Raw genomic sequence first — 461,373 nt, 5'->3', positions numbered from 1 at the left:
AAATTATCGGTAGTTCGTTGAAAGGTAATGATGAGTACCTGCGTTATATTTGGATCAAAGGTTTGCAAGATGGGAAAGGAGAGCGAATCTATATCCCTACAGAGGGCGGGTTACCGATTTTAGAAGCAGGTAAGGCAAAGTAACAAAGAATTCGAGGACACACACCAATCTTTTGGTGTGTGTCCTGAATTTAATTCTGTATGTAAAGAAGAGCCCGCGTTTGAAGTGTTTAAAAGGGCTCTAGAGCTAGTTTTCGAGGGTGGGGACGGGAATACCGAGTTTCTTGAGCGTTTAAGTACTGAAGCTCGTCTTGTATATTTGGTATGGAACCTAGATGGTGAAATTCACAACGGTGGTTTTGACCAGTTATTTGTTAACTCGTTAGGTGACCATTGTAGTGAAATACTCTTATATCTTAGGGGTTTAAATGCAAAGAGCAGTGAAAGCTTGCTTAGGGCCGCGATGTCCCATTTTCCTGACTCAGAAGTTCCGAAAGACCGCCAAACTCGCGTAAGTTTGTGGCTTTCCATTTCAGAAAGTGAAGAAGTAGGAGAAGCTTTGGAAGCCTTAGACCTAGAGTTCTATGAATATAAAGATAATTTGTCAGGTTTGCTCGATGATTTTGTTTGTGCAAATAAGAGTGCCACTATCGCCGTATTACAAGGCGTTTAGGGCAGATTGCCAACGCGTGGCGCTCTGAATTTAAAGTTGAGTTTGGTGTTTACGGTGTAAAGGTTTAGCGTTGCTCACTATTTTGCGCGCGTTAGCTGTTTGAGAAGAAAAATGAGAACAATCGATAAACCACTATTGTGGTTATATGTTAAGACACGTGATTCTGTACTTTCAACTATGAAAGGCTTTAGCTCACTACTTTTAGTTCTGGTTATTTGGACTATTGCTTTAGGTCCTGAACCTTCTCAAAGCGAACTAATTAACTTATTTTCGATCCTATTGGTTCTTGGTTTACCACTTTCGATAGGGCTGATGATTTTAAGATATAAGTTTCGTAATGTTGGGGCATCGATACCAAGAGCGGAACTAGCATGCTTACTACAATACAAACAAGGTATCACGCTAGAAACTGCGGTAAAAGGACTCTTCTCACTCTACTTGTCGTTAATAATTTATTTTTTGTTCACGATGATTCTAGCAGCTGCTTTGATATTTAGTGTTTTGGTGTTCGTGGCTTAGTAAAGAATTCGAGGACACACACCAATCTTTTGGTGTGTGTCCTGAATTGATGTGAACTGGATTAATATGAGCAAAAGACGAGCTAGAAACAAGAAAAAACAGACGGAAGGGTATAGAAAGCTTTCAGATTACCCTCAGTTAAGCTATGACGCTCGGCATCGCCTGTTTTATACCAAGCGTACTGTAAATAATTCTAAAGAAGCGCGTATATTGAAATGGGCGCAAAAAACAGCAAGCTATAGGTTTCAGTTCTTCTATTACATCAGTGGTGTAGTGTCTTTTATGATTTGGGTGGCTACGGGTATAGGCTTTGTTACTTTGCTTGGCTACGTTGGTTTAGGTTATGTGTTCTATCGCTATATACGCATGACATGGTCTTATGAAGAGCGTGTTACTTATGAAAGAGAATATCCAGTAAAGACAATAACAGAAGTTCATAAAGAGCTGGTTCACGATGGCTTAGTTACGAGTTTCTGTTCTATTGTAATCACAATAGCAATGTTCATTTTGGTTTATATGTCGAAATCTTTAACATAACAAGAAATACTACGAGGCGTTTTTTGAATTCGAGGACACACACCAATCTTTTGGTGTGTGTCCTGAATTGTGAGTTATATCACTGGGCAATGGTGGAATATCAGCGCCTAACGCATACCTGTGGACTGGGAGAATTGTGAGGGGATCCGCCAGCGCCCTAGTAATCTAGCCCAATTAATAAATGTTCAAAGTTAGTCAGAGCGGGAAAGATATCGACGCCGTCATAAGTTATATAAACGACTTCTGGCTCATCCTTCACGTTAAAGTCTAGACACAAAAGATCGCCGTTATCATTTGCGAAAGGTATCAACTTGCTCCAATCTCGTCCGCAAAGCTCTTGATCATATTCACCAGAGCTAAAGCATTCATCTAAGATTTTTTTCTCACTGTTATAGGCAGCACTACCCGGTAGGAAAAAACCGTCAAATAATACAAATGTGATATTTCTAGAACGCTTGTTGTCAACGATGTCAAAACTGATCGACAGAGATTTATTCATGTCATCCGGTGCGCAGGGGTAAGAGTAATTACAGCTATGATCAAAATAAAACCCGCCACACTCTTTTAAAAAATTAAGAAATAGTTCAGGGAACTGAATATTGAGTTCTTTTTCGATGGATATATGGTCAAAAGGTTGATCATTTTTAGCAAACCACATTGACGAGATCTTAGAGTTTTGTTCCGGGATGTTTTGGGCATTCCCATAAAAGAAAGCTTTGTAAGACTTGTTTTCAACCAACACTATTTATTCCCTTACACGAATATTTTTTATTCTATAATAAAAAATAATTTACACCAGTATGGACATTTTTCGAAAATAGAAATTCAGGACACACACCAAAAGGACTAAATAAGTATGATTTCCTCCTTTTCGAGGGACTGATTACAAACTCTTGTTTGAATGATTGCTACCTTGTTATTGTTCGACAAGGAGACACATTGATGACAACAGCGCGCAAGCAACTTATCTCGATTGAAGCCACATCCTATTATCACTGCGTTTCTCGTTGTGTGAGGCGCAGCTTTTTATGTGGTGAAGACCCACAAACCCTAGTGAGTTATGAGCACCGCCGGGAGTGGATTGTCAACAAAATGCACTCGCTTGCTGAGCTCTACTGCATCGATATTTGTGCTTACGCCATCATGAGTAATCACTACCACTTAGTCGTCAATATCAACCGAGAGAGAGCCTTGGGCTTGTCACATCATCAGGTTGTTGAACGCTGGGGGATGGCGCATAAGTTACCCCCTATTGTTCAGCGCTGGCTTGATGGCCAGCTTACTCACCCGATGGAACAGGAAAAATGTATCGAGATCATTGAGCGTTGGCGAGAACGTCTGTGGGATTTAAGCTGGTATATGAAGGAGCTTAACTACGATATTGCTTGCAAAGCGAACAAAGAAGATAGCTGCACTGGGCATTTCTGGGAAAGTCGATTTAAAAGCCAAGCTTTGCTGGATGAAAAAGCCCTAGCCGCTGCGATGGCGTACGTAGACCTCAATCCTATTCGAGCAAGCATTGCCACTAAACCCGAAGACTCAGAATTCACTTCCATCAAAGCTCGAATCGACGCCTTAAACCAACAGCAATCTACAGCCCCTTGCCTTCATCCATTTATCGGTCACGAGAGCCACTTAAAAAGAGATGGCATTCCTTTTCGATTGATGGATTATCTTGAATTAGTCGACTGGACCGCGCGTCAAATTCGGCCCAATAAAGCATCGATGAATACCAGCCTGCCACCCATATTAGATAGGCTTGGGGGAAACAGAAACAACTGGCTCAAGGTGTGTACGCAATTGGAGAAATTTCACGTCACGGCGGTAGGCAGTCAAGCCAAGGCTATCATCGCCAAAACCGCTCTGAATAAGAAAAAGCTTCATTTACTCACCTTTGAGTAAGCGTCACTCGAAAGCTTTTAGACATTCCCCCACAGCTTGATAGCTGACATGGTGTTGAAATAAACGTACCGATATTCAATAAAATACCTTCCTCAAGTCCAAGTCGGCGACAATATTCATCAAAGTTGGCCGTTTATCAAAATAACCCTGAGATGATTTTGATTTGGTGAGTTTTGCTGGCGATTTACTGGCGATTTACCGGTGTGTGTCCTGAATTTGAGATGCAAGTCCAAGTCGGCGGAAATCTTTTGGTGTGTGTCCTCAATTTGAATTGAATTTGAATTGCGCATTTCTTCACTTACAAAAAAGCCGCGTAATGCGGCTTTTTGCTCCCGATAACGATACGTTTAGGCTATATGCGTCATCCGGTTGATGGTGAATGTCTCTACCGCGCCGTCAACGGCGGCGATGTAGTCGGCGATATGAGCGCTGGCGAGATGCTTGTTCAACGCGGCTTCAGAAGACCAGTTTTCATGGAAAACGAAATGCGCTGGATTGTCGTTGTCTTGATGCAGATCGTAGTTGATGCAGCCATCTTCAGCGCGGGTTTTGTCAATCAACTTGATTAGCTCAGCTTTAACTAATTCAATTTGGCCTTCTTTGGCAATGATATTGGCGATAATGGTTAACTTGCTCATGTGCTTACCTCTTGGTTGTTTTTTGTGCTTTACAGTGTGGTGATGACGTCTTCTAGAGGTAGACGCGCTTTTGGTAAGCCGTGGTTATAATCCTCACCGTCTTTGTGATAACCCAGTGCTAGCGCAAAGTCACATACAAAGCCGTCTAGCTCTTGTTTGAACTCTTCACCGATCAGCTTTGGATCGACCCCTTCCATTGGGGTTGAAGCAATGCCCATGCGCGCTAATGTGTGTAGCGTGTTTCCCAGTGCGATATAGGTTTGAGCTTTTGTCCAATTGCCGTTGAACCCGGTTTCATCGGTGTTGAGTTCTGCAAAGCCGAACGCGCCATTTAGCATGTCGTTGTATCGCTCTGCAGGCAGGTGGCCTGAGGTCACTTCTGCATCGACCACTTTTTTGTAGTTGTCTTTGGTAAAGCGAGGGTTGTGAGCAAACAAAATCGTATGAGACGCTTCTTTGGCATGCGGTTGGTTGAACTGGTGCATGTTGGCAAACGTGTTGTGGAAACGTTGTTTTGCTTCGTCACTCTCAAGAACGATAAACTTCCAAGGCTGTGAGTTGATAGAAGAAGCAGATAAACGAATCGCTTGTTTTATGACTTCCATATCTTCAGCAGAGATGCGCTTACTTGCGTCGTATTTTTTTGCTGTGTAACGAGTGTTGAGATCTTTGATGATTGGGTGAGTCATGTTGGCTCCTAGTTGAATTTAGATAATTGCATTAGGTCTCACGAACCGCTCGGACGATGTTGAACCCTTATTTCAAGTAAACGAACAAGCTCAAAAACTCGAAGACTTCGATATGAACAATGTCGATGGGCGTAGATTAACGACATTAAAGAAGGGGAAAAATAGCGAAAACTTCCAATCATTATGGAAATAATTGTCCATAATTAAACGGAGTGCTTGAACGAGGTGGAGCAAGATGTGCGGACGCTTGAATGTAACGGATGATCCACTGGCAAGAGTGGTTTCCCAACTGGTGGGGATCGACTTCTTTCCTCAGATAAACCTTGATTTGAAACCGACTGAAAATGTCTCTGTGGTGGCGTTTGAGGCACAGGCGTATTGTCAGAAAGATATCAAGTGGGGAACTCGGCCTGAATGGGCTAAGCGATTGATTATTAACGCTCAGGCAGAAACAGTGGCCAGTAAGCCTACATTTCGTAACGGATTTATCCGCAGGCGTGTCATTGTGCCTTGTAACGGTTGGTATGAGTGGTGTGAAAGTGGAGGTAAAAAGAACAAGTTCTTGTTTACTAACCCAGATAGCATGCCTCTGTATATGGCCGGAATTCTTGCGGATGATGGCAATTTGGTCATCCTGACTACAAGCCCGAACACACAATGCTCACCATACCATCATCGTATGCCATTTCTTGTCCCTGATATTGGTGTTGAGCAGTGGATAACGGCAACGCCGCAACAGGCACAAAGTTACCTTGAGTTAGGTTGGAGCGATGAACTTTTAATTACTGCCGCTTAGTGCGTCAGTAGCTCGCGGCCAATGGCATCGACCAATTTACGCCTTTGCGTTTTGCATTGTGGGCCATATCCACCACAGACTGCGTTTCTCCCGACTTACTTAGCAGGGAGAGCGATCTTTGATTTAACAGTTGGTGTTTTCAACCCGTACGGTACAGACACAGCCTTCAGCTGGGCAGGTGCCTGATGACCGTCCTCCGAAGGAATCATAGATCACGTAGCATCCCTGCGGCAGAGTGGTTATGTTGCTACTGTTGAGCTCCGTGGCCGAAAAAGAGTGTTCAAAGCCAATCACTGTGTGTCGATTGCCGATCGCCGTTGTGAGATCATCGGTTGTACTGAGTGTCATAAAATCGAGCATGGTCAATGCATCTCCCGATTCCCCCTCACTTTCTGGGCATAGCGCCCCCAATCGACTTCAACAGTTCCGATACCGAAATCCAAGATATAGTCCTGCTGATTCCCCGGGTTAGAGGTGCTTGGCGTTAGCCCTTTAACATAAGCTTTGGCACTGACCTGATTAACAACGCCTTCCATTGCGTTGGCAATACCTTCTATGGTGGCGGCACGAGCCGATGTTTGAATATTGAGAAATTTCGGTGCCGCCACGACGGCCACAATACCAAGGATGACTACAACACTAATCAACTCGATTAGCGTAAAACCTGCTTTTTTCTTCAAACTTCAATACGCCTATTATCTATGCACGTGTTGGCTTTAATGGAGTGATAGAACGATTCAATAGGGGCAATTATGCATATAAAACAGATAACTACAACTAGGTTGATACTTCTAATACATAGATATTGGTAATGTGTTTAGGTAACAAACAACTTGAATTTTGGTCGGTTGCTTGGCTGTTTTTGGTCGTGAGTCGATAAAATGAATCGGTGGTTAATCGTCAATGTGGTTATTCTATATTTAGTTAATAATAATCAATTGCATTAACCTGATGTTATCATTATCCTAACAAGCTGATTTTGTTTCTATAAATATCACTGCTATGAGTTCAGACGCCTTCTTCGATCACCTCTTTGAATACTCTCAACAGGTAACGCCTTATCTTGCTGGTGTGATTTCACCGATACCTGAAGATGCGTCCCAGCAGGATATTATCCATGTCGATCATCCTTGCAGTGACAATATCCAAGCACTGTATGAGCGCCTTAAAGCCGCTCATCCGGAAGCCGGTTCTGCCTATTGGCTGACTCGAACTTGGGATCTGCTTTGCTGGCAACCCGTCTATGTCTCTTTCATTTCGATTTATGCCTTGCACGGTTTGCCTGATCTCACTCGTATTGGTCAGAAAGTGCAGTCGGAATTTGTGACAGGTTTTCAATTCGAGTCGACAGAGCATGTGCATGGAACCGAGGCGGATTTGGTGGCAAAAGCAGGGGTTCAACTGCAGGCTTTATTTGCTTACTTTCGCGAAGAAATGAGCCAGTGGACGCGGATTCGTCCGGGTTTTACTAACCATCTATTCGCTGATGGTGTGCTTGGCTGTCTTGTGAAGCTGAGTCAATTTGCCCCTCACATTCCGAATGATTATCTACTTGAACAGGCTTCGCTTTGGTTGGATGCGTGCGGCTTGCCAGCTAAATTGGCGAAAACTCTGGCGGTGGATGAGCAAAGTGGGGCGCTGAAACTGGTGCGTACTAGCTGCTGCTTAGTGTATAAATGCCATGGACGCAATCTCTGCGAGGATTGTCCGCGGCATCCGGATAATAAAGCCTAGTGGCGCGTGTCTATGCGAGGTTGAAATGTATTAAGGCCGCTCATTGAGCGGCCTTTTTATGATTTAGTGATGATGTTTATGATTCATCCCACTCATCACTTTCTTGATAGGCGCTGAGACGGTTTGCTCCTCCCCATTGGCGAAGGTCAGTTTTACATCAATGTTTTCACCTTCGACTAGCGGCTTTTTCAGATCAAACAGCATAATGTGTAGGCTGCCTGGCTTTAGCTCTACCATGCTATTCGCTGGCACGGTAATTTGTTCTATCTGGCGCATTTTCATCACATCGCCATCTTTGATAACGTCATGCAACTCAACTTTACCTGCCGCCTCTGTACTCGCAGAGACGATAACACGGTCTGTTGCGCTGTGGTTCATGATTTCAGTGAACACGGCGCTGGTGGCGGCGCTCGGTGGTGTCGCACGCGCGTAGGTGTGAGATAGCATGATGTCGGAAGCCGCGTGAGCAAGTGGGCTCAGCGCAATAGAGGCTAACATGAGGGCTTTTAACTTCATTAAGATTTTCCTTGTGACGTAAGTGTTTTCATCGCTTCGACCAGAGGAGCAGGTGTCAGCGTATGCGGCACTTTAGTAATTAATGTGCCATCTGGTTTTAGGAAATAAAAGTAGGAGCTGTGGTCAAGGGTATACTTTAGCTCCGAGTTTTCTAATTTGGTTTTACGAAAAATAACGCCGTATTTATGTGCCAGAGGCGTGGTGATATCGAGTGGCGCCGACAAACCTTCAATCATTGAATGGAAGTATTGAGCATATTTGTACGAATCTGCTGCGGCATCACGCTCTGGATCAAGTGAAACAAATATAGGCCTGAAGTGGGATTTCACCTGGTCATCCACCTGATTAAGTGCGCCGGCTAGCATAGCCAATGAGGTTGGACAGACATCAGGGCATCGTGTAAACCCGAAGTATACGATACGCACACGAGGGTCTTGCTGATCGAAGATTTTGACGGCCTTGTCATCTTTGCCAAAAAGGACGACTTCTTTGCTGGCTGTCACGGGGGTGTCGGCCGTTGGCTTTGAATCCAAATACGCTTTAACACCAAAACCGAGCGCAAAGGCAGCGACTAATATTAAAGACCAATTTTTACTCATTGTTCCATCCTAATCGAGGTACTCACACTGTGTTGGCCATCAGTGATTTCACCAATCCAGGTCATAGCGTCCGTTGTACATACTGGCAGAATGACTTGGCCGGTAAACTGACCAGTTGAGTTCTTATTGAGTTTAAATACAGCGGTACCCATTTCCATCTCGTAGCCTTGCAAAGTCAGTAACAGGCTGTCTTGTTGAGCGGTGGGCCAATCAACGACGATTTCAGTGGGTACCAAAGGGTGACTGATGTCGCGGTCTACTTTTATACGAACATCGTTGTTTTCACAAGCTTGAGTAGTGAGTAAGCAATATTCTGACAAAGGTTTGACTTGGGAACGGTTTTTAAACCACTGATAAATGTCACCGGCAAAGAAGCCTGCACTGAGTGTTACGACAACTAAGAACAGCTTTAACAGTGAAGACACGGTGTTCTCTCTTTCCTTATAAAGCTGCAATCCTAGCATCAAGCAACGCGAAATACCTTAGCCAACCAATAAATCTGTGGTTGGAATCAATTTACTCATCAATGGGTGTTTTGGCGGTGAATACCGTAGATGGCGTGATCCAGAATTCGATCTCCAATTTTTTCCTCATTGGTGATAATCCCTTCCAGTGTCATGCCTACTCGTTCAGCCACTCGCCGGCTAGGGAGGTTATCTTTGGCGGCGGATAACTGGACCTTCTCCATTTGGTATTCATTGAACGCGATATCAATCAGTTTGTTCACAACCCGTGTCACTATGCCTTTGCCTTGCTGATGTTGCGATAGCCAGTAGCCAACCTCGACGGTTTTTGTATCGTAATCTATGGTGTTAAAGCTGCAGTTTCCGACGATATTACCTTTGTAGATGATTGCGCAGGTCATGGACTTTCCGTCTGCATATTCATGTAAAACACGTTGCACGAATAGACGAAAGTCTTGTTCGGATTGACAGAAGGGGGCCAAGCCAACCATTGCGATAAGTACTCAGTTTGACTGGACACCAATTCGCTGTATTGAGCAGCGAATGACTCTTGAACAAGAGCGAGTTCGAGTTCAGAGTCGATAGAGATTGTGAACATAAGGGACCTAAACAAGTTGAATATGAACAGATAACGTAACAGAGTAAGGCTTAGATCACCATAACCTCTTGTTGCAAAAAATATTTTCTATGTAGCACGAAATTCACCCAAGACGTTATACCAATCACAATTATATAAATAGTCCCAAATAACTTGTGGTCTTTATGAAATGAAATCGTTTAGCCTTATAGACCTAAAATAAGAAAAATGAGTCAGTTAGGTTAATACGAATGGATGAGCTGCTTGATAACGTAAGCGTAGACTTACGTCAGGTGCTTTTTGAAATCGCTTCAGCCCTCGATGCTGTCGGGATCGATGATTTAAATCACGGTCACCGGGTGGCATACATTGCGTATCAATGTGCTAAACGGATGGGGTGGGAGGAAGAGCAGGCTCAAATCGCTTTTTCTCTGGGATTGATCCATGATTGCGGTGTGTCGCAGTCTCATGAGCGTTCCTATCTATTCAAGTCGATGGCACCGGAAAACGCCAAAAAGCATTGTGTTAGAGGATATGAGCTGTTAAAGGCTTGCCCCCTTTGGCCGGACTAGCGCCGCCAGTTTTGTATCATCATACTTGGTGGGAGCAGCTGAATGGGGAAACCAAAGCGTCAGAAAACGATAAACTACTCGCCAGTCTGATATTTATCTCTGATCGAGTGGATCACCTTTATTCCCGCTTTTTCCCAGACCAATACGGTAATATCACCGAGGCCAACAAAACGTTGATCATCGGGGAGTTGACCGCCAATGCTGGGATCTTGTTTGAGCCGAATATGGTTCAGCATATGTGCGAGTTGATAGACAATGATGATTTCTGGTTTTCGATGGAATCTCGCTATATCGAGACAATGGCCAGCCGCTTTCCGCCAGTGCCTTTCTTTTCATCTCGATTGGGGTTGGAAGATACGATTGCGGTGGCGGAGTTTTTCGCGCAGATCGTGGATGCAAAAAGTACTTTTACGTTCCAACATTCTCGTCATGTTGCAGAGTTAACCTCGTTTCTGGGCAAACAACTGGGGTATTCGACCAAAGCCCAACGTATGTTGTATTTGGCTGGGTTAGTGCACGATATTGGAAAGCTGAAAACGCCAGTTGCTGTGCTCCATAAACCAGCGGAGTTAACAGAGGAAGAATACGCCTGTATAAAGCGTCATGCGACGGATACCCGACATGCGCTGACCAATATGTTTCGATCGAGCCAAGTCATTGATTGGGCGTCTAATCACCATGAAAGACTGGATGGGTCCGGTTACCCTTTGGGGAAAACAGCCAAAGACCTTGATCAACCGAGTCGAATTGTGGCCATCGCTGATGTGTTTCAGGCGTTGACCCAATCACGTCCTTATCGGCCGGGTGTTTCACTTGCAGAAACGATGCAAATATTGCAGCAATTAGTGGATGAAGCCAAGCTGGATTCTGTCGTGTTCGAGTGTTTAATAGAGAACGACATGCAATGCTATCAGATTTCCACGGGTCACCCCGCTATAGAAAAAGCCAGCGCTTAATTGCGCTGGCTCACTGCCGTCGACTATTTTTCTAGCAAGAATTGTTTAAAGCGCGCCTGTGTTGCTGCGTCGGCTTTGTTATACCAGAAGTGCAGCATCTCCTCGGCAGTCGAATCGCTTTTGATGCCTTCTTGGGTGACTTGAGCAGGTAAAGTGACGGGTTGCACTGCGGCGCCAATTGTGGCGGCGGAAACAGCAGCCACCCCTCCTCGGCGGTTGTAATCTGCCAATTCAATTTTGAAGTTACGGCCAATCTGCATACCGTCTTTGACTAGTTTATCCTGCTTTACCGCCAAAGCGCTGCCACTTGCTGTAATGAGCTGCCAGTCTACTTGCTTGATCTCTTTCTCCGCTTCACGTTGATCGCGGTATTTGGGCATGTCGAACGTCAGTTCCGTATTCTTGGTGTCAAAAGTAGCAATAATCGGATCGCTTTCAAGAATAATACGGTCTTTACCTTGTGTGAAGTAAGGTTGGTAGCGGAATAAAATTTGGTTTTCGCCGTCAGGCAAGGTCAGCGTTTGCTTTGACGAAAAGAAGCCACCAGACAGCTCTGGTTTTGCGTCGTTTGCAACCAATACATCTACGGTGTCAGGGACGGTAATCGTAACCTCAGCCGCCGCCATTCCGCTGATGCTTAGTGCCGCAGCGGCCAATAATGTTGTTTTGATCTTCATGACTTGATCCATTTTATTTGCCCAGCCAACACTTTGCCTAGCAAGTCCAAATATTTCAATTCGATGAATGTCAAAGTGATAAGATTTCACGGAAACTTAACTTTCAGTAGTGATGTATCCGTCATTAACAGAGCTAAGAGCGATCCTTGTTGATGGCGAGCAAAAAACGGCTGAGCAGAGGTGGGATCATTGCAAGCAACAGAGTGAGCAATTTATAAATTTTGAGTGACGTCTCATGGTAAATTTGGGTAGTCATGGCTATATTGATTGTTATGTCTATAACCTACGAGAGGGAACACGCTATGAATTGCATTTGGATGCAAGACAGCCGTTTTGTGTTGTCGTCATGGTACAATCTAGACTTCTGCCTATCACTGTTAAGCAAAGTATCAACCTCGTAATAATTTCCTAAGGTGCACTCGCGCCATCTATTTGTAATTTAACACTTTAAACCCGATGCAGCTTATCTGCAGGGACAAATCTATCTATAGGAAATTAACAATGAAACGTATTCCAGAACCCTTTCGCATTAAGATGGTTGAACCGATCAAAATGACCACTTATCAAGACCGAGTCGCTGCTCTTGATGAGGCTGGCCTTAACCCCTTCTTGTTAAAAAGTGATGATGTGTACATCGACCTTCTGACCGATTCTGGCACAGGTGCGATGAGTGACAATCAGTGGGCGGGATTGATGATGGGAGACGAGTCTTATGCGGGGAGTCGTAACTATTACAACCTTTGCCAGGCCGTTGAACATTTTTTTGGTTATAAGCTAACGGTACCAGCCCATCAAGGTCGCGGTGCGGAGCAAATTCTATTTCCAGCTTTGATTGAGCGTATGCGTAGTGTTCGTGGCGGAACAGAGCCGGTTTTCATCTCCAATTATCACTTTGATACCACGGCGGGGCATATTGAGTTGAATGGAGGCAAAGCGATTAACGTCGTTGACAGGCATGCTTTTGATACAACGACACCGTATGACTGGAAAGGCGACTTCGACCTCGACAAACTGAAAGCAACCATCGAGCAGTACGGTGCACATAACATCTGTGCCATTATCACTACCGTTACTTGTAACAGCTCTGGGGGGCAGCCAGTCTCTATGGCTAACATGCGCGCCGTTTATGAGTTGGCAAGCAAGAATGATATCCCGGTTGTCATTGATTCAGCGCGTTATTGTGAGAATGCCTATTTTATTAAACAGCGCGAAGAAGGGTACCACGATAAGTCGATCCTCGAGATCATACGAGAGATGTATCAATACGGTGATATGTTGACGATGTCCGCTAAGAAAGATCCTATGGTCAATATTGGAGGTTTGTGTTGTATTCGTGATCACCAAGAGCTGTTCCAAGCTGTGCAAACGCGTTGTGTTCCAATGGAAGGGTTTGTGACTTACGGCGGCATGGCTGGGCGAGACATGGAAGCTTTGGCTCGTGGCCTTTATGAAGGCGCAGATGAAGATTACCTTCACTACCGGATCAGTCAGGTGCAATATCTTGGAGAGCGTCTGCGAGAAGGCGGTATTCCCATTCAGTACCCTACAGGCGGACACGCAGTGTTTGTTGATGCGGCTAAGATTCTCCCCCACATTCCTCCAGAGGAATTTCCGGCCCATGTCTTGTGTAATGCGCTATACCTAGAATCCGGTGTCCGGGCGGTAGAAATTGGTTCGCTGCTATTGGGGCGTGATCCGGAAACAGGCCAGCAAAAAGCCTCGGAATTGGAACTGATGCGCTTGACCATTCCTCGTCGTGTGTATACCAATGATCATATGGACTACATTGCCGATGCGATTATTGCTCTTAAAGAGCGTGCTCATGAACTTAAGGGCTTAGAGTTTGAGTATGAGCCACCTGTTCTACGTCATTTCACGGCGCGATTTAAGTCCAAATAATCTTCGAAAAGAACTTGCCCCCTATCTACTTTAGGGGGCGTCATGTTCTAAAGTGATCCTCAATGTTTTGGTTAATTATTGTTTAAATTACTGACAAATAAGAATGTTTTAGCAAATGGTTAGATTTTATAAATTTGGGGTGAAATCCTATTTGTAATGCAACAGGCTTCCTATATACAGCTATTTTTTGATCTTGCCTCGAAAACAACCTTTATTTTTTTCATCAAAAAAAAAGTCTCTCGAATACTGAAAGTGATGTTCTTGCGACGTATCTGCAGAACAGCGAATACCGACCTTCGATAAGTCTTTCGCCTCAATATTTGGCCATCAGGCAGTTAAACGCGGCTTACGATGATAGGTATCACTTCCCCACTTTTCGGGTAAATGTACAAGGAATGAGAGAATTAGTTATGAATCGTATAACTTTGTGCGCCGCTAGTATCGCTGTGGCGTTATCCGGCACCGCGATGGCTGCACCAACAGCCCCAAGTATTGATGTTTATGGCTCAAACAATCTTCAGTTCTCGAAGATTGAACTCGCGATGGAAACCACTTCTGGTTACAACGACATGGTCAAATATTTCGATGAAGCGGATATTGCCATTAAGTTTAATCAATGGAGTGGCACAACAGGGGACACCTACAAGGTTTACTTTGATGGAGTTCAGGTGGCAACCGGAGCCATTACGGGCAGTCAGACGACAGCAAGCTTTAAGTATGCCACTGGAGGTCGTTATCAGATGACAATTGAAGCCTGTGATGCAACAGGTTGTAGCGCCAGCGCCCCTGCAGAAATCGTGGTTGCTGACACCGACGGTGCTCACCTTGCTCCTTTGAAGATGAATGTTGATCCAAACAACAAGAGTTACAATACGGACCCTAACACCGTTGTGGGCACTTACTTTGTTGAGTGGGGAATCTATGGTCGTGAATTTACGGTAGACAATATCCCTGTCGATAACCTGACCCATATTTTATATGGATTTATTCCAATTTGTGGCCCGAATGAATCACTGAAATCAGTCGGTGGTAACAGCTACAATGCACTGATGACCGCATGTAACGGGGTGCCGGATTATGAAGTGGTGATTCATGACCCATGGGCGGCGTATCAAAAGAGCTTCCCTCAAGCGGGTCATGAACACAGCTCTCCTATCAAAGGTAATTACGCCATGCTCATGGCGCTAAAGCAACGCAATCCCGATCTAAAAATTGTCCCTTCTATTGGTGGCTGGACGTTATCAGACCCATTCTTTGACTTCACTATCAGAGCAAACCGAGACACGTTTGTCGCGTCTGTTAAGCGCTTCCTGACGACGTGGAAGTTCTATGATGGTGTGGACATAGACTGGGAATTCCCCGGCGGTGGCGGTGCGGCTCCTGACTTAGGTGATCCGGTGAACGATGGTCCTGCGTACATTGCGTTGATGCAAGAGCTTCGCGCTATGCTTGATCAGCTAGAAACGGATACAGGCAGAACGTATGAACTGACGTCTGCAATTGGTGTGGGTTACGACAAAATTGAAGATGTGAATTATGCGGAAGCGGTTCAGTACATGGATTACATCTTTGCCATGACGTATGACTTCTACGGTGGTTGGAACAATGTTCCTGGCCATCAAACGGCACTGTATTGCGGCACCTTTATGCGCCCTGGTCAGTGTGATGGTTCTGGCGTCGACGACAATGGCCAACCGTATAAGGGCCCTGCCTACACCACGGATAACGGTATTCAGCTTCTACTAGCGCAAGGTGTGCCAGCGAATAAACTGGTTGTGGGTACTGCCATGTATGGTCGTGGTTGGGAAGGCGTGACACCAGATACGCTCACAGATCCTAACGACCCCATGACAGGAACAGGTACGGGTAAGCTGAAAGGTAGCCCGGCACAAGGTGTCTGGGAAGATGGTGTGATTGATTATAAAGGCGTGAAATCCTTTATGCTTGGTCCAGATAATACGGGTATCAATGGCTTCGAGTACGGTTATGATGCACAAGCTGAAGCGCCTTGGGTTTGGAATCGCTCAACGGGACAGTTGATCACATTTGATGATGATCGCTCAGTGAAAGCAAAAGGTGCTTATGTGCGTGGTTTGGGTCTGGCAGGTTTGTTCTCTTGGGAAATTGATGCCGACAATGGTGACATTCTCAACGCCATGCATGAAGGGCTGGCTGGTGGCACACCAGCGAATCGAGCTCCAGTTGCGGTGGCGGGAGCGGATGTTTCGGTAACTGGACCTGCATCGGTTGTACTCGATGGCAGCGGCTCAAGCGATTCTGATGGCAGTGTTGCAAGCTATGCTTGGGAACAAGTCTCAGGAACTAGCGTTCCACTCACGGGTGCAAACACCGCACAGGTCAGCTTTGATGTGCCAGAAGTTGCGCAAACAGAAACGCTTACTTTCAAACTGACGGTAACCGATAATGAAGGTGCAACGGGTACTGACACTGTGGCGGTGACCGTACAAGCGAAAGACACTGGCCCTGTCAACACTCCGCCAGTGGCTGCCGTATCAGCACCAGCGACAGCGAATGCTGGAGATAGGGTGGTGGTGGACGCCTCAGGTTCTAGCGATGCTGACAATGATACCTTGACCTACAGCTGGGATGTGCCTGCAGGACTGGATGCGACGATTAATGGCGCCACAGTGACGTTCACGGCGGCTGAGTATAAGCAAGACACGCCATTGCTATTTACTGTTACTGTCAGCGATACTAAAGCGACATCATCGGCTTCGGCAACGGTCGTTGTTGCCAAAAAAGATACCGGTGGCGGTACTTGTACCAACGCTTGGGATGCTGGCGCTGTATACAATGGTGGTGACCGAGTGACTCATGGTGGCAGAGTCTGGGAAGCGAAGTGGTGGACACAAGGTGATGATCCCTCTCAATCTGGTGACTGGGGTGTTTGGAAAGAGGTAGGGCCAGCAAACTGTTAGTCTAGGTTATTCTTCTTATCGTAGATAAAGAAAAGCCGCTCAATATACACTGAGCGGCTTTATCGTTTCTGTCAGATTAGTTAGCGGCTCTGACTTTACCTTGTTTGAGGTTGTTTAGCACTTCTGCTTTGGGGCCATCAGCGATGACACAGCCTTTTTCCATGACAATGACACGATCGACTACATCTAACATGGATGTTTTGTGTGTAATTAGGATCAGCGTTTCCGATGGTTTAAGTTGCGCTAACTGTTGCTTAATGTGCATCTCAGAGCGGTTATCCATGGCGCTAGTTGGTTCATCCATCAATAACACTGGTGGGCGACCAAGGAAGGCGCGTGCAATGGTAATGGCTTGACGTTGACCACCTGAGAGCAGGAGACCACCTTCACCGACCTGACGCTCTAGACCTGCTGGATCTTGCTGAGTAAATACCGTCACGCCAGCGCGGTTTGCTGCATCCATCACATCGCGATCGTCGGTCAATGGGCGACCTAAAGTAATATTGTCACGAATGGAACCATAAAATAGCTGGCTGTCTTGCGGCACGCAGCCGATATTACGCCGGATGTCGATATGATGGAGTTGCTCGATGTCAGTATCATCAATACGTACATGGCCTTCGGTCGGTTTAAACAATCCAAGAATAAGACGCTCAAGCGTCGTTTTACCTGAACCAATGCGTCCAATGATAGCGACTTTTTCACCTGGATTAATCGTAATGCTCAGATCTCGAATAGAGGCGATTGGCGAATCAGGATAGTGGAAGGTGACTTTATCCAATTCAATCTTACCGTGAACAATCGGACGGTGAATATAGCGCTTGCCTTCTTCCTGTTCATCCGGCATTTCCATCACTTGTTCAATAATGGTCATTGAAGACTTGGCTTGATTGTAGCGAGTAGACAGCAAAGAAAGCTGAACCATTGGGCCGATCGCCCGTCCGCTGAGCATGGTTGCCGCAATCAAACCACCCATGGTGAGATCACCTTCCGCGATCAGATAGACACCAAGGATAATCATGCCTATATTGGAAGCCTGCTGGACAAAACCTGCGGTGTTTTGGATACCATCAGTGATCCGTCGGCTCTTGATGTTCCAATTTGCCATGTGTGCAACCGCCTCTTCCCAACGAAATTGGAATTGGCTTTGTGCACCAAAAAGTTTAACGGTTTCTAGGCCGGATAAACTCTCAATTAAGTTCGCATATTTCTGCGAGGCAAGGCGAGAGCCCTCCTCAATGGTTCGACGTAGTGGCCCCTGAATCAGTGCTGAGTAGATAATAAGAATTAGCACCCCCGCTATGGGGACTAAGACCAGACTGCCCGCCATTAGCCAAATCAAAACAAGGAACAGTAAGGCAAAGGGCAGGTCAATCAAAGAGCCAATAGTGGCAGAGGTGAAAAACTCCCGAATGGACTCGAACTCTTGCAAGTGACGAGCGAAAGCGCCTACGGAAGGTGGTTTTGCCTCCATGCGAATACCAAGTACTTTGCTAAACAGTTTCGATGAAATCAAAATGTCCGATTTTTTACCCGCAACATCAATAAAGTAGCTGCGCATTATTTTAAGCGTGAGATCAAACAGGAAGATAACAAAAATACCACTGGCCAACACCCACAAGGTCTCAAAGGCAAGGTTTGGAACCACCTTATCGTAAACCAAGCGAGTGAACATAGGGGCGGCTATGGCAAAAAGGTTAATCAGAATCGAAGCGATCAACACATCACGATAGATGTTTTTTGACTGCCAGATTGTACTCCAGAACCAATGTCCTTCACGCGTCTTAAGTACTTCAGGAGAGCGTTCATCGTAACGGAATTGTTTCTTAACCAGAAAGTAGCGACCAATATAGAGCTCTTCCAGTTCCTCGAGTGGGATGGCAATGGGTACTAGACCAGATTCGCCCGTAACGATTTCAGCTTCTCTTTTTTCGCTGTTGACAGTATTGAGAACACAAGCGTCACCACTTTTCAGTAGCAGCACCACAGGCAAAACGAGATCTGAAATATCTTCGAGTTTGGAACGATTTTCTTTAGCGACCAGACCTGCGCGCTCAGCCGAACGAGGGAACAAAAATGGTGTTAGCTTGCCTTCGGTTAAAGGCAAACCATTGATCAAGGCTTCTGGCGAGTTAGCCAGACCGTAATAGCGGCTGACGTAAATCAGCGAATTTAACAAAGGATCCTGCATCGATAACCTTTTACTTATCTACAATGAAGCCTTGGAAGACATCAATAAAGTGTTCAGACAAGAAATCCAATTGGGTTTGTGTCTCAACTCGGGACGCAATCGTTTTAATACCTAGGTTATGCGCCGTACGTGAGATGGATGTTAGAGTAAACTTCTGTTTTTCATCATCCAGATGGTGTGTGTACAGATAATCCAGCTTCACGTACGCTGGACGGAACTCGTTGATGTAGTCGAGTGACTGGAAGTTACGTCCATAGTTATCTACCCCAAAGTCTGCCCCTGCCCCACGGACTGCATTACAGAATAAAGCGGTATGGTGTGGTGTGTTGACGAAGCAGCTTTCTGGTATTTCGAAATGCAGCAGACTGGCCACGGATTTGTGGCGGTTGAGCATTTGCGTGATCCAGCGAATAAAGCTGGGTTGAGCAATACTGCTTTGCGAGATGTTGATGGCTACAGGCTCGGAAAATTCGTCTTTCTCAAGGCGATTGATAATGGATTCGGTCACGTACTCATCAAACAGGTGGCTAGCATTGAGCTGTTCTAAGGCAAACAGGTACTGGTTAGCACTGAAGCGTTCACCATTCTTTTCAATTGCGGAAAAGACTTCGCGATGATAAGTCTTACCTCCTTCGTCATTGGCAGCCTGGAATCGGAACTGGAACCAATCGTTACTGATCGCTTCTTCAACCAAGGTTTTCCATTGCTGTTTGCCCATCAAGTTTTCAGAGTTGTCACCTGTGACATAGCCATAAGTTATTTCTGGGTCCGATTTGGAGATTGCCAGTGCGTTGTCCAACATGGTCAAAATTTCAGATGGGTTTTTAGTCGTTTCACTGTAGACAACACCGAGTGATAGGTTGGAGGTGGCCATGCCTGTTGGATCGGCGTTGATATCCTGAACATAGGTGACAATGCTTTCGGACATGAGTTTAAGGTCGGTTTCGTCCACATTGGGCAAAATAATGCCAAATTCCGCAGAAGAGATTCGAGCTAGAGTCACATCTGGTGACGTCAAAGAAACTTTTAGATGGTCTGCGAGTTCGCGAACCATGCCATCACCAGCCTCATAGCCTTTTTCTTCGTATAGCTCATGAATAAAGCTGGCTTCTAAAATAGCGACGCCACCGAAGCCGCCTTCGCCAAGCCATGAGTTAAGTTGGCTCATGTAGTATGCACGGTTGCCCAGAGCAGAGACGGGATCAATGTAGGCACGTTCACGCAGTTGTTGAGCCTCTTTTGCTTGAGCTTTAAACGACAGCTCGACTTGAGCTGACATACTATTAATACCGTCGACGACGTAGATTAAATCTTTTGTTGTTGGCCTTGGAAGCGGTTCACCAAAATGATTTTGTGCGACTTGCTCCATTTTCTCCACGATGAGCTGAAGTGGGTGCAGTGCACGTTTGAGAATGAAGGCGATGGCGAGAAGGCCGATAGTGAAGATTAGGCTGAAAGCGATGACTAGGCGCTCGAATGCGTTCCATAACTGGGTGTAGGCATCCCCAGTATGACTAACGATTTCCACTTCAGCCAGTTGCATCCATCCGCTCGTCACCACGCGACGTTCATGAATCTTCTCAAACAAATGTAGTCTGGTAAACCACTCAGGAACATCGAGAGGTTTGACAGGGTAAGAGCGCAGGACTTCTTCGCCGTTGTCGAGGAATATCAGTCGAACGATTGAGTAGCTGCTGCCATCAAAAAGAGCATTAATAACAGATTCTACTGCCACTTGATCTTTGTTCTCTAAATAAGGAGCCAGCGCCAAGCCAACGGTATTGATGGTGTTATTTACTTCTGAGCGCTGCTGTTGCACTAAGTTATTGCGCGTGGTGTTAAATTCAATGATGAAGACTGAGGCCATCAGCATCAAAAATACAGCAATCATTCCCGCGACAAGCTGTTTATATAAAGTCATATTGCCTACTCATCGTAATTGACTATTGGTTTATTCAGTTTGAGTGATTTTTCTCGGGCACGAAGGTCATTCCATAAGCTTAGTCGGGATGACTTTCCTGCCAGTTGTCCTTGTTTTGATTTCATCAGCCACAGGTTTTTACCATTGAAGCTGTATATCGGTAATAAATCTCTACGTTTAGACGCTTTTTTGATCTCCGGGTCGATGTTGTCCAGCAGAATTGGCTCCGCACTAGGTTTGGAATAGTAGGCAAGCACCATGTGAAACTGGTTAAGTGTGATTGCTTTAACGTATACCAAGCGGAGTTTTTGATCTGAGACACCTAATTCGAGAAGAGAAAAATACTTGGCGATAGTAAAATCCTCACAATCACCCGCATTGCTACCAAGGAACTCTAGTGGCGTTGCCCAGTAGTCTTTCTTGCCCCATAAACGGTCATCATTAACGAAATTCAGTTGGTTAAAAAAATGGTTCACTTCCGTCAGTTTTTGTCTTTCTGAAAGGCCTTTAAATTGTTCCATTTCTCGGCGCCAGGTTTCGACTCGTTTCCCTGCTCTATCTCCGTAAGTATTGCGTACAGCCTCAATCCAGCGCTGCTCTTGAGTATTAAGCGCCTGTGAGGCTGTAGAAGCCAAAATGAAAAACAGAGCCGCTAGCCAGTATTTCATCTTAGCTAACTCTGACCTTACGTGCAGTTACCACTGTTTGCATTGTTATTCCTTCAGTGCGTTGTCTTTTGCGCCCAGAATCGGCTTGAGTAAGTATTCCATCACGGTTCTTTTGCCTGTGATGATGTCTACTGAAGCTGTCATACCTGGAATGATAGGCAAAGACGTATCGTTATTCAGGCTCGTTTCTTTGGTTCGAACCCTTACCAAATAGAAGCTGTTTCCTTCTTCGTCGGTGGTAGTATCTGCGCTGATATGTTCAAGAGTGCCTTCCAAGCCGCCATATTTGGTAAAGTCGTAGGCACTAAACTTGACGATGGCATGTAGTTCTGGACGAAGAAAGGCGATGTCTTGAGGGGCTATCTTAGCTTCAACCAGAAGTGTATCTTCGCTTGGTACGATTTCGACAATGTCCATGCCTGGCTGTATCACTCCGCCAACTGTATTGACATTGAGCGTTTTGACGGTGCCTGTCACGGGTGACATGACAATGGTTCGATTGACTCTGTCTTCTAGGCCTACGGTCGATTCGGTCAACGATGACAGCTTATCTTGAGCCTCATTGAGTTTCTCTTGTTGCTCTGAACGGAACTTTTGCGCAGCGTCAATGCGGCTTAGCATGGATTCTTTAATCGCAGATTGGAGGACAGGGACTTTGAGTTCACTGGAGGTCATTTCGCGGCGGGTATCGTTCACTTGGCGCTGGAGCTTGAGTAGCTCTATCCGAGGCACCACCCCTTCATCCGCCAGTGGTTGAGTGATCTCCAGCTCTTTGCGAGCAAAGTTGTAGCTTTCACGTAAATTTTTTACGCGAGCTTGAATCTCAACCAAATCTTGCTGTTTTTGTTTGACCTGTTGATCGATCAATGAAATCTGATTTCGGAGATTGTTTAAATCCTGACTGTACTCGGCACGTTGACGCTGAACCAATGTTGGTTGTGTTTCTTCTAGTTGTGGAGGAAAAGCGAGCTTACTGAAATCCAGTTGGACACTTTGCTGCCAAGACTTCTCGCTGAAATCTTCATTGATCGCGACACTCGTAATCGACGCTGACAGTTGCAGTACACTTGCAGTTAGGTTGGCTACTTGTTGCTCTCGCTCACGAAAGTCTGAACGGAAGCGAGTGTCATCGATTAACAGTAACTGCTGGCCTTTTTGAACGACTTGACCTTCACGGACAAGAATCTCTTTGACCAGACCACCTTCCAGGTTTTGGACAACCTGTATTTGAGAAGAGGGCACAACCTTTCCTTGCCCAACGGTGACTTTATCGATTTGAGCCCAAGAAGCCCATATGCCAGCAAGGACAAAGAATAAAACCATCACCCAGAGCATGACGCGAGCGCTATTCGGCGTATTGAGTAAAAGCGCTGCCGTTTTGTCATCTACATAATCAAGTTCGTTATCCGAGAGCTTGTTGTAATGGCTCTGACTCATTGAGATTCCTTGTTATTACTGGGTATATATTGGATTCTATTATCCAATCTATTAAATGTTAAGGTGCAGTTTTAGAACGATACTCTGTATCAAGTACTTAAATAATAGAAAACAATCAATCAGTTGTGCTAAGTATACATGATGATTTTTCTCAATAACGGGTCATTTACCAATAGATGGTATTCCAAATGCCCAAAATGCCTATAACAAGATGGCACGTAGGCTTGTGTTCATGTATATATGAGCGCACAATCAGCAAAAAAATTTCGCAGGAGAGAAGATGGAACTCGAAGACATCCGCCGTGAGTACAGCAAGGGTGGGTTACGCAGAAAAGACCTTAAAGCCAACCCAGTAGAGCAGTTTGACTTGTGGTTACAACAAGCGATTGACGCTAAGCTCACTGATCCGACGGCAATGACAGTGGCGACGGTCGACGAGCATGGTCAGCCTTTCCAGCGAATTGTGTTGCTCAAACATGTCGATGCACAGGGGTTTGTATTCTATACCAACCTAGGTAGCCGCAAAGCGCAGCAAATTGAAGGTAATTCGCGAGTCAGCTTACATTTTCCATGGCATCCACTCGAGCGTCAGGTTCACATTACGGGCGTCGCTGAAAAACTGAGTATTACAGAGAATATTAAGTACTTCTCTTCACGACCAAAAGAGAGTCAACTCGCTGCTATTGCGAGTAAACAAAGTAGTCGAATTTCGACTCGAGGAGTACTCGAAGGTAAGTTTTTGGAGCTAAAACAGAAGTTTGCACAAGGTGAGATCCCTGTTCCTTCTTTTTGGGGAGGGTTTCGCATTAAGCCTGAAAGTATTGAATTTTGGCAAGGTGGTGATCACCGTCTCCACGACAGATTCCTGTTTTCAAAAGCCGAGAATGAATGGCATATCGACCGACTCGCTCCTTAAGATTCCTTTCCCAATATCAACAATACGCCGCTTTACGCGGCGTATTCATTATTCAGTACCACTGAAAGTTGAGTGCGTAGTAGGGTTTGTGGTATGTGGGAACCAAAACCCCCGATCCAACGCTATATCAATCAACTGAGCTCAGTGTCAGATGAGCTTGGAGTAAATTCTATCTAAATTTAACACATGAAAAAGGGGGGAAATCCCCCTTGAAGCAACCAGTATGTCATCTTAGTTGATATCACGTACCACACGGAAACCAACATAGTTGGCCGCTGACGAGCTTGATAAGGAAAGCTGTTGATGCGCTGCTGCCATGTCTGGAGAGAAGTTCCACGCACCACCTTTGAGTAGCCCACGGCTATCACTTGTCCATTGCCATATATTGCCTACAGTATCATAAATACCTAAGCGATTAGGCTTGAAAGCGTTGACTGGTGAAGTGCTTTTGTTTGACCAAGGCGTGCCTCCCCAGCCCGTGTTGGCTTGGTTTGGAATAAACTGGTCTCCCCACCAATAGTGAGTTTCAGCACCCGCTCGGGCGGCAATTTCCCACTCATCTTCACTGGGTAGTCTGTAACTGTGCTTCGTTTTGCTGCTCAACCAGTTAGCATAGGCTTGCGCATCATTTCGACTGACACAAACAACGGGTGAGTTTGACGCCTGTTTAAATCCAGGATTTCGCCAGTAACCTTTGGCAATTGGTGTCACTTCGCCTTTAACAATGGCGGTACAGGTGTTCTTTAATTCAGCATCCGTTTGGTAGTTAGTTGCATCAATAAAAGTCTTGAATTGCCCAACCGTCACGGGCGTTGTACCGAAGCCAAAAGGGTGTTTAAGCTGTAGCTGTTTGGAACCGTGTTCACCAAGAATGTACTGACCTGAAAGAATGGTAGAGAGCTCAGGGCCTTGAAGGCCTGAGCCTAGAGAGTCTGCAAACTTATCCCCTTCGCGTAGAGGGTTGGCTTTTTCAACCAATACGGCACGAAGGTTTTGATCACGTCGTACGGTCAACTCACGGTTGAAGGAGCGATAACCCTCTTTTTCGACCGTGATCATATGTGGGCCGACAGGAAGCATCACTTCTACAGGCGTGCTGCCGTAGTTCACGCCATTGATCGCGACTTTATCATCAAAAAGGTTTGAACGAATCGTTAAGGTGACCCAAGCGACTTCTTTATTGCTTACCAATGTGTCTTTGTCATTTAACGTCTCTGGCTCAAAGCAATATTGCTTGTCGATGCCGAGCAACGTACAGGCAGCGCTTTGTGTCGGACGAGCTTGCATTTCAACATCCATCAGGCTTCGATAGCGAACACCATCATAAAAGCCAGATTCTTTGGCTCTAGACCGGAGTACATGGATATTGAAAGGAACCTTGTTGGCATTTAACTTAACCACTTGTGGTTCACTGGTCGTGGCAACCAGCTCTGACTGAAATTGTTTAACGGCTTTTTGCAGGGCAAGGTCACGTGTCTGACGGTCACACTGAGCGATAGTCATGTCTGCTTGGCAGCGGTTAGTAAAGCTGACGGACAATGAATGCGCTTGTTGGAGTTCTTCCTGAAGGCGTTCAGCGCGGGCACGAAGTTTGTTCTGGTCCAGAACGTCAATGCTTTGTTCAATGGCTTCAACTGCGCTATTGGCGAGATCCAATTGATGCTGTCGTTCTTGAAGTTCTTGTTCTCCAGATAGACGTTGACTTTGATTCTGTTTCACTTTTGACCAAGCGTCTTGGTACTTTTTCTGTGTTGCAGCCAGATCAATATTAGGATCTTCAATCATTCTGGAGTAATCGTTTTCGAGGCTCGTCTTGGCTTCGTTTAGCGTTTCGTCCAGAGATTTGGCGAGCTTGGTTAACTGAGCGACAACCTGCTGTTGCTCTTCAAATTTCGCATTTTGCTCATCCCGAGCTCGTGTTGCCGCTTTCAGCTCTTCATGTTTGTCAAACAACTGTTGATCGAGAACAACAATAGGATCGCGAGCCTCCTGAGCCAAAACAATAGCTGAGATGAAGCAAGGTGACAAAGCAAGAAGGAGCGTTGGTAAACCAGTTCGCATTATCTATTTCTACAATTCTTTTCTATCTAATGGGCTTATTCTAAACGAAAACGCCATTTTTTCTTAAGTTATAAAGCGATAACTTACGACAAAATGGCGTTTTTGGTCAATTTTGTGCAATCCCCCTCTTTCTGAAAAGAGAAGTGTGTTAAATATCTGAGTCAGGACGTAACTTGACCCATACTGTGTCATTGCCATTAACGGCTATAGTTCGGTTGTATGTTTGATAACCATCTTTAGAGACTGTGAACTGATGTTTGCCTCTAGGAAGGACAACTTCGACAGGTGTGCTTCCATAGTTTACGCCATTAATGGTGACGCGATCTTCATACTGGTCGGAGCGAACGGTAATGTTTGCCCAGCTTTTCTCTTTGTTACTGCTGCTTTGGTCTTTTTTGGTCACTTGTGCACCATTTAGACAGTAACGCGACGAGACATTCAGTAATTTACAAGCGGCTGAAGCTTCTGGACGAGCCTGCAATTGTGCTTGCATTTCAGTAAAGTAACTGTTGTTGCCTTCGAAGCCCGAACGAATAATTTGGCTTTCCTGAACAAACACATTGAGCTGAACGCCCTTTAGATTTTGTTTAGCAAGGGTTGCTTCCGTCAGACCATCAAGCAGCTTAGCTTTGAAGGTATTCACCGCACGTTGCTTGGTTAGGTATTTACCCTGATTGGTACATTCACCTAGCGTCATGGTTGCAGAACACGTAGTTTTAAACGCAGTGTTGAGAACGTCACTTTCGCGCAGTTCCGCATCGAGTCGTTTAACGCGCGCTTCTACTTTCTGTTCTTTGAGATAAGACAACTCGGAGTTAATGCGAGAGCGTTTCTGTTTGATCTGAGACAAACGCATTTCCTGTTCTGTAATGGTTTGCTCTTGCTCAAGAATCTGTGTTTGGTTTTCTTTCACCGAAGACCACGCTTGTTGGTACTCTTGCTGGAAAGAAAGTAGATCAACTTCCGGGTCGTCTAACAGGCGATTATATTGTTTGTCCAGTGCAGACTTAGCGCGGTTGCGTTTCGCGTTGAGCTCTTGCTCTTCACGCTGGTATTTAGTCAGTTCAGTCCTAAGCTGTTGTAAACGATCGGATTCACCTTCGAACTCAGTGCTTAACGCTTGTAGTTCACTTTGTTTGTTTTCTAACTTAGCATCGATAGCTGCGACAGGATCGGCAGAGTCAGCCGTTTCCGCAAAAACCGAAGTCGATACCCATATAGGGCTTAGCGCAATTAAAAGCGCTGGGATGCGACGTGTTATCATATTTCCCTGCAACAATTAACGTTTCATATTACCAACGTAAAACCAAAAAAAGACAAACTTTTGACAGTCCATGTATCCCTGCCTTTCCCAAGTTTTCTTTTATCCCTGCATCTTTCTTTTTAACAGATTAGTCAACTTTTGGGCAGACGAATCTAATTTGAATGTATATAAAACTTGGATGCTACCTATCATTTTGAGTTGATTGGGGAAATATGCAAGTGAAGATTGAACATCTGCAAAAAGAAATGTTGCTAGAAGTGACATAAACCGTAATTTATGTGCACTTGATCATTCTTCCGAAACGAAATGGAGCTCACTTTTTAACCTTTATGATGCAGTTTATCGAAACTTAAATAATGTGATGATGTGCCCAATTGCATACGCCAGGATAAATTTCGGATTGGGAAGTTTTTGGTATAACATGCGAAGCCAGTACCACTTGAGATCACAAAACTGTGCTATGAGTTCCTTTAAGCTCCCCCTATTTTGGGCGATGATGCCAAACTTTTGTCACCCAAGCCTGCTGAGCTGGTGACATTACCATCTTATATGGACTGTCATGACCATAGTTATACTCAGATCGTCATTGGCCTGAAAGGGCAAGCAGAATTTGAGGTTAGCGGTTTTGGTAACTTGGTCGGGCCTGGTCAGGGTTGCGTTGTGACGTCTGGCTCAGGTCATGCTTTTGGTGGCGTGGTGGGCCAGTCTGACATTCTGGTATTGAATATGCCGGTTCCATCAGAGGGGGATCCTTTGATGCTACAAAAGCTGAATGAAATCAATCAGCGCGATACCTACTTTCAGCTTGATGTTCAAATCCAGAAACTGATACAGATGCTAGTCGCGGAAATGTACTCTAGCCCAGAAGACTTGCTTCTTAGTCGCGCGTGCAATGACACGGTGATTGCTCTTCTGCAGCGCCATATGTCGACATTTGTCACCCCTCACAAAGCGTCTCGTTTCGATCTGGAGGCGATTGACCGCTACATAGAACAGCATTTGAGTCAGAAGATATCTGTTGCTCAATTGGCTGGTAGTGTGTTTCTTGGAGAGAGTCAGTTTCATCATCTATTTAAAGAACAAATGGGTATCACACCTCACCAATATGTCTTGGGTAAGCGCATTGACATGGCGAAATCCTTGATTGAAAAAGGCCACCTCTCATTGGGCCAGGTCGCTGAACTAACAGGCTTTTCTGGGCAAAGCACTTTCACCCATACATTTTCTCGTCTGCAAGGTATGTCTCCCTCCAGTTACAAGAAACAATTTGGTTAAATAAGAAAAGAATAACCATATATTATTTTGCTCATATGCATGTGACTCTGTTTTTGTTTTGTTAATAATCAGAGTTTTTAGCAAAAAACTCGGAGTTTTTGACAAGTAATCCGGTCGCGCTCAAAATACACTGCAAGCCATTGTAAGAACCCTGATGAGTTTATCAGGTTTGAGATTGAGGAAAACGCATGTTTACAGCAACTGATGTGTTGAATGCCGAGTTTGTCGAGCAGCCGCTTGATAAGTTATGGTCATTGATCTCGCCACTTTACATGGTGGACGAATCCCAATGGCTTGAACAACTGTTGCCTCTGGCAATCCCTACTGATGCTGAAAAAGCACAAATTAGCGACAAGACCACCCAGCTTATCGAATCGATTCGTGCTGATAAGAAATCAATCCAGATGATTGACGCCTTGCTACTTGAATACAGCCTAGATACTCAAGAAGGCATTTTGTTGATGTGTCTTGCCGAAGCTTTGATGCGTATCCCTGACTCTGCAACGGCTGATGCGCTGATCCGAGATAAGCTGAGTGTTGCCGATTGGAAATCTCACCTAAAGAATTCAGATTCTGTATTTGTTAATGCGTCGACATGGGGTTTGATGCTGACGGGTAAAGTGGTGGGTTTGTCAGAAGCTGAGTCACAAAGCCCTGTTTCTGCGGTTAACCGCTTAGTCAGTAAGATGTCGGAGCCAGTTATCCGTAAAGCGATGCATCAGGCGATGAAAGTGATGGGGCACCAGTTCGTTCTAGGACGAAGTATTGCCGAAGCGCAGAAAAACGGTCGCACCATGCGTGATAAAGGCTTTACCTATTCCTACGATATGTTAGGTGAAGCTGCACTGACGACAGCAGATGCGAATAAATACTTCAAAGATTACCTGATGGCGATTGAAGCGGTTGGCCGCGACAAATATGGCTTAGACACTAGCCCTGCGCCTTCAGTGTCTATCAAGTTGTCAGCCTTGCACCCACGCTACGAAGTGGCCAACGAAGAACGTGTTCTGACGGAATTAGCGGATACTTTGATGCAACTTCTTCGCCGAGCGGTTGAGCTTGATGTTGCTATCACCATCGATGCGGAAGAAGCCGACCGTCTTGAACTATCGCTGAAGTTATTCGAGAAAGTATATCGCAGCGACCTAGTGAAAGGTTGGGGCAAGTTTGGTTTGGTGATTCAGGCCTATTCAAAACGTGCACTGCCTGTATTGGTTTGGATTAACGGCTTGGCAAAAGAGCAGGGAGATTTGATCCCTCTGCGTCTAGTGAAAGGCGCGTACTGGGATAGTGAGATCAAATGGTCTCAGCAAGCTGGTTACGATAACTATCCCGTTTACACTCGCAAAGAGGCGACGGATGTTGCTTACTTAGCGTGTGCGCGATTCCTACTTTCTGAGAATGTGCGTGGTAACATCTTCCCTCAATTTGCGAGCCACAACGCTCAGACGGTGACGTCTATTGCAGTCATGGCTCAGCACAAAGATTACGAATTCCAGCGCTTGCACGGTATGGGTGATTCCCTGTACAACCACGCGATGGAAGCGTATCAGCAATCTGTGCGTATCTACGCGCCAGTCGGCAGCCACAAAGATCTGTTGCCGTATTTGGTTCGTCGCCTTCTTGAAAACGGTGCAAACAGTTCGTTTGTACACCGCTTAGTCGACGCCCGTTGCCCGGTAGAAACGCTGACTCAGCACCCCGTCGATATGCTAAAAGCGTTCGATACCTTGAACAACGCTAAGATACCACTGCCTCCGCAGGTCTTCCCTGAGCGCCAAAACTCTTATGGTGTGAACCTGGATATTGAATCAGAAGTCAAACCATTTGAGCAGTCTGTCGAAAGCTTCTTGAAGAATCAGTGGCGGGCAGGTCCGATCATCAATGGTCAGGGTCATGCCGAAAGCATGATCAAGGAAAACATCAATGTTGAAGCGGTAACTGCGCCTTATGATCGCCGCATTGAGGTGGGTCAGGTTGCCTTCGCAACTCTTGATCATGTTTCCGCTGCTATTGATGGTGCGCAGCAGGCGTTTGCTGAATGGCAGACCAGTGATAAAGCGCAGAGGGCGGCTATGCTGGACAAACTGGCAGAGCTGCTGGAAGCCAACCTTGCTGAACTTGTGGCTCTGTGCCACCAGGAAGCGGGTAAAACAATTCATGATAGCATTGATGAAGTTCGTGAAGCTGTCGACTTTTGTCGCTACTACGCTAAGCAGGTCGACGCTTTGGGTGAAATCCGCCTAGACGGTTTTGATGGACAGGCACGTACAATATATCGTCAAGGGCGCGGCGTGTTTGTGTGTATCAGCCCTTGGAACTTCCCACTGGCGATTTTCCTCGGTCAAATTACAGCCGCTCTCGTCGCAGGCAACACTGTGGTCGCGAAGCCGGCAGAGCAAACCAGTTTGATTGCTGCCCGTGCCGTTGAGTTAATGAATGAAGCGGGCTTCCCAGCAGGCACGATTCAATTGTTGCCAGGTCGTGGTGCTGAAATTGGCTCAGCCTTAACCTCTCATCCTGCTATTGCTGGTGTCGCCTTTACCGGGTCAACGGCAACAGCGCAACGAATCAATCAAACCTTAGCGTCTCGTGATGCGGCGCCTGTCCCTTTCATCGCTGAAACGGGCGGCCAAAATGCAATGATTGTTGATAGTACTGCACTTCCTGAGCAGGTTGTACGTGATGTTATTCGTTCAGCGTTTGCCTCCGCAGGTCAGCGTTGTAGTGCTCTACGCGTCCTGTATGTGCAAGAAGACATTGCCGACCGCATCGTTGCACTGATTCAGGGTGCCATGCAAGAACTGAGCGTAGGCCTTCCTTATCTGCATTCCACGGATGTGGGACCAGTTATTGATACGACAGCAAAAACCAAATTAGTTAAGCATATTGAGCGTATGACGGCGACGGAAAAGAAAGTGGCTGAGTTGACTTTGGGTGAAGAACATCAACATGGTGATTTCGTGGCACCAAGTGCTTTTGAAATTCGCGATATTGCCTGTCTTGAAGAAGAGCAGTTTGGTCCAATTTTGCATATTGTCCGCTTTAAAGCGAACGAGCTTCATCAGATTGTTGAGCGTATTAACAGCACTGGTTTTGGTTTGACTATGGGTATTCATAGCCGCAATGAAACCACTTACCGCTGGATTGAAAAACATGCACGTGTGGGTAACTGCTACATCAATCGTGACCAGGTGGGGGCTGTTGTTGGTGTGCAACCATTCGGTGGTCAGGGCCTTTCAGGTACGGGGCCTAAAGCTGGCGGCCCGCACTACCTATTCCGCTTTACGCAAACTTCGTTTTCTTAATCTGTAGGCAAGGAGAAAGATTATGGTTCATCAAGTCACTCGTTTTTCTGATGCTTTTTCAGCGTGGGAAAACTGGAATCTAACTAACTTTGATTCGAAAAGTGAGTGTTTACTTGCTTTCAAGCAGGCTTTGCATTCTAGACAGCCGAACTTAGCGTCTGTAATGGGATACCATATTGAACACGCCTCAGCAATGTTGGCTGAAACGCATCAACTGGTAGGCCCTACTGGGGAAACAAACGAACTGTATACTGCAGGTCGAGGTGTAGCACTCATCATTCAAGATGAGTCGTCACAGTCAGTACAACAAGCAACGATTGCACAGGTGACTGCTGCATTGATTGCGGGTAACAGTGTCATCTTATGTAGTGATGACACGCAACTTACTCAAAATTTGGAAGCTGCCTATACGCAGTCTTCTTTACCTATGAACCTATTACAATTTGCTTCTCTTGATGCTTATCATCAATTGTTGGAGTCAGATGTACGTAGTGTCGGATATATAGGGAATCAAGAGGTTGAGCAAACAATCAACCGTCAATTAGCGAAACGTTCAGGTGCAATTGTTGGCCTAGTTTCTGAAACGGATGTGACAGCGATTCCGGTCGCACACGATCCATACCTATCGCTTCGCTTTATCACAGAGCGGACGAGAACAATAAATATAACAGCAGTGGGTGGTAACGCGACCTTGCTCGAGCTTGGGAGTGAAGCCCACTAATCCTTTCTCAGAGAGCCCTCACTCAGTGTAAGTGAGGGCGTTCATGGAAGGCGATCTTTTATAAGAGGACAAACACATGGAAAATAGCTTTGCTATTACGACCACGTTTATTGCGTATCTAATTCTGATGCTGGCAATAGGCGTTATTGCATACCAACGAACGAAAAACTCCACCGATTACTTCTTGGGTGGACGTTCATTGGGCCCTTGGCCTGCGGCGCTATCAGCGGGTGCATCTGATATGAGTGGTTGGTTGCTACTTGGCTTGCCTGGCTATGCGTATGCATCGGGTATTGAGGCTTTCTGGTTAGCTGGTGGTTTGCTAGTGGGTACTTGGCTAAACTGGCTAATCAGTGCCAAACGTCTACGTACGTATAGTATTACGACAGACGCTTTGACCTTACCCGAATTCTTTTCACGCCGTTTTAACGATAATTCGAAACTGATTCAGGTTATCTCTGCTTTCTTTATCCTTTTATTCTTCCTTTTCTACACCAGCTCCGGTCTGGTAGCGGGCGGAAAACTGTTTGAAACAGTATTCGGACTGGATTACACCACAGCAGTTATTATCGGTACCGTTTGTGTAGTTTCTTACACATTGTTTGGTGGCTTCTTAGCGGTATCATGGACTGACCTTGTCCAAGGCCTTTTGATGTCCGCAGCTCTGATGATTGTGCCTATTGCTGCTATGGAAGGTGGTGTTGGACAACTCAGTGCTGACCTAACCAACATCAACCCTCAGCTTCTGACATTGTGGAATGATACTAAAGGTGAGCCGTTGTCAGCGATTGCGATCATCTCTTTGGTTGCGTGGGGCCTAGGTTACTTTGGTCAGCCACACATTCTGGCGCGTTTCAAAGCAGCGCGTAGTAACAAAGATTTGACCACCGCTCGTCGCATTGCCGTGGTTTGGACTGCATTGTCGATGGTTGGTGCAATGCTGGTTGGTTTGGTTGGTCTGATTTACGTGACCAACTCTGGTGTATCCATTGATGATGGTGAGAAGATCTTCATGCTATTGGTGAACTCGATCTTCCACCCAGTGGTTGCTGGTGTGCTTTTAGCGGCGATCTTAGCTGCAATCATGAGTACAGCGGATTCTCAACTTTTGGTTTCTTCTTCAGCATTGGCAGAAGACTTCTACAAGCAGCTGGTGAAAAAGATGCGACATCTGAAGAGATTGTTATGGTTGGCCGTATTGCAGTCGTGGTGATTTCTATTGTTGCGCTAATCCTTGCCATGACGCCAGACAGTTCCGTACTTGGCCTGGTTTCTTACGCTTGGGCTGGCTTTGGTGCGGCATTCGGTCCGGCACTGATCCTTAGCTTGTATTGGTCTCGTATGAACCGTAACGGCGCGCTTGCGGGTATCGTGATTGGCGGTGTAACTATCGTTGTATGGAAGCAGCTAACCGGCGGTTGGTTCGATGTTTACGAAATCGTTCCGGGAATCATCTTCTCTACTATCGCCATTGTGGTTGTGAGCCTAATGACAGGTGAACCAGAAGAATCTGTGAAAGCACAGCATGCGAAGTTTGAAAAACAGCTTACTGAACTAGAATAAGTGACAAACGCACTCAACATAAAGCCCCGATATTCGGGGCTTTTTTAATGAGATTGATTAATAATTGAACTTGGTTCACAAATTGAAAATGAAAATTTGAGCAATTGGAACTAAGGCCTTACTAATATGTTGACTATCAGTAAAGCCTTCAATCACGGAGAGAAAAAATGCCTCAGGTATATTGCCATTGCTGCGAGAAAGTGACTGCCCACAAAGTGGTTATGAAGCGATGCCAAGCAGAGCATAACTCGGTGAAAAACAGTTTGGCGTGCTTCTTTGCCACCCTCTTTCAGGGCGCACACTACGTAAAAATGGAAAAGCAGGCGTTTTGCCGAGTGTGCAACACTCAGGCAGACTTAGTCGAAGAGGGTGAGCTCTCGAACGTTGAAGCCGCTTAAGTTTCCATTACTGTCGATAAAAATGCGTCTAAGTCGGCTGCTTTGTTAGGTTTCATTGCCTTGTTTCGATTATGATAGGTATAAAGAAACACATCGAATCAGAGCGTTAAATGGACTTAGATAGAATTGACCGTGAAATCCTTCGCACCCTAAATCTTAAAGGGCGCCTTCCTGTTGTCGAACTGGCTAAACAGGTGAACCTGACCACTTCTCCGTGTTCTGACCGCGTTAAACGACTGGAAAAAGAGGGTTATATCAAAGGTTATCACGCTGAACTGAATCCAGAAAAACTTGGCTTAGATGTGCAAGTTTTCATTCATATCCGTCTTGATCAGACCAGCTTTTCGATTTTTGAAAAGTTTGCCAAAGCCGTCGAAGATATGCCTGAGATCGAAGAGTGTTATTCGTTATCTGGTGACTTTGATACCATGATAAAAGTACGAGTCAAAGATATGAAGGCGTACCAGTATTTTATGTCAACCAAACTTGGCACTTTACCCGGGGTTATCCAGACGCGAAGCGAAGTGGTCATCGAAGAGCATAAAACCAGTTTTGGTGTGAATGCGGATTTGATCGCGACACTCTAGATAATAAAACGGGAAGCGCTAGCTTCCCGTTTTGTTATCTTTTATCGGGCTACCTAAGCGATGAATGATGATGCGACCCCAATCAGGCCACCAAAAACACCGCCCCAAACGACCAACCAGCCTAAGTGCTCTTTAATCATTTTCTGAACGATCTCTTTGACCAGTTTTGGTGTTAATTCATTGAGGCGCTGATCGATGATGTTTTCAATGTTCGCTTGAATTTCTTCCATCATAGCCGGTGATTCAAGTTGGCTTTTTAGTGCTTCTTTAACCACGTTACTCTGACTGATTTCAACAACGGCTTTCTGCATCTTCTCAACAAAAGGCTCTTTTAATGGTTGAAGGGCTTCTGCACCACCAAACATGGCCAGCATGCTGCCAAACGAAGAATTAGCAATCACATTCACTAGCGAATCAAACGTTGGATTGAAATCGACTTTTTCTAGTACGGGTTCAAGGTTTAGTGACTTGCCTGACATTTCCTTGTTTAGGAATCGATCGATGTTTTTCTCAGTGAAGAACTGCTCCATCATTAGGGTTTTGATGGCACTCTTAAACTCTTCAAATCGGGCTGGAATGACCCCTGAGCCGTAAAGTCCAGGAACTTTCTCAAACAGCATATGAATTGCCAGCCAATTGGTAATAGCGCCAGAAAAAGCGAACAGGCCAGCGTAAAACGCGATTTGGTTGTCGGTTTGATAACCACCAGCCAGCAATGCCAGTGCCAGTAAATTGGTCAGTAAACTTTTATTCATTGATTGTATGGGAAACTATTGATTGTGAATGGCGCGATTATATCTCAATTGCCACGGCAGAATGAACATAGAAAACAAAAAAGCAGAGACCAGCCTCTGCTTTCATGCTTTACAATAGCCTGAATTATGCGGTTTGCTTTTGTTGGTCTTCGTCGGCTATAAATCCACCCGTTTTATAATCTTTAAATTTTAATGTATATATTTCAGTAGTTTATAAATGTCGTGTTTTCTAAATGGCGACAAAATGGCGACGACTTTTAAGCCTGTCGCCATTTTTTAGGGCTAATGACCACGTTCGATGAAGTCCTTCAGCTCTCTCGCGCCCTGATATTCTAGAACCATTCCTTTGTATAAATGAATATGGTTCACGATATCTAAATCACCGTCTAAGTCGGACTTAAAACTTTTCAGGTTAGCTTCCATTTGGTCGCAGAAAGTGCGCATTGCCGCAACTTGTTCCACCATCACTTGATGCTGCTGTCTGGTGAGCTGATAGCGCGCTTTCAGCTTGTCCATTTGGTTGAAGGTGCATTGGGCGAAACGCGCCTGTTTTTCGCTGAGAGTCACACCTTGTAGTGGGGCAGTGACCATGGCATCAAAAGCGCGAATCACTTGCAGATGGAATTTAGGGCTGATCCACATGGCGTAGGAATAGACCAGTTCTTTGCAGACCCAAGTTCCTCGGTTTGCTCCGCCCCGCTGTGTCACTACTGATCTAGGAATTCCTAGATCACCTTCAATTTCGTAGATGAGTGCTTTTGTTTGTTGGTTCTGCATAAACAGAGCTGGTTGGTGCTTAGGTGCTCTACCACTCGCTTTATGTAAATCATTTAACGAGTACAAGTTATCGAGTAAACGAATATCTTTAGATAGAATGGTTAGATTTGGCATGTTAGCCCCCTTGAGATCTAGTTTTGCTAAATCACCACTCAAAGGGTCCAATCAATGGGTGGTGAACTGAACAGGGTTGGACCTACCGCTCTCAAGGAAACGGCCAGCATAAAGCTGCCCTGCCCAGCCCACCATAATTCAGTTGTATTTTGCCTAATCGTTAAGCAAAACCACCATGTTTAGGTGTGTCGAGGCCGCACATAAAAAAACCAGCTGTAAGCTGGCGTTTATGCGCCTTGAGAAAATAAAACGGGGGTCCAATCCCGACACTGGATTTTGCCAGTGCAGTGGTAGGTTAGCTATGAATGACGGGAGGAGTCAACGAAATTATGGTAAGTGGACTGTGTTTATATGGCTTTATCATAATCCTATGATATTTATGATATGGTTGTCATACGCAATGTGTATAGTATTGATTTGAAGGGGCCATCTTGAACACGAACGCTACGAAATCCTATAGAACCTCCAATTACATTCCAATTTTGGCATTAATAGCAACAGTTGCGATACCTATTCTTATTTATTTCTTGCAGTCTAGCGGTAACGATAAGTCACTGTCAGTAAACTTAGTCTCGTCAGTTGAATTATCTTCTGTACAGCAATTGACAGGCTCCCCTGATCTGGATGTATATATTGATGGGAAAAAAGTTGATACGCCTTATATGTTCGACTATCGAGTGGTGAATTCAGGAAACCAGCCAATAGTCGCCAACGATTTTGAAAAAGCTCTAACATTTAAGTTACGAGGTGGGAATATCGAAAAGGTCTATGTTATTCAAAATATTCCCAAATCTCTTAAGGTTGGTTTTTCATTTGACAGGGAGAGCATTGAAATTGATAAGTTTCTAATGAACCCTGAAGACTCCTACATGATTAGAATCATCACTTCGGGCTTAGTGGAATCTATAGAACCTAGCGCCCGTATCGCAGGAATCAGAGATATAGATAGACGTGACGAGTCTAAACCTAAAATGAATATAGCTCTCTATATGTTTAAATTATTAGTTATTTTCGGGTGTGCCACTGCATATTGCTTGCTTTCGGAATTTCTTACTGAAACTTGGGAATACTCTAGTAAATCGTTAAAAATAATTTTGATAGGTTCTACAGCTACTACCCTTTTTGGGGCTTCAGTGATTACCCTAAGCACCGTGGTAATAGGTGATTATGAATACAGCACATTTATTAACTTGTTTTTCCTAGCATTAGGTGCGTTATTCGGGTTTTTTATTGCTAGGAAAAATAAAATGTTTTTCAGTAAGTTAAGAACAGTTAGCTGAGTCCCATCAATTAGTAGAAGTAACTGATGTGACACACACTTATGATCTTTTAGATAGAATGGTTAGATTTGGCATGATGGCCTCCTGTGGATTCAATTTGAATCACCACACAAAGGTACCAATCTTCGGGTGGTGAACTGAACAAGGTTGGTACTACCGCTCCACAGGTCGCGGCCAGCCGAAGCTGCCCTGCCCAGCCCACCATAATTCAGATGTATTTTGCCTAATCGTTAAGCAAAACCACCATGTTTAGGTGTGCCGAAGCCGCACATAAAAAAACCAGCAAAAAGCTGGCGTCTATGCGCCTGTGGAAATAAAAACGGGGTACCAATCCCGACACTGGATTTTGCCAGTGCAGTGGTAGGTTAGCGTAGGTTGTTGAGAGGTGTCAATTGGTTGTAGTCGGCTTATGTCGGCCGAGGTCAGTGTAAAAAATAACCAGTAACGTTGACAGCGTCGTCAGGATCAAAGAAAATTAAGGCGTCTGTCAGACTCACGGATAGGAAGTGAGATCAGGCAGACACGGAGTGACCATTTTAACCGAAAGGGCATCGATAATGGCAATAAAGAGTAGTACATTTGGGCGACTAGAGCTGTCAGGTGAAGATGCTAAGCAATTTGCAAAGCAGGTTCGCGAAGCAAAAGTTAACCCACATGCCAAGAAAGCGCTAGCACGTGGTCGTGAAGCCTTAGCTAAAATGCGCGCCGCGCAAGCATAGTCGTTCCCTGCCATATGGGAACTGCTCACTATTCGATTCGAAAACTTTCCCCTTCAGATAACTGCAAAAAGTTTCGTTCTGGCGATCACGCCTTCGCTCCTTTAAAGACCTTCCTACAAAAACAAGCTTGTCACTTTCAAGAGTCAATGATTGGCATTAGTTATGTCTGCATTGAGCGCAATGAAAGCGATGAAGAAACAGGTAAAGTATTAGCCTATATGACGCTGACAAGCAGTGAGGTCGATCTTGGCGATGCGTATGTTATAGATGACTGCCCAAAGGCGAACCGATATGCGACGCTACCCGCGTTAAAAATCACGCGTTTGGCGGTCGATGCCAACCAGCGCGGAAGCGGCCTTGGTACAACGGCGTGTATCCGCTCTTTGAGGATACCGATGGAAGTACTATAGAAATGCCGCATGAAGTTTATGCTAACAGCTTTCTCATATCATCTGACAAAGTTGACGAGTTAAATGAGCTTTTGGATAAAGCATGGCAAGCCAAGGCCATACCAACGTTTTATCAGTTGGAAAATGACCTAAAAGTACGTTCTTCTGCTAGTCAATGGAGTCGATTGGATTTGGTGAAAATCTGTAGATATCTCTATCTGAAAGGTGATAGCTGGGATGATACATTTTGGAATACTTTGTTGACTCCTCAGCAGCACCCATCGGAAGCTGGTGCGATAGTTAGAAAATTTGACCGGAGTAAAGACATATACTTCGAGTGAAAATTGGGGCAATTAATCGTGTCTAGTTTAAAAGACAGCTATCGTAATAAAATTGTAAGAACAGATATTATTAAGCCTTGCTATTAGAAGAACTTAGAGCTTTACCAGAGAGGTGACTAGGTATAAAAAACGCCCTTGTAGGGCGTTTTGTATCTTGTTGAAGGTAAATTAGCCACAAGCTTTAATCGGTTCGCTTTTAGCTGCTTCTTCTTCCGCTTCTTTTCTCGTTTCTTCTGCGACTTTCTCACGCAGCATCATTTTAAGCTCTGCATCTACAAATCGTTTGAGAACTTGTTTGATTAGTGGTTGGTAGCCAATACCATGAATTTTAGCGATATTTTTAAGGTCTTCAATCAATCCGTTTTGTAGGCGAATCGAAATTAGCTGTAATTCTAGAGACTTATCAATTATCTCTGACTTGATTTCTACTTTTTCTACAAAGTGTTCGTCACGGCCTAGTTGACCGTCTTCCCATGCTTCAACGGTACTTTCGATCTTCTTAGGTGTGTTCATTGCATACTCTCCTGCGACACGTTGTATCAGTGTCACTCATCGGGTTTATTAATTGATATAATAATTATTAAGCAAATTTGTTAAAGATGCGAATTTCTTCTGGATTTGCTGCATATGCTGTTTTGATTACAAACTTTTCCAGATCGCTATAATAGATAAAGACAACTTTTAGCTTTTTCCCTGTATCAGTCTCTGATACGAACCATAGTGTAGGTGGGTCTGTAAGATGTTCTTCTCTCGTATCTTTTAAGAAGTTTTTAGTGGATTCCCTGTTTGCAAAACACTCTATTACTTCTTGCTCAGTGACATCATGTTTTACGGCCAGTTTTTTTCGAACATCATTAGAAATTTCAAAAGTCATAGATTTTTAGACTTCATATCACGTTAAAGAAAATACTGTATGAACATACAATGCTAATTTTATATTTTGTATTTAGTATATACAGTATATACATCTAGCTTCTTTCAAATCAATAATGATTTATTTCTAAGGTCATCTTTTGGAGTTTAATTTTGTTTGTTCTGTATTTTGTGGTGTTTTAGGTTGTATTTTATTTTTATTGTGGTTTTTTGTTGTATATACAGGGGGTGATAAATGCTGTTCGGGCATACAGTTACTATCCAAGATAGAGTACGGGTTATAGCAGGGCCGATTTAATCCAAGTAAAAATTTGACAGCTTTTTGTCTTTTTCTTGATAACTAATAACTCCACCCCAAACTCCCCACATCCAAATTCAGGTCTGTACCCTTCTCGCTCTTAGCCTTGTCGACCGTAACTGGCTTATCGGATTTGATGCGCAGTTCGACTTCAGATTTACTTTTCATTGTTTGTGGGGCTAACGGTTGGTAGGGGCGATACTGGCTTTGTGTAGCGAAGTTCCCTGTGGTGTAATCACTGTAACGTTGTTTTTCAGTTCGGTTATGGGTTTCATTGGTCGTGATACCTAATTTGACGTTTTTGTCTTTTATCGTGTTGAGTTTCCCGGCTAATTTATCCGCTTGTTCACCTGCCTGTTCGGTTTCGATTTTCCAATCTTCAGGGATGAGCGAGTCGGGCAGTTTGTTGATGAGCTTTTTGAACTCTTCCCACAACCAGCTGATGCCTTCCCCGATGGCTTTCATCACTTTGTCTAGGCCAATGAATTTATCAACTAGGTAGGTAATGGCCACCACCGCCGCCATTACACCTGCTACGATAAGGCCAAGGGGGTTACTTAATATCACGGCGTTGAGGGCAATCAAGGCGGCTTTAAAGAGAACAACGCCAGCGACGATTTCGCGGAAGTATTGAAGTGCAAATAGGATGCCTTTGCCGAGTAAGGTGAGGCCGTTGTAGAGTCCTTTCACTGCTTGGGTGACTTTGGTGATGGTGTCTTCTCGCCATTGCTCATCTTTAAAGTTTTCAGTGAACTCACTAAAGGCTTGGGTGGCTTTTTCCATGATGGGGGCGAGGGCGGCGTACTTGATGGATTTGATGCTTTCTTGAATGCGCTGCAGGGCGTCGTTGTAGGCTTCTGCTTTGGCGGCGTCTTCGGCTTTGGCGCCGCCGCCGAGTTCGGCCAATTCTTTGCGCGATTTGGCGAGGCCATCGGTGCCTTCACGCAGTAGCAGGAGCATTTGACGGCCGTCTTGGCCAAAGGCCGCATCGGCAAAGGCCATTTGCTCTTGAGCGGTTTTCAGCTTTGCAAAGGATGCTAATAGTGCTTCATAAGCTTCTTGGGTATTCGCTGCACCTTTCAAATCTTTGAAGGCGGAGTTACGACTTTTTTTGAGGAAAGAGCCCAGAGCGCCGCTCCCCGTTTGTTGCAGTACGCCGAGGCGTTTGGTGAAGCGAGTCAAGGCCGTTGACATGGTATCTTCGTCAACGCCTGCGTGTGAGGCTTGTTTGCGTAGTGCTTGCAGCTCGCTAATGGATATTTTCAGCGTGGCTGACTTCTTGGCCAGTGCATCCATCTCGCTGGCGGCCTGGTTCACTTCGTTGACTAGGCCAGCCAGGCTCAGTCCACCTAGCAGTGCGGCCCCTTTGCTCGCCACCGCGCCACCAATCTTGGGAAACTTGATTTTGCTATTGAGCTTTTGCATCGGTTTCATGATGCCTTGCAGCTTGGTGTACTTCTTTTGTAGTGAGGTGATCGCTTTGCCATGCTGTTGGTAGCTCTTGTTGAGGCGGTCGTATTCGCTATCGAGCTTGTACACAGAAACGCCGGATTTTTTGAGGCTTTTGCGCAGGTCCATTAAGCCGGTCTGATGTTGCTTTTGCTCGCTGTTGAGTTTGGTTAGCTTTTCTTGTTGCTTGGCGATTTTGGCCGTCAGTGCCGCGCTGGGTGCCAGCAGTTGTTTGGCTTTTTTCTTCAGCTTATCGAGCTGCTCTTGCTCGGCTTTTAGGGCGAGGGTATTTTTCTGTTTGGCTTTCTTGATGTCGTTGAAGCGGTCAATCATGGCCATGGCGCTGGCGTCGTCCGCCTGCGCTTTCTGCACTTTTGCGATTTTCTTGGCGTAGCGGTCGGATTCGCTGCTCATGCCTTTTAGGATGGGTTGGGTTTTATCCTTGATGCCCATAACGATGGATAGGCTCATCTTCATTGGTTGGGTCCTTGTCTAAGGCACAAAGGAGCGATGAGTCGCTCTCTGGCTCTTCCGTTCGTTGGCGGGCTTTGTCGCGGAACAACAATAGGTCTTCGTAGCTGAGCTGGTCTATTTCGCTGGGTGGCCAATGGAACACGGCAGCAAGGTCGGCGTAATAGTCTTCCACATGGTCTATCACTGTTCCACATTGACGAAAAAAAGAGGCGATAGTCGTCAGGATTGGCGCCCAGTTTTCAATGGGCATATTCATCACATCGCGTTCATTGAGGCTAGTGATGCGGGGTAACAGCACTTCACCGGCGGCAAAGCGCATCTCGCACACGTCAATCAGGCTCAGGCCGCGAAGGTGGCCTGAGTTGGGTTTTTGGATATCGAGCGTTGTGATTGGGTTGCCGTCTTTTTCTATCGGCACAGGCAGGTCCACGCTGCGCAGGGTGGTCTGATGGTTAATTGGCGCTGTCATTGCCGAGCTCCTGTTTTAAGTCTTTGAGTTTGGTCTTGCGACCGCCTTTTTTCGGGTCGAGCCTCATCACCTGTTCGAACCAGTCATGGGCGAGGGTTTTCTCGCCGTCTTCGAAGTACCAGTCTCCGACCAGGCGATACATTTTCACTTTGAGTGGTGCGTTGGTGGCAAGGTGACCAGACTGGAGGTCGTTGACGGTTTGGATCAGGTAGTCTTTGGTGAACGGTTGGTTGTTCTGCACCGCCTGGTGTGAGTAGCTGAAGACCAAGTCACAAAAGGCGGTATGGCCGTTGGTGCGCCAGGTGGTGGGCGGCTCTAAACCACGGTCGATGGCCAAGCGGAAATCCGCGTATACGGTTTCAAACTGGCCGAGGTCGACTTGCCATACGTAGAACCACCACATTACTTCGAGGTTGGCGTAATTGCCCTGATGAGTGGCGATGAGCTTTTCTACTAAGGGGCGGTATTTATCGACCAGTTGTTGTTTATAGGGGTTTTTCTCTTTCGAGCCAGCTAGGCTTTTTAAGTAGCTTAGGTCTTGCTTTAAGATCGCTTGCGTCTCTTGCCAGGGTTTATCAGCAAACGCCGTGCGAGTGGTGGTGCTTGCTTTGGCTTGCTTGATCTGGACGGTGTTTAACGGCGGTTGGCGTTTCATCAGTATGGATAACATGGTTTCACTCCTTACTGTGGGATCAGCTCAGTGCCGTTAAGTAAGATTTCAAGCTGGCCGTCTTTGACATTGAGCGACAAAGGATCGGCTGAGAACGCTTCTTTGAGCGTGTAGGTTTTGCCGCTGTTGGTTTCTAAGGTGATGTTTTCATCCACTAAATTAGCGATTGCTTCTTCGTCGGTGTCTTTGGCGTGGATGATGGTCGCCTTGATAAAGGGCGCATCTGAGTGCTCTTCGGTGTAGCCAAGGACGCCATCATCGCCCAACACGGCTTCACGTTTGAGGTTGCCAAAGCCTATTTCAGCCCCTTCTTTGATGGGGAGGCGACCTAATGACCCGGCGTTGAGGACAGCGCGGCTAGTGATTTTCGTTGCCATAAGTTATTTCCTAAATTGAACTTTACCTGCGGTAATGATGAGGCCATTAACGAACTGCGGTGAATCTTGGTAGTTGGCCCGTTGCTTGTTCTTATCATCTAGCTCAACGATGAGTGACTTTTTGTAGCCGTCAAAGTCTTGAACGATGCCGTTGTACTCGAGCTCGCGATAGAGGGCGAGCAGCTCGGTTTTAAGCATGCTGGGGGTGACGATAGCCTGGCCGCGGGCGAACTTAGTGCCATCTTTGGCCAGCTTGTGTCGCGCGTATTTACTCAGGATGCGTGAGTGTTGCTTTTGGCGAAAATACATTGCGGTAGCAGGGGTCATCACATCAAGGTAGCTGTTATCGGCAATGCCTGCGGCGTTTTGGGTGTACGCCGTAATAGGGCGCTCAACCATGACTTCTTTGGCCGAGCTGACGGTAAAGGTGCTGATGCCCTCATAAAGCAGCATGTTGCGCTCGGCAAAGGTCCACTCACTGGCTGCCTTTGAGTAAACGCCATTGAGCTTAAGCGTTTGCAAAGGTCGGCAAGGGTCGATGGCCAGTGAAGGGGCGATTTGCCCTACCCAAGCACCAATGGCCGCGGCATCACTGAGCGCTTTGTTGGTAGAATCACAGAATTGATTGATAGGCATAAAGCTAATCAATGGGCAATTGCTGACAGGGGCGAAGGTGACGAGCTCTGCATGTGTGCCTTTCTTTGGAATGTAAGCCAAACCGGGGATCTGGTTCATGGCGTCATAACGTTCTTCGAGTAACTCACCGAGTTCTCGAATCGTCCTTTCATCCTTGAGTGAGCACAGGATGTGGTGATATTGAACGTCGCCCAACGCCGCCAGCGCACTGGTGATATCGCCAGAATCGACACTGACCGCGTAAATGGGCATCACTTGATCTTGTTTGCGGAAGTATTTCACCATTTCGACAATCTCTGAGGTGGCGCCCTCTTTGCCGAAGTACGCGGCGGCAAGGGTTTCGTCCATGCACAACTTGACGGTATTGGGCCCCACTTTGGCACCTGCAATCGCATGACCAATGGCTAAGATGACTTGTTGGTCTTCTGCACTGTTCGCTAGGCTGTTATCGATCTCGATAAAGCAACCCGGTACGCGAATATTAGTAGGGACTTCGCTGAAGCTAATGCTCATGATTTAGCCTCCTTCTTGATGGTTGTCTGTTTGGTTGAAGGCTCAACAACCGTGCAGTCACCATCATTGACACGACGTAGCCAATAGGTGTTACGTGGTTTGCTTTCCCCCGTCTTTTTCAGTGGCTCAAGGGTTTCTGGGTCTTTGACGGTGACGCCGGCTCTTGGCTTGATGGTGAATGTGGGTAGTGTGGGTTTTTCCATTACGTTGCCTCCTCTCGTGCAAAGTGTTCTGCTGCCATGGCGAGTAGCTCGCGTTCTAGCGCTGGCGTCCAACCAATGAAGGTTCGCTTGGGCATGGTGTAATGTCGTTTGGTCAGTGTGCCGCCTGTCCAGCGCCCCACCTTGCTATCGAAAAAGCCGTTGAGTCTCGGCTGGTAGGAAACCTGAGCGCCTTGGTTGTGCGCGCGTCCGATTTCGCCAGCCACGCCTTTGATCCCAACTTCAAACGTCTCTTCCGTCACTCGGGTTCGCATGGCGCGTGCTAACCCCAACAACATGTTTTTGTTGTTGGCGGTATGTGCGCCTTCAACCCCTTGCCGAACCGTGACTTTCTTTCTTCGTGTTCGGCTTTGGTATGGGGTGTTGTCAATGTCTCGCTGAGCGCGGATCTGGGCTCGGAAAAACTGGCTGGCGTGATTGGCCATGCGTTTGTTGAGGTCTACTTTTTCAGATGCTGTGAGTACTAGGCTCTCAACAACTTGGGTTAACTGGTCCGGTGTTTTTAGTGCGAGTTCTGACATGGCAAATCATTCTCATGGCCAACAAAGTAAATCAGTTCGCCTAACTCTTGTTCATTCGCGGCGGCTTCAAACTGGTTATCACAACGGAAGCGTGCATCGGCTTGTTTCCAGTCGCCTTGCTCATCTTCGACCAGGTTGTATTCTTCGCGAATATCGAGCTTGAGTTTGAGGTCGTAGCGGCCTTTGTCGAGTGGTTCTATGGCGAAGGACGGCATGGCTAAACCTTTCTCGCTGCGGTGTTGGTCATACTGGTTTAACCAACTGACGATGTGCATAAACAGGTTGTCTGGGTTGAGCTGGGCATTGTGGATAAAGAGGATCGCGGTGTATTCGACTTCAAAGCCGTCTATCTCGTCGCCTTGTGTGCAAAAAATCGCGCCGTCTTCGGCCCAGGCATCGAAGCGGTTGGCATCGACGACATGCTGTTTGAATAGGTCGGTTAAGCTTTGTAATGCTTTCATTACACCCTCTCAAAGCGGTAGGTTTCTTGGCCATGAATGAGCATGTCTACCGCTTGTCGGTACTGGACTTCACATTCTTGTTTCTTGTCGGTTAGGGCTTGTTGTCTTTCCGCTGCGTCTTTGCTGGCATCGCCACTCATTTGCGTGCTGATCAGTTGCGCGGCGGTGAGCGCAAACACGGCTTGTTGGTAAAGCGTTGCGCCGGACTCCGTATCATCAAACCGTGCTTGCGACAATGCCGCTAAATCGGCAAAAGGTGCTAGGGTGTCTTTGAGCTCTGTATGCACTTTCAGACGCGATACTTTTGCATGATGCACAATGCCTGCCTCTGTCTCATTGCTTTGGAAATGGAACAGAGACTGAAACTCTGAGATGGCGAGCGCTGGATACTTGCCAAGGGCAGGTAACTCAGAGCGATATATCTCGTTTTTGTTGCCGACATACTCAGCCATGCTGCCACCTTATTCACTGGGTTAGGGGATGCAGGCCGCACTCGCGATTATCATTCAGTGCATCAGCACACATGAAGCAGCGAGAGAGCCTGCATGGGTGGGGTGTTCGTCAGGCGTTATACCCAAGCGTTTCCAATTTTGAGTTTGACGTTCTTGAACTCGATCGCCGCCGCTTTACCGACTTCTTCAATCACGTAAGCCATGTTCATTGATTCGAAGTTTTCAATTTGGTCTTTCTCGTCGTTTTTCTTTCCCATTGAGCGACGAATCGACCCTTCCTGAATGTAGATAGACAGGTTGTCGTAACTGGTGACCAGGATGCCGGTAGACGGGAAGCCTGGCACTTTGACCGCGGGTAAGCCGCCGTAGGTACCAATGACTTGCAGCTCTTGGATCTTGCCTTTTTCGCTTGGTGTGTTGCCGTGCGCTTCGTAGAACTTGGCTTTGTCGTAGGCCAGCAGGTCGGAGCCGATAATCGCTATCAGGTTGGCATCATTCTCACACGCGGGGTGGAGTAGGTTTTTGGTGTCGAGCACGGCAAGGTCGAGGTTGATGTAGTCACCCCCTTGACCAATGCGTACTTCACCAGAGCCTGCTTTTACTTCTGTGATAAGGCGTTCGGCGTTGTGCTCGCGCATGGCCTGAAACCAGCCTTTGTTGACGTCTTCGCCATTGGGGTTGGCTTCGGCATCGGTGTCTTTCTCGACCCGTTCACCGTACCAGCCGATGGTGATTTTGTTGGCGTCTATCTGTTCGCGGTTGCTTTTGCTGATCAGGGTGTTGAAGTGTTTATGGTGCGCCCAGGCATCGAGTTTGGCGTAGCGGATCGCGGTGTCGAAGTTGGTCTGCTCACACATGTACGGCATCGCGCCCATGCTGGAGTAGTCTTTGGGCTTGCGCTTGCCTTCGCCGGTTGTGTCGGTTCGGCTGGCAATCATGCCGGTGACGCCAAGGCCGATCGATTCCCCTTTCTGGTTTTTGACGGCGACGATATTGATTTTGCCGAGGAACCAGTTGCTTTCCCGGATCGCGGCAATGATTTTCTGCGTACCGTTGGGGGTGACGTTGAATTTCTCAGTCGCATCGTCGACGTCGTTTTGGATCGCGACGGTTTGTAGATAGGCGTTGAGCTTACTGTTGGTCTGTTTTTGCATGGGGTTACCTCATTTAAATCGTGTACGAGTGACCTAAGCCTTAGAGGTAAGGGTCTTCTTCGCCGTCTGCGCCCGCCAGTTCGCGCGGTTGTTCGTCGGTCAGTTGGCGGAGTTGTTCGAGCTGACCGGAGAGGGTTTCGACCTGGCTTGAAAGCTCAGTTACCTGGCCTTTTAACTCGGTGAGGTCGTGGCTCTCTTCCACGTCATTGGTGTCTTCTTGCTCAGCCTGATCTTGAGCGGAGAGGTGAGTCACCAGCTGGCTAAGTTGGCTGGTTAGCGCTTGGTTCTGCTCAAGGCTTTGTTTAAGCAGCTCTTCGGTTTCTTTGCTCATTAGGTCGTCTTCCTGTTGTTGTGAGAGCTGCTCAGAGTCGGCGTTGCCCTTGAGCCAGCGTGAAAATGTGTGAAAAAGGCTTTGTTCTGATGGCGTTGGCGCTGGCCTTGATATGGCGGCTAAGCTGACCGTCTGCCCAGTCGATACGTAGTGCTTGTCGTGTGACTGGTTCGACAGCTGAATTTGCGTGGTGCCTAGCGAGGCCGGGTTGTCTGTGAGCGCCAAGCCGGTCAGATAGGCTTTGCCTGTGTCGCCGAAATCTTCTTTGTATTCCACCGAGGTATGGAGCAGCTGACCGTTTTCTACTGTGCGCAGCAGCATGGAGTTGGGTTTGATGACAGCCCAGAGTTCATCGTCGCGCTTCTCGGTAGAAAGCACTGAGCCGTACTTCCAGCTCCATTGGTAATGCTCTTCGTTGATAAGGGCGCTGTATTTTTTCGGGTCGTATGTCTCGGCGAGATCATCGATGACCTTTTGCGGCACGGTTCGCCCATCGACAGTGGGACCGGCTTTCAAAATACAAATGGGCTCAGACTTGAACATCGTGGTCTCCTAAATTGATGCTCTCAATCTAACCAATGGCGAGGTCTTTTTGTATTTGTGCTGGTTCTAGATGGTGAATATAGAAAGCGCACGAGCTGAGTAATGGCGGGGGCTGTAGCACTATGCTGGCATGGAGACGAATGCAATGAGCGACGTATTATACACCGCCGAGCAGACGAAAGCGTTGGGATTATTCCTGCGTCAACGAAAGCCGCCGGACATTGCCGAGCAAGTCGGTGTGGCGACGCGCACCATTCAGAAGTGGATCACTCAGTTTGATTGGAAAAAGCTTAGGGATGATGCACCGGTTGAACTGATGCTCAGACAGCGTATTGCCTACTTGATGTGGGTTGACCACAAGCTGGAGTGTCAGGAACGTGAGCTGGCGATGCTGCTTGAACAGCACTACAAACATCACCGACCAGCCCGCGGCGGTGGCGGAGATAGTCGTCGGGGTCGTAAGCCGAACAAGGTTAAGAATGATATTGCCAGCATCACGAAAGAGCGGCTGGATGAATACCGAGAACAGACCTTGTTCCAATATCAGCAAGAGATACATGCTCATAAGCTTGACGAGGAGATCAACGAAACCCGTTTCTATCTTAAGTCACGCCAGATTGGTCTGACTTTCTACTTTGCTTTTGAGGCGTTTGAAGATGCGGTGCTGAGTGGCGATAACCAGGTGTTTATTTCGGCGTCGAAGAAGCAGGCCTATATCTTCAAGAACTATATTCGTCAGTTTGCTCTCGAGCTGGCTGGGGTCGACTTGAAGGGCAAGGATGATATCGAGCTGAGCAATGGCGCCAATCTGGTGTTTGCTTCCACCAATGTCGCGACTTCGCAGGGGTTTAACGGCCATATGTATTGGGATGAGGTGTTCTGGATCCCGCGTTTTGGCGAGCTGGATGATTACGCAGGCGGCATGTCGATTCAGGCCAAGTATCGCACCACCTACATTTCGACCCCTTCGACCATGGCCCATGAAGCGTATCCGAAGTGGTCTGGCAAAAAAGAGCAGAACATTGATATTAGCCATAAGGCGCTCAAAGAGGGCGCGCTTGGGCCTGACTCTATCTTCCGTCAGATGATCACGGTGGATGATGCCATCGCCAAAGGTGGCGACAAGCTGTTTAACATGGCCAAGCTGAAGCGTAAGTACCCGATCAAAGAGGTGTTCGACAACCTGCTGCGCTGCAAATTCTTGGACGATAGCGCCTCGTTCTTTTCACTTAAGGCGTTGTTGGCGTGTAAGACCGATACCGAGCACTGGCGTGATGTCGACCACAGCAAAGCGAAGCCGGTTGGCCATGCGGAGGTGTTGGTTGGTTATGACCCACGAGGTGGCGGCACGGGTGAAGGCTCGGACGATGCAGGTTTAGTGGTGGCCTTGAAACCCAAAACCAAAGGCGGCGTATTTCGGGCGATTGAAAAACGGCGCTTGAAGGGGTCGAGTTATGAGCAGCAAGCGGAAACCATTCGCAGCATTACCGAAAAGTACAATGTGGTTCATCTTGCCATTGATACCAGTGGCGTTGGCTCTGCGGTGGCGGAGCTGGTGCGTAAGTTTTATCCATCGCTGCTTGAGCTGAACTACTCGCCGGAGGTGAAGCGGATGATGGCGTATAAGGCGCGCGAGATTATCAACAATGGGCGCTTTTTGTTTGATGACGATTGGGATGATCTGGTGCATTCGTTTTTGATGATTCGCCAGCAAACGACCGATAAAAGCGGACAAGTTACCTTTGTTTCCAATCGGAGCAAGATAGGGTCGCACGCTGATTTAGCATGGGCCTCAATGCACGTTTTGGCATGGGAACCCATAGATGTGAATGCCGACAGCGATACCAGCGTCGCCTTCTTTTAATCAAATAGCCGGAGAGAGCAAGTGATTGAGATTGAATTTTCTAAACCTGTCAGTGTGATGAATAGCGATATTCTGAGCTATTTGGAAGTGGCGTTGATTGATGGCATCTATGAGCCGCCCATACCGCTTGATACCTTGGCTAAGGCGCTGCGGGTTAATCCGATGCATGCCAGTGCGATTGAGTTTAAGCGTAATACGTTGGTGTTGGCGATTTCGTTAAGCGAGCTTTTACCGCGCCAGGACGCCAAGCGTTTTATCCAGGACTATTTAACGTTTGGCAATGGCTACCTGCAGGTGGTGCGTAACTTCCGCGGGCTAGGTGAGCCTGTTAAGTTGAAGCACTTGCCCGCGCTTTATATGCGTCGACGGGAAGACCTAGGCTGGACCTACAAACCACGCGCTTATGATGACGAAGGGCGCATTGATTATAAACAGGGGCAGGTATTTCACTTGGGTGATTATGATATTGCTCAAGAGCTGTATGGCTTGCCAAGTCATGTGAGCGGCCTGACGTCTATTTGGCTCAATGAGGATGCGACTCTGTTCCGCCGTCAGTATTTTCGCAATGGGAATCATGCGGGCTATTTGCTGTATATGAATGAGCCGACCATGACCACCAAGCAGGAAGAGGAGATCAAGAAGCAGCTTCAGGCGCAAGAGGGCATGGCGTTTAAGAACCTGTTTGTGAATGCGAAAGGTAAAGATACCAAAGCGCCTGAATTAAAAGCGATAGGGCAGGTGGAGGCGAAAGATGCATTTAAAGATGTGAAGAATCAGACCATGACGGATGTGTTGGCCCTGCATCGAGTACCCATCGAGCTAATGAGCATCCGCCGAGAGAGCATTACGTCACTCGATTTGAGTAAGGTTGATTGGCTGTTTCACAAGAACGAGCTTTTACCGCTGATTGATATGATGCAGGAGCTGAATGATGTTGTGGGGCAGGAGGTTATTTTGCCTAGGGAATATAAGAGCCTAGAGTATGCAAAAATAGAGTCAGATCACGAATGATATTATATGAATATGTATTCTTATTCTTTGACATAAAGAAGAAGGATTTCTGTATGGTTGAACTACGAAAAGTCATGCCGCTAGCTCTTGTATCACTATTGTCGGGTTGTAGTGTATTCACTTCGCCCTACGAGCAGCCAGTGATCGAGGATACGCTGGGTCCCTCAGTGTGGTCATCTGAATCGGTTGTTGGCACCTTAGCTTTGACTCCAGAAAGAAGAGTGGTACTCGCTAACTATAAAACGAATCGTTTTTGTGCAGAAGCCCCGACAGAAGTTGGAGTCGATTTATCTAATTTATTCAAAGCAAGCGCAGGCGTTAAAGATTCTAAAGGGCAGAGCCTCGGCTTTGAAGCAATCAAAGCCGCTGCATTAAGTAATATTGTTTTGAACAAGAGAACTCAAGGAACGCAATTGTTTCTTGCTAACTCATACTTTATTTGTCAAATGTATATGAATGAAGCGATTACTAAAGAGCAACTTTTGTATTTACAGCTGCAGACTTTACATGCTGTTGCCCCTTTGATTCAAAAAGAAATTGACTTGATGTACAAGTCAAGCTCTTCTGATCCGGTTGCTCAAAAAGAGAGTAAAAAGGAAAAACCCAAGGCATTGACGGATGCTGAAAAAAAACACTCAGAAGTGCTTGGTGCTGACTTATCTATATTTACAACGCCTTCACGCTTTTTAAAGAATTTTGAGGAATTTAAGGCACTAGGTGAAGAGCTAACACCACAGCAAGAGCCAGCTGAGGATAAATAATATATCAAGTTGATTAGGTGTAGTGAAAATAAGGGCGGAACCCCGCCCTTGCGTGTAGTTAATAGAGCCCTTGCAAGTGCAAGGGCTTGTTTACTTCTGACCCTTTATCCACTCTTGAAGCGCCTTTAACTGCCGTGCATTCTCCGCACAGGTTTCTATATTCGCGACATCTTCCGCTAGGACTTCGGCGTCTCGCTGGTAACCTGGAGCGGTTGTGGCGGGACCATCAGTGAGGGGGTGGATGGCTGAATACCGATTGCTCGATTATGCGCTCGCACGGATTGGGCGCGGATGCGCAGCCAGTCAGGATCAGTAACCACGCACTGCTTATCGCGGTTTGTTTGAGCATATTTGATCACCTCTTTCTCAATCTCTCTAAACTTGATGCGAATATCGGGCTTTTGGTTGGCGAGCTTGACCGCCAACTTAAACGCCTCGTCTTGTTTTTGTTCGACTTTGTCCCATAAGGCGTTTTGCGTTTTTAGGGCTTTCGCTTCGGTAGTTTTCACGCCGTAGTCATAAGAAAGGTAAGCAATACCAGCAAGGACAACAGCAAAGCCAATGGCTTTAAACACAGTAAGGTATTGATTTAGCATGCTTACTTTCCTACCAGCCGTTAAGGCAGACGTCTCGCTCGATGCTTCGGCGTTTAGCAATACCGGCACAATTGCTTTTCTTGAGTCGGCAATCTTTACCATTCACAAACACCCATCGCGTGTACTCATTGCAAGCACCAGTGCGATCGCCCAGGTTGAATTTTTTCAGTAGGGTTGAGCGAGTGAAATTGCCTGCGCCAAGGTTAAACACAAAACTGACCATCATGTCGTATTCGCCTTGGCTTGGTGTTTGGATGAGGTGGGTGTTGACCACTTGCTCTGCCGCGGCGATGTCTTTGACGAAGTACTCGGCGGCTTGCGGCTCAGTGAGTAGCGTGTCTTGCGTAACGCCTTGGGTATGGCCGAGCCCAGCAGTCCACACATCGGCGCTGCATTGGTAAGGCGTTAGTCTGCATCCTTCTTGGTTGGCGATATGGCGCAGGCCGTTTTCACTGGTTGTGAGCTCTGCGTCGAGGGTAAAGACAATGGCAAGAACGGCGGCCACCGAGCAGACGACGGCCTGGATGGCTTTGGTTTTTAGGCTCATGTTTCGCTATCCCGATTCGCGTTGAGTTGATCGAGCTTGGCCTGATTTAGCCGGGTCGCGACGAGGTAGTGACGGATGGCCATGATCCCCGACACGATACCGACACCAATCGCAATAAACTGGGCGATGTCGTTGACGCCAAAGCTGATAGCGGTGGCACTGATGGAGGTGAGGGTTTTCTTCAGGCCCGTCACGTCGAGCACGGAAGCGAGTAATGTTTTTAGCTCGGTCAGGTTCATCGATGTTCTCTTGTCGGGGGGCCTTATAAAACCAGTCTATCGGGCCGAGTGCTAAAGGGTACTGATGGCCTTTCTAAGCAAGGGATATAGAAGTTTGGCAGGGCAGAAAAACAAACCCAGCGGCTAGCTGGGTTGACACGAGGAGAGAGATTGACGAGTCAGTCGATGTCTAGTGGATAGCGCTGTTTTATCTGTTGGACTTTGTCACGCCAAATGGCCTCTTTTTCGTCGGTTCGGTCATATTGCCATTCGATAAACAGGGGGTCACTTTCTTCCCGGTATGCCAGTGCTCTCAGTTCTTGCTGCTCGTCGAGTTTTTGCTGCGCGGTTAAAGGTGGGTTAAGGAGAGCGTCAACCTCATGGTGCGATATCGCCACCGCTCCTTCAGCAAGGGCGTTGTTGTACAAATCAGACTGATGAGCGTCGTAGCCGAAGACTTGATTATCTTTCATTACATATTTCATCGTTGTTCCTTAATAAAGTTCTGCCCACGCGCTCAGCCTCCACTTTGTGTTTGGCACCTGCACTTTGTATGTTGAGCCTGGAGGAATGATGGCGGTGAATATTTCATTCGCGGGTTCCGAGTTTGAAATCGATGAGGTGTGCCACGATATTTTTACACCATCAACGAACAGAAACCCGGTTCCGCCTAGCCGTTCTGCATTGTGGAAAACGGAGGCGATGATCTGAATCGGATAGTGATAGGAGTTGGTGTACGTCACGTTTAAATCTCGACTTACAAGCCTCCAGGTTTGACCCTCGCTAAAGCCCGTGATGAGGTTCGTTATCCTTGTGTTGATTTCGTCAGTCGCGGCGGTGAACTCTCTTTCAGAGATGTACTCAAGGTGTTTAAAAATGACTTGCCCAGCTTCACCTGAAATGGCGACTTTGATTGTCACCATGCCGCCGATGCCTTTCGGTAGAGCGACTTTGGGTGTCGAGCACTCGATCACGGCTTGATGGTTGCTATCGAGGACATGGATTTGGTGTAGGTACTCGTCAAAGTGCTGCTCAACGGGCAGGTTTAGGACAAAGGTTAATACGCCATTCTCATCGTAGTAGCTGGTCTCAATGGTGCTTTGATAAAATGTCTCCAGTGATGGTTTGGGGGCGTTATGGGTGAGCGCGCCAATAAGCCGATACTTGGTGACGGTATTTTTCAGCTCACTGTTTAAGATTTCTATCCCATGTTCGGTGGGGATCGCTTGCAGTGCACTCATTCGGTGTCTCCTATTTCTAGCTGCCATGTGAGGGCCGTGCGGCACAAAATTTGGGTTTCAGCCTCTATCTCTAACTGAGTACTCAGTAGAGGTTTCATGGCTGAAACGGCGACCGGTTCAAATTGGGCCTCAGCTTCGAGTTGGTAAAGCCAGTGGAACTCGGTATGGGGTAAGCGGACGTTTTCAAACGCGTTGATCGCTGCGCGATTATCCAGATTGGGCAGGTCTATCAAAATGAGGTTGGGTCTGTTCACGTCGTCATAAACCAAACCCTCTGAGCCCATTGTTCCAAGCAGGCTTTGGTAGTCTCGGATCTTCCAGCCAAACCCTTGCTCTTCAAACCGCGTTAATAGCGACAGTTCAATATCGTCATGGGTCTGCTTAAAGTCTTTAGCAATACCGTTAATGGTATTGGCCAGCTCTGCGTTTTCGGTGTCTTGCCAGTATTCGCCTTTAGGCAATAAGCCTCGGTAGGCGTCGGCAAAATCCCCTTCGCTGTACTCTAGAATTAGGTCGGAAGTGTCCATTTAACATTTCCCAGTACATGAATTTGGTTGTTGGCAATCGCCACTTCCCCCACGGGCGATCTGACGATGAAGTTGTTGGTCACGGTTGATATCACTAGCACGATTTCGGTATTGGTGATGGATTCAGGCCTTTTGGTCTCCGGGTTTATCTTGCCCATTTTGCCTTTGACAAAGTTCTCTAGGGCGGTGACCACAGCTTCACGGATTGCGGGGGCTTCAATGCCTTGAATCTCTATATCGAGTGGCGCTTGTTCTGGGACATAAGCAAACGGATGACAACCCGCGAGTCGGTTTGCTTCGAAGGTCTCTTGAACCAGTTTGACCACTTCACCGCTTAGGCTTGGGTCGTTCTCCCTCGCGCCGACATAGACCTCAACCATACCGCGTTCGGGGGTGTTATCGAGTGCCCAGGCAAAATCGACATCGGCGTGTGCCGAGATTGCCCAGATTTGGTAATCTTCCGCTTTGCCGATCAGCTCGTTTCTCTCGAATGCCACAATCACTCGCGCTCGCCAGTGCTCTAGCTCTTCGATATCAGCACCACCTTCAATACCAAGCGATAAGATATTATTAGGGTCGATACCGCTCACCCCTTCGGTTAGGGTGAGGTTGGCGCCGTTTGGTAAATTGTTTGCTGTCCCAGATTCAAGGGCGATCACTTCTATGGGCACGTTGCTGTATTGCTCTTTGATGGTTTCGTATTCGTTATCGCCGTGCGTTAAACGTGTGCCTTTCTTAATAACGACGGTTCCGCCAAGCTCAGTGAATGACACTCGGCCTGTTGCGAATGTGGGTAGCAGGCGCGGCGTGTTATGGCGGTTAGCGTGTAGATATAACCATGCTTCAGAACAGGTCTCAGGGTGTAGCTGCCTGAAAAGCAAATCTTGATAGCCGTATTGCCCATAGCTGACACCCGCAATGGCCGAGGCTATCGCTTTGATGGCCGGGTTGTTCTGGCCTGTTGCTTTGACTAGGTTGGCTTCTGCCCGAGCGATTAAGCTTTCCAGGCTGATTTGGGTACTCATTGGCTGACCTGCGATAGGGGTACATCAAATGTTGAGCCGTCTGTCAGGGTTATCATGACGTGGCGGCCGATTCGGTTCGGTGGCTCTCTCCAGACCGTGACTTCAATGGCTTTGGCGTGGCCTTGTTGAATTAACCAATCGAGCGCATCTTCATAAAAGCGTTTGGCAAGCCGTAAGGTTTCATCGGTCAATTTGGCGCGTTTGAGTGTCCAGTCTCGAGAGCCGACCACCTCAATCATTTCATGACTCCAAGTGCCGCCGCGCTCATTGCTGCCCATTCGGGCGCGGTCATTTTGGGTTGACTCAGCGTCGTTGTAGACGCTTTGCAGTACGGCGTGAGTTAGGCCTTGTTTGGAATCTACGGACTCGGTCACCGCATTCAATTTAAAATGGCTCATGCTTTGTTAGGCTCCCTTGTCGTTTTGATGGCGCTGTTGTCTTCATAATCGTGGTCGTGGGTCTCGACGTTCACGCCGCCGAAGGTACCAGACTGCCCGATAACGGAACCCTTCACTTCGGTATTCTTCGCCACACTCAGGTTGCCGCCGATTTCTACATCTTTGGAAAACGTGGTTTTTTCAGCGATAACGTTCACCTGTGGCGCTTTGATAGAGACTTCATTCGCGGCGACCACATCGACCTTGCCTTGGGTGGCGTAGACCTTGATTCCTTCTTCGGTTTGATGGATGAGGTTTCCTTTGTCATCGAGCATGGCGACTTCACCGGGCTTTAAGTCGATTTGATGGCGTTCATCTTCTACATTGACGGTAACCCCACGGGCCATCACTCCGCCGATAAACAGGTTGTATGCTTTGGCTTCGGGCAATGGTCGGCTCATAAAGCCGTAGTTGTGGACGCGTTTAATGCGGTCATTGGTGCGGCCTGTTGCGGTTCTGATTTGCAGCATGCCCGTGGTTGCCCCTGTGACCGTGCCGGTTCCGATCACGTTCTTGATGCGGGCCATTAAGCGCTGTTGTTGCTGACGCTGAGCACTAGACACGGCATTGCTCCTTGAACGGTCTGATTAACTCCACGGAGGTACTCGCGGTGCTTTCGGATACCGATAAGCCAAGTGACTTAATCACCAGCATTTCACTGAAACTTTGCTGCTTGTCGATCACTCGAATCACCCGATTTAATCCATCAATCGCAAGCTGAGGAAAGAGTTCGGCGACAGACGTTGAAGCGGTCAGGCTTTCGGCTATGGCTAGGTTGCGCTCATATTTGGCGCGAGATAAACACGCGGCACGGCTTTGCAGTTGGTCAGAGGTGATCACCATAGTGCGCGAGCGTTCAATGTTTGGGTTGGTGAGTTGGGCGCTGGCGTCATCCCACTGGCCCTGTACTTCAATGGTATGAAACTGTTTATTGAAGGTGCGCTTTATGCTCAGGCTGTTGATGTTGTTGCCTGCCTCAAGGCCAACATTATCAATCGTGGCATGTGCGGTGTTCTCAATGGTCAGCACTCCATTTCGTTCAATCAGCATGTAGCCTTGTTCACGGATCAGCTGAGCCACATTTTCAACTGGAGACTCAGCGTTGATCTGAAACTCTTCAATCTTCGGCATGCCTTGAACTAGGCTCTTTACCCCTAAACCAAATGGCTTGGCCAGCTTTCTGAGCAGTGCTTCAACATCGAGGTTATACAGCGCATCCATGGTGATGCGTGAGTCAATCATATTGGCGCTTTTGGAACGGCCTGCTATTGGCATAGTGAATTCGCTCGCGCCCGTTTCGCTTTCCGCTTCATCTATCTGACCGATGAAAATGGATTGGTCGTTGAGGAAGAACTCCACCGACAACGGGCGATCAATGTTCATGGGTTCAATTGAGCCATTGAAGGTGTGGGCCAATTGCTCTGTTGAGTAGTTCAAGTTCGCTTGGTAAAAGGTATGCGGCTGGCCATCAATTTGCATGGTGAGTTGGTTCATTGGCCACCCCTTACCGCGATATCGCCACGGATAAACAAAGGGTGCTGTAGGGCGTTCATTTTGGTGATCACCTTCTCATTGGTGTATTCGTCATGGGCAATGGTCAGCGCTGATTTAAAGTGAGGTGACTGCACGGTTCGGTGTGCCTTGGTTCCCTCAGCGATTTTGTCTTGTTGCGTTTGCACATTGCTTTTTAACGATGTGAGGGCGTCGTAGAGTTGGATGCTTTTCTGGGTCGAGACTTGCGTGGTTTCCTTGATGCGCTCCTCAATACTGGCCACTAAGGCAGAGAGGTCGCTTTCCATTATTTCTGGCTGCTTTTGGGTTAGGGCGATTTCAAAGCTGTCATTCGCTTCGAGGTTAGTCACGTCTTTACTCATCTTCACCGCGCCCGTGACCAACTGCACGTTGTGGTGCTGGGTTGGACTCTCGGGTTTGACTTGACCAAGTATCAAGGCTTGAGCAATGCGAGAGTTATCAACGGCTTCACTCTCGGAATCTGGCTCTGCTTGAACACCTTCAGACACCGTATCAACTGCGCGAGAAAACCGTTCAGCGAACTTGGCAGGGTGAGTGCTCAAGCTGCTCACCGCAGAGAAGGCTTCATTGATCGCGAGGTTAATGTCTTTCAGAGCATCATCAGCGAGGTTCAGACGGTTAGTAATATCAACCAACACAGTGAGCGCGTTGGTAGCGCTGCTTTGAACTTCATTGATTTGAGAAACATCCAGCCCTTTAACCTCTTCTACAAATGACTGCTGAGAAAGGCTCTCTACGATGTCGGCTTGTGCCTTGGCACGGACTGTTTTTGCTGCGGTGATGGAAGGTGAGTTACCGGCACGAACAAACTTCAGGCTTAGCGTCACTAAACCTTTCTTGGTGTTAATACTGAGGGAATGTTCCTCGAATACTAGCACCAACTCACCTAACCAGGGATGCTCCAGTTCCCCTTGCGGATTGGCTTCAAGGTTATCAATGAGTGCATTCGCATCAGCCAGCGAACTCGCCCCCACGAACACAACTTCAAAGGTGAAAGCTCGGGCTTTGGTACCCATGACTTTGATGTGCGGTAGGTCAGCGTAGGGGATTTCACTCACTTGCAAGCGCTTACCCCCATCAAAGGAGGTAGACAGGATATTGAGCTTGTGCCCATTCCATCTAGCGTGCTCGTGTTGTCGTGACCACATGAGAAACCCCACCAATCGAAGAATAAAAAGGAAATAGGCAGCGAGTGGAAATTTGGGGATGGGATAGGGCGCTCAGCGCTCGTTCGGACTCACCCCTCCCTCCGCGCTAAAATTCCACACTGCAATTTTGCGATCCTATAAATGATCGTGTTTCGGTAGGGTTAGTAAAGCACAGCCCCCGACATATCTATATCGAGGGCTGTTTTAGATGGGCGATTTAGAGATCGTCGAAGATCGTTTTTGTGCGTTTTATTCTAATAGGTTAACTGTACTCGCTCTTAAGCAAACATAACTATAAAGGCCATCACGACTGGAGCACATATTGCTGTAAAAATGCCACACAATGCGAGTGCTAAAGAGCTATACGCAGCATCTTCTGGGTTTTTATCTAGAACTTGAGCCGTCCCCAATGCATGGGCTGCAGCACCAATTGTAAGACCTCTCGCAATTTTCCCTTTAATCCTCAACAAATTAAAAATTGGGTAAGCGGTCATTGCTCCTATGAGGCCAGCAAATAAAACAAGGACAGCACTGACAGCAGCATCGCCATCTAGTTGATAGGTTGTTGCCATCGCGATAGGGACTGTAACCGACTTAGTCAAGACACTAACCACTAATGGAATATCGGCACCGAGCGATAATGCTATGAGCCCTCCTGACAACATCGAGAATATTGCCCCAAGGAAGCATGCCCCAAGTATTAACCGAGCCTTTTTCTTTATTGTGCTTAGCTGAGAAAAGATTGGGTAAGCCATCACTACTATTGCCGGTTGCAACAAATAACCCAGTAGTCGATTATCTTCATAATACTCGGAATACGGCACATCCAATAAAAGTAAAACAGCAATAATGAATGAGACACCTAACAAAAGAGGATTAAGAAGTGGGTGCCCCAATTTCCTACATATCTGCTTAGCAGTTACATATGTAATCAACGTCAAAATTAACCACATTAATCTTTATCTCGCTCAAAAGTATTGATTGAAATCGCCATAACCACGAGAGTCAGCATTGTTCCACCAAACACGCTGGCTAGCAGTATGCTCAAGTTAGACTCAATTAAGTCCCATTTGATCATTAATCCGACAGATACAGGTGTAATCAGTAATGGAATGTTTTTTACTAGCAAGTTGCTAGTGAAGGATAGCTTAGTAGAGTCACATAGCCCTGTAGCCAAGAAAGCTAGTAGTATCATCATTCCTATAACACCTTCAGGTATTGGCATACCACTAATGGAGATCACCACATGACCGAGAAACAACGATATCACCACCCAAACAACTGAATAAATGACATTCTTCAAAACTACATTCCTAAGTTTGAACATTCGAAAGCGCGACTTTAACATCAACCTAACTCAAATTCATACGCGACATGAATGCTTTTTTAGCAAGCAACACAGTCAAACTTCAAAAATACCCATCTGATTCACATCACCCTTACACAACTCAGGCTGCATGTCTGGGTCGGGCGGTAGGCCAACGGTATCAATAATTCCTTCAACAGACGTTAGTGTGTGAAAGCGAACGCCGCAGTTAAAGTTCATACATTGCCAGTAGGCTTTTCTTGTTTCGTTGGTCATCTCCTGAGAAGTGACAATGCGGGTTTTGCACCCGCATTTGGGGCATGGCATTAGCATTCGTTCTCTCCTTCTGACTGACAGATTTGTTCAATACCCTAAGTCGCGAACTTGCCTCACGCTAGGTCGTCACCAACCGGCCATTTCTCAGTTGAACGGACATATATTTGTCTATCGGGACCTTTGCTCCGAGCGACAAGGGCCGGAGCAAGCATTGAACCCCTTTAACGCTCCATCCGGTCACGTCCATCAAGGCTTGTTCAAGTGGTGAAATGGGTATTTTTTCTGTCTGGTTACACTTATTTTCAGTGCTCCAAGGAAGCGCTCCGCGCTTTGCTTGCCTCGTGGCCAAGTCCTTTTTCTTCACCAGACTATAGTGCTCGCTGCAGGTTGCGATTACTTTCCCTAACCAATCAATACCAATGACTCGCTTTACCTTGTCGCCGTATTGATTGAACTTTTCTTCATACGCAAACTTGGCCTTAAAACCAAGTTCGCAAAAACCTTTCCAGCGAGAGTGGTTTGCATGGTCTCTTAGGGCTTCCAGCTCTTCATCAAACGCGGTATCTAAAGGCGTCGCTCGGCGCAATTGGCGCCAGAGCCCAACAGGTGGCGCACCAGATTGTGAGAACTGCTTAATTCGATGTATACGGGCCCAAGCGGTGGCAGACATTGCAGACCGCTTTGCATCACCTTCAGGCAGGTGAGCCCCATTGATGTTCTTAGATATGTACTTAATGATGTAACCGGTGGCGGTACCCTGAGCTGGGTCGCAATCTTTAATATCAATACGCGGCTTTTTGTTGAATATGCCATCGATGTAGAGCTCGTCTTTGTCTTCATCGGTCGCGACCCCCTCGATAATATCGATCAAGTCTTGTTTATGATCAGGGTGAACATACAAGAACATATGGGCATGTGGCGTACCATCTTTATGAGGTTCAGCAACGCGTAAGCCAAACCAGTCGATGGCCATGTTCGGCTTCTTAAACCAAGCTCGGGCCAAACGCCATTTCGCCATCAACACTTCGTGTGCTTCTTTAGGTGTGCAGCCGTTCCATTTGCTTGACTTACGATGGTATTTGCTCGGCAGCGTCCAGTTAACAAAGACCCCCTCGTAACCCATTTCAATGGCGCGTTCTTCATCGCCCCGGGAGCGAACCACGAGTTCTATTCTGCGGTTTTCTGGGTTGGCGATGGTGCGTTTAACGACTTCAGCCAAGTCAAACGAATGCCCCGTTTCATCGTTCAGAACCGCCATCGACTCAACGAACGCTTGAGCCTCTTTTTGCTTCTTTTCCCAGCGAGCGTAAGAACGGCGAGACACGTATTTACGTTGCCCTTTGCCAGCGCCCACTCGGTTCAAAGCGATCTGCGAATACTCGATGTACTGAGTGCGTAGAAACTTAAACTTTCTGACCAAGTAGTTCACATCTAAACAACGGCGAATCGCACGTTCAAGCTCTCGCTCGGCCTCTTCTAAATTCGGGTGTTTCTTTTTGATTTGAGGTGGAGAGAGGTAAACCTGCTTCATTTGCTTGCTGATACCCTTGAAAGATTTTTTGAGTGCATCCAGATAGCCCTCCTCTTCCTCCAGTATCTCTATCTGCTGCATCAAACGCGTAAATTGCTCGATTAGATTTAACGCCAAGTGTTCAATGGCATCATCACTCATCAGAACACTGTGCTTGAGTTCGACAGAGCTGCGCGCCCCGCTGTGCACTCTCAATCGATCGGTGGCACCATTACGCTCATCGACAAATGAATACTTATCTTCAATAAATGGCGAGCACTTCAACCCATGTTTGACCGCATCATTGGTAAAACGATCCATGTTTTCACGAGTGGCATTGGTGCGTTTTTTTCTCCGATAAATAGCAAACCTCACATCGTCTTGCACAATGCGAGGTAGCCTAGGCATGAATTTGCGGGCGAACAGCGTATTCATTCAATAGTCCTTATAACGTCGAATCGGCTTGGTCACTTGCGGCGGATGATTCCAAAGCGATATCGCTTGCTGTGAAGTCATTCCCTCCGGGCCTGTCTTCCCGCAGTCAGAGCAGATCACAAAGTAACGCTCTGACTGTTCTAGCGCCTTTTCGCAAAACACATCGTTACTTCGACATGCCTTACAAGGATGGAGGCGCAAGGTCGGGATGAAGAGACTCATTGCGCGTTGTTTACCGTTCCATCGGCATCGATACAGCCGCTACCTGTACAAACAAACGTCATGGGCTTGTTCTTGTTGGAAGCGCGCTTTCCAATGCCATGTTTTTCTCGGAGCTTGGCCAGCAGAAAACGCGCCCGCCCAGTCTTTTTCGGGTCATAATCACTGAGCCCCGCCATATCTTTACACGGCTTATGGCAGGGCGAAGTCGCGGGCAGCGCGTATTTACCGCTTTCGGTATAAATGGATTCGCCTTGGCAGTAGTGGATATCTTCCGTCATGATTTCATCCTCACTTTTTCTTTGACTTGAAAAGGGAAAAAACAGTGCTTTATCGCGGCGTGTTGCCCCCTGCCTGAAAGCCAACCGTCATGACAGAACGCGCCTTGCCACGCACCGCCCGCTTGACCTGCTTCTTACTCAGGGTTGCTTGCCAAAGATTGATCCCCAACACACGCTCAATATTGGACAGCTCACCACTCGTCAGACAGGCAAGCCCCTTGCCTTCAGGATGAGTGATGGCGTCTAAGACAGATCGCATATCCTCAATCGCTTTCTGCTCTTGTTTGTTCAGATTCATACCGCGGCGAGCTCCTGTGCATCGAGGATGAGGTAACCGCCAGCGCCTTCCCCCTGACTCAGCACACCACGCAATAGGTGATTGCAGTCGAGTTGGGCACAAGCTTGTTCAACTGCCGACTCTAAACAGTCGAACTCACCAAGCTCAGTCACTTCTGGTTCAAAGGTTTGCTCGTGGCGCTTTATCGCGCCATCACCAAACACACGCAGGGCAAAATACTCCATCACGCCACCTCCGCGGCTTGTTGCATCGAAAGAATCGCAAGGCCAGCTTGGGCGTGAACATCACACCACATACGGATAAGATCGCTTTGAAAATCCTCCTGCCCGTCAACAGGATTAGCGCGGAATTTATGGATGTTAAGCGCGGCGACGTTCTGCCAATGCAGCGCCTCATCAACAGTGGTAAGTTGGATATTGATGGATTGAGTGTTCATACCTTGCCTCCTATAACGGCCAAACAGTACTGTTCAAACTGATGTAGGGCTTCATCATCCCAACGGCCTAAATCTCGAAGCCCCAGCATTTCCAAATACAAGCGGCGATTGCTCAAATCCAGTTGCGACCAATGGTGCAACTGAGGCTTGGCCTGTTTATTGGCCGAAGAGCGATACCAGCTCACAAACGAATGCGAGAAAAACACCCGCGCCCGATCGCCCTGCATGGCGTTTTGGATATCGGCCAGCACGACCTCTTGCGGTCGAAACACCTCAATGGGTGGTAACTTTTTAGCAATGGCATCTAACTGCACCAGAATGTCGAACTGTTGATCCTCACTACTTGCCTCAAAACGAGTAACGATTTGCTCAAATGAACCTTTGATCAGTTGTTGTTGGAAGTTATCCATATCTACACCCCTGTAGAAGTTAAGAAAGGCCCGACAGTGGTGCGCCATTGGCAATAAGGTCTACCCCCATTGCAAAAAATGGCTGAGCACTGCCGGTGCGGCTTTCCAGATCGTTGATAAGTAGCATCAGGTTGCTAATCCCAGCCTGCGCCGTTTTGATGATTGAGTTTCTTGTCGTGCGAGGAAGCGTTCGGTTGCCGGCATTGTCGATCGCCAGTTGCGACATCTCCCCTGCGAGAATGGAATTGTTGAGAGCCCGTTTGATGAAGCTTTCCGCCTCGCTACCTTGGGCAATATGCGCGGTAACCAGATCAAGCTTGCGCAGCACAACTTCCAAAATCACGTAATCGTTGCTGGCTTTAGAAATTGCCATCATCTCTGGTAAGGAAAGCACGTGCGGCTGCTCGGTATTGAGCTTATTGCGCAGCATGTTAGAGCGAAGGCCGCAGGCGTTGGCTATATCCGTCAGGTCATTGCGATGACGATGACGAAACAAGCTGCATGCCTCGTTGTATTCATGTTGTACATCCGCCAGAAACGCGCACATTGTTTGGGTTGCTTCCATATCAGATACTCTCTACAACGGGTTAACCGAGCTGTTCCATTGCTTCACGGGCGGCGATTTCCGTCATTGCCACCATATTGATCAGCGTCTTTTCTCTGGGCTTGGACTTGGGCTTGATGATGATGCGCCCCTCATCAATAAACTGCTTGACGGTGCCTTCGGCCAGGCCAGTTAAATTGCAGTAGTGCGCTACCGTCACGTACGGGCAAGCGATGGTGGTCATGAGTGGTTGGTTCATCGCTGCTCCCCTTTAAAGTTGTTGATATCTATAAATTGGTTTTTGAATGGTTCTGCTTTTGGATTGCGAAGGGCGGCTAAAATCGCCTTCTCTTGCCGTTCGGTTAAGACTTGTTTGCGGCATGCATCAATATGAGTGGCTAGGTCATCAAGGTGGACCATAAACGGGCTGCGTTTGTGATCTTCCATTCGGAAAGTGGGAATAGGTAAAGACTGGCTGTTTGCTTTACCGTTTGCGGTTTCGGCGTTGATATGGAAGAACTCTTCGCAAATATCGCCCAACGCCACAATCGGTGTGCCAAAACGAGCATGGAGTGCATATTTCGTATTCATAATCAGTGCCCTACATCACTACACGGCAGAGCGCGCATGTGATACATTGGTGAGTCGGTGTTAATTGGCATTAATCGGGAATGTTGCTTTCATTTTAGGATTTATGCTGATTTTTTGGAATCTTAGATCGGATTTTTAGGTTCGGTCAATATTAATTTGTGGGTGTTTGGTGAAATTTTGGTTTAAGACTACTGAGTTACAAGGGATTGCAGGTTTACCCACGACTCCTCAAGGTTTCAGTCAAAAGGCAAAGAAAGCAGGCTGGAAGTCCCGTAGGGCAAAAGGTCAGAGGAATGGGCTTGAATATCACATCTCAAATTTTGATGAAGAAGTGATTGCTGAATTACGCGTAAAGTATGGTAATGACGTTATTCCTGATAATGTGACGGAAATCTCAAACGTAAAAACCGTGAATACCGTCTCTCAAATTGAAAAGATGTGTGCTGTTCCCGTCTATAACGTCTATGCATCCTGCGGTTTTGGCACATTGAACGATGCTGAGTTTCAACTTCGTACCGAGTTCCTCCCATGTGAATGGTTAAAGCGGTTTGGTTTAACCGAAGAAACCGCCAGAATCATTATCTGCCATGGCGACTCAATGGAAGGGACCTTAAGTGATGGCGATGAGGTTCTTGTCGATATTCGAGAGCTAGAACACCCAGTTAAGCATGGCGTGTATGTTGTTCGAATTGGTAAGCATGTCTACATCAAACGTCTGAAGTACGACATCATGGCAGAAGGCTATGAAGTCATCTCAGACAACAAAGAAGAATATGATTCATTCATTGTGAACGAGGAGAAACTCAACGAGTTCGCGGTGATAGGAAAAGTTGTTACCACCGTCATGAAGGCGGTGGTGTAGAAACGCAAAGGCGACCTTCGGGTCGCCTTTTTTATTGGATAAGAAAATGACAAATGAATCAATAGAAAAGGACGCCATTGATTTTGGTCCCTTTCAGTTTTTCACTTTGGTCCTATCAATATACGTTCTAGGAGCATTGTTTGCTGAAAGCGTGTTCAAGTTACCTTCTGATGTGACTGAAATTCTGGCAATTACAGACAACATTATATGTGTGGTGTTTCTTACGGATTTTTTCATTCGGTTTAAACGGGCCGACAGTAAGAAGCAATTTATGAAGTGGGGATGGATAGACCTCTTATCTAGTATCCCAATGCTAGATATGTTTCGTTACGGAAGAATCGTAAGAGTGGTTAGAGTCCTTCGAATGTTAAGGGCTGTTAGGTCAACCAAAATGCTTCTTTACTACCTGTTTAGCAACAAGACTCAGGGCACGTTTTCCCTGGTCTCAGCAGTATCAGTGATACTCGTTATCTTTGGTGCTATCGCTATGCTCCAACTTGAGAAAGGCATCGAAGGTTCAAACATCCATAATGCAGGTGATGCCCTTTGGTGGGCATTTGTGACGATCACGACAGTAGGTTATGGAGATTTCTATCCAGTGACATATGAAGGAAGAATTGTTGCGGCTGTGCTGATGACGGCGGGTGTAGGCCTATTTGGTACCTTTACTGGCTTTGTCGCATCTTGGTTCTTAGAAGAAGATTCGGACAAGCAAGATGCACATGTGGTAACTAACTTACGTACAGAGATCTCAGAGCTGAAAGCCTCAGTAGAGCTATTGAAGGAATCAATAGAAAAAAAGGATGTGTAAATGACTACAAAATTGGATTTATATGGCTATGCATGCAAAGAAAGTAGACCACAAGACTGGCCGCAACTTTAAGGTGATCGGCAAGGCGTTAGCGCCGTTGTTTAAGAAGATTTTTTAGTTTCAAGCTGCCCATGAGAGTGGGTGGCTTTTGCGTATTTGCTCCGAGTTAGTGTGGTTTAAGTTGTTACGGTTGTCACGAATAAGTGGAAAAGTGCAGCAAGCAGTTTTGGAAGGCCTTCGACAACATGAGGTGCTATGTGCCAGAAGAAAATTAGCTCGAACAAGGTCAGCTTTACTTCTTTAAGTGCCCTAAGTAACTCATCTACTTTCATTGCGATATTCCAGCTTTTTCTATGTGAAAAAAGTGTACTAAATGACTGAACCTACGCCTATTTTAGATTTAGTAAAGAGAACAGAATGACTAAGAAAGATTATTACCGTTCGTTGGAAAAAGTTAAGCAAGTGCTGACTATGGAGTCTGATCCATTTGTAAAGCATGTACGCACATTTGCTGCTATTCACGAGGTGGTTTCTGGTATCGGCTATACAGCTTTTATGGCTACTGACCGCACACATGCTTCAAATAACAACGATGCTGATAGTGAAAGACGGAAGGTGGAGCAAGCAATATCGAACGCAAAACAAAGAGATAGTAGGGAGACTCATATATTCGAGCTGATAACAAGTCATCAATCCCTCAAATCCCAACTGACAGGATTTCAGCAACTTGTTGGTGAAAGTTCCAGGCTCTTTGAGCTATCTGCTTTGTATCTAGAGCTTTTAGAGCGTTATAGTGAAACGTATAACAGCTATGTTAAAGGTTATTCACCTCACACTGCATATTCGTTAGCGTTCATCGCCAATGATCTGATGCGCGCCACAGACAATATGGTGTTGATCATTGATGTAGTTTTAGAATCTTATAAACACAATTCTATCCAAACTCCTGATGGATGTGAGTCACTAGAGATCTATTTATCTAATGTACCCTCTGTTGTTGCCTTTACTAAAAAGTTAGCTGCTTTGAATGTTGTGTACAGTGAGGTTAGTCAGTTATTGGGTTACTCAAATGTAGATTTCCCTTTAACTATCGACTATATCGAAAATGGCAGCTTATTAACCCGGATCGTTGGAAGTGGGGCAGGTATAGCCCTGGTTGGCTGGATCTTCAATGTTGCGGCGCCAATATATATTGAAAAGTATGTGAATGAGAGAGAGCCGGCGGAGCTTTGTTCAATTGAAAATACTGGAAACTTAGATGCGATGTTCAACTTGAGTGTAAAGCTGAAGGAGAACGGTGTAGAGACAGATGATATACAAGAGAACATAGCTAAGTGTTTGAGGAAAATAACCAAGTCTACAGATGAGTTATTTGGTGACCAGCCTATAATCGAGGTCAATGATAAAGTTTATCGATTGGACGAGGGGTTACAGGATAAACTACTAGAGCATAGTCGTCAGAAGTTAATTGGTCAGTTTACACTCGATCAAAATGCATAATTAGAGGTACTCAATGTCTCAACTATGGTTACCAGCACCAGTAGGTGTGGCGGTAAAAGGAAAATCTTACTTAAACAAACGTATCTTAGCTGTAGGTAAGAAAGAGTTTTATATTCACAAGGATCAACGTTGTAGACAAATGCCAACATTAATATTAACTAGAGGTAGTTACAAAATGGTGCTGATCAATAGTTGATAACCTAAATTGTAGAGTTTTGCTTAATGTTTAATATTGGACAAATTTACCATCGTAAATCTGAGATTAATGCTTTGTACAAAGGTTAAGGGCAAGGAGGAATCTCAACCCCTTCATCTGTAAAGGACATATTTATATTTACTGGTGATGCTGGTGAAAAACACGGTTATGAAGATCACTTCACTGAAGAGGGGATTTTCCATTATACCGGTGAAGGTCAGGTTGGTGACATGGAGATGGTACGAGGAAACAAAGCCATCTATGAAAGTTCTAAAACTGGACGAGCAATTCATGTTTTTGAATACGTAAAAAAGGCGTATGTTCGCTATAACCAGGGTGAGAGCATACTAACTTAATCGTTCAATCCGCAAACATATTGGTCACTTTTCAAACTGAGGAGTTTGTGTTTTCTCGGCAGTTTTCGGGAAATTCGACTTAGATTTTAAGCTCGAATACGGCTTGATTGAGAAGTGAGCGAAGTGTGCTCCCGCCCTGTCGCTATAACGGACTAGCAGAGTGCATTGGTATGTTTAATGTATCTGTCCTTTTAACTAGAATATATAAGAGCTTGTAGCTTTTTGAGAGCCATAGCATGACGTCATATCATAACGATCAACCAATTATTGATTTGGGACAAGATCAACTTAACCGCGCATCTTTTAGTCGCTCGCTAGCAAAAATTGCAGCTTTAGATGCCAATTCTCCTTGTTTAACTGTTTCCATAGAAGGTGTTTGGGGGGCGGGTAAAACTTCCATCATCAACCTTGTAAAACAAAATTTGGAAGAACTACCTATGCCACCTATTGTGGTTCAGTACAATCCCTGGGTTAATGGCAAGCCCAAATCGTTGGTTGAAGACTTTTTGGTGCAATTCACTTCGCAGTTAGGGTTGGCTAATCATCCTGAAAATGGGTTACAAGTAGCTAAAGAATTACTTTCTTACTCTAAACTCTTTAGCGTGGTAAAACTAATACCAGGTGTTGAGCCTTTCGGTTCACTTGTTGAAAATATATTTAAAGGTGTCGGAGAAGCTACTCAATCGCTTTCAGAATTGAAGAAACTGGATATTCAAGCACAGAAGAAAAAAAGTAGCTGAAAGCTTAGGTAAAATCGACAGGCCAATTGTTGTTATAGTGGATGATATTGATCGGCTTACACCAAGTGAATGCTTTCAAGTTTTACGATTAGTTAAAGCTATCGCTGATTTTCCAAGAACTACATTCTTACTTGCTTTTGATCCAGACTATCTTCAGTCGGTTCTCGCTGCGCATAATGTCAGCAATGCAACTCAGTATATTGACAAGATTGTTCAATTAAGATTGCCAGTCCCACTGATCACTAAAGATGATTTGAATGCCTTGGTTGACTTAGCCTTTGAGCAATTAGGGTCTGACTTCACGTTTGAACATTATGAAGATGATGGTGAAAGGTTTACTTATATTTATCACAAATACATAATGTAGTGGTCAACAAATTCCGGACACTAACTTAAGCCGATTTTCGGCAGTAACTGGGGACAGCCCATCATTTGCTTGATGAGGCCGGTGCCTATTGTAGTAATTCATTAAGTAATAGCTGATATCCCTCTTTGCCTGAGTTTGGGTTAAATATCCTGTCGCTGGTATCCATTCGGTTTTTAGGCTTCTAAATAGCCTTTCCATAGGAGCATTATCCCAGCAATTACCTCGACGACTCATGCTCTGAGTTATGCGATATCGCCAAAGCCTTTGACGGTATTTTAGGCTACTGTATTGGCTTCCTTGGTCTGAGTGGAACATCACGTTGTTAGGTCGTCCTCGTTGTTCCCAAGCCATGTCCAAGGCTTTGCAAGTCAACTCTGCATTAGGTTTGTCTGATAGTGCCCAACCCACTACACGACGGCTAAATAGGTCGAGTACAACAGCCAGATAACTCCACTTTGAACCGCACCAGATGTAAGTAATATCGCCACACCAAACTTCATTTGGAGTGGTAACAGAGAACTCACGCTTCAACCTATTGGGGATATCTGGTCGCTCTAGCTTAGCCTGCTTATAGCGATGCGAGCCCGGTTGTTTGCTTATCAGCTCTGCTTCTTGCATAAGCTTACGTACTTTGAAACGTCCGACATCAAAGCCTTCAGACTTCAGCATAGAAGCAAGAGTTCTGCTACCAGCAGCGCCGCGACTCATGTTAAAGAGCTGCTTCATTCTGCTGGCTAACCGAATGCGATTAACATCCGGCTTTCGTTGTTTAAACTCGTAGTAGCAGGAAGACGCAACATCGAACAGCTCACAAAGAACTTTGACCGTTTCGTGCTCCCTCAACTGGTCAATTAGCGAGAACGTTCTAGTTCGTCCGACATTAAGAGAGCTGTAGCTTTTTTTAGTATGGATTTTTCTCTTTCTAAGCGATTAATCCTAGCTTCTAACTCTTGGATCTTCTGCTGTTCTGGCGTCAAAGCTTTAACCGTTGGCGTTTCTCCGCCACGCTCAATCTTTAGTTGCTCGACCCAGCGTCGTAAGGCTGTATCACCGATGTCTAGAGAGCGTGCCGCCTCAGATATTGAGTAACCTTGATCAAGAACCAAGCTTGCAGCTTCTACTTTGAATTCAGAAGAAAATGTACGTCGTTGTCGTTTTGTCATTGAACACCTCATGTATGGTGGAGACTTTACCACCTAATTTGGTGTCCGGGATCATTAAACCACTACATAAAGCAAATACTAGAGACTCCTCGTGATGTGAAACGTACGATGAATCATTTTAAGTTCGTCTATCAAATTGTGAAACATGAGGTTAGTACAACCGATTTGTTCATACTTTCGGTTCTTGCTACTAAGTGCAACAAAGTTTACGAACATATTAAAAATGAACCATATACGTACACGAATCACCACAACGGCAAAAATATTCGGTTTAACAGTGATGAAAAAAAACATGCACTGAAAGAAGCTAAGGTTTGGCGTACTAATATTTACAAAGAAATGAATATGCCAGATAACAATCCAATAGAGGGACTTTTAGGGGAAGTTTTCCCATCTATAGAACGGCATTTTCAATATAAATTTTATGGGGTGAGTGATGCAGACGCGGCAGGGCGTATTGATAGTATTGATCGGTTATCAACAGCGCTGCATATTTCTACACCTAGAGGTTTGTTCTCCGATGAGGGTGTTCGTAAATTTATTGATGATGCTGAATCAAATCTGGATGTCTTGGAAAGTGCGATAGATGATAATGCGATTTCTCGATTTTTAGAACTATATACTTTTCAGCTTGAAAGTCGAAAATACAACTCTTGGCATTATTTGGAGAATCTGAATGTCTTGGCAGATGTTCTGATGAAAGAAAATTTATTCGATCAGCATAGCGATCTTTTTAGCGATATGTTTGTAAGTATTAGCAACCATAAAGCCATGTGTAGGCTTGTCAATAAAGTGATCCGAATGGGTGAGGATGATAAAGTAAAGCTATTAGAGAGCGCTATCAATAATCTAGCCCTACTGCCATTTGTATCTGAAATAGTAGTATCGGTGTTAAGGCAGTATAAATCTAATGATGAATCCCCATTACTTACAGAAAGTGAGTTGGAGAGAGTTTTTGAAACTTACGTGGTTACTGCAGAGAAAGTTCTGAGAGAGCATCAACTTAATTCAAAGATTCTTGAGTATCATGTCATACAGCCTCTTTGGACTGGAAAAAAAAGATGCAGGAGAACATACAGTGAGTTCTTTAGATCAAAGTGATGTCTTGCGGCTAGGTTATCTTTTAATTGGTGAAATAGGTGCTTCCTCGTCTAATGGGATTTACCTTGCTGTCAATCTTGAGAAAGCAGGTTCATGTATCGATGTTTTTTCACTGAAACAACAGGCCAAAACGCAATTAGAGTTAACTGAAAACGCACTAGATAGAGCGATTTTACTTAGCATATCGAATGGACAAAAACACTATGTCAGCGATGGTACAGTGGCTACGTAATGTGTGGTTAGCTAGCAATACTCTGTAGCTGCAATTGTGCACTTATATCTAACTAGAAGATTGAAAAACTTCACCCAAACAAATACCGCATATACATGCGGTGTTTGTTGGTGTTGATATGTCTATTCGAAACTTAGAAGACGGGTCAAAAAAGCCGTGGCTATGTGAATGTTACCATCAAGGGCTAAGCATACAAAGAACAGGCACTACAACTTTCGCTGATTCGGTAAGAAGGAGCCACTAGGCTCCTTCTTTAGAAATTATGGTGTGCAATGTCATGCCTGCACTTTATTGTCTTTTAAATAGCCTTCTCTGGCAGCTTTGGCTTGTTCTTGCGCAGTTTTGCTTTTACGGAATGCTTTCATATCCATTACCACACGATCTGGGTTAACCATTTTCAGCATTGGGTAATCGCGCTTCGTGGTATTCTGTTTACCAAAGAAGTTTCGGAAAATGTCCATAATCCAACTCATCAATACCTCCTAGATAGACTCACGTTATCAAGTCGGTGTGCTTATCTTAATGTTAGTGTAGGGGAGTAAAAGGCAGAGCAACAAAGATCTGCTTCATTCTAATGTATCACTTATTACCGAGCCAATCTTCTGGGGCAGACTTAGACCTTTCATCAAAAGTGTATAGGCGCCATCCTACCGCACATTGAAAAACTAACGACAATGCCGTACTGTTTTTATATACAGTATTTTCTTGGTATTGATATGTCTATTCGTAACCTAAAAGACGGCTCAAAAAAACCGTGGCTATGTGAATGTTACCCTCAAGGGCGAGGCGGCAAGCGTGTTCGTAAGAAGTTTGCCACCAAAGGGGAGGCCAAGTCTTTTGAGCTATTTACGATGAAGGAAATAGACGACAAGCCCTGGTTAGGTAAGAAAACCGATCACCGCCGTTTGCAAGACTTACTCGATACCTGGTGGCAAGTTCATGGGCATACTGTGAAAACGGGTAAAGTCTCCTATGATGTGATGGAAAAAACCATACGGATGCTTGGTAATCCACTTGCCCGTTTATTTACGGCTAACGATTATCTTCACTATCGAGCTAACCGCGTTAGTCACCACCCAACAAGGCCAGATATCGTCATATCTGCCACCACTCATAATATCGAGCTCAAAACCTTACGGGCGATGTTCAATAAGCTCATTAAGTACGAACGTTGGGACATGCCCAACCCATTGGCCGATATTGAACTGGTCGCGAGTAGTCAGCGAGAGTTAGCGTATTTAACCAAAGAACAAATAACCCCGTTTCTCGAGCGTGTGCGCTGCGATAACAGCCCTTCAGCTGGGCAAATCTGTGTGGCTTGCAAAGTATGTCTAGCGACAGGGGCGAGAATAGGTGAGGCTCTAAAGTTGAAGTGTTCTCAGGTCAGCCAGTACAAATTGCTGTTTACAGAAACCAAAGGCAAAAAGAACCGCTCTGTTCCAATATCTCGCGCTTTATATCGTGAACTACTCGATGTTGCGGTGAGTGAGTCAGCCGTATTTGACGTGACTTACTATGCGGCTTGGGAGTGTGTGAAACGTGCCTTGCCAGAGCATGTTCCAAGTGGGCAAGCGACGCATATATTGCGACACACGTTCGCCAGTCACTTTATGATGAATGGAGGGGACATTTTGGTACTGCAGCGTATTCTAGGTCATAGTAAGATTGAACAAACCATGGCTTATGCGCACTTCTCACCAGACCATCTTATGCAGGCTGTTGAGCTTAATCCCCTCGAAAACGAGTCGTTAAAAAGTGGCGACAAAATGGCGACAACTGTCAATTAACCTCGGTTTTAGTCGGTTATTGTCAGTATATCGCCACTATTCAACTTACTTAACTTTTATATAAATCAGTCACTTAGGCCACTTCAGTATCATCTGCGATGAATCCACCCGTTTGGTGGGCCCACAGCTGGGCATAAATCCCTTTGTTTTGAATCAGTTCCTGATGAGTACCTTGTTCAACAATTTGGCCTTTATCCAAGACAATTAGACGATCCATTGCAGCGATGGTGGATAAGCGGTGTGCAATGGCGATAACGGTTTTTCCTTTCATTAGCTCATTGAGACTTTCTTGAATGGCGGCTTCTACTTCTGAATCCAGTGCAGAAGTTGCTTCATCCAGAATCAATAATGGCGCATCTTTGAGTAATACTCGCGAGATTGCAATTCGCTGTCTTTGACCGCCAGACAACTTCACGCCTCGCTCACCTACTTGAGCATCGTAGCCTTTGTTGCCAAATGGGTCATTGAGCGTCTCGATGAACTCGTGTGCATGGGCTTGTTTAGTCGCACGTAACAGATCCTCTTCGCTGGCATCAGGGTTACCATAAAGGATGTTGTCGCGAATCGAACGATGCAACAGGGATGTATCTTGCGTCACCATACCGATATTGCTGCGCAGAGAATCTTGAGTGACATCAGAAATCACCTGACCATCGATCTTGATGTTGCCGCTCTCAACATCATGGAAACGCAAAAGCAGATTGACCAAGGTGGATTTACCTGCACCGGAGCGACCCACCAAACCGACTTTTTCCCCTGGCTTAATATTCAGGTTGAGGTGGCTGATCACTCCTTTGTTTTCGTCGCCATAATGGAAGCTAACATTGTCAAACTCGATCCCACCGTGCTCAACTTTAAGAGGCTTAGCATTATCTTTGTCTTGAATATCAATGGGTTTTGAGAGTGTTTTCATACCATCGACTACGGTTCCCATGTTTTCAAACAGAGCCCCTACTTCCCACATGATCCACATCGACATGCCGTTAATACGTAGAGCCAGAGCAATCGCAATAGCGATGGCACCAATGCTGATCGAGTTGTCCATCCATAGATAAATAGACAATGCACCTATGGTGAAGACCAGGAGGTAGTTGGTTATCTCAACAGCGACGTCAAAACCAGTCACTAAACGCATCTGGCGATAAACGGTATCAAGAAAGCCGCGCATGCCGTTTTCTGCGTACACCGTTTCCCGTTTGCTGTGGGAGAATAATTTAACGGTCGCAATGTTGGTGTAGCTATCGACGATACGGCCTGTCATGGTCGAACGTGCATCGGCTTGCTCTGACGCGACCTGCTTCAACTTAGGAACGAAGTATATTTGAATGCAGACATAACACAGTAGCCAGATCACCATTGGGATCATTAAACGCCAGTCAGCCTGCGCTAAAAGCACGACAATCGCGGTAAAATACACCGAGACATAAACGAAAACGTCCATCGTTTTCATCACCGTTTCACGCACGGCCAGAGAAGTTTGCATCACTTTGGTTGCAACACGGCCTGCAAAATCGTCCTGATAGAAGTTCAGGCTTTGTTTGAGCAGATAGCGATGCGCGAGCCAGCGAATCGACATTGGGTAGTTGCCGAGCAATGTTTGGTGGACCAAAAGAGAATACGCGACGACCAAGATGGGCATCACTATAAGTAGTAAGCCACCATACAGCATTAGCTGTGACTGGTTTTCTTGCCAGAAGGTGTTCGGGTTGCTGGTCGATAGCCAGTCAACTAGGTTGCCCATTGCACCAAATAGTGACACTTCGACTATCGCAACCACAGTGGCCATTAATGACATCAGGATCAGAGGGATCTCAAATCCACGAGTGTAATAGCGACAGAAAGCAAAGATCCCACTCGGTGGTTGAGAGGGTTCTTCATCGGGAAAAGGTTTTGTGAATCCTTCAAATTTCTTAAACATATCTCGCCTTAAAATATCACAACGCAGGAGAGAGCCAGAGATGGCTATTGCGTTTGTGTCATATGGTAGCTCGTTAATGTTTGAAATGTAACCATATATCAATCAATTGTTATACGAGCTGCTGCATATTATTCATACAATCGGTTTAAAAAGTCTTGCTGGCAATAAAATTTACTGAGAAAAATGAAATTCACAGTAAAAATACATGGTGACTATCGGTTGGGATGGGTGAATTCAGTTATTTTTGTTTTAACAATATGTCTACAATTCAACGTAAGTGAGTGAGATATAACGAGTCTATCGCAATGTTCAAACAGCAAACACAACTAGAAAAGTCAGTTTCTACAGTGCAAAACGCTAACTGTGTGGTGATGGTGCCACCAAAAGAGTTTGCGTTTAATGCTGAAACCGCTCGAGACAATGAGTTTCAACATCAAGTCAGCGAAACAACGGAACAGGTTCGCAATCAAGCAATGCAAGAGTACAACACTATGGTTGAACAATTGCGCCATGCTGGTGTTCAGGTCGTTGAATTTGACTACCCACTTGGTGCGGTAGAAACACCAGACGCCGTATTCCCAAACAATTGGTTCAGCACCACTGCTGACGGTGCTCTCTACACCTTTCCTATGGCATGTGAAAATCGTCAACAGGAAGTTCGCCCTGATGCCCTGCGTCAAGCACTAGAAGCGGCAGGTCGAGCTGTGTCTAGTGAAGATTCGTTGACGGATTACTTAACACAGAATGCACACCTAGAAAGTACAGGTGTGATGGTGATTGATCATGTTAATCGCACCATTTATGCTGCGCTTTCACAACGTTGTGACCGCGAAGTGTTGGAAGATTATGCTGAGCGAATCGGTTACGAGCGTGTGGTGTCTTTTCAGACGGCACTACCCTCCGGAAAACCTATTTATCACACCAATGTAATGATGGCGATCGGTGAACATTTTTGTGTGATTTGCGATGAAGTGATTCCAGAATTTGAGCGCCGGTTTGTACTCAAATCTCTTGCGAAAGATAAGCAGGTTATCTCTATCAGCCTTGAGCAGATGAACCAGTTCTGTGGCAATATCTTGGAACTTGAGACTGTCAATGGTGATAAAGTGATCGCAATGTCACAATCGGCGTTCGACGCGTTTTCACCAGCACAACGTGCTCAGTTGTCGAGCCATGGTAAGCTTCTTCCATTCAACGTGCAGACCATAGAATCAATCGGTGGTGGTAGTGTTCGTTGCATGTTGGGTGAGGTTTTTCTGCCAAGTCGCAAGAACAGCTTATAATCATAAAACAGCCTGTCATCAGACAGGCTGTTTTAGTTTGGCTCCATACTTCTCTTTACAACTGCCCATTACGCCTCTTATTCTGCGTGTATGAATTAAAAGAATAGGTTCATACCTATGCTGAAAGGAAGCGAACTCCCTTCGATTAAAGCCCTGCGATCGTTTATCGCGGTTGCTCATCATCAGAGTTTTTCAAAAGCAGCAGAAGAGCTGTATGTCACTCAGGGTGCAGTGAGTAAGCAGATAGCGATACTGGAGCAGATGGTTGGTAGGCCATTGTTAGAGCGTCAGTTGAATGGCATTGAATTGACGACAGCTGGAAAGCAATACTTACCCAAAGTTATTGAAGCGCTAGAGATCATCCAACACGCTACCGCTAGCCTGATTCAAAGTGATACACAGCAAGAGTTACTGACCATTGATGTGACGCCTTCGTTTGCCAGCTTATGGTTGCTGCCTAAGATCGAAGAGTTTCGGCGTTTGTATCCACAGTTGCAGGTTAAAATACGTACTCGTGAGAATGCCCAGCTTAAACTTGCAGGTGAGTCGGATATCGCCTTGCGTTGTTTGCCGCTGTCTAAGCATTACGAGCACAGTCAACTCTTGTGTCATGAAAAGCTACTTTTGATCGGTGAACAATCCGCGTCCTGTCGCGATTTTACTTCTGTGTTAACACAGCATACTTTGATCCCTCAAACCACTAGACCACAGTTGTGGGAGCTGTTTAAGTTAGAGCATCAGTGCTCGGAGCCACTCAACTATTATGGTGTCGGTTACGAACATTTTTACTTGTCATTAGAGGCGGTGAAGCGGGGGAAAGGGTTGGCTTTGGTGCCTGATTTTATGGCGCGTGAAATGTTGGACAATGCTCAGGTGAACAATCTGCTTGGTCTATCGATGCTCAGTGGCTATGGTTACTATTTGAGTGTGCCGAATTACCGTTTGGCTTCAAGGAAAGTTCAGCTTTTTCATCAGTGGCTCAGAGACGAACTTGAAGAGAATAAATAATAAACCCGGCGTTTGCCGGGTTTGTTATTTATTACGTGGTTACTTAATCAATCCCACTTCTTTATAGTATTTAAGCGCGCCTGGGTGAAGAGGTGCAGACAGACCGTCTTTGACCATCTCTTCTTTTTTCAGGTTGGCGAACGCAGGGTGGAGTTTGCGGAAGTCGTCGAAGTTTTCAAATACCGCTTTTACCGTGTTGTATACCACATCTTCCGGTACTGCAGTGGAAGAGACAAATGTAGCACCAACACCAAATGTTTGAACATCGTCAGGGTTGCCCTTGTACATGCCTCCAGGAACTGTTGCAGTGCGGTAGTAGCTTGCGTCAGATAAGAGTTTGTTGACCTGAGGGCTTGCGACTTGAACAATGTGACTGTCACAGGAAGTGGTCGCCTCCTGAATCGCGCCACTTGGGTGGCCTACGACGTAAACCATCGCATCAATTTTGTTATCACACAATGCTTTAGACTGTTCAGCTGCTTTTAGCTCAGAAGCTAACTTGAAGTCTTTAGTCGTCCAACCATATTGGTCCATTAGAACTTCCATTGTACCGCGTTGGCCTGAGCCTGGGTTGCCGATGTTGACACGTTTACCTTTAAGATCTTCAAAGCTCTTGATGCCTGAATCGGCGCGAGCTACAACGGTGAACGGCTCAGGGTGAACAGAGAACACAGCACGTAGTTCTTTGAATGGACCTGCATCGGAGAACTTACTTGTCCCATTGTAGCCATGGTACTGCCAGTCAGACTGTGCGATACCTAAGTCCAGCTCACCGGCGCGAATGGTGTTGATGTTATAGATGGAACCACCTGTAGATTCAACAGAACAACGAATCCCATGTTCTTTTTTGGTTTTGTTTACCAGACGGCAAATAGCACCACCAGTTGGGTAGTAGACGCCTGTTACCCCACCAGTGCCAATGGTAATAAATCTATCAGCAGCCGAAGCGTAAAAAGTGGCGCCTAAAAGTGCAGCTACCGAGGTGGCAGTCATTACGTTTTTTAGCAATGTCATAGTCATTCCTTTTTATTGCGTGTAACGATCCTATCTTACTTTGCACAGGCACCAATCAACGCTTTGTTAGTACCCTCCGGAAACTATATGCATCATGAATCGGAATGTTTAATAATTTATTAATTTTTTTGAGGTTTCTCACTTGTTCCGCATTATTAATTGCTGGGATTCCTCGTGGGTCAAGGTGATTGTTCTCAAAACCGACACGGATATCGAGCCCAAGTAGCATTGCACTGATGAGGCAGTCCTGCTCACGATTGCCAAAGGCACAGACGGCGAGGTGAACGTTTTGTTGAACGAACTGATTCAAGTCGAGTTGCATTAAATCCCACGGACTGGATTGCTGTTCGTTGTGGTATCGGCCAAGAACGACGAGTGCGTGTTGAGCCACGGTCGGCAAAATTCCCTGAGCACGCAGCTGGAAGTAGCGGTGAATATCATCTTGATCGTAGAGGATGATTTGACTGATGATTCCGTGTTCCGCAACCCAATGGAAAAAGGCTTTTCCAGACTCAATATGGTTGTCATCGGGAATCAGCTCACGGAGTGCAAATGAGGCGGCTTCGGGCTTGATCGCTTTAGTCAGTGCTATTTGTTGCTCTATGCTGTAAATCCCTATGGCTTCGGTTGTCAACTGGACAATAATGCTGTCATCGACGGCCTGTTTTACTCTGTCGTACAACTGTCGATTGGATTCGATTTCCAAACTGTGTTGGCCATTCTCGTCTCGGCAGTGAAGGTGAACCATGGCAGCGCCGGCATCACGACAGGCGATGACCTCAGAGATAATCTCTTCCTCGTTCATTGGAAGGTTTGGATGATCTTGCTTGGTTTTTCGCGCTCCATTTGGCGCCACGATAATTGCACAGGTTTGCTGATAGCCAGCATCTCTTGGTGTTAAATCCATGTCCCGGACACCTCAGTTAATGTGGTTTTCAGTTTAGTCACAATCTCGTCAATGTGGTGAGGTTCGATGATGAAAGGCGGCGCTAACAGGATGTGATGACCTTGTTTACCGTCAATGGTTCCAGACATTGGATAGCACATTAGGCCGTTTTCCATCGCTTGATACTTTACCGCAGCATGTGCTTTTGTGGCGATATCGAGCGGAGCCTTACTGTCTTGATCTTTGACGAGCTCAATGCCAAGGAAAAGACCTTTACCGCGGATATCGCCTACGTAAGGCAAATCGCCCAGTTCATTCAGCAGTGTTTGTTTTAGTTCTGCGCCGTGAGATTGCACTGATGATAACAATCTTTCCTGTTGAATAGCTTCGACCGTGGCCAGTGCAGAGGCACATGCCATCGGGTGCGCCATAAAGGTGTGGCCATGCTGGAAGAAACCGCTACCATTGGCAATAGCTTGGTAAATCCGGTCATTGGCGATGGTAGCGCCAATAGGTTGATAACCTGCTCCCAGCCCTTTTGCAATACAGACCAGATCAGGCTCTATCTGTTCTTGTTCAAATGCAAAAAAACTGCCGCTGCGACCGACACCACACATCACTTCATCTAATATAAGCAAAACCTCATACTGATCGCAGATCTCCCTAATTCGTTTGAAGTAGCCCCTTGTAGCCGGTACTGCGCCAGCAGTAGCACCGACAATAGGTTCTGCCACAAACGCCATGACATTTTCTGCACCTAGTTCGAGGATTTTTTCCTCAAGCTGATTGGCGCTGCGAAGTGAATAGTCCAACTCTGATTCACTCCCATGTTTCAGACGATATGAGTAACAGGGGTCGATATGATGACTGGTTGTCAGCATTGGTCGGAATGGAGCTCGTCGCCATTCGTTTCCACCGACGGCGAGTGCGCCTAAAGTATTGCCATGATAGCTTTGTTTTCGGGCTATGAACTGAGTCTTAGTCGTTTTTCCAATCTCGACATAATACTGACGTGCCATTTTTAACGCCGACTCTACTGCTTCGGATCCGCCACTCACAAAATACACATGTTTAAATTGAGCAGGCATTAGATTGCAAAGTGCTTCAGCCAATTGTTCGCTAGGTTCGTTAGTAAAAAAACCTGTGTGAGCGAAAGGGATACGCTCAAGCTGTTCTATGATTGCTCGTTTAATCGATGGGTGGTTATGGCCAAGATTAGAAACTGCAGCCCCTCCGCACGCATCTAGATAGGCTTTACCTTGTGTATCAAAAAGATAGACACCATCGCCGTGACTGACGGTGGGTAAACGAGTATGGCAGTGTCGATGGAAAACATGAGACATAATGAGGTACTCGATGATTGTAGTGACCCTATCGTGTCTAACTTGCTTGAATGGCGCAATCGATTAAAAGTTGACCGCTATGAGCGTTTGGAATGAGTAGAAGCGCACAGGAGGTAAAAGAAAAGCAGCCAGTTGGCTGCTTGACACTTAACTAGATATCACGCTTATCGGCGAATTTTTCCAAGCTGAGAACCAGTGCAATAGCACACAGCATTAGAATGATGGCCATGCCTATCTGGGCAGGTTGTGAAGTGATGGCTTCAAAGTCCAGCGGTGAGAGATTGCGTTCGAGCAACGGGACCTGTTCGCCACTTGAGTTAGTGCGCCACGTCAACGTTTCTTTCCAAGGCCAGATCTTTGGTAGTGTGCCAATCATTAGGCCGGTTAGAAAAATCAGAGTTAAGTCTCTGAAACGACTCAGTAGCCATGACAGTACGTGAGAAAAACTCAGTAAACCTATAACGCAGCCAGTCAAGAAAAGCAGCAAGACAGTTACATCCAATGATTTGACTGCACCAAGAACTGGGCTGTACATACCAATGAGTAGCAATATAAAGCTGCCAGAGATGCCAGGCAAGATCATCGCGCATATAGCGATCGCTCCGGCAAACATGATATTGATGCTGGTTGGATCCATTTGAAGGGGGTTGAGGATGGTAATGCTATAAGCAAAACCGACCCCGAGTAATAGGAAGATAAGGCGACTGATGCTTCTTTTCTCAATTTGTTTCAGCATATGGAAAACAGAAACCAGAATCAGACCAAAGAAAAAGGACCATAAAGGGATAGGGTGCGTGACTAGTAACCACGAAATCAGCTTGGCAAGTGTCGCAATACTGGTTAGCACACCACCGAACAGCGCGACAAGGAATAAGCCGTTGATATGGTTGAACGCTGCTTTGATTCCATCATGCTTCAAAATGCCGAGTAAGCTAGGATTAATGCGTCGGATACTTTCCAATAAGGTGTCATAGATGCCTGTAATAAAGGCAATGGTGCCTCCAGAGACACCGGGTACTACGTCGGCCGCACCCATGGCTAGGCCTTTGAAAAAAAGTAGATAAGTAGTTCATTCGTTACAACGGGTCAGTTCAGGTGATGAGAGTATATCGTCAATAACGTAAAAAAGTATGAAAACAGTGAATTGATAAATTAATCGATAAGAGACTTGTTTAATATCGAATTGCACTTATTTGCAAAATGCAATTTTCATTTTGCATATTGATTATAATAAATTGGCTAAAAATTGGACCAATATTGGTATTTTATGGCCTTTTTAAGTTGGCACGCTATCTGCATTACTTGAAGTGACCCTTATTAAGCCGAGGGTCACCTAGCCAACTGACGTTGTTAGTGAATGATTTTTGTTCACACAATATATGTGCCAATCGCCCTTATTGCGATTGGCTTTTTTTTTTTGTCTTTTGGTCAATTCCTCGTCAATTTACATCGTTTCATGACGCGAATTTTCTCTCCATGCTCGACAAATGCCTGTGAGTTTATTAATAATGTCCGCTTTCTTTTTCGGTCCCTAACGTACACCGTAGGGTTTCGATGTTGAAATTGAGCGGGTTTACCCGCTGTGGATAGGACGTTTTTTTAACAGAGAACATCTCAATCAGTGCCTGCAATTGTTACCGAGGCCTTGGTAACGAAATGGCCCAGAGCAATATGCTCTTAGCTCGTTAGGGAAGATGAGTGACAGACAATGAAGAGGTTATATGAATCAGATAATTTCGGTTGGACCACTAGAATCTTTCTTAATCGCAATCAGCGTTTTGTTTCTAGGCCACTTTGTAAATTCTAAGCTCCCTATTCTGAAGAAGTTCAATATTCCAGAGCCCATTGTGGGTGGTTTGATTGTGGCGATGATCATTACAGGCATGCATTTTAACGAATTGGATCTGGAATTCTCACTGCCGTTACAAAATACTTTTATGCTGATGTTTTTCAGTACTGTTGGCTTGGCAGCAAACTATACGCAGTTGATGAAAGGTGGCGTTAAAGTCTTTATCTTTCTTGCGGTTGCATCTTTTTACATCATGATTCAAAACGGTGTTGGAGTGTCATTGGCTTCTGCGCTAGGCTTAGACCCTTTAATGGGCTTGATTGCTGGTTCTATCACTCTATCCGGTGGACACGGAACCGGCGCAGCTTGGTCTCAAACCTTTTCAGAAACTTATGGCCTGAAGAACACGCTAGAAATCGCGATGGCTTCTGCCACGTTTGGTCTGATTATCGGTGGTATCATCGGTAGCCCTGTTGCTCAAAAAGCTGATCAATAAAAACAACCTTGAATCAGAATACGGACGCGGGACAGATACCCATGAAAAGTTTCCTGAAGTCATCACTTACAATGAGTATGAAGAGGACAAGGTTACAGCGAAAAAAGTGATTGAAATCCTGTTTGTTTTGCTTATCTGTGTGACAGGAGCCAAATACTTGGAACAATGGGTCAGCAGTCTGGAGATTAGCTGGCTGATGATCCCTGATTTCGTTTATGCGCTATTTATTGGCGTGTTTATCACTAATATCATGGAAGTGACCAAAACTCATAAGGTAGATGCAGAAACAGTCGATATTCTGGGCACGGTTTCATTGTCACTGTTCTTAGCCATGGCTCTAATGAGCTTGAAGCTGTGGAACATTTTTGATCTCGCGATTCCGTTTCTGATCATCCTTTCGGTTCAATCGGTGATCTTAGGTATTTTTACTTACTTTGTGACTTTTAAGGTTATGGGCTCAAACTACGATGCGGCTGTTATCGCGGGTGGTCATTGTGGATTTGGTTTAGGTGCAACGCCCACGGCTGTGATGAACATGGGGTCAGTAGTCAACCAATATGGCCCATCACCTCAGGCATTTATGGTGGTGCCGATTGTGGGTGCTTTCTTTATCGACATTGTGAACTTAATTATCCTTCAAGGGTACATCTCCTTTATCGGTTAATGTGCTCATCTACAAATGAAAAGGCCTCTTGTAAGAGGCCTTTTTGCTTTCTGACGGATTTTAATGGTCTAGGTAGAGATAGTTCTGCCAGCTTTTCATTCGAATGAGTACTTTACGCATAATGGAAACATGAGTGAATTGATCGGAATAAACCGCCACTTCGACTGCTGTCCCCATGGGCAAGTGGTAGTCGGACAAGTCATCCGTGATCTTTAAAGTGACAAAGACTCGTCCACTGGTGCGCAATGCTTCCGTGCCAAGCAGGGCACCTCGCGCCTGAAACTGGCTTTCGCCAATGGCGGGCAGTACGTCTACAACCTCTCCCTTAAAGACCTTTCCTGGAAGGGCTCTGAAGAGAAATTCTGCTTCATAGCCTGGTTGTAAGCGTTGTAGAGAGTTTTGCCTGAACGCAGCGGCATACAGCGTTTCTTCGGTATGAACGAATGTCATTACTGGAGCCAGTGGCAGTGGAACTGCCATCACGCCAGGGCGCAAGGCCAATTGAGTCGCAAAGCCATTAGTGGGGGCTTTGACAATAGTCTGCTCCAAGTCAAATTCTGCTTGACGCAGCTCAGCTAGCAAACGTGCGACCGTGGTGTTCTCACCGCCTATTTCTGAGTTGAGGGCAATCTTGGCTTGGTCTACTCTGGCCTCAGCAACTTTGACCGCGGCTTCAGCAGCCTTGTAGGCTTGACGTCGAGTGTCCAGTTCCTGCTCGGTGAACGCGCCTTTTTCGTAACCGCGCTGATACCGCGAATATTCGCGCTGGGCTTTGTCTCTATCGGCGATGGCTTGAGCTTGCGCAGCTTGCGCTTCTTGTACGTCAGACTCCAGCCCAAGAGCGCCTTGGCTGGCCTCTTTAATTTGTGCTTCAAGCTTCTCAACTTCTGCTTGGTATGGGATAGGGTCAATCATAAAGAGAATGTCCCCTTGTTTGAGCGGTTTATTGGGCTCAACAGGCACTTCGATAACCCGACCTCTTACTCCTGAAACGATAGGTGTACTGGAAAAAACTTGATTGCCAAGCTGAGTGAACGGATGGTTGTAGTTCATTAAAAGAATCAATGTACCGACCAATACCACACCACCTAATACGGCAGTTGGCACTGTCCATTTATTGAGCGGGATGTTGAAGATCTTAAAAATCGCAATGCACAACGCGGCGTACGTGAGAATAAGGAGCAAATCCATTACTGTTCCTCCTCATGATCATCCATTCGGATCGCAGGGGAAGGAGTAGTCTGGTGTCTCTCTTTGAGGTGACGTACCTCTTTTTGTAGCTGACTAACCTGATCGATGAGTGAATCGACACGGTGATGAATATCGTGCTGTTCTTCTTCCAGTTTTTGGAATCCCCAACCTCTTTCCTGACGCCAGAGCGTGGCCCATATCCAGAGAAATGGCCAAATAGCATGTAGTGTGAATAAGCTGACCCAACCTGCATAGTGAATCGCATCCTGATGTGGGTGTGCTCTCTGCTTGGCTATTTCATACGGAATATCGTGAATTACAATGATGCCATAGAAAATCACCAGTGCGACAAAGATAAGTAAACCTAGCGCAAAGTAGTCCAAAAACATAAAAGCTTTCCTGTTATTGTGTTTTTATTCAATAAAACATACGGTGATACCAGTTTAAGTATAGAAATAAAAACAAGAATTTAGAGAGAGATTACCTATTTCTGTTTGTTTCTCTTAAATCAATATCGAGGTGAGTAGATGGAATTTCAGGGAGAGATTGCCGCATTGTCGGCTGCAGTGGTCTGGGCGATGGCGACTTGGATTTATAGCCAATTCAGTCACCACTTTTCAGCCATGCAGCTTAATATCGTCAAAGGCGTTGCCGCCTCGGGCATGATGCTGGTGGCGTTACCATGGATTGAGATACCCACGATGGTGATATCGTCTACTCATCTGGCGATATTGGCTGTCTCCGGAATTATAGGCATTGCTGCCGGAGATAGCGCTTATTTTGCTTCACTCAAGCGAATTGGCGCCAATAAAACCTTGTTACTGGAATCCTTAGCACCGCCGCTGTCAGGTGTGTTGGCGTTGGTCGCCTTAGGTTCGGTTTTACCTCTGCAAAGTTGGTTCGGTGTGTTATTGACGACGTTAGCCGTCACTTTCGTGATTTTTCAGCCAGATGCCCGTGGAGAACAAACGAATTGGTCTGGTGTGGGGTTTGGCTTGCTTGCGAGTGTGTGTCAGGCGTCGGGAGTGGTTATCTCACATTACGCTCTAGTGGCCGGAGACTTATCGCCTCTGTTGGGAGCGTTAATTCGACTGTCTATCGGTGTGCTGGCGGTGGCTATGGTGATAGTGTTTTTGAAAAAAAACCTTTCTCGTCCATCAAAAAACATTTAGGACAACTGACAAAGTCGGCCTTTCTTTGGCTACTCGGTGCGATCTTTGTGGGAACATTTTTGGCATTGTGGCTGCAACAAATCGCCTTGAAGCACGCTAATCCTGCTATTGCTCAAACGCTGATTGCAACCAGCCCAGTGTTTATGTTGGGTATTTATGTGGTGAAAGGGGAGAAAGTGACAGCCAAAAGCATTATTGGTACCTTGGCTGCAATAGTAGGAGTATCTTTGTTCTTTTTACCCTAGAAATTACTCAGTACAGACTTGGTTGCGTCCATTGGCTTTCGCACGGTAGAGCGCTTTGTCTGCTCGATAAAAAGTACGCTGAGTATTTTCCCCTTCTCTATGAAGCGTAATCCCAACACTTACTGTCAGACCGCGTTCTCCAAGAATGTCTTGCCAGCCAAACTTGAAAATACGCTCGCGGTAGTTTTCCGCGTGCATAGTCGCTTGCTCCAATGTCGTTCTCTCTAGGATGACCAAGAATTCTTCTCCGCCAAAACGAACACTCGATGCCCCTCTGAATTTAAAGTAAGCGGATAATTCGTGAGAGACATTTACGATGGCTTTGTCACCGACTAGGTGACTGAGTTCATCATTAATGGACTTAAAGTGGTCTATATCAATCACCATTAACGCGAAGGGTACATCATGAAGGAGCAGATCTTTGAGTTTTACATCGAGCCAACGCCTGTTGTGCAAGTTGGTCAGAGGATCAGTAAATACATCTTGTTGAAGCTGAGCCACGGTATGTTTCTGACTTTCCGTTGTCTCTTTAAGCTCGCGGTTTTCCAGCTCTGACAGAATCAGCTTGAGTTGCAGTTCAAATCGTGACAAGCGGCGCAACTGGGCAGCGCCCAGCTCACCAATAGGGATTTGCTTCATCAAGTCGCTTTCTATGCGAAACGCCTTTTTCTGGCAGTATAAAGCTTGCTTGAAATTGCCTTGTTGCTCATAAATATCACCGAGAGCGGTATTCAGTTTTAGATTCAGCACTGGTGAAGCGTAGTGTTTGACCTTTTTCTGAGCGTTTTCTAGTACCCAGTTAGCAAGGTGTGGTTTGTTGGATTCGTTTAGGCTGTGTGCCAATTCAAGGCGAATCATGTTGGATAACCAAGTGGAGTGGATGTTTCCTGCGGTGTACTGAACATTGCCAAGACATTCAATCGCTTTGTCTTGTTTACCTTGATGGCGATATAACTTCGCTTGATAAAGTAATATCTGTCCAGCAAGCACCTTATCACTCACCAGTATTGCGAGTTCTGAACACTCTTTGAGTAAATCTTTGGCGGCGGTTGTCCGATTGAGTTCAATGTAACATGCCAACATATAAAGTTTGTAGCGAAGACGCAGCGAACGGCTAGAAATCGCATGATCGATGCCGTCAATCTTTTGATAATAACGCAGTGCACGATTGTGGTCGCCATAAGCGTCGCATAGGTTACCCATCCCTAGAACGGCTAAAACGTAAGCATCAATATGGCTGGTATCTACTGCTATGGTCGAAGAAGTGATGTATTCCTGTAGTGCTCCCGAATAGTCACCACCTTCGACCAGCTTGTCGGCAAGGCTACTTTTGACTTCGAGGATTAACTCAGCATCGTTAGGTAGAGAAAGATGCTCAAGCGCGCTTCTTAGTTCTTCAATGCTGGTTGCAGGTTGCTTAAGTTCATTGCGGTATTCGGCGCTGATAATGAGACTTTGTGCCTTCTCCTGTGGCGTAGTGGCGATATGTTGACGAATGTGGTTCCAGAAAATGATAGCTTCTTCACCAGATACTGAAGAAGCATCTAAACCAGATTCGGAGATTTTATTGAGCAATGTTTCCATTCTGTACTTCCAGTGGTTGGCTTTCTTCTAATTGTTCTAAGGTGAAGGGGAACGTTAGGATGTCTTGAAAAACCACTTTGGGTAGTGATTTATTGAGCCCTTTTCGGTGCCAAGGATAGATTTCAATCATTTGCGCCAGCACATGGAATACCTGAAGTGCGGCATCGTCTCTTTCGGCAAGTAGAATACCTAAGCGATCGCCACTAAGACGTGATAGTAAATCCTGATGGCTGCATAGTGAGTGGGCAAGTTCGGTACATACTTCAATATATTCTGAGTCGCTGTGCTGTATCGTTATTACTGCGTGGTTAGAACGCTTTAACTCTGTTTTGAATAAAACCAGTTGTTCCCACCAATAAATCTCAGACACCATTTGGTGGAGGTGTTTCTCTGGATCATATTCATGTTGTCCGCGAATGCGATTAATCAGTTTACGTGCTCGTTGCTCAAGCTGGCGTTTTGATGTACGCGCTCTGTCGTTACTGACGCGAGCGGTTTGCTCCCTGAGCATGTCCGTTGAGTGTTTGCGATATTTCTGAAATGCGTGCAAGGCGGCTTTAAAATCCCCTTGTTCTTCAGCAACACGTGATTGTTGGAAGCAGATTTGAGACAACAGTTCACCATTATCAAAAGAGGCGGCAGAGCGTTCTGCTTGGACGAGCAATTGTGTCGCTTTTTCGGGGCGTTTACGTAATAGCTCCAATCTTGCTTGGCTGATGTAAGAATGGGCTTTCATCCAGACTAAATCGTGTTTCTCTGCCAGAGCTTGTGCCTTACCCGTCGCCACTTCGGCATCTTCAATTCTCTCAAGCCCTAGCAGTGCTAAGCCTCTGAAATCCCATACTTCAGCTTGCCAGGTTTTGTCATCATGGCCATTGAGCGCTTCTAACGCTCCATCCAATACTGTGAGCATTTCTACATAATTGTTGAGTAAGTAGAGATCCCATGCAAGGAGAATCCTTGCTTTTCCTTCCAGCCATCCGATACGAGTATTGTTGGCAACAGTGACGGCCAATTCATGAGTGGTCCTAGCAAGTTGATACTCATGAGTGATACGCCAGATATTCCCTAGACCGATTAAGGACTCAATCTGAATTTCGATTTCATCAACCAACGCAGATTGTTCTAGTGCGTTAATCCAATATTGCTGGGCAGAATAGTATTTGGCTTGCCCCCAAAAATGAAGAGCATGAAGGTGGAGGATTTCCGGGAGAAAGTCGTCGGTATCCAATGTGTTAAGTTTGCCATGGGCATCTTTGATGTACTTCAGACCACGTCGATAATCCATCAAACTCCAAGCACAGCGAGACATGATAATCAGACACTGTACAGCCCCTTCTGGGTACAAAATCTGATTAGCGCGCGTCGCGCACTGTTCAGCGATAGCTAAAACCTTCTCAGGCTCACTTTCAATTCGTGCTTTGAGCTGTTCAATCTCTGTGTCTAGCAGATGCTGGCTTTTATCCAATGAATTAATCCCTTAACAGCCATGTATAATATTGTTCGGTATTATTATAAAAATAGTGACTGATGTAACTCTAGTAAAAGCATTATTACGCCTGAGCTTTAATGGCGTACCTCACAATAATTTTAATTATGAAAGCAGTTCCCGCAGAGTCAAAGGTGATTGCGTTAAACCAAGACTTTGTGCGGCTGTCATACCATCCTTATCTTGATAGCATAAATTGTGCCATGCTCGGAATATATCCAACATCGGAAGTAATCCACCAGGACGAAGCTTGCGACGAGGTTCGTTAACAAAGCTTTCAAACAGAGTTTGAAATCGTTGTTGATAGAACTCAGTTTGGCGAATACTTGCTTTGCTAAGCCATTCTGTAGGCTCGTTATTCTCGCCAGCAAGATAACAAATGCCTTTGGATGAGTTAGCAAAAGTAGCAATTGCCCAGCGATCTCGCCACCAACCCATATGAACAATGTCGATTTTTCCGACTAGACTGTGTTCGTTCCAGTTTTGATCTTCTTCAACATACATAAGGTCGACATTTTGACGCTGTATACGTGGTAGACAGACACTGAGAGCTGCAGAGCGTAGAACAGGATCTTGAGGCAAATAAATGGAGACTTGACGATCACTATTACACAGATCCAACACATGTAGAAAATGGGCATAGGAGGTATAAGGCGGCCTGATTAGTGCGCCTTTAGAAGGGTAATTGAATGTCGTCAGGTTGCCCATTGGATCTTCAACATTGCCTCGTGCCAAAATCGTTTGGTATTGCTGATCGATACGTTCTCTTAAAACAGGAGATGGATCTGGAACAGGAATGCTAGCCTCAGAGGAATGATCACGAGATACGAATCGAGCAATGTCTTGGTAAGGGTCATGGTCAATATCTCCTTGAGGGTCTTCATTTCCAGAGTAATTGACATGTTGACAAAGAATATAGCCTGAATTGGCTTCTCCTGTAGCGATCCACAAAACGCCGTTATTACTTTTAGGTTGCAAACGGACGTAGTAAGAGGCGAGTTCATACTTCTTTGCATGATTCACCCAACGCGCATCGAACATAGCGAGTTTGCGGCGACACCGGCTAGCGATGTGATCGAGGTGATCGTAAAACGTCTTCGGATTGATCTCTAACTTACGACAGATCTCACGTACTGAATAGCCCATAAAGAGCAGACCGAGGAGGTTTTCCTGAAAAGCGAGTTTTTTATTGGCACCTGACCACTTATCGACGAACGTGGATTGACACAGTTTGCAGCGATAACGCTGACGATCACCGCTGTAACCAAAGGCATGGTACAGATGTTTGTGAGTGTGAACTGACAAACCAAAATTTTCGCATTGGGTATTGCGACAAGTTGGCAAACCATCACTATGGAGCTGTCTTAAACGATGAAGCTCGTTTAACACTTCCTGATTGTTAAGTAAGGGGGAAAGCACCGCACTCCCGACAAACCATCGCAGGTCGCTTAGGGTTAGCATGTTGCACGACGTATCTATGTGCATCACTCAATCCAAAGTTGCCACACGCCAATGTTTTACAAAAGTTGAGTTGTAACCCGTTTGCTTCCTTAGGCAGTTTGCCAGTAGTCACTATCTCCCCCTCGGGATTATCAGGGCTGCCAGACTATAGTGGCTGGCAGCGAAGGATTGGTTATTAGATGTTGATGGCTGTCTCAAGCGCAACTTTCATCATGTCGTTGAACGATTTTTGGCGCTCTTCTGAGCTGAGTTTCTCGCCACGTATGATGTGGTCAGATACGGTTAGGATGGTCAGTGCTTTCGCACCCAAATCCGCAGCCACTCCGTAGATCCCCGCTGCTTCCATATCAACACCTAGTATGCCTAGCTTTTCCATTTTCTCGAAAATATCTGCTTCTGGGGTGTAGAAAAGGTCAGCAGAGAATACGTTACCCACTTTTACCGGTACTTCTTGAGTGCGGGCTTGTTTTACCGCTTCCTCCAGCAGTCCGTAATCTGCAATTGCAGCGAAGTCATGATCACTAAAACGGATACGGTTCACTTTGGAGTCTGTCGATGCACCCATACCAATAACAACGTCCATCAGATTTACGTCATCACGAACCGCACCACAGCTACCCACACGAATAACGTTTTTTACGCCATATTCGGCGATTAACTCATGAACATAGATACAAGCAGAAGGTATCCCCATACCGTGCCCCATGACAGAAACACGTTGACCTTTGTAAGTACCTGTAAAACCGAACATGCTACGAACATCACAAACTTGTTGTACATCTTCCAAGAATGTTTCTGCGATGTATTTAGCGCGAAGAGGGTCGCCAGGCATTAAAACCGTTTCAGCGAAATCACCTGGTTGAGCATTAATGTGTGGGGTTGCCATAGTCGTTACTCCGAGTTCATTAGTAATTGTGTATTCTGATTACTAATTATGTTGATTCTCAAAAATTTGTTGAAGTCATACTAGCTATATATCACAAGGCTTCGTGAGAGGCTCGTCACAAAAGTAATCCATTTCACTATCGACATAAGTGTTTATAACGTTTTTTGTTGAAAGGGTTAAAGCAATCGATTTGGAAAAACGATTACGTCAAATGTGAACCAAAATTGGATCAATTACGTAACATTGCTCTAAATTGTACATTTTTATTTCTTGTATAACTTTAGAATTGTGTGCTAAAAGTTATACAAAAGATATTTTTGTACACCCTAACAAGAATACTGGAGCATAATATGAGCAACGTAATTAAAGTCGGCATCAGTTCCTGCGTTTTGGGCGAAAACGTTCGTTTTGACTCAGGACATAAGATCAGCAAGTTTGTGACCAAAGAACTCGCCCCCTTTTTCGAGTTTGTTCCTGTCTGTCCTGAAGTTGGAATGGGTATGCCTGTACCAAGACCAACGATTAGGTTGATGTCTGATCAAGAGCGTATTGCTTTAGTCGAGACAAAAGATGCGTCTATTGATCACACAGACAAAATGATGGATTACTCCAAAAGCAAGGTGTCTGAGCTGAGTAGTACAGAATTATGCGGTTATATTGTGTGTGCCAAGTCACCTACGTGTGGTATGGAACGGGTGAAAGTGTATAAGAAAGGCGGAGCAGAAAACATAGGCGTGGGGTTATACACCCAAGAGCTGATGAAGCAGATGCCGTGGCTACCAGTTGAGGAAGATGGTCGTTTGAATGACCCAGTGTTGAAAGAGAACTTTATTACGCGTATTTACACGCTGAGAGATTTTTACGACTCGATGGATGGTGAGCCAACGGCCGGTAAAATTGTTGCGTTCCACTCTCGCTATAAACTGACCTTGATGGCCCATCACCCGCAGTCCTACAAAGAATTAGGCCGATTGGTTGCAACTATTAAAGAGTATGACATTGATACTTTTTATCAAAAGTACCGCGTAGGTTTGATGAATGCGGTGTCACACAGAGCAAGCCGCAAGAACAACACCAATGTACTGATGCACCTCCAAGGGTATTTTAAGCGAGACCTAGCCAAGGAGCAAAAAGCTGAGTTGTGCGGTGTGATCGAAGAGTACCGACAAGGTACGTTGCCACTCCTCGCACCTATAACCTTGATTAAACATTATTTGGCGGCTTACCCGGATGCTTATCTATCCGAGCAGAAATTTCTGCAGCCCCACCCTCAAGAAATGCGCTTGAGATATGGATTATAGAATGAAGAAATACGCAATCAGAGAAATATCAGAGATGACGGGGGTAAAACCCGTCACACTCCGTGCTTGGCAACGACGCTATAGCTTGATTGAACCAGAAAGGACAGACAAAGGCCATCGGTTGTACACACAAAAGCACATCGACTTAATCAACGATATTCAAGGTTGGTTAGGTAAAGGAGTGTCGATTGGTAAGGTGAAAGCGCTGTTAGAATCTGGAGAGCAAGCTGACTCCGAAGTCCCTAGTCACATGGCTCAATTGGATGATGTTGAACCTGTTTTAGACGCATTGGCAAGCCTAAATAAAGGGAAAGCTGAAACTCTAATTCATTCAGTACTAAAAGAATACCCGCTGCATGTGGTCGAAACTCAGTTTATTCAACCGGTAGAGAAAGCCTTAGGGCTTGTCAGACAGAATCTACGCTCACTCCAGCTGGGTTTGTTCCAAACGCTGATGCTAACCAAGCTAAACGCCATTATAGAAGCAGAAAATAAAGCCGCTCGCTCTGGTAAAGCTCTCTTCATTTGCGTTCAAGGTAATACGGATATCGCCTCTCGCCTGATGGCCCTCTCATTAGTGGAAAAGGGGTGCAAAGTGACTTTGATCGATGAGGTTGATGACTTGTCTGGCCTGCTCGGTCATCCATGTCTTAAAGAGTTTTCGACGTTAGCGATTTACAGCGCCCGTGCGATTAATGAATCGCAATTGGCGGCTATTCAAAAACTGGAAACCTGTATCTCTGGACAACTGGTATTGCCGGATCTTTTGCAACGTCTCAAGGGGTAACATCATGAATCTTGTATGGCTGAGACGCGATTTAAGAGTTGAAGACAATTCTGCGCTCATTAATGCGATAGAAGTTGGTGAGCCGGTTGTCTGTATTTACGTTGCAACCCCTATGACTTGGCAAGATCACGGTCTAGCGCCTATTCAAGCGGATTTGATTTACCGTCGGTTGCAGGCATTGAAGCGCGACCTAGAGTCTTTGTGCATACCACTACTTTACGCTCAAGTGGACACATTTGCTGAGAGCGCAGAGCGTGTCGCGGAGGTTGCCAGTTTGGTCAATGCGAATCGGGTGTTTGTCAACGCGGAATATGAAGTGAATGAGCAGCGTCGTGATGCTGTTCTTAAATCGTGCCTCCACAATACTGCCATTCACTTTGAGTCTAGTGATGACAAATGTCTTTTTGCACCTGGCAGTGTAGTGAACAAGCAAGGCAGCTATTTCAAGGTGTTTACGCCGTTCAAGAAGGCCTACCTGGCTAAACTCGGTGAGTGCTCGTTTCAAGTTCGGAAGCCACAAGCGGTGTCTTCAGGGGTATTGCCTGAGAACTTGAAGCCTCTAGTATTGACTGATGATGTCAACTTTAGTTACCCGCGAGACTCAAGTGCTCAATTTGCCGCAGATACCCAATCGATAATCCAAAAGCTGAGAGACTTTGATAGCCAAGATGTAGAAACTTATGCCAAAAACCGAGACTTTCCCGCCATTGCTGGAACCAGCCAGCTGTCCCCTTACTTAGCTATCGGTGCACTATCTGTACGTCAATGTATGGCTCGGTTGATGTTTGGTCAGCCTCTGCCGCTCAGCGAAGGGAGAGAAGTATGGCAAAGTGAGTTGATATGGCGTGAATTCTATCAACACCTCATTCATTTCGAAGCTAAGCTGAGTAAAGGAAAGTCTTTTTCTGACTGGGGGGAACGCTTGCTGTGGCATAACGAACAGCTACATATCGAGGCGTGGAAGAAAGGCCAAACCGGCTTTCCTATCGTAGATGCAGCCATGAGGCAACTCAACCAAACGGGGTGGATGCACAATCGGCTAAGAATGATCGTGGCGAGCTTTTTGACCAAAGATCTCCATGTTGATTGGAGAATCGGTGAACGCTATTTTATGAACAAGTTGGTAGATGGGGATTATGCAGCGAACAATGGCGGCTGGCAGTGGTGTGCCTCAACCGGATGTGACGGTCAGCCATACTTCCGCATTTTTAACCCCATTACCCAAGGTGAAAGGTTTGATCCCAATGGAGATTTTGTGCGTCAGTGGATCCCTGAATTGTCTCAAGTGCCGGATAAATTCGTTCACCAACCCTGGAAATGGAGTGGTGTAAGAAGCTTGTCATATCCGCCGCCAATAGTTGATCATAAGGCAGAAAGAGAAGTAACCTTACGGCTCTATAAGGAAGCGAAGGACGCTTAGAATGCTGCGAAAAATATTTTCCCTCTGTTGCTGCTTTAGTACATCCCTATATGCTGCAACTTACCCACTACCTCCAGAGGGAAGCAGCATGGTCGGGCGTACGCAATACCATCAAGTGGAAAGCGGTGAAAGCCTCGCCGATATCGCAAAGCAATACGATGTCGGCTTTCTTACCTTGATGGCGGCAAACAAAGGCGTAGATCCTTTTCTACCTGCAGAAGATTTTGTCCTGACGATTCCGACGCAAATCATTCTTCCTCAAGTGCCACGAGAAGGGATAGTCATCAACCTCGCTGAGCTGCGTCTGTATTATTTCCAGCCAGACAAGAACCTAGTGCATATTTTTCCGGTTGGTATTGGTAGAGTCGGGCGCGATACCCCTGAGATGGTGACTAGCATAAGTCAAAAACGGCCCAATCCGACTTGGACACCTCCCGCGTCGATTCGCAAAGAATACCTTGAAAAAGGCATTGAACTTCCATCGGTGGTTCCAGCGGGGCCGGAAAACCCGCTTGGGGAATATGCGCTGAGACTGGCTTATGGTATTGGTGATTACCTTATCCATGGTACTAACAAAGACTTTGGCATTGGATTGCGCGTCAGCTCCGGTTGTATACGTATGGATCCCAAGGATATTGATTGGTTGTTTCACAAGGTGAAATTGGGTGAAAAAGTCCGAGTGATCAATGAACCCGTTAAAATTGCACTCGAACCCGATCGCAGTGTATTTCTGGAAGCTCATGAACCGTTAACACGAAGCGATGGTAGTAAGAAGGATTTGAATATCCCTAAGGAGCTGCAATGGTGGCTGGAAGAGTTTCACTTGTCCGATGCTAAAGCGAGAGCGGCTATTCTTGCACAGAATGGAGTGCCAGTGGAAGTGGTCTCTCCGAGTTATTCATACGTTGATTGAGCCGCGCTAAACAAAAGAGAAAGGGCCTGAAATTGTAGGCCCTTTCTTATCGAAAATTGACAGAGTTATAGGGTTCACAGCCGTGAACACGCATTGCCCCTCTAGAGTCGGGTGAACAACTGTAACAGCAACGCTAAGAGGTTTGCCACCGAATTGACAAACCCACCGCCAAAAAGCCTTCGAAAAGTGCGATCAGCTAGACTGCTATCGTGGAGAGTTTGGTTATCTTCACTTCACAGTTAATTTAGCAGCATAACTATTCTGACAATCCATACTTAGCAAATATAGCTTTCCATTCAGAAGTCCCTCTTAAGGACTCTAAAGCAGCTAGGAACTTGTCTGCTTGTTCTTTGTTCGATTTGTTAAAGGCTGCGTATCTTTTAACGTCACCAAAAATATCTGGGCCAGAAATAACATTGATATCATCAAGCATCCCACTTTTCTTAGCCTCAGAAGATATAACAGTAATGTCACCAATCAAAATGTTAAACCTTTTATTCACTAACTTTTTAGTCACTGAGAGCCTGTGACCGATTGCTTTTTCTTCGTCAAATATGTTGCTTCCTCAAATTCTTTTGGATAAGCAAACCCATCAATAAACCCTATCGAATATTTTTTAAAATCACTAAGAGTTTGGTACTGAATGTTCTCCCCTTTAAGTTCAAAAAAGACCGTTTTGAACTCGATAGAGGACCTGCCATAAAGTACTTCTGAAACCTTTCTTCTTTTCCTCTCCATGGTATAGAAAACACCACTTCATTCTGATCGGTAAGATATACAACTCGCTTCCAAGGAAAACCAGACAATTCATATTTGATACCTGCGCTATCCATCACAGCTTTGACTATATCAACATGCAGCCCTGTTAGGTTTCCTTGTTCGTCAGTATATGAAAAGGGAGAAAAATCACTATCCACCGCCACTTTCCAAGCGCCTGAACTGGTGACATTAGAAGCTTTCGCCAAAGAGCAAGAAAGTAACATAATGCTCAGTAGTGTTTTCAGAATAATATTCATAACCCCTCCTTGAAATAAATGAAAGTGAGGTGCGCTATTGGCACAATGTTACCGCTGATTAGTTGGATGGGCGGTTTCAATCCATGTTGAGTTAGGAGTGCGTATGCCTAAATCAAATGGAGAGTAAGATAAAGCAACAGCCAATAAATTAGCTGGCGACGACTGGCCGTTGGTTTAGGTTACTACGCCTTAAACATTAGAGGCAAAGTGGTTACTGGCGTATTGAGGATTTATAGGTGACGTGAGAGGCGTAGGTATCAGGGTATGGCATGCTATTAGCCTTACGTTTCTTATCGAGTTCTTTCTTCTTAAACTTAACGTATGTACTTAAATCGAAGAACGAAAATGTTTCGATATGATCGGTTGGAATGATGACTCGAAAATGTTCTTTTGTCAGTGCTTCATGAACCCCTTCTTCGATACCTTCTTCAATATAGTGAGCTTGGTAGTTATTGGTAAGGTCGATAGATAAATCATTTTTATCTCGATGACCACTGAGTAGTGGGATGATGGCAATATGTTCAATCTTGCTATTAATCAGCTCGTCACCTAGGCAAATCCCTATATAGGTTTTGCGTGACTTCAAACTAATCGCGATCGGAAACTGAGTGTACGACGCTTCAACGATAAACTTTTCAAGATGGTTCTCACTGACAATATCTTTGATTTTTTGTGCTTTTCTTTTTGGGAACACTTTGTAAGTAGCGAGAGTAAAAAGTCCTGCAATAAAAGCGAGTATGACAGTCAAAATGGCCCAAGCGCCCTGTTTTAACATGTCCGCATTTATGGCTAGTTGACTAAAATCCTGCCGCTTCCAACCATAAGTTTGCATGAGCTTAGCTATGCAATCGTAGTAATCGATTAAGAAGCATAAAACCATGCTGGAAACGGCAAAGAAGATTCCACGTGCAGCGACAAAGAAGTAGGAATGCCAACCTTCTGTTCTCGTCAGTTTGTAGTGAGAAGAGAGGTGCAGATAAGAAAAAAAGGTAGCCCGAAATTAGGACGACCACGACTAGAGTTATTCCCATGTTATACGGCGTATTTTTCTAGTTCATCAAGCTCTTTGAGTTTATCAATGTGCTTTTGAATCTCTCTTTTTACGTCCTCATTGTCGAGGTTCACTCGTACAACGCCGTTGTGACTGATAGTCACCCGCTCATGGTTTTGTAACATTAGTGTCAGCAAGCGATCGGGTTTCTCATCCTTTTTAGATCTAAAAAATCCAAGCATACGCGTGTCCTTTGCTGTGAGTGTCATTAAGTCGTTTACAAACATGCTACTAAAGACAGGCAAAATGAGCAATGAGCATTGTGTTAACTTTAACCAATATGTCTCAATACCTATCCACTATCCTCATTGACTATTATAGAGCACATCAAAGTCGATGCGAGGCGTGATCAACCTAAGGCTCAGTAATCACGGGCCACGTGGGAAGTTTGAATGAGATGAATGTAATGGTGGTGTATTCCGTTCAAACGGAAGCCCCGAAAGATAACCAATGGCAACATAAGTGCTCGAACTGAGGGAAAGAAGACTATTTTGTCTGCTCGTTTCCTTACCTTTTGTACAAGAGGGAACATTTAATTTTACCTAAATATGTGCCGGTTCAGTCGCCTGACCCCGATTTTTAATCGCCATAAAACAAAAGTGGCGACATCAAATTATGTCGCCACTTCATCGCCAATATCGCCTAGCCACTTTTAAAATCATTGATTTACAAGGGCTAAATTTATTGCTTTATCTTACTTAGTATAAGACTGAGCAATGTTGTCGATACGCTCATTGGCGCGCGCTGCTTCTTCTTGAGCAGACATTGCTGCATCACCTGATTTACGTACGTCAGATTGAAGAGCTTGTACATCTTGGCTTAGCTGGCTAACTTGATTGCTCAGCTCGTCAAGTTTTGCTGAAGATGCTTCGTTTGGACCAGAAGCACAACCAGCGAGAAGAAGTACAGAAGACGCCGCAGCTGCGATCAACATTTTGTTCATAGATGAACTCCTTGCATTGTAAGTATCAAAAAGACGTCCTATACATTTCTGCTCATATAGTGACGGTGAGTAAAGTGTAGACTCAATTTCACCCTTCAAAAAGCAGAAAAAAGTCAAAAAAACCCAAGGATTTAAGCAATGATCAAATTAGTTGATATATGTCTCACTGGTGAGGGATATAAATGTTAGTGTTCTAACTACAATGGATGATGTAAACGAGGTGAAAAAAGATAATTTTCTGTGATCTCTATCCAGTGCTAACCTTTCACGGTATCATGGCGCGTTTTTGAAAATTTTCGCGTTTAAGCCGCCACCGAGATCGAGGCTGAGACGTATATTTGAACTTGGAGAATACTTTGCATTTTAAAGATTTAGGCCTAGATAATCGCTTACTGAAAAACTTGAAGCATTTCGATTTCAAGAAGGCGACAGACATACAGCAACAAGCCATTCCTGTGTCGATTGCTGGTAAAGATCTGTTGGCTTCTTCAAAAACGGGTTCGGGTAAAACACTGGCGTTTGTCTTACCTATGCTGCATAAGTCTTTAAAAAACAAAGCATTTTCAGCAAAAGATCCTCGTGGTGTAATTTTGGCTCCGACCCGTGAACTGGCGAAGCAAGTATACGGTGAGCTGCGTTCTATGCTGGGTGGCTTGTCTTATGACGCGACTTTGATTGTAGGTGGCGAAAACTTTAATGATCAGGTGAAAGCGCTACGTCGCTACCCGAAATTTATTGTCGCTACACCGGGTCGCTTGGCGGATCACCTTGATCACCGCTCGCTTTACCTAGACGGACTAGAGACGCTTATTCTTGATGAAGCGGACCGTATGCTGGATCTGGGTTTTGCACCTGAGCTACGTCGTATTCATAACGCTGCTAAGCACCGCCGTCGTCAAACTCTGATGTTCTCGGCAACCCTTGATCACGCTGAAGTGAATGAGATTGCTTTTGAAATGTTAGATGCTCCAAAACGTATTGCGATTGGGGTTTCTAATGAAGAGCATAAAGACATCACGCAGAAGTTCTATTTGTGTGACCATCTTGATCACAAAGAAGCGATTCTGGATCGCATTCTGGAAGAAGCTGAATACAAGCAGTTGATCATCTTTACTGCGACTCGCGTAGACACGGAGCGCTTAACGGACAAGCTCAACGAGAAGAAGCTGAAAGCCATTGCCCTGAGTGGCAACCTGAACCAGACTCAGCGTAACACCATCATGAGTCAATTTGAGCGTGCAGTGTTCAAAATTCTGGTCACAACAGATGTCGCTTCTCGTGGCTTGGATATTGCCAACGTCACACACGTGGTGAACTTTGATATGCCTAAGCACACAGAAGAGTACGTTCACCGTGTTGGTCGAACTGGCCGTGCTGGTAATAAAGGCGACGCAGTGTCTTTGGTTGGCCCGAAAGACTGGGATAGCTTTAAGCGTGTTGAAGCTTATCTCCAGCAAGACCTTACGTTCTCTGAACTGGAAGGTTTAAAAGGTAAATTCAAAGGAATCAAACCACGTAAGCCGGATTACCGTGGTAAGAAGAAAGTCGTCAAGAACACTAAACCACAAGTGAAGAAAACAGCGAAGAAGCCTACCCAGCGTGATAAAGGTTTTTATCAGAATGTCGCAGTAGGTGATTCTGTCTTTATTCCGAAAAAGAAAGTCGCCCCGAAAGCAGACGACGAGTAATAAGAAAGCCACCCGTAATCGGTGGCTTTTTTGTATAGATTTGCAGAGGCTTCTGCTACTTACAAACGTTATCACCCGCGTAGCATAAAATTGAACCTCTACCAGAAAATATCATTGAGAACGGATTTCTGAAACGAGTAAGATCAGAAACTGAGACCCAATAATCCGTTGTTTATATTTTTCTTACTACAGGCGTTTTTCTCTGTTTAGAGTGAGTAGTGATCGGGTGACCGATTGCATATGGCACTTCGCCGTGAAGTGCTCCTACTTAACGACAGACAGAAGAAAAAAGATGGAACTTAAAAAAATAACAGTGGCAGTGGCTAGTGTATTACTTAGTGCGAATGCCTACGCCATCAGTGCCCCCGTACCACAAGTTGTCGAACTCGATGCAGAACACAATCACGAACATCACCATGGTGTAGAAGATCAACACCTTGAATACTCCCCAACGAAACTCACTCCGAAAAAGCCTCAACCAACAATCAAAGCGTTTAACATGATTGCGGCGGATGAAGCGGCCGTACCATGTGACGTCGAAGCGTTCGCGACATCAAATAGCACTAGCCTGATTAACACCATCACGACTCAAGGTGCTAGCTGTGTTAATGAGCTGTTCTCTGCTGAAAGCCGTATTCAGGAGATAACGTTTGAATCTGGCAACATGTTCAACGTGGCCAAACATACCACTACTTTAGCTAAGAATTATCAGGGTGGAGGAAACGATGAACTTGAAGCATTGTTCCTTTATCTACGTGCAGGGTATTACGCGGAATTTTACAACGACAAGATCAGCTTCGACTCATTGGTACGTCCAGCAGTGAAAGCGGCGGTAGATGCGTTTGTTGCCAACAGTCATTTTTACGACAACAGTGACGCTCACGGTAAAGTGTTAGCGGAAGTGATCATTACGATGGACAGCGCCAGCCTAGAACATCATTACATCGATGTTGTCACGCAATGGCTCAATCGTTGGAACGCCGACTACGCGCAGAGCTGGTACATGCGTAATGCAGTAAACAGTGTCTTCACCGTGTTGTTTGGTGGCAGCTGGAATGATGAGTACAAGGCGAAAATCGGCGAGCAGACTGACCTAGTGAATGCGTTATCGAGTTTTGCGCTAAACCGAAACTCAATTGGACGTGATGATGAGTTTATGACCGCAAATGCCGGCCGTGAACTCGGTCGATTAACGCGTTATCAAAACACGACTATTGAGGCCAATGTCAAAGCTAAGGTGAAGCAGATTTTTAGTCAGTATGAAATGTATGGCTTTGGTGATTCGGTGTGGCTGGGAACGGCGGATACTGCTTCATACTACTCAGATTGCACAGAGCTGGACATATGTAACTTCAAAACAGAATTGAAGTCATTGGTGCTATCACAAAGCTACACCTGTGGCCCGTCGGTTCATATATTGTCCCAGAATATGACTCAGGTTCAACACCAAGCAGCCTGTGAAAAAATGGGTTATGAGGAAGGTTACTTCCATCAGCGTTTAGAAACGGGTAACCAGCCAGTGGCTGATGACTACAATACTCAGTTGCAAGTGAACATCTTCGACAACAGCAATGACTACGGTAAATACGCCGGACCGATCTTTGGTATTGATACCAACAACGGCGGTATGTACCTCGAAGGTGATCCTTCCAAGCAAGGCAACGTGCCTAACTTCATTGCTTATGAAGCCTCCTACGCTAATCCTGATCATTTTGTTTGGAACCTAGAACACGAGTACGTCCACTATTTGGACGGTCGATTTGATATGTATGGTGATTTTGGTCATCCAACTGAAAAGGTTGTGTGGTGGAGTGAGGGTATAGCGGAGTATATCGCCAACGAAGACAACAATCAGAAAGCCATTGATACGATCAAAGACGGCTCAACTTACACGTTGAATGAGATTTTTGAGACAACGTATGACGGTTTTGATGTCGACAGAATCTATCGCTGGGGGTATCTGGCAGTCCGCTTCATGTTTGAGCGCCATATGGATGATGTAAATCAGATGCTGGTGGAAACGCGTAAAGGTAACTGGTCGCAATATAAAACCGTTATCAACGGCTGGTCTACAGCTTACCAAAGTGAGTTTGAACAATGGCAGCAAGAGTTGGTGAATGGTGGTTCGGAACCACAGCCACCAACAGCGATAATATCGGTCAACAGTGAGGGACAAGTAGGTGAATCCATTTCATTCAGTAGTAAAGATAGCTCAGACTCCGACGGTCAAATCTCGAGCTACCTCTGGGAGTTCGGTGACGGCGCGATCAGTTCAGAGGCCAATCCGACGCACCAATACAGTAGTGAGGGGAGTTATTCGGTCCGCTTAACGGTCACAGATAATGATGGTCTAACGGCCAATACCAGCGCATCGATCAATATTCGCAGCCAAGGTGACAACGATTCTTTGCCTAACGATTGTGCAGTTCGCCCGAAAGTCAGTGGTGGGCGATTGACTGCCGGAGAGCCCGTATGTTTGGCGTCTCAGTCACCAATTTGGCTGAGTATCGAAGGGGTTAATGAATATCAGTCGATGTCGATTACATCGGCGCATGGTACGGGTGATCTCAAACTGGAGTACAGTAACTTTGGCTGGCCAAATTATGAAGGTTCCAACCTTCATGGATGGTCTGATAATTCAGGAAACTCGGAATGTATCACTCTTAATGGTCAGGCGAATTACTGGGGGTACTTGAAAGTTTCTGGAGAGTTCAGCAATGCAGCACTGGTGGTTGATTTCAATACATCAGGTTGCCGTCAGTAGGTCGTGACTTCGCACAAAGCTCAGCATTCGCTGAGCTTTTTCGTTGTTAGCTTCACTGAGGTATTAACGTCGCTGATAAGTGGTGCCCCTCGACATGCGGAGCGGGAATAAGGATCCAGACGGCTACGCTGAATCTTGCAGTAGGCACTTTTCAGGCAGCGCCGCGCTGCAAACCAATCTTCAGGTTTTACCATCAGTAAGTAGCCGTTAAACCGCTGCACTAGAGGCGTTCGATACTCGCTTATAAAAGCTGGCTCGTCACCGCTCTCGAAATAATCTAACGCCTCCTCTATAAAGGAAAATTGGGCAATTTTTCGTTGGATTTCAGCGTCACTCATCGTAGAAAACATCTGGAGAATGTGCCGAGATTATCTCATCTCTACTGATAAATTTATTGATCTAAATCGAGTCTAGTAAGGTGTGGGTAAATGTTAAATTTTAAACAACAACCGATCAAAAATTAGACGCCTCGTCACATATTTTTATCAACTTAAGTGATTTTTATCTTGTCACATATCTATAACAAATATGCAACTTGTTTGCTTTAAGTTCTAGCCTTCAAACAAAAACTAAGGAACAAAACATGAATCTTAAGCAGTGGAATCTCTTGTTAGCGTCTCTGATTGCGCTTCCCGTTTTAGCGGACACAGATGTATATTTAACCAATAATTCAGACCAGTCTCTGACTATTCAGGTGAGCCATGATGGCACCGATTTGCTTGAATACGGCGAAGAATGGAAGCAACACACAGAAACGCTTGGGCCCTGGGAGACTAAGCAAGTACTCAGTTTTAATCGTTGGGAAGGGGTCAAATCGGGCAAGACATACCAATTCAATACGGTAGTTTCCAACCCCGTCGGCGAAAGTGTTGTGCTAAACCAAGTGATGGAAGGGCATTGGTACAACTCAACCATTGAATATGGAGTCTCTTCATCTGATGTTGAACTTGCTCTAAAAGATGACCGTAATGTACACCGCTTTAATACGGCCGCATTTGGTGATCGGCAAGCGGAGTTGGCGTTCAAGTCCGCGAATACCGCTCGTTATGATGACCTTTACTACACCATCACACCTGCCAAAGTCGATGAAGCGGTTGAGCCAGATGAAAACACGCTGAAGTTAATGACTTACAACATTTGGGCGTTGCCTGTTATTGCTTCACATATTGGTGACCGCTACGCACTGATCCCTGAATACGTAAAAGGTTACGATGTGTTGGCTTTGCAAGAAGTGTTTGCTAGTGGTCGAGAGGAGTTTCTACGCGAATTGGCAAAAGAGTATCCTTACCAGACCAAGATGTTAGATAAAGATGGCATCAACATTTACGATGGTGGTGTGACTATCGTCAGCCGTTACCCAATCGTCAATCAAGCCCAGTATGTATTCCCTGACTGTACTGGCACAGATTGCTTCGCAGACAAAGGTGTCAACTACGCAGAAGTGATTAAAGGTGGTAAGGCTTATCACGTGTTTGCAACGCATACAGCGTCGTTCGATACAGACACCGCGCGTGATTATCGTCAGCGTCAGTTCAAACAGATCCGTGAACTTGCCACTTCGCTCAATATTCCGACAAGTGAAACAGTGGTTTACAGCGGTGATTTCAATGTGAACAAGCGTAAATTTCCGGGTGATTATCAACAGATGATTGCAAATCTCAGTGCCATTGAACCGCAATACTCAGGGTATACAGAGTCGACTTTCGACCCACGTATTAATGGTTTTGCCGGCAAAGCGATGTCAGGTGGTGAGAATGTTGAATATCTTGATTACGTGATGGTGAGTGATGAGTATGCGGTGAAATCATTCAACGATAACCGTGTTGATGTACCGCGTAGTACCGATGAGCGTCTGTGGAAGCACTACAACTTATCGGATCATTTCCCAGTTTCTGCGGTGATTAAGTAGTGGTCTATCGTTATCTACTGATGATGCTTGCCATTGTTGCAGGCATCTTTCTCTGGCCAGAGGATGACATTGCCAGTGCTGGGGCGGTGATTGAAAGAGAAGATTCTGCTCAATCTATCGCTTCCAACGAGGATCGCTATCGAACGGTGGTAGAAGATAGAGGACACACCGAAAGTCCGATTCAACCCAGTCGAGAGATACTGTCAAGCTCTGTTGCGAAAAGCGCAGGGAAATCGTTGGTTGAGGCGTTGGACTCTTTTTGGCAACAGTGCCAACGGCGTAATGATTGTGAACAGGTACTGAATGAGCTCAAAGCTGAGCTATCGGATGCTAGGTATCATCTCCTTGCTCGTTATCCTCAATTGAAAGCACAGTGGCAAAAGGTAATGGGAGAGTTGGAGCTCAATCAATACCACTCGTTATCTGATCGAATTGCAGAAATAAAGCGGCAGGCATTGTTGATCTGGGGCGAGCTGGCAAACGTTATGTTTGCTGAAGAATATGCGCTCTATGACTTTAGTTTGGCGTCCCAGAGTTTAGCGACTGATAGCGCTGTGAGTTACGTTGAAAGCTACGAAGCATTACTAAATCAATGGCAACACAATGAAGAGTCGCTGTCTTTAGATAGCGGTGCAGCACGTTATGAAAAAGGCATGAGTCTAATACCAAGCACGTTTACGCAGCAGCAAAAGGATCAAGCACAAGCACAACTGTCTGCCAAGTACCTTAATGCGGAACAGTCAGCATCCATTACTCAACGAGAGCAACAAGTTGCCAGTCAGAAGGTACAAGTTGAAAGCTATCAAAGCCAGTTGTCTGATCTCAAACAATCACTTGACCAACAACGTTCAACATCGGGGTCGACAATGTCTGATCTTGAGTGGCAGCAGTACGTTGACCAGCAGATTAGCGAGTTTCGTACACACTTTTTACATATAAATAGTTGTTAAATAAGTGTTTTATTTAATCGTTTGCGAAAATTTAATCGAAGGCATTATCGGAACCAGTCTCTAAATTGTTCATAAATTGGTCTTATACGATTGATAAATAGTTGATATAACGCAGCCCCAAATAATTACCATAAGTAAGGTGTTGCGTATGAAGCACAATCAACGTTTGTTTATCCCCCAGAAAATTGCTAGCGCTCTGCTATTGGCAGGACTCAGTTTCAATGCCCTTGCCGCCCCAGAGTGTGAGTACGAGTTACTTTCGCGCTCCTCTGATTGGGTGGAACAAGTCAAAGTCGCCGATTCGTCTTGTTATTCTTCCTGGTTCAATGCACCTGAAGACGCAGCAATGGGTATTTACAGCGAGACTTCAATAAAGCAAGTACAGCGCGCCTTGCTAGACGAAGTCACACAGTATGATGGGGATGAGCAGCAGGCAAAGCGAATTGCCAACCTTAGTGAGTTGATCAAAGCGGCGTATTTTGCGCGTTACTCAACTCAATCAAACTATGGGTACTATTCTGAACAGTTGAGTCGTGAGCTTGCCCAAATCTCAGCCCGATTCTTAAGCAGCCAATATGCTCAATCGACTGGACGCGAACAGGTACGTGCAATGTCTGCAATGAGCATCATGGTCGACAGCGTGAAACAATTACCTAGCGCAATGCCAGCCATGCTTGACTTGCTTGAAAGCTTCAATCGCCAAAATAGCCAACAACTGCAGTATGTGGATGGATTGAACAACCTGTTCAGAGCGATGAATGGTCACGTAGCGCGAGACTATTTCTATGCGGATGTTGCTGCTCACCAAGAGTATCTTGTGAGGCTAGAAACGTTTGTTGATCAGAATCGCTGGGCACTGGGTACCGACGCAGAATTTCTTATCTACAACGCTGTACGTGAATCTGGTCGGCTATTGGCGAGTAGAGATGAGAAGCTACGTAGCCAGGTGATGGCGTTTATGAAACGGACTTTAGCACGTAATGCAATTGGCACTGAAGGTGAACGATTATGGATCGCTGCTGCAGAGATGATCATGTTTTATGCGCCAGAAGAAGGCAAAAAGTTAAAGCTTGAACAAAGTAAGTCGAAGCTTGAGCTTAGCGTTCTTCCGTACCGCTATCAATGTCAGGGGGCCGCGATTATTCGTTCGCAAAACTTATCCGAGCAACAGTCTGAAAAGGCGTGTGAAGTTCTGTCAGCGGTTGAAGCAGATTTTCATCAGGTCGTGAACTCTGGTTGGGCTCCAGTCAATGACGATCACAATGATAATGTCGAAGTGGTGGTCTGGAAGGACAACGATGCTTATGTCGCTTACTCTCATTTCCTGTTCGGCAATAGCACGGACAATGGAGGTCAGTATCTAGAGGGCGATCCGTCCAAACCGGAAAATGTGGCGCGCTTTTTAGCCTATCGCTACGATGCCGGTGATGAACTGGCCATCTTAAATCTTGAGCACGAGTACATTCACTATTTAGATGGTCGTTTCAATCTCTATGGTGATTTTAGTGATACCTTAAGCAGCGGTCATATGGTCTGGTGGCTGGAAGGATTCGCAGAGTATATGCATTACCGTCAAGATTACCAAGCGGCGGTGGATTTGATTGAACATCAGCCGATGTCTTTGAGTGAAGTGATTGAAACTACCTACGAAGACGACACTAACCGCATCTACCGCTGGGGTTATCTAGGGGTTAGATTTATGTTGGAAGAACACCCTCAGCACATGGCTCGCTTACTAGAATTTGCAAGAAAAGGAGATTATGCGACTTGGAGTGAACAAGCGAAGCGCTTGGGTGTTGAGTTCAATAGCGAGTTTGCATTGTGGTTAGAAACAGTCTCATCTACTGATTCTGGTTCGCACAACGGTGACGGAGAGTCGGACCCATCGCCACAAGACTCAGCAAAAATAGTGAGTTTTGCCGCCAACCACGCCCAAGACTATAGCGCTAACGCCTACGAGGAGCATCTGTTTTACATCGATATCCCCTCTGAAGTGACAGAATTCTCTGTTTCGATTGAAGGTGATGGTGATGCTGACTTGTATGCCAGCTACCAAAGTGTTGCACACTACTATGAGTATCAGATTTCCGACTTTCAACGCGGAAGTAACGAGGCAATCAAGATTCAACCCCAAGAAAATGGCTACATTGCACCGGGGCGCTACTATTTCAGCTTAACAGCCCGCGAATCATTTGAATCCGTAAGGGTAACAAGTAAAACGGTCACTCGCTCCCCGAACATTGAGCAAGATGACTTGACGCCAAAACTGATGTCAGCGAACGAACCTATGCAGTTAAAGGTAAAGCAAACACGTTATGTGGGCATGTATGTTGAGAGACCTGCAACAGTTCGGCTTTGGATAACTGCAGCAGACGAAATTCCAAGTAACGTAGATGTGTTTGTCGGTCAACATTCTTGGGCAACAAGAGAGAGCTTTGATGTGTCTGGGCAGAAGAGTGATAGCAATGAGTTTGTCCAGTTTGAGGTAGAGGAGGCTGGTTACGTCCACTTTACGTTGAGTGCTGAACAGCAAGGTGGAGAAGTCGAACTTTACGCCACCTATTAGAACCTAAAAGAGCACCTAAGGTGCTCTTTTAGCTAATAATATTATAAATTAACTAATGACTGGATTATTAATTTGGATATTCCAATGCATATAAGATTAAATATCATACAATTTGGTCAAAAAGTGATCTTGAGCTGAAAAATCAAACAAAAAGCAATCGTTTTACTTCCACTTATTGATATTGATGATAGGTTTTTACGTGTAGGGCTAAAGCTCTACATCAGGATAAAAATTAAAATAAGGATCATTTTTATGAGACCAAACCTATCTATTAGCATTATGCTTGCAACGGCAGTGGTTGGCTTCCAGTCGAATGCGCAGAATGTTGTAGACACAACAGATGCTCAATCCAAGGCTGAGGCGATTGCACAACAGAAACAATCTATCGCTTTACAGATCAGTGCTCGCTATGCTGATCTTGAATCCTCTATCAAGTCACAGATTAGCGAAGAACACCTATCCGCACCTCTGGACACACTTCAGTCTGCTCAGCCATATTCAGCGTTTAGTCAGAAAATGCAAAAAGCCGACCGTAGTTACCGAGCAATGAAAGGGATCAGTGAGTACAGCGATTCCATCATGGAGCTACGTATCGCAGACGCTTCAATGGTTAAAAACTGGAAAGAGGGTGAAAGCCCGCTGTTTGCTTTTGAACCCTCAGGTGACGACTCTAACTGGCAGTACATTGAAGCGTATGATGTTTATGGTCAGGTACATCAACTGGACGTTTATGACATGCCAGACGTACCGGTCTTAGTCGTTGACAGCAATGGTGCAGAAGAACTGCGTGCTGGTTTGATGGCCATGCAGGCAGAAATGAAACGCTTAGGTCAGGATACTGAGCTAACAACCAATGAATCTGCACCAAAACCCGTAGCCAAGATGAGTAAAATGAGCCGTTCGGTCACGGCTGCTGACGTTGAGCCTCTAAATACCACTCAGCTAACCAAAATTCGCTTGAATGATGATCAAGAACCCTGGATATCAGGAAAAGCTGAGGTTTACGCCATTATTACAGGTGTTGATCCAAGCCGAGTTGAACCGGAGATTGATTTAGTCGAAATGCCTTACCTTGACTACGATGGTCGAGATTACTACCCAGGGCAAACTATGATACTTTGGCCACGTTACCGTTGGGGCGCTGTCGACATGATTCTGATGGAGCAAGACGATGGTACTGACTATAAAGAGCTTGCCAAGCTATTGGTTAAAGCGGCTGAAGATATTCTGAAAATGATTCCCGATCCGGAAGTACAAGGCTATGCTATCATTGCCCAAATTACTGGTAAAATCATTGATGTGATTCCAGATGGCTTACTGACCAACGACGATGACTACGTTGATACGTATTACACCTTGATGCAAAACACTACCTATGTTGACCGTCCAGGGGCAGGCGGCAATGCAGTTGCAACCTTTAAGCCAGTCACCATTGCACCGACTGAGTAATTACTGACAACCTACCTCTATTCAAGGGCGCATATTCTAAACGATATGCGCTCTTTCTATTAATGACTTGCAGAGCGGTCATGAACGTAAACTTCGCCGCTATAAGAACTCTATATTTGTGAGCAAAAGTGTGGAGCTGGAAAAGACTAGAAATAGTGGTGAAATTAAGTTTTAGCAGAGTGCCTTTATCAAAATAGACTGTGCTTTCATGTGTTTTAGGGATAGCATACAAATTAATTTTTATTTCTTGTTTTATATTATCCTATAGAATAGTATTCTTTATTTGAATGTAATAACCAATATTTATTAATTTGTTCTGTGATTGTTTTTTGTTTGTGTTATATTATTCTTGTATACTTTGTTGTTATCTCTATCTATTTTTTGAAAAAAATCATAGTTATCTTTTTTTATAAATCTTTAATAACCATCATTTCTACTATACTAATAGTTAAATTTACTGACATATAAATCTTTTTGTTGCTATTTTAATATATTTCGTCGCTCTTAACCCTATTATATCTAGTCATTTTGCCACGTTGTTATTATTCAAGCTGAAAATATACTTTAGCTACTTTTGGGTAACATCACATCGGCATCATGTTGAGATATAAATATATCATTAAGCTTTTTCTGACGATCTTCACTATTTTATTGCTTAGCTCTTGCGGTGGTGGGGGCGGTGGTGATTCATCACCAAGATCTCGAGTGCATGCAACGATTTCTGGAATTGTTTTTGATGCTCCTGTTTCTCAAGCTTTGGTGACCGTATATGAATATCAAAGTGGAAAAGTAGGACGCAAGCTTGGTACATCGACAACCAACTCAACCGGAGCCTATTCAATTGAAGTTGATGCTTCGTCCATGCCTCTTTACATTGTCGCGGAAGGCGGAGGCTACTTAGATCCATTAACAAATAAAGTCATTCGCGTCAGTGAAAATAAGTCGATAAAGATGACTAGCGTTATTAACTATGCTGAGGGCAGTGATCAAGCCGTTATGATAACACCTTTAACATATTTAGTTTCTGGTCTTGCTGAATTCAATATAAGTAGAGGTAAAAAGGCCGCTACCGCGATCGATGAGGCACTCGAGACAATTAATAACATGTATGGGTTTAACGTTAACTCGGTCAAACCAATAGATATTGCAACAGGTGGCCATAATACCACGGCGACAGATGGCCACAAATATGGGGCGTTGTTAACGGCCTACTCGTCATACTCATTCGATTATATTAATGAAGATGGCACCGGATCCAGTGTATATACATCGATGAATTTAGCAGATTTAGGATATAGAGACATTGCTGCTGATGGGATGCTCAATGGTTATGAACTTGACGATCAAGGAGCCTTTCCTCAGAAATTAAACTTTGGTGCACATGAACTAAGTTCGGATTTTTATACTAACAGTATGGCTGAACATGTGTTGATTGTTGTTAGTGACCCAGCTCTGAATATCTCCAAGACACCTGTTTCCGATTATATGAATATGGCTGAACATCTTAACTCATTGGGCACTCATGATAGTGATGAGGGCGCTATTCCATCACGAGAATCCATTGACATTGACAAAGATGCTCCGACAGCAGAAAGAGCGGGAGATAGTGTTCTTACGGGCACAGAGTCGATTGAAGTTGTACTTAAAGATAAGGTCGGAGTCCAGTCTGCAACATCCCAATTAAAGTATCACTTAGAGAGTGGCGAGTGGCTGGAGGCGTCTTGTGATGCTTCATACTCAAGGGAGGCTGAGCTGTGTTGGACCGATAAGAGTGACTTTGTAGAGGGGCCAAGGGAAACTCGACTCAAAGTTTACGTCAATACGGAAGTATTAGATTCTCTGGGTGTTGAAAGTCGTGTTACAGAAGCCCACCTCCTAGTAAAGACGGTTGATGTGCTTGAAAACCAAAACGATGCCGGCGTTGAAGTCCCATTCGAGTGGGATAATGTTGAGCCAGTGATTGAGGTGACTTCTTCAGAAACAATTAATGCTTCAGCGACAACATATATTCTAACGGGGATAGTTAAAGAGCACCCTGATTCCCTTAAACAAAAATCGGCCTTTGTCTCTCTCTCTGGCGGTGAGGCGATTCCAAATACGTGTGAGCCGATAAATAGTGGGGATAATGTCTGGTGTAAATTCACGACAAATGCTTACGATACTCGGTCGTTTGGTGACAGTGCAAATTTCACAATTACAGCAGAAGATATCCATGGTAATCAAGGTAAGTCAGTATTCACTCTATACAAAGATAGCGTCCCTCCAATACTTACATTGAGTTTTCCGAATGAGGAGTTCAACTACGAAAACCAAAATGGAGACAACCTTGTTGACAAGTATACAGATACGACATTCACGGAGTCATCAGTAGATACCGCGACTAAGTATCTCAAAATAGACTACAAATTTGCAGCGGATGGTTTAGACGCCACTGTTCCTGGGCTTGATTTTACTCAATTCAGCGAACAAACGTTACTCGATCATTCTGTGCCCTATGTGACTGCAACGATAATGGATTCATCCGAAGGTGGTTCCTATAGCTCTTCAGCAGACGATTTAACGTTCAAAGTGACGTATTACCGTAAGAAAAGTGATAGCGGCCCTTACTTGCAATATGGCCAGACGACGCAAATTGCAAGTGATGCAGTCAGTGAAGAAAACAAAGGTATACCCTTCGAAGAGTTGAATTTTGGAACCGATGAAAAAGTGATTGAAATGAAATACTACATTCCTTTCGTGAAGGAAGTGCTAGATACTTCATTTGTTAATGCCACTTCTTCTGATTCACAAAAATTGGTTCTCTCAGCGATCGATCCTTCCGGTAATGAAAGTATTTCTCACGAAGTATATTTCAAAACCACGTTTGATAAACCAGAAGTAACCATTGTTTCGCCCTTCATTGATGCACCTGTGAGACTTCTAGGCCTAAATGAAAGCAAGGGTGACTTTAATACCTTGGGCACCTGCCGCACTCAGGCTGTCAATGGGGCGAATGATGAAGCCAGTTGCACCATAGCTTACGAATCAAAAAATTATCATTTCTTTAAGGTTTCACTTGGAAGTGATGACCCTACACACTACTTCCAGTGGAGTTTAAATACACAAACTGAACTTAATATTCTACCTACGGCAAATATAGGCGCCTACTTTTCTGGTGCAGATAAGACAACGCTCTACATTACAGAATTCTCTAGCTATCACACAGGTTTGTTTGATAGTCAGTGGGACAACCTAACGTCTGGTGAGAAAACGGTAGAAAATGCGGAGAGAATCTTAGCTGAAGTGAAGGACGCACTCGCAACACAAGACCGCTCAATGCTTGGCTTCGATCCTATTTCAACTAAGTACGCGACTAACAAGATGCTGGAAAGCTCTGTCCCTGATCCTTTAACCGACCCATTTATCTACCGTTTCTTACTCGAAAGCTTAACTCAAATGGCAGAAGACAACTCGGCAGCGAATTCGAGTACCGTGGAGTACGCGTCAGCCTTCTATCAAGACTTAGCACATGATGGTTTGGCAAATGGTATCGGCGAAAGCGGTCAAATTACTATTGGTCATTACTCTCTCTCTTCCGCTTCATACCGTGAAGAACTCGCTCAAGGCTACTATGATGTGGCACATGACCTACATGGTGTGGAATCTAAAGAGGCCCTTGATCAAGCGGACCATTTCGCAACCGCAAACCCTACCTTTGGTGGTGGGAATATCTTTAGTGATCAAGGTGGCAGCATTGACCAGCAGGCTCCCACGGTTAGTGTCGTCCCTAATCATGAACAGGCCCATGGATCATTCACTCAAGTCGGCAATGATACTGATTACAATATTGCTGGCAATGTCCAATCAGAAGTCACTATTGAAGATATCGCAACGGTTAATGAGGAGAAAACGGTACTGTCTGCCTATTGGGTGGATGGCTCAAAAAAAAAGACGTTGGCGGAGATAGAGTTTGTTCTTAATCGCGATAAATCAACAGAGTATAAAAAAGTCTATGCCTTCACGATTGACTCTCTAGATCCAGAGTTCGTAGACGCCGAACACTTTGAAATCATCGCTAAGGTGGAAGATGGTATAGGAAATAGTCAAGGCCCTTATGTTGCGTCGACTTATTATGTGGATAACGAACCACCTATTGGCAGCCTTACTACCTTAACGCCTGAGCACCCGACTGAGGCAGACAGTGTCACGGTGACCTTGCAATTCGACAAACCAGTCACATCGGTCGCCGCAACATTTAGTGGTATAGATATTGATTTTGGAGAGTCTCAAGAATACAAGCAATCTTGGACGGGGACGACGTCGGATGTGGTTTCACTCAATCCTGATGAGAATTCGAAACCTTTAGTGGTGAGTCGTTACCATGATGAGCTCAATAATGCTGGTGAGGCATTTTCTGAAGATATCATTATTACACCGACGATCACTATCGATAACGTGACGGATGATAATGTCGTTGACAGCACAGTAGATGACGTTAAAAACATTAGTTTTAGTGGTTCAACGAAAGGCTTTTTAAGGGACAGTCAGTTGTCTGTAAACGTGGTTTCAGAAAAGCGTCCCAACATTGATAAGTTTGAATTAACAGGGATCACAGTAAATCAAGATGGTACTTGGGCTACTTCAAATCAAGATATGTCAACTTGGGAAGAGTCGAGTTTTACTATTGAGGTCGTTGGTAGAAATAGCGAAGAATCTCAGTACGTGGCTCAAGAAAAGGATTCAAGCTACGTGGATAGTATTGCTCCTCAAGTCCTCCAATCTCAAATATCAATGTCTGGCTCTGCGACAAGGTTACTGACCACTGCTTCAGAAGAAATGCTGGTTGATGGCGAAATCGCGACCGTGACACTGGCTTTTAGCGAGCGGGTGAGACAACCAGAGGTTGTCCTAAATGGACAAGCCATTACCTTTAACCAGCCTGATGAAGGTGTGTCTAAAATCTGGGTCGGGACGAGTCCAGCACTTATCCTTCCAAGTAGTGCCTCTACATCAAAGCTAGTCGTTTCAAATTACCAAGATACGGCGAGTACACCGAATTTAGGTGCTCGCTATGAGAAGACGCATGACGTAAAGCCCATTATTCTAATGCCGGAAATTCTGGATTTATCGACGAGCGAGGCGAGGGCCTTTGTGGTATCAGGAACGGCACGAGGATTTGAAAATGGTGCTCAATTGAGCGTGTCGGTTTCCAATAATAGCCCTCTCGGTGAAACATTCAGTGGGACTGTGACAGTGAGCGGGGGAGCATGGAAAACTGCGCCCGAGGATATCTCATCATGGGAAAGCGGAACCTTAACGATCACGGTCAATGGTTCAAATAGCGGTGGGCATGCGGCGACTTTAGTGTCTCAGGACGTGGCTCTAGAGGATGATATCGCGCCAGACGTGAGCCGTATTGCTGTTAACTCAGGTGTGCCTATCGAAGACAAACGTGTCGTGTCCGTTAACCTGACATTTAGCGAGCGCGTGAAGAATGTCGTCGCGAATGTGGACGGTGTCGATGTGAATTTTACCTCTCAAGGAAATGAGAGCACTATTTGGGAAGGTGTCACGTCAGATGTGGTGATTGTGAACGCCAATGAGATGTTCAAAACCGTGACTGTAACGCAGTATCAGGATGTGCAAGGCAATCACGGTACATCGAGTTCCAGTGAAGTACCTGTGAAACCAGTGATTGAGATGACACCGCGAGGTGGGCCGATTGACGAAGGGGAATCAAGTCAGGTAGTGATTTCCGGATCTGCACGAGGGTTTAAAGCTGGCGATCAAGTATCGGTTGTGGCAAGTCTCGATTCAGACCCAAGCACATATCATTTTAGTGAAACCGTTGACGTTGCAGAAAATGGTGGATGGAGTACTTCGGAGCAAAATATCCGCAACTGGCCAAGTGGTGATATTAACCTGACGGTAACAGGACATAACCAGAATGGTGAGGTAGCGGAGACTGCGCCCTATACCATTAACTATGCGGATGTGACGCCACCAGGGATAGTGGGGAAATTGCCTTTGACCCTGAGGCCCCTGTGGACGGCCAGAGTGTGACAATTACAGTGAATTTTACTGAGCTCGTGACAGGTGTGACAGCGAATGTAGGTGGCGTGGCTGTGGCTTTTTCTGGTCACACCCCCGCCAAGCAATGGGTGGGCAGTACAGAGGCACCTATCACCCTGTCGTCAAATGAAGATACGATTGTAGCGAGAGTGAACGCAGGCTACGAGGACTTGTCAGGGAATACTGCTGTCGACTTCAAAGAGACTGCAACCGGAGTGAAACCAGTACTGTATCTTGAGCCAGTAGAAGGTAACAATGAAATTAATTCTCAAGAAGCGGAGCATGTTGTGATTCATGGCACTGGAGTTGGCTTCTCAGGGGATACGGAAATGATCACTGTTACAGTAACCTCACAAGAAAATACGGCTTTTCATTGGCAGCAGACAGTGCCCATTTCTGAGGCAGGAAGTTGGACAACAGAACCACACGGTCAGAATATGTCTGATTGGCCATTAGGCTTAGTAAGTGTTGAAGTGACGGGTACGAACCAACAAGGTGGTGCTGCGGATCCTGTTAGAGAAGATAGCGTGTATATTGTTGCTAGCGTAACGGGAGTGGAATCTCTCTCGCCATCTGAGCCTGAGCATAGCAATGCAGTGAGTGTCACCGTTAACTTCGATAATCCTGTAAAAGGGCTGTCGGGAAGCTTTGCTGGTGTACCTATGACGTTTACTAAAGTGACCTTGGACAGTGAACTGTCGGAACAATGGACAGGACAAACAAATCGCGAGATTGCTTTGACTGCGGGTAGAGCGACCGAAGCTTTGGTCTTAAACAACTTTGAGAATGCTTCAGGCAATAGCGCAGGGCAAGTGTATGAAGAAGCGTTTTTTGTTAAGCCATTGATCGAAATCGACTCAGTAAACGGCGAGAATGTTATCGATTCCGGTGAAGTGAACGAATTTTACATTACTGGGCAGTCTAAAGGGATGGAAAACAATGGCACGCTAAGAGTGAAAGTGAAACGGAGTTTTTTTAGTAGTACAAAGCATGATGAAGTGGTGACAGTAGAATCGGATGGAACTTGGTCTACTGGAAAGATTAATGCGACAAGTTGGTGGGCTGGAGACTATGTGGTTCAGGTAACAGGAGTGAATAGTGGAAATGTGAGTGCGGACGAAGCGACTCAAACCTTTACTGTTCAGTAATGAGTCTCCTCGCCTCAGGTGAAAAGAGTAAATACTCAGTTTATTTACTCTTTTCCGTCAACTTTTCTGACAAAAAGTTGGTCTCCCGATTCTGTTGTCATTGAAATGTTATTTTCATTCACTGCGTTCAGTTTCCACTTTTCGGTCACTGTCGGGGAAAGTGTATTAGTGAAAATTTCCTGAAACTCTTCGGGTGTATTGTCTGAAAAAGTGGTCTCTAGATTATTAACCACCTCGAGCAATGAAGCGTTACGCTTTATCCACTAGAAAGTGGGTGATAGTGATTGTTCATGTTTTCTGATCCTAGCGGCTACGGAATTTTTAGACACTTGTTTAAGCAGCTCTCCATTTATTTCTGGCAATCCGTCAGAGAAATAGATCTGTTGACCAGGTGTCATTCGAAATAGGACATTGGTGAACTCGCCTTCTTCGTTGGCGCAATTTGCCGCGTGCATCTCACTGACTTTGCGGTCCAGCTCCTGTTCCAGTTTGAGACTTTGTTCTTGCGTCAAACGCACTCGTGCCTGACAAACCTGAGAAATTGTGGAGTCTTCCATTGAGATCGTTTCGAAGCGTCGCTTAAATAAGGTATCGAGCGCAGTGCCTTCTTCCATGATAAAACGGCGACCAGAGCGATACACGATCTTGTCGCCATTTGCCTCCATATATCCAAGGATTTCAGCAATGCTTAGATAGAATCTCAGGCTGGTATCTGAGAGTTGATACTGCTCGGCAATTTGCTGCGGTGTTTGATTGCGTGAGGTGATGAGGTAGATAAAGTCGAGAAGGTAAGGGTGTTCAACAAAGAGGGCATTTTGTTCATCAGAGAGAAACTGCTCGTTGTCTCGTTGGAGTTGAACCGCCAATTGCGTCAGTTCCATCAGATCACTATTAAGGTGGTTGGTGTACATCAGGATCTTGTCCAAACCCAGAGCAGGATTGTGCAAATGCCGCTTTATGGTTGAGAGGGGCACGCCGGTTTTGTCAGACAATTCGCCATAACACAGCCCCTCATTTTTGATTTTCTGGCGGATGGCAGCCAGCAGAAATTCTGGTCCTATATGCATGGGTTGCGGCCCTGGTTATTTTGGCGCTCTGTAGGCAAATTACGAATATCAGCATTAGGTACGAATCGGTGTTTGTTCTGCATGCAGGTTACCCTTTCAGTATCACACTTTTGTTTTATATTCAGCTGAGCGACACGTTGTTTGTCGACCAGATGTAAATAGAAGTTGCATACGAATATGGTGGTCAAAATTTGTATTCAAATTGTAGTCCATATCCATGACTTCCTGCATTTCAACGTGCGACATGCTCATTGCATCCCGTCGGGCAAGAATCGTGTAACGGCCGTCTTTCCTTGGGGTAATCAGAGAGAGGATTGAATTACTGCATCAACACTCTTTGAGTAGTTTAGGTAGGTTATTTGATGGCTTGAAATTATTAGTATTTAGAATGGTTTTTTTATGTTGATTTGTGATTTTAATTCGCTTTTTAAAAGCTCTATCAATGTTATGCGCATGAAATGAGTCTTGGTTCACGGTTTTTCCAGAGAGTAAATTTACACTGCGAAAAAATCAATCGACACAGGTCGAATACAACAGCATCAGGACCTCTACATGAAAAAGTACATCATTGCCCTTGCTCTTGGTGGCGTGCTAACGGCAGCCCCTTATTCTCTTGCCGCTAACGATACGACTGTTCAAGCTGCCACTAACTACGCTCAGTTCATAACGAAACGCCAGGTGGTGGATCAATTGTTGGCTGATGCGGTCACTGCATTTAAATCGCCGTCACGTATCTCTCATGCTGGCTTTACTGCAAAAATGCCAAGCAATATGGAAATAGTGACTAACCGTCTTCTGGAAGCTTATGAACTTGAGCCTTATCGTACAGATTTGCTTATTTCAGCGGCAAATGCGCAAATCTACAACAAGAATGTTGATAGAGCGATAGCGCTTTTCGAGCAAGCACTGTCGGTCGCACCAGACGATGTTGATTTGCACGCGTACCTTGCGGTTTGGCAACGCTTTAAAGGTAATGATGTCGAGTCAAACAAGCATATGGATAAGTTGAAATCTTTGAATGCAGGTAAAGCAGCCGATTTGGCTCGTATTTTTGAAACCGTTGATCGCGTGTTGGCCACACCACTGAAAGAGATGGCGGACAAAGGGCTGTTGGATGATAAAGGTGCGATTGTCACTTTGGGGTATGCGCTCAATCCAGATGGCTCCATGCATAATATATTAGTTGAGCGCTTAGAAACGACGTTAGCCATGGCTAAAGCTAACCCTGATGCTGTGATCGTGCTGACGGGAGGTGTGCCAAAAAAATCATAAAACGGAAGGTAAACTCATGGCTGACTGGTTGATTGCAAAAGGTGTGCGTAGCGATCGTATCATTGAAGAAAACTACGCAACCAGCACGGTTGGCAATGCGTTGTACAGCAGTTACGCACTGGCTCGCCACGGTATTAAACACGCCACTATTATCAGCTCTGCGAGCCATGTTCGACGTGGGCAAACGCTGTTTGAAGTCGCAAGCTGGCAAACAGGCCCACAAGGCATCACGTTTGATACTGTTGGTTATCCAGATAAGCCGATAAAGGAATTGGCAAAGGTGAGCGACAGTGAGCTACTTGGTATCTACCGAGACGCTTTGAGAACTTACGGGATGTGGAGCTACCGCTCTTATCCACTAGAGTCAAGATAAATACACACAGAAAAGGCCACGGTACGGGCCTTTTCTGTGTCAGCAACATCCCCGTAGATTGGATAGTGTCCGCTTACGGGAATTTATGAAAAATCATATATTTATCAACAAAGGTCAGGCTGACTAGATGGCGACAAATGGCTACCACTTTCAAGTCCCAGATCTTTGACCTCCAAAAAACGAAAATTTAATGTTATGTTATAACGTAATGTTTTTTTTGTTTGAGAACCTATTTGTGCAGAAAGTGAATCAAGTGCTCGTTGTTGCCGGCACTCATGGAAACGAGTTGACGGGGCTATACCTTCAGAAATTGATCAAAGCTGGTAGTTACTCTGTTGAGCGCTCTTCCTTTGAAGTAAAAAGCGTGGTCGGTAATCCAGAAGCAGTGAAGAGAAATGTTCGTTTCATAGACGTTGATCCCAATTGTCAGTTTGTTAGCGCTGCTTTAGTCGAGGAGTCACGAGAAACGAAACTAGCGGTTTCCTTCCGAAGAAAATATGCTCGGGTTGAAAACCAGTTGATCGTTGACTTGCATAATCAATGAAAGTGCGTATTGTGCCAGCAATATCGCCATGGCACTGGCCGAAAAAGTACGTGTGAAAATGTAAAGTGGCTGTGCAGAGAGCAGGTGTATTGCCTACCCTCTAAGACTTCGTTGTTTAGGCTATCACGCAAGTATGGCAGCTGTTTTTCTGACAAGGTATGCGGTGCATGGTCGGTCGCGATGATATCAATTTGATTGGTATGCAATCCTTGGATCAAGGCATCTCGGTCGCTGGCGTACTTGATCGCTGGATTGCATTTAATCAGGTTGCCTCGCTCAGCGTAGTCCTGATTGCTGAACCACAAATGATGTACACACGCCTCGGCTGTGATGTGTTTTTGTTGAATGGGCCCCGGTTCAAATAGTGAAAGCTCTTTTTCCGTGGTGATGTGAAGAACGTGCAGCTGCGTGCGGTACTTTTTAGCTAATGAAACGGCGTATGATGAAGACGCAAAGCATGCGGCATCATCACGGAGTACTGGATGGTCTTCAATCGAGAATACCGAGCGAGATTGCCGTAATTTTTCGCTGTTTTGGGCGATGATAGGGCTACTCTCACAGTGTGTTACCACCAAGGTGGGCGATTCCTCGAAGATTCGCTCTAATGCTTGCGGGTGCTCGACCAACAAGTCACCCGTTGAAGCGCCCATAAACACTTTTACGCCACAGTGCTTTGTTGGATCCAGCTGTTGTATTTGAGTTAGGTTATCCTCGGTAGCGCCAAGGTACAACGCGTAGTTGGCGCAGGAGTGCTGGGCTGCAATCGCGTATTTCTGTTCGAGCGTTTCTCTGCCTGTTCAATCATTGTCTCGATTGTGTCCATAACATTCACCCAAACCGTGTATTTTCTGGAGCGCTAATAGTCTATTTGTTATGTTATAACATGGCATTTAAGGTCGCAATAAAGTCTTTAACCATACTTGGTGAGCCAGACAAGGAGAGCCTTTGTTTGTTCATCGGGATCCCCATCTTATCGGTATCGAACGGACATTGCTTGCGACTAAAAAAATGCTCTTGACCTCAATCTTGGTTGAGGTTTTACAGTGATTGAGATTTGAACCAACTAAGTTGAGAAGATAACAATGTTAAATAAATCAATCACGTTTCAAAACCCTTCCGATTTATTCAATCCGACGCCATATGGCTTTTGTCACACAGTAACGGCTCCCTCTGATGGGCAACTCGTTTATATCTCAGGCCAAAGTGGTGGAGAAGGCGTCGAGCACCGCTTGAGTGAAGATTTTCGCCAACAAGTGCGGAGTGTGTTAACTAACTTAGAGATTGCCTTGACGGCTCATACACTCAGCTTCGGTGATGTTTTAAAAATTACCGTGTTAATCGTTGACCACGATGAAAGCAAACTGAAAGTCTGGAGCGACGAGATGCTTATGCGCTGGCCTTCGGATCGCTTACCTGCTAGCACACTGATCCCAGTGCCTAGGCTTGCGCTTGATGGGATGAAAATCGAGGTAGATGCGATTGCTTTTAAAGCGATGTAAGCGATATTGCCGATGAACTTAACTCAACAACGACAAGATACACACCGAGTGAAAAAGACGTATTTTAGGTAATCCATCGTTATGTTTAGAAACTATTTAACCCTGCTGACAATTGGTCTTATTTGGGGCTCTCAGTTTGTGTTCCAGAAATATTCTCTAATGGGATTTGACCCAGTATGGATAGGCACATTCCGCGCTATTCTTGGCGCACTAACATTAACTCTGATATGCAAAATGACGGGTATAACCAGTGTGAGCAAGCAATGGGGGCTGTTTGCATTAATTGGCATGCTGGAAGCAGCGATTCCGTTTGTTTTGGTACCTTGGGCACAGCAGGAGTTATCAAGCTCGATTACGGCTATATTGATGGGAACATTGCCTTTCTACGCATTATTGCTTGCGCCTGTATTTATTAAAGGCGCGAGAATCAGTATAGGTAGTGCGATTAGCGTTATCGTAGGATTCGGTGGGCTGCTGGTGTTATTTTATCCTGAGCTTGCCACTGGGGCTGGGCGCATCGATCTTGTTAGCTCTATAGCGATTGTGTTCTCTGCTATCTGCTTTGCTGTTGCCTTGCTGTTACTTAATCGAGTGAAAGGTGAGCACCCACTTATTGTTGCGCGCAATGTTCTGTGTATGGCCAGTGTTCAGCTCACCGTCATAGCCCTGATGACGGCCCCGCTCAATCAGTCTCACCCGAATACGTCATCAGTTATGTCTTTGCTTTACCTAGGTGTGATATGCGCTGGCGTCGTGTACTACCTCTATATGATGAGTATTAAAAATGCGGGCGCAGTTTTCACTTCCATGACCAATTATTTGGTCCCCGCCGTCGGTGTGTTGATTGGTGTTTTTATTACTAATGAGTCTGTCCAAGGCAATACTTGGCTTGCGCTCGCCATTATTTTGTCTGCCTTGTTTATTAATCAGATGTTCGAAGGCAAACACAGTAAGAAAGAGCGATAGTCTTACGCTTTTGCCACGGCTAGCCGAGCCGTGGCATCTAATTTCTGCAAGAAACACTATTGGTTAAGCAGGGAGCTCAATATCTAAGTTTTCGACAGTGTTTTTTGATATGAGAATCAAAAAGCGATGATTATCTCAATATGGGTTTGAGATTAACCCAACAACCCTGTCTATCACCTAATGCATTGTAATTTAAAAGTTTTATAGTTGGCATGTTCTCTGCTGTATTGATTGAATGCGTAAGTCGTTATAGAGGAGAATGCCTATGAAGGCGATGAATAAAACTACGGTGTTGTACTGCGTAGTTGGTTTACTTCCTTTTCTCGTGCCACTTGTTTTTACCATGCAGTTAAGCAGTGTATTCACTTACTACTTCGCGCTGATGAGCGTGCTGCTACTGTTATTGATCATGACGTTTAAAGGCTGGCTGGGTAAGGCGACCAAGCTTCTATTCGTTCTATCGTGCTTGGTCAGCATCGTCTCTTTAGTTCTGACGGGAGGCCTTGTTTCTACGGGGGCATTCCACTCAATACTGCTGACACATAGCGAAGAAGTTATCGGTTATTTTGAACTCGTTAACTGGTACATCATGGTTCCGGTCTTTCTATCCACCGCGATAGGGCTGTATTGTTTCTGGAAAGCCTACTTGCCTATTCAGGGGTGGCGCCGAATGACTTTATTGTTGAGTGTTTTGGCTGTGGCTACCGCCTTACCTGTTTTTAAATGGAACTTTGACCCTGAAGCCAAACAGCAGATAACTGAAGATTACGTCCATACTTTGTACCTTTATCAGGACACGCCCGCATACAATATTTTCAGAGTTGCTGCCTTGGCTTTTTATGAGCGTTATCAGAGCCACTTGAGCTATGGACAAGATTTGCCAGAGCATGTGTTGCCTAATTTTTCTCTCGATATCCCTACTAATATCGTCATTGTTATTGGAGAGTCTTCACGAAGAGCATCCTATTCTCTCTACGGTAGTCAGATTAATTCGAGCCCAAAGCTGAAGGCTCGCCATATCGAAGATAGTAACCTTGTCACCGTGGTCGATGGTGTTTTTGCTCCTGCCCCCAACACTCGAGAATCCGTCCCTCGTTCGTTCTCATTTATTTCGGCGAATCAAATGTTGTACCAAGGGTTGCCTTATGTGAACTTAATTGATGTCGCTCGGATGATGGGATACCAAACTACCTGGGTTACCACCCAAGCACTCTACACTCGCTGGGACTCGTTCACCGCTAAAGTAGCGACTTCCTCAGATAATGTTATCCATACTGGTGAGCCAGGACAGCTTTGGCGAGATATTGATGCAGCCAAAGCGGTGGTAAAGCAGCTAAACAAAAATGATGGGCATCAGTTTGTTGTGCTGCATTTATCTGGCGAGCACGCTGATTACTCAGTGAGAAATGGTGAAGCATTGCCTCAAGCTCACTTTGATGCCATCAAGCAGCAACTCACTATTGCTTCAGACCTGTCACCGATTGAAATCGCTTACTTAAGCTCTGTTCATTTCACAGACTCGATTCTGGATGCACTGATTTCTGGGCTGTTTAAAGATGAACCCAACAGCTTACTGGTTTACTTTTCCGATCATGGTGAAGTTATTGGCAAAGGGCATGGGCTTCAACCTATTCGGATCGAAGACGAGCTTGCCGTCCCTTACCTTGTTTTTGGCTCGCTAGGGAAAAATATGTCTGAGGTGATTAACTGTTACCGGGATAACCAACATCTGCTGTTTAACAGCGCTTACTTTCCTGAAGTCTTGTTATCAACACTCGGTATGAAAATAGAGCCACCAGAGTCAACCCGTGAGTTCACCTATTACTCTGTGCAGGGTGTGACGAAAACCTTACCTAGTGACTTTTCATTTGAGTTTTATTATCCGGGGCAGCAGCAATGCAGATACAACGCTCATTAATTTATGTTTTAATTTTCATATCCGTTCTTATCTTGCTGTCGTTCGATAAGCTGAGGCCGATCAGAGTTTTTGCTGTTTATTCCAGCTGTAAAGTCGTCGAGAAAGTAGGGTTGGTTGCAAGCTGTGATCAATTACCCGTTGTCACTATTTTGGAACAAGGCAAGTTAGATGCTGATTCATACGGCGTTGAAGACCCGCTAGCGTTATCTTTGTTCTTTGAACGCTATCGTATTCCTGAGCATGTTTATGCTCACCGAACAAACAGTCCTGAGAGGGCAAAAACGTACGCTAAGTATTATCAGGCATTCGAGTTTGATGCGGTTTGGAATGTGGACCAAGAGGCGCTGGATATTTACCACTATCCCGAACATGCATCAATGGCGTTCTACTTCCATCAACTTGTTGATATTGTGCCGATAAGCAGTCGTTTATGGTTAGATCTGAAAAATCTAACGCCTGAAATGAGCCCAACTATTGTAGGCTATCTGAACCGCTACTTTAATCAGAAGGAAGACAGACAACGTCTAATTGTAGAATCTAAAAACGCGGCTGCACTCACTGATTTTCATGCATCAGGGTATAAAACATCCTATTATTTGCCGAGCCCAGAGCTCCTTGCAGGGTGTGAGGAACACCGTTCTGTCCAAGAATTGATCGCAAATATTAATCAGTGGAAAACCGATTTTATATCGTTTCCTTACACTCAACAGCAATTTGTAGACTTGTGCGTTTTACCCTATGTAAGAACGGTTCCGCAGCTCTCATGGGGAGGGTTGCCGTTCGCGATTCCTGAAGGTGCATTAGAGCGATATCAAGGTTATATCGTCGATCACTCATTACACCTAGAGAAGCTCGAATGAGTCTTGTGTGAAACTGGTCGTCGGCTAAGATAGTGTACTTCAGCTGTGGTTCAATCTCGTATCTTGATGAAAGAGATCTTCACTTACATTGACGTTTTCTCGCAGACGGATAAACCTTGTTTTGTAGCCTTTACCTTTCTATCTCAAATACCGCTTTCTTAGATTAGGTCGATTGACTATCTCAAGCTGGAGCGCAAAGGATATTTTAGTGACTCACCTTACCGCGCAAGGATTTTGTTTGTGACTTTATTCCTTTGGCTTTTAGGCGTCTTTCTTTCGAAGCTCTTGTGGGTTTGGTTGCGCGGCGTTTTTTCTGTACGACATTAGCAGAGCGAATCAGTTCGGCGAGACGATTAAGTGCGTCTTCTTTGTTCTGCTCCTGAGTGCGGTATTGCTGCGCTTTGATGGTGATAACGCCTTCTTTCGAGATGCGTGAATCATTTAATGCTAGCAAGCGCTCTTTATACACCGCAGGAAGTGTTGAGTGCCTTATATCAAACTGCAGGTGTATCGCAGAAGAGACTTTATTCACATTCTGGCCGCCAGCACCTTGAGCGCGAATTGCCGTAAGTTGAATTTCCCATGCCTGAAGCGTGACTGTGTTTGAAATAGTGAGCATTAATGAAGTGGATTTGCCGGGTAATAAGCGAAGTGTAAAGCGAATAGCGGCTAAATACCACGAGCTTTGATAAAACCAAAGCCCGTGCATCTGCGTTTATGCTGAAGTGGCCAGTCGCTGAGTGGTAATGCGTTGACGAATCGCGTCGTAAACCCAGTTGAAGCCGATGGAGTAAAGGACGAAGAAAATCACCACGCCAATATCCATGACTAACACTGACCAGAATCCGAGTTGCAGTGTCCACATTAGAACTGGGAAAGAGATGATCATCATGCCCAATTCGAATCCGAGCCCGTGCAGAATACGTACTTTGGCGGTTCGCTTACTGCGGTCTGCACCGAATACTTTGTCGTAACCATAGTTGTAAATGTAGTTCCAGCCCATCGCTATCATTGATAGTGCGATTGCAAGCCCCGCCATTTTTCCCGCGCCGTTTCCAGTGGTCAGCGTTGCTAGCGTCGCCATTACAATCAAGGCAACCAGTTCAAATAGCACCATATGTAGAATGCGTTCTTTATGTGACATTGCTTCTCTCTCACTTATGTACTGATTATTTGCTATAAATAATATCGGTATTTATGATTGAATAAAGATAGTAACTATCACTAATGATGATATGTATAACATTGAGCAACTAAGGATGTTTGTTGAAGCCGTTGAGCAGGGCTCCTTTTCCGCTAGTGCGAGAAAGTTGGGCAAAGTGCAGTCAGCGGTGAGTCAGGGGATCAACAATCTAGAGATTGACCTGAATATTCAACTATTTGATCGTTCGACGCGTAAGCCGACGCTGACCCGTGAAGGGCGTCAATTGTTTAAGCAGGTCAAAGCGATTGTCTTGCAGGTGGAAGAGCTGAACGCCTCTGTGGAATCGATTGAAAACGGCGATGAGGAACTAATTCGCCTTGCTGTAGATGATGCGCTCATGGTGCCGAGTTTACCGAAGATACTTCATCAGTTTGCGGAGGCCTTTCCGGCAACAGAGATCGAACTGATTTCGACCGCCAGTATGGATGTCGTCGAGTCTTTGACTTCACGTCTGGCAGACATTGGCATCATGTTTACTGATTTGGATTTTAGTCAGGACATTCACCCGTGCTTTATTGGGCATTTACCGTTTAAAGCGATCTGCCATCCAGCTCACCCTCTGGCTGAGCTGGATACGGTCACGATCACTGATGCCATCAAATACCGTCAGTTGTTACCGCGTGGTAACCAAGGCGCTACCCTACAGCAATTTCCCGTGCTGGCGTCCAAGGTGTGGTGGTCAAACAGCTTTAGCTCGATCAAGCACACTATTCTGCACGGCAACTTAGGTTGGTCCTATCTGCCCGCTCACATGGTAGATCCTGCTATTGAGTCAGGCGCCTTGGTTGAGCTACGTGTTTCGATTGATCACAAAACTTGGAGTCCGCCTGTGGATGTGGCGACTTTGAAAAGTTCAGGTAAAGGGCCAGCACTCCAATGGTTGGAAGAGCACCTCAAGCAACTGCTTGGCTGATTCTTATCACGCTTTGGTTGCCAATAAGGCGCCGAAAGAGACAAGCGCAATGCCACAGGCTTGTTCTAGCCTTTTCTTCAATTTCAGCAAGCGCGTTTGAAGGGTTGGCGAAGTCAGCAGGACGGCCACTAAACCAAACCACAGCCCGTGGAGCAGAATCATATAGCCACCGTATAACAGCGCTAGAGTCATTTCTTCGCCGTTGGGAGAAATGACTTGACTAAAGATACTAACAAAGAACAACATGGTTTTTGGGTTCAATGCGTTACAAAGCCAGCCTTGCAATGCATAACGCCACTGAGCTTGGTGGTTTTCTATGCCGGCTTGTTGCTCTAATTCGTGGCTGCTGGATAAAAATCCTTTTATCCCTAGATAAATCAGATACGCAGCGCCGAGATATTTCAGGCATTGGAAAAGAAAAAGGTTTTGTGAAATTAAGTAACCAATACCTAAAATAGAGTAGGCGATGTGAACCGTAATTGCGGTACTAATGCCAATGGCAGTCCAAACACCTGCCGCTCTCCCTTGTTGAATACTGTTCCTCAACACTAAGACAAAATCTGCCCCGGGGCTAATAACAATAAAGAAACCAAGTACGGCTAAACTAACAAATTCCATTGTGAACCTTTGTATATTGTTTATAAGATGCAGCTATTGTAGGAAGCTTTCCTCCTTTCTATAATCGAAACTATTGCCAAAGAATTGTGAGATAAATTCACATATGCGTCACCTTAAAGCGTTTCACGCATTCCACATCGCAGCATCGTCCCGCAGTTATACGCAGGCAGCAGAGCAGCTCAATCTGACGCATGGGGCCGTAAGTAAGCAAATCAAGACGTTAGAGCAGTATTTGGATAAGCGCCTGTTTTATAAACAAGGTCGAAATGTGGTGCTAACCGAAGAAGGGCAACTGCTCAAGAGCTATACCGAGCAGGCGTTTGGCGCTTTATCGGCAGGTGTTGCCAAGCTCAACAGTCTTGATGCTCACTCTTTGGAAGTGTCCTGTGAACCCACGCTTACCATGCGCTGGCTGATGCCCAAGCTGGACGAATTCTATTCTCAAACAGGGACGGATGTTCGCTTATCTACGGCAGGCGGCCCAATCAATCTGGTCAATGCGGGGCTGGATGTCGCGATTCGTCGTGACGATTTCCCGATCCCGTCGCACTATCAGATAACTTCTTTGGTGGAAGAGTGGGCGGGTCCAGTGTGTAGCAAAGAATACTGGGAGAGCATTCAAGGTGATATACAAAATGCTAAGGTGCTGCATTCTCAAACGCGTTTAACAGCTTGGCAAGAGTGGTTAAATGCTTCGTCTCTCTCAGGAGTCACAACAAAATCCCAGCAAAGCTTTGCTCATTTCTATTTTTGTTTGCAGGCGGCAAGTGATGGGCTTGGGATCGCTATAGGTTCTTACCCATTGGTACACCATGATATTCAGCAGGGTCGGTTAATTGCGCCTATGGGGTTTTCTCTCACTGGGCACAATTATGTTGCCATCCAAGACGCCGATCATCATTCTCCATTGAGTACGCCATTCATCAACTGGATGAAATCGGAAATGAGTGACTGCTTACCTTGTCACTGTGCAGCATAGCCCTTGCGTTATTGACCAGACATTAAAGCGCGGCAATAGAGTGAAAGTGGTCCTGTCATCATGTTTTCATTGAGTTGGTCGGTGTTAGGGTTGCAGTTAAGGGCTAAAGCAAACCCGTGAAGGTAATCCGCCAAAAGATCAATGGCATTACGCTCTTCCGCTTCGCTTAAAGACAATGGCGCGATAATAGATTTGAAACGCTCAATGAAGACCATCGCTGGGCTGACAGATTCCATACTGAGCAATGTGGTCAACAATCCGGGATAGCTCTTCAACAGCTGGACATAACTGGTTGCTAACTGCGTGAGTTCATATTGCCAGTTTTGGTTAGTTCGAGGCAGATAGATGTCTTCAATCAAGGAAACCGTGATGGCTTCCAGCAGCGCATCTTTGTTCTTGAAATAGTAATAGATGGCCATAGCGTCGACATCTAACTCGCTGGCAAGTGCCCGTATACTGGGAATTTTTCCCTGTTCTTTCATCATCGATTTTGCAACCGAAAGAATGCGTTCCTCACCTAATTGAGCTTTTGATCCTTCTGGTCTTCCGCGTTTCTTCTTGACAGTCATTTTGTTATCTCGTTATAGTACTTTCATTAATTCTACATTGTAGAATTAATAATGTCGAGTTCGTTTACCTATCACTATCGGAGCTGTTTTATGTCTAACATCGTGTTTATTGCTACTAGTCTAGACGGGTATATCGCGGATAAAGAAGGTGGCCTTGATTGGCTACATTCGGTCCCGAACCCAGACAATCATGATATGGGGTTCTCTACCATCATGGAGCGCGTCGATGCGCTCGTGATGGGGCGAAACACATTGGATGTGATTTTAGGCTTTGGTGGTGAGTGGCCTTATTCCAAACCTGTTTTTGTATTGAGTGATACAATGAACAAGGTGCCTGAAGGTTATGAAGACAAGGTCTTTTTGGTTAAAGGTGTTCTGGAGAGTGTACTGGAGGAATTGAATGGTCAGGGTTACAAAAATCTCTACATTGATGGTGGAAAAACGGTACAGAGCTTCCTTCAGCAAGACCTGATTGATGAGATGATCATCACTACGATTCCAGTATTACTTGGTGGTGGCGCGCCGCTGTTTGGTGAATTAGTGAATCCATTGAATTTCAAGCTGTATAAGAGTGAAACCTATCTGGCAGCTATTGTTCAAAGTCATTATTTAAGAGATTGAAAAATAGTAGAAACGTCAATGTTTATAATGTCAAATAATTGATATATATAACATTTAAAATGGATGCTCTCTTAGTGTTTCATCAGCTAAATGTAGTAATTTCCTATCGCCAGTCACACATCCGAATTTAGCGTTCGATTTATTGTTGTAATTGTTTGTCGAAAAGGGCATTTAGACGTCGATAAATCGGACGTAAAGGATTGAACATGCCGCTTTCTTATGATGATACTCAAAGACTTAGGGAGTTTTACAAAGTTTGTCTCGATAGCCAACATCAGATGTTGGGATATCCAGTTGCGACAGATTACGACTATCAGGACCTATGGTCTTTCTTCCAGTTTTCTATTAATAATGTGGGTGACTGGGCGGAAACGTCGAACTACCCAATGAATACCTTTCCCTTTGAGCAGGATGTTGTTGAGTACTTTTGTCGGCTATTTCACACCAACACAGAGAACGCTTGGGGGTATGTCACTAACGGTGGCACTGAAGGTAATATGTACGGGTGCTATTTGGCACGCGAACGCTTTCCTGACGGTGTGGTGTATTTTTCCAAGGATACCCACTATTCAGTAATGAAGATTGTCCGCTTTCTCAACGTTGAGCACTGTGTTGTAGAGTCTCAGGCGAATGGTGAGATGGATTATGATGCGCTAGAGTCCGCTCTTAAGGAAAACCCGAATAAACCACCGATAATTTTCGCCAATATTGGCACGACTATGTTCGGAGCGATAGATAATCTAGAGCAGATTCAGGCTCGATTGTATAACGCTGGCTTTGATCGCGATCAGTACTACATCCATGCGGACGCCGCGTTTCACGGCATGATCATTCCTTACGTAGACAACCCACCCCCATTTTCGTTCAAAGACGGTATTGATTCCATATCAGTATCCGGACATAAAATGTTGGGCTCTCCGATTCCATGTGGCATGGTGTTGGCGTTGAAAGAGCACACCGATAAGATCAGCCATCAGATTGAATACATTGCTGCGCCAGATAAAACACTCACAGGCTCGCGTAATGGTTTAACGCCTTTATTTCTATGGAAGTTTATTCGAAGTTCCAGCGAACAAGAAAAAAAGAGAACGAATTCAAAGCTGTCTTGAATTGGCAGAGGACACGGTTCAGGTACTTAAGCAGCATAATATTCCAGCCTGGAGAAATGCCAATTCAACCATCGTGGTATTCCCCAAGCCTTCTGAAGCCATATGGAGAAAGCACCATCTTGCGGTTGCAAATGGTATGGCACACATCATTATCGCAGGTCAGACAGTGAGCAACCGAAGAAAATTGAATCAAGTTCTGGATGATTTGATGAGCGAGCAAGCATATGCGGAGATGGTACTCTCTAAAGGGTAACAATGAAAAGGGCCAGAGCGCCCTTTTCTGATTTGCTGTAAAGGAAGCAAACCACCTTATTCCCAAGAGTAAGTCGTTTTCTTGTTAGGTTTGCGCTTCTTCTCAACCTCTGTTGCACAAAGGTAATCTTCACGAAAATCAGGGTGGTTTTTCATCTCCAATGGGACAAATAGTCGGATCTTCGTTCCTGCGACGACGACGGTTCGATTTCCCATCACGGCGATATCACCACGATGTAACCTGATGCCTTTCAAGGTTTTCACCGATGAACTAGTCGAGGAAAGCACCACTGGATAGCCAAACAAGGTCAGTTCTTGATTGGTCAGAGTCACGGTCTCTTTGAATGTTACCTCAAAGTACTGCTGTTCAGAACGGATAATACTTTCCAGTTCGCGCACCTTATCCTCCACTGACGCGGAAAATACCCACTGGCCGAGTATTGTTTCCCATTTGCCGCCCAGTCGCAGGCATTTCTTGTAAAGAAATTGATTCTTACGGCCGCTGCTGAGCGTACAAATGTCGATACTGCTTTGCTCTTTTAGGGGAAGGGTGAGCTTGAAAATGGCTTCGTTGGAGTAGTATTTGTATTTGTTCGAGACTTCTTCAACATGCAGCTCAACTTCACCGAGCGGCAAGTCACGACTGTAATCGTCAATGATGATTTTACAATGTGAACGCCCAGTGGACGCGAGAAAGAAATCTCGCTCTTTCTTCAGAATATTAAAGGTTCTCATTGTCGCCGTTTGTTTCTCGTAGAATCTGTTCCATCAAAGCTTGTTGCTCAAGATCGAGCGTGTCTTGTTTAACTGGTTTAGTAGGTTCCGTCACTTCTTCCCATGCGGCTTCCGATGCGTTTTCTGCCGACGTGCTTTCACTCGCCCCACGAAGTTTATCAATACGAGAAAGAATGCTTCCGACTTTTCCGCTCGGCCTTATACCTTGCGTCATTCGACGTTCAATTTCACGATCAGTGTCCGTAGGTTCCACTTTGAGCACGTTCTGCTCAACGTCTTTTTCTCTTTGGTCGAGTGTCAGATCGAGGTTGTTTTGCACTTCCTGATAGGCGTTGATGTACAGCACTTTAAATTCTTCGGCGAGATTCTTCTCAGACAGTGATTTCAGGTAGCTGTTCTTACGGTTAAAGATGTACTTTTCAACGCGAGTTTGCGGATCTTTCTTGATAAGGATGCGATGGCGAGCTTCAAGAATTTCGTTGTTGAGCGGTAGGTCTTTCAGCATAGAGAGCAGAGCCAACGCGGGCGGCCACTCTTTACCTGCTACCAATCGCTCACGTAGATGATGAACAATGCGCTCAACATCATCGATGGAAAGCTCAGAGGCAAACGCGGCAAATTCATCATCCGGCTCTGAGCCATACATGTGAGTGAACTGGGTGGAGAAGTTCTCCTGCATTTTGCCAAAGAAACCCATGATGTGCTTGCGTTGCTCTACAGAATAGGGACGAAGCACATCCTTCAAATCCTGATTGAACTCGCCGCTGACTTGCATTTGGTTTGAGCTGGTTGCAGGTGTAGCAGGCGTTTGAGTTTGCTGAACAACGGGGATGCTAGGTTTGGTAACCTGTTGAGTTGTTTGAGCGGGCTTATCCTGACTTTTTGCTTCCAAGAAGAGGCAATTTCATTGATATCTTTCATCTTTTACCTAGTCGTCAAAATCAAAGTTGAAGTTTGCCATCTTTTTCTTGAAGGCTTGGTTGGGTGACATTTTGGTCGCTGCAGGTTTTTTATTACTAAAGCCTTTACCTTGTCCGTAACTCTTTTCCGTGTGCAGGTGTGCGTGAAGGCGACTGTTAAGGTCATCCTGACTCATCAGTGGCTGACCAATGGCCTGAACTTTTTCCACAAAGCTTGCCCAGACGTTGGTCTGATTGGCGAAACCAGTGCGGAACATAATGACTTCTGCCCACGACTCGATCACATTAGGTGACAGTTCAGCAAGGTTGATCATTTTGCTATTGGAAGCCGATGGATTGAGTGGCTTCACCTGCGTTTTATGGAATTGTGGCACTTTGGCAATCGGCTCAGAGGTGGCATACACAGGAATAGAGTGCTGGTTGCCAACGTTAATTTTGCACTTGATGTTGCCCTGCTTGCGGGTATACGTCTTGCTTAGTGAAATAATGGCTTGTTCAACCGCCAGTTTGCCAAGGACATGGTCAATCGTGGATTCAGAACCGTTGGTCATTTCCTGCAACTCCGCCATGGTGGTAATCACTGCACCGCTGCGATCGGACAATTCTGCCAGAGCGAGCAAGATGAGCTTTTCTTCCATAGTGACACAAGTATGAGACCAAACTCGTTCAATAAATTTTGAAGACATGTTCTGAATCCAGAAATAAAAGACTAATAAGGAAATTATACGATTTGACAGGGCGAACACCAACAATTGATCTCAGTGTTCGCCTTGATTTCGTTAAACCAGCGTGAGATTGGCGGCAGTTTGTTCACCCATCTCGAACAGTTTGTCGAAAATACGTTCGCCATCGGCTCTAAGACCGTTGTGCTCGTATTCGTTTGTTATCCACGCTTTAGCATTGGGAATCATTGCCAGAGTTTCGCGGCTGATGTCCATTTCAACAAACATGTCATCGGCGTAAACCGCGCAGCTGACTGGTACTTTGTTGTTTGACAGCTGCTCAGCATCATATAACGGCGACCAGTCCTGCTTTTCTGCCAGTAGGTCAGCGGCTTGTTTTAGCGGTTTTAACGTTACATATTGGTCAAACATCCAAGGGAATACCATTTCCCCAGTAAAGTAAAATGGCTGGCCCGACTGATAATTAAGCGCCTGATGATCTTGACGAACGCGGTGTGCGCTCCACTTTGAAGCAAAACCCTGACAGTAGATAGACTCGTGCAAAATGGCATAAATCGGATTGGTCTGAAAGTTTTGTTCCATCAGCATACTATTGAGGAATTCATAACGAAGCTGAGGCTTACCATTCACGGTAATGAATGCGTTTTCAAGCAAGTAGTAAGTGGGTAGGAAAGTATCACTAACGCCAAAGTTAATTCCAATTTGCTGGAATTGTTCAACGGTAAAACGCTGGCCATTGGGCAGAAACTCTTCATGTTGCAAAAGATGATCAGCAATCTGCTGACATAGCTGCTGAGCTTTCGGGAACTGGCTAAAAAATGCTTGGTTCTTTTCCATCGTGCGCTTAAATGTCGCACGATAGACATCGTCTGGGTGACGGGAAACAGAAGGCACGCCGCCTGTGATGTAGCTACGCGACAAGCTGTCTGGGAACATAGACAGATAAGTCAGAGAGCAGAAACCACCAAAGCTCTGGCCTAGGGTAGCCCATTTATCGACACCGAACTGTTCACGGATGAATTCCGCATCTCGCACTATGTTGTCAGCGCGAAAATGGCTCAGATACTCTGCCTGTTGTTGTGGCTGTATATGGGCCAATGTTTGGTGATTAATAACCGAGCTGTTACCCGTGCCCCGTTGGTCAAGCAACAACACGCGGTAGTTTTGCAGCGCGCGTTTTATCCACCCGTTATTGCCGTTTTGGCGTGGTGATGGAAACCCTGGCCCACCTTGAAAATAAACCAGCCACGGTTTAGACGAGTTCTTGTCTTCAAAGAGAGACACTTCACGCGCAAAGATATCAATCTGTCCTTGTGCTGGGTCTGAGTAATCCAGTGGTACGGAAAATGTGTGTGGGATGTAATGCAGTCCTGCGTCAACAAATGCTTGAGCGTTCATTATTAATTCCTTCTCTTAAGTCGGGCTACTTTACTCTGGTTGAGGCCGGATAACCAATCCTATCCAGTGTACTCTGAGCTAACTATGGTTGACTGTGTTCGACATTGTCGATTGGATGATGCTTTGCCGTCTCTTGTCAGCGTTGTGTGATATTTTACTCAGGTAGAAAAGAGAGCTTTTGGGATATCTAGTGTTGGTGTAAATTGTTGGAAAAACAATCAGGTATCACCACTATGCAAAACTATTTCGATTCTCCGTTTGCGGGCAAACCGATTGCGGAACAAATTACTAACCCCAATATTATTGTTGGTCGGCACAGTTACTATTCTGGCTATTATCATCAACATAGTTTTGATGATTGTGCCCGGTACCTCTCTGCTGAGCGTGATGATGTTGATAAATTGATCATTGGCAATTTTTGCTCTATTGGATCTGGTGCTGTGTTTATGATGGCTGGAAATCAAGGGCATCGTACTGACTGGGCAAGCACTTTTCCTTTCTTTTATCAGGACGATCCAAACTTTGCTCAGGCAAGAGATGGCTTTCGGCCAGCAGGTGATACTGTCATCGGCAATGACGTATGGATAGGCTCTGAGGCCATGATCATGGCTGGAGTTAAAATTGGTGATGGCGCAATCATTGCCAGCCGAGCGGTGGTAACAAAAGATGTGGCACCCTATGAAATTGTTGGTTCTAATCCAGCCAAGCACATCAAGTTTCGTTTTAACCAAGAACAAATCAAACAGTTATTGGAAATGCAGTGGTGGCACTGGCATGATGAAGAGCTAAAGGGGGCGATGGAATGGTTATGTTCTAAAGATATCGCAGCACTTCACCGCTACTGGCAGAGTTATATTTCTGCATCTTGAGAGTCAATATACAGCAACAAATGGCTTTCAGTCGATTAGGCTTTGTAGAGGTAAGCGCTTTAGAGGCATTCAAAAATTTTGAATGAGTAGCTCGAATTCTTGTGCTCAAGATTCAATTTGAGAGCGATAGACTGTGGTCATCGCTCTTGAGGAGAAAGAAAATGGGTCAACGTCGAGAAATCCGTCAAATCATTCCAGCACACGCCACATCCGATGGCGATGGGGTCAAAATTAGTCGCGTGGCGGGTTTTAATAACGCAGGTCTTTCGCCGTTTCTGATGATAGATGAGCTGAAGTCCGATCAGCTTTCTGACTATGTAGGCGGCTTTCCACCACACCCTCATCGTGGCATTGAAACTTTGACCTATATGCTTAAAGGTCACTTCCAACATAAAGATCACATGGGGAACGTGGGAGAATTGCGTTCTGGTGGCGCTCAATGGATGGCGGCAGGACGTGGAGTCATCCACAGCGAGATGCCTATCATGCAAGATGGTGACCTACATGGTTTCCAAATTTGGATAAATCAGCCAGCGCGCGACAAGATGAAACCCGCTCAGTATCATGACTTCCAGCCTGAAACCATCACAGAGTATCAAGATGAGAGCGTTGGAGTATTACGCGTTCTAGCAGGTGAGGTATCCGTTGAAGGCAACGTAAAGAAAGGGCCACTGAACAAAACCGGAGTGCCGTTATCAGTTTCAGACTGGCGTTCTGAAACTGACCAGAAGATCAAGTTACTTACACCGCAAAAATTTAACATGATGCTGTATGTTTATCAGGGTGAAATTAGCTTGAATGGACAGCACGTGCAACATGGTGAGATGGCATTGTTATCAACGGGTGAAGCCGTGAGTTTAGTTGCAACGAAAAGCAGCGGAGTGCTGATTCTCCTCGGTGAACCCATTGATGAGCCGATAGTGCATTATGGCCCGTTTGTAATGAACAGCATGCAAGAAATTGAACAAGCGATCAGCGACTACAACAGCGGCGAGTTTGAAAAATACTGATAGTAAACCATATGAATAGATAGTTGCACTATTTCGTCTAAACTTTACCTATTAGCTCCTGAACTTGGGAGCTATTGAACACAAAAAGCGAATAATCCACTGCCATTCACTTTTTGTTTTGCCACGTATCTAAGATACGTGGCTTTTTCTTTGATATAGCAAAACATGTTTGGCTTACTACGTGGTGAGTTATTACCAGATCACTTTCTGTATCCGGTGAAACATTTTAGTCACGTCAGACGGCCTGCCAGCAACAGCTGGCAGGCTGGGGAGTGTTACAATACCACTGATTTGACCATGCCAGCTTCCGCGTGTCCTGGGATGTTGCAGGCAAACTCAACGTTGTTGTCACCATGGAAATGCCACAGTAACTGCTTGGCTTTGCCCGGAGCAACCGTCACTGTACTGCCAGAATCATGAGCGTGGTTGCCCATTTTCTTCATCATCTCACGGTGCTTGAGTTGCTCTTGTGCTGAGCCAATGGAAAACTCATGGTCGATTTTCCCTTTGTTCATGACCACAAACTGGACTACGTCATTTGGTTCTATATCTACCTCTTTTTTGAATGTAATGCTCATATCATCGTCAAGGATCACGTGTACCACTTTGTCCGGTTTAGCACCTTTGGCAGGCATACCAACATCGGACATCTCGTCCATGTTCATTTGTGATTGGTCCATTCCCTTCATATCGCTCATCACTTTCGAATGGTCCATACCTTCCATATTCATTTTGGAATGATCCATTGATGAGTGATCCATTTGAGCGAGAATTTGAGTGCTAGCCAGAGTCAGTGTAAGTGCCAGAATTGTTTTTTTCATCGTTGTTTCCTTAAGTAGTAGGGTGCCCCGAAGCATTGAGCTACGGGGACATGGTTCTATGGTTATGAGTGACGTGAGATTTCTCTTTGTTTCCACAATTTGAAAATGGCTGGTAGTACCAGAAGCGTGAGTAGCAGCGCCGATGCCATTCCACCAATCATAGGGGCGGCGATTCGTTGCATGACTTCAGAGCCCGTACCTTCGCCGTACATGATCGGTACAAGACCAATGATGACGGTCAGAACAGTCATCATCACAGGTCGAACTCTGAGGCCTGCGCCGTCTTGTATCGCCATCGACAGATCATCGGAAGTAATGGCATAGTTCTGCTCTTGGGCATCCAGCTTTTTGTAGTGCCAGGCTTGGTTGAGATACACCAGCATGATGACGCCAATTTCGACGGCGACACCCGCGAGGGCAATAAAGCCGACCCCAACGGCAATCGAGAAGTTATAGCCGAGGAAGTGCATCAGCCATAAGCCACCCACCATGGCGAGAGGGAGAGTCATCATGATGATCAGCACTTCGCCAATGCGACGGAAGCTGAAGTAAAGTAGCAGCATAATGATCGCCAGCGTTATCGGTACCACGACACTTAAGCGCTCTTTCGCTCGTTCCATATATTCATATTGGCCTGACCAAGCCAGAGAATAGCCAGCGGGCAGATTGAGCTGATCTGCTACGATTTGTTGTGCTTCTGCAACGTACGACCCGAGATCTCGTCCATCGATATCCACGAATACCCAGCCATTAGGGCGAGCGTTTTCTGTTTTGATCATCGGTGGGCCGTCTTCGTAACGAATATCAGCCACATCAGCCAGTGCGATACGAGCGCCATTTGGGGTAACCAGAGGTAGGTTCTGCAATTTCACCACTGAATCACGGTAATCCTGTGGGTATCGAACATTAATCGGGTAGCGTTCCAGCCCTTCTATGGTTTCCCCAACGTTCATGCCTCCCACCGCCGTGGAAATTACGCGTTGCACATCTTTTATATTGAGACCATAGCGAGCAGCGGAGCGACGCTTTATATCGATAGTGACGTAGCGTCCTCCTGCTACACGCTCAGCATAAACAGACGCCGTACCATTGACCTGATTGAGAATAGGCTCCAGTTCTGCCCCTATTTGTTCAATGACGTTAAGGTCGGGGCCTGCAATTTTGATCCCAATAGGCGTTTTAATGCCAGTTGCCAGCATGTCGATGCGGGTTTTGATTGGCATGACCCACGCATTGGTTAGCCCGGGGAACTGTACTAAATCGTCAAACTCTTTGCGCAGCGATTCGGTGGTTACACCTTCACGCCATTGCTGGCGAGGTTTCAGCTGTATGACGGTTTCAATCATGGTCAGCGGTGCTGGGTCGGTTGCGGTTTCGGCGCGTCCAATTTTCCCCCATACTGTTTCAACCTCAGGGACGCTTTTAATCAACTTATTGGTTTGCTGTAACAGCTCGCGTGCTTTACCAATCGAGATGCCCGGATAGGTGGTCGGCATGTACATCAAATCACCCTCATCGAGTGGAGGAATGAATTCGCTGCCAAGCTTATTGGTTGGGTAGTAAGCCGATGCCATAAGTCCCATCGCAATGACGATCATGGTTTTAGGGTAGTGCAGGCTCAGGTTGAGCAATGGTTTGTAAAGCGAGACTAACCCTTTGTTGACTGGGTTTTTGTGTTCCGGGAGCACTTTGCCACGAATGAAATAGCCCATCAGAACAGGCACTAGCGTAATCGCTAAGCCAGCAGAGGCTGCCATGGCGTAAGTTTTGGTAAATGCCAGTGGCGAAAACATTTTGCCTTCCTGACCTTCCAAAGCGAAGACAGGGACAAAGCTCAACGTGATGATCAGCAGAGAAAAGAACAGCGGTGCGCCGACTTCCTCTGCGGCCTTGCCAATGACTTGCCAGCGATTCTTATCGGTGAGTGGAGTTCGTTCAATGTGCTTGTGAACGTTTTCTATCATCACGATTGCGCCGTCGACCATGGCTCCAATGGCGATGGCAATACCACCCAATGACATGATGTTGGCGTTAATTCCTTGCCAATGCATGATCACAAACGCAGTCAGAATACCCACTGGTAGGCTCAAGGCGATAACCAGTGATGAGCGGGTATGGAACAGGAACAAAGCACAGACAATCGCAACCACGATGAACTCTTCAGCCAGTTTCTTCCATAAGTTTTCTACCGCAGAGTCGATCAACGTAGAGCGGTCATACGTTGGTACGATTTCGACGCCGTCAGGCAAGCCGCGTTGCAGCTCGGTCAGTTTTGCTTTGGTTTTGGCGATCACTTCACTGGCATTTTCACCGAAGCGCATTACAATCACGCCACCAACGGCTTCCCCTTCACCGTTGAGTTCAGAAATACCACGGCGCATTTGTGGGCCAAGGTTAATATCCGCGACATCACCCAACAGCAGCGGGGTGCCTTTTTCGGTTACCTTGAGTGGCAGTGAGCGGATATCTTCGATGCTAGTCAAGTAACCTGTGGTGCGCACCATGTGTTCGGCTTCGGCGACCTCAATCACGGAGGCACCTGTCTCCTGATTGCCGTTTTGAATCGCGTTGTTTACCTGTTGTAATGTCAGGTTGTAAGCACGCAGTTTGGCGGGGTCAATCTGGACCTGATATTGCTTGACCATGCCACCCACAGTGGCGACTTCCGATACTCCATCAACGGTTTGGAGTTCGTATTTGAGGAACCAATCCTGCAAGCTGCGTAACTGGGCTAAATCGTGTTGTCCGGTTTTATCCTGAAGAACATAGCTGTAAACCCAGCCAACCCCAGTAGCATCCGGCCCCAATGTTGGTTTGGTATTCGAAGGCAGGTTTGGAGCGACTTGGCTGAGGTACTCCAGCACGCGCGAGCGAGCCCAGTACATATCGGTGTCATCATTAAAGATGATGTAGACATAGGAATCCCCAAAGAAAGAGTATCCCCTGACGGTTTCTGCACCGGGTACAGCCAACATGGCAGTGGTTAATGGGTAAGTGACCTGATCCTCGACCACCTGAGGTGCTTGACCCGGATAGCTGGTTTTGATGATAACCTGAACATCCGATAAATCAGGAATCGCGTCTACAGGTGTATTCTTTACACTGTAAAGACCAGCCAAAACAATAGCTAAAGTGGCAATCAATACTAGAAGTCTATTACTGATTGACCAACGGATAATTGCATTGATCATCGTTAGCCCTCATCCGTTGCCAATTGCTTGAGCAGGTAATCTGCACCTTGTCGTTCAACTAGAAATCGAACGCGCTGGCCTTCCTCAAAACCCGATAGATCCACTTCATCGCCAACGGAGAAGTTCATCTCACCGGCCTGCCAGTTCCACTCCGCGACAGGGAGATGGTTTAAGGTGATCATGCCAAAGTCGGCCATCAGCATAGAAATATCGCCTTGCAACCAAAGCTCGCCAGCAACGACAGAGTCATCCACTTTGTAGTCGACAATTTCGTACTGTCCAGACTCGGTTTTTTGCATTTCAAACTCTATGCTTTGACCTGTTGTGAATGCACTCGCATCGACGTCTTTAGCGAGAGTAAAATTCATGACCATGCCCGGCCAATCCCATTCAGGTACTGGCTGGTGGTTGATCGTCAACATGCCATGATCAGCCATGACGTCGGTGATCTCTCCCTTCGCCCAAACGGTCTCCTCATCTGGTTCAACACCATTAATGCGCGCAAGGTCGGCAGACTGGCTGGATTCAGAGTCGAGCATAAAGTGTGCGGAAGTCACCACTTGATCGTCTTGGGTTAAGCCCTGCAACACTTCAACCCGATCTCCGGCTTCACGGCCTGTTTCGATGCGAGCAGAGCGGTATTTTCCTTGGCCTTCTGCCAGAACGATGCGAGCCATGCCGCCAGAGCGTATTACCGCAGATTTAGGAATAGTCAGTACTGACTCTTCGCTAACAGGTTGAAGAGCAATGTTGGCGAACATATTGGGCTTGAGCTCGCCATCTGGGTTAGGGAATTTAAGTCTGACGCGCAGAGTACGAGTATTAGGATCAAGAATCGGGTAGACGTAGTCGACCTTACCCTGCCATTCGTTGCCCGGAATGGCATCTAATGTCATTGAAGCTTCACTGCCAGCTTTAATCCATTGCGCCTGACGTTCGAACACTTCTGCGTCTACCCAAACATTGTTCAGTGGGCCAGCGCTGATCACTGCTTGCGCGGGTGACAAATAACCCCCTTCGCGAATGCTCAAACTTGCAATCACACCGTTAGCTGGTGCCTTTATTTCAATCGTTTGTGACGCTTTACCGCGTTTTAGCATCGCTTTAATCTGTGCACGGTCTACACCTAGTGTCACGAGTCGTTCAGTGGCACCTTTGACTAAGCCGGTTCGGCCTGTTCGAGAGGCATTGAGTAGCTCTTCCTGCGCTTTCACTAACTCAGGTGAATAGAGCGTAAACAGCACATCGCCTTTGTTGACCTTCTCACCGATCGCATTGATGAACAGTTTTTCAACCCAACCCGCGACGCGTACGTTGGTTTGCCACAGCTGGCTTTCATCAAACGCAATGTAACCAACCGTTTCAATGCGAGGCGAGAGAGGTTCTAGGGTTACGGGTTCGGACTTGACGCCGAGGTTGTTTTCTACCGAAGGATCAATCGTAATGGTTCCGGGTTTATCTTGCCCTCCCGCCATGTCTTCGGCGTAAACTGGAATTAAGTCCATGCCCATTGGTGACTTACCGGGCTTATCTCGCTTGTAGTTCGGGTCCATCGGAGCAACCCAGTAGAGAGGTTCAGCAGAATCAGAAGAACCAGACTCCGCCTTAGCATCCATTCCCATGTTAGATCCGGCTAGGAAATGATTAGCGGAATAGCCCAGCGCGCCTCCTACCAACAGAGCGATAGCAGCGATTTGTAATGTTTTCATGTCAGATACCTTATTCTTGTTCGCCTTGAGCCAAAGTGACTGGCTCAACTTGATAATCAAAACTGTCCAGTAGGGCAGCTAAGTTGCTGTTCACAATGTTTAAATCTGCAATCAGACGTTGCTGTTCGAGTTGCAGAGCAAGTTCATCGGCAGAGGCCGTAATGACATCGTTAAACTGAGACGTGTTGTTCTGATAACCTCGCTCAACCGCACGAATTCGTGCGTTGGCTTGAGGAAGAAGGGTGGACTGATACCGTTCTAGTCGTTGGGCTAAATTGGTTCGGTCGATAAGTAAGGCGTTGACTTTGGCATTCATCTGAGCCAGTAACGTGTCTTTCTGGGACTTGGCCGCGCCGACCTGATATTGGGCCGCAGCGAGATTTCTGTCCTGACGGTTTCCCGTGAACAGAGGAATGTCCATGGTCAGATAGGCACTGACTAGGTCTGATGCAGGTTCTCCCATCATACCGTTGGCCTGACGGTAGGCGTACATGACTTCAACGCCAAACTGAGGTTGGTAAGCCTGCTGTGCAATTTCAACCTGAGTTTCGGAAGTGGATATAGCTTGGCTGGCCATTTGTACCATTGGGTGCAGGCTGAGCTGTTGATAATACTCGGAGCTTGCTAGGTTCTCGTTCAGCTGTTGGTCGAGCTTGGCCCAGTTGAGCTGATTGGATGCTTTGACGTTCTGAATCTGTTCAGACCAATTGGCTCCCAACCATTCTGAAATCTGGGCCATCAAGCGTTGTTGCATCTGCTGATTAGCCTGAAGCTTTTCATCCAGTTTGCTCACTTGAAGCTGAGCATTGAGCAGATCCTGAGCTTCGCTTTTACCAATCGAATAGTTGGTTTGAATGAAGCTTTCCATTTCTTTGAGCAAGCGACGGTTTTCCAGCATGATGGTTTTCGCCTGCTGCTGATAACCCAGTTCAAGCCAGAATTGGGTCATGCTGTTAATGACCTCCAGTTCTCGGTCATCAATTTGTAAACCGACGCCATCCGCTTGTTGATTACTTTTCTTTTGTTGTAACTCCAGTGTTGAGCCACGCTCAAATTGTTGCATCAATCCGACGGAAATGTTTGTCATTGGATCTTCGTCGAATTTGAAGCTGTCGACAGGTAGGCCACCAAAACCAACTTTGATTTTGGGGTCCATTAGCGTGGCACTGGCAACGCCGGTCTCGCGCAAAGCTTGTGACTGAGAAAAATATTGCTTTCGATTGCTGTCGTTGTTGAGTGCTATGCTGATCAATTGTGATAGCACAGCTTGCGGCTGGTGAGTCTGATCTTGCAAGTTGCTTGCTGATACAGGCGCAAACCAGACCGCGGCGCTGACAGAAAGCGCCAGAATACTTGGTTTGATTTTCACTTTATTGTCCGTTTCCGAGTGCCTGATAGGCACGAAAAACCATCTCCCAAAGCGGTAGGCTGGGAGTCGATAACAGAGAACGGATTACACTATCGGAGGGCGATAGAATGAGTTTAAACGGGTAATGGCCTGACCTTGGGCATCTGAATGGATCAGAGCCAGTTGGGTCGAGATTAGTAGAGGTTTATCAATTCGGGGAATGGGGGCGAAAACTGTTGCGCACATCACGCTACAGCAGTTATGAACCATCTCTTCGCTGGTTTCACAATGATCTGATGGAATTGAAGAATCTGTCAGCGCTGGGCTCATATTCATTGCCATGTCACAGTGAGCCTGCTTGCTACCGGAATCGCTCAGCATTTCGAACGTCATTAGGGTTTCGCTAGTAGCAAAACTGGATACCAACATGGCGCTCATGCTGATAAATAGAATCCAGTATTTACGAATCGAAGGGAAGCCCATACGTAACCTAAAATGACGATAACTCGGCTAGCATAAAGCTTCCCCTAGGGGGAAGGTCAAGCGATGTATTAGGATTCTGCCGTCGCTTCTAAATTTAAAATGGACTGTTTGATTTGCTCAGGTAAGTTTGCTTTGCAATTGTTTTTAAAATCAAACATCACACAGGTGGCGCGCCCTACGGTACTGACTTTACCGACTTTCTTGCTCACAACCTGATACTCCATAGTGAATCTGTCTTCCTGAATGTCGACGACTTTGGACCCTATCATCAGAGTATCTGGATAGGTGATGGGCATTTTATAGCGGCAGCTTGTTTCACCCAATACTGGGCCGATATGACTTTGGCTTAGGTTGACGAGAAGATTGATGTGCTCAAAGTAGTCGAGTCTTGCGGTTTCGAAGTAGCGAAAGTATACCACATTATTGACGTGTTGGAGAGCATCCATTTCACCCCAAGCGACCGGAATTTCTGTGATGACCGGAAAGTCTTTCAGTAACGATTCCATGCGTGTTCCTTGCATTGGTTTGTAAAAGAGCTTTTATTCTAATGCTGAATTAATTGGTTTTGTGAAAATGTTATCAAAATGTGATCTTTAATGGCTAAGTAAAGGCCCCTCTTTACTTATAAAGATCAGAGGAGTAGGTTTTAAAGAGGTAACCTGATGGAGGATCTGCAATGACCGCACCCGATGGTTTTAATCTCGCCAAAGTGGAAAAGCGCACTGACTGGACGCCAGAGCTATTCAGTTTACGTCTTACTGGTGCGCCTCTCACCTTTAAAGCGGGCCAATTTACTAAACTGGCCCTGTATGACGACGACGGCCAATTGGTCAGCCGAGCGTATTCAGTCGTCAACGCACCACTTAACAGCAGCGATATGCTGGAATTTCTGATTGTCTCTAACCCTGAAGGCAAACTGACGCCAAAACTGCAGCACTTGAAAGAGGGAGACTCGGTATACGTAGGCGCTGCCGCCTATGGTGATTTGATTTTGAGTTCCATTCCTAAATCGACTCAGGACTTATGGTTGCTTTCAACGGGGACGGGTATTGGTCCTTTCCTATCGCTACTCGATGACATTAATGTTCGCCCCGGATATGAAAAAATTGTTTTAGTACATGGCGTTAGACATGAGAAAGATTTGGTCTACCGTTACTTGATTGAGCAGTTAGTTGATCAATATGAAGGTCGCCTGAGTTATGTGCCTATTGTGTCTAGAGAGCAGCACCCAATTACGCTATATGGCCGCATTCCTCAGCTGTTGGATCAACGTGAAATCCAAGAAAGAGCGCAGGTAGAGCTCACTCAGGAGAATAGTTTTGTCATGCTGTGCGGAAACCCAGAAATGATCAAAGAGACCACCAAGATTCTGCAAGGGTTTGGGTTAGAAAAATTCCGTCGAGCGACAGGAGGTAACATCACCTTTGAGCGCTATTGGTAGGACTCAATTATCATAGGGAACTTGTTTGAGTTTCCACATTTCAACCGTGTGCTTGGTTTTATCACATAGTCCAAGCAGGATTTGATATTTAGGATTGTAAGGTTCGCCGATGTAGGTTGGCAGATAAAACAAAGGCCCTGAAAGGGCCTTTGAAAAAAGATTGATTTGCGATCTGAGATTAGAAAATCAGATGAGCAATACCAGCAATCACAGGCAGTGTGATTAAGGTACGCAGAATGAAGATGGCAAACAGTTCAAAGATGTTCACTGGGATACGGCTGCCAAGTAACAGCGCACCAACTTCAGACATGTAAATCAGCTGAGTGACAGACATAGCAGCGATGACAAAACGTGTCATTTCGTTATCAATCGACGACGCTAGAATCGCTGGGATAAACATATCAGCAAAACCAACCACGATAGTTTCAGAGGCCGCTGCCGCTTCTGGGATGCCTAATAGCTCAAGGAATGGGATGAATGGTTGACCTAAGAAGCTAAACACCGATGTGTACTCAGCAATCACTAGAGCAATCGTACCTAGGCCCATAACTACAGGCAGCACACCAAATACCATGTCTACCGCGTTACGCACGCCTTCACCAAAAACATCCTTAAATGATTTTACTTGGCTTGCTTTCGCTAGTGCCAGCTCCATACCCCAAGATACGCTTGTATGACCTGCAGGAACAGCATCGGCATCTTTTGCGGGCTGAGTACCATCGATGAAAGTATCTTTTTTCATGCTTAGAGGAGGCAAGCGAGGAATGATGATCGCTGCCACAATACCCGCCAGACAGATTGCACCATAGAAAGGTAAGAACAAGTGCTCCAGTTCAACTTGAGCAAGAACAACCAAACTGAAAGTAATGGATACTGCTGAGAAGGTTGTACCTACGACAGCCGCTTCGCGCTGTGTGTAGAATTTGTTTTCGTATTGCTTGCTGGTTAGCAGGATACCGACTGAGCCATCGCCAAGCCAAGAAGCCATACAGTCGATAGCGCTACGACCAGGTAAGTTAAATACTGGGCGCATCACTTTACTTAGCAGCGTGCCAAACAGCTCTAGCAAACCAAAGTTAAGTAGCAGTGGGAGCAGTAAACCTGCAAAGATAAATACTGAAAATAGCGTTGGTAGCAAACCCTCTAGTACTAGGCCACCAGTATTTTCTTCCCATACGGCTTCAGGGCCGACTTGGAAGAAGGTCATTGCAACAGCAAGGCCACCAATAACACGCACTGCCAACCAAAGAGGGCTTGGGTTAAACAGGCTGTTCAAGAATGGGCTGTTAGCAATAAATGTAGGATTCTTGATACGACATAACAATGATGTTGCTGCCATAAATAAGATGATAGAAGTGACCATGCCTACAAGGTGATCACCAAATACAGCTTGTATGGATTTTGCCAGTACTGCGACTGGAATGGTGATATCACCGTCGTAGCTGATCGGGGCCATGAAAAGAAACAGACCCAGCAAAGAAGGAATAAAGAACATCCAAAAGTTGCCTTTACCTTTCGTCTGTTCGATAGATTGAGCGTTATTCTGCATTACAATTCTCGTGTTACTACTAGTCAATATGATAGGCCTATCCACTTGGCATATATATTCACTATACATCTGCATTTAATCATCCGGCGCAAGCCTACTGTCTTTCGAATATCTTTGCAATACTATTCAATATAATTCGCTAAATATTCATGATTAAATGTGTTATTTTCAATCAATGGTGGATTTTTGTTTTGCTGATGTTAATTTGATTGAAATTATGTTGCAACCGTGAATTAAGTGTATTGTTTATTTTTATTTTGAATAATAGAGTTAGGACCCATAAATTTGGTCCTAAAGGCACTAGGTTGGATAGGGTGTTAAGTGATTTTAGAGTGGATAGAACTTAAAAATATCGAAATCAAGCAATTCGGCGTATCAAGAAAATATACCCAGTGATTTAATTGTGAAAATAAAAACCGCCCAATCAAAATAGGCGGTTTTTGGTCGATTATTGCTCTGTACTATTTACCACTTACCTGGCCAAGTTTGAGCCAAGTATCAATTACAGTATCCGGATTGAGAGAGACGGAACTGATACCTTGCGCCATTAACCATTCAGCCAGATCATCATGGTCAGATGGGCCCTGACCGCAAATGCCGACGTATTTACCAGCTTTAGTCGCAGCATCGATAGCCATTTGTAGCATGGCTTTTACAGCAGGGTTACGCTCGTCGAACAAGTGAGCGACGTCACCTGAATCTCGGTCTAGACCGAGTGTTAGCTGAGTCATATCGTTTGAGCCGATTGAGAAACCGTCGAAGTACTTGAGGAATTCGTCTGCTAGCACAGCATTAGATGGTAGTTCACACATCATGATGACTTTCAGGCCCTGATCGCCGCGGCGTAAGTCGAACTTCGCAAGAAGATCGATGACCGAGGCCGCCTCGCTCGGAGTGCGCACAAATGGAATCATGATTTCAACGTTCTTCAGACCCATCTGATTGCGAACACGCTTAATCGCTTGAGTTTCTAGCTCAAAGCAGTCTTCAAATACAGGTGAGATATAACGTGACGCACCACGGAAGCCCAGCATAGGGTTTTCTTCATGTGGTTCGTAACCTTTGCCACCAACTAGGTTGCTGTACTCGTTGGATTTAAAGTCAGACATACGGACGATGACGCGTTTTGGCCAGAATGCCGCAGCGATAGTCGCGATACCTTCAGTCAGCTTGCTGACGTAGAAATCGATAGGATCTTTATAGCCACGAATGCGCTGAGTGATTTCTGCTTTTAGCTCGTCACTTTGTGCGTCAAAGTTCAGTAGTGCTTTCGGGTGAATACCAATCATCTTGTTGATGATGAATTCCAGACGCGCCAAGCCAACACCTTCATTTGGAATCTGCGCGAAGTCGAAGGCTCGATCTGGGTTACCGACGTTCATCATCACTTTGGTTGGTAGCAGTGGCAGTTCGTCAACTGCAGAGCGCTTGACTTCAAAATCAAGTTCACCCTGATAAACATAGCCTGTCTCACCTTCAGAACAAGAAACCGTCACGGTCGCGCCGTCTGTCAGCTTTGATGTGGCATCGCCACAACCAACGATTGCTGGAATACCCAGCTCACGTGCGATGATAGCTGCGTGGCAAGTACGACCACCACGGTTGGTAACGATTGCTGAGGCCTTCTTCATCACTGGTTCCCAATCTGGGTCAGTCATATCAGTAACTAGTACGTCGCCATCTTGAACCAAAGACATTTGGTCTAGCGAGTCAACCAGACGTACTGGACCAGAACCGATACGCTGACCGATAGCACGGCCTTCAACCAAAACTTCTGCTTTGTTGTTTAGCTCGTAACGCTCGATCACGTTCTGTTCGCTTTGAGAACATACGGTTTCTGGGCGAGCTTGAACAATGTAAAGCTTGCCATCAATACCATCTTTCGCCCACTCGATATCCATCGGACGCTGGTAGTGCTTTTCGATGATCATCGCTTGTTTTGCCAGTTCTTTGATCTCTTCGTCATTCAGAGAGAACTGCTCACGCTCTTTTGTAGAGGTATCAATGATGTCGACTTGCTTGCCAATTTCTTGGTTGGTCGAGTAGATCATCTTGATAAGTTTAGAGCCGAACGTCTTCTTAACAATCGGATGCTGACCCGCTTCAAGCATTGGCTTGTGAACGTAGAACTCGTCTGGGTTTACGGCGCCCTGAACGACCATTTCCCCTAGACCCCAAGAGGAAGTGATGAACACAACCTGATCAAAGCCAGATTCAGTGTCTAAGGTGAACATAACACCAGAAGAGGCTTTATCTGAGCGCACCATGCGCTGGATACCCGCAGACAGTGAGATACCACGGTGGTCAAAACCTTGGTGCACACGATAGGAGATAGCGCGGTCGTTAAACAGAGAAGCGTAAACGTGTTTCGTTGCTTCAAGTACAGCATCGATACCTTTTACATTAAGAAATGTTTCTTGCTGGCCCGCGAATGAGGCATCCGGCAAATCTTCAGCAGTTGCTGAAGATCGAACGGCGACGGAAAGTTCTGTATTACCTTCAATCAGTTGTTGATAATCGCTACGAATATCCTGCTCTAGGTCAGCAGGGAAGGGAGCTTCTAAAACCCATTGACGGATGGTGGCACCTGTCTTGCGCAGAGCTTCTACATCCTCAACGTCTAGTTCATCGAGCAGTTGGTGGATTCGTTCATCCAGACCTTCATAATCAAGGAATTGGTTAAACGCGTAAGAGGTAGTAGCAAAACCATTCGGTACTGAAACGCCAGCATTCGATAGATTTGAAACCATTTCTCCAAGTGAAGCGTTTTTACCGCCGACCTTGTCGACATCTTCCATGGATAGGCTATTGAACCAGAGGGTGTTCTTTTGCATGTCTTTCTCCAGAAACATTGCAGCTTTGTAGGGATAAAGCAAACGATTACGCAAAGGCTCAAAAAAATTCTCAACAAATTTTCAAAGCTGTGGGGGCGTAATTGTCAGCCGGGTTTTATTATCGATATTATGTTGACCATCCTACTCAAAAGAATTTTAAAGTTTAAATAAAACATGCAAATTGATATTCAAAGTCGTGATGTATTCTATGTTTCTGACGGAACAGCCATAACGTGTGAGACATTAGGCCATGTTGTTTTGGGCCAATTCCCGTTGAACACCAACGAGAAAACGTTTCCGTTTGTTGAAAGTGAAGACAAGTTAGCGGATCTGCTGAAGGAGATTGAACTATCGTATCAAGACACTGGTGTGAAGCCTTTAGTGTTTTTTTCCATCGTTATTCCAGAGATCAAGCAGAAACTATTGACAGCGCCTGCGTTTAGTTACGATGTGCTGGCGAGTATTGTCCAACAAGTCAAAGATGACATTCAGCTTGAGCCCAAACCCAAACTACAGCGTTCGCGTAGTGTGAGCAAAGATTCAGATACTTATTTTGATCGTATCGCGGCGATTGAATACACCTTGGCGCATGATGATGGCATTACGCTCAAGGGCATGGACGAGGCCGATATTATATTGCTGGGTGTTTCTCGAAGCGGCAAAACACCAACCAGTCTTTATATGGCGATGCAATTTGGCCTAAGAGTCGTGAATTACCCATTCATTGAAGAAGACATTCGTCGCCTAAGACTATTACCAGAATTCGAAATCCATCGTCATAAACTGTTTGGCCTGACGATTGATCCTGAAAGGTTGACCGAAATTCGAGAGAACCGCTTGGCGGGCAGTGAATATGCCAGCACCGAGCAGTGTATCAATGAATTGGAGAGTGTTGAGGCATTATTCCGACGTGAAGCCATTCCTTACATCAATACCTCATCACTGTCGGTGGAAGAGATTTCAACCCGTATCCTTGAAAAAGCGGGGTTGAGAAGGCGTTTACTGTAGATCAAATAAGTCGGGGCAGCAAATACAGGCTGCCCGAGAGCCTTGTTTACGTAAGACATACCAGATATCGCTGCGATACCACAATAGAGACCATGGTTGACGAAAACTCGCGTATATCTTCCGCTTCTGCGTCCAGTTCACTTGGTTTGGAATTCTTTTAAGCCTTTATCGAGGAGCTTCTTAAGCGACAAAGCATGTTCATACTGTTTCGAAATCAGCATGTGAAATTTATGCTTAGCCATATTTGGAATGGGCTTAGACTCAATGTCTTCGCTGACGTAATTAATGCCCCAAACGCTTTGAATTCCATCGAGTATCTCATTCCATGAAAGGATCACATCGCATCGCTGCTGTTTCAGTTCTGTGATGAGCTCGTGCATGCTGTGTGTGTACTGTTCAACTTCTTTAAGTTGGAAGTCGCCGTAGTTATAGCCATGAATGCCGCACACCTTGTATTGGTCTAGCTCTGCAACATCATCGATGGATAGACCTTTTGGAAATCGAGATTTTTGTATAAGTAGTATGGCGTGATATTGTAGTACCAATCAGTGTATAGGTAATGCTTGGCACGCTCCTCTGAGTGGGATGCGCTGACTGCTATTTGAAACTCGCCACTCTTCGCCCCTTTGAGGCAGCGGCTCCATGATGTCATGGTAAAATTAAATGTGATGCTTTGCGGTAGCAAAACGTGGTTCAGAACGTCTAGATCGAAACCTTTCACATCCTCTCCATCTAGGTAAGTATAGGGAGGCCAGTCAATAGAATCTCCGCAAATACTTAAATGTTCATTCCTTAACTCCGAAGTAGTCGCTAATGCTTTGTTAAGGCCTGTTAGCAGAATCAGCAGGCAAAAACATATTGGTAGATTCATCATGGGGCGCTTTGGTTGTCTTGACTCATATAAGTATAGACCCCGTGTATTGATTTGAAGCTATTTTACTCGAAGCAATGATGGCTTGAGTTGATGGCCGAAAACGTTAATTAATGCACCGATAACAATCAGTGAGCCGCCTAAGTAGGTCCAGTTAGAAGGTGCTTCATTGAATATCCAGGCACCAAGTAGTGCAGAAAAAACAATTTGTACGTAGGAATAGGCCGAAGCTTTACCCGCAGCCTGAGTTTGCATCGCTTTGGTTAAACCATGCTGACCTATCTGAGTGAAAACACCGACTAGAATTAGCATCGTGGTTAAAAAGAGACTGGGCCAGACGAAATCATCGCCGAGCAAAACGATAGAAGTAGGTAGGGCCATCAGTGGGAAGTAGAAAATAATTACTGAACTGTCCTCTGTTTGGCTTAATCGACGGACAATAACATAAGCAATAGAGCTGCCAAACGCACCGAGTAGTGCCATCATCACGCTAAATAGCGGGAGGTTTGAGCTATCGGCTGTTTGCATGCTCGGTTGAACCATGACACCTAAACCCACTAAACAAAGCGCGATGCATATCATGGTTGAAAACTGAATGCGTTCCTTGAGGAACAGCACGCCAAGCAAGGCAGTAAACACCGGGTGCACATATTGAAGGATGGTGGCTTCTGCTAGAGGAAGGGTTGTGACTGAATAGTAAACACACATTAGGGCGATTGTGCCGACTGCACCGCGAAGCATAAGAAGTGGCTTATTGTGTCCCCACACTGAAATACGTTTGCGTTTAACATCCAGATAACTGATCACCAACGAAACGCATGCCCTAGCTGCAACAATTTCAAACAAGGGAATACCATAGTTGCTCACGTATTTGACGCAGGCTGACATCAAGGCAAAACCGAGCGCCGAAAGCAACATATAACGCACCCCAACAGGGGTGACAGATAAAATGGTCTTCATGATGATTCAATCACTAGAGGAAAGTGGAAGCTGCACTTTACCATATTCGTCAGTTTGCGGGTGCTTGGAGTTGAAATAAGAATTAAGATATTGAAAAAGCGGCTATTCGAGCCGCTTTGTAAACCAGTGTTTTCGATGGTTTCTCTTTAGTGATCCAAACTTGTTTGGTGTTCACTGATGAGCATATCCAGCGCAAGCTCCGCTTTTTCTTCCGCTACGGAGAAGCTATCTGCTGCAGCAAATGCTTCGACGACTTCGTAGTAGCACTTCAGCTTAGGTTCTGTACCTGATGGACGTACGATGACACGTGCCCCGCCAGAAAGGTGATAGATCAGAACGTCACTAGCTGGTAAGTCAATAGATTCAGCGTTGCCATCAGCAAAGGTTCGTGTTGAAAGTTTCAAATCTTCAATCACTTCGACTTTACGGCCTGCGATTTGACTTGGCTGCGCGGCTCGTAGTTTGTCTCCAACAGGTGGGGCTTTTGGATCGAGCGCAGTGCTATGTTGAGCATTGATGTACATACCGTGCTCGCGATAAATGTTTTCCAATTGATCCCACACCGTTTTACCCTGACGCTTAAGTTCGGCGGTTAGCTGAGAGAAAGCGACCAGAGCAGACAAGCCATCCTTATCCCACACTTTATTGCCCACTGTGTAGCCCAGTGCTTCTTCATAAGCGAACAGGAACTGTTTCTCTGCGGTTTGTTTTTGCATAGCGATATTAGTCAGCCATTTGAAACCCGTCAGAGTTTGGTAGTACTCAGCGCCATGAGAAAGTGCAATTTTCTCAAGCAATGTTGAAGACACGATAGTATTACCAATCAACTGTTTAGTTGCATCAGTATGGCTAAGTAGGTAGTGGCCAAATAGACAACCCACCTGATCTCCCGTTAGCATCTGGTATTCGCCATCGGGTCGACGAGCAGCGACCGCAAAACGGTCTGCGTCTGGGTCATTGGCACAAGCGATGTCGGCGTTATTCGCTTTTGCCAACGCGACCACCATATCCATGGCGCCAGCTTCCTCAGGGTTAGGGAAGTTCACCGTCGGAAAAGAACCATCGGGCTCACGTTGCGCGGCAACGCTGTAGATTTTGGTGAAGCCTGCATCTTTCAGCAGTGTTTCTGCCATGTCAGCACCCACACCATGCATTGCGGTATAGGCTACGCCAACCGCTTCTGGTTGTTGATGATTAGCCAGCAGTGGGTTGCCATTCATCGTTTGGCGATAAGTCTCGTAGTAGTCTTCTTTAAGCCACACGAGAAGATCATGCTTTTCTGCATCATCAAGGTTCATCAGAGGGATGGGTTTTGTAGCGGCTTCGTCGATTTCTCCCGCAATACCAGAGTCATGAGGAGGGATGATTTGAGCGCCATTTTCCCAATACACTTTAAAGCCGTTGTACTCTGGTGGGTTGTGGCTGGCCGTGACGACAACAGCAGCGGCGGCATTAAAATGACGAACACCAAATGCAGCAATAGGTGTCGCTGCGACATCGTGTGTCAGGTACACCTTGATACCTAAAGCGGTCAATACAGAGGTGGTATCATGAGCGAACTGCTTGGAATCTGGGCGGCCATCATAACCAATCACCACACCACGATGTTTTGCGTTTTGTACCTGCTCAATCAGATATTGACCTAGGCCTGTAGCAGTTTCTTGTATAACAAGTCGATTCATTCGGTTTGGACCACAGCCGACCTTGCCGCGCAAACCCGCTGTTCCAAACTCTAGCCTTTGACTAAATCGATCTGTTAGTTCTTGATATTGTTCTTCATCAATTAAGTGTTGAAGCTCTTCACGAGTACGTGGGTCCGGATCTTTTTCCAACCAACGAGTAACTTGTTCCATCATAACTTATTTCTACCTTTGACTAACGTTATCCCAAGTGTATGACATCTGGGGATTAATGGATGGATATTAAGTGATATTGATTATCATTTGAGAGAGCGCAATCGCTAAACCAAATATTGTGATCAATCTTCAATTTATATTGGTTAAATTACCGACATTTCCATTAGCACTTTCTTGCACTATTAGTAAACGCCAACTAGTTTTTATTAACATAACTATAACAAATCACATCGAATTTGCTGTTTACAAGGAATTTTCCGCACCCTTTGGGCCATTAGGACTTTTTTGCGTCGTTGTTGCTAAAGGGCGCCTTGGTTAAATCATCAGAGATGATGCCTCAGGCAGAGGAGAGGTCTTTTGAAAAGAATAAAGGTTTCACTATGGCAACTGTTCAATTTGTTGTGTGTTGGCTTTGCTGCTTCAGTTAATGCTGAAGAAAACGCCTTGAACATGACCAAAGGTGTGACAGGTATCAGTAATGAAGTTTATGACTTACACATGCTCATATTCTATATCTGTTGCGCGATTGCTGTTGTGGTGTTCGGAGCAATGTTCTATTCCATGTACTACCACAGAAAGTCAAAAGGAGCAGTGGCCGCCAACTTTCATGAGAGCACCAAAGTGGAAGTGATCTGGACCGTCATCCCCATCATCATTCTTATTCTCATGGCCATCCCGGCAACCCGTACGCTGGTTGCAATGGAGGATACTTCTCAATCTGACCTGACGATAAAGATCACCGGTTCCCAGTGGAAGTGGCACTACAGTTATTTCGGAGAAGATGTCGAGTATTTCAGCTTGTTAGCAACCAGCCAAAAAGCGATTGACGGTATAGAAGACAAAGGCGCACATTATCTTCTTGAAGTTGATAACCCTTTGGTGTTGCCAATCAACCGAAAAGTACGATTCCTCCTGACTTCCGATGATGTAATTCACTCTTGGTGGGTACCTGACTTTGCAGTTAAGAAAGACACTATCCCAGGGTTTATCAACGAAGCGTGGACCCGCATCGATGAACCGGGTGTATATCGCGGTCAGTGTGCAGAGCTATGTGGTCGAGCTCATGGCTTCATGCCAGTCGTCGTTCATGCCATGGAAGAAGAGAAATACGACGCTTGGTTACTAGCGAAAAAAGCTGAAATTGAGCAAGCAAAGCAAGAGGCAGCGGCTTCCCTCACTGCATCCTTATCACAAGAAGAATTGATGGCGATAGGTGAAAAAGTGTATGTCGACCGATGTGCCGTCTGCCATCAGGTTAGTGGCGCGGGTATTCCGGGGGCATTCCCAGCGATTACAGGCAGTAAGATTGCGACGGGCGATGTTGACAAGCATATCGATATCGTGGTTAACGGTCGATCCGGCACCGCTATGCAGGCTTTTGCCAACCAGCTCTCGGACAAAGAGATTGCGGCTGTGGTGACTTATCAACGTAATGGTTTAGGAAACAGTACGGGTGAGTTGGTGCAGGCATCCGATGTGAATGCATTTAAGGCATCCAAGGAGGGACAATGAAAACGTCCAAACCTGAGTCAATGAATTCTGAATCAATCAAATCAGCACCAGCGGCTGACGCCGAGTTAGGAAGAGCAAACAGTGCGATTGCTATTGATGATCATGATCATCACGAAGCGCCTTCTGGCATAGCCCGCTGGATTTATTCCACCAACCACAAAGATATCGGGACGCTTTACCTTTGGTTCAGTTTCATTATGTTTCTGACCGGTGGAGCGATGGCGATGATTATTCGTGCCGAGTTGTTCCAACCCGGTTTACAACTGATCGAGCCCCAATTCTTTAACCAGATGACGACCGTACATGGCTTGATTATGGTGTTTGGCGCGGTTATGCCAGCCTTTACTGGTTTAGCCAACTGGATGATTCCGATGATGATTGGCGCGCCAGATATGGCGTTACCAAGGATGAATAACCTCAGTTTTTGGATTTTGCCTTTTGCATTCCTAATCCTGATTGCTTCGTTGTTTACGGAAGGTGGGGGCCCTGATTTTGGCTGGACTTTCTACGCGCCTCTTTCTACAACTTATGGACCTGACAGTACCGCGCTATTTGTGTTCTCTGTTCATATCATGGGGATCAGCTCGATCATGGGGGCAATCAACGTGATCGTCACCATCGTCAACATGAGAGCGCCAGGGATGACTTGGTTCAAAATGCCGATGTTTGTCTGGACTTGGTTGATTACTGCTTTCTTGTTGATAGCCGTCATGCCGGTGCTAGCAGGGGCGGTGACTATGGTCCTCACCGATAAGTACTTCGGCACATCATTCTTTGATGCCGCGGGTGGTGGCGATCCTGTGATGTTCCAGCATATCTTCTGGTTCTTCGGTCATCCCGAAGTGTACATCATGATCTTGCCATCTTTCGGTATCGTGTCGGCCATCATTCCTGCGTTCAGTGGTAAAAAATTGTTTGGTTACCACTCGATGGTGTACGCCACTTGTAGTATCGCGCTTTTGTCATTCTTGGTTTGGGCACACCATATGTTTACGACAGGGATGCCCGTTTTCGCCGAACTCTTCTTTATGTATTGCACCATGCTGATTGCGGTGCCCACTGGGGTCAAAGTGTTCAACTGGGTGGCTACAATGTGGCGGGGCGCGATGACATTCGAGACACCAATGTTGTTTGCCATTGCTTTCATTATTCTGTTTACCATCGGTGGGTTCTCCGGGCTTATGCTGGCGATTGTTCCTGCAGACTTCCAGTATCACGATACGTATTTTGTGGTCGCGCACTTCCATTATGTGTTGGTCTCAGGGGCGGTATTCTCGATTATGGCAGCTGCTTATTATTGGTTACCGAAATGGACGGGGAATATGTATGACCACAAGTTGAGCTTGTGGCATTTCTGGTGCTCAGTAATTTCGGTCAACGTCTTATTCTTCCCGATGCATTTCCTTGGCTTAGCTGGGATGCCACGACGCATTCCTGACTATGCAATTCAGTTTGCCGACATCAATCAGATAGTGTCGATTGGTGGTTTTGCCTTTGGTTTGTCTCAGCTAATTTTCCTTTGGTTAGTGATTAAGTGTATCCGTGGAGGAGAAAAAGCTGAGGCGAAACCGTGGGATCGTGCTGAAGGGTTGGAGTGGACAGTACCAAGCCCAGCACCGCACCATACATTCTCTACCCCACCGAAAGTGGATTGAGGGAAGCGCTATGGATGGACAACAGCAATCCAATAACCAATTAACCTTAAAGCTGCTGGCAGCAGTGGTGGCGATGTTTGGCTTTGGTTTTGCGCTTGTCCCGTTATATGACGTGATGTGCGAAGCTTTAGGAATCAACGGAAAAACCAATACTGAGTCTGCGCTACAGCCACAGGGTATGGTTCCTGACACATCACGTCTTATTCGAGTTGAGTTTATGGCCCACAGAAATCAGGGTATGCCTTGGTTGTTCGAACCTAAGCAACAGTCAATGGATGTGCACCCTGGAGAAGTGATTCAGACGGCCTACATAGCGACAAACCAGTCACCCAAGGCAACGATCGGTCAAGCCGTCCCTTCGGTATCACCAGGTATGGGGGCATCCTATTTCAATAAAATTGAATGTTTCTGCTTTAATCACCAACCACTGGAAAGTCTGGCGAAAGCCGAGATGCCTTTGATCTTCTACATTGAGCCAGACATTCCGGAGTCGATTCATACGTTAACGCTGTCGTATACCCTCTACGACATTACGGATAAGGTTCCTCAACCCGTTGAAGTAGCACGAATGGAGCCGAGTGGCGACCTCACACAGCAAGGAGCTAAGCCATGAGTTCAAAACATCAATCATATTATGTTCCGGCTCAAAGTAGCTGGCCAATTGTCGGAGCGGTTGCGCTGTTTCTTATCGCGGTTGGCGCAGGGGTCACTGTGCAAAACATGGCCGAAGGCGGCGAAGGCAGTGTCTTCGGTAAGCTGATTCTTCTAGCTGGATTCCTGTTCCTACTCTACATGTTTGCAGGTTGGTTTAGCAACGTGATCACCGAGTCGATGACAGGTAAGTATTCTGAGCAAATTTCTCGCTCCTTCAGGCAAGGAATGAGTTGGTTCATCTTCTCTGAAGTGATGTTCTTTGGCGCCTTTTTTGGGGCACTGTTTTATGCGCGCATGATCTCAGTACCTTGGTTGGGCGGAGCGAGCAATAATGCGATGACTCATGAGGTTCTGTGGCCTGCGTTCGAAGCACTTTGGCCACTGACGACCACACCCGATGGTGTCACAACGACAGCGATGGGATGGCAGGGAATTCCGCTGATAAACACCCTGATTCTTCTGACTTCCTCTATCACTTTGCATATGGCCCATACGAGTCTTGAGCAGAACAAACGCATGGCGCTGATTGTATGGCTAGAAATTACGATTGTTCTGGCGGGCTTTTTCCTTTATTACCAAGGTGTTGAGTATGCTCATGCTTATCAGGACCTGAATCTTACTCTGCAATCAGGAATATATGGCAACACGTTCTTCTTGTTGACGGGTTTCCATGGCATGCACGTTTTCTTAGGGACAACGTTCCTAATCATACTGCTCGCCCGTGTGGCAAAAAGATCATTTTACACCTAAGGATCACTTCGCGTTTCAGGCAGGCAGCTGGTACTGGCATTTTGTCGATGTGGTTTGGCTATGTCTGTTTGTCTTTGTTTATGTACTGTAGGTGTGTTCGCCCTTAGTAAGGGCGCGCATTAGGTTCAATAAGACCTGTAAGAAGGGCGGCGATCAATAACACAACGGCGAGTGCAGAGAGGAACACACGTCGGCCAAGGTAATAACTCATGGGCTTATCTTGGCGAGGTTCCTCATCACTTTCGGGCTGAGGTCCTTTCACCATTTCGAGCATCGCTCTTGCGAGGTTTACGATGATAAACACTAGTAACACTACCAATAGCGACTTGAAGATGAATACCATAAAGTCTTCCTTATTAGTTCAGATTAAGTCGTACTCGTTTTGGGTTGGTCTGTTATTAACTGTGGTTGCCTTTTCTATTTTGGTCAACTTAGGCTTGTGGCAACTATCGAGAGCAGAAGAAAAGCAGCAAATGGAGCGGTTTCTCGATGCAAGAGAGCAGGCCCCTACCATCGATATTACTCAGCTAAACGTTACCGATACTCGCTATCTTACGGGTATGCGGGTTACCGTTGAACTAAGACCCATCGAAGGAAAATACCTATTGCTCGATAATCAGACCTATCAAGGTGAAGTTGGTTACTTGGCCTATCAGCTTATGGAGTTTGGGGTTGATAGCGCGGTTTTGGTGGAGCGTGGTTTTATTGCTTCAAAGGGCCAACGAGATAGCCTGCCCAACGTTGACTGGCTGAACAGCCCACTAATATCAGAAGCGAGAGTTTACCAGCGCTCTTCAAATCCGCTGAGTGATGAGCTGTATATTGAGCCGGGTGTTCCGCATCGAATTCAAAATCTCAACATTGCTGACCTTGAACAATATTGGCAGCACCCAATAGAGCCTTACATTTTACAGCCCCGCACGTCAGATTGGCCCTATGAGCAGCCTTGGAAACCTGTCCCGCTGGGTTCTGCTAAACACACAGGATATGCCTTTCAGTGGTTTAGTATGGCTGTGGCCCTAGTGCTGCTGAGTGGTTGGGTTTTTATCAGAGCGTTAAAACAAGGAGGTCAGGATGGCTGATCCAGTTACAAGAGGCAGAATCATTCTGATTGCCTTGGTACTAATGTTTGCTTTGCCCGCAGTCATTGCCAAGACATTTCTCGCCAATCATTGGTATGAGTCTGGCGTAACAAACAAAGGTCAATTGATTGAACCAAAGCAAAGTTATGATGGGCTTGGAATCCGCAACCCTTATGCAAGCGAGCAATGGCAATTGGGGTACTTGATTCCGCAGCAATGTGATGAATTCTGCCAAAAGCAGGTGTACTTGCTGGGTCAAAGCCATTTGGCGTTGGGTAAATATCAGAGCCGTGTCGCGCCTGTGCTGCTTGTCTCTGAGCTCAGCGATATATCGGTACTGGAAAAGGGTGGGTTTGAAGCTATCAAAGTGAATCAAGCCTTCCATCAGGTTGTGTCTGACTTTGAGTACGTTATTGTCGACCCATTGGGCCAATTAGTGATGCGGTATCCCAAAGTGGAATCACAAGACGATCTGGTCCGCCAAAGCAAAGATGTACTGGCGGACTTAAGGAAGCTACTTAAGTTATCAAGAGTAGGCTAACAGCAGGGAAGGAGTGTGGTTATGGGATTGACCAATTTAGTTCGCCTAAGTCTCGTATTGACGTTTATCGTCATCATGCTTGGTGCCTATACTCGACTGGCTGACGCTGGACTAGGATGTCCCGACTGGCCAGGATGTTATGGCCAACTGACTGTACCTAACGATCAACAAGAAATCGCACTGGCAAAGTCCTTGTATCCAGAGCTCACTGTTGAAGCGAATAAAGCTTGGCTGGAAATGATCCACCGTTATTTTGCGGGCACGCTGGGTTTATTGGTGTTTGCTATTTCATTTCGAGTGATTAAAGAGAAGTCGTTGCCTTATGGCTTACCGATTGTCATCTCTTTAGTGGTGGTCTTTCAGGCGCTCTTGGGCATGTGGACGGTAACCATGAAGTTGATGCCACTGGTGGTAATGGGGCACCTTCTTGGTGGATTTACGCTGTTTTGTTTACTTGCGCTTCTGTATTGGCGTCTACTTGACCACAAGTCTCCCCTTGAAGCAGTGCCTCATGTATCGGGTTGGTTAAAGTTTCTTGCCCCTGTCACTTTGTGTTTTGTTGTGATTCAAATAGCCTTGGGCGGCTGGACGTCGTCCAACTACGCCGCCCTAATGTGTACAAGTTTACCGGTTTGTGAAGGGAACTGGATGGGGCATCTGGATTTTGACCGCGCTTTTCAATTGATACAACCCAAACAAGAAACCTACGAGTTTGGCACGTTAGATTATGGCGCTAGGATGACCATTCATGTGACGCACAGATTTGGTGCTGTGCTGGTGGCTCTATTGTCGATCAGTTTACTTTGTGCGTTGCTATGTGCCAGACATCCTAAGCTAACAAGTGCTGCTTTCAAAGTGGGTGTGTTGCTGACTGTACAAATCAGTTTAGGTATTGCTAATGTCTTACTTAGCTTACCTCTTGTGGTGGCGGTTGCGCATAATCTAGTCGCTGCTTTGTTGCTGCTTTCAGTCCTCCATGTCAATTATCTGCTGCGACAGAAAGTCACTGTTAATGCCCATTCCACTCGATTTTTTCGTAAGGAGAGTTCGCGATGAGTAATTCTATCAGTCACATCTCTGAACAAGACCGATCATTATGGCGAACCTACCTCACTCTGACTAAGCCGAAGGTCGTTGCTTTAATGCTGCTTACGGCTTTGGTCGGTATGTGCTTGGCGGTGCCAGGATCACTGCCTGTGCAACAGTCGATTCTTGGTATGCTGGGGATCGCCTTGATGGCAGGCTCTGCCGCAGCGTTTAACCACCTGATTGACCGACGAATTGATGCAGTTATGGCTCGAACGTACAAGCGACCTCTACCGTCGGGTGAACTCAATGTGCGCAACGTGTTTGCGTTTGCCACTGGAATCGGGCTCGCCGGATTTGTGGTCTTGTATGGTTGGGTGAATGCGTTGACGGCTTGGCTGACTTTTGCCAGTTTGCTGGGCTATGCTGTGGTCTACACCATGTACTTAAAGCGCGCTACCCCACAAAACATCGTCATTGCGGGGATTGCTGGTGCGATGCCGCCGTTACTAGGTTGGACTGCTGTCACGGGTGAAATGCATGCCAATGCCTGGTTGCTTGTGATGATTATCTTTATTTGGACGCCTCCACATTTTTGGGCGTTAGCGATTCATCGCAAAGAGGATTATGCCAAAGCCGATATACCCATGCTGCCTGTTACACACGGTGAGGAATACACAAAAACATCCATACTGCTTTACACCGTATTGTTACTTATTGTGTGCCTTTTCCCTGTATTGGTCGGGATGGCGGGAGTTTTCTATCTAGTGTGTGTGACGATACTGTCTGCATTGTTTGTCTATCATGCTTGGCAGCTGAAATTTGGTACTGACGAGAAACAAGCCATCAAAACATTTAAGTTCTCTATCTGGCACTTGATGTTACTGTTTTCAGCGTTATTGGCTGAACACTATTTGATTTGAGAGAAGTACCTGTCTAGCCATTTGCTTGATGTTTTAATGAATGACGCTCAAGCTTTTTAAACAAGGCGGAGAGCGTCAGACAAAATATCAGGTAAGTAGCGCCTACTATCAGCCAAATCTCAAAAATAAGGCCGGAGGAGTTTGCCATCTCTGTGCCAACGAAAGTCATTTCCTGAATAGAAATCAGAGAAACAATCGAGGTATCTTTGACCAATGAAATGGCTTGCCCAGCAAGTGCAGGAGTAATTGCGGCTAGTACTTGAGGGGCGATCACCAAGCGATACTTAGCCCAAGTGGAAAGCCCTAACGCGTCCGCGGCTTCCCATTGTCCTTTTGCTATGCCAGCCAAACCTGAACGCACTATTTCAGCAACATAGGCAGAGGAAAGGATCCCGACACAAAGCACGCCAGACAGTAGGTTCTCCCATAGGGGCTTAGGTCCGAACAACATCGATTGCAACGCGTTCGACTCTCCGGAGTACTCTCTTAGAATCCCTTCCAACCCAATAGCTGGAATAAGTTGATTTGAGATAAAAAAGTAGAATATAAACACAAAGACCAGCGGGGGAATATTTCGGATTAACTGGATATACACATTGGCCAGTGAGCGAAATACGGAAATGGAACAATGCCTCGCCACACCAATGAGTGTCCCCAAGGTTAGTGCCAATAGCATTCCCCAAAGACTGAGCCGTAATGTCGAGATCACACCCTGAATGAAGTAGGGCAACGACCCATCAGAGCGTGAAGTAAAGATTAACGTGAATGCTTCGCTCCACCGCCAAGTGTAATTCACTCCGATAGAAGCGCGTTGGTAAAGCCACAAACCAAACACAGCCAAAACAAGCAATAAAAGGATATCAAGTTTATTAAAGTTCCAGCGGTGTAAATTGTGCTCACTGGCTGTCATCAAATTCGATTTATTCACCTAACGTCCTGCTAATCTTTATGTCTCGCCAATTATTCGGGATCTCACAATGTAGTTATTGACCCGTTGCCACTTGTTGTTGCCAGTCGAGTGTCGCAAACCAGTATTCATAACGCTGCTCAAGCCAGCCATCGTCGGTACGAGCTTGTATCCACTGGTCGAAGAAGGCCTGTTTGTCGCTTTCACCAAGACGAACGGCGAACGCCTCGTTGCCTTTAGACAGGCGCTCATTAAACGGGATAAACAGTTTGTCGGCATTCTTCACGGCTTCATGCTCAGGTTTAGGGCTAGAAGCAATTACAGCGTGAGCGTTACCATTGAGGACTTCCTGAAATGCTTGCGCATCATCATCGAACTGAAGAATCTTAGCTTTTGGAAAAGCTTCTCGAGCGACTTGCACGGTGAACGCCCCGCGGCGTGCAGCGATTTTAACGCGTCGAGAGTTGAAATCGCTCATTTCAGAAAAGCCTGAAGCCAGTTCTTTATTGGCTGCTACCTGAACGCCGGAGTGTGAATAAGGGGCGGTAAATAAAACGCTCTTGGAGCGTTCGGGAGTCACGCTCATTCCGCCGATAATGACGTCAAATTTTTTCGCCAGCAGCGCTGGAATGATGCCATCCCAAGCAGTAGGTATAAATTCTACTTTCCAGCCAGAATCTGCGGCAAGTCGCTCAGCTACATCGATCTCGAAGCCGATTAAATCCCCTTGCTTGTCGCGCATTGCCCATGGAACAAAGGTCGACATTCCGACGCGTAACGTACCGCGTTCGTTAATCTTATCTAAATTTGGCGTGTTACTGGCGAGTGTAGGGAGTGTAATAGCTAACCCAACTAGTGCTGTGATGGTTTGTTTGAATGCCCTTAACGAGCGAACCTTTTGTCCTAAGTGTTTCATTTGATTTCCTTATTGGTGGGTACGCCATTGGGCGCCAAGTTTGTGTTCTAGCCAAGCGGAGATTGCCGATAGAGAGAGTGTGAGCAAAAGATATATCGCTGCGACGCTAAACCAAATCTCAAATGGCATCGCGGTCTCCGAAACAATATTCCTTCCTTCTGTTGTTAGGTCGAATATGGCCATTACACTGACAATTGACGAGTTCTTAACCAGAGAAACCACCTCATTGGTCAAAGGCGGTAACGTTCTTTGCAGTAATTGCGGGAAGATAACGTCGTAATAGGTAGAGAAAGGACTGAGCCCTAGGGATTTAGCCGCCTCAAACTGACCTTTAGAGATGCTGTTCAGGCCTCCACGCAAAATCTCAGCGGTGTAGGCACCTTGGAAAAGCGATAGCGCCAAAATCGCAGTCGCAAATCTATCTAGGCCTATCACTGGCCCAAAGATGAAGTACAACAGATAAATTTGAACCAAAAGCGGCGTATTGCGAATCAGTTCAATATAAGTATTTGCAATGGCTCGACCTACAATCGATTGTGAAAGCTTGAGGAAGGCCGTCAACATACCAATCAGCAGAGTAAAAAAAAGGCTCCACGTTGATATTTGGATGGTGATCCACAAGCCTTCGAGCAGTTCAGCAGGCCACCACTGGCCATCTTCATAGAAGGCGAGATAGTCAGGTACTCGATGCCATTGCCATTGGTAGTCTATCGCTTTCGCCCCAGAATCCAGTAGCCACCATAGCCCCAAGCCTAGTAGTATGATTTGAGCGAAGGCTGATAACACAGGCTTAAAAATTCGGCTGATCATTGGTGACTCAGAATTTGCTCAAGAAATTGTTGTGTTCTCGGATGTTGAGGCGCACTGAACAACTGTTTTGGGGTGGCCATTTCTAATATTTCTCCTTGATCCATAAATATCACTCTATCGGCAACTTCACGGGCAAAGCCCATTTCATGCGTCACACACACCATGGTTATGCCATCGGAGGCCAAGTCAATCATGACCTGCAAAACCTCTTTAATGGTCTCTGGATCCAGAGCAGAGGTTGGTTCATCAAACAACAAAATCTCGGGTTTCATGCACAAAGAGCGTGCAATGGCGACACGTTGTTGCTGTCCGCCAGACAGTTGAACGGGATACTTGTGTGCTTGTTCCGAGATATTGACGCGCTTAAGGAACTGCATGGCAGTATCGATGGCTTGCTGTTTCGAATGTTTCAATGTGCGCACTGGTGCCAACGTCAGGTTATCTAATACGGTTAAATGAGGAAAAAGATTAAAATGCTGAAAAACCATGCCGACTTTCCCCGGCGGTGCAGCGGATATAGGTTGGCCGAATATCTGAACATTGCCTGTTGAGATGGTTTCCAACCCATTGATGGCTCTAATTAAGGTTGACTTGCCTGATCCTGAAGGACCACAAACGACCAGCTTTTCTCCTTTTTTCACTGAAAGATTAATATCCTTTAGTGCTTGAAAATGGCCGTACCACTTGTTGACGTGTGTAAAATCGATGGCGTTCATGCCGATTCTTTATTTGCGTTTATTTATATTAACACCTTAACAATATCAAAGGGATATTGCATCTCACGTGCTTCAAATAGAGCTTGAAAGCCTGATATTGCTCACTTTAAATCGCATGTAATTTAAAGTTTACATTGAGTGTAAAATGTAAAAATAGAAGAAATATTGCCTTTTGTTGAAAAAAGTGGTTGCAAGCATCGTTTTTGATAGATAAGTTACAGGGAAGACGAAAAACAAAACAGAGCATTTATGCACCACTGATTTTTGGTGCGGTGTTCAAGCCAAGATAAATAGGAAGACGTAGCAATGTTCCAGACTGATGATGTACGAATTAGCAAAGTAAAAGAATTATTACCGCCAGTAGCTGTTTTAGAGAAGTTTCCGGCGACTGAAACTGCGTCTTCAACGACTTTTCGCTCTCGTGAAGCAATCTCTAAAATTTTAAATGGCGATGATGACCGACTTCTGGTTATCGTTGGTCCTTGTTCTATTCACGATCCGGAAGCGGCAATTGAATACGGTAAACGATTGAAAGTACTGCGTGATGAGCTGGGCGACCGTCTAGAAGTCGTGATGCGAGTTTACTTTGAGAAGCCACGTACAACAGTGGGCTGGAAAGGTTTGATAAATGACCCGTACTTGAACGACACGTTTAAGATTAATGATGGCCTGCGCATGGGTCGTAAGTTGCTGCTGGATCTCACTGATCTTGGCCTACCAACGGCGAGTGAATTCCTCGATATGATCACTCCGCAGTATGTTGCAGACTTAATCAGCTGGGGTGCTATCGGCGCACGTACGACTGAATCTCAGGTACACCGTGAACTGGCTTCAGGTATCTCTTGCCCAGTCGGCTTCAAAAACGGCACGGATGGCAACATCAAAATTGCATCGGATGCAATCCGCAGTGCGAGTGCTTCTCACCACTTCTTGTCAGTCACTAAGTACGGTCACTCTGCAATCGTTGAAACTGCTGGTAACCCAGACTGTCACATCATCCTACGTGGTGGAAAAGAGCCTAACTACAGCGCTGAACATGTGGGTGCGATTAAATCTGAACTTGAAGCATCAGGTCTGCCTCAGAAGGTGATGATCGACTTTAGCCATGCGAACAGCTCGAAGCAGTACCAGCGCCAGATGTTGGTTTCGGAAGATGTAGCGGGTCAAATTTCTGCAGGTGAAGAGGCTATTTTTGGTGTAATGATTGAGTCGCATCTTGTTGAAGGTCGTCAAGATCTTGTTGATGGTCAAGCGCCAACTTATGGTCAGTCTATCACTGATGCGTGTATTGGTTGGGAAGACACTGAAAAGGTTCTTCGCCAGTTAGCCGATGCGGTAGAAGCTCGTCGTAACAAATAACCTATCCTTATTGGTAAGAAAAGCTCCCAAGTCGGGAGCTTTTTTCGTTTTAGGGGTTTAATTGAACACTGTTTAATATATTATGGCAATCAAACTTATCGACCCCAATGATTCATGAAGCGAACGTCAAAGAGTATCTGGACTGTCATATTATGCTTGGCTTTATCCCCATGGACTCACGCAGCCCAAAGCGAGAGTGATTTGTTTATTTACACTCTGCCCAAGTACGATGACTCGCGCAATGAGATGAACCAAGACCCGATTGATGTAAAGGTCGATAGTACATCACCTCCACCTGCTTTGAAGCTAGATTATGAGGTCCCTTGCGATCTCAAATGTGGCATCGGTCATACAGGACTGTTCTTACTTTATATTGCAGCGGAAGGACAGAAAGATCAGCAATATCGATATTCATTAATCAATCCAAACTACGAACCTTAATCTGGCTAATTTGAACAAGGGCTCTCGGTAGATAGCCCTTGTATATTTATTTACCAACGAAACCTACAACCACCGTGTCGCCTTCCAAACTCCGAGAGAAAACATAGGCTGAATTGTTGCCAATTTCTTTGTGTACACCAGCTCCTATTGCAGGATGGGATTGACGGAACTGGCCTAACGTTTGCCAGTGCTTGAGAAGCTGTTGGCGTTCTTTACTTAGCTTCCACAGCATGTCAGAGCGAGTGCCTTGATGGAAGTCATCAGCATAGGGGCCTAACTCTCTTCCCACTTCATCACCGTAGTAAACCTGAACAGCGCCGGGGCTAAGTAATAAAGCGTTGGCGGCGTTACGCTGCATCTCAAATGAGTTGAAGCGACTGAAAAACAGTTCTGTGTCGTGTGAAGACATGTAGCTGACAGGGGTAAAGTCTGGCGTTTCTTGCATTGAATCAGCGTAGTTTTGATAGGTCTCCTGCATTTGGCTCAGGCAAGCGGCACCTTTGTCGAGTTTCTTCTGCATATCAAAGTTGATTAGCGCATCGAAACCTTGGTCAGCATAAGGAGAGCGGTAAGCAGAATGTCCCCATACTTCTCCCAGCATCCAGAAAGGCTGTCCGGTCTGGTTATTGTTGGTACGCCATTGCTCAAGACTGTTTGTTGCCTCGCTTTTCAACCGTTTCCACACATCTCCTTCAACGTGTTTAACGGTATCAACTCGAAACCCATCAATACCAAATCGCTTTACCCAGTCGGTTTGCCACTCGATGAGGTAGTCAGATACAGTGTAGCTTTCGCGTGCTTGAACGCGGGTTCCTGGATTGTTGAGTAACCATTCTGGTGGCGTTACGTGCTGCTTAGACTCGGTTAAAAAATCAGGTAAGCCAGCCAGTGTCATTGTGATGTCGCTTGAGCCGGGTTTGCTGTAGCCTGGCAACCCTGCACGAACCCAGTCTTTACCCCACCACTGATGCCAGTTTGAACTTATGTATTCAACCGAATCATTAAAACTATGCCAGTTCTGCCCTGATTTGGGCACCCAGTCTTGCCATTTATCGGGCATATTTTCGGTGTTAACAACGTTTATATTGTCGAACTGTAAGTCTGCCAGTGTCGAGTAACCTGAATGATTGACCACGGCGTCTAGGAAGATACGCATACCGCGCTTATGAGCCTGTGTGACCAACTGTTTTAGATCTTCTTCATTACCAAAGTTTTGGTCAATTTTAGTGAAATCACGAGTCCAGTAGCCATGGTAGCTGTAGAATGGAAAACTGCCTTTCTCTCCACCACCGACAAAGCCATGGACTTGCTCTACGATAGGAGAAAGCCAGATCACGTCAGTGCCAAGGCTCTGAATATAATCGAGCTTTTCAGTTAGTCCTTTGAGATCCCCTCCATGAAAAGTGCCTACCTCTTGTTTGCCATCTTTCTTTCGACCATAGCTGTGGTCATTGGATGTATCTCCGTTGTTGAATCGATCTACCATCGCGAAATAGATATTGGCGTTTCGATAGTTGAATTGCGCAGAGGAAGCGCTGGTGTCGGCCTGTTCAAGTAGAACAAGTCCACCACTGTTCGGGGAGGGCGTTAATCTGACTTGGTTGTTTTGTACGGTAAGGAGTTGATTTGAAAATGCTTCTCTTAATTGAGTACCGTCACTGAAGGTGCCACCTAAAGAGAGTATCACCTCTCCCCCTTTGTATTGCTCGCAAACAACATCGGGGATAGGGCGGGTAAACGTCTTGGCTGCCACTTTCTTAGTTTCTCGAGCGATTGTTATTGTGTGTTGAGTATCATCGTAGGCAAAGGAGTAATCACCACTGAAGCGGATGTTAACCGATAATTCAGTGTCGCTGCTGCAATTCAGGTTGAGTGGCTTACGAAACTTAACTTTCTGTTCTGCTACTGATGGGCACGTACCACCAATCCCAGATATATTAACTTGATAAGTTTCTTTTTTGAGAGGCAGGACCAATGGATCCGATGCGCTTAAAGGGAAGTCCCGACTTGTGGTGGTGGTTGAAATGGTAAGAGTCGGCGTGGCTAAGCTTGATAAGCTGATTAAGGCAGTCAGCACAGCAAGAGAGAGATGTGTTGGCTTCACGTTCATTCCTTGATTGTTGTTTCAACAAGGTTAAGCCGATTTCTTCAAGCTGACATCATTCCCTTAGTCTACGCCCTAAAGTTTGCTCAATATCACAGTAGTCATCCTTTGTATTATGCAAATGACAGTTTCAGCGTTGTGCCTTTATCTGCAGATTTAAAAATTGCACCATGGCAGATTCATCCAGGTAGCCATCGGCTTTTTTGTGGCCTCGCAGATATTGATAGCCTGCAATGACATGGCGGTGTTGTTCATGGTCTTTGGGCTCAAAACCATGAACGTATCGATAGGCTACTACATAGGCATCCATGTCGACCACTTCCGCTTGTCTATATAGGTACCCGCAGCCAGTGGCCAGCCATTCAAGTGAACAGTTGGCTTTCATGGCTATTTGGTTTGCTTTCGACAAACTAGGTTCACTGCCGTTGAGATATTTGCGAATAAGGGCCTCTGAAAGTTCGACTCGGCGGGCAAAGCCAGAAACTGACTCTTCACCAATCAATTGTTTTAGCCGTTTGGAGAAACTCAATTTTTCGTACTCTGGTTCGAATTTGTTGTCAGTATACGTTGAGCATTGAATTAAACAAGAATACTGTAAAGGCAGTTTTTATTAGGAGGTAAGTGATGGTGTCTAAAGTCACAATTGCGCCGCAAGGCCCAGAGTTTTCTCAACTGGTTCAGGGTTACTGGCGTCTTGCAGAATGGGGTATGACGCCTCAGCAACGATTGTCTTTTCTCAAGCAACACATTGAGTTAGGTATTACCACGGTCGACCACGCCGATATCTACGGCAATTACGAATGTGAATCGCTATTCGGTGAAGCGTTGAAGCTAGATCCTTCCGTTCGCGATGAGCTCCAGATTGTCACTAAGTGTGATATTAAGCTCTGTACCGACAAATTTCCTCTACGCAAGGTCAACCATTATGACACCAGTGCGGGGCATATTTATGAATCTGTAAACAATTCGCTTGAACGCCTGAACATAGATCAGATCGATGTGCTGCTTATCCACAGACCAGATGTACTGATGGATGCGGATGAAGTGGCTGATGCGTTTAGTGAATTGCATAAAGTTGGCAAAGTGAAGCACTTTGGCGTGTCTAACTTCACTCCAAGTCAGTTTGATCTTCTACAGTCACGCGTGGCGAAACCGCTCGTTACTAACCAGATTGAAATCAATCCACTGAATTTTGAGGTTGCCCATGATGGTACATTAGATCAGCTTCAAATGAAGCGCGTGCGACCAATGGCATGGTCTTGTCTCGGTGGAGGGAACATCTTTACTGGTGCAACCGAGCAGGCGCAACGTGTTCGTGATGTGCTAGAAGCAATCCGATGTGAAGTCGGTGCGCAGAGTATCGATCAAATCATCTACGCATGGGTAAGTCGACTACCAGCGCGACCTCTGCCAATTATTGGTTCAGGAAAAATTGAACGCGTGAAAAGCGCTTTTGAAGCGATGGATATTGAGCTTACGCGTGAACAGTGGTATCGGGTTTGGGTCGCCTCCAAAGGTCATGGTGTGGCATAACCATTCTCAATGGAAAGACAAAAGGAGCGAGTGCTGCTGGCTCCTTTTTAGTAACAGACATAACGATGGGCAAAGCGTACGCTAAACGGAGTGACAGTGTATTCAACAAGTGCCTCAGGCTTTATTGGTCTTGAATAGTAAAAGCCTTGGATGTAACGGACACCAAGTTCGTTTAATTGGCTGATTTGAAGTTCGTTTTCTACTCCCTCAGCAATAATTTTAATGTTGAGCTCTTTTGCTAAGTTCACCATCGATTGGATTACAGGTTTGATTTGGGTGTCTTCGCCTAAGCTATTAATGAAAACTCTATCTATTTTCATCACATTAAACTTGTGCTGTCTTATCAAATTCAACCCAGAGTATCCGGTACCAAAATCATCGACTGCGACTTCGAATCCGAGCTGGCTTATTTGTTGTAGAGAACTGAGTGCGTCCTTTAGTTGCTCTGCAGGGAAATCGAGGTTTTCCGTGACTTCTAGCAGAATGTGCGACACAAAAGCCGGTTTTTCTTGCGCATAAGACTTGAGAAAGGCCATAAAGTCGGGTTTGAGTAACGATGTGCGGCTTAGGTTAATACTAATATAATGATTGCCTAGGCTAGGACCATTTTGTGATAAAAACTCTGTTACTGATTGAAAGGTGTGACGAGTTAAGTCATCAATAAGATCCAATTTCTCTGCCAAGGGAATAAAAATTTCCGGAGAAATACTGCCCTTCAATGGATGTTCCCAACGCAGTAAGGCTTCACTACCGACGACGTTACGTGTTTCGATATCCACAATAGGTTGTAAGTACAGTTCGATTTGACGTTCGCTAATGGCCTTACTCAGGCAGAACTCAATCGAATGTCTAACAAGAGTGTGATGCCGAAGCAGGATATAAATCAGTGACAGGCCGAAAGCGAATAACACGATCAGCCAAATATTTTGTTGGTAGTGATAAAGATAGGCGGCGCTATCAAGTTGGATTTTGACAGACAACGGATAGAGTTGTGATGAAAAGTTAAACGGAGTCGTCATATATCCAGAAATCTGATGTTGCCCTTGAATACTTCGATTGAGGACTTGAATCTGATACCCGTAATGTTGCTTATCTAACAGTGAGGACGTTTGCTGAAGAAACTGGACAGGTGGCAATAGGGCGTTTATGCCTGTTCCGTCATTGGAAGAGACATAAATGAAAAATGAATTGAGTTTGCTCTTAGATTTGGTCAGAGAAATGGTGATGTTATTTGATGAGTCTGAAATTCGTTGCAACACCGAAGAAAATAAACGAATACGAGTTCGTCCTTCGTTACTGGTGCAGTAGACATTGGACCCGTTATACAAACCAATTTCTTTAATCATATCAGAATGAAACATATGAGCGCGAAGGGCGAGCTTATCTGCTTCGCTACATAAAGTGGTTACATTTTGCTTTAGGACAATTAAATCGCTAGCGACTCGGTCGATATAGTTCTCCAGCGTGGTCACGGAGTGTTTTCCGTCGAGGATTGCTTGTTCTCGCGTTTGGTGATAGTTCCAAATCAAGGATACGATAAAGACCGCACCGAATAGGCCTGCGATGGGAAACAAATTGGGTAAGTGTGCGAAAACTTCTCTTCCATTAGCCAAGTATCGCTGAATTTTGTCATTCATAGAGACATCAATGTCCGTATAGTATTTTATTTACTTGAAGAGTTATCTATCAAAGGCTGTGTTTTTCAAAGCCCTATTTTGAGGTTTAAGGTAATTTTTACTCAAATTTCTCACTTGTGAGAAATTTGAGTGTGGTTTTGAGTTAATTGTTGAATATCATGCAGTTAGCTAAGGCTAAGTGGTGTGTGATTCGGACTATACTTACTCTAATAACGATCAATGGCCCTAATGCGGTAATAAGCACTGGAATCACGTACAAATTTTGATATTTTTGTCGCCAATACGCTCGTTAAATATTATTAAATTTCTTAATTGCTGTTGACTGGCTTAGTCAGATTGAGGGGATAAGTATGGAAGTCGAAATTGTACGCCAGGCTCGTATCGTAGAAGAAGTAAATGGTGACGTCATTGCCGTTAAGCCAGATGGTACTGCGAGAAAAGTCGTTCAAGGCGAGACTATCCAGTCGAATGAAATAATGATCACCGCTCGTCATGCTTCTGTGGTACTGAATGCTGGCGGTGTCGCTTCATTTGTAGATGAAAATACTATCTCTTTAGAGTTGGATAATGTTGCTGGTAACGCTTGGCATACTGAACAAGTGAACGGCGACATTGGATTTGACTTTACTCAAATCGGCGACGATGCGTTGAGTGAGGGTGATATTGCAGCGATTCAAGACGCAATTTTGGAAGGGGCTGACCCGACTCAAATTCTAGAAGCGACAGCAGCAGGAGCTGGTGGCGCTAGTTCGGCTAATGGAGGCTTTGTTACTATTGACTATAATGGTACCGAGGTGTTGGCAAGCACTTTCTTCGAAACATCTGCGCAAGCACAAGACGATGCAGAAGAGACAGAGGATGAGCTAAGAACGTTAGTATTTGCTGCCGGCGGTCAAAGCATTTCAGAAACCTTGACAGAAGGTTCTCTATCAGGTGGCACATACCCACAAACAGCAACAACAACAGTCACTATTTTCGCGGGCGATCTTCCCCTCGATGCTGCTAGTTTTACCCCTGAATCGGCATCCCTCGCCAGTCTGCTGGCTGAACTCAACTCTGATATTAGCTCGTCAGGCGAAGCCGTTACGTTTACTTATGACGCCGCTGAAAATGCGATTATTGGTGTCAACGACCAAGGCGAAGTACTGCGCATTGATATTGATACCACCTCGGTTGGCAAAGATGTCAGCCTAGAACTGACCACAACAGTAAGCCAACCTATTGATCATCTAGATTCTGTTGGTGGTGGACAAGTCGCGATCAGCGATGATCAGATCGTAGTCAGCTTTGGAATTACTGGTGCTGATTCTGGTGGCAATGCCATCCAAGCACCGATTGATGCACAGGTTTCAATCGGCGATGGCGTTAATCCAACACCTCAAACGACCAATGTTCAGAACGTCGAGTCTGACTCAACCTTGATTCAAGGTGAATTCGTTGAAATTGGCAGTGATGCACTGGCCTCAGTAAGGTTTGACAGTTCTGCACTTCAGCAATTTGATGGCTTACTCAGTGATAATCAAACCACGACGGCAACGCTGTCAGATGACGGGACAACAATTACGTTAACGGCTGATGGTTCAGGGAGACCGTACTGACGGTTAGCGTTGATACGCAGGGGCAGTATGAGTACCAGCAGTTTAAACCTCTGGAACACAATGGCTCTGATACGATTTCTCTTTCGCTGCCTACCACTATCGTAGATTACGATCAGGATACGGTAACTAATGACATTAATATTGAGATTACTGACGGCGACAACCCTGTTATTACCAATGTTGATGGGTTGAGCCTTGATGAATCAGGTGTCGCTGGTGGTTCGCAAGTCGGCACAGTAGCAGTCTCGGGTAGTGGTTCTATTACAGCCACCGCAGGCAGCGATATTATCGATCACTTTGAACTGGAGCCAAGCGAGTTCAATATCGATGGCTCACTGACTTCACAGGGACAGCAGGTCACCCTTGAGATAAAGGCTAATGAGAACGGTGTTCGAACGTATGAAGGTGTGATTGAGCTCAACGGAAGCCGTGTCACAGTGTTCGAAATTAAGGTGGATTCACCTGCGCAGGGTGATTACGAATTTACCTTGTTTGAACAGCTTGATCATTTAGGTGTGAGCGATGAGTCATTGACGATTGAACTCCCAGTTTACGCGGTTGATGCGGATGGTGACCGTTCTGAATTAGCTGGTGGTACGGGTTCTGAACAAGCAGGCAAGATTCTCATCCAAGTGAAAGATGATGCACCGACGATTAGCGGTGCTGACGCTTTGTCTCTTGACGAAGATGACCTCGCTTCAGGTTCCTCACCAGACGCGGCTTCTTTGACGGCAAACGGTCAGTTTACTGTAACTGAAGGTGCAGATACGGTGGTTGAATACCGACTCGATACGAACTCTAATCCAGTAGCGGGTTTGAAGTCCGATGGCTTGGCGGTATCACTGAGCGAAACCTATGACAGCGCAACAAATACTTATACCTATACCGCTTCAACCTCTGCTCAGGATGTATTTGTCCTGACAATAAATGGAGATGGTACCTACTCATTTGAGTTAAAAGGACCAATTGATCATGCGGTGAATGCTGATGATCAAACATTGAATTTCGCGGTTATTGCCAAAGATAATGATGGTGATACTGCTGCCCAAAATATTTCTGTAAATATTGTCGATGATGCGCCTTCGATAACCCATGCTGAGGCGTTAATCCTCAATGAGAATGACTTAGCCAGTGGCACTAGCCCGGACGCGACGGGCGTGAGCCAAGACGGAGACTTCACCACGCTTGAAGGTGCGGATAAGGTCGTGAGCTACCAGCTTGACCTGACCACCAACCCGATCGATGGCCTGACTTCTCAGGGTAAAGCGGTCACGCTCTCTGAATCCATTGATGCCAATGGTGTGGCGACCTACACGGCTTCAAGCACTGATGGTGACGTGTTTGTCCTGACGTTGCGCCCTGATGGCAGCTACACCTTTGAGCTGAAAGGTCCGATTGACCATGATGCCAACAGCGACAGTGAGCTGATTAACTTTACTGTGGTGGCGACCGATACCGATGGTGACACCGATAGCATCACGCTGCCAGTCACGATTGGCGATGATAGCCCGAACATCGCCTCGGCGGAGGCGTTGATCCTCAATGAGAATGACTTAGCCAGTGGCACTAGCCCGGACGCGACGGGCGTGAGCCAAGACGGAGACTTCACCACGCTTGAAGGTGCGGATAAGGTCGTGAGCTACGAGCTTGACCTGACCACCAACCCGATTGATGGCCTGACTTCTCAGGGCAAAGCGGTCACGCTCTCTGAATCCATTGATGCCAATGGTGTGGCGACCTACACGGCTTCAAGCACTGATGGTGACGTGTTTGTCCTGACGTTGCGCCCTGATGGCAGCTACACCTTTGAACTGAAAGGTCCGATTGACCATGATGCCAACAGCGACAGTGAACGCTTTGATTTCACCGTGGTGGCGACCGACACCGATGGTGATACTGACCGTATTACCTTGCCTGTGACGATTGGCGACGATAGCCCGAACATCGCCTCGGCGGAGGCGTTAATCCTCAATGAGAATGACTTAGCCAGTGGCACTAGCCCAGACGCGACACGCGTGAGTCAAGACGGAGACTTCACCACGCTTGAAGGTGCGGATAAGGTCGTGAGCTACCAGCTTGACCTGACCACTAACCCGATTGATGGCCTGACTTCTCAGGGCAAAGCGGTCACGCTCTCTGAGTCCATCGATGCGAGTGGTGTGGCGACCTACACGGCTTCCAGTGTGGACGGTGATGTGTTTGTACTGACATTGCGCCCTGATGGCAGCTACACCTTTGAGCTGAAAGGTCCGATTGACCATGATGCCAACAGCGACAGTGAACGCTTTGATTTCACCGTGGTGGCGACCGACACCGATGGTGATACTGACCGTATTACCCTGCCTGTGACGATTGGCGACGATAGCCCGAACATCGCCTCGGCGGAGGCGTTGATCCTCAATGAGAATGACTTAGCCAGTGGCACTAGCCCAGACGCGACGGGAGTGAGCCAAGACGGAGACTTCACCACGCTTGAAGGTGCGGATAAGGTCGTGAGCTACCAGCTTGACCTGACCACCAACCCGATTGATGGCCTGACTTCTCAGGGCAAAGCGGTCACGCTCTCTGAATCCATCGGTGCCAATGGTGTGGCGACGTACACGGCTTCAAGCACTGATGGCGACGTGTTTGTGCTGACGTTGCGCCCTGATGGCAGCTACACCTTTGAGCTGAAAGGTCCGATTGACCATGATGCCAACAGCGACAGTGAGCTGATTAACTTTACTGTGGTGGCGACCGACACCGATGGTGACACTGACCGTATTACCCTGCCTGTGACGATTGGCGACGATAGTCCGAACATCGCCTCGGCGGAGGCGTTAATCCTCAATGAGAATGACTTAGCCAGTGGCACTAGCCCAGACGCGACGGGAGTGAGCCAAGACGGAGACTTCACCACGCTTGAAGGTGCGGATAAGGTCGTGAGCTACCAGCTTGACCTGACCACCAACCCGATTGATGGCCTGACTTCTCAGGGCAAAGCGGTCACGCTCTCTGAATCCATTGATGCGAATGGCGTCGCGACGTACACGGCTTCAAGCACTGATGGCGACGTGTTTGTGCTGACGTTGCGCCCTGATGGCAGCTACACCTTTGAACTGAAAGGTCCGATTGACCATGACGCCAACAGCGACAGTGAGCTGATTAACTTTACTGTGGTGGCGACCGATACCGATGGTGACACCGATAGCATCACGCTGCCAGTCACGATTGGCGATGATAGCCCGAACATCGCCTCGGCGGAGGCGTTGATCCTCAATGAGAATGACTTAGCCAGTGGCACTAGCCCGGACGCGACGGGCGTGAGCCAAGACGGAGACTTCACCACGCTTGAAGGTGCGGATAAGGTCGTGAGCTACCAGCTTGACCTGACCACCAACCCGATCGATGGCCTGACTTCTCAGGGTAAAGCGGTCACGCTCTCTGAATCCATTGATGCCAATGGTGTGGCGACCTACACGGCTTCAAGCACTGATGGTGACGTGTTTGTCCTGACGTTGCGTCCTGATGGCAGCTACACCTTTGAGTTGAAAGGTCCGATTGACCATGACGCTAACAGCGACAGTGAACGCCTTGATTTCACCGTGGTGGCGACCGACACCGATGGCGACACCGACCGTATTACCTTGCCTGTGACGATTGGCGATGATAGCCCGAACATCGCCTCGGCGGAGGCGTTAATCCTCAATGAGAATGACTTAGCCAGTGGCACTAGCCCAGACGCGACACGCGTGAGTCAAGACGGAGACTTCACCACACTTGAAGGTGCGGATAAGGTCGTGAGCTACCAGCTTGACCTGACCACTAACCCGATTGATGGCCTGACCTCTCAGGGCAAAGCGGTCACGCTCTCTGAATCCATTGATGCCAATGGTGTGGCGACGTACACGGCTTCCAGCGCGGAGGGTGACGTGTTTGTCCTGACGCTACGCCCAGACGGCAGCTACACCTTTGAGTTGAAAGGTCCGATTGACCATGATGCCAACAGCGACAGTGAACACCTTGATTTCACCGTGGTGGCGACCGACACCGATGGCGACACCGACCGCATTACCTTGCCTGTGACGATTGGCGATGATAGCCCAACTATTCGATCTATTGACCCATCAAGCACGTTTGTCGTTGACGAAGATGACACGGCAGCAGGTTCTGATTCGTCAGGTGCAGTCGCTGTTGCGACAGGCAGTTTTGTCACCTCACAAGGGGCTGATGGTGTTGTTGCCTATGAGTTGGTGAATATAACTGATACACAAAATGCTCTAACGTCTAACGGTCAAGCAGTGACGATTTCTGAGGTGAACGGCGTTGCTGGCGCGACCACTTATCAAGGTGTGGCTGGGGGTCAAGTGATCTTTACTTTAGTGCTGTCTGACAACGGTGATTACACTTACACCCAATTTAAAGCTTTGGACCATGCACAAAACAGCGATACGTTGACCATTCCGTTTGATGTGGTTGCGATCGATAAAGACAACGACACCTCACCTGCTGTTCGCCTGCCAATTGAAGTCATTGATGATCAACCTGTACTAACGGGGACGACAGGGGAAACATCTGTCGACGAAGATAACCTAGTGGGTATCGGTTCGGATCGCTCTGAAGACACCACGATCAACGGTAACTTCGTTATCACTGAAGGCGCTGACAGCGTTGTGGAATATGAGTTAACGAATGCAAATGATACGTTAGATGGCTTATCTGCTGACGGCGAAGCGCTTGAGTGGGCTGCTGTACAAACCAGTGGCACGACGTTCACTTATACAGCAATGACTGAAAATGGTCATGAGCCAGTATTTAGAATTGTTTTTGATATATCAGACAACAGCTATCAATTTGAATTACTTAAACCTCTTGATCATCCAGACGGTGCGGGTGAAAACAGCGTCCAAATCGACTTTACAATCAAAGCGACAGATTTTGATGGAGATGAGTCCGCTGAGATTACCTTGCCAATTACTGTTGTCGATGATGTTCCATTGTTGACTGATCATTCGATTTCTAGAGTTGAAGGCAGTGGCTTCAAGACAGTGAATATGTTTGAAGCCTCGACCGATAAAGGGGCTGATGACGCTGCTATTACTTTGATTGAAGGGACTACAGACGGTACTTCAGTGATTAAATTTGGCGGTGAAAATGGTACCTATGTCGATAGTGTTGATATTCAGTCTGGTAATCAAACGATCAAAGTGTACGAAGAATACGATACTGGTAACGGAACAAGAGATATCCGCGAACTGGGTGAGCTGAGAGTCAATTCTAATGGTGACATCCGTTTCAAAGCGTACGATAACCTAGAACATGATGGTGATACGTTTGATTTTAGTATTGACGTGACGGCGACGGATGGAGACAAAGATACCTCAACGGCGCAATTAGATCTGACCATCGTCGATAGGAAAGCGTCAGCAATCGCTCTCAAAGTTACGACTTTCGAAGAATCTGGTCGCGATCCGTCGATTGACTACGATCCAAATAATCCGAATACCGTTGATACCGCTAACGTTCAGGATAACCAGAGCGGTATTACGGGTCTTGACTCCCCAACACAGATTTTGCTTCAAGCGAATTTGTATGATGCGGATAACAACGAATCTATTGGTGGCATGACGATCAAGGCGGGAGATCACCACGGTACCTTCTACTACTTTGACGGCAGCCAATACGTCGAACTTGAACCAAACAACAGAGGCAAAATCTACATTGATGGCTCTTTGATTGATCAGACATCGAGTGTGAATGGTGATGGCGATCAAATCACCACGATCACCAACCTGTATTTTGTACCGGACCGAAACTACTCGACCGATGAATCAGGTATCCAGATCAAGTACCAGCTTGAAATTGACAACGATGGTACGTTGGATCATAAGCTGAATTCGAGCTTCAGAATTGAAGTAGAAAGTGTTGCGGATATTGCCACCTGGGATGATGCCAATAGCACCTACGAATACACGCTAATAGAGGATGGTGCTCATCAGACGCTCAACTTGAGTGCGGTGACACAAGATACCAGTAATCCAGAGACGATTACTTACCGTCTTGAAGTGACTCAAGGTCAAGGCGAGTTTGAGTTACTGGATGCATCAGGCAACGTTATTGCAGAGTCATCGCCGGGTGTTTATTTGATCAGCTCTGACGATATCAACAATGTTCAGCTAAATCCGAGGGATAACTTTTCTGGAGCGATTAAGTTTGACGCCAAAGCGTTGACTGAAGAAGACTCCAATGCAGTTTCAGGTAAAGACTCAGCAGAATCCGTGGTGCAAGAGCTGGTGTTTAATGTTACGCCAGTAGCAGATGACAGCAGTTTCTCCGTCAATCGGATAGCCATTTTTGAGGATAATGCAGCGAGCCAGAACACAATCGATCCAGAAGCAGATCATGAACCGTTTACACTCGACAAAGTCATCACGCTTAACTCAACGGTTGATATCGATACTCCGGGAGATACCTCTGAAGTACTGTATGTTCGTTTGTCTGATTTCACTGACGAAAATGGTCAGCCGCTAGCTGGATTTGAAGTTCGTTGGGTGAGTTCAGGTGATCCGCTACCACTGATCACCGATGGCAGTGGGAGCTACTATGAGATTGCACAATCTGACTTAGACAAGGTAGAGATTCAGCCACCATTACATTCCAACGAGAACTTTACCTTTGAAGCGACAGGTGTGGTGAAAGATACCGCAACGCTTGGCGACGGATCCCAGGTGACCAATGTGGTCGACATGGGGGCAGGTAAAACCGTTCACGTGTCTGTCAAAGGTGTTGCTGATATCCCTTACATCCCAGATATACCTGATGTGCCTGATACTGGTGCTGTGCTTGATACTTGGTACAGCTACACAGACGGCAATGGTAATGCAGGTGCACAGGTTGTCATCAATGAAAACTCCAGTATTGAGTTGAGCTTTGCTGTCTTATCTGGCGAAGAAAAAGATGGTGTCAGTGATAACTCTGAATCGATAACGGTGCTTCTCTCAGATATTCCGGATGGTGTTCAATTGTACGACAGTAATGGTGGTGCAATTGACTTGGTATATGTAGGTAGTGATGCTAATGGCCCAATTTATCAGGCCAATATTACGCAGGAGCAATACCGTTCAGGTATTACGGTTGAACCGCCAAAACATTCGACGGAAGACATCAATATCACGACCAAAGTCATCGTGACGGAGAACGATGGGCATATTAGAGAAGTGGATGGTAGCATCCTAGTTAAAGTGGTTCCTGTCATTGACGCTGGTGGTAGTGATGACGCTTACACCAGGACTTCTACAGGTAACGAAGACAGCTTTATTGTCGTCCCTTGGAATCTGCCAAATGCAGAGAACCCTGACAGAGCACCAGATACCAATGATCGTGATTATGAGTTCGTCTCATCCATTACTATTTCTGGTTTCCCTGACGGTGTTGAAATTACGATTGATGGCGTTCCAGTGGCTAACTACACAGGCGGCACCGCGATTTATGATGATGTTACCAATACTTTAACCATCACTGGTTTGGATGAAAACGCCAACCAACCTGTGGTGCGTGTTAAGCCACCAGAAGACTCTAGCGTCGACATGAATTTACAGACCAAATTGGTCATCGAAGAGCATGACGCCGATAATAATGGGGACAGTGTAGCCCCTAAAGAAGTGACGGGTTCACTCACCGTTGTAGTTAGGCCAATTATCGAGAGTGATGGTGATCTTCAAGTCAAATCTAATAATGCCGTTGTTACCACGATTGACGATACGGATGATGATGGTCGTATAGACTTCACTATCAACGATCAAAATGGTGATGCGAATGTTATTGTCTTTGAAGATCTTGATCCGAGTTCGGATGAACTAGTCAAAGAAGTGGTGGTTCGTTTTGTTGGGATTTCAGGCGACGATTTGGATCAACTGTTCGTCACAGGTGCTGTGAATAATGGTGATGGCTCTTGGACAGTGACCAACGAAGAAAACTTCAGTATCGTTGCACCTAACGGTTTAAATTATACCGATAGCAACGGTCTACCAAGCAGCACCTTGAAGGTTGAATTTGTCGCTGAAGTCTACGACAAGGGGGATGAAAACGAAAATGGACCTGTCAGTGAAAAATCGACCACGATAGATCTGACATTCCCTAGCAGTGTCGCTGGTCAAAACAGCGAAGCAGCAGTGATTGAGCAAGTGACTACTCCAGACGCCATTATCACGGGAGTCGAAGACAACTACGTTGACCTTAGTAGTCAAATAGGCAATGTTGTTCAAATTGGTGTCGATGGTAGCAATGTGAGTACTGCGGATAATGTCGCGGACCAGTTCACCATTGTGATCGACCCGAGCGATATTCCGGCAGAAGTCAGTGGTCTGAAGGTCATTGGGGCTGAGTACGATTTTGCCAATAATCTTTATCTGTTTGAGGCAACCGTCAACCCTGATGGCAGTATTTCTATTCCTGATGGCCTCAAACTAGAACTGCCTGAAGATTATGCAGGTGACTTCAACTTGCCGATTACCTTCGTCACCACGGATAAAGCGTCAGGTGATGAGAATCGTGTTGAGCTTAATATCCCTGTCGCTGTGACACCGGTCGTTGATATCGCGTCGGGAGCGGGCGAGCAGGGGCAGCCTCTTGACAGCGATGTCACTCCTGAAATAAGCCTGAGTGCGACTTCAGTTGAAAAAGGCACGGGTACTCAGCTGGACGCTAATGCACTGGAAGATAATCTTATTAAGTTAGCTCTTGATATTGATTTGGCAGATGTTCGCAACGATAGTCACCAAGGCCAAGAAACACTGACGAGAGTTGAAATCACGTTACCTGATTCCAGCTTGGGTTATTTCGCTGATGTGAATGGCGACCCGATTCAGCCAGACAGCAGTGTGTTTGTCGTTGATTCTAGCGATCCTGCGGTCATTCAGGCGGCATTGGATGGCTTGTACTTTGTTCCTAAAGAAAACTATCCGACGGATAGCAGTGGTAATTCAATCTCCTTTACTGTGAAAGGCACTGTGGTCGACCAAACCACTTTCGACACCACAGGTACGACGCAAGTTTCTAATACGGGTAGTGCGCGCACCTTCACGCAGAACGTGGACATTGATATCACGCCGGTCCTAGACCCTGTCACTATGCCAACCGTAGCGGACAATATCGTTGTGGTTGGTGATGAAGATACCGACATTTCTCTCACTTCAGGTGGCTCTGGATTGTCGCTCGCATTGAATGACACGGATGGCTCAGAGCAATTCCTTTCAGCCAAACTAACGGGTGTGCCTGATGACTTTACGGTAACCAGTACTTCATCTGACTTTGTCGTTAAGAACAGTGGTGGTGGTGAATGGGTCATTCAATTGACAGACCCGAGCGCTACAGAAATCGATCTGTCAGCGATTTCGATTCGCCCAGCAGAGCATTTCAGTGGCACTGCCGATATTGGCATTACCGTGTTCACTCAAGAGCATCTGTTACAAGCGCCGACTGCACATCAAGGGCAATTCACCATTGATGTTATCCCTGTTGGCGATGTGGTAGACATTGACCCAACAAGCAGCGTGACTGGTAATGAAGGTGAGAACATCGACATTGCTATCAACGCGAGTATCGTTGATAAAACCGATCTGTTACCGGGTGATTCTGCTCAGGATCAGCCCGAAACATTGTTAATCACTGTTGAGCAAGTACCGGATGGTGCGACGATTTACTATCCAGATGGTGTGACACCTGCAACCAATCTAGGCAATGGTAAATGGGAGCTACGTGTCGATGCTCAGGAAGTCGATAAGATTGTGTTTAATTCTGGGGACCATAACAAAGGAACTTGGAATGAAGACCGCCTGAAAATTACCGTCCAGTCAGTGGACAAAGACGCAGATGGCAATGAATATCTCGGCCCGACAACGAATCAGGTCTTTAATGTCGATGTTGATGTTGAAGCGGTGAATGACCGCCCAGAGTTCAACAATATTGCTGATATCCAGACCGCAGAAGATACTGTCGTGACGATTAAAGGCTTCACTGTGTCCGATGTTGACTCTAGCCTTGATGATCCTGATGCGCAATACACGTTGACTTTAAATGTAGACAGCGGTGAGTTATTCCAAAATACCACGATAGCTTCGAACAATGGACTCACTGTCTCGGTGGATGTATCCGGTCAGACTGTGACAATTACGGGTAAAGTCGCTGATATCAATTCGGCTCTTGCTCAAGACCTCGTCACGTTCAAGCCAGATGAAAACAGCAATGATTTGATCGACACTGATGGCGTTAATGTGACGGCCCACATCGACGATCACGGCAATGTGGGTTCGGTGGATGCTGCAAACCCAGATACCTCAAATACCAACGAAACGTCATTGGTGATTCATGTCTCTGAAGTCAATGATGAGCCTCAAGCGGGTGATCTTGATCTAGGGGATATTCTTGAAGAAGGCAGTATTCAGATTACCGCTGCGCAACTGATTGCTGCTAGCAATGACATTGATGGTGATGATTTGGTGGTGAAGTCCATCTCGGTTCCCGCAGAGCAAGGTACGCTGACTCTTAACCCTGACGGTGTTTCTTGGACGTTTACGGCAGCAGATGACTTTAATGGTGATGTGTCCATCAGCTATACCATTGAGGACAATGGTACAACGAACGGGGTCAATGACTTCCTTCAAGATACAGGCACGGTTTCACTGTCTGTGATTGGAGTAAATGATAAGCCTGAGATTGATGTGGACGACATTACGACCCTCGTCAATGAGTCTTCGGGCCAGTTGCTCAGTGGAATCTCCGTTAGTGATGCAGACTATGTCGACGCATTTGCTAATGATGCTATGACAGTCACGCTCAGTGTCGATTTTGGACAACTGAATGTCACCCTACCTGCAGGTTCTTCAATCACAGCAACTCCGCCGTCAGGCAGTTCAATTACATTGACGGGCACCATTGGAGAACTGAATGCACTGTTGGACTCTCCATCTGCAGGCACTGGCGTAACCTTTGATGCGACGCACGCGTCATCTGACAGTGTGATGCTTACCATTACCGCGACGGATTCAGGTAACCCTTCAGGTATGGTGATGTCTGAGACAACGCAAAAACCGATCACGATTACGCCTGTTGCCAACGCGCCAACCCTATCGATTGCGGCGGATAACAATTATGTGAAGAACATTAATGCCAGCCTAACAGCAAGCAATAATGGTATCGCTCTATTGGGGATCGTTGCGGCACTCACGGATGTCCATGAAGTTCTCTCTCTTGAGTTATCGGGCCTCCCTGCAGGAGCGACGGTGGAAACATCGTCAGGAACACTCGTTCCAGTAGGTGGCAAAGTCGTGGTGCCAGCAGACGATATTGATAGCGTCTCTATCGTTGGTGTTCAGGAAGGCTCGCATACCATTCAATTGACCGCGGTGTCGACTGAAACGGATAGTTCTATGGCTGAATCAGCACCTATTGATATCAACCTTAACGTGACCAATGATACCTCCGATATTGATGTTTCTTCCTCTAGCGAAGATAACCAGCTATTGGGAAGTGACGAAGGTATCGAGTTGCAGGCCGGTTCCGGTGACGATCGAATCGAAGGAGGCACTGGCAATGATACTCTCATCGGTGGTGCTGGCGATGACACCTTACTGGGCGGCGCTGGTGACGATATTCTTGATGGTGGTTTAGGTTCAGATATTCTGACAGGTGGAACTGGTGAAGATACCTTTATTTGGCATGAAATTGATGATGGTGCGACGGACACTATTACCGATTTCAGTATTGCTGAAGGAGATCAGATTGACCTGCGTGAAGTGTTACCTGAACTGAAGCAAGCGAATGTGGATATGGATACTTTACTGTCCCATTTGGATGCAAAGTTAGTTGATGGAGATGATATTGAACTTAAAGTGCACCCTGATGGCAATGGAAATGGAGAGCAAACCATTCTGGTGGAGGATTTAGGTCAACAAATTGACTTCAACAGCATGGATTCCTCGCAAATTATATCGACCTTGCTTGATCAGCACATTATCATCCACGATCAGTAATTCTGGATAGAAAAGCGCCCTCAACCTTGTTCAGGCTAGGTTGAGGGCGCTTTGTTTTATCTCATGCTTTTAACCGATAACAACCTGACCTAGCACATATCCCAGGCAGCATGCCCCAATCACACCTATCAAGCCGACAGACATAAATGAATGGTTGAAATACCACTTACCGATTTTGGTTGTCCCGGAAGTATCAAAGTTCACCGTGGCGATATCCGAAGGGTAATTCGGGATGAAGAAATAGCCATAAACGGCAGGCATCAAACCAATCAATAGGGCAGGATCTGAGGCCGAGCCCGAGACCGACAGGGAGCATCATACGAGCAGTTGCTGCTTGTGAGTTGACCACAACAGAAACGATGAACAGCGCCAGAGCGAATGTCCAAGGGTAGCTGGTCACCATTTCAACGATACCTGATCGAAATTGAGGCATGGCATATTTAAAGTAAGTGTCGGACATCCATGCAATACCAAAGATGGCAATAGCGGCGACCATACCAGACTTAAAAACCACGCCGTTGGGGACATCTCGGGGGTCGGTTTTGGTTGCCAGCAAGATTACACCACCAAAACACAGCATCATCATCTGGATGATGACTGACATTTTTATTGGCTTATCGCCTTCAACGATAGTACGAATTTCCGGCACCATCGCAATAATGACAATGGTGACGATCGAGGCGAGAAAAATGAGGACTGCGTTACGTGCTGAAGTTGGCAATACTTCGTCGAGAGATGTAGCGGTTGTGCTGTCGATGCGCTTGCGCCATTCGGGATCTTTGAGCCTCGCTTGATACTCTGGGTCATCGTTCAGCTCTTTTCCTCGCTTCAGGCTGTAGAGAGACATCAGCAGAGTACCAAACAGTGTTGCAGGAACTGTCACCATCAGGATGGATAGCAAAGTGATGTCATGCTGAATATCGGCAAGCTGAGCGAGGTAGTAGACCACAGCTGCAGATATAGGTGATGCGGTAATCGCTATCTGAGAAGCCACTGAAGAAGCAGCCATCGGTCGCTCAGGACGAATGCCATTCTTTAGGGCCACATCGCCAATGATAGGCATGATGGAATAGACAGCATGGCCAGTACCCAAGAGAAAAGTCATTGAGTAAGTGACAAAAGGGGCGATGAGTGTGACGCGTTTAGGATTCTTGCGCAGGAGCCTTTCGGCCACCTGCAACATATACTTCAGACCACCAGCAGCTTCTAAGATAGATGCACAAGTCACGACTGCAAGAATGATCAACATGACGGTTACAGGTGGTGATGTGGGGGGCATCTTAAAGATGAAGACTTCAATGACCAACCCAATTCCTGACACAACGCCTAAACCGATTCCCCCGTAGCGTGAACCGATATAGAGCATCAACAACAGGAAGAGAAACTCAACATACAACATAGAGGATTTCCTTAGAACTATTATGGATAAGGTTATTGTCAGAAGCTGAAGGATAAATTTCTTAGTTAACTGTCACACAATATGGATCAGCTAGAATGGAAAGGACGTTCTAAGATGTTGCTCACAGAGATATCAATTTAAATTACTGGTTTTCAACATTTTTATCACATAAATAAAACGATATAGATAGCCCATGGCTAAGTAACAATAAGTTGTTGGAAGATTGAGCGTCTCTTTGGCGCAAGGGATTAGGATCAAATTACAACGGAGTATGATTAGAGTTAATGCTTAAATTTATCTTTGCTAAATGCTTTGCATACTCAAAATTGAGACAACTTCGATAACACCGATAAGATAACCTATAGCCGATTTATAGTTTGCAACAATAATATATAAAATTGGTTAGTCATTATGGGAAGTTTGCCTTCTATCCTTGTTGTCTGTATGGGCAATATATGCCGCTCACCACTCGCTGAAGTTGTTCTGAAAACAAAAGCACAGCAGCGTGGCATCGTTGTTAATATTGCCAGTGCAGGAACAATTCGTGATCAGGTTGGTAACTCACCAGACAAACAAGTGCAAGCTTTGGCGGATAAGTATGGCTACAGCCTAAATGGCTTGACGGCTACTCAGGTAAAGAAAGAAGATTTTTCTCACTATGACATGGTGTTAGCAGCAGATAGAGCCAATCTTGCCGCATTGTATGACCTCTGTCCTAGGGAGTACAGAAACAAGCTTGCTCTGTTCCTTTCGTATTCAGATATTGATGAAAATGAAATCCCTGATCCTTACAAGGGGAGTCGAATTCGTCACCAGAAAGTGTTTGAACTGATTGAACAAGGCAGCGACGACGTACTCAATTATATAACGTCAACAGCGGCATAAAATTAGTTGCCCAGTTATTAAAAATGAGACGCGCCAGAACGATGGTTTATTCATTGATATCCTGTTTTTCATCGTTATAAGGCTCATTTTTATTTCTCGTATTTTTCTTTTTGTCTGGCTGAGCGCAGGTTCAGTTGGGCAAATTTTATTTTAAGTTTTATCGGCAGCGATAAATGATTCTTGGCTAAATTCAGGGAACAAGTGTTGTGAAAAAGGTTTTGATTACGTTTGGGACGCGACCAGAAGCAATAAAAATGGCGCCTTTGGTTCACCAAATGAAAAGTGATGCTCGATTTGAAACCAAAGTATGTGTCACTGGACAGCACAGAGAGATGCTGCATCAAGTATTAGAGCTCTTCCACGTAGAGCCCGATTATGACCTTGATATCATGGAACCGGGTCAAACACTGACAACGGTAACGACCAAGATTTTGACAGGTATGGAAGGTGTGCTCAGCGAGTTTAAACCTGATGTGGTTTTGGTTCACGGGGACACAGCAACAACTTTGGGCGCAACGCTCGCCTCATATTACCAGCAAATTCAGGTTGGCCATGTTGAGGCTGGTCTTCGAACTGGAAACATCTACTCACCATGGCCTGAAGAAGGAAACCGGAAACTCACTGGTTGCCTAGCGAATTTCCATTTCGCACCAACCAACACATCACAAAATAATCTCGTTAATGAGAACGTACCAGCGGCTGATGTTCACGTCACGGGTAACACGGTTATCGATGCGCTGTTCATGATCCGCGACAAGATTGAAAACGATGCAGATCTTAGAGCAACACTAGACAGTGTGTTCCCAATGCTTGAGTCCGACAAGAAACTGATTTTGGTGACTGGCCATAGAAGAGAAAGCTTTGGTGGCGGTTTTGAACGCATCTGTCAGGCACTGTCTGATACCGCATTGCGTCATCCAGATTGCCAGATTTTGTATCCGGTTCATCTAAACCCGAACGTACAAGAACCAGTCAATCGCTTGCTCAAAAATATTCCAAACATTCATTTAGTCGAGCCTCAACAGTATCTGCCATTTGTTTATCTGATGAATAAGGCTCACATCATATTGACGGACTCTGGCGGTATACAGGAAGAGGCTCCATCTCTCGGTAAACCCGTTTTGGTTATGCGAGATACCACTGAAAGACCTGAAGCTGTGGAAGCCGGAACGGTCAAACTGGTAGGTACGGACAGCGATTTGATTTGTCGCGAGCTAACTCAGCTTTTGACTGATCAAACAGCTTATGAATCCATGAGTCAGGCCCACAATCCGTATGGTGACGGTCTGGCTTGCCAAAGAATTGCAGATATTTTAGCGCTTTAAAGATTAAGGAACACACAATGTTTAACAAGGTTTCAGTTGTCGGCTTGGGTTACATCGGCTTGCCAACCGCTGCGGTGATCGCTTCTCGAGGAATTGAAGTTATCGGTATTGATGTCAACCAGCATGCAGTGGATACCATTAATCAGGGTGAGATCCATATTGTTGAACCGGATTTGGATATCGTTGTTCGCAGTGCGGTAATGACAGGTAAACTAAAGGCAACAACCGTTCCTGAAGCCGCCGATGCCTTTATGGTTGCGGTTCCGACACCATTTAAAGGCGAGAACCACGAGCCAGATCTGAGTTATATAGAGAGTGCGGCTAAGGCGATTGCGCCAGTACTTGAAAAAGGTAACTTAGTGGTACTGGAAAGTACCTCACCAGTGGGGGCTACTGAAAAAATGGCTGGCTGGTTAGCAGAAGCTCGCCCTGACCTGACGTTCCCACAGCAAAGTGGAGATGCTGCTGATATTAAAGTTGCCCATTGCCCTGAGCGTGTTTTACCGGGTTATGTCCTACAGGAGCTGGTGAGCAACGATCGCGTGATTGGCGGCATGAGCGATGCCTGTAATAAGCGTGCTGTTGAACTTTATCAAACCTTTGTGCGCGGAGAATGTATTCTCACGAATTCTCGTACGGCGGAAATGGCTAAGCTGACTGAAAACTCATTCCGTGATGTGAATATTGCTTTCGCCAATGAACTGTCCCTTATTTGTGAAAAATTGAAGATCAATGTTTGGGAACTGATCAAGCTTTCTAATCGCCACCCACGTGTGAATATTCTTAACCCAGGCCCTGGTGTCGGTGGACATTGTATCGCTGTTGACCCATGGTTCATCGTCAACAGCTGCCCAGATGAAGCAAAAGTGATTGCAATGGCTCGTGAAGTTAATGATGGCAAGCCTCTTTGGGTGATTGATCAGGTTAAACAAGCCGCGGATGAATTTAAAAAGCCAGTGATCGCTTGTTTAGGCTTGGCGTTTAAAGCGGACATTGATGACTTGCGTGAGAGCCCTGCGCTGGACATTACCACTCAGCTTGCCAATGAAAATGTTGGTCAGGTGATCGCTGTCGAGCCTAACATTGCTTCGCTGCCTGAAAACCTCGTTAAAGCGGGAGTTGAATTTATGGATCTGGAGCGTGCTCTTGAAGTAGCGAATGTGGTTGTGGTCCTTGTCGATCATAAGCAGTTCAAAGCCGCAGACAAACTCGCTTTCAGCAAGAAAGTGGTCATTGATACAAGAGGTGTTCTGGCGTGATATGAGTCAGAGAGTGAAGTGGCTCAGTCATTCACTCTCTGAGCCTTCTCGCTAAAGGTTCGATGATGAAAAAAGTCCTCCTAGTGATGCCATTGAGTACCCTTAAATGGGGAAGTGATAATGCCGGAGGCGTTGACTCCGTCTGTCAGCAAATAGTTCAGTCACTTGAGTTCAGCGCGCCTAAGGGTTTTGAGTATGAAATTCTGGCAATTAAGGTAGGTTCTTCTCAACAAGAGTTGAACCAAAGGATTCAGCTCAATGAGCGAACTCATATCACTTTCATTGCTAGCAAAGGGAAAATTCTAGGGGTACCTGTACCAGGCTTTGTTTTTCAGAACGTTAAGCTACGTGAGCTTGCTCGTCGCTTTCAGCCTGACGTGATCCACAGCCACCTGCCGAGTCTACCTTTGTTACCAACTGGTAATGCTCACTCTGTGATTACCTTGCACTCATTGGGCAAAGTCGCTAGAAAACGTCGTAGTTGGCTCAACAACTTAATTTTTGAAACCGTGCTTCCAGCATTCAGTTTACGATCTGCGGATCGGTTAACTTATGTTGGTGATATCTTGTTTGATTCTTTACCAAACGCTTTGCGTGCAAAAGCGCACAAGGTGGGCAATCCGGTGAATGACGTTTACTTTAAGCAAACAAAAAGATCAACGTCAGAGACATTACGTTTGGTGACTTGCTCTTTAATCTCACCACGCAAGCAAGTCGACCGGATCATCAGGTTGTTGTCTCAGTTAGCGAATACAGTTGATGTTGAGCTACAGATTATTGGTCCTGTCGACGAGAATTATGCCAGAGAGCTTAACATGCTGGCAGAAGAATTAGGTGCTTCGGAAAAAGTGGCTTGGCTTGGCCCGATGAATGTTGAACAGATTAAGCAGGTTTATGCAGACTCTGATGTTGGAGTCTTTCTTTCCCGAGAGGAAACATTTGGTCTTGCACCGCTGGAAAAGCTGGCTTCTGGTCTACCTGTTATCGCGACTAAAGTGGGTATCTTACAGGAAGAAGAAACCTACTTCCGTGCTGCTGGTGTGCACTACACACTGGCCGATGGTTCTGAAAAAGAAACTGAAAACGTTTTGCAGTTTTTGCGCGATTTACCTGCGGTGGATACTGAATCTTTGAAAGCGAAGTTTTCACCACGTGCTGTGGTCGATGAGTATCAAAAGCTCTACGGAGAGTTGTTGTGATCAAAAAGTTGTTCACCTATGCTCCTGTTCAGATCTTTTCTGCTTTAAGTCTGTTTGCACTTATTGCAGTACAGACTCGTTTTCTATTACCTGAAGAATATGGCTTGCTTGCTGTCTTAATGGTCATAGTCGAAGCATCGCGCTCCGTGTTAGTACAGTGGATCAATAATTGTCTGATTCGATTCTACCCGAGTGCTGAACCGGCTCGGCAGAAGCAGATCGGCGCGACGCTTATTCGTTGGTTGATTGGTAATCTTCTCTTCTCTTTCTTTGTTGTTGGCGCTTTGATTGCCTTGCTGGCAGAGTTTGAATGGCGCGTCTTTTTTTGCGGTGTACGCTTTTTTCGTTACTAAAGCCCTCTATTTGTTCGTGATTGAATATGCGCGTGTAAACCAAAAAGCGGGTCATTACCGCCGATCTGTCATGATGCAGGCTATCCTGTCGATCTTCGTCACTGTACTACTACTCTCACTAACGCCTACCTTAGAAATGGCGATGGTCTCTTTAGTAGTGAGTTATTTGGTAGGGTTTGCAATATGTGCTAGTGCCTTAGAGTGGAATAGAAAACATATTCCAGAAACCACGTTGAAAAAAGCGCTATTCTCATACGGCGCACCACTTATGTTGTCTGGCCTACTGGGCATACTGGCAGCAAGGAGCGACCGTCTATTTATTGCTAATCTCACTGGGCTTGAACAAGCAGGGCAGTATGCCGCGATTGCGAATCTTTTATTCGGCATTATGGCATTGGTTTTTATGGCCATTGCTCTACCGCTTTACCCAGAACTCACCAAGCTTACCGAAGACAGGACGCGCCTAATTGCTAAGCATAAGATGTATAGCGGCTTGCTGTTTGCACTCAGCTTGCCCGCGACTATAGGCCTGTGTTTACTCGCTCCCGCACTAGTGGGTATTTTCCTTGGTGACGCGTACGCAGACATCGACATAACCACGTTTTACTTGGTCGCCGCTGCCGCTTTACTGTTTAATTTACGTGCGCATTTCTTTGATCATGGTTTGCAGTTCACACTACAAACCAAGTACGTACCTTTGATTATGGCGGTGGTATTACTTGTACAAGTGTTGGCAGCTTTTGCTCTTATTCCTCAATTGGGTGCGCTGGGAGCAGCAATCGGCATTCTATTGGCCATGTTTGTTGGTCTGTTGATAACCGCCTTTGTTGGTTGTAAGGCTGGATATCGATACCCTGTTCCCGAATCAGCGCTAAAAACAGTTATCGCATCAGGTGTGATGGCGCTAGCGATTCTTGTTGTTCAGCCACTCCTTGGTTCTATCAACGATGTCTTGGTTCTCATTATTTCGATTGGTATAGCTTTGGTCACTTATGTTCTGGTGCATTTTCTGTTGAACAGTTTTGAGATTCGTTCATCTCTACTCAAGCTGAGGGGTAGACGACGTGTTGTCTAAGATCTATCTGCTACCTTTTGTCGCTATTACATCATCGATTCTCCTTGGCGGTTACATGTTAGAAGACCTTGGGGTACCGTACGTATCTCAAGGGGATCACCGCTATTTAAAATCCATTTGTACTCTTATCTGGTTTTGCTGGGGTTTGGATTGGTTTTTCTGTGTGATGGGATGAAAGGAATCTCTCACCGTTTAGGCAGCTATTACCGTTTTTTGGCTGATTGCGTTGGCATGCAACGTGTTCGTGATCCTATATGGCTTTGCTATTCATGGTTCTTCAGGGATGGCCTATTTAGTCAATACGTTTTTAGCGCCAGTGTTGATCGTGCCGTTACTGGCTTACCTTAAAGATAATCAAAAGTCTTTTCTACTCAATCTGATTGCTTACCTAATATTGCTTAACTCGCTTGTGGCGGTGATGGAATATATGCTCCATTTTCGTCTGGTCAATGTTGAGTTTCAGGAATTTTCTTTCTTTCGTTCAACGGCATTTCTGACTCACCCGCTTAACAACGCACTGATAACGGTCAGCATTGCGCTGCTCGTTGCTAACAAAACCAAGCTACCCAGCTTTGTGTATATATTGATTGTTGCGCTTGCGTTGTTCGCATTCGGCGGTAGAGCCGCGTTAGCGATCTTTATTTTTGCGGTATCGGTGTCCTTTGCTCCCATGCTGTGGAAAGCCATCACTCAGGGCATTCCTGACAATAAACAAAAAATCGCTCTTTTTATGCTGATCGGATATGTCGCATTCTGGGTTGGTGCGTACCTGCTGGTTGAGTCTGGCATTACGGAACGAATTGCATCAAAGCTCTATATTGATGGCAGTGCGTCGGCTAGATTAGACGTATTCTACTTAATCGATCAATTAAGTGTTCGAGAGTGGATATTTGGTGCTAGCCATCGTCTACTTGAGTCGATTGAGCTCTACTTAGACATTGATGTCATAGAAAACTATTTGGTCGGTTGGGTTTTCACTTTTGGGCTTGTAGGCGCTGTGCCTCTGTTTGTGACGGTTTTTATGCCTTTGGGCTACTTTGCTGTAACAGGCAACTACATTGAACGCGTAACTATCTTGTCTTTTGCTCTGGTCAGTATTACCAATAACTCTCTTACAACAAAAACCCCAGCATTGCTTCTACTTTTCACTTGTCTGTACTTAGCTAAGTCACTTAGGGAAAGGTTGCTAGCTCCTCAGAATTCTCATTTAAACTCAGGTTGTTCACATGCCTAATGCTATCGTTCTATATCGCATCGCACGTTGGTTCTATCTAAAAAAAGTACCGATAATTCCCGAAATATTTCAGCTATTTATATTCGTTATATATGGAAGTCGAGTCTCTGCCAAGTGTCAGATTGGTAAAGGGAGCATGTTTGCTTACAAAGGGATGGGCGTATTACTTCATGACCGAACGGTGATTGGAGAAATGTGCAGCATAGGTGTCGGTTGCAAAACAGCGGGTAAAGGCCCTTATCGAGAGGTACCTCGAATAGGTCATCGTGTTTATCTTGGCCCCAATAGCATACTCATTGGCCCAATTATTGTTGGTGACAATGCGATCATCGGCGCAAATAGTGTGGTGACAAAAAGCGTCCCAGAAGGTGCCATTGTTGGTGGGGTTCCAGCCAAAATTATTGGCTGGGTAAAAGACAACGATTATGACATTCATGACAATCGTTCTGACGTTGAAGGGACAGCACCATTCCTTCAGGACCTCCGTGGCTAGGGGATAGTAACGTGTATACCTCGTCGATATATAAGAAATCGCCAATATTTATTCAGAACGTAATGGTGTCTTTACGAGACCTAGTGCGTGCGGCCATTCGTAGTGAAAAACGTGTCGCAGGTTTGAAGCGTCAGCTTAGAGAAAATGAATACTCTCATGATGCACTCAAGGCCTTTTGTGATAAGCAACTTGAAGCGGCATTGCTACGCGCGAAAGGTACTGCTGCTTATGGAGAACATCAACATCTAGAGCAGTTTGCGTTTATTGATAAACAAGATGTCAAAGCCTCGCCGGATGCTTTTCTCAACACACAGATCAAACCTAAAGTGACAGTGAAGGGCAGTACCAGTGGCACAACAGGTACGCCTCTCTCGATCCCACAAGATCTCAATTCGGTGCTTAGGGAGCAGGCGTTTGTCTCTCGTCATTTAGAGTGGGCGGGCTACCAAAAAGGCGACAAGCGAGCGTGGATTCGTGGTGATGTAGTCGTGCCACTATCTCAGAAATTTGGCCCTTATTGGCGCTATTCTATCTTTGAAAACATGATTCTAATGTCGTCGTTTCATCTGACAGCGGATGCGATTCCAGATTATCTGACAGCAATGGAAGAGTATGGCGTTGATATCATCCAAGCGTATCCATCCTCAATCGCTACGCTCGCCAAGTTCCTAGAAAGTAAGGACTGGTATTACCGAGGCAAATTAAAATCTATCGTGACCTCTTCGGAATCCCTCTCACAAGAAGATAGGGAGGTCATTGAGAAACGTTTTCAGTGCAAGGTGTTTGATTGGTATGGGTTGTTTGAGCGTGTCGCGGCAATAGGTAGTTGTGAGCATGGCAATTATCACCTGATTTCCGATTATTCGCATGTTGAATTTCTAGACTGTGGTGATGGTAAACATGAGATTGTTGGTTCGAACTACAACAATGCACTTTATCCCCTAATACGCTATCGCACGGGGATCACGTTGTGCTTTCATCAGAGCAATGTTGTCCATGTGGACGAACTTATCCTGTGATCGAGAAAATCGAAGGGCGTGTGGGCGACTTCCTGCTGGGTGAAGATGGGCAGAAAATCCACATCCTCAACCATATACCAAAAGGTATAGAGGGGCTAATAAGCTGTCAGTTTGTGCAAGAAAAAGCAGAATCAATCAAAGTATTAGCTGTCGTTGATGAAGCCAAGTTTACGACGCAGCAGGAACAGCAACTCATCACCAACACTAATGAGCGCGTTGGACAGAGCATGCAAGTTGATGTGATACGAGTGGATGCATTACCGAGAACGAAAAATGGCAAAGTGCGTCAGGCAGTATGCAGTGTGGAGAATAAATTTTGAAAAAAACCATCAATCTGACCATTGCGACTGACATTAAAGGACAGGGTGGAATTGCAACGGTCTTGAGTGTTTATCATCAATCCGGTTTTTTTGCTGACAATGCGGTAAGACTGATCGCTACTCATTCTACCAATAATCGACTGGGTGGCGTTGGAGCATTGCTGCTTTATATCAACGCATTGATTAAAGTTTTGTTCTACTTTGTGTTTTATCGCGTTGGATTAACCCACATTCATGTTGCCTCAAGAGGAAGCTACTTACGCAAATCAGTACTTGTGCGATTGATTAAAGTGCTGGGTGGTAAAGTGATCTTGCACTTACACGGCGCTGAGTTTCGTGATTTCTATGCGAATGAGTGCGATGAAAATAGAAAGAAACACATTCGTGACACTTTTGAAATGTCAGATGTGGTGATTGTTCTATCTTCTCAGTGGATTGACTGGGCGAGAGAGACTTTTCGTCGTTCGGAGCATTTCCAGTTGGTGTATAACGCCGTGCCATCACTTGAGCTTAATGCTTCCGCTACTTCTTCATCAACCATCAGCTTTCTAGGAAGAGTGGGTGAGCGCAAGGGCGTTCATGACCTCCTCACAGCCATGGTTAGAGTCAAACAGCAATGCCCTGACGCTAAGCTTGTGATCGGAGGAGATGGCGAAGTTGAAAAGTACCGTGCGATGGCACGGGATTTAGGGCTTGAATCCCATGTAGAGTTTTTGGGATGGGTTTCTGGTCACCACAAGCTCGACTTACTGAGACAGACTCAAATTTATTGCCTGCCTAGCTACAACGAAGGATTTCCAATGGGCGTGTTGGAGGCGATGTCGGCTGGTATTGCCGTAGTGTCCACTTACGCTGGTGGTATTCCTGATGCGATATCTCATGGCAAGGAGGGCACTCTCGTAGAAGCTGGGGACTCAGAGGCCTTGGCTGATGCGCTTATTGAACTACTGACTAATCAAGAAATGAATCAACATTATACCCAAAATGCGAAACAGAAATTCGATCAGCACTTTTCTGTACAAGCAATCATTCCTCAGGTGCAGCGTATTTATGATGCCGTGCTTCGCCAAAGGAGCCGCGCATGATCAATGACATTCGTTGTTCACTTTTAGACGACGCGATTAACAATGACTTTGCAGGTTTTGATCCATTTGACGGATTAAATGCTCGTCTTTTCGATACTTTCCCGCGTTTACGCAATTCACTATTCGGCCTTGCATGGATTCAGATGTTCAAACGCTCGAATGTTAATATGCGCCACTTTCTGGGAGTTCTGAAAAAGCGCAACCCGAAAGGGGTTGCTTTATTTATCTCAGGGATGCTAGAGCAATATCAGGCTAATCAGGAGACTCGCTTACTTGAAGAAGCTCAGAAACTAGCCGACTGGTTGATGGAGAATCAGTGCAGTGCAGAAACATGGGGCGCTTCCTGCTGGGGATACCACTTTGACTGGAAAGCACGGGCCTTTTTTGTACCCAAGGGTAAACCCAACGTCATATCAACCATCTACGTAAGCAGAGCGTTGTTCGACCTTGGAAAACTGATCAACAACCAACGCTATGTTGATGCGGCATGTTCCAGTGCGGATTTTATTGTTGAGCACTTATACACAGAAGATCAGCAACGCCAATTTTTTGCCTATATTCCGGGAGAAAAAGCGTTTGTTCATAACGCGAGTCTGTGGGCCGCAGCATGGGTTGGGTTTGTTGGTTCTGAAACCGCCAATGCTAAATATCAAGAGCTTGCGCGAACGGTTGCTTGGCAAAGTGTTAACGAGCAGTCTGCTGATGGTAGTTGGGTGTACGGTGCTCGCAGTCACCATCAGTTTATTGATGGTTTTCATACTGGTTATAACCTCGAAGCGTTGTACGAACTGAAACATTCACTGCAAACCGACGAGTTTGACGAGTCGATTGACCATGGACTGGCTTATTACAAAACGCACCTTTTTGAAGCAGATGGGACTGCAAAATACTACCATAATAACCGGTATCCACTTGACCCCCACTCAGTCGCTCAAGCAGCGATCACCTTGATTAAGGTAGGGGGAACGCAAAAAGATTTGGACATGGCAGGTCAAGTACTCAACTGGTCTGTCCAAGAGCTTTACCTCTCAGACAAAAAACAATTTGTTTATCAAAAGACCGCCCGTACAACCAACACGATTAACTATGTACGGTGGACTCAAGCTTGGATGTACTTGTCGATGAGTATTTATTTAAAGAACCACAAAGGAGAAAAGTCATGAGTCGAGTGACATTCTTGGGCAGTCCAATGGACACAATGACCATGGCACAAACCGTTGAATCGATTAAACATCGTATTGAAACCGGAACGTTTACTCAACATGTGGTTGTCAATGTTGCCAAGTTAGTCAACATGAAAAAAGATCAGGAGCTGGCACAATCTGTGACCGAGTGTGACATCATCAATATTGATGGTATGGGGGTTGTATGGGGTGCACGATTTGTTGGTCATAAGATTCCTGAGCGCGTTGCGGGTGTGGATCTGTTTCATAACCTCAATGCCATGGCGGAAACGGAAGCGTTCCCTGTGTTTTTCCTGGGAGCAAAACAAGACGTGGTAGAGAAGACGGCTCAAGTTATGCAGGCCAAGCACCCAGAGCTTAATATCGCGGGATACCACCACGGCTATTTTTGGGATAACGAAGAAGCTTTAGTCAAAAAGATCAAACAGTCCGGGGCAAAATTGCTGTTTGTGGCCATCACATCGCCAAAGAAAGAAAACTTCATTAATAAATGGCGCGATGAACTAGGTGTTGACTTCGTGATGGGCGTAGGTGGGACATTTGATGTGGTTGCTGGCAAAGTCAATCGAGCCCCAGTCTGGATGCAAAACGCTGGTTTGGAGTGGTTTTACCGAGTGATTCAAGAGCCAAGAAGAATGTGGAAGCGTTATTTGGTGACAAATTCAAAGTTTGCTTTTTTGTTACTGAAAGAGCGTTTTGGTAAATAACCTAATCTGCCTACAAATTCCTTAATGTGACTTTTATCACCAAGCAAATGTAACAACTGAAAATATTTTCTTTGATTAATAACTGTAATTATTACCCAAGGTGTTATTTGAATATAAAATATTCAGTTGTTACTCTTCGTTCTGCCCTATTAATCAACTCTATTTATTAACAATTTGGTGTGGAAATGAAAAAACTATGTATTGCTCTACTTTCGGGTAGTTTAGCGTTCAGCACTCCTTTATCTGTCTTTGCTGTAGAGAGTAAAGTGGCGAACGAAGAATTTCTCCTTGATGCACAAATTCAGCTTTCAAAAAATGAGATACCGACAGAAGGTGGTTATTTATCTGCAAATATTAACTTAACAAATATTGGCGATGAAGAGGCTGACCTTAAGTATTGGGTATCTGTCACAGGGCCTAAAGGTATAGTGTTTCCTGCCAAAGCTGTTGTCGGCGTTAATAGTTCTGAATTTGACAGTGAAAATATTGAAGAAGGTTCGGCGTTGCATATTGAGCGTGGTATTTGGGTGCGTGAATATATGGATGACGGCCTATATAAAGTGGCAGTAGAAGGCGTTAACGTAAAGACTGGCAAAACGTTTTCAAAATCAGAGAGCTTTGCTAAAGGTGTGAGTATTGAACAACCAGCTACAATCGACGGCTTGATACTTGAGTCCTATGTTGTCAACGATACCACTTACCCAAGTGAAGGTGGCTATTTGATTCTTGATCTCCAAGCTCATAATACCAGAACGGAAGCGGCTAACATTGAGTTCTGGGTTACCGCAATTGGCCCTGATGGTTTAGCGATTCCTGTTCATGCTCGAGTGTTGGAAACGGTCCCCGCTTTGGAAGAGCTCAGTATTATTCGCGGATTTACTTTAGACGCGAGCTATCCAGACGGCGAGTACACTATAGTACCGCAACTGTATGATGTAGATAGCGGTCAGCGTGTTGAAGGCGCTCTTAAAGTATATAAAGGTAACGCTGTTGTAAAATAGCTATATATTAAAAGCCCTGATTTATCAGGGCTTTAATTTCCATCGACTTTTATTGTTTTCTTATTTTCTTCTACTTTAATATTTCCAGATACAGTATCAATCGATAAAAAATCACACTCCGAACCTTCATCATATTGGTTACCGATAATATTAACGTTTTTAAAAGAATAGCCGCTATTCTGACTATAAGTTCGAATTATTTTTTTATATTTATTTTCACTAGTTCCTTCGCAAGTGATATTAGAAAAACGATTGTGTGATATAGAAATATTCTCAACGGATCTAGTTGGTGATTCTTTAGCTGAAAAACTTTGTAACCGGATGCCCATGGTACTATCAAAAATGTCGTTGTGCTGGAAATCAATATTTCCCCAATCCACAGGTTGCTCTGCTCGTGTGTTTGGGAACACATTCATAATAAAGCCGGAGATATTGTCGAATTTGTTGTCTTTCACTGTGACATTAGTGTAATAGCTGATTTCTAATGCAGTACTGCTTATGTTTCTGAAAGTATTATGGAAAACCGTTGCGTCTTCAACTTGCTTTCGGCTCGATAATTTAAGAGTACATCCCTGAAATAGATTATATTCGAACGTGATGTTTTGTGTGCCGGGGACATTGGAGCCTTGCGTTGCTTGGGTCGTTGTGACCTGACCACAGTTGCGAAACGTGTTGGCGAACAAGATCGCATTTTGTGAGGGTGAGTCTGTAGGATTGGGTCCTGTCGTTACTCGCAAGGCAGCATCGCCGAAGTTCTCAAAGGTATTATTCGATAAGTGAGATTCAGATGTACTGGCAAGGTAAACTCCTTGTTCTCCCCAGACCTGATTCACATCGCCATTATTGAGGCCGAGAAAATGAATGCCACTAATGAACATACCTTGAGCTTCTTTGATATACAGCAGATATTCGCCAACGAAATCAGAGCACTTACGTAATACTGAACCCTGACTACCAATTAAGGAAATTTGCTCGGTGTTGGTTAAGTATAGTGTTTGACATACGTCGTATACCCCTGGAGGGAAAACCAGAATGTCGCCTGGATTGAGAGAAGAGAGCGCCGTCTGAATCGCTTGGCTATCATCCTTAGAATCGTTGCCGACGGCACCAAATTGATCTAAACGAAACACCCTGTCCTGACAAATCGAGGGTAGAGAGAATAGAGCAAGAGTGAATAGCAACAGTATTTTCATATTAAACTGACCTAGCTTGGGCACCGGTGCGTGTTGTCGAATTATGGATGCCATTCTATACGCCGTCGTCTATTGAGATAAAAGTTTTTATCTTTTGTCTGTAAAATGAAGCAATATCCCAGTTTAAATGTCTCGTTTCTAAGATGTCTCATTATTGAAGCGGGAAATTCTCGTTTAATTGTTGAACAGAACAAATTCCATACAGATAATCGGCGCGAAACAATCCTAACCGCTTATGTCTGGATTAAACAACGTAACGGAAGAATTACGCCAGTCTTGAGCAATACATTTATTTGGCAACAAATCAGCGAAGGGTGTTCTTAATGGAACGTAAATTATTAGCAGTGGTATTTGGCTCAATTGCATTAGCCAACATAAGCTTGCCTGCCCATGCATCCGAACCTATGGGATGCATTATCAGTCAGCAGTCAGGGGAAAAGTATTGCCTTAAAGCGGGAGAACGCTCAGGCTACTCACTTCCAAATTGGATCTATGCGCATCCGGTCGACGTTCTCGCACCGAGTGGTGTTTCTGTGATGTTGAGTGACTGGGATAACCTGTCATACAACAGACTGGCCGTTTTTGATTCCTACACGTCAAACGAACAACTTAAAAACGTCAAGGCATATAACGGTCGTTACTTAGACTTTTCTAAACCTCGCTCTATGCGTGTGCTTGCGTCAGAGCAATACCCAGAAGCGTGTATCGTTAGTTTGGAGAGTGGCGAACGATACTGTTTGAAGGAAGGTCAACGTTCTGGTTATTCGTTACCCGACTACATTAAAGGTCATGAAGTAGAAGTACGAGCTCCACAAGGGCTTGGAGTCATGCTCAGTGACTGGGATAACCTTTCATACAATCGCTTAGCGGTGTTTGGAGGTTATAAAACTAATAGTCAGCTTGAATCTGTGAAGGCATACAACGGCGAGACCCTCGATTTTTCTAACCCACGCTCTATGCGAGTTTTGGCTTACACTGAGCCAGATAAAAAAATCGAGACTGAGCTGAAATGGTCTTGGCAGGGTAGCAGCTTTAAACCTGAGTCTGATCAGGTGATGGTTACGCCAGTTACCGCTCAGCTTAACGACGACAACGGTGATGGTCGAATCGACAATCAAGACGTCGCAGATGTGATTGTTGTAACGTTTGAAGGCAGCAATTATTCAAGTGGTGGTCTTGTTCGTGCTTTGAGTGGCGTCGATGGTTCAGAGCTATGGAGCTATGACAATGGTGGTGTTACTGCGGATGCTCGCTACAGCCCAGCTGTTGCTGATTTAGACCACGACGGTGTTGTTGAGATTGTCACGACCAGTACAGGCAGCGATGTTATCAAAGTACTCGACAATAACGGTAACGTGAAAAAGCAGATCGCTACGGCTGAATCTGGATGGCGGACGGTAGGAGACATTGCCTTGGCCGATTTGGATGGCGATGGTGATATTGAAATTCTGTCTGCGGATGGCGTCTACGATTATCAATCTGGACAGCTTGTGTTCAGCCATTCTTGGTCCCCAGCATCAATCAGTGGTGACTTTGACGGCGATAATCGTCAGGAAGTTTTTGCTGATGGTACTTTGTTCCAAAGCTCAGGGGCTGTTGACTGGCAGTATAACGCAGCGGATAAAGTCTGGTTCTCTTCTTTAGTTAACCTTGACTCAGATAAGAACCCTGAATTGGTTGTTTCCGTTCCTGCGAGTTACTCATCTGCACAAAACAGTTCGCTGGCGGTATTGGAGCACGATGGAACAACTAAGTGGGAAATCACCAACGAAAATAACCCAGGTGGTGGAGTTCAAGCGGTTTCCAGTTTCCTAGCCGCTTACAGTGAGTCAGTTTCTCAGCAGACAGAAGTGTTTGGTTACGAAAAAGGCAACGCAGAATCGGCGCAGGTTGGTGATGACAATCTGTTGTACGTGCGCTCCGGTGCTGCAATCGATGCCATTGGTACATCTGCTCATAACACGATTGGTGGCAATGGTGGGGCGCTTCGTGATCCTATCGAGCTTTCTCAAGTGACGGCAATTGACGTTACTTATGGGAAATACTTCTGGGGGGGCGTCATCTCCTAGCCATGGAGTTTTCTCTGAAGAATGGTTCATCTGTAATGGTGGGCTCGAAAAACTATGGCTACCATCTGCAAACTAAGCGCTTTGTTCTCCCTGAAGGGGAGAGAGTGACTGGCGTTAACGTTTGGTCGCAAGGCTGGTTGGTCGAAGGGGTTCAGTTTGAGACGGCAACAACAGCAGGCACCGACAACATTGGTATTGTTTACGCTGGTTACAAAGCGGTCGACATGTACAATGCTAAAGGTGAGTTGGTCTGGTCGGTTGAAAACGACGACATTGGCAGTGGCAAGATTGGTGTTTCTGCATACGACTTTGATGCTGATGGCATTGATGAAGTGCTTGTTCAGGATCATTTCAAAGTACGTATCCTTGATGGACAGACGGGTAAAGAGCTGGCTGTTATTGAAAACTCGACCGGAACATTGTGGGAGTATCCAATCGTTGTTGACCTCGAGGGCGATAACAATGCTGAAATGATTGTGGTCGCAAACAACTACGACAGCAAGTATCGTATTAACAAGGGCGTGTATGTGTACCAGTCTGCTCAGGCTGACAAACCATGGACCAACGCGACGCGTATCTGGAACCAGCACTCGTTCAACCTGACGAATATTACTCAGGCTGGACAAATTCCAGAAACGTATCAGCCAAGCTGGCTAAGCCACAACACTTACCGATCGAGCACGCTACGCGCGGGAAAAACGGAATTTTCTCCTATCTTTGGCTACCCAAGTGGTGATGTTCAAAAAACGCAAGTGAAAGCGAGCAATTTGCTGCACGTGCGTTCTGGTCTAGCAATTGATGCGGTTGGCACAGATCTTAATGCACTGATTGGTGGTAACGGAGGCGCGTTACGTAACCCAGTTGATTTGAGCCAAGTAGAGAGTATTGAAGTTAGCTCGGGTCACTACCATTGGGGTGGTAACCATATTGTAGCGTTGAAATTTAAGTTCAAGAATGGCTCCTCTATCATGATGGGCTCTAAAGGCTATGCTTCGCCAATCAAAGTCGAAACTTTCGATATCCCTAAGGGTAAGCAAATCAAAGCGATCAATGCTTGGACTGCGGGTTGGTTAGTTGACGCGATTCAGTTCGAATTGAACTGATAGCTTGATTAAAACGCCTCACTCATTTGTGAGGCGTTTTTTAATAGGCAGAAATACCAAACTCTCTTAGTTTCACTGGTAGCACATCATCAAGATTATCGATGTCTTCAGACGTTACTTCAATTAAGTCAAATTGGTGGTCTTCATATATTTTTTTGATGCTGGCTTTTTCTTTCTCTGGAAAAGCACCATTGTCGCGCCCCCAAAATTGTAGATAGACTTTGCCAGTAGGTAAGTAAAAATCACTCAGCACATCTTCATCAATCGGTAACTGACGATCATAAGCATGAACAATACCATTCATATAAAGCCAGTTGTCGATCTTTAACTCGCCTTTGGTGCGTACATAGTGTCCATCGAGAGTTCGGTGTTTAGCTTCGAATTTTTGTCGGAAGCTAGATATCGATTTATCTGTTGAGTGCGCTTCGGCATCCTGACCTGAAAATTCTATGACGGATTGCTTAAGGCGCTTATTGCGCACAATTGAGTCATGCCAAACAACAAAATGATTGCCTGTGTCTTTATCTTGTCGCTGATAGCCACCGACTTTCAGGCCATTGAGCGTGACTTCCCAACCAGCGTCGACCTTTTGCAACCAGCCCAGCTCCTGAAGGAGTTGGTTGATTTTTTTCGCATTGAGGAAGAAACGCTCTCCGATTTGAGTCGCACTTAAAGGCTTACCGCTTGTGGCGGCAGTGTCTATCAGAAGGTTTTCTGGCCAGACGATAAAATGGCCAAACTTCTGATGCTGGACATACTCTCCGCCAAATTTTTCTCCGAGCTCAGTTAAAACCCACGAATCCTCTGAACGATTGATATAACCTGCCAGCTTAAGCTCCTGAAACAACTGCCTAGCGTCAGTTTGACGTAACTTTGCTATCGCAGTCGTGGAGATTTTTTCAGCCATATGTCCTCTTTATCAATACCACCAGTTTAGAGATATTGTTTGAGATAAAACTTATCTAATCAAGCAGATAGTTGCTGTTATGATAGCGACTTATCACAACAGCATAGGATTAGGCCCGCGAATGGAAGATAGCCATTGAACATGGTGCGATGAGGACTTGCTTTTGATCAATAGTTTGATGCAACTTGTGGTTGTCAGTATTGCATACCATGATCCACTGCTGATCATTCTCATACGGCAAACTGAAGCGCGCTGGTGCACTGGTTTGGTTGATGCAATAGAACAATTCATCCCCTTTTTGGCCAATGCCTAACTGAAGGGCAACTGAGCAAAGCTGATTCCAATCATCGTGATCCATGAAGGTACCGTCAATACGTCGCCAATGGATGCGATTGTCGTTTCTATTTTCACCACTGAAAGCTCGAATAAATGGAACCATGTAGGTTTGTCGTGCCTGAACCATGTTTGCCAACCAAGATTTGAACTCCTCTTTTTTTAGAGAAGGCTGCCAATTTAGCCAACTTAACTCATTGTCTTGACAATAGGCATTGTTGTTGCCTTTTTGGCTATGAGAGAGCACGTCAGCGGTCAGTATATGCGGAATACCAAAAGCGAATAGCAGGCTAGCCATAAAGTTACGCTTTTGTTTTTCGCGTTTGTCTATGATGGTTGGGTTTTCAGTATCACCTTCCACACCATAGTTATCGGAGCGATTGTCCCCGTGACCATCTCGGTTTTGTTCGCCGTTTGCTTCATTGTGTTTCTGACGGTAGGAGACCAGATCCTGCATTGAGAAACCATCATGATAGGTAATGTAGTTAACGGTCAGTTTATAAGGCCAGTTAGCTGCACTGTATAAGTCACGAGACCCCATCAGACGGGTAGCGAACTCTTTTAGATAGCCTTGGTCGCCGCGCCAGAAACTGCGGGTGATATCTCGTAATCTGTCGTTGCACTCGTTCCAACCAAAAGGAAAGTTCCCGACCTGATAGCCGTTGGGTCCTATATCCCATGGTTCGGCAATAAGCTTGACCTCTTTGAGAACGGGATCTTGTGCAACCGCTTTGAAGAACCCTGAGTGTGTATTGAAGTTTTCACCCTCACGACCCAAGGTAGCAGCAAGATCAAAACGGAACCCATCAATCTGGTATTCTTCGACCCAATACCTCAAAGTATCCATTACTAGATTGAGCGTCGGTTGGTATGATAAGTCAAGGGTGTTCCCGCAACCCGTAAAATTCGCAAAATGTTCGCCGTGCTTAAAGTAGTAACGATCATCCAAGGCTTTTAAGTTAAACACTGGGCCTCTTTCATCGCCTTCTGCCGTATGGTTGTAAACCACATCAAGAATGACTTCGATTCCGTGACGGTGTAGTTCTCTAATTGCTGTTTTTAACTCGAACACCGCATCCTTGTCTGCATAGCGAGGATCAGGCGCCATAAAAACATAAGGGTTGTAGCCCCAATAGTTTACTTTATCCATCTCAAGGAGGTGCGGTTCATGCATACAGGCTGCTATTGGTAGCAACTGTAAAGTATTGATGTTCTGCTGTTTATAGAACTTGAGCATGGCTTCACTGACTAACCCTAGGTATCGCCCTTGATGCTCTGGATGTACGTCTGGATTGAGCTTGGTGACACCTTTGACATGGGTTTCAAACAGTACCATCTCTTCGCGAGGGCGGTGTGGTTTGGCCACGTCTTGCCAATCGAACTTGTCATCGGTGACGATGCTTTTAGCTAACTCAAAACTTTTTGCCGAATTAAAGGGAATAGAATAAAAAAGGGGCTTATCTAACGACTTGGCATATGGATCGGAAATCAATCGTCGATTTTCTTTGTCATCAACAATAAATCCATATTTCTGACCTGCTTTGATACCAGAAACAAAAGTGTGTTTTATACCCGCATATTCGTGTGTTAACGGATAGGTTTGGTAATTATTGCTTTCATCAAAAAGCGCAAGTAACAGTGTTTTATTCTTAGGCGCGTGAATCGCGAAGTTACAGCCTTCGTGATTCAACGTGGCACCCAGTGGATAGGGGCGAGAACAAGGCATCGTCAATATTTGGTATTAGTTTGTAATTGAGTAACTACAAGTAAGTAAATAGCTTTGTTGAAGAGACGTCAAGCACCTTATGTATAAATTAAAAATGTAATTTTTTTTCAGTTCGGTGGCGTTTTTTTGTTTAAAAGGTGAACTGTGTGGTGTTTTGCGAGGTGATGATAAAAGAATCTAATACCTCCTCCCCCTTATATTTGTGACGTAAGCCTAATGTACGTTGTTCGGTTATTTTTCTACTCCCTTCTCATCCCCCCAAAATAAGTGTTAGGCGGAGGAAGTCACCCTTGAGTCTTATCGGTAATCTTGTCAGCAGTTGAAACAAAAGAGGGTTAGGTAATAGAGCTTAGCCCATCTTACCTCTCTTTTTTGATGGGTTCTGTTGCTGCCTTTTCAGAGCGAATCAACGAGCGAGTTAAAAGAATAATAATCCCTAAATGGAGTTAAAAATGAAAAAAGTAAGTTTAATTGCTGCCGCAGTGGCGACAACATTAGCAGCTGGTTCTGCTTTTGCGGTCGATTTCAATGGTTATTTCCGTGCTGGTACTGGCATCAGTGACAATACGGGCGGTGATGTCTCTGTAAGCAAACATGGTATCGGTCGCCTCGGTAACGAAAACGACAACTACTACGAGTTTGGTTTTGCAGAAGAGCTGAAAACAGGTGAACAAACTTGGCGCGTTGAGTCAATGTTAGCGAAAGGTGATGATGATGGTAAATCAGGCTGGGAAGCTGGAGATATAAACGTCGCACAGTTCGCTGTGAAAGCAAAAGGCCTGATTGCATCAGATAAAGAAGCAACCATGTGGGCGGGTAAAACGTATTACCAACGTAAAGATATCCACATCACTGACTTCTACTTCCTAAACACGTCTGGTACTGGTGGTGGTATTGAAAACCTTTCAGTAGGTAACCAAAAGCTTTCTGTTGCGATTATTCAAGATGGTGAAGTGACAACAAACGATGTAAAACAGTCTGCTGGTTATATTCTAGATACACGTCTTGCAAATATTGGCCTTTGGGAAGATGCATCTCTTGAACTAGCACTAGCTTACAACTTTTCTACAGAAACAGCTGACGGCACTGAAGCGGCAGATGACGGTCTACTAGCGTCTGCGATCATCCATCAAGGTATGTCTAACGGCTTTAACCAAACAGTACTTCAATACGGCACCAATGGTTATGGTCTTCAAGCAGCTAACTTCTGGGGATCTGGTGCATATTACAAGCGTGGTAATGATTCACAGAATGACGCATCTGGTTACCGTTTGATCAACTGGGGTGTCATGAACCTCGGTGAAAACTGGGAAATGGGCCACCAGCTAGCTTACCTAGCAGGTAGTGACATCGGTAACGATACCACCTCTTCTAAGTTTGACATTGACCAGTACTCGGTCGTTGTTCGCCCTATGTATAAGTGGAACGACACAATGCGTACTATCTTTGAAGCGGGTGTAAACTCAGGTGAGAAGATCAACTCTGCAGGTACTGCGACTGAAGATTTCGGCAATACTAAACTGACTGTGGCTCAAGGTTGGGCGATGGGTGACAGCTTCTGGGCACGTCCAGAACTGCGTGTCTACGGTTCTTACATCACTGATACAGAAAACGACAACGCATTTGGTACTGGCGAAGACTCTGAATACGTTGTTGGTGTTCAGGTAGAAGCTTGGTGGTAACAGACAAATCACTGTCCTAATTGTCTAAGTCCGATTATGATAGCCGACCATTGTCGGCTATTTTTTTAAGCACTTTTCTCCTAAGTATTTAAAAAAATAAAATAAGGAAAACCCTATGTATTTTCGTGCCCTCGTTCTTAGTGGCTGCGTTGCGCTAGCAGGCTGCCAATCCCCGGAAATCATCCAGCAAGTGCAAACGGCTCAAGCTGAGCAAGTAGAGTCTATCTCTGCGTTGCAAGCAGTGACAATGAAGCTACCTAGTAGCACTATTGTTGAAATCACCCCGCAGTCTCAAGCGCTGAAATATCAGAACATCAATAGTCATGTTGCTATGTTTGAGCTACCCGCAGATCGCGGTGAGTACTCAATTACCATCACCAGTATGATTGAAGATACGGCATTTGTGCCTAGAGCGATAATTGTTGATAAGAATGGTCGTGAGCTAGAGAAATATGGAAGCGACAAATTTGAGTATACCAAGCCGCGCTTAAATCTTGGTAACCGTTTAGTTGCAGAGGTTGATTTCTTCCCCCAACTCATACTGAGTCTGTTTATCTGATTGTTTACACCGATAAAAGTGACTTGGGCGAAGCCACCATGGTTGCACATCCTGCAAGATTAGATGCGGAGGGGCGTGGAAACTATCTACCGGAAGTTAAAGACATTGCGATTCCAAATTCAGAGTATGGAAAAGTTGAAGTTTCAATTGATCGATTAGGCTTCTTCAAGCAATTGGGCTCTTCAAGCTCAGCAGAAACTAACACCAAACCAGTGATGGCCAAGAGTGTTGAAGTGGTACAGCCTGAAACTCAAAAATACTACCATCGGGCTATTACCGCTGCAGTTGAGTCGAATGATTTAAACAAGGCCATCAGTCTATTGGAAGAAGCGAAGGCACTGAATGTTGCAGGTGCACAGGAAATCTTCGTAAAAGCAGTGAACGCTAAAAAGTAAGAAATAGCTAACAATAAAAAGCCGCTGCTACATTCAATTAGCAGCGGCTTTTTTGTTGATAGGGTTAAACCTTAAAATATCTCAGTTGCCCCGTTAATTGCTCGGCGGTATTGGCCATCAACTGGCTGTCTTCGGCGAGTGATTGGGAGGCTTGCAAAACCTCATTGGCTGCCATGTGGATACCTGAAACATTTTCGTTCATTTCTGTTGCCACTGTACTTTGTTGTTCTGAAGCGGCTGCGATTTGAGCGACCATATCATTCGCGTTTTGCATTTCATTGACGATCGCATCCAACTGCTCGCGGGTTTTCTTAGATGCAGAGACACTTTCGTCGACTCTTTCATTGCTGCTTTGCATGGCGGAGAAGGTTTTGTCTGCTTGTTCAATCAGTTTTTCAATCGTCAGCTGAACTTCATTGGTGGAGTTCTGTGTGCGACTTGCTAGATTTCGTACTTCATCGGCGACCACCGCAAAACCGCGCCCTTGTTCGCCTGCCCGGGCGGCTTCAATAGCAGCATTTAAGGCGAGTAAATTGGTTTGCTCAGAAACATCTCGAATCACACTCACCACGTTACTGATGTCATTAACGCCAGTTTGGAGTTCTGTTACCAAATCGTGAGCCGTCGAAATATTACGGGATACCTCTGCAATCGTGTTTGACGTCGTTTTCATTGTCTGATCATTGCGATGAGCATGATCGACGACTTTATTCGTACTCACAGAAGTATTTTCAGCGTTGGTTGCAACATCGTTGATGGTGGCACTCATTTCTGTCATGGCGGTAGAAAGAAGCTCCAACTGGGCATGCTGTGAGTTGACGCTGGTCGCGGCCTCTTCGCTGGCTTGGGCGATATTGCATGCCATTGCACTGGATTGTTCCGCAGACTGATGCGCAGTGCGCAGAGTGTTCTGAAGTTTACTCAGCATCTTATCGATCTGTTGGCTCATTTCTCCTAACTCATCTTTTCTCGACATATTCATGCGTACTCTAAGATCCCCATCAGCAATCTTATGAGTGTTATCGATCAATCGGTGTAAGGGTGTGATGATGTTGTTTGAAATTGTGTAACCCATGGCGAGTAGGATGGCTGACAAGATAGAAGCAACAAACGCCTCTTGTAAGGCAAGAGCATAAAATGCCTCTTGAATGTCAGCGACGAGAAGACCGGAGCCAATAATCCAACCCCATTCGGGGAAGAGTTGAACGTAGGAAATCTTATCTTTCAGTTCCCCTTGTGGGCTCTTCCACTGATAGTCAAGGAAGCCTTTTTGTGCGCTGGTCTGAGAAATAGCGACCATTTCGCGCCAGTGAAATTTACCCGCACCATCTTGAAAATTTTCGGCATTTTGTCCATTGAGCGCGGGTTTAACCGGATGCATGACAACCTGCATCTCCTGATTGAGAATCCAAAAGTAATTGGCCTCATCATAGCGAAGCGCTTGGATGGCGCTTAACGCTTGCTGCTTCGCTAATTCTTCCCCTAAAGTCTGCCTCTGATCGTAGTAGTGCCGGACCAGAGTCACGGTAGCTTCCACTTGTGCACTGAGCTTGTCCTCTCGTTCACTCATGGAGCTATTCCGTTGTTGGATCAAATTGTAGATACACGCCATAGCAATAAAAATTATTGCCAAGGTCACTATGGTCGCCAGTTTATATTTGACGTTGAGATCGCTGAGTTTCATCGTTAAGCCATTCTTATAGTTTGTGTTTTGATTTTGAAGGTGAGTAGAAAGGCTATTCAATGTTCAAATGTTGAAAATTGATTTCTGTCATAAATACTTTGTATTCATATTGTTACATATTTATAGGGTGCGCCGGTTCAAAATGAGAGGCTTGATATTTGTTTTGTTTGATGGACTGGTTCACATATTTGGATGTATTGCTATCGTGAATGCCTTCAAGCTGTTTCAATTAGGTGTCAAATTTGGTGTTTGGTCATATTCCTACCACAATCTATTAATAAACTTATTTATTAGATCGTGCATATGTCCTGATGGATTGGTGTATGGAAAGTTTATGGATAATGAAAATAGGGACGAGAAGAGATGAGAGATCTGGGTTTTAAAAAGTTATTGCTCATGTCCATTATTGCACTGGTGGTTTTATCGGTGTCTGTTTCAAGTTATGTCGCTTATGTGAAGCAGGAAGAGACACTGGTCGACTTAATTACCGCTTCTAACCAGAGCTATGTGAAGGGACAAGCACAAAAGATTGAAGGCCAACTTGGAGAAAAAGTGGGTGGTTTAGAGAAGTTAGGGAAGCACTTTGATAATAAGGAAATCACAGGGACACCTGATGATTTTATTGAGCTCACTCATGTTATCGCCAATGCAACTAACTTAGGTAGTTCCGTGGTGGCGTTTACTAACGGCGATGCATATTGGAACCAAGAAGCAAGCACTTGGCCCAACCACAAGTTTAACGGAGATGTGACTACCCGAGGCTGGTATCAGGCAGGGCGACAAAGCTCAACGACATCAATGACGGAACCTTATCAAGGAAGCGAAGGTGGTGAATACTGGGTATCAATTGTACGTAAGACCTTGAGTGGTATGATTTCCGTTGACATGCAACTCGGCTTTTTGAACGAAATTGCTAAAAGTGCGAATAACATTCCCGGTGCCGTAGCGGTAATATTGAATAGTGATACCACGATTTTGGCTTCTTCGATGGACAATGTTGAGGCGGGCAACAAAACCGACAAGTATTCATGGCTAAATACCGTAGCCCAAAAAACCATCGGTCAACAGGCTGTCGTTTATGACGGCTACCAAGGTGATGATGAAAAACTGTTCTTTTCCCATGAAATCAATATTGCGGGTAAGAAATGGTACTTTGTCGTAGGTTTGGACAAAGATATTGCTTTTGCCGACCTAGCTTCTGCTAAGCAAGCTGCCATCCTGACCGCGGTGATAGCAACCCTCATCAGTATTATTGTTGCTTTGTTTGTCATGCAGGTACTGTATCGTCCAATCTTAGTGCTCAAAGAGACCATTGCAGGTTTGAGTGAAGGGAATGGAGATCTGACGCAACGCATTACGGTTACTACTAACGATGATTTAGGTCAGATTTCTGAGGGTGTGAATAAGTTCATTGCCAGCTTACAATCCATGATGTTGGAGATCAGTGAAGCCACCAATCAGCTGAACGGGAACGTTGATCGTCTGCGAGATCAGAGTCAACGTAATTCGTCTATTCTTCAGAGCCATGTTCAGGAAACGGAACAGGTGGTGACAGCGATAGAAGAAATGAACTCTACGGCTGAAGCGATGGCAACCGATGCGGCGAATACCGCACAGTTGACGCACAAAGCCAACGAAGCGGGTTCTGCTTCAAAAGTGACAGTCACTCAGGCGCAAAGTAATGTTCAGGAATTAGTGGATGATGTGAGCGTTGCCTCTGAAAATGTCAATAAGATGGCTGCAGAGACGGAGGGTATTAACACTATTTTGGGTGTCATTGGTGATATCGCTGAGCAAACTAACTTACTGGCTCTCAATGCTGCTATTGAGGCGGCTCGCGCAGGCGAACAGGGCCGAGGTTTTGCCGTGGTTGCCGATGAGGTTCGTAAACTGGCCAGTCGCACTAAAGACAGTACGGAAGAGATTGAATCGGCGTTGGCAAGCTTGCAGCGAGGCAGTCAGTCAGTGGTAGATTCAATGGACTCGACCAAAGACAAATGTGGACAGACGGCAGAAGGAGCGGGTGAAGTAGCTCAAAGTCTCGATGTAATGACGGATTTTGTAACTGAAATCAATGATTTGAGTACACAAATCGCTACAGCTGCGGAAGAGCAGAGCAGTGTGACCCAAGAGTTGAGCCGCAATATGAGTGCGATTAACGATATTGTCGGTGAACTAGACAGTAACGGCCAGCAGGCGCTCGAAGACGCGCGCAGTATTGCTGATATTAACGGCCATTTGTCGAGCATCGTGAATCGATTCAAGCTTTCGTGATTTGAGCGCATCCAACGAAGAGCCTTGCTTGCAGCAAGGCTTTTTTTGTCTCTATCCTAGAGCCAACAGAGACACTGCCAATTTTGGGGCGCTATGTTTGTTTCTCGTGAGACTGCAAGTCCCTCTATTGGCTTGAGATCGAGGAAGACGATGCGTCTCTGGCTCGCTTGGCGATGGCGAAAACGACTCAGTTTAAACCGTTCTGTTTGAAAGCATCGGTGTAAGCTTTATCTTCTCGCATAATGTGCTGGCTTAACCAGTTTTTGAGAAATCCCATTAGCTCTTCACCTATGTCTTCACCACGTTCAACCCGTTTTTGAAACGCCAATACCTCGTCTACCAACTGAGCATGTTTCTCAATATGCTCCTGTGTCTGCCCATAGCCAATCTGAGCAAACAGAGTTTCTTCATATTTAAAGTGGTTAGCCGTGTAATCGATCAAACCTTGTACGACGCGTTTGATCGAAGAAAGACCATAGTTGTGTTTGAGTAAGTAATACAATTCATTAATCAAATGCAGCAAAGTTTGATGTTGGCGGTTAATTTCATCCAGTCCGATATCCAGCTGTTCATTCCACTCCATCAGCTTGTCACGTTTTGATTCTTCTTGCTGAATCTGAGTTGGGTTGATTGCGAATCGGTGCAGCAACGAATCAATTTCTCCCGACAAGTTTCGTACTGTGATACTGGCGCGTAGTGTTTCACGTGTCGACTGGACGTTGTTGTCAGATTCCTGTGTGATTTGCTGTAAGCAATTGTCGAGATCGTGAGTTTGACTCAATTGTGCTTCTGAGGAACGAGCGATCTGCTGGCCATAAGAGCGGACTTCTTCAATTTGTAGATTTAGTGCCTTAAATGACTGTTCAGCGGTTGACGCTAAGGCCAACGATTTATCCATACTGATTTTGTTTTCTTTCATCGTTTCCAATACGTCATCGGTTTTGGTTTGCAGGTTGTTGATCTTATCTCGGATCTCTTCCGTCGCTTCCTGAGTTCGCATTGCCAGAGTACGAACTTCATCAGCAACGACCGCGAAGCCTCGTCCTTGTTCACCAGCACGGGCACTTTCAATGGCTGCATTTAATGCCAGTAAATTGGTTTGGTCGGCGATGCTGCTGATGGTTTCCATTACTTGGCTGATTTGAGAGGTTTCTGCCATCAGAGATTGGAAATGTTCATTGGAGTTATCGATATGTTGGTTAGCACTATTGAGAGCTTCTTCTAGTGCTACCATATCGCGCGAGCCCTGATCCGCTTTGTGTTTGGCTTCGTTTGCTAATCTAGAGGTGGACTCGCAATGTTCAGAGACTTGCTGAGTGATATCTGATAACTGATTAATGATAGCCTTAGCGCTGTCGACATCTTGTTTTTGGCCAATGGCACCCGCTTGCGATACTTCGGAATCTTTTTGCACGGTATCTGCGACGTCCAGTAGCCTCGCCGTGGACTTACCGAGGGTATGAACGGTGCGCGAGATATCTTCACCGATGCGATTGACTGTGCGGGACAATGATCGCGCTTGTGGATCTTGGAGTGGGATACGAACGGTCAGATCCCCTTCTGAGAGCTGTTTGGCCGCCTTTCGGACTTGGTTTAGCGTCTGACTTAAAGCATAAAACATAGTTAACATTAGGCAATGGTACAGTACCAGAACGAATATTCCGAACCACGCTTGTGCGAGCATCAAATAGAGGGCTGCTGGCAAAACCAGAATGGAGAACACGACGACCCATTGGATGGGATTGAACTGACTGAATTTTTCGGCAAGAGTGTCAAACATGCACCAACTCCTTGGTGGTATATTTAATGTACTACCTAATAAATTTAGGTCAAAGATTCAGATATCCCTACCCAGTCGGTACGTATTTTCTGGTTTTCTGTCGATCCAGCCCGAATTTATCGAACTACATGATGGTGTTTTAGTTCTGAACAACGACCTCTGGCTCAATATCATTGTGTTTGTTGAGCTTATGCATCGTTAACGCTGCGCCTATCATAATGACTGCCGCCAGTATGAAGCCATATTGAGTAAGCTCATAATGGCTCAATAAAGCGATTATTGTATAGCTGACGCTCTGCGCCATGGTGGCAAACATCTGCAATCCACCATCGGCTCGACCTCTCTGGTCAACCCTAATGGTAAGGTGCATCCAATTGGTTCGAGCAATGCGATTGAGAGCGTTAAATGAACCGAAAAACAGCGTGAATATCAATAAGTATGCTGGGTGAGTAGAGAAGCTCATGCCAATCAGCATTATGGACGCTATGGTCATTGAGTACAGCATGGTGGACTGATGAGATGCCAGATTGAGCAATTTTGCGACAAACAAACCTGTCATTAAAGACCCCAAGCCAAAGGCGATGTTGTAGCCAGCATACCAGTCTCCCGAGAGCCCGATTTCAGAAAACCAGATCGGCACCAGCTTGCTTAAGAAGGTCAGGATCGGATAACTCAATGCTGAGAGTAATAAGAATGCGTAAAAGCGAGGCTGAGCGGTAAAGATATCCTTACTCTCTCTCATTTGGCCAATAAAGGAGGTGGTTTTGCTCTGACGTAACTTGTGACGATATGGCGTCACTAAATAGCTTAACGTTGATAAGCCAGATGCTGCCGTGGCAAACGCCGCAAATTCGAGCATGCCCCAGATTTGCAGTAAGACAACGCCCAACGCGCCAGCACCCAAAGTCGTCCCCTGTAGAATGATTTCCTGTTTGCCTGAAATCGCCGCGTACTCATGTGGGTCATAGTTTTCCTGTGTAAAAGCGTTGTTTGCAGTCCAAGCAAGGTTGCTTGAAACCCAGAAGACTAATTGTGCCATAGCCAGCAACCAGTTTGATTCAATGCCTAGTCCGTAGGCCAACATGACGATAGCAGCGGTAAAGGATTGCAATATTTGCACTATTACCAGAATCGACTTTCTTGAATACCTGTCGATAAGAGTGGAAAACAAAGGGGTCAGGAAAAAAGAAATTGCTGTACACGCTAAGGCGACCATAGCCACAAAAGGGCCCATGCCTGGCGTTTCCAGCATGACCCAAGGTAAAGCCATCATAAATAAACCGGAAGAAATTCCATCAAAGAAACGGCCACTCAAGTAGGGCATGGTTCTATTTTTCATAATTAATTGCATTGTTATTCTCCACTGCAAGCCAACTTGGTGTTACTCTAAAACCTCAAGTTAACTTAAGGTAAAGCGCTTTTTTGTGTTTATTTAACTGAGATAGCCAGAAAGGAAGGAGAGGTATATGGAAATGACCGTCGGAGAGGTCGCAAAGCGTGCTGGGGTAAAAGTCTCTGCGTTGCACTTTTACGAGCAGAAGGGGCTTATCTTCAGTTGGCGGAATCAAGGCAATCAACGTCGCTATCACCGCAGTGTGTTACGCCGAATCGCTGTAATCAAAGCCGCGCAGGAAGTTGGACTGACATTGGAAGAGATTGCCCGGTCTCTGTCTCATTTACCTAAACATCAAGCACCCAATCGTCAGCAATGGGAGCGGATGGCCTCAGGGTGGCATGACTTGCTGGACCATCGAATTCAACAGCTCAAAGCATTGCAGGATGACCTAGGAGGCTGCATCGGTTGTGGCTGTTTATCGATGGAATCTTGTGCCATTTACAACCCACAGGACGTCCGTGCTGAAACATTCAAAGGGAAAACAATGCTCACTAATCCCGAAGAATGGTCAATTGAGGGACAGAGCGAAAGTTAATAATAGTGGTAAGGTTAGAATACTGAAGAAGTTGCCAAACAGTACCATGGATGCCACACGATTTGGCTCGATGTTAAATCGTTCTGCAAACATATAATTCATGACGGCGGGTGGGAGCATAGTAAATAGCACCATCATTTGTAACTGCATGGCTGGCAGAGGGATAAAGGTATAAATTAATCCAGAAAGCGGCTGCACCCGTTGCCAGAGACTGAATAGTGCAGAAAATCCCCACTCTAAGCCCGCTCAATCGCATATTACACATCTGTGCACCCAGTGAGAGTAGCATTACTGGTACTGCCGCCTGGCCAAGCAACGCCGTCGCTTCATAAAATGGTTCCCACACACCGAGCCCGCTCAGGTTAAGCACCATGGCGGCAAATGCAGCGAGAAAGACCGGCATACGAATGACTTGCTTAAAAGGGTTTCCTTCACTTAGCAGCGCGAGTCCAAGACTCACGTGGATACAGGCTGAAACAACGAACAATAGCACTGCGGATGCCAAGGCTGTATCACCAAAGGTATAGGTAAAGAGTGGAATCGCCAGATTACCACTGTTACGAAACATGTGAGGGGGAGCCCATGCTTTATAACGCAGGCCTGCAAGTTTACAGATGGGGACCATTAAAACCCCTGGCAAGAGCACCGCGATTAATGAGGCGCTCAGCAACGGGACTTGTTCGGTGTCCAGCGGCATAGAGACTAAGGATGAAAACACTAATGCTGGCGTAAATGCATCCATATTGATGCGATTGATTGGGCGAAAGTCAGGTTTGAGCCAGCGTCCAACAGAAAAACCGACTAAAACCAAGGCGAAGACCGGGAATAGAATCCCGATAACCTGCTCCAACATATTCGTCCTTGAATCCGATTGAGTACTTTAAGCAAAGTACCGGATAAACAGACAATTTAATACGATGAGGTGAAAAAAATGTGTTGGTAGGCTGGGTGCCCATGATTCATCAATGGTTTTTTCATCGTCAGTGTTAGCCATAGAGTTCCTTATGGATACAGCGACAAAGCCAATGGTTACTGGTTTGCAATGTGCAAGCTTAGTGTTAGGTTTTTCTGTTTACGTAACAATGAAGTCGCTGTTGATGGCAAGTATGCTCGACCTGCGGTAGAAATACGCGACAACAGCGGTGATGCTAACACTGAAGTGATATTGTTACACCGAACTCACGGGATGGTTGACCCCAGTAATTCTTGACCCTAATCAGTAATATTGATTGTCAACTAATGGCACTTCCAGGGTATTACTGGATTCTTTTGTCGGGCAACCTACCATTTCGTCATAGGCACTGGTGTGTCGCAAGTATTGATGCTTGACATTTAGCTTTGCACATTTCTTCTGCATTTCAACTACTGACAAGGCTCTTAGCATTTGCCCTTGTTCATCCAACACATGAAACTCTTGGCCTTCTATCACGACAGATGCTTGGTACAGTGACAAGTCGAGTGAATGAATGACCAACTTATCGATAAAGAAGAATTTTTCTAGCTTACTCAGACTCATTTTCATAGTACTTACCCGTCACTACTAAATGTCATTGATATTGTTTTACAGATTGTTCGTATCAAAGAATGATACGAGGGATACTATGAAAAAGATTAACCTAGTCTGGCTCAAACGCGATCTTAGGCTTACCGATCATGCACCGCTTAATGCGGCGCTTCGCTCTGGCACTCCGACGCTTATTTTTTATGTGTTTGAACCTTGGAAGATGAGCGCAATGGAAGCACTGATGTATAGTATCGAACCAGACAGCACCCCATTATTAACCTCGATACAGCCAGTAGAGAAGCGAGAGACAGGCTTTGGTCCTGGAAAAAGAGAAAAGACGTGGCTTTGGAAGCCAAAAGAATCCTCTCCATTCATGTGAGAAGCGATTGATCGAATAATATAAATAAGACGTAAAATAGTTTTAATTTTGTGTAGTTTGGGGAGCACGTCATGTTCAGGCCAACCTTAATAGTAACTGCAATACTGTTTTTACTCTTTTCCTACTTGGCGGCTTAACTATGCGCCTGTTAATACTGATGCCCAAAATGGTGTGAATAACGTCCAATGAAAGATAAGAATTTTACCAAAACTCAACTCGAGGCCATGGACGAGCGCAAGAGAGCTAGGTTAATAAACAGTTTGTCGGGATTTAAAAGCGCCAACTTGATTGGCACGCAAGACGGAACTGGTAACAACAACCTCGCCATTGTCAGCTCGGTTGTCCATATTGGTTCCTCTCCCCCTCTATTGAGCTTCGTAAGTAGACCCAATAGTGTCGACAGGCACACACTTGAAAATGTCAAACAGTCTGGTTTTTTCTCTATCAACTCCGTCGAATCAGACATCGCAAGAGCAGCACATCAAACATCTGCACGCTACTCGAGAGTGCAGTCAGAGTTTGATGAGACGGGTTTGACACCGTACTTTTCTGAGCGGTTTCCTGCACCTTATGTGTTAGAAAGTAACTTAAAAATTGGCTTAAAGCTCCGTGAATGTATTGATATCACTGCTAACAACACCTGTTTGGTTATTGGAGAAGTCGAAGAGATCTTGATATCAGATCAATTTATTCAACCTGACGGATATGTGGATATTGAATCCATGGAAGCGGTGACAATCTCAGGGTTGGATAGCTATCATGTAACCCAAAGGTTGTATCGGTTGAGCTATGCAAAGCCTAATGTACCATTGCATCCGCTGACGCTAGAAGGCGATCCCTCTTCTTGGGCAGCCTTGAAATCGGAAACAGAATAAACGAGTGTCATGGGTATTATTAATACATCACTCAAAATAAACCCGAATTTATATTCATCTTGTCAAATAATTGATCGGCAATTACAACCTGGCTCCCATAAATGACTTTTATATAAGTTACTAATATGTATAATCACCCCGTTTTATAACTAAATTGTCAGTTGTTGGAGTAACAATGTTTAGAAGCTCTATAGTTAGCGCTTTAGTACTAGTCGCACTAACGGGTTGTCAGAGCACAAACACATCTACACAAAAAGATGTGAATAACCTAAATAAACAGTTTGAGATCGATGTCAATAATACCACGTACAACGTGGACTTCGATCAGTCTCAATCTATGGTGACATCTGTTGAGTATATTTCTCGTGAGCAATCAAAAGGGATATACGCTAAAAAGGCGAAAAGTGGTCTGTGGTCGCAAGAGAAAGTTGAGCACCAAACTCAGCTATTAAATTCTCTCTATTCGAATGGTGCATTTATTGTGCGAGTGTACGGAGAAACAATTAACTCGGTCAGTCGTGATTTGTACAAAGTCAACTTGGTCCAAGATGGAAAAATCTTGCAGCGTGGCGTATTCGATGCGGTAGGAGATGTTCCAAATATGGATTACCCATCACGGTTGTGGCGTAATGATTCCAAACTTGCGACTAATGGCTTAGATACCAGTGAACCGTTTGAAATCCAAGTCATTACTGGTGAAAATATCGAAAAATACCATTATCAGCCGCACGTCAAAGGTTGATACTGAGATTGGATTCTTGAGCACGCCTGAATGTGCTCAAGAATGCTTCATTTCTTTTTACATTCCATACTGAAATGACTTTCCTGCCTTCACCATATCCCGATGGACGGGTTTTAATGCATGTGCATAAGCGGATAACAGCTTCATCGTATACTCACTACGGCGATGAAAGTTCACATCATTTACGCTCCCGTCTGAATTGAACAGAGTTTCTGCGTTGCGAAAGATTAAGTGATCCGGAATCAAGCACGCGTGGTTATTCTTACTGCCGGTTAAACGAATTTCACTAATAGGATAAACACCATTAACACTTGCCGAAACACTGACAGCTAAAGCAGGTTTGTGCGCCATTTCTTTCGCAGTCGATAGCATTAAAAAGTTCTTTAGAGCTGGCGTTGCCATACCGTGCCACTCCGGGGTGATGAAAACAAATGCATCACTGATTTGTAGCTGAGTAGCAATCTTTCGCCAAGGGGCCCATTCATCACTACCCGACCACATGCCTTCATTCCATAGTGGTAAATTCAGCTGATGGAGATCGAGAATATCGATATCCGTAAAATCAACCTCTGCCAGTGTCGATAAATAGTGGGCCGCTTTTAGGCTTTGTGAGTCAGCACGTTGGCTGCCTGAGATAATGGTAAGTTTCATGCAAGTTCCTTTTTACTATTAATAAATGATGTGTTTGTTTTAATTGTTGAATAGGTTGGGGCTGATGCCGCCAGCAAAATTGAAATCAATACGCTTAGCGCACCGATAAGCTGAACCCAGGTCAGAGTCTGATCAAGGACTAGGTAACCGAGGATCACAGCAGATACACTGCTGAGAAAGCCAAGGAATGAGACAGACACTGTGCTGAGCTGTTCAATTCCTCGGAACCAGAGTGAGTAGGCGAGCATGGCGCCAACAATTGCCAGATAGCTGTAACCAACAACATTCTTTAACGTGATTTGTTGAGGTAACCCCTCTGCACTGATGGCGACAGGGAGTAGCATCAGCCCACCAAACAACAATTGCCAGCCAGTGAAGCTCAGCAAGGACATATTTTCAGGGCGCCCCCACTTTTTCGTTAACACCACGCCTAGTGCCATGCTAACGGTACCGAATAGCCCCATGACTACTCCCGAGGTATTGAGTTGACCTGGGTTATTGACCACAAGCATAGCGATGCCACCTATTCCCAAACCACTAGCAGCTATTTGCGTGAACGTTAATGTGCTTCTCAACAAAACCACGCTCAGCCCCATAACGAGAATGGGCTGAATGGACATAATCAGAGCCGCCATACCACCGGGTAAGTAAGTGGCAGCATAAAATAGGCAGTAGAAAAAAAATCCGATGTTGAGTAGGCCAAGTACGGCCAGTTTCGCCCACCAACTTCCATTTGGAATCGTGCGAGAAAACAACACCAATACTATCCCAGCAGGCAAAGCGCGCAGCATCGATGCGAACAAAGGGCTGTTGGCAGGCAGAAGTTCAGTGGTGACGATGTAAGTACTTCCCCAGACCATTGGCGCTAATGCCGTAATGGCTAACGTTGCGATTCGTTGTGTGCGTGTCATTGATGCCTCCTTTCGTTACAGTTTGTCTTTATAAAAAATATCTTTTATGAAAGATACTTTTTATAAAGTAATGGTGTTTTGTCTTTTAATCAAGTATCTTTTTAAAAAGATAAATCAGTAGAGGGATGAGATATGCAAGATCCTGTCGACCACATCTTGAAGCAGTGGGGCGATGTGAAGCCTGAGTTGGATTGTTCTGACATGGGAATTGTCGGTAGACTGATGCGTGTTCAGGGACTGTGGCACAGTCAATTGGAACATGTGTTTAAGCAGCATCAACTGAGTATGTTGGAGTTCGATATTCTGGCGACATTAATGCGAAATAAGCAACCACTGACCCCGACTGAAATGTACAAAACCTTGATGATCTCCTCAGGCGCGATGAGCACTCGGATTGAAAAGTTGGTTCAGCGAGGTCTTGTTGAACGATTAGCAAGTGGCGATGATAGACGCAGTTGTAAAGTAACGCTTACCCAGCAGGGCGCTCAATTAGTCGATGAGGCTTTAGCGTCACACTTATCAAATATGAACGGAATGCTGAGCATATTTAATGAACAAGAAAAAGCCCAACTTGCAGATATGATGAGAAAAATCTTACTCGCCAATCAATGATTGATAAGACTGTGGTGGCAGGGTAGCTGTTACTTAGCCACCAGTTTTCGTTTTTTGTTTCAATCAAAACTACTTTCTTTTAAAGCAGCAGCAGATTGAGTCAAAGATCCAATTTCTTAACATTGAAACGACTTGTTGTAATCCTACAGCCGTTGATCCATTCGTTACTACAAAGTGTCAGATTTCTCACTGATTGCACATCATCAGAGTAATTTTTCGATCGTTTTAAAGGCTGTAATTGTGAGCCTGATGCTAAAATTTTTCTCCTCCCCCCGATCTACGCCTACTCAATCAGTTTTATAGGATGAGGTAATTAACTGTTTTAAAAATATAACGTTAGCTTGAGGCGATGTAATTAAACCAAAAAGTTTATCGCTCGTGGAACGTGAATATAAATGGATAAAAAAATGAACATCAAGCTAACAAAACTGAGCCTAGCTATGGCGTCGCTTGGGTTGCTGGCAGGTTGTAATGACCCGCTAGAAGTCAACGTGATGGATGGCTACATAGAAAAAGCATCTGTCTGGCTGGACGTCAACGGAAATGGTCGACAAGATCGTTATGAGCCGTCAGCCGTCACTGATAAAGACGGATATGCTGCCATTGACCTTGAAGGTCTGAATATCGAAGACCAAGACGTTTATCTTGTTGCTAAAACCCAGCGAGGCGTATCGATTGACGCTGATATTCCGGGTGTTACTGTGACAAGAGACTATACCTTGATGGCACCGAGTCATTACACTCTGGTGACGCCATTCTCGACTTACATTGCTGCGCAAATGCAGCAAGGTGTCAGCGAACGCAAAGCACTGCGTAAACTGCGTCGACAACTCAAACAGCCACACCTAGATATTGAAAGCGATTATATTGCTCAGCAAGAGGTGGTCGTCGCAAGAAGCGCGAAGGCGTTAACGCAATTACTGCCAGAAACCATTGAACATCAGGATATGGAAGCGCTGGCGGATACGTTGGAGCTGGGCAGCAAAGCATTAGGAAAAGAACTTAAACGTGGTCGTAATGAACTGCTTAACAAGACGTTAATGCTGGATGGGCGAGGTGTGCCGGTTATCGCGCAAGACAGCGATGGTGACGGCGTAGCCGATGCGATTGATCTGTTCCCAACCGATATTAAAGAGTCGGCAGATGCCGATAATGACGGAATTGGCGATCATGCGGATACGGACGATGATAATGATGGTTTCAGCGATGTTGTCGAGTTAGAACTCGCTAGCGACCCTTACTCATCGGCGAGCTTCCCCGCCGATCTGGATGGCGACAAAATCCCAGATGCGCATGATTCAGACATCGACGGTGACGGTTGGAGTAATGAAGAAGAAACTCGGTTAGGAACCGACCCTTACTCGGCATCCAGTCAACCTGCTGATCGTGATGGTGATGGCATCACTGACAGCGAAGACAGTGATATCGACGGTGATGGTGCCGATAATGGCGTGGACGCGTTCCCGGAAGATCGCTTTGAAAGTAAAGACACCAATGGCGATGGGCTAGGAGACTTTGCCTCAAGCGACGATGATGGAGATGGGATTCCAGACAGTATCGATCCAAACCCTACCAGCCCAGATAACACGTCATCCGAGCCTGCCCCTGTTTATTCTGAATCGGTCATTTACTACAAACGAGATGATGGTAACTACACGAACTGGGGACTTCACCTGTGGAATAACGCATCTTGTGACGCAGTGTCGGCTGACGCCTTAAACGGCGTGGACTGGGGCAACCCCTACGCTTGGGGAGAAATCGACCCACAATATGGTGCTAAGTATGTTGTACCACTGAAATCCAATCACGGTGCATGTATGAATTTCATCTTGCACAAAGGTGACGAAAAAGCGCTGGGCGGTGATGATCTGAAGGCTGAATTTGCTAAAGGTAATACACTGTATACGACACACGGTAGCTCAATTGTTAAATACTCACCAGATGAGCAAGTTGTGGTGAAACTTGACGGTGCAGCAGCTCACTGGCTCGATGTTAATTCCATTGCTTGGTTTGATCATAGTGAAGCAGCCAGTTACCAAATCTGGAGTCGTGCTGCGGGTAACGGTGATATCAACCAGCCAGAACAGTTTATCAAGTACGACATTTCATTTGCTGGCAATGTTAATAATCCTGACTTCCCACACCTGAAAGATCGTGTCGGTTTCTATCTGGATGTTGATACTGAGACGGCTAAAGCGCTGTTGAAAACACAGCTAATTGCAGTGGCACTCGATGATGTAGGCAAACCGTTGGTCGCAACTCGTGTCCAGATTCCGGGCGCTGTAGACACGCTTTACACCGCAGGACCAAATGATGCGGATGAAGCTAAATTGGGTAGCTGGATGGAAGGCGATAGTGCGAACTTTGCGCTTTGGGCGCCAACCGCTCAAGATGTTGAACTGTATTTGTACGATCAGGATAAAGCACTAATCGCACAGTCGCCATTCAGTTTGACTCTGGATGCTGCAACTGGCATCTGGCGTTACCAAGGCGATGCTTCACTGAAGAATGTGTTCTATCGTTACCGTGTGAAGGCCTATCATCCGAAAACCGACCACGTTGAGTGGATGATGACCACTGACCCTTACTCTCTCTCTTTGAGCACGTCCAGTCTGCACTCTCAACTGGTAGACCTCACAGATGATGAAACCAAGCCGGCAGGTTGGGACAGTCAATCGATTCCAGAGCTGGAAAATCCCGAAGATCACATCATCTATGAGCTGCATGTGCGTGACTTTAGTATCAGCGACACACAAGGTACGCCAGCAAACAACGGTAAGTACCTGGCCTTCTTAGAAGAGGAACGCGACAGTGTTAAGCAGTTGAAATCGTTAAAAGAAGCTGGCCTGACAACGATCCATCTTCTACCAACTTACGATTTGGCTTCCATCCCTGAAGATCCGGCGAAGACGGTGAATCTGACCGATACCGTCGAAAAACTTTGTGGTATCAATTCTGATGCCAAGCTGTGTAGCGATGGTACTTCACGCGCTGCAACCATTCTGTCTTTGCTAGAACAAACGGATCCTAACAGCGGCGAAGCGCAGGCATTGCTCGCAGATGTTCGCCCACTGGATGGATTCAATTGGGGTTATGACCCATTCCACTACAACGCACCAGAAGGCAGCTACGCTGTTGCAACCGATGGCATTGCGCGTATTCGTGAGTACCGTCAGATGGTGCAGAAGCTTCATGATATGGGCTTCAGAGTGGTGCAGGATGTTGTCTACAACCACACCTACTCCTCAGGTTTGTATGACAAATCTGTGCTCGATAAAGCTGTACCGGGCTACTACCATCGCCTGAACCCGATCACAGGTGCTGTCGAGAACTCAACCTGTTGTGATAACACTGCGTCTGAGAACCGCATGTTTGAGAAACTGGTGGCGGACAGTGTAGTGATGTGGGCTCAGGACTATAAGATCGATGGCTTCCGCTTCGATTTGATGGGACACCTGATGAAGTCGAGCATGCTGCATGTGTATGAGAAAACCAAGTTAGTAGATGAAGATACTTGGTTCTATGGTGAAGGTTGGAACTTTGGTGAAGTTGCTGATGGTCAACGTGGTGAAAACGCAACCCAATGGCCGATGGCGGGTACAGGCATAGGGACTTACAACGATCGTCTACGTGATGGCGTACGCGGTGGTGGTCCATTCGATAGTGGTGATGCCCTGCTTGAAAATCCGGGTTTTGCTAATGCGGGTAGCCGATTCAATGATGATCTGAAATCGAAGATGGATCTTATCCGTTACGGTATGACAGGTAATCTGCAAAACTACCCGTTAGAAACGTACAGCGGTGCCACTGTGTACGGTCGTGACTTCCAGTACGGAGGGCAGGGTGCGGCTTATACGCTCGATCCTCAGGAATCCATTAACTACGTTTCAAAGCATGACAACCAAACGTTGTGGGATTTCAACCAGTACAAAGCTGATGCCAGCGCTACGCCAGCAGACCGTGCGCGTATGCAGATCGTAGGTCTATCAACCGTAATGCTCGGACAAGGTGTGCCATTCTTGCACATGGGGTCTGAATTGCTACGCTCTAAATCCATGGAACGCGATAGCTACGACAGTGGTGATTGGTACAACAAAGTCGATTTTAGTAAGCAGACGAATAACTGGAACATTGGTCTGCCACGTGCTGATAAAGATCAGGCTAACTGGAGTGCTATCCAATCAATCATTAGCAACCCGAATACCGTGGCAACTCCGGAGCATATTGCTTGGACAGACAAGGTCTTCAAGGAACTGCTGAAGATTCGTTCCGGCACACCCTTGCTTCGTTTAGTGAGTGAAGAGCAAGTCTTGAAGCGCGTACGTTTCCATAATACTGGGCCGTCGACATTACCGGGCATGATTGTGATGTCAGTGAATGATGGGGTGAGTGCAGGCGCAGACCTTGATAGCAATTTCGACTCAATTGTTGTTGCGATTAATGCCAATACTTCAGCACAAACCATTCAGATTGCTGGAGCACAAAGCTTTGAGTTGCATCCGGTGTTGAAAGCCTCGTCTGATTCAGTCGTTAAGCAGGCGAAGTTTGAAGACGGCGCTTTCACTATTCCACCATTAACTGCGACTGTCTTTGTCCAGACACAAAATGGTGCGCAAGGAGAAGGGCTGAATATTGATAGTAAGCCAGTTGATGTCGCGCCTTACGGTTCTACCAAATTATACGTTCGTGGCTCAATGAATGGCTGGAGTACCAGTGATGAAATGGCCTATCAGGGTGACGGTGTGTACGCCTTTGAAGGCTATCTCACTCCGGGAGAGTATGAGTTCAAACTGGCATCTTCTGACTGGAGTACGATCAATCTTGGTTTTGGTGGCTTTTCAACTGGCAACGGTTCTGTAACGCTTGAAAATGCAGGAAATGGCAATATCAAGCTGACAGTGACCGAGCAAGGCGTATACAAGTTTTCGTTAGACGCTTCAGAGCAATCTGCGTTGGTAGTGTCTGTCATAGATACAAACCTTGACTATGCCTGCTATCAGGATGACAGCAAAGCTTGTGATCTGAGGATCTATCAGGTGATGGTGGAGTCATTTGTGGATGGAGACTCAGACCATAACTACGGTGTGGGTTACGGCAATTCTCACCACAATGGAGACCTTCAGGGTGTTATTGATAGTCTTGACTACATTGCGAGCTTAAACGTGAACGCATTGTGGCTCACACCTGTGTTTGATTCTTGCGCGGGTCAGGCTGGTGATGATCGCCTTGACGCCACCGGCTATTTTGCTTGTGACTACTTCAATGTCGATCCTAAATTTGGCACGAACGAAAAGTTGAAAGCACTGGTTGATGCTGCTCATGCTAAAGGTCTATACGTGCTTTTAGATGGGGTGTTCGGTCATACTAACCTTACTGGTGTGAAACCTTCCCCAACGGGTAAGCTACCAAGTCTGAGAGGGGAAGAGGGTTACCCGGGTATGTATGTGAATTACCCAGATGCAGCGAGTGAAGCCTTCTTCACAGAGGTGGCAACTTATTGGGTGAAAGAGTTTGGTATTGACGGCTGGCGTCTCGACCAATCTTATCAGCTTCCACTTGAGGCATGGCGCAACATTCGAGCTGCAGTAGAGCAAGCCTCATTGGATAATAAGAATGCGGGTAAGCAATGGGGAACATTGGGCTACATGGTCGGTGAAGTCTGGAAAGGTGCCGATGAGATTACAGCAACAACCTATGGCAGTGACTCACAACCGGGCCTTTCGTCGGCGTTCAACTTCCCGTTACGTTACGGTTTAGTTCAAGCTCTGGCGGTTGAAGAATCGGGGGCGAGCAACAATGCCCGTGTTTTGGATGCAGAGTGGAACAGCCGTGCCAAATCGCCTTACCATGCGATGCCAAACTTAATGCTTGGTAACCATGACTTGGTGCGCTTCGGTGACCTGATTCAGCGTGGCAATCTTGGTGAAGCCGTCAAGCGACACAAAGCCGCGTTTAGCTTTCTAGCGGCTTACTCTGGACCAATCACCCTTTACTATGGCGAAGAGATTGGCGACGAAGTCGCTCACTTCTCGGATAAGGTCACATCAGATTGTGCTTCTCAGGGGCTGTGCGATGATCACGTCGCCCGCTCAAGCGCGAAAGTGCAGGGTGTGACTGGGGTGACGCTGACTGCTGAGCAGCAAGATGTGAAAAACTATCTGACTCAAATTATGCAGGTTCGTAGTGAACATCCGGCGCTTTATGCGGGTGAACGACGCAACTTATGGTTGGATGACAACTTGTATGCTGACCTGAAAGTGAATGGTGACGAGCAGATCATTTACGTACTCAACACATCAACAACGGAACAAACACTCAATGTTGACTTAGTAAGAGTCAAATCGACAGGCGAATTTGAAGACTTGATGAGTGGTGAGCTGATTAATGTTCAGGCAACATCTGGTGCCGTTTCTGTTCCAGCTCTGACAGGGCGACTTCTTTTTAATCAAATAGTCGTTTGTTACAACAGGTCGACTGAAACGAAAAAGGCTCTCCTATGTGGAGAGCCTTTTGTTTTTGGAACCCATCACCTGTTGTAACTGCAGGTAAGCACATCACCAGTTGGTGTTTGAGGCATGAGCGAGTCAAACGCTTTTTCATTGGCAACACGCTGCGTGAACTAACTGTTGCCAATAGGTGGTTTCTTGAAGTCAAGACGCGATGCCTTCGTTACTGATAATCACAGTTCAAACATAAAAACAGATGCATCAGATAGGGTGCGTGTGTATATTTGAGTGCATTGATATTCTACAGGTGGCATTGTATTTTTGGTGTTGGTTTGGTTTTCTGGCCCGCACAAAGGTGAAAAGCAATAATGAGTAACTGGACACACTTTAGAGGCAACATAGTGTTTTTCCCGATAGAAGACGAAATCAGGTTGGAAAATCAGTATGATGCGTTCCATTGTTGCATTCTTTTATACACCACCAAGTAACCGGCTTTCCGCTGTTTTTCTCAGTTAGACTGTCTCAAGATCTGCTAGGCAATATGTAGTGTCAGCCCCATTTATTTCGCAAGGAAACTGTTTTCCCGCTTCATCAACGTCAAGGAATTAAATAATAATGACCACCTATGATAAGAACCTAGGTAAAAAAAAGCGAGTATATCTCTCAGTATCAACCAGAATTACTCGATCCTATCCCAAGACAAAGAGGCAGAAATGAGATTAAAGATCTTAAGGTCGCCACTCATGCTGGGTTTGACTTATGGACGGCCTTTGAAGTGTCATGGTTAAACAACAAAGGAAAGCCCATTGTCGCAATTGCAGAGTTTATTATTCCTCATACGTCCAACAACTTGATTGAATCGAAGTCATTCAAATTGTATTTAAATAGCTTCAATCAAACCTGTTTTGAATCGCAAGATATCGTTATTGAGACAATGCAGTCCGACTTAACTAATGCTGCCGGAGCTGAAGTGACGGTCTCGTTTATGGAGGTAGATGAACCACAACAAACGTCTATAAATAAGCAATTTGATTGTATTGATGGTTTGGATATCACCGTAGACTCGTTTGAGTATGATGCGGATGCGCTATGCGGAAGCACAGTGGATGAATATGTCTCTGAATCTTTATGTTCTCATCTCTTGAAATCGAACTGTTTGGTGACGAATCAGCCAGACTGGGGAAGCGTATACATTCGTTATACTGGAGCCAAAATTAATCACGAAAGTCTTCTTAAGTATCTCATCTCATTTCGCGAACATAATGAGTTTCATGAGCAATGTGTCGAACGCATCTATTCTGATATTAAACGATGCTGTGCTCCTGAAAAGCTGACAGTTTTTGCTCGATATACGCGACGTGGCGGCCTTGATATCAACCCTTATCGTAGTGACTTTGAAAATGAAATTTGCTCTGGTCGAAACCCGAGACAGTAACCAAAGACGCCACACAAAAAGTTAGGCTGAAAGGGGGAGCCCAATTCAGCCTAACTCTTAGGTCCGCTTTCCAGAGCAGGTGTCTTGTTTATATCTGCTCTGCCGACTCTGTTACATATCCTTGTTGAGTGGTATGAAATCGTCAAAGTTTGCGTCCAGCTCAATGCCAAACATTTGTTTTAAAACCATCAGATAACTCTCATCTTCAGCGATCTCTTTTTCCTCAATATGTCCGTTCGACTTAATCTTTAGCGTGCTATTAAGCAGCGTGATAATGCCGTCGTCTGTGGTGATTGTTGCTAGCCGTTTTTGCAAAAAGCTTGAGTCAGGGCAAGTTGACATATAGAAATTACCATAAGCAATATCGCTAGCGCAGACATGAGTAAAATCAAGGCTATAAAGATCAATCCATTCATCGTCTATTTTTGCCTGAAGCATAGCGCCGTATAGGGAGTGTTGTTCGAACCGCAAGGTTTGTAAGTCTGTGGGGATTTCCCTATCAAAAACAACAGGTATCGGTGTTCGTGGAGTATGCGACCCAAATCCAACGTCCACAATCCACTCCTGTCCGTCAAGCACGACCAGTGATACCAGATGGCTCCGGCCTGAAGGCTCTGGTCCAAGGTGGACTCGACCAAGCAAGGGTGTTGCGTCAAAGCCTAAACTTTTCAGAGCATTGAGTAGCAAGGCATTGACTTCAAAACAATAGCCACCACGTTCACGTAGAACCAGTTTCTCGAACAAAGCGTCGTCAGACAAATTGATAGTACGACGAAGCGCTACATCAAAGTTTTCAAAAGGAATTCTGCGATGTTGCGCTCGGTGGAGGACAGTAAGGTCTTCGATGGTGGTTTGGGGTATGTATGAGAGCCCGATCTTAGCCAGATATTGGTTTAGCCTACTTGAGTCCATTAAACAGCTCCGTTGTTAATGAGAAATGACACGGTAACAGAAGTGGTTTAAACAATTCAATCTGAGCCTTGATGATTAGGATTGCCTAATAAAAACTGATAGGCAGGTAAAAATCGAGTTCAAAGTGTTCATCTTCATGCAGGAAGTGGTTCCTGTGATAGTGAACATAGGCTGGCGTTGGTCCCAGCTTAAAGCCGGATTCAGGCAACCATTGTTCATGAACCTTGCTGATTTGAGGAAGCAGCTCTCCATACACTCCGGTGAGGCGAAATACCGCATGTAGTCCACCCGGTATCACTAACTGATTAACAATACCGCGAACCTTGATCTGTGTATCTATCTCGATACAGGCTACGTAGCGACAGTTATCTAGCTCAACCAACGCGGGGTTTGAGTGATGCAAACCGTATTGACGTGATGTATCACGCCCCTCGCTGCCTGCCCACGAAGTTAAGACTCGCCAAGCATTTTTTACCGTTCGGCTATAACCTACGTGGCGAATATAGGCGGCTAGACGATCGGGGGTTTCGATGATTTTAGGTTCGGGAAGGGATTTTTTGGCGACGCGGTGATAGCCTGCGGCGATTTCAGGATCTTTGAGATAGGGTTTGTCGATGTTTTGTTGCTCGTGCTTTCGCCACTCTCCGGGAGAGACGCTGAAAGTGGATTTAAATGCTCGGCTGAAAGAAGAAACAGAGTGAAAGCCGCATTTGTTGGCGATGTCCAATACCGAAGAATTCGGTTCAAACATCAATTGGTTGGCGGCATACTCCATTCGTGTTCGGCGGATATATTGGTGGATAGATTCTCCGACCACCTGTTTAAAAACGCGATGAAAGTGTTGCTCAGAGTAGGCGGCAATATCCGCTAATTCCTTGGCTGGTAGGGGTTTGCTGATGTCTTTATGAATGTGATAAAGCACGTCATTGATTCGGAATATGTGTTGTCGACTCATAAAGAAAAATAGCATAAATGGACATGTTGAACAGCATAAACGGACATCCTATTTTCATCAATGGGTTATACACTTCATTAACGTCTTTTCGACGATAAAAATTCTAAAATTACACTCAGGAACTGTTATGGAAATCGCTCGCTCCCTGCAACAAATCTCGTCGTCTTATATTCGTGAAATTCTCGCTGCCGCATCGGATAAAAATGTTATCTCGCTCGCGGGTGGCTTACCAGACGAAAGCACATTTCCAATTGAATTAATGAAGCCGACACTAGAAAGCCTTTCATCGATGCCGGAAGTTTTCCAGTACGGAGCAACCGCGGGCTACGCGCCACTTCTAGAGTTCTTGGCAGAATACTTTGACCTGCCAGAGACACACACCGCAATGGCGTGTACAGGATCTCAGCAAGGGCTAGATCTGATTGCTCGTGCCTATGTCAACCCGGGTGATAAAGTGGTTATGGAAGCGCCAAGCTATCTTGGCGCGATGCAGGTATTTGGTTTGGTGCAGGCGGATATTGTCACCGTCCCTCAGACTGAAACGGGTCCCGATTTGCATGCGCTTGAGAAGAGTTTCGCTGAACAGTCACCTAAGATGTTCTATGCTGTGCCAGACTTCCACAACCCAACCGGTGTTTGTTGGACGTTGGAAACGCGTCAGAAGGTTGGTGCATTGTGTGAGCAATACAATGTTGTGCTGATTGAAGATGCCCCTTACCGTGAGTTGAGATTCTCAGGTCAGGCGATTCCACTGGTCTCAGATTTCTGCCCACAACATTCTATTGTGTTGCGTTCATTCTCAAAGATCGCCTCTCCAGGTCTTCGTGTTGGCATTGTTAGTGGCAAAAGTGAATATCTTGAACCGCTTATCAAAATCAAGCAAGGAGCGGACTTACATTCAAGTGTCCCTATGCAGGCATTGCTGCTGGGCTTATTACAACATCAAGGCTTTGAAGCGCATATTGGTATGGTCAGAGACCTGTACCAATCCCGCTATGAGAAGTTGTTTGCAGAGCTACAAAAGCAACTACCGGTCGGTTGTGAAGTGAAGCCTGTTGAAGGTGGCATGTTTATCTGGGTGACGTTACCATCATGCGACACGTTTGCACTGGCAAAAGCTTTACTAGCAAATGGCGTGGCAGTTGTGCCCAGCCCTGTATTCTATCCAAATGCAGATGAGGCAAAGCCTGCGCTAAGACTTAACTACACCAATGCCTCGCCAGAGGAGCTGACGGTAGCTGTTGAGCGTTTGGTTAAAGGATTAAGAGCGTCGATCAGCGAACCTGAACTCGAAAACGTGTAATGCAAACAAATAAGTCGCCACTCACTGAGTGAAGATAATATATAAAAGACCTATTCATTAGGTCTTTTATTTTATCCATTCTTTGTAAGAAAACACATGTTTAATGTAAGGAGAAGGTATGAATGTGCAGCTTAAAGTCGGTAATGATGCCTTATTCGCAGAATACTTAACTAAGACAAATATGGCACCTTATTATCAAACTCGTGGGATCATCTGGGATCACCATCAATTTCTCAACAGTTGGCAAGAGTTAGACAATTATGAGGTTCACTTAGATAATACCCGTGTCGGAGTGCTGCGTTTTAGCTATGCTGATGGCGTCACTTTCCTACGAGATCTGCAACTTTTACCTGAGTATCAAGGAAAAGGAATTGGAGCCAAGTGCCTTGACCTAGCGGCTGTACACGCACTCAACGTTCAATCGACTAAGCTCGTTTTACGTGTGTTTAGTGAGAATCCTGCGATCAATTTGTATCAGTCCAAAGGCTTTATTCGATCATCTGAAGCCAATGGGTTGGTTGAAATGACGTTTCCGCTAGGGGTGAATAAACAACATGATTGTGGCTAAAAGAGCGTTAATACTCTTGTTCTGCTTGTTTTTTCTCCAGTTGGTCTTGAGTGGATATCGCCCACTTTTAAGATGAGCGAGGTCTCTCTCATGGCGTGAGAGAATAGCCGCAGTATGGAATACTAGCTGAGTATGAAGCTTTAAAGGTAAGGAAACTATCATGACATCATCGAGTAAGGTTTTAGTGGTGGGATCGACGGGATACTTAGGCCTGTATGTCGTCAAGCAACTGCAAGAACGTGGTCAAGACTTTGTTGCGTTGGCTCGCAATACACAAAAGCTGCTAGAGATCGGCGTTAGTGAATCTCAGATTATTGAGGCAGAAGTGACCGACCAGCATCAGCTTAAAGGTATTTGTGATCGTGTTGACGTTGTGATTTCTTGCTTGGGTATTACTCGTCAAAAAGATGGTTTGAAGTATGAGGATATCGACTATCAAGCCAATCTCAACGTCTTGCTTGAGGCGGAAAACGCAGGTGTCGAGAAATTTATCTATATTTCAGCGTTCAATGCAGCAAAATATTCTAGTGTTCGTCTGCTCAGTGCTAAGGAAAGGTTTGCTTCTCGTTTACTCAGCTCAGAGAGGTTAAAGCCATGCGTTATTCGACCAAATGGCTTCTTCTCAGATTTGGCCGAAATCTACCACATGGCAACTAAAGGTAGTGTGTACCTGTTTGGTTCTTCAGCAAAGAAATTAAACCCAATTCATGGTGAAGATCTCGCGACATTTTGTATTGAAGCCATCCAGTCGAATGTGAAAGAACTGGACGTAGGAGGCCCTGAAGTATTAACCACTATTCAGATCGCACAGTTTGCTTTTTGAAGCACAGAATAAAGATGTGAATATTGTCCGATTGCCTGACTACCTGAGGCGTTTAACCTTACTTGTAATGCAAAACCTACCCGAAAAATGGGGGGAGCGGCTGAATTTTTCTTGACGGTTATGGGCAAGGATTCAATTGCTCCAGTTTATGGACGGCATAAAATTAGGGATTATTATTCAGAATTGTTTACAGCGGCACATAAGCCAAAATGACAAGGCGCTTATATTATCTGGGCAGTTTAATCTCTAGCTGTTTGGCCCAAGTATGCCGTGGAGTCTCACCTTGGGATTGTATTGATTTCACCACAAAGTCGACGAAGAGCTTCACTCGCAACGGCATGTATTCACGTTGATGGTAAAGAATATAAACGCCTTCGTTTGGTGGACGAAAGCTGGGGAAAATAGGGATTAATTGTTCGCTTTTAAGCCAGTCCCGAGCGATGAAGTGAGGGATCTGTGTTAGCCCTAGTCCCTGAGCACAGAGTTCTGCCATTGATTCACCATCATTGACGACAATGTTTTGGGCTGTTTCGATTGAATGAATAGGTTCAGTGGAAGCGAGTTTTAGCCCGAGTAATCTTCCTGTTTGTCTAAAGCGAAAGCGTATCCAGGTATGGTGGTGAAAATCCTGAGGTCCTTTTGGCACCCCGTGTTGTTTGAGGTATTCTTTGCTTGCACAAATCAAGTAATCGATAGGACTCAGTTGGCGAGCGATCAACTGCCGGTCTTGCACAACTCCCGACCTAATTGACACATCGACACCCTGATCAACCATGTTGATATAGGAATCATCGTAGCAGATGTCCAAGTCAATATTTGGATATTGGTAACGAAACTCTTTTAACAACGGCTGAATATAACGGCGGCCATAAGAGACGGGTAAATTGAGTTTCAATGTACCTGATGGTGAGCTGTTAGCCTGTTTTAGATCTTTTTCGCATGTAATGAGTTCATCGAGCACGTGCCTTGCGGTTTGTTCGTACTGCTGTCCCGCGAGGGTTAAGTTGAGTTGGCGTGTAGAGCGAAGAAACAACTGTATTCCAAGATCAGACTCTAACCTGTTCACGGCTTTACTCACGGTCGATGGGTCTGTGCCATATTTTTCGCCGTTGCCGCGAAACTGCCTGTGTCTAAAGTCGTGATGAAAAAGCGCAATGCGCGTAGTTTATCCACTTCAACTCCATCATTTAGTCGTGAATATAATTCACTATAGATAGGTTAACATGTCACTTCAATCATTAAAGATGCTCGCTAAGATAGTGATGACTATTTTGATTCACATAATGGGGATAAATAATGATATTTGATAAATTCAACGTCCGTATGACGATGCTATCTACGCTTCTTTTGCTCTCAATGGTATTTGGGCCAACCGTATCGGCAGCGGATAAGACTATCGGCGTATTAGTCTATGATGGTGTATTGACATCAGATGTCACCGCACCTCTAGAAGTATTTGGCGTTGCGAACCGATTAACATGGTTCAGTGATTATGATGTGGTGACAATTTCAGTTACGGATACAATGACGGTGACGACAGAAGAAGGATTACAGTTGGGAGTGGATACTTGGATTGGTGATTCCCCTAAGCTTGATGCTTTAATACTTACGTCCAGTTACGATATGGATCCATTGGTCAATAACAAAGCTTTGATCCGCTATATTTCCTCAACAGCCAAAACTGCAGAGTGGATGGCAAGCAATTGTTCTGGTGCTTATCTATTAGCTGAAGCAGGTGTGTTAAATGGTAAACAAGCGACGACATGGGCAGGAGGTGAGCGTGATTTTCAACGTGACTACCCGAAAGTTGAGGTACTGACAGACAAAAACTATGTTGTCGATGGTAACGTACTTACATCCAATGGCAGCCTGGTTAGTTATCAGGCTGCGTTAAAGCTTCTACATTTAATGAGTTCCCAATCTAAAGCGCAAGAGGTTGCGGATACCCTACAATACTCACGCTTCTCAAATCAGACTTTTTAGGAGTGCCGTGTGGTTTAACAACCACAATCGACGAAGAACAAGGTAATCACAATGCAGCAAATAGGTAATCAGAGTTTAATGTCTTTTATGGTCTCGGATCAGGACAGAAGTGTTGCGGTTTATAACCCCGCGACACAAGAGCTGCTGGGTTATGCTCCGATTTCCACTCAGGAGGAAATCGAACAGGGAATCGTTCGGGCCAATCATGCTCAGAAAGAGTGGGCCAAACTGACGGGGAAGCAGCGAGCTGTCATCCTCCAAGGTTGGTTTCGACTACTGGTTGAAAACCAAGATGACCTCAGTCGTTTGATGACCCTAGAACAAGGTAAGCCACTAGCGGAAGCGAAAGGTGAGGTGCTCTATGGTGCGAGCTTTGTTGAGTGGTTCGCTGAAGAAGCAAAACGCACTTATGGTGAAACCATTCCGGCTCCAACGCCTGACAAGCGTATGGTGACTATTAAGCAGCCAGTCGGTGTCGCGAGTGCGATTACGCCGTGGAACTTTCCGATAGCGATGATTACTCGCAAAGCCGCTCCCGCGCTTGCTGCAGGTTGTAGCTTTGTGGTGAAACCCGCAGAACTGACGCCGCTATCTGCGTTTGCAGTTGTGGAACTTGCCTATCAGGCGGGTATTCCTCGCGATGTTTTGCAAGTGGTCTTAGGCGAGAGTGCGCCAGAAGTTGGGGCGCTGTTTACCTCTCATCCACTGATTCGCAAGCTGTCTTTTACGGGGTCAACTCGCGTCGGCAGTCTCTTGATGCAGCAGAGTGCCCACGATATTAAACGCACTTCAATGGAGTTGGGCGGTAACGCCCCGTTCATCGTATTTGATGACGCGGACATAGAGGCTGCGGTTGCCGGAGCCGTCGCTTCTAAATTCCGTAATGCAGGCCAGACGTGCGTATGTGCTAATCGTTTTTACGTTCATCGCAATGTATACGACGAATTTGTGGCTAAATTTGATGAAGCGGTAAAACAGCTCAAACTTGGGAACGGCTTGGAAGAAGGCGTCAATATTGGGCCTGTGATTAGCCAAGTCGCCAAAGAGGGCATTGAGTGTTTAATTCAAGGGGCGATTGAACAAGGGGCTCAGCCTGTTTCACCTATAGTGCCTCAATCTGGACAGTTTATTGCTCCGGTTATCCTAAAGAACGTGACTCAAGAAATGGATATTGTCTCCAAAGAGATTTTTGGCCCTGTGGCACCAGTCTTGGCGTTCGAGAGCGATGAAGAGTTGATTGAGATGGCCAACGACACCATCTATGGTCTGGCCGCTTACTTCTACAGTGATAACATTCGTCGTATCTGGAAGGTAGCTGAAGCGCTTGAATACGGAATGGTTGGGATTAATGATGGGATTATCTCATCAGAAGTCGCGCCTTTTGGTGGCGTTAAACAATCTGGTATTGGCCGCGAAGGGGCCAAGCAAGGTATTGATGAGTATATGGATGTGAAATATCTGTGCTTTGGCGGCCTGAGTTAACTGCTTAAGCATCTGAATTAAAATAGCCCGCAATTGCGGGCTATTTTAATGGCTTTTCTTCGGTCCGTTGCGGACTAAATCCTGACCTGTTTTGAAGATTTCGTCGGTCACCCAGCGAGCTAGCAGCAGTTGATGATTATCATCCAGTACTGCCACAAAGTGGCGACCATCAGCATTGTTTGTCGCAAGTGCGATACCCGCAACGCCTTCTAAACCAAAACTGCCGCTTTCTACAGCGAGGAGAAAAGCTTCAAGCTCTTCCAGACTATCAATGATGCGATCATCGCTAAACATAATTTCTTCTCTCTCGTCACATTGAATTTCAATGCGATAACTAATCATGGCGCTACTTTAACGATCATAGCCGTTGATTTCCAGATAAGCCGCAGAAGCTGAACAAAATCTCACCATTCACGCTCTGTTTTTACCATTCACGTCTTCCAAACACCGTTCGTCGCATACCCAAGCAGCCTTGCTCATCGCTGATTAACCTTTGAACATCAGCTAAGAAGAAGGAACGACAAAAATGAAACTGACGCATCAATTAGGTCTGTGTTTACTGGTTAGCGCTCAAGTGGTCGCAGCGCCAAGCGACAAGCTAATAGAGCAATACAATCAAGCCGCTCAAGGCGATGAAGATAAGGTTGAATCCGTTTATCAGCAGCTGCAAGGTCAGATCGAAAGACAAGGCGGTGATGCTCTGACATTGGTCTATTTCGGTAGCACACAAACTTTGAAGGGACGCGATGCTTTTCTTCCTTGGAACAAGATGAAATACGTCGAGCAAGGGCTCGGTACGATTGCTAAAGGGTTGGATATGCTATCGGATGGTACAACCCCCGTTCCGTTGCAAGAGATTCGTCAGGGGCTACCTGAGTCACTCTTGGCAAGAGCGGTCGCGGCGGCGACTTATACGTCACTACCCGACATGTTTAATCATTTCGAACGCGGTTATGAACTGTATTCGGGGCTTCTCTCTGAACAGGCTTTTACGTCTCAATCCTTTGATGCGATTGCCTGGGTTTACATCTACGCCATTCAGGCCGCCATACGTGCAGAAGACAACATACAGGCACAAAAATGGGCACAGGAAATGTCAACGCTCAATGGCCAACATCCGATGACGTTACAAGCGATAGCCATGGTAAATAACGCCTAGGGAGATGGCATGTTGCAGTTTCAAAATCTTGCCAAGCAGTACCAACTCGGTCAGCAGCGAGTGGAGGCGCTCAGCAACGTCACTGGCGAAATCAGCAATGGTGAAATGGTCGCCCTTTGTGGCCCGTCAGGCTCTGGCAAAAGCACGTTGCTGAATATTCTGGGCTTGCTTGATAGTGAGTTTGAAGGTCAGGTTACTTTCGATGGCTCGTTATACCCGAAAGAGCCACAACAATCGGCGCAATTGAGGCGGACCAGCATGGGCTTTGTATTCCAGCGCTTTAACTTGGTTCCTGTGATGAGTGCATGGGAAAACGTGGCTTACCCATTAATGTTGAACGGATACTCGGCCAAACATCAGCAACGGCTCGCCATGGAAATGCTTGTCAAAGTGGGGCTGGAAGAGTTTGCTCACCATCGACCTGATCATCTCTCGGGTGGTCAACAACAGCGCGTCGCCATTGCGCGAGCGCTGGTTCATCAACCCAAGCTGGTTATTGCCGATGAGCCAACCGCCAGTCTGGATAGCCATACCGCTCAGCGGGTGATTGAACTGATGAAAAACCTTGGTCATGAGTTGGGAACGACCTTCATTGTGGCTACACATGATCAGCGAATGGCGAATCAGTGTGACCGAACACTCTCGTTGGTGGATGGCAGAATAAGCGAGGAGGCGATGAAATGGGCCAGTTAGTTCCTCAATCAGTGCGCATAGCGTATCTGAATTTGCTGCGAAATCGTCGTCGCAGTGTGTTGTCCGCTCTTATTATCACGATTGCCGTTTTTGCTTTAACGTCAGCGGGCGGGTTCGGGCTTTACACCTATGAATCACTCCAAGAATCAACGGCGCGGGATACGGGGCATCTGACAATCAGCCTTCCCGGGTTTTTCGAGAAAGATGAAGACATGCCATTGGCGAACGGTCTGGAAGACAGTGCCGCGATCTACAAGCAACTGATATCGAATCCGGATATACGAGGCATTCAGCCTAGGATTGAGTTCACAGGGTTGGTCTCAAATGGCAATAAATCGACCATTTTTGTCGGTACTGGTGTGAATGAACGTGAGTTCGATATGAAGGGGCCGTTTCTCGACGTGCGTCAGGGTAAAACCTTGTCTGATATTCGCTCTTCGCGATATCAACCCTCGGAGCCTGAGGTGATGCTTGGCGTCGATTTGGCACGTAATCTCAACGTATCAATTGGTGACTGGATCACCGTGCTTGCAACGACGAGCGACGGCGCGCTAAATGCACTCGATTTTAAAGTTCATGGTATCTATTCAACGGGTGTGCCGGACTTAGATAAGCGCCAGCTATACCTGCATATTGAATCGGTACAGGAACTATTGGTGAGTGACAAAGTGAGTACTTTGTCGGTTTTCCTTTACGAAACACAAAATACGTTGAAGCTTCAGAGTTGGGTGGAAGAGCAACTCGCTTCTTTGCCACACCGCCAAGCACTGGAAGTCACGCCGTGGCAGCAAAGAGCCTTTTTCTACACCAAAGTGAAAGACTTATACGATCGAATCTTCGGCATTATGGGGGCGGTGATGTCGCTGGTGGTGTTCGTTGCTCTCTTTAACACCATGACAATGTCGGTGACGGAAAGAACGCGTGAAATCGGAACCTTGTCCGCATTAGGCACATATCCTGCGGAAATCGTGGCGGGGTTTGTGCGCGAAGCAGCACTGTTAGCTGGCATCGGCACACTCTTAGGTGGGCTTCTAACAGCCTTCACCAGTATTGCCCTGATGGTGGTGGATGTGCAAATGCCACCACCACCAGGTCGAACCGACGGCTATCCACTCAATATCTATTTTTCACCCGAGCTACTGAGTTACAGCGCATTGGGTGTCATGGCGATTTGCATTCTCGCTGCGTTTCTTTCCGCCCGAAAGGGTGTCAATAAGCCAATAACGGAGGCGTTGACCTATGTTTAAATCACTTTCTATTGCCATCGGATTGAGTCTGTTGAGTGTTGGCGCGCTTGCTAATGACACGGAAACCATGGTCAAAAATGCAGATGCCTACCGCCTTGATACAGCGTCCGCCAAAGTGGTGTCTATGGTTACCTTGTATAAAAACGGAGAGCTGGATAAAACACGCCAATACAATGTTTATACGCGCCCCGAACGCGAGTCTTTAGTTGTGTTTAAGTCACCGGTTGAAGCGGGGCAAAAGATGCTGATGTTGGGAGACAACTATTGGCTAGTGATGCCTAAAAGTCGTCGCCCGATCCGTATAACACCAATGCAAAAACTACTCGGTGAAGCCTCCGTTGGCGATGTATCTACTCTCACTTGGAGTCAGGACTACCGAGCGACGCTGACGGCTCAGGAAACCTTGACCATCAATGAGCGAGCAGTGTTGGCAAACCAGCTTTCTCTGCAGTCTGTAACTCAAGGTGCGAATTACGATCGCATCGAATTATGGTTGGAATCGGAGAGCGATTTCCCGATCAAAGCCGACTTGTACTTAAAATCTGGCAAGCTGGCTAAGCAGGCATTGTTTGAGCAGGGTGAGCGCGATGGCCAGCCAAGAGTCGTGAGCATGACCTTGATTGACAAGATTCAGCCTGCGAAGAAAACGGTGATTGAATATCAGCAAGTGACGGCTCATCAACTTGAAGATAAGTACTATATTCCGGCATTTTTGACGCGTAACGCACTGTCGGAGCTATAACGTGAATTGTCGTTTGATTTTCGCGTTGGCGGCAACGGTTTCAAGCAGCGGCCTTGCTCAACCAAGTTTCAACTGGGACTGGACGGTTAGTGTTAGCCAGAATCAGCACAGAGACTCCGTCTGGTTTGAACCACATACGGCGTCGCACACTGAGCAGCTAGACGCGTTGCTTCGTGTGCAGGCCGAGTGGCAAAATTGGAGCGGCCTGTTAGCAGCAAAGAGTAGTCAACTAGCGTCGAGCGACTCATCCGACTCAACTGATAATGAGTTGATTGTTCAGGAGCTTTTTGGCAAGGCGTCTGGGAGACAGGCGTACTACCGCTTGATATGACGCTGGGGAAAATCCGCCTCGATTGGGGAGTAGGGTATGGATATCGCCCCTTAGACTTGTTCAAACCTTATCGGCGTCACCCAGTGGGAATTCAGGTAGAGGAGGGGGCAGGTGTCGCAATGGCGTCATACTTTGATCTTTCGGGAGAGTGGAGTTTGCTTTACAGCGATTCCAGCTGGACAAAGCAAGAGTCTAGCGAGCTCGAACAAAGAACTGAGCAACAGGGCATTGGTCTGCGTCGCTACTGGCTGACAGATGAGACGGAATGGCAGGGCATTGCTTACTATGACGATGTAAGACAAGGCTTAATTGGCGGCTCCATGGTGTCTGTTTATGATGCCTCATGGGCGTACCACGCTTCTTTTGTGTACCAGAGAGACTACCTAGGGTTTGAGCAGCAAGGCCTCTACTCACCAGTGATTCTGGCTAACAAAAGTAGTGGCTTTCAAGGTTTGGTTGGGCTTAATTGGGCTAGCCAAGCCGGCAATCAAATCATCGTTGAATATTGGTACGACAATCGAGCATGGAGCAAAGAAGATTGGCGGCAGGGACTGGAAAGAGCGACAGCTTTATCAGAAAGCGTCAACACCGCTGGTCTATCGCATTCGTACGCTCAGGGACTCAACCATATCAATCTGGTGCAGCATAACGTCATGTTTCATTGGAGTTTGAATCCTACTAGCTGGAGTCAGTGGCAATGGAGTAAAAATGCCTTATGGCTGGAGAATGTAGAGCCTACTTTTGATCTCTTATTATCGCCACAAGACGGCGGTGTCATTGCAACACAGTGGATTAACTACAGTGCTTATGACTCGGGACAGACTTCGGTCGACGTTGAACTTGCAGCCCGTTTTATGACGGGAAGCTATGACTCCGTATATGCAAATCTATCAGATAAGCGTATGATTTTTATAAATCTAAAAGGGAAATTTTGATGACTGACTTTGCTACTCGTTTAACAGACGTATTGAAGAGTTTGGTGTTCACCTCAGTCTTTTGCCTCATCATCGCATTCGCCACACATGCTATCTGGCCAAGCCCGTTTTGGGAGCATATTCTTATCAGTTTCGGCTACGGATACAGCGCAGTATTGAGTTCTCATTTATTGCAGTGGACGAGTGAGCATTGGACTCGGCGTCAGCTGAGCATGTTGTCTATTGGCGCTTCAATGGTGTTTGGTACGACCAATGCCTACTATTGGTTAAGCAAATACGACAAGTTTGCCGACTTCAGCCAGATGAAGCCGGTCATCATTCTTGGGTTTATTTTCTCAGCGGCTTGTTTTCTGTATTTCTATACGCATGAGCAAAAGCTGCAGACTCAAAAGGAGCTGGAACGGGCTCGCCGTATTCAAACGGAGCAAGAGAAAGCACTGCTACTAAGCCAACTAAAACAGCTGCAAAGCCAGATTGAACCTCACTTCTTGTTTAATACACTGGCTAACATTAGCGTATTGATAGATAGCGATGCGACAAGCGCCAAGCGGATGTTGGAGAAACTGACCGAGCTGTTACGCGGGACGTTACAACGCAGTCGTCAGTACAATACGACCTTAAAAGGCGAATTGGAGCTGGTGGATGCTTACCTTGCCATTCAAAAAATACGGCTCGGAGAACGCTTGAATTATGAAATCTCCGACCATTGTTTGGGTGACCTCAATATACCGCCTCTGTTGGTTCAACCGCTAGTGGAGAACGCAGTACAACATGGCATTGAACCCAGCTCTGTCGGTGGAAAAATAACAGTAGAGGTTGCTGAAAATCAGGATAGTGTGACCATTTCTGTTATCGACAATGGGATTGGTTTTAGCGATACGCCTAGTCATGCTGGGCAAGGTATTGGGCTGGACAATATTCGTCATCGGCTCACCACCTTGTTTGGTCAACATGCGTCACTGAACCTGAAAGAGAATGCATCGGGTGGTGTGATTGCTCAGTTGTCTGTACAACGTCGCTCATTGGAGAAACTTGAGGAAAACATGGATGCAAACTGATCTTCTTACCGCCGTCATTGCTGACGATGAGCCGTTGCTGCGTCGTCATCTTAATCAGGCGCTTGCTGAGTATTGGCCTGAACTCGATATTGTCGGGCAGGCTGCGAATGGTGAGCAAGCCCTTGAAATGATTGAGCAACATCGGCCTCAAGTGGTATTTCTGGATATAAAAATGCCCGGGCTGGATGGTATGTCATTGGCGAAGAAGCTCTCTAAGCGTGATTGCCAACCTCATATTGTGTTTGTGACGGCGTATGACGAATACGCTGTCCAAGCTTTTGAAACTAATGCGGCGGATTATCTGCTTAAGCCTGTCTCTGATGCTCGTCTTACTCAATGCGTTGAAAAACTGAAAGCGAGGTTACATAGCGCTGAACCCGTGACAGAGCTTGGCACTTTGCTGAATCAGATTCAGCAGCTCAACGCGCCTGCTCAGCCGAAATACTTAAGTTGGATTAGAGCAAGCAAGGGCGAAGAGATTCATCTCATTGCTTTGTCAGAGGTGCTTTATTTCAAAGCAGAAGACAAATACGTCTCTCTGTACAAGCGAGAGCAGGGCAACAAAGTCGAGTATGTTCTGCGAACGTCACTTAAGGAACTGCTGGCTCAGCTGGATCCGGAGTTGTTTTGGCAAGTACATCGCTCGAGTGTGGTTAATGTCTCGATGATAGATAAAGTGAAGAAGGACTTTTCCGGCAAAATGGTTGCGGTAATGGGGGACGACAGTATTCCCATCAGCAGAGCGATGCAAAGCAAATTTACCAGTATGTGGTAATGGTATTCAAAGCAGGGTTTGTCGATCGCATGGTTTGGATTTACATGGATCTGAAAGATACGGTTCCCGAGTATGCCAGTTGGCTGAAATTCTAGTGGGTTTGAATACTGCAAGGCGATTGTATTTTTATACAATCATGTTACTTTTCAGTAACCCACTATGTATGAGGCACAGCCATGACCGTTGAAAGTGCGATCACCTTTTTTATCGCTATGTTGATCTTTAGCATCACACCTGGGCCGGGCGTATTTGCCATTGTTGCTCGTGCGATGGTTTCAGGTGCAAAACACTGTATTTCTCTGTCTGCTGGAATGGTTGCGAGCGATGTTATCTATCTCCTTTTAGCCTGCTTGGGTTTGGCTGCAATAGCAGAAAACTGGGCAACACTGTTTGTGTTGATTCGCTACGTCGGTGCGGCTTACCTCATCTATCTCGGCTATAAGATGATCAAAGCACTGCCTGAGGCCAGTGAAGCGATTCAACAAGATCAAACACCAAAAGCTCCGTCTCATATCACCGGATTTGTGCAGGGCTTTCTGATCTCGGCTTCGAACCCTAAAGTGATCTTATTTTATATTTCATTTCTGCCAACGTTTATGGACTTAACCGTTCTTAATAGTCAGGATATTGCACTGGCTGCGGTATTAAGCGTTGTTGCTCTAATGACAGGGTTAATGATGATCGCGATTGGCGCAGGGCGACTGGTTAAAGTGTTGAAAACACCAAGTGCTCAACGCAAGCTGAATCAAGGAGCTGGCGGTGTAATGATTGCTGCTGGTACTTACCTCGCAATCAATAAATAGCAGATAAACAACAAGCGCTTAGCAATGGGGGCTGCTAAGCGCTTGCTGTTTAAACACTCTGAACTAACAGTTCAATAAGTTCGTCTTCTGTTTCAGGTATTTTGTTAAATTCCACACTCACATCCGCACCGCCCTTGAGCATATACGCTTTACTGGTACAGTGATCATGATGAAACCATTTACCACCTACACAAACGTCAGTGTAACATCTTGGGTCTTTTTTCAGTTCCATGGGTATCCCTCTTGTTAATCTCTGTAACATTATGTCAACATAAATGATGTAATCACTTTGTTAAAATGATCTCGATCAAGCAGAGGTAACAATTACCTCTATGGGGTTAAAGGAAATAGACGAATTGGTGATGTAGACCCTGATTCGCTACTCACTATAAGGATGAACTCATGCAAACAGCCAAACTCTACTACGTTTACGACCCTATGTGTTCTTGGTGTTGGGGTTACAAACCCACTTGGGAAAAAATCCAGAGTGCGTTAGCTGATGAGGTGACAGTGCAGTATGTGGTTGGGGGGTTGGCGCCAGACTCTATGGAGCCTATGCCCATCGCCATGCGTGAACAAATTGCCTCGTATTGGAAAAAGATCGAAAACTATCTGGGCACTGAGTTCAACTATGACTTCTGGACGAAAAACACCCCTAAGCGCTCAACTTATCCTTCTTGTCGAGCAGTGTTAGCGGCACGCAAGCAGGGAGCGGAGAAAGAGATGCTACGCGCCATCCAGCATGCTTATTACCTTCAAGCACGAAACCCGAGTGACAGTGAAGTATTGATTGCGATAGCTGCGGAGATTGGTCTTGATGAAGCGCAGTTCTTGCAAGATTTTCAGTCTGAAGCTCTAAACCAACAATTTATGGAGGAACTGGGTTTCGCTCGTTCTATCGGTGGGAATAGTTTCCCATCCTTGTTTGTAGAGACGGCCAATGGTGTGGTCGAGCTGCCCGTTGATTATGAATCTGCCCAAGATACCATTGAGCAGATCCATCGTTTAATGGCTTAGGCTAATTGTGCGGGCTTTTTCTGCTGCATAACGTCTCGGATACTCATGCTCATTAGTATCAAGTTGGTGAAGCCCGCAATTAATTCAATAATCTGAATGATGTAAAACGTGCTGGTAAACTGCTCTGCGCTTGCAAGATAGTGAAGAAAGATGGCTGCCGGCGTCAGAACCAGCAAACCATTCAACGCGATAAAGGGCATGCGCTTTTTCTTTGCTGCAATCGGCCCTCTTGTGACCTTCGGTGCCATTTTCGCCCCCGTAATACCCGCCAATGCCATGGTTGGAATCAAAAACCATATGGCATAGAAGATGTATGTCTTTGCAATTAAAATTAAAAATAGCAAATGTGAAAGGTAATGGATTGATTATTAGAAAGATTAAATTCGAAACGAAATAGTATTGCCCAGAGATATCTGGGCAATCGAGTTCTATAAGACGTGTATTAGCGTTCGCTTTCGATAAGAATTGAAGAGACGCGGGCCCAAGCTGAATCGAGACTTCGCAGTTACTGCTCACCACCTTTTTGTTCCGAATCAGGGGCTTCAAGCTCTAGAAACAGGCTTGCCAGTGGGGAAAGCAACATAGAAATAGAAGCGGAGGTTTGAGTCACATTCAGGGTGTACTCCGAGTCACTGATCCTATCTATCCAACGATATTGTCCGGGAAGCAGCTGCCACTCAATAATGATTGAGTAAGGGATAATCAGTTCGACTTGTTTACCTTGTTGCGCGCTGAAATTGGCAACAACAATCAGCTTTTGTTGTTCACTGGATCTGGCGAAAGCGAACAACTGATCTTGCATTTCGCCGAAACTGTCAAAGTTCGCTGCGTAAAGGTCATGATAGTTTCCCAATAGCGCAGAGCTTTTTAATGTTAGGTTAAGCAGCTTTTGGTAGAAGAGTCTTAGCGCTTTTTCTTCCTCACTCAGTTGGCCTCCGTCAAAAGCACCATGGTTCATCCAACGTTGATGGTGAGGGACGCCCACATAGTCGAATATCGACGTGCGGCTGGGTGTGCCAAATCCGCCAAGCTCCGCCCCAGGTTCACCGACTTCCTGACCAAAATAGATCATGCTAGGGGAACTTGATAGGCAAGTAGACACCAACATGGCGGGTTTGCCTTTTTGAGCACATCCTGCAAATTCAGGCGAGGCAAGTCTCTGTTCATCATGGTTGTCGAGAAAGTGCAGCATATGGTGCTCAATATCGCGTAGCTGATACTCAATGCGGCCAATCTCTCGCGTAGAACCGTGACCTTGTATAATTGATTTCAACTGGTCATAGAGATCAACCTTGTCGTAGAGGTAATCCATTTTTCCGAGCTGGATATAGTCGCGATAAAGTTCCGGCTGATAGACTTCAGCCATCAGAAAGGTATCTTGGTTAGCCATTTTTATCGAAGAGTTGAGATAGCTCCAGAACTCGACAGGCACCATTTCGGCCATATCGTAGCGAAAGCCATCGACGCCTTTTTCAAGCCAGTAAAGTGCAATGTCCCGAAACTTTTTCCATGAATCCGGAACGGATTTATCCTGCCAGAATTGATGGTGATCTGAGTGAGGTTTGAGACGGTATTCTTTCGGTAATATAGGAAAGTCTTTGCTACCGTCAGGGCGAACACCATAATTGACTTTTACAGTCTCGTACCAATCATCAATGGACGGTTGAGCTTTCCTTGAGCCGTTGCCGGTCCATTTCGCCGGAAACTCCTGATAAGGGGTTTTTAAATGAGGATGTCCCTCACCTCCAAGGATATTTTCAGGCGATAATTCGCTTGGCAGTTCAAAAGGAGTATCTGGAATGTAGTAGAAGTTGTTGTCTTTGTGATAGCAGACATTGGTGTCATCGTGAGCCCCAAAATCTTCCACGCCCGAAGGATTGTTTAATCCTTTATAAACACGAGCGACATGATTAGGCACAATGTCGATGATGACTTTGAGGCCAGCATGGTGGGTGCGACTGATTAAATCGTCGAATTCCTGATTTCGTCGACAGGGGGCATCCGCTAAATCTGGGTTGACGGAGTAGTAGTCCTTTACCGCGTAAGGAGAGCCTGCACGGCCTTTGACAACCGAAGGGTGATCATTATCGATTCCTACATGCGTGTAATCATTGACCAGAGCATGATGTGGTACGCCAGTAAACCAGATGTGTGTGATGCCCAAATCACGAATTTCATTTAAAGCCTTTTCAGTAAAGTGACTGAACTTGCCAACCCCATTGGTATCTATGTTGCCCCATGGCTGATTGGTGGTATTCGTGTTGCCAAACAGGCGGGTAAAGACCTGATAAATATTGTACTTCTTCATTCAACAATCTAGCCATTCCTATTGAGGTTGATTTAAGGCTAGTGGAAGTTGATGGGGTTTGACTCCTCCTTTTGGCGAGAGTGTGGGGCGTAGAAAGAGGCTCAGTGACGAAAACGTGAGATAGAACGAAAAACGCCGTGCGAGGCACGGCGTTTGTATTATGAAAGGTGATTATTTCAGGTCTTGATCAAAATCACCGTGGAAGTGATCGTGGTCAGAGACGCTGTCGGCCGCTTTGAGTCTTTCGCCAATGCGTAGTTTCTCTTTTGGCGCTTCAGCAGTAGAGAAGGCACGTTGCGCTTTCACTTCTGGCTCTGCTGGCTGCTCTGGGAACAACTGTTTGCTCATTGCGTAGTAAGTTGTTACGTAAGCAAGTGACTGAGTATTGGTATAAAGCGCGTTCTGGTTAACGTTGTTCACGTCATCACACGCCTGATGGTAACACTTATCATAAGACACATCGATGTCACCGCCGAATTTCTCAACTTCTTCAGCAGTTTTCACTTTCTCAGCACCAGTGAACAGGCCACCAAATGCAACACCCCAATCAGCAAAACCTGCGTAGTCAGAGCGTTTCGATAGAGCTTGAGGAATGGTTGCTTCTTCTTTATCAGTAAAGAACTCTTGGAAGATAGATTCGATGTCAGATGTGCCGTATGGCGGTTTGAAATCGCCAGTGTAAGCATTATCTGGGCTGTCTTTAGTATCGGACAAGTCACCGTCCATCACACCATAGATGTAGTTAGGTGAACCGATCATGTCGAAGTTCAGGTACAACTTCACTTTATTGAGCTCAGTGTAACGGGCTTCGACCAGTTCTACTTGCTCAGGCGTTAGCTCACTTGGATCTTTCAAACCTAGTTCTTCAAGAATTTGAGCTTGTGCATCATTGTAGATTGGTTGGAACAAGTCATTGGTGTAGTACTCAGATCCGACTAGACCTGCTTCTTCAGCCGCCCACCATGCGAAGCGAACTTTGTTCTTCACAGGTACTTCAAGCTCAGATAGGGTCACCGCATATTCAAGTAGGCCAGCTGTACCTGTGCCGTTATCATTGATACCTGGACCTTCTGGAACAGAGTCAAGGTGAGCACCAAGCATGACGACTTGATCGTCGTTCCCGCGAGGGGTTTCAGCAAGAATGTTTTGCGTTACGACATCTTCGTCTTTCACATTGACCGTAAGGTTGGCCAATACCGTTTCAGATTGTGCTTTGTTGTACCACTCTTGACCAAGATCGAAGCGCGCGCCCAAAGCGGCGATGGTCGCTTTCGTGTCACTGCCTAGCGTGCCGCTAACGACAGACTTTCTACCTTCATCGTTGCCTTGGTTGAAGACGATAACCGCTTTCGCACCCGCATTCTGTGCGTTGACAACTTTGGCGTCAAACGCACAACCACCTCGTTGGATAACGGCAATCTTGCCTGTGACGTCTTTGCCTGTGAAGTCGGATGCTTCACAGCCATCAGTACTGTCGTAATCGGGTGCATCAAAGCGGAAGTCTGGTGTAACGAACGCGAGCTCGCCACTAATCTGGCCGTTGGAATTACCTGAGTAAGACATGACAGCAAAGTCTGCTTCAACGCCGTCACTGGCTTCACGTACACTGATAAGATCTTTGCCATCGACGTTGGCTTTCGTACCAGCTAGCTCTTCCCAAGCACGGAAGTCAAACTCTTGTGTAGTAACGATGTAACCATGTTCTTTCATTGTTTCGACAATGAACTCAACTGAGTTGGCGTACCCCTTGGTGCCAGCTGCACGAGTAATGGAATTGCCATCTGTAGTGGCAGAAGCCAAACCTTCTAGCGTTACTAGGTGGCTGACGACTTCATCTCTATCGATGTTTTCACTGACGTATTTTGCCACCTCACGTGGATCGTCCCAGAAACACCCTGATAGCATGGTGGTGCTGATAACAGTCGCGAGAATGGATTTTTTTGTTGTTATGCTTACTTGCATGTGTGACTCCTTGTTAAACCATCCTTTCCATTCTTCATAAAAGATTAAGTTATAAAAATGTTAAAATTAACATTTTTTATAAAAATGAATGCATATCAAATAATAACAATGAGATACATGTAATTCATAGGTAGAGCTAATGTTCTAGATCTCAAAATCAACATTTTCAATTATTTATGCGATTTTTATGGTCTTTTAATTGATAAGTTTGTTATCTGATAATTTGTGATGTATAGCAACATGGTATGCAGTTAAATTCATATTAGTTCAACCGTTAGCTGCACGCTGGTGTAATTGACCGGTGATGGGAGGTGGAGAAATCGATGATTAGAAGCGACTCATTCCTAATCACCGAACAATAGATTGATTGCAATTGCCATCAAAACTAAGCCTGAGATTGGCAGCAAGACACCTAATGGCGAGCGCTCTATGTAAGGCAGGTTCTCTGCAATCAATAAGCCCCACTCAGGTTCTGGCGGCTTAACGCCAAGTCCGATAAAACTCAGAGAAGTCAGGCTGAGCGTAATGTACGGCAAACGTAGAAACGCGTGACGAATCAATGGCGGCAGCACATAAGGTAACAAGTAGTAACGGAGTACTCGCCACTGACTGGTTCCCCAAATGGGCGCAAGATGCGTATAAGGTAGCGCTTTGGCTTCCATCAACAAACTTGCACAGTGCGCTGCTAATGGTGCCCATGACACCATAACAATCGCAATCAAGGCACTGTTTGGGTTCATCCCTGTAAGACCAGCGATCAGCAGACCCGCCACAATGTATGGCACACCTTTGGTGATCTCAATTAAGCCTTGGCTGTAACGAGTCACGAAACCGAGTAGTAAACCAATCACCAAACTTAGGAACGTTGCGATGATGCCCATTTTGATTGTCGACATCATACCGCCGCCAACACGAGCAAGCAGATCTCGACCGACGGCGTCTGCACCAAACGGTGCTGCTAATCTTGGCGATTCAAGGCGGGTAAATTGGATTGTGTAAGGATCGCGCATTAATGCCCATCCCGCACAAGCAATCATCAAGGCAAAGATTGTCGCACTGACGATGCGTTTGGTGGTGCTTTGGGTAAAACGGAACGTGCTGTGACTGCTGATCAGCTTGCCACTTGTGACACTGTGTCCGAGTAACCAGCGTTGCAATAAGATGCTCGCACTGCTGATCAACATCGAGAATATCAGCAACACCAACAAACCACCTTGCAGCATCGGCAGATCTTGTGACTTAGCCGCGCCTAGGATTAGTCGTCCGATACCCGGAATGGAAAACACTTGTTCCACAGCAACCGCGCCGCCGGTTAAACCAATCACCGTCATTGCGATTTGAGGAGTCAAGTTACTAACGGCACGCCACAAGGCAAAGCGTAAGATTTGAAACTTACTGACGTTCGCCGATAGCCAAGTGATCACCCAAGGCTCATCTAGTACACGTTTGAGGCTGTCATTGAGCAAACGCCCGAACAAGCCAGCAGCAGGCAATGCCATTGCCAAACTTGGTAGCCAGAGGTTTTGCACTCCTTGCCAACCATAAGGCGGGAACCAGCCCAACCAAATGGAAAATACCATGATCAGCAATGAAGCAATCACGTACTCGGGCAGTGAGACCAATACCGAACTGAGCGTGTCATGGTGTTTGTCTAAACGATTCTGTTGCCAACGACGCACAGTGTAAAGCACGCTCGCCATGCACATTGCAAATGCCATGACTAACGCTGTAAGCATCAGTAGTAGCGACGTTTTTGCAGTTTGTTGAACGCTCTCCATCACGGGTGAACCGCTCACCCAAGAGACACCTAAGTCACCTTGCATGGCAAGCGTCAACCAATCCCACAGTCGCTCAGCAGCGCTGCGGTCAAGTTGAAGATCTTCTCGAATGGCTTGCAGAGCTTCTGCCGTCAGCAGCTGCTGAGCACCCGCACGAGCACGGAGGATTGATTGGCTTGGGTCGATACCTGCAATATCCGGCATCAAACCCACCAGCACAACCACTACCCCGAGTGACAGGAAGCGCGACAAAAAACGCGTAAACCATTCAGGCATACAAGCGCTCAAACGAGAGCGCATGTTGGCAACAGACGACATCGAGTTAGTTCACCCCAGTAAACTGGTCGATCAGGCGACGCTCACGTGGGTCACGTTGTGTATTCTTCACGCGGTCACTCTCACCTTGGATTACTCGCTCGTGCAACAGTGGAATCACAGCGTATTGCCCAAGAATTTTGCTTTCTGCTTCGATGATCGCTTGTTGGCGCTTCTCACCCAATGGCTGTCGGTCAGCGTGTTTCAATGCTGCGTCCACCTCTTCAGAGCAGAACTGACCTAGGTTGTAAGAACCTTTACAGCTAAAGTCACTTTGCATGTATGCCACTGGGTCACCAGAATCCAGCACCGTTGCACGTGACAACAAGAACGCATCGAACTTACCTGCTAGTGCATCGTTTTCGATTTGTGCGTATTCACGAACGTCTAGGTCCACTACAAAGCCTACCGCTTCAAGTTGTTGCTTTAGCAGCACCGCCACTTCTGGCAACTCTGCACGGTCGGTAAACGTACCAATAGTGATCTTCTCACCGTTCGCGTGGCGCATTTCCATGGTTTCCATACGAGGGTTCGCATCACGAATTGGCCCCGCCCATGCCAATGCAGGACCTAACAAACCTTTCGCTGAGTCGGCGTGGTTCTCGTAAACCGTTTTGATGATTTGTTCACGGTTAACCGCTTGAGCCGCTGCTTTACGTAAACCAAACTGGCTAAATACATCTGATTTGTTGTTCAGGTAAAGCGTGTTGGTACGCGGCATTGCAACTTCGTGCAGCCTTGAAGATTCCATCATCGCGATTTGCGATACAGGAACGGCTTCTACTACATCCGCCTCACCAGTGCGCAGTGCAGCAGCACGAGCAAAACCGTTTGGTACGTATTCAGCAAAGATACTGTCTACTTTTGCTTTTTCACCCCAGTAACCGTCAAAACGCTTCAGTTTCGCGCTGGTTGTCCCGTTGATTTCTGTCAGAACGAATGGACCAGTACCCGCATTGATTGGCACAACACGACCGTTTTCTTGGTATGCAGCACCAGAAAGGATCGCTAGCTGTGGGCTAGATAGACGGCTTGGCAACAATGGATCGTTAAAGGTCGTTTTGATTTCAACAGTGAAGTCGTCCAATGCGCGAACTTGCCATTCAATACCATCCAAAATGCGTGGCTTAGGTGCGGCAGCTAATGCTTTTTGTAGAGAGTTCACTACCGCGTTGGCATCAAGGTCAGAACCATCGTGGAATTTTACGCCCTTGCGTACCGTAAATTGCCACGTCATCGGGTCAACTTGTTCCCACTCTGTTGCCAACATAGGCTCAGCAACGGACTGATCGTTAAGGTTAACCAGCGTTTCTGCCGTGCTCCAACGTGACAGTTTGAACGCGTCATCTGAAAGTGGCGACAAGCCTGTGCGTGGCGGTTGCATCATAGCAACACGAATTTCCGTCGGTTGCGGTGCAGCTGCTTTTTCCACTTCTGGCTTGCTTTCGCCAGAGTCAAAACAACCGGTCAGCAGTGCGCTTAAAGCCAGCGACAAAGCTAACTTGGGAGTACTAAGGTGCATAAGAAACCTCTCCAATGGTTTTTGTGAATTCATTACTTTTGTGTTGAGCGCTCATCAAGGCTCTAGTGATAAGGTGCGATGGGTTATTTGCCACACTTTGTGCTGCGCCGTGCTCGACAACGCGTCCTTTGTCTAACACCAGGATTTCATCGCATAGGGTTTGTGCAGCATCGAGGTCATGTGTCACCAACATCAGGCGCATTTGACGACTCTTTTGAATACCTGCCAACAGGTCGAGAATCTGTTGGCGACTGACGGGGTCTAGGCTGCTGGTTGGCTCATCGGCAACCAACACACAAGGCTCGACAATCAAAGCTCTGGCGATAGCCACACGCTGAGCTTGCCCAACCGATAACTGCTGTGGGTTACGATCTAACAAAGTGAGTTCCAAACCGACATCCGCCAAGACCTTTTCCACCTTCTTATTGAGTTCTTGCGTTAAACCAATATTGCTTAGCGGCTCCAGTAAGATCTGGCGAACGGTGTAATACGGATTCAAGCTCGATTGCGGCTCTTGCGGAATTAGTTGAATGTGCCGACACAACTTTTTGCGCTGCTTAGCTGAGCTACGCGATAACGGATAACCACACACATACACTTCACCAGATGTAGGTTTACGAAGACCAAACATAAGCTCAATCAAGGTCGATTTACCTGCGCCAGAAGGACCAACAATCGCAATATTTTGTGTGTCGATAGCGAGATCTAATTGTTCGAGCGCTTTAAACGGTTTGCCTCCTAACCAACTTGGTTTGGAGTAATGGTGAACACTGGCATGCTCAAAGCGAACTTCCGCCGATATAGGCTGCGTGTGCCCGCTCAAGTTATGCTTAGTCAAAATAGGCTCCAGAGATGAAGTTAAGGCAGCAGTTGCGCAAGTTGTTGGCAGAAAGGATGCGAACTTTGCTGAATGGCTTGCCATGGTGATCCATAAGCCACCAGGGTGTTGTCCGCAATCACCAAGACTTTGTCACACGCCAAAGCCGCAGATAGATCGTGCGTGATCAACAAACCACTAATGTTGCGTTGCTGAACACTACTGCGGAACAACTCAAGGATCTCCGCTTCGGTAATTGGGTCGAGCGCACTGGTGGGCTCATCAGCGATGATCAAGCTGGCACTACCAAGCAACGCAATTGCAATACAAATACGCTGACGCTGACCACCAGATAGCTGGCTTGGATGCTGCGCTAATGCTGCTTTTGGATCCGCAAACCCGAGTTGAGACAACAAGGTCGTCACCGTTTCTAGGTTTGCTGAAGACAAGCGTGTTTTGTTGCCTGTCAACGCTAAACACAGTTGTTGTTCTACAGACGCTAATGGATTCAGCGCTTTGAGTGCATCTTGGAAAATGACTGCTGGACGCAGCGAGTGACTACGTTGCAACATTGCAGTTTGTGCGACTTCACTGCTGTTAAGCTGGATACTTCCATCCACCCAAATGTCAGACGGCAAAAAACCTGCGACGGCTTTCGACAACATGGATTTACCAATGCCGGAAGGTCCCATAATGGCAAGAACTTCACCTTGGAACAGCTCAAAAGAAATGTCTTTGAAGAGTGTGCGTTCTGAGTCTGCAAGGCTGAAATTATTAACGGAGAGTATTGGTTGAGAAATCACGATACCAAAATAAGTGTAACATTATAACATAACAATTTTATCACGTTGTTTTGTGCAATAAAACCGTCTGTAGTAGTTATTTCAGCTTATTTTTCCCTCACATCATCAATGCGAACTATCACGATGGTTTCGATTCACAATGATATGAAATGACGTCCATTTAGTATGGCTAAAGACATTTTTTCTTCACCTGAATGATGCTTGGGTACAAGAAAATAAAGCGTCCAACGTAGAACACAGTCAATGCCAGCCACAAACCGTGATTGCCCCAGTATTGCACCGCAATAAATTGGGTCAATAAGAACACCATCATGGTTAGGAAGGTAGAGTTACGCACTGGTCGCGTCGTCCCTGTGCCGGTAAAGATGCCGTAAAACGTAAGACCAAAACCCGCAACCAATGGGAACACCAATAACCAAGGGCTCATGTCTAGATACAGCTCAACAAGGTTTGGCAAAGTGGTAAACAACGTCACCACTTGGTGTTTGAACAGCACCAACAGCAAGGTCAATACAACGACGAACGCCGCGGTCCATTGCGTGTTTAGCTTAATCACGTTATCAAGCAATCTCGGATTCTTCTGCCCAACCGCTTTACCAGCAAAGACGCTCGACGCATTTGCCACACCATCAAACATGTAGCTGACGATGAAGGTCACTTGCATCAAGATTGCGTTCACCGCGAGCACATCAGAACCAAGCTGAGAGCCTATACGCGCCATCATATTGAAGAACACCAATAGACACACAGTACGAAGCAGCAGATCCATATTGGAAGACGCGATGACTTTGAGATCTTTACGCGTCATTTTCGCGGTTTGAATGTAATCAAACAGCGGGAAACGACAGGTTTTCATCACCAGCACCGCAACAATAACAAACGTCGAGATTTGCGCGATAAGTGTTGCTATCGCAACGCCAGCAATTCCCATGTCGAAGTACAATACGAATACGATATCCAGCACTATATTAAGCACGTTGCCAAACACTTGCGTGAATAAAGTTTCTTTGGCTTTGGTTTGCCCCATCAGCCAACCAATCACGGTGTAATTGAGCAGTACAAATGGCGCACCAAAGATCATGATATCGAAGTAAATCTTAGCGTTTTCTGCCACGACTGCGTCAGGGGAGATAATCAGTTCTGCGCCCATCCAAATCACGGACTGCAACGCAATAAAAATCAAGCCAAGGCAAAGCGAAAGCACGAAAGGACGGAATAAGCTGCTTGCTTGATCTTCTGGGTTGTTTTTACCTAACGCAATCGCACTTTGCCCAGTGGTACTGACACGGAAGAAGCCAAACAGCCAATACAAGGTGTTCATGATGACCGTACCGACCGCTACACCACCAATCATCTCAGCAACACCAAGCCTACCAATCACTGCAGTGTCCACCGCACCCAACAAAGGCTGAGTTACAGTAGAAACGATGAAAGGACATGCAATTTTAAAGTAGTCTTTATGGGTCAGAGCCATCTTATTCTGCCGAGTTTTATATGAACACTGTCAGGGTGGAGGAGGGAGATGATGTCCAAGATCAGGATGAGAGTCAAAGGTTGTATTGATTATCATTACAGTAAATAGCAAAACTCAAAAAAAATAACAAGGCTAAGCATATTAAATGCTTAGCCTTTACTTGTTGATGATTTGGTTTGTGAATCTTTAGTTTTAGTGCGTAACTTTTGGTTAGCCTTTCATCACTTCCATTACAGTGTGTCCCGTGGCGAGTTTTGCGCTGCGGGCGACGCGTAGGTTTGATTTGGCGAGCAACTTCTCCATATCGGTTAAGCTGCGTTGATGGGTACCGTCTTCACAGATAACCGATTGGAACAGCGCGTTGAACAGCAGCCGTGGAGAGCGCTCCCCGTTTTCAATCAGAGGTTCAATCACTAGCAGACGATTGTCTTCTAATGACCGAGCAATTGTGTCGAGTATTTTTTTACAAGACTGTGTATTCCAGTTGTGCAGGACATTTTTCAACAGATAAATATCGTAGCCTGAGGGGATAGAATCAAAGAAATCACCACAGCAAACCTCGACTCTGTCGTGAATATCACTAGGCAGGTACTGCCAACTTTGCTCGCATACCTCTTCTCGGTCAAAGATACACCCAGACAAATGTTCGTAGCGATGGAGTAATTCTGCGGTAATCACGCCGCTTCCACCGCCAATATCAATCAAGCTACCAGCAAAGCTGAACATATCAGGGAAGACTCTGGCGAGCTCTGCACCGACCGGCCTTGAAAAGTCACGCATAGCGAGATCATACACGGAGGAACGAGAAGGAGTCGATTCCAAATACTGATAAAGCGTCTGATCAGAGATGTGTTTGAATCCGGAGTCTCCGGTTTTACAGGTATGGAGTAGCCCCTCATAGCCGCGATAATACTCTTCGCCAAACAGTCGGCAGAAATGTCGCATAGATTGAGGGTGGTCGGAAAGGAGCAACATGGAGTGCGTATTATTGCTGATCATTCGATCACACTCGATGTGAAAGAAACCAAATAGTTCAATGACCTTCAGCATACTTAGCAGGACAGTCTTGTCTGCATTACAAGCTAAAGCGAGTGCGTCGATGTCGAGCGCGCCCTCTTTTAATAAGTCGGCAAGCCCCAGTTCTGCGGCCACATTGAGTGCTTTGGCTGCCAGAGGCAGCATCATGATTTCAGATATCTTTTTAGTGGATTCTACATTACTCATAAAACAACCTCATTAAACTATTGTTCATTGCGTAATTAGCAAGCTAGTCGAGAAAACTTAATATTTAATTAAGATTGCATGAATGCAGTATATTACCGTTGATGTGGTTCACTACAAGTAGAAAATTTCATTATATCCTGATGGTTATTTTTATAATGGATAAAGATAGATAAATTTAACTGCAAAGTGTTCGCTATGTCTGTTTATGGTCAATTTAAAGTCATTTTATAACTGATTAAATTAACTTTAATAGAAGTTTTATTATCTTAAGTTGCTGTTATTTATCATTTATATTCCCCATTATAATGCCCCTGAAACCTTGGTGATTAAAACCAATTTGTTTCCTTAATTAAATCCTAAGTTTTCACGTCTAACTTTTATTTGTAGCAAACGGTCAGCAAGAAAATATTCTCGCTCGACTTCAGGAATACCTTAACCAGCGAGGTAAATATTGTGAAAAATAACAATCCTGTATTTGAAACTATTTCAATGCAATCGTCGATTTCCCCTGAGGCAATAGCGGTTACCTACAAAGATAAATTGCTGACCTATTCTGAGCTTGAGTTGCAATCAAGCCAACTAGCAAGCTACTTAGTCAATCAATATCCTGATGGCGATAAAGGTAAAGTGGCGGTGTACCTCGAACCTAGCCTGATGTTGCCTGTGGTAATTCTGGGGGTAATGAAAGCTGGGTTCAGTTATGTGCCTCTCTCTTCGTTTCAGCCGACAAAACGCATTCAACAAATTTTGGATGATTCCGGTGCATTCCTCATTATCACCGATGGGCTACTGAGCAAAAAACCGAGCATGGCTGAGTGCGAGACAGAAAAACTGAATGTCGCAGCGCTTGATCTAGCGGGCTCTCTACACTGTGAGTCACTGCCGAAGGTAAGCCATTGTGACTTGGCTTATACCCTTTACACATCAGGTTCGACGGGTGTACCAAAAGGGGTGGAAGTTGAACATGGCAGCATGGCGTATTATCTCGATTGGTTTAATCACGATTTATGGCCTGAAACTCAGGCAACTCTTCCGCTCACCTCCTCTCTAAGCTTTGCGGCTGCGGTGACTCAATTGTTTGCTCCTTTGCTACGTGGTGACACCCTTCATATTCTTCCTGAAGGTACTTTGAATAACCCGCAACGACTCTTTGATTGGTACCAGAATCGAACCAACACGGCGATCTACTGTGTTCCTACAATATGGAATGAATTACTGAACTACCGCTGCTCAGTCGATAGTGAGCTGTCACTGCCTGAAACCGTTTTTCTCTCCGGTGAACCTGTCGGTGAAGACATTAAGCAACGTACGTTCGACAGCATCGAGAATGTGCGTTTGTTTAACCTATATGGCCCGACTGAAACCGTAGCAAACTGTGCGTTTACTGAGTTAGAGCCAGACCAGAACGTGACCATAGGCAAAGCATTGGCGGGAAGTGAGTTGTTTCTGCTCGATGAAAAGGGCGCATTAGTGACAGGCGACAGTGTGGGCGAAATCTGTATCTGTGGTCCGGGTGTGGCTCGTGGATACAGCCACCGACCTGGATTGAGCGCAGAGCGTTTCTTTTCTCATCTCGGCCATCGCGCGCATCGCACCGGAGATTTAGGTCAGTTCAACGCAAACGGAGACATGGTGTGCCTTGGCCGCAAAGATCGTCAGGTGAAAATTCACGGAGTGCGAGTTGAGTTGGGCGAGATAGAAGCCAATCTTCGTCAGCATAGTGAAGTAGCCGACGCTGCGGTGAAAATGGTCAATGGTGGGCTGGTGGCTTACTTGCTGACGGACAAAAAACCAAGTGCTTGGGATTTACGTGCCTTCCTTAGCGAGCGCTGCCCAAGCGCAATGATGCCCGCTCAATTTGTTTACCTTGAAAGCTTTCCAAAACTACCGAATGGAAAACTCGATAGCGCTCGTCTACCCGAGCCAGCGCCAGTAAGGCCAGAACTGAATTATGATTGCAGCGTACCCGCTAACGACCTTGAACGGGACCTCGTAGACATCTGGCAAGAAGTGCTCGGTTTTCGTGGCCTCGGGGTTGATGATGACTTCTTTGATTTAGGCGGGAATTCCTTACAGGCGATGCGTGCCAGAACCCTGATTCGACGCCGTCTCTACAGCGAGATAGATTTCAAGCTCTTTTTCAGCAATGCGACGCCGCGTAAATTGGCTGCGGTCGTACCTTATTACTTAGCGGATGACTTGGATGACGCGACATCCACTCCAAATGAGAAGAATCAAGAAACGCAATTCGAACCGCTCACATCGCAACAGGCTTACTTTCTGACGTTAGAACAAACCAGCGCTAACCCGAAAGCCTACCAGCCTGCGTTTTGTATTTACCTTGAAGGAAAGGCAAGTTCGGAGAGCGTGGAATGGTGTCTCAATCGGGTGTTGGCCAGCAACCCAATCCTGACTACTCAATTCGATCTCGATAACTTTACCGCTAAAGAAGGTGGCTATGGTGCAGGAAAAGTAGAGATTCCGCACCGGAAGGTTGAGCATATGTCGGGCAAACTCAGTAAAATGTCGCATTGTGATTTGCTGGATATGGCAGACATGCCGGACATCGACATTGACAGAGAACCACCGATTCGCCTGGCATTATTGAGCAAAAATGACGATGAACATGTGGTCGTTGTACGTGTCCACCACGCTGTGTTTGACCATGATTCCATTGGCATATTCTTTGAGCAATTTGTTCAGGCTTACCGCGCTTATATGGCAGGAGATTATGGTTTTGCGCAGCATCACCGACACCATTTGAACTTGAAACAGCATCGCGGTGCGATGGTGGATCAAGAGGGACAGATGCAATTTTGGTTGTCGACATTGAATCGTTACCTGACAAAAGGTGCGGACAGTTCGTTGTACCCAAAAGCGGATTGCCCGTCACCACAAGGCTACGCTGTGGAACTCTCCCAGCCTTTCAGCCAAGCGATAAAAGACTTTGCCCACGCACACAATACAACGGCTTATGTCGTGTTACTCACACTGTTTAATCTGGTGTTAAACCACGAAACTCGTTATCACAACTTAACGATTGGCTTGCCTGTCTCCAATCGAGCCCTTTGTCAGCACGATGGTCAGCTCGGCTGTTTCGTCAACATGGTCACCTACCATGAGCAGGTTGATCAGGTCGATAGCGTTGTGGGCTTGATTGAAGCCAGCAGCAAAGCGATCTACTCGTTGATAGAAAATCAGTCCGTGTCCTATCTAAAACTTGCTGATGAAATGCGAAGCAAAGGCTGGCTCGAGAAACTGCGTTTCCCTGTCACGTTTAATTATCTGTCTGCAATGCCGGAAGCTACAGAGGTGCAAGGCTGCCGCATGAAAGTTCAACACATCGCTGAGCAATCCGCTCGATGCGATTTGACCTTAACTGTCGACGACGGCGAGCAGTTGACCCTCAATTTTGATTATGAAACTACGGCGTTTACCAAGCAGCAGGTCACCTTACTGGCAGAACAATACTTGGCTCTGATTTCAGACACATTATCTCTGTAATGCGGAGTGTCTCCGGCTCGCAGGGAGTCGGAGATGAATAACGATTAAATATGGGGAGATGAATACAATGTCAAAATTGATCCACCGTCAGTTTGCTCATCAGTGCGCCAAAACACCGGATAATATCGCTCTGCGAAGTGACAGCGAAAACATTACATACCGCCAACTGGAACTGCGCGCCAATAATATTGCTCAGTCATTAATCCGCTCTGGCATTACATCAGGCGATGTTGTGGGCATCTACATGAATCGCTGCAATAACCTTGTTGCGACCATATTGGGAATATTGAAATCAGGGGCTTGTTACTTACCGCTTGATCCCTATTACCCAAGCGACCGCCTCGCTTATATGGCAGAGCACTCGGAAGCCAAACTGGTGATCACTGACAATTTGAATGGCATGGATTGGCTTAGTAATGATCTTCCAACGTTGGATGTGAATAGCATAGATTTTTCCAGCGCGACAACCCCAGACTTACCGCAGGTAGACGAACAGAGCTTGTGTTACATCATGTATACTTCAGGCTCAACCGGTAAGCCTAAGGGCGTGATGATCGCGCATCATACGGTGGTGAATTACCTCAACTGGATGCAAGATGCCTTTAAACTGACGACAAACAGCCGGGTACTGAACCAGACCACATTCAGCTTTGATATTTCAGTCTGGGAAATGTTCTGGCCTCTGATGACTGGGGCAAGCTGCGCACTGATTGCTGAAGATGCTAAGTATGATCCCGTACTACTGGCTGATTTCGTTGAGCAGCATCAGGTCACTGTCGCCCAGTTTGTGCCAACTGCACTGCGTATCATTGTCGATGCGGATGTACTGCAACAATGTACGTCGTTAGAGCATATCTTCTCTGGTGGAGAAGCGCTACCGCAACGCTTGGTGGATGACCTGTCTGCTCAGTATCCGGGTCATATCCACAACCTCTACGGGCCGACAGAGGCTACCATTTTTGCCTGTCACTGGTACTGTCAGCCACAGTGCGTAGAAAAAGTCGTGCCCATTGGCCGCCCGATTCCGCACGCAGAAGTGCTTGTCCTTGATGAAGCCCTACAACCTGTAAAGCAAGGGCTGTGCGGTGAACTGTATTTAGCCGGAGATATTCTGGCGAAAGGTTACCTAAAACGTGCCGACCTTACTCAAGAGCGCTTTGTAGATCATCCCCAGAGTGGAAAAATGTACCGCACAGGCGATTTGGTGAGTACCAGAGAAGACGGTGCGTTACTGTTCCACGGCCGAACCGATTCACAAATCAAACTGCGAGGTCACCGAATTGAGCTGGCTGAAATTGAAGCTCAGCTACAAGCGATGCCCAGCATTTCTCACGCTGCAGTGATTGTGGATAGCAGCGATGACGGTAAGGCGTCATATCTGACAGCCTTCTACGTGCCTTCTCAGCAGTCCAACGTTGATGTGCAAGTGATCAAAGAACAATTGGCAAAAGTATTGCCTTATTACATGCAACCCTCCCGATATTACTCCGTTGATAGCTTACCCACGCTCCCTAATGGGAAAGTCAGCAAGTCAGCGTTAAACGCTCACTAACAAAAAGGTTCTAGCACTATGTCGAATAACAAACCCAATATGACACCTGAAATTGAAAACCGTGTTCTCTCAATCTGGCAATCGGTTTTAGACGTTAAAAAAATTGCCCGAGATGAGAACTTCTTTGATGCAGGAGGCAACTCATTATTAATGAGCAAAGTACACAGGGAAATAAAAAGACAGCTTGGAATTCCGATTAATATTATCGAGTTATTTCAATGTCCTACAGTGGATTCGCTAAGTAAGAATATCTCTAAAAAATACCCTCAGGTGTTATTAGAAAAATCGAATTAAAACTTCGCTAAATAGTTTTACCTAGAAGAAAAATTCATTTTATTCGCTGATTGAAACACGCCTTTCTTTTCAAAGGAGAGGGGCCGTTTTTGCCGAAATAAGTACAAATAAATACGACATACAACCCGTGAGGTAGCATATGAAAGACCAAGCAACACTGCGCGATAAAGATATAGCTATTATTGGCATGTCAGGCCGATTCCCTGGTGCAGAAGACATCACGACGTTCTGGAAGAACCTTGCTGAAGGGCTGGAAACCATCACAACATTTAGCGAACAAGAACTTCGCGAGTCGGGTGTCGATGAAGAATTGATTGCCTCACCCAACTACATTCCTCGACGAGGTATTCTCGGCAACGCGCAACATTTCGATGCGCACTTCTTTGATATTACTCCTCGTGACGCGGAAATCATGGATCCTCAACACCGTGCGTTTCTGGAAAGCAGTTGGCATGCTTTTGAAGATGCGGGGTACGTGCCTTCGAGTTATCCAGGCAAAGTGGGTGTATTTGGTGGCACAGGTACAGCGTGGCATTTGAACAAAGTCCATTCCCATCCGGGTGTCAGCCAGTTTGCCAGCGGCGCGTCTGTTGTGACCAATAACGATAAAGACTATGTCACAACGCGAGTCTCCTACAAGCTGGACTTAAAAGGGCCAAGTGTGAATGTGCAGACGGCCTGTTCAACCGCAATGGTGGCGGTGGTGATGGGAATAAACAGCTTGTTAAGCCGTGAAAGTGACCTCGTCGTTGCTGGTGGTGTATCCATCGATACACCGGAGCGCCGCGGCTACAAATACATGCAAGGCGGTATGGAGTCAGCGGATGGACGCTGTTACGCGTTTGATTCTCGTGCCAATGGTACAGTGTTTAGTCGCGGTGTCGGTGCTGTGCTGCTCAAACGTGTTAAAGACGCAGTCAAAGATGGCGACCACATCTACGCAGTGATCAAAGGTGGGGCAATCAACAATGATGGCAGCCTCAAAGCGGGATTCACGGCGCCGGGCATTGAAGGACAGGTCGAAGTTGCGAAGCAGGCGATTTCCAACGCGGATATTGATGTAGAAAACATCCGCTTTGTTGAAGCGCATGGTACGGCGACGGCGTTGGGCGACCCGATTGAATTTTCGTCTTTGTCGCAAACCTTCCGCCACTTCACGGATAAAGAGCAGTTCTGCCGTTTAGGCTCGGTTAAAACTAACATCGGCCATACTGATGCTGCATCGGGCGTTGCCAGTCTGATTAAAGCCTCAATGGCATTAGAATCCGGACAACTTCCAGCTTCACTGCATTATGCTGAGCCGAATCCAAACATTGAGTTTGAAACCAGCCCGTTTGTGATGAACACTGAACTGACGGCGTTTAAACAACAGGACAAGCCAAACAATGCGTTGGTCAACTCCTTTGGTGTCGGAGGTACCAATGCGTGTGTGATCCTCGAAACGGCGCCAGAGACTCAACCGGGTGATGCGCATAACTCGCCACTCATGATCCCGTTCTCAGCCCGCAGTCGTAACGCATTGAATGAGATGAAACAGCGTCTAGCAAGTTACCTGACAGATAACCCAGATGCAGATGTTGCGGACGTGGCGTATACCATGCAGGTAGGCCGCAAACAGTTCGAATTTTCCACCTCGGTGGTTGGCAATGATCGTCACGCCATCATTGAAGCGCTGGCTAAGCCTTCTCAGATTGTATCTGGAAGCAAATCAAAGCGACCAATGGTGTTTATGTTCCCGGGGCAGGGTAACCAATATCCGAACATGTCTCGTGACCTTTACCAGACGTATCCGGTGTTTAAACAGGCGATGGATCAGTGCTGCGAGTATCTGATGCCAATTCTTGAACAGGATCTGCGTGAGATTATCTTCCCACAAGATGATCAAACCGCGGCTCGTATCAACGAAACTCAATTCACTCAGCCTGCGTTGTTCGTTGTTGAGTACAGCCTTGCTCAGCTTTGGATGTCATGGGGCATTCAGCCCGATGTGATGATTGGTCACAGTGTCGGTGAGTACGTGGCAGCATGTTTGTCAGGCGTGTTCTCGTTGGAAGATGCGCTCAAAGCTGTCGCGATTCGTGGCAAGTTGGTTCAGGCTCTGCCGGCGGGTGCAATGTTAGCCGTTTTGATGGAAGAAGCTGAGCTCACAGAGCGCTTATCAAACAGTGAACTGGATATCGCGGCAGTCAACTACCCAGAGCTCTGTGTGGTGGCGGGTGAGCTTGAAGCGATAAAAGCATTCCAATATGAGCTGGAAGAAGAAGGCATCTTCTGCAAGCACTTGGATACGTCACACGGCTTCCACTCAAGCATGATGGATCCTATGTTGCCAGCGTTCAAAGACGTGATCGATGGCATTGAGCTGAATGCGCCGCAGATTCCGTTCGTCTCGTCGGTAAATGGCGAATGGATCAGTGATGAGTTAGCACAAGATAGCGACTACTGGGTGCGCCATGTCAGAAACCCTGTGTTGTTCTCGCATGCATTCAAAACCTTGATGGCCGATCATCAGGATGGTTTTGTGGCTTTAGAAGTGGGGCCGGGCCGTTCTTTGGAGTCTGCGGCTAAGCAACACTTCCGTGAAGAAGATGGGTCGAATGCTGATATCTTCTCTTCTTTGCCTACGGCGAAAGAAGTCGAGATTTCCGGAGAGTATTTTGTCTCAATGCTTGGTGCTTTATGGGCGAATGGCATCGAGATTGACTGGACAGCTTACTATGGTGATGAGCGCCGACGTCGCCTGCCTCTGCCTGGCTACCCGTTCGAACGAAATGAATTCAAACTGCCTGAGCTGAAAACAGGTAATGCTGAAAGCCTATCAAGTAGCAGTGTGGAAGCTGGTTTGAAACGCAAGAAAACCGATGTCGGTGACTGGTTCTATATGCCTGCGTGGAAGCGAACCATTCCTGCTGACTTCATGCCGAGCAAACAAACTCAAGCTGAAAATGATTGTTGGGTAGTTTTAGCTGACGAGTATGGTATCGCTGATCAGTTGCATTCTCAGCTTCTGGCATCAGGCCAACAAGTGGTGACTGTATTCAAAGGCGTCTGTTATCAAGAAAATGTCGTCACTGGCGACAGCACGAAGAGCTTTGTTATTGACCCAACCTCTCGTGAAGATTACATCCGAGTACTTAAAGCCATCAAAGCTCAAGAGATGAATCCAATCCGCATTGTTGATCTGTGGAACCTCTCTCCTGAGCAAGGTGACGTCGACCTTGAACTATGCCGTGAACACCAGCTGGACTCCTTCTACAGTCCGTTGTATCTGCAACAGGCGCTGGTGAATGAGAACTTGTTGGATAATCTTCATCTGTTGTTGGTGACCAATAATATCTTCAGTGTCTCTGGGGAACGCGTTTACGCGCCTGAGAAAGCACTGTTGGTGGGACCTGCTCGTGTGTTCTACCACGAGTACCCAGATGTTCAGTGCCATTTGGTCGATATCGACTGGCCTACGGACTTAGCGAATGATTCGGGCCATTGGACGGTAGAGCAGGCAGCTCGTTGTCTTATTGCAGAGAGCAATATTAACACCGACGGCCAACTGGTAGCGTATCGAGGTGGATGCCGTTGGGAGGAAGACTATCAGGCGGTTAACTTAAAAGAACAAGAACCAGGCTTACCGGCGCAATTCAAAGATGATGGCGTTTATCTCATCACTGGTGGATTGGGCGGCCTTGGTATGCTGGTGGCTGGTCATATCTCGGAAATGAGTAATGCGACGCTTGTTCTGACCTATCGCAGTCGTCTGCCTGAACGCGATCAATGGCATGACTGGATTCAGAATCACCCAGTCGATGACCCAATGAGTGAAAAACTGGCGGGCATCCTGCGTCTTGAAGAGCAAGGTAACACCATTGATCTAGTCAATGTGGACGTCTGTGATTATGTGGCTATGTCGGAAGTGTTTGAACGCTATGATCGCTTTGATGGCATTTTCCACACGGCTGGTATTGCGGGTGGTGGCATCATTCCGCTCAAGTCAGATGAAGATTGTGCCAGTGTTCTGGAGCCGAAAATCCTCGGTAGCCTGATTCTTGATGACCTGACCAGAGACAGCCAGCCTGATTTCATGGTGCTGTTCTCTTCCATCAGCTCGATTGTCGGTGATGAAGCTCGAATTGACTACTGTTCCGGCAATGCCTTTATGGATGTGTTTGCCAGCTACCGTAATCAGAATCGCAACGGTCGCACCATCGCAATTAACTGGGGCAAATGGGGCGATGTCGGCATGGCCGTTCAATGGGCTCGTGAGTTGGATGAGAAAAACAAAGCCAACGAAGCGCTTCTAGAACCAACAGGGCTGCTTACGCTGCTCGGCCGTAAAGGTATGGAAGAAGAATATCGAGTCAATCTGGATGTGCAGAATGACTGGGTACTCAACGAGCATAGCTTGTCGAATCAACCGACCTTGGTTGGTACCACCATACTGTCGATGCTGCATACCCTGATGAATCACTTCAAACCTCAGGAAGCGCTTCAGGTCAAGAACTTGCTGTTGACCAAACCGGCGATTTATCACAACGCATGGCCACGTGAAATGCGTCTATATGTGCGCAGTGAAGGAGCGGGCTACAGCTTCAGCCTTCGTAGCCGTGGCGTCCGTGACATCGAGTGGGACGAACATGCGTTGGGCAACCTTGGCCGTGGTATCGAGAGTGAAGAGAGCCTTGCTGCTGTAGATTCACTTGAAGCGATTCAGTCTCGCTGCATTAACAAATTGCCTGATGACTTAACCGGCAAGGATTACGTCAATGCCGTAACGGGTGAAACCTTCCTATCGCTCAGTGAGCGTTGGAATGGCCCTAAGTGTGCATGGCAAGGTGAGGGTGAGTGGCTGATTCATAAAGATCTCGATGCTCAGTTCCAGAGTGATTTTGAGCAGTATCCGTATCACCCTGCACTAATTGACTCGGTCTCCATTCGCTGTATCAACCTGATCACGACAGACAACTACCTGCCAATCAGCTACGGCAAGATAAGCTATCTAGCGCCGCTTGACGGAGATTGCTACGCGCACATCAAACTCAAACAGCCGTACCAGGCGGAAGACAGCACCATCATCTTGGATGTGGTCTTCCTATCCGCTGATAGCAAGCCGTTGATGGTTTTGGAGAACTACACGCTAGTACGTATGAAAGCTGAGAATCAGGTTACCGCTTCTGCGCCAGCGTCTGCTGTAACTCAGGTTGCTGTCGATGTCTCTGACAAGGATATTCTGTTCTATGAAGGTCTGGACGCACTGAAACGACAGCTTGCACACCTAGAGTTTGAGCAACTCGTCGTGGTGACCAGTGATCTAGGTCAGCTTATCTACGAAGCGATTCCTGAACAGGAAGATGAGCAGTTGGCAGAGCTGGAAGCGGAAGTCAGCCAAGGACACGCCCGTCCAGAACTCTCAGTCGAGTATGTGGCACCTGAAAATGATATCGAAAAAGAGATCATTGCAGTCTGGCAGTCGATTCTAGGTATTTCAGGTATTGGTGTTGATGACAATTTTGTCGAGCTTGGCGGTAACTCGCTGCTGGCGGTGCAAATTGTGTCAAAAGTATCAGCTAAGTTTGAAGTCGATATTCGAGTGGATCTCTTCTATCAGGATCAAACCGTAAGAGGGCTGTCCGGCCTGATCATCGAAGCGTTTGAATCTGTTCTTCAGAGTGAATAGCGCCCATTTCCCGGGCATTAGCCCGGGAAGTTTATCACTTTCAGGCTGCCGCACGGCAGCCAAATCTTCCAAACAGTAAAGGGCACGGCTATGACAACGAAAACGAATCAGATTTTGAACTCTATGGGACTTGAAGAGCTGAAAAGGCTCGCCAGAGAGAAAAAACAGAAAAAAGCGCAGCTCATGGAAGAGAACCGTTGTTCAACAATGGAACCAAAACGCAAAATATTCCCTCTCACCAATGCGCAAAAGAGCATTTGGACACTGGATCAATTCCTCGAAGACAATAAAGCCTATAACAACCCGTTGGCGATCACCTGTCACATTGATCACGAGTTCGAACCAGACAGAGTCGAACGCGCTCTGACGAAAATGGTCAATAATCACGACATATTCCGCACCACGATCCGAGTGGTCGATGGCGAGCCTTACCAGTGTATCGACAACCAACCCAGTTTCGATTTTGGTTTTGATGACATTACTGCCATGCCTGAAGCGGATAAAAATCAGTGGGTCATGCGAGTCGCTCGTGAAGAAGGCAGAAAGAATTTTGACCTGACTAAAGGACCACTGTTTCGCTGGCGAATGGCAAAAACTCAGCCGGGTGAATACATCATTATGCTGACCTTCCATCATATTATTTCAGATGGTTGGACCGTCAGCTTGTGCTTCAAAGAATTCATGGGCACTTACTTTGGCCAGACGGTAGATCATGCAGCGCAGTTTACTGATTACGCCTTAAAAGAAAGCCGCTGGCTTGAAGAAGGTAAGTACGAACAGGGTCTCAACTACTGGCGCGATAAGCTCAGTGGTGTTCAAGGTGTGATGGAATTGGCAACCGATCACCCTCGCCCGGATACCCTCAGTTTTGAGGGAAGTTATGTCAGCCATCCACTTGATGCTGACTTCTGTCATCAGCTTCAGTCTTGCGCAGCAAAACAGGGGGCGACTACCTTTCATCTGATGCTGGCGGCCTACCAGTTACTCCTGCATAAATACAGTAATCAGAATGACATTGTGATTGGTGTGCCTTTCGCCAATCGCGGTGACGCCCAGACGCAGGAAATGATGGGATTGTTCATGAACACGCTGCCACTGCGTTTCACGCTCAATGATGATTTGCCTCTTTCGACTGTGATAGAAGCAGCGAAAGCCGAAAGTGAAGAGGCGATTGCCTATCAGAGCGTACCGTTTAATCGTATTCTGGATGTGGTCGACTATTCGCGAGATGCACGTGTTAACCCGCTTTATCAGGCGGTGCTGACCTATCAGGTTTATCCGCACTCGCGAACCAATACCTTGTTTAGCTATTCGCCACTCAAAGTAGACTACGGTGTGTCTAAGTTGGATCTCAACCTATGGATTGAGGAAGACGGCGACGGTTTGTTGTGCACATTCAACTACAGTACAGCGCTGTTTGAACGTGCCACCGTGCAGCGAATGCTGCGTGACTTACACACCATATTGATGGCATTGATTGAGCACCCACAGCAGTCGATTCAAGCCTTGTCATTGGTGACGGAAGATGAGCGCCAGTCTCTGCTGAAAACGTGTTTACCGACAGAGGCAAGTCAAGCGTTGCCGGTTCATCAGCAATTTGAGCAACAGGCGCTAGCTTGCCCTGAAGACGTGGCCGTGCGTTGTGAAGGGCGTACACTGAGCTACGCCGTTCTTAATGAGCGCGCCAATCAGTTGGCAGCACAACTGGCCTCGCAAGGTATGAGTCACGGTGAGCCCGTCGCGATACTGATGGAAAAAAAGTGAGCATAGTGTGGTCGCGATATTAGCCACCCTGAAAGCGGGTGGTTGCTACCTTCCTATCGACATCAATCTGCCGGAATCTAAAATCGGCTTCATCTTAAACGATGCTAAAGTTAAGCGTGTTTTACTCGTAGGTGAAGTACCCATTGCTTTAAAAGCAATGGCTACACAATCTTCACTAAATTGGGTCGACATTCTGAACACAGAAACGAGTAACACCTCACCAACACGCACTAATCCGCCAGATGATTTTGGCGATGGACCAGCGTACATCATTTATACCTCTGGCAGTACAGGGGCACCAAAAGGTGTGTGTGTTCACCATTCCCAACTTAGCCACTATTGCCGAGCGATTGCTCCAGTACTCGAACAAACTCACAAAGCACGCTATGGCTTAATGTCGTCCTTCTCCACGGATCTGGCGCATACCATGTTATTCCCAGCTTTGGTCGGGCAAGGCGAGTTGGAGATAGTGACCAATGGCCTACTGGAAAGCCCAGAACAACTCGCCAATTATCTAAAAGATAGACCTCTTGATTGTATGAAGATCACGCCGACACATTTGTCTGCGTTGTTGAACACCCCGAACGCGCAGCATCTGCTTCCGGAGCGCAAATTGGTGCTTGGCGGTGAGCGTTTACCCGTTTCTCTGATTGAGAAAGTCAAAGTGCTCAAACCAAGCTGCCAGATAGTCAATCACTATGGGCCAACCGAGTGCACGGTGGGGGTGACGACACTGACGATTCCCGGCAACATCGCGGATTTGGGTTCTCAGGTTGCGCCTATTGGTCAGGCCCTCGATGGAAGTCATGTACTGGTTCTCGATGCTCACCAACAACTGCTTCCTGCAGGCGTACCCGGTGAAATTTGTATTGGTGGAGCGCAGTTGGCTTCAGGGTACCTTGGCCTCGATGAGCAAACACAGCGTCACTTTGTTCCCCACCCGTACTTACCGGGTGAGCGTCTGTACCGTACTGGTGACAAAGGCCGCCTGTTAGCGGATGGCAACCTTGAATATCTTGGTCGCTTGGATCGTCAGGTCAAAGTACGTGGCTATCGAGTTGAGCTGGCCGAGATTGAACAGGCGCTGGGCCAGATTACTAGTGTTGAACGCGCAGCGGTTGTTCAGCAGCAAACTGCGGACTCTAGCCGTTTGGTCGCTTATGTCGTTGTTGGTGAAACTGGCGATCAGGAAGGGATTAAGACGAAACTGAAACAGCTATTACCCGCTTATATGCAACCAGAAATGTGGATGTGGCTCGACGCTATGCCAATCACCGCAAGCGGAAAAATCAATTATCAGGGGTTGCCTGAGGCTAAGCGGAATACACAGACATCGGCTTCTTCCCATCCGAACAATCAAACGCAAGCTCGTTTGCTGATCCTGTTTCAGCAAGCCTTGAGCACTCAGCAGGTCGGTATTGATGACGAATTCTTCAATCTTGGGGGAAATTCCATCAGTGCATTGAAACTGCTGATTGAAGTGAACAAGGCCTTCTCCACCACCTTGACCCTAGGCCAGATACTGGAAAACAGCAGTGTTGCACGACTTAGCAAACTGATCGAACAGGTATCCGATAGCTTTGAATATGGCTCTTCGATTGTGATGCTCAATCAGGGAAATCCTCAGCAGAAGCCGACGTTACTGCTTATTCACCCTGCTGGCGGCAATGTGCTTTGTTACGACGAGTTAGTGAAGGGGCTGAGCAAAGAACATCCGGTATACGGTGTTCAGGTAGCTGATTTTCAGGGGCTAGCTGAGTACAACCGCCAAGTGTCGACGCTAGCTGAGTACTACGTGAAGCAGCTCGGCGAACTAGCAGAGCGTCGAGAGTTGATCATCGGTGGTTGGTCACTCGGAGGAACCCTTGCTTTTGAGATGGCGTGTCAGGTTCAGGCCTTGACCGGAAACCAGCCGAAGGTTCTGATTTTTGACCAACCAGCCCCTCAAGTAAACGTCGATAACAGCGCCACTATGGCTGAGCATGATCGCCTTGCCTACTTCGCTTACAAGGTAGAGCGGCTAACTGGAACGTCTTTTGGTACCTCGGGCGAGCAATTGGCGAAGATGTCACAAGCGGAAAGAACACAGGTATTCCTGACCGGTTTTCGTAAAGCGAATTTGGTGCCGGATAATATCAGCGCTGAGGATTTCCAGCATTTTCTCGCCATTCTTCAGGCTCATATGAAGGCCACTGATGAATATCAGGGACAGCGATATTCTGGTCCTATTGTCGTGGCGGAAGCCGAAGAGATCTTAACTGGCCGCACGCGACTGAAAGAATCTGGGCTGGGTTGGCAGGCATACAGCGAGCAGCCGCTGACCGTATTGATCACTAAGGGCGATCACATCTCCATGATGAACGCGCCTCACATTGGTGACTTGGCGAGTCGTCTACAGGAGGAATTGCTTTGAGTACGATCGCACTTTCAAAACCGGAAAGCGAAGTCGTCGTTTCAAGGAAGGAGTGGTGGGCCATCATCGGCGGCCTCATCGGTGGCTTTATGGCCATTCTGGACATCCAGATCACTAACTCCTCGATGAAAGTCATTCAGGGGGCGTTGTCTGCGTCCCTGGATGACGCCTCTTGGCTGATGACGTCGTACTTTACGGCTGAGATTGTGGCGATCCCACTTTGTGGCTGGCTATCAAAAGCGTTGGGAACGGGCCGTTACGCTTTATGGTGTATCGGCGGTTTCCTCGGCTCATCCTTGCTTTGTTCGATGGCGTGGAACCTGGACTCGATGATTGTCTTCCGCGCTTTGCAGGGCTTTTGTGGTGGCGCATTGATCCCCTTGTCTTTCCGTTTGATTATTGAAATCCTGCCGCTAGAAAAACGCCCTATGGGGATGTCGTTATTTAGTATTATCGCCACGTTCGCCCCAGCGATAGGACCGGCGATCGGCGGCTGGCTCACTGAACATTTTTCATGGCATGCGATCTTTTACGTCAATGTTTTACCGTCAGTGGTGGCGTGGGCTCTGATTCAACGTTCAATGAAGCATCCCATCATTAACTGGCAAATCATTCGTCAGGGTGACTTTGTTGGCGTTGTGTCGGTGATGATGTTTCTTGGTACGCTGGAAGTCATTTTGGAAAAAGGCGGTGATGAAAACTGGTTCGACTCGCGCATGATTTGCGTACTGGCGGTGCTCTCTGCCATCAGCTTTGTGATTTTTGTCTATGACCAAATCGTACACCGTAACCCTCTGATTAATATTCGCCTGTTTAAGGAATATCAGTACTCCTATTCCTTACTCATCTTTGCTATGTTGGGATCGGCTATCTACGGCACGTTATTCCTAGTGCCGTATTACCTGACGATGATTCACGATTACAATGCGACAGAGATTGGTCATGTGGTTATCTGGATGGGGCTGCCGCAGTTGGTGATTTTACCTATGATCCCATTTCTCATTCGTCGCTATAACCCTAAGTATCTTATCTTCATCGGTTTCGTTGGTTTGGCTATTAGTGCCTTTATGGATTGCCATATGAATGCTGATTTTGCTGGCCCACAGATGATCGCGTCTATGTTAGTTCGTGCGTTAGGCCAGCCGTTTATCATGGTGCCACTCTCCATGCTAGCGACTCAAAATATTAAAGCAGAGGATGCGGCCTCATCGGCCGTTTTAATCAACGTATTTCGCAGTCTGGGTGGATCAATGGGTACCGCGGTGTTGTCGACCTATTTCACTACTCGGATCTATTTCCATCTCGATTCCATCAAATCCACCTTGCTGACAGGTAGTCAGCCATTTTATCACTATCTGGGTGAAGTAAAGAATCTGCTGGTCAATCAGGGGTTGTCGTCTGATAGCACCAATGTTCAACAAACTGCGGTGAGCATTCTCGGCGAAAGGATGGCAATTCAATCGCAAATCATGGCTTTTAATGACTTATTTATGATCATGGGTTTCATGATGCTCGCCACCGCCATCATGGTGTTGTGCTCAAACCGTGATTTCCAACTTCGACTAAAAAAAGAGGAATCAGCATGAGTGACAAAACATCGATGAGTGTCTGGAGCTATCTGCTGTCTTCGGAAGCAAGAATGACCATCATAGTACCTATTCTGATCTACAACCTTGTTTTCTGGGGGGTAGGAGCCGGAGCGGCGTTGATTGTCACAGCGTGTTACTCCGCATTGCTGGAGTTATTCAGCAAACGGAGTGGTTCTCTGTCCATTATCGCTTTGATTTTGGTTTCTGGCAGCATTCACTACCTTTACCTGCATGGTTACACCCTGTTTGGAATTGACCAAGAAAGCGTCTTTCTTTCGGTAGGCGGATCACTGTCCGTCATTGTCGTGTTTGGTTTCTACTCCATGATCGGCCGTCCAGTGGTTCGGACTCAAGCGGAAAATGCGCTCCCTCGTTTGATGCAGTTGCCTGTCTATGGCTCGCCAAAATACGCCCAAGTTTGGCAGGAGATTTCTCTGGTTTGGATTCTCGCTTACGCAGTGAAAGCGCTGCTCGTGATTAAGTTCTCCAGTGATATGCCAGATTACGCTGACTACTTTGTTTTCATTGGCGCTTGGCCACTGACGTTGGCGATGATTGCTTTCAGTTTTTACTGGCCCAGCTTTCGTTGGTCATCGGAAGCAAGCGAATAAATTTCCAGCTACTTGCCGTCAAGTTACTTGGTATCAAATTACAACACGATAAACTCAATGAGGTGTTTTATGAATCAACTAGTTAACCCATCAATTGTGCTTGATAGTCACCCACAAGGTGCCGCGACAACGGGCAATTTCCGTATCGCCAACCTGCCAATAGGCGAGTTAAAGCCAGGTGAGTTTTTAATTGAAAACACTTGGCTTTCGATGGACCCATATACGCGACCTCGCCTCAACGAAAACACGGCGTATGTAGAGCCGATCAAACTGGGTGAAGTGATTCAGGGAGAAACCATTGGCAAGGTCGTCGAGAGTAACAGCCCTAAATATCAGGTCGGCGATAGGGTGTTCACTTTTTCAGGTTGGCAAAAATATTGTGTCGGTAACGATGCGGATTTCATGACTTATCAACTGCCAGATACAGAACTGCCGCCAACGATCTTTCTCAGCGTGGCTGGAACTCCCGGTCGAGCGGCGTACTTTGGATTGAACAAAATTGCCAAACCTAAAGCAGGTGAAACCATGGTGGTGTCAGCCGCGTCAGGCGCTGTGGGTTCGGTTGCTGGTCAACTTGGCAAAATGGCGGGTTGCCGGGTGGTCGGTATCGCGGGCAGTGAGGAAAAGTGTCGTTATGTCGTCGATGAACTGGGTTTCGATGCCTGTGTCAATTACAAGTCTGACAATTTGGGTGAGGAGATTGAAGCCGCCTGTCCGGACGGTGTGGATATCTACTTTGAAAATGTTGGCGGACGTATTTCTTCCTTAGTGGCGCGTCACCTTAATGAAGGTGCCAGAGTACCAATTTGTGGCAGTGCAGCGTTATACAACAAGGGTAAAGACGTGGATGCCTCGACGTTATCGCGCTTTTACTCTTCACTGCCAAGTGCGCCGGAAAATCGATTCTTTCTGGTGACTGAGTGGGTCAACGATTATGCAAGTTCGATCAGTTGGCTGACCGCAGCAGCGGAAAGTGGTCAGCTCAAATTTCGTGAAACGGTGACCGAAGGATTGGAAAATGCACCGCAGGCCTTTGTCGATCTATTGGAAGGGAAGCACTTCGGTAAACAACTGGTTCGAGTTTAATACTGTTCGTCTTTTTTGATTGGTTGGTCGTGCTATGAAAAAAATAATAAAGATTTTGATTCCACTGATGTTGTTGGTCTTGGCTGGCGGTGCCTATTGGTATTACTACGGGCGCTTTTTCCAGACCACCGACAATGCTTACGTTCAAACGGACATTACTAACGTCAGTTCGCGCATCAATGCGGAAGTGGTGAAAATTAATATTAAGGACAATCAGAAGGTCAAAAAAGGCGACTTGCTAGCGCAGTTGGATGATCGTGAGTTCGTGATTAAAGAGCAGCTTGCTGAAGCGACCTTAGCGCAAAGTCAGGCGGAACAGTCGAACGCGGATGCAGCCTATAAAATGCAGAAAAGTGCCATCGAAGAGTACCAGAGTAAAGTGACGTCGGCGAAGGCCAAATATCAATACTCACTTCAGCAATACAAACGCTTGCAGGCCTTAGAGAAACAAAACTATGTGTCTAAAGGTGAACGTGACAATGGCGCATCTGCCTATAAAGTTGATGAAGCGGCGTATCTTGAGGCGAAGGCCAGCCTGAAAACACAACAAGATAAGCTCTCGGTACTGGAAAGTGAGATAGAGCAGGCCGATGCTATGGTCAAGCAAGCCAAAGCCAGTTTGTCACAGGCGAAGCTTGAATTGGGATACACCCGGATTGTGGCTCCAATAAATGGTGTGATCAGCAATCGCAACCTGCAAGTTGGTATGATGGTGCAATCGGGGCAATCTGTTGTGAGCATAGTGTCCGATCGCACACCGTGGATTCTGGCGAACTTTAAAGAAACGCAAAAGTCGCGTATGCACAAAGGGCAGTCTGTTGATGTCACCATTGATGCCTATCCAGGGAAGACATTCTCAGCACGAATCGATAGCGTATCGCCAGCCACAGGCGCTACCTTTGCTTTGCTACCACCAGATAACGCGACGGGCAACTTTACTAAAGTGGTGCAACGTGTGCCGGTTAAGATTGTGTTCAATGACTCTGTTCAGGTCGACAACGGGTTATCTGCGGTTGTTACTGTCGATACAAGGCAGTAATTATGGCGACACTATTTCCTGACATTGACGCTGTGGGAGTGCGTGATTTATCTGAACAAACAAGTGGTCGGTTTATCAACAAGGAGCAGAGGTTTCTCATCAATGGCGCGAGTGTATTTGTGTGTCAGTTTAACCAAAGCCTCTATCATGACAGCTTATTCAAGCAGTTCAGGATTCGATGTCCTGATGGACTCGGCCGCGCGGTAAGCTCAAGACGAGCCGAGTTTCTGGCGGGTCGTTATGCGGCAAGGCAGGCGATATCTGCTTGTGGTGGGGTGGTTGCCAGCGGAGTACAAGTCGGGGTTAGTACAAATCGCTGTCCGACATGGCCCGACGGTATTTTAGGTACCATTACCCACTGCGATGATATCGCAGCATGTGCGGTGCTCCCTGCTATTCAGAGCATCAGACGCTACATCGGAATGGATATCGAGAAAGTGTTAGCGGCCAATGTGGTGTGTGAGGTATCCGGCTCCGTTTGTTCTGTATGGGAGTGGCAGCGTCTGGCGTCACTGCCATTTAGCAATGATATCATCACCACAATCATCTTCTCCGCTAAAGAGAGTTTGTTCAAAGCCCTATACCCCTATATCGGGGAATACTTCGGCTTTGAGTGTGCTCAGGTTAAATGCGTTGACCCGTACAAACAGCGCATATGGCTGAACTTATCGCCTTCGCTGGTGGCTAAAACGGGCTTTCGAGAAGTGGAGTGCCATTACACCTTGCAGTCAGACTATGTCATCACTTTTATCTCCCGATAGATGCTCTCTTGGACGAAACAAAATGGAAGTATGTACATAAACTGATGTACTTTGCATGCTCAACAAGATTAGTATAATCAGAGGCTTTCGAACGCCAAGCTCACACTGGTAAGGCCAAAAAATGAAATGTTTTGCCGTTTATTAAATGTTTTTTAAGTCTGGCTTGTTAGTTTGGATTGAAAGCAGTGAGACTCAGTAAATAAAACCCTTGCTTGTGACCTTCCTTTTATCACTGCTGAACGGGTCACGATACAGAACAGAGATAGATAACATGCGCGTATTATTAGTTGAAGATGACCCTATGCTTGGCAATGCGATTACCGCTTCCCTCGCCAGACATCACTATACCGCAGACTGGGTAACGTCGGGTGAAAGTGCCCTTCATGCACTGCAAACTGACAGCTTCCTACTGGTCATTCTAGATATTTCTTTACCGGGTATCAGCGGTTTGAAAGTACTCAAAGAGCTCAGGAGCAAAGGAGACAAGACGCCCGTTTTGATTCTCAGCGCTCGTGACGAACTCAATGACCGTGTTTATGGGCTCAATCATGGTGCAGACGATTATCTGGTTAAGCCGTTTCAACTGGAAGAACTGTTGGCGCGTATGGGGGCATTGATTCGCCGATCGGCGGGTATGGCAGATGACACTATCGTGGTGGGTGATGTCTCTGTGTCGGTCAATTCGCATAAAGTCACGGTGGCTGGTGAGTGTATTAATCTGACGCCAAATGAATTTAAAATTCTCCTCTATCTGGTGACGAACGCTGGTCGGGTGCTAAGCAAAACACAGATATTGCAAAACATGCACGGTTGGGATGAAAGTGCCGGACTTAATTCGATTGAAGTGCACATCCATAATCTGCGCAAAAAAATGCCCAAAGGCACCATCGAAAACATCAGAGGAGTCGGATACATCATCCAACACTAGTATGAGACTGAATTCTGTTAAACGCCGTGTCGCATTGTCGAGCGTACTGCTATGCCTCGCGGTTATTACCGCTTCCACAATCTGGGTTTACCTTGATACGCGTCAGGCGATTACAGACGTTGATGATGCACGGCTTCAGGACCTTAGTGAGAGTTTCTTAAAGGTGTTGCTACTGACCGACCCCTCTGTGATTGGCGAAGACCGAAACTCAGACCCAGAAACCGTTTTTGCTAACCTCACCAGTAAAACATCCCCCAAAGATAACCTAGAAAAATGGTCGCGAGCCAAGCTGCTTGAGGATAACTTCGCCTATTTACTGCTCGACTCTAAGGGCGCGGTATTGGCGAGCTCTCCGAATGCGCCACCTGTCGACTTAAAAATGATGCGCCATCCGGGTCTGAACGACATTCATGATCAGGATCAGTCCAACATGTGGCGTGGCGTAACCATGCTATTGACGCAACCGAAAACGGGTGAGCCAATGTGGCTCTGGCTCGGCGAAGACAAGCACCTGCGCAGCGAAGTCGAAAACAAAATTGCGATCCCAGCCATTGTCCCCATGCTAGTGGCAACGCCGCTGTTATGTTTGCTATTGGTGCTGTTTACCTATCATTTGTTTGCACCGATCAGTCGTTTGGAAAAGCAAGTGTCAGAGAAGTCGATTGATAACCTCTCACCACTCAGTATTACAGATGTTCCCACTGAGTTGGATAGCTTAGTGAAACGCTTGAACTACCTGTTTGATCAAGTCGATGCAGCTTGGCAAAGAGAAAAACGATTTAATCAAGACGCTGCCCATGAACTGCGAACACCTCTGGCCGTGATCAAGCTCAATGCGCAGAATGCCCTTGAAACGCAAAATGCTGAGGAAAAAGACCATGACCTCAAACAGATTGAAAAGAGTATCACACGTTCTGAGCGAACCATTGAGCAGTTGTTGACATTGGCAAAAGTCGAGAGCGGCTTGATGGTGGATTTAAGCCAAACCGTTGATGTTGCTGAGATACTACGTAGTGTGATTGCTGAGCTGGTCCCCCTTGCATTGAAGCAACAACAAGACATCACATTAGAAGCTGCTGAGGAGGCCTATGCTATTCAAGGCAATGAGATATTCCTTAATTGTCTGTTTCGCAATCTGATGGACAACGCGATTCGCTACTCCGGAGAAGGGACCCGAATTTGGGCTGAAGTGACTGAGCATGAAGAGCATATACAGATCGTAATTGCCGATAGCGGTCGGGGAATGAGTCAGATTGATATTGACCGCATCTTTGAGCGCTTTTTCCGTGGCAAAGAAACCCAGAACAAAGCTCAAGGAGCAGGTTTGGGGATGGCAATTGTAGAGCGTGTTATTGCCCTCCATCAGGGAAAAATTGATGTCAGATCTCAAGAACCAGGTCTGGCATTTGTTATCACCTTGCCAAAGTTCCGTCTAATTTAGCTTCAAATTAGGATCTGGATGTAAGCTCACAAAAACAGAATTTCTATCCAATGATTTAGCCGCAACTAAAAAGGGTGACAAACAAGAAAGTGTCTGGCTTAACGCGCATCTAATTTGCCACTAATGGCCTATGAGTGGCTTTGACAGTCAGCGATCCTTTTCTACGCTTAGAGTCGTGTATACGTAAGATGACAAGGAGAAGAGAAAATGGCGACATTTAAACAGGACATTCCACATCGCGTTACTGTCTACCACGATGACATTGATCAGGAAAACGCGTTGAAAAATGCCATGCTGCCTGAAAAACCACGATATTTTAATGGCTCGCCCACTTATCAGGCTGACAGTATTGAAGAGTTCAAAACTCGAATTGGTCAGGTAGGAATGTCGCTCGAATGAAAATTTGAGTCAGTAGAAACTGTGGTTAAACGTCAGCCCGCATTACAGCGGGCTTTTTGATGACTGTGCACTGACCTGATTACGTCCACTCTCTTTCGCTATGTATAGGTGCTTGTCTGCTCTAGATAGGGCTTTGGCAAAATCATCATCTAGCCATTCCACAACACCAATACTTACTGTTATTTTTGAACCGTCGATTGAGCTGAGACTGGCAACCAGCTGAGCTTCAACTCGGCTGCGAATTTTCTCCGCTAAGCTGACGGCCTCTTCCAATTGAGTCTCTGGCAAGATTAGAGCAAATTCTTCGCCACCGAGACGACCAAAGATATCGGAGTCCCGAATTTCACTAGTAACTAAGGTACAGAAAGTTTTCAGTACCGAATCCCCGATGGCGTGGCCGTAGTTATCGTTAATCTGTTTGAAGTGATCTAGGTCCATCATACATATGCATGAGACGCTGTTGAGGCGTTGAATATCTTGGGCATGATTGACTAATGCACGACGATTGAGAATGCCAGTTAATGGATCTTCGCGAACTAGCTTAACCAACTGAGACTCTTTCGCTTTTATACTGTAAGCCATATCGGAAAACGCACTAAAGAGCTGGCCAATTTCATCATCTCTGACAGAGAAATCAGTTTTGGCTTTGCCCGTTTTGGAGAGGATTGAAATTCGCTGGCGCAGATCGATAATTGGTGAGGCAATATAGTGGGAAAGATAAAGAGTCAACGAGACAAACAAAAATAGAGCAATACACAGATAGAGAAAAACTTCGCGCATCAGCATCAAGTTGTTCGACTCGAGTTCGTCCATCGATACATAGACCACTAGGTTAATGCCTTTTTGATGATCTGGAATAGAAGGGTGGGTATTGTCTAATGAGATAAAATGGCTCTGAATATCCAACTCTATCGGTTGATTGATAAGTATCCCGTTGAGATCTTCCCTCATCTGCGGTTTATTGGTGGTATTGAGCCCTTTACTAGAGAGCGCATCGAGCGACAAATGGTTCGCTGCGGACAATGAACGTAGGCCTTGGTTCCGGATCATCAGCACATCTACGTGTTGAAGGTTACTTTGCATTAACGTACTTTTTATTTGATAAAGGTGGTCTTCAACAATAGTACGGTCGAGGATGGCGGTATAAAATCCGACGATTTTTTTATCGCATCCAATCAGAGGGCGAGAGTATAGGTAACTCTCGGTGTCGAATATCAGGCCGAGTTTTGAGATGGTCTCAGCATTAGCTAGGCTGATCACTTGGCGAGGCAGGCTTCGACCTTCTCGGATGTTAACGAGTAAATTGGTCAGTTCTCGGCTGGCCTGTGAGTTCACTTCGCCCCGTTTATTAAGCTCTAGCAGCTGATTGAGCGTATCTTTTTCCCTTCTAAGGTTTTCTGGGTAAGTCTTTTTCCACTCTTGATAAGAGGTGTGTAGCAGGGCCAGAACATGTTCAGGAAGAAGTATAAGCCCTTGGGTATTCTTACGCAGTACGTAGCGATTGCTGCTATTCGACGACAAGCTAAAGTGAGTGACGCGGCCTGACAAATCAGAAATAGCCAGTGCAGAAAAGCCGCTGGTGAAGCTCAAAGCGTCGGCGGCAGATAGAGATAAAGGTATATTTCCATCCTCGCAGGCGTTGATTTCACTACTGAGACGATCAAACTCGGTGAACTGACCTTGAACATAATGGCTAATTTCATTGGCTCCGAGTGAAACGGAAAGCTGGATAGACTGGTAAATATGGTCAACGGTGAGCTTCTCTCTCGCTTTGTAATAGACGTAGCTAAAGATCAGCAAAGAGATCGCAAGAGGCAGAAGAATGATGAAAATTTTTACGCTAAGTTTGTTCATTACCTAAGGTCTTTGATCCTCTGGTTTAATCGTTCCTAATCGCTCCACCACTTTCAGTTGTCCGTTAGTAAATTGGCCTAGATACATAGGTAATTCAAAGTGGTGGTCGTCTCTGAGTTTAATCGCCAACTCTCTTTCGTACAAAGTTAGCCCCGGGAGTTGGTTGATGACAGCTTCTTTATCCACTGAGCCTGATTTTTCTATCGCAGCTTTGAGCAAATAAATGAGGTCGTAGTGAGCTTTACTCGAATAGGTCACCACAACCTCAGAACCGTGGAAGGTTTTGTAGTCATTCACGAATTTTTGTAAAACAGGCTCATCGTTCTGACTAAAAAAGTGAAGAGCAGTGAGTACACCTTCCAAAGCCTCATTGTCCAGATTGGACAAATAGGTTTCATCGGCGGCAAAAGCGACGATTTGAATAGGTCGGCCAAAGTCAAAAGATGTCATCTGTGACAAGAAAGTAAAGCCATCGACACCCGGCAAGATGAGCATCAATGTTTCAGCACCGGAGTTTTTTATATGCTCGAATACGGAGGTGTAGTCTTTGACGCCAAATGGAGTGAATTCAATATCGGTGACGGTTCCCTGATTGAGCTTAACAGACTCAGCTATGCTGTCAGCCATACGATGAGGCCAGATATAGTCATAGCCGAAGATATAAAAGCTCTTACCCACGTTATCGATTAGGTAGGGGACAATAGGTTCAATGTAATGTTCTGGAATAGCGCTGTAGCATATCAGGTAGCGATTAAAATGGTGGCCTTCGTAATCGATACCGTAAAACAACGGAGTCTGGAATGTTTCCGCGACTTCTGCCATGGCATAGCGAGCGGCACTACTCACTGGACCAAACAGCGCGAATACGTCACTTTGCTGGACTAACTCACGGCTGTACTTTACGGTTTTCGCTGGGTCGGTCTGGTTGTCACGGATGATGAGTTCAATCTGCCTATTCAGCACCCCTCCATCAGTATTAATCTGATCGACAGCAAGCTGAACGCCCTTTAGTGCCTGTTGTCCATAAATGGCAAAAGTCCCTGTTAAAGGTAAAATCACACCGAGTTTTATATTGGGTTGTCGTGGAAGGCAGCTAGCCGTGAGCATCAAAACCGATACGACGAAGACGTGTTTCACGATAGGCCAAATCGATATCACCATAAGCTACCTAGAGAATCCTTTCTCACATTCTATTAATAAAAGTTTAAAAAGCGCATTTAGTAAAGGGCGCTTGCGGCGTACAGGCGACACTGAATGTGTCCAGTCATGGCACAGCCTTAATTAGCCTTTGCTGGTTTACGCCCTCTTGATGTCGATCTGCGTCGCTTCATCAAATACATGTTTTTATCCGCACGGGTAATCGCGGAAAACAGTTCACCTTTGGCACTTCCTGAAACACCATAGCTAAATTCAATTTCTGAGTTTGCAACGTAAGAGAGTAAACGTTCAATAAAATCACTGCTTCGTCCTGGCTGTACATAGGCGATAAATTCATCACCTCCGTATCGAACTAAATATTCGTTTTTGAGAATACAATGTGACAAATATCGCGCAAATAGGACGAGTAATGCGTCGCCATAATCATGGCCAAGTGTATCGTTGATCGATTTAAAATTATCAATATCCAGATAGATAACGTCGTAATCTTTTTCTGGAATCTTGCGCATGAACTTTCGATTATGAAGTTGAGTCAGATGATCTTTTTCTGATTCTTCTTTGAGTTTGAAATATAACGATGATACGCCAGATAGCATCAAAATATGAGCAATTAGCAGCGTTGTCGACGAAATTAGCAAAACTTCATCTTTATGAGCAGAACTAATAGCTGGCCATGATAGCTGACAATAGTTGATAAGTAGCTCAATGATCATCGAAATCATAGCTAATAAACATCCATACAGTATTTTATTGCTCACCTGGTGGCGCAATAACAGATAGGATATGTAGAGAAGAATTATTATTTTTGTCAGTTGTATGGCGAGGTCGAGTTCAGAAATCATTGTCATGTCTATCCAAAACAGCAAAGATGCTAACTTATTGTTTTTGAATTCCTTCTAGTATTTTAAGAATATCAAGCTTTGTTGTTTCACTGTGGCTGGAAGCTTCTATTATGATATTTGCCAATGTGTCGTCATCACAGTAGAAGTAAGCGACGGTTATCTCTAGTGCCGCAGATATGCGTTTTACAGTCGTGTAATCAGGAGCATGTTTACCAGTTTCGTATTGACTAATTCTAGCGCTTGCGCTTCCTGATTCCATCCCTAGTTTTTGCCCCAGCTCTTCCTGAGTGATACCTCTTTTCTTTCTTATGTCTCTTAGCCTTCTAGGTAATGGGCTAGTCATGCAGTGAGTACCTCCACTAACAAAGTAGAGTCATTTTAACCTTATAGTATTAGATATATTACTAAGGAATTTTTAGATTCTAAGTTTTTGGGTATATCTATCTAAAAAAGAAATGACTTTTTCACTGGTATCGACAGCTGTTCCATGAACTTTAGAATAATATTTTGTTAATTCGGGTTGTGGCTTAAGAGAGGGCTTATTATAGATGCTTTTCTTATTATTTATCCTAGCACTTTATTACTATTACCAATCTAGTTAATTGTGACTATTTTGATTGATAGGTAGGCAAAAATGCTCGCTTTAAAGCTGCGTTTATTTAAAGCGAGATTATATATTTGGAAGGAATATATTATTTTTTATGATCGGTTAAGCCTAAAGTACCAGATTGGTAAATTAAGCCATCGGGAATGTCTGAGCCGAGCAGTATTGGTCCGTCCAAGTCAACAATCTCCGCTCTCGTTGCGATGGGTAAGGCAGCCTTCATTGCCAACGAGGTTCCGAGCATACAGCCCACCATAATAGAAAATCCTTTCGCTCTGGCTTCTTGCTCCAACGCCAGTGCTTCTGTTAGGCCGCCCGATTTATCAAGTTTAATATTTATCATCTCATAGCATCCATCTAGGTTGGATAGGTCACTACGAACGTGGCAGCTTTCGTCGGCGCAGATAGGAATCGGATGTGGAACCTTCTTCAGTAGAGCATCGGAACCTTTGGGTACGGGCTGCTCTATCATAGTAATATCAAGCTGGTCTAACGATGAAAAAAAGCTCGTCGAGATCTTCATTGTGCCAGGCTTCATTGGCATCTAGGATAATTTTGCAACCAGGAACGGCAGCTCTGACGCCAGTTACCCTAGATACAATATCTTCGTGATCCAGTTTAACCTTGAGCAGAGTCGCCCCCTGAGCCACATAATCAGAAGCTTGTTGAGCCATCCTTGCAGGTGTGTCTATCGAGACCGTCATTGCAGTCTCTATTTTTGAGCGAATATCAAAGTAGGGGTATGGAAAGAGTAATCCGTCCGTCTTGGCGATCATGTCCCACAAAGCACAATCTAGCGCGTTTCTCGCTGCTCCAGCTGGCATTGCTTGCAGCGTCATTTTTGCTTCAGCGGGAGAAAGCGCCTGCAGTGTAGGAACCATTTGAGCGATTTGTTCCAATACCGATTCTACACTTTCGCCATATCTTGGATAAGGTGTACATTCTCCGATCGCAACATGGGAAAGATGGCGAATTTCGACTCGAACCACGTCACAATGTGTCCTTACTCCTCGCGAAATGGCAAAAGGCCTAGCGAGCGGAATAGACTGGCTGAATGCTATTATGTCCATGTTTGGCCTCACAGAGCTTTAATATGTGTGCAATGGCGTCAATACCGAATCTGACTGGGTCAGTGACCGGAACCTGATATTGCTCTTGCCAATCAGCACAAAGTGTCATGGCATCTTCTTCACTAAGTGCAGCGGTATTTAGGCTAATACCAGCCAGTTGAGTATTGGGATTGGTCAGTTGTGCAGCCGCGAGGTTAGCGTTTATTGTTGCTTCAATGGTCGGTAATTCACAATGGGGTAGATGGCGAATGTGAGGGCGGCCAATTTCGTGGCATAGCACCAAAGCATCTGCCTGCGCGCCGTGCAGTAAGCCGAGACTAACCCCTGCAAAAGAAGGATTGAACAGTGAACCTTGCCCTTCGATGATATCCCATTCGTGATCGGTAAATTCAGGACTGATTTTCTCTACTGCGCCGGAAATGAAATCTGCTACAACTGCATCAATCGAGATACCTTGTCCGTCGATCAAGATACCGGTTTGGCCTGTTGCTTTAAATTGTGCCGAGACATCAATTTTGTGTAGTGCTCTCTCCAACGCCAATGCGGTAAACATTTTACCGACAGAGCAATCCGTACCAACGGTTAAGAGACGTTTGCCTTTGCGTGGGGCACCATTGCCAACTTCTAGGTTTTGGTCAAAGTGGCGAACATCGTGAAGTTTAGTGATACCTTGTTTTTCAAGCTCAGCCAGCTTAGGGATATCTTTCAGTCGTTGATGCATGCCGGATGCTATTTCAAATCCCAGCTCTGCCGCCTGAATCAGACAAGCCCGCCAGTTCTCTGGTATGAGGCCGCCGGCATTGGCTGTGCCAATGACAAGTGTTTTTGCTCCCCTGTTTTTGGCTTCTTCTAGCGTGAGGTTCGTTAAGTTAAGAGTGACGGCGTCACATGATAAGCGCAATTCACCAATACAGTGTTCAGGTCGCCAAAGTGCAATACCTCGGCCCGTTTTGGCTGAAATAGGGTCAGTAACGTCGCCTAGAAAGAGTAAGTAAGGTTGAGCAATCGACATAAGCATCCTTGAATATCAGAGTGAGCAGATAAATACACTCTATTGAACTCAATGCCCGTTGCCGAATACCTATTTGTTGTTGAGGTATAACGTTAAGCTATACCCCTTGTTGAGCTGCCTGTTGAAGACGATCAGCGAACCACTTGGCAGAAACCGAAAGCGGATGATGCTGACAGTAAATCAGGGAGACATTGACCGGGAGCGATGGCATTAATGATGTGCATTGGATTTGCGGATACGATTGGTAATGCATGGCAGTCCAAGGGTCGATAATCGCATTTGCGGCACCATGCACGACCATTTCTGCAGCCACGTTATAGCTTCTAACGCTCACTTTAGGGAGAAAGTCTGGGGCGACGGAGTGAATGGACTGATGCAGTTGAAATCCAAGTGGGTCTCGGGTGTCGAGTCCAACCAGTGGTAGCGGGCTCTCTAGTAATTCCTCAATGGTGACCGAGTGCTGAATCGTCGTCTCTGCAGGGAGCAGTGCTTTCATTTCAGTATTGAGTATAGTTTCTTGGATAATGGACGAAACGCTCTCTTCTCCAAAACAAACCGCCACATCCAGCTCGTTTTTTATTAGACCATCAATCAGCTCATCTCGATTTGCAGTGCATACTTCTAAGGTGTAGTCGGTATTATTGCACACCTGAGCTATGATCGGAGCAAGAAAACCAGAAGCAAGTATCGGCGGCGATCCAATACGAAGGTGGTGCTGACCATGTTTGAGTTTGCTGGTTAGACTGCGAAACTGACCGAGCTGCTGGTATATCTTTTCTGCTTCCGCTATGAGTGACTGCGCTTCCTGAGTTGGAACCAGTCGACCTTTGATTCGATCAAATAGCATGAAACCCAATTGCTGTTCAGTATGAGCCAATACTCGGGTGATATTGGGCTGTGAAACATGAAGCTGCTTGGCTGCCCCCGACACTGTGCCTGCCTGCATGATGGCATAAAACACTTCTATCTGGCGTAGATTCACTTCCTTGCTTACCTGAGTAAATGAACAGATAGCGACTACTTTAAAGCAAATGGCTGAAGTTAAAAAGAATTAACCTAACTGGGTTGACCTGCCTATTTGTCTAGGCTTTACTGTGCGGCCCGATTTTGGCAGACAATAAAGAGGTGATGGATGGCGATTGGATTCGATTATGGAACGGCAAATTGTTCGGTAGCAGAGTTGAACAATGGTGCGATTAGACAAATTCCTCTGGACGGTGAAAGTTACTATGTTGCGTCAACGTTATCTGCCCCGACTGCGGAAGTCGTTTCTGAATATTTATTTCGCTGTCTTGATGTTGCTCCAGGAAGTGATATCAGTGAAAGTGTTTTGCGCCGGGCGATTAAGCTTAACCGAGAGGAAGGGCTAGAAGTTTGTTCTGATGACGTTCGATTTGGGCAGCAAGCTTTAGAGTCATATCTGGAAGACCCGAAGGATGTATATTACGTTAAATCACCAAAATCGTTTCTTGGTGTGACTGGCTTACGTGATATGCAGTTAGCTTTCTTCGAAGATTTGGTCTGTGCCATGATGGCCAATATTAGGGCTCGAGCAGAAATTACACTTAAAAAAGAGGTGTCGCAGACGGTCATTGGTCGCCCGATTAATTTTCTCGGGCGAGGGGGAAATGATTCGAATATACAAGCTGAAGGTATATTGCGCCGTGCTGCTCGCCGAGCTGGCTTCAAAGATATTGAGTTTCAGTTTGAGCCTCTGGCGGCAGGCTTAGACTATGAAGCTAGCCTCAAACAAAACAAAAATGTGCTGGTGGTGGATATTGGTGGTGGTACAACAGATTGCTCGTTTGTTCAGATGGGCCCAAGTTGGCGTGGAAAACAAGATAGAAGTGGCTCTTTGATTGCGCACTCTGGACAACGAATTGGCGGGAATGATCTAGACATTTTCACTGCCTTTAAATGCTTTATGCAGGAGTTTGGTATGGGGTCAACCAACCATTCAGGCTTAGATATACCCACCACTCAATTTTGGAACCCGATTGCAATCAATGATGTTCAGGCGCAGCGCAAGTTCTACGCACATGAAAACCTTAAGCAGCTCCGAACATTGCTGAAGGAAGCTCGTGAGCCAGAAAAACTGTCTCGACTCGTGCAGATGCACCTAGAAACTCTTGGTTACTCTGTGATCCGGGAAGCGGAGAAAACTAAGATAGCATTGGCTGATGCGCAGGTGTATGAAGCAAACTTGGATCTGCTTTCTGAAGTGTTTCCACTATCTGTGACTCGTGAGCAGATGGAAGAGGCCATTTTCAACCCAACTGAGAAAATCAAAGCGCTGGTCATCGAAGCGATTCAGCAAAGCAGCATCAAGCCTGATGTGATCTACATGACAGGGGGATCTGCCCGCTCACCGATCTTGGTGAATGCCGTTAGGTCAGTATTGCCTGAAACCCCTTTAGCCAGTGGAAATCATTTCGGCTCAGTGACCGCTGGTCTCGCTCGTTGGGCGGAAACGATATTCAGGTAAATGGAGTGTGCTGTCCATTGGATTGGTTGCATGTTGCATTTTTACTAGTGTTTATCCTGTCAATTCAACTGGAATTGACCTCAAAAACACTCTATTGATAGAGGTGTTTTTACGTTTTTCAAAATAGTTCCCTTTAAATTTCAAAAATTGTGACATTGATCGTGCCTATAGTGAATGCCTCGATTGCTATTGAAAATAGTAGCACTTTCATAGGGTTAAAATTTGTTCATATTTTTGTTGTTTGAGCAAATCCTAATAAATTGTATCGCTAAGCGTTTGGTTGCACTTCATTTTTAAATATTTCGTACTACGTTTTAATTGTTCGTGAAGCGTTGGCTGCAGTGGCCATGCACGAACAAAAGGTTACAACCCTAAACGGACGTTAAGTTATGAAAATTAAATTATTAGTCGCAGCTATTGCGGCAACAGCATGTGGTACTAACGCTTTCGCTGCAGAAATCTATAGCGGTGAAGGATCAACAATTTCTCTCGGTGGCTACGTAGATGTAGGTATCGGTGAGTATGACTCGGCGGATGAAGTTGAGGTACATGACGTATCACCTCGAATCAATATCGCAGGTACGCAAGATATCGGTCACGGTTTCACTGTTGATGCCAAAGGTGAATGGGCGTTGGACTACCTTGATGGTGGTGACACTTCTTTCACCACCCGTCTGGGCTACATTGGTGCAACACACGAACAATTTGGACGATTTGTTGTTGGTACGCAATGGTCACCATATTATGATATCGCTGGCGTTGCAGATTTACCTATCGCATTTGCCAACGACTTCTTGTATGAGGATCATAACAATCTTGGCACAGCACGTGGCGAAGACATGGTCAGTTACCGAAAAGCGATTGAGCTTGGTGACATGGGCAGTCTAAATCTTGGTTTGGCTTGGCAAGGTGAACACACAGATTCTGCAAATAGCAAGCTGTATGATGCACGCGGTCAGATTGCTCTATCAATGAATGTTTATGGTTTTAATTTAGGCTATTCATACAATGGTGGTGATGTTGCCAATGTAGACAGTCATTCTCACGTATTCGCTTTTAGCTCAGGATCTTATGGTGACGGCCTGTACTCTGCAGTTGTTTATGCGATGAACGAAAATATGAACCCAAGTAGTTCGCCACTTGCGGAAAGCGATCAGTATGAGATTTTACTTGCATACGCTCTTGGGAATGGTTGGAACTTAAGTGCTAACTACGAAGCAGTGGTTGATGATAAAGCAAGTAAAACTCAATACAGTCAGTCTGCTTTACAAGCTGAATACACCTTTACTCCTAAGTTTATGGGTTTCGCAGGTTATCAGTTTGATTTAGGTAATGACATTAATGTGAAAGAGGAAGATAAGTGGACTATCGGTGCGCGATACTTCCTGTAAATCAATAAAATCTACTGCCTCAACACGTACTTGTGTTAGCGCCTATCCAGTATTGAATAGGCGTTTTTCTGTTCTTTAGGCGACGAGCGTATCAAATATGGGGATTAGATCTTAGTTTCGATAAACGATGGGTTAACTCATCAACCTGTTGAATTAATATTGGAATTTTTATCAATGATCAGGGAAAGAGGCATGAATTCGGTTAAAGTTGGTGATAAAAGTATCTATCCAAGCAAAGTGATTTGCGTAGGGCGCAATTATCTTGAACACATCAAAGAGCTCAATAATTCAGTACCGGATGAAATGGTTGTGTTCAACAAACCGTCTTCTTCTATCTCTTCTCAGTTAATATCGCACCACGGTGAAACCTTACATTACGAGGGTGAGATCTGCTTTATCGTTCGTGAAGGTCAATTGAACGCAGTTGGGCTCGGATTGGACCTAACCAAACGCGAGTTGCAATCCAAACTTAAGAATAAAGGGTTGCCATGGGAGCGCGCGAAAGCGTTTGACGGCTCAGCGGTATTTAGCCGCTTTATTTCTTTAGATGGTATTGCCATTGAATCTCTGGAGATTGAACTGTTTATTAACTGTGTTCGTGTTCAAAAGGGTGCTGTCACCCAAATGATGTATCCGCCCTATACCATTCTTGAAGAGCTCAGAACGTATACCACTTTAAATGATGGCGATATCGTGATGACTGGCACCCCGCAAGGTGTTGGTGAAGTGCATACTGGTGATGTGTTCCTTGGGCGATTAAAAGCTGAAGGTAAAACGCTGATCGAAATTGAATGGTTAGCTCAATAACCCTTTACCTTTCCCCAAGGGAAAGGAGTAACCTCTGAATTTTGGTTAACTCAGAGGTCATTATTATGGGATGTTGTAATCAAGCACCAAAAGGCGGCACTACCCAGCTAGGTGTACTGGTCAAATGGGTCATGATACTAGGATGCGGTGTTTTGTTATTGGCTTTGATATTTGGCTAAAACAGCCGTAGGCCAACAAACACCAACATACTGGCTAAGGTCGTCAGTAACACATTGTTAGTTTTCCAAGCCAAGATTGCCGCCAATATTGCAGAAAGTAGGTACGGGTTATCTGGCGTAAGCCAAAGCTGTTTCTCAGGCATAAATACAATAGGAGCCCAGATTGCAGTCAAGACCGCAGGGCTTGAATAGTTGAGCAGTCGATGCGTTTTAGGGCTTAATCGCAACGGTAGTTTAGGCTCAAGAAATACATACCGGCTCAGAAAAACCAGTACTGTCATCGCTAGAATAGAGAGCATAACCATTATTTCGCTCCTCTTATTGTTTCGCAAATATAGCCCGCCACCATTCCGCACAGGCTGGCAATCATTAGCCCCGATTCAATGTTCAAATAGCTGCAGACTACTGAGACGAAAAGCGAGGTTAACACCGCCATTAATGTAGGTAAGTTTTTGATGTTTGGTGTGACAATGGCAATGAATGTCGCGGCGACCGCAAATTCCAATCCGAGCTCATTCATTGCTGGGATTTGACTGCCAGCAATGATACCCGCCAAGGTGGCGAGGTTCCAGCAAAGGTAAAAGCTGAGACCAGCACCGAGTGCGTACCAGCGGTTGAACTGCTGTTCAGATTGTTGCCCACATAACGCGAATAACTCATCCGTGAGCAGAAAACCTAACCCTAATCGCCATTTGAGTGGTAATGGGCTGACTTTACTGCGCATAGAAACGCTATATAAGAAATGGCGTGAAGTAATAAAGAAGGTGGCCAGCAGCATGGTGGTGAGTCCTGCTCCCACTTTTAACATACCAGTAGCCACAAGCTGTGCTGATCCTGCGAAAAGAATCGCTGATAGTGCTTGGCTTTCAGCAATGCTTAGCCCTGCATCAATGGCAAACGATCCTGCAAGTAGGCCCCAAGGAATAACGGCAATGCTCAGAGGCATCATCGCGAATACTCCTTGCATGAATAATCGTTGTTTACTTGGTATGTCAGTCGAATTCAAAGTCGTGCTACTCATAAAAATTTGATTGGTTGTTAAACTTGTCATCATTAATACACATGTCAAATCGTGTGCCTTGTATAAAATTGCGCTGTTAAATGCCTTTGGCATACTGCTTGGGTGTGACTCCTATCGCTCGTTTGAAGTGGCGATGAAAGTGGCTTTGATCGTGAAATCCGGATTCTTGGGCAACATCGGAGATCTTCATTCCCTGACGCAAGAGGCGTTTCGCGAATCGAAGTCGAGATTGGATTTGATAGGAATGTGGTGGCAACCCATATGCTTTCTGAAAGCTTCTCACAAGGTGGAATGGGCTTAATCCAGCAAGCTTGGACAGATCTTCCAATGTCACATTCGCCTGTGGAAAGTCATCGAGAAACTCCTTAACGATACCAATTTGTGTAGAGCCAGACGTTATCAAATCGCTTGATTGTCGGCTTTTGCTATGGCGAGCGATAAGTTTAACCAGCGTGCCGTAAACCAAGGTTTCTCTAAGTAGTTTATTGTCTGATTTTTCTAGTACTTCAAACACCAACCTTAACTGTTGTGCCATTTCAGGGTCGTATACAACAGGCTCTGGGAAGTAAGGGACAGATAACGAAGGGGTTAAGCCTGACGTTATCTGAGAGAATTGTTCTGGAAGAGGGTACATGGCCTTGTATTCCCATCCACCTTCAGTCGCCGTCTGGCCATTATGCACTTCATCCGCATTGACTAAAATAATGCTGTCTTGAGGCGCAATATGATTGCCTCCGGTTCGATAGAACTTTTGAGCGCCTTTTTCTATAACACCAATGGTAAAGCCTTCATGGCTGTGGCGAGAAAAGTTTTGGTGAGTGTATTTGGCGTCGAGTAATTCTAGACCACCAAGCTCAGACGCCAGATGAAAATGTACCGATTCTTTGCTTTTCTTTGTCACTGCTGCGACGTCCTGTTGTAAACACTCTCAGCAGTCTAGCTTATTAGTTTCAATTATTTTTGTACAAAATTGCTTTCTCTTTGAGAGACAGGAATGAATGTCATTTAGTTATATCTTTTGATTTATTCTCCTTCATTTGATTGATGCATCTAGTTATAGATCTCAAATTGCTATAAAATCCCGCACTTTCTCATTTGTTTAATATAATAAATATGATTGATATTTCGGTGCTTCCTGTTTATCTGACAGCGGTGGTGGCACTTTTATTACTGCCTGGGCCAGACATGCTGCTGATTGCCAGTTCGAGCATGAGCTATGGGCGTCGAGTGGGTGTGTTTGCCAGTTTGGGTAACGCGACATCCGGTGTAATTTTAACGCTGCTAGCTGCCGCAGGCGTCTCAGCCTTGGTGGCTATGAGCCCTTTAGCGCTCAAAGCGCTTCATCTTCTTGGCGGCGCGTACTTGTTAAAAATGGGCTGGGATTGTCTACGAGCGAATGACAGTGGGAATTCTGATTTGGAGCTGTCAAATACCGTCGCTGGGACTTTCTATCAGAGAGCACTGGTCAGTAATCTGCTTAACCCTAAAGCTTTGGTCTTTTTTGTTATGTTCTTACCTCAGTTTGTCTCGGTAAACATAGACGCATCATCTGGAGAACAAATGTTGGCATTGGGGTTGCTGCTCAATGTGCTAGGGCTGGCTTTCAACTTCTTGTTGGTGGCATTGGTGGGTACCTTGGGTAAACCACTGCTTGAAAACGCCAAATTCCGGACTTATCAGCATAAGTTTATGGGGCTGGTTTTTGCCATTCTGGCATTGTGGATGCTAAGCTCGTTTATCGCAGAGTTGTAACATGAGGCCAGCCATTGCTGGCCTTATTGGTTAAGAGGAAAGGAAACCGATGCACATAAGTTTTATGTTGAACCCGCCAAAGAACATTAAAGATGTTATCTACAATGGTCTGAAATCATTTAATCTCAAGCATTTCCCTGATGAAGAAATCGTGTCGCTGGCGTGCATTGCTGAGAATCAACAAGGTGATTTTGTCGGCGGATTAACGGGTGAAATTTTTACCAACACACTTTTTGTTGAATTTTTATGGGTAGATGAAGCCAATCGCTCTGCAGGCACGGGTTCTAGCTTAATGGCTAGAGTCGAACAAGAAGCCAAAGCTTATGGTGTAACGGATATTTATTTGGATACCTACTCGTTTCAGGCTGCGGAATTTTATCTCAAGCTTGGTTTTAAAGAAGTTGGACGTTACCAAGGTTTCCCAACGGCAGGCGTTGATAAGATTTTTTTACAAAAGAAAATTGTATCGTGAAGTTCTGACATTACACTAACATTTACTTTTGCCGCATACCCATAATGGAGCGGTTTTAATCCTCGGGTTTTACAGAGTTAATGATCAAGCGTTTAAAATCTGCAGTGATGGCAAGAATTACCCTACTTTTAGTTGGGTGGGTTTTTGCTGTCTGCTTTATGCAGAACACCAGCATCATTAGCATCTGCTCGTTTAAGCAGTCTGCTCTTACCGAGACCATTCAGCTCACCGACGACAGTGGTGGCATTCAAAAACAATGTGACCTGACAGAAAAACTGCTCAGCAGTGCCAAGGTGAATCTTGATAACATGATGGTACCGATGTTTTTGTTCATTGTGGTCATCGTTGCCTGGCTGGTTCGAAGTCGACCAGAAGCCCCATCCTTTACCGAACCTATCGTCCCCAAATCTAGGGTTCACCTCACATTGTGTGTTTTCAGAGAATAAATTCAGTTATGTGTTTCTGACTTCGGTCAGAGGATTTAATACGTCTTTTATATCAACCATTTTAAAATGGTGACTATTTTGGAAATACACATGAGAAGTTTATTAAAAGGCATGGCCATGAGTGCAATCTCTCTATGGTTTGCATTGAGTACCTTGCTATTTACAAGCCAAGCCTTTGCAGAAGTCGATACTGGCTGGATGACCAAACAGGAACATCCGCCGCTCAAAACTCGCTTTGTTCTAACGGGTCAGGCTGATGCAGCGAGTAAAACCGTTGAAGGTTATCTAGAAGTTGAACTGGATGGCGACTGGAAGACCTACTGGCGCAGCCCAGGAGAAGGTGGCATTGCCCCCTCTATTGATTGGGGAGAGTCGACCAATCTTGAAAACGTAGAGTGGCATTGGCCTTACCCGGAACAGTTCAGTTTGCTTGGCATTCATACACTGGGCTACAAAGATAAAACCGTGATTCCTATGACGTTGGCAGTCAAGGATTTTGCTCAACCAGTGGTATTGGATGCCAAGCTAACGATGTCGTCCTGTACCACGATTTGCGTGCTCACGGATTACCCATTTTCACTCGCTTTCACCCCTAGTGAGCTGATGATCAATCAAGACGCACTTTATACGCATGCTCAAGCCATCAGTCAGGTGCCTAAGTCTTCGCCTTTGCTGTCGAATGCAAAAGCAACTTGGGATGCGAATACCAATGTTCTTCAAGTTCAGTTGACCAAAGCGCTTGGTTGGCAGGAACCAGAATTTATTGTCGATGGGCATTCGGATGATGCAAAGGAATACAGCTACAAACTGACTGGCTATAGTGTCGATGGAGATACAGTTACGGCAACGTTTGATGTGTCGAGTTGGTTAGGCGACATCAGCTTCATTGATCAGAGTATTTTCGTCACGGTTCAAGACAACAACTTTCTGGCTGAACACGATGTTACGGTCTCAAATGGGATAGTGACCAAGACCGATATATCTTTATTGCAGATGATTGGCTTTGCTCTGTTTGGCGGTTTGATTCTCAACGTCATGCCGTGTGTTCTACCTGTCTTGGGGATGAAGCTCAGCAGTATTGTGGCAGTTCAAGGTGTTGAACGACGCCAAATTCGCTGGCAATTTCTCGCGTCTTCGGCCGGTATTCTGACTTCATTCTGGTTGCTGGCTGGTTTCCTGCTGATACTTAAGCTGACCGGAAATGCAGTGGGTTGGGGGATTCAGTTCCAAAGCGGTTGGTTTATTGCCATTATGGTGCTGGTCACCAGTCTGTTCGGTGCCAATATGTTGGGACTGTTCGAGATCCGCCTGTCTTCAAAAACCAATACTTGGGCTGCATCAAAAGGCGACAATTCCTATGCCGGACACTTTACCCAAGGTATGTTTGCTACCTTGCTTGCCACTCCGTGTTCTGCCCCGTTCTTAGGAACGGCAGTCGCTTTTGCATTGGCCGCTAGCTCACTGGAGCTATTTACGATCTTTACTGCCTTAGCTGTAGGGATGGCGTTTCCTTGGATTGGTGTGGCACTTTTCCCAAGTATTGCAAAACGGCTGCCGAAACCAGGCGCATGGATGAATAAGCTCAAACTCTTATTTGGCGTCATGATGCTGGCGACTAGTATTTGGCTACTCACATTACTCAATAACCACATTCCTCCCTTCTGGACGCTGCTTATTGCCTTAGTGGCATTTGTTGCCCTACTGATCCGTGTGAAAAAGGTGTATGGCGATAAAGCCATGGCGATTTCAGGTGGTGGAACTGTGCTCTTGATAGCGGGCGGTTTTGCTTTAGCGAGTATGACGACAGATCACTGGGCCACCCCCTTGCCAGATGATTTGGTTTGGGAGCGCTTATCTAATGAGCGCATTGAGCAAGCTGTGAGTCAAGGCCAAACGGTGTTTGTTAACGTGACGGCAGATTGGTGTGTCACTTGTAAAGCGAACAAAATTGGCGTCATTCTTCAGGATCCTGTCTATTCGGCACTGAAGCCCCCATCGGTCACTCTGATTGAAGGGGATTGGACGCATCCAGATGGCTTAGTCACGGATTACCTGCGCGCTAATGGCCGATTTGGTGTGCCGTTTAATATTGTCTATGGGCCAAGTGCTCCTGAAGGCATTCCATTGCCTATTATCTTATCAAGTGAGGCTGTAATGGAAGCTATTGTAACCGCTGGGGGAGGGAACAGTTAGTGAAACGTTCTCTGCGTTACTGGCTTAAAGAGATTTTGATTCTGGTGATATTGGCCATTGCGATTTCTGTGGCGATGGATTGGTTTCGTAGCCAGAGCTTACCGACTGAATCGGCGCCACCTATCACGGGTGTCACTCTTGATGGAGAGTCGGTGGATGTGATTGCCATGAGCTATGAGCAGCCAGTGATGGTCTATTTCTGGGCGACTTGGTGTCCTGCGTGTAAGTTTGTCAGCCCAACGGTTGACTGGTTGAGTCAGTACTATCCGGTCATCGGTGTCGCTGGCTCGTCAGGAACTTCCGCTCGAGTTCGCCAGTTTATGCAGGCTCAAGAGTATCAATTTAGCAATATTAATGATGAAAGAGGGGAGATATTCCATCGTTGGAATATCTCCGTAACCCCAACCATTTTCATAATCAAAGATGGCAAGGTGGAAAGCATTACAACAGGCATCATCACACCACCTGGTATGTTAGCCAGACTTTGGTTAAATCAGTAGGAACGATACAGTGATTAAGAAATTAACAATAGCATTGGCGATGGGCGTTATGGCGTTATCGCCTCTGGCTCAAGCTCAAAATCAGGACGAGAAAATCAACGAAATTGTCGAGATGCTAAAAGCCAATCCAAGTATCGTCGATGGACTTCATGAAAGTTTGGGCATGTACGTTAAGCAACAGCAACAATTTGATCAGTTGCTATCGAGCAGCCAAGCGTATATCAACGACCCTAAGCACACCTCTATTGGGGCAGAAAATGCGGAATTAACCTTGGTTAACGTGACGGATTACAGCTGTCCTTATTGTAAGAAGCTAGATCTTGAATTGCAGAAGTTGGTAAAGGACTACCCGAAAATCAAAGTCGTTAACTTGTATGTTCCGCTGAAAGAAGGTTCTTCGAGTGTTAACTCGGCGGGTTATGCTTTGAATGTGTGGCAAAATGCACGTGACAAGTACCCTCAAGTTCACGAGTTGTTAGTGGCGAAACCAGGGACCCACGATGCGATTTCTCTGGCTAAAATTGCCAAGAAAACAGGTACAGAACAGTACCTGAACAACCCTGAAGACATTGCAAAGCAGTTGGAAAACAATTACGCGTTGTTCAATGGCTTCGGTTTGCGTGGAACGCCTGCTTTGATTGTTGGCGAGAGCGTGATCCCAGGTTATGTGCCTTACGATAAACTGGAAGAAATCGTCGAAAAACAATTGTAATGAAAAAGGAACACTCCCTCATTGCGAGGGAGTGTTCGCTTACTCGCTAGTCATCTGAGCGTTTACGTTTTACGGCAGGGATAGCAAAAGCCCAGTGAGCGATGAGTAGACAAAGTAAGAAATAGATAGTCGTTGCTGGTGCTTGTAGTGGGAAATCAACGCTCATGTGGATCAGCATCCCCAATATAGCCATAAAAGCCCCGAGCCCCGCTCCTTTCATCTGACGGCTGCGTCGATTTCGAAAAGCTTGCATTGACTTAAGCAGAGCGGCGACAACAGCCACTGCCAGTATTGATGTACCAATCAGACCATACTCGAAGACAAACTGGATATAGTCATTGTGGGCGTGATCGTAAAAGAGTTGAATTTTTCCGTTATTGTAGGCCTGAAACGACGAGTAAAAACTGCCACCACCTAAGCCAACCCAGGGCTGTTGTTGGATGGCTTCAAAAGCTGCATATATCACATCATCTCTTGATTCATTACTCAGACTAGTCTCGACTAAACGTTGTTTCACTTTGTCTAAGCCAAACCATGTGCTGACAATCAAAGTATCAATCGCAAACAGGCTGGCAATAAGTACATACATGCTTTTGGGTTTGTTTTTAAAAAGCAGCAGTAGAAGCAAGCAGCCCGTAGTCAGAGCGATAAAAAATGCCACATTTCCCATCCGAGAGCGGGTTAAAACCAGAGCGATAACCATAATGATCAAGCCCAAACGAATGAAAGCTTTGTCAGATAGGAACACGGCAAAAAACCGTTGCGCAGAAAGACGAATACTTTGTTTCTGATTATCTTGCAATTGTGAGATCAGTAGTCCAAAGCCAATGCACAGGTTGATCAGCAGGAAGTTGGCCAAGTGGTTATGGTAAACAAAGCTCCCCGAAGCTCTGTGACCGACGGGTAAATCCAATATAGGAGACAGAGGGAGATCGAGCAGTTGAATAACACCCGCGTAAAAACCCTGACATACACCACTGCTCACCATGACGAGAGTCAGGGCTTTGAGTCGCGACATACTAGTTATGACAACCGATGCAACTAAACACAACTGTAAATAATGTAGCGTTTTAACCGATGAGACGATCGCCAGTCCAGTGTCCTCAAAAGAGCCAAAAGGAAGTAGAGGCTGGATAAAACTCCACAGAGTAAAAAGAGCTAATGGCACTATCACCCATCGGGTTCGTTTTAAATAATGCAGCCAATGATCACTGGAGTAACTAATCACGCAGAGAAGCAACAACGCAGCGATAAGGAATTCATTGATCGACCAGGCCCATGGACGGTTTCCGCCTAAAGGGATAGGGAGCCAAAACACAAACAGAAGGAAAAAAGGGTAAATCAGTCTTTCAAGCAAACTTGTCATAAAAAGCACAAAAAAAAGGGCAGGCTCAAGGCCTGCCTTAGTCAAATATCCACAACTTAATTCGGAGAGGCTGTACCACCGCCACTACCATTGCCAGTTCCCAATGCGGTCGTTGCGCCTGGGTTAACCGCTAAAGGTGGAGCAGTGGCAATACCCGCTGCGGTTGGTTCACTGATCAAGGCCGGGTCAGCGCCACCTGAAATAGCTGCAATCAGAATATCGGTCGGGTCGAGAAGGCCGAGCTTTGCAACTTCATCAACAATATCTTGCGCGTGCTCTGGAGCAGCGAGAACCGCTTGTTGGATAAGCTGATCGTAGGCCTCGGGATTTGCGTGGCTGACGACAATAGCGGTTGCTTTAGCCATTTGCTCCGGTGCCAATACTTGACTGGCAGCGTCGAGTACAGCGAGGCTCTCATTGGAATGTGCTTGTGATGCGATAGAGAGTATATCGGTTGACTGATCAGGACAGCTAGAAAGTAAGCTGACTAGTGTCGACGTGACGTCAGTAGCGTTTTCTATTGATGCTTGAATGGCATCTGCATCTGAACAAGTAACATCAGGTGCTTTCTCAGCCATACTGTGTGCTGAAAACACTATGCTGGTTATCAATACCCATGCTTTGTAATTCATTATGTTAGTTCCCGAATACTCTTAATGAGCCCATAGTACTGCCAGTATATGGACTGGTTTAGATTTATCGATAAATATTATCTTAACATTCTGTTTTTCTTAAAAATGATTCAACGCTGCGCTCATATCTGAAACACTTATACCTTGAGGTAGCGACATGAGCCGATAGAAGCGTAATCGATATCGGGCATTTGCTTCATTATGATACAAGCGAAACGAAATTTACTGCTTTTTGTTAGGTAGTCACGGAATGATTGTCGGACATCTTTATGCTTGATCGCTCTGTAAATGTGGGGCATCGCAAGCTTACGTTCTTGGGGCGTAAACTGTTGCCAATGGGATAAGGCCAAAGTCGCGATTTTCAAGTTGACCTGAGGTACGAAAGGGCCTTTTTGATCAGCTTTGCGTAGGTAGAGTTCACGGCTTTCACCTTGCATTTGAGTTTCTAGCGTTGCCAAGTTGACCCAAGTGTTCGGCCAGTTTGGCCTCAGTTCTGCGCTGTTAAGATAGGCGCTTTTCGCTAACTTCAAGTAAGCCTCTTTATCGAGGCTATCACTAATGTAAGCTTTCCACTCGTACACTTTTCCTTGTAAGTCGAAATAGTGCGGATGCGATGGATGATGTGTGAGGCCTGCGCTGATAAGTTTTTCAGCACTTTCTATGTCGCTGAATGAGGGCTTTTTGTTGGACGCATTCCATTGCTCAATCTGGTTCGATACCGCTTTGGCGTAGAGTGACGCTACGCCAAAGTGATACGATAGGTAAAGAACACAGATGGCGGAAAATGCCAGTCCTAGTTTGAATAATGAAGCTGCTGCTCGCTTTCTCATTACACGTTCTCGACCCCGTAATAAGACTGATATTGTTTGTAGCCGCTGTACGCTGATGCCTTCTTTACGTTAAGTTTGTTGAGAATGACACCGTCGATTCTAGTCCCTTGCTGGGCCAGCTTTCCTACCACATCGCGTACCGTCTTGGTTCGGGTATGAGACGCATTAATCACGATAACCGCAGAATCAACATAGCGAGACAGCATAAATGCGTCGCTAACCGCGAGACAAGGAGGGGTATCGATGATGATACGATCGTATTTCGTTTTTAGCTGCTCAATAAAATCGGTGAACCCTGAAGAGGAAATCAGTTCAAGAGGATTATTGGTGTATGTGCCAGCAGCAAGTACATCCAGCTCTGATTCTTCATCCCGATATATGCAATCCTCTATGACGTGAGTTTTGGTTAGGACATTTGTGACTCCAGGCTGTGCTGACGGTAGACCAAAGCGGCGAGCAACAGCGGGTTTCCTCAAATCGCAGTCGATTAACAACGTCTTTTCCATCTGGGCAAGAGAAAGAGCAAGGTTGAGCGCCGATGTTGTTTTGCCTTCGTCAGGTTGTGATGAAGTCACCATGAGGACAGAGCTCGATTTATTCGAGTTTGCTAGCAAGTACCCAGTACGGACTGTTCGTATGGCTTCTGTTAACTGGCGATTGCGCTCATCGAAATAGGCTTTGCCATCTAACGGTCGCTTAGTTTTTAGTGACGGTACAATACCAAGGATCTCCAGAGAGAGCTGTTTAGAGACTTGCTTAATATCTGTGAACGTATCGTTCACCGCATCAGCGACAAACGCCATCACACAACCAAAACTTAGCGATGCCAAAAAGGCCAGGATTACAATCATCTTGCGATTTGGCTTACTTGGCGCAAGTGGAGGGCTAGCATAGTCAGTAAAGCGCGCAATATTGGCATTAAAATCACTCGATGCACTGGTTTCTTTCTGACGACTTAAGAATAAATCAAACAGCTCTCGGTTGGTTTGTACTTCCCGTTTAAGCTCTGAATACTTGGCGTTTTTAACCGTCAGGTCCTGAAACTCAACTTTGCGGTTTTCGAGCTCGCTGCGGATCGTCTTTTCGGCTTGTTTTGCTGCTTTGAGTTCATTGTTGATGCCGTTTAGAAGCTGGTTTAACTCCGAACTGAGATTTTTCTTCACAGACTCTAACTCAGCCATCGCCGCTTTGAGTTTTGGGTGCTTAGGGCCGTAACGTTTCGAAAGCTCGGAGACTTTCCGCTCTGCTTGAACTTCCGCTACTTTAACATCACGAATCGTCGGGTGATTGGAAATCTCCGGGACGGAAGCGAGGGCAGAGAGTTGACTGGAGTCAGATTTATAGTTTCTGGCTACCTGATACAAGGTTTCCGCGGCGACACGTCTATCACGGGCTTTGTTAAGCTGAGAGGTGAGTTCTGCCAGCTCTTGAGAAGCAAGGCTTTCAACGCCTTGAATATCAACCAATCCTTCGGCTTGTAAGAAAGCTTGCAGTTGTGCTTCGGATTGACGTAATTTTTCGCGTAAATCGCCAATACGCTCATTTAGCCAGCTTGACGCCTGCTGAGTGACCTCAATTTTCGCTTCAATATTGCTGTCCATGAAAACGCGTCCGATTTCATTGGCAATTTGCGCAGATAGCTCAGGGTCTTTGCTGGTATAAGAGATTTGTACTAGCTGAGTTTTTCGAATTGGATTGATGGCCAAACCACGTTTGAATTTGTATAAAACCAGCTTGTTTCGCGCGTATTCAGACTTGCCAATATCTTGTTCTGGAAGGGACTTCCTAAATGCTTGCAACACAGGAAACCACTCAATTAAACGGTCTTTTAAAGAAGCTTCAGTCTTCTCTTTAGAGCGAGGATCAAATTCTGGATGGTTGGCGAGGTCCAAACGACGGATGACTTCTTCAGAGACGCGATCAGATTTGAGAATCTCAATCTGTGTTAAATAATATTCTTGGCTTTTGGTATCCAAGCCGTAAAAGTCTTCTATCGAGATAATATTGGCTTGTTGGGACTCAATCAACAAAGTCGCTCTGGCGGTATATTTTGACGGCAGAGACAAGACAACCAGCACTGTGATGGCCGTTACCAATAAAGCGAAAATAGCAATACGCCACTTATAGTTAAGTAGCACTTTGAAATATTGGCGGATATCAATGAGCTCTTCTTTGCTCACCGGAGGATTCTGGGTATTTTCCATAATATTCAATTAAAAGAAGCTTTCTTCCACAGTGATGATGTCACCTGGTTGGATTCGATGAAGTAGGGAAACACGGGCCGGTTTTGCGTTAGGCTGATCGCTGGACGAAACAAAAATTTTGGTTTTTGAAGCGCGCTCAGTAAAACCTCCAGCTATGGTAATCGCTTGATTGACCGTTAGCCCGGGATGAAATGGATAGCCGCCTGAAGTCATGACTTCACCATTGATAAAGTAAGGACGATACTCAACCACACTGACGTAAACATTTGGATTGACTAAATAGCCATCCAGTAAACCATCATGGATCGATTCCTTTACCTCTCGAAGCGTACGGCCCTTGAGTGCAATACTGCCTAAGAAAGGATAATCCATTGAACCGCTGTCGCTAACGCGAGTTTCGAGTGACAGTTCAGGTTCATCATAAACCTGAACTTTGATCAGATCGCCAACACCAAGATGATACAGATCATCATTAGCGATAACTTGAAATGAAAGGCACAGCAGAAGAATTGAAAATAGACACTTCATGAGCTTACATCACACCTTCGACCGAGAAATAATACACGGATTGGTTATAGCTAAAGTTGGTTAGATTTGAGTCACGTGATTCGTAAGACACACCGCCTTTGAATGTCAGCCAGCGGCGAAAGTCATAATCGAGGTAAACACTGGCTTTCGACGTGTCGTCTTTTCGCACGCTGTCTGTATAGTCCTCAGACAGATAGGAAAGTTCTGCGTGGGTAGAGACAATTTGTGACCAGTTATGTGACCAATTTGCATTGTAAATAGAGTTGTCGATCGCACCGCCCAAGCCATTCGGGTCTGTCGACTTACGACTGGTTTTAAACTCCACAGCTGAATAGCTTCTCAACATATAAGCAACGTCAATATCCCAAGAGAATGAGTTAAAACTCTCTCGTTGTGGTGCGTCAAAATCCTTGTTCTGATAGCCCAGTTTAACGCTCCCACGAAGTTTACCTGTCGCATCCCATGATGTACCTAGATAAATGAAATGGTGCAGGCTATCACGTTCGCTAGAGCCCAATGCGACTTCGTTGTAGCTTCGGTCATTGACGGCGTATTGAGCTAATAAAGCAGTTTTTGGCAACGCCTTGTAGAAGAATGCGGTGCTGAATCGACCTTCATCCCAATCCTGATAGCGAGTGACGTCTCGGTTATTTTTGTACGACAAATCACCCCAGCCCAAATTGGTCTCAATTTGGCCTTTTGCTTCAGTGCTGCCATAGCGATAGCCAATATTGAACGAGTTTGAGACATATTTGTTGTAGTCGAGGTTGGTTGTCGTGTCATTATCACCACGATTTTCGTGCGTTTTGGCTACGCTATAGCGTAGGTCGAGTGCATTTCTCGAATTGACTTCCCAATAACTCGTAAGATCAAGAAAATGATCGGTATAGTTGTCACGTTGAGAGCTGAAGAATTCACCGCGTTGAATGCGATAGCCTAAGTTGTGTTTTTGCTTGCCATTTTCCAGTTCAAAGCCCACGCCAGGTTCATAGACTGCAAACCAAGAGCTGGTTTCATTGAACTCTTCTTTAGCGACGTTGTTGTTATGGCCGCTGTAGAGGTTCAGATAAGGTACGATTGCGATGCCTGATTCGGTTTCAATCGGCACGGGTGTTGGGGCCGCATGGGCTGAATAAGCAACCACAAGCGTCAGCACTGAGCTAGTGGATGAGATGAATGTGTTGAATCTATTCATAATAAAATCATGTCCATGACTTAATAGGCATTTTTGCCAACAAAACCTTTGAAAACAGTGAGGAAAACGATCTTAAGGTCGAACCATAGTGACCATCTGTGGATATAGTCGAGATCGAATTGGACACGCTTTTCCATCTTGTCGATGGTGTTAGTTTCACCACGCCAACCATTAACCTGAGCCCAGCCTGTGATGCCAGGTTTTACCTTGTGACGTAACATGTAACGGTTAACAATTGTTCGGTATTCTTCGTTGTGCGCCACTGCGTGAGGACGCGGTCCAACGATAGACATTCGGCCTTGGAGTACGTTAATAAACTGTGGCAATTCATCCAGTGATGTTCGACGTATAAAGGCACCAAATTTGGTCACTCTAGGGTCATTCTTTGTGGCTTGAGCAACTTTTTCACCGTTATCCATCACCTTCATACTGCGAAACTTCCACACTTTGATTGGCTTGCCATCCAGGCCATATCTGAGCTGTTTGAATACAATCGGTCCTGGAGAAGAGATTTTAACTCCGATAGCAACAGCAAGAAGTATTGGGCTTATCAAGAGGAGTATCAGGCTGCTTAGAACAAGATCCTCTAAACGCTTAAGCCAGGTAGATAAACCATTAAATGGCGTGTCGAATATGCTGAAAGCGTTTACATCACCAATGGTATACCAGCGAGAATGAAGCAAGTTAAAGGTAAAAAAGTCTGGTACAACGTAGGTATTAACAGTGCTGTCCGAAAAGGCTTCTAAGATATCTGAAATACGCTTTTGTGCCTGCATAGGTAACGCGATATAGATGTTTTGCACTTCACCGTTTTTGGCCAACGCGATTGCATCTTTAATTGTGCCCAATATAGGTAGGTCGCTGGACAGTCTTTTCGGTTCTCTATCATCATAAAAACCAGTGAGTTGTATCCCCAACTCTGGATGGCTATTCAAGTTTTTTGATAATTCTAAACCTTGAGGAGTTAAGCCAATGATCGCTGCTTTCTTTGTATGCACACCGCGTTGATGAAGATAATACAGGGCCATAAACGCAAAAGCCCGCCATATAAGTAAGGCGGCAAAAGTGGAAACGATCCAACACCCTATGATCAGTCTGGAGAAGTCTGGACCCGTTTTTGAAAAATAACTGAGTAACGTAAGTCCGCCAACGGTCGAGAACCAACAGAACGAAGTGTAAAGCGCAAGTGAACGAAGTTTTGCGGTACGCCAGTGGCTGTATATATCTAAGCTTTCAGCGATGAAAGAGTAGATGATGACCCCCATCAATCCCGCAGAGACGTAACCTAAGGTAACAGTATGGGCGTTGGCTTTTATCGCGATATACAACGCACCCAATATTACCAAACAGTCAATCAAACGATAAAAGATTTTACCGTGATAATTGGTAATACGTATCCTTCCTCGTTCACTCATTGTGAGCTCCTGAAATACATGTAATTCCCGTAAGGTTTTATTTGAAAATAGCAAGGCGCATTTTTATAACATCTTTATATAGGTTGCAATGATATAAGGTGGCTCAATATTAAGACTGGTGGCGTATTTTCTGTGAACAAGAGAATTTCTAAATTATTCTTAATAAATAGAGACTTAGATAGGGAGTAGATTGTTTGTTTGATGGCGTATTATTTGTACTATTGAATAGATTTATCTCATTTATATTTTCTATTTATCTGGTTTTCTCAAAATAGAAACAGTCGATGGTTTTGGGTTTCTTATATATAAGAACGCTCAGTGTTTGCTATTTACTTTACTTTCTCATTGTGATTGGCTTTGAGGTGGCTGACAAGAGTCCAAGAAGACGTTAGGTAGACAAGGGCTCTTGTGAGTGCCCTTGTCTGAAGGAAAGCTATTTTTTTTGATGTCTGGCCACAAAGGTGTAAGCAGCATATTCAACAGTGGATTTTAGTTGTTCGTTACTTGCCGGTGGTTGGTGACCTAACAATTGTGGCCAAAATACGATCGCCTTGATGCTGCCTATAAATTGCTCGATGGCCATCGGTATATCGTCGATTTCAAGCACACCGGCATCAATCCCTTCTTGAGCCCATTGATTCAAACCGTAGGAATCTTCGATAGCGGCAAACTGCTTCATCAACAGTTGTGACGTATGAGAACAACGAATGCACTCGGCCATAACCAAGCGCGCAGTCATTTGGAAATCTTCTGTGTTGATGTAACCCATTTTATTGACTGTGATATCAACGAGCTGTTCTGCAACTGAAACAGAAGGTTCAAATTTAAGCTCACATTGTTCATCAAAGCGACACAGTAGCTTTCCTACAATGACTTCAAATAGTGCATCCTTGTTTGGGTAGTATTTGTATAACGTGCGTTTGGAAACTCCCGCATGTTTGGAAATACCTTCCATACTGGCTTGCTCAAAGCCTTTTTGAGAAAAAAACTTCAATGGCGGATCTGATGATATCTTCTTGTTTTATATCGCTTCGTTTAATCATGCACGTATCTCAAAGTACTTAAAGTAAACGATTGTGTTTACTTTTAATGCTGCAGTGACTAAAGTATACACCATCGTTTACTTTCTTGGGTAGCCAGTAGGTCATGAAAATGAGCAATATGATCAAAGCATCGGTAATTTCAGCACTCGGTGTTATGGGGTTTAGTCAGCTTCTTAAAGCAAAGAGTGACGTTGAGTTGCAACAAAGCGAAAGCTTAAGAGCTGAACGCATTGTAAACTCAAATCAGTTTCAGGACGGTAAGGCCATAGTTCGAATGCCTAACGTGCCAAGCCCCGAAAGTATGTCTGCGGTAATGTGGAAGTTTTTCTTTGAAAGAAAATCATTAAAGCCCAGTTCTAGCTTGCCTCATGCGTCTATTGATACTGAGAAGTTGGCTCGGCGTAGCGAAGAAATACGGGTGACCTGGCTAGGCCATTCAAGCCTGTTCATTGATATCGATCGTACACGAATTCTGATTGATCCTGTGTTTGAATATGCTTCACCTTGGATTGCGAAGAAACTATTTTCTCGCAACGTCAAAGCGCCGGTCGAGCGTAATGAATTGCCTCTTCCAGATGCCATCGTTATCTCTCATGATCACTACGATCATTTGGAAGAATCGACTATCCGCTATTATGCCGATAAAGAGGTGGTGTTTATGGTGCCACTCGCAGTCGGTAGGCACCTTGAACGCTGGGGAGTGAGCCCGGATAAAATTAAAGAACTTGATTGGTGGGAATCGACATCTCTCAATGGTGTGATATTAACTGCAACTCCTGCTAATCATAACTCCGGAAGAACCGGCTTTGATTCAAATAGCACGCTTTGGGCTTCTTGGTCTATTAAGGGGCAATCTGGAGCGCTTTTTTACAGTGGAGATTCTGCTTATGATTCACACTTTAAAGAAATAGGTGACAGACTGGGGCCTTTTGACATGGCATTTATTGAAGTTGCGGCGAATGTGAAGAATGGCAGCGGTTTCCCAGTTGAGAACTGGGGTCACATGCAAGCTCGTCATACGATGCAAGCCTTTATTGATCTAGGAGCGGAAAAGCTCTTCCCAGTGCATTGGTCTACTTTTGAATTGTTTGCTCACAAGTGGGACGAGCCGATGACGGATCTTATCGAAGAAGCGAATGGTCAAGGCACAAATTTAGTTACTCCCATGGTTGGAGAGACATTAGAGCTTAATCACGACATCAGTACATCATTCTGGTGGGAAAACTATGAAGAAAGGGGCGCTAAAATGGGCTTTAGTTTGCAAAATAACACGCTATAACTATCTAAATATTATCGCTATTTAAATGAGAGCCCACAGATTATGGGCTTTTTTATTAATTGTATAACTAACACTGTCTTTCGGGTTGAAAACTCATATACTTGATCGAACACATATGCAACAGGCCGATCAGTTAAGGAGTGTGCCAATGGGCAAAGAACAGAGTCTATTTCAATGGGAAAGGGTTAAGCGTTTCAACTTTTCTGTATGGACGGTCCTGATTGGTGTACTTATCGCGAGAACCAGTTACTTTATGGCTTGGCCATTTTTGATTGTTTTCCTTTATCGGGATTATGGTACCTCCGCGATCGAAGTAGGCTCAATGCTTGCGGCTTCAGCTTTAATAGGTTCGATTACTGGCCTCTATTCAGGGTATCTTTCAGATAAGTTTGGTCGAAAGTGGTTGATGTCGATTGGCTGTATCATTGCTTTTTTTGCATACAATGGCATTGCGTTAGCCAGTGACGTTTGGCATTTCTACATTTTGATTCTGTTCACAGGTCTCATGCAGCCACTGATTGATGGACCTGCTAAAGCGGTATTAGGGGATTCTCTGGATGATTTAAAAGACAGAGAACTTGCGCTCAATGCGCGTTATTTCTTACTCAATATTGGTGGTGCGATAGGGCCGCTTGCCGGAGTGACTTTAGCGCTATCCAACCCTCAAAACCTGTTTATGGTGACGGGTTTTACTCATCTAGTTTACTGCTTTTGGATTCTATTCGGTATTGAAAGAAAAGGTAAATTTAAACAACCGGATCGTTCTCAGTTACCTAACTTTCGTCAAACCCTTAAAGTGATCAGCCAGGATAGAATCTTTGTGTTACTGATGGTAGCGAATTTGATGTTGATGTTTGTATACGCACAGCTAGAATCGTCAGTACCTCAAGTGATAGTGAGAAGTGGCATTGAGGATTCGGCTACTTTGATCGCTATGCTGCTGTTTATCAATACAGCAACGATTGTTCTGTTTCAGTTTCCTTTGCTTAAACTGATGGAGAAACTACCGCTTTTTACACGTACTCGTATAGGGATGATTCTGATAGCGATTGGGCAATTGGCTTTCATTGTGTCACCAAAAGATGTCGCTATGGGTTGGGCTGTCGCTAGTTTTATCATCAGTTTAGGAGAAGTGGTGACCTTTCCAACCATCAACGTTCAAATTGACCGCCTTGCGCCATCACATTTACGTGGCTCGTATTTTGGTGCAACCGCCCTGTATACATTAGGTTTTGCTTTTGGGCCTTTACTTGGTGGTATGATGATCGAATGGTTAGGCGCTAATTGGTTGTTTGGCTTCTGCTTTATCGTATGTATCTCAATGATCTGGCTCTATTGGTACGCAGAGCATGCTAACGATCCCATCGAAAGGGAGCCCATAGTTCAATCATGATGAAAAAATACCCCTCACTGTGTGAGGGGTAGCCGTCATCATTAACGAGAATACTAATTGGCTTAAATACAACGCCTTACGAGAGCTGCTGTCCAATAACAATACAAAAATTATGGCTTAATGGTTACCCTATAATTAGGGTTGATTTAGATAACTAGTGACGTAAACAGTAAGTGGATTGAGAAAATGTTATCGAGTTCAAATAATGACCTCTCAATTAAAAGAGACTCAGATATAAAATCCGATTTTGAGTATTTGAAGAGAGCGGTCAATATCGATCTGTTTAGCTTATATATTGAAACTCGTTCAAGTGTTTCAGTGATGTCAAATTTACCTTACTACGTCAAAGAGAGTTATCGCAATGAAGGTTGGTCAGATTTAGACCCTATGATTAACAATCATCATCACGGCCTTTTCATGTGTAGAGAAACAAGAAATGCCAAAGAAACGGCTTTTAATGATGTAATTAATGATAAGTTTGGTATTAATAATTTGTATGCAAGAGCGTCTACACTCGGGTCAGTGAAAATATCCTATGTGGTGGGCAGCTTTAGTCAAAGAGATACCTTTATATATCATAATGCTATTGATGATAAAGTAATTGGTTTTTCGAAGGAAATGATTAATAAATATATATCAGATTTATCATTAACCAACGATGATATAAAATTTTCAGGCATGGTTTTGAACCCAATGGCGGTTCAAAAGACACTTTTTAGCGACAAACAGATTCAAAAGCCGAACTATGGTGAGTTAGCATGCTTGTCGTTGGCTAAAGATGGACTGAGTGCAGAAGAAATATCAAAGCTAACAGGATACAAGCTATCAACAGTTCATAGTAACCTAAAGAATGTAAGAGAAAAACTTATTGCTAACAAGACTATTGACGCCGCCGTGAAAGCAATAAGCTTGGGTTGGATATCTTAGTGTCTATCTAGGTCTATCTTTTTAACCACTTTAATCTTTTTGAAATCTTCTAATATACTTTGTATGCCATTGAGGCTTACCTCTCGGAACTGCTCAAAGTGCTTTTGATTGTCAATCGGCTTCCAAGGAACTGTAACAATACAGGAAATAAGCTTACTGTCAGATACAAAAGAAAAACAAAATAAATTGTAAAAGCCGTGTGATTCCATTTTCGCAATATACTTTGAATAATAATCACCAAGGAAATTAGGGAAGCGAACCTTTGTCTGTTCAACCTCTGCATAGTCAAAGGTATCGTCTATATGTTGATATTCCTTAGAGTAATAAATTTCTTTATATTTATCCGGCATATTCGATATGACATCACTAGTCTTGCTATCATTAATTCGAATAGAAATATAGATATCCTCAATACCCAATGAAGCATTAATCTGCTCGGTTATCGTCATAGTCATGATCGTCTCTAGTAAATGGTGACCACAGTGATTTGTATAACTTAGGTTATCAAGTCATAGGTTAAACATCAGTGTGTGAATCTTCGCCTGCAATTGGTGGCTCAAACTTTAGAGTTTGAGTCGGGTACGCGATGTCAGCGTCATGCTTGTGAATGATAGACATTATTTTTAATAGAACATCTTCTTTGACTTCATGGTAGCGAATCCAGTTAACAGTTTTGGTAAAGGTATACACCATCATTTGAAGTGATGATGGGCCAAACGCATTGAAATTGACGATAAGAGTCTGTTTAGTGTCAATATCTGGGTGATTTCTCAACATTGCTTTAATCTCTTTTACGATTTGAGCAACCTTTTCGCCATCATCGTAGCGAACGCCTATGGTCTCTTTAATTCTTCGGTTTAGCATTCGTGATGGGTTTTCAACGACTATGCTACTAAAGACTGAGTTAGGGACATATAACGGACGTTTGTCAAACGTACGGATAATCGTCATTCGCCACCCGATGCGTTCTACTGTGCCTTCTATCTGGCGATCTGGAGAGCGGATCCAGTCTCCGACTTTAAACGGGCGGTCGAAGTAAATCATCATACCGCCAAAGAAGTTGGAGAGAAGGTCTTTGGCGGCTAAACCGACAACCAAGCCACCAACACCACCAAAGGTGAGTAAGCCTGATAGACTGAGGCCAAAGGCCTGCATGATGGTCAGAACACCTATGATGATAAAGAATAATCTTGAGACTTTAGCGATGGCCTGAACGGTGGTTTCATCACGAGATTTCTGCTTTAAAACATACTCTTCCACATTGTTAATCAGTCGCATAGTGATCCAGACAAAGATCGCGATCACTAGCAGAAGTTTTAGCGTACCCAGCCAGTTCTGCTTAGAGCCCATGTAGTCTTGTAAGATGAACCCGAGCGAAATTGTCGCGGGCCAACACCAAATCAATGTACTGACGGGTGTTTTGAGGGCGTGTAAAGTCAGATCGTCCCAGTAGAACTGGGTTTTGTTGACGAGAATCTCTAGCCGGCCGTAGATAATGCGCCACGCGATCCAAGCAACCAAACTTGCGGCAGTGATGAACAGAACGTTGGTATCCCAGCTTTGCAGGGCAGTGACAAGGTTCTGTGGCAGTAAAGCAACTAACTCATTCATTTATTGGGTCTTACTGTTGAAATTATGGAGATAAGTATAAGGGCTTGTCGGCATGCAAACTACCGACATTGTCGTATAAGCTTGATTTGTCTTCACGACTAGATGACTACGAAGTCGTTAATCGAGTAATGCCTGTTTATTTTTTGCTACTGAAGTGTTCAGACAACGCAGCTCGACGATTTTTGGCGGAGCCGCCACCCCCCATATCTACGGTGTCTTCGTAACCTGCTTTGATAAAGCGCTGAGTTGGGCTGTTAGGCTCCAAGCGGCGAAGTTGCGGTGATTTAAACGTACCAGCGATTTGGTAAATCGAAATACCCCCGCCAGTGGTTACAGTGATGACCTTGCCATCAAAATCGAAAGTGGTCGTGATCAGACGGTCATTTCGATAGACGCCTCTTTCGTTAAAGGTAAGAACCTCCGTATTGTATCCGGGCGTACCTATCTCTATCCAGCGTCCATAGACATTTTTAGGATGAACGTAATCGTTATAGCTGAAGAAAAGAAGGGCCGCGAAAGCGACCGCCAATGTCACGAATAGCGTTGCGAAGGACAGTTTTAGAAAAGCTTCTTTTTGCATGTAAGAGCGCTTTCTCAACTTAGGTGCATTGGTCGTTTTATTTAACGCCACATTAAACTGCTCTGATCAGCGAAACCAATACTAAAGTTTACCTTTATTTCGTCCGCTATGGTGTAAGAGTTTGGTTATTGATCTTCATTATCAATGATAAATTTGATCTTCAGTCCAAAAAATGCACGGTCAATTTGAGTTAATGTAAGGCTTCACCAGTGCCTTAACATTCACTCTCGTATTCAATCTTGCCGCTAGTAAGTATAGCCCGCCAATCTTACGATGGAGAAACAGTGCGTCTGCTGGAGGGGTATGCCAGTAGTTTTCTTCCATGCTTAACACGGTTCCAGCTTCCCTCAATCGCATTGACAAATCACTATTGCCAAAATCGTAATCACCCTCATATAACATCGGCTCGCAAGCCTGTGTGACTAGATTCAGAATGGCATTTTTTTGTTCAGTTTTGATGTCTTGGCTAAAGAAGCCAATTTGTGCCAGCGCGGAGTCCAGCGCTTGATTGTCTCCTTGGATCACGGCTTTAAAGGCGTGACGGTATCCCTCGCTGATGACGTTGCTGTATGTTCTGGTTGCCCCAAAGTCCAGTAAGGCAATTTGCTTACTCTCAGAGAGATACAAGTAGTTAGCGAAATTGGGGTCGGTCTGAACAAGCTTGAACTCAAACAGCTCACGAAACAAGAGAGACAGCAAAGCGGTCATGGCTTCGTCGCGAGTGGTTTGGCTGTGTTCAGAGAGTGTCTCGATAGGCTGACCCTCAAGGTACGACATCGCCAGTATGGTTTCGGAGCTGATGTCTTGGTAAACCCTAGGGACAACAAAACGGCAATCATCGGCGAGATGATGTCGATACGTTTCGAGCAGCATTGCCTCCCGAGTATAATTGGCTTCGTCGTGTAACTGGGCCTTTGCTTGGGTTAATAGGCCATCTATATCGACATTTTTGGGTATTAGGCCAACCACGTTGAGCAGTGTGGCGACATTATCGACATCGCTATCAATGCTTTGTTTAATGCCTGGGTACTGAACTTTGACAGCCAGCGGCTCACCTGCGTCTGTATGTGCAAAGTGAACTTGTCCGATGGAGGCACTGGCTATCGGTTTAAAATTGAAAGAGAGAAATTGAGATTTCCAATCGCTACCTAAGCCGTCAGTCATGACTTGACCGAGTTGTTTTGCCAACATGGGATTCGCGTCAGAACGCAGACGAGCTAAGATATCAGCCAATTCTGGCGACAGGATATCACCTGCATCCATTGACAACATTTGGCCTACTTTCATTGCGGCACCTCGAAGGTGAGCAAGTTGATCGGCCAAGCGCTTAATGTTTTTAGGTGTCAGCAGCAGCTCCTGCTTGGTGAGTTTATTGCCTTTCAACCACTGTTTTGTTCCCTCGGCAACGACATTGGAACCAATTTTTGTTGCCAGTGACGCTATCTGACCAAAACGAGATATTCTGTTGGTAGGGATCTTGGATTCTTCCTTAGACATCGAGCATTCTCCTAGCTTTTGGATGTTTATACGGCAACCCACTGTTTTTATATCACTTTGTAAATGCATCGCCTAGCATGTAAAACCGTTCAGGACTTGATTGGGCCGAATCAATCCGATAAAAACAACAACTAGATAACGAAAACAACGCGCAATTTTCATGGAGGATACATGATTCAAGCAAACTGCTATTTTGAAGGAAATGTTCAGTCGTTAGGTTTTGAGCAGCAAGGCGATAAATCAAGTGTAGGTGTGATGGCCCCTGGTGAGTACACTTTTGAAACAGCTGCACCAGAATGTATGACGGTAGTGAAAGGCAACTTGACGGTTAAACGTGCAGGCGATGAGGTTTGGACGACCTATTCGCAAGGAGAGTCGTTTGACGTTGCAGGAGACTCCTCTTTTGATCTCCAAGTATCGGTCGCTACTGCGTATCTGTGTGAGTATTTATAGACCCCGATTTCACCCGACTGTGGCGTGTACAGGGTGTACACGTCATAGCCACCATCGCCAAGTGAGATGTGAATTGGGCTCGGATCGTTACTGCTCTCGTTTGTTATCGGTTACAGCGTCTTTTTTCATTGAGTACCATTTTGCCTGAAAACTGGGTAGCCAACCCTAAAACTTGGCAAACACTTTGCTTAAATTAATCATTGAAATGCGGTAAATCTCAGCTGATTTTATAGCTTAGCAGATAAATGGTTCGGAAATCCCGAATGATTGCTAAGTAATAAATAAATTTATCATTTACATGGTTGACTATACTTAAGCTATGGCAGAACCGCTTCGAGAGGAGGTCGATGATGGCTGTTGTACCCAAACAGAGAGACCCAAATGCTCGTTACGATCCAAATCAAGAGCTTACTGCTGAGCAGTTACACAGATTTGGTAAAGTAGCGAATAAAGCGCAAGCTCGGCGTGACCAAATGGCACAGCGCCGAACACTGTCTACCGCTGCGAGAGCGGCCAAAGACGCCGCGATGAAACCAATTGTTGTGCCAAAGAAAGACAAACCGAATTCTGCTCGTTATGCTGCTTGGATGCTAGTTGTGATGGCTTTCTGTCTATGGCTCATGTTCATGAGCCGCTAAACTTATTTATCGGTGTCACCTTCTCGGTGTCGGTGACCGCAGTGGGGCGTTCACGTTGATAATATCGATACTGGTTTTTCCCACCGTGTTTCGCTGCGTACATTGCTTTATCTGCACAACGAGTTAATTCTGGCAGTGAATCACCATCCTCAGGGAAAATGGCTACGCCGACACTAACCGTCAGTTTATTGATCCTTTCTGTGCTTTGATAACTATCTTCGAATAGATGGCAGATACGATCTAAAATGCCGTTAAGGTCTTTAGTGCTACGCACATCATAAAGTAACAAAACGAATTCATCTCCAGCGTAGCGAGCGATAGAATAATCGTGTTTCTCTGTTTTTCTATCTTTAGAGCGAATGTTGTTTTTCAACCGCTTGGCAAAGTGTTGAAGCACACGGTCGCCCACCTCATGACCATAGGTATCATTGATGGTTTTGAAGTTGTCGATATCAAGAAACACCATTGCGGTAATCGCTTGGCTATCACTCACTTCAGTCAGTTTTTCCAAAGCCCAGCTTTCAAAGCTCCAGCGATTCGCAAGGCCAGTCAGTTGATCTCGATAAGCAAGGTCTTCGATCCCTTCTTTGTAAAGAGATTGAATGTAATTGACCACGTTGGCGTAAAAATAGGACGATGTATTGCAAAGCAAGCAAAGCGCAAACAGGCTCAGCAGAAACCGATCGACCGACAGATTTACGGGGATTGGGATAACGTTGGTGAACAGGCAGGCTATCGCAGTCAGGACGTAAAACGTTCCGCTGAGTAATAGACCTGCGCGGAACTCGCAGACAAAAATCACTGCGGTTAAGATGGGATACAGCCACAGAAGGCGATCTGATATGTTACCTCCATACAGCAGCAGCATCGTGGCGTGAAACAATAAAACGCCTGAAAGTATAAGTTCAGATACATTTGTTGTCGGATTAAGTTTCAAATACCACAGATTGGCGCTCAAGATACCCACACAAAGTAGGTTTAGCGCAGCGAACCAGTAGTTTTGGTCAGCAATATGGGCGACCCCGTAGTAGACCAGCACAACCAACGAAATGAGCGAACATAGAAGTACCGCTTTGCTCTTGCGAGCTGAGCGTAGGTCGGCCATCTCTTCTAAATGTTGTCCTGCAAATCTCGCCATTTATCCCTTTGCCTCAAGATTTATAATTAGGCTATTAAAGTCTAGAAGAAAAAATACAGGCTGGACTAAGGTATTAGAAAAAGAAATTTAGCAATATCAATCAATTATATGTGTTTTATTGCTTATGTAAGCAACGGCAACTCGCTGTGTTTGAATGTAGGTGCTTAGATAAGTTATTGTAATTAATAATCAAACCTTGTTTTTGTTAATTGTTTTATCATTTTAACCTTATGAGTAATTTGACAAAAATAATGTTTCTCAAGCAATCCTTATAATAAAACGTTCTATAAAACGACTAACAGCTGAACTCTTTGCGTAGCCAGTTTCGCAGAGTAAGAACGTGTTCATTTTTGAGTTTTTCTCGCTGACACGCGAAATAAAAATCTTGATGTGGATTCAGGACGGGGTCTCCAACTTCGACCAATGAGCCATGCAATACATCGTCACGGATGAACTGGCGGTGAGTGACAAAAACACCCAGTTTGCGGATAGTGGCTTGGACTGCCTGTATAGAGGCCGAAAAACGCAGATTGTTTACCGAGTTGGGTTCTGGCAATTGGAGGCTCTGACACCAAACCTGCCAATCGTACTTTCGCCTGTCATTGGCGGCAATAATGGCGGGATAGTGTTCGAGAAGATACTCTGGTGTGGTGTCTGTATCCACCAGATCTGGGCTAGCCACCATCACGAGTTCATCACGCGCCAACAGTTCACAATAGTAGTCTGGCCAGTCATCGGTTTTACCATGAATAATGGCCACATCGACTCCTTCGCTTTCCATCACAAAACTGCCAATCAAATTCGAAATTCGAATATCCAGATGAGGCGCAAATAGATTGAAGCGATTCACTCGCGGGATCCACCAATGCATCGCCAATGAGTTGACCATGTTGAGAGTCAATCGCTGGCTTTGTTTCTCATCAATGAGCTGTTGTGTTGCTGTGACGATTTGTTCTATCGCTGGAGCCACTTGTTTGTAATACCTCCGGCCTGCAGCGTTAAGAACGACGCTACGTCCAGCTCGTAGAAACAGAGCCTGACCAATTTGGGCTTCGAGTGATTTAATCGCTTGGCTAACAGCGGAGTGACTGACGCTCAACTGATGGGCGGCTTCCGTCATACTGCCTGTTTCGGCGACAGCAATGAAGGAGTAGATGGATTTGAGTGGTGCTAGTTTCTTCATATGTAAGTTTTTCTTACTCAATCTGTAAATATTACTCGTTTTTTATTTCAGCGTCGAACTCCTACACTGAGTGACAAATAGGGAGGAGTTATGCCAAATCAGTTGTACCCAGTTTTATTCATGTTGTCTTCAACATTCAGTTTGTCACTAACGGGACTGTTTTCCAAATTTCTCAGCGAGCATTTTGATGCTAACTTGCTCAGCTTTCTGCGTTTTATTCTGCCTGCTATGGTGCTTATTTTGATGTTTATTGGCAAGGAAGTAAGATGGCCTGATCGAAGCGAACAAGTGCCTTTGTGGATAAGAGCTCTGTGTATCGGTGCGTGCCAGATCTGTTTTATCTACTCACTTCAACATCTGACACTGGTAGAAAGTGTGGTGTTGTTTGGCACGGGGCCACTGTTTATTCCCGTGTTAGAAAAGCTAATGTTTTCAACTCGAATTCGCCCGGTAAACGTTCTCGGACTGTTGAGTACGTTTGTTGGTGTAGTTTTACTCGCTGGGGACGTCAGTGGTTTTAGTTTCAGGAGTGAATTGTTAGTGGGTCTTGCCGCTGGTGTTTTTAATGCCGGCTCTCAACTCAGCCTCTATCGTATTAGTAAAAGTCGGCTGAATGCATTTGAAATCAATTTGTGGACGTTTCTTTTCGCCTCAGTTGTTATCATGCCTTTGCTCGCGTTTAGTTTGGTGAACGACTATGTTATGTACCAGGCGTCAAACACAAATCCTTGGCTTATCGTTACTGTTCTTGGGATTTTGGCCTTACTGATTATTAATACGCAAGTGTTTCGCTCCAAAGCTTATAAGCTTGCTGAATCAGGCTCCCAACTAGCGCCTTTGATTTTTACCAACCTACTTTTCACCGCAGTTTGGCAGGTGATGTTTTATGACGAACGATACAGTGCATACCAAGTTCTTGGCTTGAGCTTGATTATTGTGGCCAACATTGTCTGTGTACTGCTGCCTAAGTGGTTACAAAGCAAAAGCTTTAAAGTTGCCTGAATAATCAGTAAATCATCCTGAAAGTCAGGTTAATCCTCTCATCTTTTTGTTGGCGTGTTTTAGGTATACTGTGTTTCCAGTAGTGCTGCATTTCACCGGCCATGATCAGCAAGCTACCGTGAGATAGCTCTAGTTTATGGTTTTGACCTGTTTGGTTATGTTTGAGTATGAATCTGCGTGTAGCACCTAAGCTAAGTGATGCGATAGTAGGGTTGGGTCCGAGCTCGGGCTCATTGTCTTGATGTGCACCCATGGAGTCTTGTCCGTCACGGTACAAGTTGATCAGCACCGAGTTGAACGTTTGGTTGGCTATTTTTTCACATCGAGATTTGATCGCGTTCAGCCTACTATCCATTGGCATTGGCGGCATGGTTAGGCCGGAGTAAGTGTATGATTTGTCGCCATACCACGCCTGTAGACGTGGTTGCATCACTGCTCGACCAAACAGTTGGATTTGTTGTTGTGACCAAGGCGTATTTTGCTTGAGGCTTAACATTAAAGCGTCCGCTTCTGCCCGCGACATGAAATCTTGGATCCACAGCAAACGACCGTTAGGCAGGTCTATCCATCTCTGATCACAAGGTAAGGCGTCAAACAAATCCAATATTCACCTTCTTATTGATTGTTTTAACTTTAATCGATAAAAATTCAGTTAAGTTAATGTAGTTTTTATATAAATGCTAAAATAGCAGCCATAATGACAATTATATACCTCTAACAAGTTAGGTATAGACGTATAAATGCTCATCGGTCTTGCAAACGTGATCTTTTCGATGAGCTTATGTGGGGGTGGAATGAAATATCGCTTTGGCAATCGGTGGTCAGTGTTCTTGCTGGCTTTTACAATGTTATCTTTCGCTGTCGGACTTATCGAGTCGATTGACCGTAGTCAGAAGAGTTTTTTGAGAGATAGCTTGTTGGACCGTGCTAAGGAAGAGTTGTCTATTGTTCGCTCAGAGCTGGAATCCGCCATCGTGTACGACATCTTTGCTGTTGATGATATATCGGCGTTGGTCGCGTCCAATCCGAATTTCGAATATTCAGGTTGGGATTTACTTGCATCCAGCATTATGCGTAAAGCAAATCACGTGACTGTTATCGGTTTAGCCCCTGACGATGTCATCAAATACATCTACCCATTGGAGGGTAATGAGAAAGCACTCGGTCTTGATTACCGGACTGTACCTAGCCAATGGCGGACGATAAAAAAAGCGCGTGCGGTGCAGGAAATCTTTATCGCAGGCCCTGTCAATTTGGTTCAGGGGGAAGGGCACTGGTAGCGCGTATACCGATATTTACCGATCCGCTCTATAATCGCGATTACTGGGGAGTCTGTAGCGTCGTCATCTCATTAGAAACCTTGCTTGCAGACGCAGGTGTTGAAGCGTTTTCTTTAAAATACAATTTAGCGATGCGCGGAACCAACAGCTCCGGGGTGAATGGATCGGTTTTCTACGGGTTACAGAAGACCTTTGATGAGGCTTTCGCAACCGAAACCGTGCATTTTCCATACGGCAGTTGGATAATCGCGGCTTCTACCAAGGATGATTTACTGCAACACGGTGAGTGGTACAGAGTTCATGCCGTTCGTTTGCTCGGTTATCCGATGGTCATTGTTCTACTGATGGCTTTTTTGGCCATTTTCCGTCTCTATCAAGCGGCCGATCGGCTTGCCCTTCATGACGAGTTAACGTCGTTACCTAACCGACGTTATTTCATGTATACCCTTCAAGCGCATTTTGATGCTATCTCAGATTCTTTCAAAGGTGAGGCATTTGCGATCCTCAATGTTGACCTTGATAAGTTTAAGTTAATCAATGATACCTATGGGCACGCGGCAGGAGACAAGGTATTAATCGCCGTAGCTGAGAGGATTAAAAGCGTACTCCGAGCGTCGGATGTCATAGCCCGAATTGGCGGAGATGAATTTTTAATTATGCTGCCAAGAATGTCCTCTAGCGAAGAGGTTGATGTAATAAACATTGAATTGCAGAAAGCCATTTGCCATGCGCCGGTCATCTTTGAACAGCACCTGATCGATATTCACGTCAGCATTGGTTTTGCCTTATACAGCCGAGAGTTTAAAGATGTTGATGAGATGCTCAAGCTCGCGGATATCAGAATGTACGAAGAGAAACGGCAACAAGCTTAGCGCAGCGGACCTTAGTCACGGATCTTTAAATGTGTCTCGGCGCTTATTCACGTTTCGTGCTATAGACAATATTATAAGGTCATGATTCAGAGGGATAAAGATGCGGGATTTGAGCCAATGGTTAAGCGATTATGGCGAAAGCCATCAAAATCCAGTCAATCAGAAAATCCATAAAGTGGCGGTACCGGGCATTTTTCTATCCATTGTCGGCTTAATTTGGTCAATTCCACCGATATCTTTGTTGGGTTATACCCTCAACTGGGTGTGGGTTGCTATGTTACCTGTCATGGTTTTCTACTTTAAACTGTCGCTGAGTGTGTTTCTTATGATGCTCGGTTTTACACTCGCGTGTATTTCTTTGATTTGGTCGTTGGAGATCCTTCAAGCCCCCGTTTTGCTCGTCTCGCTCGTCTTGTTTGCCGTATTGTGGATGCTACAGTTCATTGGGCATAAGATCGAAGGCAAAAAACCGTCGTTCTTTGACGATCTTTTCTTTCTTCTGATTGGCCCTGTCTGGGTATTTCGCCAGAAATAGCATGTCTCTCACCGAACTGAATTGGGTGACATCCCTCATCGAGCACTAGCTATTCATTTCACTGCGAAATTCAATGTGATTAGTGTACCGAAGCCATCTTTAGCAACTCACTATTTGCTGAAGGGGGGCGGGGAGGGGAATCGGCGATGGCGCCCGCGGTTTATTAAGACGATACTCGCCGACTAAAGCGACTGAATTCAGTGGAGAAATCGTCATAAATTTGCAAATTGCAATGGATTGATTTTTTCATTTTGCAATTAAGTGCAATTTAAAAATGGATTATGCGTGTAGTTTTCATGCATCTGGTGCAGAAATGAGCAAAAACAAGCGTTTTTATTGATAAATAAAGTTGGCACACTTAATGCTTTATAGAAATTGACCCTTAATAAGCCGAGGGTCACCTAGCCAACTGACGTTGTTAGTGAACCTTATTTTTGTTCACATTCATATATAGCCAATCACGCTCATTGTGATTGGCTTTTTTTCTTTTTAGGTTGTGAAAATTACATCGGCACCTTGTCCTGACAGCCGTTGTAGCAGCTCGGTTTTCTCGGGCATACCGCTCCTCTTGAACAGATAACTCTGGCATCACTTTGAATACCACGCTCTATCCAATTAATGTTCAAAATTTTTGCTATTGTGGTGAACTCTTTCTGTATATGTCTAGGAATAGACGCACTGCCTCCGTTATCGACACATAAAGACTTGAGTTCCTCAGCAATATGTCGAGAGTCTCCCCCTGAGCATCGATCGCTGGGTTTAAATCGATGCCAGCACAGAGAACCCGGTTATTCCCCGCAGGATCTGTCATGTTGACGGATTCACAGCAGTAGATCCTTGGTTCATCACCGACGTTAAGGATGGAGATTTGCGCTGAGCTGCCACTCTGCGGCTCCGACAGTCTCCTAAACACTGCCCAGTGCTGACAAGGGTCGTTCACTTTGCGCATGTTTCCCCACGGCAGCGGGATCCCATTGCCTCGATATACGGCTTTTAACTTGTTCTGGCCATAGGCATCAAAGTAGTGCCAGTGCGGGTAAGGTGAGACCACAGTCATGCGGCGCATGGCAACAGAAGGTGAAACGCCCGCCTTGAGGTGAACATCAATCTCATAGCCACTGCGATCGAGAAGCTGCCTGAATGGCACTTTTGGACACAAAAGAGCACCAGCGAAAAAACTGGATTCAAAATCTCGCCAAGCTTGCAATATATCCTGAGAATTCAGATCTGAGCTGGGGGCGGTTTGGTGATGTTCTTCCCAGCTATTGGTGTGGCCAACCGATAGGACGCTCTTTAATCCCTCTTTACTGTGCAGGACACAGTGGCCTATATAGACAGCCAAATCGTATTTTAAGCGGGTTGGGTATTGTTTTAAAATCTCATTTAAATAGATAAAGCCAGGCGGTTCGAAGAAAGAAGTTACGATTTGTTTAGCACTCACGCCCAGTTCATCGACAATATCTTGCGGTGGACGTGACACCCAGCGAATGGTTAACCCCATGCTGCGGGCAATATCCATCAGATCTTCAGCAGATAAGTTGAGCCGCTTTAATCCCACTTCTTCTGCCGCACGTTCCAGATCAGGAAAATGGTTTTGGTTGCTTTCCTGATGGGCACGGATCAATAAATGGGCAAACTGGCGTCCAGTAATTCCGGTCTGAGAGAGCATTTCTGGAATGGCGATTTGTAAAATCTCATTCGAGAATAGAAAGCTGGGTTCAAGGGCCATTCCACTGATGCCACCTCTGTTTCCTTTATCGGGCGTGATATCGGCTTGCTCGGGCTCATCATCCAGAAACCAGGTCGGGTCTTTCTGGAATACTTCGGCAATGACTTCCAACATATCAATGCTTGGTACACGCTTGCCCCGCTCAATCATAGATAGGTAGGAAACGGAAGGAGCGTATTCTGGGTTGACCCGAATGCATCGCGCTGACAGATCTTCCATTGTCAGGTGGTTGCGTTTCCTCAGGTTTCGAATCTTAGTCCCTAAAAAATGGGACTGACGGATTAGACTTTTCGACAGCATCATTTTGTAAAATTCACATTGTAAAATTTTTGTTGTGAAATTGTAGTAAAAAATTCACTAGTATACCAAGTAAGCAAAGTCACAAACCTGCAATCAGTTAAACGCAAGTTTGAAATATTTGCTCTAGGACAGGAAAGTTGTGAAATATCCGCGAGGGAAACACTATGAATATGCTTACTTTCGATAAAACAGACATCCAAAAACAAGACAAGCCATTTATCGCTGAAGCAGTCTTCGCGGTAGAAAAGATGAACGCTAATCACACCATTGAAAAGCAAGTAAAGGCGAAACAATTGTTAGATCGCTTGTTCCCGCTTGAGAGTGGATCACACAAAGACGTGACCGCCTACGTTATCGACTATCGCCACGTGATGGCGTATTTCAAAGATGGCAGCCACAGTGGTTTGAAACATCCTAAACATTTTGTTGCTTACACTGGTGAAAAAGAGAACCCAGAATCCATCCTATTCCGAGATGGTACAGGTAGCCATGTTGAGCTGACATTTGGTAAGCACAAAGGGACAGGCTGTGTCGAGCTGGTAGACATTGAAGATATCCAACTGGAAACCTGCACCATGTTTCCCCAAGACAGCAGTGAGATTTCTGCAATGCGCCACTGGATCAGCTTGGTCAAAGGGGATGAAAAAGGCAAACCTCGTGCCTGTACAGAGCAGAAAGAGTACACCGCGAAAAATGGTGACGACTATGACTTAGAGTGTTGCTATACGCTAACTCGCTAATCTGACTATAATTAATTCTATTGACAAGGGCTCCGCGTTAGGCGGGGCCCTTATTGTATCTGACGTTCTGTAAATTTATGAAATAAAAAGGAAAAATATGACTGAGTGTCACGTATGAATAATGATAGAAATGTGTCATCTTTTTTATTGCACAAAAATATCATTAGTCACTATCTTATTGTTTTTCTGGTTACAAATTGATCGCTTGTTCGTTATTCATAAATTTAATGAGTGTTTTGTGTGAATTTTTGTTGCCACTACTCGGATACTATTTTTGTATGTGACTTGCTTGATTGCACTGTCATCATCCATGTTATTGATGCGAGCTATCGCAGTGACACTTCCTATTGAGTCGTTGGGGAGAAGGATTTTTATACCAATAACAGGAAAGTATGATGAAACAACGTCAAATGCTCTGGCTGATTGCCGCTGGATTAGGAGCTAGCCTACCAGTGACGGCCGCAGAGATGGTTAAAGTAGACAGTGATGCATTACTACAACAAGCACTTAAAGCTCAGTCAAACAGCGTCGTTCCGTTGGAAACTGGCTTCGCTGAAGTAAAACGCGTCGTTTTACCGAATGGTAAAGTCAAAGTTCGTTATCAACAGACACACATGGGTCTGCCAGTGTTTAACACCTCTGTGGTTGCCACTCAGACCAAAAGCAGCCAGAGTGAAGTTTACGGCGTCATGGCCCAGGGAATCAGTGGTGACTTGTCAACTGTCGCTCCCGCTCTGGATGAGAAACAAGCGATCGCAGCAGCGAAAAATGCGTTTAAGAAGCACTCTCTTGGCGCTTCTGATGCACCGTTCGAAAATTCTAAAACCAAGCTGATGGTGTGGCTTGATGACTCTCAAACCGCCAAAGTCGTCTACATGGTAGACTTCTTTGTTGCAGCAAAAGTACCAAGACGCCCATTCTACTTGGTTGATGCCACTACAGGCGAAGTACTGAAACATTGGGAAGGCATAAACCACGCTCAAGCGACAGGTACAGGCCCTGGTGGTAACGAAAAGACGGGTCAATACAACTACGGTACGGATTTCCCAGGGTTTATCGTCGATAAATCAGGCACTACTTGTACGATGAACATTTCAGCGGTCAAAACCGTTGATTTGAAGGGAGGAACGTCAGGCAGTACCCCATTCAGCTACCCATGTAGTGATGATACCAACTACAACGACAATAGATTTACTAATGGCGCGTATTCGCCTCTAAACGACGCGCATTACTTTGGTAAAGTTGTGTTTGATATGTTCCAAGATTGGATGAACACATCGCCGCTGACTTTCCAGCTCACCATGCGTGTTCACTATGGTACCGACTACGAAAACGCATTCTGGAACGGTTCATCAATGACGTTCGGTGATGGTAAGAACAGGTTCTATCCGCTGGTGGATATCAACGTCAGTGCGCATGAAGTGAGCCATGGCTTTACTGAGCAAAACTCAGGGTTAGTGTATTCCAATATGTCCGGTGGTATGAACGAAGCGTACTCTGATATTGCTGGTGAAGCGGCGGAATTCTACATGAAAGGTTCTGTTGACTGGATTGTTGGTGCCGATATCTTTAAGTCTTCCGGTGGTTTACGCTACTTCGATCTTCCGTCCAAAGATGGCCGCTCAATCGACCACGCTTCTCAGTACTACAATGGCCTGAACGTCCACTACTCAAGTGGTGTATACAACCGTGCGTTCTACTTGTTGGCGAACAAAACAGGTTGGGATGTGCGTAAAGGTTTCGAAATCTTTACTTTGGCAAACCAACTTTACTGGACAGCAAACAGCACGTTCGATGCAGGTGCTTGTGGTGTAGCAAAAGCCGCCGCTGATATGGGTTACAAAGTAGCGGACGTGGAAGATGCGTTCAACACAGTCGGCGTCAATGCGTCTTGTGGTACAACGCCTCCACCAACTGGTGATGTATTGGTAAAAGGTACGCCAGTAACTAACCTATCTGGCGCGAGTTCCTCTGAGGTTTACTACACCTTTACTGTCGACTCAGCGTCTAGCGTTGTGGTGTCTATCTCTGGTGGTACGGGCGATGCGGACCTTTACCTAAAAGCAGGCAGCAAACCCACAACAGGTAGCTATGATTGTCGTCCATACCGTTATGGTAACAGCGAACAGTGCAGCCTATCAGCCACACCGGGTACCACTTACCACGTGATGCTAAGAGGCTACTCTAGCTACTCTGGTGTAACACTAAGACTCGATTAATAAAACAAAACACAACATCCTATATTAAAGGGCTCCTTCGGGAGCCCTTTGTTTTTGTCTAAAGCCTCAAGCACTAACCTCGATCATCGAATGGATTCTGGTAAAGCACCATCAGCCAGCAATCAGTGCCCTTTGAGAGTAACGGCTATACCGAAAGCATCGGTGACACACCGTAATGTTCTCCAGCCATCAGCAACACACCAAACACCATCAGAATTAAGCCACCAAACAGTTGTAGATAGGCGCCAGCAAGAGCCCAGCCTCTACTTTTACTATCGGTGTTAGTCAGGTAGCGCTTAACCACATGTTTACCCGTCAATGTCATGATGGCAATCAAAGAGGTAGTCAACGCAGTGCCCGCTGCCATTAGGATCGCACTCACAACGCCCATCCAATACAAATTGGCAACATTGGCAAAAAGCAGCACCATAATTGCCCCTGTGCAAGGTCGTATGCCAATAGCACTGATAATGGCAAGGTACTCGCGCCATGTAGAAGCCTGATTAATGGCATCGGCCTGAACGACATGGTTATGACCACACCCACAAGTATGCCCATGCTGATGGACGTTTGGAGCTAGGCTGAGAGAAGGTCGGCCGGTTGCGCTGCCATCAATCAGTGAGGTTTTTGCTGAGGAAAGTGCCTCTATGGGTCTAACCGAATGAACGCGAATCTGAGGTTTGCGCATCGACTGATAAATCTTTTTCACGGCTTTGAACAGAATTAAACCACCGAATAACGCGACTAGGCCAAAACTGATGGTGACAAACAGCGAAGCTTGCTGGTTGACGACCCGCATGGAGGCACTGAAACCCCAGACTAAGACGGTGACCAATCCAATCGCGACTATAGCTTGAACCATGGCGGACACCACAGTGATCACCAAGCTGGCTTTCACCTTAGTAGGGTGAGTGGCTAAATAGGTGGTCACAATCACTTTCCCATGCCCTGGACCAAGGGAGTGCAGCATGCCGTACAAAAAGCTAAACCCAATCAGATAACCTCCGGCAACCATCGTATTTTGTTTGGCGTCATAGAGTAAGTCTGCCAGTTGAGTATTGACCTCCCGTTGCCAATGCAGTGTGTTTACGACCAGTGTCGGCCACGCCAGCCAGAGTTGGTAAAGTCCTGTCGCCAGTATAGCGGCGACAGCAAAGGCGACAAACCAAGCCTGATAAGGGCGAGAAGAGGTGCATTCTTGACGCGCCTGAGTGTTAATCATCAGCGTTTTCATATCGATACTCGTACATTCATTATTCAACGGAAGGAAGGCTGGCACAGTGGATCTTGACCGTCTGGGTAAACAACTGGCCGAGTGCATTGTCCGGGTCGGCATCCGCAGAGAGAGACATGGCGTAGCTCATTTGTTCAGACGTTGGGTTCGGTTCTATCAGCTCTAGATGACAGTGCTGAGCCAAATCGGCGGACAAGGTCACGTCATTGGAGGATGGCCACGTCATGCCGACATAATAGCTGGGTTCAAAAATCAGCAAGCGCAGCGAGTCACTAGTGATCGGGTGTGGTGTGGCAAGAGGCAGTTCGAAGCTTAGCACCAGTTTTGCCCGTTCTCGGCGCAGTGTGCCATTGTGAGCCGTTTTGTACTTAATCGGCGTTTCGCCATCGTAGAAATAGGTAAAGTAGTGCTCATACAACATATTGTCGAGTACCGAAGCGGAGACCGCCTGCAAAGAGGCTTGCTGATTTTCAGCGCTCATATCTTTTCCATCCAGCAGGTAAGCGGAGGTCATAGCGTCAAATGTCCATTCCATTTTTAAACCAGTGATCATGCCATTTTGGCCTTGAATATCGGTCTTCAAGTTAATCCAAGAGTGGGGGTGAGCTTGTACAGAAGCAGTCATCATCATGGCGATCAAAAGCCAGCACTGACGACACCAAGGAAGTTGAAAACAAACCCAGTGGGCCAAGGATAAGCCACGCACTGTGGTGTGAACATCAGTGGTCGGCTTTATCTGGTTCAACCATTGCTTGAGGATGTGTTCGAGTGTATTCATGCTGATGAAATAGGCTTTATTGTTATGTTATAACGTATGATGCATGAAGAATGGAAAAGTTCAATACGGGACATTTTATAAATTGTCACAATTGGGACGGGATAGACTTAAATCGAACACCGAGCTGATTTATTCATCATTGAGCGTGGTCAAGCTCTACAGCGGTGAATTTTTGTTCGTGGGGGAATGTTTGCTTCCGTGGGAAGGGGCCAATCGTGAAGAGTAATATCCCACTCAAGTCGATATAGGTTGTGCGCGTAGTTTCATATAGTTCGCTTCGTTTACTAATTTAGATAAAAACACTAAACATTCCGACGTTTTACCTACAGATTATGGGCAACAAATCGCATAAAATGCCTCTCAACTTTTGATTGAGAGTATTGGCATTGTGAGTAAACCATCCGACCTGTTTAAAACACGAAGACCTCATATGAGTGCGGGCTACAAGCCTATCATTGAAGAGAAACCGATTGGCCCGATGCCGGCCATGTGTCCAATCGAAGAGAAGGAGCCGGCTTTCGCTTACGCGGTCGAATACGCGTGCGAACAAAGTTTGTACAGCAAAGGGGTCGAGCCGCATATAGGTGGCCTTATAGGTAGGACCGAGCAAGAAGGCCCGCTCTCTCAATGGCTCAATGTCGCCAATGGACCCCATACTCGCAGTATTCTCTCGATAGAAAAGCAAGAAGCCAAACGATTGTGGGTCGGATGGAATGCACCGCTTCAGGCCGACGTCCGTTGGTCAGACATCACACCTCAAGACAAAGATAACCTCATTATCGAATACGCGTTTGTGCCGATTCGCCCCGCGATCCAAAGTGGCGAAATGCTCGGCCTACCGACCGAAGGCTATTTGTACCATTTTATTGATGGTGAACTGCTGCATGAATACCGCTTCCAAGGGGAAACTAAGTATCACTTTTTGATCACGAAGAGCACAGCGGGGGCCATGAATCCAGAGCCCGCAACCAAGTTTGGCATCGACTTTGTCTTGGCCCTGTGGAAGCGAGAGGGGCAGGTAGTGGCCGACCAACACTTGCTGTTTAGTCGAAAAGCTATGGATGACCAAGCCATGTCGGCGGTAGACGCGGCCTTTTTAAATGAGCATGGCGTCAAGCTCGATATGGACGCCATCATCCCTTTAACGGAAGAGGGGAGCCAGCGAGCATCTCATAAGGCGGCTCAAGGGGAAACCCTAGAGCAGATTGCTCAGCAGCACGGCGTCTCTCTTGAGACCTTGCAAGACTTAAATTCAACCTTGCCATTATCGCCACTGGACAAAGGGGCAGTCATCTACACCGAGCCAGTAGGAGTTTACAACCATGCTCTGGACGTTGGCTACCCGGCATTCAGTGCCCTGCTCAGTGAAGGGCTGCTATCGATTGGCCGCATCGCCCGTGAGAAACCGATTCCCGTGGTGAAGGTCGCCAGTTCAAACAAGAGCGCCTATGCCGCTTTGGCTCCGGTGCGCTATGCCATCGACAACCGAAACTTAGACACCCTCAATGATGAGGTGGTTAAAGGGCTCAACCCCATCACTGACACCAAGCTCTTCCCGGGAGGGGTGCTGCGCTCAGACAAAATACCTTATACCTTACGGCAGCTGCGCGATGGTTGGCTCTACGCCCTAAGCCAAGATCCCGAGACCGACGCCTGGTCTGTGGCCGAATACCAAGTAATCAAAGGAGAGTTCTACCGTTTTGTCGGTGACCTTGCCGAAACGCGATATAACGCGGTAGCAGAAAAGCCGCAGGCTTATGTGCTTTATCAAACTGACCGGCCTTATTTTGTTGGTTATGCGAGCCAGCGCTGGACACAAAACCTGCAAGATTTCTATACAGGCGATACTCCAGAGAGCCAACAAGCGAGACAAGAGTGGCTGCGCGATATCACCGCCTCAACGCACCGCCTGCCGATTGAAAAAATCTCAAAAGAGGTGGCCGATGTCGGCAATGAAGACTTAAGCGCGTTTTATTGGACCTGCGCGTCACCCTCGGTCATCGAAGTTGATGAACAAGGGCTTATCACCCCACTGCAGCCCGCGTACCTTACCAGCTACCAGTATCAAGTGCCGATATTATGCGCTCATCATTTTGTCGCTCTGGATGACCCTTTGGCTGACTTCACCGACCTGCACCTGCGCCTGTCGCAATCGGTATTGCCTTTGTTGCAAGACGACCACACGCAGCGAAAAACTGTGGTGGCGGAAGCCATTCGGAGCTTGGTGCGTGTTTCACTACCACCGGGCACCTTAGACAATATCCCGGTAGACAAGGTGGTTGAGGTCGAGCAAAACCTAGATACCTGTTTGGAGTACCACTACTATCAAGCGCGATTGAAGAAAGTCAATACTGTCAGTAATGCGGGCGCCGCCCTCGCTCAAGAAGCACAACCTGTGATCGCCGCCTACCCAGAAGCTAGAGCCAAACTGAATGAATACGGTATTGCGCCAGCTCTACTGGAGTCACGCTTTAAGGAGTATGCTGAGCGACGCAAAGCACACCGCCAAGTCAACTGGGCAGACTTAGACACCTTCTACAAAGGCTACCTAAGTACCCTTCATCACTGCGTGCCGATGATAAAGCAAGACGCGCCACACGTGATAGAGGCCATCGCCGCCTTAGGCACCGACCCACGGCGCTTTGGTCTCGACGTCGGCGAGCATGACCACCACCTGGTTCTAAGCACCCTGATGGATGCGGTACTCAATGATTTAGAGTTGAGTGTCCAGCACGTGGCTGAGTTGAGCGACAGCATTGATGAGTTGCTCACCGATCCGGATAACTTGTTAGGCTTGGCCTCTTACGGCTTCTCGTCGGAGATATATGTCGCCACTAATCAACTGTTCACGGACCTGACCTTTTCTGACTTTACCAATGAAACGCGTATTCCACTGAGTGGGTTCATCTCGGCGTTTAACGACGTGATTGGGTTCAGCGACTCTAATTCGGCCTTGTTTACGGCGACGAAGAACCTACTCATCCCCCTTGAAAGGCAAATCAATCAGGCCAAACAAGCGGTCACGGATAAAGGGGATAAAGCGGTGCGCAGCATGCAAACGCTGCGTTTTCGTATCATTAACCGTGTGATGAAACTGCCCGGTTTGTCGGCGCGCCGCGCCATGGCGATGTCGCTGTGGGGGCAAGCCCAAATGAGCAGTGGTAAGGTGCTTCTCAATGAGGGCCTGAGTGCGAAAATGCAAACCGCCAATGGCCGTTACCACCAGTTGTTAATGGAAGCGCACAGTACCAATACAGCCTTGTCCAAGCTCCCGGCTGAATCGCCGGAACATCGCCGAATGTCGAAGTCGTTACGTCAGATAAACAAACAGATCAGCCGCTATGTGGAATCTATCCCACCGGTGTTCAGCGAATACCAGAGCCAATCCGTGAGCAAATACACCTTCAGTAACGCCGCAAGCGAGGTTAATGGTGCCTTTAATCGCATCGGAGGCATGGATTTGGTGGTCGCGGCCTTAAACCTGATTAACTTCGCTTCACAAATGCAAACCTTGCAAGAGATGGAAAAGTCGGCCCCTTACCCGGATACGCGCAAACAACAAATGACCGTGACTTACAGTGTCGCGTGGTTTATTAATAACACGGGTGCGGTGGTAAAAGGGCTATCGTTAAGTAAGATCCAAGGCAAGTCCCTTATAATGGATAATTCGCTCAAGTCGCTCAAAACTGGCAGTGTTCAAGGCGTCAAAAGTGCAGGTATTCTCAACGCTCAGCGCTACCTAGCTCACTCGCTGATTGCCGGAGTTGCTGGGGTGATCGCCGCAGGGCTTGAAGGTTGGCAAGTCGCCGAAGATATCTCTGAATCAAAAAACTCGTTAGAAAGAGCGTTATTGATTGGCAAAGCGGGTGCTCTCGGAATGCAGACTATAAGTTGGGGCGGCTTGATCTATAACTCGCTGAGAAGTCGTTTTGGAGCCCTTGCTATTGGTAGCGTGCTCAATGGTTGGATGTTAGCCCTTAACTTCTGGGGCGCGGCTCTCTATGCAGTGGTAACCGTGCTCCTGCTGCTGACCAAAAGAACCGAGTTGGAAACCTGGCTGCGCCATTCAATATGGGGCAAAGAGCCTGACCTTAGCCGCAGCGCCGCAGATGAGTACCACGATTTATTAACCCTGATTAACCAGCCGTCAATCATGTTTCGTACCACTAAACGCGAGATTGATAGAGCGGATTCGCCAAATAGCGTGACTGTCAACTTTACAAAGGAGATCACTATTCTCCTGCCTAACGCTTATGACAATGAAGTGGTAAGCTTGTGTATCGAGACTGGCTTTAAACCATCGGATTATCAAAGCCTGACCACTCACACCTTATTCAGTGGCAAAGTGACACGTGATAAAAATGAGCCTACACTGTGCCGCTACCACTTACCCTTACCTAAACCGCTGCAACACCTAGTGGCGCAAGGGCAAGGCACGGTCAGGCAAGAGCAGGTCAACGTGTTTGTTGGTCGCCATGCCAATAATCCGTATGATAACAGCCATGCACTGGTTAGCGTTTACCAAGCGCAATCCTTAGCGGAGGTCGTGGATGGTAACGGCAAGTACAGACCTATGGTAGAGCTAGCGGAGTCAAAGCTATCACTGATGCCAACCCATCAGGCCCAACTGCGTATGCCGCCAATGCCAACCCAAACAGAGCCTAGTGTGGGTGAACCAGCCTAAAACCAAGGTAAAGAGGAATAGCCTTATGCTCTCACAAATTAAAACCTATCAGGTACAAGTGGAGGTGCCTAACTGATGTATGTATCTGTAGACTCGTTACCGGAGCTAACCCCAGAGTATCGACAAGCCCAGCAGCAAGCGGTACAAGATGCCAAGGTAGTCTATCAATTTGAAGTAGTAAAAGTGCCGCCTACCGATTATGGGGCAATCTTACTATGGCTAGTGTTAGTGGGCTTTATTTTGTGGTTAGGTACCCTATTAGGGTGGCTTGGAATGACGGTTTTTACCTTGCTTGCTTTTGCTTTGGCTAGCTACTTATATTACGCTGGCAACCCAGATACACAGCAAACAGTAACCCTAACCGAAAAAGGGATGATAGTCACAGACCTGACTCTCGTCCCTGACGCCTGCTTTGCCGCCTTACGTTACTCTGGCTATGTCGGTATTGCTATTTCGATTATTGGTGTGGTGCTGGTCGGGCCGATGATGTTTGTTGGCGCCGGCGCTGGGCTATTAATGTCGTTTAAAATGGCCGGAGTAGTCAATAGACCTCGGCAGCGAGTGTTGCCGTTTAATTCTTTGCTTAACTATCAATTCTACATTGCAGGCATCCAATATAAAAACAACCTTGTTCATTGGCATATGTTACCAATGATCGAAATGGATGATAATGACGATGACAGTGAAGAAGACCTTTATAACGCCAATGTAAACTTTTACTTGTCAAGTTATGCCGCCTCCCACGAGGAGCAAGCTCAAATCGTAAAACACCTAGCCCCCTTTATTACTGTTGTCGAGGAAGAATAAGCATTCACAGGTTTCCTAAACTGCAAGCCTGTGTTTGCTGGCGGTGTAATTGGGTTCGGCGAGCTAGAGAGTGCGCTAAACACGAAGTAACAGCTATCAGGTACAAGTGGAGGTGCCTAACTAATGGATGTGTCTGTAGACTCGTTACCGGAGCTAACCCCAGAGTATCGACAAGCCCAGATTCAAGCGGTACAAGAGGCCAAGGTGGTCTATCAATTTGAAGAGGTGATAGTTCCTGCTACTGATTACTGGACAATTTCTTTATGGTCGTTGTTTGGGGCAGGTTCTTTATGGCTTGTGTGGTGTGCTGTATCTGATGGCCTCTGGACGCTCGCTGTCATTATTTTATGTTTGACTGCCGGTATACTGTCGTACTTATATTACGCTGGTAACCCAGATACACAGCAAACAGTAACCCTAACCGAAAAAGGGATGATAGTCACAGACCTGACTCTCGTCCCTGATGCCTGCTTTGCCGCCTTACGTTACTCTGGCTATGCCGGTATTGCTATTTCGCTTATTGGTGTGGTGCTGGTCGGGCCGATGATGTTTGTTGGCGCCGGTGCTGGGCTATTAATGTCGTTTAAAATGGCTGGTGTAGTCAATAGACCTCGGCAGCGAGTATTGCCATTTAACTCTATGCTTAATTACAAATTTTTTATTGCACCTGCCATAAAATATAAACATGGACTTGTTCAGTGGCATATGTCTCCAATGATCGAAATGGATGATACTGATAGTTATGAGGACGGTGAAGAAGACCCCTATCACACTCAACGAAACTTTTACTTTTTAAGTTATGCCGCCTCCCATGAGGAGCAAGCTAAAATCGTAAAACACTTAGCCCCCTTTATTACTGTTGTCGAGGAAGAGTAAGTATTTACAGGCTTTCTAAACAGCAAGCCTGTGTTTGCTGGCGGTGTAATTGGGTTTGGCGAGCTAGAGAGTGCGTGCTAAACACGAAGTAACAGCTATCAGGTACAAGTGGAGGTGCCTAACTGATGTATGTGTCTGTAGACTCGTTACCGGAGCTAACCCCAGAGTATCGACAAGCCCAGCTTCAAGCGGTACAAGATGCCAAGGTGGTCTATCAATTTGAAGAGGTGATAGTTCCTGCTACTGATTACTGGACAATTTCTTTATGGTCGTTGTTTGGGGCAGGTTCTTTATGGCTTGTGTGGTGTGCTGTATCTGATGGCCTCTGGACGCTCGCTGTCATTATTTTATGTTTGACTGCCGGTATACTGTCGTACTTATATTACGCTGGTAACCCAGATACACAGCAAACAGTAACCTTAACCGAAAAAGGGATGATAGTCACCGAGCTGACTCTCGTCCCTGACGCCTGCTTTGCCGCCCTACGTTACTCTGGCTATGCCGGTATTGCTATTTCGCTTATCGGTGTGGTGCTGGTCGGGCCGATGATGTTTGTTGGCGCCGGCGCCGGGCTGTTAATGTCGTTTAAAATGGCTGGGGTAGTCAATAGACCTAGGCAGCGAGTGTTGCCGTTTAACTCTCTACTTAACTATGAGTTTTACATTGCAGCCATCCAATATAAAAACAACCTTGTTCAATGGCATATGTCACCAATGATCGAAATGGATTACGGTGATGATGAGAAAGCAAGAGATCTGTACAACTTCAAACGAAACTTTTACTTTTTAAGTTATGCCGCCTCCCATGAGGAGCAAGCTAAAATCGTAAAACACTTAGCCCCCTTTATTACTGTTGTCGAGGAAGAGTAAGCATTTACAGGTTTCCTAAACTGCATTTTATATTTAGGACACACACCATTTTAATTTTATATTTAGGACACACACCAATAAATCGCACACCAATAAATCGTTTTTTTATATTTAGGACACACACCAATAAATCGCACACCAATAAATCGTTTTTCAGACATCAAATTTAAGCCAAAACAGCAGTGTTGCCCGGGCTTGGAGCCTGTGCTTGAAACACAATGGGGCATATCCGCACTAGCCGACTAAAAGGCTTAGGGCGAACCACCTCCTCCAAACCTGTATGGTTTGTTACCTGCCCATTGAAAAACAGTAAATTCAGGACACACACCAAAAGTGTTTTCTCTTGGTGTGTCCTGAATTTACTCTCTGAATTTACTCTGAATTTACTATATCTCTGATGCCTGTCACCAAAATCGTACTTGATGGTATTGACCTGACACTACCCCCAAATTAGAATTGGGCGAGCTCTCGACACTGATACAAAATCTCATAACGCACCGGAAGGGTTAGTTATAATTAAAACTATCATCAATAAAGACTTAAAGTATGGTCTTTGTTATAAATATTGAAAAATACGACCTTGGATTGTTAATTTTTCTGTACATTTAATATTTTTAATTAACGAGAAAAAGTATGGGCGTTCTATCTTATTGTAAAATTGATGACATGGTTATCAGCCGCAATATGCAAAACCATTTGAATTAAATCGAATCAAAAGTGGCGCTTGGTAACTTGCTGGCCACATCGGTTGCATCATCACAATTTGTACAAATTTTCTCTGGGCGTATGAGTGCTGGGAAAAGATTAAAAACGATTTATGAGCACGATTGGGAAAAATTCGGTCAAGCGATGGCGAGTAGTCACTTTGTAACAAAAGAGCTAGTTAATCGTATTGCTGACAAGGCGAGATTGACCTCCAGCGGTAAAGAACAAATTTTTGGAAATGTGTATATGATGCGACTCGCAATTAGTTTACTCCTGCTATCTTCGAGCGCGTTAGCAGGCGTGCAAACCTCATACGACAACCTAAACGCTATGTTTTCCACGTGTTCTGCCACTGAGCCGATAAAGGGGAATATGCGTGATAAATGGCTTGAGAGTCAGTCTGAAGCGGTTATCAAAACGATGCTATTAACGCTAAAACATCGTGCTTTTCAGCAATGCATAGCAGAAGCCGACAAGGAGTATTTGTATCAATCTTTCCTTGTTTATATTAATACAGGAAATAGAGAGTTACTAGACATCTACCTTTCATTGCGAGAAAACGATGTATTACAGAGCCAAAAGCAGTATATAGACGCCGAGTTTCTAGACAATGCCGATCGGCTAGCCAAGTTGAGCGTATTCTCGACCAACTTCGATACCTTGCAAGCGTACGAAGAATTTAAGAGACAAGCCAATAACTCGTTATAGAGCTGGATCATATAGTGAGGAGAGAAAACGTCGAAAGCTACCAAAAACAATCTTGCTTATTGCTTAAATTTGTCAAAGATGAGCGATCTCACTCGCTTTTTTTTATACCCTATTCAAATATCACCCAGCCTTTTTTTGCCATATGAATAGCCACTTCATACTCTGAAATGATAATAAACGACTTTCACTACGAAGAAATGATGAGCAGTAATTGCGAAATAAGTGTAAATCGTCAAGCAGCTTACTCCTCCTTGGAAATTTGTTGCTTTCTTATACTTACCTCTGTTTAAAAGTAACGTTTTGCACTTGTTATATGATTCGATGCTTAACAAGGATAAGAAACATGTCATACAGAACACGAGTAATCATTCCAATACTGTTTTTGGCTGGGTATGGTCAAGCGCTGGCTTCTCATACTGAGCAATCAAATTCAACCGTAACGTTTGCCGAACAAATGCTGGCTGCTGTGAATGAGGCACGGTCACGCCCACAACGATGTGGTTCGACAAGGATGCCTGCGGTTAAACCACTTACCTGGGATTATCGGTTAGAACGCGCTGCAGAGAGGCACTCAAGTGATATGGCTAATAATGATTTTGTCAGTCACACGGGATCTGATGGCAGCTCCTTTATCGATAGGATCAACCAAACTGGTTATACATGGCGCCGTGCTGGTGAGAATGTAGCAGGGGGGCAGCGTTCTATTGAAGCGGTAATGAGATCATGGATGTCTAGCAGAGGCCACTGCCGCAGCATAATGAACGCTAATTTTGAGCAAATGGGCGCTTCATTGGTGGAAAACTCATCAGCAAGATACCATTTCTATTGGACCCAGGTCTTTGCCACGCCCAGTCGATAATAATTACATGCAACTCTAAGTACCGAATATGGTGGCCCGAGAATAAGTTATGATCAACTTTGTTACAACTTGGGCACCAAATATCGTAATCACTTTAATACTGAGGGATCCCCTGATTTTATCATGATCCCTACAAAATGTGGGACACACACTATAAATTCAGGACACACACCAGAAGGTGTTCACCAGAAGGTGTTGTTTATTATGATGAAAATTTGGGACACGAAAATGTCGAAAATGTGGGACACACACCAACAAAGCTCACACCAATACCAATAAATCGAAAGCTAAGTTCTCCAAACCATCTTGAGAGTTATAGAGGAATATTGTCGCCGACTTGGACTTGAGGAAGGTATTTTATTGAATATCGCTACGTTTATTTCAACGCCATGTCAGCTATCAAGCTGTGGGGGAATATCTAAAAGCTTTCGAGTAACGCTTACTCAAAGGTGAGTAAATGAAGCTTTTTCTTATTCAGCGCTGCTTTGGCGATGATAGCCTTGGCTTGACTGCCTACCGCCGTGACGTGAAATTTCTCCAATTGAGTACACACCTTGAGCCAGTTATTGCTGTCTCCTCCAAGCCTATCTAATATCGGGGGCAGGCTGGTATTCATCGATGCTTTGTTGGGCCGAATTTGACGGGCTGTCCAGTCGACTAATTCAAGATAATCCATCAATCGAAAAGGAATGCCGTCTCTTTTTAAGTGGCTCTCGTGACCGATAAATGGATGAAGGCAAGGGGCTGTAGATTGCTGTTGGTTTAAGGCGTCGATTCGAGCTTTGATGGAAGTGAATTCTGAGTCTTCGGGTTTAGTGGCAATGCCTGCTCGAATAGGATTGAGGTCTACGTACGCCATCGCAGCGGCAAGGGCTTTTTCATCAAGCAAAGCTTGGCTTTTAAATCGACTTTCCCAGAAATGCCCAGTGCAGCTATCTTCTTTGTTCGCTTTGCAAGAAATATCGTAGTTAAGCTCCTTCATATACCAGCTTAAATCCCACAGACGTCCTCGCCAACGTTCAATGATCTCGATACATTTTTCCTGTTCCATTGGGTGAGTAAGCTGGCCATCAAGCCAGCGCTGAACAATAGGGGGTAACTTATGCGCCATCCCCCAGCGCTCAACAACCTGATGATGTGATAAGCCCAAGGCTCTCTCTCGATTGATATTGACGACTAAGTGGTAGTGATTACTCATGATGGCGTAAGCACAAATATCGATGCAGTAGAGCTCAGCAAGCGAGTGCATTTTGTTGACAATCCACTCTCGGCGATGCTCATAACTCACTAGGGTTTGTGGGTCTTCACCACATAAAAAGCTGCGCCTCACACACCGAGAAACGCAGTGATAATAGGATGTGGCTTCAATAGAGATAAGTTGCTTGCGCGCAGTTGTCATCAATGTGTCTCCTTGTCGAACAATAAGAAGTTAGCAATCATTCAAACCAGAGTTTGTAATCAGTCCCTCGAAAAGGGGGAAATCATACTTATTTAGTCCTTTTGGTGTGTGTCCCCGAATTCATGTGTTTGGTGTGTGTCCCCGAATTCACGCCCGAATTCACCCGAATTCATGTGCCGAATTCTTCGAATTCCTCCCGACCTTTTGGAGTGAAAACTGAATATAAGCCGATGTTTAATGAATTGTAGCTCTGCTGGTGCTGCGTGTAGAAAGTTAAAGTGTCTGTCTAAATTGTTACCGATAAGAGAGGACGATATGGACTTTGGACACGATCCGATAAAACGCTTATTTTTCAAATTATACTGGCCAACATTAACGGGAATGCTCACCATGGCAGCTTACCAACTGGCTGATGGCATCATTGTTGGGTATGGCGTGGGTACCATGGCATTAGCTGGTATAAGTATGAGTTTTCCACTTTTGTTTGTTGCAATCTCGCTTGCTATGTTAATTGGCGTAGGTAGCAGCATGGTTATTGCAATTAAACTGGGAGAAAACCAATCTGCGGTCGCCAATCGTGTTTTTCACTACAGTTGTAGCATTTCTTTATTGGTTTCTGTTGCGTTAGCTTGTGTATTGCTGGTGTTTACAGATACATGGGTTGGCCTACTTGGTGCCAGTGCTGATATCCAACCATACTTAAAAGAATACTTAATATACTGGACGTTATTTTTGCCTACGCTTTTCCTCCGGTTTAGTTTTAGCTTCTTTGTTAATAATGACAAATCTCCCCATATTTCACGTAATGCAAACATTGTATCCAGTCTTTTGAACGTCTTGCTCGATCTCCTGTTCGTCCTTGTTTTAGAGTGGGGAATAAAGGGTGCTGCTATTGCTACGGGTATCTCTCAAGCGCTTGCTGTTATTTATATGGCTTATCATTTCTACCTCGGTGAAAAGCATCTTTCATTTAAAAACTATGCATTTAAGATACGCGACCGCGAACAAAAGCGAGTGATAGGTCTAGGCTTTCCTATTTTCATCTCAGAAATTTCGGGCGCTTTGGCTTTCGCAATGCTGAACAAAGCTGCAATTTCACATGGAGGAAGTGAAGCCGGTGCGGCATTGGCAACCGTTAATTTCACGCTATTTTTTGTGATGAAGTTTCTTGTTGGCGCAGCTTTCTCGGTACAACCAGTGTTTGGTTTTAATCATGGAGCAAAAAATCATCATCGCATCGAAGCGCTACTCAACTTTTCACTGAAATTCGTCTTTGTGATAGGTGTATTAGCTTATGTCCTCATCTATTTGTTCGCTGAGCAGCTCGTCACTCTATTCAATGTTGTGAACCCTAAAGAGGTCCAATTAGCGATTCAAGCTCTTTTGTTGTTCTACCCTGCTACCGCGTTTATGGGAGCAAACTTGATATTCGGAGCCTACTTTCAATCAGTCGAAAAAGTAAAGGTAGCAACTAACTTAGCGTTAATTCGTGGCATGGTTTTAGTCGCGTTTTTTTTAATGGTGTTACCAGACATCTTTGGTTTGGTAGGAGTGTGGCTGGCGATGCCATTGGCCGAATTCATCGCCTTTTTGTTAACGCTTCCTTTGCTCTATTTTAAGAAGGAAGAGCAGTTAGTGTAGTGGTTACATAAACTATCGAATTGTGCTTTCAGTGATTGGAATTTGTGGCTTGCTTTTTTCGCCACTGAGCAGGGGTTTGCCCTGTCACCTTTTTGAATTGGCGGATAAAATGCGTAACATCTTTCCAATCTAACTCGGTGGCAATGGTCTGAACAGAGAGTGAGCTGTGAGTCAACCGATAGGACGCTTTCTGTATTCTGGCCTGACAGATCCATTCTCCAACCGTAAAGCCAGTTTCTTTTTTTACTATGGTTGCCACATGAGAAGATACGCGGTGCACTGCCGCTGCCACTTCTTTCAGTGAAATTGCATTGTGGCAATTCTGATGAATGAATTTCAGTGACTCTGATGCTAATTGACTGATGGGTTTTTGGCTGTGTTTAAAGCTCATCCCTCGGTATACATCACCTAAGATGATTGAGAGATAGGAGCTCAACAAGTGGGGGATTCAACACTTGATTGCTGACTTTCATCGCCTAAAGCTTCTAGAATTCGAATCAAAAAAGGCAGTCGCTCTTGGTCTACCGGAACGTTAGGTAAGGCCCCAGCGGTCACTTGCTGAAAAGGCTGCATCAATAAGCTTTCTGCATCCACCCCTAAACAGCCAATGCAAAAAGACACTAAATACATATCAATGTTTTCGGCCCTTAAGGCTTTGTGGGGTACACCAGGAGGAATGATGACGATAGCAGGAGCAACAACTTTTAAATTGGAACCATAGACCATCTCGACAACACCTTTGGTTAGCAATGCCAAGCGATGTTCTGGGTGGTGAGCTGTCTGATTATGCCCGTCAAAAGAGACACCAACCAAGTGTTCGATTTCAACATTGTGGGTGTGCTGCATCAATGATTCCTTCGGCTATGTACCATAGTATTAGCCGATTTTACCTTATAATAGAGGTTATAGATCAAGTTTGTCTTATTCAGCGTAGCGGACTTGGCGTTGTGCACGACCTTAACAAGCTGAATTTTTACCTGCGGCACCTTCTAACTCGAAAGTGCCGCCCTATGTACTACCGTGAATACTATGTGCTGTTCAATGAAAAGGGGACCTATAACCTTGTTAAGAAGCCCGTTTTCAAATGCTTGAGGCCTTGTTTAGTATGGTGTCGCCAATATTATTTTGCGCAGAATGGTTGGCTTTTATTAATGTTAGTGCAAGGCTGGGTTTCTGGTCCGTTTGGGTTGCGACCTAGCTCAACCACTTTTTTACCATTAACATCAAACATTGCGAAGTCGTATTGCTCAATTTGATCAGTGTCCCAACGGTCTAACTTAAGTGTTTTGTTCTTTAAGTCTACTTGAGAAACCCATAGAGTCGGGAAGTTCATATCATACGCTACGTCCCACTTTGTATAGCCGCTACGCATTTCATGAGCAACACCTTCAATAATATTGCCTAGTTGTTTATTGTCGCGGATACCAAAACGTTCTTCATACGCTTTAACTTCCTCCAGTGCATATTGAGCTCGGTGACGACGATCCAAAGAGTTAATCGACGCCGTTGGGAAGCGCTTCTCACCCATTAGCTCTTTGTCGATTTCCGCCATAGTGTCGAAGGTTGGGTTGTTAGAGATGACGTCTAAGGAACCAGCTCCTCGATAAAATCTTTTTCGCCATTGACCATTTCAACAAGGATGGTCTCACCAGAATTATCAGCAAAAATGAAGTGAGCAAGGAAACGGTCTACAGCTGCATTCGCATCATACAGTCCAGGTACACCACCAAGTTTTTGGTCGCGTATATTGGTGTTTTTGATAATAGACTGCACTTCATCAAGGTTTTTTGCATTCGCAACAACGTATTGAACAAATTGCTGACCATCGATGTTTGTATTGCCTTTTTCTAACGCTTTTTCTTCTTGCCAGTCGGTATTGAGATAATGAATCTGACCAAGCACACCATGCTCGTTGATGGCTTCGGTGACAAACTCTGCGTCGAAGCTTGCAATTTCAATCATGGCATATTTTGACTTGTAAGCTTGGTTGGCAACCCCTGATTTGTTGAGGTCAACCCCGTATACTTTTGGTGCGCGTGTATCAAGGACAGTCCCTCTTGGGATACCGCGAACAACAGCTTGATCGTATCCTTCCCAATCCATAGAGCGTGTGACCATTGTCGTATCTAACGCGTCTGAGTGGTATAAAGCTCGCGTACAAGCCTCTGCTGCGCTAGAAATGGTTCCCATTGTTGTTGCAGTTAAGGTGAGCGCTAATAATTGTTGATTCATAATCTAAATATTCCAAAAGAGAAGTTTTTATCTGTGAATTGCTAGAAGCCGCAAGTAAAAGACCAAGAATGTGCCAAAGGCAGATAGAGTGGTTTTGTGTCTGGCTATCTTCAGCTTTCCACTTTTTAGAAGACGTATAATGTTTGGTTATTGAATTTGTATCATTTACGCGCTGGAATTATGCATTAAGTTTTATATTCATTCAACGAGTAATCAACAGGTTAAGATGAAGATATGGACAGTAAGGGCAAAATTAGGGACACACACTATAAGTAGATTGCTGCTTATGGCTTCTTCGCTCGAAAGTGGCACTTCTGGGTAACTCATATCGTAAAGTGACCAGCGGCATCTAAATTAGATGCCGTGTCTACCAACCCAGCCAAGCTCCTGCTCTAGAGGCGTTTGTTCCTATTACCTTGTGCTCTTCCTTGCCGCCATCTGCAAATCACTGAACAGTCTATCTAGGCAGGATACGAGTCAATATTGAATCTGCATCAGTCAAATACCACACCGGATATAAAAAACCGCCAGACATAAGACTGGCGGCTTTACGCAGATTTTTGCTTATTGCTGTAACTTGGATTTTGCTTCTTCGACTTTGGAAAAGTCTAGGCCAAGCTCTTCAACGGCTTCTTTGATTAGCGCTGGGTTTTGCATTACTTGGCCCATAAGAAGTTGTAGCTTCTCTTGTGGTAGACCAAGTTGGCTGATGGTTGCCATGGCTGCTAGAGGATTCTGTGTCAACGTTTGAAACAGCTCGTTGATTTGCTCGTCGCTGATGTTGTTCTCTTTCAACGTCTCTAGAATGGGGTTCATCGAATTACCTTTTAACCACTAAATGAAATAGGTACCCAGTCTAACATTAAGCCAGCTAAGGTTGTACTAACGCTAGCCGACTTGAGTGAAGAATATTTCATTGAAATGAGGGTTTTCGACCAAAGCGGTCATGGATACCAAGCTTTCCGTTGGCACATGCACCTCGCCTGCTGAAGAATCGATGACAATCGATTCTCTGCGATGCTCATCGTAACGGGTGGTTTTGGCTTTTCCCTCTACGATTTGACCTGACTCTACAACCAGACGTACAGGGATATGGTAGAGGCAAGCTATCTCGATGTAATCGTATTGGTTACAAGATATCATACTCAGTCCTCGTAAAATATCGCTAGCCAGATGGTTTCTTCATCTGGCGTGGTGTAGCTGACTCTATGCTTAGTATGGGCCGGAATCTGGATATGGTCACCTGTTTTTAACTCGATTTCTTCGCCGGATTGGTACTGAAGGCGGGCGCCCCCCGCCAGCAACAAGACCCATTCATGTTCGTCCTGATCATACCAAAAATCAGGTTCTGAACATTGCCCCTTTGAGACGATACGCTCTAGACGAAAATGACGTCCAGAGAGTAAGTCTTCAAACACTTCCTGTGATAAATCTTCGGGAATGGATTGTAAAAGGTTCATCGCGTTATACCGTGTAATCAAACACTACAATGTCTTCGAGGATTGGTCTGAAGATCTCTTTTAAAGCATCATGTTCTGGGTGGGGGAGGTAACGGTCGCGACCTGCTTCATCAGCAAACGTCATCATTACACTATGGGTATAGTGCTTATTTTTCCCTTCTGGGCTGTCATTGAGGCCCCATTCTACGCTTTCGACCCCACCAACCTTGTCCGGCATAGATAAAAATGAAGCTTTTAGGGCGTCAATCTGCTGTGATGAAGCATTCGGTTTAAATTGAATAAGTAGAATATGTCTGATCATGATTGTTCCTGAATGAGTGTCGTCTGAACGTGTTGCCAGATGGTCATCATTTCTTCACCAAAAAGGTAAAACTGAATGTCCAGCTGAGCAAATTCGCTCTCTGTGCATACCGTTAACGCAATCTCTGCGGCTTCCTGTAATGGATAACCATAAACGCCGCAAGAAATTGCTGGTAAGGCAATGCTTAGGCACTGATGAGCGAGTGCTAGTTTGAGTGATTCCCGATAGGCAGATTGCAATATTTGCTCTGGATTAGCAACTTGATGATAAATAGGGCCGACAGCATGAATAACATGTTTTGCTCTTAGTTTACCTGCGGTGGTTATTCTTGCTTGGCCTGAAGGACAGCGCACACCATCAACGGCTTTTACTTGCTGACAGGCTTTCAGGAGATCTGAACCTGCCGCTCTATGGATTGCACCATCGACGCCTCCGCCACCCAGCATCTTCGGGTTAGCCGCATTGACGATAGCATCTACTTTAGCTTGTGTGATATCTCCGTTAATGAGCGTGATCATGACCATTACTCCAGAATATAGGCGTTAGCGATATTGCTATAGTCACCTTTCGCGAAGGAGAGGATGTTGTCAAAGGCGTGTTGAAAGTAGAGCTCATAACTGCCTTGCTCTACGTAGCCTAAATGTGGTGTTGCAACTACGTTGGGTAAACTCAGTAGAGGTTCGTTGTCTTTTGCGGCGGGCTCATAGTCAAAAACATCCACGGCGGCTTGTTTGGTTGGAGCCTTAGCCAGTGTTTGATAGAGCGCATCTGGCTCAATGAGCTCAGCCCGACTGATGTTAACCAGCAACGAATCCGGCTTCATTGCGTCTAGATCTTTCTGAGTGACAATGTGGCGTGTTGCATCGTTAAGTCTCAGGTGCAGTGAAATCACATCGCAATGTTCAAAAAACGTTTCTCGACTGCTTGCGGCTTGGTAACCCATCTCTAGAGCATTTTGTCTGGAGGATTCACTACCCCAGATTATCACCTGCATTCCGAACGCTTCAGCGTATTTAGCAATGCGTTGTCCGATTTTACCAAAACCCCAAATGCCTAGGGTTTGTCCATTGAGAGTTTTCCCCAATCTAGGTTGACCGGATTGCTGCCACTGTCCTTGTTTGAACCGTTCTAGGTATGCAGGAATATGGCGGCTGGCTGCCATAATTAATGCCCAACACAACTCAGACGGAGCAATAGGGGAACCAATGCCTTCGGCAACGGCCACCTGATGTTGATCGCAATCCGTTAGATTAAGGTGATTGCTGATTTTTCCTGTCTGGCTGATGAGTTTTAGGTTTGGTAGGTTTTTAAGTAGATTGGGTGTGATGATGGTGCGTTCTCGAATCAGCACCAATATCTCAAACGGTTGTAGCTGTTCGATCAATTGATTCTCGTTTGAAGGGATGCCAGAAAAAACAGTGACCTCATGGCCATTCAGTTTTTTATAACAGTCTAAGTGACGAACTTGATCTTGATAGTCATCCAATATTGCAATACGCACAGTACAGTCCTTTTAACCAATGAGATGCATACATTAAAAGAGATGATCGAAGAAATGTAGCGATAGTGTTAGGTCAATGTTTGCGCTTTGAGCTCGACCACATTTCCTTCTGGATCATGAATATATATTGAGCGACCAAAGCCTTGAGCACCGTAGCGTTCTGCAAAGGGTTCATAGATGAGGCCGGATTGATCGAGATAGTTGAGCAGAGCGTTTTCTTCTAACGGAACGATTTGAAGACAGAAGTGATCGACATTGCGGCCATTCTGACTGGGCGCTTTGCCTCCTAATTTGCCTAGCTCACTGTCGACGACAACCAAGTCTATAAGGGCGTCGCCTGCGCGAAGCTGTGTCAAGCCCAGCTCTGGAAGCTCCCGTTCGATAGGGCAGTGTAGTATGTCTCGATAGAAGTGGAGCATAGCTTGGATGTTGCCTGTTCGCAGAACGATATGATCAAGTCCTTTTACTTCAATCATAATGATAACTCCCTTAAGTCAGAAAACTAAGTTATACGCTAACACAAGCATGATGATTCCGATGATTGCTTCGAGTATTTTCCATGAGCGAGCATGGCGGAAAGCTGGAATCAGGCGCTTAGCCCCATATCCAAGGCTGAAAAAGAATACAAATGAGGCACTGACAGCGCCAAGAGCAAACTGCAATTTATTCGGTTCGTATTGGGTAGAGATGGAGCCAAGCAATACGACGGTATCCAGATAGACATGCATCCGCAGATAGCCCTCCTAACACGCCAGCTTGCATCGAGTCACCACTCCTCTTGTTGCGTAATATCGATGAAACGCTCCACTTAAATCTTCTATATGCTATTCACTCGGTGAGCCATTACAGCTTGCTTGCACAATAGAACCATCAACTGCAAGCTCTATCACTACGCGATTTTCATTCAGTTCTTTCATTTCAACACTACTGCCATGGGAAGAAATAGATAGCATTTCACCTTCATAGTTGTGCCTTACTAAATAAAATATAGTAATTTCTGAAAACTTATCTAAACCTGTAAGCCTCTGGTAATGAAACGATGAGTTCACAAGCTCCTCGACAATTTCGGCGTTATCATAGTTACTTTCTAACTTTGAATCAGTCATATTTTCAAATTCGATAAGTATATTGTGAGTAAGTGAAGAATAAATATTTCTATCTAACTTCTCGATATCATCAGGGATATTCCATCTACACCCCATCGAATCATAGTTTTGTGCGCTAACCCAAAAAGAAATAAAAAACAGCGATAAAATGTGAATCTGTTTTAATAGTAAAAACCTTTTCATTACTCATATCCCATAACTTCACAAGTAATACCTTGGCAGTCGTAGTCAAATGTTAATGTTGGCTCATATATCATCGGTTCAGCCCAATCTCGAATACCAATGAAACTCAAAAAGGTAGAGAAGATACCTACACGGCCGCTAATTGCTCCCCAAGCACCTACAGCCCCTTCTAGACCATATTGTGTCGGATCTGTTTGTGAAATCTTGTTCACCAGCCCTTCTATAGCAAGCCCTTCTAGTTTTTTGTCTAAATCCAACTGGCTCAAGTTCGCCTCAGTTCTACTCTCCCCATCGTACCCAAACATTTTCATTTCATTTGAATACCCTTTCCACCCCAAAGATCTCAATCTCTTCCTCTCTTTATTCACTGCCCATGTAAAGTTATGATCTCCCTGAGTTTTACCTAACTCATTAAACAAATAAACTGTAATCACACTAACAGCAGAACGCATCACTGCATCTCGGCTATTGGCACCACTGGCTGCTGCGGCAATCCCAGAGACAATCACCATACCTCCGGCTTGAAGTACCTGCGTTTGGACATTGGCATGAACAATGCCACCGCCAAGCTTGCCAATCACACCACTGATAAAGCCTTGCTTGAAGCTGCCACCTTGCAGTTCCACACCATGAGCGACGGGCAAAGCGGCACCAAACGGACTCGTTCCCCCCAGTCGCGCCATGCGCTTCCGTAAGTGATCCCCACAGAAGGACCTGATGCAGCATAATTACTGCTGTAACGAGTAACATTTGAGTCTGGGTTTGAGTTGGTAGAGCTGCTACTATCTCCGCCGCCACAGTCTATATCTGCCAATGGTAACAATGATATTGAGTACAATTTCATTCTATTTTAATTAATGTTTTTTTCACTTGAGATAATACTCTTTGTTGCCACATTCAATGGTCTTTACTGTTTGATATTCATTAAAAACCAAACTTTCGTTGCGAAAATAAATTACATCACACCTAACATCACTTATATACTTTAAACTCTCTAGCCGTTCGTAATTACCTCTAATAGTCCTAGCCTCTAACTTTACTCCACCTTCGGTCACATAATAATAATAGGTTCCCGATGAGCGCATACTCTTCTCGCCTATAAATTCCAGTGTTGTATTAACCTTTACTAGCTCCCCTTCTGTTCCAGATATAGTAAAAAAATACCATACCAACGCTACCATAAGAGTCGTAGCTAAACCTCTAATGCTTATGACTTTGCTCATATGTAAAGACCCCAACACCTATAGCATCTGCAGTATCATCAATAGATCTAGAACCTTGTATAAAGTTGCCTGTACCTTTAACTGATAACAAAACGCCAATTCCATCTGAAACCATATCAGCTCTTGGTACATTCAACTGTGTAAGACCTTGTTCAACAATATGCGGTTGCTGATTGAACCTAGCATCAATATTTGCCGCAGCCCATAACGCAGGCCCACACCCCACTTTGGAACCTGCTACACAGTCAATACCACCAGCAACGACTGTCGCGGCATCAATGCACAGTCCTATTCCTTCCTTTTTGAAAAATCTTACTGTCGCCTCATGTGCCCTAGAATTTATTTGATCCACCCTAGACTGAGCTTCGCTCATTTGAGCAACTCCATGCATTCCATTCCAGATATCATTGTATAAGTAAATCGTAATACTACTAACAGCAGAACGCATCACTGCATCTTGGCTGTTGGCACCACTGGCTGCTGCCGCAATACCGGACACAATCACCATACCTCCGGCTTGAAGTACCTGCGTTTGAACATTGGCATGAACAATGCCACCGCCAAGCTTGCCAATCACACCACTGATAAAGCCTTGCTTGAAGCTGCCACCTTGCAGTTCATGGAAGCCGCCTTGCACCACACCATGAGCGACGGGCAAAGCCGATCCTAACGGACTCGTTCCCCCCAGTCGCGCCATGCGCTTCCGTAAGTGATCCCCACAGAAGGACCTGATGCAGCATAATTACTGCTGTAACGAGTAACATTTGAGTCTGGGTTTGAGTTGGTAGAGCTGCTACTATCTCCGCCGCCACAGCCCGCAAGTGTGGCTAAAGCTGATGCAAAACATAGTTTAACAGAATAGTGTTTAACATTAGTCATTATACAAATACCTCTCGTCGTCACCACAACGAATAGAATTAGCAACATTGATGTCATTATTAATTAGGCTATCGTTTTCAAAATACACAACGTCACACTTAAAATCTTGGCGAAGATATTCCGTCAAAAAGAAGCTATTCTCTTTATTATTATCAGGAGCACGAATTTTAACTCCGTTATCTAACAAATAAAAATAGTTCCTTGTAGGATCTCGGCCGACGTAACCTATATCAATAAATTTCAAAGCTGTTGACTTCACCTCTACTTTTTCCCAATCTCATTAGCAATATCTGCCCATACTAGTGCACAAAATACAAATAATACAAACGTACCAACCTTAGTTCTCATTGTCATTTCTGTAATAACGCTCATAACTCCAGACTCCGATACCTATAATATCACCAACATTACTCTTCAAGGGTTCACCCATAATTCCCACTCGCACAGCGCCAGGGACAGATAAACCTAATCCAATAGTATTGTTAATTTTTCTAGCATGCCCCTCACTAAAACCAAGACCAATCATTCCATCAACAAGCAAATGGTTTTTATTCCCTAATCGACTATCAATGCTCGCGGCGGCCCAAGATGCGGAAGCCGAACATAGTACTCCAATACTTTGATAGCACGCATATGCTGCGGCCCCAACAGTTAATCCATCCGCCATCAAACCTGGACCTTCTTCTTTTACAAACTCTACTGTTTGCTCTGTCGCTACAGCGTCAGCGTCTTGCATTATGCTTTTAGCTTCGCTCATTTGAGCAACTCCATGCATTCCATTCCAGATATCATTGTAAAAGTAAATCGTAATACTACTAACAGCAGAACGCATCACTGCATCTCGGCTATTGGCACCACTGGCTGCCGCCGCAATACCGGACACAATCACCATACCTCCGGCTTGAAGTAGCTGCGTTTGAACATTGGCATGAACAATGCCACCGCCAAGCTTGCCAATCACACCACTGATAAAGCCTTGCTTGAAGCTGCCACCTTGCAGTTCATGGAAGCCGCCTTGCACCACACCATGAGCGACGGGCAAAGCGGCGCCAAACGGACTTGCGCCACCCGCAGCACCATGAGCTACCCCATAGGTGACACCCGCAGATAGCCCTCCTAACACGCCAGCTTGCATCGAGTCACCAAAGTCACCGGTCGTGATATAAGTCGTAGAAAATGACACGGTTGCTCCGCTCGCCGCCGCTTGCGCGGCGGGTTGTAATCCCGTATACAACCCGGAGGTGGCGTACCCCATTGCGATAGCGCCAACCACCATCCCTGCCATTTGTATCGCCGGGTTTTCAAAGGTTTGACTTGCCACAAAAAAGGCCATGGCCGCGGCCCACCACACCCAATGCCCCGTCGGATCTGTATATTTCAATGGGTTGTTATAAACGTATGCGTAGCGGTTGTAACTTTGGCTAAAGCTTGGTTCTGGTACAAACGTATCCGCACTGAGGAATCGACCAATGACTGGGTCGTAAAGTCGCGCGTTCATGTTGATAAGACCGCTGCTGTTACCGACATTTTCATGCCCAGTGAAGCCGCGCATTTCAGCGTTGGTAAACATCGGTGTGGCTTGTAACTCAGCAGAGGCCAGTAGCTCACCAAACGGCGTATAACCGCGCTCAATTTGCACTTGCCCATTCGGGTCGGTGATTAAATCTGCCGTCCCTAACGCATCTCGATGGAAATAGGCGGTTCGGTCAATTTGCTTTTCACTGCCGATTAACGTTTTGACATGCTCAGCGACGGCTTGGTTATCCGCAAGGAAGCGGTGACGCATGGTTGTCACGGTCTTACCGCTGTTATCCATTGATAATTCAAGCTGATATTCAGGACTAATGTAGTATGTCGTCACACCATCAGAGGTTTGTTTCACACGTTCACGCTCACTACCATACTCATATTGCACGATGTTGCCATTGTCGTTGATATGTCTAGCTTTGTTAAACGAGTTCCACGCAAGCGTACGGCCACGACCTGTCAGCATGTTGCCGTTGGCATCATACGTGTAATCACCAACCAGTTGCCCGTTGGCATTAACATTAAACTGGCCCTGTCCGGTTTTATACGTCAAGTTACCATACACATCATAACGGTAATCGCGCTCGACCTGAGCAACGCTACGGTTATCGCTGTAGTGCCATTGTGTTAAGCGGTCAAAGTCATCATACTGGTAGTACTCTTGTTGATTTCGGACCGCGCTGATTTTGCTCAGAACATTGCCACGCTCATCGTAAGTATAATGAATGTCTCGAAGGTAGTTATCTCCCATCCCTGTCGTAATGCGTTGAACCGTACCGCGAGAGCGGTCAATATCACGCCTTGTCAGCATCCCATTACCAAAGAGCTCACCACCAATTCGTCCAAAGTTATCACGACTGGTCGCTACCCAGACAATTTCCGCCGTATCATCGTCTAGACGCTGGTCCATTATCTCTTGAAGCTCAGCCTCCGCGACCACCAAATCATCAAGTTCATCGGTTAAGTTAGACAGTAAGTCAGTTTCTTGTCTGGCTAACGCGGCATTTTGTTGCGCTTGAGCAATCAATTCATTTGCGCGACGCTCTGCATTATCAGAGGCCGCTTGATAGTGGTTCGCCTGATTCCGCTTTTGGTAGGCCTGAGCACGTTGACGATTCGCAATGGCTTGATAGTGGTTTGCCCATTGCTTATAAACTTGCGTTAAGTTAATACTGGCCCTTGCGCCATTGTAGCAACCAAGCGATGCGAACTTTCCTGTAAAACAGCGACGCGTCTGAACCATCCATAGTGGTACTTTAGCGGTAAAATATTCTTTCTTTTTACAATTTCCTTTCCAATCTTTCTTGGTACATCGGTCATATTTGTAATACGCGTATCCATTTTGTGTTTTGTAGTTACTGAACACTCGATTACCAAAAGCGCGCCAGTAATATTGTGCGCTACGACGATAACTCGCGGCGCGGTTAGCATTAATATTGGCACTTCGAAATAACGAACTCGCGCTGGCGCTGAGTGTGTTAGCGGTATGTTGGTAACTATTACTTTTGGCAAACAACTGCGCTGCCGCTTGACGCAAACGCTCAGACTCCTCGATATAAAATTGCGCACTTTTCTCAAGTTCATAAGCCTGCATCTCGAGTTCAACAATGCGCTCTGAGGTGGCTTTTAACGCTTCCTCAATTTGCAGGTATTGGCTATCCCAAATATCAGGATAAGGGATACTCATTCGCTTAATCAGACCATTCACATCGTAATCTTTATCTAAGTTCATCCCCGACGGGAAGGTAACCCGGCTGAGACGACCTTCTTCATTATACTCGTAGTAGGTCGTGTACTCTGAGCCATCAATGGATAGGGTCATCGATTGAGTGCGCCCCAACGCATCGTACGTATAACGACGTTGGCTACTGTCACTGCTGGAGGCATCCAGTCTGCCTTTCAACGATTGGTCATATTGCCATTGATTGATTTCATCTGGGCGAATTTCATTGACTTTACGACCGAGTGCATCATAAGTGAACGTGGTGCGCTGTCCTTTCGCATCCTGTTGCCAAACCAGCTCTCCCCACGCGTTGTGACCATACGTCCAAGTACCCATCGCAGGGTCAATCATCTTGGTTTTATAACCACGTTGGTCATAACTCAGTTCCGTTACCAGTCCATTGGTATCGGTTTGGGTGAGATTACCGAATGCATCATAGGTATAGCGTAGGGTTGACTGACCATTTTCTACGATTTGGACCGTTTGCCCCAAACCATTAGTCTGCTCAATCTTCTCAAATGTACCGGGGCCCGTTATTGTTGCGGTTAGTCCCTGATAATACGTTGTGGATACTAAGTCCCCAACATCTTCTGTTGGTTGAGTTTGAGTTGTAGGTCGACCTAACCCGTCATAAGTGGTTTGTAACCAGTACGTCGCATCGCCAGCGAAGTACCCCTCAAAATAAGGCACGGTTTCCCCAACGAGCTGGCCTATTGCATTGTAAACCTTATCAACCATCACGGTTTTACCATCACCGTTCAATTGCTTGGTGCGCACTTCACGTCCCAACTTGTCAAAATACGTAGTCGATAAACCGCCCTGAGAGGTTTGCGTGGTCACCATGAAGACGCTGCGGTCACCCAGCGTCAATCCGTGTTGGTCTAAGCCAGCATCCGCGCCATCACTCCATTCATAGATTTGTTCAACCCAGTTACCATCCGGCAAGGTTTTCTTAATTTCTCGACAATAATCGTCATAAGCAAACCGGGTCGTCAACCCATTAGCATCGGTGACGGTATCGGGTGAACCACAGGAGTTGTTATAAGTGGTCGTGACAAAGTGACCAAGGGCGTTAGTATGCTTCGTCACTCGACCTAAAGCATCGTACAGGGTTGTCGATTGACGCGTTTCACCACTGCCAGTCGTACGCTCTAAGGTGCGAAATCCGCTGGCATTGTAGTCAAATTGCGTCGTTAACGAGAGTGCATGTCCAGGCTCGACGGTTTGCTTAACCAAAGCCCCGGTATTCGCATCATAAGAGAAGGTCGTGTTTCTCGTTTGAGAGTCATGACCATTGGATTTGGTCACAGACACATCAAGAGGTTTGCCGATTAACCAACGCTGCGTATCATGCTGATAACGCGTGCTCGTTTTTTCAACAAATCGTTCACCATTACCATCCTCGACCGTTCGAGTGATGGTATCGGGGAAATTAAGCGCGTCGTAACCTTGATATTGCGTAACCGTATGGGTCAAAAGGTTTCCTGATGTATCCCACGCCGATTGACGGCTTTCAATCATTTGTGGCCAAGACTGCCCAGCGATAGGAGACGTCACCTCTCTATAATCAAATTCGCTTTGAGCAATCTTTTGGTTATTGATTCGCGTTTGCGTACGCTCAACATAAGGTGTCCAATCACTGCGATAGCCGGTTACGGTGGAGGTGAGGGTATGACTCGCTAAATCTTTGGTTTGTATTTCCCCAAATCCGAGCAGGCCCTTATCAGGGTGAGCGTGATACCCTTTATAAAAGTACTCAGTACGGTTCATACCTCCTATGCCATTACTGCGCTTAAGTGCCTTGACCACTTTAAAATTTGGCTCAAGCGCAATGAGTCCTGAAGGCGCAAGCGCCCCTTGAAACACAGAGGCATTTCCTGTTAATCCATACTCAAACTCACTTTTCACCCCTAACCCTGACGTCACCGATTTGAGTAAAGCCAGCGGCTCGAACTCATAAGAGAGGCAGGTTAACCCATCGATAGAGCGATAACAGTCGCCGATTAAGCCGTCGCCATTGGCGTCGACGCCTTTTTTGAACGGCCCGTAAACGTTATTCACAGCCATAGAGTAAATCGTGGTTTTAATACCAAAGAATTTTTGAATCTTATTCCCAGATAACGACATTTTGTCTTTAAGCAAATCAAGGTCGGCATTTAACGTGGCTAACACGGTCGGCGAATTAAAATGCTTACCGTCGCCATAAGCACAATAAACGCGCTCTCCAGCGATATAGCACAAGTCGGACAACCCATCATTGTTTCGGTCAGACAGCATGATGGATGCTTCAACCTGTGACACGTTATTTTCATTGCCAGTGTCGATTCTAAAATGGTCTTGTCCAAGCGGTAACCATGTTTTCGCGGCATCAAAACCTTGCCCTGTATTTTGATGGCAAACAAAATCGTTCCCTTGTCGGTAACATAGCTCGGCCAATCCGTCACCGGTAACATCGACAAGGTTCATGGTACGTTGCAATTGCTCAACTACCTTGATGTCTTGCTCATGGGTATCATGATTCGGTGATTGTGAAACGGTGTTTTTTAACCCAATGGGCAATTGACTTGCCCAGCGTTGAGGCAATTGAAAAGAAAGCGTACGGCTGCTGGATTTTCGACCCAAAGAGCAATAAAAATGACCATCAAGCTTCACGCCACATAAATCAGCAAAGCCATCTTGGTTAATATCAATAAATTGGCTTTGTGGCAGATTCACGGGGTCGAAATCAACACTTCCAACACCAAAGGAGATTGACTGATACGTTTTCTCTAACGGGTAACCTTGGTCCATTAAGACATAATCGGCGCTAAGTCCTCGCCCTGTATTGTTGGCGCAAACCACTCGGTTGGAGTCAACTCGGCAAACATCCGCCAAACCATCGTTGTTTGCATCCAACAGTCTTACTGCATCATCAATGGTGTAATTTCGACTCCAGTAACGCCCCGAATTAAACGAACGTCCTTGATTATTCAACGCGCAGAAAAAACCGGTTTCATTGAATGCACACAGGTCTTGAAAGCTGTCTTCATTAATATCAATTAAGCTCAACGACGCGTAGTTTTGAGCGTCCTCCCATGCACTGCCTTGAAAGTCGTGACTCCACTTTGTCGCTGAGGCGTAGTTCCCTTGCCCCTGGTTAATTCCGCAATAAAGCCCATCGTCAAGGTAGCACATGTCACTGAGACCATCTCGGTTGATATCACCCGCAACAAACCCTTTCAATTCATCGAGAGAGTACAATGTTTTTTGCTCAGGCTCTCCCTCTGCGTATGGGTTACTTTCCCATTCAAAAGTATGCGCAGGCATGCAATTGCTACCAGAGCCGCACACTCGCAGACTCTCCATTCGACTGAATTCAATGCCTTGAGAATTGACTTTACCGTATGCAAATTCAATGCGACGAAGCCCATGACCACCGCGATTAATTTGGATATGGTCGAGCCTTTGTCCCAGTGTCTGCTTGTGACCAAAACGATAGGCAGTAAGCACGTCAGGGCGGTTCGTATAGTTAAAAGCCAGGTTCACGTCGGCATATTGAATATTATCGAGGTAGCGCTGACCTTGATGAGTGCGATAGCGAAAGTCGATACCATTTTCAAATCGGTCGGATTGTCTCGAGATGAACCACTCAAGGCCATGACCATCAATGGTTAATTGAGCATCCTCTCTTGAGCCATAACGCGTCACGTAACCATCAGACGAATAAATCGTCCAGCTTTCTGGTCCAGAAGATAATTGACCGTTTGCGACAATCTTGGTCTGCCATCCCCCTTTCGTTCGATATTCGCTCCCCCTTGGCCTTCGCTACCAGACACTAAAAAGAGACGTTGACCGTCTAAGCAATACACATCGGTCTCATCAAATCGTATCCCACTATTGAAGCCATCGTCTTGTTTGTTACGACTACAGCGAGTAATACTCGACAGGCCATTCAAGGTCATTCCAAGCCCTAACGGACCATTGGCAGAGCCTTGCTGATATTGAACTGATAACGCGGGAACTAAGTCGTTGACGCCACTAGGCAGTTGCAAATCAACCTGATACCCAGATTTGCCTTGAGAAACCAAAGCGCGTCCACTGAGCTCGCCAACCGAAGCGGCAACCGTCGGCAATGAGACGCTAACTAACATAAGTAATGCAGCGCTCACTTTCATGACACTCATCGTTTTCATCATAACGACTCCTTATTATTGCCGAGGTTATTGAATCTTTTTTCAATATCAATCAGGTCAGTTTCTACGTCGACCACTTGCTGTTCAATGGCTTGTATCGTGGGTGAAACGGCGTCTGGCGTTAAAAGTGTAGGGTCATAATTCAACACAATGCCTTCACTCTCTAACTCAGACAAAATGACACTGGCCCTTGCCAAAACCAATTCCGGAGACTCCTCCATTGATTGCGCTTCGACCGTGTCTTGGTCTAACCTGACTTTTTCATCGGCAATGTCTTGATTAAGCGTCTCCAGCTCTGACAACATCTGAGCTTCAATGCGTTCACTTTGAGATTCAAATGGCTGTTGTGATGCTACCTGTTGGTTTTCAAACCCAGTGGACAGGTGATTATCAGAGCTAGAGCTCCGCCCCAAGTCTACTGGGGGCGCTGAATGACCGATGCGTTGAGTTTGAATTGAATTTTCGTAATTGAGAGCAATAACGCCTACTCCGAGCGTCAGGGTGATAAGTACCCCAATCGTTAGCCAACGATATACCATGACGTATCCTTGTATTATTGCGCTCTAAATAGGCGCTTTTGATTAAGAGAGTATGTGTTAATGGGGTGCATACGGTTAGCAAGGTGAATAAGTAGAAGTACGCCACCAGAAAGCCACAATAGCCACTGATGTCCATACTGCGTGTAAAGCGTTTGGCGCGTATTCAAAGGCACCAAGACATCCATCACCTGCGTTGCTTGGTTTTCCACTTGACGAAGAACCGCCCCATCAGGGCCAATTAAGCTGGTTTTTCCTTGATTGGTGGCATAGACGACAGACTTGCCCACTTCAGCCGCCCTAACACGACTAAGCTTCAATAAGAATTGTTTCACCCAAGGGGTATCAGTCCACTCAACATCACTTAATAAAAAGGCGACGTTGCCAGCGTGCAATTTAGAGGTGAAAACATCGGAATAGAGCGCTTCATAACACACAGCGAGCACCGCTCGAAGAGAGCCAAACTCATGCTGGTCAATCGAATTAGAAGCGACCTGAATATCGCCGCCTCGAGAAAGTGTCACTTGCTCAACCCAATCGATGAACCAAGCGGGGCGATATTCACCGAAAGGAACTAATCGTTGTTTAAAGTAAATCGGTGAGGGTTGATCACTTCGGTAAATCACATTCTGTAAATGTTGACCGTTTCTAGCTTGTCCGCCCCATACCACCACAACACTCTTTTGTTTCAGCTTGTCTAAACTGTCCTTCACGAATGGCTGTATCTCTTCATAAGGTAAGGACATAGAGGATTCTGGCCACACAACGATATCGGCCTTAGGGGCTTGTAGAGATAGGGAGACGTAACGTTGCATGCGCTCAATAACATCGTTCTTAGAAAGCTTATGCGGCCCCGTGAAGTTACTATGTAAAATACGAACAGAAGTGTTCGATTGACTTTGCTCAGAGAGCTGGGGCAATAAGAGCGCCTGATTACCCACCCATAAACTCACTAATATCGTTGAGAACAACGCAAAAGACTTAAGACGACTTGATTTGTTAGATATCAGCCAAGCACATGAGCTGGCCAGTAGATAAACAAGAAAGCTCCCACCCAATGCGCCAATAACACTTAGCCAACCGGAAAACCCAACATCTAGCAACAAGAGCCCTGGGTGTAACCAAGCAAAAAGAAAAGACAGTGTGCTCTCTTAATATATCCAGAGACACCAAAACAAAAGGAAGCGCTACGAGCGTGCGAGAATCAGTCAGAGTGGCTAAAAGACAAGGAATAATGAGAAAACTGGATGATAGAATAATGACTAAAAGAGGCCAAAGCCCCCACCGAATCCAGCTTGCATCCCCATACTCTTGAGCCAAATAACCATTTACCCAAAATAAGCTGGTCGTGTAATAAGCAAGGCCAAATAGGAACCAAAGTGCGCTTTTAGAACGAACGGTTTTTAAGTTAACATAAACGACAAAGGCCAACGCCAAAGCCGCCACCGAGACACCAACTCCGAAAGAATCGACTCGATAAGACATTGCACTTAAAGCACCAGCAATCCCCCAAAAAGGCTACCACGCAATATAGAATTCAACACTAATAACCTTATAATAAAAGCCATAATGTCAAAAACTTCTAACATAAAAATAAACCTCCCATTATTAAATAATGTTAAATAAGTTTTACGTTTGACTACTTTTGAGTGATAAAATAGGGAGTGGTAGGGAGGTTTATCGAAAGTATTTATTAGAAAGCGTCATAGGGAATAACCCACGTCTCCTTACTAGTAATTAAGGTTAGGCAGCAGATTACTGGTTCTGTTTAAGAGCGCATGAAACGACCTTCTGAAGGTGCCCCAAAAACTCCAGCGCTATAAAATACATTTATCTTTAAATAACGAAGAATAAGTGTGATTTTATTTTTACTCTCAGCATTGATTAATATCTACGCTTTAATTTTGAATATTTTACTCACTACGATTAAAAGTAGAGAGCCTTTCCAACCTTGTCTTTCCAGAACTTATATCGGTACTTCCTTTCGAACAAGGGATTCCACTTCCCTATCTGCAAGATAAGGCACGATCTGAAGACGAAAGGCACTTTCGTTCTTTTTCACAGTGTCAGGTTTCCAATGAGGAGGATACCGCTTGAAAAACTTTTGGCCGAAAGCCTGTAGCGTTATGGAGGGCAAGGTTTCCATTTTTGGGCTGCGCAGACCGTACCAGAGCAAAAATAGGCCACCGCCATAACGAGCGACGAGTTCAATCAAAGGAAATTTCGCTACGATTAAACCAAACCCTGCAACACCAGCAGAAATCAGGATGGCGTCTGAAAGTGAGCAAATCAAACAGACCAACAACACGTGGTGCTGTTTGATTCCTTGCTTAAGGACAAACGCATTCTGAGCGCCGATGGCCAAGATTAATGAAAGACCGAGTGTAAAACCGGCGAAAAACGTACTCATTATCGAAGTTAGAAGCTAGAGTCTGGCTGAGTTAGAAATTCAACTTCTTCGGCAGTACTTTCTCTTGCTAGTATTTCGTTTCGGTGCGGATAGCGACCGAATCGCTCAATGATAACCTTATGTTTGATCTCGAATTCGTAGTTATTTTCCATGCCTGGAGCTTTGAACAATTCAACGGCACGCTCATGAATCAGCAGAGACTCACTGTGCATAAACGGCATATAAAGGAAAGACCGCTGCGTTGGTGAAAGCTCGGCATCTTTACTTAAAGCGATGGCCTCTTGTGCCAGCGCCAGTGCCAATGGGTCCTGTGCGAACGCTTTGGGCGTATTACGATACACATTACGTGAAAACTGGTCGAGTACAATGACTTCCGCCAGTCGACCGAGAGCGTTGGTACGCCAGCTGTAAAGCTCAGATTGCGCCGCACGTTGTAATAGGTCACCGAAACGTTGCGTGATCGTATTATCTAGCTGTTCGCTACTTACAAACCAGTCTTTAGGTTCTAACTCTTCAAACCAAAAGGACAGGACTTCTTGCGCAGTGATGGCAGTCATGGTGATATCATCCTTGTATGTAATGGGTTTTCCGTCGAATCTAATATACGAGAGTGACGGAGAAATTTAAATGTTTAATCAGAGAGTTATATCAGGGTCTGTGTAGATTCGATAACTTGTTGGTGAATCAGTTTAGCCAATAGTTCGATGCCTTGATGCCACTCCGAAGTATCTTCAAAGTTAGCGGTACTCAGACGGATACAGTGGCGAAATTGATCCGCGGTTGCAAATACAGTTCCCGGTAGGATGCTGATCTTATGCCTATTGCATTCTTTATAGAGAGTGAAGCTGTCAACCGACTCGGGCAAGGTAAGCCAAACTAAAAAAAGAACCTTGTGGTTGAGATAGGTGGTAACTATTACAGAGCTCTGTATAGCGGTTTAACGCTGTTGTAAGCAGTAGGCTGAAACGACGGTTGTTTTGTTGATAGGTACGCTGCATCTTATTGATATGCTGTCGATATTTTCCTGTCGATAGAAATTCGCCTACAGCGGATTGCATCAGGTTCAAGCTGCCCATATTGTCACAAATCAGATATTTCTCGATCTCTGAACGATATTTTCCAGAAAGAATCCAACCGATTCGTAATCTGGAATCGAGCATCTTTGATAGTGAATTTACGTAGATCACCCGATCTTGGCTATCGAGTGTTTTCAGTGGTAATACGCCACGATCAAATGCCAGTGCGCCAAAAACGTCGTCTTCGATAATTGGGATATCTTTAGACACGTTGAGTAGTTCAATTCGCCTTTCTTCCGGCATCCGTGACCCTGTTGGATTAGTGAAGTTTGGCGTTATCAGGATCACAGCGATGGGCCATTCCTTAATCGCATTTTCGAGCGCTTTAGGGTCGATACCATTGCGGATGCAACTCGGGATCTCGACCACTTTTAGCCCAAGCGACTCCATCAAAAGCAGATTGCCAAAGTAACAGGGCGACTCCACGGCGACGATGTCTCCGGGTGTGGTTAGAGCGCGAAGTGCAAGACTGATCCCCTGTTGAGCTCCGTGAGTGATAGCTAAATCATTCGGATTGGCTTTGACACCAAGGTCACGGCTGATTTTTGCCAACTGCTTAATGAGTCTATCATTGCCTGGAGGCAGTTGATAATGACTCGGCATGTGGCTTTGCATTCTGCTGTGACGGCCTATTTCCGCATACAGCGATTTGATGGCTGGAGTCTGAATGTTTGGATGGGCAGAGCCAGTTGGTAACAACTCTTTCTCCTCTGGATAGCTGAGGATTTCTTTCGAAACAGATAGCAAATCAATCGACTGAGGTGGTTGCTGCTGCAACTCCCTTGGCTGTGTCGCTTTAACGCGATAACCTGATTTGGGTACAGCATAAATGAGCTCTTCGGCTTCCATCTCCTGATAGGCTCGAATGACGGTATTTTTGCTGACCTTCAAGTCGATAACCAGTTGGCGGATCGATGGCAGTTTGTCTTCAGGTTGATAAATACCATTGTTAATCGCCTGACGAATGTAGTGCTCTACTTGAACAAACTTGTTGTCGGCTAATGAATCTGTACCCATTAAAATAACTCTATCTGTGTCTTTTTGATTTATCTGTCCCTTATTAAAGTAGCGCCAATTAGAGAGAAAAAGCCAGAGGAAATGACATGTTGGTGAGGTTAATCCCGTTTGTATTTGTGGTGCTTTGGGCATCGGGCTTTGTAGGAGCTAGGTTTGGTCTACAGTATACGGAGCCCGTGACATTGCTCACTATTCGCATGCTGGCCAATGTAGGGTTGTTTTTATTGCTGATCGCTTTACTGCGTCGCTCGATACCCCAAGGCAAGCTGTTTTGGCATAGCTGCGTGGTCGGGGTTTTGATTCATGGCTTCTACCTAGGTGGTACCTATATTGCGATTGATTTAGGAATGCCAGCTGGGTTGAGCTCGCTTCTGGTCGGCATTCAGCCGATATTAACCGCCATCTTATTGGTGGTGTTCAGTCGTGAACAATTCAAAGTGTCGCAGTGGGTAGGCTTAGCTTTGGGGTTTGTCGGTATTGGTTTAGTCTTGATTGGCAAAACTCAATGGCAAGAGGAAGCGCATAAGTTTGCCGCCATCGCTCTGTGTGTGCTGTCGCTGATCGGGATCACTCTCGGCACTTTATATCAAAAACGTTTTTGCCAAGGTGCGGATATGGTCGGCAGTGCGATGGTTCAGTATTTGGCTGCAGCTTGCTTATTCTTGCCTTATGCGATGCATTTTGAGTCAATGGAAGTTGATTGGACCGTCGAGTTTGTACTTACTCTTATCTGGCTGGTTGTTGTGCTGTCCTGCGTCGCGATTCTTTTATTGCTTTATATGGTGGAACATGGCGCATCGTCGAAAGTGGCTTCGGTTTTTTATCTTGTGCCTCCGACCACTGCAATCCAAGCGTGGCTTGTTTTTGGTGAGTCTTTTGATGGTCTTGGTATGCTGGGGTTTGGTTTCGCTGCGACCGCTGTCTACTTGGTGGTTAAGGCACCAAGTGGTCCCTCAACGAGAATACGACGCTCCAAGCCAATGATCAGTCGCTCTTAATAGCGCGGTACTCAGGTTCTCGGGGGAATACAGTTTGTCGGAGTGGCATTACAAGCGCTTGGTTTTAATCCGCTATTTTTTCTTTAGAACTCCCGTTGTGTGGACTAAGTTTATAGAGAACTCACTAACTGGTAATTTGTCATGAAGCGAACACCTGCTCTTCTGTCACCATTGATTGGATTGGTGCTCTCTTTTTTATCGGTGTCTGCGGCGGGAAACTCTGACGACCTGCGTCAACTGTCGTTCTTTACGGAGTCATATCCCCCTGCTAATTACATGAAAGACGATAAAATCTCGGGCTATGCGGTGGAAATTCTCGTTGCTGCAAGCAAGTTGGTTGGAGAAGAGATTGATATTTCTCAGGTGACATTACAACCTTGGGCACGTTCATATCGAACTGTCTTAACGCAAGATAGCTCAGTGCTCTTTTCTACCACACGCTCAGAGCACAGAGAAACTCTGTTTAACTGGGTTGGCCCTATTGCTGATATAAAAATCGTTGTCATGGCACGAAAAGATGCAGGCATTACGATTGAGAAACCGATGGATATGGCCAAATACCGGATCGGGGTGATTAGAGATGATATCGGTGAGCAAACCCTGTTGGCGATGGGCTTGCCAAGAGACTCAATGCAAGAAGCCAATTATGTAACGACACTTGCAGAACAGCTTATGAAAAAACGTATCGATCTTTTGGTTTATGCTCACCGTGCTGCGATATGGTGGTCAAAGCAAGCTGAACTGGATACGGATTTGTTTGAAGCGGTTTATGTGGTGAGGGAAGGTTTTGTCTATTATGCCTTTAACGTGGACGTTAAACCGGAAGTGACCGCTAAACTTCAAAAGGGTATTGACTTGCTGAAGAGTACTCAAGGTCAGTCGGGTAAGTCCTTGTATCAGGAAATTATGGATAAATACGAACGATAAATAAGCAGCTCTCTAGCTACTTATTTAGGCGTCTAAACTTTGGCTTTTTTAACAAAGTATGGGTTATCAAACTTTTTCTCTGGGCCAAGTTCTGATTTGACCAGTCGGTTCCAAAGTGCTCTATCGAACTCACCTTTTGGAATCGAAGGGTATAGGGTCTCTTCCTCTTCACGGGCGTAACGGAGAAACTCTTTTTTCTTTATCTGGTTATATTTACGCGCGATATGATTATGCTTTGAGATCCATTCCTGCTTGAATTTTTCTAGCGCAGGCTCAGCTTGTTCAATCGGCAGACGTGTAAGATAGATACGTTTGTAAGAGACTTTACGATCTACCATCGTTCTCATCGCGGTTTGGATGTATTTACCGTGATTGGTGATTGAAATATCTTCTTTGTCGAACAGATTCACGCTCCAACCTGTTGGAAAGAAATTTGGTTTACGATATTGCTTATTCCGCACTTCTATCGCCTGGTGGATCACCAAGTCCGACGTACCGTTGAATGTCTGTTGCCATTTGGCTATGCGAATTTGAGTCGCAGTGGGCAAACGATAGATATGAGTAAACTTATCTTGGTCCATAAATGAATACACAAATTGCTTTTAGTTACGAGAAAGCCTATTTCAAAGGTAAGTGCTCAATAATAGGAACTTCGAAATAGGAATAGTGGGATAGGGATAGGCCCACAACAGACTAATTCTAGTGAAAACTTCAACAGGCTGCCACACTTTATTGGTCAATTTTTGGTAAAGAGCTGTTACGGCTTAAATATGCGTTTTAACAATGACTCTTCTTGTGTGTCACAGTTAAAAGGTATCGACTACGCTTACAGATAATCAGCAAATTATAACTCAAAAGGTAAGTATGGCTGGGACAGATACTGTGTCTCTTCTATGGTTGTTGGTTTGCACGTGTATTGCTTTCTTTATGCAAGCTGGTTTTACTTTAGTTGAAACAGGCAGCGTTCGCGCAAAGAATTCCGTCAACGTTGCCATGAAGAATATGGCTGACTTCCTTGTTGTGTCGGTCGTGTATGTGCTGGTGGGCTTCCATCTTGCTCAGGGAAGTTCACTGCTGTCATTTGATACCCTGCCAATCAGAAGTGAGCACCTGCCTGTTGTTATGTTTAATCTTATGTTTGTCGCGACGGCGGCTACTATAGTGTCAGGCTGTGTTGCAGAAAGGATGAGTTTTCGTGGGTATGTGTACAGTTCTGCTTTTATTGGCATTCTGATTTACCCGGTGGCCTCTTACTGGACTTGGAATCCCAACTCTTGGTTACATACGTTAGGCTTTTATGATTTTGCTGGAGGGGTGACAGTACATGTCGTTGGAGGCATGTGTGGCTTGGTGGCCACCATGGTTATCGGCCCACGTAAAGAGCGCTTCATGGCGAAACAAGAAGTGAACGAGATCCCTTCCTATAACCACACCTTGGTCACTTTAGGCGTATTCCTCATGGTATTTGCCTGGATGGGCTTCAATGGCGGAAGCTTCTATCAGTTCGATACACGTGTTCCGGTTGTGCTGTTTAACACCCTTCTGTGTGCCACTGTAGCGGGTTTCGTGACGCTTATTCTTGTTCATCGCTCTCGACATGTTCCAGTTTTTGTCACACTCAATAGCGTATTAGGGGGTTGGTCATCGTAACGGCAGGTGCAGACCTATTCAGTACATTTGAAGTTGTGTTACTTGGGGTATTGGCATCATTTACCGTTTACTACGGTGAGAAAGCACTGATTGCCATGCGTATTGATGACCCAGTTGGTGCGATTCCAGTTCATCTCTTCTGTGGCATTTTGGGAGGTGTCTATAGCGGATATACACTCAGTTTGACCTCGAATGGCGACTTAGTGTGGGATGTCGGCGTGCAACTTATAGGTATATTGGCGATTTTACTTTGGTCTGGTACAAGTTCTTACATGTGTTTCCAAGTGCTGAGGTATTTTCACCTTGAGCGTGTCTCCCCTGATGATGAAAAACTTGGACTGAACATTACAGAGCATGGCGTTCAGATGAGTTGGTTGGAGACGCTTAGAGTGATTGAAAATATCAGCAGGAATGGAGATTATTCTAAACGCGTACCTGTTGAACTGGGTACAGAAGCTGGAGACGTAGCGATTTCTTTCAATCACTTAATGGACAGGCTCGAATCCAACATTGACGTTCTGCATAACGTCGCAAAAGGTAATCTTGTTGACGTCGACATTAAGCCAAGTAGTGACAAAGACATCATGGCTAACTCACTTCATTCGATGATTGTCAGTTTACGTTCCTTGATCGACGAAGTTGAGGATGAAATCCAAAATCAGGCAAAACAGATTGAAACTAGTGAGCACTCTATTCAAGCCCTGATTGAGAAGTTCAAGCGTACACAAGACCAATTGATGGAGGCCGAGAAAATGTCGGCCCTGACTGGGATGGTCGTCGGTGTCGCTCATGAGCTTAATACTCCACTCGGAATCACAGTGACCAGTTTGTCTGTCCTTAGCGACAAACTGGATGAGGTCGCAAAGAAATTTTCTGAACGGACTATTACCACTGAGGATTTAAATCGATTTTTGACGGTCGCAAATGAGTGTGTCGAAATGGTGGTAAACAATATCGAACGCTCTGTCGCGATAGTCAGTAAATTGAAGCAAATTAACCAGAAGATGGCATCAGAAGAACCTAAAAGGGTGGCTCTAAGGCAAATGCTGGATGAGGCAGTGTTGCATGTGAATGAGACGCTGACGCAGAAATCGATCAATGTGGAAATACAGTGCGAAGCGTCTCTTGATGTCTTTTTGCCGCCGATCTCGCTGCAATGTGTGATAGAAGAATTACTCAATAACAGCGCGCTTCATGGATTTACCACAGATGACCACCACTCGCAACGAGTGATTGTAGTGAAAGTCAAAGAGGCGAGTGGACGCATTGATATTATTGTTGAAGACAATGGAGTAGGCATACCGCCAGAGAATCAGAAAAAAATTTTTCAACCTTTCTTTACGACGTTACGCGCCAAAGGGGGTACCGGTCTAGGCTTACATATGGTTTACAACATCTGCACGCAAAAAGCTTGCTGGTGAGATCGACATGCAGAGTGAAATTAACAAAGGTACTCGTTTTGTCCTCTCATTGGAGTCTTTCGCTGACGCTTAACGAGGTATTTACTGAGCGCCAGTGCGACAAAATAACGTGTAAAAATATTGCCGCAAAACCTTAAGCGTCTTGTCACTTTTTGCCAAGAAACTGGGGAGCAGTGAGTTAACATGCTGGTGCGGTGATGAATGTAGCAATTTTTGGTAGTGGTTATGTCGGGCTTGTCCAGGCAGCGGTGTTGAGTGATGCAGGACATAACGTTTGCTGCATTGATGTTGATGCTGAGCGAGTAGCAAAGCTGAAAAAAGGCATTGTGCCCATCTACGAACCAGGGCTTGAAAAGCTGGTGGAAGAAAACGTGTTGGCAGGCCGGCTCGCTTTCATGACACAAGCTGAAGAGGCCCTCAATCAAGTCGAATTAATTTTCATTGCAGTTGGTACACCTCAAGACGAAGATGGCTCTGCGGATCTTCGTCATGTTCTCGCGGTCGCGTCAGAGATAGGTAAATACATTAACAAAGATATGATTGTGGTTAATAAATCCACAGTGCCTGTTGGGACAGCGCGAGCCGTCGAAGGTGAAATCCAACGACAGCTAGCTCAACGTGGACAGCCAGCGCTTGATATTGCTGTGCTGTCTAATCCAGAGTTTCTCAAAGAAGGTAGTGCGGTGGTGGATTGTATGCGTCCGGATAGAATTGTTATTGGTCTGGATAAAAATCATCGGCGCTACCAGCAGCTTAAAGATGTGATACGCGAGCTCTATGCTCCTTTCAATCGAAATCATGAAAAACTGATTTATATGGATGTTGAATCGGCGGAACTAACGAAATACGCAGCAAATAGTATGTTGGCGACCAAAATCAGTTTCATGAACGAAATGGCCAATATTGCTGAGCACGTTGGCGCTAATATTGAGGATGTCCGTAAGGGCATAGGTAGTGATGAGCGCATAGGTTATCACTTTATCTACCCCGGTTGTGGCTATGGCGGTTCATGCTTTCCTAAAGATATACAGGCCTTGATTAAGACCGCCGAACGCTGTGGTTACAGCAGTGAAATATTGAAAGCGGTCGAGAACGTCAACTTCTATCAAAAGCACAAACTGTATGACTTAGTGCAAACCCATTTTGGGGGCAGAGAACAGTTGCGAAACAAGACGTTGGCATTGTGGGGCTTGGCGTTTAAACCGCGTACCGATGATATGCGTGAAGCGCCCAGTCGTGTATTGATAGAGGCCCTATGGCAAGCGGGGGCGAAGGTTCAGGCTTTCGACCCTAAAGCAATGGAAGAGGCACAGCGAATCTATGGCCCACGTGCAGATTTGTGTTTGATGGGGACGAAAGAGGCCACATTGAGGGGGGCCGATGGGCTTATCATTTGCACCGAATGGCAGAATTTCAAGGCGCCAGATTTTGATTTTATTAAACAGGCCTTGAATCAGGCTGTAATCTTTGATGGGCGGAACCTGTATGAGCCTGAACGCCTTTCTAGCAAAGGTATTCAGTACTACTCTATTGGCCGCCAAACCTAATTCGTAAAAGAGGGGCAAAGTGCCCCTCGTCAAGTTAGCCTAAAAACTCTGCCTGTTTGGTGTGTTCAACGACTCTACGAACTACCACAGTATTGGCAATTAAGTCATGCCAGCCTTGTTTTTTGCTACTAAAAGCGATCCAAATGAAACCAAGGCATAGTGGGATGGCGCTGACGTAATAAGCGAAATAACGAAGAACGGACTTTGAAAATGTCAGTCGATGACCGCTATCTGCGTCGAGGACTTCGAGTTTCAGAGCCATTTTTCCGGGGGTTGCTGAACGATAAACCCAGAATGCAACTGTAGCGATTAGAGGACAGACCCAGTTAAGGAGCAGATCCCACCCGCCCAATAGAAAATCATCCGAGTTCCAATAGACTTCACCATAAATCCAGTGCATTAATGGCGTAATGAGCAGAAAGAGCAGTACCGTATCGATCAGTGACGCCGCAAAACGGATCCAAAAGCCCGCGTACTCGGTTAATTTATCGTTCATTTTTACCTTCTAGCCAGTTGAGCAGCCCTTTTATCGCAAGGCTTGGTTGTGTTGAGGTGCATAGTAATAAGAGCAATATATCAGAAGCTGAAGGTTAATTGCTTTCTTTGCAGTGAATCTAACCAAATAATGACGGCAATCATACCATTAGGTGAAGAGTGGCGTTGTACTTAGAGATTAAAGAATGCAATGTTTGGCGTAGCTGGTAGCTTCGTTGGCTGTCCAGTCGCCTTTCGGTTTATCAGCTAAGTCCTGGCACCAAGCTTCGCTACCGACCGTATTTTGAAAGACACAGTGCTTGGCAAAGTCGAGCGCTCCCTGAGCATTCCATTCGCTCTTCGGTTTATCTTGCATATTGTCACACCATTCCTGTGTGCCGATGTCTTCTTGGCACGCGCTCAGTGCTATCGCTGTGGCAAGAACGAAAACTATTTTTTTCATCGTTTCTCTCAATGTTTTGTTTGCGCCACTATACCCAAATTTGTGTCGCAAGTGTGTAATTTACGGCTGAATCAAGGGCCTGATACGTGAATAAATCCATCAAATTTGGTGAATGATGTCACTTTTTGGCGCTGTCAAAACCATCAATTAAGGATCCGTTTCACACTCTAAAGATGAGTGACTCGCAAAACTGAAGTCAGCGATTATGATTTCATCGAAACGTTTCGATGAGTTTTTTGTTAATAGCAAGACCGGTGTGAAATAGAAACTCAAGGCAGTTTGAACGTGTAATCGATAGGTCGATGAAATGAAAAAAAGTACCCTGATAAACTCTGAACTTTCTTACCTCGTGGCGACACTAGGCCATACTGATGAAATCACGATATGTGATGCAGGTTTACCGATCCCCGAGCAAGTACAGCGTATAGATCTCGCGTTGACTCATGGCGTGCCGGGCTTTCTGGAAACAGTGCGAGTGATTCTTTCGGAGTCGCAAATAGAAGGAGTGATCATTGCTGAAGAGTTTGCCTCCGTCAGTCCAGCGCATCATGAAACTTTGATTGCTGAGCTGCGTGCTGAACAAGCGCAGACAGGAAAAACTATTTCAGTGGTTTATGTATCACATGAAGAATTCAAAACGCGCACGCACCAAAGTCGTGCCGTCGTGAGAACGGGTGAATGTACGCCTTACGCCAATGTGATTTTCCAAGCTGGTGTTGTGTTTTAAGCCGTTTGAGACTGAGGACCCATTATGACTCAAGCTATTCTACAACTGAGTGAGATTGAGAAAGCTTTTCCCGGCGTCAAAGCCTTGGATAAAGCGAGTTTGAACGTTTATCCCGGTAAAGTGATGGCTTTGATGGGGGAAAACGGTGCGGGCAAGTCAACCTTGATGAAAGTGTTGACGGGAATTTACAGCAAAGATTCAGGTAGCATTCATTACCAAGGCCAACCAGCAGTGTTTAAAGGCCCGCGTGATTCGCAGCAAGCGGGAATCAGCATTATTCACCAAGAGCTAAACCTGATCCCGGAACTCACGATTGCAGAGAATATCTTCCTTGGCCGAGAGTTTACAAGCGCAATGGGTCGAATTCAGTGGGACAAAATGTATGCTGAAGCGGACAAATTGTTAGCAAGACTGAACGTAAAGCACAGTGCTAAACAACTGTTAGGCGAGCTTAGCCTCGGTGAACAGCAGATGGTTGAGATTGCTAAAGCTCTGTCGTTTGAGTCGAAAGTCATCATTATGGATGAGCCGACCGATGCACTGACGGATACCGAAACCGAGTCTTTGTTTGCCGTGATTCGAGAATTACGTGAGCAAGGCTGCGGCATTGTTTATATCTCTCACCGTCTGAAAGAGATTTTTGAAATCTGCGATGACATCACAGTGCTCCGTGACGGAAAGTTCATTGGCGAGTGCTCTGTAGCGTCTACCGACGAAGATGGACTGATCGAGATGATGGTTGGTCGTAAGCTAGAAGAGCAATACCCACGCATTGACGTTCAACATGGCGACATTTGCCTTGAAGTGATTGGATTGACGGGCTCTGGGGTTCACGATATCAGTTTTAAACTCCAGCGCGGTGAAATACTCGGTGTCTCGGGTTTGATGGGCGCTGGTCGAACTGAATTGATGAAAGTTATCTATGGCGCTCTACCTAGTGAGCGTGGCGTAATCAATCTGAATAACAAAACCATCAACCCTGTGAGTCCACAAGATGGCCTTGCAAACGGTATTGCTTATATTTCTGAAGATCGTAAGGGCGATGGCTTAGTCTTGGGTTTGTCAGTCAAAGAGAACATGTCGCTTTGCGCTCTGGATAAGTTAACCAAAGGTGGTCGAATTCAGCATGGCGATGAAGTGGTTGCCGTCGAAGACTTTATTAAACTCTTTAACATTAAGACGCCAACTCGCGATCAGATCATTGGCAATCTATCTGGTGGTAACCAGCAGAAGGTGGCGATAGCGAAAGGTCTGATGACTAAACCTAAAGTACTGATCCTTGACGAGCCCACTCGTGGTGTCGATGTCGGTGCAAAGAAAGAAATTTACCAGCTCATCAATAAATTCAAGGCCGAAGGCATGAGTATCATTCTGGTCTCTTCAGAAATGCCGGAAGTATTGGGAATGAGCGACCGCATTATTGTGATGCATGAAGGCCGCATTAGTGGTGAGTTTGATGCCAAAGACGCCGATCAGGAGAAGTTGTTGGCGTGTGCAGTAGGCAAAGAAATAAACGAGGAAGCAGCATGAGTACGAATACCATGAGCAAACCAAATCAAGCGGGCAGCAAAAAACTGTTCAGCAAAGAGTGGCTGATTGAACAAAAGTCGCTCATTGCACTTATCTTCCTGATTGTTGTTGTATCGTTCCTTAACCCCAACTTTTTTACGGTCGACAACATTCTTAACATTCTGCGTCAAACGTCGATAAACGCAATTATTGCAGTAGGTATGACCTTGGTTATCCTAACCGCAGGTATTGATCTGAGCGTTGGCTCCGTTCTGGCTTTATGTGGTGCGTTTGCGGCAAGCTTGATCGCTTTGGAAGTGCCAGTTTTGGTCGCGGTTCCAACGGCTTTATTTGCTGGGGCAGCACTGGGTGCTATCAGCGGCATCATTATCGCCAAAGGTAAGGTGCAAGCATTTATCGCAACACTGGTCACCATGACCTTGTTACGTGGTGTTACTATGGTGTACACCGATGGTCGTCCAATTTCGACAGGCTTTACCGATACCGCTGATGCTTTCGCATGGTTTGGTACAGGTTACGCTTTGGGTATTCCTGTTCCAGTCTGGTTGATGGTTATCGTGTTCGCTGCGGCTTGGTATTTGCTTAATCACACACGCTTTGGTCGCTATGTGTATGCATTAGGCGGCAATGAATCTGCGACACGCCTATCTGGCATCAACGTCGATCGCGTTAAGATTGGTGTTTACGCTATATGTGGTCTGCTGTCTGCACTAGCGGGCATCATTATCACATCTCGTCTTTCTTCTGCTCAGCCAACCGCTGGTATGGGCTATGAACTGGATGCCATTGCAGCCGTTGTACTCGGTGGTACCAGTCTGATGGGCGGTAAGGGTCGAATTATGGGCACATTAATTGGTGCGCTCATCATCGGCTTCCTAAACAACGCTCTTAACTTGCTCGACGTGTCATCTTATTACCAGATGATCGCTAAAGCCGTGGTTATTCTGCTAGCGGTATTGGTCGACAACAAGAACAAGTAATTCAAAAAAGGCTTAGAGGTAAGTACTCCGAGCCACCCTACACAAGGACTAAACACAATGAAAAAACTCGCAACTCTTATCTCCGCTGCACTGCTTTCATCCACCGTTTCTATTTCAGCACAGGCGCAAGACACGGTCGCTATCGTACTGTCGACGCTGAACAACCCATTCTTCGTTACGATGAAAGATGGCGCACAAGCAAAAGCCAAAGAGCTGGGCTATGACCTGATTGTTCTGGACTCACAAAATGACCCAAGTAAAGAGCTGTCTAACGTCGAAGACCTGACAGTTCGAGGTGTAAAAGCGATTCTGATCAACCCAACCGATTCTGATGCAGTTTCAAATGCAATCCGCATGGCAAACCGCTCTGATATTCCTGTACTGACTTTAGACCGTGGTGCAAGCCGTGGTGATGTGGTAAGCCACATCGCTTCAGATAACGTAGTCGGTGGTGAAATGGCGGGTCATTTCATTATGGAAAAAGTGGGTGAAAAGGCGAAGGTTATTCAGCTTGAAGGCATCGCAGGTACGTCAGCGGCGCGTGAGCGCGGTGAAGGCTTCATGAACGCCGTCAACGGTGGAGAGATGGAACTGCTAGCAAGCCAACCGGCTGACTTCGACCGCACTAAAGGTCTCAACGTAATGGAAAACTTGCTCGCTGCCAATCCAAATGTACAAGCGGTTTTTGCTCAAAATGATGAAATGGCGCTAGGCGCACTGCGCGCGGTTCAAGCATCAGGCAAAGACGTGATGATTGTTGGTTTCGATGGTACTGATGATGGTATCGCTGCCGTTAACCGCGGTAAATTGGCTGCGACAGTGGCACAGCAGCCAGATCTCATCGGTTCATTAGGTATCGAAACGGCAGACAAAGTACTGAAAGGTGAGTCTGTTGAAGAGTACATCCCAGTCCCTCTGAAAGTGATCACAAAGTAATGTGAATTTTGCCCTTCTTCCCATTTTAATCTGTCGTTTGGCGGAGGAGGGTAAATAAGTTTGCGCTTTTGCGAGAGCGCAAACTTATAACTCCCGTTGCAAATTAGTCAGGTTCAATTGAACCGAGGATAACCGTATGAATAAGTTAGTGGTATTAGGTAGTGTTAACGCTGACCATGTTCTCCAAGTGCCTTCTTTTCCTCGTCCAGGCGAGACATTACATGGTCGCAATTATCAAGTTATCCCAGGTGGTAAAGGAGCAAATCAAGCCGTAGCGGCTGCGCGATTAAACGCAGACACCGGATTCATCGCCTGTGTTGGTGATGATGCGTTTGGTATCAATATTCGTGAAAACTTTAAAATGGACAACATCAATATTGCAGGGGTCAAAATGCAGCCGAATTGTCCAACTGGCATTGCCATGATTCAGGTAGCTGAAAGTGGTGAAAACAGTATATGTATCTCCGCGGAGGCAAATGCAAAGCTAACTGAAGATGCGATCGAGGTCGATTTAGAGCGAATCCGACAGGCCGACTATCTGCTTATGCAGTTGGAAACGCCGATGTGCGGCATTGAAAAAGCTGCGCAAGTCGCGAAAGCGTCGAGAACCAACGTTATCCTTAATCCAGCGCCAGCGCGTGAGTTATCGGATGAGTTGCTGGCATGTATTGATGTGATTACGCCCAATGAAACCGAAGCTGAAGTGCTTACTGGTATTACGTTAACGGACAACCAGTCAGCGCAAGAAGCGGCAAATGCGCTTCACCGTAAGGGAATTGAGGTCGTCTTGATAACACTCGGCGCTAAAGGGGTATGGCTAAGTCAGAATGGACGTGGTGAACTAATCCCAGGCTTCCGAGTCGAAGCAACAGATACTACAGCTGCAGGTGATACCTTTAATGGAGCCTTGGTCACTGGTTTATTAGACGATTTACCTCTAAAATCTGCGATAAAGTTTGCTCACGCTGCGGCAGCCATTTCCGTGACACGTTTTGGCGCTCAGACTTCAATTCCTAGCCGAGAGGAAGTGGATACTTTTCTCGAGCAACACAGTTAGTCAAAGGTAAGGAGATAGTGACATGGCTACAATGAAAGATATTGCCCGGCTCGCCGGGGTTTCCACTTCAACGGTCAGCCATGTCATTAATCAGTCTCGTTATGTGAGCGAAGAAATCTCTGAGCGTGTCAATAAGGCGGCTCAAGAACTCAACTACACGCCTTCCGCGCTTGCCCGTAGCCTCAAGATCAATCGCACTAACACCATCGGTATGTTAGTAACGACCTCGACAAACCCCTTCTTTGGCGAAGTGGTTAAGGGGGTAGAACGCAGTTGCTATCAACAAGGTTATAACCTTATTTTATGCAACACCGAAGGGGACAACGAACGTATGCGTGAGTCGATTAACACCCTGTTGCAAAAGCGCGTTGATGGTTTGATTCTTATGTGTTCTTCTTTAGAAGGGGAACGCATCGATGTGTTCGAGAAATACCCTGATATTCCAGTCGTTGTGATGGACTGGGGTCCGATGCTGTTTACCAGTGATAAAATTCAGGACAATTCCTTACGGGGCGGCTACATGGCGGCGAAGCACTTGATTGAATCGGGCCACACAGAGATAGGTTGTATAACGGGACCTTTAGCCAAACACCAGGCACAGATGCGTTATGAAGGTTATAAACGCGCTTTGATAGAAGCTGGGATAGAATTCAATCCAAATTGGATTATTGAATCTGACTTCGAATGTGAAGGCGGCTATGAGGCGCTGAACAAGATGCACGCCAAAGGTTCGTTACCCAGTTCGATTTTCGTCTGCAATGATATGATGTCGATGGGCGTGATTAATGCCGCTCATGAGAAAGGGATTCGAGTTCCAGAGGAACTTTCCATTATCGGTTACGATGACATCCATATCTCCAAGTTTATGACCCCGGCCCTGACGACTATCCACCAACCTAAATACCGTTTAGGTAAAGCTGCTGTGGAAGCCGTATTGAAAAAGTTAGAAGGTGGAGAGACGGAACCACAAGTCGTTCAGTTGGAGCCCACTCTGGTTGAACGAAAAACGGTTCGTGCAATGAATTGATGTGCCGAGATTGACTATACCCATAATCTTAATGTGGTTAAATATTTCCACCAAATGGCGGAATGAAGCTGCATATTGAATGCCATTTACACTTTTTCTATAAGTTTGTGCTAAAACTTAAGATAGGGAAATAGAATTAGGGGGTTAGACAAGAAATGGAATTGTTTGCGGACCATCGACAGTCACAACAACCTGAGGTCGAAGGCAGTAGTAATGCTGAAAGTTTGGCCACTCCTTGGAAAGTGCTACTTATCGATGATGATGAGCAGATGCATCAGGTTACCAAGCTGGCCCTATCTGATTTTGAATTTGAAGGAAGACACTTAGAGTTGATCTCTGCTCACTCAGCAGAGGAAGCGAAAGGTATTTTCCAGAGCGCAGATGATATCGCTCTCGCGCTTGTTGATGTGGTGATGGAAACCGAACACGCAGGCTTGGAGCTGGTTAAATATGTTCGTGCAGAGCTAGGTAACAGCTTAGTTCGTCTCGTTCTTCGAACCGGGCAGGCAGGGCAGGCGCCAGAAGATACCGTCATTCGTGAATATGAAATCGACGACTACAAAGAAAAAACCGAACTGACTACGCAAAAACTCAAAACGTTACTTTATTCCATGCTTCGTTCGTATCGCGATCTTTGTTTGATTGAACATCAAAAGAAGGGGCTTAGCAAAGTCATTGAAGCGTCAGCGTATGTTCAAAATACCAACACGCTTCAGACCTATGCCACTAGCGTTCTTGAACAACTGACCTCGTTACTTAAACTGGACAAATCTGCTTTGTACTGCATTGTTCAACCAAGACCGAATGGCGAAGAGTCGCGTGCTTTAACGCTCGCTGCGACGGGTAACTTTGTTGATTTCTACAGCGAATGTGCATTTGAAAAGTTACCTAAAGAAGTATCAGAACGGTGTAAACGAGTCTTTGAGACTCAGAAGTCAGAAAATTTTGGCGACGCCTATGTATTGTATACGCATGATGAGCAAGGGGTTGACTGTATTCTGTATGTCAATGTTGCCCGTGTACTGACCGAGCTCGACATGCAGCTACTCGAAATCTATATGCAAAATATAGGGCTGACCTTTGAAAATCTGAGCTTGATGCTCGATATCCGAGAAACATCGAAAGAGCTGGTTTACAACTTGGCTAATGCGGTTGAAGCGCGGAGTAAAGAAACAGGGGCGCATGTACAGCGAGTGTCTTTGTTCAGTGAAAAGCTGGCTCAGCTTTATGGTTTGAGTGAGTATGATGCATCAATGATCAAACATGCGTCGCCTCTTCATGATGTTGGGAAGGTCGCGGTGCCGGATTCTATCCTTCACAAACCCGGCAAACTCAATGCAGAAGAGTGGGAGATCATGAAGAAGCATGTTGATTATGGCGTAGATATTTTGAGCAAATCTAAGCGTCGCTTGATTACCGTTGCTAAGGAAATCGCTGGTTATCATCACGAAAAGTGGGATGGTACTGGCTACCCAAATGGCTTATCGGGTCTGGACATCCCTGTCACGGGTCGAATTACCGCTTTAGCCGATGTGTTTGATGCATTAGGATCGAAACGCAGCTACAAAGAGCCTTGGAGCGATGAAGACATTATGGTTGAACTGGTTGCACAAAAAGGTAAGCACTTTGAACCAGAGTTGGTCGAGCTCCTTATTCAGCACTGGGACGAATTTATCGAAATTCGTAACTCACTCCCTGATTAATCTTGTTGTTCATCCAAAGGAAGCTCTTTGGGGAACGTGAGTATAAACACTACTCCTTCCCCTGGTTGAGAGTTGAATTTCAGCTCTCCTTGGAGTTTCTGTTTCACTAAATTAAACACTAAGTTAAGCCCCAATCCTGAACCACCCAAACCGCGTTTACTGGTATAGAATGGTTCAAAAATCTTCTGATGCAACGACTCTTCAACGCCACTGCCATTGTCCCGGTATTCAAATACTACTGAGTCATCAACGGCATAAAAATGTATCTCAATCTCAGCATCAGGCTGGTCCTCAAACGCGTGGTTAATACTGTTCATCACTAGATTAGAAATGATCTGAGTGAGCACACCCGGTAAGCTAGTCATCACGATCGTTGAGTCGCCACTCAGGCGCGGCGCTACAGGTACTTTACGCGTTTCCGGGTGCAGACTGGCGAGTAGGGCTTCTAGCACCTGAAGGACGTTAAACGGCGAGCGAGCTTCGGACACTTGATCAACGGCGGTTTGTTTGAAATCTTTCACCAGTTTTGCAGCACGACTGAGGTTATGTTCAAGCATTTGGCTGCTATCAGACATACGTTTCATCAGCGTCTCAAACTGGGTACTGGTCAGAGTCTGGGCGGCAAAAGCGGCGTTGAGTTCACTGGTTACGTCCCTTATCACTGAGGTTGCTGTGACCGCAATGCCAAGTGGCGTATTTACTTCATGAGCGACACCAGCTACCAGCCCCCCTAAGGCTGCGAGTTTTTCTGATTCAACCAGCTTGTCATGAGCCTCTTGCAGTTGTTCCATGCTTTGTTTTAAGTCCAAGGTTCTTGAAGCCACCAAGCGTTCAAGATTTTGATTGAGTTCTTCAAGTTCAATCTGCGTCAGCTTGAGTTCGGTAATGTTGATAGCGGTGCCTCTAAAGCCCAAAAACTGACTATTTTCATAGCGCGCTTTGGCTTGGAATAAAAGATGTGAAGTCATGCTATTGATGGTGACACTTTCTTCAATTTGTGTGAAATCATTGCGCCGAGAAATGGCCTGATGTAGGCCTGTCGCGTCGCGCAAACCTTGGATTTCAGTAAAGCTGATGTGAATCACTGCGGTCAATCCCAGCGTCTCTTTCATTGTTTCTGAGCAATAAACAAGTCGACCTAGATCATCGGTTTCCCATAACCAATCTGAAGATACATGGGTAAAATCAGCCAATCGTTCCTGTTCTTCTTTGATGCTGTTATAGAGCAGAGTAATGTTACTACTGATTTTATTCGCACCCTCACCGAGCCAATCCAGTTCGTCGTCTTTCTCTTGGATCCAGCGCTGTCTTTGTAACACTAAGGGCTCGCTAGGGTGGCGAGGGTTAAAGGCCCGAAGGTACTGTGCAATTTGAAATATGCGACGATTGACACTGGCGTGGAAGATAAACAGCATAATGGAGCAGACAAGCATTGTCTTGAAGGCATTGAGTAACAAGGTGGAAATAAACTGTTGAATGAGATAGTCGTAGATTTCTTGTGCATTGGATTCGACATTGATGGTGCCAATGTCTTCAGTATGACCATCTTCTGGGTCACGATAGGTCAGCAAGTAGGTGGCTTTGACGACATTGCCTTTGACTTTTTTACCTGAGTTGAAGGTGTAGTTTCCGGAATGAACTTCAAGGTAATCAATTTTGGGTAAGTTGACCAATCCGTCGAGCCTTTCCTGCAGAACGACTAAATCAAAAGACCATAGGGAAGAGGCTAACAAGCCAGCATGCACGTCACGTATCTCAATGTGCCTTTGCTCGACATCATTGAACTCTTTTTCATAATCCCAAGACAGCTGCAACACAGTGGTAAGCAGTGTCACCACGCTACTCAATGTCACCATGAGTAATATAATCCGACGACCAATCCTGCTATACAAGGGGTTGTTTATGCTTTCTTCTACTTTTTTACTGCGGCTCATAGGACTCTAACGTCGTGTTTTTACTTGAGTATAGACTGCACTGGTTGACTTTTATAACGTGCTATTCATACCAACGATGGTTTTTAATCCTAAACTAAAGCATGAGTTTTATTTTTTGAGATGGTCTATGAGAGTATTGACGCTTTGGTTATTGCTTTACTGTGGCTTTTCTCAAGCTGAGAAAGTGCTGCTTATAGAAAGCTATCACGCTGAATATCCATGGGACGCCAGCTATGTCAAAGGGATTGAGTCGGTCTTAACCGATTCCGCGCAGCTTTATCGGTTTCAAATGGACACTAAACGCCTACCGGCCAAAGAATTCGAGTCTAGAGCCGACGAAGCGCTGTCGTACTATTACAGCTTACAGCCAGACGTTGTTATTCTGGGGGATGATAACGCGTTAAATTACATGCTACCTAGGCTTTATAAGGAACCGATTTCCATTGTGTTCTTAGGGATTAACGCTAACCCTCGTTATCTTTTGTTCCAATATCGGGGACAAGCCAAGGTTACAGGAGTATTAGAGCTTCCTTTGTACGTCAAAAACCTTGGCGATCTCAGTCTTATTTATCCTGAGCGCTATTTTAAAGTGCGCGTGATGTTTGATTCGGGGGTAACGTCCAAAATTGCTGCGAAGTACATTCAACGGCAATACGAGATGATCAAAGAAAATCTAGGTATTGAAACAGAAATTCTGCTGCTGTCGACCCGCAATGAATGGGAAAGGGCAATTGTGGGCGCTAAAGCCGACAATGTGGCGATGATCATTATAGGCTTATACCATACATTGATTGATGACGGAGGTGAGAGTGTACCTTCAGAGCAGATGTTGCAGTGGACCAATGAACATGCCACAACACCATTGTTTGCTTTCTGGGATTTCGCAGTGGGAACGGGCAAAGCGAGCGGAGGTGTCGTCTTATTTGGCGAAAGTCAAGGTAAGCAGGCAGGTACTATGGTCAACCGGATCATAGCGGGTGAAATCGCCGATCAAATCCCTATTGCTATTGGTGAACAAGGTAGAGCCATTTACTCGCCGACGGAGATGGAACGTTGGGGTTTGAAGCCTCCCTCTCATTGGCAGCCCATTGATTAACCGTAGATAACAAAAAGCCCCACGAGCTGAGCTGGTGGGGCTTTTTTAATTTATGCTATTTAAGCTTCGCTGCGACGGTCACGGCTATGTCCGCGTTCACCACGATGGTTGCCACGGTGGTCACCACCACGGTTACGGTCAAAGCGACGTTCGCCATCACGACGGCCACCGTCGCGATTACCACGGCCACCTTCTCGGTTACCACGATAGCCACCTTCACGGTTTCCGTCACGATTACCACGGTAACCGCCATCACGGCGACCACCATCGCGACGTCCACCGTCACGACGACCACGAGGTTCACGGAAATCATCAAAGTCACACACTACCGCACCCACTTCTTTCTGACGAATGCGTAGTTTGCGCAGCTTGTTCGCTGTCTCAGAAGACATCGCTTTTGGCAGCTGAACGTAAGTCTCGCCCTGTGCTAGTTTAATCGCACCGATAGAGCCTTTAACGAGGCCAAGCTCGTTTGCTAGTGCGCCAACGATATCTTTAACTTGAACACCTTGATCACGACCAACCTGAAGCTGGTAAGTATCCCAGTCTTGGTTATTGAAGTTACGATCACGACCACGACCGTCACGACCACCTTCGCGACGCTCTTTACGGCGTTGCTTGTCACGTTCAATTGCTTCAATCATTGGATCTTCGCCAATGTAGAACAGTGGGCGCTTACCTTGCTGGCGTTTAAGTAGGATTGCTGCAAGTGTTGCTGCGTCAATCTCTAGCGTACCTTGTAGCTTTTCTACAAGCTCACCGAACTTCTCAAGAGACTTGTGTTCTTTCTCTTGCTCAAGCTCTGCACCAAGTTTAACTAAACGAGCTTCTGCTACCTTGTCACGAAGTGGAAGTTGAATTTCTTCCATTGAAGACTTAGTCACGCGCTCGATGGTACGAAGCATACGAATTTGGTTAGTGCGAACTAGAAGGATCGCTTTACCTTTACGTCCAGCACGACCTGTACGGCCGATACGGTGGATGTAAGACTCGACATCAAATGGGATGTCGTAGTTAAATACGTGTGTGATACGTGGAACGTCAAGGCCACGTGCTACAACGTCAGTTGCAACTAGGATGTCGATAACACCTTGTTTGATGTGATCAACAGTACGCTCACGTAGAGACTGAGGAATGTCACCGTGCAGGGCAGACGCTTTGAAGCCGCGAGCACATAGCCAATCAGCAAGACGCTCAGTATCTTGACGAGTACGTACGAATACGATTGATGCATCAGTCTCTTCTGTTTCTAGAAGGCGAGACATAGCTTCGTCTTTCTCTACACCTTTAACAACCCAGAACTGCTGCTCTACTTTATCAACCGTGTGGTTTTTACCCGCCACGTCGATAGTGATAGGATCGCGCAGGAAACGCTCAACAATGTTTTTCAGCATTGGCGGCATAGTGGCAGAAAATAGCACACGTTGCGCTGACGCAGGAGCATGCTCCATGATTTCAGTTACGTCATCAACGAAGCCCATGTTTAGCATCTCATCCGCCTCATCAAGAACGAATGTGTGAACTTCGTCTAGATGCAGACGTTCACGATTGATAAGATCTTGAACACGGCCTGGTGTACCGACCACGATATGAGCACCGCTCTTGAGGGCACGCATTTGGTCAACGATTGAAGCACCACCGTAGATCTCAAGTACCTTAAGGCCAGAGATGTTTTGGCCGAGGTTTTTCATTTCTGCCGCAACCTGAATCGCTAGTTCACGAGTCGGTGCTAGAACGATAGCTTGAGGCTTACGCTGAGACAGGTTGATTTTGTTCAGAAGAGGTAAAGAGAAGGCAGCAGTTTTACCAGTACCAGTTTGAGCTTTACCTAGTGCGTCTGTACCTTCCATTAGGTGCGGGATAGCCGCAGCCTGAATTGGAGTTGGTGAAACGAAACCCATTCCGTCAAGTGCAGAAAGGATAGAGTCGTTAAGCGCTAAGTCGCTAAACTGAATTACAGAATCTGTCATTGGGATCCTACTATATTAATGTAAACAAAAGGTCCCACGAGCTCTACCAATTCCATTACCAATCCAGTTCTTTGCTGAATCCGTTCAGATGCGGATAAGTCGTAAATCGCATCAAGCCGCTAGGGACATATCTAAGGGGGCGGAATTATTCCTTAAATACACAAAAAAAGCCAGAAAAAATTGAATTACATCACATATTTTTCTCACTATTGATTAAAGCGAGTGTTCAATGACCAAAAATAGTGAATATATGAATCTATTAGCGCGCAAAATAGTCGCTGTTAATTTTCGAGACGGATAGGTAAATCAATGGATAGGAGAAGCTTTGCTAAACTTTGCGGTTTGCTCGGCATTAGCGCTGCATTCCCGGTAAGTGCAGCGCTCAATCCACAACTGAAGAACATAAGAGCGCAACGTATCGCTTGCCGTCTAAGTTGTTTAAGCCTGTGAAAGACAAAGTGTTCTTTGCCGGAGAAGCCTACCACCCCGATGAAGAGGATTGGGGAGGAGTACATAATGCTACGCGGGCGGCGCGAAATGTGGTTGAGATGATCACTAGACACAAGTTCAATTGAGGCTGTTTTCTGTGGCAATGGAACAAAGCGTTGTCATTGTGGCTTTAGTATGAACAATCAATGATAAAACGCTTCTTCAATATACTTTCAGTACATTAACTAGTACCATGTGCGCAATAGATTGATGCCCCAAATAGGCTTGCCATTAGCTTGTGCGGCAAGCTTATAAACTTGGGGCCCATATAGCGCCGCATGCATTTGTCATTCGGAATAAAGAACGAATTAGTTAGAAATTAAAATGTTCCAAGATAACCCTCTACTGGCTCAACTTAAGCAGCAAATTCAGGAAAACCTTCCTAAAAAGGAAGGTACGATCAAAGCGACTGAAAAAGGCTTCGGCTTTTTAGAAGTCGACAGCAAGACCAGCTTCTTTATTCCGCCGCCATACATGAAAAAATGTATGCATGGTGACAAAGTGAAAGCCATTATCCGCACAGAAAAAGAACGCGAAGTAGCAGAGCCAGAAGAACTGGTTGAACAAGGTGTAAACCGTTTTATTGGGCGCATCAAACTCTTCAAAGGCAAGTTGAATGTTGCACCTGATCATCCTCAGCTTAAGAAACTCTCTTTGAAAGCAAAGGTGAGAAAAGGCTTAAAAAGTGATGAATTCAAAGAGGGGGACTGGGTGGTGGCTCATCTCACCCAGCATCCTTTGAAAGGCGACAATGGTTTCTTTGTCGAGATCTCAGAGAAAATCACCGACGCTGACGACAAGATTGCCCCTTGGTGGGTAACGTTAGCGCAAAATGATTTGCCAAATAGTGAGCCTGCAGGTATCGACAACTGGGCAATCAAAGATGACGCTGATTTAGCGCGTATCGACATGACGCACATACCGTTTGTGACCATAGATGGTGAGTCAACCAAAGATATGGACGATGCGTTGTACGCGAAGAAGACAGAAACCGGTGATTTTGAACTGACAATTGCGATTGCCGATCCAACGGCCTATATCACGCCAGACAGCGATATGGACAAGGTTGCCCGAGAGCGTGGCTTTACCATTTACCTGCCGGGTCGTAACATCCCGATGCTACCGCGTGATTTGGCTGATGAACTCTGTTCTCTTATCGAAAATGAAGAACGTCCAGCACTTTGCTGTACCGTAACAATCAGCAAAGATGGTGTGATTGGCGATGACGTTAAGTTCTTTGCTGCGAACATTAAATCCCACGCGCGTCTCGCTTATGATCATGTATCTGATTGGCTTGAAACAGGGCAATCTGAATCGTGGCAGCCTACGGAAGACATTGCTGAAATTGTTCGTGACTTGTACGAGTTTTCTCAAGCTCGCGCAGAGTGGCGCGAGACCAACGCGGTGGTTTTCCCAGACCGACCAGATTATCGCTTTGAGTTAAGCGAAGATAACGACGTAGTCGCCATTCATTCAGATAGGCGTCGCTGTGCGAATCGCTTGGTTGAAGAGTCGATGATTACGGCAAACATCTGTGCAGGTAAAGCGCTGAAGGCAAGCTTTGATTCAGGTGTATTTAATACTCACGCAGGTTTTAAACCAGAAAAGATCGCTGACGTGATTGAGTTGGTTAACCCTGAAGGTGAGTTGCCGTTTAATGCAGAAAGTGTGGTGACCCTAGAAGGATTTGCGGAACTCCGTCGTTGGTTGGCAACACAAGAGACGAGCTACCTAGACAATCGTATCCGTAAGTACCAAGCTTACAGCGAAATTGGTAACCAACCTTTGCCCCACTATGCAATGGGCTTAGAGCTGTACGCTACGTGGACCTCTCCAATTCGTAAGTACGGCGACATGATTAACCATCGTATGCTTAAAGCTCATATTTTGGGTAAAGAGCCCGTTCAAATCGCAGATGAATCTGTGGGTGAAGAATTGGCCTTGCATCGTAAGCATCATAAGATGGCAGAACGCAGTGTGAGTGATTGGTTGTATGCTCGCACGCTAGCTGAAGAACCAGCAAAAGGCACCGTCTTTAATGGAGAAATCTTTGATGTATCTCGGGCTGGTGTTCGAGTACGACTAATCGAAAATGGTGCGGCGGCGTTCATCCCTGGCTCTCTGATTTTGGCGAATAAAGAGCGATTAGAGTGTAATAGTGACCTTGGTACGGTTTCGATTGATAAACAAGTGATTTACCGTTTGGGCGATGTACTTGAGTTAGTCCTGAGTGACGTTAACCAAGAAACGCGCAGTATTGTAGCTAAGCCGACTCAGGTTTTTGACGATGTCAAAGCAGCTGAAACGAGCACAGATTAGCCACGACATTTAATCGAATAAATAAGGGCGCTGAAAGCGCCCTCTTATTCACGTAACGTTTGCCTAAACTTAGTCGTCCCAAAATACCGACTTAGGATCCTTGTCTACTTCGCGCATGATCGCCGTCAAGTCATGGCTTTGTGCTAGGTAAGGGTAGGGCAGCCACCTTTCTTCTTTCGACTCGTCAGGCATAGATAACAACCATGCACTGCGCTCATCGTCCCATTGGACTTTGGCCACAGGCAGCATATAGTCACAGTGCGTGGAATCGAGCAAAAAGTGTTGCTTGATAAATACCACTCCGTTATCCGTTACCTCATAAGTCGCTTTGCCCAATTCAGCGGGTAAGCTCCTATTACGTTGCTCACATATAATCCGTGCACGACTTTCGATTTGTTTTTGCAGCAAACTGACCAGTTCCATACCGGCTCCATAGTTAATGCCCACCTACTCATAGTATGTACAAGAATATGACGAGTCTGCCTAGGTTTTCACAAAAATGTCATGTAATCGAAATATGATAGCGCCAGTTTACTTATCCGCATCAGATTGGAGATTACTATGATTCGTGTAGCGCTGGCGGCAATATTGTCCTCTTCTTTACTTACATTCTCTACGCTAGCGAGTGAAGTCAATGTGTCTGGTTCAACGTCCGTGGCACGTGTTATGGATGTGTTGGCAGAAAACTTCAACACAGCTCACCCAAAAACTTACATTGCAGTCCAAGGCGTCGGCTCGACGGCAGGCATCACTTTGTTAAAGAAAGGTGTGGCAGATATCGGTATGAGTTCACGATACCTCACAGAGAGTGAGCAGGATGAATCACTGACGGTCATGCCACTCGCGTTTGATGGTTTGGCCGTTGTTGTGAACAAGTCGAATTCGGTTCAGAATGTTAGCCGCGAGCAGTTGTATGATATCTATAAAGGTAAAATAACCAACTGGAAAGAGGTTGGCGGTGCCGACCAGAAAATTGCAGTGGTAACCCGTGAAGCGTCTTCAGGTTCGCGTTATAGTTTCGAGAGCTTGCTGGGGTTGACTAAGATCGTCAATGGTCGTCAGGTCTCTGACATCAACCCAGACAACTTGGTGGTTAATAGCAACAGTATGGTTAAGACCATCGTTAACCACAATAAACAAGCAATAGGATTTATTTCAACGGGTTCTGTCGACAGCTCAATTAAGGCGATTCAATTTGAAGGGGTAGATGCGAACAGCCAGTCAATTGCCAACCGCAAGTATGAGCTTGCACGTCCATTCCTTGTGTTGTACAAAAAATCAGAACTAGGTAAAGAGGCTGAGTCGTTTATCCAGTACCTGAAAGGCAAACAGGCTAGAGCTCTGATCAGCGAGTATGGTTATACGCCAGTGGATAAATAATAGCGATAAAAAAGGAGAGCTTTTGACTCTCCTTTTTTAAATAAGTGGCTACTTAAAAGTGCAATTGAATCACGGATACCACCACAGCACCTGGGCGACGAACCCCTTCAATTTCTACTTTGATTTCACGCTCGATTTCTAAACCTTTGCGAATGGGCGTTATTTTCGAGAGTCGACTTATCGCACGAACTCGGCTGTTGGCTTTAACCGGATAAGGAAAACGAACCTGATTAAGACCAATATTGACCACCATTTTTGCGGTTGGAAATAATGTATGGTCTGGGTTAACACTGTCTGTTAACTTTGGCAGCATTGCGAGTGTCAGAAAGCCATGAGCAATCGTTGTCTTGAACGGAGATTCGTTTTCAGCACGCTCAGGATCGGTGTGGATCCACTGCATATCTTCCGTTACTTGACCGAACTGGTTAATGCGCTCTTGAGACATATCAAGCCAGTCACCGGTGTGAATGATTTCACCTAGCTTGCTTTGTAGCTCATCATAGAGCTTTTGTGCTTCTGGCTTTAGCTCAATAGGTTTTGGCTCGGATTTCGCCGGCACGACGGTTGTCGGTACTTCATCGTTGACCGCTGGGCGTTGCAAATCTCTTAGACGAGTAAATAGTTGGCGGTTGTTTGTTTTGTGCAAAAACTCGCCCCAATATTCACGTACAGCAGGAGATACCCATTGCATGAGCTCTGAGTGCTGCTTATCACCACGATGTTTAAATAGGTCAGCGACTTTCATAAAAACCTCAGAAATCTAGTATTGATAAAGGTCAACCCGCTAATTTTGAAATACTTCACAATTGTGTGCAATGACTTTCGGGCGTACAGGTGTTTTCCCAAAGTGCTATTTTTTATTTAAATCAGTAACTTGCTAATAAAACATTATTTTATTAGAAAATGATTTTTAGAGTATTTGCTCTCTAGAATCGGCTTGTATTATTGCTTTTTCGGTAAAAACGACAATAAACAGGTGGTTAGTTTATCGTCACTTAAGCTCGTTGGCGCAAATTAACGCTTTACAAAACTCGTGCCAAAATCTAGTATACTTCCCGCAACGGAGAGATGGCTGAGTGGTTGAAAGCACCGGTCTTGAAAACCGGCATACGTTAATAGCGTATCTAGGGTTCAAATCCCTATCTCTCCGCCACTTTTAAAAAAGCCGTTGATATTCAACGGCTTTTTTACTTTCTGTATGTGCCTGCTTAATCAAATCTCCTTTTGGCAGCTAAGACACTCGTCTTTGTCATAGAATCTTTTATTAATGCTTTGGAATCGTCACACGCTTAGCGTGGAAAAATGGTTTTGTAGCCTCTATCACAGGTTCAATTTCAACAATGGGTTTCAAGAGAGTCAAAACGCGCAGGCGCTACATAAAGGTTTGAAGTTTATCAACGAGAGTGACCGTGTGGCTTTCTTGCATCATGCATCACTTAAATATCCAAACATCACTTTAGACATAGAGCATGATTTTAAACGAGCGCTGCAACGGTTTATTCAGCACAACGTTACGTCGTGGGAATTTGCGTTTGCTCACGAGCTAGGAACCCTTTGTCTGTATGTGGGTGAGGGCGAAAAAGTGCCGGCTAAACTGCGCAAACCTGTGATCGTCGATGACAACACCGTACATGATAAGCCTTGCCATATGGATGGCATGAGCAGGCTTGCTAGTACAGTGGTGCAGAAACAAGGTGATCAATATGTTGTGCTTATGGCTGACAATGAAGTGCCGCTCGAGATTTACCGCAGCGGTCTGCCGAGTGGAATGTTAGTGATTGTTGATGAGGCCCTTGAGCCTCATGCGCTGCTAACGCGTATTGCTGAACTGCAACAAACATCACAACGTATTACGTATCTAGTCGAGCAAACTTTAGCCTACCTTGCTGGGAGTATCGATTACCCGACTATTTCCGCATTGTATCGTGCGCAAATAGCAACAGAGAACTTGCGTCCAAGTCTGGATGAATACAGCCTCTACAGCTTGGGACAATTAATGTGGATGCTTGAAAAACCTGAGCGTGACAAGTTTGCCAAACTTATGTTCAACCATGACTATCGCGGCTTTAAATTTATCGAGCAACAACAAGAAAAAGCTTGGCTAATGCATCAACTTTCCCACAGTGAGATTGATTTCGATAGCTACTTGGAGGAAGAGAGGGAAGCAGAAGTTTCTGAGCAGGGCATGCAGTTTTTACTCAATTGGATGTTGCAATTAGAGATTGATACCGCCCACATGACGTTATTCTGTATTAAACACGCTGAGTTTCAAGCTTGCAGTGAGTTTATTCAAGCCCATGCTCGTGGGCAATATGGCGACTTTAAACGCACGCTGAAATATCTATACGCAGGCAGGCGTGCACAACTTCCAGAGATCTTAAGCCAAGTGAATGATGCGACGCAATTGATGGCGCCGTTAACAAAAGACCGCTCACGCGTTGTGAAAGAGGCGGTGGCTAAGTGCCTACTGTTAGCCTGAGCCCTCCGCGCTAATCTTGCGAATTAATCAAACACCCTTGGCCATACCAAGGGTGTTTAGTGACTATACCAAAGCCCAAAAGTCATCCACACACGACTGCTTAGCGCTGTCGTTCCACTGTATACCAACAGATAACATATAGTATTGGTGCTGGTCGTACGAGTACACACCGTTCGAAGTTTTTGGCGAACAAAACTTGGGATTAGGAACAACTCTAGCCCACTTCATCAATGTCCTGACGCTTGTAATGAGTGGTCCCGAATTGCCAACGTTGCTGAATCGAATGCTATGCGTCTGCCGCGACGAGTTCATTCTTCGCCGCTACTTTGTCATCAAATCTGGCCATTCTAACCGTAAACGCTTGGGACATACTCTTCGGAATGGAGGTCGCAAGGGGCAGGTTGGCTTTCATTGGATCGACCGCTTTGTTTCGCACCAACACTTCGAAATGAAGATGTGGCCCGGTCAGGCGTCCCGTTGCGCCAGAGAGTGCAATTTTCTGGCCTCGCTTTACGTGTTGCCCTTTCTTAACAAGAAAGCGGCTAAGGTGAAGGTAGCGTGTTGTATAAACACTGTTGTGCTCGATAACCAGATACTTACCTGCATAGGGGTGATTTCTGATCGCAATCACTTTACCGTCGCCCGTCGAATAGATAGGTGTTCCGACTGGCGTTGCGAAATCGGTGCCGTTGTGGGGAGATATTCGGCCCGTAACGGGATGTTTTCTTTTCGGGTTAAAAGGTGAGGTGATTCTTCGATAGGCGCGTGTGACTGGGAATCGGTCAAAGGCCTGCTCTAGGCTATTGCCTTGCCTGTCATAGAAGCGGCCATCTGGTGCGAGAAACGCAGCGACTTCTTTGCCTCTTATTGTTAATGACATGCCTTCAATTTCGGTATTGCCGGTTTTATGTGTCGCCAAATACTGTTCATTGACCAGAATGTTAAAGGAATCGCCGACGCGCAGATCGCGCGCGAAGTTGACTTTGTCTCTCAAGACGCGAGTGATGTTAGCGATCTGTGTGGTCGTTAAGCCTAGTTTGTGAGCTGTCAGCGAGAAACTGCCCTTAATGTTGCCGGAATAGAGCGTTGAACGCCACTGTCCGGGTTGTTCTTCAAAGCGGTAGCTGAATTGCCCGTTGGTCTCTTTTTCATAAATGGCTTGCTCAACCAGGCTTTGGTGGAAAATGAGTGACTTTAGTTGTCGAGAATCTGCGTCTATGACAAATTCCAGATGGTCACCGGGCTTTATCGTATCGAGCTTGAGCGAAGTAAGGTCAGCCTCCAGTACCTTCTGCAAGGTATGATAAGAGAGGTTCCAGGATGAGAAGATCGAGCTCAACGTATCGCCGACTTTCACTATGTAGTGCACCTTTATGGGATGATTGGGTGGGGGGACCACCCCCGGTAGTGAATGATAAGAGACTGTCGTTACCGAGGCTGGGGTTGATTGGGCTTTTTCGTTGTGCTCAATTTCAATCAGTGCAGCGATGGAGAAACAGGTGAGAGCAATCAAGATCAGCAATGAGCGGTTAAATGGCATGGTGCGTTCGGCATTATGGTTGTTTTAAAATGTTATAACATAACACTTAACGGGTTTGTAGTGTTGACATTTATGATGTTCAGGCCGGATTAGTATGGTTTAAATTGCTTACGAAACGCTGAAGGAGTGATGTTTTTCATTGCTTTGAATTGACGGTTAAAGTTAGACAGGTTGTGAAACCCCGCCAGTTCTGCGACGAGCGCGACTGGCTTGTCTGAGCTTGCCAGTAGTTCACAGGCTTTGCCGATACGATATTGTTTGAGGTGTTGTGAAAAGCTCACACCATAGTGTTTTTCGTACATGCGATAGATGGCGCTTTCGCTCATATGGAGAAGCTGACACAAGTTATCCATTTTGAGCGGCTGATGGTAATGCTGTTCTATGTACTTCCGAGCTTCTTCAATTCGCAAGTACGACTCTTTGTCGTCTTTAAATTGATGCAAGTAATACGGAGACGCGGATAACCTGCGCCTTGTGCTGTCATCGGTGAGCAAAAGTATTATCTCGACAATGCGCAATGCTTGGCGTTGAGGGTTTAGATCATCAAAGCTCTCGACCAGATCACGGACATTCTGGGCGACTGGTTGACTGAACTCGACGCCATAGGCAGAGTCAGTTAACAATCGTTGTAACTGGCGAGCTTCTGGGATCAGTTCTTGTATCTGCTCAAGCCATTGATGTTTCAACCATATAACGATCGTATGGTGGGATTTTTCTCCTTCTCCGGATAAACGCCCTGTCAACATATGGGGTAACCCAGGGCCGTACAAAAACATCGACAGATTATGAATTGTTCCAATGCCATCGCCAGCAAAGTAATTGCCTTCGAAGACTTGATCAGGGTCGAGATAAATCACCAGTTCGTATTCAGCATGATAGTGCCATGGGCAGGCGTATTCCTGCTTTGGAACTGGGCAGTGAAAGTGTTTCATCAACCAGTTGAAGCTGGCTTGGTGACTGATATTTTCGATAAACGGTTTCAATGTAACATCCTTTACTGAGGCGATACTAGGCTAAATAGACTAGGCGAAAGCTGTCAATGAAAATGCAGTTCTTGAAGGCAAAGTATTAGATATAGGTCGAATACCATTAATTTGGCAGTTATTGATTGATTAGACTTAAGCGAATCAAACCTCGGCATTATTTCGTCTATTTGCTACAAAGAGCAGGCACATGTTTAAAGATAAAATCGCGATGTTGTTCATTGTTACCGCTTTCATCTCCGGCTTATGCGGAGCATTTTTTTACCCTCTTTCCAGTTTGTTTATGGTTGAAGCCATAGGGGCGTCTCCCATGATGTTGTCAGTTTACATGGTGGTGGCCGTGGTCAGTTCTGTGATGGTTTCGCAGATGATCGCTCGTTATTCTGATCAAGGCTGGCAGAGAAAAAGAATACTGATGGTTTCTTTGGGCTGCTACCTAGTGACCGTGGTGAGTTTTATTTTCATTCGCGAGTTCTGGTTGGCGATCCTGGTGGTGACTTTGTTTGGGAGTGTTAGCGGGGCTGCCTTTGGTCAGTTGTTTGCCCTTGGAAGAGAGTACGGCGATAGTCAATTCGAAGACAGCACGAGCTTTTTATCTATTATGAGAGCGGGTATTGCTATTGCGTGGGTGTTCGGTCCTCCGATCGCCTTTGTCCTCAAAGCACAGTTCGGATTCAGTGCGTCTTTCATGACTTCCGCCGTCATAGTGAGCGTCGCGATTGCGGTAATTGGTTTTTACCTGCCAGGGAGTGCGGTGAAGCCTCTAAAGGAACAAAATGAAACAGCGTCGCAGGGTTCTTCGTTGAACTTAATGATCGTTATCTATGCTGGTGTGCTTGTATGTGCTTTTACTGCTAACAACTTGTATATCGTTAGTATGCCTTTGTACCTATCACAAGAGCTCAGCGTAGACGCCAATTGGCTGGGGGTCTTGTTCGGTGTTGCCGCACTGTGTGAGATCCCCATTATGCTCTACGCTGGGAAGTTGGCTGCCAGATATAGCGCTGTGCGAGTGATCTGTGTTGGCTTGATGAGTGGTTGTGTGTTTTTTCTGATCATGCTGACGGCGGCAGATAAAATGACGTTGATCGTCGCTCAGATATTCAATGGTGTCTTCATTGGCACTTGCGCTACATTGGGAATGGTTGTGTTACAAAACATGATGCGTGACAGGTTAGGAACGGCATCGACGCTGTTTTCCAACTTACTCAATGTGAGTATGTTGATTGCCAGCCTAGCCGTTGGTGTGGTGGGTGAGCTTTACAGTTATTACAGCGCTCTCTATGTTTGTTTATGCGCTGTGTCCTCTGCTTTGTTGTTGCTGATACTGTTTTCGTCCAAGGCCAAAAGTGCTGTGATGCAGAGACTAAACTCACAACATCGTGTAGGGGTGTGATGAAAGAGGAGCACGGTTGCGCTCCTCTTTGCTAGGCGGCGGGATAGACCATGGGGAAGTCCATCGTCGGATGTTTGTTGATGATCGAGGCGTAACCATACACCGACGCGATCATTTCTGGTGTCAGCGCTTGCCATGGTGGCGCGTCACAGACCACATCACCGTTGTGCAGCACAACTAAGCGATCAGAATACTGCGCTGCCAGATTCAGATCATGCAATACAATCACGACCGCCGTGTTGTGTTGATCCGCTAATTGGCGCGCAATCTTTAAAGTATTGTGTTGATGAGCCAAGTCGAGTGCGGACGTCGGTTCATCGAGCATTAGGATTTTATTGTCACCTGAATGGGCTAACTGAACCAGTACACGAGCCAGATGTAAGCGCTGTTTTTCTCCCCCAGATAAAGAAGGGTAGAGCCGTTGTGCCAGATGTTCGACATCGGTCATCTTCATGCAAGCTTTGGCAAGTGTTTGCGTCTCTTTATTGGCCAAATTAAGCGGTATCGCGCCGAGTTCGACGACCTCATGCGCCAAAAATGGAAAGCTTAATGTGCTGTGCTGAGGAAGCATACCTAGGTGTTTCGCCAAGGTGCTTGCTGCCCATTTTTCCTTATGTTGACCAAAGTAGTGAATTTCGTTATTAGACGGGATTTCACCGCAAAGCAATTTAAGCAACGTGCTTTTGCCCGCGCCATTGGGGCCCAATAAGGCCGTGACTTCCCCTGATTTGATCTCGATATCAATCTTGTCTAGAACCTGACGCTGACCAAAGCTCATCGAGATGTTCTTTGCGGATAGTACAACTTCACCCATTACAAAATCTTGCCTTTTTGTTTAAACAACAGATAGATAAAGAACGGCGCACCAATAATGGCGGTGACGATACCTACGGGGAGTTCAGCAGGCGCGAAAGCGACTCGAGAGAACATATCAGCGCAGGTAAGCAACAGCGCGCCCATTAGAGCAGAGATGGGCAGTAAACGGCGGTGATCTGGTCCAGAAAGCATTCTTCCCAAATGAGGGATCACCAAGCCTATAAAGCCGATCATCCCTGATACACTGACGGTGACTCCGACGCCTACGGCCGTCAGCAATATCAACTGACGCTTGAGCTTCTGAACCGGGACACCAAGATGATTCGCTTCGGCTTCGCCAAGCAGTAATGCGTTGAGTGGCATCGCTTTACGCATAAACACCACCAGCAGAATCAGCAAAGTCACAGCACAAAGAGCGATACTGGTCCAGTTTGCTCCGGCCAGAGAGCCCATTTGCCACAAGGATAGATCACGCAGCATTTGGTCATTGGCGACGAAGCTCATAAAGCCGATGCCCGCACCGGAAAGGGCACTAATAGCGACACCTGCGAGCAGCATGATGGTCACAGAAGTGCCCATTTTATTGGTACCCAGTCGGTAGACCATGATGGTCGTCAGGGCTCCACCGAAAAAAGCAAACAGAGGCACGGCTGCGAAGTTCATCAGCTGTGGGTAGTCAAGGCTGAACGTGGCAAACATGACGAAAGCAAACGCAGCGCCGAGTGATGCGCCCGCAGAGACACCAATAATGCCCGGTTCAGCCAATGGATTGCGAAACAGGCCCTGCATGACAGTGCCACAAATCGCGAGTATTGCACCGACTAACATACAGAGAACGGTTCGAGGGAAGCGAATCTCGTGGATAACCATATTGATGTGCGGTGCAAGCTGATTGGAACGTAAGATAAGGCTGTAGACGCTGTCCATAAAGCTAATCTTCATTGGGCCAACGGTTACCGATGCCAGTGCTGTCAGCGTCAGAACAGAGCCAAACAGCAAAAGCGTTGCAGATAAAGGGGTACGACGTAACCACATAAGCGAATGCTATTCCACACCAGCGAGAATGTGACTGATACGTTCAGCTTCAGAAAGACTCTTCAAACCAAGGCCGCCGACCAACGCATGGCCGTCAACTTTGATAATGTTTTTTGATTGCCCAGCAGGTGTGGCGGCCAAGAGTGGCATCTTGGCCAGAATGGCGTCGGCACCCCCCATCTTCTCATAACTCCGGCCACTGACCAGAATGACATCAGGTTGCATCTCAACCATGGCTTCGGTTGACAGAGGTTTATAAGAATCCAGCTTATCAGCTGCGGGGTTAATGCCTCCGGCTAGCTCAATGATCGCGTTGGGGGTTGTGCTTGCCCCAGCGACGTTGGCTGAGCGTCCTTCATGGAGCAGCAGAAACAGAACTTTTTTGGCTTGCTTGGTCTTCGCTTTATTTTTCTCAAGGCTTGAGATCTGCTGGTTGACCTCTGCTTTCAGTGCTTGAGCGTTTTTCTGGCTATCGGTTAGAGCGGCAATTTCATCAATACGTGCCAGCAAGCCTTCAGGGGTTGGTAAGGTATTGACGATATCGACTTCAACACCAGCGGTTCTTAGTTGATTCAGACTGGTTTCTGGCCCCATTTCATCTGAACCAATCAAGCGTGTTGGGTTAAGTGCCATCAAGCCCTCGGGCGATAAACGGCGATGATACCCAATCTTTGGCAGAGTAAGGTCTTGTGGCAGTTCGCTGGTGACATCAACAGCAATCAGTTGGTTTTGTTGCTCCAAAGCAAGAATAAGTTCTGTCACTGCGCTACCCGCGCTGATAATACGTTCATTGGCGATGGCGCTAGCCGCAATCGCAGAAAGAGAAAGGGCGACCAATCCGTTGATCAATTTTTTGTTAAGCATAATAGACTCTATTTTATCGACTCTTCTGTAAGTAACTGTGTGGCCTGAATACCATTTTCTTGTAAAAAGGCGAGCAGCTTGACGAGGTGTTGCACGTCAGCGGTTTTTTCTGCGCCAATCACTATCGGTTGGTTATTTGATTTGTGCTGTTCGAGTAGCGCGAGCGTGAAATTCTCCCAGTCAATGTATTCTTTGCCATTGATTGCCCAGTAAGGCTCATGGTTTATAATATTGACGGTGATCGATGTGTTATCCACCTCTGAAACGGCTTGCGAGTCGGTGACTGGCAAGTCGACTTCGAGCGAATCTAGCTTGACGGCCGCGGTGAGCATTAGGAACACCATGACGATGAAAATAATATCCAGTAGAGGAGTGAGATCAGGGGTAAGACCGAAGTCACTCTTCTGTTGTGATACTTTAATCATGACGACGCCTCGTCAACGGGTATAGAAGTTTGCTGAGAAACGCGAGGAGAAACGTGTTGCAGGCTGATACCTTCCAACCACAAGTTAACGTAATTGAGGGTGTGTTCTAGTTTGGCCATCACTTTATCAGCCCACAGGCCAAGCAATTGAGCCCCGGCGATAGCTGGTAGGGCAATCAGTAGGCCAGCAGCCGTGGTACGCATAGCCAAACCTAGGCCGTCAGCAAGGTCATTGGGCGTAATATTACCCGTTGATGCAGCCACGCCCTGAAACATGTCAATCAGGCCAAGTACTGTTCCCAGCAGACCAATCAATGGGCTGATCACTCCGATGAGTGTTAGCAAGCGCAGACCGGAATTAAGTTGATGACGCTTTTCCTGAAGCCACATGCCTGCCGCATCTTCACGCAAAACTTTGGAAAATGAATGGTGAGCTAACAGCATTGCCACACCTTTATAGAGAAGCGGGCGACGCGGAGAAAGCGTCTCGGCTAGGGCTTCTAGTTGCTGTTTGTCGCTAGGGGAGATTTGGTTGAGTTGATGGCGAATGGCGCGTTTACCTACGCCAAGACTGATCATGACTTGAAACAATCGCTCGGTGATGATCATAACGGTCAATGCTGAACAAATGATCAGTGGCCAAGTCATTAAGCCAAGCTGCTGTTGTAATTGATGTAGTTGTTCCATGGTTAATCCAATTTGAAACGGACAGGTAGTCTGACTCGATAAGCCATTTTTTGACCGTTAACGATGTTTGGGGAAAATTCCCATTGTTTAATGGCTTTCAGAGCAGAGTTATCCAAAATAGTGGCTCCGGAAGAAGAAATAAGGACTTGTTTTACCTGATTGCCATTCTCATCCAGCCAGACTTCGTACATAGCGACCCCCTCTATGTGGCGTTTTTGTGCCAATCTAGGATATGAAGGACGAGAAGGTGGTGAGCGAAAACTTGGCTTCTTGATTAAAACGGGCTCGCGACTCGCGCCCTGATTGACTTCAGCGGGTTTGGACGTTTCTGCTTTCTCCTGCTGGTCTTTAACATCAGGTTCCTTATCGATGGTCTTTTGTTCAGGTTTCTCAACGTTCTGAGCGACCTGTTTCTCAACCACTTTTTTCTGCTTAGGCGCTGGCTTTTTTACCACCGGCTTCTCTTTTTATCGGTGGTGATTCTTTCACTGGCTTTGAAGGTTTAGGGTCTGGTAAAGGTTGAGCAACGGCTGGTGGTTGCGGAGTGGATACGGCTCTGAAATTAAGCGTGACCGAGGAAGACTGAGCGCCAGCTGGCATCGCATAAAGCTTTGGCTCATCAGCGACAAAGAGAACAGCGGTATGAAGAGCGAGTGAAACGCCTCCTGCTATCGCATATCTTTTTAGGTTCACTACCAGCCTCACGAATGAATCATTTTTTACAACACGGAGTGAGATTATTACTTACAATCGAAATAAGATCAATTATCAATTGCATTATCATTTCTACCCTTTTATGATCATCGCCATTGATGGGGCATTTATCGTCAGCCCTTATACCAGAAGCGTTGAGAGATGTTATGTGATGTTGGTAATTGATAAATTTGTTCAATCAATTTGGGCGAAGGATAGGCCACTAGCAATGATATCAGACAAGGCCTTGAGGTATGAACTGGCATCAAAATGACCTTTAGCAACATGGACTGGACGCGTTTGTCTACGTCCAAAACGGCGTTTAAACAAAGTGAAGTCAGCCGCCATCAACTACTTTTACTAACAGGTCAAGTTATGCTTGGTTGGCAGAAGGACCATGTGCAAAAACTCATTCTGAAGCAATCGCGTCACACAATGTGACACTCTAAGTGGAATTATTATGGAAGCATTAAAACAACAAGTTGCTCAACTTATCGAGCAAGAACCCACACTTCTCCCCGCTGCAATTGCAGAGCGTCTGGACGTTTCTGAATTTGAAGCGGTAGCGGCTCTGCCAGAAGAGATGATCGCTTTGGCTCCGGGAGAGCAAGCACAGTCTTTCTTGGAAAACTTGGTTGGTTTTGGCCCAGTGACCACCATAATGCATTCATTTGGTTCCATCTTCGAAGTGAAAGCGCCATTCCCGAAAGGCAAAGTGGCCCGAGGTTATTACAACTTAATGGGTAAAGACGGTGAACTCCATGGTCACCTTAAGTTAGACAATGTGAAAAATATCGCTTTGGTTAGCAAGCCCTTCATGGGGCGTGAAAGCCACTACTTTGGCTTCTTCTGTGAACAAGGCAATAACATTTTTAAGATTTACCTTGGCCGTAATGAAAAGCGTGAGCTGATCGCCGAACAGGTAGAAACATTCAAGCAGTGGCAGCAAGAGCTACGCAAATAAATAGGAGCACCGGCATGAAAGACTGTGTCGGATGCCAAGATGAATAGAAATAAAACGTATTGAAAATTCAGGAGTTCACAATGGATCCACAAGTAAAACAAGAGCGTCTTCAAGGTCGTCTTGGTCCAGAAATCAAAGAGTTTCGTCAAGAGCGTCGCACGCTTCAACTCGCCACCGTTGATGCAGATGGTCAACCAAACGTGAGCTACGCGCCATTTGTTCAAAACCAAGAGGGTTACTTCGTATTGATTTCTGAGATCGCGCGTCACGCTCGCAACCTGCAAGTCAATCCTAATGTCTCTATTATGATGATTGAAGACGAAGACACGTCAAAGCAGCTATTTGCGCGTAAGCGACTGACGTTCGACGCGGTCGCGACAATCGTGGAGCGTGAATCAGACCAGTGGCAGCAGGTGGTGAGTCAGATGAAAGACCGCTTTGGTGAGATCATTGATGGCCTGAGCCAACTACAAGATTTTGTTCTTTTCAACCTCAAAGCGGAAAAAGGTCTGTTTGTAAAAGGCTTTGGTCAGGCTTATCAGGTATCGGCTGATGATCTGGTTGATTTTGTCCACCTTGAAGAAGGCCATAAGCGGGTTGAAAGCGCTTAATTTGGGTCGCAAACGAGCTGAGAGGGAGCCGCATTGGCTCCCTTTATTGTATCTGCACCAATTTGTTAGCCAATGCCCAAATAGTATCAAGTCATGGAAATAAAAACGCCCGGCATTGAGCCGAGCGTAGTTATAATCGCTTGTCGATTACTCTTCGAAATCGACACCTGCCTCTTTGTATAAGCGACGGCAAGCCTTGCCGTCACTGTGGAATAAGTGACAACGGTGTGCTGGAATACCGACCATTAGTTTATCGCCAGCTTCGACTGCAAGTGTATCTGGCTGGCGATAGATCATATCGGCATCCGCCGCGTCAATGTGCATGTAAACCTGAGTCTCGTTGCCTAGCTTTTCAACGATATTGATTTCACCTTCGATGGCGGCATCCCCTTGATCGGCGGGAAGCAAGTGCTCAGGGCGAACCCCCAATGACATGCGCTCGCCTCGGGTCACCGTGCGGCCATCCACTGGAATCCAAAAAGCGGTACCGTTGGCGAGTTGAACCATGACGCGATCGTCTTCTACGGCTTCGATAAAGACACTCATAAAGTTCATTTTAGGTGAGCCGATAAAACCCGCCACAAAGCGGTTTTGTGGGTAATGATAAAGCTCAAGTGGTTTACCAACCTGCGCCACATAGCCTGCATCTAACACGACGATCTTGTCGGCCATGGTCATCGCTTCTACCTGATCGTGAGTCACGTAAATCATGGTACAACCGAGTTTACGCTGAAGCTTAGTGATTTCAGAACGCATCTGAACACGTAAGGCCGCATCTAGGTTTGACAGTGGCTCGTCGAGAAGGAAAACATTCGGTTGCGATACGAGAGTACGCCCGATCGCAACACGCTGACGTTGTCCACCTGAAAGGGCTTTGGGTTGACGATCCAACAGGTGACTAAGTTGAAGAATATCCGCAGCGTGTTCTACACGCTTGTCGATTTCACCCTTATCGGCTTTCGCCAGCTTAAGTCCAAACGACATGTTGTCGTACAGGTTTAGGTGTGGGTACAACGCATAAGATTGGAAAACCATACCGACGCCGCGCTGAGAAGGCTCAACATCGTTCATGCGTTCTTTACCGATATAAAGGTCACCGGAAGTAATATCTTCTAGACCAGCAATACAACGTAGCAAGGTTGATTTACCACAGCCTGATGGACCGACGAAGACAACAAACTCGCCTTCGTCAATGTCCAGATCGACGTTCTTTGAAATTAAAACGTCTCCATAAGCTTTACATACATTTTTTAACGTGACACTCGCCATCTAGCTCGCCCTCGATCAATATTTTTATTTTACTGCCCATCATTATATGAATTATTGCGCGAGCAGTAAGAGTAGGAATTCGGTAAGGTGAATTGAAGTGTAAGAAAATAAGGGTGATGGATTCAATCGCATCACCCGTCAAAGCCAAAAAAAGTTCGCTTCCCCCGTATGAAAGTAACTGTCTCCCCCGTTGAATCCAAACTGGTAATGACACCAGAATCACTAAGAACATCTACTTCATAACAGCGAACCCCGCGGCATTGCAAACCAGCTTCAGTTAATGACTGAACACACTGGAAAGGGTTCTTACCATCCACTCTTGGATGACTATAGTTTGGCTTTATTGCATGGTGACTACATCCTCCTGATGGTTTTTTTTAAAGGGGTAGTAGACGGGGAGTAGGGAGAGGAGCGCTCACTGCACGGAGTTAGATCGAGTTCAAAGAAATCTGGGGTCTGATGGTGAAGCCGATCACGTTAAGCATCATTTTTGTGATTTCTGTCGCCCAGGGTGACAGATGATGATCACGAAAATAGGCCATAATACCGAGGGCGTAGGGAGTAGGAGGATGAGCTAATTGACAGTTTAGCTAAAAATGTATGTCGAAATACGGTGAAACCTCCCAGCGGTGGAGCCCTACAATACAAATATAAAAAGGATATGAACATGAAAAATGCCCTAAGCACAGTGGCACTAGGGACCCTAGTTGCTCTTGGCTCATTTGGTGCAAATGCTGCTATCGAAGAAGGTCAATTAACTATCTGGATAAACGGCGATAAAGGTTACAATGGACTGGCTGAAGTAGGTAAACAGTTTGAAGAAGAGACTGGCATCAAAGTGACAGTGGCTCACCCGGATGCGCTACAAGATAAGTTTCCTCAAACAGCAGCGACTGGCGACGGTCCTGATATTGTGTTCTGGGCTCACGACCGTTTTGGCGGATACGCAGAAGCGGGTCTTCTGAGTGAGGTTAAGCCGTCTAAAGAAGTCAAAGAAGGCATCGTAGACTTTGCTTGGGATGCGGTGAAATACAACGGCAAAATCATTGGTTACCCAGTGGCGGTTGAATCACTTTCTCTGATCTACAACAAAGACCTTGTCCCAAACCCACCAAAGAGCTGGGAAGAAGTCGAAGCACTTGACACTAAACTAAAGAAAGAAGGCAAGTCTGCCATTATGTGGAACCTGAAAGAACCATACTTCACATGGCCGTTAATGGCTGCTGACGGTGGTTACGCATTCAAATATGGTGCGGAAGGTTATGACGTTAAAGATGCGGGTATTGCCAATGAAGGCGTGAAAGACGCGATGGACTTTGTAAAAGGTCTGGTAGACAAAGGCGTGATCTCTTCTGACATGGATTACTCGGTTTCTGAGTCTGCATTTAACCAAGGCAACACAGCGATGACCATTAACGGTCCGTGGGCGTGGGGCAACATCGAGAAATCTGGCATCAACTACGGTGTCACCACTTTACCTAAATTTAATGGCCAATCTTCTAAACCATTCGTTGGTGTTTTGACAGCAGGTATCAGCACTGCGTCGCCAAACAAAGACCTAGCGGTTGAGTTCATTGAAAACTACCTTCTAACTAACGATGGCCTACGCAAAATAAATAATGACAAGCCATTAGGGGCGGTTGCGCTAAACTCTTTCCAGCGTGAGCTAGACTCAGATAAGCGTATTGCAGCGACAATGGACAACGCGATGAATGGTGAAATCATGCCAAACATCCCACAAATGAACGCGTTCTGGGGCAGTGCTAAGAACGCCATCATCAACATTGTTGATGGTCGTCAGTCTGTAGATGCAGCATTGGCTGACGCAGAAAAACAAATGACAAAATAATTGTCGACCTTTTTAAGGAGGGGGTAACCCCTCCTTCGTTTCTTTGTTTTATTATCGCTAGCAGGTTCTTTTATGCAGTCAGTTCAAGGTACAGATGCTATGACATCACCAACAACGAGCTTGCCTTCAAGTAAAAATGTATTCATAAAGTGGGCGCTTCTTGGCTCAGTCGGTATTCTTAATGGCTACGCGACGATTCTAATGTATTCACGTGGTGAGATTGCGTTCGCACTTCTTACCCTTATCGTAACCGCACTTGCTCTTTATATCTTTGGTAGTAAAAAGACTTACGCACATCGCTACATATATCCAGGCATCGCAGGCATGATTTTATTCATCCTGTTTCCACTGGCGTATACCGTTGGTCTTGCCTTCACTAACTACAGTGCGAAAAACCAGCTTTCTTTTGAACGTGCTCAGTCTGTTCTGCTTGATCGTACTTATCAAAGTGGTGATAGCTACCCGTTCTCTCTTATCAAGACAGACAATGGCCATCGTATCTCAGTCAAAAAAAAGGTGACCAGCTATTCGCAACGGAAGAATTCAACCTCGCTACGTTACCAGGTGATATGTCGTTGTCTCCTGTGGAGCAAGTAGCAGGCGAAAAAGAGAAAATTAAAACCATCATCAAGAACAAATCCGTTCTTGGTTCGGTAGACCTGCACATGCCATCCGGTGAAGACATCCGCATGAGTGGTTTACGCAAGTTTGCTGCTGTGGTGCCATTGTACACTTTGCAAGCCGATGGAGAATCACTCTACAACAATGAGACGCAAGAGACCCTGCGTCCTAACAACGACGTTGGCTTTTACCAACCTGTTGATAACAATGGCCAATTTGTGGGTTCAACGGTGTCACCTGGTTTCATCGTCACAATTGGCACAGATAACTTTGAACGTGTTTGGAAAGACGACGGGATTAAAGAACCCTTTATCAGTATTTTCATTTGGACGATTGTGTTTTCAGCCGTCAGTGTCGCGCTAACCGTACTGATTGGATTAATTCTGGCAAGCGTCGTGCAGTGGGAAGCGCTGAAAGGGCGTGCGATGTATCGCGTTCTATTGATTCTGCCTTACGCGGTACCTGCGTTTATCTCGATTCTGATCTTCAAAGGTTTGTTCAACCAGAGCTTTGGTGAAGTAAACATGGTATTGGAAGCGATGTTTGGTATCAGCCCAACTTGGTTCTCTGATCCCTTCTTAGCAAAACTGATGATCATCATCGTCAATACTTGGTTGGGCTTCCCTTACATGATGATTCTGTGTATGGGCCTACTAAAAGCGATTCCGGAAGATTTGTATGAAGCATCAGCGATTGATGGGGCAAACTTTATCGACAATTTCCGTCGTATCACGCTGCCACTGATGCTCAAACCACTGACGCCACTACTGATTGCGAGCTTTGCTTTTAACTTCAACAACTTCGTATTGATTCAATTGTTGACACAAGGCGGCCCGAACATGATTGGCACGTCAGAACCTGCAGGTTATACAGACCTTCTGGTTAACTACACATACCGCATCGCATTTGAAGGTGCTGGTGGTCAAGACTTTGGTTTGGCAAGTGCCATCGCAACGCTAATCTTCCTGTTGGTTGGTGCGCTAGCACTGTTAAACCTTCGTGTCACAAAAGTAGCTCAGGACTAAGGAGAAACACAATGGCAATGGTACAAGGTAAGTCATTAAAATACCGTGTTTGGGCTACTCATATTGCAATGTGGGCGTTCCTGGCACTGATCATCTTCCCTTTGTTGATGATCATCGCAATTTCATTCCGTGAAGGTAACTTCGCAACGGGGAGTCTTATTCCGGAAAATCCCTCTTTAGAGCACTGGAAACTGGCATTAGGCTTCTCAGTCACTCATGCGGATGGGTCGGTAACGCCACCACCATTCCCTGTTCTAACATGGCTATGGAACTCGGTGAAAGTAGCGGGTATTAGTTCGATTCTCATCGTGTCACTGTCTACCACTTCGGCGTATGCGTTTGCCCGCATGAAGTTCAAAGGCAAAAACACCATCCTAAAAGCAATGATGATTTTCCAGATGTTCCCAGCTGTGCTGGCTTTGGTCGCCATCTATGCGTTGTTCGATAAACTCGGTCAGTATATTCCGTTCCTAGGTCTCAATACTCATGGAGGTTTGATCTTCTCTTACCTCGGTGGTATCGCGCTTCACGTGTGGACGATTAAGGGATACTTCGAGACGATTGACAACTCGTTGGAAGAAGCGGCAGCATTGGATGGCGCGACACCTTGGCAGGCGTTCCGATTGGTTCTACTTCCCCTATCAGTGCCTATTCTGGCCGTAGTGTTTATTTTGTCATTCATTATGGTGGTCGGTGAAGTTCCAGTGGCATCTTTGCTACTTTCTGATGTAGACTCGTACACATTAGCGGTTGGTATGCAGCAGTACCTATACCCTCAGAACTATCTCTGGGGTGATTTCGCGGCAGCAGCCGTCTTGTCTGCATTACCAATTACCATCGTCTTCTTACTTGCACAGCGCTGGTTGGTTGGAGGTTTAACCGCCGGTGGTGTGAAAGGCTAATAAGAAAGATAAGGGCGACCGCAGGGTCGCCCATTTTGTTTCTCGACTTAACACTTTTGGTTTGGCCGCTGATCAGTTAAGAAGAGGGCAAAACTGGCGTTACGCATAGCTGGCTGTTAGCTTAGATTCCTTACTATTTCACAACTAACAGTTTTTGTAACCAAAGCCCGGGTTGACCCGGGCTTTTTTATGTCTGCGAATCCGCCATTGTGGTCTCATCGTGGTGTGGTGAGTAAAAAATATCATTGGTTTTTATGTAACCATAAATACTGATAAGCCTTGTTTTTGGTTGGTTGATTTACCCCATTTACCTATTGTGAATTTATCCTAAATTATGTGATCTCCATTCATGGTTGATCAAAATTTGATCAATTTAATTCAGTTGTTTTTTAAATGCTTTAATTTAATTTGGTGCCATTTATAGGTAATTGACCTATATATGTGTTCCTTTTTTTGGTGATTTTATCGGTTAAAGCCAGTTGTTATGACAGTTTTTGTCCAGAGGGGCTGATGGTAGGTTGAGGGTAAGTTCATAACCATCACGGAGAGGCAACAACATGACTTACTTAAATGACACAAACGGAAAACTACTCGCACGCTTTGGTCGTATCCTTGAAGCGGACTCTGAGCATAACAAGGTGAGTGTGGATTTTGACGGTAACCCGATGGGGGTGCCGATTTGGGCGGCGATAGGTCATGCATTTACCTCCGCCGAGATACATATGGCGATAGATAATCAATTGACATGCAAAATTGAATTTATTGCCAACGACCTCGCTCAACCTATCTTGACCGATATCTATTTTTCCCTGTTAGGCGAAGAAACGCTGGTCATTAAAGCCAATAAGATAACCCTAGAAGGAACGGAAAGCCTGACATTAATGAGTCAACAGGCGTCGACTCACTACGATGCTCGGTCAGGTCGCATTACGTCGAAAGCAGACTATATCGCTTCAAGAGCAGAAAAGCTGCAAACACTTCAAGCGCAAAAAATCGACCTTAACTAATGTGACCTAATTGTGAGGGAACACAACATGGCAGTGACGATTAATGCAAATGGGTTAAGTATTGTTCACAAAGGATCCGGTGGTGAAGCTAACGCGACACTCCCCGATGTGTGCTTAACGACAGTAGGCCCAGCTGTCGTGCCTATTCCTTATGGCAATAATGCCAAATCAGAAGACTTAGTCGATGGCACCACCACGGTCAGCGCGGATGGTGGAAACAGCATTGCGATACAAGGCAGTAAGTTTGCCAAAAGTACCGGCGATGCGGGCGGTGATAAAAAAGGCATCGCCTCCGGTACTATCGAGGCGCAAGCGGAGTTCATCACCGCTTCACCGACGGTCTTGATTGAAGGCAAAGGGGTGGCTCGCCTCAGCGATCAGATGACCATGAACAACGCCAACACCATGTGCCTGGCTGGTGTGCAAAACCCAAGTGTGACCGTCGACCCCGATCTCGATATCCCAAATAGTGTTGCCATCAAAGCTCGCTACCCCAATGGACAGCTATTGAAGAATGCGCCATATACGCTCACCAATCAGAGTGGTCAGCCAATGGCAGACGGCGTATTGAGTGGCAAAGGCGAGTCATACATCAGAGACTTGAAGTCCGACAACGTGAAAATCACCGTCGAAGAAAGCCAAGATCCTTTTGTGATTAAGCCAATTCGACGCCCTAACCCACACCATAACCCAGACATTTCACAAGAGGATTTCTTTACACAAGCGATTGGCCGTCATCAGGGATTCTGGCAAGCCGCGCGAGTCGAAACCAACATGATGCCATGGGGCTGCCTAGGTCATGAGCTGAGCAGTGACCGCTACTTTCACGACATGCTTAAGGTTGAGGCGCGGCTGCACTTTAGCCATCTCCACCCAGAAAGCCCCTTTGCCTTAGACCATTTCTGTGAGGCGGTGGTAGGCAACCTCAACCAGCCACTGCCCCATACCACAGAAACCTTATTGGCTTACTGCATGCCACAGGTACTCGAAGAGGGCGAAATACTCTCGGTATTATTACGCCTTGCCCCGTATGAAACCACCGATAGAATGTTGGCGTACATGCGTGCCCGTGGTCAGGGCAACCCGCAGCGTTACCTGCGAGAGTATGACTGGTCGGCGGCAAAGAAAGCGGTCAGTGACAACCTCGAGTCGCTGCTGAGCAAACTTCAGTCTCGACTGGAATTTCTCCACGACCAAGCCACTAAGCTGCGATACGCCTACTTATCAGATGAAGTGTTTGACAAGCACATCTCCACCATGAAAGCCTACATCAAAGGCTTACCCGACTTGATGGCAGGCGTGTTCAGCAAAATGGAACTAAGGGCCTCCAACCTGCTGAGTCATCTCGACAACGTCAACGTTATCAAGGCCAGTGAGAGTGTCTTTGCCACCGAGGGTGAAATCGCTGAAGTTGTCGTTAATACCACACAATCGATCGATGTGGTCGAACCCTTTATGAACGAAGTCGCGGGCAAGATAGCCAATGTGCTACCCATTTACCCCGTGCGCTATGGTTATGCCAACTTCTTTGACACCATTATGCCCGCTCAAGCGCCGCCTACCTTGCCAGACATGGCCAGTGCGTCTGGCCTTAATGACACTGGCGGCTATCTTTTGCGCCTGCTGCGTGAAGGCTGGATTTACATCAAAGAGGAAGGGGGTCAAGCCGATAATCAGCAAATTCATATCTTCCGTTACGCGCAAACGGAAACCGCCACCGGCGTGCTGGAAAAGTTTGAGAAATACTATTTCACCAACCAAGAAAACGCCCAAGATGGCCTCACACTCGATACCTCCTCTGGTGCGACCTTTTACCCGTTTGCGTTTGTCACCCATGGCACGCAAAAAATCTCGATCGTTTACTCAGAGCACGAATGGGCCGCTGAAATCATCGATAAGATGAACAGCGACCAAGAGTGGCGTACCCAAGCCATGCAGCAAGTCGACATGACTGCCAGCGATGACTTTAGCGACACCGCCAGCCAAGAGACGTTAAGCGCTTTGGTCGAAGACTACCGCAGCCCAGATACCAAATGGTTGGCAGATAAGAACAAAGACAAACCCAGTCAATACGGTTTGGATGTGTTTACCACAGCCAACAATTATCACCTTGCTGCTGATGAGCTGGCTGAAACCATGCAAAAAAGCCACAGCGAGAAAAAAAGACGGCACTTTAGTGGTGTTATTTGACCCGGTTGGGCGTCAGGCAGATATTGCATTATCACTATCAATGCTGTTTCTCGCAGAGAAAGCCTTTGAAGCAAGTCGAGTCTATCCAAAGACTATTGGCGATATTATTTTACAATTACAAAAAAACGGCAGTGGAGCAGTCAAAGAATCTATTAATGAAAATGTTGACCTTACGGAACTAAATAACTTTTACCAAGATAACTCTTTTGTTAAAGAGAAAGCGACATCGCAAAGGACAAAAATCTTAGACCTCTATTCCTCTTTTGCTTATAAGGATCTTGCTGATAACTCCTTAGGTTCTTTAAACGCTTATTTCGACCTTTATTTTTATTCTCTATCACCAAAGGATAAAGTGAAAGAGCTTGAAAAGCTCAGTAAAGTGATGCAAACCACGTTGGATGGAATAGAAGGGACCGAAGAAGGCCAAAAAGTTGTCTTTTATATGGTGAGTGACGAGGCTGCAGAAGATTCTGCCTACGTAACGTACCAACGGCATTTAGAAGCAATTCTACTTCAATGTCAGGATGGTGTTGATTGGAGTGATGTGACCCAAGCACTGATTAAAAACACAGCGAATATTTTAGAGTTTGTTTATTGTTGGATCTGTTCATCTGCAAAATATGTACAAAAAGGTACGATAACGTCAGCACTAATTTTAAGACCGCTCGCTTTCACCAAGCTATTAAACTTCATCCCTATCTTCTTTGAAAAAGGGTTCGGTATCAAAGAACTCGACGGAAATGTAAGAATCACTCTGGATAAACTGGCAGAAGTGCTAGCCAAAAACATTGATTCTGTTGGGAAAAACGACAGCCCTCTAAATAGAGTACTTACTGCTCATCATAATGGTAAGAAAATGATTAATTGGGCAAATAGTCAATGGAAGAACCGAATCCCTGAAATGGAATCAAGTGCCAAAAGTGCACAATGGCCGGAACTTGAAATTCCAAAGTTTGGTGGGCGCCACTCTAATTTTACTGCTGAGTCATCATTGGAGCTACTGGGTAAAGGAGGAGATGGCGTTATCGCTATGGTTTCATTACGCGCCAATATCGATGTACTTATTCAGCTACTGCAAAATAGTGCATTCGAGAACGCCGATCCTCTCAAACGTGGAACAGAAACGGATTCGATGCTCAACTATGCAAAATTAGTCGCAGCTTTGTCTGCGGGCATTACCGATTATGTGAGTGTTTCCCGTGCAAATCTACTCCTGCAAAAGAGATTGATAAATTCAAATCGCGTTTATTATGCATTGAGGTCTGGTTTGCCCCAGTTATTCGCGGTAACGACCATTGGAGCAAGGAACGCGATAACGGCGAAGATGGATTCAATTATTGGAGGCTTAGAGAAAATTTCAACTGGAAAAGCGGTTTCTAAGCTAGTTGTGATTTCTAACTTGGCAGTCATGGCTTCATCTGGCTATGGAGCTTATGATGCCTATCAAACGGGCAATCGAGAATTATTTAATGGCCACATTTACACAATACTGAGTTCAGCCTTTTTCTTAGCGGGGCCTGTTATCGCGTTAAAAAATATGGCGACGATAAGGTATGGTAATGCCTATTTCTTCCTTTTTGGCATGGTATTTTTGCTTGCGGCAGATATGGCAAAAAAAATGGGCCTTAAGTCAGATTTTGATAACTTATTGTATCGTGGGTTTTGGGGGAAAAGTGACAAATATTCGTTCTGGTATTTTGAAAAAGGTGGAAAGATTACGATCCCAGATCGCTTATTGGGTGCTGCTAAAAATTATCATGATGAAAAATATCAGCTTGCATTGCAAATTGAACAACAAGAGTTTTTAAATTATTTTTACCAGCCACGAATGCTTGTGGAGGTCTCCGAGATATCTAAAACCAAAAAGTGTTATCAATACGAGTTTAGACTACCGAGCTTTACGCTTGGTCAATCAAATCTCATTGCAGCGGTTTACAGCAAAAGAGTGATCAATTTAGGGCACACTTATCCAGCAACTAATGGTATGCAAATAAAGGCTTCTTTAAATCGAGAAGCCACGCAAGCTTTTAGAAAAGCATTCTCTGAGGCGGAGACCGACTTAGAAAGGTTTCCACAGTATACCGCGTCTGAGCTCTGTCAAAATTTCAATATCTACTTTTCGGTCATAATGGAGAGTGAACCTGGAGAAACACTGGAAGTTCGCTGGTATTATGAGCAAAGCCCGGGTGTCACAGTACCCAAGCGTATGGTCACAAATGATGGCAATTTAGTCACAACCTACCACGGCATGATTGATAGTAAGCATAGCAATATTGAACAGGATTAATCGATGAGCAGAGTCAATACCCAAGAAACCCTGGTTAGGTTTCGGTATGCACAAAAGTTGATGGATGGGCGAGATGAATTTGTCAATCAGAAAGTTATACCGCCTACTGATCAACCACCAGAGCCATTTATGCAGGTGACTGACGATATTATATCTATTCGCGATGCAAGGCATACTATTCGCTCCGTTTACCTTGTTCCTGTTGTGGTGGTAGTGTGGTTTCTCTTTATTGTTATACTCAGTGATTTCGGCTTAAATTCAGCCTCCATATCTCATGGGAAAGAGAAATTGAGTCGCTACCAAGAAGAAGAACAAAAAGGAGCTTATTTTGATGACTATGACCGAAGGGAGTATTCATTTTATCAAACAGTGTTTGCTAATAATGGTGATTATTCATTGGTCAATTATATTCGAGCTGTCTACAAATATGGTCGTGAAGGATCACGTAAGGGCTTAGAAAAAGAATTAAAAGCTACAGGTGTGTCGGCTTTGATCGTTCTTCTTGTGAGTGTGTTTTTCATAACAACGTTAAGGCCAACTGATATTTTCTTTGATCGAAAACGCGGGATTGTTTATACGTGGTTCTATGGCCGTGTGGCCGCTTGTCGATTTGAACATTTGGGGTTCTTGGAGAAAAGTACAGGTATTGTTCTCTACTTATACGCTGAAAATAGAAAGGGTAAAGATGGTTACGATATGGTTCCGATCAGAATTCAACCGACGGGTAAAATAATTCTTAATACTGCTCGAGACAATAATGACTTCTTCCAACAAATCTTCAACTTTATGGAAAATGGCAAAAGTGCCGTCATTACCGGTGAGAAGTTTTACCGCCCTCAACCTAAAACATATTTTATGATTGATAAAAGACCAGAGCCTTTCGAAGCACGATTGGAAAAGCTTTTGCAACAAGAACACGTTCTTCCTAAATTGTATCGGTATTTACAAGAGTAGTAGGGCCCACCCACAGGCCACACGATACCGTCCCGAAGGATAGATAGACGTGAAAAGGGATTAATCGATGAGCAGAGCCAATACCCAAGAAACCCTGGTTAGGTTTCGGTATGCACAAAAGTTGATGGATGGGCGAGATGAATTTGTCAATCAGAAAGTTATACCGCCTACTGATCAACCACCAGAGCCATTTATGCAGGTGACTGACGATATTATATCCATTCGCGATGCAAGGCATACTATTCGCTCCGTTTATCTTGTTCCTGTTGTGGTGGTAGTGTGGTTTCTCTTTATTTTTATACTCAGTGATTTGGGCTTAAATTCAGCTTCTATATCTCATGGGAAAGAGCTATTGAGTCGCTATCAAGAAAAAGAACAAAAAGGAGGCTATTTTAATGAATTTCAATCGTGGGAGTATTCATATTATCAAATGATTTTTGCTGATAATGGTGATTATTCACTAATCAATTATATTCTAGCTGTACATAAACTGGGTCATGAAGGTGCACGTAGGGGCTTAGGAAAAGAGTTAAAAGCTACAGGTGTGTCGGCTTTGATCGTTCTTCTTGTGAGTGTGTTTTTCATAACAACATTAAGGCCTACTGATATTTTCTTTGATCGAAAACGCGGGATTGTATATACGTGGTTCTATGGCCGTGTGGCCGCTTGTCGATTTGAACATTTGGGGTTCTTAGAGAAAAGTACGGGTATTGTTCTCTACTTATACGCTGAAAATAGAAAGGGTAAAGATGGCTACGATATGGTGCCGATCAGAATTCAACCGACGGGTAAAATAATTCTTAATACTGCTCGAGACAATAATGACTTCTTCCAACAAATCTTCAACTTTATGGAAAATGGCAAAAGTGCCGTCATTACCGGTGAGAAGTTTTACCGCCCTCAACCTAAAACATATTTTATGATTGATAAAAGACCAGAGCCTTTCGAAGCACGATTGGAAAAGCTTTTGCAACAAGAACACGTTCTTCCTAAATTGTATCGGTATTTACAAGAGTAGTAGGGCCCACGGGCCATGCGATATAGCGGTGATAGCAAAATGGAGCGTTGATGTATTTAAGCCATTGGCTCCGATGTTTTTGGCTAGTAAAAAGCAAAAACTAAGCAAAGCCAATGACGTCTTAATTGCTAACCTTGGATCTAATCAACTAATCGGCAAGCAAACAGTCTGCAAACTGTTCCATGTCACCATCGACTTGCTTTAGTTTACCTTCGGCGAGACAGGCTAAATAGAAAGTATCATATCGTTTAAGCTGTTCTAGCGTATTACCGACACGATACTGAAAAACCTGATGCGTCTGCTTTAGTGCTTTGGCTTTGCAGTCTCTCTCGAAAGGAACAAGTGTTTGATGGCAAGCTTGCGCCGATTCTATATTCAGGCATTGATAGAAACGTTCGTCATGACACAACATATTGGTTCCATCGATGACGCTATCGAATAGTTTAAATGGTTCATCACGCTGAGCGGCGTCGACGAACACTGACTCATCGTCGGTTTGTACAACAAAATTATGCTCTGCCAATACCCGCTGTTGGTAAATGATCTCAAAGGTCCATACGCCTGCAACCAATTCCTCTGGACTGGAAAATTGCCATAACGCCTGATTACGATCATGCTCGAACATGGTATCCGGCCAACTGCTCACAGTGAACGTTTTCTGATTGCCTGTTGACTTAATCGGCGGATGAGTGACTCGGACCGTAATAGGAAAGGTTTCTGACCTACCATGATTGCTATTGGTGGTAACTTTATATTGAAATCCGATAAAGTCACCCAATTCAGGGGCAATGATTTGGCTATATAGCGGCCTAAAGCCATCTTTGATGGATGGCTTCTTGCCACCTTTCAGCACCGTTACCGTCGGAATGACGGCTCCTAATGCATCGCCCTCAAAGTGAGCTTTAGCCACGGGTGTACCCTCAATCGATAGGTATTTGATCTCTTGGTCGTCGTCTCGTGTAAAGCTTACCAAAGGGTTGTTGAATGCCAGCAAGCGTGTCAGTTGTTTGTTGTACTGAACATCTAACTGACTAATATTATTGTTGTTTAATTCTGCATCATGAAGTAGAGGAAGTGCTGATAAATTGATAGCCGAGAGTTGGTTGAAGCTGGCAATCACTCTATTGACCCTGCCAACGCCTGAAAGGTTGATGTCTTGCAACTGGTTGTTGCGTACATTGAGCATAACCAACTGAGGATGTGTCTTGAGTATTATCTGTTTGAGCTGGTTGTTCGGCAATTCCAAATGCCTGAGGCGAGTTAAATGAGAGACGTCCAACTCCTTTAAATTCGCCCCAGTGACAATCAATTCTTCAAGCTTATGGCTTTGGCGTAGGTCAAGCTCGGTTAGCTGACTTTGGCTGACACCAAGACGCTTCAGCTCAGTAAGATGTCCTAGCTCCAGTTCTTCAAGCTGAGTTTGATAGGCATATAAGCCCGTTAGTTTGCGGTTATTGCTCAGGTCGAGCTCGGTCACCGCGTTTCTGGAGATATTAATAAACTCAAGTTGAGGGTTGGAACTGACATCGATGGTCGTTAAGCCATTCCCTGATACCGTTAAACGCTTAAGTTGTGGAAGTGAAGACAGATCAATACGCTCAATATTGTTTTCAACAAACTCAACATCTTGAGCCTGGGTAAAATAACCCAGTTCACTGACGTCTTGGATATCACTGTAATTACAGATGATATGGGTGACCTGAGCGATTTCTTCAACATCAAGCTTTTTAATACAGCGCTCGAAAGCACTGTCTTTAAACTTGATCTCATTGATCAGTACGGGCTTAGGTGTGCTGCTGCAGCCTGATAAGCTCAATAACAGGCTAAGCAGCGAAATAAGGGGCTTCATTGGTTTCCTAAAAATAATTATTTAACAATGGGTTATTGATGAATTCTATAGTATGCAGATGTCATATGCGACCATAAGCATCACAAAATGCGTTAAGGAGAGCGAATACACTGTTGACGAAAGCCCACATCGCCAGAGCGTTCTTATAGAGTTAGGTTTTGCCTATTGCGTATCATCTACGTTGGATGTTTTAGGGGCGGCAAAGGATCACTCTATATGGTTTGGTCCAAATTATATGGTCTTTGCACTCGCTAGCGCGCAAAGAAGGAGAATGATGACCTGATGTCATGCCTCACTGAGTGGCATTTGTTATGGAAAGCGGTGAAGTCTGTCAAAACTCACGGTTAGAAGGGGCACAGCCCAGATATTGAAGAAGCACGTAGATACTTTCCTGAGAAAGCGCGACTCTACGAAACAGATCAGCGAAGGTGTCATCACCACCAAAACAGGTTTGAATGTAATGGTTGATCTCATGTTCTGCATAGCCTTCTACATACATGGTACGAACCCATTGGTACTCGACTGCTTTTGGGTTAGACAGTGTTGTTTCGCTAAGTGTTGTGTGGGTGAGGTTCACACCATCTCCTTCCTTCTACCTAATCGATTGCGGATTTAATCAAATAAAGATGAAGGAAAAATGACAGGTTAGCCGTGTTGGCATAAATTTGACGAATAAAGGCCAAAAAGAGGCATTTAGCCTCTTTTTTACACAGAATGATTATTTCAAATACTTTACATGCGCTTCCATTTCTTCACCTATTTGTTTGCGCATGTTCATCAATCGAATCGCAGAATCCCGCAGATTAATGTCGTCCTCGGTTTCAGGAACCCATTCTGGGACAGGTGAAGGTTGTCCTTCTCCATCCACCGCCACCATGATGACAATACAATGCGTCGTTAGGCGATTTTTCAGCTCTTTTGGATCACTCGCTTGGACATCAATGGCAATGTGCATTGATGTTTTTCCGGTGTAAATGACCTTGGCGCTGACCTCAACCAAGTTCCCGACATGTATCGGCGCAACAAAGCGGATACCCCCGCATAAGCGGTGATACAGTACTTGCCACTCCAAGCAGCAGCATTCGCATAAGCGGCCAAGTCAATCCATTTCATGACGGCGCCACCGTGGACTTTACCACCGAAATTGACATCCCCAGGTTCAGCTAGAAAGCGTAGTGTTATATCGCGTTGACCATTGCTCATCTGTCAATCCTTCGTTTTTATGTGTTTGTTAAAACTATTAACAAACACTTCAATAAACTGCAATCAATAATTCCAGCTTAGTCGAAAAAACGTAGGAGCCCCAGAAATAAAGGGGTGTTTACCTATCCTGATACGTCAGAAGAGGGGAGCTGGTGATCAAATTCGAGAAGCCATAACAGAGTCCATGATTTGCATGCTCTCATCGAAGTAAGGGTTGTATGTTAGACGCGCATGAACCTTGCCTGATTCATTGTAGCCCCAAGCCGAGTACCAAACGGGTTCTCCTTGTGCACACTTTTCTGCCTGGGCTTGTTCCTGACCATTGGAACAGATGACGTTCGTGCCGTTCACGCCATAGTTAGGGTTCTCCGGAGAGAACAGGAGTCCCATGTGAGAGCCATTGGAAATTCGTTGCTCTGGTAGCTTCATGCTAAAACGTGTCGAACGCGGTTCCGGAAGATCTTGCTCGCCTTGCCAAACCAAACGATTGTTAGGGTTGTGCATTCGGTGGGAGAAGATGTCAATCGAATACTGAGTGTTGATCACACGATCGCCTTCACTCATGAGCATAAAAACGGGTTTGCTGTAGTGGGTGGTAGCGAGCTGCTCTCTCACGACGGCAGACGTTTGATAGTAGACGGCCGCTGCATTCATTGGCAAGGAGTTATAACGTAATGGATTATCTTCAGGATCTTGGTCTGCCCAGGTAACGAAGTAGCTTGCTAACTCAGCAAACTTAACGGTAGACGAACCGGGTTCAAAAGCGGGAGAAAAAAGCAGAATACCGTTGATGTCTTGGTCGTTCAAAGCTTCAGAGGTTACAAGGTTTGCCCCTGTTGAGTAACCCCCCACCCAGATGGAATCGGTCTGTTTTTTTAGGAGATCAATATGATGCTTTACAACGCCTTGCCAATCGGCAAGCCTAGGTAACTGAAGGTCACCAACTTTGCTTGCATGTCCGGGAAGCAAAATGGTTCTGACTAGATAACCCTGTTGCGCGAGGTGAGTCGCGATGTCAGTGAAAGAATAAGGTGAATCCCCTAAGCCATGAACCAAGAGTACACCTTGGCCGTTCGGCGAGGCTGGGTGATATTCGTGTGGTAGGACTTGTGCCAATTCCTCTTGATGATCCGCTGTCATAAACAAGCGGTTGTCCATCAGCCATGCTTTTGTGTCCGCTACATAGCTTTCAAAGCTTGTCTGTTGGTAGCTGGGTAGTGTGTCCGCCTTTTCATACGCTGGGTCTTTGGACGGCGTACTGCAGCCAACCAGTCCTGCTGTGACTGCGGCTGCAACATAAAAGACCAAGGCAATTTTTTTACGCATCATGTATTCAAGTTTGTCTGTTTTACTTTGATACGTCTTCATACTCTCCCTCCAGCACTGAACCTTTTGATTGTTGCTGAGCCGTGTTGGCGTTTTTCTTAATCGCCCTCTCAATCTTCTTTCCAGTAATCAGTGCTGCGATAGTCAGGGGTATCGCGAGAATCAGGCCAATGATAATGGTAAAGAAGCCAATAAACAGCGCAAGTACGCTCGACATCACTCTATTCATAATGGATACCTCTCTTTTAATACAAATACTAAACAATCGGAAATGAATGAAAGATGAATGAAACACTCTTAAACAAAAAAAGCCGTTTTCAGATGAAAACGGCAAGTACGGGGGTATATCGTTATAGTTGTGTTGTGGAGGTTTGCCCCTGATTGAACTCAGGGGCGATATTCGGTTATTTGGATGGGTAAGTTTTGTAACGAACACCCATCATTTGTTCCATACAGTGGATAACTTGGCAGCTGTAGCCGAATTCGTTGTCATACCAAATGTACAAAACACAGCGGTTGTCTTGAGCGATAGTCGCAGCACCATCAACCACACCAGCAAAACGTGAGCCGACTAAGTCGGTAGAAACGACTTCTGTTGACTCTGTGTAATCAATTTGTGCAGACAGCTCAGACGCCAGCGCCATTTCACGCAGGTAAGCGTTCAGTTCTTCTTTGTCTGTGCCTTTGTCTAGGTTTAGGTTAGCGATCGCCATGGACACGTTTGGTGTTGGGACACGAATCGCATTACCCGTCAACTTACCAGCCAGTTCAGGGAGCGCTTTTGCTACTGCTTTTGCAGCACCTGTTTCGGTGAGTACCATATTCAGAGAGGCACTACGTCCGCGGCGTTCACCTGAGTGGAAGTTATCGATTAGGTTCTGGTCATTGGTGAATGAGTGAACCGTTTCGATATGACCAGAGACAACGCCATACTTATCGTTCATTGCTTTCAGAATGGGCGTAATGGCATTAGTGGTGCAACTTGCCGCAGATATGATGGTATCTTCGGCGTCGATCACCTTGTCGTTAACACCGAATACAACGTTCTTGATGTCACCTTTGCCCGGAGCAGTAAGAAGGACTTTCTCTGCACCGTTACACTCAAGGTGTTGGCTTAGCCCTTCTGCGTCACGCCAAACGCCTGTGTTGTCGACAACCAGCGCGTTGTGTATGCCATAGCTTGAGTAGTCGACGTCTTCCGGTTTGTTGGCGTAAATAAATTGAATGTAGTTGCCGTTAGCAATGATCGCTTTGCGTTCTTCGTCGACGACGATGCTGCCATTGAACTGGCCATGCACTGAGTCACGGCGAAGTAGGCTTGCACGTTTTTCTAGGTCACCTTTTTTACCGCCGCGTACTACGACAGCGCGGAGGCGCAATGGGTAGCCTGGGCCACTTTTTTTCGACTAATAGGCGAGTAAGCAAACGGCCAATACGACCAAAACCATAAAGTACGACATCGCGAGGCTCAGTGACGGTTTCACCGTTCATTGCGCCCATCAGAGAAGAATGCAGGAAGTCTTTCACACCGTGTTCGTCATCGCGACCTTTCCAGAATTGGTGCGCTAATTGGCCCACATCAACACGACATGGCGATAGCTCCATTTCTGATAGTGCTTTGATCAGCGGTAATGTTTGCTCCGCTGAAAGTGGCGTTCCTGTATAGCGACGAGCAAGACGATGCGTTTTGATAATGTCTATGGTCGCTGCATTCACCAGAGTTTTACCAAACAGTAGAACTTCGACGCCTTTTTCGCGATAAAGTTGACCAAGTAGGGGAGAGATAGTTTCCGCAATCGTTTGGCTAGTTTGCCAGTCAAGGAGGTGTTTCTCTGGACTCATTGTTTGTTTGGACCTTTCACGTTTTGGGGACTGACTCTACTTCACTGTGTAGGGGAGTGAGTAGAGATAAAAAAGTGTTTTATTTTTGTAATTTTTATGCGGCAGGATTGTAATGCCTAACATCTTATTCTGCTAGAAAAATTAATTACAGAGTAAATCGCTAACATCGTGGTCCAGAATACGTAAATTACGCTTAAATTAACCTATTGACATTTTTTAAATCTATTACTTAATTTTCGTAGAAAAATACTTGAAGCTCAAAAATAATGAAAATTTTTAAAATTGAACATTAAATAATTTGAATTAGAACATGTTAACAACTGAAAAAGTAAACAAAAGTCTGGTGAAATGAATTTAACTAGTTAAGCAAACGTTTCACTTGTTTTGTGAGGCAGTGTGCATTGACTGTTGATCACGTTTTTTGACCTGCTTCCCTTTGCTCCTCAATAGATTTATTAATTTAATGCGTGAAATAATACTCGCCGGGCACTTTTCAGGCTGATCGGCTTTGACGCGTGAAGTAACCCCTTTGTACTGGGTTGACAATTTGTCTTAAAAATACCGCTCGATATACCACGGCATGCTAGAGATGGAAAACAAAGAACTGTGTAGGACAGCGAACATTTGCGCAAAAAGATCCTGTGCCGATCGAAAAATTCTCTCGATTTTGGTCTGGATAATAAGAACCAAATTTAATATCAACTAGTATTAACAGTCTAGTGGTTCAAAAAATGATTCGAAGGAACGAGTCTCCATGCTCCTCACTAACATATCAATCAAAAGCCGGTTGTTGATTTTATGTCTGATACCGACATTGGTGATCCTGATATTCACCGTGAATACGGTGACTCGTATTCAGGAGAGACTTTACAGCTACGCTGTCATTAGTGAGAAAAATCAGACAGTCAGACATTTATCTGATTTTTCCAGATATGTGTATGAAGCGTTGGCCTATCGAATTAAAGGTGAGAGTGCGGTGGTCGCGCTTGACATGGCGCAGCAATCTCTGAATTCAGCCGCAGAGGCGGCGCATACATCAGAACACGTACATTATGGTGTCAATGCCTCCAATAGAACGTTGAGTTACATTGAAAAGCTCAACGCATTGCTGCCACAACTGAAAACAGTGAGTTCCCGTGAAAGCTTAGCGTTAGGACGGCTTATCTATGCGGCTTTGTATCAGTTATATAACGAGGTTCAATCGATAGAAAACCACAACCTTGAGCGCAAAGTACATCAGTTGGATCTTGTCTTGAGTGACCTGAACTGGCTGTATTTTTGGATGGAGCAGGAAGCTTGGCTCGCTCAGGAAATAAGAAGTGTTCGTCTCTCATATGCGGGCTATGCGGCGGACTATTTTAAGATCAGCGAGCGTCAGCAATTTCACCTAGATAAGCTTATTGATTTGGGCGATGATTCCGATCAAATCCATAGGTTACTCGATGTTTTTACCAGTCGCGATTTTCAGCGTGGTAGTCATTACAAGCAGCATATGTTGCTTACTCCTGGGAGTAAGGACAGGTTGGAGGATTTCGCGTTAGCGATTGAGCAGCGTAACGCGTTAGTGGAAAAACAACTTGCTGTGTTTTCCGCTGAGCTTCATGAAGAACTCCAAATGAACATTAAAAGAGGCGAAAATGCGCTCTTGTCTTTAGCCATCGGTGGCTTCTCGGTGTTAGCCGTGATGTTTTTCTGGGGGACGAGTACCCTTTACAGAATCAATGCCAAGCTGGAACGGATCCTTGCTGTTATGGGGAGTATGCGCAACCATGGCCGTGCAGAATTTGTCCCAGAGGATGGTAACGATGAGTTTGCTAAGTTTGCTCGCAGCGTCAACTATATGATTCAAGCTCAGCAGGACTATGAGCAGGAGTTGGTTGTAGCCAAGGAGAGTGCCGAGGCGGCCAACCAAGCCAAAAGCGTATTTTTGGCCAACATGTCGCATGAAATTAGAACCCCTTTAAACGGTATCATAGGCATGACGGAGATTTTGTCTGACAGTCATTTAACGCCTTCACAGAAAGAGATTCTGAGCGATATTGATGTGTCTTCACATGCTCTGCTTATCCTTATTAACGATATTCTCGACTTATCGAAGATTGAGTCCGGCAACCTGACCTTATCGCCTAGCCATGCCGATGTTCGCGAATCTGTTTTTGAAGCGATGAATATGGTGAGTACCAAGGCGCTCAAACAACAGGTAGAGCTTAGCGTGATACTTTCTCCCAATATACCGGACAGTCTCTACATTGATGAATTTCGATATAAACAAGTTTTGCTGAACTTATTGAGTAATGCGGTAAAGTTTACTCAAGATGGCGCGGTATCAGTCACCATGACTATGGTGACTGAAGATGGAAAAGCGTATTTGGATTGCGGTATTGCGGATACGGGGGTGGGGTTCAATGAAGATAAGCTAGAAGAGATTTTCCAGCCGTTTACCCAAGAAGATAGCAGTATTACTCGGCGCTATGGTGGCACAGGTTTAGGTTTGGCTATCTGTCGTCAAATTGCAGAGCTGATGGGGGGACGCATCACTGCTAGCACCGCGCTCGGCGTCGGAAGCCGTTTTCATTTTTCTATTCCAGCCCATTCAGCCGTAGAGTCAAGTCGAGATAAAGTGAAAGGCAAAGCGTTGTGTATTACAAATGGCAGCCAATACACCTCTTTAATCGAGAGTGAATCTAAACGTTTCGGTTTGAGCGTCACCACTTTAAACACCACCAATGATGCGCTTGTGTTGGATGAGCCGTTTGATCTTATCTTCTATTGTTATCATGCCCATCATAGCTCTCGACGTGATCTCGCATCGCTCAGAGCGCGGTTTAATTTCTCAGAAATTATTGGTTTTCAGCATCACTTGTTCATGTTGCCTGATTCCGAACCTCTTGTGTCATCTAATCTAACACTTCCTTTTTTGGGTAGCCGTTTTGAGACTGCGATTGACAAAGCACTCAACGGTATTCATGTGAATACCACTCAGATTGAACGGAGGAAAAGTAGAGCGTATCACTCCAGTGAAAGCCGATGTATTTTGATCGTCGAAGATAATCTGATGAACCAAAAAATCGCGAGCTTCTTTCTCAGCCGCGTTGGGGTGGATTACCAAATAGCCAGTAATGGTGCTGAAGCAGTAAGTTTGTTTGAGTCAGGACAACAGTACACAGCGATTCTGATGGATTGTATGATGCCCGTCATGGACGGACTGACCGCAACGCGTCGCATTCGGGCGTTGGAAACGGAACAGGAAATAAGCAGAACACCAATTATTGCTTTGACGGCCAGTGTTCTGCCGGAAGAGATAGACAGCTGTTTTGAGGCTGGAATGGATGCCTATCTGCCTAAGCCATACAAGTCACAACAGCTTTTTGATACTTTTGAGCGACTGCAGGTTGGCCTATAGGTCTTCAAGCGGTAGCCAGTTTACCTTTACGCCAGCTTGAAGGAACATATCTTGGCTGATTTTTATCTTATCACCCCAGCGTGATAGAAAATCTTCACTTTGTTCGGGACAGTGAACGGCTGAGATGCCTGTCTGGATAATTTTTGCTGCGCAGTTTGGGCAAGGGAAGTGCGTTACCCATATTTCACAACCATCCAAATCGCGTTTGGCGAACAAAATAGCATTTTCTTCTGCGTGCAGTGTTTTGAGATATTTCATTTCCCTTTCATCGGTCATTGCACTATCGGAAATGCCGTGTGGATAGCCATTGAAGCCAACAGACACGATGCGATTTTGTTTAGTGATGACAGCACCCACTTGAGTAGAAGGGTCTTTACTCCATGAGCCGACAAGAACAGCCATTTGGTAAAAGCGTTGTGCCCATTTAGAAATCATTCAATCATTCCTCTAGGAAAGAAAACCCGGCATAGGGGACTTATAAAAGTAGTGTGATACAGATCAGCTAATAATATCCTAATTTCCGCGGAGATAGTCCAGTTAAATTCAGGCTTTAGCTATGTTTGATTCAAGCCACTTCTATTTTATTTCGATAAGTCTCACATAGCTTCGTGGCCATCTGGTTTTAGGATGGTCGCAAATGACTATTCTGCTTGTGCGATATCTCTTACAAATGCGTAAGTTTAATGACTGATAATGACATGGAGATTGTTGTTTTTATTTTCTATGTGATTGTATTGTAAATGGTTTTCATTTTTTTTCGCTACGATGGTATGCACTAAGAGAAAAATCCGCCATTGTTAAAATTTGCCACTGGCATAATCTTAAGTTGTCAGCAGGGAGCAGACACGGAACAGGAAAGACCCAAGGATAGGTCATCTTCAGGACGAAGATTCGATTGTTTAGGAAGAACAGTCGGCAAGGAAAGCAAAGGACATTAGCTGGACGCTAGTAACTAGGATGGTTACACCAAGGAAAGTTAATGGACGCTTAACGGACTAAGGCATTTTCTATCAGGATGATAGGTTCAGGGACACCGCTTAAGGAAAAAGCGATGGGAGTTAGCGAGGATAGCTAACGGGCTGGATTGCCGAGGACACCGCTAGGAAGGCGATGATACGGACAGTGCTGAAGGAATCAGCGTACTATCAAGGAATAGATGCAGGGAGCACCTATTAGTAGCCGGATTGCTGCGAGTAAGAATAAGCCCCACTAGGCGAAAGCTTAGTGGGGTTTTCTTTTTTATCACGACAAATAGCGCTAACAGGATTGAGCGATGATATTGCTGCCATCGATAGACAAGGGAAGCTTGCGCCCCCCTATTCAGCAGGCTGGTATTAACGTTGGAAAGTAATCGTTTCTTCGCTCTCCAAGCAAATAGAAGTCGTCGCGGGTTGAGTTTGTGCGATCACCTTACCATGGCGGATCGAGTAACGAACGGGCACTTGGCGTCTGACAGCATCAAAGCCATTGTCGGCAGGTAGGATCAGCAAACTACCCGGTTTACCTTCTTCTAACCCGTATTTATGCTGGATGTTCAAAGTACGTGCCGAGTTGGTGCTGATGAGTTCCAATGAGTTGTTGATTTGGTCATAACCCATCACCTGACAAACATGTAAACCCATATGGAGCACTTGCAGCATGTTTGCCGTCCCTAGTGGGTACCAAGGGTCGAAGACATCATCATGGCCGAAACACACATTGATATTGGCGTTGAGCATCTCTTTGACTCTAGTGACGCCACGGCGTTTCGGATAATCATCGAAGCGACCCTGTAAATGAATGTTGACCAGAGGGTTGGCGACAAAGTTAATCCCCGACATTCTCAACAAACGGAAAAGTCGCGAAGCATAGGCACCGTTGTAAGAACCCATCGCTGTGGTGTGACTGGCTGTAACCTTATCTCCCATCTCATACTTCAGAGCGAGGGCAGCCAAGGTTTCGACAAAACGAGATTGTTCGTCGTCAATTTCATCACAATGTACGTCAATTAAGCGGTCATACTGTCTGGCCAACTCAAAGACATAGTGCAGAGACTCAATGCCATACTCGCGGGTAAACTCAAAATGCGGAATGGCACCGATCACGTCGGCGCCGATCTGCACGGCTTGTTCAAGTAACGCCTTACCGTTCGGGTAGGAGAGGATCCCTTCCTGGGGAAAAGCCACAATTTGAATATCTACCCACTCTTTCATCTCTTCACGCAGTTCGACCATGGCTTTAAGTGCGACAAGGGTCGGGTCCGATACGTCGACATGAGTGCGTACGTGCTGAACACCATTGGCTATTTGCCATTTAAGAGTCTGCTTTGCGCGAGTTTTAACATCTTCCACTGACAGCATTTCTTTACGCTCAGCCCAGCGTTCAATCCCCTCGAAAAGCGTGCCAGAAATATTCCATTTTGGTTCACCTGCTGTTTGCGTGGTGTCTAAGTGAATATGAGGCTCACAAAATGGAGCGACGGCGAGGCCACCTTCTGCGTCTAACACCTGACCACAGTGGTCAATAGCCATGTCGTTATCGATGATCCGTTGAAATTGACCATGTTCAATCAGGATCTGCTTTACCCCTGCTTGGTGTTGTAGTTTGACATTTTTGATCAATAACTGAGTCATTGTGCGTCCTTACGCGATTTCGCGCTGAGTATTGTCTTGTTGAGAAGAGGGTTGAGTACGACGTAGCACAACGCGCTCCTACACTACAGACATCATAGTACTTGAGCGTGCCATGATGCTAGAGGAGCTTAATTGTGCAGCGCAAATGGCATTCTAGTTGGAGGTCCAGATATTGAGCCCAAAAGCGATGATAGCGGGAACATACAGTTTCTGACATTAACTCAAGAGCAAACAAATCAGAGACTCATGAAGCTAATGCCGACAGCTGTGATTAAATCGTGATGTCAGTGATTGGGAAGCTTTTAACGGATTTTTTTACTTTGGAATGATATTTTGCTGAAACTCGTGTTTTTACATTTAAAGCCATTGATTTTTGGCGATAACAAGGAAGTGAAAAAATTCAGCCAGCCTCTGTTGATTTAAGTGAAAATAAGAAATTCATTGAAGTGACACATCAATGTAGCCATCAAGAAAGAAGCTATTTGAGTGAGAGCAGGTAGAAAAAAAGCCAATCTCAATAAGTAAGATTGGCTTAAATAAGTGTGAACAAATTAGGTTCACTAACAACGTCAGTTGGCTAGGTGACCCTCGGCTTAAGAAGGGTCAATATTATATAAGCAGTATATGTGCCAACTTTTATAGCGCGTAATTGCTCAAAATTTGATCGCTAAATGGGGTTTTTCAAGCAACCGATTGCAATATGGAATTGCATTTTGCAAATTACCTCAATTTTGCTAATGATATTTAAGACAATTTGAGTCTTGTGTTATCGTTATTTTTACTTAGCAGTGTTTGGAAAATGCTAGCTAGGCCATATTGGGGCTAAGTTTGAAACCATGGCCGTGTTTCATTTTTAACAAAGCAAGTGCGCTATTAAGTCATGCTAACTAAAGAGTAAGCAAGAGTAATGACTGCACTTCATAGAATAAAACTGGCTGAAATGACCAAACAAGGCGCTATGTGTACTTAAGTGCCCAAAAAGACAACTAACGCGGAGGGTTCTATTTTGGGTAGATAGAATGGAAGCCCAGTTGATTCGGGCTTCCATAGGTTGGGGGGTTAAATAGAGTAGAAGTAATAGAGCTGAGATTTCATTCGAATGATGATACCTCGGATCACGTCAAGAAACGCCATGAAGCTAATCGGCTTCTCCCCGCTGACCCAAGCAAGCCCAACAGAGCCGACAGGGATGTCATACTGGTCTGCTTCTTCAATCTTCAAACGCACAAAGTGATGTTTGTTTTGTAAGTTTTTGCCTGTGGTTGCGCGCACTGAATCATCAAAACCAAGTAGGTTACTTTGGGCTTCACCAGTCGCTTCGACGATGCCTTCTACTTTGGCCGAGAAAATCTTGCCCGGATAAACAGAGGTAGAAAACTCGGCACTTTGGCCCGGTTTAATGTTGCGGATCGCCTGATGGTTAACACGCATCAAGACATACTTTTCATCAGTGTACATTTGCAGTCTTGGCAGCATTGAAACGCGTTGCCCTTCTCGCAATATAAAATTGGTCACAAAGCCATCAGCTGGAGCGTAAACCTTGGTACTGTCTAAATCCCATTTTGCTTTAGCGAGTTGTTCTTGCACTGTCTTCCAATCTGAATGCTTTGACTTGACAGCGAGTTCTGATTTTGCGATCGCCAACTTAGCTTTCTGAGTATCGACTTGCTTGGTTTTGAGTGTCGACTCTAAGGTTGTGACATTGTGCTGTGCTTTGGTGACGGCGGTTTCCTGTTTATCGATATCGCTTGCGGTGATGGTGTTATTCACAACACGATTTTGTTCTGTATAACGGGCCAACATTTTGTTTTGTAGACGGTAATCAGCCTTAGCCGCGGCAAGTTGGCTTTGTGTAGTTTTCAAATCCTGAACCATGGAAGCGTAGGTCGCTTGTGAGATTGAGATGTCCTCAAATGCGACTTCAAGTTCAACCATCGCTGATTCTTCCGCCACTTTCGCTTGGTTATAAGCGATCTGATATTGTGTTGGGTCTATTTCGTAGATCAACTGTCCTTTTTTCACTTTTTGGTTGGGTTCGATGTGAATCTTGTCAACTTTGCCTGTGACGTTAGGCGAATCAGGGCGCAATTGAATATGAGGGGATTGCACGACTGAACCCCCTGATAAATCCATTGGAGTATAGTTAATTAGCCCGACCCAAACGAACATCAGCCAAGCGACCCCACCGAAATAAGCGAACGATTTGGTCACCACATTCCAAGGCATACCAACAAGACGTAACAGGTAGATGAAAAGTGCCCAAACGGCCAAACCTTCTAACATTACAACTCCTCCTGTTGATCTTTCTCGTTTGGCGCGTGACGCCAAGTGTCGCGAAGATTAACGATGGCTTTTTCCATATCGACGAAGGCAAGTATCACTGCCACAACCCAAACCCAGTGCCAAATAAAACCAATCCATGTGAGTGCGGTGATCAAGCCGATTTGATGATGGTCTTTGCTGTGGGCTTTGTTGATGGGTAGTTCGTGAAACTTCCAGAATCCAAACAGTGCTGCACCGACAGTCGCGATTAAGACCACTGTCGCGACAACATGTAACGCGGTGTCTGCACCTGTTCCAACGAACGGGACACTCAATAAACTCATTCAACGCTCCTTTATTTATAAGGTGTTGTATTGTGTGTCAGGTTTGAAAACTTGGATTAAATGTGACAGATTGATTCAAAATACATTCAAAATTGACGTAATTTGCCTATGAATAAAGTGAGGTTTATGCGTGTGCTGGGAATTCGGCACATTCACCAAGAAGCGAGGCGGCGATACCAAATCGGCAATGAAGCGTTGGCGATACCAGAGTCGGCGTTTCGCAATCCGATGACATTGATACCTATGGTCGAAATCAATCGTTGGTTCGAGTCGTTAGAGAAGGCGACGGGTAATCCCGATGTCATTCTTGATATCAATCGTGATGTGGATGTGGGGCAGGTGGGGATGATTTCGCATTGGCTTCTTTCTGGCAGCGATCTGGCCTCGACTATTCGACGGGTGAATTATGGTTTTAGCAGTTTGCAAAGTGGTGCTTTTCTCTCAGCTTCTCTGAATGGCTCCCTGATCAAGTGGGCCTACAGAAATCCCATGGTGGCCTCTGAATGTAAAGTTCACGATAGTGTTCGTATGGCGATGGCATTGATGAAGATCTTGCGTGCTTATCTGGGGCAAGACTTTTCTCCCCTCAGAGTACAGTTATCAGGTTCCCGCCAGAATGCCGCCAAATATCAAGCCTATTTTGGCTGTGAGGTAGCATGGAACCATCCGGCTACAGAAATATGGTTTCATGCGGACCTGCGTCTCGCGACTAAGCAGCAGGCTAGGGTACAAAAAGGGCGTTTGGCGATGAATTTTGCAGACTTAGATGAACTGCTTAATATGCCCGACCCAGAAGATGAAGTGAAAGTCATCTATGAGATACTCAATTACAGTCGTCATTATGGCTTGCCAACGGTCAATAATGTGTCGAACTTACTCGGGCTTTCCGTTCAGCAGTTTCAACGTCGGTTGCGTCATTTAGGTATGAACTTCACCACGGTGAGTGGTTATGTGTTGAGTAACATTGCCGTTGAAATGATGCGTCATGGTATCGAAGTGGCGGACATTGCGCCTCGCCTTGGCTATCAGAATATTGCAAGCTTTAACCGTATGTTTAAAAAGCATCGAGGTTTGACTCCCAATCAGTATGTTCAGCGGTACTACGCCTGATCCTTGCAGCGGATATCTAGTCAATCCACAGTGCGATGGTTCTCGCGCTTGCTCCATAGTTGGAATCGTGATTGTATGGAAGAAATATCATCAATTGAGGGAAGAATATGTGTCGCTGGTTAGCTTATCAGGGAGAGTCAATTTATCTGGATAAACTGGTCTATGAGCCCGAGCATTCGTTGGTGCACCAAAGTCTTGATGCAAGAAAAGCGGTGACGCGTGTTAATGCCGATGGTTTTGGACTCGGTTGGTACACAGAGCGAGATACTCCGGGGCAATTCCACGAAGTTCTGCCGGCATGGGGGGACGAGAACCTACGTTCTCTGACACATCACATACGTTCTCACCGTTTTATGGCGCATGTTCGCTCATCGACGGGGACACAGGTATCTCGCTCGAATTGCCACCCGTTTATCATCGATAATTGGATGTTCTTACATAATGGCCAAATTGGTGAGTTTGAGAAAGTAAAGTATGAGTTGCAAAAGCAGTTACCGGAATCGTTGTTTCTCAAGCGCATGGGCACCACAGACAGTGAACTCATTTTCTTGTTGATGCTCGACAATGGTTTGCGAGAACAACCAGTTGAAGCGATACGCAAAACCATTCTTGATATTAGCCAGTTGCTTCAATCCAAAGGGATTGAAGAACCCTTAAAAGCGTCGATTTGTATTTCTGATGGCGAGCAGTTTTGGGTGGTGCGTTATAGCTCAGATGATGACGCGCCAACGGTTTTTATTCGACAAGATGGCGCAAACATCGCTCTGGCTTCAGAGCCATTAGAGAAAAACGCTGAGTGGAAAAAAGTATCACCACAAAGTATTTTGTCAGTCAAGGGTGACAACGTCACTCGATACGCTCTTTAGCCTGACGTTGCTCTAGAGTTTGTCGCTTTCCCCATGGTAGAGAGAGGAGGGCAAAAACAGCGACAGCATAGAGCATCGACCAACCTAAACAGATGAATACACCAGTACATATGAGCAGTGAGAGGCCTGCTAACCATTGACTGATACCCGTCAGAAGTTTGCAGGCTGAAAGCATCGCTAAAAGGTAAACCAGTACGAAGATGCCATTGGCCAGTTTTAGGAAGAACTCCAGATCCAACCCTGAAATTTCTCCCACTAGACAGGAAAGGATGAGTACCACGCCGACCGCGAGTGTTGCATTCGCTGGCACACCACGAACTGAAACTCTGGCTAGGGCACTTTGAGGCTTGTATTCGCGTGCTTGTGACCAGACCATTCTTGATAGGCTCTGTGTGTACAAATTCACGCTGGCAAAACAGGCAGCAAAACCAAGGACACTGATCAGCAGTTTCAATTGTTCACCAAACAGCATTTCTGATAGCCAAGGTATGGAGGCACTATCGAATTCGCTGCTACCGTAAGCACCAAATTTAAGAATGACCACCGAGCAGGCCCAATAGGCTGCGCCTGCCACAAAACAGCCGATGATGATCGCGATAGGGAAGTCCCGCTGCGGGTTCTTAAACTCTTCGCCCATATGAGCGAATGCTTCAATGCCAACAAAGCACCAAAACATCACGGCTAGTGCAGCCCCAATACTCCAGGTTGATTCAGAGGTGAGCGCTGGCATCGTCAGATCTTGCGAACCCACATCACCTTTCCACCAGAAAGCCGCAACCAGAGTGAAAATACTGAGAGCGATGAGGCTCTGAAGGCGCCCCGATGACTTAGTACCAGCCAAATTAACCGCGATCAGAAGTAACACCGTGAGTAGTTGAGCGAATATAGAAGAGTTCAGCGCTTCAGGCAGTAATTGCTGTAAAAAGCCCGCGGCTAGTGCCACCGCAGCCGGAACGCCAACTGGAATAACACTGACAAACAACCAAGCAACGCTTTTTTCTAGACGCCTATCAAACGCCTGACGAACGAAGTGGGCCGTGCCGCCAGCATTGGGGTAGCGCTTTCCGAGTTGAGCAAAGGTCAGTGCAATGGGACAGATGGCTACAAACAGAATCAGCCACGCCCAAAGTGAGAGTGAGCCGGCAATTCCGGCGGCAATAGCGGGTACCATAAAAAGCCCAGTGCCCAGTAAGGTCGTTGACAGTTGTCCTATGCCCGAGAGTAATGTGATTTCTTGTTTTAGCTGACTCATGGTTTGCCTTTGCTGAAATTTTTTGTGACAGCTTAATCAAACTTATAGAAAAATACAGCAAGCAATGTGTCGTAGTTATATGTCAATTTGGCGGAAGTAAGGGGGGCGAATAGGCAATTTGTACACTTTCGCCGAGCGGAATTTTGTGTCACATTACCTGAAATCAACAGGATAAGTTGAGATATGACAGGAAGTAATATGAATAAGTTCGACGATCAAATTCTCCGTATTTTAAAGCATGACGCCAGAGCCTCGGTCACGGATATTGCTCGGCAGGTCAACTTGTCACGTTCAGCCGTGACGGCCAGAATTCAGAAACTGGAACAGGAAAACGTTATTCTTGGCTATCATGCCAACATTGCACAAGATGAAACGGATCTGATACAGGCTTATATGGCGTTAAAGTTCGACATGTCTGAGTCTTCTCATTATTGTGAATATTATGCTGAGACTATTTGCAACATCGAGGGTGTGAAAGGGTGTCATGCTATCACCGGAGAAACCGACATGATGTTGTTTGTCGAAGTTCCGACCATGACAAGGCTCAATGAGATTCGTGATCAGCTACAAGCAATCCCTGAACTGCGTCATCTAATGACTCACACTGTACTTACGGAGTTCCTCAATACACGCCATGTCTCTTAACCATATCAATCTCAACTTGTTACGTTCGCTACAGGTATTGCTTGAAGAGTGCCATGTCAGTAGAGCTGCAAATAGACTCAACATTACCCAATCAGCTGTCAGCCGCCAGCTTGCTCAGTTAAGAGACTTGTGTGGAGACCCATTATTGGTCCGCGAAGGCAACGCGTTGGTACCGACACCAAGAGCGTTGGTCATGCAGGGGAAACTTAACCTCTTATTGGGTGAATTTGAGCAACTGCTGCATGACAAACCTTTCGATCCACGAACATGGAAGCAAGAGTTTGTGCTCTCTTCCAGTGACTATGTCGCTCAATACATAGTGCCAGATGTGGTCGCGGTGATGGTCGAACAGTCGCCCAACGTCAACCTCGCTTATCGTCTTTGGCAGCCCGAATATCTGCTGAATTTTGGTGAAACCGGTATTCACTTGGCATCGACCATGCAGCCGGAGAAACCCGCTAATGTGACCAGTGTGAAAATTGGTGAAGACAAGTCAGTCTGTCTGATGCGCAAATCTCATCCATTGTCGGCCCTGCAATCTCTGACAGAAGAACAGCTGGTGGGTTACCCGCATTTAAAGGTCACTGGGGGGAGATAAAGACTCAAGCACAGATAATGTTCTCAAATCGCTTGGCTATGAAAGACGAATTGCTTTAAAAGTTCCGTTCTTTTCCGCAGCGGCCAACGCGTTGGTTTCCAGTGATTATCTGATGGTGGTGCCGGAGCATATTGCGTTGAACTTGTCGGCTAACTACCCTCTTGAATACCGCCCTTTACCGTTTGATACTGACGCTCATCAGTATTGGCTGATGTGGCACCCCAAATACGATCAGGATAAAGCGCATCAATGGATGCGTGAGAGGGTACTTCATGCTATGCGAACATCAAGTTACTCTGTGGGTATGATTTGATTTCATAGCCGATATAATAAACTTTGATTTCAAATCATTTATTGGCTGCGATAGTTTAACGATATGGAATCAGCCTCAGGAAACAACAATGACACTCACAATCTGGCTATCACTTTTTACCATTTGTATTTTAGGAGCCATGTCTCCTGGCCCGAGCCTCGCTATGGTTGCCAAACATAGTTTGGCGGGAGGACGAACCAATGGTTTAGCAGCGGCTTGGGCTCATGCTCTGGGGATTGGCATTTACGCCTTTATTACTCTGATCGGCCTAGCGGTTGTGCTACAACAGTCTCCATTGCTTTTCAAAGCGATCAGTTACTCTGGTGCCGCGTATCTGGCGTACCTTGGTTACAATGCACTTCGATCAAAAGGAGGTGTGGCCGCGAAGCTGGAATCGGGAGAGCACACATCGGCTTGGCAGTCGGCTAAGGAAGGGTTTCTTATCTCCATGCTTAGCCCTAAGATTGCGCTGTTCTTTATCGCGCTTTTTAGCCAGTTTGTTGCCGTTGGGGACAGTTTAACCGCCAAAGCCTTGATTGTTCTGACCCCGCTCGTCGTCGATGGCTTGTGGTATACCCTGATAACGTTCTTGTTATCGAGTCCCCGTTTATTGGACAAAATTCGCTCTAAAGCACAACTGATTGACCGTTTATCTGGCGCCGTGCTGATCTTTTTAGCAGTGCGAGTGGTAATGACGGTGTAAGATAGCGAACACGAACAAGAGTACTCTCAAAGGAGCCATTGGCTCCTTTTGTCATGATTGGAGACGAAATAATGATTAGACTTGCTGTGATTGGGACCAACTGGATCACTGATCAGTTCATTGAAGCGGCGTTGAAGACAGAACAATATCTTTTAGCTGGTGTGTATTCTCGCTCTATCGAGAAAGCGAAAGCGTTTGCTGAGAAATACGCATCTCCCGCTCTGTTTGATGATTTTGCAGAGCTAGCGGCGTCGACGTCGATCGATGTTGTTTATATCGCTAGCCCCAACTCGCTGCATGCGCCACAAGCATTGAAATTACTCGAGGCAGGTAAGCATGTTATCTGCGAGAAGCCATTGGCTGCGAATGATACGCTAGCTCAACAGATGTATCAGACTGCGTTGGCGAATGATGTGGTTCTTTTTGAGGCTTTCATGTCGCCACATACACCGAATTTTAAGCGACTGAAAGAGCAAAGTCAGAACATTGGTCAGATCCGAAAAGCCTTGATTACCTACTGCCAATATTCTTCACGTTATCCTAAGTATCTGGCTGGTGAAAACCCAAACACCTTTAACCCTGCCTTCGCCAATGGTTCGATTATGGACATTGGTTACTACTGTGTGGGTTCAGCGGTAGAGTTGTTTGGCGAACCTCTCAGTGTCAAAGCACAGGCTCAGATGCTCGACAGTGGTGTAGATGGTAGCGGGAGCGTCATCCTAGGCTATGACGGTTTTGAAGTGGTGCTTCAGCACTCCAAGACCAGTGACTCTTATTTACCGAGTGAAATTCAGGGTGAAGAAGGAGCGCTGCTGATGGAGATGATTTCAACGGGCAAAAAGCTGACAAAAATCACCCGAGGTGGTGTTGGCGTGGATTTGAGCGTAAAGCAAGACCCAAATCCGATGTATTACGAAGCTCTGGCGTTTGCTAAGCAATTTGAAACGAAAAAAATTGATCAAGCGTGTATGCAGCGCTCGCTGATTGTGGCTAAATTGTTGACAGAAATTCGCAAGCAAACGGGTGTCACATTCCCGACAGACGTATAAGAGAGAAAGATATGCAAGCCGAAGTAAAATGGATCGAAGATTTTAAATTTCTTGGTCACTCTCAATCTGGACATTCCGTAGTGATGGATGGCAATGGCGGTGCCACAGCACCCAGCCCAATGGAAATGGTCTTGATGGCCGCTGGCGGATGTAGCTCAGTTGACGTTGTGGACGGGCTTAAAGAAGCGGCACAAAAGGTCACTAGTTGCACTGCAAAACTCACGACAGAGCGACGTGAAACTGCGCCTCGTATCTTCACCAAACTCAATATTCACTTTGAGGTGTCGGGAGACAATCTGGATACAGACATTGTCGCAAAAGTAACAGCAGACTCTTTGCAAAAGTACTGTTCAGTGTGTCTGATGCTAGGTGCTGGCGTCGAAATGACCCACAGTTGGGAAATCGTTTAGTCTGTTCAATTATGTGGAAAGCCGAGTTTACAACTCGGCTTTTTTGTAAATTAGGGAAAAGATCACCTGCGAGCTTTTCTCTTTTTCCTGCCTTCCATTCGCGTTATTTTATTTATTCTATTCAATCAGTTAATTGGAAAACGTGATGACAGAGTTTGAAAAAATGGTGTCGGGTCAGTTGTTTAACGGCTCTGACGGTAGCGTCAATAAAGTTCGTGAGCAAGCCACTGGTTTATTGCAAGAGTTAAATCACAACACCAGTGATGCGCAGCGTGTCGATCTTTTCCGCCGGCTGCTAAAACGCTTTGGCGAAGCGAGCATGATTCGTTCTCCTTTTCTTTGTGAGTTTGGCCAAACCATATCCATCGGGGACAACACCTTTATCAATATGAACGTCACCATGTTAGATGGCGCTGATATAACTATTGGTAATCATGTGCTGATTGGTCCCAATACGCAATTTTATACGGCAGGCCACCCTTTGGATTATCGTAGCCGACGAGGCTGGGAAACCACTTGCTTGCCAATCATCGTTGAAGATGATGTTTGGATTGGCGGCAATGTGGTGATCAATCAAGGTGTGACGATTGGTGCACGCAGCGTCATTGCCGCCAACTCTGTGGTCACGCGTGATGTTCCACCAGACAGCCTGTATGGTGGAACGCCAGCAAAATTAATAAGACATTTGACAGAGAATGACAGTTAACGCTAGGTTAAGCTCCTTTGTGGTCAAATTGAGAGAGTTGTGTGAGCCAACATAAATTTACCTTGTGCGGTGTGTTAGCCATCCTACTATGGAGCAGTGTGATGGGGCTGGCTCGGACGGTCACCGAATTTTTGGGGCCGATTGGCGGTGCGGCGTCCATTTATACCGTTGCTTCTCTGTTTTTGGTGATGGTCATGGGGCTACCTAGAATCAGAAGCTATTCACTGACCTACGTCATGCTGGGTGGTGGGCTGTTTGTTGCTTACGAAATATGCTTGGCGCTCGCACTTGCTATGGCGAACTCTCGACAACAAGCTGTGGAAATGTTGGTCATTAACTACTTATGGCCTGCTTTGACAGTGTTATTGGCAGTGACGTTTAGTCCGAAGAAAACCAATATCTTGGTTTATCCGGCGATTGCTCTGGCGTTTTTTGGTGTGGCTTGGAGTATCACTGGAGAACAGGGGCTGTCTTTCAACCAAATTGCCGCTAATGTGGCGACCAACCCGCTCACTTACGCGATGGCATTTGTCGGCGCGTTTCTGTGGGCGATCTACTGCAATCTCACTAAGCGAATTTCTAAAGGGCAAAATCCGATCACCTTGTTCTTTATTATGACCGCCGTAACCTTATGGATAAAGTACGCCATTAGTAATGAAACGGGAATGAGTATCGATCTTGAATCTGGTGGTTTGTTGCTCATCACGGGGATTGCGATGGGCAGTGGCTACGCGCTTTGGAACTACGCAATTATTGGCGGTAATATGGTGTTGCTGGCAACCTTGTCTTACTTTACACCTGTACTGTCTACCGTTATTTCTTCCGTGATTCTTGGCCTAGTGCTCACCGAGACGTTTTTGCAGGGGGTGGCGCTGGTGACGATAGGGTCATTGTTGTGCTGGTGGGTGACGAGAGAGAAAAAAGTGACATCGGTTGAACCACAATCGTGTCAGGACTGAGGTTTACCAGCGGATCTCTATGGGTGTTCCTGTTTTCACTAGAGTGAGCAGTTCATCCATTTCTTGGTTAGTAATGGCGATGCAGCCGTTAGTCCAGTCAAAACTCTGTACAAATGTTGCGGGGCGCTGTTCCCCGTTTCTTAATCCATGAATCTTTATGTTTCCTCCAGGGTCGATATTGAGCTGCTCTGCATAGGCAATATCCCGTGGGTTGGGGTAGCTGATATGAATTGAGCGATAGAACTCCGAATCATCAAGCACGAAGTCGAGATAGTAGCGTCCTTCCGGTGTCCGATGATCCCCTTCCTGAGTTTTATGTCCCTTTGGATGCTTGCCAAGGGCAATACGAAATTCTCTAACTACCCGATCATTGTCGATCAGGTACATGCGGCGTTTGGATTTATCGACTTTGACCAAATCAACTTCTGCGATGGCTGCAAAGGTAAAAAACAACGTGCCCAACATCCCGATTGTTTTAGAGGCAGTCCTGTTCATTATTGAATTGTCCGCTTAAAACAGAAAGGCAGCTAAGACGCTGCCTTTCGTGGCTAGATGATTTGATTAGGGAGAGATTGAAAATATATCTTGCTCCGCAAACCCCAGATTTTTAAACGCTTCTATCGCTTCATGACGACTGGTCGCATCGACTTCAAAGGAAGTCATTTGAGATCCATCAAAATAGAGGATCACATAATGAGTACTGGGATCTGGCTTTTCAATTGCCGACATCATTCCTCCAGTTATTCATTAGCGTAATGAATATAAACCTGAACTATGCCTCTATCTTGACTGTACTAAAGCTTCGCTAATCTTTCCTTTGGCTTCTCTGCTGCGCGAGGCATTTTGTCCACCTTGTTTATTAGTTTAAGCAGTTTTGCAGCATTCCAGCCAGTTTCTTGCTGAGAAAAATGACACTTTTGCATTTCATCCAGTTCATTCTGGATCTCGTTAACAAGAGAAGGATCGTTAATTTGTGCTTCTGCCAGCCATTTTGAGGCGCAGTGCTGTGCTTTAAAATGGTCTCCTGCTTTCAACGCCGCTATCAAAGCGTCACTTGATTTGAGGGGGACGTTGATTTGCCTGTTATCGGACTCGATTGTTTGTGGACGTTTTGTTAGCCACAGCACAGTGCTGATTGCCCAAAGGAGAGCAAACAACCCGGTTAGATAGGGCCAGATGCCTGGATCACTGACGGTGACCGTTTTAACGTCGGCTGGCGCTGTGTATGGAGAGGCCGGTACGGGAATGTTCAAGCTCTCACCGGGGCTGACATCCAGTGACAAACCACCCAGACGCGCGGTTTTTTGTTGTTTGTTCTGGCTATCCCACCAGTTGAGATTAACTTCCGGTAGGTCAACCTTGCCCGTTTGTTGAGGAATGAGCACTTGTTTTAGTGTCATACGAGTGAAGCCATTATCCAGTTGCGCGAACTGGGGCTTTTCCTCATAAACGCGAATACCTTGTGGGTAGGTGATTTTCAGATTAGGGAATCGGTCAGACGACAGCCCTTTGATATCAAGCGTCAATTCACGAGTGATCGAGTCTCCAACTTTGGCTTGAGGCGTCGAAGAGGAGGCGATGTTTTCTCCATCGGCCGACGTCCATGTTTGGGCTAAATTAAGCTCAGAGGTTGGCAACCATACCCCCGTGTAGCCTGCTGGCTTGTCTTCGACTTTGATATCAAATGTTTTCACAGGGGTATCCACAGAAATGAGCTTGGTCGTTCCTGTGCGGTCATTTCCATATACAACGGAACCTTTGAAGGCCGCGCTGGTGAGCGTGTATTCCCCCGGCTGGTCTGCCGTGATGAGGTAGTTCTGATCAAGTACCGTGACTTCTACGCCACCCAGCACACTCTGGTACTGATTCGGTTCGCCAATTTGAGTTAAGGTCAGACCGTCGACTCGTGGAGGCACCACATTTGGGTTTTGCAGTCGTCTAGGATCGGCCTTGATAATGAGGCGAGTTTGTAATGAAGCACTCTCATTGGGGTAGAGCGTTGTTTTATCCAGTGAGCTGCGCAGTTCAACGAGATCGGAAACCTTAGGCTCATCTCTGTCCATCGTGACTTGAATCGCGATTGGCTTTGAGCTCGCACCATTGACGGTAAAAGCGGGAATCTTTGCTACGCCGAGTGTCTGAGCGGCTAGTGTTAAGTTCCACTCACTGCGTGTACTGCGATTGCCATTGACGATATTGATCGAAGAGCTAAAGCTAGGTCGACCCACATAGAAGTCTTGGTCCAATCCGCTGAAATCAATGTCGTCGGAAGACACTTTTTCGTCGACCACAACGCGAAGTTGAAAGACCTCGTTCTTGACGACTTTATTCTTGCTGACAGACGCCCAGACGTTAGCCGCCATCGCGGGTTGGCTGAGAAAAGATAACGCCAGCGCCAATAAGCTAATCAGTTTCATTATTTGTCGATTCATAGTTACCACTTCTTACCTGTATTCTGCGGTGGTTGTTTTTGTTGAGCTTGCAACATCATCTGTGCTCGGAGTAAACGGCTAGGGTCGCGCGCGCTTTCGACCTGTTCCAGTTTGCGAAGTGCAGGATCAATGTGTTCTAAATTTTGTTCCTGCTCTGCTGCGCTTTGTGGCGGAGTCGTGGTTTTGTTTTGCTGCTCTGGTGCTTGTTCCGGCTTTGGTGCGCCTTGCGGTTGTTTCTCCTGCTGTTGCTCTTGTTGTTGCTGATCAGAATTGGAACTCGAGGTTTGTTGCTTTTGTTGTTCGCCAGTCTCTTCCGGATTTTGCTCACGTGTTTGAGAGGGCTGTTGATCAGATTGCTTGTCAGAGGATGACTCATTTGACGAAGGATCTTGCTCAGATGGAGAAGAATTCTCTTGCGCTGATGAGCTGTCATCGCCAGACTTTTGTTGCTGTTGCTGTTGCTGTTGCTGTTGCTGTTGCTGTTGCTGTTGCTGTTGCTGTTGCTGTTGCTGTTGCTGTTGCTGCTGTCTGACAATATTCAGGTTGTGCTGTGCATCTTCGTGGTTTGGATCTTGCGTAAGCACATCCTCATAAAGACGAATCGCTTGATCAAACTCTCGGTTCTGAGCATAGGCGTTAGCGAGGTTGTATTTTCCGCGTAGAGTTTGCGAGCCTTTAAGCGCATTGATAGCCGCAGGAAAATTACCCGCCTGATATTGCGCAATGCCTTGCCACTCTTTGCTATCGAACAGATCAGCCGCTTGTTGATATTGCTCGGCATCATAGAGCTGCTTGGCTTGTTGATCCTGATTGAGCCATGCTGAGGCCATTGCAGGTTTCGGTGTCAGAAGCGGGTAAGCTATAATGACCAGAGCAAACAAAAAGCCACGGCGAAACATAAGTAATGCTGGGATAACAAGCAAGGGGACTAACCAGATACCACTATTGACCCGATCGCTGATTTGTTGTGATTGGTTTAACTTACCCGTGCTTTCGATTTGGCTGGTATGATTGGCGATGGCGTCGATGTCACTGTTGTTAAGCTGAATGGGTGTAAAGAAACCACCAAGGGCATTGGTGACACTATTCATATTACTGAAGTTAGATTTAGCGACCACCGTTTGCCCAGCATCGGTTTTAAGCAGAGTGCCGTCACTGAGTTTTATCGGGGCACCTGAGCGGGTACCCACACCCAGAATAGACAGTCGCCAGCGAGTGCCTTCAACCAGATCTTCAATGCCTTGGGCTTCTGCATCATCTAAATCGTCAGTGAAGAGAATAATGTCACCGCGAGATAAACCGGTGTTTTTCATCATATTGATGGCCAAACTGACAGCCTTCACGGCGTCGGCACCCGGGTAGGGCATCAGCTCAGGGCTGAGATTAGGTATCAGGTTTTCGATGGTGCGCGTATCGGAGGTCATCGGACTGACGGTGTACGCATCACCAGCGTAGGCGACAAGCCCTGTCGTCCCTTCTCGCCACTGTTTAAGTAAGTCGCTGGCCTTGTATTTTGTTTGGGTCAGTCGGTTAGGCTTGATGTCGGTCGCGTACATAGACATCGACATATCCATGATCAATACACGTCCACTGTCGTTGCTGAAGCTCGGTCTTTCAGAGCTATTAAAACTTGGCCCAGAGAGAGCAATGATGGCGATCAAACCGCTGGTCGCAATGGCACTCGTGATGGCATTCCGTGCCGATTTTTGCTGTATACCCATTGCTTTGGCTAGATGAGGAGCGATTAACGTCTGGCTACGGCTACGTTTTGAGAGCCAGAAAACCAATCCACATAGTGGAACAAGTACCAGCAGCCACTCTGGGTAGAGGAAGCGAAAATCAGACATGATTCCTCCTAATGATAATCAGTGCAAATAAGCCCGTCAGTGCTATCGCCAGTGGTACCCCGAACCACTCTTGTTGTGGTCGCCAGGTCTGCGTGGCTTGGCTAACAGGTTCTAGGCTATTAATGGTGTCGTAGATGGTGGCCAGTTCTTTGCTGTCACGAGCGCGGAAATATTGTCCACCTGTTAGCTGGGCAATGCTCATCAGAGATTTTTCGTCTAAGTCTTGTGCAGTGTTGACTTTACGTGTCATGAAAAACTCTTTGACCATCATTTCTCCAGCACCGACGCCAACGGTGTAAATGGTGGCGTTGTACTTTTTGGCAATTTCGGCGGCTTCTATCGGATCCAGTACGCCCGCCGTGTTGCTGCCATCGCTGAGTAGTATCATCACTCGTTGCGGCGCATCGCTATCGACGAACGTTTTGGTTGCAAGCCCAATGCCTTCACCAATAGCGGTTTTGGTCCCTACAAGGCGCAATACAGTTTGGTTTAGTTGCTCGGCCACTGTCTGTCTATCTAGGGTTAATGGTGTTTGCAGATAAGCGTGATCGGCAAACAGCACTAAACCCAATCGGTCTCCCTGACGTTTGGATATAAAGTCAGATAAGACGTGTTTGACGGCGCTTAAACGGTCGATGTAATCCCCGTTGAACTGCATGTCTTCTTTACTCATTGAGTAAGACAGATCGACAACCAGCATCATGTCTCTATGCTTGGGTTGGGTCGTGACAGGATCGCCATACCAGACAGGTCTCGCGACTGCTGTAATCACGCCTAGCCAGACTAAGCTCGCCAGAACTTTAGCCAATAAGTTCCTCGGCGCACTGCCGACTGCCGAATCCGGCAAGTAGGGCATATAAACGGGCGATGACTGCTTAACCGGCGGCAGTAAAAAATAAATCAGTATGGGAAGTGGTAGCAACAAAAATGCCCACCACCATACGAATTCGATATTAGCCAACTTTGGCTCTCCTTCTTTTGGGGAAGCGCTTCGTCAACCCATTGGGCGCAATGGGTAATCAGTTCAGCGGCGTTCCCCACAGGCTGTTTTGAGTACAAGGCTTCTTGCCAAAGTTCATAGTTGTTAACGAACACGGGTGACTTCACCTGAGTATCAAGAAACGCGTACCACTCTTTGCCTGTGAGCTGCGCTACCTCTTCTCTTGGGTAGTAACACAGTGCGGCTTGACGCAATAATTCAATGGCTTCAGCCGGTTTGTCACCGGCCTGAATCAGCTTTAGCGCGGTTTTCTTTGGTGCCAAACGCTTTTTATTCCAGCGATAAGTCAACCAAATGATCAATGCGCCAAAGACAATCGCTCCTGCGGTTGCCCACCATCCCCATGCAAGCGGAAACCACGAAGGCACTTCCGGCAGTTGCATTGGATTGAGTGGTAATAGTGAATCCTTGTTATTGGTGCTCATTGATTACGTCCAGATAATTGTTGTAGTAATGACTCTTGGGTAGAGAGACGAGTAAAACTCAAGCCGTGGTGAATCGATAAGTCTTTCAGATCCCGCTGCTTTTGTTCAAAAACAGACTTAATTTGGTCGCGTGCTTTTCGTGAAGAAAAATCCATCCACAAGGTTTGACGCTTGTCGGACACTTGTTCGACGCCACGATAACGAGTGATGCCTGCTTCCAAAGGATCGGAAATATGGACCAGTCGTACGCGGTTATGCGCACGTAATCGAGTGAGTAATGGCTGGTTTGACTCTGAAAAGCGCAGGAAGTCACTGATAATAACCACTTCGCTACCTTTGGGACAAAGTCGATTCAGAGCCTGTAAGGCGTGGCCCATGTCGGTAGCGTGACGCGTACTCGATTGACGCAGTGTGTCCTGATGAAGCGTCACCAAATGCTGCATTAACGCGAGCGGACCTTGATGACGACTGGTTGGCTTGAGTTCAGTCAGTTGGCTGCCAGTATCAATGATGGCACCGATGCGATCTCGCTGAGCGACAGACAACCATGCGATTAGGCTTGCCATATGAGAGGCCAACACCGATTTGAACATCAGCTGAGAACCAAACATCATACTGGCACTGAAATCGACATAAACAATAATGGGTTTCTCTCGTTCTTCCGTGAACAGCTTAGTGTGAGGTTTACCCGTCCGTGCGGTCACTCGCCAATCAATGCTGCGAACATCGTCTCCAGCTTGATACTGACGGACTTCGGCGAAGTCCATACCACGACCGAGTTGCTTACTCTGATGTTGCCCCAGCATCTGAGACCACAAACTTTTGGCAGGAGGTAGCCACTTTATCGCTTGTTGCTTGTAGTAAAGCAGTTCATCAAGGCACAAGTTTACGCCGTCAGAGTGCGGGGATAATTGTTTATCCATCTGTTACCCTTATGCGCTGCCCACCAGAGATAGAAGGCGGTTAACCACCTGATTGGCACTAATACCTTCTGCTTGCGCTTGATAGCTGAGCAGAATACGGTGTCTGAGAACAGGGAAAGCCATCGCCTGCACATCTTCTGGGGAGACATAGTCACGACCCGATAGCCAAGCGTGAGCTCGGGCACAGCGATCTAATGCGATGGTGGCACGAGGGCTAACGCCCATTTCTATCCAGCTGTTTAGCGTATCGTCATATTGCGTTGGCTGTCGTGTTGCCATAACAAGACGGATAATGTAGCTCTCGACGCCTTCAGCCATATGAATATTCAACACTTCTTGACGGGCAGAAAACACCTCTTGTTGTGACAGTACAGGTGGGGTTACTTTGTCTTCACCCCTTGCCTCGCCTCGATTTAGACGCAGGATGTCCAGTTCACTTTCTGCATTCGGATAATCGACCGCTAAATGCAGTAAAAAGCGATCCAATTGGGCTTCAGGAAGCGGGTAGGTACCTTCTTGCTCAATGGGGTTCTGTGTTGCCATCACTAGAAACAATTCAGGAAGCGGGTAGGTTTTTCGACCCGCCGTGATTTGCTTTTCTGCCATGGCTTCAAGCATTGCTGCCTGAACTTTCGCGGGTGCACGGTTGATTTCGTCAGCCAAAATCAATGAGTTAAAGATTGGCCCTGCTTGGAAAGTGAACTCGCCTGTTTCTGGACGGAATATATCAGTACCGGTTAAATCGGCGGGCAGTAAATCAGGGGTGAACTGAATTCGATGAAAATCACCGTCAATACAATCAGCCAAGGACTTTACTGCCCTTGTTTTGGCTAGCCCCGGTGGGCCTTCGACCAAGATGTGACCATCGGCGAGTAACGCGACTAAAAGTTGTTTAACCAGTTCAGCCTGACCAATAACTTGGCTCTCCAAGTATTGCTGAAGGTTGTGAAATGACTGAGAGTTCATTGGTGTCTATCTCCTCACTTTTTCACTTAGTGGTTTAAGCCGTGAAAAAGTTCATCCATTTTGACTTTATTGCGGTTTGGTTGCTGATTTACTCATCAACACAGCAGTGCAATATAAGTGCTATTATTCAGTTATTTACAATATGGGGATTTTGACTCCTCATGCAAGTGTTCAATATCGAAAAATTGGTTTGCAAATCAGTACGAAATTGATGAATTATTCAGTAAAGAAATGTAATTTACATCCGATATAGATAGATGCGTCACTATTGAGCTTGGTTTGGCCCTCTCCGGAGCCAGTCAATCTGTGGCGATGATGAATTTTCATAATGACAAAGCGCTAGAAGGCAACGCGAATGATGAAACTAAACGCGATCAGTATTAAGCAAAAGGTTGTTGCGGGTATTACCTTTGCTGTTCTTGCTTCAACAATTATTGTTGGGGTGATGGCACAGCGTCAGGCACGCGAAGTTCTGGAGCATAGGCTGGTAGATATAGAATTACCCTCGATGCTAGACCAGATCAAGGGACAAATTGACTATGATGTGACTCAGCTACTGCGAGCTGCGGAGCAGATCGCAAACAATGAATTTATCAAAGATGCGATCAGCACGACCAACATCGATCCTCAAGTTGAAGCCAAGTTGGTCAAAGAACTGAATAACGTTCGTAACCAATACAATTTGAATGATGCTTCCGTTGCGAACCGTGAAACGGCGTATTACTGGAACCAAAACGGCTTTTTACGCCAATTGACCCAACAACAAGATGGTTGGTTCTTTGGTTTTACGCGCTCGAATCAGCGCACCATGGTGAGCATGTTCCAAGAGTCGACAGGGGAAGTGAAAATGTTCGCCAACTTCCAGTTTGTTAATGGGCTAAGTATGTCGGGCCTATCTAAGTCGATGGATGATATGGTCAGGATGCTGAATGGTTTTCAAATCGAAGACACAGGTTTTGTCTTTCTGACTGATTCTCAAGGGCAAGTTCAGATCCATCGTGAGAAAGATAAGTCCAGTTCGACGCTCTCTCAGCTCTATGGCAGCGACGCTTCCAAACTTCTCAATAAATCGGATTTCAACCTGATTGAAGCCAGCTACGACGGTGAACAAGTGTTCGTATCAAGCTTGTACATCCCTTCCATGGATTGGTTTGTGATTGGTGTTGCTCCTGTCAATGAAGTCTTCTCCGATTTAAATCAGGTAGCGAAGCAAATGACCATTACGACATTAGTGGTCGCGGCTTTGTTTATCTTTATGGGGCTATTTTTGGCAAACAGCATTGCTCGTCCTATCAGGTCGATCGCAGCACGCTTTACCGATCTTGGCCGAGGCGACGGTGACCTTTCACAACGTATTGAAGTGAAGAGCAGCGATGAGATTGGCCAGCTTTCTGAAGGTTTTAACGGCTTCATTGAGAAAATTCATGAGTCGATGAAAGAAGTGGCGTCAACCAGTGGCGCGCTACAAACCGCCTCTGACAGTGTTTCCCAAAAAGCCAACACGACACACGATAACAGCCAAATTCAGCGCGACCAAACCATTCAAGTCGTCGCGGCGATTAACCAAATGGGCGCAACGATCAGCGAGATTGCATCGAATGCGGCCACTGCCGCAGAAACGGCGAATCAAGCCTCTGATAACACCCAAGTTGGTCAAGATGTTGTCAATAAGGCCAAAGATGCGATCAGTCGTTTGGCTACGGACATAGAGAATACCGGTCAAGTCGTTGAGCAACTGGCATCGACCACACAGGAAATCGGCTCGATTCTGGATGTTATCCGTGATATCTCCGAACAAACCAACCTACTTGCACTCAACGCAGCCATTGAAGCGGCGCGAGCCGGAGAGCAGGGGCGTGGTTTTGCTGTAGTCGCGGATGAAGTACGAAACTTGGCGAGTCGAACCGCAGATTCGACGGAAGAGATCCAGAAGATGATCAACCAGCTACAAAGTGATGCCAAAGATGCGGTAACGGCGATGGAAGCGGGTAAGTCAGTCACTCATGAAGGGGTATCATCATCAGATGAAGCGGTTGGCGTGTTGGTGAGTATTTCCGAGCGCATCCACGACATTTCTGACCGTAATACTCAGGTGGCGACGGCGACAGAAGAGCAATCAACGGTTGTGCATACCATCAACCAAAATATCGAAGAGATCAACGCCATCAATGAAGTGACAACCAGCACAGCAGAAGAACTGGCGGCCGCGAGTTCTGATCTGAAAGAGTTGTCCGAACGTCTGGATCGTATGGTAGGAAGCTTTAAGCTATAAAACCATTCGTAAACTAGAATAACTGGGGTTAAGTGGGTAAACTTAGCCCCAGTTTTTATATTGATTAGGTAAGTAATAGCATGAGTGATTTTGAAAAAGAGCTGGAGCAAATGTCACAGGAAATGAGTGATGAGCCTGAAGTAGCCCTGCCATCACTTGAAGAACAAAAAGCCATCGCGGCAGAACTGAAAAAGCTCGAAGAAGCGGGTGAGTTGACTCCAGAAATCCTAGAACAGTACTTCGGCAAGTTCTATTCAAAAACCGATAAGCCAATTCATTAAGTAAAAGATATTTTTCTAAGTTACTGATATTATTGATTTAAAAGGCCGGAATTCCGGCCTTTTTAATTGCCCATATAACCGTAGTGGCGATGAAGTGGCGGCAGAGCTCTCAGTTTTTTAAAGTGGCGATAGGGTTTTTTGATAGCGCTTCGGACAAGTGTTCTGGAGCAAGTTAGTCTAACACAAGGACTTTAGTCGGTTATGTAGGTATACATAGTAACTAAGTGCTCTTCATCATTCTGAATCAATACATAAAAACCGTTATCTCGATATATATCAATAAGCTTATCCACTTTACCGCATTCTAGTATGATGGCTCTCCCCCAACTAATGCTTGAGCCGCTTCGATAATGGCATAAACCTCTTCTAAAATGTCGGGTAGAGATATTGGATTTTGCGGAATAGTAAAATTTTTACCGATTTGCCCAATAAGATAAGCTCTAACGCTCTCCGAGTGTTTATTAATGCCATCTAGTTTTTTTACTTGATTCTTAGACAGTTCGGCTTGTGTCAGAGAGACTTCTTTAAAGGATATCGAAAAATAGGCGAGAATATCAGCGCTTTCACTATCGAGTATTAGATAAGTGCGAGAATTGTCGCTTTGCTCGAATCGTATGGATTTAGTTTTTAGAAAGATTTCTAGATCTGGATTTTTGGGGCAAGAAAAATCAGAGAAAAGCCGTTGGCAACCTTCTGTACCAACAGCTTCTAACAAGTCGCTGAGTTTGATAACTTCTGTACTAATCGCTGAATACCTTTTTCTTTATCAGACTCATAGTCGCGTTTCTTGACACTGATCTTGCGTGGGTTTTTCGCTGCGTTTTTAAACTTTGCGATAGCCACTTCATCAGTCACAACGAAGTTCTTATCAAATGAAGTAGTAGCCATAGCTAGAACCTCCCTTATAAAACTTATACTCACTTGGAGCTATGAATCACGTAGTAACTAGGCAGCTGCTACGTGTTGATCATGCCTACTTTTTAGCCGTATGTCAATTTGCTAGTATTATGTCGGTTAGTAGCGCGACACCTCGCATTTAGTATAGCGGATAGTACCAGCAATGTGGGTAGCCAGTCTGTTGAGAAGACTAATGTATCATCAGAGTAGTAGGTGCAGTACAGGGCTTGTAACGCCTGTCCTTTAAAAGCTCCCTTGGCATACTAATAGGCCTCGCGTGATTCGAGGTCTTTGATTTTTAGGGCATTCGACTTAAGTTTTTCAATGCCAATAGCCTTGGCCATTAAAAACAGCAGGATCTCTAGGAAGCTTTCTTAGTGTGTATTCATTCTTTAGGTACATTTTTCTAAAGTTTTCCCTTTTAGCCCCCCAAGCTGGCAATCGCTCGAGAATTCGAACAATTCCCTGAATCTCTTCTGATTCGAATGCATATCCTTTAGCTAAAGAGTCGTTAGGAATAGGATAGATATCTTTGTAAATTCGATTGGAACTCTCTTTATTATCCACTCTTTTGTTCATTAGCAATAATAAAGTAGTAAGAGGAGATGACTTACTGACTTCCTTTAATAAAGTTGCGCTCATCTGTAATTACCTTTGCAATATATAAGTTTAACAAAATTTGTAGTGATAATAATGTATAGTAATCACTAGGTATTTCTTGATTTGCATACAAAAATACAGGATACAGCCCTTCCAAAATAGTAATTAAAACAAACCAGACAGCTAACACTTTCCTTACGTTTCTACCTAATAGATCGACACTTTTGAAAGACAAAAATAATGTGATTACAATGGGGTAATTAGTTAATGAGGCTAAAAAACCTATTACTTGTTCGCTAATGCTTGCTACCATCCCCAACGCATACATAAGAGCAGAAACAACGGTTAGTAACAGTAAGAGAATAAAAGGGCTTGATGTGTAAGTATTATCTCTCATTGACCTGAGTCTCATAGTCCTAAAGTGTTAAATCAAAAAATACTATAACGGGGTTTTTTAACTAATGGAATAGATAAATCTCAGGACAAAAATTAAAATTGATAAATAAGTATTATTTATTTCCGAGGGCGATGAAAACCACTTGTTCGTATTATTTCATTTTTTAGATTAAGGTGCATGTCCTTAATGCCCCCTGACGATCGATGAATCATTTATTTGGGTGTGGGCTTAACGACATTGGTTAACCTTCATAATGCTTGATGACGTTGCTGACCATAGCGGCCATATCGATGACTTCGGCACCGCCTAAATCAGCCATGATGTGCAAGAACACCTGTAGGTTCTCTTTGGCCATCGCATCAACGGATTTTTCGCCCCCATAAATAGGTAAGGGGTAAATACCATGACCTCATCTTTACCCACTGGGCCATAGGTTTTGAGTACAGATGGGAACAAGGAGGGCTTGTAAGCCTGTCCTTTTTAAGCGGCCTGTAGTCCAATGTGATCTATTAGTTTGCGTAAGACATCGGTTTAATGAATGTATTGAGGTCGGACTCTTCTCGATTTGATAGCATGAAAGTCAACTAAGAGTCAGGAGATTAGGGTTTGGTAGTTTCGTTAGTATTGAACGGTGTATTATTTGTCGTCTGTTGCTTACTTCTTGCTGATATCAATTTTGGGATAACACACAGTTATATATATTCTGCCGTCATGTTTGTTCTTTCTGGGGCTGCAGTTTGCTCGCTTTTACTTGTACTACCCATAAAGCGCAAAAAGAATAACAAACAACAGATAGAAACGAGTGAATTTAAATTTTATAAACCATTGAAAATTCGATGATATCAAAAACTATCAGCAACAGATGTGGCTTTGTTTTCTTGGATGATACTTACCGTGGCATTTTCTGCTGTCGATAGGTATTTTGAACGAAATGTTCAGGTAGTCTATGACCTGCCCGTACTATCATCAGGGTTAGTGACTATCGGAAGAGGGACACCGGGGGCATATGTCGTTGTTGAAGACAACGGAAGAAAAGTGAGATGCCGTGGTGATTCCTACCATCATCTTGTCAAAAAGGGAAAACCACTCTCTGCTGATTTGATTTATTCCGAGACCTTTATGGGCTTTGAGCAAACTGACTGCAACGTCAGATTGAGTGAGCTTAGTTCATATCATGCAATGAACGCTAGTTAGAAGAACGAGGCAAAATCCGAAGTCGAACTGCGGATTAAGTCAGATAAGCCGGTCACGGTCGACAAAGCCAAGAGCGAGAAGGGTACTGAGCTTAGCCTTGATGTTGGGCGTTTGAGGTACAGTTACAGACGTTCCAGAAACTTAAACATTTACGCATATGTTTAAGGTTTTGTAACGTTGGTGTGTGAGCCGCTATTAGATTACCAGTAATCTGGCTTAGCGATTGGTTTTTTACGGGTTGGAATTTTGTCAGGTAGCAAGCATCTTTCTAACTGATCATGTGTCACAGCATTAATGTTCCAGTCAGTAATATCCCTGAGATATTTACTGGTTGGTCGCTGATCATTTGGAAGCCTAGGAAGGATGATTCCGACTGGAATATTGGTGTCCGCTTTGATAAGTTTTGCCGCAGGTTCCATGTCAGAGTCATTGCTTGCAATAACGACCTGCTCGCACTCTTCTCGGACTGCATCACGATATAAATCTAATGCCATCTGCACATCGGTTAACTTCTCTTCTAACTTCCAGATGCCCACCCGTTTCTCTTTATCTGGGGGACTAAGATACTCGATAGCGTTTTGATACGCTGCTTGATAGTGCCCTTTAATTAACTCGAATCTATCTGGGTGCAAAGTCTGCATTGCTCTCCAATAGCGATCTTGAGAGTTCTGTGCTTGAGTCTTGTTTGTTGCAAACTTAGTTAGAACAGGAGCAGTGAAAAGTTTAACTTTAATTAGCTCAATATTGGGGTCGTGCATAGGCAGCAGCTCTTGTTCAAAGAGTTTGACCAAGTCTAGCCACTTGTACGGAGAATGACGTAGTAAGCCGTAATAGAAGTTAAAGCCGTCAACGTATACGATTGTTTTCATTAGTGGTTGATGTATAAAAAAGCCGCCATATAGGCGGCTTTTAGAATAGGGCCTCGCATCGAGTGTCGAATTTAATCTCGCCCGAAGGAGGGAAGTTGTGATTCAACAATAGGACTTATCGTCCTCAGAGTCAATCAATATCCATCATTATGCGACGCACTTAGAGTGAGTGCTAGAACGAGTCTGTTGGACAGGTTCGATAGTATACATTGTGGACACTTTCTTTAAAAATCATGATAATTACCCACCTACGATATCAGAAAGCTCATCACAGAAAGCCAAAAAAACCACTTAGTGCGAGCTGGACGACATTGGCTAACCTTCATAATGCTTGATGACGTTGCTGACCATAGAGGCCATATCGATGACTTCGGCACCGCCTAAATCAGCCATGATGTGTAAGAACACCTGCAAATTCTCTTTGGCCATCGCATCAACGGATTTTTTACCCCCATAAATAGGTAAGGGGTAAATACCATGACCTCATCTTTACCCACTGGGCCATACGTTTTAAGTACAGATGGGAAGAGGGGCTTTGAACTGGCTTTTATGTCTTTATACTCTTGATCTTGAAAACCGAAAAAGCTTTGAATGGCACTATTAGCCTCGCCTTTAGCAATCTCACTTTCGTTCCCCTGGTTTGTCAGTATCCAATTTAAGTGAGGGGCTATCTCTAGTGACGCGCCAGTGCGCTCTCCCCACAAATAGAGTTGACCATAGCAATTGCGCGCGATCACATGGTAGTTGTCAGAATCGGCAAACTCTGTGTCCTTGAGGAAAGACTCAAGTACATCTTCAAACTCAGCGGGATTAGTGATCCAAAATAGACCATCTTGAAACCCCGAAAAACCCATCTGTTGCCAATATTCCAGCAATCTATCGGGTAAGATCCCACGATAGCGCTCTATTTGCTCTGAGGTGGCGACGACAACTTCTGTCGGGCTACCAAATTTTGACAGGAACAACGCTAAGTATTCATCATTCATCTGGCTGACGTCCATTTTGCAATCCGGTTCATTTATTTGGGTGTGGGCTTAACGATATTGGCTAACCCTCATAATGCTTGATGACGTTGCTGACCATAGCGGCCATATCAATGACTTCGGCACCGCCTAAATCAGCCATGATGTGTAAGAACACCTGCAGATCCTCTTTGGCCATCGCATCAACGGATTTTTTACCGCCCATAAATAGGTAAGGGGTAAAGACCATGACCTCATCTTTACCCACTGGGCCATACGTTTTGAGTACAGATGGGAAGAGGGGTATTGATTCAGTATCCATATCTACATCATCAACCTCTTGAAAACCAAAAAACCTCTCTATAACAGCATTCTCAGAACCTTGCGATATTTGGTTTTCATCCCCTTCGCCAATAATAATCCAATTTAGTGCAGGCAGGATTTCAAGTGATTCACCAGTTCGTTCTCCCCAAAGGTAGAGATCACCATAAGCATTTCGCGCGATGACATGGTAGTTGTCATAATCGGCAAACTCTGTGCCCTTGAGGAAGGACTCAAGCACATCTTCAAACTCGGCGGGATTAGTGATCCAAAATAGGCCATCTTGAAACCCCGAAAAACCCATCTGTTGCCAATATTCCAGCAATCTATCGGGTAAGATCCCGCGATAGCTCTCTATTTGCTCTGTGGTGGCGACGACAACTTCTGTCGGGCTACCAAATTTTGACAGGAAAAACGCTAAGTATTCATCATTCATCTGGCTGACGTCCATTTTGCAATCCGGTTCATTTATTTGGGTGTGGGCTTAACGATATTGGCTAACCCTCATAATGCTTGATGACGTTGCTGACCATAGCGGCCATATCAATGACTTCGGCACCGCCTAAATCAGCCATGATGTGTAAGAACACCTGCAGATTCTCTTTGGCCATCGCATCAACGGATTTTTCGCCCCCCATAAATAGGTAAGGGGTAAATACCATGACTTCGTCTTTACCCACTGGGCCATGTTTTTGATAAACGGAAGGAAACATAAGTGTTTCACCACTTTCAATGTCTGCTGAACTAGGTGATAAAACAGCGAACAGGCGTTGTACAGAAAAGTCAGATTTACCAATTTTAATATCTCGTTCTTTTCCTTTTCGCGTTTTAATCCAGTTAAGATGAGGAACAATATTCAGCGAATCTCCGGTTCTCTCACCCCATAGATAGAGCTCTCCATAGGCACTTCGTGCGATGACATGGTAGTCGTCATAATCGGCAAACTCTGTGTCCTTGAGGAAGGACTCAAGCACATCTTCAAACTCAGCGGGATTGGTAATCCAAAATAGGCCATCTTGAAACCCCGAAAAACCCATCTGTTGCCAATATTCCAGCAATCTATCGGGTAAGATCCCACGATAGCTCTCTATTTGCTCTGAGGTGGCGACGACAACTTCTGTCGGGCTACCAAATTTTGACAGGAAAAACTCTAAGTATTCATCGTTCATCTGGCTGACGTCCATTTTGCAATCGGGCTTATTTATTTGGGTGTGGGCTTAACGACATTGGTTAACCTTCATAATGCTTGATGACGTTGCTGACCATAGCGGCCATATCAATGATTTCGGCACCGCCTAAATCAGCCATGATGTGTAAGAACACCTGCAGATTCTCTTTGGCCATCGCATCAACGGATTTTTTGCCCCCCATAAATAGGTAAGGG

At 45.7% G+C, this 461,373-nt stretch carries 368 protein-coding genes, 1 tRNA gene and 47 pseudogenes (2 of these 416 only partly in view); 191 read left to right on the top strand and 225 right to left on the bottom strand.

What is annotated here, in order from left to right; translation table 11 throughout:
* From KW548_19810 to KW548_19800, 3 genes are all read left to right on the top strand, one after another.
* Nucleotides 1-143 carry the end of a hypothetical protein gene (locus KW548_19810; GenBank protein ID QXX09294.1) on the top strand. 325 nt of this gene lie to the left of the window's left edge, so 143 of the gene's 468 nt are visible here — the last part of the coding sequence; its start codon lies beyond the left edge, outside the window; the stop codon is at nt 141-143.
* A gap of 82 nt (nt 144-225) precedes the next feature.
* Nucleotides 226-672, top strand: a complete 447-nt coding sequence (locus KW548_19805; protein ID QXX09293.1) for a DMP19 family protein — start codon at nt 226-228, stop codon at nt 670-672.
* Between the two features lie 585 nt (nt 673-1,257).
* Nucleotides 1,258-1,728, top strand: a complete 471-nt coding sequence (locus KW548_19800) for a hypothetical protein (protein ID QXX09292.1) — start codon at nt 1,258-1,260, stop codon at nt 1,726-1,728.
* Nucleotides 1,729-1,885: 157 nt separating this feature from the next.
* Here the strand turns inward: KW548_19800 and KW548_19795 are convergent, their stop codons facing one another.
* Nucleotides 1,886-2,470 (bottom strand): SMI1/KNR4 family protein, encoded by a 585-nt coding sequence (locus KW548_19795; GenBank protein ID QXX09291.1) that lies wholly within the window; start codon nt 2,468-2,470, stop codon nt 1,886-1,888.
* A 200-nt stretch (nt 2,471-2,670) separates the two neighbouring features.
* Here KW548_19795 and KW548_19790 point away from each other — a divergent pair, with 200 nt between their 5' ends.
* On the top strand, nt 2,671-3,630 hold the full coding sequence (locus KW548_19790) for a transposase (protein QXX09290.1): 960 nt from the start codon (nt 2,671-2,673) through the stop codon (nt 3,628-3,630).
* A gap of 347 nt (nt 3,631-3,977) precedes the next feature.
* On the opposite strand, the gene KW548_19785 is transcribed toward KW548_19790, so the two are convergent.
* Nucleotides 3,978-4,268, bottom strand: a complete 291-nt coding sequence (locus KW548_19785) for an antibiotic biosynthesis monooxygenase (protein ID QXX09289.1) — start codon at nt 4,266-4,268, stop codon at nt 3,978-3,980.
* A gap of 29 nt (nt 4,269-4,297) precedes the next feature.
* Nucleotides 4,298-4,957, bottom strand: coding sequence for a nitroreductase family protein (locus KW548_19780; protein QXX09288.1), 660 nt, complete (start codon nt 4,955-4,957; stop codon nt 4,298-4,300).
* Nucleotides 4,958-5,192: 235 nt separating this feature from the next.
* Here KW548_19780 and KW548_19775 point away from each other — a divergent pair, with 235 nt between their 5' ends.
* Nucleotides 5,193-5,753: an SOS response-associated peptidase gene (locus tag KW548_19775; GenBank protein ID QXX09287.1), complete on the top strand. Its 561-nt coding sequence runs from the start codon at nt 5,193-5,195 to the stop codon at nt 5,751-5,753.
* A gap of 123 nt (nt 5,754-5,876) precedes the next feature.
* Here the strand turns inward: KW548_19775 and KW548_19770 are convergent.
* Nucleotides 5,877-6,433: pseudogene (locus tag KW548_19770) on the bottom strand (type II secretion system GspH family protein).
* 322 nt (nt 6,434-6,755) lie between these two features.
* Between KW548_19770 and KW548_19765 the strand changes: the two are divergent.
* Nucleotides 6,756-7,487: a siderophore ferric iron reductase gene (locus KW548_19765; protein ID QXX09286.1), complete on the top strand. Its 732-nt coding sequence runs from the start codon at nt 6,756-6,758 to the stop codon at nt 7,485-7,487.
* A gap of 63 nt (nt 7,488-7,550) precedes the next feature.
* On the opposite strand, the gene KW548_19760 is transcribed toward KW548_19765, so the two are convergent.
* The 4 genes and pseudogenes from KW548_19760 to KW548_19745 form a co-directional block, all read right to left on the bottom strand.
* Complete coding sequence (locus KW548_19760; protein ID QXX09285.1) at nt 7,551-8,003, bottom strand: copper chaperone PCu(A)C; 453 nt, start codon at nt 8,001-8,003, stop codon at nt 7,551-7,553.
* Complete coding sequence (locus KW548_19755; protein ID QXX09284.1) at nt 8,003-8,602, bottom strand: SCO family protein; 600 nt, start codon at nt 8,600-8,602, stop codon at nt 8,003-8,005. Before KW548_19755 ends, KW548_19760 begins: the two co-directional genes overlap by 1 nt.
* Entirely contained in the window at nt 8,599-9,027 is a 429-nt protein-coding gene (locus KW548_19750) for a hypothetical protein (GenBank protein QXX09283.1), read from the bottom strand. Before KW548_19750 ends, KW548_19755 begins: the two co-directional genes overlap by 4 nt.
* 98 nt (nt 9,028-9,125) lie before the next feature.
* Nucleotides 9,126-9,664, bottom strand: a pseudogene (locus KW548_19745) (GNAT family N-acetyltransferase).
* Nucleotides 9,665-9,894: 230 nt separating this feature from the next.
* Between KW548_19745 and KW548_19740 the strand changes: the two are divergent.
* Nucleotides 9,895-11,171, top strand: a pseudogene (locus KW548_19740) (HD domain-containing protein).
* A gap of 23 nt (nt 11,172-11,194) precedes the next feature.
* Here the strand turns inward: KW548_19740 and KW548_19735 are convergent.
* Nucleotides 11,195-11,848, bottom strand: coding sequence for a DUF2057 family protein (locus tag KW548_19735; protein ID QXX09282.1), 654 nt, complete (start codon nt 11,846-11,848; stop codon nt 11,195-11,197).
* A gap of 501 nt (nt 11,849-12,349) precedes the next feature.
* On the opposite strand from KW548_19735, the gene KW548_19730 reads away from it, so the two are divergent.
* Both KW548_19730 and KW548_19725 read left to right on the top strand, forming a co-directional pair.
* On the top strand, nt 12,350-13,747 hold the full coding sequence (locus tag KW548_19730) for a tryptophanase (GenBank protein ID QXX09281.1): 1,398 nt from the start codon (nt 12,350-12,352) through the stop codon (nt 13,745-13,747).
* A gap of 410 nt (nt 13,748-14,157) precedes the next feature.
* Nucleotides 14,158-16,686 (top strand): chitinase, encoded by a 2,529-nt coding sequence (locus tag KW548_19725; GenBank protein QXX09280.1) that lies wholly within the window; start codon nt 14,158-14,160, stop codon nt 16,684-16,686.
* A 76-nt stretch (nt 16,687-16,762) separates the two neighbouring features.
* Here KW548_19725 and KW548_19720 read toward each other — a convergent pair whose 3' ends face one another.
* The 4 genes from KW548_19720 to KW548_19705 are packed head-to-tail and all read right to left on the bottom strand — an operon-like array spanning nt 16,763 to nt 22,903.
* On the bottom strand, nt 16,763-18,877 hold the full coding sequence (locus KW548_19720; GenBank protein ID QXX09279.1) for a type I secretion system permease/ATPase: 2,115 nt from the start codon (nt 18,875-18,877) through the stop codon (nt 16,763-16,765).
* A 10-nt stretch (nt 18,878-18,887) separates the two neighbouring features.
* The gene (locus KW548_19715) at nt 18,888-20,798 is read right to left on the bottom strand and encodes an EAL domain-containing protein (GenBank protein ID QXX09278.1); all 1,911 of its coding nucleotides are present in this window, start codon (nt 20,796-20,798) and stop codon (nt 18,888-18,890) included.
* Nucleotides 20,799-20,803: 5 nt separating this feature from the next.
* Nucleotides 20,804-21,466 carry a transglutaminase-like cysteine peptidase gene (locus tag KW548_19710; GenBank protein QXX09277.1) on the bottom strand — a complete coding sequence of 221 codons (663 nt, stop codon included), beginning with the start codon at nt 21,464-21,466 and terminating at the stop codon, nt 20,804-20,806.
* Between the two features lie 45 nt (nt 21,467-21,511).
* Nucleotides 21,512-22,903 (bottom strand): HlyD family type I secretion periplasmic adaptor subunit, encoded by a 1,392-nt coding sequence (locus KW548_19705; protein ID QXX09276.1) that lies wholly within the window; start codon nt 22,901-22,903, stop codon nt 21,512-21,514.
* Between the two features lie 280 nt (nt 22,904-23,183).
* On the opposite strand from KW548_19705, the gene pdxH reads away from it, so the two are divergent.
* Nucleotides 23,184-23,819 carry a pyridoxamine 5'-phosphate oxidase gene (pdxH, locus tag KW548_19700; GenBank protein ID QXX09275.1) on the top strand — a complete coding sequence of 212 codons (636 nt, stop codon included), beginning with the start codon at nt 23,184-23,186 and terminating at the stop codon, nt 23,817-23,819.
* Between the two features lie 231 nt (nt 23,820-24,050).
* Here the strand turns inward: pdxH and KW548_19695 are convergent, their stop codons facing one another.
* Both KW548_19695 and KW548_19690 read right to left on the bottom strand, forming a co-directional pair.
* A complete protein-coding gene (locus tag KW548_19695; GenBank protein QXX09274.1) occupies nt 24,051-25,880 on the bottom strand; it encodes an SUMF1/EgtB/PvdO family nonheme iron enzyme in 1,830 nt (609 codons plus the stop codon).
* 148 nt (nt 25,881-26,028) lie between these two features.
* Nucleotides 26,029-27,144: a PEGA domain-containing protein gene (locus KW548_19690; protein ID QXX09273.1), complete on the bottom strand. Its 1,116-nt coding sequence runs from the start codon at nt 27,142-27,144 to the stop codon at nt 26,029-26,031.
* Between the two features lie 483 nt (nt 27,145-27,627).
* On the opposite strand from KW548_19690, the gene KW548_19685 reads away from it, so the two are divergent.
* The 6 genes and pseudogenes from KW548_19685 (at nt 27,628) to KW548_19660 (ending at nt 34,996) form a co-directional block, all read left to right on the top strand.
* Nucleotides 27,628-28,419 carry an AraC family transcriptional regulator gene (locus tag KW548_19685; protein ID QXX09476.1) on the top strand — a complete coding sequence of 264 codons (792 nt, stop codon included), beginning with the start codon at nt 27,628-27,630 and terminating at the stop codon, nt 28,417-28,419.
* Nucleotides 28,420-28,607: 188 nt separating this feature from the next.
* Nucleotides 28,608-31,727: a bifunctional proline dehydrogenase/L-glutamate gamma-semialdehyde dehydrogenase PutA gene (gene putA / locus KW548_19680; protein ID QXX09272.1), complete on the top strand. Its 3,120-nt coding sequence runs from the start codon at nt 28,608-28,610 to the stop codon at nt 31,725-31,727.
* A 22-nt stretch (nt 31,728-31,749) separates the two neighbouring features.
* Nucleotides 31,750-32,448: a 1-pyrroline-5-carboxylate dehydrogenase gene (locus KW548_19675; protein QXX09271.1), complete on the top strand. Its 699-nt coding sequence runs from the start codon at nt 31,750-31,752 to the stop codon at nt 32,446-32,448.
* Between the two features lie 76 nt (nt 32,449-32,524).
* Nucleotides 32,525-34,011, top strand: a pseudogene (gene putP, locus KW548_19670) (sodium/proline symporter PutP).
* Nucleotides 34,012-34,178: 167 nt separating this feature from the next.
* A complete protein-coding gene (locus tag KW548_19665; GenBank protein ID QXX09270.1) occupies nt 34,179-34,409 on the top strand; it encodes a hypothetical protein in 231 nt (76 codons plus the stop codon).
* A 110-nt stretch (nt 34,410-34,519) separates the two neighbouring features.
* Nucleotides 34,520-34,996: an Lrp/AsnC ligand binding domain-containing protein gene (locus KW548_19660; protein ID QXX09269.1), complete on the top strand. Its 477-nt coding sequence runs from the start codon at nt 34,520-34,522 to the stop codon at nt 34,994-34,996.
* 53 nt (nt 34,997-35,049) lie between these two features.
* On the opposite strand, the gene KW548_19655 is transcribed toward KW548_19660, so the two are convergent.
* Together KW548_19655 and KW548_19650 are read right to left on the bottom strand one after the other, a co-directional pair.
* On the bottom strand, nt 35,050-35,751 hold the full coding sequence (locus tag KW548_19655) for a DUF445 domain-containing protein (protein QXX09268.1): 702 nt from the start codon (nt 35,749-35,751) through the stop codon (nt 35,050-35,052).
* A gap of 282 nt (nt 35,752-36,033) precedes the next feature.
* Nucleotides 36,034-36,642, bottom strand: a complete 609-nt coding sequence (locus tag KW548_19650) for a KilA-N domain-containing protein (protein QXX09267.1) — start codon at nt 36,640-36,642, stop codon at nt 36,034-36,036.
* 431 nt (nt 36,643-37,073) lie between these two features.
* On the opposite strand from KW548_19650, the gene KW548_19645 reads away from it, so the two are divergent.
* The 4 genes from KW548_19645 (at nt 37,074) to KW548_19630 (ending at nt 39,371) form a co-directional block, all read left to right on the top strand.
* Entirely contained in the window at nt 37,074-37,922 is an 849-nt protein-coding gene (locus tag KW548_19645) for a hypothetical protein (GenBank protein ID QXX09266.1), read from the top strand.
* 557 nt (nt 37,923-38,479) lie between these two features.
* A complete protein-coding gene (locus KW548_19640) occupies nt 38,480-38,641 on the top strand; it encodes a hypothetical protein (protein ID QXX09265.1) in 162 nt (53 codons plus the stop codon).
* Between the two features lie 146 nt (nt 38,642-38,787).
* The gene (locus KW548_19635; protein QXX09264.1) at nt 38,788-39,051 is read left to right on the top strand and encodes a hypothetical protein; all 264 of its coding nucleotides are present in this window, start codon (nt 38,788-38,790) and stop codon (nt 39,049-39,051) included.
* Between the two features lie 2 nt (nt 39,052-39,053).
* Nucleotides 39,054-39,371 (top strand): hypothetical protein, encoded by a 318-nt coding sequence (locus KW548_19630; protein QXX09263.1) that lies wholly within the window; start codon nt 39,054-39,056, stop codon nt 39,369-39,371.
* Nucleotides 39,372-39,539: 168 nt separating this feature from the next.
* On the opposite strand, the gene KW548_19625 is transcribed toward KW548_19630, so the two are convergent.
* The 13 genes from KW548_19625 to KW548_19565 all read right to left on the bottom strand — a co-directional run bounded on the left by KW548_19625 (nt 39,540) and on the right by KW548_19565 (nt 48,813).
* Nucleotides 39,540-39,884, bottom strand: coding sequence for a BrnA antitoxin family protein (locus tag KW548_19625; GenBank protein ID QXX09262.1), 345 nt, complete (start codon nt 39,882-39,884; stop codon nt 39,540-39,542).
* 67 nt (nt 39,885-39,951) lie between these two features.
* Nucleotides 39,952-40,245: a hypothetical protein gene (locus KW548_19620; protein ID QXX09261.1), complete on the bottom strand. Its 294-nt coding sequence runs from the start codon at nt 40,243-40,245 to the stop codon at nt 39,952-39,954.
* Nucleotides 40,246-40,584: 339 nt separating this feature from the next.
* On the bottom strand, nt 40,585-42,468 hold the full coding sequence (locus tag KW548_19615; GenBank protein QXX09260.1) for a hypothetical protein: 1,884 nt from the start codon (nt 42,466-42,468) through the stop codon (nt 40,585-40,587).
* Nucleotides 42,428-42,715 (bottom strand): GpE family phage tail protein, encoded by a 288-nt coding sequence (locus KW548_19610; protein ID QXX09475.1) that lies wholly within the window; start codon nt 42,713-42,715, stop codon nt 42,428-42,430. Before KW548_19610 ends, KW548_19615 begins: the two co-directional genes overlap by 41 nt.
* A 202-nt stretch (nt 42,716-42,917) precedes the next feature.
* Nucleotides 42,918-43,604 (bottom strand): hypothetical protein, encoded by a 687-nt coding sequence (locus tag KW548_19605; GenBank protein QXX09259.1) that lies wholly within the window; start codon nt 43,602-43,604, stop codon nt 42,918-42,920.
* Between the two features lie 11 nt (nt 43,605-43,615).
* Nucleotides 43,616-43,981, bottom strand: coding sequence for a phage tail tube protein (locus KW548_19600; GenBank protein QXX09258.1), 366 nt, complete (start codon nt 43,979-43,981; stop codon nt 43,616-43,618).
* Between the two features lie 3 nt (nt 43,982-43,984).
* Nucleotides 43,985-45,130, bottom strand: a complete 1,146-nt coding sequence (locus KW548_19595; protein QXX09257.1) for a phage tail sheath subtilisin-like domain-containing protein — start codon at nt 45,128-45,130, stop codon at nt 43,985-43,987.
* Entirely contained in the window at nt 45,127-45,333 is a 207-nt protein-coding gene (locus KW548_19590) for a DUF2635 domain-containing protein (GenBank protein ID QXX09256.1), read from the bottom strand. Before KW548_19590 ends, KW548_19595 begins: the two co-directional genes overlap by 4 nt.
* The gene (locus KW548_19585; protein ID QXX09255.1) at nt 45,333-45,872 is read right to left on the bottom strand and encodes a phage virion morphogenesis protein; all 540 of its coding nucleotides are present in this window, start codon (nt 45,870-45,872) and stop codon (nt 45,333-45,335) included. The genes KW548_19590 and KW548_19585 overlap by 1 nt, the downstream gene beginning before the upstream one ends.
* Nucleotides 45,854-46,333 carry a phage tail protein gene (locus tag KW548_19580; GenBank protein ID QXX09254.1) on the bottom strand — a complete coding sequence of 160 codons (480 nt, stop codon included), beginning with the start codon at nt 46,331-46,333 and terminating at the stop codon, nt 45,854-45,856. Before KW548_19580 ends, KW548_19585 begins: the two co-directional genes overlap by 19 nt.
* Nucleotides 46,333-46,785, bottom strand: coding sequence for a head completion/stabilization protein (locus tag KW548_19575; GenBank protein QXX09253.1), 453 nt, complete (start codon nt 46,783-46,785; stop codon nt 46,333-46,335). The genes KW548_19580 and KW548_19575 overlap by 1 nt, the downstream gene beginning before the upstream one ends.
* Nucleotides 46,786-46,901: 116 nt before the next feature.
* Entirely contained in the window at nt 46,902-47,939 is a 1,038-nt protein-coding gene (locus KW548_19570; protein ID QXX09252.1) for a phage major capsid protein, P2 family, read from the bottom strand.
* A 40-nt stretch (nt 47,940-47,979) separates the two neighbouring features.
* Nucleotides 47,980-48,813, bottom strand: coding sequence for a GPO family capsid scaffolding protein (locus tag KW548_19565; GenBank protein ID QXX09251.1), 834 nt, complete (start codon nt 48,811-48,813; stop codon nt 47,980-47,982).
* A gap of 130 nt (nt 48,814-48,943) precedes the next feature.
* Between KW548_19565 and KW548_19560 the strand changes: the two genes are divergently transcribed.
* The 3 genes from KW548_19560 to KW548_19550 are packed head-to-tail and all read left to right on the top strand — an operon-like array spanning nt 48,944 to nt 52,449.
* Nucleotides 48,944-50,677, top strand: a complete 1,734-nt coding sequence (locus tag KW548_19560; protein QXX09250.1) for a terminase family protein — start codon at nt 48,944-48,946, stop codon at nt 50,675-50,677.
* A gap of 21 nt (nt 50,678-50,698) precedes the next feature.
* Nucleotides 50,699-51,688 (top strand): phage portal protein, encoded by a 990-nt coding sequence (locus tag KW548_19555; protein QXX09249.1) that lies wholly within the window; start codon nt 50,699-50,701, stop codon nt 51,686-51,688.
* A gap of 53 nt (nt 51,689-51,741) precedes the next feature.
* Nucleotides 51,742-52,449: a hypothetical protein gene (locus tag KW548_19550; GenBank protein QXX09248.1), complete on the top strand. Its 708-nt coding sequence runs from the start codon at nt 51,742-51,744 to the stop codon at nt 52,447-52,449.
* A 90-nt stretch (nt 52,450-52,539) separates the two neighbouring features.
* Here KW548_19550 and KW548_19545 read toward each other — a convergent pair.
* From KW548_19545 to KW548_19430, 24 genes and pseudogenes are all read right to left on the bottom strand, one after another.
* Nucleotides 52,540-53,045: pseudogene (locus tag KW548_19545) on the bottom strand (hypothetical protein).
* A gap of 10 nt (nt 53,046-53,055) precedes the next feature.
* On the bottom strand, nt 53,056-53,592 hold the full coding sequence (locus KW548_19540; GenBank protein ID QXX09247.1) for a lysozyme: 537 nt from the start codon (nt 53,590-53,592) through the stop codon (nt 53,056-53,058).
* Nucleotides 53,589-53,831, bottom strand: a complete 243-nt coding sequence (locus KW548_19535; protein ID QXX09246.1) for a hypothetical protein — start codon at nt 53,829-53,831, stop codon at nt 53,589-53,591. Before KW548_19535 ends, KW548_19540 begins: the two co-directional genes overlap by 4 nt.
* A gap of 158 nt (nt 53,832-53,989) precedes the next feature.
* Nucleotides 53,990-54,238 carry a hypothetical protein gene (locus KW548_19530; protein ID QXX09474.1) on the bottom strand — a complete coding sequence of 83 codons (249 nt, stop codon included), beginning with the start codon at nt 54,236-54,238 and terminating at the stop codon, nt 53,990-53,992.
* Between the two features lie 66 nt (nt 54,239-54,304).
* Nucleotides 54,305-55,051: a hypothetical protein gene (locus KW548_19525; GenBank protein QXX09245.1), complete on the bottom strand. Its 747-nt coding sequence runs from the start codon at nt 55,049-55,051 to the stop codon at nt 54,305-54,307.
* A complete protein-coding gene (locus KW548_19520; protein ID QXX09244.1) occupies nt 55,048-55,578 on the bottom strand; it encodes a hypothetical protein in 531 nt (176 codons plus the stop codon). The genes KW548_19525 and KW548_19520 overlap by 4 nt, the downstream gene beginning before the upstream one ends.
* Nucleotides 55,560-56,603 (bottom strand): baseplate J/gp47 family protein, encoded by a 1,044-nt coding sequence (locus tag KW548_19515; protein ID QXX09243.1) that lies wholly within the window; start codon nt 56,601-56,603, stop codon nt 55,560-55,562. Before KW548_19515 ends, KW548_19520 begins: the two co-directional genes overlap by 19 nt.
* Nucleotides 56,600-57,001, bottom strand: coding sequence for a phage GP46 family protein (locus KW548_19510; protein ID QXX09242.1), 402 nt, complete (start codon nt 56,999-57,001; stop codon nt 56,600-56,602). The genes KW548_19515 and KW548_19510 overlap by 4 nt, the downstream gene beginning before the upstream one ends.
* Nucleotides 56,998-57,603, bottom strand: a complete 606-nt coding sequence (locus KW548_19505; GenBank protein ID QXX09241.1) for a phage baseplate assembly protein — start codon at nt 57,601-57,603, stop codon at nt 56,998-57,000. The genes KW548_19510 and KW548_19505 overlap by 4 nt, the downstream gene beginning before the upstream one ends.
* A complete protein-coding gene (locus KW548_19500; protein ID QXX09240.1) occupies nt 57,596-58,534 on the bottom strand; it encodes a phage tail protein in 939 nt (312 codons plus the stop codon). Before KW548_19500 ends, KW548_19505 begins: the two co-directional genes overlap by 8 nt.
* Nucleotides 58,531-59,721: a DNA circularization N-terminal domain-containing protein gene (locus KW548_19495; GenBank protein ID QXX09239.1), complete on the bottom strand. Its 1,191-nt coding sequence runs from the start codon at nt 59,719-59,721 to the stop codon at nt 58,531-58,533. The genes KW548_19500 and KW548_19495 overlap by 4 nt, the downstream gene beginning before the upstream one ends.
* Before the next feature lie 278 nt (nt 59,722-59,999).
* Nucleotides 60,000-60,674, bottom strand: a complete 675-nt coding sequence (locus tag KW548_19490) for an LrgB family protein (protein QXX09238.1) — start codon at nt 60,672-60,674, stop codon at nt 60,000-60,002.
* Nucleotides 60,674-61,024, bottom strand: coding sequence for a CidA/LrgA family protein (locus KW548_19485; GenBank protein ID QXX09237.1), 351 nt, complete (start codon nt 61,022-61,024; stop codon nt 60,674-60,676). The genes KW548_19490 and KW548_19485 overlap by 1 nt, the downstream gene beginning before the upstream one ends.
* A 99-nt stretch (nt 61,025-61,123) precedes the next feature.
* Nucleotides 61,124-61,360, bottom strand: coding sequence for an ogr/Delta-like zinc finger family protein (locus KW548_19480; protein ID QXX09236.1), 237 nt, complete (start codon nt 61,358-61,360; stop codon nt 61,124-61,126).
* 61 nt (nt 61,361-61,421) lie between these two features.
* On the bottom strand, nt 61,422-63,248 hold the full coding sequence (locus KW548_19475) for a replication endonuclease (GenBank protein ID QXX09235.1): 1,827 nt from the start codon (nt 63,246-63,248) through the stop codon (nt 61,422-61,424).
* Nucleotides 63,249-63,470: a Lar family restriction alleviation protein gene (locus tag KW548_19470; GenBank protein QXX09234.1), complete on the bottom strand. Its 222-nt coding sequence runs from the start codon at nt 63,468-63,470 to the stop codon at nt 63,249-63,251.
* Entirely contained in the window at nt 63,467-63,685 is a 219-nt protein-coding gene (locus KW548_19465) for a hypothetical protein (protein QXX09473.1), read from the bottom strand. The genes KW548_19470 and KW548_19465 overlap by 4 nt, the downstream gene beginning before the upstream one ends.
* 59 nt (nt 63,686-63,744) lie before the next feature.
* Nucleotides 63,745-64,046, bottom strand: a pseudogene (locus KW548_19460) (hypothetical protein).
* Entirely contained in the window at nt 64,043-64,270 is a 228-nt protein-coding gene (locus KW548_19455) for a hypothetical protein (GenBank protein ID QXX09233.1), read from the bottom strand. The pseudogene KW548_19460 and the gene KW548_19455 overlap by 4 nt, the downstream one beginning before the upstream one ends.
* On the bottom strand, nt 64,270-64,482 hold the full coding sequence (locus tag KW548_19450) for a hypothetical protein (GenBank protein ID QXX09232.1): 213 nt from the start codon (nt 64,480-64,482) through the stop codon (nt 64,270-64,272). The genes KW548_19455 and KW548_19450 overlap by 1 nt, the downstream gene beginning before the upstream one ends.
* The gene (locus KW548_19445) at nt 64,479-64,892 is read right to left on the bottom strand and encodes a hypothetical protein (protein QXX09231.1); all 414 of its coding nucleotides are present in this window, start codon (nt 64,890-64,892) and stop codon (nt 64,479-64,481) included. Before KW548_19445 ends, KW548_19450 begins: the two co-directional genes overlap by 4 nt.
* A gap of 19 nt (nt 64,893-64,911) precedes the next feature.
* Nucleotides 64,912-65,457, bottom strand: coding sequence for a phage regulatory CII family protein (locus KW548_19440; GenBank protein QXX09230.1), 546 nt, complete (start codon nt 65,455-65,457; stop codon nt 64,912-64,914).
* Between the two features lie 22 nt (nt 65,458-65,479).
* Nucleotides 65,480-65,680, bottom strand: coding sequence for a hypothetical protein (locus KW548_19435; protein ID QXX09472.1), 201 nt, complete (start codon nt 65,678-65,680; stop codon nt 65,480-65,482).
* A gap of 11 nt (nt 65,681-65,691) precedes the next feature.
* Nucleotides 65,692-66,027 (bottom strand): pyocin activator PrtN family protein, encoded by a 336-nt coding sequence (locus KW548_19430; GenBank protein ID QXX09229.1) that lies wholly within the window; start codon nt 66,025-66,027, stop codon nt 65,692-65,694.
* Nucleotides 66,028-66,196: 169 nt separating this feature from the next.
* Between KW548_19430 and KW548_19425 the strand changes: the two genes are divergently transcribed.
* A complete protein-coding gene (locus KW548_19425) occupies nt 66,197-66,889 on the top strand; it encodes a S24 family peptidase (protein ID QXX09228.1) in 693 nt (230 codons plus the stop codon).
* 46 nt (nt 66,890-66,935) lie between these two features.
* Complete coding sequence (locus KW548_19420; protein QXX09227.1) at nt 66,936-67,700, top strand: ion transporter; 765 nt, start codon at nt 66,936-66,938, stop codon at nt 67,698-67,700.
* A gap of 176 nt (nt 67,701-67,876) precedes the next feature.
* Here KW548_19420 and KW548_19415 read toward each other — a convergent pair whose 3' ends face one another.
* A complete protein-coding gene (locus KW548_19415; GenBank protein QXX09226.1) occupies nt 67,877-68,032 on the bottom strand; it encodes a hypothetical protein in 156 nt (51 codons plus the stop codon).
* 85 nt (nt 68,033-68,117) lie between these two features.
* Here KW548_19415 and KW548_19410 point away from each other — a divergent pair, with 85 nt between their 5' ends.
* From KW548_19410 to KW548_19395, 4 genes are all read left to right on the top strand, one after another.
* Nucleotides 68,118-69,200 (top strand): hypothetical protein, encoded by a 1,083-nt coding sequence (locus KW548_19410; GenBank protein QXX09225.1) that lies wholly within the window; start codon nt 68,118-68,120, stop codon nt 69,198-69,200.
* Between the two features lie 13 nt (nt 69,201-69,213).
* Nucleotides 69,214-69,396, top strand: coding sequence for a hypothetical protein (locus tag KW548_19405; protein QXX09224.1), 183 nt, complete (start codon nt 69,214-69,216; stop codon nt 69,394-69,396).
* A 592-nt stretch (nt 69,397-69,988) separates the two neighbouring features.
* On the top strand, nt 69,989-70,492 hold the full coding sequence (locus KW548_19400; GenBank protein QXX09223.1) for a KAP family NTPase: 504 nt from the start codon (nt 69,989-69,991) through the stop codon (nt 70,490-70,492).
* A complete protein-coding gene (locus tag KW548_19395) occupies nt 70,461-70,859 on the top strand; it encodes a KAP family NTPase (protein ID QXX09471.1) in 399 nt (132 codons plus the stop codon). The genes KW548_19400 and KW548_19395 overlap by 32 nt, the downstream gene beginning before the upstream one ends.
* A gap of 3 nt (nt 70,860-70,862) precedes the next feature.
* On the opposite strand, the gene KW548_19390 is transcribed toward KW548_19395, so the two are convergent.
* A protein-coding gene (locus KW548_19390; protein ID QXX09222.1) for an IS3 family transposase occupies nt 70,863-72,022 on the bottom strand; the annotation gives its coding sequence in 2 pieces (ribosomal slippage) (nt 70,863-71,755 and nt 71,755-72,022; 1,161 coding nt in all).
* A gap of 108 nt (nt 72,023-72,130) precedes the next feature.
* On the opposite strand from KW548_19390, the gene KW548_19385 reads away from it, so the two are divergent.
* Nucleotides 72,131-73,123: a hypothetical protein gene (locus KW548_19385; GenBank protein QXX09221.1), complete on the top strand. Its 993-nt coding sequence runs from the start codon at nt 72,131-72,133 to the stop codon at nt 73,121-73,123.
* A complete protein-coding gene (locus KW548_19380) occupies nt 73,101-73,355 on the top strand; it encodes a hypothetical protein (GenBank protein ID QXX09220.1) in 255 nt (84 codons plus the stop codon). Before KW548_19385 ends, KW548_19380 begins: the two co-directional genes overlap by 23 nt.
* 275 nt (nt 73,356-73,630) lie before the next feature.
* Here the strand turns inward: KW548_19380 and KW548_19375 are convergent, their stop codons facing one another.
* Entirely contained in the window at nt 73,631-73,828 is a 198-nt protein-coding gene (locus KW548_19375; GenBank protein QXX09219.1) for a hypothetical protein, read from the bottom strand.
* A gap of 243 nt (nt 73,829-74,071) precedes the next feature.
* Here KW548_19375 and KW548_19370 point away from each other — a divergent pair, with 243 nt between their 5' ends.
* Nucleotides 74,072-75,142 (top strand): tyrosine-type recombinase/integrase, encoded by a 1,071-nt coding sequence (locus KW548_19370; GenBank protein ID QXX09218.1) that lies wholly within the window; start codon nt 74,072-74,074, stop codon nt 75,140-75,142.
* Between the two features lie 73 nt (nt 75,143-75,215).
* Here KW548_19370 and KW548_19365 read toward each other — a convergent pair whose 3' ends face one another.
* On the bottom strand, nt 75,216-77,060 hold the full coding sequence (locus tag KW548_19365; GenBank protein QXX09217.1) for an ABC transporter ATP-binding protein/permease: 1,845 nt from the start codon (nt 77,058-77,060) through the stop codon (nt 75,216-75,218).
* Between the two features lie 305 nt (nt 77,061-77,365).
* Between KW548_19365 and KW548_19360 the strand changes: the two genes are divergently transcribed.
* Both KW548_19360 and KW548_19355 read left to right on the top strand, forming a co-directional pair.
* The gene (locus KW548_19360) at nt 77,366-78,343 is read left to right on the top strand and encodes an amidinotransferase (protein ID QXX09216.1); all 978 of its coding nucleotides are present in this window, start codon (nt 77,366-77,368) and stop codon (nt 78,341-78,343) included.
* A gap of 117 nt (nt 78,344-78,460) precedes the next feature.
* The gene (locus tag KW548_19355; GenBank protein QXX09215.1) at nt 78,461-79,351 is read left to right on the top strand and encodes a LysR family transcriptional regulator; all 891 of its coding nucleotides are present in this window, start codon (nt 78,461-78,463) and stop codon (nt 79,349-79,351) included.
* Nucleotides 79,352-79,390: 39 nt separating this feature from the next.
* On the opposite strand, the gene KW548_19350 is transcribed toward KW548_19355, so the two are convergent.
* From KW548_19350 to KW548_19335, 4 genes are all read right to left on the bottom strand, one after another.
* Nucleotides 79,391-80,365 (bottom strand): TAXI family TRAP transporter solute-binding subunit, encoded by a 975-nt coding sequence (locus tag KW548_19350; protein ID QXX09214.1) that lies wholly within the window; start codon nt 80,363-80,365, stop codon nt 79,391-79,393.
* 55 nt (nt 80,366-80,420) lie between these two features.
* Complete coding sequence (locus tag KW548_19345; GenBank protein ID QXX09213.1) at nt 80,421-81,272, bottom strand: 3-keto-5-aminohexanoate cleavage protein; 852 nt, start codon at nt 81,270-81,272, stop codon at nt 80,421-80,423.
* On the bottom strand, nt 81,263-82,594 hold the full coding sequence (locus tag KW548_19340) for an aspartate aminotransferase family protein (GenBank protein QXX09212.1): 1,332 nt from the start codon (nt 82,592-82,594) through the stop codon (nt 81,263-81,265). The genes KW548_19345 and KW548_19340 overlap by 10 nt, the downstream gene beginning before the upstream one ends.
* Nucleotides 82,595-82,745: 151 nt before the next feature.
* Entirely contained in the window at nt 82,746-83,630 is an 885-nt protein-coding gene (locus KW548_19335) for a DUF368 domain-containing protein (GenBank protein ID QXX09211.1), read from the bottom strand.
* Between the two features lie 685 nt (nt 83,631-84,315).
* Between KW548_19335 and gltS the strand changes: the two are divergent.
* Nucleotides 84,316-85,543 (top strand): annotated as a pseudogene (gene gltS, locus KW548_19330) (sodium/glutamate symporter).
* A 60-nt stretch (nt 85,544-85,603) separates the two neighbouring features.
* Here the strand turns inward: gltS and KW548_19325 are convergent.
* Both KW548_19325 and KW548_19320 read right to left on the bottom strand, forming a co-directional pair.
* Entirely contained in the window at nt 85,604-86,734 is a 1,131-nt protein-coding gene (locus KW548_19325) for an HlyD family secretion protein (GenBank protein ID QXX09210.1), read from the bottom strand.
* Entirely contained in the window at nt 86,734-87,123 is a 390-nt protein-coding gene (locus KW548_19320; protein ID QXX09209.1) for a DUF3302 domain-containing protein, read from the bottom strand. Before KW548_19320 ends, KW548_19325 begins: the two co-directional genes overlap by 1 nt.
* Nucleotides 87,124-87,261: 138 nt before the next feature.
* On the opposite strand from KW548_19320, the pseudogene KW548_19315 reads away from it, so the two are divergent.
* Nucleotides 87,262-88,151, top strand: a pseudogene (locus tag KW548_19315) (DMT family transporter).
* A gap of 3 nt (nt 88,152-88,154) precedes the next feature.
* On the opposite strand, the gene KW548_19310 reads toward KW548_19315, so the two are convergent.
* The 4 genes and pseudogenes from KW548_19310 to deoD form a co-directional block, all read right to left on the bottom strand.
* Nucleotides 88,155-89,735, bottom strand: a complete 1,581-nt coding sequence (locus KW548_19310) for a GGDEF domain-containing protein (protein QXX09208.1) — start codon at nt 89,733-89,735, stop codon at nt 88,155-88,157.
* Nucleotides 89,716-91,203 carry a hypothetical protein gene (locus KW548_19305; protein ID QXX09207.1) on the bottom strand — a complete coding sequence of 496 codons (1,488 nt, stop codon included), beginning with the start codon at nt 91,201-91,203 and terminating at the stop codon, nt 89,716-89,718. Before KW548_19305 ends, KW548_19310 begins: the two co-directional genes overlap by 20 nt.
* A gap of 126 nt (nt 91,204-91,329) precedes the next feature.
* Nucleotides 91,330-92,797: pseudogene (locus KW548_19300) on the bottom strand (lactate dehydrogenase).
* A gap of 63 nt (nt 92,798-92,860) precedes the next feature.
* Nucleotides 92,861-93,571 carry a purine-nucleoside phosphorylase gene (deoD, locus tag KW548_19295; protein ID QXX09206.1) on the bottom strand — a complete coding sequence of 237 codons (711 nt, stop codon included), beginning with the start codon at nt 93,569-93,571 and terminating at the stop codon, nt 92,861-92,863.
* Between the two features lie 350 nt (nt 93,572-93,921).
* Between deoD and KW548_19290 the strand changes: the two genes are divergently transcribed.
* From KW548_19290 to KW548_19275, 4 genes are read left to right on the top strand one after another with little or no spacing between them, the layout of a single operon-like run.
* A complete protein-coding gene (locus KW548_19290; GenBank protein ID QXX09205.1) occupies nt 93,922-94,872 on the top strand; it encodes a DUF1722 domain-containing protein in 951 nt (316 codons plus the stop codon).
* A 1-nt stretch (nt 94,873) separates the two neighbouring features.
* The gene (locus KW548_19285) at nt 94,874-95,659 is read left to right on the top strand and encodes a MerR family transcriptional regulator (protein ID QXX09204.1); all 786 of its coding nucleotides are present in this window, start codon (nt 94,874-94,876) and stop codon (nt 95,657-95,659) included.
* Between the two features lie 4 nt (nt 95,660-95,663).
* Nucleotides 95,664-97,079, top strand: a complete 1,416-nt coding sequence (phrB, locus tag KW548_19280; GenBank protein QXX09203.1) for a deoxyribodipyrimidine photo-lyase — start codon at nt 95,664-95,666, stop codon at nt 97,077-97,079.
* Nucleotide 97,080: 1 nt separating this feature from the next.
* Complete coding sequence (locus KW548_19275) at nt 97,081-97,992, top strand: L,D-transpeptidase family protein (protein QXX09202.1); 912 nt, start codon at nt 97,081-97,083, stop codon at nt 97,990-97,992.
* Between the two features lie 256 nt (nt 97,993-98,248).
* Here the strand turns inward: KW548_19275 and KW548_19270 are convergent, their stop codons facing one another.
* From KW548_19270 to KW548_19250, 5 genes are all read right to left on the bottom strand, one after another.
* Nucleotides 98,249-98,509, bottom strand: a complete 261-nt coding sequence (locus tag KW548_19270) for a transporter substrate-binding domain-containing protein (GenBank protein ID QXX09201.1) — start codon at nt 98,507-98,509, stop codon at nt 98,249-98,251.
* Nucleotides 98,510-98,594: 85 nt separating this feature from the next.
* Nucleotides 98,595-99,008 carry a transporter substrate-binding domain-containing protein gene (locus KW548_19265; protein ID QXX09200.1) on the bottom strand — a complete coding sequence of 138 codons (414 nt, stop codon included), beginning with the start codon at nt 99,006-99,008 and terminating at the stop codon, nt 98,595-98,597.
* A gap of 211 nt (nt 99,009-99,219) precedes the next feature.
* On the bottom strand, nt 99,220-99,783 hold the full coding sequence (locus KW548_19260) for a hypothetical protein (GenBank protein QXX09199.1): 564 nt from the start codon (nt 99,781-99,783) through the stop codon (nt 99,220-99,222).
* Between the two features lie 257 nt (nt 99,784-100,040).
* The gene (locus tag KW548_19255) at nt 100,041-100,241 is read right to left on the bottom strand and encodes a hypothetical protein (GenBank protein QXX09198.1); all 201 of its coding nucleotides are present in this window, start codon (nt 100,239-100,241) and stop codon (nt 100,041-100,043) included.
* A 512-nt stretch (nt 100,242-100,753) separates the two neighbouring features.
* Nucleotides 100,754-101,002: a hypothetical protein gene (locus KW548_19250; protein ID QXX09197.1), complete on the bottom strand. Its 249-nt coding sequence runs from the start codon at nt 101,000-101,002 to the stop codon at nt 100,754-100,756.
* A gap of 344 nt (nt 101,003-101,346) precedes the next feature.
* Here KW548_19250 and KW548_19245 point away from each other — a divergent pair, with 344 nt between their 5' ends.
* On the top strand, nt 101,347-102,690 hold the full coding sequence (locus KW548_19245) for a DEAD/DEAH box helicase (GenBank protein ID QXX09470.1): 1,344 nt from the start codon (nt 101,347-101,349) through the stop codon (nt 102,688-102,690).
* Between the two features lie 292 nt (nt 102,691-102,982).
* Nucleotides 102,983-105,454 carry a collagenase gene (locus KW548_19240; GenBank protein ID QXX09196.1) on the top strand — a complete coding sequence of 824 codons (2,472 nt, stop codon included), beginning with the start codon at nt 102,983-102,985 and terminating at the stop codon, nt 105,452-105,454.
* 63 nt (nt 105,455-105,517) lie between these two features.
* On the opposite strand, the pseudogene KW548_19235 reads toward KW548_19240, so the two are convergent.
* Nucleotides 105,518-105,792: pseudogene (locus KW548_19235) on the bottom strand (nitrogen fixation protein NifW).
* 245 nt (nt 105,793-106,037) lie between these two features.
* Between KW548_19235 and KW548_19230 the strand changes: the two are divergent.
* From KW548_19230 to KW548_19205, 6 genes are all read left to right on the top strand, one after another.
* A complete protein-coding gene (locus KW548_19230) occupies nt 106,038-107,363 on the top strand; it encodes a sphingomyelin phosphodiesterase (protein QXX09195.1) in 1,326 nt (441 codons plus the stop codon).
* Nucleotides 107,363-108,313 carry a chromosome segregation ATPase gene (locus tag KW548_19225; GenBank protein QXX09194.1) on the top strand — a complete coding sequence of 317 codons (951 nt, stop codon included), beginning with the start codon at nt 107,363-107,365 and terminating at the stop codon, nt 108,311-108,313. Before KW548_19230 ends, KW548_19225 begins: the two co-directional genes overlap by 1 nt.
* Nucleotides 108,314-108,461: 148 nt before the next feature.
* A complete protein-coding gene (locus KW548_19220; protein ID QXX09193.1) occupies nt 108,462-110,879 on the top strand; it encodes a M9 family metallopeptidase in 2,418 nt (805 codons plus the stop codon).
* Nucleotides 110,880-111,131: 252 nt separating this feature from the next.
* Nucleotides 111,132-112,328, top strand: coding sequence for a DUF3103 domain-containing protein (locus KW548_19215; protein QXX09192.1), 1,197 nt, complete (start codon nt 111,132-111,134; stop codon nt 112,326-112,328).
* 705 nt (nt 112,329-113,033) lie between these two features.
* A complete protein-coding gene (locus KW548_19210) occupies nt 113,034-118,370 on the top strand; it encodes a tandem large repeat (protein ID QXX09191.1) in 5,337 nt (1,778 codons plus the stop codon).
* Entirely contained in the window at nt 118,367-119,527 is a 1,161-nt protein-coding gene (locus KW548_19205; GenBank protein QXX09190.1) for a hypothetical protein, read from the top strand. The genes KW548_19210 and KW548_19205 overlap by 4 nt, the downstream gene beginning before the upstream one ends.
* A gap of 263 nt (nt 119,528-119,790) precedes the next feature.
* Here the strand turns inward: KW548_19205 and KW548_19200 are convergent, their stop codons facing one another.
* On the bottom strand, nt 119,791-120,594 hold the full coding sequence (locus KW548_19200) for a transcriptional regulator (GenBank protein ID QXX09189.1): 804 nt from the start codon (nt 120,592-120,594) through the stop codon (nt 119,791-119,793).
* A gap of 552 nt (nt 120,595-121,146) precedes the next feature.
* Between KW548_19200 and KW548_19195 the strand changes: the two are divergent.
* Both KW548_19195 and KW548_19190 read left to right on the top strand, forming a co-directional pair.
* Nucleotides 121,147-122,239, top strand: a pseudogene (locus KW548_19195) (YdcF family protein).
* 235 nt (nt 122,240-122,474) lie between these two features.
* Nucleotides 122,475-122,783, top strand: a complete 309-nt coding sequence (locus tag KW548_19190; GenBank protein QXX09469.1) for a succinylglutamate desuccinylase/aspartoacylase family protein — start codon at nt 122,475-122,477, stop codon at nt 122,781-122,783.
* Between the two features lie 131 nt (nt 122,784-122,914).
* On the opposite strand, the pseudogene KW548_19185 reads toward KW548_19190, so the two are convergent.
* Nucleotides 122,915-123,571, bottom strand: a pseudogene (locus tag KW548_19185) (dihydroorotase).
* Between the two features lie 294 nt (nt 123,572-123,865).
* Between KW548_19185 and KW548_19180 the strand changes: the two are divergent.
* The 4 genes from KW548_19180 (at nt 123,866) to KW548_19165 (ending at nt 128,026) form a co-directional block, all read left to right on the top strand.
* Nucleotides 123,866-124,282 (top strand): RidA family protein, encoded by a 417-nt coding sequence (locus KW548_19180; protein QXX09188.1) that lies wholly within the window; start codon nt 123,866-123,868, stop codon nt 124,280-124,282.
* Nucleotides 124,283-124,363: 81 nt separating this feature from the next.
* The gene (locus KW548_19175; GenBank protein QXX09187.1) at nt 124,364-125,248 is read left to right on the top strand and encodes a DMT family transporter; all 885 of its coding nucleotides are present in this window, start codon (nt 124,364-124,366) and stop codon (nt 125,246-125,248) included.
* A 265-nt stretch (nt 125,249-125,513) separates the two neighbouring features.
* Nucleotides 125,514-127,166 carry a phosphoethanolamine transferase gene (locus KW548_19170; GenBank protein QXX09186.1) on the top strand — a complete coding sequence of 551 codons (1,653 nt, stop codon included), beginning with the start codon at nt 125,514-125,516 and terminating at the stop codon, nt 127,164-127,166.
* Entirely contained in the window at nt 127,145-128,026 is an 882-nt protein-coding gene (locus KW548_19165; protein ID QXX09185.1) for a hypothetical protein, read from the top strand. The genes KW548_19170 and KW548_19165 overlap by 22 nt, the downstream gene beginning before the upstream one ends.
* Nucleotides 128,027-128,231: 205 nt before the next feature.
* Here the strand turns inward: KW548_19165 and arfB are convergent, their stop codons facing one another.
* Together arfB and KW548_19155 are read right to left on the bottom strand one after the other, a co-directional pair.
* Nucleotides 128,232-128,645, bottom strand: a complete 414-nt coding sequence (gene arfB / locus KW548_19160) for an aminoacyl-tRNA hydrolase (protein QXX09468.1) — start codon at nt 128,643-128,645, stop codon at nt 128,232-128,234.
* Nucleotides 128,646-128,741: 96 nt separating this feature from the next.
* Nucleotides 128,742-129,170: a PACE efflux transporter gene (locus KW548_19155; GenBank protein QXX09184.1), complete on the bottom strand. Its 429-nt coding sequence runs from the start codon at nt 129,168-129,170 to the stop codon at nt 128,742-128,744.
* A gap of 91 nt (nt 129,171-129,261) precedes the next feature.
* Here KW548_19155 and KW548_19150 point away from each other — a divergent pair, with 91 nt between their 5' ends.
* Nucleotides 129,262-130,143 carry a LysR family transcriptional regulator gene (locus tag KW548_19150; protein QXX09183.1) on the top strand — a complete coding sequence of 294 codons (882 nt, stop codon included), beginning with the start codon at nt 129,262-129,264 and terminating at the stop codon, nt 130,141-130,143.
* Nucleotides 130,144-130,149: 6 nt separating this feature from the next.
* Here KW548_19150 and KW548_19145 read toward each other — a convergent pair whose 3' ends face one another.
* On the bottom strand, nt 130,150-130,761 hold the full coding sequence (locus KW548_19145) for a LysE family translocator (protein ID QXX09182.1): 612 nt from the start codon (nt 130,759-130,761) through the stop codon (nt 130,150-130,152).
* 103 nt (nt 130,762-130,864) lie between these two features.
* Here KW548_19145 and KW548_19140 point away from each other — a divergent pair, with 103 nt between their 5' ends.
* Complete coding sequence (locus KW548_19140; GenBank protein ID QXX09181.1) at nt 130,865-131,740, top strand: LysR family transcriptional regulator; 876 nt, start codon at nt 130,865-130,867, stop codon at nt 131,738-131,740.
* Nucleotides 131,741-131,748: 8 nt separating this feature from the next.
* Here KW548_19140 and KW548_19135 read toward each other — a convergent pair whose 3' ends face one another.
* Nucleotides 131,749-132,309: a TetR/AcrR family transcriptional regulator gene (locus KW548_19135; GenBank protein ID QXX09180.1), complete on the bottom strand. Its 561-nt coding sequence runs from the start codon at nt 132,307-132,309 to the stop codon at nt 131,749-131,751.
* A gap of 90 nt (nt 132,310-132,399) precedes the next feature.
* Between KW548_19135 and KW548_19130 the strand changes: the two genes are divergently transcribed.
* Nucleotides 132,400-132,930: a dihydrofolate reductase family protein gene (locus tag KW548_19130; protein ID QXX09179.1), complete on the top strand. Its 531-nt coding sequence runs from the start codon at nt 132,400-132,402 to the stop codon at nt 132,928-132,930.
* Nucleotides 132,931-133,136: 206 nt separating this feature from the next.
* A pseudogene (locus KW548_19125) lies at nt 133,137-134,292 on the top strand (histidine decarboxylase).
* A 56-nt stretch (nt 134,293-134,348) separates the two neighbouring features.
* On the opposite strand, the gene KW548_19120 reads toward KW548_19125, so the two are convergent.
* From KW548_19120 to KW548_19105, 4 genes and pseudogenes are all read right to left on the bottom strand, one after another.
* Nucleotides 134,349-135,026 carry a hypothetical protein gene (locus tag KW548_19120; GenBank protein QXX09178.1) on the bottom strand — a complete coding sequence of 226 codons (678 nt, stop codon included), beginning with the start codon at nt 135,024-135,026 and terminating at the stop codon, nt 134,349-134,351.
* A pseudogene (locus KW548_19115) lies at nt 135,013-135,947 on the bottom strand (hypothetical protein). Before KW548_19115 ends, KW548_19120 begins: the two are co-directional and overlap by 14 nt.
* 7 nt (nt 135,948-135,954) lie before the next feature.
* Nucleotides 135,955-136,632, bottom strand: coding sequence for a hypothetical protein (locus KW548_19110; protein QXX09177.1), 678 nt, complete (start codon nt 136,630-136,632; stop codon nt 135,955-135,957).
* Nucleotides 136,633-136,725: 93 nt separating this feature from the next.
* Nucleotides 136,726-138,027, bottom strand: coding sequence for an alpha/beta hydrolase (locus tag KW548_19105; protein ID QXX09176.1), 1,302 nt, complete (start codon nt 138,025-138,027; stop codon nt 136,726-136,728).
* 233 nt (nt 138,028-138,260) lie between these two features.
* Between KW548_19105 and catB the strand changes: the two genes are divergently transcribed.
* Together catB and KW548_19095 are read left to right on the top strand one after the other, a co-directional pair.
* Complete coding sequence (catB, locus tag KW548_19100) at nt 138,261-138,896, top strand: type B chloramphenicol O-acetyltransferase (protein QXX09467.1); 636 nt, start codon at nt 138,261-138,263, stop codon at nt 138,894-138,896.
* A 161-nt stretch (nt 138,897-139,057) separates the two neighbouring features.
* Nucleotides 139,058-139,906: a pirin family protein gene (locus KW548_19095; protein QXX09175.1), complete on the top strand. Its 849-nt coding sequence runs from the start codon at nt 139,058-139,060 to the stop codon at nt 139,904-139,906.
* Between the two features lie 275 nt (nt 139,907-140,181).
* Here KW548_19095 and KW548_19090 read toward each other — a convergent pair whose 3' ends face one another.
* The 6 genes from KW548_19090 to KW548_19065 form a co-directional block, all read right to left on the bottom strand.
* The gene (locus tag KW548_19090; protein ID QXX09174.1) at nt 140,182-140,727 is read right to left on the bottom strand and encodes a copper-binding protein; all 546 of its coding nucleotides are present in this window, start codon (nt 140,725-140,727) and stop codon (nt 140,182-140,184) included.
* Nucleotides 140,728-140,789: 62 nt separating this feature from the next.
* On the bottom strand, nt 140,790-143,918 hold the full coding sequence (locus KW548_19085) for an efflux RND transporter permease subunit (GenBank protein QXX09173.1): 3,129 nt from the start codon (nt 143,916-143,918) through the stop codon (nt 140,790-140,792).
* A gap of 2 nt (nt 143,919-143,920) precedes the next feature.
* On the bottom strand, nt 143,921-145,627 hold the full coding sequence (locus tag KW548_19080; protein ID QXX09172.1) for an efflux RND transporter periplasmic adaptor subunit: 1,707 nt from the start codon (nt 145,625-145,627) through the stop codon (nt 143,921-143,923).
* Nucleotides 145,628-145,637: 10 nt separating this feature from the next.
* Complete coding sequence (locus KW548_19075; GenBank protein ID QXX09171.1) at nt 145,638-147,029, bottom strand: TolC family protein; 1,392 nt, start codon at nt 147,027-147,029, stop codon at nt 145,638-145,640.
* A gap of 51 nt (nt 147,030-147,080) precedes the next feature.
* Nucleotides 147,081-147,458, bottom strand: coding sequence for a hypothetical protein (locus tag KW548_19070; protein QXX09170.1), 378 nt, complete (start codon nt 147,456-147,458; stop codon nt 147,081-147,083).
* Nucleotides 147,459-147,526: 68 nt separating this feature from the next.
* Nucleotides 147,527-147,964 carry an acyl-CoA thioesterase gene (locus tag KW548_19065; protein ID QXX09169.1) on the bottom strand — a complete coding sequence of 146 codons (438 nt, stop codon included), beginning with the start codon at nt 147,962-147,964 and terminating at the stop codon, nt 147,527-147,529.
* A 170-nt stretch (nt 147,965-148,134) separates the two neighbouring features.
* Between KW548_19065 and KW548_19060 the strand changes: the two genes are divergently transcribed.
* Nucleotides 148,135-148,899, top strand: coding sequence for a ferredoxin--NADP reductase (locus KW548_19060; protein QXX09168.1), 765 nt, complete (start codon nt 148,135-148,137; stop codon nt 148,897-148,899).
* A 178-nt stretch (nt 148,900-149,077) separates the two neighbouring features.
* Here KW548_19060 and KW548_19055 read toward each other — a convergent pair whose 3' ends face one another.
* Nucleotides 149,078-150,448 carry a YjiH family protein gene (locus KW548_19055; GenBank protein ID QXX09167.1) on the bottom strand — a complete coding sequence of 457 codons (1,371 nt, stop codon included), beginning with the start codon at nt 150,446-150,448 and terminating at the stop codon, nt 149,078-149,080.
* A gap of 461 nt (nt 150,449-150,909) precedes the next feature.
* Nucleotides 150,910-153,282, bottom strand: coding sequence for a phosphoenolpyruvate synthase (gene ppsA, locus KW548_19050; GenBank protein ID QXX09166.1), 2,373 nt, complete (start codon nt 153,280-153,282; stop codon nt 150,910-150,912).
* A 174-nt stretch (nt 153,283-153,456) separates the two neighbouring features.
* Between ppsA and KW548_19045 the strand changes: the two genes are divergently transcribed.
* A complete protein-coding gene (locus tag KW548_19045; GenBank protein ID QXX09165.1) occupies nt 153,457-154,290 on the top strand; it encodes a kinase/pyrophosphorylase in 834 nt (277 codons plus the stop codon).
* A 137-nt stretch (nt 154,291-154,427) separates the two neighbouring features.
* Here KW548_19045 and KW548_19040 read toward each other — a convergent pair.
* The 3 genes and pseudogenes from KW548_19040 to KW548_19030 all read right to left on the bottom strand — a co-directional run bounded on the left by KW548_19040 (nt 154,428) and on the right by KW548_19030 (nt 157,977).
* Nucleotides 154,428-155,161, bottom strand: a pseudogene (locus KW548_19040) (transporter substrate-binding domain-containing protein).
* Between the two features lie 60 nt (nt 155,162-155,221).
* Nucleotides 155,222-156,079, bottom strand: a complete 858-nt coding sequence (locus KW548_19035) for a DMT family transporter (GenBank protein QXX09466.1) — start codon at nt 156,077-156,079, stop codon at nt 155,222-155,224.
* 188 nt (nt 156,080-156,267) lie between these two features.
* Nucleotides 156,268-157,977, bottom strand: a complete 1,710-nt coding sequence (locus KW548_19030) for a phospho-sugar mutase (protein ID QXX09164.1) — start codon at nt 157,975-157,977, stop codon at nt 156,268-156,270.
* A gap of 357 nt (nt 157,978-158,334) precedes the next feature.
* Between KW548_19030 and coxB the strand changes: the two genes are divergently transcribed.
* The 4 genes and pseudogenes from coxB to KW548_19010 all read left to right on the top strand — a co-directional run bounded on the left by coxB (nt 158,335) and on the right by KW548_19010 (nt 162,639).
* Nucleotides 158,335-159,489: a cytochrome c oxidase subunit II gene (gene coxB / locus KW548_19025; protein QXX09163.1), complete on the top strand. Its 1,155-nt coding sequence runs from the start codon at nt 158,335-158,337 to the stop codon at nt 159,487-159,489.
* Nucleotides 159,486-161,144, top strand: a complete 1,659-nt coding sequence (gene ctaD, locus KW548_19020) for a cytochrome c oxidase subunit I (protein ID QXX09162.1) — start codon at nt 159,486-159,488, stop codon at nt 161,142-161,144. The genes coxB and ctaD overlap by 4 nt, the downstream gene beginning before the upstream one ends.
* A gap of 10 nt (nt 161,145-161,154) precedes the next feature.
* Entirely contained in the window at nt 161,155-161,757 is a 603-nt protein-coding gene (locus tag KW548_19015) for a cytochrome c oxidase assembly protein (GenBank protein QXX09161.1), read from the top strand.
* A pseudogene (locus tag KW548_19010) lies at nt 161,754-162,639 on the top strand (cytochrome c oxidase subunit 3). Before KW548_19015 ends, KW548_19010 begins: the two are co-directional and overlap by 4 nt.
* Nucleotides 162,640-162,651: 12 nt before the next feature.
* Here KW548_19010 and KW548_19005 read toward each other — a convergent pair.
* Complete coding sequence (locus KW548_19005) at nt 162,652-162,891, bottom strand: DUF2909 domain-containing protein (protein QXX09160.1); 240 nt, start codon at nt 162,889-162,891, stop codon at nt 162,652-162,654.
* Here KW548_19005 and KW548_19000 point away from each other — a divergent pair.
* The 4 genes from KW548_19000 to cyoE are packed head-to-tail and all read left to right on the top strand — an operon-like array spanning nt 162,881 to nt 166,120.
* On the top strand, nt 162,881-163,630 hold the full coding sequence (locus tag KW548_19000; protein QXX09159.1) for an SURF1 family protein: 750 nt from the start codon (nt 162,881-162,883) through the stop codon (nt 163,628-163,630). The two genes, KW548_19005 and KW548_19000, sit on opposite strands and share 11 nt — an antisense overlap.
* The gene (locus KW548_18995; protein ID QXX09158.1) at nt 163,623-164,171 is read left to right on the top strand and encodes a hypothetical protein; all 549 of its coding nucleotides are present in this window, start codon (nt 163,623-163,625) and stop codon (nt 164,169-164,171) included. The genes KW548_19000 and KW548_18995 overlap by 8 nt, the downstream gene beginning before the upstream one ends.
* A gap of 21 nt (nt 164,172-164,192) precedes the next feature.
* Nucleotides 164,193-165,227 (top strand): COX15/CtaA family protein, encoded by a 1,035-nt coding sequence (locus tag KW548_18990; GenBank protein QXX09157.1) that lies wholly within the window; start codon nt 164,193-164,195, stop codon nt 165,225-165,227.
* A complete protein-coding gene (gene cyoE, locus KW548_18985; protein QXX09156.1) occupies nt 165,224-166,120 on the top strand; it encodes a heme o synthase in 897 nt (298 codons plus the stop codon). Before KW548_18990 ends, cyoE begins: the two co-directional genes overlap by 4 nt.
* Before the next feature lie 13 nt (nt 166,121-166,133).
* Here the strand turns inward: cyoE and KW548_18980 are convergent, their stop codons facing one another.
* From KW548_18980 to KW548_18965, 4 genes are all read right to left on the bottom strand, one after another.
* On the bottom strand, nt 166,134-167,030 hold the full coding sequence (locus tag KW548_18980) for an amino acid ABC transporter permease (protein ID QXX09465.1): 897 nt from the start codon (nt 167,028-167,030) through the stop codon (nt 166,134-166,136).
* A 73-nt stretch (nt 167,031-167,103) separates the two neighbouring features.
* The gene (locus KW548_18975; GenBank protein QXX09155.1) at nt 167,104-167,943 is read right to left on the bottom strand and encodes a transporter substrate-binding domain-containing protein; all 840 of its coding nucleotides are present in this window, start codon (nt 167,941-167,943) and stop codon (nt 167,104-167,106) included.
* 9 nt (nt 167,944-167,952) lie between these two features.
* Nucleotides 167,953-168,753, bottom strand: a complete 801-nt coding sequence (locus KW548_18970) for an amino acid ABC transporter permease (GenBank protein ID QXX09154.1) — start codon at nt 168,751-168,753, stop codon at nt 167,953-167,955.
* The gene (locus tag KW548_18965) at nt 168,750-169,469 is read right to left on the bottom strand and encodes an amino acid ABC transporter ATP-binding protein (protein QXX09153.1); all 720 of its coding nucleotides are present in this window, start codon (nt 169,467-169,469) and stop codon (nt 168,750-168,752) included. Before KW548_18965 ends, KW548_18970 begins: the two co-directional genes overlap by 4 nt.
* A 306-nt stretch (nt 169,470-169,775) precedes the next feature.
* Here KW548_18965 and aroG point away from each other — a divergent pair, with 306 nt between their 5' ends.
* Both aroG and KW548_18955 read left to right on the top strand, forming a co-directional pair.
* Nucleotides 169,776-170,828 (top strand): 3-deoxy-7-phosphoheptulonate synthase AroG, encoded by a 1,053-nt coding sequence (aroG, locus tag KW548_18960; GenBank protein QXX09152.1) that lies wholly within the window; start codon nt 169,776-169,778, stop codon nt 170,826-170,828.
* Nucleotides 170,829-170,942: 114 nt separating this feature from the next.
* Entirely contained in the window at nt 170,943-171,269 is a 327-nt protein-coding gene (locus KW548_18955; protein QXX09151.1) for a hypothetical protein, read from the top strand.
* 46 nt (nt 171,270-171,315) lie between these two features.
* On the opposite strand, the gene KW548_18950 is transcribed toward KW548_18955, so the two are convergent.
* Nucleotides 171,316-173,379, bottom strand: a complete 2,064-nt coding sequence (locus KW548_18950) for an alpha-amylase (protein QXX09150.1) — start codon at nt 173,377-173,379, stop codon at nt 171,316-171,318.
* Nucleotides 173,380-173,503: 124 nt separating this feature from the next.
* On the bottom strand, nt 173,504-173,902 hold the full coding sequence (locus KW548_18945; GenBank protein ID QXX09149.1) for a helix-turn-helix domain-containing protein: 399 nt from the start codon (nt 173,900-173,902) through the stop codon (nt 173,504-173,506).
* A 95-nt stretch (nt 173,903-173,997) separates the two neighbouring features.
* Between KW548_18945 and KW548_18940 the strand changes: the two genes are divergently transcribed.
* Complete coding sequence (locus KW548_18940; protein QXX09148.1) at nt 173,998-174,906, top strand: aldo/keto reductase family oxidoreductase; 909 nt, start codon at nt 173,998-174,000, stop codon at nt 174,904-174,906.
* A 47-nt stretch (nt 174,907-174,953) separates the two neighbouring features.
* On the opposite strand, the gene KW548_18935 is transcribed toward KW548_18940, so the two are convergent.
* A complete protein-coding gene (locus KW548_18935; protein QXX09147.1) occupies nt 174,954-176,543 on the bottom strand; it encodes an EAL domain-containing protein in 1,590 nt (529 codons plus the stop codon).
* Between the two features lie 350 nt (nt 176,544-176,893).
* Here KW548_18935 and KW548_18930 point away from each other — a divergent pair.
* A pseudogene (locus KW548_18930) lies at nt 176,894-190,149 on the top strand (retention module-containing protein).
* A 69-nt stretch (nt 190,150-190,218) separates the two neighbouring features.
* Here the strand turns inward: KW548_18930 and KW548_18925 are convergent.
* Nucleotides 190,219-191,548, bottom strand: a pseudogene (locus KW548_18925) (anaerobic C4-dicarboxylate transporter).
* A 420-nt stretch (nt 191,549-191,968) separates the two neighbouring features.
* Here KW548_18925 and KW548_18920 point away from each other — a divergent pair.
* From KW548_18920 to KW548_18865, 12 genes and pseudogenes are all read left to right on the top strand, one after another.
* Entirely contained in the window at nt 191,969-192,433 is a 465-nt protein-coding gene (locus KW548_18920) for a low molecular weight phosphotyrosine protein phosphatase (protein ID QXX09464.1), read from the top strand.
* A 206-nt stretch (nt 192,434-192,639) separates the two neighbouring features.
* Nucleotides 192,640-193,758 carry a UDP-N-acetylglucosamine 2-epimerase (non-hydrolyzing) gene (gene wecB / locus KW548_18915; protein QXX09146.1) on the top strand — a complete coding sequence of 373 codons (1,119 nt, stop codon included), beginning with the start codon at nt 192,640-192,642 and terminating at the stop codon, nt 193,756-193,758.
* Between the two features lie 17 nt (nt 193,759-193,775).
* A complete protein-coding gene (vpsB, locus tag KW548_18910) occupies nt 193,776-195,017 on the top strand; it encodes a UDP-N-acetyl-D-mannosamine dehydrogenase VpsB (protein QXX09145.1) in 1,242 nt (413 codons plus the stop codon).
* A gap of 65 nt (nt 195,018-195,082) precedes the next feature.
* On the top strand, nt 195,083-196,216 hold the full coding sequence (locus tag KW548_18905) for a VpsD family glycosyltransferase (protein ID QXX09463.1): 1,134 nt from the start codon (nt 195,083-195,085) through the stop codon (nt 196,214-196,216).
* A pseudogene (locus tag KW548_18900) lies at nt 196,213-197,644 on the top strand (oligosaccharide flippase family protein). Before KW548_18905 ends, KW548_18900 begins: the two are co-directional and overlap by 4 nt.
* Nucleotides 197,634-198,878 (top strand): annotated as a pseudogene (locus KW548_18895) (VpsF family polysaccharide biosynthesis protein). The pseudogenes KW548_18900 and KW548_18895 overlap by 11 nt, the downstream one beginning before the upstream one ends.
* Nucleotides 198,871-199,371 (top strand): serine acetyltransferase, encoded by a 501-nt coding sequence (locus KW548_18890; protein QXX09144.1) that lies wholly within the window; start codon nt 198,871-198,873, stop codon nt 199,369-199,371. The pseudogene KW548_18895 and the gene KW548_18890 overlap by 8 nt, the downstream one beginning before the upstream one ends.
* 11 nt (nt 199,372-199,382) lie before the next feature.
* Nucleotides 199,383-200,710 (top strand): annotated as a pseudogene (locus KW548_18885) (phenylacetate--CoA ligase family protein).
* Nucleotides 200,707-201,795 (top strand): glycosyltransferase family 4 protein, encoded by a 1,089-nt coding sequence (locus KW548_18880; protein QXX09143.1) that lies wholly within the window; start codon nt 200,707-200,709, stop codon nt 201,793-201,795. The pseudogene KW548_18885 and the gene KW548_18880 overlap by 4 nt, the downstream one beginning before the upstream one ends.
* On the top strand, nt 201,792-202,958 hold the full coding sequence (locus KW548_18875) for an aspartate-semialdehyde dehydrogenase (GenBank protein QXX09142.1): 1,167 nt from the start codon (nt 201,792-201,794) through the stop codon (nt 202,956-202,958). Before KW548_18880 ends, KW548_18875 begins: the two co-directional genes overlap by 4 nt.
* The gene (locus KW548_18870) at nt 202,955-203,686 is read left to right on the top strand and encodes a WecB/TagA/CpsF family glycosyltransferase (protein QXX09141.1); all 732 of its coding nucleotides are present in this window, start codon (nt 202,955-202,957) and stop codon (nt 203,684-203,686) included. Before KW548_18875 ends, KW548_18870 begins: the two co-directional genes overlap by 4 nt.
* Before the next feature lie 185 nt (nt 203,687-203,871).
* Nucleotides 203,872-204,687: an RbmA protein gene (locus KW548_18865; protein QXX09140.1), complete on the top strand. Its 816-nt coding sequence runs from the start codon at nt 203,872-203,874 to the stop codon at nt 204,685-204,687.
* A gap of 32 nt (nt 204,688-204,719) precedes the next feature.
* Here the strand turns inward: KW548_18865 and KW548_18860 are convergent, their stop codons facing one another.
* The gene (locus KW548_18860; GenBank protein ID QXX09139.1) at nt 204,720-205,934 is read right to left on the bottom strand and encodes a right-handed parallel beta-helix repeat-containing protein; all 1,215 of its coding nucleotides are present in this window, start codon (nt 205,932-205,934) and stop codon (nt 204,720-204,722) included.
* Nucleotides 205,935-206,203: 269 nt separating this feature from the next.
* Here KW548_18860 and KW548_18855 point away from each other — a divergent pair.
* Nucleotides 206,204-209,052 (top strand): annotated as a pseudogene (locus KW548_18855) (hemolysin).
* Nucleotides 209,053-209,092: 40 nt separating this feature from the next.
* On the opposite strand, the gene KW548_18850 reads toward KW548_18855, so the two are convergent.
* A complete protein-coding gene (locus KW548_18850) occupies nt 209,093-209,959 on the bottom strand; it encodes a glycerol kinase (GenBank protein QXX09138.1) in 867 nt (288 codons plus the stop codon).
* Nucleotides 209,960-210,068: 109 nt separating this feature from the next.
* The gene (glgX, locus tag KW548_18845; GenBank protein QXX09137.1) at nt 210,069-212,018 is read right to left on the bottom strand and encodes a glycogen debranching protein GlgX; all 1,950 of its coding nucleotides are present in this window, start codon (nt 212,016-212,018) and stop codon (nt 210,069-210,071) included.
* Nucleotides 212,019-212,470: 452 nt separating this feature from the next.
* Between glgX and lamB the strand changes: the two genes are divergently transcribed.
* On the top strand, nt 212,471-213,700 hold the full coding sequence (gene lamB, locus KW548_18840; GenBank protein ID QXX09136.1) for a maltoporin LamB: 1,230 nt from the start codon (nt 212,471-212,473) through the stop codon (nt 213,698-213,700).
* A 115-nt stretch (nt 213,701-213,815) separates the two neighbouring features.
* Nucleotides 213,816-214,654: pseudogene (locus KW548_18835) on the top strand (transcriptional regulator).
* Nucleotides 214,655-214,718: 64 nt separating this feature from the next.
* Here KW548_18835 and KW548_18830 read toward each other — a convergent pair.
* Nucleotides 214,719-216,338: a methyl-accepting chemotaxis protein gene (locus tag KW548_18830; GenBank protein QXX09135.1), complete on the bottom strand. Its 1,620-nt coding sequence runs from the start codon at nt 216,336-216,338 to the stop codon at nt 214,719-214,721.
* A gap of 363 nt (nt 216,339-216,701) precedes the next feature.
* Here KW548_18830 and KW548_18825 point away from each other — a divergent pair, with 363 nt between their 5' ends.
* On the top strand, nt 216,702-218,612 hold the full coding sequence (locus KW548_18825; protein QXX09134.1) for a methyl-accepting chemotaxis protein: 1,911 nt from the start codon (nt 216,702-216,704) through the stop codon (nt 218,610-218,612).
* Between the two features lie 187 nt (nt 218,613-218,799).
* Here KW548_18825 and KW548_18820 read toward each other — a convergent pair whose 3' ends face one another.
* Both KW548_18820 and KW548_18815 read right to left on the bottom strand, forming a co-directional pair.
* Nucleotides 218,800-220,392, bottom strand: coding sequence for a bacteriohemerythrin (locus KW548_18820; GenBank protein QXX09133.1), 1,593 nt, complete (start codon nt 220,390-220,392; stop codon nt 218,800-218,802).
* A 139-nt stretch (nt 220,393-220,531) separates the two neighbouring features.
* Nucleotides 220,532-221,743, bottom strand: a complete 1,212-nt coding sequence (locus KW548_18815) for an MFS transporter (GenBank protein ID QXX09132.1) — start codon at nt 221,741-221,743, stop codon at nt 220,532-220,534.
* A 115-nt stretch (nt 221,744-221,858) separates the two neighbouring features.
* Here KW548_18815 and soxR point away from each other — a divergent pair, with 115 nt between their 5' ends.
* Nucleotides 221,859-222,323, top strand: coding sequence for a redox-sensitive transcriptional activator SoxR (gene soxR / locus KW548_18810; GenBank protein ID QXX09131.1), 465 nt, complete (start codon nt 221,859-221,861; stop codon nt 222,321-222,323).
* On the opposite strand, the pseudogene KW548_18805 reads toward soxR, so the two are convergent.
* Nucleotides 222,297-223,176, bottom strand: a pseudogene (locus KW548_18805) (AEC family transporter). The gene soxR and the pseudogene KW548_18805 overlap by 27 nt on opposite strands.
* A 363-nt stretch (nt 223,177-223,539) precedes the next feature.
* Nucleotides 223,540-223,845 (bottom strand): hypothetical protein, encoded by a 306-nt coding sequence (locus KW548_18800; protein ID QXX09130.1) that lies wholly within the window; start codon nt 223,843-223,845, stop codon nt 223,540-223,542.
* A gap of 79 nt (nt 223,846-223,924) precedes the next feature.
* On the opposite strand from KW548_18800, the gene KW548_18795 reads away from it, so the two are divergent.
* The 3 genes from KW548_18795 (at nt 223,925) to KW548_18785 (ending at nt 225,823) form a co-directional block, all read left to right on the top strand.
* Nucleotides 223,925-224,206: a deoxyribodipyrimidine photo-lyase gene (locus KW548_18795; protein ID QXX09129.1), complete on the top strand. Its 282-nt coding sequence runs from the start codon at nt 223,925-223,927 to the stop codon at nt 224,204-224,206.
* Between the two features lie 185 nt (nt 224,207-224,391).
* Complete coding sequence (locus tag KW548_18790) at nt 224,392-225,081, top strand: flavin reductase (protein QXX09128.1); 690 nt, start codon at nt 224,392-224,394, stop codon at nt 225,079-225,081.
* A 337-nt stretch (nt 225,082-225,418) separates the two neighbouring features.
* On the top strand, nt 225,419-225,823 hold the full coding sequence (locus KW548_18785) for a hypothetical protein (protein QXX09462.1): 405 nt from the start codon (nt 225,419-225,421) through the stop codon (nt 225,821-225,823).
* 57 nt (nt 225,824-225,880) lie between these two features.
* On the opposite strand, the gene KW548_18780 is transcribed toward KW548_18785, so the two are convergent.
* Nucleotides 225,881-226,474: an NAD(P)H-dependent oxidoreductase gene (locus KW548_18780; protein QXX09127.1), complete on the bottom strand. Its 594-nt coding sequence runs from the start codon at nt 226,472-226,474 to the stop codon at nt 225,881-225,883.
* On the bottom strand, nt 226,471-227,385 hold the full coding sequence (locus tag KW548_18775) for an EamA family transporter (GenBank protein ID QXX09126.1): 915 nt from the start codon (nt 227,383-227,385) through the stop codon (nt 226,471-226,473). The genes KW548_18780 and KW548_18775 overlap by 4 nt, the downstream gene beginning before the upstream one ends.
* A gap of 132 nt (nt 227,386-227,517) precedes the next feature.
* On the opposite strand from KW548_18775, the gene KW548_18770 reads away from it, so the two are divergent.
* The 3 genes and pseudogenes from KW548_18770 to queF all read left to right on the top strand — a co-directional run bounded on the left by KW548_18770 (nt 227,518) and on the right by queF (nt 235,878).
* Nucleotides 227,518-227,997 carry a MarR family transcriptional regulator gene (locus KW548_18770; protein ID QXX09125.1) on the top strand — a complete coding sequence of 160 codons (480 nt, stop codon included), beginning with the start codon at nt 227,518-227,520 and terminating at the stop codon, nt 227,995-227,997.
* A gap of 407 nt (nt 227,998-228,404) precedes the next feature.
* Nucleotides 228,405-234,437, top strand: a pseudogene (pulA, locus tag KW548_18765) (pullulanase-type alpha-1,6-glucosidase).
* 664 nt (nt 234,438-235,101) lie between these two features.
* Nucleotides 235,102-235,878, top strand: coding sequence for an NADPH-dependent 7-cyano-7-deazaguanine reductase QueF (gene queF, locus KW548_18760; protein ID QXX09461.1), 777 nt, complete (start codon nt 235,102-235,104; stop codon nt 235,876-235,878).
* A 111-nt stretch (nt 235,879-235,989) separates the two neighbouring features.
* Here the strand turns inward: queF and KW548_18755 are convergent, their stop codons facing one another.
* Both KW548_18755 and KW548_18750 read right to left on the bottom strand, forming a co-directional pair.
* Nucleotides 235,990-236,790, bottom strand: coding sequence for an arylamine N-acetyltransferase (locus tag KW548_18755; GenBank protein QXX09124.1), 801 nt, complete (start codon nt 236,788-236,790; stop codon nt 235,990-235,992).
* Nucleotides 236,791-236,875: 85 nt separating this feature from the next.
* The gene (locus KW548_18750; protein ID QXX09123.1) at nt 236,876-237,745 is read right to left on the bottom strand and encodes a GyrI-like domain-containing protein; all 870 of its coding nucleotides are present in this window, start codon (nt 237,743-237,745) and stop codon (nt 236,876-236,878) included.
* 127 nt (nt 237,746-237,872) lie between these two features.
* Here KW548_18750 and KW548_18745 point away from each other — a divergent pair, with 127 nt between their 5' ends.
* From KW548_18745 to KW548_18735, 3 genes and pseudogenes are all read left to right on the top strand, one after another.
* Nucleotides 237,873-239,048, top strand: a complete 1,176-nt coding sequence (locus KW548_18745) for a PLP-dependent aminotransferase family protein (protein ID QXX09122.1) — start codon at nt 237,873-237,875, stop codon at nt 239,046-239,048.
* A 118-nt stretch (nt 239,049-239,166) separates the two neighbouring features.
* A complete protein-coding gene (locus KW548_18740; GenBank protein ID QXX09121.1) occupies nt 239,167-239,616 on the top strand; it encodes a GNAT family N-acetyltransferase in 450 nt (149 codons plus the stop codon).
* Between the two features lie 160 nt (nt 239,617-239,776).
* Nucleotides 239,777-240,652 (top strand): annotated as a pseudogene (locus tag KW548_18735) (SDR family oxidoreductase).
* A 13-nt stretch (nt 240,653-240,665) separates the two neighbouring features.
* Here KW548_18735 and KW548_18730 read toward each other — a convergent pair.
* A pseudogene (locus KW548_18730) lies at nt 240,666-241,612 on the bottom strand (LysR family transcriptional regulator).
* Nucleotides 241,613-241,735: 123 nt separating this feature from the next.
* On the opposite strand from KW548_18730, the gene KW548_18725 reads away from it, so the two are divergent.
* Nucleotides 241,736-242,422 carry a DJ-1/PfpI family protein gene (locus tag KW548_18725; protein QXX09120.1) on the top strand — a complete coding sequence of 229 codons (687 nt, stop codon included), beginning with the start codon at nt 241,736-241,738 and terminating at the stop codon, nt 242,420-242,422.
* 51 nt (nt 242,423-242,473) lie between these two features.
* Entirely contained in the window at nt 242,474-243,904 is a 1,431-nt protein-coding gene (locus tag KW548_18720; GenBank protein ID QXX09119.1) for an NAD-dependent succinate-semialdehyde dehydrogenase, read from the top strand.
* 45 nt (nt 243,905-243,949) lie between these two features.
* Here KW548_18720 and KW548_18715 read toward each other — a convergent pair whose 3' ends face one another.
* Nucleotides 243,950-244,198: a hypothetical protein gene (locus tag KW548_18715; GenBank protein ID QXX09118.1), complete on the bottom strand. Its 249-nt coding sequence runs from the start codon at nt 244,196-244,198 to the stop codon at nt 243,950-243,952.
* Between the two features lie 232 nt (nt 244,199-244,430).
* On the opposite strand from KW548_18715, the gene KW548_18710 reads away from it, so the two are divergent.
* From KW548_18710 to KW548_18675, 8 genes and pseudogenes are all read left to right on the top strand, one after another.
* The gene (locus KW548_18710; GenBank protein ID QXX09117.1) at nt 244,431-245,063 is read left to right on the top strand and encodes a hypothetical protein; all 633 of its coding nucleotides are present in this window, start codon (nt 244,431-244,433) and stop codon (nt 245,061-245,063) included.
* A gap of 9 nt (nt 245,064-245,072) precedes the next feature.
* Nucleotides 245,073-245,756 carry an ABC transporter ATP-binding protein gene (locus tag KW548_18705; GenBank protein ID QXX09116.1) on the top strand — a complete coding sequence of 228 codons (684 nt, stop codon included), beginning with the start codon at nt 245,073-245,075 and terminating at the stop codon, nt 245,754-245,756.
* On the top strand, nt 245,744-247,003 hold the full coding sequence (locus tag KW548_18700) for an ABC transporter permease (protein QXX09115.1): 1,260 nt from the start codon (nt 245,744-245,746) through the stop codon (nt 247,001-247,003). The genes KW548_18705 and KW548_18700 overlap by 13 nt, the downstream gene beginning before the upstream one ends.
* The gene (locus KW548_18695; protein QXX09114.1) at nt 246,996-247,745 is read left to right on the top strand and encodes an outer membrane lipoprotein-sorting protein; all 750 of its coding nucleotides are present in this window, start codon (nt 246,996-246,998) and stop codon (nt 247,743-247,745) included. Before KW548_18700 ends, KW548_18695 begins: the two co-directional genes overlap by 8 nt.
* A 1-nt stretch (nt 247,746) precedes the next feature.
* Nucleotides 247,747-249,011 (top strand): annotated as a pseudogene (locus KW548_18690) (hypothetical protein).
* The gene (locus tag KW548_18685) at nt 249,011-250,069 is read left to right on the top strand and encodes a histidine kinase (GenBank protein QXX09113.1); all 1,059 of its coding nucleotides are present in this window, start codon (nt 249,011-249,013) and stop codon (nt 250,067-250,069) included. Before KW548_18690 ends, KW548_18685 begins: the two are co-directional and overlap by 1 nt.
* Nucleotides 250,059-250,844 (top strand): LytTR family DNA-binding domain-containing protein, encoded by a 786-nt coding sequence (locus KW548_18680; protein ID QXX09112.1) that lies wholly within the window; start codon nt 250,059-250,061, stop codon nt 250,842-250,844. Before KW548_18685 ends, KW548_18680 begins: the two co-directional genes overlap by 11 nt.
* 176 nt (nt 250,845-251,020) lie before the next feature.
* Nucleotides 251,021-251,647 carry a LysE family translocator gene (locus KW548_18675; protein QXX09111.1) on the top strand — a complete coding sequence of 209 codons (627 nt, stop codon included), beginning with the start codon at nt 251,021-251,023 and terminating at the stop codon, nt 251,645-251,647.
* Between the two features lie 49 nt (nt 251,648-251,696).
* Here KW548_18675 and KW548_18670 read toward each other — a convergent pair whose 3' ends face one another.
* Complete coding sequence (locus KW548_18670) at nt 251,697-251,879, bottom strand: hypothetical protein (GenBank protein QXX09110.1); 183 nt, start codon at nt 251,877-251,879, stop codon at nt 251,697-251,699.
* 170 nt (nt 251,880-252,049) lie between these two features.
* Here KW548_18670 and KW548_18665 point away from each other — a divergent pair, with 170 nt between their 5' ends.
* The gene (locus tag KW548_18665) at nt 252,050-252,664 is read left to right on the top strand and encodes a DsbA family protein (protein ID QXX09109.1); all 615 of its coding nucleotides are present in this window, start codon (nt 252,050-252,052) and stop codon (nt 252,662-252,664) included.
* Here KW548_18665 and KW548_18660 read toward each other — a convergent pair.
* The 9 genes and pseudogenes from KW548_18660 to KW548_18620 all read right to left on the bottom strand — a co-directional run bounded on the left by KW548_18660 (nt 252,661) and on the right by KW548_18620 (nt 264,867).
* A pseudogene (locus tag KW548_18660) lies at nt 252,661-252,990 on the bottom strand (hypothetical protein). The gene KW548_18665 and the pseudogene KW548_18660 overlap by 4 nt on opposite strands.
* A gap of 179 nt (nt 252,991-253,169) precedes the next feature.
* A complete protein-coding gene (locus KW548_18655) occupies nt 253,170-254,972 on the bottom strand; it encodes an alpha-amylase family protein (GenBank protein QXX09108.1) in 1,803 nt (600 codons plus the stop codon).
* Between the two features lie 171 nt (nt 254,973-255,143).
* Nucleotides 255,144-256,934, bottom strand: a complete 1,791-nt coding sequence (locus KW548_18650) for a M20/M25/M40 family metallo-hydrolase (GenBank protein QXX09107.1) — start codon at nt 256,932-256,934, stop codon at nt 255,144-255,146.
* 344 nt (nt 256,935-257,278) lie between these two features.
* Nucleotides 257,279-258,988 (bottom strand): ABC transporter permease subunit, encoded by a 1,710-nt coding sequence (locus KW548_18645; GenBank protein QXX09460.1) that lies wholly within the window; start codon nt 258,986-258,988, stop codon nt 257,279-257,281.
* A gap of 46 nt (nt 258,989-259,034) precedes the next feature.
* Nucleotides 259,035-260,549: an ABC transporter substrate-binding protein gene (locus KW548_18640; protein QXX09106.1), complete on the bottom strand. Its 1,515-nt coding sequence runs from the start codon at nt 260,547-260,549 to the stop codon at nt 259,035-259,037.
* Complete coding sequence (locus tag KW548_18635) at nt 260,539-261,387, bottom strand: dipeptide/oligopeptide/nickel ABC transporter ATP-binding protein (GenBank protein ID QXX09105.1); 849 nt, start codon at nt 261,385-261,387, stop codon at nt 260,539-260,541. The genes KW548_18640 and KW548_18635 overlap by 11 nt, the downstream gene beginning before the upstream one ends.
* 20 nt (nt 261,388-261,407) lie before the next feature.
* Nucleotides 261,408-262,169: an ATP-binding cassette domain-containing protein gene (locus KW548_18630; GenBank protein QXX09104.1), complete on the bottom strand. Its 762-nt coding sequence runs from the start codon at nt 262,167-262,169 to the stop codon at nt 261,408-261,410.
* Between the two features lie 169 nt (nt 262,170-262,338).
* Nucleotides 262,339-263,643: an MATE family efflux transporter gene (locus KW548_18625; protein ID QXX09103.1), complete on the bottom strand. Its 1,305-nt coding sequence runs from the start codon at nt 263,641-263,643 to the stop codon at nt 262,339-262,341.
* Nucleotides 263,644-263,853: 210 nt separating this feature from the next.
* Nucleotides 263,854-264,867, bottom strand: coding sequence for a methyltransferase (locus KW548_18620; protein ID QXX09102.1), 1,014 nt, complete (start codon nt 264,865-264,867; stop codon nt 263,854-263,856).
* 453 nt (nt 264,868-265,320) lie between these two features.
* Between KW548_18620 and KW548_18615 the strand changes: the two genes are divergently transcribed.
* From KW548_18615 to KW548_18555, 13 genes and pseudogenes are all read left to right on the top strand, one after another.
* Nucleotides 265,321-268,371, top strand: a complete 3,051-nt coding sequence (locus tag KW548_18615) for an amino acid adenylation domain-containing protein (protein QXX09101.1) — start codon at nt 265,321-265,323, stop codon at nt 268,369-268,371.
* A gap of 67 nt (nt 268,372-268,438) precedes the next feature.
* Nucleotides 268,439-269,923, top strand: a complete 1,485-nt coding sequence (locus tag KW548_18610) for an amino acid adenylation domain-containing protein (GenBank protein QXX09100.1) — start codon at nt 268,439-268,441, stop codon at nt 269,921-269,923.
* An 18-nt stretch (nt 269,924-269,941) separates the two neighbouring features.
* The gene (locus KW548_18605; protein ID QXX09099.1) at nt 269,942-270,217 is read left to right on the top strand and encodes an acyl carrier protein; all 276 of its coding nucleotides are present in this window, start codon (nt 269,942-269,944) and stop codon (nt 270,215-270,217) included.
* A 139-nt stretch (nt 270,218-270,356) separates the two neighbouring features.
* The gene (locus KW548_18600; GenBank protein QXX09098.1) at nt 270,357-275,885 is read left to right on the top strand and encodes an acyltransferase domain-containing protein; all 5,529 of its coding nucleotides are present in this window, start codon (nt 270,357-270,359) and stop codon (nt 275,883-275,885) included.
* Nucleotides 275,886-275,975: 90 nt separating this feature from the next.
* Nucleotides 275,976-280,062, top strand: a pseudogene (locus tag KW548_18595) (amino acid adenylation domain-containing protein).
* Nucleotides 280,059-281,648: a multidrug efflux MFS transporter gene (locus KW548_18590; protein ID QXX09097.1), complete on the top strand. Its 1,590-nt coding sequence runs from the start codon at nt 280,059-280,061 to the stop codon at nt 281,646-281,648. The pseudogene KW548_18595 and the gene KW548_18590 overlap by 4 nt, the downstream one beginning before the upstream one ends.
* Nucleotides 281,645-282,262 carry a hypothetical protein gene (locus KW548_18585; protein QXX09096.1) on the top strand — a complete coding sequence of 206 codons (618 nt, stop codon included), beginning with the start codon at nt 281,645-281,647 and terminating at the stop codon, nt 282,260-282,262. The genes KW548_18590 and KW548_18585 overlap by 4 nt, the downstream gene beginning before the upstream one ends.
* Nucleotides 282,263-282,331: 69 nt before the next feature.
* Entirely contained in the window at nt 282,332-283,348 is a 1,017-nt protein-coding gene (locus tag KW548_18580) for an NADP-dependent oxidoreductase (protein QXX09095.1), read from the top strand.
* 34 nt (nt 283,349-283,382) lie between these two features.
* On the top strand, nt 283,383-284,387 hold the full coding sequence (locus KW548_18575; protein ID QXX09094.1) for an HlyD family secretion protein: 1,005 nt from the start codon (nt 283,383-283,385) through the stop codon (nt 284,385-284,387).
* A gap of 2 nt (nt 284,388-284,389) precedes the next feature.
* The gene (locus KW548_18570) at nt 284,390-285,148 is read left to right on the top strand and encodes a 4'-phosphopantetheinyl transferase superfamily protein (protein ID QXX09093.1); all 759 of its coding nucleotides are present in this window, start codon (nt 284,390-284,392) and stop codon (nt 285,146-285,148) included.
* Between the two features lie 271 nt (nt 285,149-285,419).
* Nucleotides 285,420-286,076: a response regulator transcription factor gene (locus KW548_18565; protein ID QXX09092.1), complete on the top strand. Its 657-nt coding sequence runs from the start codon at nt 285,420-285,422 to the stop codon at nt 286,074-286,076.
* Nucleotide 286,077: 1 nt separating this feature from the next.
* Entirely contained in the window at nt 286,078-287,517 is a 1,440-nt protein-coding gene (locus tag KW548_18560) for a GHKL domain-containing protein (protein ID QXX09091.1), read from the top strand.
* A gap of 207 nt (nt 287,518-287,724) precedes the next feature.
* Nucleotides 287,725-287,916: a hypothetical protein gene (locus KW548_18555; GenBank protein ID QXX09090.1), complete on the top strand. Its 192-nt coding sequence runs from the start codon at nt 287,725-287,727 to the stop codon at nt 287,914-287,916.
* Nucleotides 287,917-287,958: 42 nt separating this feature from the next.
* Here the strand turns inward: KW548_18555 and KW548_18550 are convergent, their stop codons facing one another.
* From KW548_18550 to KW548_18520, 7 genes and pseudogenes are all read right to left on the bottom strand, one after another.
* Nucleotides 287,959-289,770 (bottom strand): diguanylate cyclase, encoded by a 1,812-nt coding sequence (locus tag KW548_18550; protein ID QXX09089.1) that lies wholly within the window; start codon nt 289,768-289,770, stop codon nt 287,959-287,961.
* A gap of 3 nt (nt 289,771-289,773) precedes the next feature.
* Complete coding sequence (locus KW548_18545; protein QXX09088.1) at nt 289,774-290,931, bottom strand: substrate-binding protein; 1,158 nt, start codon at nt 290,929-290,931, stop codon at nt 289,774-289,776.
* Between the two features lie 116 nt (nt 290,932-291,047).
* Entirely contained in the window at nt 291,048-291,770 is a 723-nt protein-coding gene (locus KW548_18540; protein QXX09459.1) for a GGDEF domain-containing protein, read from the bottom strand.
* A 34-nt stretch (nt 291,771-291,804) separates the two neighbouring features.
* Entirely contained in the window at nt 291,805-292,113 is a 309-nt protein-coding gene (locus KW548_18535; GenBank protein ID QXX09087.1) for a helix-turn-helix domain-containing protein, read from the bottom strand.
* A gap of 349 nt (nt 292,114-292,462) precedes the next feature.
* Nucleotides 292,463-293,444, bottom strand: a pseudogene (ycjG, locus tag KW548_18530) (L-Ala-D/L-Glu epimerase).
* Nucleotides 293,404-294,456: a DUF1611 domain-containing protein gene (locus KW548_18525; GenBank protein ID QXX09086.1), complete on the bottom strand. Its 1,053-nt coding sequence runs from the start codon at nt 294,454-294,456 to the stop codon at nt 293,404-293,406. The pseudogene ycjG and the gene KW548_18525 overlap by 41 nt, the downstream one beginning before the upstream one ends.
* Before the next feature lie 97 nt (nt 294,457-294,553).
* The gene (locus KW548_18520) at nt 294,554-295,438 is read right to left on the bottom strand and encodes a LysR family transcriptional regulator (protein ID QXX09085.1); all 885 of its coding nucleotides are present in this window, start codon (nt 295,436-295,438) and stop codon (nt 294,554-294,556) included.
* A 150-nt stretch (nt 295,439-295,588) separates the two neighbouring features.
* On the opposite strand from KW548_18520, the gene yegD reads away from it, so the two are divergent.
* From yegD to KW548_18505, 3 genes are all read left to right on the top strand, one after another.
* The gene (gene yegD / locus KW548_18515) at nt 295,589-296,941 is read left to right on the top strand and encodes a molecular chaperone (GenBank protein ID QXX09084.1); all 1,353 of its coding nucleotides are present in this window, start codon (nt 295,589-295,591) and stop codon (nt 296,939-296,941) included.
* 389 nt (nt 296,942-297,330) lie between these two features.
* Nucleotides 297,331-298,332: a porin gene (locus KW548_18510; GenBank protein ID QXX09083.1), complete on the top strand. Its 1,002-nt coding sequence runs from the start codon at nt 297,331-297,333 to the stop codon at nt 298,330-298,332.
* Between the two features lie 192 nt (nt 298,333-298,524).
* Nucleotides 298,525-299,139, top strand: a complete 615-nt coding sequence (locus KW548_18505; protein QXX09082.1) for a fumarylacetoacetate hydrolase family protein — start codon at nt 298,525-298,527, stop codon at nt 299,137-299,139.
* Nucleotides 299,140-299,314: 175 nt separating this feature from the next.
* Here KW548_18505 and KW548_18500 read toward each other — a convergent pair whose 3' ends face one another.
* From KW548_18500 to KW548_18490, 3 genes are all read right to left on the bottom strand, one after another.
* Nucleotides 299,315-299,623 carry an AzlD domain-containing protein gene (locus KW548_18500; GenBank protein ID QXX09081.1) on the bottom strand — a complete coding sequence of 103 codons (309 nt, stop codon included), beginning with the start codon at nt 299,621-299,623 and terminating at the stop codon, nt 299,315-299,317.
* Nucleotides 299,623-300,339: an AzlC family ABC transporter permease gene (locus tag KW548_18495; GenBank protein QXX09080.1), complete on the bottom strand. Its 717-nt coding sequence runs from the start codon at nt 300,337-300,339 to the stop codon at nt 299,623-299,625. The genes KW548_18500 and KW548_18495 overlap by 1 nt, the downstream gene beginning before the upstream one ends.
* 76 nt (nt 300,340-300,415) lie before the next feature.
* A complete protein-coding gene (locus KW548_18490) occupies nt 300,416-301,240 on the bottom strand; it encodes an AraC family transcriptional regulator (protein ID QXX09079.1) in 825 nt (274 codons plus the stop codon).
* 212 nt (nt 301,241-301,452) lie between these two features.
* Here KW548_18490 and KW548_18485 point away from each other — a divergent pair, with 212 nt between their 5' ends.
* The 6 genes from KW548_18485 (at nt 301,453) to KW548_18460 (ending at nt 306,414) form a co-directional block, all read left to right on the top strand.
* Complete coding sequence (locus KW548_18485) at nt 301,453-302,091, top strand: LysE family translocator (protein QXX09078.1); 639 nt, start codon at nt 301,453-301,455, stop codon at nt 302,089-302,091.
* 49 nt (nt 302,092-302,140) lie between these two features.
* The gene (locus KW548_18480; GenBank protein ID QXX09077.1) at nt 302,141-302,563 is read left to right on the top strand and encodes a GNAT family N-acetyltransferase; all 423 of its coding nucleotides are present in this window, start codon (nt 302,141-302,143) and stop codon (nt 302,561-302,563) included.
* An 80-nt stretch (nt 302,564-302,643) separates the two neighbouring features.
* Nucleotides 302,644-303,009: a hypothetical protein gene (locus tag KW548_18475; GenBank protein QXX09076.1), complete on the top strand. Its 366-nt coding sequence runs from the start codon at nt 302,644-302,646 to the stop codon at nt 303,007-303,009.
* A gap of 90 nt (nt 303,010-303,099) precedes the next feature.
* Nucleotides 303,100-305,202 carry a thioredoxin family protein gene (locus KW548_18470; protein QXX09075.1) on the top strand — a complete coding sequence of 701 codons (2,103 nt, stop codon included), beginning with the start codon at nt 303,100-303,102 and terminating at the stop codon, nt 305,200-305,202.
* Nucleotides 305,202-305,702, top strand: a complete 501-nt coding sequence (locus KW548_18465) for a redoxin domain-containing protein (GenBank protein ID QXX09074.1) — start codon at nt 305,202-305,204, stop codon at nt 305,700-305,702. Before KW548_18470 ends, KW548_18465 begins: the two co-directional genes overlap by 1 nt.
* 10 nt (nt 305,703-305,712) lie before the next feature.
* On the top strand, nt 305,713-306,414 hold the full coding sequence (locus KW548_18460) for a DsbA family protein (GenBank protein ID QXX09073.1): 702 nt from the start codon (nt 305,713-305,715) through the stop codon (nt 306,412-306,414).
* Nucleotides 306,415-306,460: 46 nt separating this feature from the next.
* On the opposite strand, the gene KW548_18455 is transcribed toward KW548_18460, so the two are convergent.
* The 8 genes and pseudogenes from KW548_18455 to KW548_18420 all read right to left on the bottom strand — a co-directional run bounded on the left by KW548_18455 (nt 306,461) and on the right by KW548_18420 (nt 315,627).
* The gene (locus KW548_18455; GenBank protein ID QXX09072.1) at nt 306,461-307,780 is read right to left on the bottom strand and encodes an O-antigen ligase family protein; all 1,320 of its coding nucleotides are present in this window, start codon (nt 307,778-307,780) and stop codon (nt 306,461-306,463) included.
* Nucleotides 307,781-307,836: 56 nt separating this feature from the next.
* Complete coding sequence (locus tag KW548_18450) at nt 307,837-308,412, bottom strand: hypothetical protein (protein QXX09071.1); 576 nt, start codon at nt 308,410-308,412, stop codon at nt 307,837-307,839.
* 137 nt (nt 308,413-308,549) lie between these two features.
* On the bottom strand, nt 308,550-309,242 hold the full coding sequence (locus KW548_18445; GenBank protein QXX09070.1) for a VpsP family polysaccharide biosynthesis protein: 693 nt from the start codon (nt 309,240-309,242) through the stop codon (nt 308,550-308,552).
* On the bottom strand, nt 309,242-311,446 hold the full coding sequence (vpsO, locus tag KW548_18440) for an exopolysaccharide regulatory tyrosine autokinase VpsO (GenBank protein ID QXX09069.1): 2,205 nt from the start codon (nt 311,444-311,446) through the stop codon (nt 309,242-309,244). Before vpsO ends, KW548_18445 begins: the two co-directional genes overlap by 1 nt.
* A 9-nt stretch (nt 311,447-311,455) precedes the next feature.
* The gene (vpsN, locus tag KW548_18435; protein ID QXX09068.1) at nt 311,456-311,974 is read right to left on the bottom strand and encodes an exopolysaccharide export protein VpsN; all 519 of its coding nucleotides are present in this window, start codon (nt 311,972-311,974) and stop codon (nt 311,456-311,458) included.
* A gap of 4 nt (nt 311,975-311,978) precedes the next feature.
* A complete protein-coding gene (locus tag KW548_18430; GenBank protein ID QXX09067.1) occupies nt 311,979-313,169 on the bottom strand; it encodes an outer membrane beta-barrel protein in 1,191 nt (396 codons plus the stop codon).
* 20 nt (nt 313,170-313,189) lie between these two features.
* Nucleotides 313,190-314,584 carry an exopolysaccharide biosynthesis glycosyltransferase VpsL gene (gene vpsL, locus KW548_18425; GenBank protein ID QXX09066.1) on the bottom strand — a complete coding sequence of 465 codons (1,395 nt, stop codon included), beginning with the start codon at nt 314,582-314,584 and terminating at the stop codon, nt 313,190-313,192.
* 433 nt (nt 314,585-315,017) lie between these two features.
* Nucleotides 315,018-315,627: pseudogene (locus KW548_18420) on the bottom strand (TetR/AcrR family transcriptional regulator).
* Nucleotides 315,628-315,736: 109 nt separating this feature from the next.
* Here KW548_18420 and KW548_18415 point away from each other — a divergent pair.
* The 3 genes from KW548_18415 to KW548_18405 all read left to right on the top strand — a co-directional run bounded on the left by KW548_18415 (nt 315,737) and on the right by KW548_18405 (nt 319,226).
* The gene (locus KW548_18415) at nt 315,737-316,906 is read left to right on the top strand and encodes an MBL fold metallo-hydrolase (protein ID QXX09065.1); all 1,170 of its coding nucleotides are present in this window, start codon (nt 315,737-315,739) and stop codon (nt 316,904-316,906) included.
* Between the two features lie 148 nt (nt 316,907-317,054).
* On the top strand, nt 317,055-318,299 hold the full coding sequence (locus tag KW548_18410; GenBank protein QXX09064.1) for an MFS transporter: 1,245 nt from the start codon (nt 317,055-317,057) through the stop codon (nt 318,297-318,299).
* Nucleotides 318,300-318,485: 186 nt separating this feature from the next.
* On the top strand, nt 318,486-319,226 hold the full coding sequence (locus tag KW548_18405) for a hypothetical protein (protein QXX09063.1): 741 nt from the start codon (nt 318,486-318,488) through the stop codon (nt 319,224-319,226).
* Here KW548_18405 and KW548_18400 read toward each other — a convergent pair.
* The 4 genes from KW548_18400 to KW548_18385 all read right to left on the bottom strand — a co-directional run bounded on the left by KW548_18400 (nt 319,223) and on the right by KW548_18385 (nt 322,914).
* Nucleotides 319,223-319,681: a hypothetical protein gene (locus KW548_18400; protein QXX09062.1), complete on the bottom strand. Its 459-nt coding sequence runs from the start codon at nt 319,679-319,681 to the stop codon at nt 319,223-319,225. The two genes, KW548_18405 and KW548_18400, sit on opposite strands and share 4 nt — an antisense overlap.
* A gap of 61 nt (nt 319,682-319,742) precedes the next feature.
* Entirely contained in the window at nt 319,743-320,837 is a 1,095-nt protein-coding gene (locus tag KW548_18395) for a mechanosensitive ion channel family protein (GenBank protein QXX09061.1), read from the bottom strand.
* A 136-nt stretch (nt 320,838-320,973) separates the two neighbouring features.
* Complete coding sequence (locus KW548_18390) at nt 320,974-321,417, bottom strand: DUF2850 domain-containing protein (protein ID QXX09458.1); 444 nt, start codon at nt 321,415-321,417, stop codon at nt 320,974-320,976.
* Between the two features lie 180 nt (nt 321,418-321,597).
* Nucleotides 321,598-322,914, bottom strand: a complete 1,317-nt coding sequence (locus KW548_18385; GenBank protein QXX09060.1) for an AarF/ABC1/UbiB kinase family protein — start codon at nt 322,912-322,914, stop codon at nt 321,598-321,600.
* Nucleotides 322,915-323,085: 171 nt separating this feature from the next.
* On the opposite strand from KW548_18385, the gene KW548_18380 reads away from it, so the two are divergent.
* Both KW548_18380 and KW548_18375 read left to right on the top strand, forming a co-directional pair.
* Nucleotides 323,086-323,367 (top strand): pyrimidine/purine nucleoside phosphorylase, encoded by a 282-nt coding sequence (locus tag KW548_18380; GenBank protein ID QXX09059.1) that lies wholly within the window; start codon nt 323,086-323,088, stop codon nt 323,365-323,367.
* A gap of 350 nt (nt 323,368-323,717) precedes the next feature.
* Complete coding sequence (locus KW548_18375; protein ID QXX09457.1) at nt 323,718-324,005, top strand: hypothetical protein; 288 nt, start codon at nt 323,718-323,720, stop codon at nt 324,003-324,005.
* On the opposite strand, the gene KW548_18370 is transcribed toward KW548_18375, so the two are convergent.
* Both KW548_18370 and KW548_18365 read right to left on the bottom strand, forming a co-directional pair.
* Nucleotides 323,992-325,143 (bottom strand): GGDEF domain-containing protein, encoded by a 1,152-nt coding sequence (locus tag KW548_18370; protein ID QXX09058.1) that lies wholly within the window; start codon nt 325,141-325,143, stop codon nt 323,992-323,994. The two genes, KW548_18375 and KW548_18370, sit on opposite strands and share 14 nt — an antisense overlap.
* Before the next feature lie 295 nt (nt 325,144-325,438).
* Nucleotides 325,439-326,326 (bottom strand): LysR family transcriptional regulator, encoded by an 888-nt coding sequence (locus KW548_18365; protein QXX09057.1) that lies wholly within the window; start codon nt 326,324-326,326, stop codon nt 325,439-325,441.
* Nucleotides 326,327-326,416: 90 nt separating this feature from the next.
* On the opposite strand from KW548_18365, the gene KW548_18360 reads away from it, so the two are divergent.
* Nucleotides 326,417-327,328, top strand: coding sequence for a DMT family transporter (locus KW548_18360; GenBank protein QXX09056.1), 912 nt, complete (start codon nt 326,417-326,419; stop codon nt 327,326-327,328).
* 4 nt (nt 327,329-327,332) lie between these two features.
* Here the strand turns inward: KW548_18360 and KW548_18355 are convergent, their stop codons facing one another.
* Complete coding sequence (locus tag KW548_18355; GenBank protein ID QXX09055.1) at nt 327,333-327,932, bottom strand: alpha-ketoglutarate-dependent dioxygenase AlkB; 600 nt, start codon at nt 327,930-327,932, stop codon at nt 327,333-327,335.
* Between the two features lie 169 nt (nt 327,933-328,101).
* On the opposite strand from KW548_18355, the pseudogene KW548_18350 reads away from it, so the two are divergent.
* Both KW548_18350 and KW548_18345 read left to right on the top strand, forming a co-directional pair.
* Nucleotides 328,102-329,480 (top strand): annotated as a pseudogene (locus KW548_18350) (sensor domain-containing diguanylate cyclase).
* A gap of 100 nt (nt 329,481-329,580) precedes the next feature.
* The gene (locus KW548_18345; GenBank protein QXX09054.1) at nt 329,581-330,015 is read left to right on the top strand and encodes a DUF962 domain-containing protein; all 435 of its coding nucleotides are present in this window, start codon (nt 329,581-329,583) and stop codon (nt 330,013-330,015) included.
* A 503-nt stretch (nt 330,016-330,518) separates the two neighbouring features.
* Here the strand turns inward: KW548_18345 and KW548_18340 are convergent.
* Nucleotides 330,519-332,047: pseudogene (locus KW548_18340) on the bottom strand (DUF3612 domain-containing protein).
* 161 nt (nt 332,048-332,208) lie between these two features.
* Here KW548_18340 and KW548_18335 point away from each other — a divergent pair.
* Together KW548_18335 and KW548_18330 are read left to right on the top strand one after the other, a co-directional pair.
* Nucleotides 332,209-332,784, top strand: coding sequence for a hypothetical protein (locus tag KW548_18335; protein QXX09053.1), 576 nt, complete (start codon nt 332,209-332,211; stop codon nt 332,782-332,784).
* Between the two features lie 392 nt (nt 332,785-333,176).
* Nucleotides 333,177-335,003 (top strand): M4 family metallopeptidase, encoded by a 1,827-nt coding sequence (locus KW548_18330; GenBank protein QXX09052.1) that lies wholly within the window; start codon nt 333,177-333,179, stop codon nt 335,001-335,003.
* A 145-nt stretch (nt 335,004-335,148) separates the two neighbouring features.
* Here KW548_18330 and KW548_18325 read toward each other — a convergent pair whose 3' ends face one another.
* Nucleotides 335,149-336,237 (bottom strand): nickel/cobalt transporter, encoded by a 1,089-nt coding sequence (locus tag KW548_18325; GenBank protein ID QXX09051.1) that lies wholly within the window; start codon nt 336,235-336,237, stop codon nt 335,149-335,151.
* 19 nt (nt 336,238-336,256) lie between these two features.
* Nucleotides 336,257-336,868 (bottom strand): DUF1007 family protein, encoded by a 612-nt coding sequence (locus tag KW548_18320; GenBank protein QXX09456.1) that lies wholly within the window; start codon nt 336,866-336,868, stop codon nt 336,257-336,259.
* A 577-nt stretch (nt 336,869-337,445) separates the two neighbouring features.
* Here KW548_18320 and KW548_18315 point away from each other — a divergent pair.
* The 7 genes and pseudogenes from KW548_18315 to KW548_18285 all read left to right on the top strand — a co-directional run bounded on the left by KW548_18315 (nt 337,446) and on the right by KW548_18285 (nt 346,523).
* Entirely contained in the window at nt 337,446-341,699 is a 4,254-nt protein-coding gene (locus KW548_18315) for a LysM peptidoglycan-binding domain-containing protein (GenBank protein QXX09050.1), read from the top strand.
* Between the two features lie 75 nt (nt 341,700-341,774).
* Nucleotides 341,775-342,506 (top strand): hypothetical protein, encoded by a 732-nt coding sequence (locus KW548_18310; protein QXX09049.1) that lies wholly within the window; start codon nt 341,775-341,777, stop codon nt 342,504-342,506.
* 123 nt (nt 342,507-342,629) lie between these two features.
* The gene (locus KW548_18305; protein QXX09048.1) at nt 342,630-343,382 is read left to right on the top strand and encodes a hypothetical protein; all 753 of its coding nucleotides are present in this window, start codon (nt 342,630-342,632) and stop codon (nt 343,380-343,382) included.
* Between the two features lie 125 nt (nt 343,383-343,507).
* Entirely contained in the window at nt 343,508-344,251 is a 744-nt protein-coding gene (locus KW548_18300) for a hypothetical protein (protein ID QXX09047.1), read from the top strand.
* A 633-nt stretch (nt 344,252-344,884) separates the two neighbouring features.
* Nucleotides 344,885-345,222 (top strand): annotated as a pseudogene (locus KW548_18295) (hypothetical protein).
* Nucleotides 345,203-345,664: a hypothetical protein gene (locus tag KW548_18290; GenBank protein ID QXX09046.1), complete on the top strand. Its 462-nt coding sequence runs from the start codon at nt 345,203-345,205 to the stop codon at nt 345,662-345,664. Before KW548_18295 ends, KW548_18290 begins: the two are co-directional and overlap by 20 nt.
* 343 nt (nt 345,665-346,007) lie before the next feature.
* On the top strand, nt 346,008-346,523 hold the full coding sequence (locus KW548_18285) for a CAP domain-containing protein (GenBank protein ID QXX09045.1): 516 nt from the start codon (nt 346,008-346,010) through the stop codon (nt 346,521-346,523).
* Nucleotides 346,524-346,962: 439 nt separating this feature from the next.
* On the opposite strand, the gene KW548_18280 is transcribed toward KW548_18285, so the two are convergent.
* Nucleotides 346,963-347,922, bottom strand: coding sequence for a transposase (locus tag KW548_18280; GenBank protein QXX09044.1), 960 nt, complete (start codon nt 347,920-347,922; stop codon nt 346,963-346,965).
* Nucleotides 347,923-348,237: 315 nt separating this feature from the next.
* Between KW548_18280 and KW548_18275 the strand changes: the two genes are divergently transcribed.
* The gene (locus KW548_18275; GenBank protein QXX09043.1) at nt 348,238-349,563 is read left to right on the top strand and encodes an MATE family efflux transporter; all 1,326 of its coding nucleotides are present in this window, start codon (nt 348,238-348,240) and stop codon (nt 349,561-349,563) included.
* A 28-nt stretch (nt 349,564-349,591) separates the two neighbouring features.
* Here KW548_18275 and KW548_18270 read toward each other — a convergent pair whose 3' ends face one another.
* The 24 genes and pseudogenes from KW548_18270 to KW548_18155 form a co-directional block, all read right to left on the bottom strand.
* Entirely contained in the window at nt 349,592-349,954 is a 363-nt protein-coding gene (locus KW548_18270; GenBank protein QXX09042.1) for an AraC family transcriptional regulator, read from the bottom strand.
* A gap of 41 nt (nt 349,955-349,995) precedes the next feature.
* Nucleotides 349,996-350,409 carry a hypothetical protein gene (locus KW548_18265; GenBank protein ID QXX09041.1) on the bottom strand — a complete coding sequence of 138 codons (414 nt, stop codon included), beginning with the start codon at nt 350,407-350,409 and terminating at the stop codon, nt 349,996-349,998.
* Nucleotides 350,410-350,683: 274 nt separating this feature from the next.
* Nucleotides 350,684-351,115 (bottom strand): hypothetical protein, encoded by a 432-nt coding sequence (locus KW548_18260; GenBank protein ID QXX09040.1) that lies wholly within the window; start codon nt 351,113-351,115, stop codon nt 350,684-350,686.
* Between the two features lie 32 nt (nt 351,116-351,147).
* Nucleotides 351,148-351,795, bottom strand: coding sequence for a linear amide C-N hydrolase (locus KW548_18255; protein ID QXX09039.1), 648 nt, complete (start codon nt 351,793-351,795; stop codon nt 351,148-351,150).
* Nucleotides 351,796-352,359: 564 nt separating this feature from the next.
* The gene (locus KW548_18250; protein QXX09038.1) at nt 352,360-352,611 is read right to left on the bottom strand and encodes a DUF2999 domain-containing protein; all 252 of its coding nucleotides are present in this window, start codon (nt 352,609-352,611) and stop codon (nt 352,360-352,362) included.
* Between the two features lie 72 nt (nt 352,612-352,683).
* Complete coding sequence (locus KW548_18245; GenBank protein QXX09037.1) at nt 352,684-352,938, bottom strand: Rho-binding antiterminator; 255 nt, start codon at nt 352,936-352,938, stop codon at nt 352,684-352,686.
* 2 nt (nt 352,939-352,940) lie between these two features.
* A complete protein-coding gene (locus tag KW548_18240; GenBank protein ID QXX09036.1) occupies nt 352,941-353,255 on the bottom strand; it encodes a cupin domain-containing protein in 315 nt (104 codons plus the stop codon).
* Nucleotides 353,256-353,259: 4 nt separating this feature from the next.
* Nucleotides 353,260-353,556 (bottom strand): Dabb family protein, encoded by a 297-nt coding sequence (locus KW548_18235; GenBank protein ID QXX09035.1) that lies wholly within the window; start codon nt 353,554-353,556, stop codon nt 353,260-353,262.
* Nucleotides 353,553-354,080: an O-acetyl-ADP-ribose deacetylase gene (locus KW548_18230; GenBank protein QXX09034.1), complete on the bottom strand. Its 528-nt coding sequence runs from the start codon at nt 354,078-354,080 to the stop codon at nt 353,553-353,555. Before KW548_18230 ends, KW548_18235 begins: the two co-directional genes overlap by 4 nt.
* Nucleotides 354,080-355,057: a D-2-hydroxyacid dehydrogenase family protein gene (locus KW548_18225; protein QXX09033.1), complete on the bottom strand. Its 978-nt coding sequence runs from the start codon at nt 355,055-355,057 to the stop codon at nt 354,080-354,082. Before KW548_18225 ends, KW548_18230 begins: the two co-directional genes overlap by 1 nt.
* 68 nt (nt 355,058-355,125) lie before the next feature.
* On the bottom strand, nt 355,126-355,533 hold the full coding sequence (locus tag KW548_18220) for a VOC family protein (protein ID QXX09032.1): 408 nt from the start codon (nt 355,531-355,533) through the stop codon (nt 355,126-355,128).
* Between the two features lie 18 nt (nt 355,534-355,551).
* Nucleotides 355,552-355,782 (bottom strand): annotated as a pseudogene (locus tag KW548_18215) (LysE family transporter).
* Between the two features lie 99 nt (nt 355,783-355,881).
* Nucleotides 355,882-356,346: a hypothetical protein gene (locus tag KW548_18210; GenBank protein ID QXX09031.1), complete on the bottom strand. Its 465-nt coding sequence runs from the start codon at nt 356,344-356,346 to the stop codon at nt 355,882-355,884.
* The gene (locus tag KW548_18205) at nt 356,346-357,029 is read right to left on the bottom strand and encodes a hypothetical protein (protein ID QXX09030.1); all 684 of its coding nucleotides are present in this window, start codon (nt 357,027-357,029) and stop codon (nt 356,346-356,348) included. Before KW548_18205 ends, KW548_18210 begins: the two co-directional genes overlap by 1 nt.
* A gap of 517 nt (nt 357,030-357,546) precedes the next feature.
* Nucleotides 357,547-358,266: a hypothetical protein gene (locus tag KW548_18200; protein ID QXX09029.1), complete on the bottom strand. Its 720-nt coding sequence runs from the start codon at nt 358,264-358,266 to the stop codon at nt 357,547-357,549.
* Entirely contained in the window at nt 358,236-358,448 is a 213-nt protein-coding gene (locus tag KW548_18195) for a hypothetical protein (protein ID QXX09028.1), read from the bottom strand. Before KW548_18195 ends, KW548_18200 begins: the two co-directional genes overlap by 31 nt.
* Nucleotides 358,449-358,785: 337 nt before the next feature.
* Nucleotides 358,786-365,385, bottom strand: a complete 6,600-nt coding sequence (locus KW548_18190; protein ID QXX09027.1) for a type IV secretion protein Rhs — start codon at nt 365,383-365,385, stop codon at nt 358,786-358,788.
* Nucleotides 365,382-365,873, bottom strand: coding sequence for a hypothetical protein (locus KW548_18185; GenBank protein QXX09026.1), 492 nt, complete (start codon nt 365,871-365,873; stop codon nt 365,382-365,384). The genes KW548_18190 and KW548_18185 overlap by 4 nt, the downstream gene beginning before the upstream one ends.
* Nucleotides 365,870-366,409: a hypothetical protein gene (locus tag KW548_18180; protein QXX09025.1), complete on the bottom strand. Its 540-nt coding sequence runs from the start codon at nt 366,407-366,409 to the stop codon at nt 365,870-365,872. The genes KW548_18185 and KW548_18180 overlap by 4 nt, the downstream gene beginning before the upstream one ends.
* Before the next feature lie 14 nt (nt 366,410-366,423).
* On the bottom strand, nt 366,424-367,509 hold the full coding sequence (locus KW548_18175) for a hypothetical protein (protein ID QXX09024.1): 1,086 nt from the start codon (nt 367,507-367,509) through the stop codon (nt 366,424-366,426).
* Nucleotides 367,510-368,372: 863 nt separating this feature from the next.
* Nucleotides 368,373-368,552 carry a hypothetical protein gene (locus KW548_18170; protein ID QXX09455.1) on the bottom strand — a complete coding sequence of 60 codons (180 nt, stop codon included), beginning with the start codon at nt 368,550-368,552 and terminating at the stop codon, nt 368,373-368,375.
* Nucleotides 368,553-368,558: 6 nt separating this feature from the next.
* Nucleotides 368,559-368,816: pseudogene (locus KW548_18165) on the bottom strand (LysE family transporter).
* Between the two features lie 8 nt (nt 368,817-368,824).
* On the bottom strand, nt 368,825-369,373 hold the full coding sequence (locus KW548_18160) for a DUF924 domain-containing protein (GenBank protein QXX09023.1): 549 nt from the start codon (nt 369,371-369,373) through the stop codon (nt 368,825-368,827).
* A gap of 86 nt (nt 369,374-369,459) precedes the next feature.
* Nucleotides 369,460-370,909: pseudogene (locus KW548_18155) on the bottom strand (PLP-dependent aminotransferase family protein).
* An 86-nt stretch (nt 370,910-370,995) separates the two neighbouring features.
* Between KW548_18155 and KW548_18150 the strand changes: the two are divergent.
* Nucleotides 370,996-371,907: a DMT family transporter gene (locus tag KW548_18150; GenBank protein QXX09022.1), complete on the top strand. Its 912-nt coding sequence runs from the start codon at nt 370,996-370,998 to the stop codon at nt 371,905-371,907.
* Nucleotides 371,908-372,048: 141 nt separating this feature from the next.
* On the top strand, nt 372,049-372,834 hold the full coding sequence (locus KW548_18145) for a transporter substrate-binding domain-containing protein (protein QXX09021.1): 786 nt from the start codon (nt 372,049-372,051) through the stop codon (nt 372,832-372,834).
* A 32-nt stretch (nt 372,835-372,866) separates the two neighbouring features.
* Here the strand turns inward: KW548_18145 and KW548_18140 are convergent, their stop codons facing one another.
* Entirely contained in the window at nt 372,867-373,415 is a 549-nt protein-coding gene (locus KW548_18140) for a hypothetical protein (GenBank protein ID QXX09020.1), read from the bottom strand.
* Nucleotides 373,416-373,698: 283 nt separating this feature from the next.
* Here KW548_18140 and KW548_18135 point away from each other — a divergent pair.
* Both KW548_18135 and KW548_18130 read left to right on the top strand, forming a co-directional pair.
* Nucleotides 373,699-375,978, top strand: a pseudogene (locus KW548_18135) (ammonium transporter).
* Nucleotides 375,979-376,102: 124 nt separating this feature from the next.
* Nucleotides 376,103-377,452 carry a UDP-glucose/GDP-mannose dehydrogenase family protein gene (locus KW548_18130; protein ID QXX09019.1) on the top strand — a complete coding sequence of 450 codons (1,350 nt, stop codon included), beginning with the start codon at nt 376,103-376,105 and terminating at the stop codon, nt 377,450-377,452.
* Between the two features lie 34 nt (nt 377,453-377,486).
* On the opposite strand, the gene KW548_18125 is transcribed toward KW548_18130, so the two are convergent.
* Together KW548_18125 and KW548_18120 are read right to left on the bottom strand one after the other, a co-directional pair.
* Complete coding sequence (locus KW548_18125) at nt 377,487-377,948, bottom strand: RDD family protein (GenBank protein ID QXX09018.1); 462 nt, start codon at nt 377,946-377,948, stop codon at nt 377,487-377,489.
* A gap of 177 nt (nt 377,949-378,125) precedes the next feature.
* Nucleotides 378,126-378,389: a DUF3012 domain-containing protein gene (locus KW548_18120; protein QXX09017.1), complete on the bottom strand. Its 264-nt coding sequence runs from the start codon at nt 378,387-378,389 to the stop codon at nt 378,126-378,128.
* Between the two features lie 307 nt (nt 378,390-378,696).
* Between KW548_18120 and rbsD the strand changes: the two genes are divergently transcribed.
* From rbsD to KW548_18085, 7 genes are all read left to right on the top strand, one after another.
* Nucleotides 378,697-379,116 carry a D-ribose pyranase gene (rbsD, locus tag KW548_18115; GenBank protein QXX09016.1) on the top strand — a complete coding sequence of 140 codons (420 nt, stop codon included), beginning with the start codon at nt 378,697-378,699 and terminating at the stop codon, nt 379,114-379,116.
* A gap of 24 nt (nt 379,117-379,140) precedes the next feature.
* Nucleotides 379,141-380,646: a ribose ABC transporter ATP-binding protein RbsA gene (gene rbsA / locus KW548_18110; protein QXX09015.1), complete on the top strand. Its 1,506-nt coding sequence runs from the start codon at nt 379,141-379,143 to the stop codon at nt 380,644-380,646.
* A complete protein-coding gene (gene rbsC / locus KW548_18105) occupies nt 380,643-381,626 on the top strand; it encodes a ribose ABC transporter permease (protein QXX09014.1) in 984 nt (327 codons plus the stop codon). The genes rbsA and rbsC overlap by 4 nt, the downstream gene beginning before the upstream one ends.
* A 57-nt stretch (nt 381,627-381,683) precedes the next feature.
* Entirely contained in the window at nt 381,684-382,562 is an 879-nt protein-coding gene (gene rbsB, locus KW548_18100; GenBank protein QXX09013.1) for a ribose ABC transporter substrate-binding protein RbsB, read from the top strand.
* Nucleotides 382,563-382,698: 136 nt separating this feature from the next.
* The gene (gene rbsK, locus KW548_18095) at nt 382,699-383,619 is read left to right on the top strand and encodes a ribokinase (GenBank protein QXX09012.1); all 921 of its coding nucleotides are present in this window, start codon (nt 382,699-382,701) and stop codon (nt 383,617-383,619) included.
* Nucleotides 383,620-383,641: 22 nt separating this feature from the next.
* Complete coding sequence (locus tag KW548_18090) at nt 383,642-384,646, top strand: substrate-binding domain-containing protein (protein QXX09011.1); 1,005 nt, start codon at nt 383,642-383,644, stop codon at nt 384,644-384,646.
* A 155-nt stretch (nt 384,647-384,801) separates the two neighbouring features.
* Nucleotides 384,802-386,349 carry a DUF3369 domain-containing protein gene (locus KW548_18085; protein QXX09010.1) on the top strand — a complete coding sequence of 516 codons (1,548 nt, stop codon included), beginning with the start codon at nt 384,802-384,804 and terminating at the stop codon, nt 386,347-386,349.
* Here KW548_18085 and KW548_18080 read toward each other — a convergent pair.
* Entirely contained in the window at nt 386,346-388,283 is a 1,938-nt protein-coding gene (locus tag KW548_18080; GenBank protein QXX09009.1) for an ATP-binding protein, read from the bottom strand. The genes KW548_18085 and KW548_18080 overlap by 4 nt on opposite strands.
* 127 nt (nt 388,284-388,410) lie before the next feature.
* Between KW548_18080 and KW548_18075 the strand changes: the two genes are divergently transcribed.
* Entirely contained in the window at nt 388,411-389,379 is a 969-nt protein-coding gene (locus tag KW548_18075; GenBank protein ID QXX09008.1) for a hypothetical protein, read from the top strand.
* Nucleotides 389,380-389,438: 59 nt separating this feature from the next.
* Here the strand turns inward: KW548_18075 and KW548_18070 are convergent, their stop codons facing one another.
* Nucleotides 389,439-391,349 carry a DEAD/DEAH box helicase gene (locus KW548_18070; protein QXX09007.1) on the bottom strand — a complete coding sequence of 637 codons (1,911 nt, stop codon included), beginning with the start codon at nt 391,347-391,349 and terminating at the stop codon, nt 389,439-389,441.
* 813 nt (nt 391,350-392,162) lie between these two features.
* On the opposite strand from KW548_18070, the gene rnb reads away from it, so the two are divergent.
* Nucleotides 392,163-394,157, top strand: a complete 1,995-nt coding sequence (rnb, locus tag KW548_18065; GenBank protein ID QXX09006.1) for an exoribonuclease II — start codon at nt 392,163-392,165, stop codon at nt 394,155-394,157.
* Between the two features lie 69 nt (nt 394,158-394,226).
* Here the strand turns inward: rnb and KW548_18060 are convergent, their stop codons facing one another.
* Entirely contained in the window at nt 394,227-394,580 is a 354-nt protein-coding gene (locus KW548_18060) for a DUF3024 domain-containing protein (GenBank protein ID QXX09005.1), read from the bottom strand.
* A 138-nt stretch (nt 394,581-394,718) separates the two neighbouring features.
* Here KW548_18060 and KW548_18055 point away from each other — a divergent pair, with 138 nt between their 5' ends.
* A complete protein-coding gene (locus tag KW548_18055; GenBank protein QXX09004.1) occupies nt 394,719-395,537 on the top strand; it encodes a phosphate ABC transporter substrate-binding protein in 819 nt (272 codons plus the stop codon).
* Between the two features lie 52 nt (nt 395,538-395,589).
* Here the strand turns inward: KW548_18055 and KW548_18050 are convergent, their stop codons facing one another.
* Nucleotides 395,590-396,282, bottom strand: coding sequence for a MaoC family dehydratase (locus KW548_18050; GenBank protein ID QXX09003.1), 693 nt, complete (start codon nt 396,280-396,282; stop codon nt 395,590-395,592).
* Between the two features lie 317 nt (nt 396,283-396,599).
* Here KW548_18050 and KW548_18045 point away from each other — a divergent pair.
* Nucleotides 396,600-396,690: transfer RNA gene (locus tag KW548_18045), tRNA-Ser, on the top strand.
* 231 nt (nt 396,691-396,921) lie between these two features.
* Nucleotides 396,922-398,016: a hypothetical protein gene (locus tag KW548_18040; protein QXX09002.1), complete on the top strand. Its 1,095-nt coding sequence runs from the start codon at nt 396,922-396,924 to the stop codon at nt 398,014-398,016.
* A 286-nt stretch (nt 398,017-398,302) separates the two neighbouring features.
* Here the strand turns inward: KW548_18040 and KW548_18035 are convergent, their stop codons facing one another.
* Together KW548_18035 and KW548_18030 are read right to left on the bottom strand one after the other, a co-directional pair.
* Nucleotides 398,303-399,556, bottom strand: a complete 1,254-nt coding sequence (locus KW548_18035; protein QXX09001.1) for a peptidoglycan DD-metalloendopeptidase family protein — start codon at nt 399,554-399,556, stop codon at nt 398,303-398,305.
* Between the two features lie 89 nt (nt 399,557-399,645).
* Nucleotides 399,646-400,539, bottom strand: coding sequence for an AraC family transcriptional regulator (locus KW548_18030; protein ID QXX09000.1), 894 nt, complete (start codon nt 400,537-400,539; stop codon nt 399,646-399,648).
* Between the two features lie 190 nt (nt 400,540-400,729).
* Between KW548_18030 and KW548_18025 the strand changes: the two genes are divergently transcribed.
* Nucleotides 400,730-401,935: a sugar efflux transporter gene (locus KW548_18025; protein QXX08999.1), complete on the top strand. Its 1,206-nt coding sequence runs from the start codon at nt 400,730-400,732 to the stop codon at nt 401,933-401,935.
* 31 nt (nt 401,936-401,966) lie between these two features.
* Here the strand turns inward: KW548_18025 and KW548_18020 are convergent, their stop codons facing one another.
* The 6 genes and pseudogenes from KW548_18020 to KW548_17995 form a co-directional block, all read right to left on the bottom strand.
* On the bottom strand, nt 401,967-402,749 hold the full coding sequence (locus KW548_18020) for a heme ABC transporter ATP-binding protein (protein QXX08998.1): 783 nt from the start codon (nt 402,747-402,749) through the stop codon (nt 401,967-401,969).
* On the bottom strand, nt 402,749-403,786 hold the full coding sequence (locus tag KW548_18015) for an iron ABC transporter permease (GenBank protein ID QXX08997.1): 1,038 nt from the start codon (nt 403,784-403,786) through the stop codon (nt 402,749-402,751). The genes KW548_18020 and KW548_18015 overlap by 1 nt, the downstream gene beginning before the upstream one ends.
* A 9-nt stretch (nt 403,787-403,795) precedes the next feature.
* Entirely contained in the window at nt 403,796-404,650 is an 855-nt protein-coding gene (locus KW548_18010; protein ID QXX08996.1) for a hemin ABC transporter substrate-binding protein, read from the bottom strand.
* An 8-nt stretch (nt 404,651-404,658) separates the two neighbouring features.
* Nucleotides 404,659-405,075: a biopolymer transporter ExbD gene (locus KW548_18005; GenBank protein QXX08995.1), complete on the bottom strand. Its 417-nt coding sequence runs from the start codon at nt 405,073-405,075 to the stop codon at nt 404,659-404,661.
* Complete coding sequence (locus tag KW548_18000; protein ID QXX08994.1) at nt 405,072-405,761, bottom strand: MotA/TolQ/ExbB proton channel family protein; 690 nt, start codon at nt 405,759-405,761, stop codon at nt 405,072-405,074. The genes KW548_18005 and KW548_18000 overlap by 4 nt, the downstream gene beginning before the upstream one ends.
* A 2-nt stretch (nt 405,762-405,763) precedes the next feature.
* Nucleotides 405,764-406,454 (bottom strand): annotated as a pseudogene (locus KW548_17995) (energy transducer TonB).
* A 460-nt stretch (nt 406,455-406,914) separates the two neighbouring features.
* On the opposite strand from KW548_17995, the gene hutX reads away from it, so the two are divergent.
* Both hutX and hutZ read left to right on the top strand, forming a co-directional pair.
* Entirely contained in the window at nt 406,915-407,418 is a 504-nt protein-coding gene (hutX, locus tag KW548_17990) for a heme utilization cystosolic carrier protein HutX (GenBank protein QXX08993.1), read from the top strand.
* Nucleotides 407,419-407,498: 80 nt separating this feature from the next.
* Entirely contained in the window at nt 407,499-408,029 is a 531-nt protein-coding gene (gene hutZ, locus KW548_17985; GenBank protein ID QXX08992.1) for a heme utilization protein HutZ, read from the top strand.
* 147 nt (nt 408,030-408,176) lie between these two features.
* Here the strand turns inward: hutZ and malK are convergent, their stop codons facing one another.
* Nucleotides 408,177-409,298 carry a maltose/maltodextrin ABC transporter ATP-binding protein MalK gene (gene malK / locus KW548_17980; protein QXX08991.1) on the bottom strand — a complete coding sequence of 374 codons (1,122 nt, stop codon included), beginning with the start codon at nt 409,296-409,298 and terminating at the stop codon, nt 408,177-408,179.
* Between the two features lie 667 nt (nt 409,299-409,965).
* On the opposite strand from malK, the gene malE reads away from it, so the two are divergent.
* From malE to KW548_17940, 8 genes and pseudogenes are all read left to right on the top strand, one after another.
* Nucleotides 409,966-411,147, top strand: coding sequence for a maltose/maltodextrin ABC transporter substrate-binding protein MalE (malE, locus tag KW548_17975; protein ID QXX08990.1), 1,182 nt, complete (start codon nt 409,966-409,968; stop codon nt 411,145-411,147).
* A 72-nt stretch (nt 411,148-411,219) separates the two neighbouring features.
* Nucleotides 411,220-412,793 (top strand): annotated as a pseudogene (gene malF / locus KW548_17970) (maltose ABC transporter permease MalF).
* A gap of 11 nt (nt 412,794-412,804) precedes the next feature.
* Nucleotides 412,805-413,695: a maltose ABC transporter permease MalG gene (malG, locus tag KW548_17965; protein QXX08989.1), complete on the top strand. Its 891-nt coding sequence runs from the start codon at nt 412,805-412,807 to the stop codon at nt 413,693-413,695.
* 557 nt (nt 413,696-414,252) lie between these two features.
* Complete coding sequence (locus KW548_17960; GenBank protein QXX08988.1) at nt 414,253-414,702, top strand: hypothetical protein; 450 nt, start codon at nt 414,253-414,255, stop codon at nt 414,700-414,702.
* Between the two features lie 27 nt (nt 414,703-414,729).
* On the top strand, nt 414,730-416,892 hold the full coding sequence (locus tag KW548_17955; GenBank protein ID QXX08987.1) for a DUF4150 domain-containing protein: 2,163 nt from the start codon (nt 414,730-414,732) through the stop codon (nt 416,890-416,892).
* The gene (locus tag KW548_17950; protein QXX08986.1) at nt 416,783-419,179 is read left to right on the top strand and encodes a hypothetical protein; all 2,397 of its coding nucleotides are present in this window, start codon (nt 416,783-416,785) and stop codon (nt 419,177-419,179) included. The genes KW548_17955 and KW548_17950 overlap by 110 nt, the downstream gene beginning before the upstream one ends.
* A 3-nt stretch (nt 419,180-419,182) precedes the next feature.
* The gene (locus tag KW548_17945) at nt 419,183-420,133 is read left to right on the top strand and encodes a hypothetical protein (protein ID QXX08985.1); all 951 of its coding nucleotides are present in this window, start codon (nt 419,183-419,185) and stop codon (nt 420,131-420,133) included.
* A 67-nt stretch (nt 420,134-420,200) separates the two neighbouring features.
* Nucleotides 420,201-421,151, top strand: coding sequence for a hypothetical protein (locus KW548_17940; protein ID QXX08984.1), 951 nt, complete (start codon nt 420,201-420,203; stop codon nt 421,149-421,151).
* Between the two features lie 148 nt (nt 421,152-421,299).
* Here KW548_17940 and KW548_17935 read toward each other — a convergent pair whose 3' ends face one another.
* From KW548_17935 to KW548_17910, 6 genes and pseudogenes are all read right to left on the bottom strand, one after another.
* Nucleotides 421,300-423,000, bottom strand: a complete 1,701-nt coding sequence (locus KW548_17935) for a DUF3859 domain-containing protein (GenBank protein QXX08983.1) — start codon at nt 422,998-423,000, stop codon at nt 421,300-421,302.
* Between the two features lie 331 nt (nt 423,001-423,331).
* Nucleotides 423,332-423,577 carry a hypothetical protein gene (locus tag KW548_17930; protein ID QXX08982.1) on the bottom strand — a complete coding sequence of 82 codons (246 nt, stop codon included), beginning with the start codon at nt 423,575-423,577 and terminating at the stop codon, nt 423,332-423,334.
* Nucleotides 423,578-423,718: 141 nt separating this feature from the next.
* Nucleotides 423,719-424,203 (bottom strand): annotated as a pseudogene (locus tag KW548_17925) (acyl-CoA thioesterase).
* A gap of 156 nt (nt 424,204-424,359) precedes the next feature.
* Nucleotides 424,360-425,571: an alpha/beta fold hydrolase gene (locus KW548_17920; GenBank protein ID QXX08981.1), complete on the bottom strand. Its 1,212-nt coding sequence runs from the start codon at nt 425,569-425,571 to the stop codon at nt 424,360-424,362.
* Nucleotides 425,552-425,758 carry a hypothetical protein gene (locus KW548_17915; GenBank protein QXX08980.1) on the bottom strand — a complete coding sequence of 69 codons (207 nt, stop codon included), beginning with the start codon at nt 425,756-425,758 and terminating at the stop codon, nt 425,552-425,554. Before KW548_17915 ends, KW548_17920 begins: the two co-directional genes overlap by 20 nt.
* A 175-nt stretch (nt 425,759-425,933) precedes the next feature.
* A pseudogene (locus tag KW548_17910) lies at nt 425,934-427,371 on the bottom strand (glyceraldehyde-3-phosphate dehydrogenase).
* 754 nt (nt 427,372-428,125) lie between these two features.
* On the opposite strand from KW548_17910, the gene KW548_17905 reads away from it, so the two are divergent.
* Nucleotides 428,126-430,774: a response regulator gene (locus tag KW548_17905; protein QXX08979.1), complete on the top strand. Its 2,649-nt coding sequence runs from the start codon at nt 428,126-428,128 to the stop codon at nt 430,772-430,774.
* On the opposite strand, the gene KW548_17900 is transcribed toward KW548_17905, so the two are convergent.
* From KW548_17900 to KW548_17885, 4 genes are all read right to left on the bottom strand, one after another.
* Nucleotides 430,769-431,209 (bottom strand): cytidine/deoxycytidylate deaminase family protein, encoded by a 441-nt coding sequence (locus KW548_17900; protein QXX08978.1) that lies wholly within the window; start codon nt 431,207-431,209, stop codon nt 430,769-430,771. The two genes, KW548_17905 and KW548_17900, sit on opposite strands and share 6 nt — an antisense overlap.
* A gap of 899 nt (nt 431,210-432,108) precedes the next feature.
* Nucleotides 432,109-433,386, bottom strand: coding sequence for a cytosine deaminase (locus tag KW548_17895; protein ID QXX08977.1), 1,278 nt, complete (start codon nt 433,384-433,386; stop codon nt 432,109-432,111).
* Between the two features lie 1,059 nt (nt 433,387-434,445).
* A complete protein-coding gene (locus tag KW548_17890) occupies nt 434,446-435,669 on the bottom strand; it encodes an efflux RND transporter periplasmic adaptor subunit (protein ID QXX08976.1) in 1,224 nt (407 codons plus the stop codon).
* Entirely contained in the window at nt 435,669-435,992 is a 324-nt protein-coding gene (locus KW548_17885; protein QXX08975.1) for an MFS transporter, read from the bottom strand. The genes KW548_17890 and KW548_17885 overlap by 1 nt, the downstream gene beginning before the upstream one ends.
* Before the next feature lie 126 nt (nt 435,993-436,118).
* On the opposite strand from KW548_17885, the gene KW548_17880 reads away from it, so the two are divergent.
* Nucleotides 436,119-437,102, top strand: a complete 984-nt coding sequence (locus KW548_17880; GenBank protein QXX08974.1) for an AraC family transcriptional regulator — start codon at nt 436,119-436,121, stop codon at nt 437,100-437,102.
* Between the two features lie 107 nt (nt 437,103-437,209).
* Complete coding sequence (locus KW548_17875; protein QXX08973.1) at nt 437,210-437,968, top strand: class II glutamine amidotransferase; 759 nt, start codon at nt 437,210-437,212, stop codon at nt 437,966-437,968.
* On the opposite strand, the gene yjeH is transcribed toward KW548_17875, so the two are convergent.
* Entirely contained in the window at nt 437,949-439,220 is a 1,272-nt protein-coding gene (yjeH, locus tag KW548_17870; protein ID QXX08972.1) for an L-methionine/branched-chain amino acid transporter, read from the bottom strand. The two genes, KW548_17875 and yjeH, sit on opposite strands and share 20 nt — an antisense overlap.
* Nucleotides 439,221-439,418: 198 nt before the next feature.
* Here yjeH and KW548_17865 point away from each other — a divergent pair, with 198 nt between their 5' ends.
* From KW548_17865 to yddG, 7 genes and pseudogenes are all read left to right on the top strand, one after another.
* Nucleotides 439,419-439,865 (top strand): Lrp/AsnC family transcriptional regulator, encoded by a 447-nt coding sequence (locus KW548_17865; GenBank protein ID QXX08971.1) that lies wholly within the window; start codon nt 439,419-439,421, stop codon nt 439,863-439,865.
* Nucleotides 439,855-440,776: pseudogene (locus KW548_17860) on the top strand (LysR family transcriptional regulator). Before KW548_17865 ends, KW548_17860 begins: the two are co-directional and overlap by 11 nt.
* A gap of 88 nt (nt 440,777-440,864) precedes the next feature.
* Nucleotides 440,865-441,479 carry a LysE family translocator gene (locus tag KW548_17855; protein QXX08970.1) on the top strand — a complete coding sequence of 205 codons (615 nt, stop codon included), beginning with the start codon at nt 440,865-440,867 and terminating at the stop codon, nt 441,477-441,479.
* Nucleotides 441,480-441,550: 71 nt separating this feature from the next.
* Nucleotides 441,551-442,528 carry a Gfo/Idh/MocA family oxidoreductase gene (locus KW548_17850; protein ID QXX08969.1) on the top strand — a complete coding sequence of 326 codons (978 nt, stop codon included), beginning with the start codon at nt 441,551-441,553 and terminating at the stop codon, nt 442,526-442,528.
* An 11-nt stretch (nt 442,529-442,539) separates the two neighbouring features.
* Nucleotides 442,540-442,938 carry an OsmC family protein gene (locus KW548_17845; GenBank protein ID QXX08968.1) on the top strand — a complete coding sequence of 133 codons (399 nt, stop codon included), beginning with the start codon at nt 442,540-442,542 and terminating at the stop codon, nt 442,936-442,938.
* Nucleotides 442,939-443,083: 145 nt separating this feature from the next.
* Complete coding sequence (locus KW548_17840) at nt 443,084-443,644, top strand: sugar O-acetyltransferase (protein ID QXX08967.1); 561 nt, start codon at nt 443,084-443,086, stop codon at nt 443,642-443,644.
* A gap of 41 nt (nt 443,645-443,685) precedes the next feature.
* Entirely contained in the window at nt 443,686-444,603 is a 918-nt protein-coding gene (gene yddG / locus KW548_17835) for an aromatic amino acid DMT transporter YddG (GenBank protein QXX08966.1), read from the top strand.
* Nucleotides 444,604-444,606: 3 nt separating this feature from the next.
* On the opposite strand, the gene KW548_17830 is transcribed toward yddG, so the two are convergent.
* From KW548_17830 to KW548_17800, 7 genes are all read right to left on the bottom strand, one after another.
* The gene (locus KW548_17830) at nt 444,607-445,068 is read right to left on the bottom strand and encodes a L,D-transpeptidase family protein (protein QXX09454.1); all 462 of its coding nucleotides are present in this window, start codon (nt 445,066-445,068) and stop codon (nt 444,607-444,609) included.
* 329 nt (nt 445,069-445,397) lie between these two features.
* Nucleotides 445,398-447,020, bottom strand: coding sequence for a BatD family protein (locus KW548_17825; protein QXX09453.1), 1,623 nt, complete (start codon nt 447,018-447,020; stop codon nt 445,398-445,400).
* Nucleotides 447,021-447,037: 17 nt separating this feature from the next.
* Nucleotides 447,038-448,882: a VWA domain-containing protein gene (locus KW548_17820; GenBank protein QXX08965.1), complete on the bottom strand. Its 1,845-nt coding sequence runs from the start codon at nt 448,880-448,882 to the stop codon at nt 447,038-447,040.
* On the bottom strand, nt 448,875-449,843 hold the full coding sequence (locus KW548_17815) for a VWA domain-containing protein (GenBank protein ID QXX08964.1): 969 nt from the start codon (nt 449,841-449,843) through the stop codon (nt 448,875-448,877). The genes KW548_17820 and KW548_17815 overlap by 8 nt, the downstream gene beginning before the upstream one ends.
* On the bottom strand, nt 449,783-450,307 hold the full coding sequence (locus KW548_17810; GenBank protein QXX08963.1) for a DUF4381 domain-containing protein: 525 nt from the start codon (nt 450,305-450,307) through the stop codon (nt 449,783-449,785). The genes KW548_17815 and KW548_17810 overlap by 61 nt, the downstream gene beginning before the upstream one ends.
* On the bottom strand, nt 450,304-451,230 hold the full coding sequence (locus tag KW548_17805) for a DUF58 domain-containing protein (GenBank protein ID QXX08962.1): 927 nt from the start codon (nt 451,228-451,230) through the stop codon (nt 450,304-450,306). The genes KW548_17810 and KW548_17805 overlap by 4 nt, the downstream gene beginning before the upstream one ends.
* Nucleotides 451,231-451,239: 9 nt before the next feature.
* Nucleotides 451,240-452,196 carry a MoxR family ATPase gene (locus KW548_17800; GenBank protein ID QXX08961.1) on the bottom strand — a complete coding sequence of 319 codons (957 nt, stop codon included), beginning with the start codon at nt 452,194-452,196 and terminating at the stop codon, nt 451,240-451,242.
* A 355-nt stretch (nt 452,197-452,551) separates the two neighbouring features.
* On the opposite strand from KW548_17800, the gene KW548_17795 reads away from it, so the two are divergent.
* Together KW548_17795 and KW548_17790 are read left to right on the top strand one after the other, a co-directional pair.
* Entirely contained in the window at nt 452,552-454,468 is a 1,917-nt protein-coding gene (locus tag KW548_17795) for a methyl-accepting chemotaxis protein (GenBank protein QXX08960.1), read from the top strand.
* Nucleotides 454,469-454,548: 80 nt separating this feature from the next.
* Complete coding sequence (locus KW548_17790) at nt 454,549-454,749, top strand: restriction endonuclease subunit S (GenBank protein ID QXX08959.1); 201 nt, start codon at nt 454,549-454,551, stop codon at nt 454,747-454,749.
* A 304-nt stretch (nt 454,750-455,053) separates the two neighbouring features.
* Here the strand turns inward: KW548_17790 and KW548_17785 are convergent, their stop codons facing one another.
* The 5 genes and pseudogenes from KW548_17785 to KW548_17765 form a co-directional block, all read right to left on the bottom strand.
* Nucleotides 455,054-455,464: a hypothetical protein gene (locus KW548_17785; protein QXX08958.1), complete on the bottom strand. Its 411-nt coding sequence runs from the start codon at nt 455,462-455,464 to the stop codon at nt 455,054-455,056.
* On the bottom strand, nt 455,458-455,637 hold the full coding sequence (locus KW548_17780; protein QXX08957.1) for a hypothetical protein: 180 nt from the start codon (nt 455,635-455,637) through the stop codon (nt 455,458-455,460). Before KW548_17780 ends, KW548_17785 begins: the two co-directional genes overlap by 7 nt.
* Nucleotides 455,638-455,967: 330 nt before the next feature.
* On the bottom strand, nt 455,968-456,288 hold the full coding sequence (locus tag KW548_17775) for a hypothetical protein (GenBank protein ID QXX08956.1): 321 nt from the start codon (nt 456,286-456,288) through the stop codon (nt 455,968-455,970).
* Nucleotides 456,257-456,643, bottom strand: a complete 387-nt coding sequence (locus KW548_17770) for a hypothetical protein (GenBank protein QXX08955.1) — start codon at nt 456,641-456,643, stop codon at nt 456,257-456,259. Before KW548_17770 ends, KW548_17775 begins: the two co-directional genes overlap by 32 nt.
* 241 nt (nt 456,644-456,884) lie before the next feature.
* Nucleotides 456,885-457,108 (bottom strand): annotated as a pseudogene (locus KW548_17765) (DUF1851 domain-containing protein).
* Between the two features lie 141 nt (nt 457,109-457,249).
* Between KW548_17765 and KW548_17760 the strand changes: the two are divergent.
* A pseudogene (locus KW548_17760) lies at nt 457,250-457,837 on the top strand (hypothetical protein).
* Between the two features lie 200 nt (nt 457,838-458,037).
* Here the strand turns inward: KW548_17760 and KW548_17755 are convergent.
* The 5 genes and pseudogenes from KW548_17755 to KW548_17735 all read right to left on the bottom strand — a co-directional run.
* Nucleotides 458,038-458,706 (bottom strand): NYN domain-containing protein, encoded by a 669-nt coding sequence (locus tag KW548_17755; GenBank protein ID QXX08954.1) that lies wholly within the window; start codon nt 458,704-458,706, stop codon nt 458,038-458,040.
* A 315-nt stretch (nt 458,707-459,021) separates the two neighbouring features.
* Nucleotides 459,022-459,692 (bottom strand): annotated as a pseudogene (locus KW548_17750) (DUF1851 domain-containing protein).
* Nucleotides 459,693-459,753: 61 nt separating this feature from the next.
* The gene (locus KW548_17745; GenBank protein ID QXX09452.1) at nt 459,754-460,425 is read right to left on the bottom strand and encodes a DUF1851 domain-containing protein; all 672 of its coding nucleotides are present in this window, start codon (nt 460,423-460,425) and stop codon (nt 459,754-459,756) included.
* Between the two features lie 61 nt (nt 460,426-460,486).
* On the bottom strand, nt 460,487-461,158 hold the full coding sequence (locus KW548_17740; GenBank protein ID QXX08953.1) for a DUF1851 domain-containing protein: 672 nt from the start codon (nt 461,156-461,158) through the stop codon (nt 460,487-460,489).
* Nucleotides 461,159-461,219: 61 nt separating this feature from the next.
* Nucleotides 461,220-461,373 carry the 3' portion of a DUF1851 domain-containing protein gene (locus KW548_17735; protein ID QXX09451.1) on the bottom strand. The gene runs 518 nt beyond the window's last position, so the window shows 154 of its 672 coding nt (coding positions 519-672); its start codon lies beyond the right edge, outside the window; it ends in the stop codon at nt 461,220-461,222.

It is taken from the genome of Vibrio neptunius (assembly GCA_019339365.1).
Classification (GTDB): domain Bacteria; phylum Pseudomonadota; class Gammaproteobacteria; order Enterobacterales; family Vibrionaceae; genus Vibrio; species Vibrio neptunius.
The sequence above is the reverse complement of the archived record's forward strand: the minus strand, read 5'-3'. Positions and strand labels throughout refer to the sequence as shown.

Bases quoted from the DNA above. Each gene is read 5' to 3' on its own strand.
- KW548_19800 (QXX09292.1), top strand. From the start codon at position 1,258: ATGAGCAAAAGACGAGCTAGAAACAAGAAAAAACAGACGGAAGGGTAT.
- KW548_19790 (QXX09290.1), top strand. From the start codon at position 2,671: ATGACAACAGCGCGCAAGCAACTTATCTCGATTGAAGCCACATCCTAT.
- KW548_19785 (QXX09289.1), bottom strand. From the start codon at position 4,268: ATGAGCAAGTTAACCATTATCGCCAATATCATTGCCAAAGAAGGCCAA.
- KW548_19780 (QXX09288.1), bottom strand. From the start codon at position 4,957: ATGACTCACCCAATCATCAAAGATCTCAACACTCGTTACACAGCAAAA.
- KW548_19775 (QXX09287.1), top strand. From the start codon at position 5,193: ATGTGCGGACGCTTGAATGTAACGGATGATCCACTGGCAAGAGTGGTT.
- KW548_19765 (QXX09286.1), top strand. From the start codon at position 6,756: ATGAGTTCAGACGCCTTCTTCGATCACCTCTTTGAATACTCTCAACAG.
- KW548_19760 (QXX09285.1), bottom strand. From the start codon at position 8,003: ATGAAGTTAAAAGCCCTCATGTTAGCCTCTATTGCGCTGAGCCCACTT.
- KW548_19755 (QXX09284.1), bottom strand. From the start codon at position 8,602: ATGAGTAAAAATTGGTCTTTAATATTAGTCGCTGCCTTTGCGCTCGGT.
- KW548_19735 (QXX09282.1), bottom strand. From the start codon at position 11,848: ATGAAGATCAAAACAACATTATTGGCCGCTGCGGCACTAAGCATCAGC.
- KW548_19730 (QXX09281.1), top strand. From the start codon at position 12,350: ATGAAACGTATTCCAGAACCCTTTCGCATTAAGATGGTTGAACCGATC.
- KW548_19725 (QXX09280.1), top strand. From the start codon at position 14,158: ATGAATCGTATAACTTTGTGCGCCGCTAGTATCGCTGTGGCGTTATCC.
- KW548_19720 (QXX09279.1), bottom strand. From the start codon at position 18,877: ATGCAGGATCCTTTGTTAAATTCGCTGATTTACGTCAGCCGCTATTAC.
- KW548_19715 (QXX09278.1), bottom strand. From the start codon at position 20,798: ATGACTTTATATAAACAGCTTGTCGCGGGAATGATTGCTGTATTTTTG.
- KW548_19710 (QXX09277.1), bottom strand. From the start codon at position 21,466: ATGAAATACTGGCTAGCGGCTCTGTTTTTCATTTTGGCTTCTACAGCC.
- KW548_19705 (QXX09276.1), bottom strand. From the start codon at position 22,903: ATGAGTCAGAGCCATTACAACAAGCTCTCGGATAACGAACTTGATTAT.
- pdxH (QXX09275.1), top strand. From the start codon at position 23,184: ATGGAACTCGAAGACATCCGCCGTGAGTACAGCAAGGGTGGGTTACGC.
- KW548_19695 (QXX09274.1), bottom strand. From the start codon at position 25,880: ATGCGAACTGGTTTACCAACGCTCCTTCTTGCTTTGTCACCTTGCTTC.
- KW548_19690 (QXX09273.1), bottom strand. From the start codon at position 27,144: ATGATAACACGTCGCATCCCAGCGCTTTTAATTGCGCTAAGCCCTATA.
- putA (QXX09272.1), top strand. From the start codon at position 28,608: ATGTTTACAGCAACTGATGTGTTGAATGCCGAGTTTGTCGAGCAGCCG.
- KW548_19675 (QXX09271.1), top strand. From the start codon at position 31,750: ATGGTTCATCAAGTCACTCGTTTTTCTGATGCTTTTTCAGCGTGGGAA.
- KW548_19665 (QXX09270.1), top strand. From the start codon at position 34,179: ATGCCTCAGGTATATTGCCATTGCTGCGAGAAAGTGACTGCCCACAAA.
- KW548_19660 (QXX09269.1), top strand. From the start codon at position 34,520: ATGGACTTAGATAGAATTGACCGTGAAATCCTTCGCACCCTAAATCTT.
- KW548_19655 (QXX09268.1), bottom strand. From the start codon at position 35,751: ATGAATAAAAGTTTACTGACCAATTTACTGGCACTGGCATTGCTGGCT.
- KW548_19650 (QXX09267.1), bottom strand. From the start codon at position 36,642: ATGCCAAATCTAACCATTCTATCTAAAGATATTCGTTTACTCGATAAC.
- KW548_19640 (QXX09265.1), top strand. From the start codon at position 38,480: ATGGCAATAAAGAGTAGTACATTTGGGCGACTAGAGCTGTCAGGTGAA.
- KW548_19635 (QXX09264.1), top strand. From the start codon at position 38,788: ATGATTGGCATTAGTTATGTCTGCATTGAGCGCAATGAAAGCGATGAA.
- KW548_19630 (QXX09263.1), top strand. From the start codon at position 39,054: ATGCCGCATGAAGTTTATGCTAACAGCTTTCTCATATCATCTGACAAA.
- KW548_19625 (QXX09262.1), bottom strand. From the start codon at position 39,884: ATGAACACACCTAAGAAGATCGAAAGTACCGTTGAAGCATGGGAAGAC.
- KW548_19620 (QXX09261.1), bottom strand. From the start codon at position 40,245: ATGACTTTTGAAATTTCTAATGATGTTCGAAAAAAACTGGCCGTAAAA.
- KW548_19615 (QXX09260.1), bottom strand. From the start codon at position 42,468: ATGAAGATGAGCCTATCCATCGTTATGGGCATCAAGGATAAAACCCAA.
- KW548_19610 (QXX09475.1), bottom strand. From the start codon at position 42,715: ATGCCCATTGAAAACTGGGCGCCAATCCTGACGACTATCGCCTCTTTT.
- KW548_19605 (QXX09259.1), bottom strand. From the start codon at position 43,604: ATGTTATCCATACTGATGAAACGCCAACCGCCGTTAAACACCGTCCAG.
- KW548_19600 (QXX09258.1), bottom strand. From the start codon at position 43,981: ATGGCAACGAAAATCACTAGCCGCGCTGTCCTCAACGCCGGGTCATTA.
- KW548_19595 (QXX09257.1), bottom strand. From the start codon at position 45,130: ATGAGCATTAGCTTCAGCGAAGTCCCTACTAATATTCGCGTACCGGGT.
- KW548_19590 (QXX09256.1), bottom strand. From the start codon at position 45,333: ATGGAAAAACCCACACTACCCACATTCACCATCAAGCCAAGAGCCGGC.
- KW548_19585 (QXX09255.1), bottom strand. From the start codon at position 45,872: ATGTCAGAACTCGCACTAAAAACACCGGACCAGTTAACCCAAGTTGTT.
- KW548_19580 (QXX09254.1), bottom strand. From the start codon at position 46,333: ATGAAAGCATTACAAAGCTTAACCGACCTATTCAAACAGCATGTCGTC.
- KW548_19575 (QXX09253.1), bottom strand. From the start codon at position 46,785: ATGGCTGAGTATGTCGGCAACAAAAACGAGATATATCGCTCTGAGTTA.
- KW548_19570 (QXX09252.1), bottom strand. From the start codon at position 47,939: ATGCAAAAACAGACCAACAGTAAGCTCAACGCCTATCTACAAACCGTC.
- KW548_19565 (QXX09251.1), bottom strand. From the start codon at position 48,813: ATGTTCAAGTCTGAGCCCATTTGTATTTTGAAAGCCGGTCCCACTGTC.
- KW548_19560 (QXX09250.1), top strand. From the start codon at position 48,944: ATGGAGACGAATGCAATGAGCGACGTATTATACACCGCCGAGCAGACG.
- KW548_19550 (QXX09248.1), top strand. From the start codon at position 51,742: ATGGTTGAACTACGAAAAGTCATGCCGCTAGCTCTTGTATCACTATTG.
- KW548_19540 (QXX09247.1), bottom strand. From the start codon at position 53,592: ATGAGCCTAAAAACCAAAGCCATCCAGGCCGTCGTCTGCTCGGTGGCC.
- KW548_19535 (QXX09246.1), bottom strand. From the start codon at position 53,831: ATGAACCTGACCGAGCTAAAAACATTACTCGCTTCCGTGCTCGACGTG.
- KW548_19525 (QXX09245.1), bottom strand. From the start codon at position 55,051: ATGAGTGCACTGCAAGCGATCCCCACCGAACATGGGATAGAAATCTTA.
- KW548_19520 (QXX09244.1), bottom strand. From the start codon at position 55,578: ATGGACACTTCCGACCTAATTCTAGAGTACAGCGAAGGGGATTTTGCC.
- KW548_19515 (QXX09243.1), bottom strand. From the start codon at position 56,603: ATGAGTACCCAAATCAGCCTGGAAAGCTTAATCGCTCGGGCAGAAGCC.
- KW548_19510 (QXX09242.1), bottom strand. From the start codon at position 57,001: ATGAGCCATTTTAAATTGAATGCGGTGACCGAGTCCGTAGATTCCAAA.
- KW548_19500 (QXX09240.1), bottom strand. From the start codon at position 58,534: ATGAACCAACTCACCATGCAAATTGATGGCCAGCCGCATACCTTTTAC.
- KW548_19495 (QXX09239.1), bottom strand. From the start codon at position 59,721: ATGTGGTCACGACAACACGAGCACGCTAGATGGAATGGGCACAAGCTC.
- KW548_19490 (QXX09238.1), bottom strand. From the start codon at position 60,674: ATGTGGTTAATTTTGACGTTGATTACATATGTAACTGCTAAGCAGATA.
- KW548_19480 (QXX09236.1), bottom strand. From the start codon at position 61,360: ATGCTAATGCCATGCCCCAAATGCGGGTGCAAAACCCGCATTGTCACT.
- KW548_19475 (QXX09235.1), bottom strand. From the start codon at position 63,248: ATGAATACGCTGTTCGCCCGCAAATTCATGCCTAGGCTACCTCGCATT.
- KW548_19470 (QXX09234.1), bottom strand. From the start codon at position 63,470: ATGAGTCTCTTCATCCCGACCTTGCGCCTCCATCCTTGTAAGGCATGT.
- KW548_19455 (QXX09233.1), bottom strand. From the start codon at position 64,270: ATGGAGTATTTTGCCCTGCGTGTGTTTGGTGATGGCGCGATAAAGCGC.
- KW548_19450 (QXX09232.1), bottom strand. From the start codon at position 64,482: ATGAACACTCAATCCATCAATATCCAACTTACCACTGTTGATGAGGCG.
- KW548_19445 (QXX09231.1), bottom strand. From the start codon at position 64,892: ATGGATAACTTCCAACAACAACTGATCAAAGGTTCATTTGAGCAAATC.
- KW548_19440 (QXX09230.1), bottom strand. From the start codon at position 65,457: ATGGAAGCAACCCAAACAATGTGCGCGTTTCTGGCGGATGTACAACAT.
- KW548_19435 (QXX09472.1), bottom strand. From the start codon at position 65,680: ATGACCACCATCGCTTGCCCGTACGTGACGGTAGCGCACTACTGCAAT.
- KW548_19430 (QXX09229.1), bottom strand. From the start codon at position 66,027: ATGAATACGAAATATGCACTCCATGCTCGTTTTGGCACACCGATTGTG.
- KW548_19420 (QXX09227.1), top strand. From the start codon at position 66,936: ATGACAAATGAATCAATAGAAAAGGACGCCATTGATTTTGGTCCCTTT.
- KW548_19415 (QXX09226.1), bottom strand. From the start codon at position 68,032: ATGAAAGTAGATGAGTTACTTAGGGCACTTAAAGAAGTAAAGCTGACC.
- KW548_19410 (QXX09225.1), top strand. From the start codon at position 68,118: ATGACTAAGAAAGATTATTACCGTTCGTTGGAAAAAGTTAAGCAAGTG.
- KW548_19405 (QXX09224.1), top strand. From the start codon at position 69,214: ATGTCTCAACTATGGTTACCAGCACCAGTAGGTGTGGCGGTAAAAGGA.
- KW548_19400 (QXX09223.1), top strand. From the start codon at position 69,989: ATGACGTCATATCATAACGATCAACCAATTATTGATTTGGGACAAGAT.
- KW548_19385 (QXX09221.1), top strand. From the start codon at position 72,131: ATGAATCATTTTAAGTTCGTCTATCAAATTGTGAAACATGAGGTTAGT.
- KW548_19375 (QXX09219.1), bottom strand. From the start codon at position 73,828: ATGAGTTGGATTATGGACATTTTCCGAAACTTCTTTGGTAAACAGAAT.
- KW548_19370 (QXX09218.1), top strand. From the start codon at position 74,072: ATGTCTATTCGTAACCTAAAAGACGGCTCAAAAAAACCGTGGCTATGT.
- KW548_19365 (QXX09217.1), bottom strand. From the start codon at position 77,060: ATGTTTAAGAAATTTGAAGGATTCACAAAACCTTTTCCCGATGAAGAA.
- KW548_19360 (QXX09216.1), top strand. From the start codon at position 77,366: ATGTTCAAACAGCAAACACAACTAGAAAAGTCAGTTTCTACAGTGCAA.
- KW548_19355 (QXX09215.1), top strand. From the start codon at position 78,461: ATGCTGAAAGGAAGCGAACTCCCTTCGATTAAAGCCCTGCGATCGTTT.
- KW548_19350 (QXX09214.1), bottom strand. From the start codon at position 80,365: ATGACATTGCTAAAAAACGTAATGACTGCCACCTCGGTAGCTGCACTT.
- KW548_19345 (QXX09213.1), bottom strand. From the start codon at position 81,272: ATGGATTTAACACCAAGAGATGCTGGCTATCAGCAAACCTGTGCAATT.
- KW548_19340 (QXX09212.1), bottom strand. From the start codon at position 82,594: ATGTCTCATGTTTTCCATCGACACTGCCATACTCGTTTACCCACCGTC.
- KW548_19335 (QXX09211.1), bottom strand. From the start codon at position 83,630: ATGGGTGCGGCCGACGTAGTACCCGGTGTCTCTGGAGGCACCATTGCC.
- KW548_19325 (QXX09210.1), bottom strand. From the start codon at position 86,734: ATGGATTTGCTCCTTATTCTCACGTACGCCGCGTTGTGCATTGCGATT.
- KW548_19320 (QXX09209.1), bottom strand. From the start codon at position 87,123: ATGTTTTTGGACTACTTTGCGCTAGGTTTACTTATCTTTGTCGCACTG.
- KW548_19310 (QXX09208.1), bottom strand. From the start codon at position 89,735: ATGGAAACATTGCTCAATAAAATCTCCGAATCTGGTTTAGATGCTTCT.
- deoD (QXX09206.1), bottom strand. From the start codon at position 93,571: ATGGCAACCCCACACATTAATGCTCAACCAGGTGATTTCGCTGAAACG.
- KW548_19290 (QXX09205.1), top strand. From the start codon at position 93,922: ATGAGCAACGTAATTAAAGTCGGCATCAGTTCCTGCGTTTTGGGCGAA.
- KW548_19285 (QXX09204.1), top strand. From the start codon at position 94,874: ATGAAGAAATACGCAATCAGAGAAATATCAGAGATGACGGGGGTAAAA.
- phrB (QXX09203.1), top strand. From the start codon at position 95,664: ATGAATCTTGTATGGCTGAGACGCGATTTAAGAGTTGAAGACAATTCT.
- KW548_19275 (QXX09202.1), top strand. From the start codon at position 97,081: ATGCTGCGAAAAATATTTTCCCTCTGTTGCTGCTTTAGTACATCCCTA.
- KW548_19265 (QXX09200.1), bottom strand. From the start codon at position 99,008: ATGAATATTATTCTGAAAACACTACTGAGCATTATGTTACTTTCTTGC.
- KW548_19260 (QXX09199.1), bottom strand. From the start codon at position 99,783: ATGTTAAAACAGGGCGCTTGGGCCATTTTGACTGTCATACTCGCTTTT.
- KW548_19255 (QXX09198.1), bottom strand. From the start codon at position 100,241: ATGCTTGGATTTTTTAGATCTAAAAAGGATGAGAAACCCGATCGCTTG.
- KW548_19250 (QXX09197.1), bottom strand. From the start codon at position 101,002: ATGAACAAAATGTTGATCGCAGCTGCGGCGTCTTCTGTACTTCTTCTC.
- KW548_19240 (QXX09196.1), top strand. From the start codon at position 102,983: ATGGAACTTAAAAAAATAACAGTGGCAGTGGCTAGTGTATTACTTAGT.
- KW548_19230 (QXX09195.1), top strand. From the start codon at position 106,038: ATGAATCTTAAGCAGTGGAATCTCTTGTTAGCGTCTCTGATTGCGCTT.
- KW548_19220 (QXX09193.1), top strand. From the start codon at position 108,462: ATGAAGCACAATCAACGTTTGTTTATCCCCCAGAAAATTGCTAGCGCT.
- KW548_19215 (QXX09192.1), top strand. From the start codon at position 111,132: ATGAGACCAAACCTATCTATTAGCATTATGCTTGCAACGGCAGTGGTT.
- KW548_19200 (QXX09189.1), bottom strand. From the start codon at position 120,594: ATGCATATAGGACCAGAATTTCTGCTGGCTGCCATCCGCCAGAAAATC.
- KW548_19180 (QXX09188.1), top strand. From the start codon at position 123,866: ATGTTAAATAAATCAATCACGTTTCAAAACCCTTCCGATTTATTCAAT.
- KW548_19175 (QXX09187.1), top strand. From the start codon at position 124,364: ATGTTTAGAAACTATTTAACCCTGCTGACAATTGGTCTTATTTGGGGC.
- KW548_19170 (QXX09186.1), top strand. From the start codon at position 125,514: ATGAAGGCGATGAATAAAACTACGGTGTTGTACTGCGTAGTTGGTTTA.
- KW548_19165 (QXX09185.1), top strand. From the start codon at position 127,145: ATGCAGATACAACGCTCATTAATTTATGTTTTAATTTTCATATCCGTT.
- arfB (QXX09468.1), bottom strand. From the start codon at position 128,645: ATGCTCACTATTTCAAACACAGTCACGCTTCAGGCATGGGAAATTCAA.
- KW548_19155 (QXX09184.1), bottom strand. From the start codon at position 129,170: ATGTCACATAAAGAACGCATTCTACATATGGTGCTATTTGAACTGGTT.
- KW548_19150 (QXX09183.1), top strand. From the start codon at position 129,262: ATGTATAACATTGAGCAACTAAGGATGTTTGTTGAAGCCGTTGAGCAG.
- KW548_19145 (QXX09182.1), bottom strand. From the start codon at position 130,761: ATGGAATTTGTTAGTTTAGCCGTACTTGGTTTCTTTATTGTTATTAGC.
- KW548_19140 (QXX09181.1), top strand. From the start codon at position 130,865: ATGCGTCACCTTAAAGCGTTTCACGCATTCCACATCGCAGCATCGTCC.
- KW548_19135 (QXX09180.1), bottom strand. From the start codon at position 132,309: ATGACTGTCAAGAAGAAACGCGGAAGACCAGAAGGATCAAAAGCTCAA.
- KW548_19130 (QXX09179.1), top strand. From the start codon at position 132,400: ATGTCTAACATCGTGTTTATTGCTACTAGTCTAGACGGGTATATCGCG.
- KW548_19120 (QXX09178.1), bottom strand. From the start codon at position 135,026: ATGAGAACCTTTAATATTCTGAAGAAAGAGCGAGATTTCTTTCTCGCG.
- KW548_19110 (QXX09177.1), bottom strand. From the start codon at position 136,632: ATGTCTTCAAAATTTATTGAACGAGTTTGGTCTCATACTTGTGTCACT.
- KW548_19105 (QXX09176.1), bottom strand. From the start codon at position 138,027: ATGAACGCTCAAGCATTTGTTGACGCAGGACTGCATTACATCCCACAC.
- catB (QXX09467.1), top strand. From the start codon at position 138,261: ATGCAAAACTATTTCGATTCTCCGTTTGCGGGCAAACCGATTGCGGAA.
- KW548_19095 (QXX09175.1), top strand. From the start codon at position 139,058: ATGGGTCAACGTCGAGAAATCCGTCAAATCATTCCAGCACACGCCACA.
- KW548_19090 (QXX09174.1), bottom strand. From the start codon at position 140,727: ATGAAAAAAACAATTCTGGCACTTACACTGACTCTGGCTAGCACTCAA.
- KW548_19085 (QXX09173.1), bottom strand. From the start codon at position 143,918: ATGATCAATGCAATTATCCGTTGGTCAATCAGTAATAGACTTCTAGTA.
- KW548_19080 (QXX09172.1), bottom strand. From the start codon at position 145,627: ATGAAAACATTACAAATCGCTGCTATCGCTCTGTTGGTAGGAGGCGCG.
- KW548_19070 (QXX09170.1), bottom strand. From the start codon at position 147,458: ATGGGCTTCCCTTCGATTCGTAAATACTGGATTCTATTTATCAGCATG.
- KW548_19065 (QXX09169.1), bottom strand. From the start codon at position 147,964: ATGGAATCGTTACTGAAAGACTTTCCGGTCATCACAGAAATTCCGGTC.
- KW548_19060 (QXX09168.1), top strand. From the start codon at position 148,135: ATGACCGCACCCGATGGTTTTAATCTCGCCAAAGTGGAAAAGCGCACT.
- KW548_19055 (QXX09167.1), bottom strand. From the start codon at position 150,448: ATGCAGAATAACGCTCAATCTATCGAACAGACGAAAGGTAAAGGCAAC.
- ppsA (QXX09166.1), bottom strand. From the start codon at position 153,282: ATGCAAAAGAACACCCTCTGGTTCAATAGCCTATCCATGGAAGATGTC.
- KW548_19045 (QXX09165.1), top strand. From the start codon at position 153,457: ATGCAAATTGATATTCAAAGTCGTGATGTATTCTATGTTTCTGACGGA.
- KW548_19035 (QXX09466.1), bottom strand. From the start codon at position 156,079: ATGTTGCTTTCGGCGCTCGGTTTTGCCTTGATGTCAGCCTGCGTCAAA.
- KW548_19030 (QXX09164.1), bottom strand. From the start codon at position 157,977: ATGATGGAACAAGTTACTCGTTGGTTGGAAAAAGATCCGGACCCACGT.
- ctaD (QXX09162.1), top strand. From the start codon at position 159,486: ATGAAAACGTCCAAACCTGAGTCAATGAATTCTGAATCAATCAAATCA.
- KW548_19015 (QXX09161.1), top strand. From the start codon at position 161,155: ATGGATGGACAACAGCAATCCAATAACCAATTAACCTTAAAGCTGCTG.
- KW548_19000 (QXX09159.1), top strand. From the start codon at position 162,881: ATGAATACCATAAAGTCTTCCTTATTAGTTCAGATTAAGTCGTACTCG.
- KW548_19005 (QXX09160.1), bottom strand. From the start codon at position 162,891: ATGGTATTCATCTTCAAGTCGCTATTGGTAGTGTTACTAGTGTTTATC.
- KW548_18995 (QXX09158.1), top strand. From the start codon at position 163,623: ATGGCTGATCCAGTTACAAGAGGCAGAATCATTCTGATTGCCTTGGTA.
- KW548_18990 (QXX09157.1), top strand. From the start codon at position 164,193: ATGGGATTGACCAATTTAGTTCGCCTAAGTCTCGTATTGACGTTTATC.
- cyoE (QXX09156.1), top strand. From the start codon at position 165,224: ATGAGTAATTCTATCAGTCACATCTCTGAACAAGACCGATCATTATGG.
- KW548_18980 (QXX09465.1), bottom strand. From the start codon at position 167,030: ATGACAGCCAGTGAGCACAATTTACACCGCTGGAACTTTAATAAACTT.
- KW548_18975 (QXX09155.1), bottom strand. From the start codon at position 167,943: ATGAAACACTTAGGACAAAAGGTTCGCTCGTTAAGGGCATTCAAACAA.
- KW548_18970 (QXX09154.1), bottom strand. From the start codon at position 168,753: ATGATCAGCCGAATTTTTAAGCCTGTGTTATCAGCCTTCGCTCAAATC.
- KW548_18965 (QXX09153.1), bottom strand. From the start codon at position 169,469: ATGAACGCCATCGATTTTACACACGTCAACAAGTGGTACGGCCATTTT.
- aroG (QXX09152.1), top strand. From the start codon at position 169,776: ATGTTCCAGACTGATGATGTACGAATTAGCAAAGTAAAAGAATTATTA.
- KW548_18955 (QXX09151.1), top strand. From the start codon at position 170,943: ATGAAGCGAACGTCAAAGAGTATCTGGACTGTCATATTATGCTTGGCT.
- KW548_18950 (QXX09150.1), bottom strand. From the start codon at position 173,379: ATGAACGTGAAGCCAACACATCTCTCTCTTGCTGTGCTGACTGCCTTA.
- KW548_18940 (QXX09148.1), top strand. From the start codon at position 173,998: ATGGTGTCTAAAGTCACAATTGCGCCGCAAGGCCCAGAGTTTTCTCAA.
- KW548_18935 (QXX09147.1), bottom strand. From the start codon at position 176,543: ATGAATGACAAAATTCAGCGATACTTGGCTAATGGAAGAGAAGTTTTC.
- vpsB (QXX09145.1), top strand. From the start codon at position 193,776: ATGTTTAACAAGGTTTCAGTTGTCGGCTTGGGTTACATCGGCTTGCCA.
- KW548_18905 (QXX09463.1), top strand. From the start codon at position 195,083: ATGAAAAAAGTCCTCCTAGTGATGCCATTGAGTACCCTTAAATGGGGA.
- KW548_18890 (QXX09144.1), top strand. From the start codon at position 198,871: ATGCCTAATGCTATCGTTCTATATCGCATCGCACGTTGGTTCTATCTA.
- KW548_18875 (QXX09142.1), top strand. From the start codon at position 201,792: ATGATCAATGACATTCGTTGTTCACTTTTAGACGACGCGATTAACAAT.
- KW548_18870 (QXX09141.1), top strand. From the start codon at position 202,955: ATGAGTCGAGTGACATTCTTGGGCAGTCCAATGGACACAATGACCATG.
- KW548_18865 (QXX09140.1), top strand. From the start codon at position 203,872: ATGAAAAAACTATGTATTGCTCTACTTTCGGGTAGTTTAGCGTTCAGC.
- KW548_18860 (QXX09139.1), bottom strand. From the start codon at position 205,934: ATGGCATCCATAATTCGACAACACGCACCGGTGCCCAAGCTAGGTCAG.
- KW548_18850 (QXX09138.1), bottom strand. From the start codon at position 209,959: ATGGCTGAAAAAATCTCCACGACTGCGATAGCAAAGTTACGTCAAACT.
- glgX (QXX09137.1), bottom strand. From the start codon at position 212,018: ATGCCTTGTTCTCGCCCCTATCCACTGGGTGCCACGTTGAATCACGAA.
- lamB (QXX09136.1), top strand. From the start codon at position 212,471: ATGAAAAAAGTAAGTTTAATTGCTGCCGCAGTGGCGACAACATTAGCA.
- KW548_18830 (QXX09135.1), bottom strand. From the start codon at position 216,338: ATGAAACTCAGCGATCTCAACGTCAAATATAAACTGGCGACCATAGTG.
- KW548_18825 (QXX09134.1), top strand. From the start codon at position 216,702: ATGAGAGATCTGGGTTTTAAAAAGTTATTGCTCATGTCCATTATTGCA.
- KW548_18820 (QXX09133.1), bottom strand. From the start codon at position 220,392: ATGTTTGACACTCTTGCCGAAAAATTCAGTCAGTTCAATCCCATCCAA.
- KW548_18815 (QXX09132.1), bottom strand. From the start codon at position 221,743: ATGCAATTAATTATGAAAAATAGAACCATGCCCTACTTGAGTGGCCGT.
- soxR (QXX09131.1), top strand. From the start codon at position 221,859: ATGGAAATGACCGTCGGAGAGGTCGCAAAGCGTGCTGGGGTAAAAGTC.
- KW548_18800 (QXX09130.1), bottom strand. From the start codon at position 223,845: ATGAAAATGAGTCTGAGTAAGCTAGAAAAATTCTTCTTTATCGATAAG.
- KW548_18795 (QXX09129.1), top strand. From the start codon at position 223,925: ATGAAAAAGATTAACCTAGTCTGGCTCAAACGCGATCTTAGGCTTACC.
- KW548_18790 (QXX09128.1), top strand. From the start codon at position 224,392: ATGAAAGATAAGAATTTTACCAAAACTCAACTCGAGGCCATGGACGAG.
- KW548_18785 (QXX09462.1), top strand. From the start codon at position 225,419: ATGGTGACATCTGTTGAGTATATTTCTCGTGAGCAATCAAAAGGGATA.
- KW548_18780 (QXX09127.1), bottom strand. From the start codon at position 226,474: ATGAAACTTACCATTATCTCAGGCAGCCAACGTGCTGACTCACAAAGC.
- KW548_18775 (QXX09126.1), bottom strand. From the start codon at position 227,385: ATGACACGCACACAACGAATCGCAACGTTAGCCATTACGGCATTAGCG.
- KW548_18770 (QXX09125.1), top strand. From the start codon at position 227,518: ATGCAAGATCCTGTCGACCACATCTTGAAGCAGTGGGGCGATGTGAAG.
- KW548_18755 (QXX09124.1), bottom strand. From the start codon at position 236,790: ATGGACTCAAGTAGGCTAAACCAATATCTGGCTAAGATCGGGCTCTCA.
- KW548_18750 (QXX09123.1), bottom strand. From the start codon at position 237,745: ATGAGTCGACAACACATATTCCGAATCAATGACGTGCTTTATCACATT.
- KW548_18745 (QXX09122.1), top strand. From the start codon at position 237,873: ATGGAAATCGCTCGCTCCCTGCAACAAATCTCGTCGTCTTATATTCGT.
- KW548_18740 (QXX09121.1), top strand. From the start codon at position 239,167: ATGAATGTGCAGCTTAAAGTCGGTAATGATGCCTTATTCGCAGAATAC.
- KW548_18725 (QXX09120.1), top strand. From the start codon at position 241,736: ATGATATTTGATAAATTCAACGTCCGTATGACGATGCTATCTACGCTT.
- KW548_18720 (QXX09119.1), top strand. From the start codon at position 242,474: ATGCAGCAAATAGGTAATCAGAGTTTAATGTCTTTTATGGTCTCGGAT.
- KW548_18715 (QXX09118.1), bottom strand. From the start codon at position 244,198: ATGTTTAGCGATGATCGCATCATTGATAGTCTGGAAGAGCTTGAAGCT.
- KW548_18710 (QXX09117.1), top strand. From the start codon at position 244,431: ATGAAACTGACGCATCAATTAGGTCTGTGTTTACTGGTTAGCGCTCAA.
- KW548_18705 (QXX09116.1), top strand. From the start codon at position 245,073: ATGTTGCAGTTTCAAAATCTTGCCAAGCAGTACCAACTCGGTCAGCAG.
- KW548_18700 (QXX09115.1), top strand. From the start codon at position 245,744: ATGGGCCAGTTAGTTCCTCAATCAGTGCGCATAGCGTATCTGAATTTG.
- KW548_18695 (QXX09114.1), top strand. From the start codon at position 246,996: ATGTTTAAATCACTTTCTATTGCCATCGGATTGAGTCTGTTGAGTGTT.
- KW548_18685 (QXX09113.1), top strand. From the start codon at position 249,011: ATGACTGACTTTGCTACTCGTTTAACAGACGTATTGAAGAGTTTGGTG.
- KW548_18680 (QXX09112.1), top strand. From the start codon at position 250,059: ATGCAAACTGATCTTCTTACCGCCGTCATTGCTGACGATGAGCCGTTG.
- KW548_18675 (QXX09111.1), top strand. From the start codon at position 251,021: ATGACCGTTGAAAGTGCGATCACCTTTTTTATCGCTATGTTGATCTTT.
- KW548_18670 (QXX09110.1), bottom strand. From the start codon at position 251,879: ATGGAACTGAAAAAAGACCCAAGATGTTACACTGACGTTTGTGTAGGT.
- KW548_18665 (QXX09109.1), top strand. From the start codon at position 252,050: ATGCAAACAGCCAAACTCTACTACGTTTACGACCCTATGTGTTCTTGG.
- KW548_18655 (QXX09108.1), bottom strand. From the start codon at position 254,972: ATGAAGAAGTACAATATTTATCAGGTCTTTACCCGCCTGTTTGGCAAC.
- KW548_18650 (QXX09107.1), bottom strand. From the start codon at position 256,934: ATGCAAGTAAGCATAACAACAAAAAAATCCATTCTCGCGACTGTTATC.
- KW548_18645 (QXX09460.1), bottom strand. From the start codon at position 258,988: ATGCCTGAATGGTTTACGCGTTTTTTGTCGCGCTTCCTGTCACTCGGG.
- KW548_18640 (QXX09106.1), bottom strand. From the start codon at position 260,549: ATGCACCTTAGTACTCCCAAGTTAGCTTTGTCGCTGGCTTTAAGCGCA.
- KW548_18625 (QXX09103.1), bottom strand. From the start codon at position 263,643: ATGGCTCTGACCCATAAAGACTACTTTAAAATTGCATGTCCTTTCATC.
- KW548_18620 (QXX09102.1), bottom strand. From the start codon at position 264,867: ATGAGTAATGTAGAATCCACTAAAAAGATATCTGAAATCATGATGCTG.
- KW548_18610 (QXX09100.1), top strand. From the start codon at position 268,439: ATGTCAAAATTGATCCACCGTCAGTTTGCTCATCAGTGCGCCAAAACA.
- KW548_18605 (QXX09099.1), top strand. From the start codon at position 269,942: ATGTCGAATAACAAACCCAATATGACACCTGAAATTGAAAACCGTGTT.
- KW548_18600 (QXX09098.1), top strand. From the start codon at position 270,357: ATGAAAGACCAAGCAACACTGCGCGATAAAGATATAGCTATTATTGGC.
- KW548_18585 (QXX09096.1), top strand. From the start codon at position 281,645: ATGAGTGACAAAACATCGATGAGTGTCTGGAGCTATCTGCTGTCTTCG.
- KW548_18580 (QXX09095.1), top strand. From the start codon at position 282,332: ATGAATCAACTAGTTAACCCATCAATTGTGCTTGATAGTCACCCACAA.
- KW548_18575 (QXX09094.1), top strand. From the start codon at position 283,383: ATGAAAAAAATAATAAAGATTTTGATTCCACTGATGTTGTTGGTCTTG.
- KW548_18570 (QXX09093.1), top strand. From the start codon at position 284,390: ATGGCGACACTATTTCCTGACATTGACGCTGTGGGAGTGCGTGATTTA.
- KW548_18565 (QXX09092.1), top strand. From the start codon at position 285,420: ATGCGCGTATTATTAGTTGAAGATGACCCTATGCTTGGCAATGCGATT.
- KW548_18560 (QXX09091.1), top strand. From the start codon at position 286,078: ATGAGACTGAATTCTGTTAAACGCCGTGTCGCATTGTCGAGCGTACTG.
- KW548_18555 (QXX09090.1), top strand. From the start codon at position 287,725: ATGGCGACATTTAAACAGGACATTCCACATCGCGTTACTGTCTACCAC.
- KW548_18550 (QXX09089.1), bottom strand. From the start codon at position 289,770: ATGAACAAACTTAGCGTAAAAATTTTCATCATTCTTCTGCCTCTTGCG.
- KW548_18545 (QXX09088.1), bottom strand. From the start codon at position 290,931: ATGGTGATATCGATTTGGCCTATCGTGAAACACGTCTTCGTCGTATCG.
- KW548_18540 (QXX09459.1), bottom strand. From the start codon at position 291,770: ATGATTTCTGAACTCGACCTCGCCATACAACTGACAAAAATAATAATT.
- KW548_18535 (QXX09087.1), bottom strand. From the start codon at position 292,113: ATGACTAGCCCATTACCTAGAAGGCTAAGAGACATAAGAAAGAAAAGA.
- KW548_18525 (QXX09086.1), bottom strand. From the start codon at position 294,456: ATGTCGATTGCTCAACCTTACTTACTCTTTCTAGGCGACGTTACTGAC.
- yegD (QXX09084.1), top strand. From the start codon at position 295,589: ATGGCGATTGGATTCGATTATGGAACGGCAAATTGTTCGGTAGCAGAG.
- KW548_18510 (QXX09083.1), top strand. From the start codon at position 297,331: ATGAAAATTAAATTATTAGTCGCAGCTATTGCGGCAACAGCATGTGGT.
- KW548_18505 (QXX09082.1), top strand. From the start codon at position 298,525: ATGAATTCGGTTAAAGTTGGTGATAAAAGTATCTATCCAAGCAAAGTG.
- KW548_18500 (QXX09081.1), bottom strand. From the start codon at position 299,623: ATGGTTATGCTCTCTATTCTAGCGATGACAGTACTGGTTTTTCTGAGC.
- KW548_18495 (QXX09080.1), bottom strand. From the start codon at position 300,339: ATGAGTAGCACGACTTTGAATTCGACTGACATACCAAGTAAACAACGA.
- KW548_18485 (QXX09078.1), top strand. From the start codon at position 301,453: ATGATTGATATTTCGGTGCTTCCTGTTTATCTGACAGCGGTGGTGGCA.
- KW548_18480 (QXX09077.1), top strand. From the start codon at position 302,141: ATGCACATAAGTTTTATGTTGAACCCGCCAAAGAACATTAAAGATGTT.
- KW548_18475 (QXX09076.1), top strand. From the start codon at position 302,644: ATGATCAAGCGTTTAAAATCTGCAGTGATGGCAAGAATTACCCTACTT.
- KW548_18470 (QXX09075.1), top strand. From the start codon at position 303,100: ATGAGAAGTTTATTAAAAGGCATGGCCATGAGTGCAATCTCTCTATGG.
- KW548_18455 (QXX09072.1), bottom strand. From the start codon at position 307,780: ATGACAAGTTTGCTTGAAAGACTGATTTACCCTTTTTTCCTTCTGTTT.
- KW548_18450 (QXX09071.1), bottom strand. From the start codon at position 308,412: ATGAATTACAAAGCATGGGTATTGATAACCAGCATAGTGTTTTCAGCA.
- KW548_18445 (QXX09070.1), bottom strand. From the start codon at position 309,242: ATGAGAAAGCGAGCAGCAGCTTCATTATTCAAACTAGGACTGGCATTT.
- vpsO (QXX09069.1), bottom strand. From the start codon at position 311,446: ATGGAAAATACCCAGAATCCTCCGGTGAGCAAAGAAGAGCTCATTGAT.
- vpsN (QXX09068.1), bottom strand. From the start codon at position 311,974: ATGAAGTGTCTATTTTCAATTCTTCTGCTGTGCCTTTCATTTCAAGTT.
- KW548_18430 (QXX09067.1), bottom strand. From the start codon at position 313,169: ATGAATAGATTCAACACATTCATCTCATCCACTAGCTCAGTGCTGACG.
- vpsL (QXX09066.1), bottom strand. From the start codon at position 314,584: ATGAGTGAACGAGGAAGGATACGTATTACCAATTATCACGGTAAAATC.
- KW548_18415 (QXX09065.1), top strand. From the start codon at position 315,737: ATGAGCAATATGATCAAAGCATCGGTAATTTCAGCACTCGGTGTTATG.
- KW548_18410 (QXX09064.1), top strand. From the start codon at position 317,055: ATGGGCAAAGAACAGAGTCTATTTCAATGGGAAAGGGTTAAGCGTTTC.
- KW548_18405 (QXX09063.1), top strand. From the start codon at position 318,486: ATGTTATCGAGTTCAAATAATGACCTCTCAATTAAAAGAGACTCAGAT.
- KW548_18400 (QXX09062.1), bottom strand. From the start codon at position 319,681: ATGACTATGACGATAACCGAGCAGATTAATGCTTCATTGGGTATTGAG.
- KW548_18395 (QXX09061.1), bottom strand. From the start codon at position 320,837: ATGAATGAGTTAGTTGCTTTACTGCCACAGAACCTTGTCACTGCCCTG.
- KW548_18390 (QXX09458.1), bottom strand. From the start codon at position 321,417: ATGCAAAAAGAAGCTTTTCTAAAACTGTCCTTCGCAACGCTATTCGTG.
- KW548_18385 (QXX09060.1), bottom strand. From the start codon at position 322,914: ATGTCTAAGGAAGAATCCAAGATCCCTACCAACAGAATATCTCGTTTT.
- KW548_18380 (QXX09059.1), top strand. From the start codon at position 323,086: ATGATTCAAGCAAACTGCTATTTTGAAGGAAATGTTCAGTCGTTAGGT.
- KW548_18375 (QXX09457.1), top strand. From the start codon at position 323,718: ATGGCTGTTGTACCCAAACAGAGAGACCCAAATGCTCGTTACGATCCA.
- KW548_18370 (QXX09058.1), bottom strand. From the start codon at position 325,143: ATGGCGAGATTTGCAGGACAACATTTAGAAGAGATGGCCGACCTACGC.
- KW548_18365 (QXX09057.1), bottom strand. From the start codon at position 326,326: ATGAAGAAACTAGCACCACTCAAATCCATCTACTCCTTCATTGCTGTC.
- KW548_18360 (QXX09056.1), top strand. From the start codon at position 326,417: ATGCCAAATCAGTTGTACCCAGTTTTATTCATGTTGTCTTCAACATTC.
- KW548_18345 (QXX09054.1), top strand. From the start codon at position 329,581: ATGCGGGATTTGAGCCAATGGTTAAGCGATTATGGCGAAAGCCATCAA.
- KW548_18335 (QXX09053.1), top strand. From the start codon at position 332,209: ATGAATATGCTTACTTTCGATAAAACAGACATCCAAAAACAAGACAAG.
- KW548_18330 (QXX09052.1), top strand. From the start codon at position 333,177: ATGATGAAACAACGTCAAATGCTCTGGCTGATTGCCGCTGGATTAGGA.
- KW548_18325 (QXX09051.1), bottom strand. From the start codon at position 336,237: ATGAAAACGCTGATGATTAACACTCAGGCGCGTCAAGAATGCACCTCT.
- KW548_18320 (QXX09456.1), bottom strand. From the start codon at position 336,868: ATGATGATGACTGCTTCTGTACAAGCTCACCCCCACTCTTGGATTAAC.
- KW548_18315 (QXX09050.1), top strand. From the start codon at position 337,446: ATGAGTGCGGGCTACAAGCCTATCATTGAAGAGAAACCGATTGGCCCG.
- KW548_18310 (QXX09049.1), top strand. From the start codon at position 341,775: ATGTATGTATCTGTAGACTCGTTACCGGAGCTAACCCCAGAGTATCGA.
- KW548_18305 (QXX09048.1), top strand. From the start codon at position 342,630: ATGGATGTGTCTGTAGACTCGTTACCGGAGCTAACCCCAGAGTATCGA.
- KW548_18300 (QXX09047.1), top strand. From the start codon at position 343,508: ATGTATGTGTCTGTAGACTCGTTACCGGAGCTAACCCCAGAGTATCGA.
- KW548_18290 (QXX09046.1), top strand. From the start codon at position 345,203: ATGATGCGACTCGCAATTAGTTTACTCCTGCTATCTTCGAGCGCGTTA.
- KW548_18285 (QXX09045.1), top strand. From the start codon at position 346,008: ATGTCATACAGAACACGAGTAATCATTCCAATACTGTTTTTGGCTGGG.
- KW548_18280 (QXX09044.1), bottom strand. From the start codon at position 347,922: ATGACAACTGCGCGCAAGCAACTTATCTCTATTGAAGCCACATCCTAT.
- KW548_18275 (QXX09043.1), top strand. From the start codon at position 348,238: ATGGACTTTGGACACGATCCGATAAAACGCTTATTTTTCAAATTATAC.
- KW548_18270 (QXX09042.1), bottom strand. From the start codon at position 349,954: ATGAGCTTTAAACACAGCCAAAAACCCATCAGTCAATTAGCATCAGAG.
- KW548_18265 (QXX09041.1), bottom strand. From the start codon at position 350,409: ATGCAGCACACCCACAATGTTGAAATCGAACACTTGGTTGGTGTCTCT.
- KW548_18260 (QXX09040.1), bottom strand. From the start codon at position 351,115: ATGGCGGAAATCGACAAAGAGCTAATGGGTGAGAAGCGCTTCCCAACG.
- KW548_18255 (QXX09039.1), bottom strand. From the start codon at position 351,795: ATGAATCAACAATTATTAGCGCTCACCTTAACTGCAACAACAATGGGA.
- KW548_18250 (QXX09038.1), bottom strand. From the start codon at position 352,611: ATGAACCCCATTCTAGAGACGTTGAAAGAGAACAACATCAGCGACGAG.
- KW548_18245 (QXX09037.1), bottom strand. From the start codon at position 352,938: ATGATATCTTGTAACCAATACGATTACATCGAGATAGCTTGCCTCTAC.
- KW548_18240 (QXX09036.1), bottom strand. From the start codon at position 353,255: ATGAACCTTTTACAATCCATTCCCGAAGATTTATCACAGGAAGTGTTT.
- KW548_18235 (QXX09035.1), bottom strand. From the start codon at position 353,556: ATGATCAGACATATTCTACTTATTCAATTTAAACCGAATGCTTCATCA.
- KW548_18230 (QXX09034.1), bottom strand. From the start codon at position 354,080: ATGGTCATGATCACGCTCATTAACGGAGATATCACACAAGCTAAAGTA.
- KW548_18220 (QXX09032.1), bottom strand. From the start codon at position 355,533: ATGATTGAAGTAAAAGGACTTGATCATATCGTTCTGCGAACAGGCAAC.
- KW548_18210 (QXX09031.1), bottom strand. From the start codon at position 356,346: ATGAAAAGGTTTTTACTATTAAAACAGATTCACATTTTATCGCTGTTT.
- KW548_18205 (QXX09030.1), bottom strand. From the start codon at position 357,029: ATGGCGCGACTGGGGGGAACGAGTCCGTTTGGTGCCGCTTTGCCCGTC.
- KW548_18200 (QXX09029.1), bottom strand. From the start codon at position 358,266: ATGGCGCGACTGGGGGGAACGAGTCCGTTAGGATCGGCTTTGCCCGTC.
- KW548_18195 (QXX09028.1), bottom strand. From the start codon at position 358,448: ATGACTAATGTTAAACACTATTCTGTTAAACTATGTTTTGCATCAGCT.
- KW548_18185 (QXX09026.1), bottom strand. From the start codon at position 365,873: ATGATGAAAACGATGAGTGTCATGAAAGTGAGCGCTGCATTACTTATG.
- KW548_18180 (QXX09025.1), bottom strand. From the start codon at position 366,409: ATGGTATATCGTTGGCTAACGATTGGGGTACTTATCACCCTGACGCTC.
- KW548_18170 (QXX09455.1), bottom strand. From the start codon at position 368,552: ATGGAAACCTTGCCCTCCATAACGCTACAGGCTTTCGGCCAAAAGTTT.
- KW548_18160 (QXX09023.1), bottom strand. From the start codon at position 369,373: ATGACTGCCATCACTGCGCAAGAAGTCCTGTCCTTTTGGTTTGAAGAG.
- KW548_18150 (QXX09022.1), top strand. From the start codon at position 370,996: ATGTTGGTGAGGTTAATCCCGTTTGTATTTGTGGTGCTTTGGGCATCG.
- KW548_18145 (QXX09021.1), top strand. From the start codon at position 372,049: ATGAAGCGAACACCTGCTCTTCTGTCACCATTGATTGGATTGGTGCTC.
- KW548_18140 (QXX09020.1), bottom strand. From the start codon at position 373,415: ATGGACCAAGATAAGTTTACTCATATCTATCGTTTGCCCACTGCGACT.
- KW548_18130 (QXX09019.1), top strand. From the start codon at position 376,103: ATGAATGTAGCAATTTTTGGTAGTGGTTATGTCGGGCTTGTCCAGGCA.
- KW548_18125 (QXX09018.1), bottom strand. From the start codon at position 377,948: ATGAACGATAAATTAACCGAGTACGCGGGCTTTTGGATCCGTTTTGCG.
- KW548_18120 (QXX09017.1), bottom strand. From the start codon at position 378,389: ATGAAAAAAATAGTTTTCGTTCTTGCCACAGCGATAGCACTGAGCGCG.
- rbsD (QXX09016.1), top strand. From the start codon at position 378,697: ATGAAAAAAAGTACCCTGATAAACTCTGAACTTTCTTACCTCGTGGCG.
- rbsA (QXX09015.1), top strand. From the start codon at position 379,141: ATGACTCAAGCTATTCTACAACTGAGTGAGATTGAGAAAGCTTTTCCC.
- rbsC (QXX09014.1), top strand. From the start codon at position 380,643: ATGAGTACGAATACCATGAGCAAACCAAATCAAGCGGGCAGCAAAAAA.
- rbsB (QXX09013.1), top strand. From the start codon at position 381,684: ATGAAAAAACTCGCAACTCTTATCTCCGCTGCACTGCTTTCATCCACC.
- rbsK (QXX09012.1), top strand. From the start codon at position 382,699: ATGAATAAGTTAGTGGTATTAGGTAGTGTTAACGCTGACCATGTTCTC.
- KW548_18090 (QXX09011.1), top strand. From the start codon at position 383,642: ATGGCTACAATGAAAGATATTGCCCGGCTCGCCGGGGTTTCCACTTCA.
- KW548_18085 (QXX09010.1), top strand. From the start codon at position 384,802: ATGGAATTGTTTGCGGACCATCGACAGTCACAACAACCTGAGGTCGAA.
- KW548_18080 (QXX09009.1), bottom strand. From the start codon at position 388,283: ATGAGCCGCAGTAAAAAAGTAGAAGAAAGCATAAACAACCCCTTGTAT.
- KW548_18075 (QXX09008.1), top strand. From the start codon at position 388,411: ATGAGAGTATTGACGCTTTGGTTATTGCTTTACTGTGGCTTTTCTCAA.
- KW548_18070 (QXX09007.1), bottom strand. From the start codon at position 391,349: ATGACAGATTCTGTAATTCAGTTTAGCGACTTAGCGCTTAACGACTCT.
- rnb (QXX09006.1), top strand. From the start codon at position 392,163: ATGTTCCAAGATAACCCTCTACTGGCTCAACTTAAGCAGCAAATTCAG.
- KW548_18060 (QXX09005.1), bottom strand. From the start codon at position 394,580: ATGGAACTGGTCAGTTTGCTGCAAAAACAAATCGAAAGTCGTGCACGG.
- KW548_18055 (QXX09004.1), top strand. From the start codon at position 394,719: ATGATTCGTGTAGCGCTGGCGGCAATATTGTCCTCTTCTTTACTTACA.
- KW548_18050 (QXX09003.1), bottom strand. From the start codon at position 396,282: ATGAAAGTCGCTGACCTATTTAAACATCGTGGTGATAAGCAGCACTCA.
- KW548_18035 (QXX09001.1), bottom strand. From the start codon at position 399,556: ATGCCATTTAACCGCTCATTGCTGATCTTGATTGCTCTCACCTGTTTC.
- KW548_18025 (QXX08999.1), top strand. From the start codon at position 400,730: ATGTTTAAAGATAAAATCGCGATGTTGTTCATTGTTACCGCTTTCATC.
- KW548_18020 (QXX08998.1), bottom strand. From the start codon at position 402,749: ATGGGTGAAGTTGTACTATCCGCAAAGAACATCTCGATGAGCTTTGGT.
- KW548_18015 (QXX08997.1), bottom strand. From the start codon at position 403,786: ATGTGGTTACGTCGTACCCCTTTATCTGCAACGCTTTTGCTGTTTGGC.
- KW548_18010 (QXX08996.1), bottom strand. From the start codon at position 404,650: ATGCTTAACAAAAAATTGATCAACGGATTGGTCGCCCTTTCTCTTTCT.
- KW548_18005 (QXX08995.1), bottom strand. From the start codon at position 405,075: ATGATTAAAGTATCACAACAGAAGAGTGACTTCGGTCTTACCCCTGAT.
- KW548_18000 (QXX08994.1), bottom strand. From the start codon at position 405,761: ATGGAACAACTACATCAATTACAACAGCAGCTTGGCTTAATGACTTGG.
- hutX (QXX08993.1), top strand. From the start codon at position 406,915: ATGGAAGCATTAAAACAACAAGTTGCTCAACTTATCGAGCAAGAACCC.
- hutZ (QXX08992.1), top strand. From the start codon at position 407,499: ATGGATCCACAAGTAAAACAAGAGCGTCTTCAAGGTCGTCTTGGTCCA.
- malK (QXX08991.1), bottom strand. From the start codon at position 409,298: ATGGCGAGTGTCACGTTAAAAAATGTATGTAAAGCTTATGGAGACGTT.
- malE (QXX08990.1), top strand. From the start codon at position 409,966: ATGAAAAATGCCCTAAGCACAGTGGCACTAGGGACCCTAGTTGCTCTT.
- malG (QXX08989.1), top strand. From the start codon at position 412,805: ATGGCAATGGTACAAGGTAAGTCATTAAAATACCGTGTTTGGGCTACT.
- KW548_17960 (QXX08988.1), top strand. From the start codon at position 414,253: ATGACTTACTTAAATGACACAAACGGAAAACTACTCGCACGCTTTGGT.
- KW548_17955 (QXX08987.1), top strand. From the start codon at position 414,730: ATGGCAGTGACGATTAATGCAAATGGGTTAAGTATTGTTCACAAAGGA.
- KW548_17950 (QXX08986.1), top strand. From the start codon at position 416,783: ATGTGTTTACCACAGCCAACAATTATCACCTTGCTGCTGATGAGCTGG.
- KW548_17945 (QXX08985.1), top strand. From the start codon at position 419,183: ATGAGCAGAGTCAATACCCAAGAAACCCTGGTTAGGTTTCGGTATGCA.
- KW548_17940 (QXX08984.1), top strand. From the start codon at position 420,201: ATGAGCAGAGCCAATACCCAAGAAACCCTGGTTAGGTTTCGGTATGCA.
- KW548_17935 (QXX08983.1), bottom strand. From the start codon at position 423,000: ATGAAGCCCCTTATTTCGCTGCTTAGCCTGTTATTGAGCTTATCAGGC.
- KW548_17920 (QXX08981.1), bottom strand. From the start codon at position 425,571: ATGAAGACGTATCAAAGTAAAACAGACAAACTTGAATACATGATGCGT.
- KW548_17915 (QXX08980.1), bottom strand. From the start codon at position 425,758: ATGAATAGAGTGATGTCGAGCGTACTTGCGCTGTTTATTGGCTTCTTT.
- KW548_17905 (QXX08979.1), top strand. From the start codon at position 428,126: ATGCTCCTCACTAACATATCAATCAAAAGCCGGTTGTTGATTTTATGT.
- KW548_17900 (QXX08978.1), bottom strand. From the start codon at position 431,209: ATGATTTCTAAATGGGCACAACGCTTTTACCAAATGGCTGTTCTTGTC.
- KW548_17895 (QXX08977.1), bottom strand. From the start codon at position 433,386: ATGACTCAGTTATTGATCAAAAATGTCAAACTACAACACCAAGCAGGG.
- KW548_17890 (QXX08976.1), bottom strand. From the start codon at position 435,669: ATGTTAGAAGGTTTGGCCGTTTGGGCACTTTTCATCTACCTGTTACGT.
- KW548_17885 (QXX08975.1), bottom strand. From the start codon at position 435,992: ATGAGTTTATTGAGTGTCCCGTTCGTTGGAACAGGTGCAGACACCGCG.
- KW548_17880 (QXX08974.1), top strand. From the start codon at position 436,119: ATGCGTGTGCTGGGAATTCGGCACATTCACCAAGAAGCGAGGCGGCGA.
- KW548_17875 (QXX08973.1), top strand. From the start codon at position 437,210: ATGTGTCGCTGGTTAGCTTATCAGGGAGAGTCAATTTATCTGGATAAA.
- yjeH (QXX08972.1), bottom strand. From the start codon at position 439,220: ATGAGTCAGCTAAAACAAGAAATCACATTACTCTCGGGCATAGGACAA.
- KW548_17865 (QXX08971.1), top strand. From the start codon at position 439,419: ATGAATAAGTTCGACGATCAAATTCTCCGTATTTTAAAGCATGACGCC.
- KW548_17855 (QXX08970.1), top strand. From the start codon at position 440,865: ATGACACTCACAATCTGGCTATCACTTTTTACCATTTGTATTTTAGGA.
- KW548_17850 (QXX08969.1), top strand. From the start codon at position 441,551: ATGATTAGACTTGCTGTGATTGGGACCAACTGGATCACTGATCAGTTC.
- KW548_17845 (QXX08968.1), top strand. From the start codon at position 442,540: ATGCAAGCCGAAGTAAAATGGATCGAAGATTTTAAATTTCTTGGTCAC.
- KW548_17840 (QXX08967.1), top strand. From the start codon at position 443,084: ATGACAGAGTTTGAAAAAATGGTGTCGGGTCAGTTGTTTAACGGCTCT.
- KW548_17830 (QXX09454.1), bottom strand. From the start codon at position 445,068: ATGTTGGGCACGTTGTTTTTTACCTTTGCAGCCATCGCAGAAGTTGAT.
- KW548_17825 (QXX09453.1), bottom strand. From the start codon at position 447,020: ATGAAACTGATTAGCTTATTGGCGCTGGCGTTATCTTTTCTCAGCCAA.
- KW548_17820 (QXX08965.1), bottom strand. From the start codon at position 448,882: ATGTCTGATTTTCGCTTCCTCTACCCAGAGTGGCTGCTGGTACTTGTT.
- KW548_17810 (QXX08963.1), bottom strand. From the start codon at position 450,307: ATGAGCACCAATAACAAGGATTCACTATTACCACTCAATCCAATGCAA.
- KW548_17805 (QXX08962.1), bottom strand. From the start codon at position 451,230: ATGGATAAACAATTATCCCCGCACTCTGACGGCGTAAACTTGTGCCTT.
- KW548_17800 (QXX08961.1), bottom strand. From the start codon at position 452,196: ATGAACTCTCAGTCATTTCACAACCTTCAGCAATACTTGGAGAGCCAA.
- KW548_17795 (QXX08960.1), top strand. From the start codon at position 452,552: ATGATGAAACTAAACGCGATCAGTATTAAGCAAAAGGTTGTTGCGGGT.
- KW548_17790 (QXX08959.1), top strand. From the start codon at position 454,549: ATGAGTGATTTTGAAAAAGAGCTGGAGCAAATGTCACAGGAAATGAGT.
- KW548_17780 (QXX08957.1), bottom strand. From the start codon at position 455,637: ATGGCTACTACTTCATTTGATAAGAACTTCGTTGTGACTGATGAAGTG.
- KW548_17775 (QXX08956.1), bottom strand. From the start codon at position 456,288: ATGAGCGCAACTTTATTAAAGGAAGTCAGTAAGTCATCTCCTCTTACT.
- KW548_17770 (QXX08955.1), bottom strand. From the start codon at position 456,643: ATGAGAGATAATACTTACACATCAAGCCCTTTTATTCTCTTACTGTTA.
- KW548_17755 (QXX08954.1), bottom strand. From the start codon at position 458,706: ATGAAAACAATCGTATACGTTGACGGCTTTAACTTCTATTACGGCTTA.
- KW548_17745 (QXX09452.1), bottom strand. From the start codon at position 460,425: ATGAATGATGAATACTTAGCGTTTTTCCTGTCAAAATTTGGTAGCCCG.
- KW548_17740 (QXX08953.1), bottom strand. From the start codon at position 461,158: ATGAACGATGAATACTTAGAGTTTTTCCTGTCAAAATTTGGTAGCCCG.